The sequence below is a fragment of the Micromonospora sp. WMMD1076 genome (assembly GCF_029581475.1).
In the GTDB taxonomy this organism is placed as follows: domain Bacteria; phylum Actinomycetota; class Actinomycetes; order Mycobacteriales; family Micromonosporaceae; genus Micromonospora; species Micromonospora aurantiaca.
The window spans coordinates 4,020,622-4,474,174 of record NZ_CP120862.1 but is presented as its reverse complement, the minus strand read 5'-3'; the positions used below and the strand labels follow the sequence as shown (position 1 = coordinate 4,474,174).

Here is a 453,553-nt window from a genome sequence, read left to right as displayed (position 1 = left end):
GTGGCGGGCGCGCAGCTGTTCGTCGGGCGCTACCAGGCCCGGGCGGTGCCGGTGGCGGACACCGACGCGGCCACCCCGCTCACCGACCGGGTGGATCTGGTGCCCGGCACGTACGAGTTCGTGGTGCGGGCACCCGGATACGGCCACACCCGGATCGGCCCGGTGAAGGTCAGGGCGGGCCAGCACCGGACGCTGGCGGTGTCGTTGCGACCCAACCTGGCCTCGGCCACCGCGGGTGCGGCGGTCACCGGCGACGGGATCAACCTGCCGCAGATCGCCGACGACGACGAGGCCACCAACTGGGCCGCGCTGGGCGCGCCGGTCGCCGGCCGGCAGGTCACAGTCGACCTGGCCGGCGACGTCCAGCAGGTACGCCGGGTGCAGGTCAGCGCCATGTTGCGTCCGGCGGTCGCCGGTGACGCCGACGCCGGCACCCAGAGCCGGTACTCCGCGGTGCGGCAGTTCCGGGTCCTGGCGTGCACCGCGACCGGGCCGGTGACCTGCGCGGACGCGGCGGACTTTCGCCCGGTCTACACCAGCCGGCCGGACGCGTTCCCGGCGGTCGCGCCACGTCCCCGGGCGCCCGAGCTGATCATGCGGTCGTTCGGCATCCCGCGTACCACTGCCACGCACCTGCGCGTCGAGGTGCTGACCAACCAGTGCACGGGCGCGCCGGACTACGCCGGTGAGCAGGACGACGACCCGCGGGCGGCGACCGACTGCGCCACCGCCAGCCCGCAGGCGCAGAACGTGCGGATCGCCGAGTTCCAGGCGTTCACGCGCTGACCCGCAGGACGGGTGCGGACGGGCGGCTCCTGCCGTCCGTCCGCACCCGCCATCGTGTGTTCACCCGGGGTTCGGGGCGCCGTCGCCGGATCGGGGCTGTACCGCGGGCAGGATCCCCGACAGACTGAGCGTCGATCGACCATCAATGCCGATCGATGCGCAGTCGCCTCGCTCAAGGAGGATCCCTTGACCCCGTTCCGCGCCGCCGTCACCCGTGTACGCCGCGCCCTCGCGGCGTCCGCCCTGGCCACCGCCGTGGCCGCCGCCGCGCTCGTCGCGCCGTCCACTGTGTCCACCCGCCTCGCCGAGCCCGCCGCGGCCGCCGTCTACGGCTCCTGCACGCAGTCCCGCTGCGCCGACGCGCGCACCGCGCGGTCCGGCTGGTCCGCGAAGAGCTTCCCGACCAGCCGCGGCTGGTACTCGTGGAGCGGCGGCCGGTGCAACTTCGCCGGCGGCCGGTTCTACAACTACGAGGGACAGCTGCCCACCGGCGCCACCTACCACGAGTACGACGTCTACCCGCGCGCCTGCAACGCCTCCCGGGACGCGTACCGGATCGTGGTCGACAAGAGCACCGGGGCGACCTGGTTCTCGCCCGACCACTACGCCAACTTCTACCGGCTCTGAGCAGCCTCGGCGCCGGCCGGGCCCGCTACGCCCGGTCGGCGCCGCCGGGAAGGGACGGACCATGGGCGCAGCGTCCGCGCAGCCGCCGGCCTGGCTCGTGTACGACGGCCCGCCGCCCGAGCCGGACGGTGTGCCGGTCTCCGGCGCGCAGGCCCGCACCCGGGCCGGGCTGCACGAAACGCTGGCCGGGGCGCTGGATCTGCCCGGCTGGTACGGCCGCAACTGGGACGCCCTCGCCGACGCGCTCGCCGACCGCCTCGACGCCGGTCCGCTGACGCTGGTCGTGGCCGACGCGGCGGACCTGCTCGTCGACGAACCGCCCGCCCAGCTCGGCACGCTGCTGGACGTGCTCGGCGCGGTCGCCGCCGGTGGCCACGAGACGCTGCGGGTGGTGCTGCGCGACGACCCGGACCGGCTGCGCGCCCTGCGTGCCCGCGTCGCCGCCGTGCTGGACGGCCGCGTCGGCGCCCCACCCACCGCCGACTGACCGGGTGCCGTTTCGCCGCCACCTCCCCGAAGCGGCGACCTCGTGCGGTGAGCATGGCCGCCAGCTCGGCGAGGTGGTGGGGTCTGGTGGGTGGGGAGGCCGCCACTTCCCCGTAATGGCGAGCCGGGTGCCAGTTCGGGGAGGTGGCGAGGTCCGGTGGGGGAGGGATGGCGCCACTTCGCGGTGGTGGCGGGTCGGGTGCCAGTTCGGGATGGTGGTGGGGTCTGGTGGGTGGGGATGCCGCCAATTCGGGGTGGTGGCGAGGGCGGGCGCCAGTTCGGGGTGGTGGGCCGGGCGCCGGTTCGGGGAAGTGGCGAAGGTGAAGGTGAGTGCGAGCCGGGTGGTGAGGGCGCGGGTCGCGTCGGTGGCCGGGGCGGGACACGCCGGACCGGGCGAGGTCAGGCGGGCTGGTCGAGGATGGCGCTGAAGCGCTCCTCGGCCAGGTCGAGCTGGGCGAGGATGTGGTGCTTGACCGGTGCCGACAGCGGCGTGTCGGGCCGGGCGACCAGGTCACGGAAGACCGGCACCAGCGGGCGGTACTTGGTGGCGGCGCGGGTCACCTTCGGCCCGACCGTGTGGATCACGCCCACGCCGTTGTCGGTGAAGTCGGACACCTTGATCACCCGGGCCCAGGGTTCCCGTTCCAGGCTGGCCGCCACGTGTTCCCGGTACTGCTCGTCGCGGTCCCGGCCCGGGTCGTACGCGGGGTTGGTGACCGCCGCGACCAGCCGGGCGACCCGCTCCCCGAACCGGTCGGACAGCGCGGCGAGCGCCGCCGGGGTCGCGTCCGCTGCCGAATCGCTGTCGAGCCCGGCCAGTTCGGCGGGGTGGTCCTCGACCGCGTCGTGCAGCAGCCCGGCGACGATCACGTCCACGTCCCGCACCTGGTAGTGGTGCATCAGCCGGATCGCCACCCGCAGCAGGTGGTTGAGGTACGGCTCGCGTACCCGGCGGTCGTCGCGGTGCAGGTCGGCGGCCAGGTCGAGCGCCTCGGTCAGCCGGTCGCGGGCGGTCTCGTCGAACGCCTCGATCTCCAGCCGGAACCGGGCCAGCAGGCCGGGCTCACCGTGGATCTCGGTGATCGCGTGCATCGGCATGGTGGCGAGGTACGCGGGGAACTCCATGCGTCCCTTATAGCTGATCTTCGCTAGATCCGGTGTCCGCCGGGCCGCTCACGTCGCCGCTGAGGCGCTTGACCAGGCGTACGCAGGTGCCCTCCGGCGTGCCGACGATGGTGGCCTCGTCCATCACCCGCGCCATGATCAGCCGCCCGCGCCCCCGGTCGCCGCTGTCGTCGCCGTCGGCCGCGCGCCAGCCGCCCCGGTCGCGTACCTCGATCTCCAGCCGGTCGCCGCGCAGCTCGGCCCGCAGCGTGGTGATGCCCGCCGGGGCGAAGCGGTAGCCGTGCTCGATGGCGTTGGCGCACGCCTCGCCGGTCGCGATGAGCACGGTGTCGACGTCCCAGTCGCTGACGCCCTGGGCGTGCAGCCAGCCGCGCAACCGTTCCCGGGTGGCGGCGAGCCGGGCCGGGTCGGCCGGCAGGTCGATGGTGAGGACCGGACCGACGCCGCCGGATGTCCCACCCGTCACGTCCGGCCCTCCGTCCCGTACCCGTCCCCGGGCCTGGGCGCCCACTCGCGCTGTCACCGCCCGATTCTCACCCTGTTGTCCCCGGTGACCGCCGATTCATTCCCCCGGCGGCGGTGTCCGTCAAACGTGATCATCGCGCATCGGGGGCGGCGTGTCAGCCGGCGGGCCGGTGACGGCGCCGGGCCGGCATCCTCTCGGGGACGCCGGCCCGGGACGAACGGTCCGCTGTCGCGGCGGTCACCCCGACGCCGTCGAGCTGGTGGGCGTGCGGGCTCGGGCCCGAGTCAGAGCGGTAGTCTCCCGGCTCCCGCCCAGGCGTCGACGACGAACGGCACCAGCGGGGCCGGCAGCGGCCGGGCGGCGCGCAGCGTGGGCGTCCACCCGGCGTCACCGCCGAGGTCCGGGTCGTGCGCGGCGTTGTACGCGGCGAGCAGGTCCACCGGCCGGGGCAGCCGGTCACCCTGCCGGACCCAGGTGCCCCGCTCGGTGAGCGCGGTGCCGCCCCAGTCGTAGAGCAGGTCGGCCGGGCCGGTGTCGCCGGTGAGCGTGAAGAAGTTGTTCTCCGCGTACAGCGCGGACTGCACGCCGACGCCGAGGGCGTACGCGAAGCCGGGCCCGCCGAGCCGGTAGTGGTTCTCGTGCACGTCGACCTGGCCGAACCGGACCCGGGGCAGCCGTTGCAGCGTGCCGTCGAACAGGTTGTGCCGCACCGTGACGTCGAGCCGGCCCACGTCCGGGCCGACGGTGTTCGACGAGCCGATGAGCATCACCTTGTCCCGGCCGGTGAACCGGTTCCAGGACACGGTGACCAGGCTGGCGGTGTGCGTGACGTCCACCGAGCCGTCGTGCACCTGCCAGGGCCGCCCGAAGTAGACGGGCTGGGCGCTGTCCGGGTTGTCGCCGTCGGTGAACGTGTTGTGGTCGATCCAGACGTGCTCGCTGCGCCGCACCGAGATCTGGTCGTACTGGGAGTTCCAGTTGCCGGTGTCGCCGTCGGTGGGGGACCAGGCCGGGAAGCAGTCCCGGGCGTCGGCGAACTCGATGTTGCGCACGATCACGTTGTCCACCCGGTCGATCATCAGCGTCAGGCCGGTGAGCCGGGCGCCGCGCAGCCCGACGACAGTGGTGTTCGAGCCGACGTTGATCTGGGTCTGCCGGGTCTGCTCGGCCACCGACCGCACCCGGGCGGCCTCCAACGGCCCGCTCGGGTTGACCCGGCCCCAGGTCGACGGGTCGTACGCGGTCAGGTAGGCGGGCAGCGAGTACTCCGGGTCGGCCAGGTCGGCGCAGTCCAGCGGGGTGCCGTCCGGTCCCTCGAAACCGTCGACTGTCCCGGCCACGTACACGATCTTGGGGGTGGCGTCGGCGGCGTTCGTGGCGTTGTCGCCGCCGAGCGCGGCGACCAGCTCGGCGCGGGTACGCACGACGCGTACCCGGTCCGGCGCGGCGGCCGACCCGCCGGTGGTGCCGGTGCCAGCGGCGGCCCAGCCGTCGTTCGCCGGGAGGCTCTGGCGGCCGATCAACTCGGCGGCCCGGGACGGCCCGGCGGGTGCGGCCGGCGCGGGCGCGGCGGTGGTGAGGACGAGCGCGGCGGCCAGCGCCGCGACGACTGCGGTTCGGGTACGCATGACTCGTTCCGTTCTCCTGGAGGGACATTCACTGCACTGACAGGTCCACCACGTACGGGCGGACCGCCCACGGCACGCCCGCCTCGGACGGCAGCACGCCGGTCTCCGCGGCGGCCCGCAGCACCGTGCCGACGCCCCGCACCATCCGCACCCGCTGCGGGCCGTCGCCCGCCTCGCGTACCAGGTCCCCGTCGAGCAGCGCCGGAACGGGTGCATCCCGCAGCGCGTCCAGCACCGTGGTGAACGGCTCGGTACGCGCCAGCGGCGCGATCAGCGGCGTGCCGTCCGCGCGGTGGTCGAGCAGGTTCGCCAGCAGCCCCCGGCGGCCGGGCACCGGGCGTGGCGCGTGGTCGCCGGGTAGCCGCAGCCGGTCGGTCGGGTACTCCAGCAGCGCCCGTCCGCGCTCGCCGGTGACGAGCACCTCCCCGGGGACGTGCTCCTCGGCGGCGAGGGTGAGCGCGGCCAGCACCGGTGGCCCGGCGTGCGGGGTCAGCCGCAGCACAGTGGTGTCGTCCACCTCGATCGCGCGGACCCGGTAGCGTTCCACAGCGATCCGGGCCGGGCGCACCGGCGCGCCGGTGACCGATTCGGCGACGGCGAGGCACTGCATGAGCGCGTGCGCGAGGGGGTTGGCGAGCGCGCCGTCCAGCGCCGGGCGGCCGTCGACCGACAGTCGCCCGGCCCAGAGGGAGCGGGCGTAGTAGGCGTCCGGGCGCTGCCAGGCGGCGAGCGTGGCGATGCCGGTGACCGGACCGAGCCGCCCGAGCGCGCCGGTCAGTTCGGTCAGCGCGGCCGAGCCGAGCGCCTGGAAGTTGACCTGCACGGCCCGGCCGGCGGCGGCCGCGGCCTCGGCGAGCGTCCGGTGCTCGGCGAGGTCGAGCACGGGCGGCTTCTCCAGCAGGAGGTCCGCCCCGGCGGTGAGCACGTCGAGCGCGATCGGCAGGTGGGTGTGCGGCGGCGTGCAGACCACCACCACGTCGGGCCGGACAGCGGCGAGCATGACCCGGTGATCGGTGAAGACGGCCGCGTCCGGCGGGACCGGTGCGTCCGGCTCGGCCTCCAGGGGGCGTGCGTCGACGAGCGCGACCAGGCGCGCCCGTCCGGCCGCGTGCAGCGCCGCGATGGTCCGGCGGTGCCAGCGGCCGTGCCCGTTCGCCCCGATCAGGGCCACCCGCGGCGGCCCGCCGCCGCTCACCGGCCACCCCCGGCCCGTCGCCCGCAGGGCATCGCCGGACGGCCGCCGCTCACCGGCCACCCCCGGCCCGTCGCCCGCAGGGCATCGCCGGACGGCCGCCGCTCACCACGCGCCGCCGCTCACCGGGCGTCCGCCAGTGTCGCCCGGACGCCGTGCCGTTCCAGCGCGGTGAGCCAGCCGGTCACGTCGGCGCGGAACTCGTCGTCGGCGGCCAGGTCGGCGGGAAACACCTCGCGCAGTGCGAAGACCGCGTCGACCACCCCGGCGGGGGTGTGCGCCCCGGCGGCGAGCGCGGCGCGCAGCCGGTCGGCGAGCGGGTCGTCCAGCGGCAGCGGCCGTCCGTCGTCGGCGTACCCGAGCAGGAACCGCAGCCACCCGGCCACCACGAGCGCGCTCCACCGCGCCGACCGGCCGGCCGCGCGCAGGTCGGCGACGGTGTGCAGCACCCGCTGCGGCAGCTTCTGCGAGCCGTCCATGGCGACCTGCGTCGTCCGGTACCGGATCGCCGGGTTGCCGAAACGGGCCAGCACCTGCTCGCCGTAGTCGGCCACGTCGGCACCGGGCGGCGGGGTGAAGCTCGGCGCGATCTCCTCGGCGAGCAGCCGCCGCAGCACCGCGTCCAGGTGCGGCAGCGTCAGCGCCTCGGCCACCGTCTCCGCGCCGGCCAGCGCCCCCAGGTACGCGGTGGCGGAGTGCACGCCGTTCAGTGCCCGCAGTTTCAGCCGCTCCCACGGGCCGGCGTCGCCGGTGAGGATCGCGCCGGAGCGTTCCCAGGCCGGGCGCCCGCCGGGGAAGTCGTTTTCGATCACCCACTGCGACCACGGTTCGGCGGCGACCGCCGCCAGATCGGTCATGCCCAGCGCCCGCCGGGCGGTGTCCCGGGTCTCGTCGGTGCTGGCCGGCACGATCCGGTCGACCATGGTGCCGGGGCAGGTCACCGCCGTGAGCACCCGCTCGGCTGTCGCGTCCGGCACCCGGGCCAGCGCGAGGCACTGCTCGACCAGACCGCGCAGCCGCCGCCCGTTGGCGGGCAGGTTGTCGCAGCTCACCAGCGCGATCGGCCCGGCGTCGGCGGCGGCGCGGGCGAGCAGCCCGCGGACCAGCAGACCCGGCACGGTACGCGGGGGACGGCCGGTGGTCAGGTCGGCGGTCAGGTCCGCGTCCACAGTCAGCGCGGCGGTCACCGGATCAAGCCGGTACGCCTTCTCCGTCACCGTCAGCGTGACCACCCGGATCGCCGGGTCGGCGAGCAGGCCGACCACCGCGTCCGGGTCGCTCGCGGCGTGCCGTACCCCGGCGAGCGCGCCGACCACCCGGGTGGCCGCGCCGTCGGCGGCGAGCGTGGTGACGCTGAACAGGCAGTCCTGCGCGGCCAGGGCGTAGACCACGCCGGTGCTGCGCGGCGCGACGCCGATGATGCCCCAGTCGCCGCCGGCCGCGCCGACCGCCGCCTCGGTGTGCACCGCCTGGTGGGCGCGGTGGAACGCGCCGACGCCGAGGTGGACGATGCCGGCCGGCACGGTGCCGGGGCGCAGCAGCGGCCGGGACTCCGGCGGCAGGTGGCGCAGTGTGGACAGGCAGAGCCGGTCGGGGGTCAGCGCCACGCCGGGCCGTCCGGGAAGCGGAACCGCGCGATCGACTCCGGGCGCATGGTGGCGCTGTAGCCGGGCGCGGTGGGCAGCAGGTAGCGCCCGCCCCGGGTGCGGACCGGGTCGGTGAAGTGTTCGTGCAGGTGGTCGACGTACTCGACCATGCGGCCGTCCAGGCTCGTGCCGACCCGCAGGTGGTCGAAGATCGCGAGGTGCTGCACGTACTCGCACAGGCCGACGCCGCCGGCGTGCGGGCACACCGGCACGCCGAACTTCGCGGCCAGCAGCAGTTCGGCGAGCACCTCGTCCACGCCGCCGACCCGGCAGGCGTCCACCTGCATGACACCGATCGCCTCGGCCTGGAGCAACTGTTTGAAGATCACCTTGTTGGCGGCGACCTCGCCGGTGGCGACCCGGCAGCGCCCGCCGGTCAGCTCGGTCACCGCACGGGCGATCCGGGCGTGCCCCAGTACGTCGTCGGCGTGCGTGGGCTCCTCGATCCAGTACGGGTCGACCTCGGCGAGCACGCCCATCGCGGCGATCGCCTCGTCCACGTCCCACACCTGGTTGGCGTCCATCATGAGCAGCGCGTCCGGGCCGATCTCGGCCCGGATGACCCGGGCCCGCCGCAGGTCGTCCTCGATCCGCCCGCCGACCTTCATCTTCATCGCGCGCCACCCCGAGGCGTACGCGTCGCGGGTCAGCGCGCGCACCTGCTCGTCGGGGTAGCCGAGCCAGCCCACCGAGGTGGTGTAGGAGGGGAACCCGTCACGTTCCAGCCCGGCCAGCCGGTCGGCGAGCCCGTCGCGTCCCCTGTCCAGGACGGCCGTCGCCTCGTCGGGGGTGAGCGCATCGGTGATGTGGTGGAAGTCGATCGTGGCGACCAGTTCGTCGGTGGGCGCCTCGGCGAGGAACCGCCACATCGGCTTGCCGGCGAGCTTGGCGCGCAGGTCCCAGACCGCGTTGACGAGCGCGCCGGTGGCCATGTGGATCACCCCCTTCTCCGGGCCGAGCCAGCGCAGTTGCACGTCCGCGGTGAGCGAGCGCCAGAACGCCACCGGTTCGGCGGCGATCTCGGCGACCGTGCGTCCCCGGACGTGGTGGGCGAGCGCGCGGACCGCCGCGCAGGTGATCTCGTTGCCCCGCCCGTTGGTGAACGTGAACCCGGTGCCGGTCGGTCCGCCGCCGGTGGTCAGCTCCACGTACGTGGCCGAGTAGTCGCCCCTGTTGATCGCGTCCGAGCCGTCGCCGCTGGCCGCGGTGGGGAAGCGCACGTCGTGCACCTCGACGTCGACGATTGTGGTCATGCGGGCCCACCTCCGAACTTGAAGACCTGCTTCGGCAGCCGGTACGCCAGGTCGACGATGGTCTCGGCGGCCTCGTCCCCGGTCAGCCGGTGCTCGGCGACGAGGCGGGCGAGGAATCCGGCGTCGACCCGGCGGGCCACGTCGTGGCGTACCGGGATGGAACAGAACGCGCGGGTGTCGTCGACGAACCCGGCGGTGTTGTAGAAGCCCGCGGTCTCGGTGACCGCCTCCCGGAACCGGCGCAGCACCTCGGGGGAGTCCAGGAACCACCAGGGCGCGCCGAGGCGCAGCGCCGCGTACCCGCCCGCGAGAGGGGCGAGTTCCCTGGTGAACGTGTCCTCGTCGAGCGTGTAGAGCACCACTGTGAGCCGCGGGTCGTTGCCGTGCGCGTCCAGCAGCGGCGCGAGGCCGTGCACGTACTCGGTGGCCTGCGGCACGTCGCCGCCCACGTCGCGGCCGTGCCGGGCGTGCAGCCACCGGTTGTGGTTGCGGACCGCGCCGGGGTGCAGCTGCATGACCAGGCCGTCGTCGAGCGACATCCGGGCGAACTCCAGCAGCATGTGCGCCCGGAACGCCTCGGCGTCGGCGGCGTCGGCCAGGCCGCGCCGGCCCTTGTCGTACAGCGCCGCGGCCTGCGCCGGGCCGAGATCGAGGGTACGGGCGGTGGGGTGCCCGTGGTCGGACGAGGTGGCCCCGGCGGCGGCGAACGCCTCCCGCCGTGCCCGCAGCGCGGCCAGGTAACCGGCGTACGTGCCGGTGTCCTCGCCGGAGACCTCGGCGAGCCGGTCCACGTTCGCGGCCCAGTCGCCGAACTCCATGTCCACCACGTCGTCGGGGCGGAACGTGGTGACCACCCGGCCGCCCGGCCCGCCCCAGCCGTCGGCGGCGAGTTTGGCGTGCCGGCCCAGGTCGTCCAGCGGCGACTCGGTGGTGGCGAGCACCTCGATGCCGAAGCGTTCGAACAGCGCCCGGGGCCGGAACCCCGGTTCGGCCAGGCGCGCGGCGAGCGCGTCGTAGACGGCGTCGGCGGTGGCCGGGCCCAGCGGCGTGTCGACGCCGAAGACGTGCCGGAACGTCTGCTCCAGCCACAGCCGCGACGGGGTGCCGCGGAACAGGTGCCAGTGCGCGGCGAAGCGCCGCCAGATGGTCCGCCCGTCGGTCTCCACCGGGCTGCCGTCGACGCTGGGCACGCCCAGGTCGGCCGGGGGTACGCCCTGGCTGAGCAGCATCCGGGTCAGGTAGTGGTCGGGCACGACGAGCAGCCGGGCCGGATCGGGGAACGGCTGGTCCTCGGCCAGCAGCCCGGGGTCGACGTGCCCGTGCGGGGAGATGAGCGGCTGCTCGGCGGCGAGCGCGTACAGCTCGCGGGCCAGGGCGCGCAGCCCGGGCTCGGCGGGCAGCAGCAGGTCGCCGCGGGGGATGATCGGCACAGCGAGGGCTCCTCGGTCAGGGCAGGGTGAGCAGGTCGGCGACCCGGACGGGCACGCCGGTCTCCAGCGAACGGTTCGCGGCCAGGCCGGTGAGCAGCGCGAGCGCCCCGTCCCGGGCGGTGGCGGCCCGGCCGAGCGGGTCGGGTTCGCCGCCGAGCAGCACCCGGGTCATCCGGGCGTCCGCACCGCCGTGCCCGCGCCGGGTCCAGCCCTCGACCGGGATCTCCTGCGGCGGCGCCCAGAACGGGCGCAGCGTGAGCCGGGCCGCGCCCTGCTCGACGGCGGCCTCGTCGCCGTGCAGCGCCGCGCCCTTGAGCGCTCCGGCGACGGACGGACTGACGTGGTCGCTCTCGGTCACCTCCAGTTCGAGGCGGCCCCGGCTGCCGTTGACCATGACCCGGTAGCCCTCCCAGGGGGCGTACGCGGTGAGGCGGTAGGTCATGGTGGCGCCGGTGTCGTAGCGGGCCAGCACCGCCAGGTCGTCCTCGATGGTCACGCCGGGGGCGAAGACGTTGCGGTCGCGGTGGTAGCCGTCCTCGGCCTCGGCGTCGAGGTACAGCTCGCGCAGCCGCGGGTGGTCGGCCAGCCGCAGCGCGAACGGGTCGCCGTCGGCGGCGGGGGAGCCGTGCGCCCGGTCGTAGTCGCGGGCGTAGCCGTGCCGGCGGCCGTCCTCGCCGTAGAAGAACAGCCGGCCGTACGCGTGCACCTCGACCGGGCGGGCGTCGAGCCACCAGTTGACCAGATCGAAGTGGTGACCGGACTTGTGCACGAGCAGGCCGCCGGAGACGGACTTGTCCCGGTGCCAGCGGCGGAAGTAGTCGGCGCCGTGGCGCACGTCGAGCAGCCACTCGAAGTGCACCGATCCGATCTCGCCCACCGCGCCGTCGGCCAGTAGCCGCCGGAACTGTTCGTGCAGCGGGTTGTAGCGGTAGTTGAACGCGACTGTGACGCGCCGGCCGGTCTCGGCGACCGCGTCCAGGATGCGGCGGCACCGTTCGGCGTCGACAGTCATCGGCTTCTCGACGACCACGTCGCAGCCGGCCCGCAGCGCCGCCGTCACGTACTCGTCGTGGGTGGCGTCCACGCTGGTCACCAGCACCACGTCGACGCGCTCCTCGGCGAGCACGGCGGCGAAGTCACCGGCGGCGTACGTGGGCACCGGCGGGTGGCCCAGCTCCGCCAGCCAGCGGTTGTGCGCGTCCATCCGGGCCTGGTTGACGTCGGCGAGCGCGACCAGCTCGGCGGTGTCGGCGTGGTCGAGCGCGAGGGCGCGGACGAACATCTCGGCGCGTGCCCCGGCGCCCACCAGGGCGTGGCGGACCCGTTCCCGGGCCGGTGGTGACATGACGTCGGCCTCCCCGGCAGTCGGCTGCAAAGGTTTGCAGCCGAAGAAACCACGACGATGGATGCGTCGTCAACGGTCGCCACCCAACCCGCCCTATCCATCCGCATTGATGGGCATTCCTGCACACGACGGGAACGCCTGTGCAATCGAGCCGCAACAATGGACCGTTGACACGGGCGCAACCGTTTGCATTAATGGGCGGCACCCGTGACCCCCACCACATCGGACGAGGGAGCCCGCCGTGCCAGCCACCATCCGGGACGTCGCCCGCGCCTCCGGTGTGCACATCTCCACCGTGTCCCGCACGTTCTCGGCCCCGCACCTGGTCAACCCGGAGACCCGGGTCCGGGTGCTGGCCTGCGCGGAGGACCTCGGCTACCGGCCCAACCGGGCCGCCCGGGCCCTCATCACCGGCCGTACCCACAACATCGGCCTGATCGTGGCCGACATCGCCAACCCGTTCTTCCCGCCGCTGATCAAGGCGGCGGAGGGGCAGGCCCGGCACCGCGACTACCACGTCTTCGTGGCCGACACCAACGAGGACCCGGTCGCCGAGGAGGACCTGGTCCACGCCCTGGCCAAGCAGGTCGACGGCGTGTTGCTGTGCAGCCCCCGGATGAGCAACAGCCTGATCGAGCAGGTCAGCCGCGAGGTACCGGTGGTGGTGATAAACCGCCAGGTCGCCGGCCTGCCCTGCGTGATGATGGACGTCGGGCAGGGGGCCCGGGCCGCGATCGAGCACCTGCTCGGGCTCGGTCACCGCCGGATCGCGCTGCTCGGCGGTCCGCGCGGCTCCTGGACCGCCCGGGAGATGCGCCGCGCCGCGACCGCCGCCGCCCGGGGCGGGGGAGCGGAGCTGACAGTCCTCGGACCCAACCAGCCCACCGAGACCGGCGGCGGCGCGCTCGCCGAGCAGGTACGCCGCAGCGGCGTCACCGCCGTGCTCGCCTACAACGACCTGATGGCGATCGGCCTGATCGAAGGGCTGGACGCGCTCGGGGCGCGGGTGCCGCACGACGTCAGCGTCGTCGGCGTGGACGACATCGCGCTGAGCCGGCTCACCCGCCCCAAGTTGACGACGGTGGCCACGCCGACCGCGGCCGCCGGCCGGACGGCCGTCGACATGCTGCTGCAACTCGACTCCGACGCGCCGCGCGGTGCCCGGGGCCGGGGCACGGCGGCCGGCGACCGTCGCACCACCGCACAGGTAATGCTCCAGACCGAACTGGTCGTCCGCGACTCGACCGGGCCCGTCCCCGCGCCCGGCCGGGACGGCACCGGAGCCTGAGCAGGTGGCCCGGGCCCGCACAGCCTTGCGGACCCGGGCGGCCCGTGGACGGCCGCCGGTGACGTCGTCGCCTCCCACAGCCGAGGAGTGAGCGCAGATGCACCCCGCAACGTCCCCCACCGCCGGCGCACCCGCCGGGCGGGATCACCGTACCCCCCTGACCCGACGCCGGCTCGTCCGCGGCCTGGCCGCCGTCGCGCTCGCCGTGCCCCTCGCCCTGGGCGCGGCCGGCTGCGGCGACGACGAGGCCGGCGGCGACGGCGGCCCGGTCAAACTCTCCGTCTTCTGGTGGGGCGGTGAGGCTCGGGCCAAGCTCACCGAGGACGCCCTGGCCCTCTACACCAGGAAGCACCCGGACGTGACGTTCGAGAAGACCTGGCAGGCCAACCAGGGCTACTTCGACAAGCTCGCCACACTGACCGCCGGCGGCAACCCGCCCGACCTGTTCCAGATCGACGACAACTACCTGGCCGAGTACGCCGGCCGCAGCACCACGCTCGACCTGGGCAGCTACCGCGACTCCGGCAAGCTCGACGTGTCGAGGTTCCCCCGGAGCCTGCTGGAGTACGGCGTGGTCGACGGCAAGCTCGCCGGTGTGGCCGCCGGGGAGAACACGCAGGGCCTGGTCTACAACAAGACGCTGTTGCAGAAGAACGGGCTGCCCGAGCCGACCACCGGGATGAGCTGGGAGGAGCACATCGCCTGGGCCGAGCAGGTGGCGAAGAAGACGAAGGTGCCCGGCACCCAGGACCCGAGCGCCGACTACAAGGCGCTCTGGGTGTGGCTGCGCCAGCAGGGCAAGGACCTGTACAAGGGCAAGGAACTCGGCTTCACCACCGAGGACGTGACGAGGTGGTTCGAGCTGTGGAAGGGCGCGCGGGACCGGGGCGCCACCCCGACGCCGGACGTCATCCACGAGGGCAACTCCAGCGACATCACCAAGCAACTGGTGGTCACCGGCAAGTCGGCCACCTCCTGGGTCTGGGTCAACCAGATGCCGGACCTGAAGAAGAACACCAAGGACGAGCTGGGCGTGGTCGCGTACCCGGGTGACCCGAGCGCGCAGTGGGCGCGCGCCTCGATGTACTGGTCGGTGTTCAAGGGCAGCAAGCACAAGGACGTCGCGGTCGATGTGATCAACTTCCTGAACAACGACCCGGAGGCGGTGGCGCTGCTCGGCACCGACCGCGGCCTGCCGTCGAACATGGACCTGCGCGCCAAGGTCAGCGAGACCGCCACCGACCCGGCCATGAAGCAGTCCATCCAGGTCGAGTCCGACCTGGCGCAGAAGTTCGGTGGCTCGCCCCAGGTGCCGATCAAGGGGCACAGCAAGGTCAGGTCCGAACTGGTCAAGGCCGCCGAGAACGCCCAGTACGGCCGCGCCGCCCCGGCCCAGGCGGCGGAGCAGTTCGTCGCCGCCTGCACGTCCGCGATCGCCTGACCCCACGAAAGGACCGGTCCCGTGGCTCTCACCACGGCGCCCGGCCGGACCCCGCGCACCGGACCGGCCGGCCCTCGCCCCACGCGGCGTCGGCCCGGCCGGGCCCGGCTCGGCGAGGGCCTGGCGGGGTACGTCTTCCTCTCGCCCTGGCTCATCGGACTGATGGGCGTCACGACGATCCCCATGGTGCTCTCGCTCTGGCTGAGCTTCACCGACTACGACATCCTCACCCCGCTGTCCGAGGTGCGGTGGGTGGGGCTGGCCAACTACGAGCGGATGTTCACCGCCGACCCGTCGTACTGGCACGCGGTGCGGGTCACGCTGACGTTCGCGCTGATCGCGGTGCCGCTGAAGCTGGCCGCCGCGCTCGGTGTGGCGCTGCTGCTCAACCGTGCCTGGCGTGGCGTCGGGCTGTTCCGCAGCCTGTTCTACCTGCCGTCGCTGCTCGGCGGCAGCGTCGCGCTGGCCATCGTCTGGGTCAACATGTTCAACCGGGACGGCGCGTTCAACTCGTTCCTCGCCGTGTTCGGCGTCGAGGGGCTGCCCTGGGTCAGCGACCCGGACTGGGCGCTGGAGACGCTGATGGTGCTGGCGATCTGGCAGTTCGGCGCACCCATGGTGATCTTCCTGGCCGGGCTCAAGCAGGTGCCCACCGAACTGTACGAGGCGGCGGCCGTGGACGGCGCCGGGGCGTGGCGGCGCCTCCGCGCGGTCACGCTGCCCATGCTCTCCCCGGTGATCTTCTTCAACCTGGTGCTGGAGACCATCAACGGCTTCCAGGGCTTCACCGCCGCGTTCGTGCTCAGCAACGGCACCGGCGGCCCTGTCGACTCCACCCTGATGTACACGCTGAAGCTCTACATCTCCGGCTTCACCGACCTGGAGATGGGCTACGCGTCGGCGATGGCGTGGGTGTTCCTGGTGGCGATCGGCGCGGTCACCGCCGTCTTCTTCAGCACCGGGCGGTTCTGGGTGCACTACTCGGACGGAGGGGACGCGTGAGCGCGAGGAGTGAGCCGGTTCTGCGAGCCCCGCAGCCGCGAACAAGGGAGGCGCTGTGACCGCGCTCACTGTCGCTCGCCGGCGGCCGGGCAGCGGACGGAACGTCCTGCGGCTGGTCGTGCTCGTGGCGATCGTCGCGGTGGTGCTCTACCCGCTGTTCTGGATGCTCGGCACCTCGGTCAAGTCGCAGGCCGAGATCGTCAACAACGTCGGCCTGCTGCCGGAACGGTTCACCCCCGGCAACTACCTCGACGGCTGGACCAACTTCGACATCGGCTTCGGCCGGTTCTTCCTCAACAGCGCACTGGTCAGCGGGCTCACCGTCGTCGGCAACGCGCTGTCCTGCCTGCTCGCCGCGTACGCCCTGGGCCGGCTGCGGTTCCGGCTGCGCAAGCTGTGGTTCACCGTCATGATCGGGACGCTGCTGCTGCCCGGGCACGTGCTGATCGTGCCGCAGTACATCCTGTTCCGCAGCCTCGGCCTGGTCGGCGGCGACTGGCCGTACCTGCCGCTGCTGGTGCCGCAGTTCCTGGCCACCGAGGCGTTCTTCGTCTTCCTCATGGTGCAGTTCATGCGCGGCATCCCGCGCGAGCTGGACGAGGCGGCCACCATCGACGGCGCGTCCCCGTATGGCGTGTTCCGGCACGTCATCCTGCCGCTGAGCCGCCCGGCGCTGGTCACCACAGCGATCTTCTCGTTCATCTGGACCTGGAACGACTTCTTCCGCCAGCTGGTGTTCCTGTCCAGCCTGGACGACTACACGGTCCCGGTGGCGCTGACCCTGTTCATCGACTCGACGAGCCAGAGCGCTGTCGGCCCGATGTTCGCCATGTCGGTGCTGTCCCTGCTGCCGGTGTTCCTGTTCTTCCTGGCCTTCCAGCGGATGCTCGTCGAGGGCATCAACACCAGCGGGTTGAAGGGATGACCGCCGTGCCTGCGCACACCGACGCCGTGCACGCCCAGACCGACGCCGTGCACGCCGGTGCCGACTGGCGGGACACGCTGCGCGAGGCGACCGACCTGGCGCTGCTCGGCTTCGCCGTGGCGCTCGCCGCACTGCCGGTGCTCACGCTCGCCCCGGCGGTCGCCACCGCCAGCGCCGCGCTGCACGACCGGTCGGTCACCGGCGCCTGGCCCGACGCGCGGACCAGCCTGCGCCGGTTCGGTCGCGCGCTGCCCGCCGGGCCGGCGGTGAGCGCCGTCGCCCTGGCCGCCGCCGCGCTGCTCGCCGCCGACCTGCTGGCGCTCACCACCGGCCGGGTGCCCGGCGGCGGGCCCGCGCTCGCGCTCACCGCCGTCGTGGTGGCGGTCCTGCTCGGGTACGCGGGCCTTGTCGCCGTAGCGGTCGGGCGCACCGGCGGCCGGGGTTGGCGGTCGGCGGCCCGCCGGGTGGCGCGCGCCTGCCCGGAGCGCCCCGGCGTCTGGGCCGCCGCCTCCGGCGTCTGCGCGCTCGCCGTGGTGCTGGGTGTGCTGGTCACGCCGGTGGCGGTGCCGATCCTCGGCGGGTACGCGCTCGCCGCGCTGCACGCGCTCGACGCCCGCCGCCCGGTCCCCGCCCCGGAGCCGTCGTGACCGCCGAACCCCGTTCCGCCGGTGCCGAGCCGTGCCCTGCCCGGCCCGAGCTGCTCGGTGGGGCCGAGCCGTGCCCTGCCGGGACCGACGTCGAACCCCGGCTGGTCGTGGACGGTGTCGAGGTGGCCCGGTACCTGGTCCGGCCCGATCTGGATCTCCGCCACGGCCCTCGGCCGTACCTGCATCCGGTGCGGACCCGGGCCGGTACCCCGGTGACCGGCGCGCTCCCGGCCGACCACGTCTGGCACCTCGGCGCGTCACTGGCCGTGCAGGACGTGGACGGCGTCAACCTGTGGGGCGGCCGGACGTACGTGCGCGGCACCGGGTACACCTGGCGCGACGACCACGGCGTCATCGCGCACACCGGCTGGCGGGAGCGGGCCGCCGACCGGCTCGACCACGACCTGGAGTGGCGGAACCGGCACGGCCGGGTGCTGCTGCGCGAGCACCGGCGGATCACCGCCGCTCCGGCCGGGGAGGACGCCTGGTGGCTGGACCTGTCCGCCACGCTCACCTCCGCCACCGGCGGCGACGTCCGCCTGGGCAGCCCGGCCACGAACGGCCGTCCCGGCGGCGCCGGGTACGGCGGCTTCTTCTGGCGTGCGGTGGCGGACGGCGAACCCCTCGTGCGCACCGATGACGCGGAAGGCGAGGAGGCGGTGAACGGCTCGGCCGCGCCCTGGCTGGCGCTGTCCGCCACCGCGCCGGGTGGCGGCGCGTACACGCTGGTGTTCACCGGTCTGGGGCCGGGTGACAGGTGGTTCGTGCGCACGGCGATGTACCCGGGCGTCTGCGCCGCGTACGCGTTCGACAGCCCGGCTGTGGTCGCGGCCGGGCGGCCCCGGCACAACCGGCACCGCGTCCTCGTCGCCGACGGTCACCTCGGCCCGGCCGACATCGCGGCCCGGCTGGACGCGGCGGCCGTCCGGTGAGCGAGCCGCGTGCCTCCGGTGCCGCGGTCACCTGACGGTACGGCCGGACGTGGTGGCGGTGGTCCGGATCGCCTTCACGATCGCCGGGATCGACCCGATCAGCAGCACCAGCGCCCAGATCAGCGCCACCACGGCGAACACCACGGCGCCCAGGTCGTCGAGGATGCTGACCAGGATCACCGGCACCAGGCCGTGCAGGAACTGCAACACCACAGTGCACAGCAGCGTGGTCAGCGCCAGCGCGACGAGGCCCTTGTTGCGGAGGAACCGGGGCTGGGCGGCGAGCAGCAGCGCGACCCAGACCAGTTTGAGCAGCAGCGCCAGCCCGAGCAGCACCGCCGCGTCGCCGACCGGGAAGAACCCCCACACCGCGAGGTACGCCAGCGTGCCGAACGGCGGGGCCAGGAACAGCGAGACCATCACCGTCAGCTCGACGAACGCGACGATCAGCAGGACCAGCGACACCAGCAGCAGCACGATCGAGAAGACGAGCGTGGCCACGCCCTGCACCCGGCCCTGAATCCGGTCCGGCAGCACCAGGCTCAGGCAGAACAGCCCGGTCGTCCAGAGGGCCACCACGTCGATCAGCGCCAGGTAGCCGATGCCCCGCCCGGACGGCTCGGACACCGCGCCGACGTCACCCAGTTCGACGCCGAGCTGACCGGCGTTGTCCCGCAGCGCGCCGCTCGCGTCGCCGCCGCCGGTCAGCGCCGCCGCGCCCAGCTCCACGCCGACCACGAGCGCCACCGCGAGCAGCGCCAGCAGCAGGAACGGCCTGCGCAACTCACCCATCCCGCGTCTCCGTCCCGGTCAGGACCGGGCCAGCGTGACCGAACATCCGCCACCTCCCGGACAGCGCAGGAGCACCTCGGTCTCCCGGTCCACAGCCACCTTCGCCACCGCTGGGCCGTCCGTGTCCGGGGCGACCTCGTCGGTGACCGTGACGTCCGCGTCGCCGGGTGCGCGGGCTGTCACCTCGAACGGCGTCGTCCCGCGCAGCACGAGCGTGCGCAGCGCGCCCGGGTCGGCCACCCGCAGCCGGCACGCGGTGCCGAAGGCGAGCGTCACCCCGTCGGCGGTGGTGGCCGGTTCGGCGGCCGGCGGCAGGCACGTCACGGCCACAGTCGCCGGGTCCACAGTCCCGGACCCGCGCCCGAGCCGGGCCAGCGCGCCCGGCCCGGCCGCCGGGTCACCCGGGTCGTCGGAGCGCCCGGCCACCGCCACCACGTACAGCGCCACCAGCAGCACGGCCACCGCCATCAGCAGCACCTTCTGCCGCCCGCTCACGGTGCTGTATCGGTTCGCGACTGCGGGGCTCGCAACACCGGCTCACTCCTCGCGCTCACGGTGCTGTATCTGTTCGCGACTGCGGGGCTCGCAACACCGGCTCACTCCTCGCGCTCACGGCCGGACGACGGGCGTGAAGCGGATCTCGTCCACCCCGGCGAAGTACCTGTCGGTGCCCTGGGTCTTGCTCACCGCCACGAGCGTCAGCTTGTGCGGCCCCCGGGTCAGCTCCACCGTGCCCACGTCCACCTCGTCGGTGCGGGCCACAGTCGGGCTGAACCCGAAGAACGTGTCGCCGACCTGCCGGCCGTCGACCAGCCAGATCGTGTTCGCGTAGTCGAACGAGGTGGTGCGCACCGTGGAGAACCGCCAGGTGCCGTGGGACGGCACGTCCACCTGCACTGTCACCCGGTCGCCCACGCCCCGGCCCAGGAAGAACAGTTGTGCGTCGCCGGACCACACCACGTCGCAGCAGTTCTCCTGCGCCACCACGTCCGCCTTCGTGCCGGTGGTGGACTGCACCGCGGCGCCGGAGACGAGCGTCTCCGCCTCCACCGTCACCGCGTCGGCCCGCGGCGGGGATGGGGTGTCCGGTCCGCGGGTAACCAGCCAGGTCACCACGCCGGCCACGACCAGCACCAGCGCCGCGGCCGCGGCGATCCACGGCCACGGCGCGCGCTTCGGGGGTACGACAGCCCGCACGTCGTACGTGACCCGGCCGCTGGATCGGGAACTCTCCTCCGGTGCGGTGTTGGCCGAGTACGCGAAACCGGTCATGTCGTAGCGCCGGGGCGGCGTGCCGGGCGGTACGGCGAGCCGGACCAGGAACGACACCGAGCCCTGCCCGGGTACCGCCCGCTGCGGCTCGGCCACCGTGAACCAGGCGCGCTGGCTGCCCTCGCCGGGCGCCACGTCGAAGACGACGGTGTCCGGCGCGGTGCCCGGGTTGGACACGGTGAACGTCAGCTCACCGGCGTTGCGGCCGTCCAGCGTGAACTGTCCGGCGGCGGCGACGACTGTCCATTCGGTGGTCATGACGGCTCCTCGGGCGGATCGTGGGGCAGGGGTGCTGGTACGTGCGCCCGGCCGACCGCGCGCACCGGAGCGACCCCGGCGGCGGGCTCGGGATCGGGTGGCGGGCCCGGGTCCGGCGGATCTGCCGCGGGCGGCGCCGGTTCGGGCGGGCCGGGGTCGGGCCGTACCGGTTCGGGCGGTCCCGCCGCGTGCGGACCGGTTCCGGTCGGCGCCGGATCGGTGGGCGGGTCGCCCGGTGCGGCGACGACCTCGACCGTGACCGCGGCCGGTTTCTCCGCCTCGACGATGCGGGTGACCAGCGCGAGCCGGTCGGCGGCGGCCGGCGGCACCCGCACCACCAGGTGGAACGGCCGCTCGGGCGGCTCGTCCAGCACGAAGCCGGTCACTCCGGTGGCCAGTTCCAGCGCGGTCCGCATCCCGTACGGGGTGCCGCGCCACCGGGCCAGCAGCGCGCCGTGCGCCACCAGGTCCCGCAGCCGGCCCACCGGCAACGGCAGCGGCGCGTCGGCGCGGGGCGCGGCGACCACGTGGTCCATCGCCACCCAGCGGGTCAGGTACGCGACGAACCCGTCCGGTGTCCGGTACGGGCCGAACAGCGCGTCGACGTCGGCGAGCACCGCCTCGTCCGGGGCGTGCAGCGCCTCCATCACGTCCAGCAGCGCGCCCAGCACGCTGCCCGGACCGGCGGCCCGCTGGTAGGCGGCCGGCAGCAGCCGCTCAATCGCCGCTCGGCGCATCCTGCCGCACCACCTCGATGTCGTGCTCGCCGGAGCAGAGCAGCCAGGTGCCGGGGACGGTGACCACGTCGGCGGTGGCCTGGTTGGCGCTCGCCGTCCAGTCCTCGCCGTCGCCGCTGCGGAACACGCCGCGCTCGCCGCCGGCCAGCACCAGCCGCCCGGCGCCGGAGGTGCCGGTGGGCGCGGTGGCGGCGATGGCGTCGACCGGGACGAACCGGGTCCGGTCCCGCAGCGGCAGGCCGCAGTTGACCATCACGGGCGACCACTGCGGCTGCCCGGCGAGCGTGTCCAGCCGGACCACGCCGCCGCTCTGCGTCGCGGCGAGCGCGAGCGGACCGCTGAACGCCAGGTCCCGGCAGGTGCCGCCGATCCAGCCGGCCGCCATCGACTGCCACTTCACGTCCGACTCGAACAGCCGGGTGCGGTGGCAGCCCTGGCCGGGCTTCTTCGGGTCCGGCTCACCCGCGCCGCACCACAGCAGTGTGGCCGGGCCGTCGTACTGCACGGCGAGCACCCGGTTGTCCACGTTGGCGAGGCCGACGTGGGCGAACGTGCCGGGCCGTCCGGCCGCTGTGGACAGGTAGACGCCGAATCCGGCCTGCGCGGCGACCGCCACCCCGGGTGCGCCGCGCTCGGAGACGAACGCGCGCACCGCGTAGAAGCCCCGGTCCGCGTCGGCCGGGTCGACCAGGATCTGCAACGGCACCGCGCCGGGCAGCAGCGGCACCTCGTACAGGCCGGTGTCGGTGGCCAGCAGCAGCGCGCCGGTGCCGTCCCGGTCGATCCAGGCCAGGTCGCGGACGCCGGAGTCGAGGTCGGTCAGCAGTGTCCACGTCTCACCCAGGTCGGTGCTCAGCCGGACCCGGGAACCTCCGGCGTCGCGGGTGGTCACCACCGCCACCGAACCGGCCCGGGGGACGACGCCGGGGCGTGCCGGAGCGGGCGCGGGCACCACCCGCACCACCGTCTCGTCGTCGAACCGGCCCGCCGGCTCCCAGCCCGCCCCGGCGTTGGTGGAGCGGAACAGCACCGGGCCGCCGCCGGCGTACCAGGTGTCGGCCTGGTACTGGTCCACCGCCACGGTCCGCACCCGAGTGTCGGGCGCCTCGTCGACCACGAACCGCACCGACTCGACGTAGCGCACGCCCGGCTCGGCGTGCTCCAGCATCCGGTACACGTTGGAGGCGCGCAGCGGCTCGCCGAACGCCCAGCCGGCCGGGTTCAGCGGCGTGGGCAGCGGGCTGAGCGTCTGGTGCAGCCGGTCGTGGATGCGTCGGCGCACCGCGTCCACATCCTCCTCGCGGCGCACCACCACCCGCGCCTGGATGGACACCGCCTTGTAGCGGGCCCAGCCCGCCCGCACGGCCGTACCCAGGGCGCGGCGGCGTTCCAGGTCGGCCTCGACCCGGCGGCGTGCCTCCTCCACCTCGTGCTCGCGCAGCACCGCCACCGGCAGCCGCCCGCCGGGACGGGCCGCCTCCGGTACGTACGGCACCAGCACCACCTCGACCTCGCCGGGCCGGGCGAAGCTGTAGACGGCGGCCCTGGTGAACGCCCGCGCCCGCGCCACCGCCCCGGAGCCGGTGGCGAGGATCTCGAAGTCCCGGGCGGTCACCGCGCGTTGCTGGGCGAAGAACTCGTACGGTCCGCGCGCCAGCACCGACTCCAGCGACTCCAGCTCGCGCCCGCCGGTGGCCGGCTCCGGGTTGTCCGCCCTCACCCCCGGCAGCGGGTCGCGCAGGCTGGTGAGCACGCCCGCCGCCACGTTCCCGGCGGGCCCGCCGCCGCAGCGGTACCAGAGCCGCACCTGCCGCCCGGCCGGTGGCACCGCCGCCACAGTGGTCGCCCCGGCCGCCCCCTCGACGGCCGGGGTGCCCAGGTCCGGGCGCAGGTCCAGCGCCGGGGCGAACGTGACCACCCCGGAGGCGCGGTCCACCAGGTAGACCTTCGCCTGCGGGCCGACACCGGCGAAGCTGTCCACCGGCCGCCAGATCTCGTACGTGCGGCCCTCGTGCTCGCGGGCCGCCGCGCCCAGCTCCACCGAGCCCGCCGGCACCTCCACGCCGAGCAGCAGGTCCAGCGCCTCGGTGGTCCGCGTCAGCGGCGCGCGGGCGGCCCTGAACACCTGACCGGGCTGCCCGGTGCCGGTGCCGAGCAGCTCCGCGTCGACCGGCTCGCAGTGGTGCACGCGTACCGTCGCCGTGGTCTCCCCGGCGGGCAGCACCGCCGGCTCGGTGGTCACGAAGACGACCGGCCGGGGGTCGGCGCCACGGGCCGCGGCGACGCGGGTGCCGGCCGGCACCCGCACCGGGCCGCGGTCCGGGCCGGTGCGGGTCAGGCGCACGTCGGCCCAGGCCGCCGCCGGTGGGTGCCGGGTGACGCCGAGCAGGTTCAGGAACGCCACGTACGCCTTCTCCGGCAACTGGTTCAGCCGGTAGATCATCACCTCGGTCAGGTAGGCGAACGCCTCCAGCAGCGCCATGCCCGGGTCGTGCGCGGACAGGTCGGTCCAGTCCGGGCAGGACCGGGCGATGCGTTCCCGTGCCTCGGTGACCAGGTCGAGGAAGGCGCGGTCGTCCAGGTGCGGCACCGGCAGCGTCATGACGTGCCCTCCTCGTCGGGTGTGTCGCCGGGTTCCGCGTCGGCGGGGAGCAGGTCGACGGAGAACACCAGGTGGCCGGGGGACAGGCTGGCCCGGACCCGGTAGTCCAGCCGGATCACCAGGCGCCACGGGTCGTCCGGGTCGGGACCGGCGTCCACGTCCAGCACCTCGACCCGGGGCTCCCAGCGCCGGATCGCCTGCCGCACGTAGTGGATCGCCAGCCCGGCTGTGGTGTCGTCGTTGGGCGCGAAGACGAGCCGGTGCAGCCGCGACCCGTACCCGGGACGCATCAGCCGTTCCCCGGGTGTGGTGGACAGCAGCAGGTACAGCGCCTGGCGTACCGTCTCGTCGCCGTCGGTCATGGCGAGCCCGCCGGCGGCGGTGAGCGCGAGACCACCGGCGCGGCCGGCGTCGAAGCCGGCGCCGACGAAGCGGAAGGCCCTCATGCGTCCGCCCCCAGGAAACCCTGCCGCACGTCGCGGACCTGGTGGTGCACGGTGCCCGGCGGGGTGCCGTCGGTGAGGCCGTCCAGGTGCGACAGCACCACCGGCTGCCGGTCCACCCGCACCCACGTGCTGTAACCCACAGTGACGGTCAGCGTGTGCAGGCACGGTTTGATCGTCGGGCCGTAGTTCGGGCAGGCGGTGATGCCGCGCCCCTCCGGGTCGGGCCGCACCAGCACCGGCACGCCGCGGACCGTGACCCAGTCCTGCGACGGGCGGTTCTTCACCCGCCCGTCGTGTCCGCAGGTGATCAGCGAGTCGCGGTGGATCCAGCGCATCAGCCACCTCCGGCGGAACGGGCGAGCGTACGGGCCTGCGCGGCGGCGGTCTCGGCGTCCTCGGCCGCCGGGGCATGCAGGAAGTCGACTGTGCGGCCGCGCACCACGACGGCCCGGCCGGGCGCGGAGAGCACCAGGTCACCGGCGGCGTGCACGGTGGTCAGCTCGGGCCGCAGCTCGACGAAGCTGCCCGCGTCGGTGGCGAGCCGCAGCGTCCGGCCGTCGTCGTCGATCACGATGGACTGCCCGGTGCCGGTCCGCATCGACCAGCGGCGCGAGCGCCCGGAGACGATCCCCGCGTCGTACGGCTCGACCGCGCCGAACAGCGAACCGAGCACCACGCCCGAGGCGGGTTCGCCGCCGGGCAGCGCCACCAGCACGGTGTCGTCCGGGTCGGGCAGCGCGACGATCCCCTTGCCCCGGCCCGCGCCCGGGCAGAGCACCGCGAGCCAGCCGGCGTCCAGATCGCCGTACGCCGGGAGCGTCACCCGGGCCCGGCCCAGCCCGTCCGGGTCGTCGATGTCGGTGACAGTGCCGAGCGTGACTGTCGCCGCCGGGGGCGCGGCCGACTGCGGCGGGCCGGGCGGCGCCGTGGAGAACCGGCTCAGGTGCCCGTCGGCGTCCACCGTGTGCACCACTTCGGTGAGCACGTACACCCCGGCCAGCGGGTCCGGGACGCCGACTAGGGCGATCCGCCGGCCGGGCCGCAGCGCCGGGTCGCCCTCCGCTGTGCCCTCGGCGGTGACCAGCGCCGCCACCCGGCTGTCCAGCCCGGCCTGGGCCAGCGCGGCCAGCTCGTCGTCGCTGCGGCCCGGCTGGTCGACGGCGGTGCGCACGCCGTCCGCGCCGACGTCGCCCGGGTCCGGGCGCAGCGGGATACGCCGCCCGCTGCGTGCCTCGTCCGCCCGCTGGCTCAGCGGCTCGGCGCGCTGCGGATGCCAGCCGAGGACGGCGCACTCCGCGCCCGCCCGGTCCAGGTTCTCGGTCAGCCGCAACGCGTGCACCGTCTCGCCGAGCGTCAACGGCAGCGGCTCCCCGTAGCCGTCCAGCGTGAACAGCCGCAACCGGTCGCCGTCGACGCCCAGGTGCAGCCCGGCCCGGCCGGCCACCTCGCACAGCAGGTCCAGGTCGGTGTGCCGGTGCTGGAGCAGCCGGTCCAGGCGCGGCCCGTCCTCATCGGCCGCCACGCTCAACCCCAGTCCGGCGCACAGCTCCCCGGCCAGCTCGGCGGCCGTCACCGACTCGAACACCCGCAGCTCCTGCCGTTTGCGCAGCCGGTGCAGCGGGTCGTACGCCCGGATCCGGGCCAGCGCGGCGCCGTCACCGGCGTACTCCCGCTCGACTGCTGTCACCTCGCCGGTGAACAGCGCCTCCGCCTGCCCGTCGAGGCGGACGTCGACTGTGGCGCCGGGGCGTACCGGCGGGTCGAGCGGGCCCGCCCCGGGGGCGGCGGTGAGCGTCAGCTCGCACTGCGCGGGCCGGTCCAGCCGGGCGGCGACGCGGATGCCGCGCAGCCGGGCCGGATCGGCCAGCGGCCGGCCGTCGAGTGTGACCAGGGCGGCCCGGCTCACGGCGTACCTCCCGTGGTGACGGCATCCGGCCTGACGGTGGCGGCGCCGACCGGGGGGACGGCGAGCGCGGTGCCGGCGGGCACGGTGAGCGGGTCGGTGATCCGGTTGTGCTCGGCGAGCAGCCGCCAGCGCAGCGGCGAGCCCAGCGCGTCGTGGGCGAGCAGGTCGAAGCGCACCCCGGACCAGCCCGGCTCGGCCGCACCGTCGGCGGCGGCGACCACCGCCGACCCGGGCGCGACAGCGGGTGTGCTCGCGGCGGCCAGTTCCTCCTCGAACCCGGCGCGCGCCGCCTCCGCGCCCTCCGCGACACGGACCAGCTTCAGCCGCAGCCAGGACCGCCGGGGCGTACCGGTGAGGGTGAACGCGTCGAAGCGTTCCGCGATGGCGGTGATCACGCCCGGGACGTTCCAGGTCTTGCCCCAGACCAGGCGGACCAGCGGCGGGCGCAGCCAGCCGTGCTCGACAGCCGAGTTCTCGGCCAGCATCCACAGCGGCCGGGTCAGCGCGCGGACGTCCTCGGGCCGGGCCGGGGACTCCACGAAGTCGACGTCGAAGAGCAGGTCCAGCACCAGTTCGGTACGCCCGCCGCCGGTGAAGACGAGCGGGTCGTCGGCCAGCCCGGCGCCGGTGAGCGGCCCGTCGGGTCCGCCGCGCGGGCGTATCCCGGCCAGCCGCGTCACCTGCACGGTCTCCGGGTTGAGCAGGCAGTCGACCCGGGTACCGGACTCGTCCACGAGGAAGGCGACGCGTTCCATCAGTCACCCGCCTGTTCCCGGTCCAGCCGGGCCGTGTCACGCCACGGCGTGGTCCGCGTCGCAAGCCACGCCGGTTCGGCCGGGAGCACCGGCCACGGGTCCGTGTGCGCTCCGCCGCCGTCGGTCGCCCGGCCCGCGCCGGCCGGCTTCGTCGTCCGGGCCGGGCCGGCGTCGTCCGGCAGGACCGGCCACGGGCTGTCGGACGGGGGCCGCGCGGGTCGCTGCCACTGTCGCGTCCGGAACTCGCCGCCGGGAGCCGGGTCGTGCCCATCCCGGTACGGCGAGCCGGCGGCCCGCACCGGGTGGTCGGCGACGGATCCGTCCCCGGTCCCGCCGCGACCGTTCGCCGACCCGGTTCGACAGCCCCTGGTGTGTGCGGCCGGTCCATGCGGCGGCGACTGTGGCGCAGCCGCGAAGACGAGCGGGCGCACGTCGCCCCGATCGGGCGACAGGTCCGCCCCGGCGGCGTCATCCCGGTGCCGTGCCCGGCCTCGGCGAACCTGTGCGGGGCTCCGGAGCGCATCCACCCGACCGGCGCCGAGGCTGGGCCACCGCCGAGGGGTCGACGGCGAGGCCGGGTCGCCGGGCGTGACGCGGCCCCGCGATCCGATCGCGTCACGGCTGCCGTCCGGGCCTGTGCGCCTGTCAGCGCCGGTGGGCGTGCCGGTCCCTGCCTCTGTCGTCCGTCTGGTGCCGGCGGCCAGTGTGGTCCCTGCGGCTGTGACACCGGTGCCTGTGGCCGGTGTGCTGCGGGTGCCTGACGTGCCGAGGACGTCCCGCGACCCGGATCCGTCGGCGATGCACGCCGATCGCGCCGGACCCGGCGAACCGGCCGGACCGCTTGACGTCACGCACCCGCAGGCCGGGAAGTCCTCACGTGACCCGGTGTCGTCCGGCCGCACCGCGTCACCCGAACGGCATCGAGCGTCCACCGTCGGCGGGGCGGCCTCCGCTCCCGCAGTGCCCTTCCCACCACCTGCCCGTGTGACCGCCGCTCCCGGCCGCGGCAGTGCCGCACCGCGTCCGAGCCGCCCCAAGGGTTCAGGCTTCTCAACTCCCGAGAGCCCCGTCCCACCTTGCAGGAGCTGCGGAAGATCTTGGTAGGAAGCGGCCCCTGTGGGGGCCCTTTCGTACCACGATCTCGACGGCGGACCGGGATCGGCCTCGTGGCGGGAGCGCGTTCGGGAACGGGATGTGCCGAAGCGGCCGGCCAACAGCGCCGTCCAGCCCCGCCACAACCGCGCCACCGCGCGCCGGCCCGTCCGGCTCCGTCGCACCGGCGTCCGGTCCGGGCCGGCGTTCGCCGACCGGTCGGTGCGAGGTCCGTGCTCGACGGGGGGCGGGGGGAGGTCGCGCAGGAGGCCGGGGGCGTGCGCCGCCACCAGCCGTCGCCAGTGCTCGGGCGGCTGGCCGGGCGGGCGCGGCACGTCGTCCGGTGAGCCCGGGGTGTCCGGGAAATCCGGTGAACCCGGTGCGTCCGGTGAAGCCGGTCCGGACAGGCGGTCGGCGGTGGCCCGCAGGGCGCGGGCCAGCCGGTCACGCGGTCGCCGGTGCGGCGGCACCGCCGGCCTCCAGCTCCAGGCCCTCGTACGCCAGGGTCAGCGCCTCGATGGCGATCTCCTGCGACAGCGTGTTCAGGTGCGCGCCCCGCCACCGGGTCGGCCACGCGTTGATCATGTTCCAGCGCAGCACCTCGGCGGTGCCGGCCGGGTCCAGCAGCACCACCGACACGTTGCGCCGGTTGACCGTGCCCTTCGCCGCCGCGTTCACCCAGTCCCACAGCTCACGCGAACTGGTCAGCCCGAAGTGGAGGGTGACCGGGGCGTACTCGACCTGTCCCGGCACGGCCCGGATGCGCTCGTTGCCCGCCTCCCGGTACGACAGCGCCGGTATCGCCACCTCGAAGCCGCTGACCTCGGTGAAGTGCCCGTTGGTGATGCCGTTGATCAGCAGCTTGAAGTGGTACGCCCGGTACGGGTCGACGGGTGCGCCCGGCTGCGGCGTCGCAGTGGTGGGCATGTCAGCCTCCGATCGTCTCGGTCTCGGTGCCGCCGGCCCACTGGCTCAGCTTGAACACCACGAACTCCGCGGGCTTGACCACAGCGATGCCGATGTGGGCCACCACCATCCCGGCGTCGCGGACGTCGGCCGGGTTGGTCTCCTCGTCGCACTTGACGAAGAACGCCTCCTCGGGCGTACGGCCGAGCAGCGCGCCGTCGCGCCACACCCGGGTGAGGAACGCCCCGATGTCGCGGCGGATCGAGCGCCACAGCGTGAAGTCGTTCGGCTCGAACACCATCCACCGGGTGCCGTTGGCGATGGCCTGCTCGATGGAGATGGACAGCCGCCGCACGTTCAGGTAGCGCCACTCGCTGGCCTCGGCGGCGAGCGTACGGGCGCCCCACAGCCGGATGCCCTCCCCGGCGAAGAAGCGGATCACGTTGACGCCCTTGGGGTTGAGCACGTCGTGCTCCGGCCGGGTCACCCGGTACGCGAGGTCGACGGCGCCGCGTACCGGCTCGTTGGCCGGCGCCTTGTGGACGCCGCGCAGCGCGTCGGTGCGGGCCCAGATGCCGGCGACGTGCCCGCTCGGCGGGGTGAGCACGAGGTCGCCGCTGAGCGGGTCGCGGACCCGGATCCACGGGAAGTAGAAGGTGGCGAAGTCCGACTGCCGGGGCCGGTCGCCGCCGGTGCCGGGCGGCTCGCCGTCGCCGTCGCCCGGCGTACCCTCGGCGGGTTTGTCGGCCGACGGGGCCGAGCCGGCCGGCGCGGGCTTGGGCGGCTTGCCCGGCGTGGCGACGCGGGTGAGCCGGGAGACGTCGGTGACCTCCGGCGGCGGGTCGCAGATCGCGACCATGGTGCGCAGCCGCTCGGCCATGCTGATCAGGGCCTCGTGCGAGACCGGATCGTGGTAGCCGGGCGCGGCCACTATGGAGATCTCGTCGATGGCCTCCAGCAGTTCCAGGCCGCCGCGCCGCCCGCCGGTGCCGGTGAGCCGGCCGCCCTCACCGACGTTGACGACCCAGCAGCGGGTGCCGCCGTTGTCCAGGAAGCCGAACACGGCGCGGGCCAGCGGCGTGCTCTCCAGTTGCTCGCCGTCGGCGTACAGCCGCAGGAACTCGCTCCAGCTGTTCACCGCCAGGGCCTCGCCGAGGTGGGCGCCGCGGTCGGGCGCGACCCCGACGAACGCGGCGGTGCTCATGCCGACCGGCCCGATCGGGCGGGCCCCGCTGGGCACCTCCTCGACGTAGATGCCGGGGGAGAAGTAGGTGGGCATCGGTCCTCCTCGGACGTCAGTCGGGGGCGCGGACGACGATCAGGCCGTCGCCGGCCGGGTCGAGCTCGGCGGTGTGGACGCGCCCCGCGCCGGTGAGCCGGATCCGCACCGGGGCGTCCGGCGCGTCGGGGTCGTGCGGCACGCCGGCCAGCCGGAACCGGCCGGCGGCGTCGGTCTCGGTGGCCTGGGCGGCGCCCACCAGCTCCACCCGGACGGCGGCGAGCGGCTGGTCCTGCGGCCCGACCACCCGCCCGTCGAGCGTGCGCATGCCGAGCTGCCGCAGCCGCAGCGGCTGCCGTACCGGCGGCGCGACCGGGACCGGCCGCTCCACCCGGGCCGGCGCGTCCAGCAGCAGCGCGGGCCGGGGCGCCACGCCGAGCGCCCGCCACAGCGCCGGGTCGCCGGCGGCCAGGACCAGCTCCGGCCGGCCCGCCGTGGTGGCGGCGGTGAGCACCCGGTCCAGCGCGGGCAGCGCCGCCGGCCCGCCGCCGGCGACCAGCAGGCGGACCACGAACCGGTACGGCTCGCGCGTCGCCCCGCCGGTCGCGGTCTGCCGGGCCGGTCGCAGCTCCAGCGGCCAGACCGTGAGACCGCCGTCGGGGTCGTCGCGCGGTGGACCGACCGGTACGGGTTCACCCGCCGCCCCGGCCAGCCAGCTCGCGACGTCCGCGACGGCCGCCTCGATCGCGCCGGTCATCGCGGTGGCGTCCCCTGGATGCGGTACGCGATGGCCTCGTTCCACACGTGCGGGTAGACGCCGATCTCGAAGTAGCGGGTGAACCGGTTGATCGGCGCGTTGGTGTGGTCGTGCCAGAGCAGCCACACCGGGGCGATGGTGAACAGCACGTAGTTGAGTGCCACCAGCGGCAGGTAGAACGGGCCGAGCAGCCGGGCCTGGAACACGTGCACGTCCTCGTGCCGCTGGATGCCGGGGCTGGACCCGGCGCACACGGTGCCGATCGTGGTGGCGTACCGGGGGGAGACGCCCTCGACGACGTTGACCCGGCCGCTGCCGGCCGAGACGACCCGGTCGAGCTGGTGGCCGAAGACCAGGTGCAGCGCCAGGTAGAGCGCCCCGGCGAACGTGTTGAGCAGGCTCCAGGTGTGGTCGATCACGAAGAGGAAGATCCTCTTCGGGTCGGCGCCGTACGTGCCGGCCGAGGCGGACGCCCAGCCGAACGGCGCGCCGACGAGCAGGCCGACGACCGCGCCGGCGAGCAGGCCGACGGTACCGGCGGCGAGCTGCCCGAGCAGGGCGCCGAAGACGACCTGGACGGCCGCGCTGAGGATGCCGAAGATCATGGGGGTCACCTCTCTCAGACCCAGGAGCGGACGAAGCGGGGCTCGTGCCCCTGGGCGAGCTGGGTCGGCGACGCCTGCGTCGCCTGCCGGTTGCCAGGGGGGAGCTGGTTGACGCCGAGCGCGGCGGAGAAGATCACCAGTCCGTTGAAGAACGCGATGATCCACTTCTCCGGGCCGGCGTCGTCGGCGAACGCGGCGGTCAGGTAGGACAGCAGGAGCGCGATGCCCAGCGCGATCCACTTGCGCGCCTTGTCGCCGCTCGGTCCGATCAGCCCGCCGATGACGTTCGTGGCGAGCAGGGTGGCGGCGCTGGCGCCGGTGAGGCTGCCCAGGGCGGCCCAGGTGAAGAGATCGTTCACGGCGATCCCCCTCTTTCCACTGTGCGGTGGTGCGGTCGGGGTGGGATGGTGCGGCGGTGCCCGGGTTCACTGGCCCCGGGGTTCCGCCCGGTGTGCTGGTGGGCCGCCGGCGCGGACGCCGTCGGTGGTCGGTGGGTGTCAGGCCGGCGGACCGGCGGGTGGTGCCGGTGCGGCCGGTCCCGTGGTGGTCGCGGGTGCCGGTCCGGCGGGCGCACCCGGGCCGGCTGTGGCATCCGCGCCGGTGGCCGTCGTGGCCGGGCCGCCGTGGGAGCCCCGGCGCCGCAGCAGGAGCACGACCACCACGGCGACGACAAGCAGCAGGACGACCGCGCCGGCGACGACCGGCAGCCAGGGGAAGGAACCGTTCCCGGTCACCACTGCCGCCGGGCTGGTGGCGGGCGGCGGGGGCGCCTGGGCGACGGCGCGCAACTCGGCCGGCTTGGGCTGGTTGGCGACCACCTTCCAGCTCACCGAGCGTCCGGTGATCGTGCCGTTGGTGTCGAGCACCCGGCCGGGGAACGTCACCGAGATCTCGAACTCCATCAAGGTCATGAACGCCTGTTGCTGGCGCGGATCCTGCTGCCCGAACTTGCCACCGTATTTCTTCGGGTCCAGCGGGAGCGAGAAGCGAATGAGATCGTCGTCCCGGACGAGATTCACGCTTTCGCTCGTGAATTGCGCCAGCGGCGTTCTCCGGTACGTGATCTGAATGCCGTACGAGGTGGCGTCCTCGTACCGGGTCTCCGCCCCGGGCGGAAGTGAGGGAATGTTCGGCCGCAGTTCGGCGAACGCCACCGCCGGGTCCGGGTTCCGCTGCTTGAGCACGGACTTCGGCGCGGTGAGCAGGAGCTGCCCGGAGACGGTGTCGTCGTCGTTCACGGTCAGCCCGAGGTTGAGCTGCATGCAGCCGCTCAATATCGCCACGAGGGCGAGACACACCGCGAGTCCGAATGCCCGGCTGCGGCGGAGTCTCGTATTCATGCGCTCAGTGTGGGCCGGTGCGGGCCGCCGGGCAGTCCGTGATCGGTCGCCGTTCTGTCGCCGATCTTACCGGTGCCCTCTCCCGTTCGGACGACCTCGAAAACGCGAACGATCGATATTCTGAAGGATTGTCGTGTCGCTGATTCGCCGGGGTTCCCGGTGACGACCCGGGTGGCGGGTCACCGCGCCGGCGGCGACGACGAGACGATCCCGGAGCCGGGTCGACCCGCAGCCGCCGGGCACTGACCGGCGCTCAGGCGCTCTCCCGGGTGACCAGCGTCGACGGGAACGCGGTGCTCGGGGCGACCGGCGCGCGCGTCAGCACGGCAGTAGCCGCCGCGGCGGCGATCCGGTCGACCGGGTGGGTCGCTGTGGTCAGCGGCGGGCTGCTGATCGCCGCGTACGGCAGGTCGTCGAACCCGGCCACCGCCACGTCGTGCGGCACCCGCACACCGCGCCCGCGCAGCGCGGCGATCACGCCGAACGCGGTGGCGTCGCTGGCCGCGTAGACCGCGTCGGCGTCCGGCCACCGGTGCAGCGCCTCCAGCGCCGCCCGGCCGCCCCGTGCCGTGGTGAAGTCGCCGGTGACCAGCCGCTCCGGCGACCCCGACTCCCGCATCAGCTCCCGGTACGTGGTGACCGAACGCTCGGCGCAGCTCAGCCAGCGCGGCCCGGTGACCATGACGATGCGGCGCCGGCCGGTGGCGTACAGATGACGCAGCACCTCGCCCGCGCCACCGGCGTTGTCGACGTCGAACGACGGCACCGTCGCCGAGCCCTGGCCGATCGAGGCGACCCGGCCCCGCAGCCTCGGCGGCACCGCGTCCAGCGCCGCCTGGGTCGTGTTGACCAGGATCGCCCCGCAGACGCCCCGGTCCGCGCCGAGCCGGGTCAGCCCCGACGGGTCGGCCAGCGGCAGCCACTCCAGCGCCACCCCGACGCCGTGCGGCGCGCACACCCGCGACGCCGCGCTCACCACCCGGTGCACGTACGGGTCGTCCAGCACCGTGTCGTCGCGGCCCACCACCGCCACCACCAGGCGTACGCCAGCTCCGCGCACCAGCGCCCGGGCCGCGAGGTCCGGCACGTAGCCGAGGCGCTCGGCGGCGGCCCGCACCCGGGCGCGGGCGTCCGTCGAGGTGAACCCGTAGCCGCCGAGCACCCGGGAGGCGGTGGCCCGGGACACCCCGGCGTCGCGGGCCACGTCGTCGAGCGTGGCGGGGCGTGTGGTCGGCGTTCCCATGTCCGCATCATGCCTGCTCGGGCGCGGATGGGCTACGCCATGACGGCGCTTGTGGTGGTAGCGCTCTCAGGTGTGCGATTGTCGTCGGGACCAGTCGGGGGAAGGGACTACCGCACCGTGAGCAGCACCATCGACGCGCCGGCCGGGAAGCGGCCACCGGCGCCCCGGGCGGTGCTGACCGCCCGCAACGGCGTCGCCGTCGTCTTCGCCCTCAACGGGCTCGCGGTGGCGAGCTGGTTCTCCCGGGTTCCGGCGGCCCGCGAGGCGCTCGACCTCAGCCCGAGCCGGCTCGGGCTGCTGCTGCTCTGCGTGTCGGCGGGTTCGCTGCTGGCCATGCCGACCGCCGGACTGGTCACCCAGCGGCTCGGGCCCGCGCGCACGGTGGCCCTGTCGGTGGTGCTCGTCACGCTCGGCCTGACCGGCGCCGGTCTCGCCGCCAGCCTGGCCGGATCGGTCGTCGGGGTCGGGTTCGGGCTCGCCGCGTTCGGCTTCGGCTCCGGCCTCTGCGACGTGGCCATGAACGTCGAGGGCGCCGCGGTGGAGAAGCGCCTCGGCCGCACGATCCTGCCCCGGTTCCACGCCGCCTGGAGTCTCGGCTCGGTGGCCGGGGCCGGGCTGGGTGCCGGCGCCGCGCGGCTGGACGTACCCGTCGGGGTGCACCTGCCGGTCCTGTCCGTGCTGGTTCTGGTCGGCACGCTGCTCGGCGCCCGGGCGTTCCTCGCCGCACCTGCCGAGGCGGCCGGCGACGGGGAGCCGGCGGCCCGGCGGCGGGCGCTTCTGGCTGCCTGGCGCGAGCCCCGCACCCTGCTGGTCGGGCTGTTGGTGCTGGTGATGGCGTTCACCGAGGGCAGCGCCAACGACTGGCTCGCGGTGGCGTTCGTGGACGGGTACGGGGTCGACGAGGCCGTCGGCGCCGCCGTGTTCGGCGTGTTCGTGGTGGGCATGACGCTCGGCCGTACCGTCGGCACCGTCGCCATCGACAGGTGGGGGCGGGTGCCGGTGCTGTACGCGACAATCGCGACGGCGTCCGCCGGCGCGGCGCTCGCCGTGCTGGCCGGGTCCGGCCCGCTCGCCGTGGTCGGCGTGGCGCTGTGGGGACTCGGTGCCTCGCTCGGCTTCCCGGTCGGGATGAGCGCCGCCGCCGACGACGAGGACAAGGCCCCGGCCCGGGTGAGCGTGGTCGCCGTGATCGGCTACACCGCCTTCCTCGCCGGCCCGCCGCTGCTCGGCTTCCTCGGTGACCACTTCGGGGTGCTGTCCGCGCTCGGGGTGGTGCCGCTGCTCCTGCTGCCCACGCTCGCGCTGGTGCCGGTGCTGCGGGAGCGTCCCGCCGCGCCGGACGCGCAGGCCGGTGCCCCGGCGGCGAAGGTCGGCTGAGCCGGTCCAGCCGACTCCCACCGTGCTCCCAGCCGCCTGCCAGGCGGGCGTGCTGCACTGGAGCGAACGCGAGGAGAGGAGGCGGGCATGGGCTGGTTCAGCCGCCGGGCCGCCGACCCGACGACGCCCACGAAGCTCGACCGCGAGGCGACCAAGGAGGATCTGGCGCAGCTGGAGGCGTTCGTCACCAGCCGGCGCGGGGTCGAGTTCTACCTGGAACCGGAGACCACCGCGACCGACACCACAGTCGTCGCCATCGCGCACGACGGCGAGTGGATCCGCCGCCGTACCGGCTCGCCCCGCGTCGCCGGCCGGATCGCCCGGAAGCACGCGGTGCCGCTGTACGAGGCGGCCCGCACCGGCTACCCGGAGCGGATGCGGGCGTGGAACCGGGCCCACCCGGAGCGCCGGGCCCGCTGACCGGCGTGGTCAGCCGGTCAGCGCGGTGACGAGGACGTAGCCGAGGAACGCCGCGCCGATCCCCGCGACCACGCTGAGCGCCACATTCGCGTACGCGAGGCGGCGCTCGCCGGTGCGGGCCAGGCGCAGCGTCTCGTAGCCGAGCGTGGACCAGGTGGTCAACGCGCCGCAGAAACCGGTACCGACCAGCGCTGTCACGCCCGGACCGACGGGCGCCGCGAGCAGGCCGCCGAGCAGCAGCGACCCGGCCACGTTGACGGTCAGCGTGCCCCACGGGAACGGTGAGCCGTGCCGGGACTGCACCGCCCGGTCGGTCAGGTATCGCAGCGGCGCGCCGATCGCCGCGCCGATCGCGATCAGCAGGACTGTCACTGTCGCCTCCCGTCCCGGGCGGCCGGCGGCGGGACGGTCACCGGTCCCTCCCGTCGCGGGCGGCCAGCACCCGGGCGGTCACCGTCTCCCCGGTGGCGACCGCCGCCAGCGCGCCGAGCACGGTCGCGGCCAGGTAGACGCCCGCCGTACCGGCCGCGCCGTCGGTCAGCAGCCGCTGCGCGTCGACGGCGTACGCGGAGAACGTGGTGAACCCGCCGAGCACGCCGACCCCGAGGAACGGCCGGGTCAGCGGGTGGGCCGGGCGGGCGGCGAGCACCGCCATCAGCACGCCGATGAGCAGGCAGCCGGTGACGTTGATGGCGAACGTGGCCCAGGGGAAGTCGCCGGGCTGGTGCGGTACGGCCGCCTGGGCGCCCGCCCGCGCGAGCGCGCCCGACACGCCACCGGCGGCGATCACGGCGAGCACGGCCGCCGGATGCGCGGACAGTTCCCTCCGGTCCGCCGGTACGCGCAGATCGACGTCCGGGTCGACGCGGGGATCGGACACAACACCTCCCACCAGCACCCGCGAGCATAACGCTGCCCTCGCACCCGGCCCTCGGCTCCCCGCGATCTTGCAGGTTCCGCCCCGGCAGATCAAACATCCGCGGCATTCGAGGGGCGGCAAGTGCAAGATCGCGGGGGAGAGAGGGAGCGGGGGTGGGGGAGGGAGCGGGGGAGGGGGAGGCGGGCGTACGGTGGGCGGCAGCGCCCGGGCGCGCGGGGTCCGGGGCCCGTGGTGCCAGGAGGTCACAGTGGAGGAGCGCACGCCCCGTCCGGACGAGCTGGATCCCGTCGAGCGGATCGGCGTCGACGAGCTGCGCGCGCTGCAACTGGACCGGCTGCGGCACTCGCTGCGGCACGCGTACGACGACGTGCCCCACTACCGGCGCGCGTTCGACGCGCTCGGCGCGCACCCGGACGACCTGCGTGAGCTGGCCGAGCTGGCCCGCTTCCCGTTCACCGCGAAGGCGGATCTGCGGGAGAACTATCCGTTCGGCATGTTCGCGGTGCCCCGCGAGCGGGTCGCCCGGCTGCACGCCTCCTCCGGCACCACCGGCCGTCCCACTGTGGTCGGCTACACCCGCGCCGACCTGGACACCTGGGCGAAGCTCATGGCCCGCTCGATCCGCGCCGCCGGTGGACGCCGCGGCGACCGGGTGCACGTGGCGTACGGCTACGGGCTGTTCACCGGTGGTCTCGGCGCGCACTACGGCGCCGAGGAGCTGGGCTGCACCGTCGTCCCGGTGTCCGGCGGCATGACCGAGCGTCAGGTCATGCTGATCCGCGACCTGGAGCCGGAGGTCGTCATGGTGACCCCGAGCTACATGCTCGCGATCGTGGACGAGATGGAACGCCAGGGCGTCGACCCGCGCACCACCTCGCTGCGGGTGGGCATCTTCGGTGCCGAGCCGTGGACCGAGGACATGCGCCGTGAGCTGGAGCAGCGCCTCGACATGCACGCGCTGGACATCTACGGCCTGTCCGAGGTGATGGGGCCGGGTGTGGCGGTCGAGTGCGTGGAGACCAAGGACGGCCTGCACCTGTGGGAGGACCACTTCTATCCGGAGATCATCGACCCGGTGACCGGGGAGGTGCTGCCCGACGGGGAGCGGGGTGAGCTGGTGCTGACCTCGCTGACCAAGGAGGCCATGCCGGTGGTCCGCTACCGCACCCGCGACCTGACCCGGCTGCTGCCCGGTACCGCCCGGCCGATGCGGCGGATCGAGAAGATCACCGGGCGTACCGACGACATGATGATCGTCCGGGGGGTGAACGTCTTCCCGACGCAGATCGAGGAGCTGATCCTGCGTACCCCGGCCCTGTCTCCGCACTTCCAGTGCGTGCTCGACCGGCGGGGCCGGCTCGACACGCTCACCGTGCACGTGGAGCGGCGCGCGGGCGCCGCCGCCGACGAGGCCGAGCGGGCCGGCGCCACGCTGGTCGAGCAGGTCAAGAACACCATCGGGGTGTCGGTGGCGGTACGGGTGATCGAGCCGGACGGGGTGGAACGCTCGATGGGCAAGATGCGCCGCATCGTCGACCAGCGGCGGGAGTCCGGAGATGACAGGTGACGGCGGCCGTACCGCGGCGCACGACATGTTTGACGCCGACGTGGCGTCCAAGGGGCTCGGCATCGAACTCGTCTCGGCCGGCGACGGCGCGGCGGTCGCTCGGATGCGGGTCACCCCGTCGATGCTCAACGGGCACGCGATCGGGCACGGCGGCTTCGTGTTCCTGCTCGCCGACACCGCGTTCGCGCTGGCATGCAACAGCCACGGCCCGGCCACGGTGGCGGCCGGCGGCGAGATCAGCTTCCTGCGCCCGGTACGCGAGGGCGACCTGCTGGAGGCGTACGCCACCGAGCGGGTCCGGCACGGCCGCAGCGGCATCTACGACGTGAGCGTGCGACGCGGGGACGAGGTGGTGGCCGAGTTCCGGGGCCGCAGCCGCACCATCGCCCGCGACTGATCGCCGGCCCGCGCCCGCGCGCAAGCCCGCGCCCGGACGCCTGCGTGCCGGGTGACGTCCGGGCCGGAGTGGCCCCGTGCCCGCTCCGACCCGGACGTCACGCGGCCAGCCCGAGCGCCTGCCCGCCGGGCTCGGTTCTTCGCCGGTTCCGGCCCACCCGCCCGGGCGGACCGGTCCGCCGCTCGTTCCATCGCGTGACCACCGGTGACGGATCGGTTTGCCGCGCGCGCCACGCCGTGACCGCGGGGGACGGGCTGCTCCGCCACCGGGACCGCTCCGCGGCATCCGCGACGGTCCGCGTCGCGCCGCCCGTCGCCGGTCCGGCGCGCACCGGCTGCCCCGGCCGTCCGGGCACCGCCCGGAGCGCGCCGGCCCGGATCGGCTGCCCGGGCACCGGACGCAGCGCGTCGGACCCATCCGGCCGGTCCGGCGGGACGGGCGCCGGTCGGGCCCCTCCACCCGACCGGCGCGACCGTCCCGCCCCGAGCGGGCAGACCTCCCGCTCGCCGGCGCCCCGGGACGGGACGCTTCCCGCTCCCGGCACAGGGTCGGCAGCGGTGTCCTTCGCGACACGCAGGCGGCGGGCGAAGTCCGCCCGTACCGCACGGGACAGCCGCATCGCGGCCACCCGCGCCACCAGCGCGTCGACCGTCCAGCCGTCCGCCGTGACCTGGCGGATCAGTCCAGCCGCGGCCAGCGCCCGCAGCACCGGATCGGCCCGGCCGGCGGACCAGCCGAGCATCGCCTCCACCGAGGCGGCCACGACCGGGCCACTCCGGGCGGCGCCGGCCAGCAGCACCGCCCGGTGCGTACCGTCGAGCCGGTCCAGCCGGGCGTCCACCAGGCGGCGCGCGGCGGCCGGTACGCCACCCGGCTCGCCGGCCGGGTCCGCGGTCACGTACGCGGTCGCGACCGCCGGACTGCCGCCGACCAGCGCGACCAGCCGCGCGGCGAGCGCGGCCGGCCGCCCGGCCCGGTCGAGCAGGTGCCGCAGCAGCCGCCCGGTGTCCAGCGGGCCCAGCGGCTCCACCGGGATCCGCCGCGCCGGGGCGGGCAGCGGGTCGGCCGAGCCGGAGCCGCACGTGGTGACCACCGCCAGCGGAAGTCCCCGCTCACCCGCGGCCACGTGGAGCTGGTGCAGGAACCGGCGCAGCGCCGGTGCGGCCCGGTCCAGGTCGTCCACCGCGACCACCACCGGCGCGTCGGCGGCCAGGCCGAGCAGCGCCTCGCGGCAGGCGGCCACGGCGGTGGCCGCCACCGCGTCGTCGTCCGGTGCGGCGAGGAACGCCGCGAGCACGCCGCCGCCCGGGCCGTCCGCGACCGAGCCGTCCGGCCGGGGACGGACCAGGTCGGCCACCGGCGCCAGCTCCCCGCACGGGTACGGCGGGCAGGCCGTCACCCGCCGGCGCACCGGCACACCGTCCACGCGCGACACGGCTCGGGTGACCTCGTGCAACAGCCGGCTGCGGCCGCTGCCCGGCGGCCCGACCAGCGAGATCCACCGGGGACGGCGCTCGCGCAGTGCCCGGGTCACCTCGTCGGCCGCGCTGGCCAGCTCCCGGCGGCGGCCCACGAGCGGGACGCGGTGCCGGGCCGGCCTGCTCCCGGCCGTCCCGGTCACCCGCCACACGTCCAGCGGCAGCGCCTTGCCGGCCAGCGTCAGGGTGGCGAGTGGACGCTGTTCGACCAGCCCCGCCACCGCGCTCCGGGTGACCGGGCAGACCACGACCCCGCCCGGCGGCGCGTGCTCCTGGAGGCGGGCCGCCGTGGTGATCACCGCGCCGCTGGCCGCGCCGTGGCCGCCGTCGCGGACCCCGGCCAGGTCCAGCAGCACCTCGCCGGTCGCCACGCCGACCCGTACGCGCAGCCGGATGCCGGCCGGCCGACGCCGCTCCAGCGCGGCCTGGATGTCCAGCCCGGCCCGCACCGCCCGGTACGCGTCGAGACCGTCCGAACCGGACGCGCCGAACAGCGCCATCACCGCGTCGCCGACGTACTTCTCCACCACGCCCCGCCAGCGGCGCAGCACCGAGGCGACGGTGCCGAAGTAGGCGCGCTGCAAGGCGCGTACGTCCTCCGGGTCGAGCCGCTCGACCAGCCGGGTCGAGCCGACGATGTCGACGAAGAGGACTGTGACGATACGTCGTTCCTCGGGCACCGGCCGGCACGCCGCGATGACGGCTTTCCGACTCGCTGCGGGAGTGGTGATCAACATCGCACCCACCCTTTCCCGATCGTGGTGCCCGACGACCTCAGCAGACTTTCACCACCGGGTTCTCGGGGGATCTGTAGGACGACGTATGTCGGGCACCCGCAACCATTAGTCGTGTAGTCGACGCGAGAGGTACTAGTCCGGCCCCGAGGCCGTAGAACGGTGCGGGGACCTGTGACTAGGCTGCCTCCCATGGCCAGCGACGTGGACACGGCACCTCTCGTCGGCCGTACCGGAACCATGGCGACGCTGCGGTCGGCGCTCTACGACGACCTGCGGCCCGGGCAGACCGGCGCGGTGTTCCTCACCGGAGAGAGCGGGGTGGGCAAGACCCGCCTGCTGGCCGAGGTCGGCGAGCAACTGCGGCAGACCGGCGCCCTGGTGCTCACCGGCACCTGCCTCGACATCGGAGACGCCTCGCCGCTGCACCCGGTACGGCAGGCGCTGCGCCGGCTCGACGCCGAGCAGGCGCAGGCGCGCACCACGTCGGCGATCCGCGGGGTGTTGCAGGTCTTCGACGAGGAGACCCCCGGCCCGGACGGCGCCGGCGCGCTGCTGGAACGCGTCGCCCAGGGCCTGCACGTGGTGGCCGGCGGACGGCCGCTGGTGCTCGTCCTCGACGATCTACAGTGGGTCGACCGCAGCACCCGGCAGCTCCTGCTCTACCTGCTGGCCGGCCTCGGCGACCTCCAGCTCTCGGTGCTGGCCGCGATCCGGGCCGAGTCGCTGCGCGGCGCGCACCCGCTGCGCCGGGTGCTCACCGAGCTGCGCCGGCTGCGCTCGGTGCGGGTGATCGACCTGCTGCCGCTGGACCGGTCCGCCACCGACGAGTTGGCCGCCGCCGTGGTCGGCGCGGCGCTGCCGCCCGAGGCCGCCGACCAGCTCTGGCAGCGCAGCGGCGGCAACCCGTTCGTGGTGGAGGAACTGGCCCGCGACCGGCGCGACGGCCGCGACGGCCTCTCCGACACGCTGCGCGAGGTGTTCCTCGACCGGGTCGACGCGCTGCCCCAGCCGGCGCACGCGGTGGTGCACGCGGTGGCGGTCGGCGTCGAGCCGGTCGAGCACTGGCTGCTGGCCCAGGTGGTGCGGCTGCCCGAGGAGGAACTGCTCGACGCCGTCCGCGAGGCGGTCGCGCACCGCCTGCTGGTCGGCGCCGACGACGGCTACCGGCTGCGGCACCGGCTGGTCGCCGAGGTCCTGGCCCACGAGCTGCTGCCCGCCGAGCGGGCCGCGCTGCACCGCCGCTACGCCGAGGCGCTCACCGCCGTACCGGCCGAGCTGCACCAGGCCCGGCTGGCGCACCACTGGCGGCACGCGGGCGAGTCGGCCCGGGCGCTGCCCGCGGCGATGGCCGCCGCCCGTGAGGCGGAACGACTGCACGGGTACGCCGAGGCGCACCGCCACTGGTCCGCCGCGCTGACCCTGGCCGCCGAGCCGGCCGCCGTCCTGCCCGACGGGGCACGGCCGGAGCCGGTCGAGGTGGACCGGGCCGAGCTGCTCAGCCACGCCGCCGAGGCCGCGCACCACAGCGGGGAGCACGCCCGCGCCCTGACGCTGCTGGAGGAGCTGGCCGACGACCCGTCCGGCCCGCCGGTCTGCGCGCTGCGTATCCGCCGGGCCCGCTACCTGGCCGCGGCCGGCCGGTCGGCACCAGCCGAGCAGGAGTACCGGCGGGTGCTGGACTCGCCCGACTGCACGCCGCAGGAGCGGTGCACGGCCGCCGCCCGGCTGGCCGAGCTGCTGCTGCACCTGGGCCGCTACGCCGAGGCCGGCGACCAGGCCCGGGAGGCCCTCGCGCTCGCCGCCGACGTTCCCGGCACCACCTCCGAGGTGGTGACGGCCAGCGCCGCGCTCGGGTTCAGCGAGGCGTTCCTGGAGGATCCGGCTGCCGGGCTGGCGGTGATGCGCCAGGCGCTGGACACCGCCGAGCGGTCCGGCCGTCCGGAGGACGTGGCCTGCGCGTACCTGCACCTGGCCGAGCTGCTCACCGGGCCGCTGAACATCCTCGAGGAGGGGGTGGTGGTGGCCCGGCGGGGCGCCGACCGGGTCGCCGAGCTGGGGCTCGGCCGCACCTGGGAGACCCGGCTGCTGGCGGTGGCGACGAACGGGCTGTTCCGGGTGGGGCAGTGGGCCGAGGCGGAGAAGGTGGTCGCCGCCGCGCTGCGGCACCGCCCGTCCGGGGCCGACGCGGTCGAGCTGCTGCTGGCCCGGTGCCGGCTCTCCGTCGGCTACGGCGACGTCGAGGCGTCCGACCGCGACCTGGAGGCGGTGGCGACGGTGCTGGCCGGCGGCGGCGCCCGGCACGTGCTGCCGATGCTCATCCTGCGGGCCGGCCTGGCCATGTGGCAGGGCCGGCACGACCTGGCCCGGCAGTCGGTGCAGCGGGGCCTGACCGAGAGCCGCTCCGACGACGTGATCGTGCTGGCCACACTGGCCTGGCACGGGCTGCGCGCGGAGGCCGAGGCGGCGGCCAGCCGCACGATCGAGGTGGACCCGAACGCGGTACGCCGGCTGCGCGAGGTGGTCGACCGGGTGACCGGCAAGAGCGCCAAGGCGGGCGCACCGGTGCGGTACGTCGCCGAGGGGTTCCTGGCGCTGTGCGACGCCGAGCTGAGCCGGCTCGACGACGGCCGCGGCGACCCGGCGCTGTGGGAGCGTTCCGCGCTCGAGTGGGACCGGCGCAACCACCCCTACCCGGCCGCGTACTCACGGTTGCGGCAGGCCGAGGCGCTGCTGGCCCGCCGCAGCCGGGTGGCCACCGCCGGCAAGCTGCTGCACCGGGCGTACGCGATGGCCCAGTCGCTCGGCGCGGTGCCGCTGACCGCGGAGATCCGTACCATCGCCTCGCGGGCCCGGGTGGCGGTGGACGCCGCGCCGGTGCCCCGGCAGCGGGCGGCGGCGCCCGCCCGGCCGGCGGCGGACGAGCTGGCGACGCTCACCGCGCGGGAGCGGGAGGTGCTCGCCGCCGTGGCCGAGGGACTGACCAACCGGGAGATCGGGCAGCGGCTGTTCATCAGCGAGCGGACCATCGGTGTCCACGTCTCGCACATCTTCGACAAGCTCCAGGTACGCACGCGGGTGCAGGCCAGCGCCATCTTCCTGCGCAACGGCGCGGAGTAGGCGTACGTCGGCAATACGTCGTTCGACGGATCCGCGGTGTGGACGGCGGCTGGCAGGCTGTGCCGCGGAACAGGGGTGGTGGCGTCGTGGGGGGCGCCGGCCGTTGTGGAGGAGAGATGACCGAACCGGTCTGGGGTCCTGTGCACCAGGACATCGTCGGGTTGCTCGCCGACCACCCCGCCGACGTGCCGGCGGTCGTGGACCATCTGACGAAGTTGCAGGATCTGCTGGTCCGGCTGCCGCCGCTGGAGGAGAGCTGCCCGCTCGCCGACTTCAACAAGCTCTACCTGGTCATCACCAGCACCGTGCTCGACGGCCTGTACGACGACCGGTTCTGCGACCCGGCGTTCCTGGCCCGGCTCGATGTGGAGTTCGCGGCCCGCTACTTCGAGGCGCTGCGATTCTGGACCGACTCCAGCCCGAGCACCCCGAAGGCCTGGTCGTGCCTGTTCAAGCGGATGCGCGGCCCGGACGCCCGGCCGTTGCCGTCGGCCGCCGCGGGCGTCAACGCGCACATCAACTACGACCTGCCGTTCGCGCTGGTGACCACGTTCGACAGCCTGGAGTCCGAGCCGATCGACGGCAGCGACCAGCACCGCGACTACCTGGAGATCAACAAGATCTTCGCCGAGCGGATCCCGGAGCTGCGCCGCGGCTATCTGGACAACTGGCAACTCATGATCGACATGGTCAACGGCGACATCGACGACTGGTACCAGGGCGAACTGGTGGAGTACACCCGGAACGTGGCCTGGCGCAACGCGCAGAAGATCTGGCGCTGCCGGCACGACCCGGACGCCCGCGAGTGTGAGCGGATGCGGCTGGACGACAACGCCGCGCTGCTCGGCCGGCTGCTGCTGTCGCCCCTCGGGGCGTTCCTGCAGTAGCCGGGACGGGGGGTTCCCGCGTCCCGGCGTCCGGACGGCGGGACGCGGGAACGCCGCCCGCGGGTGTCGAGGGCGCCGCACCGGGTACGTCGCCGCCGTGCCGCCAGACGAACCGGCCGGCCCCGGGGCGCTCCCGCCGGGCCCGGTCCGCCGCTTCCCGTTCCGCTTCGACCCGGCGTTCCGGCTGCCGCTGGCGCTGCTCGGGGTACGGCCCACCACGGCCTGGCTCGACTGGGGCCCGGACGCGCTCGTCGTCCGGTTCGGGCCGTGGCTGCTGCGTACCACGCCGGGCAACGTGACCGGGGCCGAGCTGAGCGGGCCGTACCGCTGGTGGCGGGCGATCGGCCCGCACCTGTCGGCGGCCGACGGCGGGGTGACCTTCGGCGCCAGCGTGGCCGGCGGGCTCTGCCTGCGCTTCGCCGAGCCGGTGCCGGCGCTGGCCCCCGGCCCCTGGCTGAAGCACCCGGCGGTCACAGTCACAGTGGCCGACCCGGCGGCGGTGCGTGACGCGCTGGCCCGCGGACCGGATCTTTGACCGGTTCGGCCGGGCCACGCCCGGGACAACCCCTACCGTCTTCATAGGGACGAAGGGGAGCAGATGGGGCAGGCGGGGGAGCCGGAACAGCCCCGGCGCACGCGGGAGCGGCGCCGGGAGGCGCACGCGGCCGCGGCGGCTCGGGCCGGTCGGTACGGCGACCACGCCGAGCGGGCCGGCCGTGCCGTGCCGGAGCTGCCGGAACGGGTGGCGGCCCCGGCGCGGCCGGCGCCGCCGGCGGGCCGGCTGCACCGGTGGCTGTTCGCGCACCGGGTCGAACCGGTCGGCCCGGAAATCCGCGAGCACCAGACCCGGTCCCACCCGTGGTGGCAGGTGATGTGCCTGACCGGCGTCGACTACTTCTCCACACTGTCCTACCTGCCCGGCATCGCCGCCGTGGCGGCCGGCGCGCTCAGCCCGCTGGCCACGCTGCTGATCGTGGCGCTGACGCTGCTCGGGATGCTGCCGATGTACCGCCGGGTGGCCCGGGAGAGCCCGCACGGGCAGGGCTCGGTGGCCATGCTGGAGCGGCTGCTGCCGTTCTGGCGGGGCAAGGTCTTCGTGCTGGTGCTGCTGGGCTTCGTCGCCACCTCGTGGATCATCACGATCACGCTCTCCGCCGCCGACGCCAGCGTGCACCTGCTGGAGAACCCGGTCCTGCCCGCGTCGTTCCCGCACGGCGCAACGGCGGCGGTGCTGGTCACCGTGGCGCTGCTGCTCGTGCTCGGCGGCGTGTTCCTGCTCGGGTTCAGCGAGGCCGTGCAGGTCGCCATCCCGCTGGTGGCGGTGTTCCTGGCGTTGAACGCGGTGGTGGTGGTCGCCGGGGTGGCCGAGGTCGTCGCCGACCCGGGCCTGCTCGGCGGCTGGACCGGCCGGCTGACCGACGCCGGCGGGCCCGGCGACGTCCTGGTCACCAGCGTGCTCGCGTTCCCGCTGCTGGTGCTCGGCCTGTCCGGGTTCGAGACCGGGGTGAGCATGATGCCGCTGGTGCGCGGCGAGGGCGAGGACGCGCAGCGGCGGCTGGACGCGCGGATCCGCAACACCCGCCGGCTGCTCACCGCCGCCGCGTCGATCATGTCGGTCTACCTGATCGCGACCACGTTCGTCACCACAGTGCTGATCCCGCCCGAGGCGTTCGACCCCGGCGGGCCGGCGAACGGCCGGGCGCTGGCGTTCCTCGCCCACGAGCACCTCGGCGAGGCGTTCGGCACCGTCTACGACATCAGCAGCGTGCTCATCCTCTGGTTCGCCGGCGCGTCGGCGATGGCCGGGCTGATCAACATCGTGCCCCGCTACCTGCCGTCGTACGGCATGGCCCCGGAGTGGGGGCGGGCGGTGCGCCCGGTGGTGCTGGTCTACACCGCGATCAGCATCGCCATCACGATCGCCTTCTCCGCCGACGTGAACGCCCAGGCCGGCGCGTACGCCACAGGCATCCTCGCGATGATGGTCTCCGGTGCGATAGCGGTGACCATCGCGGCGCTGCGCGCCGGCAGCCGTGCCGCCGCGGCCGGGTTCGCGCTGCTCACCGCCGTGCTGCTGTACGCGCTGGTGGAGAACGTGGTGGCCAAGCCCGACGGCATCACCATCTCCGGGTTCTTCATCGCCGGGATCGTCGCGGTGTCGCTGATCTCCCGGGTCACCCGGACCACCGAGCTGCGCGCCGAGCGGATCGAGTTCGACGAGCCGGCCCGCCGCTTCGTCGACGAGTCGGTGGCCCGGGACGGACGGCTGCACCTGATCGCCAACAAGCGCCAGAGCGGGTCGGTGAAGGAGTACCGGGTCAAGGAACGGGCGCAACGGTCGATGAACCCGGTGCCGGGCGCCGCCGACGTGCTGTTCCTGGAGATCGACGTGAGCGACCCGTCCCAGTTCAGCCAGGTGCTGCGGGTGCACGGGGTGGAGTCCGGCGGCTACCGGATCCTGCGCGCCAGCAGCCCGGCCGCGCCGAACGCGATAGCCGCGATCCTGCTGGCGTTGCGCGACGCGACGGGCGTCCGCCCGCACTGCCACTTCGAGTGGTCGGAGGGGAACCCGATCGCGCACCTGCTGCGCTACCTCATCCTCGGCCGGGGCGACACCCCGCCCGTGGTGCGGGAGATCATCCGCAAGTCCGAGCCGGACCCGGCCCGCCGCCCCGGCATCCACGTGGGCGGCTGAGGCGCGAGGGCCGCCGGAGGCGCGAGGGCCGGTCGAGTGCGGGGGATCGGCGGGGCGCTAGCCGAGCGCGCGGACGCGGGCGAGCAGGTCGCGGGCGCAGAAGTCCAGGAAGCCGTCCGGGTCCGGCCCGGCGTTCTGGAGCACGATGTGGTCGAAGCCGGCGTCGACGTACGTCCGCGCCTTCTCGACGTGCGGAGCGGCGTCCGGGCCGACGGAGAACTGCTGCCGGATGTGGTGGTCCTCGACCCAGGCGGTGGCGGCGTCGAAGTTCACCGGGTTGGGCAGCTCGCTCATCACCTTCCAGCCGGTGATCGCCCAGCGGCTGGTCTCCCGGGCCGCACGGACCGCCGATTCCTCGTCGGTGGCCCAGGCCATCGGCACCTCGGCGTAGCGCGGGCCCTGGCCGCCGGCGTTGCGGTACTGGTCGACTATCGACGACTTCGGCTCGGTGGCGAACAGGCCGGTGCCCAGCTCGGCCGCGAGACCGGCCGACTCCCGGCCGCTCGCGGCCACGGCGATCACCGGCGGCTGCTCGGGCAGGTCCCAGATCCGGGCGTCCTCCAGCTGCAGGTGCCGGCCGCCGTACGAGCGGTAGCCGCCCTGCCAGAGCAGCCGGATGATCTCCAGCGCCTCGCGCAGCCGCTCGTGCCGCCCCCGGACACTGGGGAAGCCGTGCCCGACGACGTGTTCGTTGAGCCGCTCGCCGGCGCCCACCCCGAGCGTGAACCGCCCGTCGGAGATCAGCGCCATGGTGGCGGCGGCCTGCGCGACTATCGCCGGGTGGTAACGGACCGACGGGCAGGTGACGCCGGTGGCGAGGCCGATGCGGGTGGTGCGGGCGGCGATCGCGCCGAGCGCGCTCCAGGTGAAGCAGGAGTGCCCCTGCACCTCCAGCCAGGGGTGGTAGTGGTCGCTCATCTCGACGAAGTCGAAACCGGCCTCCTCGGCCCGGACCGCCTGCCGGATGAGCTCCTGGGGCCCGAACGCCTCCGAGGCGAGCTTGTAACCGATCCGCATGCCCGGTTCTCCGTTCCGTCGTCGGCGAACCGCTACGGTTCCCACCGGTTCCGGCGGCAAACCAGACGAAACCCAGCCTCCTAGGATGCCGTAGGGGTGGTGACGGTCCGCACCGCGGGCACGGAACGGCCCGCGCTCGCCGAGCGGGCGCGGGCCGGGAGGGGAGTGCGGGGTGGCCGCCTACTTCGACGGCTCGGGGAGCTTGCAGTCCACCTTCGGGTTGGCGCCGATGTAGTTCAGCGGGCCGGCCACGATGGTGACCAGGATCGTGCCCGCCTCCGCACAGTTGGTTTCGTCGTTGCCGTAGTAGCCGCGCTGACCGGCGGCGATGGCGCCGATGATGAGCCAGATGACGACCAGGACGCCGACTATCGAGGTGCCGCGCATCAGTTGCCTCCACTGGGGTCGTGGTGGATTCGAGGTGGAGGCCTTGTACCCCGTGCGGGTGATCCGCCAAACGGCGCACAGGTACCGGCACGGCCGATTCCGATTACCTCAGTGCGGTGGCATCGGCTCCTCGGGCGGCCGGCCCCGGCTGCGGCGGTAGTCGGCGTACGCCACCCCGGCCAGCACCAGCATCGCCCCGGCGGAGGCGTAGACCGGCGCGAGGAACAACCCGGCCGGGGCGATCGTGAGCAGCGCCAGTATCCCGCCGGGCCGGGACACCGACACCCGGCTGAACACCTCGTACTCGAAGGCGCCCCGGCCGATCAGGAACAGCGCCGGCCCGCCGAGGATCACCGCCAGCCAGGCCGGCGGCGTGTGGCCGGTCGGTTCCAGCAGGACCAGGTCGAAGCCCGCCGCGGTGGTCACCACGCCGGCCACCATCAGCAGATGGGTGTACGGCGCGGTGTCGAGGAACCGGCTCGGCTGGGCGGCCCGGGCGATGGCGTTGGGCAGTAGCTCACCGGACTTGTGCACGTAGATGCGCCAGAGCAGCAGCGTGGTGGCGAACGCGACGGTGAAGGCGGCCAGGTTCTCCAACTCGGAGTGGTGCAGGCTGAACACGGTGCCGGCGACCAGCACGGCGTCGCCGAGCGCGATGATGAAGAACTGCTGGTACCGCTCGGACAGGTGCTCGGCGGTCACGTTGCGCTGGGACTCCGGCACCACGCCCAGACCCGGCACCGGGTACGCCAGCCGGAACCCCAGGTAGTCGATGGCCAGGGCGCCGACCCAGAACCACAACCGGGCGGCGCCGTGCGCGGCCAGCGCGCCGGCCAGCCACGGTACTGCCGACACGGCGAACCAGACGAAGATGCGCAGGGCTCGCCGGTTGCTCTGCGTGTGCCGCCGTACGGCGGGCATGAGGAACAGGCCGCGTCCGAGATGGATCGCCACGTACGTGCCGGCGAACACCAGCCCCCGGGCGCCGAACGCCTCCGGGATGGCGGTGGTCATCAGCAGCGCGCCGAACATCACCGCCACGATCAGCAGCTTGATCTCGGCGCGCTGCGGGTCGTAGATGTCGGTGACCAGCGTGGTGATCGCCCAGGTCCACCAGATCGCCATCAGCATGACCAGGGACTCGGCGGCCCGTTCCCAGGTGACCGAACCGATCAGGTTGCGCGAGATCAACGCGAGCGCGACCACGTAGACCAGGTCGAAGAAGAGTTCGAGCAGCGTGACCCGGCGTGGCGCCTCCGGATCGCGGACCGGCGGGCGCCGGCCGGCGGGCTCCGGCGCTGCGGTGGGCACGAGATGCTCCTGCGGGTGGCGGTACGCGCGGTGGGCCGTCCCGGCCCTTCACCGACGGTAGCGACGCCCGTCGCCGCATGGTCAGCTTTCCGGCATAACGCCCCCGGCCGGCCGCCCGTCCAGGGGTCGCCCCTGCGGAACGGGCCGGGCCGGTGGCGACCACAGTCACCACCGGCCCGGAACGCGGATGCGGACTACTCGGTGCCCGCCGGCAGCACCCGGTCGGCGTCTGCGGGGGCGCCCGCCAGCACCTTCGCCTGCTGCGGCCAGGTGGCGAGAGCGGGCGCGGCGCGGAGCCCGGCGGCCTTCACGGTCTGCCGCAGCGCGGCCTCGTCCAGTTCGGCGAGCTGCCGGTAGGTGCGGATCCCGGCGTCCTGGAGCGCGGCGGCCATCTTCGGACCGATGCCCTGGATCCGGCGGAAGTCGTCAGGCGCTTCCCCGGCCGCCTCCGCCGGCACGTCGTTCTCGGCCGAGGCGCGCGGCGCGGGCACCACGGCCGGCGCGGCGGCGACCGGCTCGGTCGTCGCGACGGGCTCGCCGTCCGCCGGCTCGGACGCCGCCGGCTCGGACGCCGCCGGCTCGGACGCCGCCGGCTCGGACGCCGCCGGCTCGGACGCCGCCGGCTCGGACGCCGCCGGCTCGGACGCCGCCGGCTCGGACGCCGCCGGCTCGGACGCCGCCGGCTCGGACGCCGCCGACTCGGAGACGGTGGTCGACGACGCCTGCGGCTCGTCTGCGGTACGGGCGGCGGTGGCGAGGGCCGGCTCGGCGGTCGCCGCCTCGGTGGACGCGGGCTGCTCGGCCACCGTGGCGGTGACCGGAGGCTCGTCGACCACAGCGACCGGGCGCGGCTCGTCGACCGTGGCTGTCACCTCGGGTGCGGTCTCCACCGTGGGCGTCGCCGGGGCGCCGGACCGGCGGCGGCCGACGACCACCCAGCCGGCAACGAATCCGATGAGCAGGGCCAGTATCACGAACAGCCACTGCCCGAAGCTCGACGGCATGGCCAACCTCCTTCTCTCTACGTGCACGACGGTGGCGAAAGACTCGGGGCAGCTTCGCACACGCGCTCGGCGCACGACAGGCAGCCCGGGGCCGGGCCACGACGGTGGGATCGGCGGTGTCGGCCGGTGGCCGCAGCATGACCGAGCGTGTGCCGGAAGCCGGGATCGAGCGGCTTCGCAGAGCAGGGAGACGCCCCGGAACCTGGGTGCCGTGCGTGGTTCCGGGGCGCCCCGTCCGTCGCCCGTGGCCGGTCAGTGGATCCGGTCGGGCGCAGGCACGTCGGTGGCGTCCCAGCTGTAGAAGCAGCCGGCCACGGCGTCGCGGGGGGAGTGCCAGGTCGGCAGGTACGGGGAGGTGTGCGCGGAGAGCCGCTTGTTCACCTGCTCGTAGAGCGGGTTGTCGCGCAGTTCCGCGGTCAGCCCGGGGGCGACGTCGACGGTCTCCATCAGATGGACGCACAGGTCGTGCAGGTAGTACAGCGACCGGTGCCGGACGCCGGTGAGGTGGGGCAGTTCGGTGGCGTCGGCCTCGGCGAAGATCTGCGCCACCCGTCCCTGTGCGCCCGGCACGATCCGGCTGACCACCAACAGTCGACTCATCGTGACCCCTCTCGCCGCCGCGGTGCTGGGTTCACGGTGCCGGTCGCGCTGTCACCTCGCCGTCACCGCGTACCCCGGGGCATTGATGGTGGTGGCGACGGCGAGGTGGGGGCGTGCGGCTCCGGTTTCGCGGTCCGGTCCGTGCGGCGCGGCGGCGGGTCCGGGCGGCTGGCCCGGCGGATCGGCGCCAACGTGTCGTCGAGCAGCGCGGTCATCGCCGGGGACGGTTCCAGGCGCAGTTCGCGCAGGAGCAGATCGCGGTAGACGTAGAAGGAGTGGACCGCCTCGAAGGCGTTTCCCTCGGCCAGGTGGATGCGGACCACGAGACGGTGCGGGGTCTCCCGCAGCGGTTCGGCGGCCATCGCCTCCAGCGCCGCCTCCAGCGCCTCGCCGTGCCGCCCGGCGGCGAGGTGGTTGCCGGCGAGTTCCTCCAGCATGTGCAGGCGCAGCTGGCGCAGCCGTTCGCGCTCCAGCAGCACCCAGTCGTCGTACCAGCCGGGGAGCAGGTCGTGGCGTCCGGCGCCGGCGGCGCCACGCGGGACGGTGCCGTCGCGGACCAGCGTCGCGGTCTCCACCAGGCCGTCCACGTCGAGGCGGACGGTGGGTCCGAGCCGGACGGTGTCGCCGTCGGTGCGCAGTGGGCAGCAGGGATCCTGCCGCAGCCGCCACAGCGCGGTCCGCAGCGACGACAGCGCCCGCTCTTCCGGCGTCTCGGGCCACAGCAGACCGGCGAGGTGGCTGCGGGTCGCGGCGGGGCGCAGGCCGATCAGGGCGATGACGCGCTGCAACCCCCGGGGTACGACCACAGGGGTGTCGTCGTGCAGCAGCTGGAAGCCGCCGAGCAGGTGCAGTGACACCCGTGGGGCGGGTTCGCCCGCCGTCGGCATTCTCGATCGACCCGACACGGCGCACCCCCAGCACCGGAACCCTCGTCCCGACCGTTTCGCGTTGCCCGGACCGCCGCCCGCGACGCCGGTGTCGGAACGCCTCCGCCGCGGCGGGAAGCTCCACCGTGGCCGGGCTGACCGAGACGCAGAATATCAACGCCTGTTACTCTCGGTCAACGGTCGGTCGGTCACCTGACTGTCCGTAGTGGGCTCGGTAATACGCCTGTGATCTGCGAAGAAGTGTCGTCACCCAGAAGCCGGAAAGCGATCTTCCCATAGCTCACGCACAGCTTGCGTCAACGCAGCGTCACCATGTTTGTGGCGCGATGGGGCCCGGTTGACGCCCGGTAGACGCCTTCGGCGCGACCGTGTGGCAATCCGTGCGGCGCGACCGGTTCGCCGCGCATCGGGACGTGCAGGAGGCGCGAATGGACCGTTCGCTCATCGTCGCCAAGGTGGTGCCGACGGCCGAGGACCGGGTGGCCGAGATCTTCGCCGAGTCCGACGCGACCGAGCTGCCCGGCCTGGTCGGGGTCCGGCACCGTTCGCTGTACCGGCTCCACGACCTCTACGTCCATCTGCTGGAGACGGAGACGCCCGCGCAGGGCGCGGTCGAGGACAACCGCGGGCATCCGGAGTTCGTCCGGATCAGCGAGCGGCTGCGGCCGTACATCTCGCCGTACCTGCCGACCTGGCGTTCGCCGCGCGACGCGATGGCGCACTGCTTCTACCGCTACGACGCGCCGGCCCACCGGTTGGACACCGCCGGGCGGCCACAGTGACCACGACCGCCCCGCGCGACGAGCAGCTCTGGTCGAGGTGCGACGGATGCGCGTCGCTGCTCTACCGCAAGCGGCTGCGCCGCAACCTGGACGTCTGCCCGGAGTGCGGCTCGCACGCGAGACTGGACGCGCCGGACCGGGTGGCGCAGTTGACCGACCCGGACTCGTTCGTCCCGCTGCCGGACCGGGCGGTACGCGCCGACCCGATCGGGTTCGTCGACGAGCTGCCGTACCCGCACCGGCTCGGCGCGGCCCGCGCGGCGACCGGCCTGGACGAGGCGGTGCTCTGCGGCACCGCCCGGCTGGGCGGGCACCCGGTCGCGCTGGCGGTGATGGACTTCCGCTTCCTCGGCGGCAGCCTCGGCTGCGCGGTCGGTGAGCTGATCACCCGGACCGCCGAGCGTGCGCTCGCCGACGGCATCCCGCTGGTGCTGGTGACCGCGTCCGGCGGGGCGCGGATGCAGGAGGGCGCGCTGTCGCTGATGCAGATGGCCACCGTCAGCCAGGCCGTCGCGGGGATGCGGGAGGCGGGCCTGCTCACGGTCAGCGTGGTCACCGACCCCACGTACGGCGGGGTGGCCGCCTCCTTCGCCACCAACACCGACCTGGTGCTGGCCGAGAACGGCGCCCGGCTGGGCTTCGCCGGCCCGCGGGTGATCCGCCAGGTCACCGGCGCCACGCTGCCGGAGGGCTTCCAGACCGCGGAGTACCTGCTTCGGCACGGCCAGGTGGACATGGTGGTGCCCCGCCACGCGTTGCGGGGCCGGCTCGCCGCTCTGCTCGCCGCCGCCGAGGCGGGCCGCCGGGAGCCGGAGAGCCCGCCCGCGCCGCGCCCGCCGGCCACCGCGCCGACCGCGACCGCGCGCCCCGACCGCGACCCGTGGGAGACGGTACGCACCGCGCGGCACCCGGGCCGGCCCACCACACTGGACTACCTGGAGACCGCGTTCGACGGCTTCGTGGAGCTGCACGGCGACCGGCTCGGCGCGGACTGCCCGGCTGTCGTCGGCGGCATCGCCCGCCTCGACGGCCGGCCGGTGATGGTGATCGGCCACCAGAAGGGGCACACCACCGCCGAGCTGGTGACCCGCAACTTCGGCATGGCCAGCCCGGCCGGGCACCGCAAGGCGCTGCGGCTGATGCGCCTCGCGGCGCGGCTGCGGCTGCCGGTGGTGACACTCGTGGACACGCCCGGGGCGGACCCGGGGGTGAGCGCCGAGCAGCAGGGCCAGGCGGCGGCGATCGCGGAGAACATCCTCGCGCTCACCGTGCTGCCCACGCCGGTGGTGGCGGTGGTCACCGGGGAGGGCGGCAGCGGCGGCGCGCTCGCGCTCGCGGTCGCCGATCGGGTACTCATGCTGGAACACGCCGTCTACTCGGTGATCAGCCCGGAGGGCTGCGCCGCCATCCTCTGGCCGGACAGCTCGGCCGCCCCGCAGGCGGCCCGCGCGCTGCGGCTCACCGGCGCCGACCTGCGCCGTCTCGGCGTGGTCGACGAGCTGGTGCCGGAGCCGCGCCCGGCCGCCCACGCCGACCCGGGCGGCGCGGCCGAGCTGCTGCGCCGGGCGGTCGCGGCGAACCTCGCCCCGCTGCTCACCGTGCCCCCGGCCACCCTGGTCCGCCGCCGCCGGCAACGGTTCCGCCGCTTCGGCGCGGCCCGATCCGCCGCCGGCCCGTCCCCGGCCTCACCCACGGGTGACCGGGCGGAGGTGGCGTGATGGCCGACGCCGAGTCCGAGCAGGTGCTCGACGGGCTGCGCCGGCAGGCCCGCAAGCTCGTCGCCGACCTGGCCGGGCCGGTACGCCGGGTGCGGCTGCGCAGCGGCGGGTCGGTGCTGGAGGTCGAGTGGCACGACCCGGCGCCCCCGGCGCAGCGCGCCGCCGAACCGGCCGGGGCGTTCCCCGCGCGGGCCGCCGAACCCGCCGCGCGAGCCGCGCCCGCGACCGACCGGCCGGCCGTGCGCTCACCCGTGGTCGGCACGTTCTACCGCGCCCCCGAGCCCGGGGCGATGCCGTTCGTCGCGGTCGGCGACATGGTCCGCCCGGGCCAGGTGGTCGGCATCGTCGAGGCCATGAAGCTGATGAACGAGGTGACCGCCGGCCAGGCCGGACGGGTGGTCGAGGTGCTCGTCGACGACGGCAAGCCCGTCGAGTACGACCAGCCGCTGATCGCCCTGGAACCGGTCACCGGACAGGACTCCTGATGTTCGACAAGGTGCTGATCGCCAACCGGGGCGAGATCGCGCTGCGAGTGCTGCGCGCCTGCCGGGAACTCGGCGTGCGCACGGTGGTGGTGCACTCCAGCGCCGACGCCGACTCGCTGCCGGTGCGGCTCGCCGACGAGGCGGTACGGATCGGCCCGGCGGCCAGCCGCCGCAGCTACCTCAACGCCGCGGCGATCGTGGAGGCCGCCCGGCAGACCGGCGCGCAGGCGGTCCACCCCGGCTACGGCTTCCTGTCCGAGGACGCCGACTTCGCCGAGATCTGCGCCGAGAACGGCCTGGTCTTCGTCGGCCCACCGCCGCAGGTGATGGCCGCGCTCGCGGACAAGTCGACCGCGCGAGCGCTGATGAGCCGGGCCGGGCTGCCGCTGCCGCCGGGCAGCGTCCGGACACTGCCCACCGTCGGCGAGGCGCAGGAGGTGGCCGCCGAGGTGGGCTACCCGGTGATCGTGAAGGCCGCGGCGGGCGGGGGCGGGCGCGGCATGACAGTGGTGCGCTCGGCCGCCGAGCTGCCCCGCGCGTACGCCCGGACCCGCGCCGCCGCGCAGGTCGCGTTCGGCGACGACCGGGTGTACGTCGAGCGGTACCTCGCCGACGCCCGCCACGTCGAGGTGCAGGTGCTCTGCGACGGCCACGGCAACGGCGTGCACCTGGGCACCCGGGACTGCTCGGTGCAGCGCCGGCACCAGAAGCTGATCGAGGAGGCGCCCGCGCCCGCGCTACGGCAGGCCACCCTGGACACCGTCGCCGAGGTGGCGCTGCGCGGCGCGCTGTCGGTCGGGTTCACCGGCGCCGGCACCGTGGAGTTCCTGGTCGACGAGGCCGAACGCTGCCACTTCCTGGAGATCAACTGCCGGATCCAGGTGGAACACCCGGTCACCGAGATGGTCACCGGCATCGACCTCGTGCAGGAACAGCTGCACGTGGCGTACGGCACCCCGCTGCGGCTGCGCCAGTCCGACGTACGCCTGGACGGTGTGGCGATCGAGTGCCGGGTCAACGTGGAGGACCCGGACCGCGACTTCGCGCCCGCACCCGGACGGCTGGAGCGGTTCCGGCCGCCGGGCGGTCCGTTCACCCGGGTCGACACCCACGGGCACGTCGGCTATCTGGTCAGCCCGCACTACGACTCGCTGCTGGCGAAGGTGGCGGTGTGGGCGCCGGACCGGGACGCCGCACTGGACCGGCTCGACCGGGCGCTGGCCGAGTTCGACGTGGCCGGTCCCGGTGTGCGTACCACGATCCCGTTCGCCCGGCGGGTGCTGCGCGACCCCGCGTTCCGCGCCGCCCGGCACACCACAGCCCTTGTGGAACGCCTGCTCGCCCCACCCGCCGACGACGCCCCACCCGCCGACGACGCGCCGCCGACCGCCGCCCCGCCCGCCGACGGCGCGGTCGAGGCGCCCCCGGCGCGGGCCGTCGTGCCCGACCCGCGCGGCGCGGCCGAGCCGGGCGGCCGTACCCCCGTCAGCGCCGTGCCCGCCGCCGGCCCGACCACCTGGAGGAACCGATGACCGTCGCCCCCGACCGCCCGCTCGCCCGCGAGATCACCGACATCCTGGTCACGCACTGCGGCCTGGACCCGGACGCCGCCGCCGGCGCGCCCGCCGCGAGCCTGGAGGAACTGGGCATGGACTCGCTGGCGCTGCTCGAACTGTCGGCGGTGGTGGCCGACAGGTGGCGGGTGAAGATCCCCGAACAGGCCGGGCAGCTCAGCATCGCCGGCGTCGCCGACCTGGTGGCCCGCAAGGCGGACCCGCCCGGGCACACCGAGAACGCCGTGGAGATCGCCGCCCCGCTGCCGCTGGTCTGGGAGATCACCAACGACGTGGCCCGGTGGCCGGACCTGTTCACCGAGTACGCGACGGCGGAGATCCTGGACCGCGACGGCGACACCGTGCGCTTCCGGCTCACCATGCACCCCGACGAGAACGGCGTGTCGTGGAGCTGGGTCAGCGAACGCACCGCCGACCGGGCCACCGGCGAGGTGCACGCCCGGCGCGTCGAGACCGGCCCGTTCGAGTACATGCGCATCCACTGGCGCTACGACGAGACGCCCGGCGGCACCCGGATGACCTGGACGCAGGACTTCGCGATGAAGCCCGAGGCGCCGGTCGACAACGCCGGCATGACCAACCGGATCAACACCAACAGCACGATCCAGCTCGCCGTGATCAAGGAGAAGATCGAGCGGGCGCACGCGGGAGGCGCGCGATGACCGGTACCACCACCGCCCGGGTCTCCGTCCACGACGTACCGGCCGACCGCCGCCGCGGCGGGGAACTGCGGGTGCTGCTCGGCCCGAAGACCGTCGGCAGCACCTCCGGATTCATGGGCGTCGCCACGCTCGCGCCGGGGGAGCGGATCGCCGAGCACTACCACCCGTACAGCGAGGAGTTCCTCTACGTCGCCCGCGGCGCGATCACCGTCGACCTGGACGACACGCCGGTGCCGGTGGCCGCCGGGGAGGCGCTCTACGTGCCCAAGGACGTCCGGCACCGGCTGCGCAACACCGGCGACGAGCCCGCCGAGGTGGTGTTCCACCTCGGACCGCTCGCCCCGCGCCCGGAACTCGGCCACGTCGACACCGAGAGCGCGGCGCCGCCGCCACGGGAGCCGTCGTGACCGGCCGGCGCACCGTGGTCACCGGCATCGGCGTCGTCGCACCCGGCGGCGCCACCCGGGACCGCTTCTGGAAGACGATCACCGAGGGGCGCACCGCGACGCGGCGGATCAGCTTCTTCGACCCGTCGCCGTTCCGGTCGCAGATCGCCGCCGAGTGCGACTTCGACCCGGACGCCGCCGGGATCACGCTCGCCGAACGGCAGCGCGCCGACAGGTACGTGCAGTTCGCGCTCGCCTGCTCCGCCGAGGCGCTCGCGGACAGCGGCCTCACCCTCACCGACGCGCAGCGGGAACGCGCCGGTGTGGTGCTCGGCACCGCCGTCGGCGGGACCACGGCGCTGGAGCAGGAGTACGTGCGGGTCAGCGACTCCGGCCGGCACTGGCTGGTCGACCACGCGCTCGGCGGGCCGTACCTCTACCAGGCGCTGGTGCCCAGCAGCCTGGCCGCCGACGTGGCCTGCCGGCACGGCCTGCACGGCCCGGCGCAGGTGGTCTCCACCGGCTGCACCTCCGGCATCGACGCCATCGGGTACGCCCACCAACTGGTCGCCGACGGCGAGGCCGACGTGGTGCTGGCCGGGGCCGCCGACTCGCCGATCTCCCCGGTCACCGTCGCCTCGTTCGACGCGATCGGCGCGACCAGCCCGGACAACGACGATCCGGAGCACGCCTCCCGGCCGTTCGACGCCGACCGGCACGGGTTCGTCCTCGCCGAGGGCGCCGCGGTGCTGGTGCTAGAGGAGGCCGAGCACGCCCGCCGCCGGGGCGCGCACGTCTACTGCGAGGTCGCCGGGTACGCCAGCCGCAGCAACGGCTTCCACATGACCGGGCTGCGCCCGGACGGCACGGAGATGGCGGTGGCGATCAGCGACGCGCTGCGGCAGGCCCGGCTCGCCCCGTCGGCCGTGTCGTACGTCAGCGCGCACGGCTCCGGCACCCGCCAGAACGACAGGCACGAGACGGCGGCGTTCAAACGGGCGCTGGGGGAGACGGCGTACCGGGTGCCGATCAGCTCGATCAAGTCGATGGTCGGCCACTCGCTCGGCGCCATCGGCTCGATCGAGATGGCCGCCTGCGCGCTCGCCATCGAGTACGGCGTGGTGCCGCCCACGGCGAACTGGACCACCCGCGACCCGGAGTGCGACCTGGACTACGTGCCGAACGAGGCCCGGGAGGTGCCGGTGGACGTGGCGCTCTCGGTGGGCAGCGGCTTCGGCGGCTTCCAGTCGGCGATGGTGTTCCGCCGGCTCGCGGTGACGCCACTATGAGCGCGAGGAGTGAGCCGGGTTTGCGAGCCCCGCAGTCGCGAACAAGGACGGCACCGTGAGCGCGCGGGCCGTGGTGACGGGCATCGGCGTGGTCGCGCCCAGCGGCGTCGGCGCCGAGGCGCACTGGAACACCGTGCTCGCGGGCACCCGGCGCACCGGGCCGATCACGCTGTTCGACCCGGACCGCTACCCGACCCGGGTGGCCGGGGAGGTGGCCGGCTTCGACCCGGCCGGGTTCAGCGACACCCGGCAGCGGGTGCAGACCGACAGGTGGACCCACCTCGGCTTCGCCGCCACGAAGCTGGCGCTCGCCGACGCCGGGCTGCCCGAGGTGTCGCCCGACCCGTACCAGTGGGCGGTCACGCTCGCCAGTTCCTCCGGCGGCAACCTGTTCGGGCAGCGGGAGCTGCATCGGCTCTGGGGCGGGCCGAGCCGCACCGTCGGGGCGTACCAGTCGATCGCCTGGTTCTACGCCGCGAGCGTGGGGCAGTTGTCGATCCGCCACCAGTTCAAGGGGCCGTCCGGGGTGACCGTGTCCGAGTCGGCCGGCGGGCTGGACAGCCTGGCGCACGCGGTGCGCACCGTCCGCCGGGGCACGCCCGTGGTGATCGCCGGGGCGACCGAGTGCCCGCTGAGCCCGTACGCGCTGGCCTGCCAGCTCCGCTCCGGCTTGCTCAGCGACGTGTCCGACCCGGAGCGGGCGTACCGGCCGTTCGACGTCGCGGCCAGCGGGTACGTGCCTGCCGAGGGCGGTGCGGTCTTCGTGGTGGAGGAGCTGGGCCACGCGCTCGCCCGGGGCGCCCGCGTCTACGGGGAGATCACCGGCTGGGCCGCCACCCACGACGCCGCGCCCACCGACCCGGCCACCGGCCCCGACCCGGCCCACTACGCCCGTGCGGTGCGGCTGGCGCTGGAACGCGCCGGGGTACGCCCGCACGACGTGGACGTGATCTGGCCGGACGCGCTCGGGGTGCCCGCGTACGACCGGGCCGAGGCGGCGGCGCTGCGTACCGTGTTCGGCGACCGGACCCCGCCGGTGACCACGCAGAAGCCGCTGACCGGCCGGGCGCACCAGGGCGGGTCGGCGCTGGACGCGGCCACCGCGCTGCTGGCGTTCCGCCGCGGGATGCTGCCCGCCTCGGCCGGCCCGGACGAGCCGGCGCCCGGCTGCGAGCTGACGTTCCTGCGGCAGCCCCGCCCGCCGCGCAGCCGGATCGCGCTGGTCGGCGCGCGCGGCTTCGACGGGTTCAACAGCGCGCTGGTGCTGCGCGGCGCCGCGCCCCCACCGGCGGGTGAACGCTGACCGTCACGACGGCCGGGCCAGGTACGCGGTCTTCGCGTCGCCGGAGAACCCGCAGGCCAGGTAGAAGGCGTGGGTCGCGGGTGAGCGCGACCCGGTCATGAGCATCGCCTTGTAGCAGCCCGCGTCCCACGCGGCCCGGAGCGTGCCGGCCATGATCTGCCTGCCCAGGCCGGTGCCGCGCCGCGACTCGTCGACCACCACGTTCTCGACGACCGCGTACGGCGACGCCGACCGGCTCAGGTTGGGGATCACGTTGAGGTACGTGGTGGCGACGACAGCGCCGTCCACGTCGAGCACGAACAGGTGCAGCCCCTCGGTGGCCAGGATCCGCGCGAAGGCCCGTTCGTCGGAGCCGTCGCTCAGGTGCGGGTCGTCCGGGTTCAGCTGCCGGTAGAGGCGCATGACCTGCGGGAAGTCGTCGGGCCGGGCGGTACGGAACATACCGGGAGCGTAGTTGCCGGCCGTCCGCGCGGGAGCCCCCGCGCGCACAGCATCCGGCGGCCGGCGGACTACCTTGCCGGCGTGGCCCCGATCCTGCCTGTCCGATCGAGCCTGAGCAATCCACCCAGCCGCTGTTTTGGATCTAGCCATTTGCATCTGGCGATCCAGAACAGGGGCGTCGTAGGGTTCCGCCATACCCCGAACGACGTACCCGCTGGGCGGATCCGCCCAGTTCCTCAGTGGAACGGTGGCTGGTCGTGACTGCACATCCCGTGGCGGAAGATCCTGCCTCGACGACGGTGGACTGGGTGGACGACATCCTGTTCACCGGCCGCGACACCGACGTCTGCCTGCGCCTGCCCGAACCGGTCGACAAGGGCACGCTGCGCCGGCTCGTCGGCGAGGCACAGGATCGGCTCGCCGGGGCCGGGCTGCGCGCCGGAGGCGCCGCCGCGCTGCGCCTGCCGCCCTCGCTGGCGTACGTGGCGCACCTGCTCGCCACCTGGCGTACCGGCGCCCAGGCGGTGCTGCTCGACCACCGGCTCACCGACCACGAGGTCGACCAGGCGCTGCGCCGGCTCGGCCCGCAGGTGGTGGTCGCCCCGGTACGAACCGGCGGCGGCGCGCTGCGGATCTTCGTCGACGTCACCGCGGGGGTCAGCGCGTACTCCGACCGCCCGGCGGGCAGCCCGCACGCGGTGATCCAGCTCAGCTCCGGCTCCACCGGTCCGTCCAAGGTGATCGGTCGCACCGCTGCCGACCTGGTCGCCGAGGTGCACCGCTACACCCGTATCGACGGCGTCGCGCTGCCCGGCGAGCGGATCATCCTGCTGCCCAGCATGGTGCACGTGCTCGGCCTGGTCGGCGGCCTGCTCTACGGGCTGCACGCAGGCGTCGAGCTGTGCCCGCCGGAGCGGCTCAGCGGCGACGCGATCCTCGCCGCCGTCGCCGCCCAGGACACCCCGGCCACGGTGCTCGGCGTCCCGTTCCACATCGGGCTGCTCGCCTCCACCACACCCGCCGGGCCGCTGCCGCAGCTCAAGCGCATGACCACAGGCGGCGAGCTGGTGCCCGCGGCCGTGGCGAACGCGTTCACCGACCGCTACGGCGTGCCGCTGGGCAACATGTACGGGATGACCGAGGTCGGTGTCATCGGCACCGACCTGTACGGGCGGCACCGTCCCGCCATCGCGCCCGCCCCCGGCATCGAGGTACGCGAGCGCGACGGCGAGCTGTGGGTGAGCTGCCCGGCCAACCCGTACGTCGGCCTGGCCGACCCGACCCGGTGGGCCGACGGCTGGCTGCACACCCGCGACGCCGGCGTGGTCGACCCGGAGACGGGTCTGGTCACCGTCAAGGGCCGGCTGGACTCGCAGGTGTCGGTGGGCGGCCTGAAGGTCGACCTGACCGAGGTGGAGGCCACAGTCGCCGGACTGCCCGGCGTCGTCGCCGCGGTCGTGGTCTGGGACGACGGCATCACCGCGTACGTCCAGACCGACGGCTCGCCGACCGAGGACACGCTGGACAAGCTGATCGCCGAGCGGCTGGCCGGCTTCAAGCGGCCTCGCACCCTGCGGCTGCTCGGCCAGATGCCCCGCACCACCACCGGAAAGCTGGTCCGGTCCGTCCCGGCGCTGCGGGACGCGACGTCGTGACCGGCCCGCTGTACGAGCCGCACACCCGCCGGACGCCCGCCGGGCGTCCGGTCCACCCCGAATCCCGCCCCGGACCGGCCGGGCAACGCGCCACCCGCGCGCCCGACCCCGCCGGTTCCCACGCACACGGTGTCCCGACCGGGCACCGTCAGCCGGTACACGGAGAAGAGGTCTGAACCCATGCGAGACGAGGTCCGCACCTTCGTCGTCGAACAGCTCGCCGACATGAACTACGACGTGGAGGAGCTCGACGACGACACCACGCTCGGCCCCTCCGGCGTCGACCTGGAGTCGCTGGCCCTGGCCGACCTGGCGGTCCGCGTCGAGGACCGCTACGCCGTGAAGTTCGCCGACGACGAGTCGGAGAAGCTGGCGCTGATGACGGTCGGCGAGTTCACCACGATGGTCGCCGACCGGGTGGCCGCGAACAGCGACAAGTCCTGATGTCCGGTCAGCCCGACCTGGGGCGAGCTGACCTGGTGAGCATGCTCGCCGAACTGACCGCCAAACCCGCCGACCAGGTGCCGGACCGGCTCGGCTCGATGGAGCTGGCCTGGCTCGTGCACATGGTCGAGCAGCGCTACGACCGCCGGCTGGACCTGAACGACGACGAACTCGCCGGCATCCGCACCGTCGACGACGCGCTCGCGGTGTTCCGTGGCTCTCTGACCGCTCCCGCAGATGGCTGAGCGGGAGACCGTACGGATCACCGGCACGTACGCGCTCAGCGCCCTCGGCAGGGGCGCGGACGCGCTGCTGGCCGGGGTGCTCACCGGCACCCCGGCGTTCGCGCCGGTGCGCCGTTTCGACACCACCGGCCGCCGGGTGACGGTGGCGGCCACAGTGCCGGACGTCGGCACGCTCGCCGGCGAGCTGGCCGACGCGATCGACACCGCCGCCCGGGCCGCCGGGCTGGACCGGGCCGGGCGGGCGGAGTCGGCGCTGTTCCTGGCCACCCACGGCGGGCCGTACTCGCTGCCCGTACCGGAGGGGCGGGACGAGCCGACGGTGCCGGCGCTGGCCGGTCACCTGGCCGCGCGGTGCGGCCTGGGCGGGCGGACCCGGATCTACACCACCGCCTGCGTGTCGGCGAGCAGCGCTGTCGCCGACGCGGCGGCGCTGATCCGCCGAGGCGACCTGGACCGGGTCGTGGTCGCGGCCGGTTACCTGGTCGAACCGGACCAGCACGCGCTGTTCGACGCCGGCCGGGCGCTCGCCGCCGACGGCGCGGTACGCCCGTTCAGCACCGGCCGCAAGGGCCTGCTGCTGGGCGACGGGGTGGCCGCCGTGGTGCTGGAGTCGGCCGGCGCCGCCGCCCGGCGGGGTGCCGAGACGCTGGCGAGCGTGGCCGGGTGGGGCCGGGCGGGGGACGCGTACCACCCGTGCCAGCCGCACCCGGACGGGCTCGGACTGGCCCGGGCGGTCGAGGCGGCGCTACGCCGCGGCGGGCTGCCCCCGGACGCGATCGGCTACGTCAACGCCAACGCCACCGGCACCCCGTTCAGCGACGCCTCCGAGGCGGCGGCGCTGACCCGGGTGTTCGGCGAGGACGCCGGGCGGCTGCCGGTCAGCTCCACCAAGTCGGTGCACGGGCACGCCCTGGAGGCGTCCGGGCTGCTGGAACTGCTGGTCACCGTGCTGGCCCTGCGGCACGGCAAGCTGCCGGTCACCGCCGGCTGGCTCGGCCCGGACCCGCAGTGCCCGCTGGACGTCATCCGCGACGCCCCGCGCCCCGCGCGCACCGAACACGCCCTGACCCTCAACGCCGCCTTCGGCGGCGCCAACACGGCCCTCCTGGTGAGCACCTCATGACCGCGCCCGCCCCCCACCCCGACCTCCCGCGATCTTGCACTCACGGCCCCGGCGAAACGGGCACAACGCCCGTGCCCGGGGCACCAACTGCAAGATCGCGCGACGGCGGGGTCGTGGTGCTCGCGGAGGCGCGGTGGCCCGAGGACGGGGACGGGGGTGCGGGCCCGGCGGGGGTGGCGGGGTTCGTGCACTCGCCGTTCGCGCCGCTGGTGGCGGCGGTGGCACAGCGGTGCCTCGCGCGGCGGTACCCCGACGGGCCGCTGCCGCCGGGCAACCGGACGGCCGTGGTGCTGGTCAGCGCCGGTGGGGACACCGCCGCGGCGGCGCACGTCCGCGCCACCGTGGACGCGGGCGGGCGGATCGGGCCGCTGTTCTTCTTCCAGTCGGTGCCGAACAGCGTGGCCGGGCACGTCGCGGCGCGCTGGGGACTGGACGGGCCGGTGGTGTGCCTGAGCCCGACCGGCGACGCGCGGGCCGAGGGGGAGGCCGAGGCGGACCTGCTGCTGTACGACGGCGACGCCGCACAGGCGTTGCTGATCCTGATCGAACTGGCACCGGACGGTACGCCGGGCGAGGCGACCGCGGTGCTGCTGGGGGAGGGAACACGTCAATGAGGACGAAGGGACTGCGCGGTGCGCTCGCGGCCGACGCCGAACTGGGCGCGGGCAACGTGCTCGCCCGGGTGCTGGCCCACGGCGCCGACCCGGACGGGCCGGGGCTCACGTTCGACACCGAGGTCGACGGCCACCCGGCCGAGACCCCGGTGACACTGGGCCGGCTCGACCGGATGGTCGCCGCCCGGGCGGCCTGGCTGCACGAACGCGGAGTGAAACCCCGCGACCCGGTGGCGGTCTGGGCCGGCACCGCCGCCGACATGGTGCTGTCGTTCCTGGCGCTGACCCGCCTCGGCGCCATCCCGGCGCTGATGAACGGCAGGCTGCGCCCCGAGATCGCCGCCGAGTACATCCGGCGGCTGCGCGCCGCCGGGGTGCTCGCCGACGCCGCGCACGCCGAGGCGCTGGCCGGGCACGACCTGGGCGCCCCGATGCTCGGCGAGCCCGCGCAGGCCGGCACCGGCGACCCGGACGCCGCGCCCGCGCACTACCGGCACCACCCGGACGACCCGATCGTCATCACCCACACCTCCGGCACCACAGGCGTGCCGAAGGCGGTGCTGCACTCGCACGCCAGCCTGTTCGCCGCCACCCGTCACCTGCTGTCCATGCCGCAGGCACAGGGCACCACGCGCATCCTCAACGCGCTGCCCGCCCCGCACACCGCCACAGTGCTCATGGTCAACCAGGCACTCGGCAACCGGGCGGAGATGTTCCTGCTCTCCGACCAGGGCGGTGAGCGGGTGCTGGACGCGATCCAGCGCTGGCGCCCGGACGGCGTGTTCGGCTTCTCCGTCACCTGGGCCGAGCTGGCCCGCTTCGACCTGTCCGGCTACGACCTGGACTCGGTGCGGCTGTGGTTCAACACCGGCGACTGCTCGCACGAGCCGCACGTACGGCGGCTGGTCGCCGTGGGCTCCCGGGACGTGGTGACCCGGGAGGGTGTGACCCGGGTACCCGGGTCGGTGTTCATCGACGGGCTCGGCTCCAGCGAGATGGGCCACTCGATGTTCCACATCACCCACACCACCGGCACCGACCGGTACGGCCGCTGCGTGGGCCGCCCGTACCGGTTCGCCGGGGTCGCCGTGCTCGACGCCGACGGCAACGAGCTGCCGCCCGGGCAGGTCGGCTGGCTCGGCATCGACTCGCCGTCGCTGTTCCGCGGCTACTGGAACGACTCGGTCACCACGTACCGGTTCCGGCTGCGCGGCTGGTACCTCACCGGCGACCTGGTGTACGCCGACGAGGACGGCCGCTACTACCACCTGGACCGGGCGGTCGACTCGATCGAGGCGGGCGACGGCAAACGGTTCTTCACCGCGCTGTCCGAGGAACGCATCCTCGCCGCCTGCCCCGACGTCACCGACTGCACTGTGGTGATCGTCAAGGCGGACGACGGCACGGTCACCACCGACGTGCTGCTGGAACTGGCCGCCGGCGCCGACCCGGACGCGGACCGCACCGAACGCATCCGTACCGCGCTCGGCCCGGACGTGGCAGCCACGCTGCGCCGGATCATCCCGGTACGCGCCGACGACATCCCGGTCACCGTCACCGGGAAGGTCCGCAAGGTGGCGCTGCGCGAGCGCTACCTGACCGAGGCGCCGTCGTGACCGCCGTCATCACCGGCATGGGCCTGTTCACCCCGGCCGGGCGCGGCGTGGCGGACACGTTCGACGCGCTGCTCACCGGCCGGTCCGGGCTGCGCCGCCCGCCCGAGGGACACCCGGCGGCGGGCAGCCTGGAGGTGGCCGGGGTGCTGCCGGACATCGACTCGCGCAGTGTCGCCTCCGGACCGGAGACGAAGGTGCTCGACCGGGTGGTGCTGCTCGCCCTGATCACCGCCGCCGAGGCGCTCGCCGACGCCGGCATCGAGGTGGGCCGCGACGTCGACCCGGAGCGCATCGCGGTGATCGTCGGCGGTGTGGGCGGCATGTCCACGCTGGAGGGCCAGGTGCTCGCGCGGGCCGCCCGGGGCCGGGCGGCGGTCAGCCCGTACCTGCTCACCGGCATCCTGCCGAACATGCCCTCGGCGCGGATCGCCATCGCGCACGGCATCCGCGGCTACAGCTCGTCGGTCGGTACCGCGTGCGCCTCCGGCGCCCAGGCCGTCGCCGACGGGGTACGCCTCATCCGCGCCGGCGAGGCCGACGTGGTGGTGTGCGGGGCGAGCGAGGCACCGCTGTTCGGCACGTTCGCCGACACCTTCGGCAACGCCCGGGCGCTGGCCCGGGGATGGGACGAACCGACCGAGGCGAGCCGCCCGTTCGACAAGCGGCGCAACGGTTTCGTGCTCGCCGAGGGCGCGGCGCTGCTGGTGCTGGAGCGCGCCGGGCACGCCGACGGCCGAGGTGTGCGCGGCTACGCCGAGGTCGCCGGTTTCGGGGCGAACACCGACGCGTACCACCCGACCGCGCCGCGACCGGACGGCGCCGGTGCGGCGGCGTGCATGCGCCGGGCCCTGGCAGCGGGCGGCGTCGAGCCCGCCGACGTCGGGTACGTCAACGCGCACGGCACCGGCACCAAGCTCGGTGACGTCGCCGAGACGACCGCGCTGGCCGAGGTGTTCGGCACCGGCGGTGTGCCGGTCAGCTCCACCAAGGCGCTCACCGGGCATCTGCTCGGCGCATCAGGGGTGCTGGAGGCCGCGGCCACCGCGCTGGCCCTCGACAGTGGGCTGCTGCCACCCACCTACCACCTGGACGACCCGGACCCGGAGTGCGAGGCGGACCACGTCCGCGCCGTGCCCCGGCCCACCCGGGCCGGCCATGCGCTGACGAACTCGTTCGGGTTCGGCGGCCAGAACGTCAGTCTGCTCCTGCGCCGGCTCTCCGGGCCGGCCCGCCGGGCCGCCACCCCGGCCGCGGGCTGACCGGACTCCAGTCCCGGGCGTCCGTCCGGGTCGCGATCACGGGGGGAACAGGGGAAGTCCATGACCATCAACGGGATAGATCATCTCGAACTGTACGTGGGGGACGCCCGGCAGGCGGCCTTCTACTTCGACAACGCCGTCGGTTTCCGGCTGTGCGGGCAGGGCGGTCCGGAGACCGGGCTGGACGGGCAGCGCTCGCTGCTGCTGGCCCAGGCCGGCATCCGGCTGCTGCTGACCACCGGCCTGTCCGCCGAGCACCCGGCGGCCACGTACGTGCACCGGCACGGCGACGGCATCGCCGTGGTGGCGCTCGCCGTGGACGACGCCGCCGGGGCGTACGCGGAGCTGGTGGACCGGGGCGCGACGGCGCTGAGCCCGCCGCGCACCTTCACCGGCGCGGACGCCGAGGTGGTGGTGGCCGAGGTCGGCGGCTTCGGCGACGTGGTCCACCGCCTCGTCGAGCGGCGCGGCGACCCGGGCGTGTTCCTGCCCGGCGCGATCGAGCCGGTGACCGCGCCCGACGGCACGGACACGCTGCTCGCCGAGGTGGACCACCTGGCGATCTGCGTGCCGCCGGGGCAGCTCGGCGAGACAGTCGCGCACTACGAGAAGGTGTTCGGCTTCGCCGACATCTTCACCGAGCACATCGAGGTCGCCGGCCAGGCGATGAACTCCAAGGTGGTGCAGAGCCCGTCCGGGGCCGTCACCTTCGTCCTGCTGGAGCCGGACACCGGCGCCCGGCCGGGGCAGATCGAGGACTTCCTGCGCTGGCACGCCGGCGCCGGGGTGCAGCACCTCGGCCTGCGCACCGACGACATCGTCACAGCCGTCGGCGCGCTCGCCGGGCGCGGGGTGCGGTTCGCCAGCACGCCCGGCGCCTACTACGACGGGCTGGAGCAGCGGGTCGGCCGGCTGGACGCGCCGGTGGACCGGCTGCGCGAGCTGAGCATCCTGGTCGACTCCGACCACGACGGGCAACTGCTCCAGATCTTCACCGAGTCGATGCACGTGCGCCGCACCCTCTTCCTCGAACTCATCGAGCGGCGCGGGGCGCGCACCTTCGGCAGCGGCAACATCAAGGCGCTCTACGAGGCCAAGGAACGCGAGCTGGCCGCGGCGGGGGCGAGTTCCGCCGCCACGGCCGGAGGGGTAAGCGCATGAGTGAACGCACCGAGCGGGGCGAGGGCCGTGAGGCCGTGCCCGGCCGGCACGGCATGACCACAATCGATCCCGGGCTGACCGCCGAGGAGGAGGCGCTGCTTCCCTCCGACGAGGACGTCCGGCACTACGCCGAGCACGGCTGGTACCTGTCGAAGAAGCTGCTCACCGACGACGAGGTGGACGAACTCGTCGCCGCCACCGACAGCTACTACGCCGGGGAACGCGACCGCCGCCTGCCGGTACGCCCGCCGAAGCTGGCCTACTGGGAGCCCTCGAAGGGTGACGTCCAGCGGCACAACGACTACGTCCACCACGAGCACGACGGCATCGCCCGCATCCTGCGTAAGCCGCTGATCGGAGCCGTCGCCGCGCGGCTGGCCCGCGCCGCCGAGATCCGGATCTTCCAGTCCACGCTGATCTGGAAGCCGCCGATCGCCGGTGAGCCGTCGAACATCGTGCCCTGGCACTTCGACAAGCACTACTGGGCGTCCTCGTCGTCGGAGGACATGCTGACCGCGTTCATCCCGTTCCACGACTGCGGCGAGGAGATGGGCACCATCACCATGGTCGACGGCTCCCACCGCTGGCGGGAGATCGGCGCCGACGACACGGTGGTCCGGCACTTCGCCGACCGGGACCGCGACCAGCTCGAAGTGATGCTCGCCGAGAACGCGGCGTACAACGGCGCGCAGATCCGCAAGATCCCCATGGTGATCCCCAAGGGACACATGAGTTTCCACCACTGCCGCACCTACCACGGCAGCGGTGCGAACGTCAGCGGACGGCCCCGCCGGGCCGTCTCGCTGCACCTGCAGGACGGCGACAACGCCTGGCGGGAGTATCCGCTCTCCGACGGCACGCTCGCCGCGTACAACCACGACGTGCTGGTCCGCCGCACCCACGAGGGCCGGCCGGACTACGCGGACCCCGATTACTGCCCGGTCATCTGGCGCGACCGCGCCCAGCAGGGAGGCTGACAATGTCACGGTACGACTGGGGTAAGACGCACCCGGGCATCGAGCGGCTGGAGCGGGCGGTGACCGAGCGCCGCGACGTGGTGGTCAAGCACCCCCTCTACGCCAACCTCGACACCCACGACGCGCTCGTCACGTTCATGGAGCACCACGTCTTCGCCGTCTGGGACTTCATGTCCCTGCTGAAGTCGCTGCAGCGGCAGCTCACCTGCGTCACCGTGCCGTGGATCCCGACCGGCCCGACCGGCAGCCGCCGCCTGATCAACGACATCGTCATGGTCGAGGAGAGCGACGAACTCGGCGACGGCTACATCAGCCACTTCGAGCTGTACGTGCAGGGCATGACCGAGGCCGGCGCCGACACGACGGCCGTCAACAAGCTGGTCGACCTGCTGCGCGAGGGCACCCCGGTCACCGAGGCGCTCGGCGCCGCCGGCGTCCCCGCGGCGTCCGCCGCGTTCGCCGGCACCACCTGGCGGATCATCGAGACCACCCCGGTGCACTGCCAGGCCGCGGCGTTCGCGTTCGGCCGCGAAGACCTCATCCCGGAGATGTTCACCCAGGTCGTCGCCGTCAACGAACGCAGCAACCGGCTGAACAAGTTCGTCGACTACCTGGAGCGGCACATCGAGGTCGACGGCGAGCAGCACACCCCGATGGCCATGCAGATGCTGGCCGACCTGTGCGGCGACGACGACACCAAGTGGCAGGAGTGCGCCGACACGGTGAACGCCGCGCTGGCCGCCCGCGCCCGCCTCTGGGACGACATTCTCGCCGTCGTCAAGGAGGGCCGTCCGGCGTGACCGGCTCCGACCCGCTCCGGCTCTACCGGACGGTCCGGCTGATCCGCCGCTTCGAGGAGCGCGCGATCGAGCTGGTCCGCGCCGGGGAGATCGTCGGTGGCATCCACCCGTACCTCGGTCAGGAGGGGATCGCCGCCGGCGTCTGCGCAGCGCTCTCCCGCGACGACCTGGTCACCGGCACCCACCGCGGGCACGGGCACGTGCTGGCCAAGGGTGCCGATCCGGCCCGGATGCTGGCCGAACTGTGCGGCCGGGTCACCGGGCTCAACCGGGGCCGGGGCGGGTCGATGCACGCCGCCGACTTCGGCGTCGGCGTCCTCGGCGCCAACGCCATCGTCGGAGCCGCCGGCGCGATCCTCACCGGAGCGGTGTGGGAGCGCCGGCGGCGCGGCGCCGGCATCGTCGGCGCCACCTTCTTCGGCGACGGCGCGGTCAACGAGGGCATGCTCCTGGAGGCGTTCAACCTGGCCGCGCTCTGGCGGGTACCGGTGCTGTTCGTCTGCGAGAACAACGGCTACGCCACCACCATGCCGGTCGACGGCGCGGTCGCCGGCACCATCGCCGGGCGGGCCGCCGCGTTCGGCATGCCGGCGGCCACCGTCGACGGGCAGGACCCCGAGGCGGTACGCGAGGTCACCGCAGCCGCCGTCGCGCGGATGCGCGCCGGCGGCGGACCCGAGCTGGTCGAGGCCCGCACCTACCGCTTCGACGCCCACCACACCTTCGAACATCAGGTACGCCTCGACTACCGGCCGCCGGAGGAGGTGGCCGAGGGACGGTCCCATGATCCGGTCGACATCGCCGGAGCGCGGCTGGACCCGGCGGTGCGGGCCGAGGTGGACTCCGCAGTCGAGGCCGAACTGGACGCCGCCGTCGACTACGCGCTCGCCGGGCCGCACCCCGACCCGGCGACCGCCCTGGACCACCTGTACGCCAGCGGGCTCACCGCCCGGACCGGAGGTGGCTGATGCCCCGGCTCTCCTACCGCAGGGCGCTCACCCGGGCGCTCGCCGACGAGATGGCCCGCGACGAGTCGGTAGTGGTGCTCGGCGAGGACATCCGGGTGGCCGCCGCGAACGTCACCACCGGCCTGCTGAAGAAGTTCGGCCCGGAACGGGTCCGTGACACACCCCTGTCCGAGCAGGCGTTCACCAGCTTCGCCACCGGCGCGGCGCTGGCCGGGGCCCGCCCGGTGGTGGAGTTCCAGATCCCGTCGCTGCTGTTCCTGGTCTTCGAGCAGATCGTCAACCACGCGCACAAGTTCCCGCTGATGACCGGCGGTCAGTGCGCGGTGCCGGTCACCTACGTGGTGCCCGGCTCCGGCTCCCGCACCGGCTGGGCCGGGCAGCACTCCGACCACCCGTACGCGTTGTTCGCCCACGTCGGGGTGACCACTGTCGTACCGGCCACCCCGGCCGACGCGTACGGGCTGCTGGTCTCCGCGATCCGCTGCGACGACCCGGTCGTGGTCTTCGCCCCGGCCGGTGCCCTGGACCTGCGTGCCGACGTCACCGACCCGGCGCCCGTGCCGCTGGGCCGGGGGATCGTCCACCGGGCCGGCACCGACGTGACCGTGGTGGCGGTCGGACACCTGGTGCACGACGCGCTCGCCGTCGCCGAGGAACTCGCCGGCCAGGCGTCGGTGGAGGTCTTCGACCCCCGCACGCTCTACCCGTTCGACTGGGACGGGCTGGTCGAGTCGGTGAGCCGCACCGGGCGGCTGGTGGTCGTCGACGACGGCAACCGCTCCTGCGGCATCGCCGGAGAGATCATCGCCACGGTGGTCGAGCGGGTCCGGCTGGCCGCGCCACCCCGCCGGGTCACCCGCCCCGACGGCGCGGTGCTGCCGTTCGCGCCCGCCCTGGACCGGGCCGTGCAACCCGGCCGCGACCAGCTCACCGCCGCCATCCAACTGACCCTCAAGGACGGATGAACGATGGACCCGAACTACACGTGGCCGCCGCTCGGCCGGGCGTGGACCGACCTGCCCGAGTCCACCCGTACCGCGATGGTGACCACCGGCGCCGCCGCCTGGGAGAAGGTCTTCCACGGCCGGGCCACGTACAACAAGCAGTGGCGGCTGGCCCGCCCGCCCGTCTTCACCGCCGGCGCGTTCCGCGAGCTGAACGAGGTGTGCGACCGCATCGCCCAGCTCATCCTGGAGGCCTGCCGGCGCCGCGCCCGGACCGCCGGGGAGCTGCGCCTGCTGCTCGACGTGCCGGACGGCGAGACCCGGCTGCTCGACCCGGACGAGGAACTGCACGAGGGGCTGCTCGCCGCGTACCGGCCGGACGTGCTGTTCTCCGGCGGCGTGCCGTGCATCGTGGAGTACAACATCGACAGCAGCCTCGGCGGTGGCTTCGACGCCGACACCGTGATCCAGCGGTACGCCGAGTTGTACCGCGCGCACGACCTGCTCGACGGCGTCCGGCCCGCGCCGTCCCTGCTGGACCAGCGGTTCGTGGCCATCCGGGACACGCTCGGGCTGCCCGACGGCGCCCGGGTGGCGCTGCTGATGGACTTCGACGCCGACTACCCGGGGCTGGACGACCCGGAGACGTTCATCCGGATCCTGTCCCCGCTGATCGGCCAGGCCCGCCCGTTCGGCATCGACCTGGTCATCGCCCCGGTCGCCACCGCCACCTTGGACGGGCAGAACCGGCTGGTCGTGGGCGGCGCCCCGGTGGACGCCCTGTTCCGGCTGTTCGTGCCCAACCGGGTCACGCCCAGCGCCGGGCTGGACGCGGTGGCCGGCGCGCTCGCCGCGGGCACGCTGCCGATGTTCGTCAGCAGCGCCGCCTGGCTGCTCAGCAACAAGCTGAACTACGCCTGGCTCTGGGACGACCTGGACCTGCTGCCGGAGGACGACCGGACGCTGATCCGCCGGTACGTGCCGCACACCGTGGCGCTGACCGCCGACCAGTTCGACCGGGCGCTCGCCGAACAGGCCGACCTGGTCGCCAAGCCGGCCGGCGGATCGGCCGGGCACGGCGTGCTGATCGGCCGGGAGATGACAGCCGTGGCGTGGGCGGACGGGGTACGCGCCGCGATCGCCGAGGGCGGCAACATCCTGCAGCGCTACCACGAGGCGGACCGGGTGGCGATGGACTTCGTGCAGATCGAGACCGGCGAGACGGTCACCGCCGACGTCCCGTACAGCCTCGCCCCGTACCTGTTCGACCGCACCGGATCCGGCGCGCTCGCGCGGGTGGGTTACCCCGGTTGCGACGAGATCCTGAACCTGGCCCGAGGCGTCCTCCTGACCGGCATCCTCCTAACCGACTGACCCCCCGTCCCGCCCCCGGACGGATCCGGGCCGTAGGTCGGCCCACCTGTGCCCCCTGATCCCGCTGATCATGAAGTTGGCGGGGACAAATTGGACGCCCAGCGCCGTCAACTTCATGATCGCCGGGCCGGGCCTCGCCGGGCCGGGCCGGGCAGTGGGGGCGGGGCCGCGTCGGGGGAGTGGGTCAGGGGTGGGGGAGGTGGGTGGAGAGGACTCGGAGGGTTTCGGCGGTCGCCACCGCGTCACTGCGGGCGCTGCCGTGTCGGCCGTCGCTGCTGTACAGCGACGGGTCGGCCACCAGCGGATGGTCGGTCAGGTGGACGTGCAGCGTGCCCAGCCGCTCGGCCACGCCCCGAGTGTGCCGGGACAGGCGGCGCATCCGTTCGCCCAGGCCCGTGCGCAGCGCGTCCGGCACCGCCGGGCTGTGCGACACGTCGAACATGCCCACGGTGATGACGTCCGCCCCCGCCTCCCGCAACGCGGTGACCATGGCGGTCAGCTCGGCGTCGACCGCGTCCGGGTCGTAGGCGGACCGGAACGCATCGTTGCCGCCGCACACCACAAGGGCCAGGTCCGGTCCGAAGGCCAGCGCGTCGGCGAGCTGGGTCGCCCGGACCTCGTGCGCGCGCAACCCGCGCCGGCCCAGGTTCAGGTAGGCCAGCTCCGGCCGGACCGCGCGCAGCTCGGCCGCGATCCGGTCGGCCCACTGGAGATCCGGATAGCCGTCGGCCGGCTCGCACAGTCCTTCCGCGACGCTGTCGCCCAGCACCACGAACCGCCGCCACGGATGCCCGCGCAGCAGCTCGGCGGCCTCTCCCGGTCGAAGGCACCACGGATCGGTCGCCTCGGTCAACGTCGATGGCATGCCCGGCAGGCTAGCCGAGCCACGTGAGCGGGAAAAGGGGGCCTGCGGCGGCCAGCGGCACCGCGACAGTCGGGGAGCGGCACTGCGGCGCTGCCGGTGTGAGCTGGAAAGGGGCGGGCTGTGCCGTGTGAACGGGAAGAGGTCCTTCCGCGCCACGTGCGGGGAATAGCAGATCAGCCGCACCGTGTGACCGGGGAGAAGGGTGGGCCGCGCCGCGTGAAGGAGGAGAGGGCGGCGTGGCGGCGCGACAAGGACGTGAGCGGCCTCCGGAATGGAGGGATGCGGATGCAGGTGGCGGTGTGCGGCCCGGAGGCGGCGACCGAGGACGAGACGGCGGCCGCGCGGCGGGTGGGTGAACTGCTGGCCGAGCGCGGGGTCACTGTGCTCTGCGGCGGGGGCGGCGGGGTGATGGCCGCCGTGGCGGCGGGCGTACGGGCGCGTTCCGGGCTGGTGATCGGGATACGTCCCGGCGACGGCACCGAGCCCGGTCCGGTCCACGCCGGTTCGCCCGAGCAGGCGGTGACCGCCGTGCTCAGGGCAGCAGGGCCAGCAGCTCCCCGGGCCGGCTCAGGCTGAGGTCGGCGGGCTCGTCGGGGTCGTACTGGTGACCCCACACGGCAGCGACCGCTACCGCGCCGCTGTGCCGGGCGGCGCGTACGTCGAGTGGTGAGTCACCCACGTACGCGGCGCGGCCGGGTGGCACGCCGAGCCGGCGGCAGGCCGCCTCCACGCCGTCGGGCGCCGGTTTGGGGCGGTCGACCTGGTCCCCGCCGAGGACGACCTCGAAGTGACCGAGCAGGCCCGCCCGGTCGAGCAGGATCTCGGCGGCCCGGTGGCTCGCGCCGGTGAACACGCCGACCGGCACCCGGGCGGCGATCTCGGCGAGCGCGTCGGCGACGCCGGGGTAGACGCGTACCCGGCCGGCCAGCGCATCCAGCTCGGTGTGATAACGGTCCAGGTCCTCGCCGGAGGCGGGCCGTCGCAGCAGGTGCGTCAGCAGGTCCGCCGGGGAGCCGGTCGAGTAGCCGGCGATGACCTCGGCGTCGGTGTACGACGGGCCGCCGCCGGCCCGCACCGCCGCCCGGTACGCCGCGGGCACCACCGCGTGCGACTCGACGAGCGTGCCGTCCATGTCGAACACGATCGCCTCCACCGGGCCGGTCACGCGTTCTCCGCCCGGTGCGTGGTGGCGAGCCGCTTCGGGGCGCGCGCGTACCACGCCTCGGTGACCAGCTCGGTCAGCTCGTCCACGTCGATCCGGTCGAGCCGGACGAGCACCGCCGGATATCCGTCGAAGTGCGGCGTGGTGAAGTAGACAGCCGGGTCGTCGGCGATCAGCGCCTCCTTGGCGCCCAGGTCGGGCACCCGCGCGCCGAGGATCGGGCCGTCCGGCGCGGCATCGCCGAGCGCATCGAGTTCGCCGCGCCGCAGCGGCCGTTCCCAGACGAACGCCTTGTCGCGGACGCGCCAGGCGGGCGCCTGGTCGTACGTGGGTCGTTCGGTGGTCTCGGGCAGGGCCAGCGCGACGCGCCGCACGTCTTCCCAGGTCGCCATGGCCCCGACCCTACCGCCGACCCCCGGCACCGCGGCCCGGACCGGCGGGCTCAGACCGGCGTGGGCGTTGCCGGTTCCGTGGCCGGGCGCCGGGACGAGCGGCTCAGCAGCAGTGGCCCGACGGTCAGCACCAGGCAGACCACCGACATCACCAGCAGCGCCGGGGTCAGGTCGAGCAGCGCCACCGACCAGCCGCCGAGCAGCGCGCCGACGGGCAGGCCGAGGAACGCCACCGATCCGGAGATGCCCAGCACCCGGGTCTGCAACTCGCCCGGCACCCGCTGGTAGAGCGCGGCGCCGAGCAGCGGGTTCACCGCCGCGATGCCGATGCCGGACAGGAACGTCACCACGAGCACCACGACCAGGTCGTCGCTGAGCGCCAGCGCGAGCAGCCGGGGCGCGCCGCTGAGCGTCAGCCCCAGCGCGAACGTGGTCCCGGCCGGCAACCGGGTGCCGACCACAGTGAACAGCAGGTTGCCCAGCAGGGCGCCGGCCGAGAACACGCCGAGAAGCAGACCGAACCCGGCCGGGTCGCCGAGCACCTCGTTGACCCACAGCGGGATCCACACCGCGACGCTGGCGTTGGCGAACATGTTGGAGACCGACACCACGATCAGCATGGTCATCAGCGTCCGGTCGGTGCGCAGGTACGCGAAGCCGCCGCGCAGCGCCCGCAGGTACGGCTCCCGGGGCGCCGGTTGCGCCGGTGCGGGCGGCCGGACCAGCACGCCGATCAGCAGCGCGCAGACCGCGAACGTGGCCGCGTCGATCCAGATGGCCCGGGTCAGCCCGACCCAGTCGATGAGCAGCCCGCCGAGCACCGCGCCGAACAGCGTCATGCCCCGGGCCAGGCCGTCGTAGGCGCTGGTGAGCCGGATCAGCGGCACCCCGGCCCGCTCGGCCGCGGGTTTGAACAGCACGTGCTTGACCCGGTCGCCGATGCCGCGCAGCCCGCCGGCGATCGCCACGAGCACCAGCAGCGTGCCGAACCCGAGCCAGGGCGCCAGCGCCACCACGGCCATCGCGGCGGCGCTCGCCGCGTCCACGAACACCGAGGTACGGCGTACCCCGAACCGGTCCGCCCACGGTGTCGCGAGCGCGCTGGAGAGCATGTACGGGAGCGTCTCCGCCGCCGCGACGAGCCCCATCTTGGTGGGGCTGCCGGTGGTCTCCAGCACGAGCCAGGGGATGGCGACCACCGAGATCCGGGTGCCGAGGTTGGACAGCAGGTCGGCGCCGACCAGGGTGTACAACTCCCGGCGCGGGTTCACGCCGGACTGCCGATCGGGTCGGCGCCGGCCGGGTGACCGGCCGCGTACCGGGCCCGCAACGCCCGCTTGTCCACCTTCGCGGACCGGTTCAGCGGCAGCGCGTCGACGAACTCCACGGCGCCGGGCGCCCAGGTCTCGCTCAGCTCCCGGACCACGAGCGCGATCAGCTCCTCGCCGGTCACCGACGCGCCCGGCGCGAGCACCACGTACGCGTGCGGCAGCTCCCCGGCCACCGGGTCCGGTACGCCGATGACGGCGGCGGCGCGTACCTCGGGGTGGCCGGCGAGCACGTCCTCGATCGGGCGGGAGTAGATCGGCCAGCTGCGCTGCCGGGTGAGGATCCGGTCCTGTAACCGGTCGACCAGGTAGAGGTAGCCGTCGGCGTCGAGGTGCCCGATGTCGCGGGTGCGGACCCACCCGTCGACCAGCGTCTCGGCGGTCAGCTCCGGCTGGCCGTGGTAGCCGGCGAAGCTCAGCTCGGTGCGCACCCAGACCTCGCCGTCCTCGCCGGCCGGCAGCACCCGGCCGCCGGCGTCGCGGATCTCCACCGACACGTCGCCGTACGGGCGGCCGCAGGACCGCAGCCGCTCCGGGTGCTCCGGGTCCTCGGTGAGCCCCGGCAGCGCGCAGACGACCACCGCCTCGCTGAGCCCGTACACGATGCGCAGGCACGGGCCGAAGCGGGCGATGGCCTGGCGCAGCCGGGCCGGCGCGGCGGGCCCGGCGCCCACGTTGAACATGAACATCGCGGAGAAGTCGGCGCCCGGCAGGTCGGGGTGGTCGAGCACCTCGTAGAGCATGGGCGGGGTGACGAACGTGGAGGTCAGGCGTTCGGCGTCCACCGTGGCGACGAACGCGGCCGGATCCCACTGTTCGCGCAGGAACAGCACGCCGCCGGTGAACAGGTTGAACAACGTGGTGATCTGGCCGCTGGCGAGCCACATCGGGGAGTGCGACAGGTGCCGCAGCAGCGGGAACCCGGCGCCCCGGAAGTCGGCGGCGAGCGCGAGCACCTGCCGGTAGAAGCCCTCCCGGTGGTGCACCAGCTTCGGCGTGCCGGTGGTGCCGCTGGTCTGCAGGAACGACTCCGGCGCCGGTACCTCGGCGGGCGGCTCCGCGGCCGGCCCGGCGGCCCCGGCGGTCAGGTCCGGTCCGGCGCCGCCGGGTCCGAGGCAGAGCACCGGTACGCCGGACAGGCCCGCCGCGACCTCCACCGCCTGCGCGTCACGCGGGTCGTACACGAACGCCTCCGGCGCGGACAGCGCGACGAACTCGTCGACCTCCCGCCGGGAGGTCACCGGTGCCACCCACATGCTCCGGCAGCCCAGCAGGTGCAGGGCCAGTTGCAGCAGCGGACCCTCGACCGTGTTGCCGAGCATCACCAGCACCGCCGCGCCGGGGCGTACCCCGTGGTGGCGCAACGCGGCGGCCAGGCCGCGCACCTCGGCGGCGACCTGGGGGTAGGTGAGGCGGCGTCCGCCGCCGACGAGCGCCTCCCGGTCGCCGAACCCGGCGAACAGCTCCAGCGCCTCGTGCACGTAGTTCGGCCGGTCGGTCATCGGGCAGCCCCCATCATGGTCCGCGAGCGGCATCCGGCCAGGTCGGGGCCGGGACATGACGGCAGGTGCCAGGGTCGGCGACCGCACCGCCGCCAGTCCCGAGCCTAGGCAGCCGCGGTCCACGCCGGACAGAGCCGATCGTCGCTGCGTCACGTCCCCCGGGCATTTGATCATGTCGATCAGGTTGATTGACGCTCGTCACGGCCGGAAGCTAGTTTCCGGTCCATCGCCCGGGCCGGTGCCGCCGACCGCGTCACGCCCGGGACTGCCGACCATGGAGGATCGATGCCGACCCCGAAGAGATGGCACGTCATAGCTTCCGCCGTAACGCTGCTGATCGCCGCCACCCCGGCGGTCACCGCGAGCGCCGGCCCGACCGGGAACGACCGCGCCGGGCATGGGCGCGCCGAGTGGGCCGGAACCTGGGCCGCGGCGGTGACCCGCGGGAACAACGTGGGCCTGACCGAGACCGGCCTGAACAACCAGAGCATCCGGATGACCGTGCAGACCTCGGTGGGCGGGCCGCGCCTGCGGGTGCGGCTGACCAACCTGTACGGCCAGCAGGCCGTCCAGGTCGGCCGCGCCACGATCGCCCGGCCGAACACCGCCACTCCCGACGACCTGTCCGACATCGTCCCGGCGACCGTCCGCCAGCTGACGTTCTCCGGCGCGGGCTCGGCGACCATCAGCAAGGGCGCCGAGCTGCTCAGCGACCCGGTGGCCTTCCCGGTGGCCGAGCAGGAGGACCTCGTGGTCACCCTGTACTTCCCGGTGCTCACCGGGCCGGTGACGTTCCACGGCCAGTCCCGGGTCACCAACTTCATCGGCGCCACCGACCTCACCTCGGCGGCCGACGGCGCCGGCTTCACCATCCGGCCCAACTGCTGCTGGATGTTCCCTGTCCGGCATCGACGTGGAACGCAGGGTCACGCCCGGTTCGGTGGTGGTGCTGGGCGACTCGATCGCCGACGGCAACGGCAGCACCGTCAATGCCGACCGCCGCTGGCCGGACCTGCTGGCCAAGCGGCTGATCGACGCCCGCCCGGAGCCGCGTACCCCGGGTGTGCTCAACCTCAGCCTGGCCGGCAACCGGCTCAACCACGAGGGCACCGAGCCCGGTGCGGGCGGTTTCCCCGGCTACTACGAGCTGGGCCCGAACGCGCTGGCCCGGCTCAACGAGGACGTGTTCCCGCAGACCGGGGTGCGGACCGTCATCACCCACCTGGGCATCAACGACATCTGGATGAACGGCGACAGCCCCGAGGCGATCATCGCCACGCTGCGCCAGCTCAACCGGCAGGTCCAGGCGCGCGGCCTGACCAGCATCGCCGGCACGCTCATGCCGTACGAGGGCAACGGCGGGCCGGGCGTGTGGACCCCGGAGAAGGACGCCACCCGGCAGGCCGTCAACACCTGGCTGCGCGGGCCGGGCCGGGCCGAGTTCGACGGCGTCGTCGACTTCGACGCGGTGATGCGGGATCCGGCCCAGCCGAGCCGGCTGCTGCCGGCGTACGACTCGGGTGACCACATCCACCCGAACGACACGGGCGCCGCGGCGATGGCGAACGCCGTGCCACTGAAGCTGCTCGGACTGTGACACCGGGCGGGGGCGGCGGTCGACACGACGCCGCCCCCGCCGCCGTTTCCTGGGGAGGAAGAGACAGTGGACGTCAGCGAGATCCTGACCGGCCTCTACAGCGAGCAGGGCCGGCAGAACCCCTATCCCTTCTACGCGGCCCTGCACGAGCACGGGCCGATCAACGCCGTTCCGGCGCGGGCCGAGCACAGCACCGTGAGCGCGGTGGCCGGCGGGTACGACGTGGTGGACCAGATCCTGCGTGATCCCGGCTGGTACAAGGGCTTCCCGCCCGGCTGGGAGGAGCAGGAGATCCTGCGGACGTTCCTCACCTCGATGATGTTCGTCAACCCGCCGGACCACACCCGGATGCGCGCCGTGTTCGCCAAGACGTTCACCCCGCGCCGCCTCGGCGCGCTGGAGCCGGTGATCGAGCGGATCGTCGCCGAACGCCTGGACCACATGGCGGAGGTGGGCGCGGACGGCCACGAGGTGGACTTCGTGGCCGACTTCGCGTACCCGGTCCCGGCGCTGGTGATGGCCGAGTTCATCGGCCTGCCCGCGGCGGACCTGTCCTGGTACCGGCAGCGGGTCGACTGGATCGACGAGTACATGGACGTGTCCGGCAAGACGCCGGAGCGGCTGGCCCGGGCCAACCAGGCCGCCGAGGAGCTGCGCGTCTACTACCGGGACCTGATCGCCCACCGGCGCCGTACGCCCGGCCACGACCTGATCAGCGGGCTGGCCGAGGTGCTCGACGCGGGCGGCGTCGACCTCACCGAGGAGGAGTTGATCAGCAATCTGATCGTGCTGTTCAACGCCAGCTTCGTCACCACCGTCTACATGTTCAGCAACGGCCTTCCGTTGCTGCTGGAGCACCCGGACGTCACCGCCGCGCTGCCCGGCGACGACGAACTCGCCCGGGGCTGTGTGGAGGAGGTGCTGCGGATGGAGAGCCCGGTGCACTTCCTGGCCCGCTCCGCGCCCGCAGGCGTCGACCTCGGCGGGGTGCCGATCGACCGCGACGACAACGTGCTGCTGCTGATCGCCGCCGCCAACCGCGACCCGGGCCGGTTCCCCGACCCGGACCGCTTCGACCCGCGCCGCGACGGCCCGCCGTCGCTGGCATTCGGCGTCGGGCTGCACTTCTGTCTCGGCTCGGCGGTGTCCCGGCTGGAGGGCCGGCTGGCGTTGCCGCGACTGTTCGCGCGCTTCCCCCGGCTCGCCGTCACCCAGCCCTACACGTACAGCGGGAGCCTTTTCCTGCGCGGTATCGACAAACTCTTCGTCACCACAGGGGAGGCCGGATGACACTCGATCCGCAGGTGGCCGCGTGGCGGGCCGCGAGGGCCGCCGCCGGCACCGTGCCGCTCTACACCCAGACCCTCGCCGAGGCCCGCGCCGCCGACCTCGCCGCGATCCGCGCCGGCTCCGGCGCGGTCGAGCCGGTCGCGGAGGTACGCGACACGACGGTGCCCGGCCCGGCCGGGCCGCTGCCGGTGCGGATCCACCGGCCGGACGGCGACGGACCGCTGCCCACGCTCGTCTACTTCTTCGGCGGCGGCTGGACGCTCGGCAGCGTCGACACGGCCGACGGGATCTGCCGGCGGCTGGTCAACCTGGCCGCCGTCCAGACCGTGACCGTCGGCTACCGGCTCGCCCCGGAGCACCCGTTCCCGGCGGCGGTGGAGGACTGCCACGCCGCGCTGCGTCACCTCGCCGCGCACGCCGCCGAGTTCCGCGTCGACCCGGACCGGCTGGCTGTCGGCGGGGACAGCGCGGGCGGGAACCTGGCCGCCGCGGTCACGCTGCTGGCCCGCGCCGACGGCGGTCCCCGGCTCGCCGCCCAGTTGCTGGTCTACCCGAACACCGACCAGCGGCCCGGGCACCGGCCGGGCGACGACGAGGATCCGATGCTGTTCAACAGGCACTCGGTCGGCTGGTACCGCGGCCACTACCTCACCGACCCCGGTGACGCGGCCCACCCGCTCGCGTCTCCGCTGCTCGCCGAGGACCTGTCCGGCCTGCCACCGGCGTTCGTGATCACGGCCGGGCACGATCCGCTGCGCGACGAGGGCCTGCGGTACGCGGCGCGGCTGCGCGAGTCCGGTGTGCCCACCGAGACGGACGACTACCCGGGCATGGTGCACGGGTTCTTCGCCATGCCCGGTGTGTTCGACGCCGGCCGGCTGGCCCAGGAGCGCGCCGCCGCCTTCCTGCGCCGCACGTTCGGGCTCGACCCGGCGCACGCCCGGGCGGCGACGGGTGCCGGCCATGGCTGACCGGGCGGACGGGTTCGTGCCCCCGGCGAGCCTGGCCGAGTTCGCCGCGCTCGCCCGGGCGGTCCTGCCGGCCGACGTGTGGGACTTCGTCGACGGCGGCAGCGGCACCGAGACCGCCCTGGCGGCGAACCGGGCCGCGCTGGACCGGGTGGCGGTGCTGCCCCGGATGCTGGCCGGGGTGGACGACCCGTCCACCGAGGCGACGCTGCCCGGCGGCCGGGCCGCGTTGCCGGTGGCTGTCGCGCCGATGGCGTACCAGCGGCTGCTGCACCCCGACGGCGAGCCGGCGCTGGCGGCGGCGGCCCGGGCGGCGGGCGTGCCGTACGTGGCGAGCACGCTGTCCAGCACCCCGATCGAGGAGATCGCGGCGACCGGCGCGACGGTGTGGTTCCAGCTCTACTGGCTGCGCGACCGGGCGCTGGTGGCCGACCTGCTCGACCGGGCGGCGGCGGCCGGCTGCGCGGCGGTGATGGTGACCGTGGACGTGCCGGTGCTCGGGCGGCGCCTGCGCGACGCCCGCAACGGCTTCGCGCTGCCGCCGCACGTCACCGCCGCGAACCTGCCCGACGGCCGGGACGACCTGGCGCATCAGGGCACGCCCGGCGTCTCGGCGGTGGCGGTGCACACCGGTGCGGTGTTCGCCCCGGCGCTGAGCTGGGCGGACCTGGAGTGGCTGCGGGAGCGTACCCGGGTGCCGTTGCTGGTCAAGGGCATCCTGGACCCGCGCGACGCGGTCCGCGCGGCGGACGCCGGCGCCGACGCCGTGGTGGTCTCCAACCACGGCGGACGGCAGCTCGACGCCGCCCCGGCCAGCGCGGCCATGCTGCCCGAGGTGGTCGAGGCGGTCGACCAGCGGTGCGCGGTGCTGCTGGACAGCGGCGTCCGCGGCGGCGTCGACGTGCTGCGCGCGCTGGCGCTCGGCGCGGACGGCGTGCTGCTGGGCCGGCCGCTGCTCTGGGCGCTGGCGGCGGGCGGCCGGGCCGGCGCCGAGGCGGCGCTGGCGCTGCTCGCGGCGGAGTTGCGCGACGCGCTCATCCTCAGCGGCTGCCCCGACCCGGCCTCGGCCCGGCGGCTGCGTACCCGGATCGGAGGCTGAACGTGGAACCCGTCGACCTGGCCGTCTCGGCGCTGCACGGCAGCGTCGGCGACCCGGCGCTGAACTCGATGAACTTCCTCAACGAGGTGGCGCAGCACTACCCGGACGCGGTGTCGCTGGCAGCCGGGCGGCCGTACGAGGAGTTCTTCGACTCCGCGCTGCTGCACACGCACCTGGACCGCTTCCGCCGCCACCTGGCCGAGGACGTCGGGCTGGACCGGGCCGGCGTGGACCGGACGCTGCTGCAGTACGGCCGGACCAAGGGCATCGTGCACCACCTGATCGCCCGGCACCTCGCCGTGGACGAGGGGCTCACGGTCGACCCGGAGTCGATAGTGGTGACCGTCGGCTGCCAGGAGGCGATGTTCCTGGTGCTGCGCGCGCTGCGGACCGGCCCGGCCGACGTGCTGTTCGCTGTCGCGCCCACCTACGTCGGGCTCACCGGCGCGGCCCGCCTGGTCGACCTGCCGGTGCGGCCGGTGGCCGGCGGGCCGGACGGCGTCGACCTGGCCGACCTGCGCGCCGGGGTGCGCCGGGCCCGCGCGGAGGGGCTGCGGCCCCGGGGCTGCTACGTGATGCCCGACTTCGCCAACCCGTCCGGCGTCAGCATGGACACCGCGCAGCGGCGGCGGCTGCTGGAGCTGGCCGCCGAGGAGGACCTGCTGCTCATCGAGGACAACCCGTACGGCCTGTTCCCGGCCGACGGCACCGAGCGGCGGCCCACGCTCAAGGCGCTGGACACCGCCCGCCGGGTGGTCTACCTCGGCTCGTTCGCCAAGACCGTGCTGCCCGGCGCCCGGGTCGGCTACGTGGTCGCCGACCAGCGTGTGGGCGGGGCCGACGGCACTGTGGTCCCGTTCGCCGACCACCTCGCGAAGATCAAGAGCATGGTCACTGTGAACACGTCGCCGATCAGCCAGGCGGTGATCGGCGGGGCGCTGCTGGCGCACGACTGCTCGCTGGTGGCCGCGAACGTCAGGGAGCGGGCCGCGTACGCCCGCAACCTGCGTCACCTGGTCGACGGCCTGGCCCGGCGCTTCCCGGCCGGCGGGCCGGTCTCGTGGACCGTGCCGGCGGGCGGGTTCTTCGTGGTGGTGAGCGTGCCGTTCGCCGTCGACGACGCGCTGCTGCACCGCTCGGCGCGTGAGTACGGCGTGCTCTGGACCCCGATGGCGCACTTCTACGACGCGGGCACGCCGGTCGGCGCGCTGCGGCTGTCGGTGAGCGCTGTCACACCGGAGTCGATCGACCTGGGTCTGGACCGGCTCGCCGCGCTGGTCACGGACACCATGGCCGCCGGAGTGACGCCGGAGTGTCAGGGTTCCGGCACAGTGCGTGTTTCCTGACGCCGTTCCTCTGTTGATAATGGACGAATGGTTGCCTGGGAGTACGCGTTGCTCGTTCGTCGGTATCAGGGTCAGGGTCGCAATTTCCACGTCTCGTTCGTGTGGTACGGCCCGGACGGGTCACGCACCGACGTGACCGCATACGGCGACACCGCGATCGCGCACCTCAACCGGGTCGGCCGGGAGGGCTGGGAGCTGGTCTCCGCCGCCGAGGACGTGAACAACGTGCAGGGCAGCACCGAGGTGCACCGCTACCACCTGAAGCGCCCGCTGCGCTGACCCGTGAACCGCCGGCACCCCGGGAGACTCCTTCTCCCGGGGTGCCGCTTCGTGTCGGCCGGGCGCTCAGCCCAGGTCGACCGCCGGGTAGAGCGGGAACGGCGTGAGCAGGTCGGCGGCCTGCTTGCCGACGGACTCGGCGACGGCCGGGTCCAGCACGTACTTCGCCTTCGATCCGGCGCCGTCCGGGCCGGTGCCGGGCGTGGTCCGGCTGAGCACGGTGTGGATCAGCTCGGCGGTGGCGTCCATCTCGGCGGCGCCGAGGCCCCGGGTGGTCAGCGCCGGGGTGCCGATGCGGATGCCGGAGGTGTACCAGGCGCCGTTCGGGTCCTGCGGCACCGAGTTGCGGTTGGTGACGATGCCCGAGTCCAGCAGCGCCTGCTCGGCCTGCCGGCCGGTGAGGCCGTACCCGGACACGTCGATGAGCACCAGGTGGTTGTCGGTGCCGCCGGTGACCAGCGTCGCGCCCCGGCGCAGCAGCCCGTCGGCCAGCGCCTGCGCGTTGTCCACGATCCGCTGGGCGTAGTCGGCGAAGTCGGGGCGGCGCGCCTCGGCCAGCGCGACCGCCTTGGCGGCCATCACGTGCGGCAGCGGCCCGCCGAGCACCATCGGGCAGCCCCGGTCGACCTGGTCGGCCAGCTCCGGCCCGCAGAGCACCATGCCGCCGCGCGGGCCGCGCAGCGACTTGTGCGTGGTGGTGGTGACGATGTGCGCGTGCGGCACCGGGTCGAAGTCGCCGGTGAACACCTTGCCGGCGACCAGCCCGGCGAAGTGGGCCATGTCGACCATGAACGTGGCGCCGACCGAGTCGGCGATCTCCCGCATGATCCGGAAGTTGACCTTCCGCGGGTACGCGGAGTAACCGGCGACCAGGATCAGCGGCTTGAACTCGCGGGCCGCCTCGGCCACCCGGTCGTAGTCGATCAGGCCGGTGGCCGGGTCGGTGCCGTAGCTGCGCTGGTCGAACATCTTGCCGGAGATGTTCGGCCGGAAGCCGTGGGTGAGGTGCCCACCGGCGTCCAGCGACATGCCGAGCATCCGCTGGTTGCCCAGCTCGCGGCGCAGCGCGAACCAGTCGGCCTCGGTGAGGTCGTTGACCTGCCGCGCCTGCGCCTTGCGCAGCGCGGGGGATTCGACCCGGTCGGCCAGGACCGCCCAGAACGCGACCAGGTTGGCGTCGATGCCCGAGTGCGGCTGCACGTACGCGTGGGACGCGCCGAACAGCTCCCGGGCGTGCTCGGCGGCGAGCGCCTCGACGGTGTCGACGTTCTGGCAGCCGGCGTAGAACCGGCGCCCGACAGTGCCCTCGGCGTACTTGTCGCTGAACCAGTTGCCCATCGCCAGCAGCGTCGCCGGGGACGCGTAGTTCTCGCTGGCGATGAGCTTGAGCGACTCGCGCTGGTCGGCCAGTTCCGCGGCGATGGCGTCGGCCACGCGCGGCTCGACGCCGCGGACGACCTCCAGCGCGCTGCGGAAGGCGGTGGACTCGGCGTTGCGCGACATGCGACCTCCAGGTGACGTGCGGAAGGCCCAGGCGCTCGGCATGCGTCCTCATGACGAGGCCGCTCCCCGATGGTGCTCCATCTCCACGCGCCAGTCACGGCCCGCGCCGATCCTACCGGCCCGGCCGGGACCTGCGGGGTGGCGGTCCAGTTCGCCGAGCACGGGTACGACGTGGTGGTCGCCGCCGAGGACGCGGCGATCGAGCGCGCGGCCGCCCGGTGACCTGGATCGTCAGACGGTGGCGATCGTGTAGGGGATCTCGTCCAGCAGCTCCCGGGCCAGGAAGCCGATCCGCCCGTACCGGGGGACCAGCCGCTGCCCGCTCACCGCGTGCGCGAACGCCGCCCAGCAGGCCGCCTGCGCCGGGTCGGCGCCCCGGGAGAGCAGCCCCGCGAGCAGTCCGGCCCGCACGTCGCCGCTGCCCGAGGTGCCCAGTCCGGCGTCCCCGCTCTCCTCGCGCCAGGCCCGGCCGTCCGACGTCGCGATGTGCCCGTACAGCGACACGACCGCGTCGTACCGGCCGGCCAGCTCCACCGCCTCGACGTCCAGGTCGTCGCCCGGATCGCGACCCAGCAGGTGCCGCGCCTCGGTCAGGTTGGGGGTGAGCACCACCCTGCGGCCGGACCCGGCCAGCAGGTCCGGCGCGTGGCTGAGCGCGCCGAGCGCGTACGCGTCGAGCACCAGCGCGGTCTCCCGGCCGGCCGCGTCCAGGACCAGGCGCAGCAGCTCCCCGGTGGCCCCGATGTCCGTCAGGCCGGGTCCGACCGCCACCACGTCGGCCTCGGTGACCAGGCCGCGGAGCAGGTCGCCCGGGTCGCCGCGGACTGCGCCGTCGCCGGTCTCCGGCAGGCCGATCACGAGTGCCTCCGGCACCTGGATGCTCAGCGACGCGGCCGTCGACTCGGCCGCGGCGAGCTGGAGCACGCCGGCGCCGGCCCGCAGTGCGGCCACGCCGGCCAGCAGCACCGCGCCGGGGGTGAACCGGGAGCCGCCGACCACCAGCACGGTGCCGCGCGCCTCCTTGCCGCCGGTGGGCACCGGCAGCGCCCACTCCCGCAGCAGCGCGGGGGTGATCACGTCAGACCGGCTCGGCATTGACCTCGTCCTCCCTGGTGGGCTGCGCCCCCTGCCGGTGCAGGTGGGCGACGTCGTTGAACGCCTCCGGCACGAGCCGGCCGGCGTCGTCGGCGTGCCAGGCGGTGACCGAGCAGTTGGCGATCACCTGCTCGCGGGTCAGCGCCATCAGGTCCGCCTCGGTGAGCCCCTCCACCAGGTAGCGCAGCAGGAACACCAGCGCGTCGTGGCCGAACAGCAGCACCCGGCCCCCCTCGTGGTCGCGGCGCAGGTCGCCGAGCAGCGTCCGCAGCCGCAGCGCCACGTCGGTCCAGGACTCGCCGCCGGGCGGCCGGTAGTAGAACTTGCCGAGCCGGGTACGCCGCTGCGCCTCCTCCGGGTAGCGCCGGGTCACGCCGTGGGCGGTGAGCCCGTCGAGGACGCCCAGCTCCCGGTCGCGCAGCCGCTCGTCGACGCTCGTCGGGATCCCGGTGCCGCCGAGCGCCAGCTCGGCGGTCCGCACCGCCCGCAGGTACGGCGACACCACCGCCACGTCCGGCCGCCTCGATTCCGGCAGCCCGGCCAGCCAGCGCCCGGTCGCCCGCGCCTGCTCCTCGCCGGTCGGCGACAGCGGCACGTCCGCGTCCCGGTGGGTGAGGTCGATCAGCTCGGCGCCGGACGTCTCGGCCGCCGTGGCCGCCACGTTCGCCGTGCTCTCGCCGTGCCGGACGATCCAGAGCGATGCCAACTCCGCCATGCGGCTCCCGGTACCCGGGCTCGACCGGGGATAACCGTGCCGCACGGGCCAGGCGCGGGACTGCGCGGTCGTGCATCGACCCGGCACAATGTCCCACGACGCGGGACGGACGGCCCGGGTCCGAGGGAGGCGCACATGGCGACGGTGGTGCGGGGTCTGCGGGAGGCGCTGGTGCTCTTCCTGATCGCCGCCGTGGTGATCGCGGCGGCGGTCGGCATCTGGGTGGCGGTCGGCGGCGGCGGTTTCACGCACCGGCTGGGGGTGGCGTTCATGATCGTCGGCGCCGTGATCGGGATGACCGGCGATCTCACGTTGAGCCGTATCGGCATGCTGCCCGCCCGCTCCACGTTCGGCCTGGCACCCGAGCGGGAGGACGGGGGCGGTGGGCGGGTGCTCACCGGCGTCGGCATCTTCCTGTTCGTCTCGGTGCCGCTGATCGTCGTCGGGGCGCTGCTGATCACCTGAGCACGTCTGCGGGTCGCGGCGGGCGAAGCGCCGCACCAGCCGGCGGGTGATGGCGGGTGCGAGCAGCGCGTCACGGTCCTGGACCATGCGTACGGCCGCCACCAGGTGTTCCGGCGTCACGGCCTTGAGCAGGAAGCCGCTCGCCGCGGCGGCGAGCGCGGCGTGGACGCGCCCGGCGGTGTCGCGGGTGTCGGTGGGGCCGGTTATGGTCCCCGCACACTGCGGGCGATCAAGGAGACGGTGTGCGCAGATTCGAGTTCGTGGGCGGCGGTTCGGCCAAGTTCTGGGAGGTCGGGCAGCGCGACGCGACGGTGACGGTCCGCTATGGATCCATCGGCGCTCAGAGCCGCACACAGGCCAAGGAACTGGGCTCGCCGGCCGAGGCCGCCGCGCACGCCGACCGGCTGATCGCGGAGAAACTGCGCAAGGGGTACGCCGAGACGACAGCCGCGTCCTCCGCCGGGCGCACCGGAACAACCGCGGTCGAGCCGGCCACGCCGAGCCACGACCCGGAAGCGGCCGGTGCCGGTCCGGCCGGGACGCCGTCGGCCACGTCGCCCGCCGGGGAACTGCCGGACGAGGACGCGTTCGAGGTGCCCGCCGGCTGGCGGCGGACGCTGGTCCCGCGCCGGGGTGGCGCACCAGGCCCGGGCCTGCCGAGCGCCGCGAAGGGCCGCGCCGCCGGCCGCAAGGTGCTGGACTCGGTGGCCGCACCGGTCGCCGCCACCGCACGGGCCGCGAGCGATCCGGAGCTGGGCCCGGCGCTGCGCGGCTACCTCGACGGCGACCCCGGTCCGCTGGGCGGTGCCGCGCTGGTGGCAGCGGTGGCCGTGGCGCTCGGCTATCACGCGCGCGACCAGCAGGGGGTAGCCCTCGCCGACCTGCTGGTCGCCGATCTCGGCCCGGCCGGCGCGGCGGTCGCCGCGACCGAGCAGATCACCGTGGCGGCCACCGGGTCGACGTCTCCGCTCTCGCTCGGCCGGGCCGAGGTGAACAAGGCGCACAACTACGGCCACTGGCGCCTGCGCCAGTGGGTGCTGCGCCGGGTCCGCGCGCATCTCGCGGCGGCCCGCGAGGCCGACTACGCAGCGGCCCGCGCCGCCCTGGTCCCGTACCGCTCCGGGCCGCTGGCGGCGCGGGCGGTCACCTCGTTCCTGCTGCCGACCGAGCGGGAGTGGGTGGTCCGGGACGTCGCCGACGTGGCGCGCGAAGGAGGTCCGCTGCTCGCGGAACTGCTGCTCGGCGCGGTCGACGACGTGGACGCGATCCACGACCTCGCCGGGCACCTGCAGGTCTACCGGCTGATGTACGACCAGGCGCCGATCGTCACCGCCACCGCGGCGGTCGGGCCACCGATCGCGCCCGTGCTGGCCGGGTGGTTCGACGACGAGCACGTAGGCGCGGACGCGCGGCAGCGGCTGGTGTCACTGCTGGCCGCCCTGCCCGGTGACGAGCCGATGACGGCGCTGCTCGACCGGCTGGACCGTAAGTACGTCCCGCCCGCGGTGACGGAGATGCTGCGCCGCTTCCCGGTGCGCGGTGTGCGCCTGCTGGCCGCCGCCTCGGCGGGGCGCAGCCCGGCCGCGCGGGAGGCCGCCACGTTGCTGCGCGCGCACGTGCTGGCCAACCCGGCCGCCGTCGAGGCGGCGCTGCCGATGCTCGACCCGGCGCAGCGGGAGCGGGCCGAGCGGATCCGCGACGACGCGTCAGCGCTGCCGGTGGCCGGGCCGGACCGGCTGCCGCCGGTGCTGGTGACGCCGCCCTGGACGGTCCGGCGCCCACGGTCCAGCCCGCCGGTGGTGGGCGGGCTGGACCGTCCCGCCGGGTCCGCGACGGCCTGGCTGCCGGGGGAGCGGGAGCGGTGGGCCGCGATCGTGCCCGGGTGGGCCGGCTACTGGCGGGGTGACGACCTGCGCGTGCTGGCGGCCGAGGTCGCCGCCGGGCGGGCCGGATCGTACGCGGCGATCCACTTCTTCGTCCGGGCCACCGAGGATCTGGCCCGGCCGCTGCTGCCGTCCTGGCGGCCCGACGAGTCCTGGGGTGCCGACCGGTGGATGCTTCGCCTCGCCGGCCGGTACGAACTGGACGCGCTGCCCACCGCGCTGCACCTGGCCCGCAGCGCGCCGAAGAGCGTCGGCGAGGTGCTGCTGCCGTACGCCGACGGTGAGGTCGCCGCCCTGATGGCCGACTGGCTCGACCGGCTCAAGTCGGTCCGCCCGATCGCCCGGGCCTGGCTGCGGCGGCATCCGGAGTACGCCACGCGGGCGCTGCTGCCTGCGGCCCTGGGCACGCCCGGCCCGCGCCGCCGGGCCGCCGAGCGGGCGTTGCGCCTGGTCGCCGCGGAGCACCGCGCCGTGCTCCTCGGTGTGGCCCGGGAGCACGGCGAGGAGGCGCTCGCCGCGGCCACGGTGATGCTCGACGCCGACCCGCTGGCCCAGCTCCCGGCCCGGATGCCGAGCCTGCCGGCGTGGCTGGACCCGGCGGTGCTGCCGCAGGTGCTGCTGCGGGACCGCCTCGCCGCGCTGCCCGCCGAGGCGGTCCGTCACCTCTGCACGATGCTCGCCATCTCCTCGCCCGGCGAGCCGTACCCGGGGGTGGAGGTCGTCCGCGCGGCGTGCGACACCGACTCCCTGGCGGAGTTCGCCTGGGCGCTGTTCGAGAGCTGGCAGAGCGCCGGTGCGCCGTCGAAGGACGGCTGGGCGTTCACCGCGCTGGGGCTGCTCGGCGACGACTCGACCGCGCGGCGGCTCGCGCCACTGGTGCGGGCCTGGCCCGGCGAGAGCCAGCACACCCGGGCCGTGACCGGCCTGGAGGTGCTGGCGCAGATCGGCACCGACGTGGCGCTGATGCACCTCTACGGCATCTCGCAGAAGGTGAAGTTCCGGGGCCTGCGGGAGCAGGCGGCGCGGAAGGTCACCGAGGTCGCCGACGGGCTGGGCCTGACGCCTGAGCAGCTCGGCGACCGGCTGGTGCCCGACCTCGGGCTGGACGCCGACGGCAGCCTGGTCCTCGACTACGGGCCGCGCCGGTTCACAGTCGGCTTCGACGAGCAGCTCAAGCCGTACGTGACGGACGGCGCGGGCGCCCGCCGCAAGGACCTGCCCAAGCCCGGCGCCCGGGACGACGCGACGCTGGCACCCGCCGCCCACAAGCGCTTCGCCGGACTGAAGAAGGACGTGCGCACGCTCGCCGCCGACCAGATCCGCCGCTTCGAGACGGCGATGGTGACCGGGCGGCGCTGGCCCGCCGCGGACTTCCGCCGCTACTTCCTGGCCCATCCGCTGCTCTGGCACGTCGTCCGCCGGCTGGTCTGGGCCACTGTGGACGACGCGGGCGAGGTGGTCACCGCGTTCCGGGTCGCCGAGGACCGGACACTCGCCGACGTCGACGACGAGACGTACGCGCTGCCGGACGACGCCACGGTCACCGTCGTGCACCCGTTGCGGCTCGGCGCGGACGTCACCGCGTGGGCGGAGGTCTTCGCCGACTACGAGATCCTTCAGCCCTTCCCGCAGCTCGGCCGCGAGGTGTACCGGTTGGATGCGGCCGAGCGGGAGGAGGCGCTGCTGCGCCGGCACATGGGCGTCACCGTCCCGGCCGGGCGGCTGCTGAGCCTGGAGCGGCGGGACTGGCGGCGCGGCATGCCGCAGGACGCCGGCATCCAGTCCTGGCTGGAGCGGACGGCGCCCGGCGGCCGGGCCGTGGTGATCGACCTGGATCCGGGCATCGCGGTCGGGGTGGTGGACATGTTCCCGGACCAGAAGATCGAGGCGATCTGGGTGAACGACGTGCCGCGCGGCGACTGGTTCCAGCGCGGCGGCAAGGTCCGCCTCGGTGACCTGGACGACGTCACCGTCTCCGAGGTGCTGCGCGACCTGGCAGAGGTGACCCGGTGACCGCGCTCGACCCGGCCGCCGAGCGGGCCCAGCGGCCCCCGGCCGAGGTGCGGTACGCCGACGAGCTGGCGGCGCTGGCGGCCCACGACGGTGACCCGCGCCCGCCCGGCTGGCGGCTGAGCCTGCGCGCCGCGCGCCGGTTCATCCTCGGCGACCCGGCGGCCGGGATCCGGCGCAAGTTCGTCGGCGACCCGTCGCTGATCGACCGGGCGCTGGTGGCGCTGGCGACCAGCCGCGGGCTGATGCTCGTCGGCGAGCCGGGCACCGCCAAGTCGCTGCTGTCGGAGCTGCTCGCCGCCGCTGTCAGCGGCGACTCGACGCTGACCATCCAGGGCGGCGCGGCCACCACCGAGGACCAGATCCGCTACTCGTGGAACTACGCGCTACTGGTCGCGGACGGCCCGTCGCCGCGCGCGCTGGTGCCGGCGCCGCTGCTGCGCGGCATGGCCGAGGGACGGGTGGTCCGCTTCGAGGAGATCACCCGCTGCCCGCTGGAGGTGCAGGACTGCCTGCTCTCCCCGCTGTCGGACCGCGTGCTCGCCGTTCCGGAGCTGCCCGGCGCCGACGCCATGGTTTTCGCCCGCGAGGGCTTCAACGTGATCGCCACCGCGAACACCAGGGACCGGGGTGTCAACGAGATGAGCGCCGCCCTGAAGCGGCGGTTCAACTTCGAGACCGTCTTCCCGATCCCCGACCTCGGCACCGAGCTGGAACTGGTCGAGGCGGAGGCGGGCGAGTTGCTGCGCCGCTCCGGCGTGACCGCGCCGCCCCGGCGGGACCTGCTGGAGGTACTGGTCACCACGTTCCGGGAGCTGCGAACCGGCATCACGGAACGCGGCGACGCGATGGAGCGGCTGTCGGCGGTGATGAGCACCGCGGAGGCGGTGTCGGTGGCGCACGCGGTCGGGCTGCGCGGCTGGTTCCTGCGCGGGGAGCCCGGCGACGCCGCCGACCTGGTCGCCTGCCTGGCCGGCACCGCCGCGAAGGACGACGCGGAGGACCTGGCCCGGCTGCGCCGCTACCTGGAGCAGCAGATGTCCCGCCGTTCCGGCGCGCAGTGGCGGGCGGTGCACGACGCCCGGCACCTGCTGCCCGGGTGAGCGCCGTCGAGGCGCCCGGCGGCGTCACGTTCCTCGGCGTCCGGCACCACAGCCCGGCCTGCGCCCGGCTGGTCGCCGCCACTGTCGCGCGGCTGCGCCCGGCGTACGTGCTGGTGGAGGGGCCGGCTGACCTGAACGGGCGGATGGACGAGCTGCTGCTCGACCACGAGTTGCCGATCGCCGTGTTCACCGCGTACCGCGACGGCACGCGGCGGCACTCCTCCTGGAGCCCGTTCTGCGCGTACTCGCCGGAGTGGGTGGCGCTGACCGCCGGCCGGGAGGTGGGCGCGCAGTTGCGCTTCATCGACCTGCCCGCGTGGCATCCCGCGCTGGCCGACCGCGCCAACCGGTACGCCGACGCCGACCAGCGGTACGCCGAGGCGGTGCGCCGGCTGTGCGCCACGCTCGCCGTGGACAACGTGGACGCGCTCTGGGACCACCTGTTCGAGATCGGCCCGGACGACGGGCTGGCCGAGCGGCTGGACACCTACTTCGACGTGCTGCGCGGCGAGTCGGCGGCGGGGGCCGACGACGCCGCCCGGGAGGCGTACATGGCCCGCTGGGTACGCGCCGCCCGGCGCCGGGCCGCCGGCCGCCCGGTGCTGGTGGTGACCGGCGGCTTCCACCGTCCCGCCCTGGTCCGGCTGACCACCGGTCCGGACAGCGAGGGCCCGGACGGCACCGGCCGGGGCATCGACGACCCGGACGACTGGCCGGAGGTCCCCGCCCCGGCACCGGACGCGGTGGCGGGCAGCTACCTCGTGCCGTACTCGTTCCGGCGCCTCGACGCGTTCGTCGGCTACCAGTCCGGCATGCCCTCACCGGCGTACTACCAGCGGGTCTGGGAGGACGGCCCGCGCCGGGCCGCGGAGGCGCTCACCGAGGCGGTGGCGGCCCGGCTGCGTACCCGGCGGCAGCCCGTGTCCACCGCCGACCTGATCGCCGCCCGGAGCATGGCCGGCGGCCTGGCCCGGCTGCGCGGCCACGCCCACCCGGGCCGGGTCGACGTGCTCGACGGGCTGGTGTCCGCGCTGGTCACCGACGCCCTCGACCAGCCGCTGCCATGGGCGACCCGGGGCACGCTGGCGCCCGGCGCCCACCCGGTGGTGGTGGAGATGGTGGCCGCGCTCAGCGGCGACCGGGTGGGCCGCCTGCACCCGGACACGCCGCTGCCGCCGCTCGTGCACGACGTCGACGCCGAGCTGGAACGGCACCGGGTCGATCCGCGCGAGGCGGTCGAGCTGGACCTGACAGTCGCCGGCGACCTGGCCCGCAGCCGCCTGCTGCACCGGCTGCGGCTGCTCGACGTACCCGGTCACGTCCGCGAGCGCGGCCCGCGGGTGGGCGCGGACGCGCTGCTCACCGAACGCTGGTCGCCCGCGCCGTCGGCGGACCGGCTCGCCCGGGTGATCGAGGCGGGCGGGTACGGGCCGACCGTTCTGGACGCGGTCACCGCCCGGATCGAGGAGCGGGTGACGTTGCTCGGCGCGGACGTCGACGCGCTCGCCACCACGCTGTTCGACACCGCGCTGGCCGGGCTGCCCGAGCACTCCACCCGGACGCTCACCGCGATCGCCCGCGCCACCGGCGTGGTCACCGACCTGCGGGCGCTGGGCCGGGCGCTGGCCGTGGCGCTGGCCCTGTGGCGGCACGACCGGCTGCTCGGCAGTGCCGGGACCGCACCGCTCGGCGCGCTGATCACCGCCGCCGTACGCCGCGCGCTCTGGCTCGTCGAGGGCGTACGCGCCACGACCGCTCCGGCCGACCCGGGCCGGCTCACCGCGCTCGTCGCGGTCCGGGACGCGGTCCGCCACGCCGGCCCGGCGCTGGGGCTCGACCGGGACGGCGCGCTGGCCGTGTCCGGGCGGGTGGCGGCCGACCCGGCGGCCCCACCGGACCTGCGCGGCGCGGCGCTGGGCCTGGCCTGGTCGCTGGGCGAGGTGCCGGACGCCGCCCGCGCGGTCCGGGCCGTCGCCGCGCCGGACACGCTCGGCGACTGGCTGGGCGGGCTGTTCGCGCTGGCCCGGGAGGAGGTGGTGTCCGGCGACGCGGCGCTGCTGACAGTCGTGGACGAACTGCTCGCCTCGATGGGCGCGCACGACTTCCTGGTGGCGCTGCCGGCGTTGCGGCAGGCGTTCGGCTGGTTCCCGCCCCGCGAGCGGGCGGAGGTGGCCCGGCACGTGCAGGCGCTGCACGGCGGCGACGCGCCGCCCGGTGACCTGCTTCGGCTGGGCGCGGACCCGCTGCTGGTGGCCACCGCCCGCGCGGTGGAGGAACGGGTCGACGCGGTGCTGGCCCGGGAAGGACTGTGGGAGGGGGACGGGACGTGAGCGACCCGATGCGGGAACGCTGGCGGCTGGTGCTCGGCGACGCCGCGCAGGACAGCCTGGGCGGCCTGTCGGCCGAGGCGGCCGGCCGGGACGCCGCGCTGGACTGGCTCTACGGGCGCGACGCCGAACTCGGCCGCCGCGACGTGCGGCGCGGCGGGTCCGGTCCCTCCGCGCTGACGACTGTGGACTGGCTGGACGGGATCACCCGGCTGTTCCCGAAGGAGACGGTGCAGCGGCTGGAACGTGACGCGGTCGAGCGGTACGGCATCGACGAGGTCGTCACCGACCCGGCGGTGCTGGCCCGGGTCGAGCCGAACCCGGCGCTGCTGCGCGCGGTGCTGCGCACCAAGCACCTGATGGACCCCCAGGTGCTGCGGCTGGCCCGCGGGCTGGTCGAGGCGGTGGTGCGGCAACTGGTCGAGCGGCTGGCCGCCGACGTCCGGCAGTCGTTCTCCGGGCCCCGCGCGCGACGCCCCAGCCGGTTCCGGCAGGCCCGCAACTTCGACGTACGACGCACCATCCGGGCGAACCTGGCGCACTGGCGGCCGGACGAGCGGCGGCTGCACGTCCGGCAGCCGCACTTCTTCTCCCGAACCCGCCGCCACCTGGACCGCTGGCAGGTGATCCTGCTGGTGGACCAGTCCGGTTCGATGCTCGGCTCGGTGATCCACGCCGCGGTGACAGCCGCCTGCCTGTGGGGGCTACCAGGCGTGCGGACCCACCTGGTCGCCTTCGACACCGAGGTGGTCGACCTGACCTCCGACGTGGACGATCCCGTGGAACTGCTGATGAAGGTGCAGCTCGGCGGCGGCACCGACATCGCCCGCGCGGTCGCGTACGGCGCGCAGCTCGTGGAGAACCCACGCCGGTCGATCGTCGCGCTGGTGTCCGACTTCTACGAGGGCGGGGACACCGGTCGTCTGGTCCGGTCGGTGAAGCAACTCGTCGAGCAGGGCACGCACGTGCTGGCGCTGGCCGCGCTGGACGAGGAGGCCGACCCGGTGTACGACCGGGCCACCGCCCAGCGGCTGGCCGACGTGGGCGCGGCGGTGGGCGCGATGACGCCGGGCGAGCTGGCCGCGTTCGTGGCCGAGCATGTGGGCCGGTAGGGGGACCGGATGACCCGTGACGACCTGATCGCGCTCACCCCGGACGTGCTCGCCGCGCTGAGCAACAGGGGCCTGGTGAAACGTGCCACGAAGGAGGTCGACGCCGGTGAGCGGCAGGCGCTCACCGAGGACGCCGACGGCGCGGTGCGCGCCGCCTACCCGGACGGGGTGACTGTGACGCTGCCGGTGGGCGGCGGCCTCGCGGCCGGGATCTGCTCCTGCCCGGCGCGCGGCTTGTGCCGGCACCTGCTCGCCGTCGTCCTGACCTACCAGCGCACGCACGCCGCCACCACGCCGAGCCCGCAGGCGACGCCGGACCAGGACGCCGCACCGGGCCGCGAGGCGACGCCGGACCAGGACGCCGCACCGGGCCACGAGGCGACGCCCGGCCCGCGCGCCGCGCCGGACCCCGACGGCACGCGGGACCGGCACGCCACGTCGGGCCACGATGCCGAGCCGGGCCACGACGTCGCGCCGGGCCGGGACGACGCCGGAGCCGGTGGCGAGCCGTGGCGCTGGTCGCCGGGCGACGTCACCGACGAGGAACTGGCCGCCGCGATCGGCGCTCCGGCGCTCACCGCCGCGCGACGGCGGCTGCGGCGCGGCTACGCCGCCGTGGTCCACCGGCCGGACCCCGCCGACCCGGTCCCGCGCGTGGAGCTGCCCACCGGCACGGTCCGGTTCCTGGTGCCCAGGCAGATCGGGTACGCACGCGGCGACGCGGCCGACGACGGCGGCGAGGCGATCGCGCTCGCCGTGTGGGCGTGCCGGACGGCCGACCGGGAACACCCGGACCGCCCGGAGGCCCAGGTACACGTCGGCGGATCCGCCACCGTCACGGACCGTCCCGCGCTGGACGCGGCGGTCGCGCTGGCCGCAGACGTGCTTCTGACCGGGGCCGCGCACCTGGGCTCCGGCGTGGACGCCCGGCTGGCGGAGACCCGGCGTGACCTCGACGCGGCCGGTCTGCGCTGGCCGCTGCTGGCGGTGGACGACCTGGCCGGGCAACTGGAGGCGTACGCCGCGCGCGGCGCCCGGTACCGGCCGGACACGCTCGCCGGCCTGCTCGCCGAGCTGCCCGCGCGGCGGCGCGCGGTGGCCAACGCGGGCGCCACCCCGGCGGAGCGGGTGCTGGGCACCCACGAGCCGGCGGAGACGCCGCTGCGGCGGGTACGGCTGACCGGCCTCGGCGCCCGGGTCCGGGAAAGCGGCGGAGAGGTGGGCGTGGACGTGGTGCTCGCCCACCCGGCGGCCGTCTCGGTGCTGGTGCTGCACCGCGCCTACCCGGTCACCGACGACGGCCCGCCCACCGGGCACGAGCTGGCCGGGCGGCGGGTCACCGGCGCGACGCTCGGCGCGCTCGCCACCGGCAACGTGGTCTCCGAGTCGGCGGTGCGCAGCGCCGCGCACCGGCTCCGGTTCGCCGCCGGCCGGCTGGCCCGCACCACAGTCACCCCCGGCGCGGGGGAGTGGTCCGGCCTGCCGCCCGGCCTGCTCGCCCGCGACCCGGACGCGCTCGCCGCCGAGCTGGCGGGGCGGCCACCCCGGCTGCTGCGCCCCCGTACCGCCGCCGAGTCGGTGCGGGTGCTCGCGCTCGGCGAGGTGCGCGCCATCGGGTACGCGGCCGGCGAGCAGCGCCTCGATGCCACGGTGACCGGAGCCGGCGGCGGCACGGCGACTGTCACCGCGACCCACCACGCCGCCGCCCCGGGCGCCCTCGACGCGCTCGCGGCGGCGCTGGACGGCACACACGGGCCGCCGCGCTACGTCAGCGGGACTGTGCGCCGGGGCGCCGACGGACTCGTCGTCGAGCCGCTGGCGGTGGTCGCCGACGTGGTGGTCGTACCCGATCTGGCACCGGGCGCGGGCGACGGGCGGCTGGCCGGCGCGGTCGAGGCCCGGCCCGACCCGGTCGCCGCCGCGCTGGGTGCGGCGTCGGCGCTGCTCGCGCAGGCCGCGCACACCGGCCTGCGGCATTTGCCGGCCGGCTTCCCGGAGCGGCTGCGCGCGACGGCGGCCGGTCTCGCCGCGGTCGGCCTGGACCGCTGCGGCGCGACCCTGTCCGGCCTGGCCGGGACGCTCGGCGCCGACCCGGGCGAACCGGCGGTACGGGCCTGGGTGGACGCCTGGATCCGGCTGTCGGTGACGGCGGAGTCCCGGTGAGCCGGCCCCCACGGCGGGCAGGATCGCTACGGTGTGACGGTGGCGACCACGGCGGCGCAGGAGATCCAGGTGGGGGAGCGGCTGGTCCGCGTCTCCAGCCCCGACAAGCCCTACTTCCCGGAGCGCGGACTGACCAAGCTGGACGTGGTCCGCTACTTCCTGTCCGTCGGCGACGGCATCCTGCGCGCGCTACGTGACCGGCCCACCATGCTGGAACGCTGGCCGCGCGGCGTGTTCGAGGGCGCCAAGGTCGCCACCCGGCAGACCAACAAGGGCGACGCGTTCTACCAGAAGCGGCTCCCGGCCGGCGCGCCCGACTGGGTGCGCACCGCGCACATCACGTTCCCCAGCGGCCGTACCGCCGACGAGGTGGCCCCGAGCGAGCTGGCGGTGGTGATCTGGGCGGCCAACCTGGGCACGCTGCGGTTCCACCCGTGGCCGGTGTCGAAGGACGACGTGGAACACCCCGACCAGCTCCGCATCGACCTCGACCCGATGCCGGGTGTCGACTTCGCGCAGGTGGTGCCGGTGGCGCACGAGGTGCGCGCGTTCCTGGCCGAGCTGGGCCTGGCGGGCTTCCCGAAGACCACGGGTGGGCGCGGCATCCACGTCTACGTCTCGATCGAGCCGCGCTGGAGCTTCGGCGAGTGCCGGCGGGCGGTGCTCGCGCTGGGCCGGGAGATGCAGCGCCGCCTGCCCGACCTGGTCACCACCACCTGGTGGCGCGACCAGCGGGACCGGCCGGTCTTCGTCGACTACAACCAGATGGCCCGCGACCACACGATGACCTCGGCGTACTCGATCCGGCCGACGCCGGCGGCGCTGGTCTCGGCGCCGCTGGAGTGGTCCGAGCTGGACGACGCCCGCCCGGAGGACTTCGACGTGCTCAGCATGCCCGCGCGGTTCGCCGGGCGCGGCGACCCGCACGCCGGGCTGGACGGGCGGCGGTACTCGCTGGAAGCGCTGCTGGAGCGGGCCGACGCCGAAGGGCTGGAGTCGCCGCCGGAGCGCTGACCGGTCAGTCCCAGGGGCTCTGCGTGCCGTCGAACTCCTCGAACACCAGCCAGGTACGGGTGGACAGCACTCCGGCGATGCTCTGCACCCGGTCCAGCACCACGTCCCGCAACGTCGCGTTGTCCGGCGCCCGGACCAGCGCGAGGACGTCGTGCTCGCCGCTGAGCAGCGCCGCGTGCTCGATGTAGCGCACCCGGGCCAGCTCGGCGGAGACCTCCCGCCAGGTGTTCTGCTCGATGGTGAGCGCGATGTACGCCGACGTGCCCAGCCCGGCCGGCTCCGGAGCGACCCGCGCGGTGAACCCGGTCAGTACGCCGTCGCGCAGCAGCCGCTCCACCCGGGCGTACGCGTTGGTGCGGGAGACGTGCACCCGTTCGGCGAGCGTACGGATGGACGTCCGGGCGTCGCGGACCAGCTCGCGCAGGATCCGCCGGTCGACCTCGTCCAGCGGCCCGGCCGAACGTCCCGTTCCGCCCGCCACGCCCGGTGTGGCGCCGGTCTCCTGGCTCACCTCAGCCGCCCTCCCGTGCCATTCGTCCCGCGTTCATCCCGGATGTTGAGTCAATCATCCACGACCGGGAGCATAGGGCCACCACACGTCCAGGAGGTCCCCGCCGTGACGACCACACCCCAGGCGGTCCGCAGGGCATCCCCGCGTACCCGCCGGAAGTCCACCCCGGCCGCACCCGACCCGTCGGCCGGTTTCATGCCGCAGCGGGAACCGGTCCGGCTGCTCGAACCCGACGGGACCTCGCTGCCGGCCCGCGACGACTACCCGGAGCCGCCGGTCGAGACGCTGCGCGAGATGTACCGGCGCATGGTCGTCGGCCGCCGCTTCGACGTGCAGGCCACCGCGCTCACCAAGCAGGGCCGCCTCGCCGTCTACCCGTCCGCGCGCGGACAGGAGGCGTGCCAGATCGGCGGCGTGCTCGCGCTGCGCGACACCGACTGGGTGTTCCCCACCTACCGCGAGTCGATGGCGCTCACCGCGCGCGGCCTCGACCCGGTCGAGGTGCTCACGCTGCTGCGCGGCGACTGGCACTGCGGGTACGACCCGGCCGCCACCCGCACCGCACCGCAGTGCACCCCGCTCGCCACCCAGTGCGTGCACGCCGCCGGGCTGGCCTACGGCGAGTCGTACCAGGGCCGCGACACCGTGGCGCTGGCGTTCATCGGCGACGGCGCCACCAGCGAGGGCGACTTCCACGAGGGCATCAACTTCGCCGCCGTGTTCAAGGCGCCGGTCGTCTACCTGGTGCAGAACAACAAGTACGCGATCAGCGTGCCGCTGTCCCGGCAGACCGCCGCGCCGAGCCTGGCGTACAAGGGCGTCGGCTACGGCGTACCCAGCGAGCAGGTCGACGGCAACGACCCGGTGGCCGTCCTGGCGGTGCTGGAGCGCGCCGTCGCGCACGCCCGCGCCGGCAAGGGCCCCTACCTGGTCGAGGCGCACACGTACCGGATGGAGCCGCACACCAACGCCGACGACCAGACCCGCTACCGCGACGCCGACGAGGTCGAGGCGTGGCGCGACCGCGACCCGATCGCGCGGCTCGAGGCGTACCTGCGGGCCGCGGGCGTCCTCGACGACGCCGCCGTCGCGGCGATCGCCGACGAAGCCGAGGAGTACGCCGCGGCGCTGCGCCGCCGGATGGACTCCCAGCCGGCAGTGGACCCGCTGAGCCTGTTCGACCACGTGTACGCCGAGCCGACGCCGCAACTCGCCGAGCAGCGCGAGATGGTCCGGGCCGAGCTGGCCGCCGACGCGGAGGGGGACGCCTGATGGCCACCATGACCATGGCGAAGGCGCTCAACGCCGCGCTCGCCGACGCGATGCTCGACGACGACCGGGTGCTCGTCTTCGGCGAGGACGTCGGCCAGCTCGGCGGCGTCTTCCGGATCACCGACGGGCTGCAGGCCCGCTTCGGCGACAAGCGCTGCTTCGACACCCCGCTCGCCGAGGCCGGCATCGTCGGGTTCGCCGTCGGCCTGGCCATGTCCGGGCTGCGGCCGGTCGTCGAGATGCAGTTCGACGCGTTCGCGTACCCGGCGTTCGAGCAGATCGCCTCGCACGTGGCGAAGCTGCGCAACCGCACCCGCGGGGCACTGAGCGTGCCGATCGTCATCCGGGTGCCGTACGCCGGTGGCATCGGCGGCGTGGAGCACCACTGCGACTCGTCCGAGGCGTACTACGCGCACACCCCGGGCCTGAAGGTGGTCACGCCCGCGACTGTGGAGGACGCGTACTCGCTGCTGCGCGCCGCCATCGACGACCCCGACCCGGTGGTGTTCCTGGAGCCCAAGAAGCTCTACTTCACCAGCGCAGAGGCGGAGCTGCCGGCCCGTACCGCGCCGATCGGCACCGCAGTGGTGCGCCGCACCGGCACCGACGCCACGCTGATCGCGTACGGCCCGGCGGTGCCCGTCGCGCTCGCCGCCGCCGAGGCCGCCCGCGAGGAGGGCTGGGACCTGGAGGTCGTCGACGTCCGCAGCATCGTGCCGTTCGACGACGCCACCGTCACCGCCTCGGTCCGCCGTACCGGCCGGTGCGTGGTGATCCAGGAGGCGCAGGGCTTCGCCGGTGTCGGCGCGGAGATCGCCGCCAGGGTGCAGGAGCGTTGCTTCCACGCCCTGCACGCTCCGGTGCTGCGTGTGTCCGGCCTGGACATCCCGTACCCGGCGCCGATGCTGGAGCACACCCACCTGCCCTCGGTCGACCGGGTGCTGGACACCGTGGCCCGGCTCCAGTGGGACGACCAGCCCGACACGCGGTGGGTGGCGGCATGATCGAGCGCACCGAGCGGAGCGAGGGCCGTGTGGGCATGCCCGGCCGGCACGGCATGACCGAGCGCACCGAGCGGAGCGAGGGCCGTGTGGGCATGCCCGGTCAGCACGGCATGAGCACGGCTGTGGGCACCCGCGACTTCCTCCTGCCCGACCTCGGGGAAGGGCTGAGCGAGGCGGAGATCGTCGAGTGGCGGGTCGCGGTCGGCGACGTGGTCACCGTGGACCAGACGGTGGTCGAGGTGGAGACGGCCAAGGCCGTCGTCGACGTGCCGTGCCCGTACGCCGGACGGGTCGTGGCCCTGCACGGCGCGGCCGGTGAGGTGCGCCCGGTCGGTCAGCCGCTGGTCACCATCGCCCCGCTCGACGACGCCCCCGACCCGCACGCCACCTACCGTGAGGAGGAGCGAGCCGGGTCCGGAAACGTCCTGATCGGCTACGGCACCGGCCACGGCGGTACGGGCCGGCGGCGGCGCCGTCCGCGGCTGGCGCTGGCCCCCGAGCCCGGTACGCCGGTCGCGGCGGGCCCCGCGTCCGGCCCGGCGGCCGGCTCCCCGACTCCGGCGGGCTCTCCCGCTCCGGCGAGTCCGGCTCCGGCCGGCTCGGTTCCGGCCGGTTCGTCGGTTCCGGCGGGCTCGGTTCCGGCCGGCGTGTCGGCTCCGAACGGCACGGCCGCCTCGGCGGACCGTGCGGCTGAGCCAGGGCAGATCGGCGGACCGTCGGTGGCACCGCTGGTCATCTCGCCGATCGTGCGGCGGCTGGCGAAGGAGCACGGCATCGATCTGGCGTCGCTGCGCGGCACCGGGCCGGGCGGCGTGATCCGCCGGGCCGACCTGGACGCCGCCGTGGCCGCCCCCGCACCGGCGGCCCGGCTGGCCGCGGTGCCGGACGCCCCGGCCGCCCACGTCGGGCTCGCCCCGGCCGGCGACGGGGACACTGTCATCCCGCTCACCGGTATCCGCAAGGTGATCGCCGACAAGCTCTCCCGCAGCCGGCGGGAGATCCCCGAGGTGACCATCTGGGTCGACGTGGACGCCACCGGCCTGCTGGAGACGCGCGCCGCGATCAACGCGGCCACCCCTGACACGCCGGTGAGCATCCTGGCGCTGCTGGCCCGGATCTGCCTGAGCGGCCTGCGGCGGTACCCGCAGCTCAACGCGCACGTCGACACCGAGGCCCAGCGGATCGTCCAGTCCGCGGGCGTACACCTGGGCATCGCCGCGCAGACCGACCGGGGCCTGGTCGTGCCGGTGCTGCGTGACGCGCAGCGGCTGACCACCCGGGAACTGGCCGCCACGCTCGCCGAGACCACTGCGGCGGCCCGGGCCGGCACGCTGCCACCGGCGCGGCTGACCGGCGGGACGTTCACGCTCAACAACTACGGCGTGTTCGGCGTGGACGGCTCCACGCCGATCATCAACCACCCGGAGGCGGCGCTGCTCGGCGTCGGCCGGATCGTGGACAAGCCGTGGGTGGTGGACGGGCAGCTCGCGGTCCGCAAGGTGACCCAGATCAGCCTCACGTTCGACCACCGCGTCTGCGACGGTGGCGTGGCCGGCGGCTTCCTGCGCCACGTCGCCGACTGCGTCGAACAACCCGCCCTCCTGGTCGCCAACGTCTGAGCCCCCCGCCCCCCGCCCCGCACTCGCGATCTTGCACTTTCGGCCCCCGGATGTGCCCGATTCGCACCCTTCTCGAGGGCCGCAACTGCAAGATCGCGGCAGTGGGGCGGGGTGGGTGGCGGTGGGGTGGGCGAGCGTCCGGCTCGGCCGCGGCGTCCGGCCCGCCCACCGTCTCGCGGGACGGTGGGCGGGGTGGGTCGAGATCAGGCAAAGTGCCCCGGTACCAAGGTCTCGCCAGGGCGGCTCCCTCGCGCTCGCCCTCTCTCCGTCGATCATGAGGTTGGCGGGGGCGAATCGGACACCTTGTGCCGCCAACTTCATGATCGACCGGGAGAGGGCGGACCGGGCGGAGGGCGCGTGAGGCGCAACCGGGCACGGGAATTACCTGTCCGGCACAATTCGCGCAGCTGTTTCAGAGCAATTCCGCCGAAGGTGCCACGGCGCGATCCCGGGCCTACAGAATGTGGGCGAGAGGGTTCGGAAATGGGGGGCGAAATATGTTTGCGAGGCGCCGACTGACGCTTTTCGCGATGACCGTCGCAGCCGCGCCGCTGGCGGTCGGCGCGTGTACCGCCGGCCCGAAGTCGGTGACGAAGCGGGCCGAGGCCGCGCCGCCGTCGGTCTCCGTGACGCCGGCCGACCACACCCGGGACGTGCCGATCAGTGCGGAGGTGGGGACGAAGGTCAGCAACGGCAAGGTGACAGCCGTCAAGCTGACCGACGATAAGGGCAACGCGGTGCCGGCCCAGCCGCGTGAGGACGGCTCCGGCTGGGTGCCGGACCGGCCGCTCGCCAATTCCCGGACGTACACGGCGGAGGTGACCGCGACCGGCGATTCCGGCAGGACCGCCACGCAGAAGACGACGTTCACGACGATGGCCAAATCCACCAAACCGGCCGTCACCAGCGAATTGTATTTCCGGCCGGATCAGACGTACGGGACGGCGATGCCGGTCGTGCTCGGATTCGACCCGCCGATTCCGAAGGAGGCCCGCGCGGACGTCCAGCGCCGGCTGTTCGTGAAGACCGACCCGCCGCAGCCGGGCACCTGGTCGTGGGTGGCCGACGGCAAGCAGGCCGAGTACCGGGCGCCGGACCGGTGGAAGCCGGGCACGAAGATCAGCGTGCGCAGCGCGTTGCAGGGTCTGCCCATCGGCAAGGAGGCGATCGGCGACTCCGACCGGGTCGCGAGCGCCAAGGTCGGCCGGCAGGTGACGCTCGACATCGACAACGAGACCAAGCAGATGACCGTCTACCAGGACGGCAAGGTGCTCAAGAAGATCCCGGTCAGCCTCGGCAAGCCGAGCACGCCGACGTCGAGCGGCAACATGGTGATCATGGAGAAGCACGAGCACACCACGTTCGACACCCGCGGTGAGCCCAACGGCGGCTACGTGGTCGACGTGGACGACGCCCAGCGGCTGACCTGGGGCGGCGAGTTCATCCACTCGGCGCCGTGGTCGGAGGGCGACCAGGGCAGCACGAACGTCTCGCACGGCTGCACCAACGTCTCGGCCACCGCCGCGGACTGGCTGATGGGCTTCACGCAGGTCGGTGACCTGGTGACGGTCAAGGGCACCGAGGTGAAGCTCGACCAGGGCAACGGATTCACCGCCTGGAATGTCGGCTGGGACGAGTTCGCCAAGGGCAGCGCTCTGCCCGTACCGGCGGGGCTGAAGCCCACGCAGAGTGCCACGCCGCACCCGGGTGCGGTGGCCGGCGGGTCGTCACCGGCCCCGGCCCCCTCGCGGAGCAACAGCGGCGGCTGAACCTGGGGAGGAACGGCCACGGGCCGGCCCGCGTCCGCGCGGGCCGGCCCCGCGTCGCGCTCAGTCCAGGCCGGGCAGCGTGCGAGCACCCGGCCGTCGCCGTCGACCACCACGTCCTCCGGGCCGTGCCCGCCGGCCGGCAACGGCAGCAGGTCGGCCCGGTCGAGCCGGGTGTCAGCGGGGCGCCCAGGGGCCGGTGAGCGGCGGCGGCACCGTCGCCGGCTCGCGGACCGGCCGGATCAGCAGTGGGACACGCGGGCGGGGGACGACCATCGGCTCATTGTGGCCCGGCGGGCGCCGCGCAGGGCAGCCCGCGGCGGCGTTTCGCCGTTTCCCGCGCGGCGTGGCGGCGTGGCTGCGGGATGACCCTGAGACGGCTCGGGGTCGGTTCCCGGACACTACCCGGAACCCCCGCCGCGAGGTCCGGAAATGTCGGTGGGCGCGGGTAGGTTTGGCCGCATGGTACACAGCGGTGAGCGCTTCCACGTGGTGACGGACGTGCACGACCACGTGGTCGAGCTGCGACCGGTCGGCGAGATCGACATCGCCACCGTGACGGCGTTCCGGGCCGCGCTCTGGGCGGCGCCGGCCCGGCCGGTGCTGCGGGTCGACCTGTCAGGTGTCCGGCTGCTCTCCGCCGCCGGGGTCCGCGCGCTGGTCGCCACCCACCTGCGGGTCCGGGCCCGCGGTGGCGAGCTGGTGCTCACCGACCCCGACCCGGTGGTGGCCCGGGTGCTGCGGGTGACCGGCCTGCACCGGGTGCTCCCGGTGCGCTGCTCCGACCGCTCGCAAGACCTGCCCGGCCGCGCCCAGGATCTGCCCGGCCGCTCCCACGAGCTGATGGCCTGCGCGGCCTGAACGGCCGGCGGCCCGGGCGCATGCAGCCCGAGCGCACGGCCGGGCCGCCGGCGCGGAAGCCGACGGCCCGACGTGAACGGCGTTGCGCTCAGCGCACGCCGAGCAGGTCCACCACGAAGACGAGCGTCTCGTTCGGCTTGATGACGCCGCCCGCGCCCCGGGCGCCGTAGCCCAGGTGCGGCGGGATGGTGAGCTTGCGCCGGCCGCCCACCTTCATGCCCACGACGCCCTGGTCCCAGCCGGCGATGACCTGGCCGCCGCCGAGCGGGAACTCGAACGTCTCACCCCGGTTCCACGAGGCGTCGAACTCGCGGCCGTTCGAGTGGGCCACGCCCACGTAGTGCACGCTCACCAGTTGGCCCGCGCGGGCCTCCGGGCCGTCGCCGACGGTGATGTCCTCGACGACGAGATCGGCGGGCGGCGCGCCCTCGATCGGGCCGACCTCGGGCTTGTCCATGAGCGGATCTCCTCGGATGCTGACGGTGTGGTCACAGTCGATCCTGCCGGATCGCGACCGGCCGATACGCGCCGGTCCCCGCACACAGGCATGGCGGGGACACGAAGGGGGGCGGGCACCGCCTGCCGGCGGCGCCCGCCCCGGGGCGAGCTGGTCACTTCAGCCAGGGGAGACGCTGGACCAGGGGGAGCCTCGCCCAGGCCCGGCCGAGGCCGAGGGTGTTGCCGGCGCCCACCAGGGCCAGGCCGGCCAGCAGGCCCGCGTAGATGAGGTGGTCGTCCATGAAGGGGTTGTTCGCCGGGGGCAGCACGGCCGTCCACATCAGGACCAGGAGCAGACCGCCCGCGACGGCGGCGACCCGGATGCCGATGCCGAGCATCAGGGCGACGCCGATGCCGAGCAGGCCGACCATGAACAGCCAGTCCGCCCAGGCCGCGCCGGCCAGGTTCTGGTACAAGCCCGCGAACGGTCCCTCGACGGCGTTTCCGAGGAAGCCCTTGGTGGGGCTGCCGCCGTTGATCCAGGCGTTCTTCGCCGGGGTCTCGTGGCCGAGGCCGAACATCTTGTCGAGGAAGGCCCAGAGGAACACCCAGCCCAGGGCGAGCCGCAGCCCGGCCCAGACGTACCGGGTGGCCTTCTGGCGGGTGGTCTCGGTGTGCGCCGCCGGAGCGGTGGTGGCGGCGGGGGTCCGCTCGACGGCGGGGGTCCGCTCGATTGTCGCGGTCATTGTCTCCACGTCCCTTCCTGTGCCTCGCACCGCGCTTCCCGGTGGCACATTCATTCCACCGCCGCGCGGCGCCCGGGAGCAGGGCCGAGAGGTGCCCTCGTGACCGGGCCATTGGTCCCGTCCGTACCCGGTCCGGTCGGCCCGTCGCGGCCGGTCCGCCGCCCCTGACGAGGGCGCCCGCCGGCCGCCTACCGTCGCAGGTGGAGGCCCGGCACGAGGAGGTCGTGATGAGGACGTGGCAGGTGGCCGATGTGATGACCAGGGAAGTCGCGACGGTGACGGAGGAGACGCCGTACCGCGAGGTCGTCGACGTGCTGGTCCGGCAGCGGATCAGCGGTGTGCCGGTGGTGGACTCGTTCCGCCGGGTGCTCGGGGTGATCTCCGAGGCGGATCTGCTGCACAAGGTGGAGCGGTCCGGCCACCCGGACGAGCGGCGGGTCTTCGAGGGGCGGCGCCGCCGCACCGCGCGGGAGAAGGCGGGCGCGCTCGCCGCCCGGGACCTGATGACCGCCCCCGCGATCACCACCCACGAGCGGGCGTCGCTCGCGGCGACCGCCCGGCTGATGGACCACGAGGCGGTCAAGCGGCTCCCCGTGCTGGACGACCTGGGCCGGCTCGCCGGCATCGTCACCCGCGGTGACCTGCTGCGCGTGCACCTGCGCACCGACGCGGAGATCCGCGAGGAGGTCGTGCACGAGGTGCTGCGCCGGGTGTTGTCGGTGCGCGACGGCCTGGTCACGGTCCAGGTCCGCGGCGGCGAGGTCACCGTGGACGGGCGGCTGGACCGGCGCAGCGCCGTCGAGCTGGCCGGCCGTCTCGCCGCCCAGGTCGCGGGCGTGGTCGCGGTGCACAACGCGATCGGGTACGACGTGGACGACACCACGCTGATGGAGCTGGACCCGGTGCACGCCACCCCTGTAGCCTGAGCGCCGCCACCCGGGCCCCGCCTGTCAGGCAGGGCCCTCGGTGGCGAGCTGGGCGGTGAGCAGCGCGGGGGCCTCGGCCAGCGACGGGCCGTACCAGGTGAGGTGCCGGCCGGACACCAGCGCCGCCGGCACGCCGGGGAACGCCTCCGGGCCGTCGCCGGCGGTGAACCGGTACGGCTCGTCGGGCAGCACCACCAGCTCCGGCGCCCGGGCGCGCAGCTCGTCCAGGCTCGGCCGGGGATAGCGTTCCGCGTCGTCGGCCCAGCCGTTGCGCACACCGAGCCGGGCCAGCACGTCCCCGGCGAACGTGTCCCGCCCCAGCACCACCCAGGGCCGCCGCCACACCGGCACCACGGCGGTGCGGACCCGCTCCGGCGGGGGCGGTGCGGCCCAGGCACGGCGGGCCTCGCGGAGCCATCGCGGCTCGGCCGGCACGCCGAGCGCGACCACCAGCTCACCGAGCTGGTCGAGGGCCTCCGGCACGGTACGCGGGAACGTGACCCGGACCGGCACCCCGGCCGCGCGCAGCGTCTCGGCGTCGGCCAGCCGGTTCTCCTCCTCGTTGAGCAGCACCAGGTCCGGCTCCAGCGCGAGCACCCGGTCCAGGTCCGGATACTTCGTCCCGCCGACCCGGGCGACGTCCAGCCCGGCCGGATGGGTGCACCAGTCGGTCGCGCCGACCAGCACCTCCGGGCGGGTGGCCGCGACCGCCTCGGTCAGCGACGGCACCAGCGACACCACCCGCACCGCGTCTCCTCCCCTCGAGCCGGACCGCCGGTCAGCGGGCCGCCGCGGTCACGGCGTCGGCGGTCTCCGGCGGCAGGCCCGCCACCGGCAGGCCCTTGCGTACCGCCCAGTCGACCGCGGCGCGCAGGTCCGCGGTGGGCAGCGGCCGCCGGGTGGTCACCCCGACCGCCGCGTGCACGGTGTACGCCATGAACGGGTACGACCGGGCCAGCGCGCCGATCGCGTCGTGCAACCGGCGTACCACCTCCAGCGCGGCCGGTTCGTCGAGCCCGGGCAGGAGGAGCTGGAACTCGTTCTCGGTGACGCGCACCGCGCGGTCGACCGGCCGCAGCACGGCGGTGATCGCGGTGAGCACGGCGTGTCCCTCGCGGGCGACGTCGCGTCGGCCGAAGCGTTCCGGCGAGCCGGGCGGCGCGTCCACCCGCAGGCCGACCAGCGCCACCGGCAGCGTGCCGGAGGCGGTCACCCCGTCCGCGCCGGACCACCGGGCCAGGCCGGGCTCGTCCAGCATCGTCTCGGCCGGCTCGACCGGCTGGTCGTTCCGGTCGCCGCGGCGGGCCAGCATCCGCAGCGCCGCCTCGGCGCGCGGTTCGCCCGGCCCGGCCGGGATGTCCCGCACCCGCGCGATCGCGTCGTCCAGCGCGGTGCGTGCCGCGGCGGGCAGCCGCTCGGCGAGCTGTTCGCGCAGCCGGATCGCCTCGTGCAGCGCCTCGTCGCGGCGGAAGCCCCAGCGTCCCTCGAACAGCCGGCCGGACTCCAGCGTCGGCGCGGGCGCCACCTCGGCCCGGTCGTGCGCGACGAGTGTGGCGCCGAAACGCGGGCTCAGCGTCACCACCGTCCACTCCCGGGCCAGCGCCTCCGCCTCGTCCAGCGTCACGCCGTACGCCCCTTCGGGCAGGTCGGGCGGCGGTCCGCCGACCATCGCCACCACCGTCACGGCGGCGCGGCCGGCGATGCGCCGGTAGACCTCGCGCTCCCGGGCGAAGTACGGCAGGCGCTGGAACAGCGCGAGCACGACGAGCGGGCCGTCCTCGGCCTCGGCGAGCGCGGCGCGTTCGATGGCGTGGGAGACGGCGACGAGGCTGCGTTTGGTGAACTGTTCCGGGGTCCGTCCGCTGGGCACGGGCAGAGCCTAGAGGGACGGGCGCGGTAGCGCACCGGTCGGCCGGACCGGTCGTGCCGCACCGCCTACACTCGGGCGTCGACGGGACGAGGGGGATCGGGGCGAGATGACGAGCACAAGCAGCGTGACCGCCTCCTGGCTGCGGCCGGTCCCGCCCGGCGCCGCGCCGTCCCTGGTCCGTGCCGGCTACCTCGGCCACACCGGGCGGCGGCTCGGCGACCTGGTGCAGGGCCGCCCGCCGGGGGTCACCGGCAGCCAGTGGAGCACCGCCGGGCGGGCGTCGCTCGACCTGGTGGTCTGCGCCGCCGGCACCGGGCTGCCACGCTTCGCGGTGCGGTTCACCGCGCCCGCCCCCGACGGATCGGCCGCGCGACGGTCCGAACGGCTGACCGACGCGGTGTGCGCCGCCGTCGGCCTGCCGTTGCTGCGCGTCGAGTCGCCCACGCTGGGCGGCGCGGAGCAGGTCCGCCGGTTCGTCGAGTACGTGCTGGACGCGCGGGCCTACGCCGACGGCACCGGCCCGGACGGCGGTGACACGGTCGGCTTCCGGGACATCATCGGCCGGCTGCCGGACGGCCGGCGCGGACCGGTGAACGACCTGGGTGCGCTGGCCCGGGTCGAGGCGGTCGAGGCGTACGTGGCGGGCCGGATCGCCGACCCGATCGTGCGCGGCCTGCACGTGCGCTGGACCGGCGGTCCGGCGGAGGGCTGGGCCTGGGCCGAGGTACGGCCCGGCCGTTGCCTGCTGGAGCGGGTACGGCTGACCTCGCGCGGTTTCTCCTGCGGCGTCGACCCGGGGCGGCTCGTCGAGGACCTGGCGGCTGTGGCGGTGGGGGAGCGGCTGCGTGACCTCGACGGCGCCGCGCCGTCCCTGCTGGACCGCGACGAGCTTCTCCGGCAGGTACGCGCGCTGGCCGCGCGGCGGGACTCCTTCGACGGCGGGTTCGCCTTCGACCACCTCTGCGCCGACTGAGCTGTCCTCGCCGGCGAGGACGGCGGCTTTCGATTTTTTCCGATCTCCGGTTGAACCTTCGCCGACGGCGCTCCGTACCTCATCGGGAATGGACGCAGATCTTCCCCGCCGCGCCCGGACGGCGCGGAGACGGTGCGGAAAGGGCATCGTCGGCCATTGACGCGCGACTGAGCGTCGCAGTGATCTCACACCCCGAATTCGTCGGTCCGCCGGGATCACCAGTCAACTACCGGATCGTGAAGGAGAGCAATTCGATGCGCAGGTCCACACGGGCGCGCCGGTCATCCGGTAACGCGCGGAGCAAGCGGATGCTGGCGGTTGTCGGCACGCTCGCGGTCTTCGGCGGCATCGTCGCCGTCACCCAGATCTCGTCCGCCCAGGACCGGCGGACGACCACCCGCGCCGCCTCGGCGTCCTGCGTGCCCGCGAGCCCCGGGGCGACCGCCCCGGACGGCCAGGGCAGCGCCACCCGTACGTGGCAGAACGGCCGCTGGGTCCGCAACCACTGGGGCGACGGGCAGATGTCGCCGGCCGAGTGCCAGCAGACCAACGCGGGCGGCGCCGGCGCCGGCACCCCGACCGTGGCCTGCCCGGACGTCCGTGGCCGGCTGCCGCAGGTGCCCGACCGGGCCCGCGCCGAGGTGGACCGCAACCTGGCGTTGCTGCAGACCCAGATCGCCGAGGCGAACCGGCGGCTCGCGGCCGACGGCCGCAACGGCGGCGACTTCATCGACAACGCGATCCTGCGTCCGCTCGCGGACAAGCGGACCGCGGTGCTCAACCGGATCGCCACCGCCATCGGCCGGGTCGCCCAGCGCCCGCAGGGCCTGGACCAGCTCGCCCAGTGCGCGCTGACCGACACCCCTCAGAACGGGGGCCAGAACGGCGGCAACAACAACGGGGGCCAGAACGGCGGGAACAACGGCGGCGGGAACAACGGCGGCGGTGGTCAGAACAACGGCGGCGGCAACGGCCTGAACGTGCTCGCCAAGGACTGCTCCGGCAGCCAGCTCCAGGCCCACGACGGCTTCCAGAACGGCAACCGGTGCGTGAGCACCGCGTTCGGTGAGGTGGGCGCCGCGGCGAACAACCCGTCGCTGCTGATCACGCAGTTCCCGAACCAGGTGCGGCGCAACCAGCCGTTCACGCTCCGGGTCACCACCAAGAACCTGGTGCGGGACCGCTTCCTCGCCGCCGGCCAGGGCGGCTACTACCTGGAGAGCTCGCTGCTCAACGGCGAGGGCCTGGTACGCGGCCACTTCCACACCGCCTGCCGGATGCTCGGCAGCACCCGGCAGCCCCCGAACCCGCAGGACGTGCCGGCCTTCTTCGTGGCCACCGAGGACGGGCGGGGCGGCAACCAGCCGGACGACGTGCTGATCCAGATTCCGGGCCTGGCGCAGTCGGGCGTGGCGCAGTGCGCGGTCTGGGCCGGCGACGGCTCGCACCGCATCCCGATGATGGAGCGGGCCAACCAGACCCCCGCCATCGACGTGGTGCGCATCCGGGTCAACTGAGCGGGCGAACGGCAGCGGCCGTCCGGGGGACTCCTCCGGGCGGCCGCTGCCGTTTCCGCGTACGGGCACTGTGGGAGGTGCTCCCGGAAGAAATTTTGTGCCGGCGGTATCCGGCCGGATGAAAAGCGCCGACCGTAGAAAGCCGATCGGGGCCGCGCCGATTTCTCAGCGTGACCCCGGGATGCCCGACGGTGAACCGGTGGCGGTCAGCGGTTCTTGTACGCCTCGACCACCGACACCGGGATGCGCCCGCGCTCGGAAATCTCGAACCCGTTCTTGGCGGCCCATTCCCGGATGGCGCGGTTCTGCTCGCGGTCCATTCCCGAGGTGCTCGGCCGGGTGGTGCGGCGGGCACCGCGGGTGACCTCGGTCGCTCCCCGGCCGATTCGCCTGCCAGCGCTGATGTACGGATCCAGGGCCTTGCGCAGGACGCCCGCGTTCTCGTCGGAGACGTCGATCGTGTACGCCACGCCGTCCAGGCTGAACTCGACGGTCCGATCGGCCTTTCCGCCGTCGAGGTCGTCGGTCAGAACGGTGATTACTTTCCTTGCCATCGCCATTACTCCCTGTGTCGGGCGGGGTGTGGCTAAGAGTTTGACCTACCGCGCGGTAATCCCGCAACAATAGCCGGCTGTTTCCATTCGGCGGGTCGCGGTAAACGGTGCCGCCATTGGGCGCGGAGCGCCGGAACGGGGCGCTCGGCAGTGGCGTGGGTCACAACCCGGAACAAGGGACACGTTTTGTTACTTGAGCCATACACGCTCAACCAACGTGATGGCAGGTGTTCGATGGCAACTCTTCCGGTACTCCCACTGACCGACGCCGTCCTGCTGCCCGGGATGGTCGTTCCGGTGACCCTCGACCCGACCACCCAGGCCGCCGTCGACGCGGCCCGCGCCACCGGCGACGAGGAACTCCTGGCCGTACCCCGCCTCGACGGCGAGTACGGCTCCGTCGGCGTGGTCGCCACGATCGAGAAGGTGGGCCGGCTGCCCAGCGGCGAACCGGCGGCGGTCGTCCGCGGTCTCACCCGTGCCCGCATCGGCTCCGGCGTGCCCGGTCCCGGCGCCGCGCTCTGGGTCGAGGCGACCGAACTCGACGAACCCGCACCGGCGGGCCGTGCCCGGGAACTCGCCCGCGAGTACCGCGCGCTCATGACCTCGGTGCTGCAGCAGCGCGGCGCCTGGCAGGTGATCGACGCGATGGAGCGGATGACCGACCTGTCCGAGCTGGCCGACTCGGCCGGCTACGCGCCCTGGCTCAGCCTGACGCAGAAGACCGAACTGCTCGCCGCGCCGGACGTCACCGCCCGGCTGGAACTCCTCGTCGGCTGGGTGAGGGAACACCTCGCCGAGCAGGAGGTCACCGAGCAGATCACCAGCGACGTCCGGGAGGGGCTGGAGAAGTCCCAGCGGGAGTTCCTGCTCCGCCAGCAGCTCGCCGCGATCCGCAAGGAACTGGGTGAGGACGAGCCGGACGGCTCCGCCGGCTACCGATCCCGGGTCGAGTCCGCCGACCTGCCGGAGAAGGTCCGCGAGGCGGCGCTGCGCGAGGTCGGCAAGCTGGAGCGGGCCAGTGACGCCTCACCCGAGGCGGGCTGGATCCGTACCTGGCTGGACACCGTCCTGGAGATGCCGTGGAACACGCGTACCCAGGACGACACGGACCTGGCCGCGGCCCGGGCCGTGCTCGACGCCGACCACGCCGGCCTGGCCGACGTGAAGGACCGCATCCTGGAGTACCTCGCGGTGCGCAACCGGCGCGCGGAGCGCAACCTCGGCGTCGTCGGCGGACGCGGCTCCGGCGCGGTGCTGGCCCTGGCCGGCCCGCCCGGTGTCGGCAAGACCAGCCTCGGCGAGTCGGTCGCCCGGGCGCTGGGCCGCAACTTCGTCCGCGTCTCCCTCGGCGGTGTCCGGGACGAGGCGGAGATCCGCGGTCACCGGCGCACCTACGTGGGCGCGCTGCCCGGCCGGATCGTGCGGGCGCTGCGCGAGGCCGGCTCGATGAACCCGGTCGTGCTGCTCGACGAGGTCGACAAGCTGGCCGCCGGCTACTCCGGTGACCCGGCGGCGGCCCTGCTGGAGGTGCTCGATCCGGCGCAGAACCACACGTTCCGCGACCACTACCTGGAGGTCGACCTCGACCTGTCCGACGTGCTGTTCCTGGCCACCGCCAACGTGGTCGAGGCGATCCCCGGCCCGCTGCTGGACCGGATGGAGCTGGTCGCGCTGGACGGCTACACCGAGGACGAGAAGGTCGCCATCGCCCGGGACCACCTGCTGCCCCGGCAGCGGGAGCGGGCCGGGCTGACCACCGACGAGGTCACAGTCGCCGACGAGGCGCTGGCGCTGATCGCTGGCGAGTACACCCGGGAGGCCGGCGTCCGGCAGCTCGAACGCGCCCTCGCCAAGATCCTGCGCAAGGTCGCCGTCGCGCTCGCCGCGGACTCCGCGCCGGTGCACGTCGACGCCGGCAACCTGGCCCGCTACCTGGGCCGGCCGAAGTTCACCCCGGAGTCGGCCGAACGCACCGCAGTACCCGGCGTGGCGACCGGCTTGGCCGTCACCGGCGCCGGTGGCGACGTGCTGTTCATCGAGGCCACCACGATGGAGGGCGATCCGGGGCTGACACTCACCGGCCAGCTCGGCGACGTGATGAAGGAGTCCGCGCACATCGCGTGGTCGTACCTGCGGTCGAACGGACGGCGCTACGGGCTGGACCCGAACGCGCTGGCCGGGCGGCGGATCCACCTGCATGTCCCGGCGGGCGCGGTGCCCAAGGACGGCCCGAGCGCCGGCATCACCATGGTGACCGCGCTGGCGTCCCTGGTGACCGGGCGGCCGGTCCGGCCCGAGTTCGGGATGACCGGTGAGGTGACGCTCTCCGGCCGGGTGCTCCCGATCGGCGGCGTGAAGCAGAAGCTGCTCGCCGCGCACCGGGCCGGCCTCACCGAGGTGATCATCCCGAAGCGCAACGAGCCGGACCTGGACGACCTGCCGGCCGAGGTGCGGGAGGCGCTGACCGTGCACACCCTGTCCGACGTGGCGGACGTGCTCGCACTGGCGCTGCGCCCGGCCGAGATCGGCACGGAGTCGCTGGACGGCCCGGCGCTCGCCGCGGCCTGACGACCGTCGCCCCGGCCACCGTACGCACGGTGGCCGGGGCGACGTCGTGTCCGCCCGCCGGTCGCGCCGGGGTCAGCGGCGGTCGCGCCGCTCGTAGCCCCGGTCGCGGCGCTCGCCCGGCCCGTCGCCGTCCCGGTCCCGGCGTACCGTCGCCCTGCGGCCCTTGATGGTGGTGCCGCGCAGGCCCGCGATGATCTCGTCGGCGACCCCCTGCGGCACCTCGACCAGCGAGAACCGGTCGGCGATCTCGATCGAGCCGATGTCCCGGCCACTGACCCGGGTCTCCCCGGTGATCGCGCCCACCAGGTCCTGCGGCCGTACCCCGGCCCGGCGGCCCAGACCGATGAAGACCTGGGTGGTGCCGCCGGTACGCGGGCGCGCCGGGCCCCGGCGCTCACCCCGCCCGCCGGCCTCCGGGCGGCCCTCGCGCGGACCCCGGACCGGAACCTGCGGGATCTCCTCCTCGTCGTCCGAGCCCGGCGACGTCGCCTCGTGCGCCAGCTTCACCGCCGCCAGCGCCACCTCGACCAGGTCGAACTCGTCGGTGAGCGACTCCACGATCGCCCGGTACGGGTCGAGGTCGTCCTCCAGCAGGCTCTCCCGCAGCGCGCCCTGGGTCAGCTCCAGCCGGCGGGTGCGCATGTCCGCCACCGTGGGGATCTTGTCGATGGCGATCCGCTGCCCGGTGACCCGCTCGATGGTCTTGAGCATCCGGTGCTCACGCGGCTCGGCGAGCGTGATCGCCACACCCTCCCGCCCGGCCCGGCCGACCCGCCCGATCCGGTGCACGTACGACTCCGGGGCGGACGGGACGTCGTAGTTGACCACGTGGGTGAGCTGCTCGACGTCCAGCCCCCGGGCGGCCACGTCGGTGGCGACCAGCAGGTCCGCAGTGCCGGCGCGCAGCCGGCCCATCACCCGGTCCCGCTGCTCCTGGCTCATCCCGCCGTGCAGCGCCTCGGCCCGGTAGCCCCGGCCGTTCATCGTCTCGGTGAGCCGGTCCACCTCCTCCCGGCTGCGGCAGAACACGATCGCCGCGGTGGGCGACTCCACGTCCAGCACCCGGCCCAGCGCGGCCGGCTTGTGCGCCCGGGCCACGATGTACGCGCTCTGCCGCACCCGGGGCGCCTCCCCGGCGACCGGCCGCTCCCGCTCGATCCGGATGCGGACCGGGTCGGTCAGGTGCTGCCGGGCCAGCCCGTCGATCCGGGCCGGCATGGTGGCCGAGAACAGCACCGTCTGCCGGCCGGCCGGGGCGTGCTCCAGGATCGCCTCGATGTCCTCGGCGAAGCCCATGTCGAGCATCTCGTCCGCCTCGTCCAGCACCACAGTGCTCAGCGCGCCCAGCCGCAGCGTGCCCCGGGCGATGTGGTCCAGGGCCCGGCCCGGCGTCGCCACCACCACGTCCACCCCGTGGTCGAGCGCGCGCAACTGCCGGCCGATCGGCTGCCCGCCGTAGATCGGCAGCACCCGGGCGCCCAGGTCCTTGCCGTAGCGGTGGAACGCCTCGGAGACCTGCACGGCCAGCTCCCGCGTCGGCACCAGCACCAGCGACACCGGGTCGCCCTCGGCCCGCCCCACCGGCATCCGCTGCAACAGCGGCAGCGCGAACGCGGCGGTCTTGCCCGTACCGGTCGCCGCCTGGCCCAGGAGATCCTGCCCGGCCAGCAACGGGGGGATGGCCTCCCGCTGGATCGGCGTCGGTTCCTCGTAACCGAGCGCGGACAGCGCGCCCAGCAACTCGGTGCGCAGCCCGAGATCGGCGAAGGCGATGCCGTCCTCGGGGTCGGCGGGAAGGGCGGGGTCGGTCGGGGTCGGTGCGGCGCTCATGCGACAAGCTTTTCATCACCGCCGCGCGGTGGTCGCGGCGACCGGGGCAAACGGTCGCCGCGACACCTGCGTGCCGTCCCGTCCGGGTGATCCGGCGTGGCCCCGTGCCCCCGCCGGATCACCGGGACAGGACGGCCAGCAACGTGGTGAGGCCCACACCGACGTCGAACACCGCGCACCACAGCGCGTACCCGCGCGGCACCACTGTGCCGGTGCGGTGGTACCAGCCGTCCCAGGCGGCGTGCACGAGCCAGCCCACGCCCACCAGCACGCCGGCGACGTCGGCGGAGGCGACCATCGCCACGACCGCCAGGCCGCCCCAGACGACCGCCCCGGCGAGCTGCGCGGCCAGCGCGCCTCGGTCGCCCCACTGCCGCCGCCAGGTGCCGAGCAGCAGGTAGCCGGCGGGCAGGACCAGCAGCGTCCACGGTTCGAAGACGGTGGGCGCGAACCACATGTCCACAGTCATGAGCAGCCCCAGTCCGGCCGGCCACCCCCGCGCCACCGCCGCGGCGAGCGGGTGCCGGCGCGGCGCGACCGCGGCGTGCCGGTGCCGCAGCGCCACCAGCAGCATCGCCGGCACCATCAGCAGGTGACCGCCGAGCAGCAGCGTGTCGTCCCCGACCCACCCCGACCACCAGGGCGGGAGCAGCAGCAGGAACGGCACGTACATGGCCGCCGACATCTCCGCGGTGGCGGCCCAGCCGTCCCCCCGGTACCACATCCAGGCGGTCATGCCCAGCGCCATGTTCGTCGCCATCACCAGCGCGCCCACGTCCGGCCGCGCCAGCACGGCCGCGCCGCCGAGCAGGCCGCCGCCCACCCGCCACAGCGGCCCGAGCAGCACCATCCCGGCCACCATCGCCACGAACATCCCGGCCAGGTGCCGGGTCCGCGTCCACCCGGTCCACCGCCGGGGTACGCCCACAGTCATCTCCGTCATGCCCCGAGCCTGCTGCCGTCCGGCGCACCGGACCAGGCGTGTCCGTCACGGGGAAACCGTGCGTTCCGCACGGGCCGGCCGTGACATCTCCGGCAGGTGGGCGGGCCGGTCCACGCCCTAGGATCGGCGGGCATGAGCGTCGATTCCGCTGATCACCGGCTGCGCCGGGCCCGGCGGGTCACTTTGCTGTCGCTGACCACGAACGTGTGGACCACGGTGCTGCTGCCCGTCGTCGGCCTGGCCCGCGAGCCCGATCCGGTACGCGTCGCGCTCGGCGCCGCCGCGCTGCTCGGATTCGCCGTCGCCCAGGTCGCGGTGCTGCACGCGGCGGTCACCCCGTGGCTGCCCGTACCGGCTCGCCGTCGCCGCCACGTCGCGCTGGCGGTGGCGGCGCTGCTCAGCCTGCCGCTGCTCGGCCCGGTCGCGGCCGGCTCCTGGCCCACCTGGGCCTGGCTCGGCGCGTCTCTGGTCGGCATGACGCCGCTGCTGTTCCGGCCCGCCGTCGCGGCGGTGGCGGCGGTCGGCGTGCTCGCGGCGTCCGCCGCCGTCACCGGGCTGACCGGTGGGTCGCCGGCCCGGGCGCTGCTGGTCACCGGCGCGGTGGGCGCCGGGATCGCCGCGCTCACCTGGATCCAGGTCTGGTTCTGGGACCTGCTGGTCGAGGCCCGGCAGGGGCAGGCCGCCCTGGTCCGGCTCGCCGCGGCCGAGGAACGGCTGCGTTTCGCCCGGGACGTGCACGACCTGCTCGGCCACGACCTCACAGTGATCGCGCTCAAGGCGGAGCTGGCCGAGCGGCTGGCGCCGGTCGACGCCGCCCGGGCCGCCGGGGAGGCGGCGGAGGCCCGGCGGCTCGCCGGCTCGGCGCTGACCCGGGTACGCGCGGCGGTGCACGGCTACCGCGCCGTCGACCTGGCCGAACAGGCCGCAGCGGTGGGGGAGGTGCTGCGCTCCAGCGGGGTGCGCACCACTGTGGTCCCCCCGTCCGGAGAGGTACCCGAGCAGGTCGCCGCCGACCTGGCCGCCGTGCTGCGCGAGGCCGGGACGAACGTGCTGCGGCACAGCCGCGCCGGCTGGTGCCGGATCGAGATCACCCGGGAGGACACAGCGGTGACCCTGACCGTACGCAACGACGGCGTCCGTGACGGCGACGGCCCGGACGGGCTCAGCGGCGGCCTGCGCGGCCTGGCCGACCGGCTCGCCCCGGCCGGCGGACGGGTCCGGGCGGACGCCGACGACGGGGTGTTCAGCCTGGTGGCGACAGTGCCGGTGACGCCGTGATCCGGGTGCTGCTGGCCGACGACGAGGAGCTGATCCGGCTCGCGGTCGCCGCGCTGCTCGACCTGGAGCCGGACATCGAGGTGGTGGCGCACGCGAGTGACGGGCGGACGGCCCTGGAGGCGGCGCTGGCGCACCGTCCGGACGTCGCCGTGCTCGACCTGGAGATGCCGCCGCCCGGAGGCGTCGAGGTCGCCGCCGAGCTGACCCGGGCGCTGCCCGGCTGCGCCCCGGTGATCCTCACCGGACACGGCCGGCCCGCCCAGCTCCGGCCCGCGCTCACCGCCGGGGTACGCGGGTTCCTCGCCAAAGGCGCTCCCGGCGGCGCGCTGGCCGACGTGATCCGCCGGGTGCACTCCGGCGACCGCTACGTCGACCCCGCGCTGGCGGCCGACGCGCTGACGCTGCCCGAGTGCCCGCTGACGCCGCGTGAGCTGGAGACGCTGCGACTGGCCGAGCTGGGCACCCCGGTCGCGGTGATCGCCCGGCGGACCCATCTGGCCGCCGGAACGGTCCGTAACCATCTCAGCGCCTGCGTGCAGAAGCTCGGTGCCGCCGACCGGGCGGAGGCGGTACGGCGGGCGCGCGAGGCCGGCTGGCTCTGACGTACGGGGCGTCGCGGGCGGCTGACGCCGACTAGCCTGATCACGTGCGGACGGTCGAACTGCTCTGCTCGCCCGAGCTGGAAGCGGCGGTTCGCGCTGCCTGGGACCGGCTCGCCGCCGCCGGGCTGCCCAGCCTGGCCCGCAACACGCACCCGACGAACCGGCCGCACCTGACGCTCGCCTCGGTCGAGGAGTTCCCGCCCGGCGCCGAGCAGCGCCTGGCCGACCTCTGCGACGCGGCGCTGCCGCTGCCGGTGCGGCTGGGCCGGGTGGCGGTGCTCGACGGCAGCGCGCCGCTGGTGTGGCTGGTCCGCCCGACTCCGCAGCTCGTCGCGCTGCACGGCGCGGTCTGGGACGTGCTCGCCGAGGCGTCCGGTGGGCACTCGTGGCACCTGCCCGGCCGGTGGGTGCCGCACCTGAGCCTGGCGCTGCGGTTCGGCGCTGCGGACCGGCGCCGCGCCCGGGCGGTCGCCGGGGGACACCCGCCGGCCGGGTCGTTCGTGGGCGCGCGTAGCTACGACGGCGACACCCGCACGGTCAGCGAGCTGACCACCGCCAGCCCTCGTTCCGGCGGCTGAGCCGGGGCGTCGGGTCCGCCGGGAACGTCCACACCGCGCCCCACGTCCGGTGCTTCCCGGCCCGGCTGGACCCGGCCCGGAACTCGTGCTCGCCGTTGGCCGGGTCGACCCGGTGGGCGAGCCGGTCGTCGTCGACGTACGCGGTGGTGTGACGAACCCCGAGACCGTTCGGCGCGGCCCGAACCGTGCCCGTGTCAGCATGGGCCGATGACCACCGGTGCCGACGGCCGCGGACTCGCCGGGTTCGCCGCGCTGCTCGCCGACCCCACCCGGGCCGGATTCTGCCTCGCCCTGCTCGACGGCCGCGCCTGGACCGCCGGGGAACTGGCCCGCGCCGCCGGGGTGGCCGCGTCCACCGCGAGCGACCACCTCACCCGGCTGGTCGCCGGTGGTGTGCTCGTCGAGCAGCGGCAGGGCCGCCACCGGTACGTCCGCCTCGCCGACCCGGGCGTCGCCCAGCTCGTCGAGGATCTGGCCGCGCGGGCGCCCGCACCGGCGACCCCGCCCCGCACGTTGCGCGCCGCGTCGGCCGGCGCCGCCCTGGCGTACGCCCGCACCTGCTACGACCATTTGGCCGGGCGGCTCGGCGTGCTCCTGCACGACGCCCTGCTCGACCGTGGCGTGCTCGACCGCACCGGCGGCCTGGCGCTGACCGGCACCGGCGTGACCTGGCTGGCCGGTCTCGGCGTACCTGTCGAACCGCTGCGCGCGACCCGGCGACCCCTCGTCCGCGACTGCCTGGACTGGACCGAACGGCGCCCGCACCTGGCCGGCGCGGTCGGGGCGGCGCTGTGCGGGCGCTTCCTCGACCTCGGCTGGACCGCGCGGGGTACCGGCCGGGCGGTACGGCTCACCGCCACCGGGCGGGTCGCGCTGGCCGGGACGCTCGCCGTCGACCCGGCGCTGCTGGCCCCGCCCGCCTCCCGCGACACCGGCCCGGCGCGCGCCTGACCCGGACCGGCCGCGCCCGCGCGGATCGTTCGGTCCGGACCGAACCGTTCGCGCCCTACGGTCGGGCGATGCGACTACCGACGATCACTGCTGCCCCGGGTACCCCGCCCTGCGGACCCCCGGCCCTCGGCGACGACGGCTGGGTGGTGACCCGGCACGCGGACGTCCTCGCCGCCCTGACCGACAGCCGCTGCGTGGTGCCGCCCGTCGCGGACGGACCGGAGGGCAGCGTGGCCTGGCTGCGCGCCTCGGTGAGCCGGTTCAGCCCGCCGGACCGGCACGCCGCGCGGCAAGCCGTCGGGGTGGCGGCACTCGACGCACTCGACCCCCGGGAACTGCGTCTCGCCGCCGCACGGCTGACCGAACGGATCCTCGGCTCGTCGAGCGAGGAGAGCGTGACCCGGGCTCGGCGCGTACCCCTGCTGGTGCTCGCCGAGCGGCTCGGCCTGGCCGACCCGGCGGCGGCCGCCACGGAGGTCTCGGCGGTGGCCGCCGCCTACCATCCGGGCGCCGACGCGGCGGCGACCCGGCGGGCGGACCGGGCGGTGGCGGCGCTGCTCGCCCTGTCGCCGCCGGCGCCTGCGGAGGTCACCGCGAACCGCCTCGGCCTGCTCGTGCAGGCCGCCGACGCCACCGCCGGGCTGATCGACGCCGCCGTCCGGCACGGACGCGCCGTGCCGGACGGGCTCGCCACGGCCACGCTGCTCGCCGAGGTGCTGCGGCTGGACCCGCCGGTACGGGCCACCCGCCGGGTCGCCACGTGCGCGCTGAACCTGGGCGGCCAGGGGGTGCGGGCGGGGGACCGGCTGGTGCTGCGATTCGACGCCGCGAACCGCGACCCGGCCGTCATCGCGGACCCGGACCGGTTCCGGGCCGACCCGGCGGGCATGGCGCTGACCTTCGGCGCCGGTCCCCGCGGCTGCCCGGGGGAGCGGCACGCGCTCGCCCTGGCGACAGGCGTGGTCGACGTCCTGCGCCACGCCTCCGGCACGCTGATCGAGGGGAGCCGGCGATGACCGGCAGGTACCGCGCGTTCCGGGAGCTGCACCGGCTCGGCGACCCGCTGCTGCTGCCGAACGCCTGGGACCACGCCTCCGCCGCGGCGCTCGCCGCCCGGGGCCATCAGGCGATCGGCACCACCAGCCTGGGCGTGGCGGCGGCCGCCGGGCGGCCGGACGCGGTCCGCGCCACCCGCGCCGAGACGCTGGCGCTGGCGTACCGGCTGCGGAGCCTGCCGGCGCTGCTGACTGTGGACGTCGAGGACGGCTTCCACGACGACCCGGCGGAGGTGGCGCGCTTCGTCGGCGAGCTGGCCGCGCTCGGCGTGGTCGGCGTGAACCTGGAGGACGGCCGCCCGGACGGGCGCCTGGCCCCGGCGGAGCACGTCGCCGCCGTGATCGCGGCGGTCCGCGCCGCCGTACCGCAGATCTTCGTCAACGCCCGCACCGACGCCTGGTGGCTGGGGGTGCCGTCGCCGCTGGACGAGGCGCGGCGGCGGGCGGCGCTGTTCCGGGTCGCCGGCGCCGACGGGCTGTTCGTGCCGGGCGCGCCCGACGACCTGGTCGGCGTGCTCGCCGCCGAGGCCGGGTTGCCGCTCAACGTGCTGTACCGGCCGGGCGGCCCGGACCTGGCCGCCCTCGGACGGCTCGGGGTGGCCCGGGTCAGCACCGGTTCGCTGCTGTTCCGGGCGGCCCTCGGCGCGGCGCTGCACCTGACCGACGCGATCGGCGCCGGGCGCGACGCGGGCCTGCCGGCACCGCCCACGTACGAGGAGGTGCAGGCGCTGGTGCCGTCGTCCGCCACCTGATCGGGCACATCGGGGGAGATGGGGCGATTGCCGCCCTCCCGGCTCATTACGGTGTGTGCAGGCCCAATCACGCCGTGTCCTGACCGAGAGGGGACGGAGACCATGCGAGTGCCCAGCCGCAGCCCCGGTCGCCAGCCCGGTCCCGCCGTCACGTCCACCGCTCCCGTCCGGCGGGTGCCCGCCGGCGGCCGGCGTGCCGGTGCCGAGCCGGACCTGTCCGCGTACCGGGCGGCGGTGGCGGAACTCCTGGTCGAGGTGGGTGCGCTCGCCGACGCGCCGTCCACCACCGCCCGCCAGGTGCTGCTCGACCAGCGGCTGCGCGAACCGGCCGTCGCCGCCGTCCTCGACGCCACGCCGCAGGGACTGATCGGCGCCCGGGAGACGCTGCTGCTGGAGATGGCCCGCTACCAGCCCAACACGCGCAGCTCGGCGCAGGACCTCACCGCGCTGGTCCGGATCTACCTGCTCTCCCGCGTCGACGTGCTCTGGTGGCGGGACAGCCCGACGTTCCTCACCGACGACCAGGTCCGCACCAGCACCGAACTGGTCGACCTGGAGTGGCTGCGCCGCCGCGGCCTGATCGAGTTCCGCTACCAGGAACAGCCCGCCACTGTGGTGGGACGCGGGCTGCGGGCGGTGCGGCGACGGCTGCGCCCGGACGCCACCCCGCGTACCGCCGGGCTGCTGTTCCGCCGGGCCCGCCGCGAGATGATCGCCTTCCTCAACGACCTGGCCCGGGAGTTCACGGCCGTCGCGCCGGACGGCACGCCGCCGCTCTGGGTGACCAGCCTGGCCCGCAGCGCGGAGCACCAGTACCGGCTGCGCCGCCTCGGGTACGCCGCGATGGTGCCCAGCGGGCACTGCCTCGGCTGGGCCGCCGACGTCGAACTGGAGTGGTTCGACCGCTTCGGCGCCCGCCCGGCGCTCGCCGGGCTGCTGCTGGCCCGCCAGGACGCCGGTGAGGTGAACGTGGTCGACGAGGGACAGGCCTGGCACGTGTGCCTCGCCCCGGCCGCCCGTCGCCGGTACCGGCGGGCGTACGAGGCCGAGATGGGGGTGTGACCCGGTGTGCGGCATCGCGCTGAGCATCGGCCCCGACGCGGATCCGGCCACCTTCCGGCGGATGCTCGCCGCGCTCGCGCCGCGCGGCGAGGTCACCGAGACCCGGCAGGAGAACGGCCTCCTCGCGGGCGTACGGCGGCTGAGGATCGTGGACCGGGAACGGTCCGTCCAGCCGTGGATGTTGCCGGACGAGCGGCACCTGCTCTGCTTCAACGGCGAGATCTTCAACCACCACGAGCTGCGCGCCGAGCTGACCCGGCTGGGCCACCGGTTCATCACCGCAGGCGACACCGAGGTGGTGCTCACCGCGTTCCGCCAGTGGGGCGAGAACGCGGTACGCCGGCTGCGCGGCGAGTACGCGTTCGTGATCGTCGAGCGCGACACCGGCCGGACGTACCTGGCCCGCGACCCGCTCGGCGTCAAGCCGCTCTACTGGTCCCGCCTGCCCGGCTGCCTGCACCTCGCCTCCGAGGTCAAGGCGCTGGTCGGGCACGGCGCGCCGATCGGCGAGGTGGCGCCCGGGCACCACGGCTGGGTCGAGCCCGGCCGGCCGGTCCGGCTCGGTCCGCACGTCGACCTGCTCACCCTCGGCGACGGCCTGCCGGTGATCGACGACCCGGACGAGGCGGCCCTGCTGGTCCGCGTCGCGCTCACCGACGCCATGCGCGCCCGGCTGGACACCGACCTCACCGTCGGCGTGGTGCTCTCCGGCGGCCTGGACAGCTCACTGGCGCTGCTGCACGCCCGGGAACTGCACCCGGACTGCGTGGCGGTCACCATCGGCGTGCCGGAGAGCCCGGACGTCGCGTACGCCCGGCGGCTCGCCGCCGACCTCGGCGTACCGCACGAGGTGATCGAGCTGCGGCCGCGCGACATCCGGCTCGCCGACGTCCGCGAGGCGATCCGGATCTCCGAGCTGACCGAGTACGGCGACATCATCAACGCCGTCGTCTCGGTGCCGATCTTCCGGCGGCTGCGCGAGCTGGGCGTCCGGGTGGTGCTCACCGGCGACGGCTCGGACGAACTGTTCGGCGGGTACCCGATGTACCACCGGGTGGGGCCGGAGCGGTCCCGCCGCCTGTTCCTCCACAAGATCCGCAACCTGTGCCGGACCGAGCTGCAACGGGTGGACCGGGCCAGCATGGCGCACGGGGTGGAGGCCCGGGTGCCGTTCCTCGACCTCAGCGTCGTCGAGCTGGCCATGCGGCTGCCGCTGGGTGTGAAACTCCGCGACGGGCAGGAGAAGTGGATCGTCCGGCGGGCGTTCGCGGACGTGCTGCCCTCCTACGTCCGGCAGCGGCCGAAGAACCCCATGTCGTACTCGTCCGGGCTGCACGAGCGGGCCCGCCTCTACAAGCCGCTGTTCGCCCGGCTGCACCGCTCCTTCGGCTACGACCTGCTCGAACCGGTCCGCCGGGACTTCGACAGCGTGCTCACCCGCTGCGGCAACGACCTCGACCGGGCCATCGCCGAGGGCATCGCCCGGCCCGACTACACGGTGCTGGAACACGCCCGGGACCTGGTAGGCGCGGCCCGCTGGAACGCCGCCCCGATGGTCCGCCGGCTGGTCAACCCGCGCCGCACCCGAGGCGACGAGGCGCCCCTGCCCGGGTGAGCCCGGTCAGCGTCGCAGGTCCACGCCGGCGGCCACGCCGGAGACCGGGTCGACGCGGTGCACAGTCCGGCCCGGGCGCAGCCGGGAGTCCGAGGCGTACCGCCGGGCCAGCTCCCGCCCGGCGGCGGCGTCGCCGCGGTCGGCGGCCACCAGCAGCGCCGCGACCTCGTCGACGAGCGTGAGGTCGGCACCGGTCAGATCCTCGGTCATCGCCCCGAACCCGTCCCAGAGCAGCACCTCGTCCTTGTGCCGGTGGGCCAGCTCCAGCAGCACGTAGTCGTGGACGAGCCAGTCGCCCCGGATCGGCAGCGACGGGTCCACGCCGTACGTGTCGGGGTCGATCCGGCCCGCCCGGTACGCCAGCCACACCCGGGCCGCCGACTCGAAGTGCCCCGCCTCCGGGTCGATGTCGTAGCCGTCGAACGGCCGGTCGCCGGCCGGGTCCAGCTCCGGGTCGGACCAGACCCAGCGTTCGCCGTCCCACCACTCCGCGAGCACGTGGTCGTGGTGCCAGTCCGGGGAGAAGTAGCTCACGAACCCGATCCGGCTGCGGGCCGGGATCCCGTGCTGGCGCAGCGCCGCGACGGTGAGCAGCGTGTGGTCCCGGCAGCAGCCGGCGACCCGCTCGGCGGCCGGACGTTCGGCGGTCAGCGGCAGCGGGAACCGGGACTGGTCGGTGTCGAGGATGCGGTCCAGCCAGCGCAGGTTCACCTCGGCCCGGCGGACGTCCGGCAGCTCCACGCCACCGGCCCGGTAGTGGATGATCACGTTGCGGGCGGTCGCCGCGACGGTGGGCAGGTCGGCGGGAACGGCGTCGAGCAGCGCCGCGTGGTGGCGGGGATCGCTGTACGGCGAGTGGGTCCGGTAGTCGTCGACGTCCATCCGGCCATTGTCGGCGCCGGATGCGGCCCGCGGGTGCCCGCTCGGCGCGCATTGTCGCGGCACCCGAACGCCAGGTCCGATCACCGCCAGCGCCGCGGTCCGGGCCGCGCCAGGCTGGGAGCGTGACGACCACCCGTACCGCGTTCGGAATCCGCCCGCTGCCCGCCGAGACGCTCGCCGAGCTGCGCCGCACCGGCCGCGACGCCACCGGGCAACCGCCCGAGCACCGGCGCGCCACCGGTGGCGAGCCGCTGCGCTGCTGCCTGCGCGACGCCCGGCCGGACGAGGAGCTGCTGTTGCTCGGGTACGCCCCGCCGCTGCCGCCGGGCCCGTACCGCGAGGTGGGGCCGGTGTTCGCCCACGCCGCTGCCTGCGCCGGCCCGGACGACGTGACGGTGTACCCGTCGCAGTGGCGCGGACGGGAACAGGTGCTGCGGGCGTACGACAGCCGGGGCCGCATCGTGGGCGGACGGCGACACGACGGCGGCGACCCGGAGGCGGTGATCGCGGAGCTGTTCGCCGATCCGGTGGTGGACCTGCTGCACAGCCGCAACGTGGTGTACGGCTGCTGGATGTTCGCCGTCGTGCGAAGCTGACCGGGTCCCGGATGGACATCGGCGGGAGTCTCTTCTAGCGTCGCTGTCATGCGGAGGACCCTCATCGCCGGCGGGCTGGCGCTGCTCCTGCTCGGCACGGCCTGCGGGAAGAGCCGCCGGTCCGGCCCGCCGGCCGCGGCCGGCTCACCGACCGCGTCGCGGCAGGACCCGGCGCAGGTCGAGCGGACCCTGGCCAGCCTCCGCAAGATCGACGATCTGCCGATGTACGAGATGACGTACGACGGCGACTACGACCCGACCGCCGGGCTGGCCGGGTCCACGCCGCCGAGCCCGTTCGGCTGCTCGCTGTTCGCCGCGCTCGCCGACCGGGAGCGGCCGCTGTTCGCCCGCAACTTCGACTGGGAGCCGAACCCCGCGCTGGTGCTGCGTACCGACCCGCCGGACGGGTACGCCTCGATCTCCCTCGTCGACATCTCCTACCTGGGCGTGCCCGCCGACCCGACGGGGGACCGGCGGCTGCTGGACGCGCCGCTGCTGCCGTTCGACGGCATGAACGAGCGGGGCCTCGCGGTCGGGCTGGCCGCCGACGACGGGGCACGTGCCGAGCCGGTGCCCGGACTGCCGGCCGTGGGCTCGGTACGCATCCTGCGCCTGGTGCTCGACTCGGCCGCCACCGTGGACGAGGCGGTCGCCGTGTTCCGGCGCTACAACCTCGACTTCGACGGCGGGCCACCACTGCACTACCTGCTGGCGGACGCCACAGGCGCGTCCGCGGTGGTGGAGTTCGTCGACGGGAAGCTGACGGTGGACCGGCGACAGGGCCCGTGGCAGGCGCTGACCAACGTGCCCGCCGTGGGCGTGCCGGACCGGGAACTGCGCCAGGACCACAGGTACGGGGTGCTGGCGAAGGAACTCGACCGTGCCGGCGGGGTGGTGGACGCGGCCGGGGCGTTGCGGCTGCTGAACGCGGTACGCCAGTCGCACACCCGCTGGTCGGTGACGTACGGGCTGCGCAGCGGCGAGGTGCGGGTGGTCACGGCGGGCGGCGGCACCCGCGACTACCGGCTGCCGATGAGCTGACCGGGGCGTGTGCGGTCCGCGCCGGCGTTACTGTCGGACGATGACGCCCGTGACCCGGCTGGACCACGTCGTGATCGCCGTCTCGGACTGGCGGGTCGCCACCGACTTCTATCGCGACGTGGTCGGCGCCGAGGTGATCGGCGTCGGCGGCGGGCGCGTCGCGTTCCGGATCGGGCCCACCCAGCTCAGCGTGCACGGGCCGGGGATGGACCTCGCGGGCGACGTCGCCCGCCTGCCCGTCCGTCCCGGCAAGAGCGACGTCTGCCTCGTCTGGGACGGGCCGGTCGAGGCGGCGGTGGCGCACCTGCGGCGTCACGGCGTCGAGGTGGAGACGGGGCCGGTCCCGCGGTTCGGCGCCGGCGGCCCCGGGACGAGCGTCTACTTCCGCGATCCCGACGGGAGCCTCCTGGAGTTCATCTCGTACGAGGCGTGACGGGGCGCTGACGGCGACGGGCCCGGCGTCCCCGCCAGGGGAGCACCGGGCCCGGCGACGGTCAGCGGGTCACCAGCTCAGGTAACCGGCCTGCGTCTGCACGTTCAGCTCGGGCACCAGCAGGAACTGCGCCAGCCAGGTACGCGGGTCACGCAGCTCCAGCACGTCCAGTCCCTTCTGGATGTCGCTGGAGTAGATGTGGCCGTTGTACCAGTAGGCCGACCAGGACCCGCCGGTACGCAGCTGCGAGGCGTCCAGCGGCCCGCGCTCCCAGTAGGCGATCTCCTTGGGCTTGCGCGAGTCGGTGAAGTCCCACACCGAGATGCCGCCCTGGTACCACGCCTGGACCATGATGTCGCGGCCGGGCACCGGGATCAGCGAGCCGTTGTGGGCCACGCAGTTCTCCGTGTCGGCGTTGACGCGGGGGATCTTGTAGTAGCTGCGGAACTCCAGCTTGCGGGCGTCGCCGCGGCCGGTGATGTCGTAGATGGCGTCCGCGCCGCGGTTGGGACCGACCACCTCGTTGCAGGTGGCCGCGCCGCCGCCGCCCAGCTCGTCGGTGAAGACGACCTTGGTGCCGGCGTTGTTGAACGTGGCCGAGTGCCAGAACGCGAAGTTCTCCGCGTCGGTGACCCGCTCGATCACCCGGGGCGCCTCGCGGTTGGCGATGTTCAGCAGGACGCCGTCACCCATGCAGGCGCCCGCGGCCAGGTCCTTCGACGGGTACGCGGTGATGTCGTGGCAGCCGGTGGTGGCCGACGACTGGCCCGGGACGCCCGGGTAGCCGCCGTCCGGGAAGAGGTTCGGCGTGGCGACCACGGAGGCGGTGGTGGGGTTCTTCACCGGCACCTTGACGATGGAGATGGAGTCGTGCGGCGGCTGGCAGTCCGGGAACTCGGCCCGCGGGCTGTACGAGGAGACGTACAGGTAGACGTTCCGCTTGTCCTTGCCGGGCACCAGCGTGTGGGTGTGCGAGCCGCACGCCGTCTCCACCGACTTGATGTAGCGCGGGTTGCGCTTGTCCCGGATGTCGAAGATCTTGATGCCCTCCCAGGACTCCTTCACCGACGCCGGCTGGCTGGTGCTGGCGCAGGAGTCGTCGCTGCGGGAGGAGTCGGTCGACAGGAACAGCAGGTTGCCGTGGACCGAGATGTCGTTCTGTGAGCCGGGGCAGAGCACCTGGGACACGATCGCCGGGCGGCTCGGGCGGGAGACGTCGTAGACGACGAACCCGTCGTAGTTGCCGACGAACGCGTACCGCCCCTGGAAGGCGATGTCGGTGCCGAGGGCGGCCGTGGTGTCGAACGGCGCCTGCTTCGGCAGGTTCGCCACCTGGCGCAGGTTGGGGCTGCTGGAGATCTCGTCGACACCGGGGACGGCGCTGTCCACGGTGGCCGGCGCGGCCTGGGCGCGGGGGGTCTCCTGGGCGCTGCTCGGCGGCGCGGTGACGACGCCGGCGAGCAGCAGACCGGCGGCGGCCAGGCTGACGATCCGGATACGGGACGTGCGGACGTTGATCATCGGCAACACCCTTCGAAAGGGGGTCATGATTCGCCACACCTTACCTATTGGAGACGGTCATCAATGTGATCTGGGTCACACTGGGGAACTTTCGTCTATGGATAGGATCGCTGTCACCTTGACCGGAGGAGGCGTCGTATGACCAGCCGGCAGGCGCGCGTGTGGGTGGGCGTCACAGCACTGGTGACCCTCGTGGCGGTCGGGGCGCTGGCGCTGACCGGGCGCGAGGACACCCGTACCCCGGAGGCGGCCGGAACCGCCGCGGTGGCCGCGCCGAGCGCGAGCACCGCCGCGTCGGCGCCGCCGGTGGTGGTCCCGGGGCGGCCGGGAGAGCCCGCCGTGACCCGCCCCGCCGAGCAGGTCCGGGGCGCCACCACGCCGCTGTGGAACAGCCTCGACGTCTGGTACGTCCGGATGATGATCCCGCACCACGAGCAGGCCCTGGAGATGGCCGCCCTCGCGCCGGAGCGCGCCGCCGACGCGCGGGTCCGCGCCGTGGCCGACCGGATCCGCGCCGCGCAGGGGCCGGAGGTCGGCCTGCTGCGCGCCTGGCTCAGCACGCGCGACCTGCCCGCCGACGTGCCCGGGCACGACCACGGCAGCATGCGCGGGATGCAGTCCGGCGAGGCGATGCGGCGGCTCGCGGACGCCCGCGGCGCGGCGTTCGACAGGCTGTTCGTGCAGATGATGTCCGACCACCACCGGGGCGCGATCGTCATGTCCACCGACCTGCTGAAGGTCGGTGTCGACCAGCCGATGCAGGAGTTCGCCACCTCGGTGGCGGTCGAGCAGTCCACCGAGATCACCCGCATGCAGGCCCTCCTGAACCCCTGACCCGCACCCCGGGGAGGGCGGGGGGCGGGCCTAGGCTGGGGGATCGTGAACCGCCTGATCCTCGGTCGTCCGCTGCGGGGGGTCGCGTTCGACGCGGCCGTCTGCGGGCTTGTCGTGTTCTTCGCGCTGTCCGGGTACCTCGCCGGGCAGACCGGGCTCCCGGCGTTCGTGGTCGGCCTCGCGATGGCGGCGGTGCTGTTCGTCCGGCGTACCCACCCGTCGGTGGTGGTCGCCCTGGTGGCCGCGCTCGCGCTGGTCCAGGTGATCGCCGGCTGGGGCCCGCTCAGCTACGACGTCGCAGTCCTGATCGCCCTCTACAGCGTGGTCAAGTACGCCGACCGGCTCCGCGACGGCATCGTGGCCGGGATCGTCGCCGCGATCGGCGGGGTGCTCGCCGCGCTCCAGACGCCCGGCGCCTGGCCCTGGTGGACGGGCGCGTTCTTCTACGCCCTGGTCACCGGCGCGGTCTGGCTGGCCGGGCTGAACGTGCGGACCCGCCGGCTCTACGTGCTCAGCCTGGAGGAACGCGCCGCCACGCTGGAACGGGAACGGGAGGCGGAGGCGCGCGCCGCGGTCGCCGAGGAGCGCACCCGGATCGCCCGCGAGCTGCACGACGTGGTCGCCCACAGCATGGCCGTGATGATCGTGCAGGCGGACGGGGTGCGGTTCACGCTCGACCGGGATCCGGTCACCGCCCGGGAGGCGGCCAAGGTGGTCGCGGACACCGGACGGCAGGCGCTGGAGGAGATGCGGCGGCTGGTCGGCGTCCTCCGGGAACCCACCCCGGCGCCCCCGGTACCGGCGGCGGCCGAGCCGGCGCACCGGCGGCCCGCGCTGGTGGAGCTGCCCGCGTTGCTCGACCGGTTCCGCGCCGCCGGGCTGCTGATCACCTGCGGCGGCGCCGGCTCCCCGCGGGCGCTGCCGCCCGGCCTGGAGCTGACCGTCTACCGGGTGGTGCAGGAGAGCCTGACCAACGCGCTCAAGCACGCGGGCGTCGGCGCGTCGGTGGAGCTGACGCTGGACTGGGACGCGGCCGCCGTCGTGGTCCGGGCGGTGGACGACGGCGGCGGCCGTCCGGTGGTCCGGCCGGCGCCGTCCGGCGGGCACGGCCTGGTCGGCATGCGGGAACGGGTCGGGGTGTACGACGGCAGCCTCGCCGCCGGCCCCACACTCGCCGGTGGCTGGCGGGTGCAGGCGCGGCTGCCACTGCCGGCGGCGGCCGGCATCGAGGAAGGGAGCGCGGCGGCGTGACCGTGCGGGTGATGATCGTCGACGACCAGATGCTGGTGCGGGCCGGGTTCCGGATGGTGCTCGACTCCCAGCCGGACCTGGAGGTGGTCGGCGAGGCCATCGACGGCGCGGACGCGCTGCGGGTGCTGAACCGGGTCGAGGCCGACGTGGTGGTGATGGACCTGCGGATGCCCACCATGGACGGGGTGGAGGCGACCCGGCGGATCTGCGCCGGCTCGGCCGGCGGCGGCCCGCGCGTGCTGGTGCTCACCACGTTCGACACCGAGGCCGATGCGTTCGCCGCGCTGCGCGCCGGGGCGAGCGGGTTCCTGCTCAAGAACGTGCCGCCGGAGGAACTCATGGCCGCGATCCGGGTGGTCGCCCGGGGCGACTCGGTGGTGGCCCCGTCGATCACCCGGCGGCTGCTCGACCGGTTCGCCGGGCAGCTCGGTCCCGCGCCCACCGCGGACCCCCGGCTGGCCCAGCTCACCGAGCGGGAGCGCGAGGTGCTGCTGCTGGTGGCGCAGGGGCTGTCCAACGCCGAGATCGCCGCCCGGGTACACGTCGCGGAGGCGACCGTGAAGACCCACGTGGGCCGGATCCTGGCCAAGCTCCAGCTCCGCGACCGGGTCCAGGCGGTGGTGCTGGCGTACGAGAGCGGCCTGATCACGCCCGGCGGCTGACCGGCCGTACGTCTCAGGTCGTACGGGTTCCCCCGGTGGGGGACGACCGTGGTCGCACCGAGGTCGAGCGCGCAGGCGGAGATCGACCAGCCGGTGCCGGACCTAGCGTCGGAAGGGTCAGAGAGACCGTTTCCGACAGGAGCACCACAGTGTCCGCACCACCGACCACAGGCGTCGCCCTCGCCGCCCGCGCGTTGCGCAAGGAGTACGGCGCCGGGCAGTCCCGCGTCGTCGCGCTCGACGGCGTCGACCTCGACCTGGCCGCCGCCCGGTTCACCGCCGTGATGGGCCCGTCCGGCTCCGGCAAGTCCACACTGCTGCACTGCCTCGCCGGCCTCGACCGGCCGAGCGCCGGGGCGGTCCACATCGGTGACGCCGACCTGACGGGCCTGGACGACCGGCGGCTCACCCGGCTGCGCCGGGACCGGATCGGTTTCGTCTTCCAGAAGTTCAACCTGCTGCCCACGCTCACCGCCGAGGAGAACATCGTCCTCCCGCTGGCGATCGCCGGCCGCCGCCCGGACGCGGCGTGGCTGCGTCAGGTGGTCGCCGCGGTGGGCCTGACCGACCGCCTCGGGCACCGTCCGGCGGAGCTGTCCGGCGGGCAGCAGCAGCGCGTCGCGGTGGCCCGCGCGCTGATCACCCGGCCGTGGGTGATCTTCGCCGACGAGCCGACCGGCAACCTCGACTCGCGCTCCGGCGCGGAGGTGCTGCGGCTGCTGCGCGAGGCGGTGGACGCGCTCGGCCAGACCGTCGTCATGGTCACCCACGACCCGGCCGCCGCGGCGCACGCCGACCGGGTCGTCTTCCTCGCCGACGGCCGGCTGGTCGACGAGCTGCACCAGCCGGCAGTCGGCGCGGTCCGGGACACGCTCAGCCGGCTCGACCCGGCCGTGACGCCGGCGGGGCGGTGAGCGGGATGCTGCGCCTGACCCTGCGCCAGGTCCGCGCCGACGGCCTGCGCCTGCTGCTGTCCTCGCTGGCGATCGTGCTCGGTGTCGCGTTCGTCGCCGGCACGCTGATGTTCATCGACGGCATGCGCGCCGGGGCGTACGAGCGGGCCGGTGAGTTCGACAGGCACACCGACCTGGCCGCGTACGCCGAGACCGGCCCGCTGCCCCCGGCGCTCGTGGACCGGGTACGCGCCGTCGACGGGGTGGCCGCCGCGGCGGGCGAGCTGACCGGCTCCGCCGGTGTCGTCGGCGCCGACGGCCGTCCCGTGCTCGGGTACGCGGTGCTCGCCGCGGTACCCACCGAGACGGACCTCCAGTCCTACGACGTGGTGGCCGGGCGGCTGCCGCAGCGCCCCGGCGAGGTGGTGCTGGACGACGAGACAGTCGCCGAGCAGCGGTTCACAGTCGGCGGGCCGGTGTCGATCGGCGGGCGGGACGGCGCGGCCCGCCCGTACACACTGGTCGGCACCGTCGACGTGGCCGGCAGCTCCCGCGACGTCGGCGGCCCGTACATCGGGCTGACCGGCCCGGACGCGCTCACCGTCAGCGGCGAGAGGGGCTACGGCCGGATCATGGTGGCGGCGCGGCCCGGTGTGGACACGGCGGTGCTGGCCGACCGGATCCGCGCCGTGGTGGGACCGGACGTGACGGTCCGGGACCGGGACGCCGTCCTCGACGCGGCCGTCGACGACGCGGTACGCGACCTGCGGCAGTTCGGGATGCTGCTGGGCACGTTCGCGGCGGTGGCGGTGGTGGTGGCCGGGTTCGTGATCGCCAACACCTTCGCCATCGTGCTCGCCCAGCGTTCCCGGCGTACCGCGCTGCTGCGCCTGGTCGGCGCCACCCGGGGGCAGATCTACCGGGCCACGCTGTCCGAGGCGGCGGTGACCGGCCTGCTCGCCTCCGTGGCCGGGGTGCTGGCCGGCGCGGCGGTGGCCGGCGGCCTCGGCCTCCTGCTCGCCGGCACCGGCGCGCCGCCGGGCAGCGGGCTCACGCTGACCCCGCGTACGCTGCTGGTCTCGCTGGGGCTGGGGACGCTGCTCACCGTGGCGTCGGCCGCGCTGCCGGCCTGGCAGGGCACCCGGGTCGCTCCGGTGGCCGCGCTCACCGACGCGGCGATCAACCCGGTCCGTCCGGCCGGGCGGATGCGGCTGGCGGTCGGCGCGCTGGCGCTCGCCGCCGGTGTGGCGGCGCTCGTCGGTGCCGGGGCCACCGGTCAGGTGGTGCTGGTCGCGGTCGGCGGGCTGCTGGCCTTCGGCGGCATCGTGGCGTTCGGCCCGGTGCTGGTGCCGGCGCTGGTACGGGTGCTCGGCGCGCCGTTCCGCGCGGCGTTCGGCGCCACCGGCGCGCTGGCCGTGTCGAACGCGGTGCGCAACCCGCGCCGGGTCGCCGCCACCGCGACGGCCATGGTGATCGGCATCGGGCTGGTCTCGGCCTTCGTGGTCGGCGCGGCGAGCGTCAAGTCCGGCATCGAACGCGCGGTGGACGCCCGGGTCGGCGTGGACTTCCTGGTCACCGGCATCGGCGGTGACCTGCCGGCCACGCTCGCCGACGAACTGGCCGCCCGCCCGGAGCTGGGCGTGGTGCACGAGCAGCGCAGCCGGGTGGTCGGCGACGTGCAGTTGCGCGCCGCGCATCCGGCGCTGGTCCGGCGGATGCTGTCCGCAGTCGACGCCGGTGACCCGGCGGACCTGGGGCCGGGGGCGGTGCTGGTGCACCGCGAGCTGGCCGCGGCGCGGGGCTGGACGGCCGGCTCCACGATCACGCTCGCCGGCCGGTCGTTCCGGGTCGTCGCGGTGGTGGCCGACGAGGAGCCGGTCATGGCCGGCAGCCCGGTGCCCGCCGGTCACCTGGTGGACGTGCCGGACACCGACTTCACCGCCATGTTCCCCGCCGAGCGCGGCTACCTGGCCGAGGTGGACCCGGCCGCCGGGGTGAGCGTCGACGCCGCCCGGGCCGCCGTCGAGTCGGTGCTGGCCCGCTACCCGACTGTGAACGTGATGGACCAGGCCGCGTACAAGAAGATGCTCACCGGCACCGTCGACCTGGTGCTGGGGTTCGTCACCGCGCTGCTCGGCCTGGCCGTGGTGATCTCGCTGGTCGGGGTCGCCAACACGCTCAGCCTGTCCGTGGTGGAACGCACCCGGGAGACCGCGGTGCTGCGCGCGGTCGGACTGAGCCGGGCCGGGATGCGGGGCGTGCTCGCGGTCGAGGCGGTGCTCACCGCGCTCGTCGGCACGCTGCTCGGCATCGCGCTCGGCACCGGGACGGCGGCCGGGGCGACGGCGGTGGTCGCCCGCATCGGGGGTGACTTCACGCTGGTGCTGCCCTGGGGGCGGATCGGGCTGATCGTCGCGGTGGCGGTGGTGGCCGCGCTGCTCGCCTCGGTCCTGCCGGCCCGCCGCGCCCTGTCCCGGCCGGTGGTGGCGTCGCTCGGCGCGGACTGAGCACCGCCACCCGGGCACGGGCGAGCCGGCTCCGCAGTGGGCGGGGCCGGCTCGCGGGTGCGTGGGTCAGGGCCGCGTGGCCGGTTGCCCGCCGGTGTCGCCGCCGCCGGTGCCGGGGTCGGCGGTGGTCGGGTCCGGCGCGGGCGGCGTGGTGGGCGCCGTCGTCGTCGGCGCGCTGGACGGCGTGCTGCTCGGCTCGTCCGTCGGGGCCGGCTCGTCCGTCACGCTCGGCTGCGCCGACGGGGTCGCCGAGGTGCTCGGCGTCACCGACGGTGTGGCCGACGGCCGGTCGCCCGGACCGACCGGGCGGTAGGTGTACTCGTCGTCCGCCGACGGCTCGTCGGCGACCGGCTCGGCGGCCGGATCGCTCGGCGCCACCGCGGGCGTCGTCTTGTCGATCTTCGTGGCTGGTTCGGCCGTGTCGTTCGCGGCGGCCACGAGCGCGCCCAGCGCGCCCATCGCCACCAGCACCGCGCCCAGCGCCCCGACGAGCGTGCCGCGCCGGCCCCGCCGCCGCGACGTCGCCACCGCGGCGCCCGGGCGGACCGCCGGCTGGTCGTCCCGCGACCGCGCCTGGCCCGCCGCGCCGCGCAGCGCCACAGTCGCGGTCGGCGAGTCGGTACGCGCGGCCCGTGCCGCGTCGGCCATCGCCGCCGCGCTCGGGTAGCGGTCGGCCGGATCCTTGGCCAGCGCCCGCGACACCAGCTCCCGCACCGACGCCGGGATCTCCGCCGGTAGCTCCGGCGGTTCGTCGTCGAGATGGCGTACGGCCACCTGGAGCGGGTTGTCGCCGGTGAACGGCGGGCTGCCGGTGAGGCAGCAGTACGCGACGGCGCCGAGCGCGTACACGTCGGTTGCGCCCGAGACGGGCCGCCCGGCGGCCTGCTCCGGCGCCATGTAGAGGGCGGTGCCGGGCACCGCGTTCGTGCTGGTGATGCTCGTGACGTTGGTCGAGCGGGCGACCCCGAAGTCGACCAGGACCACGGTGCCGTCGTCCTGCACGAGCAGGTTGCTCGGCTTCACGTCCCGGTGGACGATGCCCCGGCCGTGCGCCGCGTGCAGGGCCTGCGCCACCTGGGCCACGATCGACATGGTCTCGGCGACCTCGAGGCACCCGGCGGCCTCGATCCGCCGCGACAGCGGCTCACCGGCGACGAACTCCATCACCAGGTAGTCGGCCCGGCCGCCGCTGGGCAGGTCGTCCTCGCCGCAGTCGAAGACCTGGACCACGCCGGGGTGGCGCAGCGAGGCCATGATCCGCGCCTCGGCGCGGAACCGGGCGATGAAGTCGGGGTCGGACACCAGGGCGGGAAGGAGTACCTTCACCGCGACCGGACGACCGAGGACCAGGTCCGTGGCACGCCAGACGTCGCCCATGCCGCCGGTGGCGACACGGTCATCCAGGCGGTACCGACCGCTGAGTACGACGTCTGAGGACAGCACCCCCATACCGTACCCACAGCAGGCACGAAGTATTTCCCGCGATGTCCGCGCCCGGTTCGGCCGGGTGCCCGGCAGCCGGGACGCCGATCGGCTGATCGTGATCCACCCGGTACGACCGGCCGGAAAGTGACGCGCCCCCGCGCTCCCGGCCCGTCGTGCCGGCGGCGGCCCGTACTCGGGGGGCGTCGCAGCCGCCCTCGGCGTCACCACGACACGCCGACGCTGGAGCTAGACATTTCTCTCTGTTCTTCCGGCCCTCGACGGCTTGCCGAACGGGCCCGCGCGTCCCGGTGTCGGCCCGGCTCCCGGCCGCCCCCGGCCGCCGGTACGGTATGTCCCGCCGACGCCCGTTGCCGCGCGGCGGTGTCCAAGGCGTACCGCACCCTCGTGCGCGTGCCTGATCAGCTCACCGGGGGGCCGAGTGCGGATGGCGGTGTGGTCACCGGCTCCCGTCGACGCCCGGTGCCCGGCCGTCACGCGGGTGGGACGGCGAGCGTGACGGCCGAGCTGAACGAGGCGGTCGCCGGGGCGCAGGCGGGCGACGAGGAGGCGTTCCGGTTCCTCTACCGCAGGCTACAGCCCGCGCTGCTGCGTTACCTGACCGCGCTGGTCGGCGCCGACGCCGAGGACGTGGCCTCGGAGGCGTGGCTGCAGATCTCGCGCGACCTGCCGTCGTTCACCGGTGGCGAGTTCCGCGCCTGGGCGGTCACGATCGCCCGCAACCGGGCCATGGACCACCTGCGCCGGCAGCGGCGGCGTCCCTCCGTGCCGGTGCCCGTGCAGGCGCTCAACGACCTGGCCGCCGACGTCGACACAGCCGACCGGGCCGGTGAGGCCATCGCGACCGAGAGCGCGCTGGCGCTGATCCGTACGCTGCCACCGGCCGAGGCCGAGGCGGTGATGCTGCGGGCGGTCATCGGCCTGGACGCGGAGACCGCCGGGCGGGTGCTGGGCCGGCGGGCCGGCGCCGTGCGTACCGCCGCGCACCGGGGCCTGCGCCGGCTGGCCGCGATGCTGGAGCGCTCGGCGGCGCAGGCCACGCCGGACGGCACCCGGGACGCCGTCGCGCCGCGTCCCCGTACCGACCGCCAGGTGCCGCACGCGCCCGAGGCCGAGCCGGCGGAGGGCTGACGTGAGGGGAGACGACGGCATGCACGCTCGCCGGTCCGGCGGGCCCGCCGACCGGGCGGAGTCCGGCCGCCTGCTCGACGCCGCCCGCGCCGGCACGCCGCCGCAGGCCGACGCCGGCCCGCTGACCCGGCTGCTGTCCGCCGCCGCCGGACCGGCGGCCCCCGGCGAGGTGGCCGGGGAGGAGCGTGCGCTCGCCGCCTTCCGGGCGGCCCGCGCGACGGCCGGGACGACCCCGGTGGCGGCAGCGGTGGCCGCGCCGCGCCGGCGCCGGCGCCTCCGGATCGCCGCCGCGCTGTCCGGGCTGGCCGCCACCGCGGTCGCCGGGGTGGCGTTCGCCGCCGTGCGCCTGGACCGCCACCCCGAGCCGGTGGTCCCGCCCGCGCCGACGGCCGGACCGACAGGCGCGGGACCGACCGGCACCGGCCCGTCCGTCAGCGGGCCGTCGCGGCCGGCGCCGAGCACCCCGGCCGGCGGCGCGTCCGACGCGGCGCCGCCACCGGCGCCGACGCGGGCGCGGTCCGGAAGGCCGAGCGCCGAGGCCGGGCCACCCGCGCCCCGGGCCACCGGCGGCCGGATGGCCGGCCACTGCCGCGCCTACCTGGCCAAGTCGGAACGGCAGCGGGAGAAGGCGCTGACCAGGCCGGGCTTCGCCGCCCTGGTGGCCGCCGCCGGTGGCCCGGAACAGGTGGAGAGCTACTGCCGGAACCTGGTGGACGCGCCGGCGGAGGACCCGGACGACGTGCCGGAGCCCGAGCGCCCGGGTCCGCGGGCGGACGACTGAACGGCCACGGCGCAATCAGATTCCGGACAAAAATTCATCTCTCCGGGCAGGCGGATCTCGTCTGCTAGACAGAGGATGGTGGGGCGGCGTCCCGTGCCGTCCGGGCCGGGCGGCGTCGCGACGACGTCGTCGCCCATCGCCGAGGAGGAGCCGTCCCATGGTGCTGTCGCCGGATCTGGACCGGGCAGTCGTCCTCGGGGACGAGGAGGCGGCCCGGGGCCACCTCGCCCGGATCTGCTTCAAGACCGGGCCACCCGCACTCGTCGGCGTCGAACTGGAATGGACCGTGCACGACGCCGCGGACCCGGCCCGGCCGGTCGACCGCGAGCGACTACGCGAGGCGCTGGGGCGGCACAGCCCCGTGACCCTCGACCCCACCAGCCCGGCCGACGAGCTCCGGCGCGGCGGCGCCGTGACCGTGGAGCCCGGCGGGCAGGTGGAGATCTCCGCGACACCGCGATCGTCGGTCGCCGCGCTCATCCTGGCCACCGAGGCCGACGTCGCCGAGCTGCGGGCCCGGCTGGACGCCGCCGGCCTGGTGCTCGGCCGCAGCGGCATCGACCCCTGGCGCCTGCCCCGGCCTGTCGTGGAGACCCCGCGCTACCGGGCCATGCGGTGCGCCTTCGACCGGCACGGCCCGGCGGGACGGGCGATGATGTACAGCACCGCCGGCCTCCAGGTCTGCCTGGACGCCGGCGAACCGGACCACGTGGCGCAGCGGTGGGCCGCCGCGCACGCCGTCGGCCCGCCGCTGCTCGCAGCCTTCGCCACCGCCGACCGGCACGCCGGCCGCCGTACCGGCTGGGCCTCCGCCCGGATGGCCACCTGGCTGGCCATCGATCCGGCCCGGACCCGTCCGGTCTGGTCGCCCGAGCGCGCCGGTGAGGACCCGGTGGCGGCCTGGTCCGGGTACGCGCTCGCCGCGCCGCTGCTCTGCGTACGCGCCGACGGACCGGACTGGACCGCGCCACCCGGTGTCACGTTCGGCGACTGGCTGGCCGGGGCGCTGCCCCGCCCGCCGACCACCGGCGACCTGGAATACCACCTCAGCACGCTGTTCCCGCCGGTACGCCCGCGCGGCTACCTGGAGCTGCGCTACCTGGACACCCAGCCCGGCCCGGACTGGACCGTGCCGCTGGCGGTGCTGGCGGCGCTCTTCGCCGACCCGGCCACCACCCGGGACGCGCTGGCGGCGGCCGGCCCGGTCGCCGACCGGTGGCGCGCGGCGGCCCGGTGCGGGCTGGCCGAGCGTCCGCTGGCCACCGCCGCGGCGGCGCTGTTCGACCTGGCCCTGACGGCCCTGCCCCGGCTCGGCCTGCCGGCCGGCATCCACGACGAGACCCAGCGAGCGATCCGGCGGCACCGCGCCGCCGCGGAGAGGGGACACCGGTGACCACCACCGAGCGACTACGCGACCGGATCGCCGCGGAACTGGAGCGGACCCGGGACCGTACCGCGCTGCTGACCGACGCGGTGGACGACGACGACCTGGTCCGGCAGCACTCCACGTTGATGTCGCCGCTGGTCTGGGATTTGGCGCACGTCGGCAACCAGGAGGAGCTGTGGCTGGTCCGCGACGTCGGCGGCCGCGACCCGGTGCGCCACGACATCGACGACCTGTACGACGCGTTCAAGCAGCCCCGCAAGGATCGGCCGGCGCTGCCGCTGCTGCCCCCGGCCGAGGCCCGCGCCTACGTGCGCACGGTACGGGACAAGGTGTTCGACCTGCTCGACGGCATCCGCTTCACCGAGCGTCCCCTCGTCGCCGACGGGTTCGCGTTCGGCATGATCGTGCAGCACGAGCAGCAGCACGACGAGACCATGCTCGCCACCCACCAGCTGCGTGCCGGTGCCCCGGTGCTGGACGCGCCGCCCCCGCCGGAGCCCCGGGCCCGGGTCGGCGGGGAGGTGCGGGTGCCGGCCGGGCCGTTCACCATGGGTACCTCCACCGACCCGTGGGCGCTGGACAACGAGCGCCCGGCGCACACCGCCGACCTGCCCGCGTACGTCGTCGACGCCGCGCCGGTGACGAACGGGCAGTACCGGGCGTTCCTCGCCGACGGCGGGTACGACGAGCCGCGCTGGTGGAGCGAGGCCGGCTGGCGGCACCGGATCGAGGCGGACCTGAGCGCGCCGATGCACTGGCGGCGCGACGGGGACGGCTGGGCGTACCGCCGGTTCGGCCGCTGGTCGCCGGTCCGCGACGACGAGCCGGTGGTGCACGTCTGCTGGTACGAGGCGCAGGCGTACGCGGCGTGGGCCGGCAAGCGGCTGCCGACTGAGGCGGAGTGGGAGAAGGCGGCCCGCTGGGATCCGGCGACCGGCCGGTCCCGCCGCTACCCGTGGGGCGACGAGGACCCGACCACCGAGCACGCCAACCTGGGTCAGCGGCACCTGTGGCCGGCGCCGGTGGGCGCGTACCCGGCCGGCGCCTCGCCGCTGGGTGTGCACCAGCTCGTCGGCGACGTGTGGGAGTGGACCTCCTCGCCGTTCCGGGGTCACCCGGGCTTCACCGCGTTCCCGTACCGGGAGTACTCGGAGGTCTTCTTCGGCGACGACCACCGGGTGCTGCGGGGCGGCTCGTTCGGCACCGACCGGTCGGCCTGCCGGGGCACCTTCCGCAACTGGGACTACCCGGTCCGGCGGCAGATCTTCAGCGGTTTCCGCTGCGCCCGTGACGCCGGACCGGAGGAGTGAGCCGGCCCGATGTGCCGTCACCTCGCGTACCTCGGTCCACCCGTGCTCCTGGGCAGCCTGCTGTTCGACCCGCCGTACGGGCTGCTGCGCCAGTCGTGGGCGCCGCGTGACATGCGTGGCGGCGGCACTGTGAACGCCGACGGGTTCGGCGTCGCCTGGTATCCCGGCGACGGCGACCCGGTCCGCTACCGGCGGGCCCAGCCGATGTGGAGCGACACCACGCTGCCGGAGCTGGCCGCCGTGACGCGCGTGCGGGCGGTGCTGGCCGCGGTCCGCTCGGCCACCGTCGGCATGCCGCTGCACGAGACCGCCGCCGCACCGTTCGCCGAGGGGCGGTGGCTGTTCAGCCACAACGGCGTGGTGCGGGGCTGGCCGGACAGCCTGGTCCCGCTCGCCGCCGGCCTGCCCGTGCGCGACCTGATCACACTCGATGTGCCGACCGACTCGGCGTTGCTGTGGGCGCTGGTCCGGCACCGGCTGCGGGCCGGCGCGCCACCGGACGAGGCGGTGGCGGACACCGTCGCGGCGGTCGCCGCCGCCGCTCCCGGCTCGCGGCTGAACCTGCTGCTCACCGACGGTACGACGGTGGTGGCGAGCACGGCCGGGCACGCGCTGTCGATGCGCCGCGGCCCGGACTCGGTGCTGCTGGCGTCCGAACCGTTCGACGACGACCCGGCCTGGCGGGCCGTGCCGGACGGCCGGCTCGTGGTGGCGACCAAGGGCGGGCTCGACGTGCGGGAGACGACGGCCGCCCGACGATCCGTACCCACCGCAAGAGAGGACACCCGATGAGCGCGGAGCCGCTGGAGATCCACCTGGAGCAGCAGGACCTCGACCGTGGGCTGCGGGAGGACGTACGGGTCGGGCTGGCCGCGACGCCGAAGTGGCTGCCGCCGAAGTGGTTCTACGACGCCCGGGGCAGCGAGCTGTTCGAGGAGATCACCCGCCTGCCGGAGTACTACCCGACCCGTGCCGAGCGGGCGGTGCTGGCCGCGCACGCCGACGACGTCGCCACCACGACCGCGGCGAAGACGCTGATCGAGCTGGGTTCGGGCTCGTCGGAGAAGACCCGGCTGCTGCTCGACGCGTTCACCCGCCACGGCGACCTGGGCACGTTCGTGCCGCTGGACGTCTCGGTGAGCGCGTTGCGGTCGTCCACCGAGCAGATCGCCGCCGCGTACCCGGGGCTGCGGGTGCGGGGGATCGTCGGCGACTTCACCCGTCACCTCGACCGGCTGCCCACCGGCGGCCGGCGTCTGGTGGCGTTTCTCGGCGGCACGATCGGCAACCTGCTGCCGGTGGAGCGGGCCGAGTTCCTCACCGCGATGCGCGCGGCGCTGGAGACCGGCGACTGGCTGCTGGTCGGCACCGACCTGGTCAAGGACCCGGGCGTGATCGTGCCCGCGTACGACGACGCGGCGGGCGTGACAGCCGAGTTCAACCGCAACGTGCTCCGGGTGATCAACCGTGAGCTGGGCGCGGACTTCGACGTCGACGCGTTCCGGCACGTGGCGGTCTGGGATGCCGGCCGGGAGTGGGTCGAGATGCGATTGCGTGCCGAGCACCCGACCCGGGTGCGGGTCCTGGACACCGACGTGGTGTTCGCCGCCGGCGAGGAGCTGCGGACCGAGGTGTCGGCCAAGTTCCGGCCGGAGGGGATCGCGGCCGAGCTGACGGCCGCCGGGTTCGACCGGCGGGCGTTCTGGACCGACCCGGACGGACTGTTCGGGGTGAGCCTGGCCCGGGCCGACTGAGGGCCGTGGCCCCGCCCACACCCGGTGACCGGGGCTGCCGGTGATCGGCTAGGCTGGGCGGCGCGAAGGGGAGTAGCCCCCAATGTCGTGGTCGACACACTGGTGCGTTCCGCATCCGGCCACGCGGCCCCGGTCTCCGGGGCGGGCGAGACCTTCGACTCAGGCTGTCGCAGCCGGGTCGAGGGCGCCCCCGTTCCTCCTCCCGGCTTGATCGGGAAGGTTCACATGGAGGGTTTCCTCGTCGCGCTGGTGGTCAGCTTCGGCGTCATCTTCGTCGCCGAGCTGGGCGACAAGTCCCAGCTCATGGCACTGACGTTCGCCACGCGGTTCAAGCCGGTGCCGGTACTCATCGGCATCACGATCGCCACCGCCGTCGTCCACCTGGCCTCGGTGGCCATCGGGTACGGCCTGAGCGCCGCACTGCCCACCGACTGGATCTCGCTCGTCGCCGGTCTGGCGTTCCTCGGTTTCGGCGCCTGGACGCTGCGCGGCGACAAGCTGACCGAGGAGGAGAAGCGCAAGGCCGAGCGCGGCGGCCGGTCCGCCGTCATCGCCGTGGGTGTGGCGTTCTTCCTGGCCGAGCTGGGCGACAAGACCATGCTCGCCACCATCACGCTGGCCACCAAGTACGGCTGGTTCGGCACCTGGCTCGGCTCGACGCTCGGCATGGTCGCAGCGGACGCGCTGGCGATCCTGGTGGGCCGGATGCTCGGCCGGCACCTGCCGGAGCGGACCATCCGCTACGGCGCGGCGGTGCTGTTCGCCATCTGCGGCCTGTGGCTGATCTTCGAGGCGGTCTCCGAGCTGACCTGAGCGGAACCGGCGTGACTGGTGCGGCGGCGCCCGATGATCGGAGAGCGCCTCGGTGGGTAAGTAGCCCGGGTGAGCGCCGTGGCGGTGACCGTCCGGCGGAGGACGAATCGGCACGACCGGGAGGTTCCGCCCATGAGCAGGCACGACGAGCCCAACGAGTACGGCTTCGCCGGGGGCGCCACCGCGCCGGAGCCGCCGCCGGGCGGGCGCGAGGACGAGCAGGACCGCGCCGAGCAGGTGGCCGTGCCGGGTGACGACCTCACCGCCCCGGCCGCCGAGGCGATTGAGGAGCCGGAGCGCAGGCGCGGGCCGCGCCCGGCCGAGCGCCGGCGCTGAGGCGTACCGCGCCGACCCGTGCGGCGGGCGTGACCGGCTGGTCACGCCCGCCGCGCCGCTCAGGCCAGGCCCTCCTGGTAGACGTCCGGGACGCCGTCGCCGTCGGCGTCCCGGCTCTCCCGCTCGCTGACCCGCCGGTAGACCCGGTTGCGGCGGACCAGCACCACCGAGGCCAGCAGCGCGGAGGTGAGCGAGCCGAGCAGTACCGCCACCTTGACGCCGTCCTCCTCCGGACTGCCGGCGCCGAACGCCAGCTCGCCGATGAGCAGCGACACGGTGAACCCGATTCCGGCCAGCAGTGCCAGCCCGGCCAGGTCGGCCCAGGTGATCTCCTCGTCCAGTTCGGCCCGGGTGAACCGGGCGAGCAGGTACGTCGAGCCGAACACGCCGATCACCTTGCCGAGCACCAGCCCGGCGGCCACCGCGAGCACCACCGGGCTGGTGAGCACGCCGCCCAGGTCCACCCCGACCAGCGTCACCCCGGCGGCGAAGAAGGCGAAGACGGGTACGGCCAGGCCCGCGGAGACCGGCCGCCAGCGGTGCTCCAGCCGCTCGGCGAGGCCGGGTGCGCCGTCGCGTCCCCGCAGCACCGGCACGGTGAAGCCGAGCAGCACGCCCGCCACCGTGGCGTGCACACCGGAGGCGTGCACCAGCGCCCAGGCGGTCACCGCGAGCGGGATCAGCGCCCACCACCAGGTCCGCCGCCGCTGCACGAGCAGCCCGAACGCGGCGATCGGCAGCAGCGCGGCGAGCAGCGGCAGCGGGTGGAACCCGTCGGTGTAGAAGACCGCGATGACGGTGATCGCGAAGAGGTCGTCGACCACCGCGAGGGTGAGCAGGAAGGCGCGCAGCCCCTGCGGCAGGTGGGAGCTGATGACGGCGAGCACGGCGAGTGCGAAGGCGATGTCGGTGGCGGTGGGGATGGCCCATCCGCGCAGGCCGTCGCCGCCGGCGCTGAGCGTCACCGCGAGGTAGACCAGCGCGGGCGCGATCATGCCGCCGAGCGCGGCCACCACCGGCAACGCGGCCCGCCGGGGGTCGCGCAGGTCACCGGCGACGAACTCGCGCTTGAGTTCCAGGCCGACCACGAAGAAGAAGATCGCGAGGAGCCCGTCGGCGGCCCAGGTGCGCAGGTCGAGATCCAGGTGCAGGCCGGCGCCGCCGGGCCAGGGCACCCGGTGGCCCAGCTCGGCGTACGCGGCACGCCACGGCGAGTTGGCCCAGATCAGGGCGAGCACCGCGCCGAGCAGGAGCAGGCCGCCGCCGACGGTCTCGGTGCGCAGCACGTCGGCCAGGAAGCGGGCCTCCGGCCAGGAGCGGCGGGACAGCAGGCGGGAACGGTGCGGGGTGTGCTGGGGCATGCGGCGTCCGTTCGGAAGCTGGGGTCGGCGGAACCATCGCCGACCAGGCTTCCCGGCACACCTGGACCAACCCTAACGGGCGCCGCCACCGGCGGCGAGCCGAGCCGGCCGATGGGACGCCGTCTCACCACCCGGGTGGGGCGTCCCATCGGCCGGCGGGTCAGCGCTGTCCGGGCAGGGCGGGCAGGGACGCCCCGACCGGGTCGCAGAACGCGGCCATCCGCTTGATCAGCTCGTCCGGGTCGGCGTACGGGTCGAGCCCGCGCACCTCGTCCGGGTCCAGCTCGGGCACGGGGACGTGGGAGATCAGCGGGTGCAGCGGCCGGCTGTCCACCTCGTCGGCGCCGAACAGGTGCTCGTGCAGCTTCTCGCCCGGTCGCAGGCCGGTGAAGACGATCTCCGCCGGGCGGTCCGCCTCGGCGGCCAGCCGGCGCGCCACGTCGGCGATCCGGACCGGCTCGCCCATGTCGAGCACCAGCGCCTCGCCGCCCCGGCCGATCGTCGCGGCCTGGAGCACCAGGTGCACCGCCTCCTGCACGGTCATGAAGTAGCGGGTCACGTCGGGGTGGGTGACGGTGATCGGCACCCCGGCCCGGATCTGCGCCTGGAACGCGGTGAGCACCGAGCCGCGGCTGCTGAGCACGTTGCCGAACCGGACGCTCAGGTATCGGCCGTTGAGCCGCTGCGCGTGGTACGCGGTGAGCCGTTCGGTGATCCGCTTGGAGTAGCCGAGGACGCTCGCCGGGTTGGCCGCCTTGTCGGTGGAGATGTTCACGAACTCGGCGACGTCCCGGCACGCCTGCAGCACGTTCAGCGTACCCAGGATGTTGGTCTTGATCGCCTCACCGGGATGGCGCTGGAGCAGCGTGAGGTGCTTGAGCGCCGCGGCGTGGAACACCACGTCGGGCTGCCGGTCGGCGATCGCCCGGGCGATGCCCTCGGCGTCGCGGATGTCGGCGAGGATCAGCTCCGGCCCGTCCAGCAGCGCGCGCCCGTGCAGGGACATCTGCAAGGCGTGCAGCGCGGACTCGTCCCGGTCGAGCATCATCAGCTCGTCCGGCTCGCAGCGGGCGATCTGCCGGCACAGCTCCGAGCCGATCGAGCCGCCGGCGCCGGTGACGAGCACCCGGCGCCCGGCCAGCCCGCCGCGCTCGACGCTCAGCTCGGCCACCCGGTGCGCGCGGCCCAGCAGGTCGGTGAGCTGGAGGTCGCGTACGTCGGTGGCGGCCACCGGGCGGTCGAGGACCTCGCGCACCGGCGGCAGGACCTTGAACGCCGCGCCGGCCTCCAGCGTGCGGGTGCGGACGTCGCGCAGCAGCTGCGGGTCCGAGCCGCTCATCGAGAAGATGACAGTGCTCGCCCGGGTGGCCCGGACGGCGGCGGCGATCTGCTCCCGGCCGCCGAGCACGCGCAGCCGCTCCAGCCGCAGGCCGCGGCTGTCGGGCGCGTCGTCGAGCAGGCCCACCGGCCGGTAGCTGCTGTCCGGGTCGTGCAGCAGCACCCGGACGAGCCGTTCGCTCGCCGCGTCCACCCCGTAGATCAGGCAGCGCTCGGCGTGTCGTGCGGCGGGCGGCCGGCGGTCGGCGTGGGCCCGCCAGAATCCCCGGGCGGCCGCCATCACCACGAGTGCCACCGCGCCGCCGACCAGCGGCGTGCTGGCCGGTACCGGGTGCTGCGTCCACGGCAGCAGGGCGACGAAGCCGACGGCCGCGACGAGCGCGACGGTGGTGGCCAGGCCCTGCGCGTCGCCGGCGCTGCCGATCGGATACCGGCCGTAGAACCGGGACCGCAGCAGCGTGAGCACGGCGTACAGCGCGGCACAGGCCAGCGCCATGCCGAGCGTACGGGCGCTGGCGGCGGCGGTGAGGTCGAACTCGTACCGCGTCCAGGCGGCGCCGAGAAAACCTCCGCACCACGCGGCCGTGTCCAGCGTTAACAGGGAAAGGGTGGCGGCGCGGTGGGTGATCCGGCCGGGGGGTCGAACGGCTGTGATCGCGTCACGATCCATGGGCTGCCCTCTACGTCCTATCCGTATTGAAAGGATTAGACCGTCTGTACCTGTTCGGTCGTTTACTGTCGTCCAGTCACGTAACGTCGTGAATAGGCGATTCGATCCTGGCACGGCGACTGGGGTTTTTAGGGGGCTTTCGTGCAGTTTCATCGGCAGACCGGCGTGTCGCGAGGGGGAGCGTGATGGACGTTCTCGGCTACCTGCGCCTGGTCCGACGCCACTGGTGGATCGTGCTGGTGACGGTGATGCTCGGCCTGGGCACCGCCGCGCTGGTGACGGTCCGGACGGCGCCTCGGTACGAGGCCTCGGTGACGTTCTTCGTCACCACGCCCAGCCAGGGGGTCACCGACGCCTACCAGGGCAGCCTCTTCCTCCAGCAGCGGGTGAAGTCCTACGGTGACCTGCTCACCAGCGACCGGCTGGCACAGAGCGTGGTCGCCGACGCGCCGCTCGGCCTCACCGCCGACCAGGTGCGCAGCCGGATCCACACCACCGCCACGGCCGGCACGGTGCTGCTCAAGGCGACGATCACCGACACCGACCAGACCCGGGCGTTGAAGACCACCGAGACGCTCGCGACGAAGTTCACCGATCTGGTACGCAAGGTCGAGACGCCGCCGGACGGCAAGGCCCCGCCGATCAAGATCGAGGTGGTCAGCGGTCCCCGCGTCACCTCCGACCCGGTCTCGCCGCAGCCCACCCGCAACCTGGTCCTGGGCGGTCTGCTCGGCCTGCTGCTCGGCGTCGGCCTGGCCGTGCTGCGCGGGGTGGCCGACGTCCGGATGCGCGACGGCGCCGGGCTGCAACGGGTGACCGGCAGTCCGCTGCTCGGCGAGATCCCGTACGAGACCGGCGCACGGTCGGCGCCGCTGATCGTCGGCGAGGCGGCCACCTCCGCCCGGGCCGAGGCGGTCCGCAAGCTGCGGACCAACCTGCGCTTCGTGGACGTGCACGAGCCGGCCCGGGTCATCGCGGTCACCAGCGCGTTGCAGGGCGAGGGCAAGACCACGATGGCCTGCAACACCGCCATCGCGCTGGCCGAGGCGGGCTGGCGGGTGCTGCTGATCGACGCCGACCTGCGCCGCCCCAAGGTCGCCGACTACCTCGGCCTCGACGGCGGCGTCGGCCTCACCGACGTGCTGGTCGGCGACGTCCAGGTCGGTGACGTGGTGCAGCGCTGGGGCGAGAAGTCCCTGCTGGTGCTGCCCAGCGGCGCCACCCCGCCCAACCCGAGCGAGCTGCTCGGCTCCAAGTCCATGGCGGACCTGCTGGTCGCGCTGCGGGACTCGGCGGACATCGTGGTCATCGACACCGCGCCGCTGCTGGCGGTCACCGACGGCGTGGTGGTGGCCGTGCAGGCCGACGGCGCGCTCCTGGTCACCCAGCAGGGACGTACCTCCCGCAGCCAGGTCGCGGCGGCGGCGCACGCGCTCAGCTCGGTCTCGGTGCGCCTGCTCGGCTGCGTGCTGAACATGGCCAAGGTGGCCAAGGCGGACGCCTACCAGTACGAGGCGTACAAGGTGGTCGTGCCGCCCGCGGCACCCTCCGTGCCGGCCGACCGGGCCGGCGCCCGGCGGGGCGCGAAGGCCGTGGGCGACCGGACGCAGGAACTCACCCGGCTGTCGCGATGAGCGCGAGCACGGGCCGGATCGACCGCTCGATCTCCTCGGCGCAGCGCCGGAACGCGGCCGGCGAGCCGCCGATCGGATCGCGCAGGTCCTCCGCGTCGGGGGCGGCGGGTTGCAGCCGCCCCCGGGCGCGGACCGCGGCCGACACCGCCGCCCGCAACGGCGTGCCCGCGTCCGCCTCCGCCTCGGCGGGGCGGGCCTCGGCCGCCAGCCGGGCGAACTGCCGCAGCGTGAACGTCCGGGTCAGCGCGGCCGGCGCCAGCGCGGTGCAGGCCGAGCGTTGCCGGCGGGTCGCGGTCAGCACCAGCGCCGCCCCGGTCAGGTGCTCCGGGCGCAGCCGGCGGGTCCGGAAGGCGGCCGGGTCCGCGCCGGTCCGCGCGGTCACCTCGACCGCGTACGGGTGCATGGCGGCCCCGTCGATCGCGTCGGTCCCCGCGCTGGCCACCGCCAGCGGCAGGCCGGCCAGCATCCGGCGGGCGATGAACTCCGCCATCGGTGACCGGCACATGTTCGCCTGGCAGACGAAGAGCACCTCGTCGACCATCTGCACCCCTCTCGTCGGCACGGTCGCGACGGAGGGTGCCGCGACGGCGTTCTTCCGGCGGTCGCGGCCGGACGCAGAGGGGATGCGGGAATGGTACGCGCTGCGGTGTCCGGCCGTCCGGAAAGCCGCGCCGGGAGCGCGGTCATGAGGGTCGGCATCCTCACCTACCACTTCCCGCCGGAGCCGGCGTTCGTCCCGGGGAGCCTGGCTGAGGAACTGGTGGCCCGGGGCCACGAGGTACGGGTGCTCACCGGCTTCCCGGACTACCCGGGCGGCCACGTCTATCCCGGCTGGCGGCAGCGCTGGCGGCACCAGACGCACAGCGAGCGGCTGACCGTGCGCCGCGTGCCCCGGTACGCGGCGGGCGACGGTTCCGCCCGTGCCCGCACGGCGACCTGGCTCTCCTTCGCCGGCAGCGCCGCGCTCGCCGGCCGGGGCCTGCTGCGCGACGTCGACGTGCTCTACGTCTACGGCCATCCGGCGGTCACGTTCGCGGCCACCGGGCTGCTGCGGCTGCTCGGCCGTACGCCGGCCGTGCTGCACGTGCAGGACGTGTGGACGGAGCGGAACGGGCGCCCGGCGCCGGACAGCGGGTGGCCGGCGCGGCTGGAGGCCGCCACCCGCCGCCTCTACCGGGAGGCGGCAGTGGTGGCTGTCGGTTCGCCGTCGATGGCGGATCTGGTCCGCGCCGGCGGGGCCGACCCGGGCTGGGTGCGCACCGCGCCGAACTGGACCGACGAGCGGATCTTCCGGCCCACCCAGGCCGGTCCGGCGGTCCGGCGGCTGGTCCGCCGGGACGACCGCTGCGTGGTGATGCACGCCGGGACGATCGGCGCGCGCCAGGATCTGGAGACGGCGGTCCGCGCGGCGGCGGCGCTCGGCGACCGGATGGATCTGGTGCTCGTGGGCTCGGGTCCGCAGGAGCGGCGGGTGCGAGGGCTCGCCGCCGACCTCGGCGCGGACAACGTCCGGTTCCTGGAGCGACGGTCCGCGGTGGACATGCCGCAGCTCTACGCCGCGGCCGATTACCAGCTCGTGGCCCAGCGCGACCTGCCGGAGCTGCGTGGCCGGGTGCCCGGCAAGCTCCAGGCCGCGCTCTCCTGCGCCGCGCCGGTGGTCGCCTCCGCGGCGGGGGAGACGGCGGAGGTGGTGGAGCGGGCCCGCGCCGGTCTGTCCTGCCCGCCGGAGGACTGGGCGGCGCTGGCCGACCGCTTCTGGCTGGCCGCCGCCATCCCGCCGGCCGCCCGGCTCGACATGGGCAGGCGGGGCCGTGACGCGTACCTGCGGGACATGTCGATGCGGGCCGGTGTGGACCGGATCGAGGCGCTGCTGCACGAGGCGGCCGAGCGGTCGTCGAACCGAACAAAGTTCGCACACAGCGGTTAAATCGTCAGAGTGTCTAATAACGGCTCGAAAGGGCACTTTCTCGTGCTAAAAAGCACTCGAACGCGAATTGTGTCCGATTCGACCGACGCATAGGGGGAATCCGTGAGCGGACCTGGTGCCACGCCCGTCCGGCGGCGCCGCTCGCGACGGCGCCGGCGCACCCGGGTCCGCCGGATCCTGCTGACCGGGCTGGTCGTCGTGTCGGTGCTGCTCAGCGCCGGCGGCTGGGTCGCGTTCCGGGGCTGGCAGGCCCGCGCCCACCTGGTGAACGCCGCCGGGCTGGCCCGGGAACTCAGCGCCCAGGTGCTCGACGGCGACGTGGCCCGGGCCCAGCGCACGCTCGCCGCGTTGCAGGAGCAGGCCGCCGCCGCGCGCGGCGAGACCGGGGATCCGGTGTGGTGGGTCGGCCAGCAGACCCCGTACGCGGGGGACAACCTCGCCGCGGTGCGGCAGATCTCGGTGGCGGTGGACGATCTGGCCCGGCTGGCGTTCCCCACGCTGCTGCGCGTCGACCTCGCCTCGCTGGTGCCGAAGCAGGGCAAACTGGACCTGGCCCGCCTGCGCGCCGTCTCGGCCGAGGTCTCCGCCGCCGACCAGGCGGTACGCCGGACCGCCGACCGGCTGCGGCAGGTGCCCACCGGTGACCTCGTGACGCAGGTACGCGAGGCGGTCACCGCGCTGCGCGCCGAGCTGGACCAGCTCGGCGAGCTGACCTCGGCGGCTGATCGCGGCGCCCGGCTGCTGCCGCCGCTGCTCGGCGCGGACGGACCGCGCAGCTATCTGCTGGTCTCGCAGAACCCGGCCGAGCTGCGCGCCACGGGCGGCATGTTCGGCGCGTACGCCGTCCTGCGCGCCGAGGGTGGGCGGATCCGCCTCGTGAAGCAGGGCAGCTCGTCCGACCTGCGCTTCTTCGACCCGCCGCTCAAGGTCGACGCGGAGGTGAAGCGGCTCTGGGGCGAGCTGCCGGGCATCTATCCGGCGGACGTGAACCTCAACCCGGACTTTCCGGCCGCCGCCGCGCTCTACCGCGACATGGTGCGCCGCCGGACCGGCACCACAGTGGACGGGGTGCTGGCGGTGGACCCGGTGGTCCTGTCGTACCTGCTCGGCGTCGTGGGTCCGGTGAACGTGCCGGACGGGCCGTCGCTGGGTGCCGCCACGGCCGTACGGACGCTCCTCAGTGACTCGTACCGGGACCTGGACACGAAGGACCAGGACGAGTACTTCACCAAGGCCGCTTCGGGCGTCTTCGACACCCTGTTCACCAAGACGGTCGACCCGCGCGCACTTTTGACCGTTTTTACCCGTTCAATCAATGAACGTCGGATATTGTTCTGGAGTGTCCGATCTGAGGAACAACGCGCACTGGCCGGCAGCCGGCTGGCCGGTCAGCTCCCGGAGAAGGACTCCGTGCCGACTGTCGGCGTGTTCCTCAACGACGGCAGCGGCGCGAAGCTCGGCTACTACCTCAGGTTCTCGACCACCGTGACAGTCGGCGAATGCCACCCGGACGGGCGCCGTGAGCTGCGGCTTCGGGTCACGGTGCACTCCACCGCCCCGAAGTCGGGCCTGAGCAAGTCGGTCACCGGGCTGGCTCTGGCCGGCGACAAGTACACCGCACGCACCTTCGTCTCCGTCCACACGCCCACCGGCGGCGCCGTGCTCACCGGCCGGCTGGACGGGCGGGACACCGCAATGGGCAGTGGCACCCACGGCCGCCGCCAGGTGGCGGTCGCGAACGTGGAGACCCGCCCGGGGCAGACCCGGACGCTCGACGTCACGGTGCTCACCGGCAAGACCGGCGCCGGGACGGCCGAGCTGGTGCACACGCCCACCGTCACCCCATGGACCACCCAAGTAGTCAACGCACCAAGCTGTGAACAGTAGGAGGGAAACCATCATGCGGCTATCCCGCATCATCATGGCGCTCACGGTGGGCCTGGCCGTAGCGGCCGTGCCGACCGCGGCCGGGGCGGCGCAGCCGCAGCCCCCGGTCTACCCGCCCGAGGTCGCGTCGCTGACCGTCTCACCGACCACCATCCGGCTCGGCGAGACGTTCACCCTGCGGGGTTCGAACTTCGCGCCGAACGAGTCGGTGCGGATCGACGTGGCGATCTCGGGCCTGCCCGCGGCCGCCCCGGCCGAGGGGACCGCGCGGCGCAGCGACGGCAGCACGGTGGCGATGGCGCCTGTCGCCTACACGCCCAACCGTGCCCAGCCGCAGCCCGCGCCGACCACGTTCACCGTGACGGCCGACGCCAGCGGCAACTTCACCGTCACCTACCGGCCGACCCGGCCGGGCCGGTACACCTTCACCGCCACCGGTCTGACGTCCGGACGGATCGCCAGCGCCACCGGCACCGTCCTGCCGCCGCGGCCGACCCGGTCGCCGCACCACGGCGGTCTGCCGGTGACCGGTGACAGCATCGGCACGCCGCTGAAGCTCGGTGGGGGCCTCGCCGCCGCCGGTGCGGTGCTGCTTCTGGCCTCCATGGCCTGGCGCCGCCGCCGCCTCGGCTGATCCGAGGCGCGCCGGGGACGACCCGGCTCGATCGTGAGTGCCCGCCGGACCCGGTCCGGCGGGCACTCACGTGTCCGGCCGACACGACACAATGAGCCATGGACGCGACACCGTGGACCGATCAGGCCGGTCTGCTCACGCTGCCCGGGGGCGCCACCGTGCGCGGACGCCGGGTCGCCGAGCCCGGTTCGCCCGCCGACTTCGCCCTGCTGCTGGCGCCCGGCCCCGAGCCGGAGTGGCCGGTCCGGCGGGTCCGCTGGCCCGACTTCTGGATCCCGGCCGACCGCGCCGACGCCCTCGACGCGCTGCGGGAGGCGTGGCGGCGCGCGTACGCGGGGGAGCGGGTCGAGGTGGCCTGTCACGGCGGCGTCGGGCGCACCGGCACCGCGCTCGCCGCGCTCGCCGTGCTGGACGGGCTGCCGCCCGCGCGGGCGGTGGCCTGGGTCCGGTCCCGCTACCACCGGCGCGCGGTGGAGACGCCGTGGCAGCGGTGGTGGCTGCGCGGCGTGCGCTGACACCCGGCCGGTCACCCACCGGAAGCGTCCGATCGGCGCGGCGTCACGACACCGGTGAGCCGTCCCGACCTGATCATCGGGCTCGGTAGGGTGCCTTTCATGAGAGCCCGGGTCCTGGCCGCCGCCACCGCCGTCACCCTGCTCGCCACCGGGACGCCCGCCCCGGCCGCCGCCCCGGCCACCACACCCGCCGTCACCGCGCCCTGCCCGCGCCTGCCCGCCCCGAAGGTCAGCCGGCCGCCACGCCCGACACCGCCGGCCACGACGCCCGACCAGGCGGCGGTGGGCGGTGAGGCGCTGGCCGGCGCCGGGCTGGTCATGCCACCGGGCAGCCCCGCGCCCCCGGCGGTCACCGCCACCACCTGGCTCGTGGCGGACCTGGACACCGGCACGGTCCTCGGCGCGTGCGGCGCACACGTCCCCGGCACCCCGGCCAGCACCCAGAAACTGCTGCTGGCCGCCACCATGCTGACCCGGCTGGACCCGAAGCAGGTCGCCGTCGCTGCCCGCGCCGACCTGGACATCGAGCCGGGCAGCTCGGCCGTCGGCCTGCTCGTCGGCGGCCGCTACAGCGTGGAGACGCTGTGGCTGGGCCTGCTGCTCCAGTCCGGTAACGACGCCGCGAACATGCTGGCCCGCCTCGGCGCCGGCAGCGCGCAGGCCGGCGTCGCCGAGATGAACGAGCAGGCCCGCCGGCTCGGTGCCGGGCAGACGCACGCGGTCACCCCGTCCGGCCTGGACGGCCCCGGCCAGTTCACCAGCGCGTACGACCTGGCGCTCATCGCGCGGGCCTGCTTCGCCGACGCCGCGTTCCGCCGGTACGCGCTCACCGAGCGCACGCAGATCCCGGCCCAGCCCGCGTTGAAGAAGGGCGGGTTCCAGATCCAGAACGAGAACCAGCTCGTCTACCGCTATCCCGGCGCGCTCGGCGGCAAGACCGGCTTCACCGAGCTGGCCCGGCACAGCTACGTCGGCGCCGCGCAGCGGGACGGACGCCGCCTCGTGGTGACGCTGCTCGGCGCCGAGGCCCGCCCGGTACGCGGCTGGCAGCAGGGCGCCCAGCTTCTCGACTGGGGCTTCCGGCTGCCCCGGGACGCCTCGGTCGGCCGGCTGGTCGAGCCGGGCGAGCGGGACGCCGAGGCGGCGCAGCCCCGGCAGGCGGCGGCCGCCGAGCCCACCCGTACCGCCTCCCCGCCGTGGCGGGGACCGGCCGGGACGGCGCTGCACCGCATCGGCGACGGGGACTGGCGGGTGATCGTGCCGGTAGCCGGTCTGCTGGCGCTCACAGTAGGCGGGGTGGTGGCCGTGCTCGCCGCCCGCCGGGGCCGATCCCGCCCCCGCGGACGCCGCCGGGCCTGACCCGGTCACCGACGCCCCGGGCGGGTCGCGTGGACACCGGTTCCGTGGGTATGCGCCCGGCATGGAGCACCCGGGCCGGATCGTGGTGGTCTCGGCGGACATCGGCGCCGGACACGACCGGGCCGCCGACGAGCTGGCGCACCGGCTGCGTGCGCAGGGCTTCGAGGTGGACCGGCTGAACCTCCTGCACCTGCTGCCGCGCCCGGTGCACCGGGCGGTACGCGAGACGTACCGGGGCGTGCTGCACCGGCTCCCCTGGGGCTACCACGCGCTGTTCCGGCTGACCGGCAGCTCGCAGACCGCCGTACGCGCGATCCGCGCGCTGCTGCGGCCGTTCCGACGTCGCCTGCGCCGCCGCATCCCGTCCGACGCGCGGGCCGTGGTCACCACGTATCCGTTCGCCAACCAGCTCCTCGGCCCGTTGCGGCGCCGCGGGCGGCTCCGTGTCCCGGTGATCACCTATGTGACCGATTTCGTGGTGCACCCGACCTGGCTCGCGCCGGGCGTCGACGTGTACTGCGGGGTCCGCCACGCCGAGACGCACCCGGCCTGCGCCGCCGACGTCACCGCGGTGCAGCCGCTGGTGTCCCGCGCCTTCACCCGCACCGGACCGGAGGACCGGCGGCGGGCCCGGCAGCGGTTCGGTCTCCCGGCCGAGGGTGTGCTCGCGCTCGTCGTCGCGGGCTCCTGGGGCGCCGGCGAGGTGGCGGCCACGGTGGCCGAGGTCGCCGCCGCGGGCGTCCGGCCGGTCGTGGTGTGCGGGCACAACGCGGCGCTGCGCCGCCGGCTGCGCGGCGCCGGCCGGCACGTGCTCGGCTGGGTCGACGACATGCCGGCGCTGATGCGCGCCGTCGACGTCATGGTGGAGAACGCCGGCGGGCTGACCTGCCAGGAGGCGCTGGCGGCCGGGCTGCCGGTGGTCACGTACCGGCCCATCGCCGGGCACGGACGCGCGAACGCCGCGATCCTGGCCCGCGCGGGCCTGAGCCGGTGGGCGGCCACACCGCAGCAACTCGGGCCGGTGCTCGCGGCGGTGCTCGGGGCCGGACCGGTGGCCCCGTCCCGCGACGACGTGTCCCAGGACCCGGCCGGCCTGGTCGCCGAGGCGGCACGCCGGGCACCACCCGCGGGCCCGGCCGGTACACGTCGCCCGCTGCTGGACCCGGTCGGCGACGCGGTCGCCGTCCTCGCCGCGCTGCTCCAGTCCACCGGCGGCCTGCGATGAGAACCGCCACCCTCGCCCGGGACGCCGCGCTCGTGGTGCCGGCGGCGCCGGTGGTGACGGCGCTGCCCGCCGTACGGCGGCTGCTGCCCGGCCTGCACGGGATCGGGGCGCCCGGCCGGGTCGCACCGACCTTCGCCGACGGCCCGGACCCGGAGTCCACCGGCCACGTCCTGGACGTGCTGGCGGCGCACCGGGTCCGGGCTACGTTCTTCGTGCTCGGCGCGATGCCGCGGCGCCACCCGGCGCTGGGCCGCCGGGTGGTCGACGACGGCCACGAGATGGCCGTGCACGGTTCCTGCGACCGCCGTACGGCGTGCTCACCACCGCCGCGCTCGTGGCCGCCCCGGGCTCCGCGCGCGCTGATCCGCGAGCGGGCCGGGAGCCTACCGCGCGCCCGCGGCGGCGGAACGCGAATCCCGGAGCCGGTGACCCGTTCGGGTCGGCGTGGCTAGCGTCCGGGTCATGAGGACCTGGGGATCCTTCGTGGCGCTGGCCGCCGCCCTGCTGCTGCCGGCCTCCGTGACACCGGCGGCCGCCGTCCGCGCGCCGGTACGCCGGCTGCCGCCCGCGCCGCCCTGCCCGAATGTGCCGGCCCCGTCGACCCGGCCGCCGCAGGCGCCGCCGGCGCCCGACCCGGCCGCGCGGGCCGTCGGTGGCGTCGCGCTCGACACCGCCGGCCTGGTCGTCCCGCCCGCGTCGAGCGCGCCGCCTGCTGTGACGGCCACCTCCTGGGTGGTCGCCGACCTGGACAGCGGCGCGGTGCTCGGCGGCTGCGGCCCGCACGAGTACGGCGTACCGGCGAGCGTGCAGAAGCTGCTGCTCGCAGCCACCATGCTGCCCCGGCTGGACCCGCACCGGGAGGTGACGGTGACCGCCGGGGACCTGGCTGTCGAACCGGGCAGCTCGGCGGTCGGGCTGGTGGAGGGCGGGCGCTACCGGATCGAGACGATCTGGCTCGGCCTGCTGCTGCGCTCCGGCAACGAGGCCGCCAACGCGCTCGCCCGCCTCGGTGGTGGCCCGGACGGGCCGGCCGGCGGGGTACGGGCGATGAACGAGGAGGCGCACCGGCTGGGCGCCCGGCAGACGCACGCGGTCACCCCGTCCGGCCTGGACGGGCCGGGGCAGTTCACCAGCGCGTACGACCTGGCGCTGATCGCGCGGGTCTGCTTCGCCGACCCGGCGTTCCGCAGGTATGCCGCCACCCGGACCGCGCAGGTCCCGGCCCAGCCGGCGCAGCGGGCGAAGGCGTTCGCCATCTCCAACGACAACATGCTGCTGGACCGGTACCCGGGCGCGCTCGGCGGCAAGACCGGCTTCACCGACCTGGCCCGGCACACGTACGTCGGCGCGGCCGAGCGCGGCGGGCGGCGCCTCGTGGTCACGCTGCTCGGCGCCGAGGTGACCACGCAGCGGGGCTGGCAGCAGGGCGCGGCGCTGCTGGACTGGGGGTTCGCGCAGCCCCGCGACGCCGTGGTGGGACGGCTGGTCGAGCCGGGGGAGCTGGACCGGCCGGCGCCACCGGCGGGCGGGGCGGCCTCGGCGCTGGCCGGGCAGGCCGGTCTGGGGGGCGGCGGGGCGGCACCCGGGCCGCGCCCCGGTACGGGCGTGACTGTGGCGGTGGGCGCGGTGCTGACGGCCGGGGGAGTGCTGCTGCTGGCCCGGCGTCGTCGTAACGCCGCCGCCGTCGCCATGTCGGCCAGGCCGGCTCTAGCGGAGCCGGAAGTTCCGGAACAGGACTGAAAGGAGCGGCCCGGATCAGCGGCGGGCAGGCCCCGCGGTGCTGTCCCGCACCACGAGTTCGGTGGCCAGCTCGACCCGGGGCGAGTCGATCTCCTCGCCCTGGGCCAGCCGTAGCACCGTACGCGCGGCGAGCCGGCCCATCTCCACGAGCGGCTGGCGCACGGTGGTCAGCGGCGGTGAGGCCCACCGCGCCTCGGGCAGGTCGTCGAACCCCACCACGCTCACGTCGTCGCAGACCCGCAGCCCGCGGCGGCGCACCGCCTCGTACACCCCGAAGGCCATCTGGTCGCTGGCGGCGAAGATGGCCGTCGGCGGGTCGTCGAGGTCGAGCAGCGCGCCACCGGCGGTGAACCCGGAGGCGTGGTAGAAGTCGCCGGGTTGCACCAGCCGGTCGTCGGCGGCGACTCCGGCGGCGGCCAGCGCGGCCCGGTAGCCGTCCAGCCGGGCCCGGCTGCACAGCAGGTGCGGCGGGCCGGCCACGAAACCGATCCGGCGGTGGCCGAGCTTGAGCAGGTGCTCGGTGGCGGTCAGGCCGCCGGTCCAGTTGGTGGCGCCGATCGCCGGCACGTCCGTGGCGGCCACGCCGGCCGCCGGGTCGACCACCACCACCGGCACGTTGAGGCGCCGCAACTGGGCCTGCACGGCCGGGCTCAGGTGCGAGGTCACCACGATCACGCCGTCGGAGGCGCGGGCGCGCAGGTTGTGCAGCCACTGCCGGGTGGAGCTGGACTCGCGGTGGATCGCCGAGACGACGGTGCCGACCCCGGCGGCGTGGCTGACGTCCTCCACGCCGCGGATGATCTCCACCGCCCACGGGCTGTCCAGGTCGTTGAAGACCAGGTCGACCAGGTCCGCCCGGCGCACCGTGCGGCTGCCCCGGCGCCGGTAGCCGTGGTGGCGCAACAGCTCCTCGACGCGTTCCCGGGTGTCCGGTGCGACGTCGGAACGCCCGTTGAGCACGCGCGACACGGTCGGGACCGAGACGCCGGCCTCCCGTGCGATCGCGGTGATGGTCACCCTGCGCTCGTCGTCCGCGCTCACCCGTGTTCCCTTCGCCGGCTGCCGGAACCGACCGGTAGACCGTCCCGCCCCACGCACATCTTGCCGTACGCCGAGGGCTTGACGACAGGCCGGACCGGCTCTAGCGTTCGCACGAGTTGCGGAAACGTTCCGGAAATGCGCCCGTCATCTTCCGACGGCTCGCCGTCCACCCCCGACGAACGACGAGGAAGACCGAGGCGTGTTCACCGACCTGACCGAGGCCGAACTCCGCACCTACCGCAGCGACCTGCACGAGCCTCCGGACTTCGACGCCTTCTGGGCTGACACTCTGGCACAGGCGCGCTCGTGCGGCGACCCGGTGTCCGCGACCCCGCTGCCCACGCCGCTGACCGGCGTCGACGTCTTCGACGTGACGTTCCCCGGCTTCGCCGGCCAGCCGATCCGCGCCTGGCTGCGGGTGCCGCGCGGCGCGACGGAGCCGCTACCCACGATCGTGCAGTACGTCGGGTACGGCGGCGGCCGCGGCCACCCGCTGGAGAACCTGCTCTGGTCCGCGGCCGGCTTCGCCCACCTCCAGATGGACACGCGCGGCCAGGGCTCGGGGTGGAGCCGGGGCGACACACCGGACGTCGCCGCCGCCGGACCGCAGGCGCCGGGCATGGCCACCCGGGGCATCGAGGACCCGAACAGGTACTACTACCGGCGCTTCCTCACCGACGCGGTCCGCGCCGTGGACGCCGCGTGCGAGCTGCCCGCCGTCGACCCGGACCGGATCGCCGTGCTCGGTCACAGCCAGGGCGGCGCCGCCGTGCTCGCCGCCGCCGCGCTGGCCCCGCGGGTACGCGCGGCGGTCGCGCTCGTGCCGTTCCTCTGCGACATCCCGCGCGGGATCACGATCACCGACGCCAGGCCGTACCGGGAGATCCGCGACTACCTCGCCGTGCACCGCGACCGCGAGGAGCAGGCGCTGCGCACGCTCGGCTACGTCGACGGCGTCGCGTTCGCCCGCCGCGCCACAGTGCCGGCCCGGTTCTCCGTGGCGCTGATGGACGAGATCACACCGCCGTCCACCGTCTACGCCGCCTACCACGACTACCGGGGCGACAAGGACCTGACCGTGTGGCGGTTCAACGGCCACGAGGCGGGCGGCATCGACGACGACGCCGCCGCTGCCGGCTTCCTCCGTACCGTGCTGGGCGGCTGACCACCGGTTCCGCCGATGCCGGCCCGCCGGGGCTGGTAGACACGGCGGATGGGCACCGGCATGCGCGCGACGGCGGTCCTGGCCGTCGCGGCCGTGCTGCTCGCCGCCTGCCAGCGGCCCGCGCCGTCCCCGTCGCCGTCCGCGCCGCAGTCACCCACCCCGACCGGTCCGAGGGCCCCGGCGGACATCGTGGACCTCGCCACCGTCGACCCCACCGTCCGCACCGACATCCGGTACGCGGGCCCGCACAACTTCGTCGGCCGGCCCGTCGACGGGTACGCCGAACCGCGCTGCCTGCTCACCCGCCCGGCGGCGCAGGCGCTGCACCGGGTGCAGACCGCAGCGCTCGCCGGCGGGCACAGCCTCAAGGTGTACGACTGCTACCGCCCGCAACGCGCGGCTGACGACTTCGTCGCCTGGGCGAAACTCCCCGGCGAGCAGCGGATGAAGGGGGAGTTCTACCCCGGCGTACCCAAGGACCGGCTGTTCGCCGACGGCTACATCGGCGCGCCCACCGCGCACAGCCGGGGCAGCACCGTCGACCTGACACTGGTCCCGGTCTCCGGGGCGCCGCAGGCCGCGTTCACGCCCGGCCAGGCGCTCGTGCCCTGCACCGACCCGGCCGGTCGCCGTTTCGCCGACGACTCGATCGACATGGGCACCGGGTTCGACTGCTTCGACCCGCGCGCCCACACCGCCGACGCGCGGATCGGCGACGCCGCCCGGAGCAACAGGGGCCTGCTGCTCCGGCTGATGTCCGCGCAGGGTTTCGAGAACTATCCGCTGGAGTGGTGGCACTACCGGTACGTCGACGAGCCGTACCCGGACACGTGGTTCGACTTCCCGGTGGCCGGTTCGTCAGTGCGGTGACCCGGTCGGACCATGATCGTTCTAGGCTGCCCGGGGAGAACACCACCACCCGGAAGGGACCACCTGTGCCTACCGAACGGATCGGCCCGCCGCTGCTCGCCGGCGAGCGGGAGTCGTTGCGAGCCTTCCTCGACTTCCACCGGGCCACGCTGGCCCTCAAGTGCGAGGGGCTGACCGACGAGCAGTTGCGCCGGCCGGCGTCGCCGCCGTCCACGCTGTCCCTGCTCGGCCTGGTCCGGCACATGGCCGAGGTGGAGCGCACCTGGTTCCGCCGGGTCATCGCCGCCGAGGACGTACCGCTCGTGTGGTCGGACAGCGGCGACTTCCAGCAGGCGTACGACGCCCGCGACGCCGACCCGGCGGAGGCGTTCGAGGCGTGGCAGCGCGAGATCGAGCACGCCCGGCGCATCGAGCGGGAGGCCGGGTCGCTCGACGTGACAGGTCACCAGGCACGCTGGGGCGAGGACGTCTCGCTGCGCCTGGTCATGCTGCACATGCTGCACGAGTACGCCCGCCACAACGGGCACGCCGACCTGATCCGCGAGGCGATCGACGGCACCGTGGGCGTCTGAGCCCGCTCAGCGCCCGCGCACACCGCCGTCAGCCCGTCCGCAGCGGCAGCCAGGCCAGCACGTCCTGGATCCGCGCGTCCCAGTACGCCCAGTCGTGGTCACCCGGACCGAAGTCGACGGTGACCGGCACGTCGCGCCTCCGGGCCACGTCGAGGAACCGCATGCTGTCCTCGTACAGGAAGTCCTCGGTGCCGCAGGCTACGTAGAGTGCCGGCCGGTCGTCGCCGGAGCGCTCCAGCAGCCCCACCGTGTCGTCGTCGGCGGGCACCGGGCCGTCACCCCAGACGGTGCGCCACACCGCCGGGTCGACCGGACGGGTCGCATGGTGGCGGCGGCGCGTCACGTCCAGCGCGCCGGACAGGCTCGCCGCCGCCGCGAACCGGTCCGGGTGGCGCAGCGCCCACTTCACCGCCCCGTAGCCGCCCATCGACAGGCCCGCGACGAACGTGTCCTCCCGCCGATCGGACAGCCGGAAGAACGACCGGCACACCTCGGGCAACTCCTCGCTGAGGAACGTCCAGTACCGGTTGCCGTGCGCCTCGTCGCAGTAGAAGCTCCGCTGCACCTGCGGCATCACCACGGCCAGCCCGAGCGGCGCCACGTACCGCTCGATCGCGGTGCGACGGGTCCACACCGTGTCGTCGTCGGTCAGGCCGTGCAACAGGTAGAGCACCGGCGGATCGCCGTCGGCGGCGGCGCCCGGCACGCCGATCCCGGCCGCGCCGCGATCGGGCAGCAGCACCGTCATCGACGTGCCCGTGCCCAACGCCTCGGAGAAGAAGTCACACCGGATCAGCGCCATGAGGCGGGAGCGTACCTCGGAGGGGTTCGATGAGGGCGTTCCTATTGCCCCGGGACCGTCGCACGGGAAAAGATGGCCGTGCGTGCCGGAAACACACCCGTAACCTGCGCGCTGCTGGTCTCTGTCACGAGGAAGTGGGAGTCAGTCATGAGCGACGTGTCGGCCGCACTGGGTGTGCGCCTCTACCCGGATCTGGTCGAGCCCGGCGGTCTCGCCCCAGCGCTCGTGGCGACCGCCGCCGCGCACCGGCTCGACGTCGGCGAGGTGACCGCGCCCGAGCAGGGCCGCAGCCGGTTCACCTGCGCCGAGATGACCTCCGCCCGGGGCGTGGTCTGCGTCAGCCTCGGCTCCCAGGCCCGCTACTTCATGATCGACCTGCGGGTGGACGGCGACGTCCAGGCCCGGGGCGACGCCACCGACCTGCTCCAGGTCGCGCAGGTGGCGGCCGCGTGGCGGGCCGGCATCACGCTCGCCGAGCTGACCGCGCGCTACCCGTTCATGGAGGAGATGCGGCGTCACCCGGTGGCGCACGCCGGCTAGCCGCCGGTCCGCCGGGCCGGCCGGCCCGGCACTCATGGAGTCGCGAAGCCGAGGGCGTCGTTCGTCGTCCCGCGGTCGCCCACGCGCGACGGAATATCGCGTTGCTGCCCGAGTGCGGCGGCCGTACCGTGAGCGGGCAACGTCGATCCGATCCACCAGGGAGCCTGCCGTGTCGCAGCAGAACCGCACCCGCGCCGAGCGGCTCGCGCCGCGCGCCGGTGTCCTGCTGTCCGAACCGGGCACGGGCCGGCGACGGCAGTGGCAACCCGGGTGGTGGCGCGTCTAGCGCCGGCGCGACGATCCGCGCGAACCGCCCGCCCCGACACCGGAGCCGGGCGGTTCTCCGTGTCCGGGGCACCTACGTCAGACGGACATGAGCAAGGAGACGACGATGGGTTTCACCCCGCTGGCCGGTACCCGGGCACCGGTCCGGGTCTGGACCGACCCGTACGCGATCGAGGCGCAGGCGGCCCGGCAGTTGCGCAACATCGGCGCGCTGCCGTGGGTGCAGGGCGTCGCGGTGATGCCGGACGTGCACTTCGGCAAGGGCGCCACGGTCGGGTCGGTGATCGCGATGCGGCAGGCCGTGTCGCCGGCCGCGGTCGGCGTGGACATCGGCTGCGGCATGTCCGCGGTGCGGACCTCGCTGACCGCCGCCGACCTGCCCGACGACCTCGCGCCGCTGCGTTCGGCGATCGAGGCGGCGATCCCGGTCGGCTTCGCCATGCGCGACGACGCTGTCGATCCGCGCCGGATCCGGGGGCTGGAGCAGGCGGGCTGGGACGAGTTCTGGCGGCGCTTCGGCGCGCTCGACCGGAAGGTCGCGCAGCTCCAGACGCGGGCGCAGCGGCAGCTCGGCACGCTCGGCGGCGGCAACCACTTCATCGAGGTCTGCCTGGAGCAGGGCGGCGCGGACGACGGCCAGGTCTGGCTGATGCTGCACTCCGGTTCCCGCAACATCGGCAAGGAACTGGCCGAGCGGCACATGGCGGTGGCGCGCGGCCTGCCGCACAACACCGACCTGCCGGACCGGGACCTCGCGGTGTTCCTCGCCGGCACGCCGGAGATGGAGGCGTACCGGCGGGACCTGTGGTGGGCGCAGGAGTACGCCCGGCGCAACCGGGCGGTCATGCTCGCGCTGCTCTGCCAGGTGGTCCGGGAGGCGTTCCCGCACGCCGGCTACGACGAGCCGATCTCCTGCCACCACAACTACGTGGCGGAGGAGAGCTACGACGGGGTGGACGTGCTGGTGACCCGCAAGGGCGCGATCCGGGCCGGCCAGGGTGACCTGGGCATCATCCCGGGCTCGATGGGCACCGGCTCGTACGTCGTGCGCGGCAAGGGGAACCTGGACGCGTACTGCTCGGCGTCGCACGGCGCCGGGCGGCGGATGTCGCGGGGGCAGGCGAAGCGGACGTACAGCACCGCGGATCTGGCCGCGCAGACCGCCGGGGTGGAGTGCCGCAAGGACGCCGGTGTGGTCGACGAGATCCCCGGCGCGTACAAGGACATCACCGAGGTGATGGCCCAGCAGGAGGACCTGGTCGAGGTGGTCGCCCACCTCAAGCAGGTCGTCTGCGTGAAGGGTTGAGCGGTGGGGCCGGCGTCGAGGGGGGCGCCGGCCCCTACCGGGTACGCCGGGCGACGCGTACGCCGATGGCGACCGCGCCGATGACGAGCAGCGCGGACAGGAGCTGGAGGCCGGGGGAGTCGTCGGCCTCCCCGTACACGAAACCGGCGACGCCGAACGCGACGGCGAGCAGGGCGACGGCGGCGAGCAGGTATCTCATCGTTCCTCCTCGTCGGCGACCCATTCGAGCAGGTCGCCGGGCTGGCAGTCGAGCACCCGGCAGATGGCCCCCAGGGTGCTGAACCGGACGGCCTTGGCGCGGCCGTTCTTGAGCACGGCGACGTTCGCCGGGGTGAGCCCCACGCGCTCGGCGAACTCGCCGACGCTCATCTTGCGCTTGGCCAGCTCCACGTCGATGCGCACGACGATCGGCATCAGATCACCGCTTCCATGTCGGTGCGCAGCGTGGTGGCCTGGCGCAGCAGCGCGCGCAGGACGACCATCAGCAGACCCAGCACGCTGACGCCGGTGACCAGCAGGAGCAGCAGCAGCGGCAACCCCGGGTCGTCGGCGTTGAAGCCGACGTAGCCGAACACGCCGACGAGTACCACCCAGGCGGCGGCGACCGCCCGGACGATCCCGTCGACCCAGCCCAGGGACGCCTCGGTGAAGATGCGGTCGTTGCGGACCAGGGTGAGCAGGTGCCAGGTGCAGACGATCACCACCTGTACGCACAGCACCCAGAAGATCGTCACCGCGGTGGCGGGCCACCGCAGGTACGCCATGTCCGGGTTCTCGCGCGCCAGGTGCGCGAACTGTCCGGGCAGCGACATGGTCTGGAACAGCACCAGGATCGCGAACAGCAGGACCAGGAATGCGCGGAGCGGAGTCACCGCGCGTTGCGCCGTCAACATGCATCGACTATCGCGTGGAACCTATCGAAAGTCAATCGGTATCGCTTGCGCGGCGGCCGACGGCATACCGGACGTGCACCGCGTGGCGCGAGTGGTGCACGGCGCGGATCTCCAGGTCGACGTCCCGGTCGAAGCCCTCGAAGAGTCGCTTCCCGCGACCGAGGATCACCGGCGCGGTGGACAGGCCCAGCTCGTCGACCACGCCGGCCGCGAGCGCCTGCCGGATCACGTCGGCGCCCCCGCCGATGACCACCGCGCCGTCACCGGCCGTACGCCGGGCCGCCGCCAGCGCCTCGTCGAACCCGTCGACCATGAGGAAACCGGCGCTCGGGTCCGGCTGGTCGGCGGTGCGGTGGGTGAGCACGACCAGGGGCGCCTGGAACGGGTTGCGGCCGCCCCACGCGCCGGCGCTGTCGTACATGCCCCGGCCGCACAGCGCGGCGCCGACGCCCGCCAGCAGCTCGTCGAAGTACGCGCGGTCCTCGCCGGTCATGCCGGTGCCGGGTTCGCGCGGCGAGTCGTACGTCCACGGCCCGCCCATCACCCAGTGGTGCAGCCGCTCGCCGCCGACGCCCAGCCCCTGGCCCGCGTGGTCGTCGGGGCCGGTGACGTAGCCGTCCAGGGAGACGGTGACGGACGCCCGCACCCGGCCCCGCGTTTCGCTTGTGCTCATGCTTCCTCCCGGAGATCGGAGAACATCGACTCGGGTAAGACCGCCCAGGTGCGCCGGACTCATCGCCGCCGTCGCTCCGGCGTCAGTCGTACACCGGATGCCCGGCCTGGAACGCCAGCCGGCGGTCCGCGTCGGCGGCCAGCTCGGCGAGCACGTCGTCGAGGTCCAGGAACGTCTGCCAGCGCTCCTGGCCGGTGATGCCGGCGAGCCGGTCGACCACGAGCTGCTCCAGGTCGGTGACCCGGCGGCCCTTCCACACCTTGTCGGCGAGGCTGACCATCAGGTCCTCCAACTGCACGCCGGGGGAGTGCCAGGCGGCGTGGGTGACGGCGAAACGGGCCCGCTCCTCCGGTACGCCGAAGCGCAGCAGCAGCCGGTAGCCCGCCTCCTCGTGCGCCGACCCGGGGCCGGTCAGCTCGCCGGGATGCTCGACCTTGCCGAGGTCGTGCACCGCGGCGCCGAACAGCACCGCCTGTCTGTCGAACGGCACCGCGCCGAACCGGTCGGCGAACGCGGCTGTCAGGTGCCAGGCGACGTCGTGCACCAGCCGCAGGTGCGCGCCGAGGCGCGGCGGGGCGGCCAGCGCGGCCAGCAGCTCGACCGCCACGCCGGGCAGCGGGAGCAGCGGCGGGTCGCCCGGTTCGGTGAGGGCGCGGCGCAGCGAGTCGGAGGTCATCGGGGCGAGCGTACCGGGCCGCCGCGGCCTCACCGGCGGTGATGGACGAGCAGCCGAGCGTGAAGCGGCCGCTCGTCCGATTCCGGTGCGTCGATCCACTCGGGAGGGTGGGTGCCACGTCTCTCACGGGGGTTGTCGAATGACCGCACTGAATCGTCGTGCCCTGCTGCGCACCGCCGCGCTGGCCGGGCTCGCCGCCGCGACCGGGGTGGCCGCCGCGCCCCACGCCGCGTCCGCCGCGCCCGCGTCCGCCGCCGACGTGGTGAACGGGTCGTGGCTGGTCAGCGTCGGATGGGGTGTGCTCCAGGTCGACCCGGGCCGCACCACGCCGCGGGAGCTGCTGCCGAACGGGGACCACGCGAAGTCCTCGCCGGACGGCAGGTACGTGGCCTGGGTCAACACGGCCCGCTCGGGCGACGGCACGCTGGAGCCGTTCGTGGCGGTGTACGACCGGGTCACCGGCCAGAAGCGCACGCTGCTCGCCGACCCGTTCGGTGTCCGCTACGGCGCGCCGACGTGGTCACCGGACGGTACTGAGATCGCGCTCGTCACCGGGCCGGACAACGACCGGCTGATCGCTGTGGACGTGGCCACCGGCACGACCCGCGTGCTGGTCGAGGGGCACTCCATGACCGACCCGGACTGGTCCCGGGACGGTTCGATGATCGTCGTGCGGTGGCGCAGCCGTTCGCAGGGCTGGCAACTGCGGGTGCTGGAACTCGCGACCGGCGCGGTGCGGCCGGTCTACACGCCGGTGGCGGGCGAGACGTTCATCTCGCCGGTCTTCATGCCCGACTCCGGGCGCGTGGTCTTCTGCACGAACCGCTGGCACCTGGACCGCGCGGTCGACAACCAGTCGCTGGCGTCGGTGCGGATCGGCGGCACCGGGCTGAAGAAGCTCACCGACGAGCCCCGGTTCTACCTGTCGCCGGTGTTCTCCCCGGACGGCCGCTACTGCGCCGCGCTGTCGATCCCGCCGGAGAACGAGTACCCCGACGGCGGCAACATCATCGTGTCCACCAGCGGCTTCGGCGAGCAGTGGTGGATCCCCGGCGACGAGTACGACGACAGCACCCGGCTGGACTGGGCGCGGGCGATCTGACGTAGCGCCGCGCGCACATCCGGTGGGCCGGATGTGCGCGCCGCCGGGCGTAACCGGTGCGAGGCTTGGGGCGGACGCCGCCGAAGGGGCCGGCGTCCGCTGTGGAGGGGTGATGGCCGAGCCGCCGACCGGGACGTCGTCGCACCGCGCGCAGGCGCACGGCAGGCACGCCAACCACCGCCGCTACCACGACGGCGCCGAGGTCGACGGGTACGTCGACGACCCGTACCACCGGGTGCGCCGCGCGGTCGCGGCCCGGCTGATGGCCGAGGGGGTGACCCGACGCGGGCCGGTGCTGGAACTGGGCTGCGGGCCGCGCGGCATGCTCGACCCGGCCGCGCTGCCCGGCCCGGTGGTGCTCGCCGACACGGCCGAGACGGCGCTGCGCACGGCCCGCGCGGCGGCCGGCGGACGGGTGCTGCCGGTCCGTCTGGACGCCACCCGCGGGCTGCCGTTCCGGGCCGGCAGCTTCGCCGGCCTGCTCGCCGGGGAGCTGATCGAGCACGTGTACGACCCGCTGGCGCTGCTGCGGGAGTGCCACCGGGTGCTGGCGCCCGACGGCCTGCTGGTGCTCACCACCCCGAACCTGGCGCCGGTGCAGGACCGGCTGGCGTTCCTCGCCGGCCGGGCGCCGCGTCAGGTCGATCCGCTGCACCCGTACCTGTGGCTGCACATCCGCCCGTTCACCGCCTCGCTGCTGCGCCGGACGCTGCGCCGGGCCGGGTTCACACCGGTGGCATTGCGGTCCAACGAGGTCGGCTGGCGGCTGCCGGGCGGCCGGTGGGTGGCCTCGCGGCGGCTGGCCCGTGCCGCACCGGGGCTCGGCGGTTCGCTGATCTGCGCCGCCCGCCGGCACGGCGCACCGCCACCACAGCAGAACAGGGCGTGATGGCGACATTGACAGCGGGCTATCATGGGGGTTCCGTCGTCGACCGGGGGATGTCATGACGCGCCTGCTCGCCTGGGTCGTGACCAATCTCGACGCGTTCATCGGCCTCGTCCTGGCGCTCACGGTGTCCGTGCTCGGCCTCACCAACGCGGTCGACCAGGAGGTCGTCAACAGCGCGATCCTGCTGGTCCTGGGCCTGCTCGCGCAGGCGATGCTGCGGGACCGGCTGCGCCGGCGCACCACCGAGCGGGAGGTCCGCCAGGTCATCTCGGACACCCGTGACCGGCTGACCGACCTCGTGCCGCAGATGCAGGAGATCACCGGGCCGGAGGGTGCGCTGAACCGGGCCCGTGAGGCCATCGACAGCGTCTCCATGGTGCGCGTGCTGCACGGCAGCGAGGTCGGGCAGGCGCTCGCCGAGGCGCGGCGGCACACCGACCAGTGGAGCTTCAAGGGTGGCACCGGCACCTTCCTGCGCGCGGTCACGCTGCCGGACTGCCTGGAACACGCCCGGCGCCGCAACGCCACGCTCACCGTCGCGATCGAGATCATCGACCCGACCGACGAGGAGGTCTGCGAGCGGTACGCGAGGTTCCGGCGCAGCCTCGACCCGGACGCGCCGGGCGAGCCGTGGACCGTCGACCGCACCCGCAAGGAGTCGTACGCGACGGTGCTGGCCGCCTGCTGGCACCTGCAACGCTCCGGCCTGCTGACCGTCGACGTCCGGCTCTCCGCGCAGATGACCACGTTCCGCTACGACCTCTCCTCCTCCTGCGTCGTCATCACACAGGAGAACCCGCAGACGCCCGCGCTGCGCATCGACCGCGGCGAGGTCTACTACAACCGTTTCAACATCGAGCTGGACTACAGCCGCCGGCAGAGCCGGCGCGTGCCGATCGAGGCGTCGGCCCAGGTCAAGCTCGACGACGAGCCGTCGGTCGAGCAGGTACGGCGGTTGTTCACCGCCCTCGGCCTGACGCTGCCCCGGTCCTTCGGCGACCGCGAGGTCGCCGACATCATCGGCAAGGCCGTCCAGGCGAGGAACCCCTACTCATGACCAGTTACGCCGACCTCGAACGGGAGATCGACCGGGGCACCCGGCCGGAGATGCTGCGCGGCTGGGTGCTGGACGTGCTCGGCGACGTCGCCGACGGGCGGCGGCCGCTGCGCGCGGTCCGGCACCCGCTCGGCTTCACCTGCCTGCCGGTGGAACGCGACGGCCCGGACGGCATCTGCGTGCACGCCTGGCCGGCCGACCCGCCGCCGGTGCGCCCGACCACCTCCACCATGCACTCGCACAGCTGGGACCTGCTCAGCCACGTGCTGCACGGCACCGTCCGCAACGAGCTGATCGAGGTCGACGACGCGCCGGCCGACCCGGCCTGGCGGATCTACGAGGTGCACAGCCTCGGCGAGGTGGACGAGGTGGCCGCCACCGACCGGCTGGTCACCGCGATCACCGCGACGGTGGAGACGCACTCCGCGGGCGACTCGTACGCGCTGCGCGCCGGCGGTTTCCACACCTCGGAGGTCGACGCCGGTGAGCCGGCGGTGACAGTGGCGCTCGGCCGGACCACTCCCGGCGCGTGCGACCTGAGCCTCGGCGCGGTGGACGGGCGCAGCCACCGGGTACGCCGGGACCGCTGCGACGCGGCGGCGACCGCGCGGATGGCGCGGGAGATCGCGCGACTGGTGGCACGGGGCTGACTGGCTGGAGGAGCCATGGACGTGGAGCCGAACAGAGGCGGGCCCGACCTGCGCGACGCGCACCGGTTCGCGGTGGAGGCAGCGCAGGCGGCGGGCCGCCTGCTGCGCCGGGGCACCCGGGGAGAGGTGCACGCCCGGGCCAAGAACACCACCGGTGACCTGGTGACCGACCTCGACCTGGCCGCCGAGCGGCTGATCGTCGACCGGATCCGGGCCCGCTGGCCGGAGCACGGCGTGATCGCCGAGGAGGGCGGCGAGTACGCCCCGGACACCGCGTGGGCGTGGCTCGTCGACCCGCTCGACGGCACCAACAACGTGGCGATCGGGCTGCCCGCGTACGTGGTCGGCATCGCCCTCTGCGACAACGGCTCGCCGGTGCTCGGCGTGGTGCACGACCCGGTCGCGGGCCGTACCTGGTCGGCGGTGCGCGGCCGGGGCGCGTTCGTGCACGCGTCCGGCCCGGCCGCGCGGCCGCTGCGCGCCGCGCAGCGCCCGGTGCCGTCCGCGCCGGTGCTGGCCTGGACCCAGGGGCACGAGGTACGCCGGGACGACAGCACCGCCCGGGCGCTGAAGGTGGTGCTGGACACCAGCGCGCGCCGGGTGCTGCAACTGTGGGCGCCGCTGCTGTCCTGGGTGATGCTGGCCCGCGGCGACATCGACGGCATCGTCGGCTACCGCCCCGAGGCGGTCGACCTGCCGGCCGGGATGCTGCTCGCCGCCGAGGCCGGCATGGCGGTCCGCGCGCTCGACGGCGGCACGTTCGACGACCGGTACGGCTGCCCGGCCGACCGGCGCAGCTTCGTGGCCGGGCCGCCGGAGACCATCGACCGGCTGGTCAAACTGGTCACCGCGGCACAGTGGATCGAGCCGCAGGTGCGCCGACTCACCCCGGTCGGCCTCGGCTCGGTCGGCTGGTGAACCGGGGTCCGCTAGCCTTGGCGGGATGGCCGTCAGACAGCTCAGGATCGGGCTCCGGGTCCGCGACCTGGACCGCACCGCCACGGGCACCACGACGCGCAGCGGGAACGCGCGGTCAAGGCCGGGCCGCCCGGGCTCGGTGTCGTCCTCACCGTGCCCGCCGCCGACCTGGACGCGACGTACGCGCTGTGGCGCGACGAGGGGCTGCCGGTGACGCTGGAGCCGGAGGACGTGGGCTGGGCGCGGATCTTCTACGGGCTCGACCCGGACGGCTACGAGGGCATGTTCGAGCAGTTCCGTCCGCCGTCGCGCGCCGCCGACGCCTGACGCGCCGCGACCGGTCAGGCGACCGGCCGCGACGGCGCCCGTGCGGCCAGGAAATCGCTCCAGGTCCGCACGCCCCTCGCCGCGCCGGGCCGGGCGAGGTTCGCCCCGTCCCGGTACGCCCGGCCGGCCCGCCCGGGGATGCGTACCGGCAGGCGTGCCCGGCGCCTCCCGGTGGCGGCCAGGTAGCCGGTCAGCAACTCGCCGATGCCGTACGTGCCCGGCCCGGCCAGGTCCGGCACCAGCCCGGCCGGTGCGCCCAGCGTCAGCTCGGCCAGCCGGGCCGCCACCTCGGCGGCGTCGACCGGCTGCGACCGAAGCCCGCCCGGCACCGGCACCACCGGCAGCCGGGTCATCGCCGTCAGCATGGTCAGCACCAGGTCGTGCACCTGCGCGGCGCGCAGCACCGTCCACGGGACGCCGGAGTCCACCACCGCACGCTCGGCGTCGAGCTTGGACCGGATCCAGGCCAGCGGCACCCGGTCGGCACCGGTCACCGAGATGTGCACCAGGTGCGCCACACCGGCCCGGTGCGCGGCGCGGGCCAGGTGGGCGGTGGCGCTGTCGTCGCCCTTCGCGCCGCCGGCCAGGTGCAGCACCGTGGACACCCCGCGCAGGGCGGGGCCGAGGTCGGCGCCGGTGAGCAGGTCGGCTGTCACGTGGGTGACGCCGTCGCCGGACCGCCCGCCGCGCCGGCTGAGCACTCGCACCGGGTGCCCGGCGGCGCGCAGCAGCGGTACGACGTGCCGGCCGATCGTGCCGGTGCCGCCGGTGACCAGGATCTGTGGGTTCATCGTCTCGCCTTCCGTCGCCTGTGCTGCCACGTCGACCCGCGCCGGCCTGCCGACGTGACGGATGTGACACCCGTCACCTCTGGTCACACCGGTGACCCGGCGCGGGTCGGGACGGTGTGCGGGAGAGGAGGCTCAGGTGATGGACACCGGCTTGGTGGAACGGTTCGAGCGGGAGCGGCCGAGGCTGCGCGCGGTGGCGTACCGGCTGCTCGGGTCGCTCACCGACGCCGAGGACGCGGTGCAGGAGACCTGGCTGCGGTTGTCCCGTACCGACCCGGCCACGGTGGACAACCTGGACGCCTGGCTCACCACTGTGGTCGCCCGGGTCGGCCTCAACACGCTGCGGTCCCGCGCCGCCCGCCGGGAGGACCCCCTCGACGTACGCCTGCCCGACCCCGTGGTGGACACCGGCGCCGACGACCCGGCGCACGCCGCAGTGCTCGCCGACTCGGTGGGGCTGGCGCTGCTCGTGGTGCTGGACACGCTGACCCCGGCCGAGCGGCTCGCGTTCGTGCTGCACGACATGTTCGGCGTGCCGTTCGACGAGATCGGCCCGCTCGTCGACCGCTCACCGGCGGCGGCCCGGCAGCTCGCCAGCCGGGCCCGCCGACGGGTACGCGGACAGGCGCCCACCCCCGATCCCGACCTCACCCGGCAGCGGGCAGTGGTGGACGCCTTCCTCGCCGCCGCCCGCGACGGCGACCTCGACGCGCTGATCGCGGTGCTGCACCCGGACGTGGTGCTGCGTTCCGACGCCGGGACCGCCCACGCCCGCCACACGGTCGTGCTCACCGGCGCGACGACTGTGGCGGCGCAGGCCACCACGTTCGGCCGGCTGTTCCCGCACGCCCGGCCGGTGCTCGTCAACGGCGCCGCCGGGGTGCTGGTGAGCGCCGGGGACCGCCCGCTGTCGGTGATGGCGTTCACCGTCACCGGCGGCCGGATCGCCGCAGTGGACGTGATCGCCGACCCGCGCCGGCTGGCCGCGCTCGGCCTCGCCGGCTGACCGCAGTCGCGGATCGTCTCAGTCGACCAGGACCAGGTTGGCCATGTCGACCACCGGGCGGAAACCGAGCCGGGCGTAGAGGCGGTTCGACACCGGGTTGGCCTGGTCGGTGAACAGGCACACCCGCGCGCCCTCGGCGGTGAGCAGCCGACTGACCTCGGCGACCGCGTTGCCGGCCCAGCCGCGTCCGCGCTGCTCCGGCGGCGTGTAGACCGGCCCGACGCGGGCCACGCCGAACGACGGCGGGTGGGCGGCGGTCAGGTGCACCGGGCGGCCCGACCTGTCGGTCCAGAACCAGACCCGGCCGTCCCGGATCCGGCGCAGCAGCTCGGCGCGGTCGGGCGTCTCGTGAGCACTGGCGCCGCGCGGGCGGCCAGCCTGCTCGTCGGCGTCGGCCGTGAACGCGCCGAACCACGCGGCGACCAGGTCGACGTCGTCGGCGGTGGCCGCCCGCAACGCGCCGGGCACCGGTGCGGGCGGCGTCAGGTGGTCGAGCAGGTGCAGCCGGGTGTGCTGGGCCACCTCGACCCGCCCGCCGTCGAGGCGTGCGATCTCGTCGGCGCAGGCGCGGGCGGCGGGCAGCGCGCCGTTCACCGCGCGGATCCGCTCGCCGCGCCGGTGCCACGCTCCGGCCAGCGCCACCGCTGCCTCCCGCGGCATGGGCAGCAGGAACGGAGGCCGCGGTGGAAACGGCGCGGTACGCATCGCGGCGCCCACCACCGCGCCGGAGGCGTCCCGCACCACGAGCCACCAGACGTCCTCGGGCAGCGCGACGCCCTCGGCGCGGCGGGCCGCCATCCGGTGCGCGATGGTGGCGACCACAGTGCCGACCACCGGGTCGGCGGCCAGGTACGCCCCGGCGGCGGCGAGGAACTCGCCCGGGTCGGTGCAGAAGTGCAGTGTGGGCGCGGCTGTCATGCGGGTACGGTAGCCACCGCCCGGGACCGGGCCGTAGCGTCCTCGACCACCGCGTCGTCGGCGAACAGCGCGAGGTGGGGCCCCTTGTCGGCCTGACCGGCGAGCGCGAAGTAGCGGCGGACGATCTCGGGCGTGTCGCTCATGGTCGCGATGCTAGGCACCGGGACCGACGAGAAGCGCCGTCACGGTGGCGGCGGTGGCGAGCACGGCGAGCGCGGCGCTGGTCGCCACGAACCGGCCCAGCGGCACGGCCACCCCGGCGGCCCGGCAGCGCTCGTACCAGATCAGTGTCGCCAGCGACGCCCACGGCGTGGCCAGCGGACCCACGTTCGTGCCGATCAGCAGCGCCAGCAGCTGGGTGTGCCGGTCGGCCGCGATCACCGCCTCGCCGGCCAGGTACGCGGGCAGGTTGTTCACCGCGTTGCTGAACAGCGCGCCGACAGCGCCCGCCCGCAGTGCCCCCTCCGCGCCCGGGTCGGCGCCGATGAGCGTGCCCATCACCGTGTCCAGGCCGAACCGGCCGATGGTCTGCACCACCAGGAACAGCCCGGTCACGAACACCAGCAGCCGCCACGGCACCAGCGCCGGCCGCAGCCGGTGCCGGGCCCGGACCGCGAAGCCGGCGACCAGGATCGCGGCGGCCACCCCGGAGGCGATGCCGATCTCCACCCCGGCCAGGATCCCGGCGACGAACAGCAGGCAGGCGGCGAGCGCGGTGCGGTAGAGCACCCGGTCCGGCGGCACGTACGGCGGCGGCGGGACGAACGGGTCGGCCCCGGCGCGCGCCGGACGCCAGTACCACCACCACAGCAGCAGCGCGGTCACCGCGACGGCGACCAGTTGCGGCCACCACATCCGGGCCGCCCACGGCACCGGGTCCAGGCCGACCCGGTCGCTGGCCAGGATGTTCGTCAGGTTGGACACCGGCAGCAGCAGGCTCGCCGTGTTCGCCAGCCACACGGTGGTCATGGCCAGCGGCGTCGGCGGCACGTTCAGCGCCCGGGCCAGCGCGATCATCACCGGCGTGAGCAGCACCGCCGTGGTGTCCAGGTTGAGCGCGATGGTGGTCACCGAGGCGAAGCCGACGCACAGCCAGAACAGGGCCCGGAAACTGCCCCGCGCGGTCACCGCCACCCGGGTCGCCAGCGCGTCGAACACCCCGGCCACAGCGGTCAGCTCGGCCAGCACGACCACCGTGCCGAGGAAGATCAGGATGGGGATGATCCGCCGCATCGTCGCCTCGGCGTCGGCGCGGGGGAGCAGCCCGGTGAGCACGGACACCGCTCCGAGCACGGCCAGCCCGATCGCGATCCAGTCCAGCACGTGCAGGCGGCCCCAGCGGGAGCGGTCGGGCACGGCGTTCGGCGGATCGCCGGGGGTCTCCACGAGGGATGATCCTCGCACATGCCGACCCGGGCGGAGGAGCCCGACGCGGTCGCGATCCGAGCTGCCGAGGGTGTCGATCTGTTGACCGTCGGTGGCCATAATGACCGTGTGGTTGTAGGCGCGCACCCCACCCGGTCCGACCGCCCCATCGATTTCTTCATCAGCTACTCACCGGCCGACGAACGCTGGGCCACGTGGCTGGCGTGGGAGTTCGAGGCGGCCGGCTATCGCACGCTGTTGCAGGCGTGGGACTTCGTGGCAGGCACCAACTTCATCGACTTCATGGACCGTGGCGTCCGTGAGGCCGAGGTGGTGGTGGCGGTGCTGTCCGAACGCTACCTGCACTCCACGTACGGCAAGCTGGAGTGGCAGGCCGCGCTGCGCGCCGACCCGGACGGCACCGGCAACAAGCTCGTCACGGTACGCGTCGAGGACTGCCCGATCGACGGCCTGCTCGCCACCATCACCTATGTGGACCTGGTCGGCGTGGACGACCCGGTGCAGGCCCGCAACCGGGTGCTCGACCGCATCCGGGAGGCGCTCGACGGCCGGGCCAAGCCGATGCGGCAGCCGGCGTTCCCGCACCACCCGGCCGACCCGCACGGGGTGCTCGCCGCACCGGCCGCCGGAGCGCCCGCGCCCCGCCGCGCCCGGCGTACCCCGATCAACCCGCCGCCGTTCCCGCCCGCCGCGGCGGTGCCACCGACCGCCCGGGACACCGTCACGGTGCTCCAGGTCGCCGGGCCGCGCTTCGGCCGGGGCGTGATCACGCCCGGTGCGCCGGTCACCCCGGGCGAGGTGCAGGAACACCTGATGGGCGACCTCACGCTGCTGATGAACGACGGCGTGCCCCGGCCGGACCTGCTCGTCGTCGCCGGCAACCTCACCGAGTCGGGCAGCCCGCGCGAGTTCTCCGACGCGCTGAGCTTCCTCACCGGCCTGCGGGTGCTGCTCGGGCTGGAACCGCACCGGCTCGTCGTGGTGCCCGGCCCGCGCGACGTGACGATGGCCGCCTGCCGCGCGTACTTCGCCACCTGCGAGGCCGACGACGTCGACCCGCAGCCGCCGTACTGGCCGAAGTGGCGGCACTACGCGCGCCTGTTCGACGACCTCTACCAGGGCCTCGACGACCGGATCTTCGACAGCGAGCAGCCCTGGACGCTGTTCGGCGTGCCGGACCTGCGGGTGGTGGTGGCCGGGCTGAACTCCACCATCGCCATCACCCACCGCGAGGAGGACCGGTACGGCTTCCTCGGCGAGGCGCAGTCCAGCTGGTTCGCCCAGCGGCTGCGCCACTACCAGCAGTCCGGCTGGCTGCGGCTGGGCGCGATGGCGCACGCACCGGGGGCGCGCAGCCCGTACGCCGACGAGGTGCCGCCGGACCCGGTGTCGCTGCGCGACCGGGGCTCGGTCAACCGGCTGGTCGGCCCGATGCTCAACCTGCTGCTCTCCGACGCGGCGCCGTCGGCCCGGGTGGACCCGGTGGTGCCGCTGGCCGCCGCGCCCCGCGACGGCCGGGCGCAGGTGCTGCGGCTGGGCGCGGACGGGATGACCCGCTGGGTGCTCGGCCGCGACGACCGGCTGGACGGCGGCACGGCGACCGCCGTTTCCTGGCCGCACGCCGAGGCCACCTTCGGCGCGTCCGGTCCGGCCCAGGTGCCCGACCCGCGCCGTCCGGTCGCCGTCGAGGGGGCCACCCAGGGCGCGGCGGTGGCCGCCGCGCCGGTCGCACCGGTGCAGCGGCTGCTGGACCGGCTCGCCGAGGTCTGCGAGGCCCGCTACGACCGGGTGGTGGTGCGCCGCGTCGGCACCGACCCGCCGCACCTCTACATCAGCTACCGCTCCGACGGGGTGGTCCGCCAGCAACGCGTCGGCGCGCACGTGGGCACCCCCACCGCCGCCGACGTGGACGTCTTCGCCCGGCGGGTGCACGCCACCGACCCGGACATCGCCTCCGAGCTGGTCTACGACGGCGACCGCGTGCCGCGCGGGCTCGCCGAGGAGGCACAGCGGCGGGGCTTACGTGTGCTGCACCTGACCGAGTTCCAGGGCCTGCTCGACCTGCGCGAGTACGTCGCCGCGCAGACCGCCCGGCTCCAGGCGGACCGGCTCTACCCGCCCGGGCAGTACGTGCCGCAGCGCTACCGCCACCTCGTCGGCGCCGACCAGCGCGTCCGCGACGACGTGGTGGACGAGCTGCTGGAGACCGTCTCCGCGCCGGACGGCCGGTTCGTGCTGGTGCTCGGCGACTTCGGCCGGGGCAAGACGTTCGCGTTGCGGGAGGTGGCCCGCCGGCTGCCCACCGCCGCGCCCGACCTGATCCCGATCCTGGTGGAGCTGCGCGCGCTCGACAAGGCGCACTCCGTGGACGGCCTGGTCGCCGCGCATCTGGCCAACCACGGCGAGCAGGTGATCGACCTCAAGGCGTTCCGCTACATGCTGCGCCAGGGTCGGATCGTGCTGCTGTTCGACGGGTTCGACGAGCTGGTGGCCCGGGTGACCTACGACCGGGCGGCCGACCACCTGGAGACGCTGCTCCAGGCGGCCGAGGGCAACGCGAAGATCGTGGTGAGCAGCCGCACCCAGCACTTCAAGACCAACTCGCAGGTGCTGACCGCGCTCGGCGAGCGGGTCGGCCTGCTGCCGCACCGGCGCGTACTGGCCGTGGAGGACTTCACCCCCGGGCAGATCGAGGCGTTCCTGCGCAACCGGTACGGCGGCGACGAGCGGGCCGCCCGCGAGCGGATGGACCTGCTCGCCGGCGTGAAGGACCTGCTCGGGCTCTCCCGCAACCCGCGCATGCTCGGCTTCATCGCCAACCTGGACGAGGGGCGGCTCGCCGCGGTGGCCGGGGCGGGCGGCACGTTCAGCGCCGCCGCGCTGTACCGGGAGATCCTGGAGTCCTGGCTGGACTTCGAGGAGCGCCGTACCCAGGGCATCCCGGGCGCCCCGGTGAGCCTGCGCCGGCCCGAGCTGTGGCAGGCGGTGAGCCGGCTGGCGTTCCAGCTCTGGGAGAGCGGCGAGGCGTACCTCCGCCTGGCCGAGCTGGCCGAGTCCACCGGCCAGCTCGCCGGGCGGGCCGACTCGCGGCTGTCCGGTCAGCAGGCTGCGCACGCGGTCGGCGCGGGCAGCCTGCTGGTCCGTACCGACGACGGGTTGTTCGGGTTCATCCACACCTCGGTGATGGAGTGGCTCGTCGCCGAGGGGGTGGCCGAGGAGATCAACCGGGGCGAGGAGCCGGGCGCGCTGGCGGTCCGGTCGCTGTCCGCGCTCGCGGTGGAGTTCCTCGGTGACCTCGCCGACCCGGCCCGCTGCACCGCGTGGACCGCCCGGGTACTCGGCGACGAGTCGGCGGGCGAGACGCTGCGCGCCAACGCGCTGCGGCTGTCCGCCCGGCTGCGCCTGCCCGACCGGGCCGACCTGCGCGGCGCGGTGCTGCGCGGCGAGGACCTGTCGCACCGCGAACTCGCCGGGGCCGACCTGACCGGCGCCGACCTGACCGACGCGCGGCTGGTCGCCACGAACCTGACCGAGGCGCGGCTGGAACACGCCCGGCTGCGCGGCGCCCGCCTGGACCAGGCCCGCCTCGCCGGGGCGGACCTGCGCGACGCGGAGATGGCCGGCGCGCGCCTGTTCCGTACCGACCTGCGGGGCGCGCGTGTGGCCGGCAGCAGCTGGCACCGCACCGCGCTGATCGATGTCAGCGCCGACCCGGCGCTGCTGCGCGCCCCGGAACTGCGCGGCGCCGTCGTCGCGCCGGGCCGGCCGGTCGCGCCGGGCCTGGCCCCGCCCGCAGTGGGTGTCGGCTACGGCTTCGAGGTGGGCCGGCTGCCGGTGCCGGTGGCGTACAGCCCGGACGGCGCGGTGCTGGCCGTCGGCACCGACGACGGTGGTGTGCTGCTCTGCGACACGGCGACCGGGCTGCCGGTGCGCACGCTTCAGGGACACCGGTCCCGGGTGTACGCGGTCCGCTACGACGCCGCCTCCCACCAGCTCGTCACCGGCTCGGCCGACCTCACCGTACGGCTGTGGGACGCCGACCACGGCGACGTGCGGCACGTCATCGAGGACGTCTTCACCGGCTGGGTGTGGCCGCTGCTCACCGACGGCCGCCGCGGCCGCCTGGTGGTCGGCGACGCGGCCGGCGTGGTGCGGCTCTACGACACCCGCGGCGCCCGGCTGCGCCACGAGTGGCCCGGCCACTCCGCGCCGATCTGGGGCACCTCGTTCAGCCCCGACGGGCGGCGCGTGATGGTGGCCGACAGCGCCGGCACGGTCCGCGGCTGGGACATCCCCACCGGCCGGCTGGCGTTCGAGGTACGCGAGCCCGAGGTGGTGTACCGGGTGGTGCACTCGCCGGACGGCCGGCTGCTGGCCGCCGTCGGGCAGCACGGCCGCATCTGGATCCGCCGGGCCACCGACGGCGAGCTGCTGCGCGCGCCGCGCGGCCACGAGGCCGACGTGTACGCCCTCGACATCCACCCCGACGGCACGCTGATGGCGACCGGCGACACGCACGGCGCGCTGCGGCTGTGGGAGACCGAGACGGGCCGGCCGGTGCGGGTGCTCGGGCGGCAGCGCGGCGCGATCTACAGCGTCCGGTTCAACGGCGACGGCAGCCTGCTCGCCACCGCCGCCAGCGACGGCGCGATCCAGCTCTGGGACACCGACGACGGGCAGGTGCGGCACGAGCTGACCCGGCACCGCGGCTCGGTCTGGCCGGTGGTCTGGCGGCCGGACCAGAACCAGGTGGCGACCAGCAGCAACGACGGCACGACCCGGCTGTGGGACGTCCGCAGCGGGCAGCTCCAGCACACGCTGCGCGGGCACGGCCGCCGCGTCACCGCGCTGTCCTTCCGCGACGACGGCGAGGTGCTCGCCGCCTGTGGCAACGACGGCGTGATCCGGCTCTGGGAGCCGCGTACCGGCCGCCTGCTGCGGCAGCTCGCCAGCCCGGCCGACCGGCTGCTGTCGGTGGTGTTCTGCCCGGACGAACCGCTGGTGGCCGCTCCCAGCGGCGACGGCGGCGTGCACCTGTGGAACACCGACACCGGCGCCGACGAGCGCGAACTCAACGTGGACACCGATCACGTCTGGGCGGTCGCGTTCAGCCCCGACGGCGACGCCCTCGCGACCGCCAACGACGACGACACGGTACGCCTGTGGTACCGCCGTACCGGCCGGCACTTCGCCACGCTCACCCCGCACCGGGGGCGCGTGCGCACCGTCGCGTTCAGCCCCGACGGCGAGACCATCGCCACCGGCTGCGACGACCAGACGGTACGGCTCTGGGACGCCGCCACCGCCACCTGCCGGCTCACGCTCGAACACCACACCGACCGGGTCTACTCGGTCGGCTTCAACAGCGAGGGCACGCTGCTCGCCAGCGCCGGCAACGACGGCACGGCGGTGGTCTGGGACGCGGCCACCGGCGAGCGGCGGCTGGTGCTCACCGAGCACGACGGCCGGCTCTGGTCCTGCGCGTTCAGCCCGGACGGCAACCTGCTCGCCACCGCCGGCGACGACCTGGTGATCCGGCTCTGGGATCCGGTCACCGGGCGCCTGCACGGCACCCTGGCCGCGCACACCCGTCGCGTCTGGTCGGTGCACTTCAGCCCGGACAGCAGCCTGCTCGCCAGCGCCGGTGACGACGGCACGGTACGGCTGTGGGACGTGGCCGACCCCGAGCACGCCCAGTTGCGGATCACGCTCATCGGCCTCCCGGAGGGGTGGGCGGCGGTCAGCCCGGACGGCCGGTACAAGCTGGACGGCGACCCGGGCGGCCAGTTCTGGCACGTCATCGGCACGTGCCGCTTCGAGGTGGGCGAGCTGGACCCCTACCTGACCCAGGTCCGCCGCCTCTCGGTAGACGCCCCCTTCTGACCCCCGCCCGCCCCGCGCTCCCCGGTGATCAAGGAGTTCGTGTCCGGATCAGACGTCGTCTCCGACACGAACCCCTTGGTCAACTCCGGGCAGGCGGGGGAGGCGGGGCGGCGGGTCCGGTCCAGCGGACCTCGCCGTCGTGCCACACGTCGGTGGGAGCCAGGCCGCAGGCCGTGGCCACCGTGGCCGACGCGCGGTGGCCGGGATGGATGTGGGCCACGAGGGTACGCACACCGCGCCGCACCAGCCAGCCGGCCATCCCACGGGCGGCCTCGGTGGCGATCCCGCGCCCCTGCCACTGTGTTCCCACCACCCAGGCGATCTCCGCGACCGGTCCCGCGGTGGCCGGTGTCGCCTCGTCGAGGTGCCGGTGTCCTACCGCCCGCGCGCCCGCCGTGGCGGCGTCCGTCACCGTCCCGTGTGGCGCGGTGACTGTGGCCTGGACGAAGCCGGCCAGCCGGCCGCCGTCCCGGCACCGGATGACCCAGTTGCACCAGGACTCGGCCGGGTCGGGCGAGCCGGCGACAAGCCGTTCGTAGCGGGCCCGCAACGCCGCCGGGGTGGCGGGCTCGCCGCCGATGAATGTGTGCAGCGCCGGGTCGGCGAGGACGGCGGCCATCTCCTGGGCGTGTTCGACGGCCAGCGGCAGCAGGTTCAGCCGTGCGGTGGGGATCGGTTCCGGCGTGAACCCGCTCATCGACGTCAACGCGCCGGTCGACTCATCCATGATCGCGCTTCCAGGAGTTCGATGACCTGGTCTCGCGGGAGCGAAACGGACCTCACAGTATCCCAGACCGCCCCAAGAAACGCAACGCCACTCTGCCAGCCCTCGGGCAGCCAGCCCCTGGCAGCCAGCCTCGCCGATCTCGCAGTTTGCGCCCGGGTGAATGGGGCACACGGGGCGTCGCTCGGGCCGAAAGTGCAAGATCGCGGGGGAGAAGGGGCGGGCGGGGGTGCCGCCCGCCCCGGAGAGGGGACGGTCAGCGCCGCCACTTCTGGTTGGCGCCGCCGGTGCAGTCCCAGATCTGCAGCCGGGTGCCGTCGGCCGAGCTGGGACCGGTGGCGTCCAGGCACTTGTTGGCCTGGGGGTTGACGATGTCCCCGGCCGCGCTGAACACCCACTTCTGCGCACCGGTGCCGTTGCAGTCGTAGAGCTGCACCTTGGCGCCGCTCGCTGTCGATCCGGCGGCCACGTCGAGGCACTTGCCGAGCGCGCGGACCGAGCCGTCGGCGTTCCAGGTCCAGCGCTGGGCGGCGGTGCCGTTGCACGTCCAGAGCTGCACCGGGGTGCCGTTGGCGGTGCTGGCGCTGGCCACGTCCACGCACTTGTTGCCGTACCCGACGATCTGCCCGCCGGTGCCCCCGCCGCCGTTGTCCCACGCCTGCACCCGGACGTAGTCGACGGTCATGGTCTGCGGGAACGTGGTGTTGCCGTCCGGCGAGCCGGGCCAGTTGCCGCCGACCGCCACGTTCATGATCATGAAGAACGGGTGGTCGAAGACCCAGCGGTTGCCGCCCAGATCGGCGGGCGTCTTGCGGGAGTACGCGACGCCGTCGAGGTACCAGGTGATCGAGTCCGGCGCCCAGTCCACTGTGAACGTGTGGAAGGCGTCGGCGAGCGCCTGGCCGCCTGGTAGCGAGGTGGACGCGCCGACGCTGTTGCCGCCGGAGTAGCCGGGGCCGTGCAGCGTGCCCCAGACGGTCGAGGGCGCGTAGCCGACGTTCTCCATGATGTCGATCTCGCCGCTGCCGGGCCACGGGTTCGTGCCGATGTCGTTGCCGAGCATCCAGAACGCCGGCCACAGCCCCTGGCCGCGGGGGATCTTGATGCGCGCCTCGAACCGCCCGTACGCCTGGGCGAACGTGCCGTTGGTGAGCAGCCGGGCCGAGGTGTACTGGCAGCTTCCGTACCAGCAGGAGTAGCCACCCGGGTTCTCCTTGCGGGCGGTGATGACCAGGTTGCCGTTGCCGTCGAGCGCGGCGTTGCGGGTGCTGTTCGTGTAGTACTGGAGCTCGCTGTTGCCCCAGCCGCCGCCACCGATGTCGTAGCGCCACTTGCTCGCGTCGGGGGCGGAGCCGGCCGGGCCGTTGAAGTCGTCGGACCAGGTGACCGCGCCGGGAGCGGCGGCCGCCGGGGTGCTGGGGACGGCGGCGAGGGCGGCGGTGAGGCCGACGGCTGTCACCGCCAGGGCGGCGAGGGTACGGATAGTGCGCACGGGGCGCCTCCTGCGGGGGTGGTGGCCGTCACCGTCACGGCGGCCGGCCCCGCCCAACGGTTAACAAACCATACAAATAGGCTTCGATGAAGGTATGAACGAAGTCCGTCGATGTCAAGAGAGCGTTTCCCGCTGGCGCTCCGACGTCGGCTCGGGCTCGCGTCGCCGTACCGCAGTGGGCCGGCGCATGTCCCGCCACGGCCCGCCCAGCAGCGGCGTCAGCACCACCAGCAGGTAGCAGGCGCCCATCACGACGAGCGTGGACGTGGGGCCGAACCGGTCCGCGGCGAATCCCGCACCGACCGCGCCGGCCGGCATGGCCGCCCACGCGCCCGCGCCGATCACCCCGTACACCCGGGCCCGCATGGCCGGTGGCACCCGTTCCAACTGGACCGCGCCCATCAGCGGGTTGAGCGCGCCGGCGGCCAGCCCGGCCACCGCCACCACGGCGGCCACCACCGGCAGCGGCGGCGCGGCGGCGAGCGCCCACAGTGGTGGGGCGCCGCACAGCACGTACGCGGTGACGAACGTGGCCCGGCGGGGCAGCCGGTGCCCGATCGCGCTGAACACCAGCGAGCCGACCAGCGCGCCGCCGCCCATGACGCCCACCAGCAGGCCGAACGCGGCCGGCCCGCCGAGTTCCCGTTCGGCGACCACCGGCAGCAGCACGTTGCTCTTCGCCGCGTCGAACAGGTTCGTCACCAGCACCAGCAGGACCATGGCGCGCAGCAGCGGCTCGCGGACCAGGAAGCGCAGCCCGGCGGCGAACTGCCGCCAGTAGCCCCCGGTCTCCGGCTCGCTCCCGTCGTCGGACGGCCGCAGGCCACGCGGCACCAGCAGCGTCACCACGAGGGCCGACACGGCGAACGTCACCGCGTCCAGCGCCAGCACCGGCACCGCACCGAACACACCGACCAGCAGGCCGGCCACGGGTGCGCCGATCATCCGGGCGCCGCGCGAGGTCGCGTCCTCCCACCCGGCCGCCCGCTCGATCGGCACCCCTGCCGCCGCCGCGGCCTCCGGCAGCAACGCGGTGCGCGCTGTCTGCCCCGGCGTGTCGAGCAGGCCGCTGACGAAGACCAGAGCCAGCAGCGCCGGGAACGGCAGGCCGACGGTGGCGTGCAGCAGGGGTACGGCGGCGATCGTCACGCCGGAGACCACGTCGGCGAGCACGCTGGAGCGCCGGTAGCCGATCCGGTCGACGAGCACGCCGCCGAACGCGCCGCCGAGCACCACGGGCGCGGTGGCGAACGCCCCGGCCAACCCGGTGGCGGCCGGTGAGCCGGTCTCGGCCAGCACGTACAGCGGCAACGCGATGAGCGTGAGCACGTTGCCGGTCAGCGAGACGGCGTGCCCGATCAGCAGTCCGGCCAGGGGCCGGCGGTCGCGGGTCACCGCGGCCCCCGGTACGCCTGCCAGATCAGCGTGACCATCTCGGCGCCGGGCCGGCCGGGTGCCCCGCGCTCCTGCCAGCGCCGGCCCAGCGCCGACAGCTCGTCGCGCAGCTCGACCAGTTCCTCGGGCGTCAGGCGCAGCACCATGTCGCTGCTGGTGGTGCCGCGGACCCAGGCCGGGTCGAGGCTCGCCTCCGAGTCCAGGTACGCCTGGTAGCGGTCCACGTAGCGCTGCATGGCGGCCTGGCGCAGCAGGTTACCGGCGAGCCGGCGCTCCGGGTCGTCCAGCAGTTCGAGTGGATCCCAGTCGGTGGTGGCGTGCGCGGCCCGCCACCACCGCTCGCGCCGGTCCCGGGCCAGCTCGGGTGCCTCGGCCACGAAGCCGTGCTCGGCCAGCTTGCCGACGTGGTAACTGACCGACCCCACCGCCTCGCCGGTCCGCTCGCTCAGCATGCCGACCGTCTGCGGGCCGCGCAGGCGCAGCTCGCCGAGCAGCCGTAGCCGGGTGGGGTGGGCCAGCGCCCGCATGGCTCGCGGGTCGCTCACCCGCCGGTTGCCGGTTCCGTCCGTCATGCCGACAGGCTAGACCCACAAGACACGATGTACAAGAAGCCTTGTGCTTACCGCGATGCCTCCGGCGTGTGTCGGTACAGGTCGCGCAGCAGGCACACCTCGGACAGGTGGTGGATCACCTCCCGGTTGATGTGCAGCACGAGCGTGGCCATCGGGACGTCCGCGAACGGCCCCTCCGCCGGGCCGCAGGGGCGGGCCAGGCCGTCCTCGCCGAGCGCCTCGACCCCTGCCGTCCAGGCGGCGTACTCCTCGTCGAGCTGGGTCAGCGCGCCGGCCGCGGTCGGGGAGTAGGGGAACGAGGCGTAGTCGGTGGGCGCGCGGCCGAAGTGCGACGCGTTGCGCATGGCCAGCACGCCGACGATGACGTGGGCGAGCCGCCAGGCGATGGTGGTGAACGGCGGCGGATCCGGCTGCGGCATCGCGAAGTCGATCGCCGGAGTGCCGCCGTCGCCGCGCGGACGCAGGCTCCAGCAGCCGGGAACCGGCTCCCAGAGGTATTCCGCGTCGGTGAGCCCGGCGAGGCGGTCGCGCAACTGGTAGGTCCAGTGCCAGGTGAGCTGCTCACGGAGCAGCGGGTTCCAGGTCAGATCGGTCATGCGCCTCAGCGTGCCACCGGCCTGGGACAGAAAACGGCGCGCTCAGCCCCGCCGCGCCGCCGTCCGGCCCTTGAGCCGGCGGCCCATCTCCCGGGCGATCTCCCGCTCGGCGTCCCGCTCGGCGAGCGCCTGGCGCTTGTCGTACGACCGGCGGCCCCGGGCCAGGCCCAGTTCCACCTTGGCCCAGCCGTCGGCGAAGTACATCGACAGCGGCACCAGCGTGATGCCGCCGTCGCGCAGCTTCTCCAGGATCCGGGCGATCTCCACCCGGTGCAGCAGCAGTTTGCGGGTGCGCCGGGGCGCGTGGTTGGTCCAGGTGCCGAAGCCGTACTCGGCGATGTGCAGGCCGTACAGCATGATCTCGCCGTCGCGCTCCTGGGCGAACGCGTCGACCAGCGACACCCGTCCCTCACGCAGCGACTTGACCTCGGTGCCGGCCAGCACGATGCCCGCCTCGTACGTCTTCAGGATGTCGTAGTCGTGCCGCGCCTTCTTGTTCGAGGCGATCAGCTTGCGCCCGTTCTCCCTGGCCACGCGAGCAGAGTACCCGCCGGCGGCGGCTTCGGGCCGGTCGCCGGGCCCGTCGCGGCCACCCAGCCGGTGGTGATGAGCAGCAACGCGGCGCAGTAGGTGGTCATCACCAGCAGGCCCCGCCCGGGCAGGTCGACACCGGCCGCGCCCACGCCGATGAGCAGGTCGGAGACGAGGAAGAGCGCCCCGCCCGCGGCGACCCGCGCCGACACCCCGGTCGCGGCGGCGGCCATCAGGCACAGCGCCAGGCTGTAGCCGAGCACCGGCAGCCGCAGCGGCCCGAGCATGCCCCAGAGCAGTGCGTTCGCGCCGGCCCAGGTGAGCAGGTAACCGGCCCACGCCACGCCCCGGGCGCGCCGGTGCCGGACGAAGGCGGTGATGAACGCGATCTGGGTGACCAGGAAGAACCCCATGCTGGCCAGGAACGCGGTGTCGCCCGGCAGGAGCAGCGCGACGTCGCCCGCGGTGGCGGCGACCAGGCCGACCGCCACCGCGTCGATGCGGCGCCGGTGTGCCCAGAGGTACGCCAGCAGCACCGGCGCGAGCAGCGGCTTGGCCAGCCACTGGAGCACGGCCGAGTCGAGCGCGACCCCGACCAGCTCGACGGCGGCGACCAGCCCGAACAGGGGCAGCAGCCAGGAGCGCCTCATCGGGCCGGCTGCCAGCCGGGACGGCCGAACAGGTAGCCCAGGCGGTGCCGCCAGCAGTCGGCCCGGCGTACGTCGGACCAGATCGCGGCGAACTCGTGGGTGGCCACCCGCAGCGGGTTGTAGGTGCCGATGTTCTTGGTGAGCCCGTAGCGCGCGGTGGCCCGCTCCGGCTCGAAGCTGCCGAACAACCGGTCCCAGACGATCAGGATGCCGCCGTAGTTACGGTCCAGGTACTCGGTGTTGGAACCGTGGTGCACCCGGTGGTGCGACGGCGTGTTGAAGATCCACTCGATCGGGCGGGGCAGCACGTTGATCCGCTCGGTGTGCAGGAAGAACTGGTACAGCAGGCTGACCGACTGCTGCAGGAAGATCATCCACGGCGGGATGCCGAGCAGCGCCAGCGGCAGCCAGAACGGCAGCGAGGTCATCGGCGTCCAGCTCTGCCGCAGCGCGGTGGAGAGGTTGTAGTAGACGCTGGAGTGGTGCACTACGTGGCTGGCCCAGAGCACTCGCACCTCGTGGTGCGAGCGGTGGAACCAGTAGTAGGCCAGGTCGTCGGCGAAGAACAGGATCACCCAGGTCCACCAGTCGCCGGGCGACAGGTGCACCGGCGCCACGGTCCACAGCGCCGCGAACAGGCCGACTGTGAGCAGCTTCCACGGGAAGCCGATGATCTGGCTGCCCAGCCCCATCGACAGGCTGGTGGTGGTGTCGCGCAGCTCGTAGCCGCGTTCGTCGTCGTCGGGCAGGAAGCGGTAGGAGACCGCTTCGATGACGATCAGGAGCAGGAACGCCGGGACGGCGTACAGCACGGCGGGGATCATGCGCGCGCTTCCCTTCCGGGTGCGGAGGTGATGGGGGTGGTGACCGGCGCGGTCAGCAGCGCCCGGGCGTGCCGGGCCGCCGCCGCGCCCTCGCCGGAGGCGACCGACGCGGCGAGACGGCGGTGCCCGGCCACGTCGAGCAGTTCGGCCGCGCGGGCGTCCGGGGGGACGTCGCCGACCGCGAACGTGCCGGCCACCAGGCTGTTGAACGCGAGCTGGTAGGCGGTGTTGCCGCTGCCGTGCACGACCAGCCGCCAGATGGCGATGTTCGCCTCGTTCATCAGGTCCAGGTCGGGGGCCAGGTCGCCGTACTCCTCGGCGGCCCGGACCAGGACGGCGACGACCGCGGCGTCCGCGCGCTCGGCGCAGAGCCGGGCCGCGTCGATCCCGACGCAGGCCCGCATCTCCAGCATGTCGCGCACCAGCGTCTCGACCGGGAGTACGTCACCGGAACGCGCCAGGGACAGCGCCAGGTCCAGCCCGGCGTGGACCCGCCAGTCCAGTACCCGGGTCGCGCCGCCCTGGCTGACCCGGACCAGGCCGAGCTGTTGCAGGCGGCGCAGCGCCTCCCGGACCGCGTGCCGGTTGACCGCGAACGCCCCGGCCAGCTCCCGCTCGCCGGGCAGCGTCTCGCCCGGCGCGTAGCGGCCGGACACGATCGCGTCGCGCAAGCGCCCGAAGACGTGGTCGGAGACCGAGACACGAGGCGCCGGATCGAAGGTCATGCGCAGCAGTGTGGCCCCGAACACATCAACCCGTCAACTGGTTGTACCAGTGGATTCCGGGACGGCCGGTGTGTGCCTCCTTGGTCACCCCTCGTATCCTTTCCGCCGTAGGCCCGCCATAGGTGAAGGGAGTCGGTGTGAGCGACCGGGTCGAGACGTTGGAGTTCCAGGCCGAGGCCCGTCAGCTGCTGCAGCTGATGGTGCACTCGATCTACTCGAACAAGGACGTCTTCCTGCGCGAACTGATCTCGAACGCGTCCGATGCGCTGGACAAGCTGCGGCTGGAGTCGCTCGTCGACAAGGAACTGTCGGCCGACACCTCCGACCTGCACATCGGGATCGAGGTCGACAAGGACGCCCGTACGCTCACCGTGCGGGACAACGGCATCGGCATGACCCGTGACGAGGTGGTCGGCCTGATCGGCACCATCGCCAAGTCCGGCACCGCCGAGCTGCTGAGCAAGCTTCGCGAGTCCGCCGACGCGGCCGCCTCCCAGGAGCTGATCGGCCAGTTCGGCGTCGGCTTCTACGCGACCTTCATGGTCGCCGACAGGGTGACGCTGCTGACCCGCCGCGCCGGGCAGTCCGGCGGCACCCGCTGGGAGTCCGCGGGCGAGGGCACGTACTCGATCGAGGAGGTCGAGGACGCCCCGCAGGGCACGTCGGTCACGCTGCACCTCAAGCCGGTCGACACCGACGACAACCTGCACGACTACACCGCCGAGTGGACGATCCGCGAGATCGTCAAGCGCTACTCCGACTTCATCTCGTGGCCGATCCGGATGACAGTCGACAAGCCCGGCGAGGACGGCGCCACCACCCGCGAGGAACAGACGCTCAACTCGATGAAGGCGCTCTGGGCGCGCTCGCGGGACGAGGTGGACGAGGCCGAGTACAAGGAGTTCTACCGGCACGTCGCGCACGACTGGGCCGACCCGCTGGAGACGATCCACATGCGCGGCGAGGGCACCTTCGAGTACGAGGCGCTGCTGTTCCTGCCGTCGCACGCCCCGCTCGACCTGTTCTCCCCGCAGGGCCGCCGGGGTGTGCAGCTCTACGTCAAGCGCGTGTTCATCATGGACGACTGCGACGCGCTGATGCCCAACTACCTGCGCTTCGTCAAGGGCGTCGTGGACGCGCACGACCTGTCGCTGAACATCTCCCGGGAGATCCTCCAGCAGGACCGGCAGATCCGCGCGGTGCGCCGCCGGCTGGTCAAGAAGGTGCTCGCCACGCTCAAGGACATGTCCGCCGAGTCGTACCGCACGTTCTGGACCGAGTTCGGCGCGGTGGTCAAGGAGGGTCTGCTGGAGGACCCGGACAACACCGAGACGCTGCTGGAGCTGGTCCGCGCCGCCAGCACCCACGACCCGGCCGAGCCGACCACGCTGCGCGACTACGTGGAGCGGATGAAGGACGGGCAGAGCGAGATCTACTACGCCACCGGCGAGAACCGGGCCACCATCGAGAACTCGCCGCACCTGGAGGCGTTCCGCGCCAAGGGCTACGAGGTGCTGATCCTCACCGACCCGGTGGACGAGGTGTGGGTCGAGCGCGTCGGCGCGTACGACGGGAAGACGCTGCGCTCGGTCGCCAAGGGCCAGGTGGACCTGGAGACCGAGGAGGAGAAGGAGAAGGCCGAGGCGGAGCGCCAGGAGTACGCCGACCTGCTCACGTTCCTCGGCGGCGCGCTCGCCGACAGCGTCAGGGAGGTGCGACTGTCCACCCGGCTGACCACCTCACCGGCCTGCGTGGTGGGCGACGCGCACGACATGACGCCGACGCTGGAGAAGATGTACCGGGCGATGGGCCAGGAGGTGCCCCGGGTCAAGCGGACCCTGGAGCTGAACCCGGCCCACCCGCTGGTCACCGGGCTGCGCAAGGCGCACGGGGAGGGCGGCGACACCGCCGCGCTGACCGAGACCGCCGAGCTGCTGTACGGCATGGCGTTGCTGGCGGAGGGCGGCGAGCTGGCCGACCCGGCGCGGTTCACCCGGATCCTCGCCGACCGCCTGGCCCGCGGCCTGTAGCCCGGCCAGGCCCGGCTGGACCCGGCCCAGCCAGACCGGGCCGGCTTGATCGACTTCATCACGCCGAGGTGGCGGTATCGGGATGCCTCCGATACCGCCACCTCGCCGACCTGGCGTGGATCATGCCGGCGTGCCGGCCGAACCCTCGTGCGGGGAAGGGAGGGGGCAGGACGGGCTCCCGAAGTCGGCTACCTCACAACTGGCCGGGGAAGAACCCGTGGCGGGCCAGCGGCTCGACGATCTGGTGCTCCTCGTACGACAGGTGCGACAGCAGCGTGTCGGTGAGCAGGTCCACCGCCTCCCGGAGCTGCGTGAAGTCGCCGGGCCGACGGACCAGCTCCACGAGCGCGCGGTCGACGCTCTCCACCACCCCGTGGATCACGACGGCCGGTGTCCCAGACCTCGCGGATCACCCGGATCGCCTCGTCGAGGGCGTCGACGGCGGCGCCGGGGGCCAGGCGCCGCCCGCCCGCCGCCTCGATCGCGTCCCAGAACGCGCCCGCGCCGAGCCCCAGCTCGACCCGGCCGCCGGTGAGCAGGTCCAGGCTGGCGACGCTGCGGGCCAGCACCACCGGCTGGCGCAACGGCAGGTTGAGGACGTTTCCGGCCAGGCGGATGCGTTCGGTGGCGGCTGCCACGTAGGACATCAGCGTCCAGGTGTCCAGGAAGCCCGGCTGGTACGGATGGTCCTGGAACGTGACCAGGTCCAGCCCGACCTGCTCGCAGAGCCGGGCCAGCGCCACCACCTGGTCGGGCTGCCCGGCGGCGGGGGTGACGAAGCCGCCGAAGGTCGGCTCGTGTCCGTGATCGGCCATCGGTCCCGCCCCTCCCGTGATCTTGCCCGGCCCTGCCACCGTAGCGCCGCGGCCGGTAGCCCGGCCGGGTGAAGAGCGTCACAAGAAGCGGACGATCGTCGCAAATCGCTCCTAGCGTCGGTTTCGTTCGCAGACGCGGACACCGCGGGCCGGAAACGCCAAATCCCGCCGCCGTCCCCGGTAACCGAACCTCGCGCGGGAGCGGGGGAACCACACGTTCCACGGTGCATCGTCACCTCGGGGTGAAGCCGCCACCGGCGGCCGGGCTCCTCGGCCCGAACCCGACAGCTCACCTCGTCGGCGTGGAGGAATCCACATGGCAACTGAATACTCAGCCCGAAGCCGCCGTACCGCTCTCGGAGCGGCCCTGGCCGGCGCCGCAGTCGGCGCCGCGAGCCTGTTCGGCCCGGCCGCTCCGGCCGGCGCGGGCGTCAACTGGGACGCGGTCGCGCGCTGCGAATCGGGCGGCAACTGGAAGATCAACACTGGTAACGGCTACTACGGCGGGCTCCAGTTCTCCCGCGCCACCTGGAACGGCTACGGCGGCCAGAGATACGCCGCCCGCGCCGACCTGGCCAGCCGGTCCGAGCAGATCGCCGTCGCGGGGAAGGTGCTGCGCGGTCAGGGCATCGGCGCGTGGCCGGTCTGCGGCAAGAAGGGCGGCTCGGCGAGCGTGGCGACCCGGTCCGAGCGGGCCACCACAAAGGCGGCACCGGAGCGGGCCGCCACGCGCAAGGCCGCGCCGGAGCGGGCGGCCACCCGCAGGGCCGCGTCGGAGCGCGCCACGACGACGGTGGCCCTGCGGTCGTCGTCCGGCGCCGGGACGTACCTGGTCCGGCGTGGTGACACGCTGTCGGAGATCGCCGTGACGCAGCGCGTCGACGGCGGCTGGCGCGCCCTGCACGAGCGCAACCGCGCGGTGGTCGGCGACGATCCCGGCCTGATCTTCCCCGGTCAGCGGCTGCGGCTGCACTGACAGCCGCCGAGAACGCCCGGCCGGGGCGACCCGGCCGGGCGTCCGCCCCGTCCGCGACACGCCGCGTCGACGGGTGTCCGGCCTGCTCCCGGCGTCCGGGAGACGGCCCGCGGCGGCAGTACCGCGATTCGTCGGAGCCGGTTGCTAGGGTCACGATGCTCGGCTAAGACGTGAAGAAAGCGCGGATATGACCAACGACCCGTTCTCGGCGGCCGCGAGCATCGACGAGCTGCTGACCCGCACACAGCAGGCGCTCACCGCGATGCGGTCCCGGGCCTCGGCGCACGCCGACGGCGAGCCCGGCGACCTGCTGCGCGCCGAGGGCACGGCCGCCGGTGGCCGGGTTCGCGCGGTCGCCGTCCAGGGTGGCCGGCTGGATTCCGTGACGATCGACCCGGAGCTGGCCGGCGAGCCTCCGGAGGTCCTCTGCGGACACTTCGTCACCGCCGCCAACGCGGCGCTGTCCGAGCTGGACGCCCGGGTCAGCGCGTCGGCGCGGGCCGACGCCGATGCGCTCGCCGCCCGGCTCGGCAGCATGGGCGACCAGGCCGAGCTGTTCGGCCGCGCGATGCACGAGGCGGCCGCGCGGATCCACCGCGACCGCGGCACCGCGTCCCAGGGCGCGCGCCGGGCCTGACACGGCGAAACGGCGCCGAGCCGACACGGGACGCCGGCCCGACGCGACGGGACGCTGGGCCGACACGGCGAGGCGGCCGGCCGCCGGGAGGACGACGACCGGCCGCGCACGCCACTGTCAGCTCAGGGTGACCGCGGTGTCGTCGACGACGAAGGACGTCTGCAACGAGCTGTCCTCCACCCCGCTGAACGAGATGGTCGCCGTGGTGCCTGCGAGCGACGAGATGTCGAAGGACCGCTGCGCGTAGCCGGCGGCCTTGTTCAGGTTGGAGTAGGTGGCCAGCGTGGTGCTGCCCGCCTTCACGGTGAGCTTGTCGTACGCGGTGCTCGTGGTCGACTCCGCGCTGTCGATGTGCAGCCAGAAGCTCAACGTCGCCCGGCATCCGGCCGGGATCGTCACCGACTGGCTGAGCGTGTCGGTGTGCGACGAGCCGTACCCGTCGAGCCACGCCTTGTACGAGCCGCCGTGCGCGGCCTGGCCGCTGTCGGTGGTGATGACGCCGGACGAGGCGCTCCAGCTCACGTTGCCGGACTCGAAGCCCGGGTTGGCGAGCTTGTTGCCGGAGCAGCCGCCCGACGGCGGGGTGGTCGTGGTGCTCGGGGTGGGCGTCGGAGTGCCGCCGGCGCAGGTCGGGTCACCGGACTGGGCCGGCACGCTCACCGCGTCCCAGGCCGCCTTGACGGTGTTGAACTCCGCGCAGCTGCCCGGGTAGAGGTTCTTCGCCGCCTGCAGCGTCCAGGTGCGGTACTTCAGGTACGACGAGGACGAGGTCTTCAGCAGCATGCCGTTGTACATGATCTTCATGGCCTTCTGGATGCCCAGGCCGGTCACGCTGCTGCCGTTGCAGGTCGAGCTGGACGGCTGCCCGTTGGTCGGGCTGCTGCCGTTGGCGAGCAGGTAGAACCAGTGGTTGCCCGGGCCGGCCGCGGCGTGCACCTCGGTCGACGGGATGCTGCTGGAGTAGCAGTTCGGGTCGCCGAGCGCGGACGGGTTGTACATGTTGCGGATCGGGCCGGAGCCGACCAGGTTGATCTTCTCGCCGACCAGGAAGTCCGGCGCGTCGTAGCTGGACGGCTCGTTGGCGAACCACTCGGTGGCCGCGCCGAACGTATCGGCCACGAACTCCTGGGTGCCGCCGCCGGAGATGCCGCCCGGGGTGTTGTCGTCGATGCCGTGGCCGATCTCGTGCGCCACCACGTCCAGCGAGCCGATCCACTGGCCGGCGGTGTTCTTGCCGATCTGCACCTGGCTGCCGTCGTAGTAGGCGTTCTGGTCGTTGAGGCCCACCCGGATCGGCCAGTAGCCGCCATTGCCGTTGGCGCCGTTGCGGCCCAGCCACTGGGCGAGCATCTTGTGCTCGGTCTGCGCGGCGAACAACGCGTCCACGCAGCCGGTCTCCTTGTTGGTGGCGGTGCCGTTGCCCCACGCGTCGTCGGAGCCGCTGAACGTGGTGTTGTTGGCCGCGTCCTGGCAGCTCAGGTTGGTGACGGTCGGATCCTTCATGGTGTACGTGGAGCCCGACTGGGTGGTGTTGAGCGTGAGCGGGCTGGGCCCGTTCCAGGCGCCGGTGCCGGTGCCGCGCATCACGTGCTCCTGCGTGCGCAGGACCGCGCCGGTGCGGGCGTCGACGTCGACGGTGAGCCGGCTCGGGCCGTCCGCGCCGGTGCCGCGTACCGTGGTCTCCCAGGCCAGCGCCGGTGCGGCGCCGAGCGCGTAGACCACCAGCGTGGTGCCCTCGACCGCGCTGACGGTCTTGAGCTGGGCGCGCGCCGTCTTCGTGGCGGCGGCCCAGGTCAGTGCGGGCGTGGTGGCGAGGGCGCCGATGGGGCGCTGCTGGGCGACCGAGGCGTACTTCAGGTTGCCGGCCGAGTCCGTGGCGAGCACGAAGTCGCCGCCGACCACCGGCAGGCCCTTGTAGGTGCGCTCGTAGGGCACGTACTGGGTGCCCTCGGAGGAGATGACCGGCTTCTGGACGAATGCGTCGTCGGAGCCGGCCTGCAGGTAGGCGGGGCGGTTCGCGACCAGGGCGCGGGCCGAGTCGGCGGCGACCGCGCGGGCCTGCGCCGGGTCGGGGGCGACGGGTCCGGGCGGCGCGGCCTGCACGGCGGCGGCGGTGCCTGCGGCGAGCAGGCCGGCCGCGGCCGCGCCGGTGAGCGCGGCGAGGCGAGGTGAGAGTTTCACGGGGGTTGCTCCTGTTCTACAGGCGCGCCGCACGGAGCCCGGTGGGGACGGGCGGCGCGGTGGTGCGAGGCAGGGTGACGGTTGGTCACCGGAGCTGCCGGCGTGGCTCCGGGTCGACAGATCGACCGTCGCGAGTCGCCGGGGGTCGGCGGCTCGCTGGTGCACGATCACACGCCGTCCGAGGCCGGAGCAATGGGTGACCTGGGCAACGACTGACAGTCGGGCGCGTCGCCGCGTGCGTCGATCCAGGCAACCATGATCTTCAATAGGCCCTGATCAGGGCGAACATCGTCGGCGATGGATGGATGGCGGTGCAAATTGCGGACGTTGCCGCAGTGTGCGAATGGCGCACATAGACGCGAGGTCGCCGTCCGCGCGGTCGGCGGCGGTCGCGCCGCTCGGCCGGGTCAGCGCGGGCCGCGGGTCCGCGTCGGCGACACGGTGGGCAGCGGTGGCAGCGACGGCGTCAGCGTCGGCCGCGAGGTCGGCCGCCCGGTCGGGGCCGGGCTCGGGCTCGACGAGGACGGGCTCGGGCTCGGCGACTCCGACGGTGCCGGCGCGGCGGTGGCCGGCGGCGGTGACGCCGACCGGGTCGGCTCCGGGGTCTCGCCGGGGAACGCCGGCTGACCGAAGCGGTACTTCTCCGGGTCGAGCCTCATGGCCGCGGTGGCCCGGGTCATGAACTGCCGCCAGATCGGCGCGGCGCCGGTCGAGCCGTACACCTCGTAGCTGCCGCCCCTGGTCCGCAGCGGCTTGCCGTCGGTGGTGCCCAGCCAGACGGCCGAGGCGAGCGCGCCGGTCCAGCCGACCATCCACGTGTGCACGTTCTGCGTGGTGCTCTGCCCGGCCTGCCAGGTGCCGGTCTTCCCGGCGGAGTCCCAGCCGTTGCCCAGCTCGGCGGCCCGCACACGGCGCAGCGTCCAGTCGAGCTGGTCGATCGCCTCCCGGTCCAGGCCCAGGTCCGTCGTACGGAGCTGCTCGGTCCACACCTCCTCGTCGTCCTTGGTCACCGAGCGGACGAAGTGCGCGTCGGCACGCCTGCCGCCTGCGGCGAACGTCGCCATCCCGTTCGCGTGGTCCTGCACGGTGATGCCGTACTGCCCGATCCCGACCTCGGTGGAGAACCGTTTCGCCACCTCGTCGGCCGGGTCGCTGCGCAGGTCGACGCGCTGCGGCCGGGGATTGCCCCGCACCGTCTCCCACATCGACTCCACGCCGGCCTGCCGCGCGATCTCGATCACCTTGGCGGTGCCCAGCTTCTCGGTCAGCTCGAAATAGGTCACGTTCAGCGAGGCGACGGTGGCCTCCCAGAGCGCGCAGTCCGGCTGGCAGGGCGCGCGCTCGGCGTTGCGGATCGGCCCGGCCGCGCTGCCCTTCGTCCGCCCCGAGGCGGGGAACTCCTTGGTGTCCGGCGAGTCGAACCGCTGCTTCACCGAGATCCCGTCGCGTACGGCGGCGGCCAGGTCGTACACCTTGAACGACGACCCCGGCGGATGCTGGCCGAAGCCGCGGGTCTCGCCGTTCTCGTCGTAGTACCAGCCGGCGTAGTCCGCGCCCGAGCCCCTGTCGCCGCCGTAGTAGCCGAGCACCCGGCCGGTGCCCGGCTCCACCGCCACCAGCGCGGCCTGCCAGTTGCCCGGCTGGCCGCGTACCGCCTGCGGCGCGGTGTCGCGGCGGATGTCCGCCGCCGCCTCGGCCGCGTCCTGCACGCGCTTGTCGATCGTGGTGACGATCCGGTAGCCGCCGTCGCGGATCACCTCGTCCGGCTTGCCGCGGAACGGCTCGGTCTCGCGCAGCTCGGCGAGCACATGGTTGACCACCAGGCCGGTCGGCCGGTCCAGGTCGGACCGGCCCGCGTTCTTGTCGATCGGCCGGACCGTGTCCGGGTACGCGAGATCCGCCGCCTGCCGCGGCGTCAGGTAGCCGAGCTTGACCATGCCGTCACGGATGTAGTTCCACCTGTCGATCGAGTTCTGCCGGGCCAGCGCGTTGCGGCGCGGGTCGTAGCCGGGCGAGCCCTCCGGGTCGGCCGGGTCCGCCTCCGGCTGCTTCACCATCGCGCAGAGCACCATCGCCTCGGCCGGCGTGAGCTGCCGCGCGGCGGGGGCGTCCCGGCGTACCGTCTTGCCGAAGTACGTCTGCGCGGCCGCCTCGATGCCGTACGCGCCCCGGCCGAACGGCACGGTGTTCAGGTAGAAACCGAGGATCTCCTCCTTGGAGTACGCGTCGTCGAGCTTCCACGCGATCACCGCCTCGCGCAGCTTGCGGGAGTAGGTGACCCCGCGCAGGTCCGCGGCGATGCGCGCGTACTGCTGGGTGAGGGTGGACGCGCCCTGCCGCTGCCCGCCGCTCACGTTGGCCCAGGCCGCCCGCAGCACACCCTTGACGTCGATGCCCTGGTTCGTCCAGAACGTACGGTCCTCGGCCGCCACGATCGCCTGCTTCGCCGAGTCGTTCATCTGGTCGTACGGCACGATGGTGCGGTTCTGCGCGCCCAGCTTCGCCATCGGCGTGCGCCCGTCGGCGTAGTAGACGGTGGTGGACTCGGGCAGTTTCAGGTCGCTGGGCGTCGGCACGCTGTCGAAGTAGTAGCCGCCGGCGACCAGCCCGCACCCGGCCAGCAGCGTGCAGACCGCGAGGACGACCAGCAGACGCCGCCGCTTGCGCCCGGGGCGCACCCGGGGCGCGCCGCCCGGTTCCGGGGTGGATCCGCTGTTCCGCACGCGTTACCTCCGACTGCTCGGCTGAGTCGTGCCCGGCTCGCAGGCTAACCGAGCTGCGCCGACGGCACCGGCCGAAGAACCCGGACGGTGTGGCGCCGGTCCGGGCCGGGGCGGCGGTCGTCCGCCCCGGCCCGGGGGCTCAGCCGGTCAGCGCGCCGCCCAGCCGACGGCCCGGTCGTCGCGCTCCCGGCGGGCGGCCCAGCGCGAACGCCACCCGTCGTTGCCGCCCGCGGGGAACGGCACCGACCGCCACAACGACAGCACCGGCGTGCCGTCCGGGGCGGCGAACGTCTCCCGTTCGGCGTAGCCGTGCCGCCGCAGCAGCCCCTCCGCCTGCTCACCGGCGCACGGATGCGCGTACGTGGGCAGGCTCAACGTGTCCATCCGGCGCTGCGCCGCGGACAGCGCGTGCGTCGCGCCGCCCCGCGGTGCGGCCAGCAGCGCCAGATGGTTGTGCGGCTCGGCCGGACGGCGTGCCGCCAGCTCCACGCCGAGCTGGCGGAACCGGCCCTCGTCCGGCCCGGCGGCGCCGGCGAGCCGGTCGGCGTACCGGTGGGGCGCGGGGATCGGGCGGTAGCGGTGGAACCACACGGTGGCGGCGCTGCCGTCGGGCAGCAGGAACGCGTCGCCGAACAGCAACGCGTGTTCGGTCCAGATCCGCGCCACGGCGGCGAGGACCGGCAGGCGGCGGGACGTGTCGGGGACGAGCCAGGCGGCCAGGGCGGTGGGCGCGAGGGCCTCGGCGACGAGATCGGCGACGCGGCCGATGTCGCACCATCGGGCGCGGACGAGGGGCAGGGCTGTGCTCATGAACGAACTCCTGTTGTCCAGGCGTGATCGGGTCGGTTGCGGGCGCCGGACGACTGTCGGCGGCGCCGCCGCGGCATGCGGCAGACGGGCGGGACACGCCCGTGCTCCGGATCGGAGGTGGTGCCTGTGGAGTCCGCTCAGGCGGGTCTGGTGCCGGGGCGCGACGTGCGTGACGGCGGCAGCGGATCGGCCGCCGGTCGCACGTACCCGCGGGCCAGCGTCGGCAGCCGCCAGCGGTTCGCGTCCGCGTCGGCGGCCTCGCTGTGCACCGCGCCGCCGCCGTGGGTGACGCCGTCGAGCGGCAGCGGCAGGGCGGGTGTGGTCGTGACGTGCGCGGCCGGACCGGCGGTCGCCGGTGCCCGGCTGCGCACGGGCTCGACCCAGCGCGTGCCGACGACGGTGAGGGCGCGCGCCGCCGGGTCGGCGAGGACCGGACCGCCGAGGCGGAGCGGCGTGTCGTGCGCCCGCTCGGCGGCGGGCGCGGGCGTCGCGGCCGGGACGATCGGGGCGCCGGGAGCGGCCGGGCCGGGCACGGGCTCGCCGGGCGCCGGGGGCGGGCCGGGTTCCGGCGCGTCGGGCGGGTCGAGCAGATCGGTCACCGGGCTGAGTGGGTCGAGCACCGGATCCAGCGGATCGAGTACCGGTTCCAGACCCCGCCAGACCGGGCCGAGGATCGGGCGCAGCGGCTCCACGACCGGGGCCAGCACGTCCGCCACCGGGTCGAGCACGCCTGCCCGCACCGGGCCGGTGACCGGGCGCAGGCCGTCGGTGACGGGCGTGAACACGTGGTCCCGGACCGGCGTCACCACCGCCTCGACCACCCGGCCGGTGACCGGCGCCGTGGGAGCCGGCTGGGCCGACGGCCGGCCCGTGCCGGGCGCGGGCGCCGTACCGGGCTTCGGCGCGGTCGCGTCGGGCGTGGTCGCCGGCGCGGCGGAGCCGGCGGCGGGCGCGGATGCGGCCGGGTCGGGAGCAGGCGCGGGTGCGGCGGGCGTCGCCGACTCCGCAGCGGCGTCGCCGGAGCCGGTGGAGGACGCGTCGCCGGTTCCGGACGTGGGCAGGCCGAGCACCGTCCCGAGCGTGTGGGTGAGCACCCCGACGGTGGCGGTGAGCGGGCCGGCCGGCTGGCCGTCGGCGGCGTGGGCGGCCGAGCCGGACGCGGCCTCGTGGGCACCCCAGATCACTGCCACGCCCCCGAGCAGCAGACCGAGGCGCAGCGTGCAGCGCGCCATCCATCCGGTCCGTCCCGGCATTCCACACCTCTCGCACCCGCACCCGGCGGCACGGATCGACGCTCCGCACTGTACCGAACGTGGCGGCCCGGGCATAGTACGCCGTCGGCACGTGTCGGGGCGCGTCGCGCGCAGGCGTGGGATCCGTGACGTCCGGGTACCAGCCGGGCCATGGACACGCGCACGGCCGAACGCCCGGACACGACCCCCGCACCCGCCGCGCCCCCGGCCGGTGTGGTCGCTGTCGTCGCCCACCGGAAGAAGACAATCGGGGGAGGGCTCGACGAGCTGCGCTCCCGGCTCGTCTCCGCCGGGGTCGGGCGGCTGCTCTGGTACGAGGTGCCGAAGAGCCGTAAGACGCCCGAGCGGGTCCGCGCGGCGCTGGACGAGGGCCGCGTCGGCCGGATCGCGTACGTCTGGACCGGGCTGCGGCACGTGCGCGGCGAGTGCGTACGGACCCGGATCCGGGTCGACGGCACCGACTGGTTCGACGCCGAGGCGAGCTGCGTGCTGTTCGGCGACGTCGGCACCATCACCGGCGGCATCCCGGCCTTCGACGACGCCCGCCCGGACGACGGGGCGGTGGAGGTCGGCGTGTCCACCGCCAGCGGCGCGGTGGACTGGGCGCGCACACTGGGCCGGATGGCCGCCGGGCACTCCGAGGAGTCGCCGTTCGTGCGGATCACCCGGGGTCGCAAGATCAGGGTGCGGTTCGACGCGCCGAAGACGTACGAGGTGGACGGCGGCGCCCGGGGCAAGGCGAAACGGCTCAAGGTGAAGGTGGTCCCGGGCGCGCTGACCGTGTGCTGTCCCGACCCGGCGGACTGACCACGGCCGGGCCGGGGCAGGATGCCGGAATGCGCGACGACATCCGCGACTACCTGGCCGAACTGGTCCGCCGCTCCCGGGACGTGCTCGGTGACGACCTCGTCGGCGCGTACGCCGCCGGGTCGGTCGGGCTGGGCGCGTACCAGCCGGGACGCAGCGACGTGGACGTGGCGCTGCTGGTCGCCGGGCCGCTGCCGGAGGCGGACAAGCGCCTGCTCGTGGACCGGCTGCGGCACGAATCGCTGCCCTGCCCGGCGCGCGGCCTGGAACTGGTCGTCTACCGCCGCGACGTGGCCGCCTCCGGCACTCCGGAGCCGGGCTTCGAGGTCGAGCTGAACACCGGCGCCACCATGCCGTTCCGCGCCACCTGCGACCCGGCCGACCGGCCCGCCGCCGACGGGCGGTTCTGGTACGCGCTGGACCGCAGCATCCTGCGCCAGTCCGGCCGGACGCTGCTCGGCCCGCCCGCCGCCGACGTGTTCGCCGACCCGTCCTCGGAGGCGCTGCGGGCGCTGCTGGCCGACGCGCTGCGCTGGTGGCTGGCGCTGCCCACGCCATCCGGCGGCGAACCGGCCCCCGGCGCGGAGGACGCGGTGCTCGGGGCCTGCCGGGCGCTGGTGCGCAGCCGCGACGGCGTCTGGCTGGGCAAGGTCGACGCCGGGCTGCGGGTGGCCGCCGACGACCCGGACGCCGCGCTGATCCGCGCCTCCATCGAGGCCCGCCGGGGCGGCACGCCGCCGTCCGGTCCGGCCGCCCGCGCGTTCCAGCGGCGGGCGCTGGACCGGATCACCGCGGACTGAGCCCCGCCGTGCGTGACTACTGTGGGCCGGGGGAGGTGCGGTGATCATGACGAACCTGAGCGCGTCCACGCGGGCCGGACTGGAGTCGGTGGTGCCCGGCGGCGTGGCGACCCGGGCCGCGGACCGGCTGCGGATGGCCCACGACGCCTCGCACTACCTGCTGCACCCCGGCGCGGTGATCACACCGCAGGACGCCGGCCAGGTCGCCGCGCTGCTGGCGCACAGCCGTCGCACCGGCACCGCGCTGACGTTCCGCTCCGGCGGCACCAGCCTCAGCGGCCAGGCGGTCACCGACCGGCTGCTCGTCGACGTGCGGCGGCACTTCCGCGACCTGACGGTCCTCGACGACGGGCGGCGGGTACGGGTGCAGCCGGGGGTGGTGCTGCGGCAGGTCAACGCGCGCCTCGCGCCGTACGGCCGCAAGCTCGGCCCCGACCCGGCCAGCGAGTCCGCGTGCACGGTCGGCGGCGTGGTCGCCAACAACTCCAGCGGCATGACCTGCGGAACCGAGTTCAACACGTACCGGACGCTGGAGTCGCTGGTCCTCGCGCTGCCCAGCGGCACCGTGCTGGACACCGGCGCCCCGGACGCCGACGCCCGGCTGCGCGCCGCCGAACCGGCACTGCACGCCGGGCTGCTGCGGCTGCGCGACCGGGTACGCGGCAATCCCGACTCGGTGCGCCGCGTCCGCGCCCAGTACGCCATGAAGAACACCATGGGGTACGGCGTGAACGCGTTCCTCGACCACGACGACCCGGCCGGCCTGCTCACCCGGCTGGTGGTGGGCAGCGAGGGCACGCTCGCGTTCGTCGCCTCGGCGACGTTCCGCACCGTACCCGTGCACCGGCACGCCGCGACCGGCCTGCTGGTCTTCGACTCCCTGGGCGCGGCGATGGCCGCCATGCCGGCGCTGGTGGCCGCCGGGCCGGCGGCGATCGAACTGCTCGACGCCGCCGCCCTGCGGGTGGCCCAGCGCGACCCGAAGGCGGACGCCACGCTGCGCGGCCTGGCCGTGCGCGGGCACGCCGCGTTGCTCGCCGAGTGGCAGGAGTCCGACCCGCAGGCGCTCGCCGACCGGGTAGCCGATGCCGGGACGGTGCTGGCCGGCCTGCCGCTGAGCGCCCCGGCGCGGCTCAGCGGCGAGCCGGCCGCCCGCGCCGCGCTGTGGCACATCCGCAAGGGCCTGTACGCGGCCGTGGCCGGCGCCCGTCCGTCCGGCACCACAGCGCTGCTGGAGGACATCGCCGTCCCGGTCGAGGCGCTCGCCGGCACCTGCGCGGCGCTGGCCGACCTGTTCGACAGGCACCGGTACGCCGACAGCGTGATCTTCGGCCACGCCAAGGACGGCAACCTGCACTTCATGCTCAACGAGCGGTTCGACGGCGGCGAGGCCCCGGCGCGTTACGCCGACTTCACCGAGGAGATGGTCGACCTGGTGCTCGGCAACGGCGGCACGCTCAAGGCCGAGCACGGCACCGGCCGGGTGATGGCCCCGTACGTGCGCCGCCAGTTCGGCGACGAGCTGTACGAGGTGATGCGCGAGCTGAAGACGCTCTGCGACCCCGGCGGCGTGCTCAACCCGGGCGTGCTGCTCAGCGGCGACCCGGAGATCCACATGCGGCACCTCAAGACCGTGCCCACCGTGGAGGAGGAGGTGGACCGCTGCGTCGAGTGCGGTTACTGCGAGCCGGTCTGCCCCAGCCGCGACCTCACCACCACGCCCCGGCAGCGCATCGTGCTGCGCCGGGAGATCGCCGCCGCGCAGGCCGCAGGCGACGCCGCGCTGGTCCGGGAGCTGACTGACGACTACGACTACGACGCGGTGCAGACCTGCGCGGTCGACGGCATGTGCGCCACCGCCTGCCCGGTGCTGATCAACACCGGTGACCTGGTCAAGCGGCTGCGCGCGCAGGACCACGGCCGGACGGCGGGGACGGCCTGGCGCGGGGCGGCCCGCCGCTGGGGCGTCACCACCCGGGGCATGGCCCGGGGACTCGACCTGGCCGGGGCGCTGCCGCCCGCGCTGCCCGAGGCCGCCACCCGGGCCGCCCGCAAGGTCCTCGGCGCCGACCGGGTGCCGCGGTGGCAGCGGGACCTGCCGCGCGGTGGCAGCCCGCGCCGCCCCCACCCGGCCGGTGACCCGGACGCGGTGTTCGTCCCGTCCTGCCTGGGCACGCTGTTCGCCCCGGCGCAGGGCGGCACCGGCGTGGCCGCCGCGCTGCTCACGCTCGCCGAGCGGGCCGGCGTACGCCTGCTCGTGCCCGACGGCATCGGCGACCTGTGCTGCGGCACCCCCTGGTCGTCGAAGGGACTCGTCGAGGGCTACCGGGCGGTCCGCGACGGTGTGCCGCCGGTGCTGCGCGCCGCGAGCCGCGACGGCGCGCTGCCGGTGGTCAGCGACGCCGCGTCCTGCACCGAGGGCTTCGAGCGGCTGCTCGACGACGCCGGTGACCTGCGTGTCGTCGACGCGGTCGCGTATACCGCCGGCACGCTGCTGCCCCGGCTGACAGTTCGTCGCCGGATCGGTTCGCTCGCGCTGCATCCGACCTGCTCGTCGGTCCGGCTCGGCCTGGACGACGCGCTGCTCACGGTGGCCCGCGCGGTCGCCGACGAGGTGGTGGTCCCGGAGGGCTGGCAGTGCTGCGGCTTCGCCGGCGACCGGGGACTGCTGCACCCGGAGCTGACCGCGTCGGCCACCCGGGCCGAGGCCGCCGCCGTCGCGGCGCGCCCCTTCGACGGGTACGCCTCGGTGAACCGCACCTGCGAGATCGGTCTGGCCCGGGCCACCGGGCAGCCGTACCGGCACCTGCTGGAGCTGCTGGCCGAGGTGACCGCGTGATGCGCTGCTGGCACCTCGCCGCGCTGATGCTCGTCGTCGGCGTGGCGGTGGCCGCCGCTCGGACCGGGACGCGGGCCCCGGGGCGGGCAGAAGAGGCGATGCCGGGCGGACCGGGCGCGCACGGGTCTACGGTGCGAGAGGGAGGCGTACTCGGGAAGGGGTGGCGCGATGTCGGCGGGGCCGTTGTCGGGGCGGGTCGCCGTGGTCACCGGCGCCGCGCGGGGGATCGGCCGGGCCGCGGCGGTGGCGCTGGCCGAGGCGGGCGCGGACGTGGCCGGGATGGACGTCGCCGGGCCGGTCAGCCCGGTCCTGGACTTCCCGCCCGCCACGCCGGAGGACCTGGCCGAGACCGGCCGGCGGGTGACGGCGGCGGGCGCCCGCTGGTCGCAGCACGTGGCCGACCAGCGTGACATCGGAGCGGTACGGGCGGTGGCCGAGGCTGTCGAACGGGAGCACGGCGGCGTGGACGTGCTGTTCGCCAACGCCGGCATCCAGGCGTTCGCGCCGCTGCTGGAGATGACCGATCAGCACTGGCACGACCAGATCGACGTGAACCTCACCGGCGCGGCGAACGTGCTGCGGGTCTTCGCTCCGCTGCTGGTCCGGCGCGGCGGCGGGCGGATCGTGGTCACGTCGTCCACCCAGGGGCAGCACGGCACCACGAACGGTTCCGCGTACTCGGCGTCCAAGTGGGGGCTGATCGGGCTGGTCAAGTCCGCCGCGCTGGAACTCGGGCCGCACGGCGTGACGGTGAACGCGGTCATTCCGGGCCTGGTCGACACCGCGCTGACCCGGCACCGGGACCGCTACGTCCAGGCGCTGACCGAGGCGGGGAAGTCGCCGTCCGGTGACCTGGCCGAGGTGGAGCAGGAAGCGGTGGCGGCGCTGCGGTCGAAGACGCCGCTGGGGGTGCCGTGGGTCGAGCCGGAGGACGTCGCGCCGCTCGTGGTGTTCCTCGCCTCGGACGCGGCCCGGATGGTCAGCGGCACGTCGTTCGCCGCGACGGCCGGCGACAGCGCCCATGTGACCGCCTGAGCCCGGTCCGCCGGGGCTGCCGCCGGCGGTGACCACGGCTAGGCTCGGCCGATGCATCGATCGAGGTTGTACGCCCTGATCATCGACGCGCCGCAGGCGGAGGCCGGGGAGGCCACCGCGTTCTGGGCCGCCGTGTTCGGCGCGGAGGTGCGCACCGAGCCGGCCGAACCGGAGTTCACCGGCCTGGCCGACGTGGTGCCGGGGCTGGTCACCGCCGTGCAGTCGGTCGACGACGCGCCCCGCTACCATCTCGACATCGAGACCGACGACGTGCCGGCCGAGGTGGAGCGGTTGCGCGGGCTGGGCGCCGCGCCGGTTTCCCGCTGGGGTGACTGCCACGTGCTGCGCGCGCCGGGCGGTCACCTGCTCTGCGTCATCCCGGTCGCGAGCGACACCGAGCTGTTCGAGTCCACCGCGACCCGCTGGCCGTGACTGGGCCGGCACGAGCCGGCGCCCCGGCCGTGCGGGCCGGGGCGCCGGAACCGTGGGTCAGGAGCCGTACGGCAGCGTGACCGTCGAGGCGTTGCCGACACCGAGGATCGTGGGCGCGCCACCGATGGCGTTCCACACCTCGACGCGTACCGTGCCGCCGGACAGGTTGCCCAGCGTGCCGGTGGACGAGAGCAGGCCCTGGGTCTGCCGGTAGTGCTCCGTACCCGGGATCGGGTCGGTGGCGAAGTACCTGTAGGTCTCCACCCGCTCGACGCTGCCGTTGCCGGTCAGGTCGTAGGAGACCCGGATCTGGACGCCGTTGCCGACCGCGGTGCCCGCGTCGACGGCCAGGTCGAACGCGGTCGCCCCGCCGGTGTACGTGCCGGTCAGCCCGGTGGCGGTGAACACCTGCGGGTTGGCCGGTGTGCCGTCGGAGTTGCCGTTCGCCGCCGCCACGTTCACCGTGCCGGCGGTGCCGGCGGTGCCGTCCAGCCCGCCGCCCGAGCGCAGGTAGCGGGTCGGCGCCAGCGGGGTACCGGTACTCGGCGTGGGGCTGGCGGTGGTCGGCGTCGGCGTCGGGCTGGCGGTCGTCGGGGTCGGCGTGGGCGTCGAGGTCGGCGGGGGACCGGTCGGCACGGTCACGCCGCCGGTGGCGTTGCCGCCGCTCCACGCGTACGCCCCGGAGGTGGCCGTCTTCCCGGCCGGCACGGCGAGCGTGGTGCCGTTGGAGAACGTGACAGTCAGCGGCCGGGCGGTGATGTTCGACGCCACGTAGGTGCGGGCGCCGTTCTTGACGAACACCTTCGCCAGCGGGTGGTTGGCGGTGACCGTGGTGTCCACGGTGCCGAGCGCGGCCAGGTTGCGGATCCAGTGGAACGTGTGCGCCTTGCTCTCCCCCTCCTCGCTGGTGAACCCGCTGTTCGCCCGGAAGTTGCGCAGCGCCTGCTCGCCGTCGCCGAGGGCCAGGAACTCCCAGATGATGTCCTGCCACACCGTCGGCGGCCCGCCCTTGTTGGTGACCAGCTCGGCGTAGTTGGCCTTGACGTACTCGGGGTGGTCGCCCAGGTAGAGGTGACCGCCGGTGATCGGCAGCATGTTGATGCCCTGGATCATCTCCGGCGCGGAGGAGAACCAGGTGGAGTACGACCCGCCGTCGCCCCACACCATGCCGACCGTCTTGTGCCCGAACGCGGCCGGGAAGTTCTGGTCGTACACGTCGAACCAGTACTCGGAGATGGCGGCGGACTGGGTGGTCCACAGGTAGACACCGGCGTCGCGGACGGCTGTGTCGCCGGTGGCCTGACCCCACTGGATCAGCGCGTTGGCGAAGTTCATCCCCTCCGACGAGGACTCCTGGTTGTTGCCGGCGAAGAACGGCGCCAGCCCGGAGGCCCAGTCGTGCCCGGCGTAGATGTCGAAGTCCCGCAGGTAGGGGAAGCGGCTGTCGGCGCGGTCGTAGTTGTTGGCGTCGCGGATGAGCAGGTCGATCATGCCGCCGTATCGGCTGTCGTCGGCCCAGCCCGGGTCGAACTTGGCGACGGTGGCGGCGGCGGCGATGAAGTAGCCGTAGTGGAAGTGGTGGTCGTTGAGGTCCTCGTCGGAGCCGTACGAGGCCGGGTAGCCGATCAGCGTGCCCCAGTTGCGGTCGTAGTAGAACAGCTGGCCGGTCTCGCCCGAGCCGGCGGTGAGCCAGTTGGTCAGCCGGTTCCTCATCGCTGTCACCGCCGCGTCGCGGACCGGGGTCTGCCCGAGCTGGTCGGCGATCTCGGCGATCCGGGCGGCCCGGCCGAGTCCCTTGCCGGCCCAGTAGGTGTCCGGGCCGCTGACGCCCTCCGGGTTGCCCTGCTCGGTGTTGAGGTAGCCGGTGACGGTGGCCAGGTCCGCGCCGCTGGAGTCGCCGACGGCGGGCACCTCGGGCAGCACGCCGGTGAAACGCATCGTGGTGGTGAACGACGGCACGCCGGTGAGCACGCGCATGGCGCCGCGCGCCGAGACGTACGTCGGGGTGATCGGGGTGGCGCCGGTGAGGCTGCGCCACTGGTGCGGATAGAGCGCCACCACCGTCTTCGTCTCGCTGCCCTCGCGGGGCGTGGTGGTGAACGCGTACGTGGTGCGCACCGTTCCCGCCGACGGGTCGTACGTGTAGCTCATCCGGGTGCCGGTGACGTGGGCGTGGGCGTACCGGCCGTAGGTGTCGGCCAGGGCGGCCCGGTCGCCGCCGCCGGGCAGCACCGCGACCGAGAAGTACCCCTTGCCGGCCAGCGTCGAGCTGATGCCGGTGCCGTTGACGGTCCACGTCGCGCCGGTCGGTGCGTACGCGACGTAGTCGTGGCCGCGGACCGTGAAGCCGATGGTGGCGCCGGAGTTGCGCCAGACGGTGGGTGTCGCGGCGGCGGTGAGCTGCGCGGTGCCGCCGCTGACCGTGTAGTAGCTGAACGGCAGCCCGTGGCCGATGGTGGCGCGCATGGTGCGGCTGCCGTCGCTCCAGTCGGCGGTGACCGTCCAGTCGCTCCAGCCGGCCGCCTTGACCACCGGCGCGGCCAGTCCGGGCATCCCGACCCGGACGTCCTCGGTGTACGGGTAGTGGAACTCGCCGACCCCGGTCGCGGTGCCGCTGATCGCCGGGGTGGTGGTGTACGACAGGCCGAGCCCGTTGTTCTCGGCCTTGAACGCCAGCGGGTGGGCGTGCAGGTTCTCGCTGCCGGCGCAGTTGTTGCGCTTCCAGATCAGCGAGGACCACCAGTCGTTCGTGGGGATGGCGCCGGCCGGCGCGTCGGCGGTGGTGAAGATGCGCGGGTTGGTGCTGATCGCGCCGCAGCCCTTGGGCAGCAGGGCGCCGGGCGGCAGCGTCTCGGTGTAGCTGCCCGCGCCGACGGCGCCGGCGGTGGCCGTGCCGCCGCCGCCGACCACGGCGCCCAGCAGGCCGGCGGCGAGCACTGACGCGGCGACGAGGGCGGTCGCCCGCAGACCGCGACGGCGGGCCGGGGACGGGACGGGCGCGGTCGGGGGTACGGGGTCGGGGGAGAAGTCCCGCAGGAGGGTCATGGAGGTCCCCTTCACGAGGAGAAGGCGGGGTACGAAGTGGTGTTCCGGCAGTCGTGAGAGCGCTCTCTTGAGAAGGGACAGTAAGGTTCGGGTTACGGCTCCGTCAATGTCTTGTTACCAAAGAGAGCGCTCTCCCGCGCTCACGGAAGACCCTCCGGTCACCTCACGAAGCGCGCTGACCAGCCTCGACGGCCCGTACGAAGCGCCGCCCCCGGCCGGGCCGGCCGGGGGCGGCGCGAGCACGCGTGTGCCTACGCTGAGTCAGGCGGCGGTGGCGGCGAGGCGGTGGGCTGCCGGGGCGCGGCGGGCTGCCACGGCGTCCGGGCGGCGCTCAGCAGCGGATCGGTCACCTCCGCGGGGCGGTCGGCGACGCGGTCTGTGCTGGCTTCGGAGATGATTCGGTCCCCCTGTCGTGAACGGCCCCCACCCGTTTCCGGAAACCGCCCCGGCCGAACCTGCGCCCCGGCGGTGCGGCGACATAGGCTGGCCGGCGTGGCGAGGTACTACGACCTGCATCCGGACAACCCCCAGCCCCGCGTGATCCGGCAGGTGGTGGACCTGCTGCGCGCCGACGGGGTGATCGCCTATCCGACCGACTCCTGCTACGCGCTCGGCTGCCGGATCGGCGACCGCGACGGCGTGGAGCGGATCCGGGAGATCCGGCGGCTCGACGACCGGCATCCGTTCACCCTGATGTGCGCCGACTTCACCCAGCTCGGCCAGTTCGTCAAGCTCACCAACGCGGTCTTCCGGCAGGTGAAGTCCGTCATCCCGGGCAGCTACACGTTCCTGCTCCCGGCCACCGCCGAGGTGCCCCGCCGGTTGCAGGACCCGCGGCGCCGGGTGGTCGGCGCGCGCGTACCCCGGCACACCGTGACCCAGGCGCTGCTCGCCGAACTCGGCGAGCCGCTGCTGACCAGTACGCTGCTGCTGCCCGGCGAGGACGAGCCGATGACCCAGGGCTGGGAGATCAAGGAACGGCTCGACCACCTCGTCGACGCGGTGGTCGACGCCGGGGACTGCGGGCTGGAGCCGACCACTGTGGTCGACCTGTCCGGCCCGGAGCCGGAGATCCTGCGCCGCGGCGCCGGAGATCCGTCCCGCTTCGAGTAGCGATCACCGATTCCGTCCCGCCGGGCCGCCGCGGTAGGGCACCGTGATTCCCGGCGGACGGTGACGGGGGTACGGCGTGGAAGCACTCGTGCTGATCACGGTGCTGGGCGCCACCGTGCTCGTCGGCACCACGATCGGCGGTCGCTACAGCGTCGCGCCGCCGGTCCTGCTGATCGCGATGGGCGCGCTGATCGGCCTGCTGCCGCCGTTCGACAACCTGATCCTCGAACCCGAGGTCGTGCTGGTGCTGTTCCTCCCGGCGATCCTCTACCGGGAGAGCCTGGTCATCAGCCTCCGCGAGATCCGGGCCAACCTCACGGTGATCGTCGGGCTCGCCGTCGTGCTGGTGATCGTCACGATGGCCGCCGTCGCGTACACCGCACAGGCCCTCGGTGTGCAGCCGGCCGCCGCGTGGGTGCTCGGGGCGGTCCTGGCGCCGACCGACGCCGCCGCCGTGGCCGGCCTGGCCAAGCGGATGCCGCGCGGCATCCTCACCACGCTGCGCGCGGAGAGCCTGGTCAACGACGGTACGGCGCTCGTGCTGTTCGCCGTGGCGGCCGGCGTGATCGCGGGCGGGACGGTGCCTGACGCGCTGACGCTCACCGGCGAGTTCGTCGGCAAGTCGGCCGGCGGGGTGGCCGCGGGCCTGCTCGTCGGCGTGGTGGTGGTGCTGATCCGCAAGCACGTCGACGATCCGATGCGCGAGGGCGGGCTGAGCATCCTCACCCCGTTCGTCGCGTTCCTGCTCGCCGACGCGGTGCACGCCAGCGGGGTGCTCGCGGTGGTGGTGTCCGGGCTGCTGCTGTCGTACGCCGCGCCCCGGGTGATCCGGGCCCGTTCCCGGGTCACCGCGTTCGCGTTCTGGGACCTCTCCACCTTCATGGTCAACGGTGGGCTGTTCGTGCTGCTCGGCACGCAGGTGCCGCGCTCGCTGCGCAGCATCACCAGCCACTCGCCGAGCGCGTCGCTCGGCATCGCGGTGCTCGTCGCAGCGGTCGTGGTGGCGATCCGCCTGCTCTGGGTGCACCTGTCGGTGTCGGCGCTGCAACGGGTGGACCGGCGGGAGTCGAGCCGGGCGCGGCACTTCGACGGCCGGATGCGTACCGCCGCGGGCTGGGCCGGGTTCCGGGGCGCGGTCTCGCTCGCCGCGGCGCTCGCCGTGCCGGTCACCATGCACGACGGGAGCCCGGTACGCGAACGTGACCTGATCATCTTCGTCACCGTCGTGGTGATCGTGCTGATCATGCTGGTGCAGGGCACCACGCTTCCAGCGGTCGTGAGCTGGGCCGGCCTGACGGGCGACCGGGAACGCGACGAGGAGGTGCGCTGGGCCCAGGTCCGGGCCACCGAGGCCGCACTGGAGGCACTGCCCCGGGCCGCCGACGACGTGGGCGCCACCCAGGACACCGTGAACCGGCTGCGCGCCGACTACGAGGACCACCTGGCCGACGTCCGCGACCCGGGCGGCGAGGACGCGGAGCGGGAGATGGCCCGCCGGCTGCGGCTGCGGGTGCTGGACCACAAGCGGCAGGAGATCACCCGGCTGCGCAACACCAGGCAGATCGACGACGCGGTGCTGCGCCAGCTCCAGGCCGCCATCGACATCGAGGAGATCCGGCTGCTCGGGCCGGAGATGGAGGAGTGAGCGCCGCCCGCCCGCTCAGCGGGCGAGACGGTGGCACAGGACCTGCCTGACTGTACGGTCGCCGGCCGGTGCCCGCCGGGGACGCGACCCGGCACGGTGGCCCCGTGCCGGGTCGCGCCGACGGTCAGCCGGCCGCGCAGGCCGGTGTGCCGGAGGGCGCGTTGCCGGTGCCCTGGAAGCCGAACTCGGTGGTGCCACCGGCACCGACCTGGCGGTTGTAGTCCACGTTGCGGAAGGTCACCGCGCCGGTGGTGCCGCTGGCCTGGGCGCTCCAGGTGTTCGTGATCGCCGAGCCCGAGGGCACAGTGAGCGACACGGCCCACCCGTTGAGCCCACTGGAGCCCGCGGTGATCCGGACGTTGGTGACGAAGCCGCCCGGCCACTGGTTGGTGGTGAACGTCGCGGTACAGGCGCCGGCCGGCGGGGGAGTCGTGGGCGGCGCGCTGGTCGGCGGCGTGCTGGTGGGCGGCGCCGAGGTGGGCGGGGTGCTGGTCGGCGGTGCGGTGGTGGGCGGCGGGGTGCCACCCTCGTTGAGCGCGTTCAGCACGGCGGTGTACGCCTGCTTCTTGTTGCCGCTGCCGTCGAACAGCAGCGGCGTGCCGCTGGCCCGCCAGGAGTCGGTGTCCCGGATGCCCCAGACGGTGATGCCGTTGCAGCGCGGCACGGCCAGGCAGTCCCGGGTCACGTTGCCGTACGTGGTTGCCTGGCTGCTGCCCGAGCCTTCGATGTCCAGCTCGGTGATCTGCACGTCGACGCCGAGCGCGGCGAAGTTCTGCAGCGTGGTGCCGTAGTTGCTCGGGTACGGCGACCCGCTGTTGAAGTGCGACTGGAGGCCGACGCAGTCGATCGGCACGCCCCGGGACTTGAAGTCCCGCACCATGTTGTAGACCGCCTGGGTCTTGGCCCACGACCAGTTGTCGGTGTTGTAGTCGTTGTAGCAGAGCTTGGCGCCCGGATCGGCGGCGCGGGCGGCACGGAACGCGGCCTCGATCCAGTCGCTGCCGGTGCGCTCCAGGTTGGAGTTGCGGCGGGCGCCGCTGTTGCCGTCGTCGAACGCCTCGTTCACCACGTCCCAAGAGTGGATCTTGCCCCGGTAGTGGGTGGCCACCTGGGTGACGTGGTTGAGCATCGCCTGGCGCAGCGCGCTGCCGGACAGGTTCTGCACCCAGCCCGGCTGCTGCGAGTGCCACGCCAGCGCGTGTCCGCGTACCCGCATGCCGTTGGCCTGCGCGTGCGCGACGAGCCGGTCGCCGCTGCTGAAGTTGAACTGGTTCTGGGACGGCTCGGTGGCGTCCCACTTCATCTCGTTCTCGGCGGTGACCATGTTGAACTCGCGGTTCAGGATGCCGACGTACGTGCTGTCGGACAACTTGTTCACCGCCACCGCGGTGCCGAAGTACCGGCCCTGCTCCGCCGCCGACGCGCCGAGCGTCGTGCCGGCGCTGGCGCTGGTCGCCACCGCTATCGTGGCGGCGACCACGGCGGCCCCCGCCACCATCGCGACCACAGCGGTCCGCGGGCGTGACCGGGCTGCCGCGCTCCCGCTGCCGCGGGCGAGCACCTTGTCCATCTGAACGCCTCTCTAGCCTGTCAATGGGATCGGCTCGCCTCGGCCACCGCCCGCCACGACGTCGGCTCCGCGCGGCCGCCCGGTGGCCGCGCCAGGTGGGGGAGTGACTCCCCGGCACATCGTGAGTGGATCGAAGCGAATCTCTGCCGGGAGCCTACCGGAAGCGTTCCGAAAACTTAATCACCTCGATGCGTCGACATCGGAGCACGCGGCACCGGGCGAACGGGCGGAATCCCCGGTCGGGCGCGGCGGGCGGGCGCGCGCCTACCGCCCGGCGCGGCTCCGGAAGTTTCGGGGAGTGCCGGTTCTGCCGCTTGAGTCGATCGCACTGCCGGTCCGATGCTTGACGAATCGACCGTAGACGATGGAGGAGGTCCTGGAGAATGCGCCGACCCGCGCTCGTCGTACTCGTCCTCACCGCCCTGCTCGCCGGCACCCCGGCGGCCGCCCGGGCCGGCGCCGCCGCACCGCCGCCCGAGCCAGCCGCGCTCGCCGCCGTCCGCACGCCCGGCACCGCCTGGGGGCACGACCCGGCCACCGGCCGGCTGACAGTCACCGTCGACGACACGGTACGCGGGCGCGAGCTGGCCGCGTTGCGCCGGACCGCCGACCGGGCCGGCGCGGTGCTGCGCCACGAACCCGGGCGGCTGCGCACGCTCATCGCCGGCGGCCAGGCGATCTACGGCGGCGGCGGGCGCTGCTCACTGGGCGCGAACGTGCGTAGCGGCGCCACCTGGTACTTCGTGACCGCCGGGCACTGCACGCGCCTCGCCGCCACCTGGTACGCCGACAGTGCCCGCACCACGGTGCTGGGCAGCCGGACCGGCAGCAGCTTCCCCGGCAACGACTACGGCGTCGTCCGCTACACCGGCACCGTCGCCCACCCGAGCGCGGTCCACACCTATCCCGGGCAGGTCACCGTCACCGCCGCGGGCAGCGCGTACGTCGGGCAGGCGGTCTGCCGCAGCGGCGCCACCACGGGCGTGCGGTGCGGCACCGTCACCGGGCTGAACGCGACCGTCAACTACGCCGAGGGCAGCGTCACCGGGCTCATCCGCACCAACATCTGCGCCGAGCCGGGCGACAGCGGCGGCCCGCTCTACGTGGCCGCGACCGGCACCGTCATCGGCGTCCTCTCCGGTGGCAGCGGCAACTGCACGAGCGGCGGCACCAGCTACTACCAGCCGATCCTGGAGATCCTCGCCGCGTACGGCCTGACGATCCCCTGACCGGCGTGCCGGCCGGGGCGCGCCACACGCGCCCCGGCCGGTGCTCAGCCCGCGCAGTTGTTGTTGCGCACCGGCCGGGTCAGCCGCTCCTGCCCGCCGAACGCCGCGTAGACCCGCAGGTGACACGGCAGGTCCACGTCACCGTAGTAGCTGACGACCTGGTCGTCGTAGTGCGTGGTGCCGCTGTCGGTCACCTGCCACGTGCCGCCGTCATCGGACTGGATCTCCCAGTAGACGTCGCCCGCGCAGCCGTCCAGGCCGCGCGACCAGGCGATCATGTTCGCGCCGTTGTAGATCTCCGACTGCACCAGGGTGCAGGTCGCGGCCTGGGCCGGTGTCGCGACCGCGAGCAGGCCCGCGGCCGTCATCGCCCCGGCGCCGAGCGCCGCCATCAGCTTGCGCATGCTTCAGCTCCTCCACGGTGGATGGTGGATTTCTCCGCCGAGGATATCGAGAGGTGAAAACAATCTTCAATGGGATCAGGCTACTCAGCGTCGAAGGACGCCGCGCGGCGTCAGCTCTTGGCCGCCGGCCCGAGCAGTTCGGCCGCCCGCCGGTCGGCGAACGCGGTGACCGCCTGCTGCCCGGCGCCGAACACGATCGCCAGGCCCAGCAGCGCGGCGGTGCTGCTCACGCTGGTCTCCACCAGGCCGCCGATGACCAGCATGATGCCGACCACCGCGACGAGTGGGCCGATCGCGAGCTTGAGCAGCCCCTGCTGGAACGGCAGCTTGTAGGGCAGCCCGCCGGACCGTGAGGTGATCATCGAGGGCAGCGCGCTGAGGAACGCCCCGAGCGCCCCGGCGATCAGCACGAAGAACAGCAGCCGCCACGCCGGCACGCCACCGGCGTCGGTCGGCGCCTCCAGCAGCCGTACGTCGTGGCTGCGCCACTGCACCAGCACCACCAGGATCTCCGCCACCAGCGCGAACACCGACAGCCCCAGCATCCGGTTGCGCAGCCGGCGGGCCGACTCGTGGAACTCGTCGGACGCGGAGTGGTAGCGCAGCAGCAACGCCTGCACCCGGGCGCGCAGCAGCGCCTCGGACGGTGTGCCCGCCGGCGGGTCGAGGTCGGTGAACACCTTGTCGTCGGCCGGCAGCACCTGCGCCGCCGCGCTGCGGTACGCCGGCAGCAGCGCGGTCAGCTCGTCCGGGCTGCGCAGCGCCACCATGGCCCGCTCCACCGAGTGGATCGTCTGCCACGCGTACTCCAGGTTGCCGCCGCGCAACCACTCGACCACGCCGCTGCGTCCGAGGACCACCTCCACCCCGGACAGTTGCGCGCGCAGCGCCTCGGCCCGCTCGGGGTCGCGCGGGGACAGCACCGCGAGCTGCTGGTACAGGTCGTCGAGCTTGGTCCGTACGCGGACCTGCCACACCGCACTGGGAACCGACGCGGCCGGCCGGACCGGCCGGGCGTCCGGCGCGATCCGGGGCTCGGGTATGGCCTCCGGCTGGGTCTCCTGTCCGATCATCGTGCCCCACCTCTTTCCCCCACGCGGCGCGGACCTGCTATAAGTATTCGCAGGTCAGGGTCATGATGGCTAGAGCACACCGGACAGTCGACCCGGCTCGCGAGGCGCGGGGTCCGGCCCGACGGACGAGGCCGCAGCCGCCCGGCGGTCGGTAGCCTGAGCCGGTGACCGTCTACGCCCTCGCACAGCTCACCATCCACGACCGGGCGCGCTACGACAGGTATGCCGCCGCCTTCCCGCCGGTGCTGGCCCGCTACGGGGGGAAGCTGCTCGCCGCCGACACCGCCCCCCGCGTGGTCGAGGGCGAGTGGCCGCACCAGAAGGCGGTGCTCCTGTCCTTCGGCAGCCGCGAGGACTTCGAGCGCTGGTCCACCTCGCCGGAGTACCGGGAGATCTCCCGGGACCGGGAGGCGGCCACCGAGGGCGTGGTGCTGCTGCTCGACGGGATCGGGCACGCCTGGCCGGCCTGACCAGGCCGGGCCGCTGCGCCGGTGTCACGATCTCCACTGTCACGCCGGGGAGGCTGGGACCGCGCGGCCCGGACCGCACGCGGATTACCGCCGCGCCCCTGGTTAGGCTGCCGGCATGGCAGATCCGTTCCGGGTACGCGTCACAGTGCGCGGCTACGAACTCGACACGCAGGGACACCTCAACCAGGCGGTCTACCTCCAGTACGCCGAGCACGCCCGCTGGGAGTGCCTGCGCGCGTCGGGCATCGGCCAGGACCGGCTGCTCGCCGGCGGCGTCGGGCCGGTCGCGCTGGAGGTGACGGTGCGCTACCTGCGGGAGCTGCGCGGCGGCGACGAGGTCGACGTGACCTGCGAGTTCCACTGGGGCGAGGGCAAGACGTTCCGGATCGGCCAGGAGTTCACCCGCGCCGACGGCACCCCCGTGGCCTCGGTCAGCGGCGTCGGCGGACTGCTCGACCTCACCGGACGGCGGCTCGTACCCGACCCGCGCGAGCGGTTCCGGGCGCTGGCCACCGACCCTGTGCCGATGAGCCTGTGACGCCCGGTCAGCCCGCCGCGCGTAGCCAGGCGAGCACTGCCAGGACCCGCCGGTTGGTGTCCTCGTCCGGCGGCAGGTCGAGCTTGGCCAGGATGTTGCCCACGTGCTTGCTCACCGCCGCCTCGGTGACGTACAGGCGGGCCGCGATCGCGGCGTTGGAGTGGCCCTCGGCGACCAGCCCCAGCACCTCCCGCTCCCGGTGGGACAGCGCGCCGAGCGGGTCGCGGGGGCGGCGCAACAGGTGCCGCACCACGTCCGGGTCGACGGCGGTGCCGCCGGCCGCCACCCGGCGCAGCGTCGCGGCGAACTCGGCGACGTCGGCCACCCGGTCCTTGAGCAGGTAGCCGACCCGGTTTCCGTCGCCGCTGTCGAGCAGCGCGGCGGCGTACCCGCTCTGCACGTGCTGGCTGAGCACCACCACGGCGAGGTCCGGGCGCTCGGCGCGCAGCGTGACCGCCGCGCGCAGGCCGTCGTCGCGGTGCTGCGGCGGCATCCGGATGTCGGTCACCAGCAGATCGGGCCGGTGCGTGCGGACCGCGTCGAGCAGCTCCGGGGCGGAGCCCACGGCGGCGTCCACCGCGAAGCCGAACCGGGTCAGCAGGCCGGCCAGGCCCTCCCGCAGCAGGACCTCGTCCTCGGCCAGGACGACCCGGATCACGGACGGCACGGCAGCTCCACCCGAACGAGGGTAGGCCCACCGGGTGGGCTGGACAGCAGCAGCCGCCCGTCCACCGCCGCCACCCGGTCCGCGAGCCCGGTCAGGCCGGTGCCGCGCGCCGGGTCGGCGCCGCCCCGGCCGTCGTCGCACACCTCCACCACCAGCAGGCTGTCGGTCCGGGTCAGCCGCACCTCGGCCCGCGTGGCCCCGGCGTGCCGGGCCACGTTGCCGAGCGTCTCCGAGACCACGTACCAGGCGGTGGTCTCCACCAGGTCGGGCACCGGGCGGGTCAGGTCGGCGTGCACTGCGACCGGGACGACCGACCGGGCGGCCAGGTCGCCGACGGCGGCGGCCAGGCCGAGTTCGGTGAGCTGCGCCGGGCGGATGCCCTGGACGATCCCGCGCAACGTCACCATCAGCTCCTTGGCCTGGTCGTGCGCCGCCGCGAGCGGCCCCGCCGCCGGGGAGTCGTCCGGCACGTCGAGGCGGGCCAGCCCGAGCTGGAGGGTGATGCTGGTCAGGCGCGGCTGCACGCCGTCGTGCACGTCCCTCTCGATGCGGCGGCGCTCCGCCTCGTAGGCGCCCACCAGGCGGGCCCGGGACCGGGCCACCTCGCGCAGCGCCGTACCGGCAGGCGCGTCGTCGAGCAGCAGGCGGGCCACCGCCGCCTGGACCGCGACCAGCAGCCCGGCCAGGTAGACCAGCGCCGGGACCGCCAGCAGACCGGCGAGGGCGTACGGCACCGCCTCGGCCGGGGAGTCGACAGTGGCCCAGAGGAGCACGATCCGGTCCTCGCCGCCGGCCAGCCACGGACCGGCGACCAGGACCGCGTCCAGCAGCACGAGCAGACCGACCATCCCGTACGCCAGCGGCACCGCCACGCCCAGCACGGCCAGGTAGGCGGCCTCCCGCCACCCCGCGGCGGTGGTGAGGCGGGCGGCGAGCCCTTGCCACCGCGGCGCTGTCACCGGGCGGTCGTCGACGAGGCCGAGGCGCCACCGCTCGACGGCAGCCACCGGCGCGCCGGCCAGCGGGGCGAGCGCCACCACCGCGAGCGCCAGCACGGCCAGCACCGCCAGCGCCGGGGCGTCGACCGGGCGGCCCCGACGCAGCGCGCCGGCCACCAGCAGCAGCGGCGCGGCGACCACCGCCGCGCCGAGCGCCGCCGCGCCGGCCAGGGGCAGGGTCGTGACGGCGTACGCCAGGGCCCGCCACGGCCACGCGGACAGCAGGTAGCGGCGGCGGCGCAGCGCGGCGGCCAGCCCATGATCAACGGTCATGCCGTGACGCTAGCCAGGCCACGCCGTGCTTGCCAGCCGTCCAGACCCCGTTGGCGGGTAGGCCTGGCCCTACCTCGAACCGGCCCGACACGCCCCGTGCGCCCGGACGGCCCCGGGCGGTGCACTCGGCGGATGAGAAACCGTCTCGCGGGTGTGGGACACCAGCCGGCCTCGCCCGGTCTGCTCGTCGTGGCACCCGGCCATGAACGCCGTGTTCGTCGGCACCGGGCTGCGGCTGCTGCGGTCGAGCCGGCCCCGGCACCTATCCTGACCGGATGGAGCTGGCGTTCAGCGGCGAGGTGTGGTTCTGGCGCGGCCCCGCGCCGTACCACTTCGTCACAGTGCCCGACGAGCAGAGCGCGGCCATCGAGGCCGCCTCGGCGTCGGTCACCTACGGCTGGGGCATGATCCCGGTGACGGTCCGCATCGGCGGCACCGGCTGGCGGACGTCGCTGTGGCCCAGGGACGGCCGGTACGTGGTGCCGCTGCGGGTCGCGGCGCGCCGGGCCGAGGGGATCGAGCTGGGCGACCGGGTCGACGTGCGGCTGACTGTGGACGTGAGCCTCACGCGTCGCGCGGCGCCCGCTTCGGGAAGACGGTGTACGCGACCGGCCAGAACACCAGCCAGCCCGCCATCACCACGCTGAGCCGGCCGGTCCACGCCCACAGCTCGGCGGTGCGGTCGCTGTCGCCGACCACTGCGATCCCGGCGAGCAGCACGGCGCAGGCGACCGCCCAGCCGAGCATGCCCTTGCCCCACTCCCGCCACTCGTGCCGGGCCCGCGCCATCCCGTACCGGGGGGCCCGGCTCGGGGGAGGACCGCCGGCGAACCGGTGCGCGAACCGCTGGTCGGCCCAGCGCACCATGCTGTGCCCGAACGCCACCGAGAACCCGAGGTACGCAGCGGCGAGGCCGTGGGCGAACGTGGCGGTCGCGCCCCGGCGCAGGTCGATCATCGTGGCGGCCAGCAGCACGAGGTCGACCACCGGCACGGCGATCAGCAGGGCGGCGCCGAGGCGGGGCCGCCGCAGCGGGTACCGGGCGATCAGGCCGGCGAGCAGCACCACCCAGAACGCCACCTCGCATCCGACGATCACTGCCACGAGCATGCGCTCTCCTTTTTAGTACGCTGTGCGATAACCGTAACAGCGCTCGTCAACCAGGTTCCGGAGGAGTCCGTGCCCAAGATCGTCGACCACGGCGCGCGCCGTGCCGAACTGGCACGGGCGATGTGGCGGGTCGTCTACCGCGACGGCGTCGGCGCCGCCACCGTCCGCAGCGTCGCGGCCGAGGCGGGCTGGTCACCGAGCGCGCTGCGGCACTACTTCGGCACCCAGACCGAGCTGCTGGTGTTCGCCATGGAGCACGTGCAGGCCGAGGCGGCCGAGCGGATCACCACCGGGGACCGCACCGGCAGCCCGCGTGAGGTCGCCCAGCGGATCCTGGAACAACTGCTGCCGCTGGACCGTCAGCGCGTCCGCGAGTCCGAGGTGTGGCTGCTGCTCGCCGCGCGTACCCAGACCGACCCGGCCGCGCGCGCCCGGATGACCGAGGCCGACGAGGGCGTCCGCCGCGCCGTCGAGTTCGCGGTCGTCCTGCTCACCGGGGAACCGGCCGCCGACCCCGGCGCGGTCGCCGGGCTGCACGCCCTGCTCGACGGGCTCGCGCTGCACGCGCTGCTGTACCCCGAGCGGATGCCGCCCCGGCGCGCCCGGGAACTGCTCGGTGCGCACCTGGACGCGCTCGCCGCGCCCTGACGGGGTCAGCCGCCCGGCGGACGGCCCATCGCCGCGCCCAACTCGGGGCGCCCGCCCCGGCGTAGCGCCGCCGGAGGTCGGCGGCTCGTCGTCACCGGCCGTGCTCGGGGGTGTCCCGACGCGGTGACCCGGCGGACGGATCCGCCCCGGCGGGCGTCGGCTGCACGTCGGTCGGCCGACCGGCGCGGATCGCGAGCCGCTCCAGGTAGCCGGCCATGAGCGCGGCGAACAGCAGCACGAACAGCACCAGCAGAGGCAGCGGGAGGACCAGGCCCAGCGGAGGCCCGCCGTCGGCGCCGAAGCGGCGGTCGGCGAGCATCTGCACCAGCACCGGCGCGGTCATGCGGTCCGGACCCCGGCTCACGAGCATCGCCCACAGTGGCGCCTGGGCGTGCGCCAGCCAGGTCGGCAGCGCGGTCACGGCCAGCATCGGCAGCGCCGGCAGGAGCAGCGTACGGCCGGCGTCGCCGCCGGAGCGCCAGCGGGCGTGCTGGCCGCGGAAGAGCAGCGTGAACGCGAACAGCGCGGGCACTGACAGCCAGACCGGCGGGACCAGGCCGAGGAACGAGCCCAGTTGCCCGGACTCCTGGGTGCGCTCGTAGCCGGCGATCGCCAGCGGGCCGACGCCGACGAACAGCCACGGCGCGAACGGCACCAGCAGCAGTTCGCTGAAGCGGCCGAGCGGGCGCAGCGCGCCGATGCCGAACCCGGCGAGCGCCGCGACGCCCACCGCGACGAGCGTGGACAGCAGCGGCGGCAGCCAGGTGTTGACGAGCACCGTCGAGGTCTCGACCGCGGCCGGCAGCCGCCCGGTGCCGGAGGAGGAGTTCCGCAGCCACGGCAGCGACGCCCAGACGGTCACGCCGGCGACGACCAGGAGCGCGACCGCGACCAGCGCGGCGAACAGCGGCCGGCGGCCGGGCAAGGACTCCGCCGCCCCGACGGCCGGCCGGTCCCGCCAGCCGTCGAACTCGATCCGCAGCCGGGTGGCCACGATGAGCCCTGCCGCGGCCAGCCCGAGCAGCCCGAGCAGCACCAGCAGCAACGTCGACGTGGCGGACCCGACACCGAGGCGCATCGTCCGGAAGGTGGTCTGCACGGCGGTGAACATCGGGGTGGCGGAGTCCCCGCGCGGCCCGCCGGCGGTCAGCAGCGCCGGTGCGGTGTAGGTCTGCAGGGCGGTGGCGAGAACGCCCAGGGTGAGCAGCCCGCCGACGGCCAGCACGGCGGGCGCGGGCCGGTCGCCGGGCTCGCGGCGGCGCAGCGCGCTCAGGTACGACGTCGTGGCCACCGCGACGACCAGCCCGAACGTCATCTGCGCCAGCGCCGAGGTGAGGAACAGCCGGGGGGACTGCAGGTCCCGGGCCAGGGTGCCGTCCTCAATGCCCTCGGCGCGCATGCCGAGGAGCACGGCAACCGGCGCGTACGCGGCGAGCGGCAGGGCCAGCACGCCCCGGGTGACCAGGCGGGTGACCCGGCCGGCCCGGTCGGCGAGGACCGCGAGCAGCGGCGCGGCGAGCAGCGCCACCGCCAGCGGGATCAGGGCGAGCAGCACCGCGAACCCGACCTGCCCGACGAACCCGGAGGTGAAGGCGGCCTCGTAGTTCGCCGTACCGGCCGACTCGCCCGAGCGGCGCGGCCCGTCAGCCTGAAAACTGCGGGTCACAGTGGACAGCGTGGGCAGGACGTACGACCAGACCCAGGCGATCACCGCGGGAACGGCCAGCGCCAGCCCGATCAGGGCCCCCGCCGCGCGGTACGGCGGCGTGGGCGGGGCCACTCGTGCTGTCGCCTGCGGCGCTGCCGGCTGACTCATCGGGACGCCCACCCTCGAAGATCGACGATCAAGACCGTCGCGACGATAACCGATGCCGTCCACCCGTGCGCCGATCCGTCGCCGCCGCGGCGGATAGGGTCGCACCCGTGCGGACCAAGCAGGAGCTGTCGACGGCGATCCGGGAACGACGGCGGGCGGCGCTCGTGGTCAACGCCCACTCCCGGCGCGGCCGGCGGCTCTACGACACCGTCCACACGCGGCTGCGGGCGGCCGGGTTCACGCTGCTCGGCGCCTACCCGGTGGACCGGCCCGGCGAGCTGGACCGGGTGCTCGCCGAGGCCGCCGGCCTCGGGCCGGACCTGCTGGTCACCGGCGGCGGCGACGGCACCGTCGGCGCGGCGGCCCGGCTGCTCGCGCACCGGGACATCGCGATGGGCCTGCTGCCGCTGGGCACCACCAACAACTTCGCCCGCACCGTGGGCGTCCCGCTCGACCTGGACGCCGCGGTCGCGGTGCTCACCGGCGGCAAGGTGATCGACGTCGACCTGGGCCTGATCGGCGACACCCGGTTCACCAACCACGTCGGTATCGGGCTGTCCGCCGACATCATGCAGGCCGCGCCGCCGGGGCTGAAGCGGGTCGTCGGGCGGCTCGCGTATCCGCTGACCGGAATGGGGCTGCTGGCCCGGCACCGGCCGCTGGCCGTGACGGTCCGCGCCGAGGGGCGCGAGCACACGTTCACCACCCACCAGGTGTACGTGGCGAACGGCGGCTTCCACGCCGGGCGGCCCATCACCGCCGACGCCACCGCCGACGACCGGCTGCTGGTCGCGTACCCGGTGGGTGGGCCGACCCGGCGCGGTCTGCTGCGCGAGACGGCGCGCAACGCGGCGGCCGGCCACCGCCGCACCCTCGGCGACGAGCCGTTCCTGGCGGTACGCCAGCTGTGGCTGGACACCGACCGGCCGGCGCGCATCGAGGTCGACGGCGAGCCGTACGGGCAGACGCCGGTCCGCATCGGTCTGGACCCGAACGCGTTGCGGCTGATGGCCCGGGCCGACAGCCCGGATCACTGACCGTCAGGCCCAGTGCTCCTTGTCGGGCAGCGGGATCTCCGTGTTCTGCTCCACCGCGTCGGCGGCGGTGAGGTCGTCGCGCACCGACTCGCCCAGGCCGGCCCGGTCGCTCGGCGGCCGCAGCACGCCCTGCTCGGCCAGGTCCGCCTCGCTCGCCTCGGGCACTGCCGAGTCGACCGTACCGGGTTCTCCGACGAGCGTCTCGTCCTGCCGCTGCTCCTGCGCGTCGGCCTCGGGCGGGCGGCGCAGCGCGTCCTCGCTCATCGCGTCCCCGTCACGCCGTGCGCCGTACGTACGGGGCGCTCTGGTCGGCCACGTCGCCGTACTCGGCCGGGAGCTGCCCGACGACCTGGGCGTAGACGGCCGGGTCGACGGCGTCGCGCAGTACGTCGAAGACCGCAGTGACCCCGTCCCGGGCGGCGTCCACGTCCACGTCGGCGCGTCCGCTCACCCGCTCCACGAACACGTCGAGCCCGAACGGCTCGGCGTCCTCGGCCGGGCCGAACGCGTACGCCCGCAGCGCCTCCGGCAGCCGGTCGGCGAGGTCGCGGGCCTCCCCGCCGTCGATGCGCTCGGCCAGCGTGGTCAACGTCGCCCGGGTGATCGCGGTGGCCTGCTCCGCGGACGCGCCGCACCGCTGGGCCACCGCGCCGATGAACTGGTCCTGGTCCATCTCGCCGCCTTCCTCCGCCGGGATTGCGGGATTCCCACGCTGGACCTCCGCAAACGGCCGGTGCGCCGGACGCGGCCGGGGTGACCCACCGCTCCGACGTGTACGCCGGTGCCCGCCACGGCTACACCCGGTCGGGCACCCCGGTGCACGACGAGCCGGCCACGCAGCGGCACTGGACGGCGCTGTTCGACCTGCTCGGCCGCACGTACCGCCGCTGACCCGGCACGGCGCGCGGGGCACGGCCGGGAGACGATTCACCGGCCCGGAGCCGGGTAACCGCCGTCATGACCGACCGCCGCGCCGACACCGTCCGCTCGCCCCTGGACCGGGCGGCCGAACGGGGCGGTCTCGTGCTCTCCCGGGCCCGCGCCGAGGGCGGCGCGGCCGGCCGGAGCCGGCTGCGCCAGCTGGAGATCACCGTGGTGATCTCCGCGCAGGCCGGGCTGGCCGCGGCGCTCGCCGCGCTGCTCGCCCAGGAACTGCTCGGCTCCGGCGCGCACGTCTTCGCTCCCGCCGCCGCGGTCGGCACCATCGCCACCGCCATCGGCCAGCGCGCCCGCCGCACGTTCGAGCTGCTCGTCGGCGTCGGCCTCGGCATCGTGGTCGGTGACCTGCTGCGCGCGCTGCTCGGCAGCGGTTCCTGGCAGACCGGCCTGGTGGTCACGCTCGCCATCGCCACCGCACTGCTGGTGGCCGGGCGTGGCGGCGCGCTCGTCGGACAGGCCGGCGGTACGGCGGTGCTGATCGCCACGCTCGCGCCGGTGCAGCCCGGCCTGGAGCTGCCCCGCATCTTCGACGCGCTGGTCGGCGGCCTGGTCGGTCTGTTCGTGGTGGCGCTGCTGCTGCCGGTCAACCCGATCCGCGTGCTGGACCGGGCGGTGGAACCGGTGGTCGCCCGGCTCACCGAGCAGCTCGACGCCGTCGCCCACGCGCTGACCCGGCGTGACGCCGACGCGGCCCAGCGCGCCCTGGAGGACCTGCGCGGGCTCGAACCGGACATCGGGCGGCTCAACGACGCGCTCAGCGGGGCCGACGAGGTGGTCACCATCGCGCCGGCCCGCTGGCATCGCCGGGCCCAGTTCCACAGGTACGCCGACGCGACCCAGCACCTCGAACGGCTGCTCCTGTACGCCCGCTCGATCGCCCGCCGCTCCGCCACCGCCCTGCAGTACGACGAGCCGATCCCGCCCGCGCTGCCCGACGCGGTGGCCCGGCTCGGCGAGGCGCTGCGGGAGCTGAAGCGGGCCTGCAAGTCCGGGGAGGATCTGGAACGCACCCGGGAGCTGGTCCGGCAGGGCGCCGAGCTGGCCGGGCGCGCGTGGTCGCAGGGTGTGCGCACCTACGGCGAGGCGATGATCAGCGACCTGCGGACCGGGCAGAGCGAGCTGCTGCGGGCCACCGGCTGCCGGCCCGAGGACGCCAACGGCACGGTGCGGCGGGCCGCCGGGGCGGGGGAGGCGGAGGCGCGCCCGCCGGTCCGGGCCCGGATGAGCCGGCCGGTCCCGCGCCGGCCCGCCGGACGGCACCAGCCGAAGGCCACCGGGCGTGGACTGGCACCTGCCCGCGCGGGCCCGGCTGGTTAGCGTCGGCGCATGGACATCCGTCAGGACGCGCCGGCCGCCCGTTTCGCCGCGCTCACCGCCGCGCACGTCGCCGACGCCTGCCTGCGCGCCGGCGTCCTCGTCCGCTGCGCCCCGGCCGCCGTCGTCCCGGTGCTGCCCGGGCGGTGCCTGGCCGGCCGGGTCCGCCCGGCCCGGCACGCCGGCAGCGTGGACGTCTTCCTGGAGGCGATCGAGCAGGCCGGCGAGGGGGACGTGCTCGTCGTCGACGACGGCGGGCGCACCGACCGGGCCTGCGTCGGCGACCTGGTGGTGCGGGAGGCGCGGGCCGCCGGCCTGGCCGGGCTGGTGGTGTGGGGCGCGCACCGGGACACCGCGGACCTGGTCGCGGTCGGGCTGCCGGTGTTCAGCCTCGGCGCCACCCCGAGCGGGCCCCTGGAGCTGGACCCGCGTCCGGACGGGGCGCTGGAGCACGCCCTGGTCGGGCCGTTCACCGTCGGCCCGCGGGATCTGGCGCTGGCCGACGACGACGGTGTGCTGTTCGTACCCGCCGATCGGGCCGGGGAACTGTTCGACCTGGCCGAGTCCATCCGGGACACCGAGCGGCGGCAGGCCGACCGGATCCGGGCCGGGGAGTCGCTGCGCGCGCAGGTCGGGTTCGGCGCGTACCTGGCGGCCCGGGAGGCGGACCCGGCGCTGACGTTCCGGGCGCACCTGCGGGCGGTGGGCGGCGCGATCGAGGAGTGACCGGGTCAGCCGCCGCGCGCCCACAGCGCCAGGCGTACCCGGTTGGCGCTGCCGGTCTTGGCCATCAGGCTGGTGATGTGCGTCTTCACAGTGGTCACCCCGATGTGCAGCCGGTCGGCGATCTCGGTGTTCGACAGCCCGTCGGCGACCAGGTCCAGCACGTCCTGCTCGCGCGCGGTCAGGTCGGCCGTACGCCGGGGCGCGCCGGCACGGGAGTGCACCGCGCGTTCGACCAGCCGGCGCAGGACGTCCGGGCTGAACGGGCTGTCTCCGGCGGCGGCGCGGCGTACGCCGTCGAGCAGGTCGGCCGGGGGCGCGTCCTTGAGCAGGAACCCGCAGGCACCGGCGGTGAGCGCGGGATAGAGGTGGTCGTCGTCGCCGAACGTGGTGAGCACCATGATCCGGGTGGCGGGCCGGTCGGCGAGGATCCGGCTGGTCGCGGTGATCCCGTCGACGCCGGGCATCCGCAGGTCCATCACCACCACGTCGGGTCGTAGCCGGGCGGCGAGGGCGACCGCGTCCCGGCCGTTGTCGGCCTCGCCGACGACCTCGAGGTCGGGCTGGGCGTCGCAGAGCATCCGCAGGCCGGCCCGGATGAGGTGCTGGTCGTCGACCAGCAGCACCCGGATCACGCCGGCTCCGGCGTGCCCGCCCGGGGCCGGGGTGCCCGGCGGGTGGGCCCGGGCGGGGGCAGCACGGTCCGGACCCGCCAGCCGGCCCCGGTGGGCCCGGCCTCCAGCCACCCGCCGAGCACCTCGACCCGTTCCCGCATCCCGACGATGCCGTGGCCGCCGCCGCCGGGCACCCCGGCCGGCGCGGTGCCCGGCCCGTCGTCGGTCACCGTCCAGTGCACCGCGCCGTCCTCGACCGACACGGTCAGCCGGGACCGGGCCGCCGCGCCCGCGTGTTTCGCCACGTTCGTCAACGCCTCCTGGGTCAGTCGCAGCACCGCCTGGCCGCGTACCGCGTCGAGCGTGCCGACAGCGGGGTCGACGTCGGCCTCCACCACGACGCCCGCCTGCCGGGCCCGGTCGACCGCCGCGCCGAGCGCGGCCGGCAGCGCCGACGGCTCGATCGCGGTCAGGGCGGCGTCGCCGCGGATGCCGTCCGGGTCACGCAGCACCGCCACCAGCCGCCGCAGGTCGGTCAGCGCGGCCGTGCCGGTGGCGTGCACGTCGTCGAACACCTCGCCGACCCGGGGGTCCAGGTCCGGCAGCACGTGCCGGGCCACACCGACCCGCAGCACCATCGACGCGACGTGGTGCGCGAGCACGTCGTGCAGTTCCCGGGCGATGGCGCCGCGCTCGTCGGCGCGGGCCGCCCGGCTCTCCGACTCGCGCCGGCGCCGTTCCGCCTCGGCCCGCTCTGCGGCCTGCCGCCCGAGTTCCCGGGTGGTCCGCACGACCAGCCCGAGCAGCAGCGGCAGGCCGACGGTGACGGCCAGCCCGAACAGGCCGGTGAACGCCGCGCGGACCGGTTCGCCGATCAGGCCGGCCAGGTCGACGGCGGCGAGCAGCCCGGCGCCCCGCCAGACCGTGCGCGGCCGGGTGGCCCGCATGGTCAGCTCCAGCAGCGCCCAGCTCGCACCGACCTGGTTGATCATCACGTCGTCGACCAGGACGAGCGCGGCGACCAGCAGGGCCGACTGGATCAGCAGGTTCACCAGGGGCCGGCGGTGGCACAGCAGCGCCAGCAGGAACGCCGGGACCGCCAGCGCCCACTGCCTGCCGGTGGCGGCCGGGCCGCCGTGCGCGCCGAAGACCAGATAGCCGATGCCGCAGAGGTCCAGCAGCAGGACCCGCGCGAACGTGTCGCGCGCGTCGAACAGCCGACCGACCCAGCCCACGGCGTCAGCCTAGGCAACCGGTGCGGCCGGGGGCCACCGCGTTTACCTGCCGCCGCCACCCGCCCGGCGGTCCGAGGTGGACCGCCGGGCCGAGCGGGCCGGGAACCGTGGCGCTCATCCGACCAGCACCACACCGGTACGCCGCCTCCGGCGGGCCAGCACCAGCGCGGTGGCCGTCGCCGTGGCCGCCACCAGCACCCCCGCCGCGGCGAGCGTGAGCGCGTCCGGCGCCACCAGCGGCTGCCCGCGCAACGCCTGCCCGGTCACCAGCAGGGTGAGCCCGGCGTACGCGGCGCCGCCGACGAGCACCAGCCGGGCCCGGGTCAGCTCGTCCAGCCGCCCGCCGAGGAACCGGTCGAGCAGGATCGCCAGCAGCGGCAGCGCCTGCAGCGCGTGCATCCCGACGAAGTGCCCGACGCGCAGGTCGCCGCCGGTGGTGCTCCAGCCGAGCAGTGGCAGCCCCGGGCCGCCGTCGGGCACCCCGACGCTGTGCGCGCCGCTGATCCCGGCGGCCGCGCCGGCCGGGCGTTGCGCCACCATCGGGAACGCGACGAGCATGCCGAGCAGGGACACGGCGAGGCCGAGCCGGACCGCGTACCCGCCGGCCCGGTCCGGAAGGGACCGGCGGGCCAGCACGACCGCCAGCACGAACTGGGCCGCGAACAGCACGGTGATCGCCACACCCATGACGTCGAACAGCACCGCGTTCAGCGTGGTGGTGCCGTTGAAGTGACTGGTGGTGCCGCGGAGCACCTGACCCACGATGACGACCATCTCCAGCACGGACATGGCCACGATCACGGTGGCCGCCCGCTCGGCCGCCCGGCTGCGGCGCGGCAGCAGGGACAGCATCCAGGCCAGCGTGACGCCGTACAGCACGAACGAGATCGCGAACTTCAGCGGCTTGAGCCAGATGGGCGCGCCGGTCAGCACGCGCGGGTCGGCCACGACGCCGACCGCGGCGACGACGGTGAGCACCGCCATCGCGGACACGAGGAGCATCAGGGGGCGGTGCCATCCGGCCGCCCGGTTCCGCAGGGTAGTCATGCCTGTAGATGCTCGCGACGGGCCGCGCCGGACGCGCCCGCCCGGAGGCCGCACCCGCGGCCACCGGTCGGAGCCCGCCTCCTACTCCGGGAGGAGGCGGGCGGTCAGTCCGGCAGCCGGGGCATCTCGACGCCCGGGTCGCGGCCGAGCAGCACGCCGCGGGTCAGCGCCCGCGAGCCGAAGCGGTCCCGTACCGCGTCGACGGCGGCGTCCAGCGCCGGACCGGGTTCGGCGGTGAGCGGCAGGGTGAGCTGGGTGTGCCCGCTGCCCAGGTTGCCCACCGACACGCCGAGAAGCGTGACGCCACGTTCCGCGATCTGCGGCAGCGCGGCACGCAGCAGGTCACGGGCGGCGGCCCGCAACGGCCCGGTCTGCGCGGTCGGCTCGTCGATCGTGTGCGACCGGGTGGCCCGCGTGTAGTCGGCGAAGCGCAGCCGTAACGTCACCGTGCGGCCGGTGCGCCGGGCGGCGCGCATCCGCCCGGTGACCCGGTCGACCAGCCCGGCCAGCACCGCGTCCAGGTCGGCGGGGGAGTGCGGCCCGCGTCCCAGCGCGTGCTGTGCGCCCATCGAGGAGCGGCGGCGGCCCACCTGCACCGCCCGGGGGTCGCGGTTGTGCGCAAGGGCGTGCAGGTGCCGCCCGGCGCCCGCGCCGAGCAGCGACACCAGCGCCGGCTCGTCCAGCCGGGCCACCTGCCCGACGGTACGGATGCCGCAGTCGCGCAGCCGCGCGGCGGTGACCGGGCCGACGCCCCACAGCCGTTCGACCGGCAGCGGGTGCAGGAACGCCAGTTCCCGGTCCGGCTCGACCACCAGCAGCCCGTCCGGCTTCGCCACGCCGCTGGCCACCTTCGCCAGGAACTTCGTCCGGGCCACGCCGACGGTGATCGGGAGCCCGACCTCACGGCGTACCCGCTCCCGCAGCGTGGCCGCGACGGCGGCCGGCGCTCCGGCGAGCCGCCGCAGCCCACCCACGTCGAGGAACGCCTCGTCGATGCTGAGCCCCTCGACGAGCGGGGTGGTGTGCCGGAAGATCTCGAACACCGCCCTGCTGGCGGCCGTGTACGCGGCCATCCGGGGCGGCACCACGACGGCGTCCGGGCAGAGCCGCAGCGCCTGCCGGCCGCCCATCGCGCTGCGCACGCCCCGGGCCTTGGCCTCGTAGCTGCACGCGAGCACCACGCCGCCGCCGACGATCACCGGCCGGCCGCGCAGCCGGGGGTCGTCGCGCTGCTCGACCGAGGCGTAGAACGCGTCCAGGTCGGCGTGCAGGATGGTGACCTCGCTCGACACCCCGCCATCCTCGCACACATGTTCGAACGAGCGCGGCTGACCTGCCCGGACGCAGACGACCGGCCGGCGGGAGCACCCGCCGGCCGGTCGCGTGCGGTCACCGTCCGTAGACCTCGAACTCGTAGAGCGAGAAGCCGTACGAGGTGGCCCGGGTGACGCCGTACATCCGCACGTAGCGGGCGCTGACCGGGGCGAACGTCACGTTGTCGACGCCGCCGTTGCCGGTGGTGGTGCTGAACACCGGCTGCCAGGAGTTGCCGTCACCGGAGACCTCGATCCGGTAGCCGGTGGCGTAGGCGGCCTCCCACCGCAGCACCGCCCGGCTGATCGTCCGGGCCGATCCGAGGTCCACCCGCAGCCACTGGTTGTCGTTGTAGCTGCTGGCCCACCGGGTGCCGAGACTGCCGTCCACCGCCTTCGCCGGGGTGTGGCTGGTCAGGAACTGCGTGCTGGACGCGGTGGCGGTACGGCCCTGCGCCAGGTTGGTCACCGCGTCGCCCCGGCGCGCCGGGAACGAGACGACCTGCTGGTACGTGGGCCGGTTCTGCCAGGCGATCAGCGGGTGGGTGATGCCGCCGAGCCCGGACTGGGCGATCGAGTCCGCGCACCACTGGTCGCCCGCCCCGCAGGACGAGTCACCCGGGTAGACGGTGGTCGCCGGCGCCGCCGCGGCCTGGCCGAGCGTGTCCAGCAGCGCCTGCCGGCACGCGCCCAGGTTGCCGTTGCCGCAGTACGTGCGCCCGAGCCCGCCGGCCACCGGGTCGCCGAGCACGGCCCGCAGGTCCTTGTCGACGTAACCCCACCAGCCGTACTGGAACGCCGAGCCCTTGTGCGCCTGCCCCTGCGACGCCCAGTTCACGGTGCCGTCGCGGGCGCCGTTCTGGCCGCCCGAGGGCGCCTCGTTGACCTGGAGGGCGCCGACGAGCGCGCCGTACAGGTCGGGGCCGAGCCCGGGACGGAACTGCGCCGAGGCCAGCAGCGGCCACCAGGCGTCGAAGATCCGGATGGCCTCGGCGTGCTGGTAGACCTTCGACCCGGGCGACGTCTCCACCCGCCGCGACCCGGCCTGCTGCCAGGCCCGCAGCTTGGTCACCGCGGCGGCCAGCGCCGGGTCGGTGACCGGCGTGCTGTCCAGCACCCGCAGCAGTTCGCCGAGCACCTGCTGACCGCGCAGGTCGGTCACCGCCGCCTCGGCGGTGATCCGCACGATGTCCGCGCGGCCGACCTTGCGCTGGGCGATCGCGGCGCGCACCGGACCGTCGAGCAGCTGACCCCGGTGCACCGCGCCGTAGCTGAAGTTGCCGTCGGCCGCGCCGAAGTCACGCGCCTGCTTGTTGTTCCAGCTGACGTAGTAGTCCTGGTTGACCGACTGCGGGTGGGCCGACGCCGGGGCGTACGTGGCGTCGTTGGTGTCCGGGTTCCAGCCGGCCCACTCGTACGCCGGCTCCGCCTTCGCCGGCAGGTTCGGGTCGAGCCCGGACGGGCGGACCGGGTTCGAGCCGGAGTTGAAGTACGCCGCCTCGGTCGAGTTGACGTAGAACCAGTTGAACGCGTACCCGACGCCGGCCGCGGACGCCTGGAACGCCGCCGCGCTGCCCATCGCCGCCGGATCGTTGTACGCCTGGAAGCCGATCGCCGAGTCGGCCTCGTGCCGGTAGGTGGAGCGCAGCTTGGTGAACGCGGTGGGCTGCCCGTTCACCAGCCCCCGGTAGGCCACCAGCCCGTACTTGGTGCGCAGCGAGCGCAGCGTGTACGCGCCGGCCGGGGTGGAGTCGGCGAGCGTCGGCGACCAGGCGTTGCGCTTCTCCAGCACCTCCATGGCGACGCACTGACCGCGGTGGAGGTAGCGGTTGGAGCGCAGCGTCGGCGCGCTGCCGTCGGTGGTGCACAGCGGCACCGCGTACGTGTCGGTCAGGTCCTGGGAGGCGGAGGTGGCGCTCCACGCGTAGTCCTGGCCGCGGCCGAGCAGCACGTAGAGGTTCAGCCCGGCGAACGCCGCGCCGCGGGCGCTGATGCCCGGCCCCTGGAGTTCCTGGAGCATGAGCAGCTGCGGCGCGAAGTAGCCGGTCTGCGGGCCGAACACGGCGACCGGGTTGCCGGTGGTGGTGTGCCGGCCGGAGACCACTACCGCGTTGGACATGCCGTGCGAGCGCAGGTTCGACAGGCCGCCGAGCAGGTCCTTGGTGGCGGCGCTGCTGCCGGTGCGGGCGGCGGCCCCGCCGGTGGCGTCGTACGCGAGCGGCTCGGCGACCACCGTGCCGGCGTCGGGCAGCACCGCGCTGGTGGCGCCGGGTGGCGTCGCGCCGTACGGGAAGCTCTGCCCGTCGTGCAGCGTCAGCACGGTCTCCGGGTCGTTCTGCGACCGGAACGCCGCCCAGACCCGGTCGCCCTCGGCCGGCCCGTACTTGGCCCGGGCGGCCACCCGGACCAGCGCGGACTGCATCTCGCTGCCGCCGCCCCCGCCGAACAGCCCGCCGATGACACCGGCGGTGGCGATCAGGTCGGTCATGGTGAAGTGCGTCGGCTTGCCGGCGCCGGTGAGCACGTACTCGCCGGGGTAGTTGTCGTCGGCGATCGACTTGTCGATGTAGGCGTTGATTCCGGCGATGTAGTCGACCACGTCGGTGTAGAGCTGCTGGCCCCGGGTGCCCTTGAGGCGCAGCGCGTTCACCTGGGCCTGGAGGTCGGCCTCGGAGTACGGCGAGTTGGCCCAGATGCTCTGTTCCAGCTCCCGGTTGCCCGGTGCGCCACCGGCGAACGAGGTGAGCGTGCCGCGTCCGGCGTGCCGCAGCAGGTCCATCACCCAGAGCCGGTCCTGGGCTCCGGCGTACCCGGCGCCGAACATGGTGCCGGAGCGGGTGGTGCCGGTGACGTGCGGGACGCCGGTGGCCCTGTCCCGCACGATCGTGACGTCCGAGCGTGGTGAGATCGTGCTCTCGACCTGCGCGTCCGGGACGCCGAACGAGGCGTCGTTGTAGAAGTGGGCGATCTGCTCGTCGGTCAGCCCGGCGTAGTTGTAGACCAGGTTGGCGTACTCGTCGAGCTGGTCGCTGGAGTGCGCGGGGCGGGTGCCGAGCGCCTGGTGGGCCAGGATGGCGACGAGTGTGGCGTTGCCGTTCTGCCCCGGGGGCAGGATGTCGGCGCACTGGCCGAGGCAGTAGTCGTCGGGGGTGAACGTGGTGGCGGCGAGCGCCGGTGACGGCGGGGTGACCGTCAGGACGCTCGCGGTGAGGGCGGCGGCGGTGAGCGCCGCGAGGCGGGCGCGGATGGCGGGTCGTGGCATGGCGATCCTCCGGAGACGCGGAGTCGGGCCGTTCGGTACGCCCGGCTGACGGCGTCTCGGCCTCCGCGCCCGGGCGTTCTGCCCGGAGGTGAGAATGACTCATATCTATCTGCGGGCAATGATCGGCGCACCACCGCCGTCCGGGATAGCCGTCGTTCACCAGTCGTCAATGCCGACGTTTCATCGCGTTCCATCCCGCAACGACGCGGTGGGGGTGGCGCCGTTGCCACCCCCACCGCTCTCCCCGCCGGTGCGCCGTCAGTGCTTGCGGAACGACTGGCGCACCACACCCCCCACCAGCGCGCACCAGGTAGTGGTGCTGATCTTGCCGGTGGGCGGTAGTCCGTGCAGGCGCTGGAGGTCCTTCACCGCCGTGCGGGTGGCGTGGTCGTACTCGCCGGTCGGGGTGACCTCGGCGTATCCCTTGGAGGCGAGCATGAACTGCGCGGCCACCACCGGGACGCCCGACGACTTCTGGTTCAGCTCCGGGGCCAGGGTCTCCCACGTCGGTGCCGTGAGCGTGGCGTCGACGTCGACCGGGATGCCGTTGCGTGCCTGCCAGTCCTGGACCGCGGCGACCGTGGCCGCGTCGAACACGCCGTTCACCGGCACCGTGTAGCCGCGGAACGTGAGCAGGTACTGCGCGACCTGGACCACCGGGCCGCCGACGAACCGCCAGATGTCCGGCCAGCGGCGGGCCGGCACGTCGCCCAGCTTCGTGCCGAGCTTCTTGAAGACCGCGCGGCGCAGCGCAGGGAACTCCCGGTAGAACATCGCGCCCGGGCAGAGCGTGGCCCGGAAGTCCCAGTGACCGAAGATGTCGTGCGCGTGCAGCCCGTACTGCCGGCAGATCGCTGTGCACAGCCGGGTGAGGGAGTCGAGCAGCTCCTCCGGCGGCGTCTCGGTGACGTAGGTGCCCTCGTTCTCGATGCCGATGGCCCGCCCGTTCTCGCCCGGGCAGTGCGCGGCGATCATCTGCCGGTCGCCGGCGCGCAGCCGGTCCAGGCTGCCGTGCCGTCCCTCCAGGACGTGACCGCCGCGGCTCACGGTGAAGTGCTGCCCGGTGTCGGACCAGCCGTTGCCGTCCATGTGCAGGTCCTGGCAGTCGCGGGCGAGTTGCTTGGCGTGCTCCTCGGAGTAGTCGGTGACGTTCGGGAACGCCATGTGGTGCACGATGATCTTGTTGGTCGGGATCGCGCTCACCGACAGCGGGTCGGCCGGCGGGCGGGCGGCCCACCCGTCGCAGCTGATGATCCAGTCGAGGTCCGCGCCCGGCGCGGCCTGCGCGGCGGCCGGCCGGGCGAGCTCACTGCCGACGACCGCGACAGCGGCGGCGCCGAGGCCGGCCCGCAGCAGCGTACGGCGGTCCAGTTCGGGGTGGTCGAAGTGCATCTCGCCTCCTCGATGGCCCGGCCGGCGCCGGGCGATGTAAAGGAACTGCAACGACTGCGCGCGTGGTGGAGAATATTGCCAAGCTCACGCGGCGCGCCAGAGGACAAAAGCGACGTTCGCCTGTGGGTGAGCCGGCCGCTCCTACCGCCGGAGTAGGCGATCTCACGTCCGCTGACCGGGACGGACCATGGTCTTCCGCGACCCGCCGTGGCAGCCTGGGTCGGTGCAGTCGCCCAGCCCGACCGGGATCGTCGTGCTCGTCGCGGTGCTCGCGGCCGCCACCGCGTTCGGCTGGTGGCGCCGCCGCCACGACGGGCGGCTGCGCGCCGTCCGGAAGCGCCCATCGGCCGCCGACGCGCCGCACCGGGCCACCCTCACCGCCCTCGGGGTACGCCCCGGCGAGGTCACGCTGGTGCTGTTCTCCGCCCCGGTCTGCGCGCCGTGCCGGGCCGCCCGCCGGGTGCTCGCCGACGTCGCCGCCCGCCTCGACGGGGTCGCCGTGCGGGAGGTGGGCGTGGACGAACACCTCGACGCGGCCCGGGAACTGGACGTGTGGCGTACCCCGACGGTGCTGGTGGTGGACGCGGCCGGCCGCGTGGTGCGCCGGGCCGCGGGCGTGCCCGACCGCGACGACCTGATCGCCGCGCTCACGGCCGGGGCGGGGCGATGAGCGGCGTACGGCTGACCCGCCGCCGGGTGGTGGACCACGGCCGGCTCGCCACGAGCCTCTGTGCGGCGGCGCGTCCCGCCTGACCGACCGCCCCCCGCACGAACGGACCCACCCCATGCTGCTCGACCCCCGGGGACCGCGCTTCGGCGCCGTCCTCACCACAGTCGTCCTCGCGATCGTCCTCGTCACCGGCTCCGGGCTGCTCCTGCTCGCCCAGGCCGTCGTGTTCGCCCGCACCGCCCTGAACCCGCGCGTCGGCCCGTACGGCCTGCTGTTCCGCGCCCTGGTGGCGCCCCGGCTGGACCCGCCGGCGGAGCTGGAGCCGGTCGCGCCGGTGCGCTTCGCCCAGGTCGTCGGCCTGGCCTTCAGCGTCGTCGGCGCGGCCGGCTGGTTCGCCGGGCTGCCCTCGCTCGGCCTGGCCGCCACCGGCGCGGCGCTGGCCGCCGCCTTCCTCAACGCCGCGTTCGGGCTCTGCCTCGGCTGCGAGGCGTACCTGGCGATCCGGCGGCTCGCCGGACGCCCGCTCGCCGCCCGGGTGGCGGTGCCCCCGCGCTGACGTTCCGCCCGTACGCTGACCCGGGCGGGACGGGGGGAGTGGCATGGCGGGTCGCGGGCGGCTGGACCGGCGCAGCGTGCTCGTCGCCGCGGGCGGGCTGGCGGTCGCCGGGATCGGCGTGCCGATCGGGCTGGCCGCCACGAACGACCGGCCGCCGCCCCCGCCGCGCGGCCGGCGACCGGTCAGCATGGCGATGCACCTGCACGCCTCGTTCAGCGAGGGCGTGGCCAGCTACGCCGCCCACCTCGACCAGGCCCGCCGCAACGGCGTCGACGTGCTCTGGTGGACCGACCACGACTTCCGGGTGGCCGCCCACGACCACCGCCGGGTCGTGCACTTCGACGGCCCGGAGGAACGCGAGGGCGGGCTGGCCTGGACCTGGCAGCCCGCGACCGAAGGGCGGCTGGCCGCCTCGGCCGCCGACTTCGTGGACGCGCCGGACGCCCCCGACGGCCCGGGCCGCGCGCTGCGCCTCACCGCCGCCGGTTCCGGCACCCTCTGGTACGCGGGCAAGGCGTGGAACTGGACGCACACCGCCAACATCTCCGACACGAAGTTGCACCTCGACGTACGCCCCGAAGCGGCGGGCCGGGACGCCACGCTCACCGTGGAACTCGCGCTGTCGCACCACCCGGCCGGACCCGGCCGGCCCGCCGGGCAGCTCGTGCTGCGCTACCGCCTCGGCGGCGTCGACACGGTCCGGCACACGGTCGACGGCCGGCACGGCACGGTCGAGACGCCCGCCCCGCCGGGAGTGTGGCGGCGGCACACGTTCGATCTGCTCGCCGACGTGCGACGGCTCTGGCCCGGCCTGGTCGCCGGGGACAACTCGCTGCGCGGGCTGCGCCTCGGCGTGACAGCGGCCGGTGACGGGCGCGGCGCGTACCTGGTGGACCGGCTCGTCTTCGACCGCGCCCGCCGCTCCGGCCAGGCGGGCGAGGAGCTGCGCGCCGAGGTGCTGCGCGGCTACGACGGCGCGTACCCCGGCGTCACCCACCACCGCGCGTACGAGGTGTCGATGGTGCGGCACCTCAACTGGTTCGGCGGCGACGGCACGCTGCCGCGCTTCCCGTCCCCGCCGTACCGGGACAACGACGTCGACGCCACCGAGCGGATGGTGGAGTTCCTGCACGCGCACGGCGGGGTGGTGTGCTGGAACCACCCGCTGGACGTGGAGCGCCGCGAATCACTGGCCCGCCTGCTGGTCGGTCGCAACGCGCTCGGCGTCGACCTGATCGAGATCGGACGCCGGCCGGTCGAGGACCACCTCTGGGCGTACGACGTGGCAGCCCGCAACGCGATCCCGCTCACCGCCGTCGGGGTCACCGACGACCACGACGGCACCGACTGGCGGGCCGGCCGGGACCGGAACGTCACGTCGGTCTGGGCGGCCTCGACCGGCCGGGACGATCTGGTCGCGGCGCTGCGCGCCGGTCAGGCGTGGTTCGCCGACCTGGCCGGCTACCGGGGGACGCTGGACCTGGAACTGGGTGGCCGCAGCGCGATGGGCGCCCTCGCCGTGCTCGCCGGGGACACCGTCACGGTGCGGCTGCGCGCCACCGACCTGCCGGCCGGGGCCACGCTGGAGACGGTCACCGGCGAGGTCGACCGGGCCGGTGTCGCGGATCCGACACCGGCGGTCCGGGTCGGGCAGGTCCCCTGGCGGCAGTTGCGGCAGGGCTGGTACGACCTGCCGGTGCGCGCCGGAGCCGGCACGTACGTCCGCACCCAGGTCCGTGACCGCGACGGCGAGATCGTCGGCGCGAGCAACCCCCTCTGGCTGCTCCGCACCCCTCCACCCGCAGGCATTCCCCCACCCCGCCGCCTCTGACCCACCACCCTCTCTCCGCCCCGCTTCCTCCCGCTTCCGCCCCGCTCCCTCTCCGTCGATCATGAAGTTGGCGGTGCTGTCTGTCCTTTTTGTCCCCGCCAACTTCATGATCGATGCGGCGGGGGCGGTTGCCGGGGTCTGGTACTCGTGGCGGTGTGTCCGATACCGACCACCTGCCGTGCGGTGACGCGTCGCCCGGCCGACGGGGCGCCGACCGGCGTCCGGAAGCAGCCGTTGCGGCGATGGCCGGCGGCCGCGCCACGGTGAGAATGACGAGCGAGGCGGCGTCCGACATCCGCCCGTGGGACGTCGTGGAGTCTGTCGCATGAGCGGCTGGGAACTGTCCGGGTACACCCCGGTCCGACGGCTCGGCGCCGGCGCGTCGGGCAGCGTCGTGCTCGCCACCCACGACCCGACCGGCACCCCGGTCGCGATCAAGTACCTGGTCCGCGACCTGGGCGAGGACTCGACGTTCCGCGCCGCGTTCCGCACCGAGGCCCGGCTGCTCGGCGAGATCGACGACCCGCACGTCAGCCGCCTCTACGAGTACGTGGAGAGTCCGCACGGCGCGGCCATCGTGATGGAACTGGTCGACGGCGTCTCACTGCGCCAGATGCTGCGCGAACACGGCCCGACCACACCCGAGGCCGCGCTCTGCGTCCTCAAGGGCTCACTCGCCGGCCTGGCCGCCGCGCACGCCCACGGTGTCGTGCACCGCGACTACAAACCGGAGAACGTGCTGGTCACCGGCACCGGGCTGAGCAAGCTCGCCGACTTCGGCATCGCCATGCCGATCGGCCAGGGCTCCGACACCACAGTGTCCGGCACGCCCCGCTACATGGCCCCCGAGCAGTGGACCGGCGCCCCGGCCAGCCCCGCGTGCGACGTCTACGCCGCCACCGCCACGTTCTTCGAGTGCCTCACTGGCCGCCCCCCGTACCAGGGACCGGACCTGCTCTCCCTGCGCGATCAGCACGCCAGCGCGCCGATCCCCGCCGAGGCGGCACCCCCGCCGGTGCACGAACTGCTGCGCCACGGCATGGCGAAACGCCCCGACGACCGCCCGCCGTCCGCCGAGGCGTTCCTGGACCTGCTGGAACGGGTCGCCGGCACCGGCTACGGCCCGGAATGGGAGGAACGCGGGCTGCGCGAGCTGGCCCGGCGGGCCGTGCTGCTCGCCGCGCTGTGGCCGTTCCCGGACCGGGCCGAGGGCGGCACTGCTGTCGCCCACACCGCGCTGGGCACCACCACCGGTCGGCGCGGACGGTTCCGCAGCGGCCGCACCCGTACCGCGCTGGCCGCCGGCGCGCTGGTTGCCGTCCTGGCCGGGGGCGCCGGCTACAGCTACGCCGCCCACGACGACACGTCCGCCGCGGGCCCGACCGGCCCGGCGAGCGCCGCCCCCGCCACCAGCGGCGCACCCGTGCCGGACCCGACCGGCGCCGGGACGCCGAGCCCGTCACCGACGCCCAGCCCGTCCACCGTGTCCGCCGCGCCGCCACCTCCCGCGCCGTCGGCCACCCCCGACCCGACCGGGACACCGACCCCTACCGGCACACCCACCCCGAGCGCGTCGCTCAGCACGAGCCCACCGCCGCCGGACGTGACAGCGCCGGTCGTGGACGGCGTCCGCGCCGACCCGGGCGAGCTGGACCCGAAGGGCTGCCCCTACGGCGCCAAGAGCAGCACCGTCACGGCCACCGTCACCGACGACCGCAGCGGCCCGGCCGCGCTCACAGTCACGCTCGGCTACACCGTCGACGGCGCCACCGGCACGATCCGGATGGACGCCGCCGGGCGCGGCGTGTTCACCGGCACGCTCGGCCCGCTGTCCACGCCCAGGCGCAGCGCCCGCATCCCCATCCGGGTCACCGCCGCCGACGCCGCCGGCAACACGACCACCTCGACGTCACCGGTGTACGTGACGCTCTACCACTACTGCACCCCCGGCTAGGAGTACGACAGTGCCCGCTGCCCCGCACCGCAGCCCGTCCCGGGGACGGTCGGCGTGACCCGCCCCGACGAGCCCACCGAGGCGCTGCCCACCCGCGCCCTGCCGATCAGCGGCGACGCTGACGCCGCCGAGCCCACCGTTCACCTCACCCGGCCCCGAGCCGACACCGACCCGACGACGGCGCTCGTCGTCGACCGCGCGGAGCCGACCGTCCGGCTCGTCGTCGACACCCCGGCGGCGACCGGCGGGTCGGAGCCCACCGTCCACCTCCCCGGGGCGGCGGCCGGCCGGCCACCCACAGCCGAACCCACGGTCCACCTGACCGCGGTCCCCGCCCGGGACGACCGCACGGCAGACCTCGCCGCCTCGGCCACACCCGCACCGCCCGATGCCGAGCCGACCGTGCACTTGCGCCCAGTCCGGGCCGACGACGCAGGTGAGGCGACCGTTCATCTCTCCGCCGCTCCGGACAGCAGGGCAGGGGAGCAGACGGTGGCTCTGAGTCCAGCCGTGGACGGCTCGGCGGGTGAGGCGACGGTCCATATGCGCCCGGCAGCGGGAAACGCGACCGGACCGGCCACCGTCTACCCGCGTCCGGCGGCGGAGCCGGCCCAGCGTCCCGGCGTGGAACCGACCGCGGCGTGGCAGCCCAGCGGCGTACCGCGTCGAGGCCACGCCACCGGGACGGCGGCGCCGGGCGCCGGGGCGTACCCGGATCGGACCGGCCACGCGCGGGCGGCGAGCGGCGTGCCGGCCCCCGGTGGCGAGCTGCGCTTCGGGCCGGGCGTGCCGGCGACGCCGCCGCCCGCTCCGCCCTGGCCCACCGCACCGCCGATCCGCCCGCGTCCGGCCTGGCGTCGCGTCGTCTCGGTGCTGTCCGCGCTGCTCACCGTGGTGCTGCTGCTGACGGTCGGCCTCTACCTGTGGGAGCGGCTACGTCCGCTGGAGGTCGAGGGGGTCACGGTCGCGGTGCCCCGGCCGGCGGGTGTCGCCTGCGACGTGACAGTCGACGTGGTGGCCACCGTGCGCACCAACGGGCGCGGCGGGACGATCAGGTACCAGTGGTTCCGCTCCGACGCGCCGCCCGGCGCCGTGCTCACCGAACGGGTCGGCAGCGGGCAGCAGACCGCGGCGCTCACCCTGAAGTGGACGTTCACCGGGGCCGGGACGACCACTGGGATCGCCACCGTCAACATCGTCCAACCGTCGACGGCGCAGGCCAGCACCCGGGTCGTCTACCGCTGTCCCGGCGGCTGACCGCGTTTCCCCGCGCGCGGGTCCGGGTAGCCCCACCCGAACAGACCTGGACCACGTAGGTGGAGGCCCTTCGATGAGAGACAACTTCGGGGACGCGGTGGGCGACGCGTTCCGTTCGGTGATGCTGTTCCTGCCCAAGGCGGTCGCGTTCGTCGCGATCCTGGTCGTCGGCTGGCTGATCGCCAAGGCCGTGCTGAAGCTCGTGGACAAGGTCCTGGAGCGGGTCCACTTCGACCGGGCCGTCGAGCGCGGCGGGATCAAGACCGCGCTGGCCCGCTCGAAGTACGACGCCAGCGACATCGTCGGGAAGCTGGCCTACTACGGCGTGCTGCTGGTCACGCTGCAGCTCGCGTTCGGCATCTGGGGCCCGAACCCCATCTCCGACCTGATCGCCGGCGTGATCGCCTGGCTGCCCCGGGCGTTCGTCGCCATCGTCATCGTGGTGGTCGCCGCGGCCATCGCCCGTGCGGTGAAGGACATCATCTCCAGCGCGCTCGGTGGCCTCTCGTACGGCCGGGTGCTGGCCAACCTCGCCTCGGTGTTCATCCTGGGTCTCGGTGTGATCGCCGCGCTCAACCAGATCGGCGTCGCCACCACGGTCACCACCCCGGTGCTGATCGCTGTGCTCGCCACCGTCGGCGGCATCCTGGTCGTCGGCGTCGGCGGCGGACTGGTCCGGCCGATGCAGAGCCGCTGGGAGAACTGGCTGACCCGGGCCGAGGAGGAGTCGCGCACCATCGCCACGCACGCCCGCGCGTACCAGGCCGGCCGGCGTGACGTCGAGGCCCGCCTCGCCGCCACCGGCCCGTACGCGGAGTCCGAGCTGACCCAGCCGGTGGGCCGCGACGCCGAGGCGGATCGCACGCAGCCGGTCCCGGCGTACCCGGCCGCCCCGCCGTCCCCGGCCACCAGCGGCGCGGACGCCACCGAGCCGGTGCCGCCGCAGGCGGGCGCGGAGGCGACGCAGCACATTCCGGCGTACGCCGAGTCCGACCGCACCCAGCCCACGACGCCGCGCCAGCCGACCGCCGAGCAGGCCGCGGACAACGAGGCCACGATGGTCATTCCGCAGGCCGACGTGGAGAAGTTCCGCCGCTGACCCGAACAGCGGAGACGAACCGGGGCGGGACCACACGGTCCCGCCCCGGATTCGTGGCCGCCGGGGGACCACCCGGGCGCCTCGCGGCGGATAGGATCCCGGCATGACCTGGCGATGTTGATGCCTTCCTGAGCGACGAGGCCGCGGGCCGCCGCGGACGCCGTGTATTCCGACCGGTGTCCGTCACGTCCCGTGGGAAGGTTCCATGCTCGTCGCTCCTGCCCGTGTGCCCGCGACCCGCCGCCTGGCGGCGACGCTCTACGGGTACGCGTTCCTCACCGACCTCGTCCTGCTCTACCCGCTCTACGTGCTGCTGTTCGTCGGCACCGGGTTGTCGGTCGGGCAGATCTCCTCGCTGTTCGTGCTCTGGGCGGCCGCCGGCATCGTGCTGGAGGTGCCCTCCGGCGTGTGGGCCGACGCGGTGTCGCGCCGCCTGCTGCTCTGCCTCGCGCCGCTGCTGGCCGCCGCCGGGTTCGCGCTCTGGGTCCTGCTGCCGTCGTATCCGGCGTTCGCCGTGGGTTTCCTGCTCTGGGGTGCCGGCGGCGCGCTGCGCTCCGGCGCGCTGGAGGCGCTCGTGTTCACCGAGCTGGAACGCCTCGGCGCGGCCGGCAGGTACGCGCGGCTGATCGGCCGGACCCGCACCGCCGAGGTGCTCGGCGCGGTCGGATCCGGGGTGCTCGCCGGGCCGGTGTTCGCGCTCGGCGGCTACCTCGCGGTCGGCGCGGCGAGCGTGGTCACGTGCCTGCTGGCCGCTGCCGTCGCGGCCCGCTTCCCGGAGCACCGCCCATCCCCGCCCGCGCCGGTCCCGAGCGCCGCACCGGACGAGCCGGGCGCGGGTGGCGAGCCGGGAAAGGGACCGGGTGACGACGAGCCCGGCTGGCTGGGCAGCCTGCGCCTGGGCCTGCGCGAGGTGCGGGCCGACCGCCGCGTCCGTGCCGCCGTGCTGCTGGTCGCGGCGGTGACCGCGATCTGGGGTGGGCTGGACGAGTACACCGGGCTGCTGGCCGCCGACACCGGCATGGCCGAGGTGGGCGTACCGCTGCTGCTCCTGCTGGTGTGGGCCGGGATGACGGTGGGCGGGCTGCTCGCGCCGCTGGGCGAGCGGCTGTCCCACCGCGGGTACGCCGGTCTGCTGGTGTTCGCGGCCGCGGCTACGGCGGCCGGGGCGCTGCTGCGGCACCCCGCGGGGTTCGTGCTGCTGGCTGCGGCGTTCGCCGCGTTCCAGTTGGCCACCGTCCTCGCCGACGTGCGGCTCCAGGCCCGGATCGCCGGGTCGGCCCGGGCCACCGTCACGTCGCTGGCCGGGATGGCCACCGACCTGACGATCGTCGCCTTCTACGGCGGGTACGGGCTGCTCGCCGGTGCTGTGGGCAACCCGGTTGCCTTCGCGGTCGCGGTGCTGCCGTACCTGCTGGTGGCGCTCTGGCTGCTCATCGGTCGAGCGTGAATCGTCGGAAAAGGGACCAATGGTCGCGTTCGCGGCCTAGCGTTGGTCCGGAGATTCGGCGACCCCGGGAGACGATCGCGGTGACGTTGGAAGCAGAGCGCACATTGCGCGACGAGGACCTGACCGGGCTGGCGGAGCTGGCCGCCCAGCTGCGGGTGGACGCGATCAGGTGCAGCACGATGGCCGGCTCCGGGCACCCCACGTCCAGCCTCTCCGCCGCCGACCTGCTCGCCGTGCTCGTCGCCCGGCACCTGCGCTACGACTGGTCCTACCCGGGCAACCCCGGCAACGACCACCTGATCCTCTCCAAGGGGCATGCCTCCCCGCTGCTGTACGCGGTGTTCCGGGCCACCGGCGCGATCAGCGAGCAGGAGCTGCTGGAGACGTACCGGCGGTCCGGGTCGCGCCTCCAGGGCCACCCCACGCCGGTGCTGCCCTGGGTGGACGTGGCCACCGGCTCGCTCGGGCAGGGCCTGCCGGTCGGCGTCGGGGTGGCCCTGGCCGCCCAGTACCTGGACCGGTCGCCCGCGCACGTCTGGGTGCTCTGCGGCGACAGCGAGACCGCCGAGGGATCGGTCTGGGAGGCGCTGGACAAGGCCGGCCACTACGGGCTGCGCAACCTCACCACGATCGTGGACGTCAACCGGTTCGGCCAGCGCGGCCCCACCGAGCTGGAGTGGGACCTGGACACCTACCGGCGGCGCGTCGAGGCGTTCGGCTGCCAGGCGATCGTCGTCGACGGCCACGACCTGGGCGCGATCGACGAGGCGTACGGGCAGGCACGCGACGCCACCGGGCCGACAGTGGTGCTGGCCCGCACGGTCAAGGGCAAGGGCGTACCCGAGGTGGAGAACGACCCGTCCTGGCACGGCAAGCCGTTCGACCCGGAACTGGCCGAGCGGGCCGTGCGGGCGCTCGGCGGCCCCCGGCGCATCCGGGTCGCCGGACCGAAGCCACCGCCCGCGCCCCGGGCCGCCGCGCCGGAGATCCGGCAACCGGAACTGCCGACGTACGAGCGCGGCGCGAAGGTCGCCACCCGGGACGCGTACGGCTACGCGCTGCGCGCCCTCGGCGCCGCCCGGCCCGACGTGGTCGCGCTCGACGGCGAGGTCAGCGACTCCACCCGGGCGGAGCACTTCGCCACCGCGTACCCGGATCGGTTCTTCCAGATGTTCATCGCCGAACAGCAGCTCGCCGCCGCGGCGGTGGGCCTGGCGGTGCGCGGCTACCGGCCGTTCGCGGCGACGTTCGCCGCGTTCTGGTCCCGGGCCTACGACTTCATCCGGATGGCGGGCGTCTCCCGGGCCGACATCGCGCTCGTCGGCTCGCACGCCGGGGTGGAGATCGGCCCGGACGGCCCGTCCCAGATGGGGCTGGAGGACATCGCCGCGCTGCGGGCGGTGCCCGGCTCCACGGTGCTCTGCCCGGCCGACGCGGTCTCCTGCGCGGCCCTCGTCGCCCAGATGCCCGACCAGCCGGGCGTCAGCTACCTGCGGACGACGCGCGGCGCGTACCCGGTGCTCTACGACGACGCCGAGCCGTTCCCGATCGGCGGCAGCCGGATGGTGCGCGACGGCGGGGACGTGGCGCTGCTGGGCACCGGCGTGACGGTGCACCTCTGCCTCGCCGCCGCCGACGAGCTGACCCGTGAGGGCATCGACGCCCGGGTGATCGACCTGTACTCGATCAAGCCGGTGGACCGGCAGCGCCTGGCCGGGGCGGTCGTGGAGACCGGCGGGCGGCTGGTCGTGGTCGAGGACCACTACCCGGAGGGCGGGCTGGGCTCCGCGGTGCTGGAGGCGCTCGCCGACCTGGGCGAACCGGCCCGGGTCAACCACCTGGCGGTACGCGGGCTGCCCGGCTCCGGCACCCCCGCCCAGCAGCTCGACCGGGCCGGCATCGGCGTCGGCGCGATCGTCTCGGCGGCGCGCGCCCTGGCCTGAGCGGTGCCTGCCGGGACCGGCGGTGCGGCGGTGTTTGCCGCGGCCGGCGGCGGGTAGCCACGCTGCCGTTGCGACGGAAGGACCGACCATGGCCGAACCGGAGTTCTACGCGCGGGTCTCCGCCCGCGCCGGCGTACCGGTCGAGACGGCCCGCGCGCTGACCGAGGCGACACTGCGCACGCTCGCCGAACGCATCAGCGGCGGCGAGGCCGACGACCTGTCCGCGCACGTCGCCCACGAGCTGCGTCCGCTGCTGGCACGCGCCCGCGTCGAAGATCCCGAGACCTTCGGGTACGGCGAGTTCCTGCGCCGGGTCGCCGAGCGCTCCGGCGCCACCCCGTCCGACGCCGAGCGCGGCGCGCGGGCGGTGCTGCAGGCGCTGCACCGGGTGATCGGGCCGGCCCAGTTCAACCGGGCGCTGTCCCAGCTGCCCCGGGAGATCGCCGAGCTGGCCCAGCCCGCCCCACGTCCCGCCTAGGCGAAAGGAAGGGCCCCTTATTAACGCCTGCGGTAGAGGAAGGGCCCCTTGTTAACACCCGCCGCCACGGGCCGCCCGCGTCGGCGCCGGGGAGGCGTCACTCGGGCAGCGCGTCCAGGTAGACCCAGCGGCCGTCCTCGCGGGCGAAGCGGCTGTGCTCGGCCAGCACTCCAGCCCGGCCGCCCTCGCGGTAGTGCGCCCGGAACCGGACCGTCCCGGCGCTGTCGAACAGGCCGCCATGACCGGTCTCCACGATCTCCAGCCGGGTCCAGCGGGTGCCCGGGTCCAGCCCCAGCCGGTCGGGCCGGGTGGTGGAGTGCCAGCTGCGCCGCAGGTAGGCGGCGTCGCCGAGCGCGAACGCGCTGAACCGGGACCGCATCAGCGCCTCCGCCGTCGCCGCCGTCGCCTCGCCCCGGTGCACCACCGGGGCGCAGCAGTCCGCGTACGGCCGGCCGGTGCCGCACGGGCAGGCCGCCGTTCGTTTGCCCCGTTTCGCCATCGCACGATTCTCCCAAGCGCCGGGGAGGCGTTAATAAGGGGCCCTTCCTCTACCGCAGGCGTTAAGAGGGGGCCCTTCCTTACACCTCGACCCACTACGCTTCCTCGACCATGAGCGTGAGTCCCACTCAGCGTTCCCTCGACCCCGATCAGGTCCGCCGCTACCTCACCGCCTCGCTCGGATCCGGCCCCGAGGTGGCCGACTGCGGCCCCCTGACCGGTGGCGGCTTCGCCGCCGTCTGGTGGGTACGCCTCACCGACGACCGGGACGTGGTGCTCAAGGCCGGTCCGCCGCCGCACGTGCCGCTACTGCGCTACGAGCGGGACATGATCGGCGCGGAGGCGCACTACCTGCGCCTGGTGGCCGACCGCGCGCCGGAGGTGCCGACGCCGGCGCTGCTGCACCACGGCACCGACCCCGACCTGGGCGACTGGCTGCTCATGGCGCGGCTGCCAGGTCGTACCCTCTGGGACCTGAGCCGGGCCGGCGCGGACGTCGGGCCGCTGCGCGCCGAGTTCGGCCGCGCGCTCGCCGCGCTGCACACGGTCACCGGCGAGCGGTACGGCTACGACGGCGACCGGGCCTCCGGGGCGACGTGGCGGGACGCGTACACGTCCATGGTGGACGACATGCTCGCCGACGCCGAGGACTGGGCGGTGCCGCTCCCCGTGCCCGCGTCCCGGATCCGGGAGCTGGTGGCGCGGCACGTGGAAGTGCTCGACGCGGTACGCCGTCCGGCTCTGCTGCACTTCGACGGCTGGGCCGGGAACGTGCTCGCCGTCGACGGACCGGACGGCACGCCCCGGCTCACCGGCCTGGTCGACGGCGAGCGGTACCTGTGGGGCGACCCGCTGATGGACCTCGTGTCGCCGCTGTTGTTCCGCCGCGCCGAGGACGAGCCGGACGACCCGCTGGTACGGGCCTACCGGACGGCGGCGCCGTTTCCGCTCGACGCCGGGGCGCGACAGCGGCTCGGGCTCTACCGGCTGTATCTCTACCTGCTGATGACGGTCGAGATGCCCAGCCGGAACATCACCGCCGACAGCGACCCGGACCGGGTGGAGATGCTGGCGGACCTGCTCGGCGCGGAACTGGCCGACCTGGCCGGCTGAACGCCGGCGCAGGCTCACCGGGTCGCGGTGGCGAAGACGACGATGTTGTCCGGATAGCTGCCGGTCCGCGGGTCGAACCGCCCGCCGCACGTGATCAACCGCAACCGCGCCGCCGCGTCGCCGCCGTAGACCCGCGCGGTGGGAAAGCGCTCCTTCGGGTACGCCCCGACGCCGTCCACAGTGAACGTCGCGGTCCGCCCGTCGGCGCGCAGCACCCGGACCGTGTCGCCGCCGCGCAGCCGCCCGAGGTCGAAGAAGACCGCCGGGCCGTGCCGGGAGTCGACGTGCCCGACCAGTACCGCGTTGCCGGCCTGGCCGGGGGCGGGACCGGGGTGGTACCAGCCGGTGACCTCCGGGCGGTCCAGCGGTGGCACCTCCAGCGCGCCGTCCGCGTCGGTGGCGACCGGGACGATCTTGGCGTCGACGCCGATGCGGGGGATGGTGACCCGGACCGGTGCGGACCGGGGGAGCGCCGGGCCGGACGTACCCGGTCGTTCGGTGGCGGGCGCGGCGGAGGCGCCGGGCTGCGGTGGTGACGCCGACGTGGTGCCGAGCCCGGCCGAGACCAGGCCGGCGCCGGTGGCGGCGGCGAGTGTGACGGCGGTGACCACGGCGGCGGTGCGCAGCCGCGACCGGCCGCCGTGCTGCGACGAGGCCAGCATCCCACCTCCGTCCGACAGGGACGCGGCGCCCGCGCCGGATGCTCCGGCGCGGGCGGACCGCTCGACGAGCCGGTCAGGCGACGGCGCCCGCGCGGCGCCGGCGGATGACCGCGTACGCGCCTCCGGCGAGCGCCCCGGCGGCCAGGACACCACCGGCGATCAGCACCCCGGTGTCGCCGTCGCGCCCGCCGCCGCCGGCCTGCGCACCGCCGATCGGGGTGACGGCGAACGTGGCGCTGCCGCCGTCGCTGCCGTCGCCGCACGTGGTGGCGACGGTGTACGTGCCGAGCGTGAACCCGGCGGTGAACAGTTCGGCGCTCAGGCCACCGCCCGCGGCAGCCGTGGTGGACCTGACGTTCTGGTCCCGGTCCGGGCCGGTGACCCGGAAGATCGCGTCACCGGCGTTCGGGTTGCACGTGGTGGTCAGCACGACGGTGCCGCCGACCGGGGTGGTGGCGGGTGACACTCTGGTGTCCGCCAGCGCGGCGGCCGGGAGCAGCAGTGCGCCGAGGCCCACGCCGAACGCCGCCGATCCGAGAAATGACTGTGCCTTCATCCGCGTCTTCCCTCACTTTTCGTCCGCTGTAGGCGTGGGACGTCGTTCGGGTGGCCAACTCCGTGACGAGCACCGGTGTGGCCAACACTAGGAGGGTTGCGGCGGTCACTGGGGGTAATTGAGAAATCTTCGTTGCCGTCCGGTGTGCTCCCTGCCGCCACGAGACGGCGGACATGCCGGGCCAGGCCGGGCGGCGAACCGTCCGGCTTCGGTGCGTCTGGGTCCGCTGTCCGGTTCGGCGCCTACGCTGTCCGGTCCGTGCCTACTGGGCCGGCGGCTCCGGCCGGACCAGTCCGGTGTCGTACGCGAGCACCACCGCCTGGATCCGGTCGCGCAGGCCCAGCTTGGTGAGGATCGCCGAGACGTGGGTCTTCACGGTGGCGGTGCTCAGGTGCAGCCGGGCGGCGATCTCCGCATTGGACAGTGCCCGTGCGGTGAGCGTCAGCACCTCCCGCTCGCGGGCGGTCAGCGCGGTGAGTGCGTCGCCGGCGGGCGCGGGCGCGGGCAGCCGGTCGGCGAACCGGTCCAGCAGCCGCCGGGTCACTGTGGGCGCGAGCAGGGCCTCACCGCGGGCCACCACGCGTACCGCCTCGGCGAGGTCGGCCGGGCGGGTGTCCTTGAGCAGGAACGCGCTGGCCCCGGCGCGCAGCGCCGCGTAGACGTGCTCGTCCAGGTCGAACGTGGTCAGCATGACCACCCGGGCCGGGTTGCCGGCGGCCACCAGGTCCCGGGTGGCGGCGATGCCGTCGCGCCGGGGCATCCGCACGTCCATCAGCACCACGTCCGGCTTCATGCGCGTCGCCACCGCGACCGCCTCGACGCCGTCGGCCGCCTCCCCGACCACGCTCAGGTCGGGCCGCGCGTCGAGGACGGTACGCAGCCCGGCGCGGATCAGCTCCTGGTCGTCGGCGACCACCACCCGCACGGTCACCGGCCCGCCCCGACCGGCAGTCGCGCGTGGACCCGGAACCCGCCGGCCGGCAGCGGACCGGCGTCGAGCGTGCCGCCGAGCAGCCGGGCCCGCTCCCGCATGCCGACGATGCCGCGCCCGGTGGGCGTACCGGGGCGGCGGGCGGGCGCCGGGCCGTCGTTGACCACCTCCAGCCGCAGTACGCCGTTGCGGTAGCGGACGTCGACGTCGGCGTGGGTGGCGTGCCCGTGGCGCAGCGCGTTCGTCAGCGACTCCTGCACGATCCGGTACGCCGACAGCTGCACCCCGCCGGGTAGCGCGTCGCCCTCGCCGTCGCGCCGCAGCGTCACCGGTAGGCCGACCGCCCGGACCGCGTCGGCGAGCGCGTCGAGCTGTGCCAGCCCCGGCTGTGGTCCGTCCTGTCCGGAGCCGTCGTCGGCGGCGAGCGCGTGCAGCATGGCCCGCAGTTCGGTCAGCGCCGACCGGGCCGCCGTGTCGATCGCGACGAGCGCGGCGCGGGCCTGCGCCGGGTGCTCGTCGAACACGTCCTCGGCTGCGGCGGCCTGGACGGCGATGACCGCGACGTGGTGCGCCACCACGTCGTGCAGTTCCCGGGAGATGCGTTCCCGCTCGGCCGCCAGCACCTGCCGTTCCCATGCGCAGCGCCGTTGCGCCTGACCCCGCTGCAACTCGCCCAGCGTCCAGCTCAGGCCCAGCGCGGTCACCGCCAGCAGCAGGTCCCGCCAGCCGCCGGTGACCAGCTTCCACGGCGTGGGCGCCAGCAGCAGCCCGAGTGCGACGAGCGAGTACCGCGGCGGGCGCAGCCGGGCCACGTACGCCATCGGCACCGCGACCAGGCCGAGCCAGCCGAGTTGCGGGCAGAGCGCCTCCAGGCCGACGCCCGCGAGCGCGGCGACGGTGAGGGCGTACCCCGGGTGGCGCCGGATCCACAGCAGACAGCTCGCCTGCGCCACGGCGAGGCCGACCGCGACGGCGGTCGCGCCGGTCGTGTCCGGGCCGGCGTCGGAGGCCAGCAGCGCGAGCAGGCACACGGCGATGCTCACGGTGGCGATGCCGCCGTCGAGCAGCAGCAGGAACCGGGACCGGGGCGCACACCTCATGTCCGGATGCTAGGCCGCCGCGCCACCGCTTCTCATCGGTCGCCAGACGGAGATCCGGGCCGGTGGTCGTTCCGGCGACGGAGCCGGGAACCGCTCCGCGGCCCGATCCGCGCGGCGGCCCGTCCCGCCTAGCGTTTCCGGCAGTCGTCTTGATGTGGAGGAGTCAACGATGGAACACACGATCCCGACAGTCACCGCCCGCCCGAATCGCCGCCGGGACCGCCTGCTCACGGTGTTCGCGGCGACCGCCGCCGCGCTGCTGGGCTGGGTGGTCGCGGTACCGGTCGCGGGGGTGGAGCTGATCGCGCGCAGCGGCTCCACGGACCAGCGGGTGACGCCGGTGGCCGTGGTGGTGAGCACGCTGCTCGCCGGGCTGGCCGGCTGGGCGCTGCTGGCCCTGCTGGAACGGCTCACCGCCCGTGCCCGGACGGCCTGGACGGTGGTCGCGGGCCTCGTGCTGCTGGTGTCCCTGCTCGGGCCGCTGGGCGGGGGAGCAGGCCGGGCGGCGACGTTGACGCTCGTGGCGTTGCACCTGGTCGCGGGCGTGGTGCTGATCACCGGCCTGCGCCGGACCGCCGCCCGCTGACGGCCGGGCGATCCGCTGACGGCCGGGCGATCCGCTGACGGCCGGGCGATCCGCTGACGGGTCCGGACCGCCGCGACGGGGGCAGGCGGCCCGGAGCACCAGCACTAGCCTCCTAGGATGCCCTGCGCGATGTGACGCCCGGAATTCCTCCGTCGCCGATGTCGAGAACGCACGGCCGGCTTCGTCCCCGGAGTGAACGCGGCCAGAATGGGTCGCACCCTCCACGAGGAGAAACAGATGAAGTACCTGCTCCTGAAGCACTACCGCGGCGGCCCGACCCCGGTGTCCGACATGCCGATGATCGACAAGTGGACGCCGGAGGAGATCTCCGCGCACGTGCGCTACATGCAGGAGTTCGCGGCGCGGCTCCAGGAGAGCGGCGAGTACGTCGACGGCCAGGCGCTCGCCCCGGAGGGCACGTTCGTCCGCTACGACGGCGAGGGACGCCCGCCGGTGACCGACGGTCCGTTCGCCGAGACGAAGGACCTCGTCGCCGGCTGGATGGTGATCGACGTGGACAGCTACGAGCGCGCGCTCGAACTGGCCGCCGAGCTGTCGGCCGCGCCGGGGCAGGGCGGCAAGCCGATCCACGAGTGGCTGGAGCTGCGCCCGTTCCTGACCGCGCCACCGACCGTCACCGAGTGACAGGTCCGATGGACGAGGTCGCGCTCCGCAGCCTCATCCCGGGCGTGCTCGGTGTCCTCGTCCGCCGTGGAGCCGACTTCGCGGCGGCCGAGGACGCCGTGCAGGACGCGCTGATCGAGGCGCTGCGCGTCTGGCCGGCCGACCCGCCCCGCGATCCGCGCGGCTGGCTGGTGACCGTGGCGTGGCGGCGGTTCCTGGACGTGGTCCGCGCCGACGCCGCCCGGCGCCGGCGTGAGGACCTCGTGGACGAGGAGCCGCCGCCCGGCCCGGTGCCGCCGGTGGACGACACGCTGCGGCTCTACTTCCTCTGCGCGCATCAGTCGCTGAGCCCGTCGTCGGCCGTCGCGTTGACGCTGCGCGCCCTCGGTGGGCTCACCACCCGGCAGATCGCGCAGGCGTACCTGGTGCCCGAGGCCACCATGGCGCAGCGGATCAGCCGGGCCAAGCGCACCGTGTCCGGGGTGCGGTTCGACCAGCCCGGTGACGTCGCCACCGTGCTGCGGGTGCTGTACCTGGTGTTCAACGAGGGCTACTCCGGCGACGTGGACCTGGCGGCCGAGGCGATCCGGCTCACCCGGCGGCTCGCCGCCGCGATCGACCACCCGGAGGTGGCCGGGCTGCTCGCGCTCATGCTGCTGCACCACGCCCGCCGGGCCGGGCGGACCGCGCCGGACGGCAGCCTCATGCCGCTGGCCGAGCAGGACCGCGGCCGGTGGGACACCACGCTGATCGCCGAGGGCGTGGGCATCCTCCAGACCGCCCTGTCCCGGGACCGGCTGGGCGAGTTCCAGGCCCAGGCCGCCGTCGCGGCCCTGCACGCCGACGCGCGTACGGCGGCCGAGACCGACTGGGTGCAGATCGTCGAGTGGTACGACGAACTCGTCCGCCTGACCGGCAGCCCGATCGCCCGGCTCAACCGAGCCGTGGCGGTCGGCGAGGCGGACGGCCCGCGCGCCGGGCTGGCGGCGCTCGCGGCGCTCGACGACACGCTGCCCCGGTACACGGCGGTGGCCGCGTACCTGCACGAACGCGACGGCGACCCGGACACGGCGGCCCGGCTGTACGCGGAGGCGGCCCGCCGCGCGTCCAGCCTGGCCGAACGCGACCACCTGAACCGGCAGGCGGCCCGCCTCAACACCCGTCGCCCCGGATAAACCGGTCGGCGGGGCGCGTCGCCGCTGGTAGGTTGCCTCGCCGTGACGGGGGAACGGCTCGGCGGGCGCTTCGCCCGACTGTGGACGGCGAGCACGCTGTCCGCGCTGGGAAGCGGGACGGCGACGGTGGCCGCGCCGCTGTACGTGGCGTCGATCACCGACGATCCGCTGGTGGTGTCGGCCGGGGCGGCGGTGTCGTGGCTGCCGTGGCTGCTGTTCGCGCTGCCCGGCGGTGTGCTCGCCGACCGGGTGGACCGACGGCGGCTGATGGTGCTCATCGACTGGGTGCGCGTCGGCGCGCTGGCCGTGCTGGCGGCGGCGATGCTGGCCGACCGGGCCGGGATCGCGCTGCTCTACGCGGTCCTGTTCGTGGTGAACACCGGCGAGGTGGTGTTCCGGACCGCCGCGCAGGCGGTGCTGCCGGCGGTGGTGCCGCGCTCCCTGCTGGAACGCGCCAACGGCTGGCTGGGCGGCGGCACCCAGGTGATGCAGAACATGATCGCCGGCCCGCTCGGCGGGTTCCTGTTCGTGCTGGCGGCGTCGCTGCCGTTCGCGCTCAACGCCGGCACGTACGCGCTGAGCGCCGTGCTGGTCGGGCTGCTCGCCGGGACGTACCGGGGCGGGACGGCGCCGGACGAGCGGCGCTCGGTGCGGGCGGAGGTCGCGGAGGGGTTCCGCTGGCTGTGGGGGCAGCGGCTGCTGCGCACCATGACGGTGCTGATCGGCCTGCTGAACGTCACCCTCACCGCTGCGGTGGCGGTGCTGGTGCTGCTCGCCACCGAGCGGCTCGGTCTCGGCTCGGTCGGCTACGGCGCGTTGTTCACCTGCATGGCAGTGGGCGGTGTGCTCGGCTCGCTGGTGGGGGACCGGCTGATCGCCGCCATCACGCCCACCTGGACGGTGCGGACCGGGCTGCTGGTCGAGGCGGGGCTGCACCTGGCGCTCGCCGCCTCCCGCAGCGCGGTCGTGGTCGGGTTCGCGCTGTTCGCGTTCGGGGCGCACAGCGCGTTGTGGAACATCGTGGCGAACTCGCTGCGGCAGCGCCTCACCCCGCCCGCGTTGATGGGCCGGGTCGGCAGCACCACGTTGTTCGTCGCGGCGGGCGGCAACTGCGTCGGTGCGCTGCTCGGCGGCGTGGTGGCGGCCCGGTTCGGCATCACCGCGCCGTACTGGGCGGGTTTCGTGGTGGCGGTCGCGGTGATCGCCGCGACGTGGCGGGTCTTCGGCCGGGCGACGGTGGCCGCCGCCTACGCCGGGCCGGCTCCGCGGAAGCCCGCGCCGGTGGCCTGAGCGCGGGTCGGGCGGTGGCCGCCTCCGCCGGTGTGGCAGCGTGGCCGGATGCACGCTTCCTTCCCGGTCGACGTCGACCTCGCGCTGGTTGGCGGCGGCGGCGCCGCGTCCCTGGTCCTGGCCGCGCTGGACCGCCACGACGTGACCGGGCTGCGGGTCGCGGTGGTCGACCCGGTGCACAAGCGTGGCCAGGACCGCACCTGGGCGTTCTGGGGCCGGCCCGGCGACGACCTCGACCCGATGCTGAGCGCGAGCTGGTCGCAGGTCGACGTGGTCACGCACGCCGGCCGCCGCGTCCTGACGCTCGACCCCCTGCGGTACGCCATGCTCCGCTCCGCCCCGGTCTACGACCGGGCTGCCGCGGCCGAGCGGCGGCTGGACGCGGTCCGGATCAGCGCCCCGGCGGGGAAGCTGCACGACGACGGTGAGCGGGTCACGGTCCGCGACCCGGACGGGCGGGATCTCGTGCGGGCCGGGTGGGTGCTCGACTCGCGGCCCCGGCGGCCGAAGCGGCCGGGGCGTACCAGTTGGTTGCAGCACTTCCGGGGCTGGTGGCTGGCCGCCGACCGGCCGGCGTTCGACCCGCAGCGGGCGGTGCTGATGGACTTCCGCACGCCGCAGCCGGCGTGCGGCGTGTCCTTCGGGTACGTGCTGCCGGTCGACGACCGGTTCGCGCTCGTCGAGTACACCGGGTTCGGGCCGGAGCCGCTCGACGACGCGGGCTACGACGCGGCGCTGCGCGGGTACGCCGGCCTGCTCGGCCTCGACCTGGCCGCGCTGCGGGTGCGGGAGGTCGAGGACGGGGTGATCCCGATGACCGACGGGCCGTTCGAGTCCCGCCCGAGCCCTCGGGTGGTGCGGCTGGGCACTGCCGGTGGGGCGACCCGCCCGTCCACCGGGTTCACGTTCTCCGCGATGCTGCGCCAGGCCGACCAGGTGGCCCGCGCGCTCGCCGCCGGCCGCCCGCCGGTGCCGGCGCCCGCGTATCCGGGACGGCACCTGTGGATGGACGCGGTCGCGCTGCGCGCGCTGGATCGGGGGCACGTCGGCGGGGTGGAGTTCTTCGAGCGGCTGTTCGACCGCAACCCGCCGGAGCGGGTGCTGCGGTTCCTCGACGGCGTGACCGGCCCGGCCGAGGACCTGGCGGTGATGCGGTCCAGCCCGCTGCTGCCGATGACCGGCGCGGTGCTCGGCGACGCGGCCGGCCGGCTGCGCGCCCGCCTGCGCCGCTAGCCTCGGTGGCCGGTCGCCTCGGCGACGCGGTCGCGCACCAGCGTCCGTAGCTGCTCCATCGGGTCGCCGTCGCCCGCGCCGAGCCGGTTGCGCACCGCCGCCACCGTCAACCCCAGTTCCGGGTACGCGAACGCGAGGCTCCCGCCGCTACCGGCGGTGCCGAACGACCCGTCGTCCTCGACCGCGTACCCGAGCCCGAACGTGCTCTCCTGCCCGAACACCCACTCCGGCGCGCGTACCGCGGGGGCGGACACCTCCCGCATCCGCTCGGCGGAGATCAGCCGGACCCCGTCGACCGGGCCGATCAGCGCCGCGTACATCCGGGCCACCGCGCGGGCGCTCATCGTGCCGACCGACGGCACGTCGGCGCGCAGCACGTCCGGGCGGGAGCCGATGACGGTGTCGGGGCGTACCGCGGGCGGGGCGACCGCGTCGAAGTGCGGCAGGTTGGCCCCGGCCCAGGTCATCAGCGCGGACAGGCCGGCGTCCTCCAGCCGGGCCAGCCGGGGCAGGTCCGCCTGCGGTACGCCGAGGAACAGTTCCCGGTCCACGCCGAGCGGCCCGGCCACCTCCTCGGCGAGCACCCGCGACACCGGGGCGCCGGTGACCCGCCGGACCACCTCGCCGAGCAGCCAGCCCCACGTCCAGGCGTGGTACGCGAGCCGCTCGCCCGGTGTCCACAGCGGCCGCGCGTCGGCCAGCAGGTCACACATGCGCGCCCAGTCGGTGAAGTCCTCCGGCGTCACGTCGGCCGGCAGCGCGGGCAGGCCGGCGGTGTGGGTGAGGACGTGCCGCAGCGTGATGCCGTCCTTGTTGTGCCGGGCGAACTCCGGCCACACCCGCGCCAGCGGCAGGTCGTAGTCGAGCCGTCCCCGCTCGGCCAGCACGTGCACCACCGTGGCGGTGAGGCCCTTGCCGGTGGAGACCGCGTGCACGGGCGTGTCGGCGGTCATCGGCCGGCCCGTCGTGGTGTCGGCCGGACCGGCCTGCTCGGTGACGATCGCGACCCCGTCCAGGTACGCGGCCACCTGCACACCGGCCTCCCGCCCGGAGGTGACCAGCTCGTCGATCGTCGCCCGTACCTCGGCCCGCAGGCCGTCCCACCGCGTGTCCATGATCATGCAGCGTGCCAGAACGTGGCATCGGCGTCGTCTGCTTTTCGCGGCCACGGGGGTGCCGGTCCGCCGTCGTCACCGCTCGTCGGTGGCGCTGTCACCGGGTTGACGCGGCACCCGGCCCGATTGCCGCAGTGCCGCCGGGGTGCCGTCAGGCTCGTCGTCTGGACGGCGACGGCGCTCGGTGCCGGCTCCCGGCGGCGCTCAGCGGGTGACCGCGGCCGGCGTACTGCCGGTGGTGCCCTGGGTGGGCAGCGGGTTCGTGCCGCCGGTCAGCAGCCGGGCGCGCAGCGCGTCGATCGTCTCCGTGCCGACGCCGAGCCGGCCGGTCACGTACCCGTGCACCGAACCGTGCGCGGCCCGCAGGTCGGCCAGCACCAGCCGGATGATCTCGGCCGGCGCCCGCCCGTACGCCGGCCAGCCCGGCGTGGTGCCGCCGTTCCGGTCCCGCCACTCGGCGACCAGCCGGTCGGTGGCCTGCTCGGTGAGCGCGAAGTCCGCCGCGATCCGGTCCTCGTCGACGCCGAGCAGGGACAGCACCAGCGCGGCGAGCAGCCCGGTGCGGTCCTTGCCGGAGGCGCAGTGGAACACCAGCGGGTGCTCGCCGTCCGCGATCACCTCGATCGCCCGGCGCAGCTCGGCCACGCCGTCCTCGGCCACCTCGGCGTACCGGTCGGCCAGGTAGCGCCACGGGTCCACGTCGGGGTCGATGTCGGCCTGCACGTACGGCCGGTGTTCGATGCTCAGGTTGTGCCAGGTGACGCCGAGGCTCTCCGGGGCCCGGCCGCGGTCGGCGATCTCCCACGGGTACCGCAGGTCGATCACGGTGCGCACGCCGAGCGCCGCGAACCGTTCCAGATCGGCACCGGCGAGCTTGGCCAGCGAGTCGGAGCGGTAGAGGCGGCCCCGGGCGACGGTGCGGCCGTCGCCGGTCCGCCAGCCGCCGAGGTCACGGAAGTTGCAGAGCGTGGCGAAGTCCGGGGGAGTGGTCATGCCCGCACGCTAGCCGGGTGCGGCGGGTCGGGTGGTCCCGCGTGCTCGCGTACCCGGTAGGTTGCCGGGCATGGCGGAGGCGGAGACCGGCCGGGTCGTGGAGATCTGGACCGACGGCGCGTGCAGCGGCAATCCGGGGCCCGGCGGCTGGGGCGCGGTGCTGCGCTGGGGCGGGCACGAGCGGGAGCTGTGCGGCGGCGAGGCCACCCCGACCACCAACAACCGGATGGAGCTGACCGCCGCGATACGCGCGCTGGAGAGCCTCACCCGGCCGGTGACGGTACGGCTGCACACCGACAGCACGTACGTGCGCAACGGCATCACCGGCTGGCTGAACGCGTGGAAGCGCAACGGCTGGCTGACCGCCGCGAAGCAGCCGGTGAAGAACGCCGACCTGTGGCAGGCGCTGGAGGCGGCGTGCTCCCGGCACGACGTCACGTGGCTGTGGGTGAAGGGCCACAACGGGCACCCGGAGAACGAGCGTGCCGACGCGCTGGCGAACCGGGGCATGACCGAGGCGCGGAGCGGCGCGGCGGCCGCCCCGCGTACGGCTCAGCGCAGCGGCCGGCCCTCCTCGGTCTCCTCCGGCTCCTCGGACGGGTCGCCGGTGCCGGAGACCGCGGCCACGTCGTAACCGGCGCGGCTGACCTCCCGTGCCGACCGCCGGTCCTCGGCGGGCAGGTCGGCGAAGTCGTCACCGGTGTCGTCGGTGGTGTGCAGGGACTCGCCCGGCGGGCGCAGGGACGCCTCGTACGCGGTCGCGCCGTCGGGTTCGTCGCCGGCCGCGCGGCCGAAGGACTCTTCACTGGTCATGTCGCACTCCTGCCCGCAGCGGGTGACGGCAAACGTTCGGTCGGCTCGCGCCCGTTCAGCGGGCGGCGTCCGGTCCGCGGGCCGCGTCCGGGTGGGTCGGCATCGAGGAGCCGCCCGAGCTGCTTCCGGAGGCGCCGCCCGCCATGCCGGATCCGTTGTCCTCGGTCACCTCGTCCGGTTTCGGCGCTCCGGGAGCGGGCGCCGGCACGTCGGTGTCCGCGGCCGTCTGCACCAGCGGAACCTGCCCGGCCTCGTCCTCGGCGTGCGCCGGGTCGACCGGCTCCTCACCGTCGCGTGCCCGATACCCCACCGGTGGCCCTCCCGTCGGTCGGCAGTCGTCCGCGCCGCCTACCCCACCCCACTCCCACCAAACCCACGCCCGCCCAGGCCCCGTCTCGCGGTGATCAAGGAGTTCGTGTCCCGACCCGGCCCCGGACGAGACACAAACTCCTTGATCAACGCTGTGGGGGCGCGGGCGCGGGGGCGCGGGGCGTCAGCGGGGTCGGGGTCGGTGGCGCGGGCGGGGCGGCTGGGGGCGCGCCGGAGTCAGCGTCAGGGACCAGTGGGCCGGACGGCGTAGCCCCGGCGGCAGCACCGTGCGGTGGTCGCCGCGTGCGGCGTCGAGCTGCGACTGGTGCGTGAACAGGCACTCGCCCAGGTCCGCGCCGCGCAGGTCGGCCCCCCGCAGGTCCGCGCCGGTCAGGTCGGCGGCGCCGAGGCGTACGCCCCGCAGGTCGGCCCCGATCAGGCAGGCGCCCCGCAGGTTCGCCCCGGTCAGCGGGGTACGGCGCAGGTCCGCCCCGATCAGCATCGCGCCCCGGCGGTCCGGGCCGGCCCGCCCGGCGCGCGCCTTCTCGGCGGCGCGGGACAGCAGCCGGTTGGCGCGGTCCCGGTGCGCGTCGACGTCGAGGGCGAGCAGCTCGTCCGGGGCGCCATCGGTGAGCCGGCCGGTCTCTTCGAGCGCGGCGGTCAGCTCGTCGCGCAGCGCGCCGGGCGGGGTCATGCGTACCGCCTCGGTCAGGTACCACAGCAGCTCGTGCAGCGGCCGCAGCACCGCGAAGCTGTCGAACATCCGCTGTGCGGTGGCCGGGTCGGCGCGCCAGTCGCGGCCGGCGAACGTGTGCCGGGTGAGGTGCTGACCGGCGCCGTAGCAGTCGAACACGGTGCAGCCGGGGAAGCCGCGTTGCCGCAGTTCGGTGTGGATGCCGCAGCGGAAGTCGGCGCCCAGGTTCGGGCAGGGCCGTCCGGCGGGCTTGTCGATGGCGAAGTCGGACGACGCGGTGAACGCCGGCGCGACGCAGCACACTCCGGCGCAGCGCGAGCAGTCCGCCCGCAGCTCCCGCCCGCCTCCGCCCGCCACCGGCCCGTCCACCCCCACAGCTCCCCTCCGAACACCCCGCCCTCATTCTCCGCACCCACCCCCTCCCATCCCCACCCCACCCCGTCGATCATGAGGTTGACGGCGACAAACCGGACCGGAAGCGCCGCCAACCTCATGATCGACAAGAAAGGGCGGGGTCCGTCCGGTGTGACATCGGCGTCCGGGAACGCACGAACGGCTGACAACCGCCCGAGTGCCTTGCGGTCCTCGACCTGCTACGCAGCCCGCAAGGCGACCTGGCCCTGACCAGCGACCGAGGACTAGGCAGCGCGCCACGAGTGGGAGGAGAGCGCAGAAGCCTGCGGCCCCATCAGCAGCATCCCCCCGTCCACCGCCCACGACGCCCCCGTCACGTACGCCGCAGCCGGCGAGGCGAGCATCGCCACCACCGCCGCCACCTCCCGCGCGTCACCCGGCCGTCCCACCGGCACACCGGGACGGTCCTGCGTGAACGGGTCGACGTCCTCCTGCCCGGTCATCGGCGTGGCGATCTCACCCGGCGCGACCGCGTTGACTGTGATCCCGTCGGCCGCCAGTTCCTGCGCCATCACCTTCGTGAGCAGGCCGAGCCCGCCCTTGGCCGCGCAGTACGCCGACGAGCCGACCCGGGGCGCGTGCTCGTGCACGCTGGTGATGCTGATGATCCGCCCACCGCGCCCGGCCGCGCGCATCCGCCGGGCGGCCCGCTGTGAGCACAGGAACGGCCCGTCCAGGTCCACCGCCAGCACGTCCCGCCACTTCTCCCAGCTCACGTCCACGAACGGCTCGGACAGGCCGGTGCCGGCGTTGTTGACGAGCACACCCAGGCCGCCGAGCCGGTCGGCCAGCTCGTCGACCACCGCCGCCGCCTCGGGCAGCCGGGTCAGGTCCAGCTCCACGGTCTCGCAGCGGCGGCCGGTGGCGCGTACCTCGGTGGCGGTGCGGCCGGCGCCCGCCGCGTCGCCGTACCAGGTGATGCCGATGTCGTAACCGGCCTCGGCGAGCGCCACCGCGCACGCCTTGCCGATGCCGGAGTCCGCGCCGGTGACGATCGCGACGCGGTCGTAGTCCTCGTATCGTTCGGGCATGTCCGCGCACTACCCGCGGGTGGCGACCTCAACCGGCCGGACGACCCCGGCTCGCCCGGCGGTTTCGTCGTAGCCGCTCGCTAGGGTACCGGCGTGATCGCCGACGACTCCGACGCTGTGACAATCCGCTTCCTGCGCATGATGCGCGCCGAGATACGGGCCGAACGGGTGGGGGAGGATTCGTTCGGCCGCACCGTCGATCTCGCCCGGCGCTGGTGGGGCACCGGCGACGCCGCCGACGCGCGACTCGCCGACGCCCTGCGGGAGCTGCACGGCGAGCCGGTCGATCGGCATGACGTGGCGGGTGCCGCGAGCGCCCTGACAGCCGACGCCGGGCTGCTCACCGAGCCGGACCCGGGCGGCGCGGCGATGGCCCGGTTCGCCGCCGACGCCCGGCGGCTGCGCACCGGCGAGATCACCCCGGCCGAGTTCGACGAGCTGATGGCGCGCGACCGGACCGACCCCGACGCCTGACGACGAGCCGGGCGTGGCCGCCGGACGCCCGGAGCCTGCGCACCGGCGACCACGCCGCGCGACCGACCGTCACCCCGCCGGCGGGTCAGCACGTCCGGACCGGCACGGCGAACTCCGGCGCGTCAGCCGTGAGCAGCGCCGTCCGCGACGGCACGCGCCACAGCTCGTCCAGCGCCGCCGCCAGGTCGTCCAGCATCCGGCGTACGGTCGGCGCCGCCCGGTCGTGCATCGCCTCGACCACCACCAGCACCTCGGTGGTGCCGGCCCGTACCGCTGACGCGCCGCTCTGCCGGTGGCACCAGCGCCGGGCGTGCGCGTGTCCGTCCTGGTCGGCGAAGATCACCTCGCCCGGCGCGGGCTGCTCGCGCTCCCCGCCGAGCCCTAGATGGGACTCCGTGCCGTCGGCCGGGCGCACTGTCAGGTCGCCGTCGATCCGGGCCAGGTCGAGCACTGCGACCGGCACCGCGTACCGGGTGGAGAGCGCGTTGCCGAGGTCCACGAGCGGATGCAGCCGGGGCAGGTTCCCGTCCCGGCTGCAACCGGCGCAGCAGCGACTCGGCCGCGCAGCGGTAGCGGGTCGGCGGGCAGCCCATTCGGTGAACGCGCGACGCCACGCCTGGATCTCCGGGAAGCCACCCTCCGGCCCGGCGGCGAGCCGGTCCCGGGCGGCGCCGAGACACCCGGCCAGCCGTGGCGTGACGTCGGCGTCCGGCGTGATGCCGGTGGCGTGCAGGACGCCGCAGGTCAGTTCCGGAAATGCCGACCAGATCTCGGGGGAGTGCCGGAAACGCACGGGAAGACTCCTTCCAGGTGCTGAGGGCTAGGCGGTGAACGCGAGGCCGAGGCCCAGGACGAGGAAGCTGCCGGCGAAGGCGTGCCGCAGCAGCCCGGTCAGCCGGGGCCGGGACAGCACACGGCGGCGCAACGCGCCGGCCAGCAGCCCGTACCCGGTGAACACCAGCAGCGTGACGGCCATGAACACCAGGCCGCAGGCGAGCATGCGCGCTGTGGCGGCGGGCGCGTCCGGCGGTACGAACTGCGGCAGGAACGCCACGAAGAACACAGTCACCTTCGGGTTCAGCAGGTTCAGCAGCACCCCGTCCCGGAACACGGCCGCCGCCGGACGCGGGGGCCGGTCGCCGTCGAGGGTGAACGTGCCGCGGTCGCGCAGCGCCGACCAGGCCATCCAGAGCAGGTACGCCACGCCCAGCCAGGTCACCACGCGGAACGCCGGGGTGCCGGCGCGCAGCAGGGCGGCCAGTCCGGTCACCGCGGCGATCACGTGCGGGACGAGGCTGAGCGTGCCCCCGGCGGCAGCGGCCAGGCCGGCCCGGCGTCCGGCGGTCACTGTGGTGGCGAGCGTGTGCATCACCCCGGTGCCCGGAGTGATCGCGACGACGAGGGACGTCAGCAGGAAGGCGGCTGTCATGCGGTCCAGCCTGTGCCCATAATGGTCCGATGGACAGGGCCAAAGCTGCCGTTCCCGAGGAGTCCAAAGCGGTCGGCGCTGACTTCCTCCAGCTCGACGTCGGCGAGGCGCCGCCCGGTGGCCGCGCGGACTGGCTGGCCGCCCGGCTGCGGTCCGCCATCGCCGACGGCCGGGCGCCGGTGGGCACCCGTCTGCCCGCCAGCCGGGTGCTCGCCGCCGAGCTGGGTGTCTCCCGCGGTGTGGTGACCGAGGCGTACCAGCGGCTGGCCGAGGACGGGCAGGTGGCCGGACGCGGCCGGGCCGGAACGGTGGTGGTCGCCACGCCGGCCGCCGTGGTCACCCGGCCGCCCGAGCCGAGGAGAGCACCGCAGGTGTTCGCCACCCGGCCCGGCGTCGACGCGTTCGACGAGCTGCGCGCCGTACCCGCGCAGGTGGACCTGACCCCCGGCGTACCCGATCTGGCGGCCTTTCCCCGCGCGGCCTGGCTGCGGGCCGAGCGGGCCGTGCTGCACCGGATGACGCCCGCCGCGCTCGGCTACGGCGACCCGGCCGGCACGCCCGCGCTGCGGCTCGCGGTCGCGAACTGGCTGGCCCGCAACCGGGGTGTCCGCGCGGACCCGGCCGAGGTGGTGATCGTGGCCGGGGTGTCCCAGGCGCTCGGCCTGCTCGCCCGGGTGCTGCACGACCGGGGTACGCACACCGTCGCGGTGGAGGATCCCGGCTCGCTGGGCGTACGGCAGCACCTGGTCTACTCCGGGCTGGCGACACCGCCGATCCCGGTGGACGACAGGGGCCTGTGCGTCGACGAGCTGGAGCGGTCCGGCGCGCCCGCAGTGCTGCTCACCCCGGCGCACCAGTTCCCGACCGGGGTGGTGCTCGACGGTGACCGGCGCCGGCGGCTGCTGCGGTGGGCACGCGACGGCGGGCTCGTGGTGGAGGACGACTACGACGCCGAGCACCGTTACGACCGGCCGCCGGTGCCGGCGCTGCGTGCCATGGCGCCGGATCGGGTCTGCTACGTCGGCAGCATCTCCAAGCTGCTCGCGCCGGCGCTGCGCATCGGGTGGATGCTGGTGCCGCCCGCGCTGCACGCCGACGTGGTGGCTGCGAAGCGGGCGGCCGACCTCGGCAACGCGGCGTTGCCGCAGCTCGTGCTGGCCGAGCTGATGGAGTCCGGCGCGCTGGAACGGCACCTGCGGCTGCTGCGCCACCGGCACGTACGCCGGCGGGACGCGATGATCCGGGCGGTCCGCGCGTACCTGCCGGGGGCGGTGGTGCACGGCGCGGCGGCCGGACTGCACCTGACGGTCACGCTGCCCGGCGACGTCGACGACCGGGCGCTGGCGGCGGCGGCGCTGCGCCGCGGCGTCAAGGTCCACCCGCTGTCCTGGCACGGCCAGCGTCCGCAGCCACCCGGCCTGGTCCTCGGGTACGCGGCGACCCCACCCTCCGAGATCGACCGAGCCCTCTCCACCGTGGCCGAGGTCCGCCGAACCCCGCTCCGGTGATCAAGGAGTTCGTGTCCGAGTCGATCTCCTGGAAGGACACGAACTCCTTGATCAGTCGGCAAGAGGCGGGGCGGGCGGCGGGGACGGGTGGTAGAGGGCGGTGAGGGCGGCGGCGGTTTCGGACAGGCGGGCGCGCAGCGCCTCCGGGGCGAGGACCTCCACGTCGGCGCCGAGCCGGAGCAGGTCGCCGTGGGCGTGGGTGAGCGACTCGATCGGGATGACCGCGTGCACCCACCCGGCGGTGTCGGGCGGTCCGGCGGTCGCCTCGGCGGCGGCCACCACCACGTCGCTGCCGACCTCGCGCAGCCGGGCGAACCCGCGCGGTGACAGCCGGATGCGCGCCTCGTCGCGGTGCAGGCCGGCCCGGAACTCCACCACGTGCGCGCGCCACCAGGCCGGCAGGTCGAACTCCGGCCGCTCGAACGGCTCGTGCAGCGGGGTCAGGTCGAGGATCTGGCTGACCCGGTAGGTGGCCGGGTCGGCGCGGTCCGGCCGGGCGGCGACGAGATACCAGCGCCCGCCCTTGAGCACCAGCCCGTACGGTTCGAGGATCCGGGTCGTCTCGCCCCGCCAGCCCCGGTACCGCACCCGGACCCGGTGCTGCCGCCACACCGCCTCCGCGGCCTCGGCCAGGTGCGGCGACGGGTCGCCGTCGGAGTACCAGCCCGGTGTGTCCAGGTGGAACCGCTGCTCCAGCCGGGCCGCCCGGTCGGCCAGCGGTGCGGGCAGCGCGGCCCGCAGTTTGAGCTGTACGGCGGTGACGACCGACTGGTAGCCCAGCTCGGCCGCGGGTCCGGGGAGCCCGGCGAAGAGCAGCCGGTCCGCCTCCTCGACGGTCAGCCCGGTCAGCCGGGTCCGCCAGCCCTCCACGAGCCGGTAGCCGCCGTCGTGTCCGGCCTCGCCGTACAACGGGATGCCCGCCGCGTGCAGCGCCTCCACGTCCCGGTAGACGGTGCGCGCCGACACCTCGAGGCGGGCGGCCAGGTCGGCGGCGGTGAGCCGGCCGTGCGCCTGGAGGAGCAGCAGGATGGACAGGAGTCGACTGGCTCGCATTCCACTGACACTAGCTGTCAGGGAAGCGGTCCTAGCGTGCCCGCATGGCTTTTCACGACAAGGAGCTGACAGTGCCGGGGACCGTCGAGGTGGCCGGCCGGCACGTCAAGCGCTACCACATGGACCAGCCGGACCGCCGCCTCGAACCGCGGGTGGTCGACGCCGCGTACGCGTACCTGCCGGCGCTGCTGCCCGCCCCGGACGGCTCCACCCCGCCGGCGAGCTGGGTGGTGCTGCACCGGGGCGCGGACACCGGGGCGTACCTGCTGGCGTACAGCTGGTTCTTCGACAACGTGGTCGAGTGCCGCATCGCGATCGCCGGGCAGCCCGCGCTGGACTGCCCGGACGACGACCCGGCGCACTTCGTCGACCTGACCCGTCCCGGCGTCGGCTGCGTCTGGGAACTGGGCGTGCTGGAACACGAGCGCACCGCCTGGATCCGGCACGTGCTCGCGCCGGACCGGCCGGACCTCGCCGGCTACCTGGCGGACGCCCGGGCCGAGGGGCCGGTGGGCCGTTGATGGGCGACTTCGACTTCTTCGTCGGCACCTGGGACGTGACCAACCGGCGCCTGCGGCAGCGGCACGTCGGCAGCGACGACTGGGACGAGTTCGCCGGCGTCAGCGAGGCGCGTTCGTTCTTCGACGGCGCGGGCAGCTTCGACGAGATTCGCTGCCCGAGCCGGGGCTTCTCCGGCGCCACGGTGCGCATCCTGAACCCGTCGACCGGGCTGTGGTCGATCTACTGGATGCACAGCCGCCGCGGGATGCTGGACCTGCCGCCGGTGGTGGGCCGGTTCACCGGCGGCGTCGGTACGTTCCACGCCGACGACACCGACGAGGGACGGCCGGTGCGCTGCCGGTTCATCTGGTCGGCGATCACCGCTGACTCCTGCCGCTGGGAGCAGGCGTTCTCCACCGACGGCGAGCGGACCTGGGAGACCAACTGGGTCATGGAGTTCCGCCGGACGGCATGACCGGCGGCGTGGTGGTCCGGTAGATCGCGGTGAGCCACACGTCGAGCAGCACGTCCACCACGTCCCGCTCGGCCACCGCCGGGCCGTCCCCGGCGAACGTGGCGTACCAGACCCGTTCGTTCATCGAGTTCAGCGCGATGGCGAGGTCCCGGGCGGGCAGCCCGCCCGGGGCCGCGCCGCGCGCGCGTTCGGCCTCGATGGACGCCTGCACCGCGCGGACCCAGCGTTCCAGCACCTCGGCCCAGAGCCGCCGCACCTCGGCGTTGGTGCCGCGCACCTGTGCGCAGGCCAGCACCACGTCCCGGTGCCCGCCGAAGGTGGCGTGGAACCGGGCGATCAGCTCCCGCCAGTGGGCGCGCGGATCCTCGGCGAGCCGCTCGAACACGCCCCCGGCGGCCGCGTCGGCCTCCTCGGTGACCCGGTCGAGCAGCGTGAGCAGCACCGCGTCCTTGGACGGGAAGTAGAAGTAGAAGGTGGGCCGGGAGATCCCCGCGCCGCGCGCCAGGTCGTCGATGGAGATGTCGGCGAAGGAACGCTCGGCCAGCAACCGCTCGGCGGTGGCCAGGATCGCGGTCTCCCGGTCGTCGCCGGTGGACCGGCCGGCCCGCCGCCCGCGCGTCGGCGCGGCGCCGGTCGGCGTACGGGCGGTCGTCATGTCGGCTGATGCTACACCCGCTCGACACCCTGTCGATTCGACTCGACACGGTGTTGACTGCGGTCGACGGCGATGGATAGTGTCCGGTCCACCGCCGGTGCGAACGGGAGAAGCGATGGCCGCAGACCACGTCGACGTCCTCATCGTCGGGGCCGGCCTGTCCGGCATCGGCGCCGCCGTCCACCTCGGACGGGAGTGCCCCGGCAAGACCTACGCGGTACTGGAGGCCCGGGGCGCCGTCGGCGGCACCTGGGACCTGTTCCGCTACCCGGGCATCCGCTCCGACTCCGACATGTACACACTCGGCTACTCGTTCAAGCCGTGGACCGACCCGAAGGCGATCGCCGACGGCGACTCCATCCGGGCGTACGTCCGGCAGACCGCCCGCGAGTACGACGTGGAGCGGCACATCCGCTTCCACCACCGGGCGGTGCGCGCCGAGTGGGACAGCGCCACCGCGCGCTGGACCGTGCACGCCCACCGCGACGACACCGGCGAGGACGTCACCCTCACCTGCGGGTTCCTGTTCACCAACTCCGGCTACTACCGCTACGACGAGGGCTACACGCCGCGGTTCCCCGGCGTCGAGCGGTACGCCGGCGCGCTCGTGCACCCGCAGCACTGGCCCGACGACCTGGACTACGCCGGCAAGCGGGTCGTCGTGATCGGCAGCGGCGCCACGGCTGTCACACTGGTCCCGGCCATGGCCGAGCGGGCCGCCCACGTCACCATGCTCCAGCGCTCACCCACGTACGTGATCGCGCTGCCCTCGCGCGACCCGTTCGCCGACGCCGCGCGGCGCTGGTTGCCCCCGAAGGCCGCGTACGCGGTGGCCCGGTGGAAGAACGTCGCGCTCGGCGTGGCCAACTTCCAGCTCAGCCGCCGCGCCCCCGGCGTGGTGAAGCGGTTCCTGCGCCGGGCCGCGAAGGGCCGCCTCCCGTCCGGGTACGACGTCGACAGGCACTTCTCACCCCGCTACAACCCGTGGGACCAGCGGCTGTGCGTGGTGCCGGACGGGGACCTGTTCGCCGCGCTGGGCGCCGGCCGCGCGTCGGTGGTGACCGACACCATCGACACGTTCACCGAGCACGGCATCCGGCTCGCCTCCGGCGAGGAGCTGCCCGCCGACGTGGTGGTCACCGCCACCGGCCTCAACCTGCTCGCGCTCGGCGGCATGACGCTGGCTGTCGACGGTGCCGAGGTCGGCCTCGCCTCGACGGTTGCCTACAAGGGCATGATGCTGTCCGGCGTGCCGAACTTCGCCATGACCATCGGCTACACCAACGCCTCCTGGACGCTCAAGGCCGACCTCGTCGCCACGTACGTCTGCCGGCTGCTGCGCCACCTCGACGACACCGGCCGGCAGATCGTCACGCCGCTCGCCCCGGACACCGACGACCTGGTGCCGATCATCGACCTGCAGTCCGGCTACGTGCTGCGCGCCGTCGACCAGCTACCCAAGCAGGGGCCGCAGGCGCCGTGGCGGCTGCACCAGAACTATCCCCGCGACGTACGCCTGATGCGGCACGGCCCGCTCACCGACGGCGTACGGTTCGCCCGCGCCGGCGCGCCCGCCACCGCCCCGGCCACTACGACCAGCTCCGGAGGAACCGATGCGTGACCTCGTCTTCCCCGGCGGCACGGCGGTGCTCACCGGCGCGGCGAGCGGCATCGGCGCGGCGCTGGCGCACGGGCTGGCCCGGCGCGCCGCCGACCTGGTGCTGCTCGACCGGGACGCCGACGGCCTGGCCGGCACCGCCGCCGCGATCCGGGCCGCGTACCCGGACCGGCGGGTGGAGACCCACGTGGTCGACCTGGCCGACGCCGACGCCACCGACCGGGTGGCCGCCGGGATCCACCGCGCGCACCCCCGGATCCGGCTGCTGATCAACAATGCCGGGGTGGCGCTGGGCGGGCGCTTCGACCAGGTCACCCTGGAGGAGTTCCTCTGGGTCATCGAGATCAACTTCCGGGCGGTGGTCCGCCTGACCCACGCGCTGCTGCCCGCGCTCAAGGCCGAACCCGGCGCCCACCTGGTGAACGTGTCCAGCCTGTTCGGGCTGATCGCCCCCGCCGGGCAGGCCGCGTACGCGGCGAGCAAGTTCGCCGTACGCGGCTTCACCGAGGCGCTGCGGCACGAACTCGTCGACGACGGCGTCGGCGTCACGTCGGTGCACCCGGGCGGCATCCGCACCCGGATCGCCGCCAGCGCCCGCGTCGGCAGCGGCGTAACCCTCGACGAGTACGAGGCCGGGCGCAAGCAGTTCGAGAAGCTGCTCACCATCGACCCGGCGACCGCCGCCGAGGTGATCCTGCGCGGCGCGCAGCGCCGTCGCGGCCGGGTGCTGATCGGCTGGTCGGCGAAGCTGCCCGACCTGCTCGTCCGCGTCGTCCCCGCCGGGTACGGCCGGGTGCTGGCCCTGGGCATGCGCCCCCGCCCGGCCCGGCGCGACGCCGCGCCCGCAACTCCGCCCGCCGGGACGCCCGTGGCTCCGCCCGCCGAGGCACCCGCCGTTCCGGCCGACGCCGACGTGCCGACCCTCCGGGCCGACGCCGGCGTGCCGGTGCCGTCTTCTCCGACCGGCGAGGAGGCCGCGACGGAACCCGGACGCCGGACGTGACGCTCGCCCTGCCCCCGGCCGGTGAGCACACCGTCGACGGGCGGCGTACCCGCTGCCGGATCAGCGGCGACGGGCCGCCCGTGGACGCCGCGGCGCGCCGCCAGCCTGGCGCTGCTCAACAGCGCCGGCTTCGGCCGCGAGGTGACGGTGGCGTTGCGGCTGCTCGCGGTACGCCCGGTGGCCCGGCTGCTGCTGCGCCCGCATCCGACGACGGCCCGCCGGACCGAGCGGGCCGTCTTCTACGACCCGGCGTACGTCACCGAGGAGCGGATCGCCACCGCGCTCGCAGTGGCCGGGCAGCCGCATGCCGCGAGGGTGATGCTGGAGCTGGTCCGCGACCTGGGCACCTGGCGCGGGGTACGCCCGCGGTGGCGGGCCGAACTGCTCGACGTGGTGGCCGCGCTGGACCTGCCCACGCTGCTGGTCTGGGGCGAGCGGGACCTGATCCTGCCCGCCGCGCATCTGGCGTATGCCCGGACCCGGCTGCCGAACGCGCGCAGCCACCTGTTCCGCGACACCGGGCACATGCCGCAGATCGAGCGGACCGCCGAGGTGGAGGCGCTGCTGCGGGAGCTGTGGGCCTGACCGTGGCCTTCGCCACTGTCCGGGCCCGCGCCGGGCCGTCCGGGCGACCCGGGGAGCAGTCTTAGATACATGACGCATCCCAGCCGGGTCGCGCCGTCCGCCGCCGAGCGGGCGTACCGGCACCTCAAGCAGGCCATCCTGGAACAGGTCTACCCGGGCGGCCACCTCGTCAGCGAGGGCGAGATCGCCGAGGCGACGGGCGTGTCCCGGACCCCGGTCCGGGAGGCGCTGCTGCGGCTGGAGACCGAGGGCCTGGTCAAGCTCTACCCGAAGCGCGGCGCGCTGATCCGGCCGGTGTCGGCCCGGGAGATCGCCGACGTGATCGAGGCCCGCCGACTGGTCGAGCTGCACGCCGCCGACCGGGCCTGGCCGCGCCGCGCCGAGCTGCGCGCCGACCTGGCCCGATGGCTGGACGAGATGCGCCGCGCGCACGCCGCCGGTGACATCACCACCCTGATGGCCGCCGACCGTTCGTTCCACGCCGCGGTGGTCGAGGCGGCCGGCAACGAGATCCTGGCCGAGCTGTACCACCGGCTGCGCGACCGGCAGCTACGCATGGGCGAGGCGAGCTTCCGGCTCTCGCCCGGCTGGGCCGAGGTCGCCCTCACCGAGCACGCCGGTCAGCTCGCCGCGCTCGACGGCGACGACCCGCAGGCGTGGCACGACGCGGTCGCCGCGCACATCGACACCGCCGCGCGGATGCTCGGGACGCTGCGGTGAACGCGGGTCGCCGCCCCGCCGCCCTGGTGTACGCGGTGGCCGTCACCGCCTATCTGACGGCCGTGTTCCACCGCAGCTCTCTCGGCGTCACAGGGGTCGACGCGGCGGAGCGTTTCCACGTCAACGCCGCCGCGCTCGCCACGTTCTCCGTCGCCCAGCTCGCCGTCTACGCCGTCATGCAGGTGCCGGTCGGGGTGCTGCTGGACCGCTACGGCTCGCGCCGGCTGCTGCTCGCCGGCGGCGCGCTCATGGTGGCCGGGCAGCTCCTGTTCGCGGTCGCCACCGACGTACCGGCCGCCGTCGCCGCCCGGATGCTCGTCGGTCTCGGCGACGCCATGACCTTCATCAGCGTGCTGCGCATCGTCGCGTTCTGGTTCCCCGGCCGGCGCAACCCGCTGCTGGTGCAGCTCACCGGCACCGTCGGCCAGTTCGGTGCGGTGCTCGGCGCCGTGCCCCTGGTGCTGCTGCTGCACCGCGCGGGCTGGACCCCGGCGTTCCTGACCGCCGCGGCGCTCGGCACGACGGTCCTGCTGCTGGTCCTCGTCGCGGTACGCGACACCCCGCACGCCGAACACGCCACCGCGCTCGCTCCCGGCCTGGCCACCGTACGGCGGCAGCTCGCCGACGCCTGGGCGCAGCCCGGCACGCGGCTGGGCCTGTGGACACACTTCGTCACCCAGTTCTCCGGCTCGGTGTTCGCCCTGCTGTGGGGGTACCCGTTCCTGGTGCAGGGGCAGGGGTTCTCGCCGACCGCGGCGGCCGGGATGCTCACGCTGATGACTGTGGTGACGCTCGTGTGCGGGCCGGTGATCGCGCACCTGTGCTCGCGTCACCCGTTCCACCGCTCGGTGGCGGTCTTCGCGATCACCGCCGCCACCGCCACGGTCTGGGCGGTGGTGCTGGCCTGGCCGGGCCGGGCGCCGCACGCGCTGCTGGTGGCGCTCGTGGTGGTGCTCGCGGTCAACGGCCCCGGCTCGATGATCGGGTTCGACTACGCCCGCACGTTCAACCCGGTGCACCGCATCGGCAGCGCCACCGGCATCGTCAACGTGGGCGGCTTCGTCGCCTCGATCGCACTGATCCTGGCCGTCGGCCTGGTGCTCGACCTGGCCACCCCGGCCGGGCGGGACGCGCCTCCGCTGTCCGCGTTCCGCTGGGCGTTCGCCGTGCAGTTCCTGCTCTGGGCGCTCGGCGCGGCGCAGGTGCTGCGCTACCGCAACGCCGCCCGCCGCCGGCTCGCCGGCGAGCGGGCCGCCGCCGCGGTCCCGGCGCCGGCCTGAGTACGCGGGCGGCTCGGCAGTGCGCGGGCGGCCGGGCGCGGCCTCGGCGCGGCCGGGTCAGCGCCGGTGCCGGACCAGCGAGTCGAGCACCAGGGTCAGCCCCGCGCCGACCAGCCACACGTCCTTGGCCAGGCCGATGCCGGCCTCGCTCGGCCGCAGGCTGGTGCCCTCGCGCATGCCCGGCGTCTTCAGGTAGAGCTGCACCAGGCCCGCGCCGAACGCGGTGAGCGCGGCCCCGGCCAGCAGCGACGGGACGAACGGGGCGAGCAGCGCCGTCCCCAGCGCGATCTCACCCCGGGACAGCAGCCTGGCGAACCGGTCCGGCGGGATCTGCCGCAGCTGCGGCAGCGCGCCGGCCGCCATACCGTGCATGCCCGCGGCGGCCTCGCCCTCCAGGGTCCGCTTGCCCAGCCCCGAGTTCAGGATGTACGCGCCGATGGCGACCCGCAGCGGCGCATGCGACAGCCTCATGATCACTCCCGTCCCACCTGGTAGAACCGGCACGCCGGGTACCCGGTCACGACCAGGACAATCCGCCGGGCTTCATTGGTTCGCGGATCATGATCAGCGGTAGGTTCTGGGTGCAGACGCATGAACGAAGGAGGCACCGTGAGCCAGGAAGTCCGGGGAGTCGTGTCGCGGCGCAAGGGCGCGCCCGTGGAGGTCACCACCATCGTGGTGCCGGACCCGGGGCCGGGCGAGGCGGTGGTCCGCATCCAGTCGTGCGGCGTCTGCCACACCGACCTGCACTACCGCGAGGGCGGCATCAACGACGACTACCCGTTCCTGCTCGGCCACGAGGCCGCCGGCATCGTGGAGCAGGTGGGCGACGGCGTCACCGACGTGGCGCCCGGCGACTTCGTGGTGCTCAACTGGCGCGCGGTCTGCGGGCAGTGCCGGGCCTGCCGGCGCGGCCGCCCGTGGTACTGCTTCGCCACCCACAACGCGACCCGGAAGATGACCCTCACCGACGGCACCGAGCTGACGCCCGCGCTCGGCATCGGCGCGTTCGCCGAGAAGACGCTCGTGCACGCCGGGCAGTGCACGAAGGTCGATCCGGCGGCCCGGCCGGCTGCGGTCGGCCTGCTCGGCTGCGGCGTGATGGCCGGTCTCGGCGCGGCCATGAACACCGGCAACGTGACCCGGGGCGACTCGGTCGCGGTGATCGGCTGCGGCGGCGTCGGTGACGCGGCGGTGGCCGGCGCGGCCCTCGCCGGCGCGACCACGATCGTCGCGGTGGACACCGACTCCCGCAAGCTCGACTGGGCGCGCAGGTTCGGCGCCACCCACACCGTCAACGCCTCGGAGGACGACGTGGTGGAGGCGATCCGCGCGGCCACCGGCGGCTTCGGCGCCGACGTGGTGATCGACGCGGTCGGCCGTCCGGAGACCTGGAAGCAGGCGTTCTACGCCCGCGACCTGGCCGGCACAGTCGTGCTGGTCGGCGTGCCGACGCCGGAGACGACTGTCGACCTGCCGCTGCTGGACGTCTTCGGTCGCGGCGGCGCGCTCAAGTCCAGCTGGTACGGCGACTGCCTGCCCAGCCGCGACTTCCCGATGCTGACCGAGCTGTACCGGCAGGGCCGGCTGGACCTGGACGCGTTCGTCACCGAGGAGATCGCCCTCGACCAGGTCGAGGAGGCGTTCGCCCGGATGCACCACGGCGACGTGCTGCGCTCGGTGGTGGTCTTCCCGTGACCGCACGCGTCGACCACGCCGTCACCTCCGGCACGTTCTCGCTCGACGGCCAGACGTTCGACGTGGACAACAACGTCTGGGTGATCGGCGACGACGCCGAGTGCGTCGTCCTCGACGCGCCGCACGACGTGGCCGCCGTCCGCGAGGTGATCGGTGACCGGCGGGTGGTGGCGATCATCGCCACCCACGCCCACGACGACCACGTCCGGGTCGCGCCCGAGCTGGCCCGGGCCACCGGCGCGCCGGTGCTGCTGCACCCGGCCGACCGGGTGCTGTGGGACATGGTGCACCCGGCCACGGCCCCGGACGGTGAGCTGACCGACGGGCAGACGTTCACCGTCGGCGGCACCACGCTGCGGGTGCTGCACACGCCCGGCCACAGCCCCGGCGCGTGCAGCCTGTACGCCCCCGACCTGGGCGCGGTCTTCACCGGCGACACCCTGTTCGCTGGTGGACCGGGCGCGACCGGCCGGTCGTACAGCGACTTCGGCACCATCGTCGAGTCGATCCGTACCCGGCTGCTCACGCTGCCGCCGGAGACGGTGGTGCACACCGGGCACGGCGACGACACCACGATCGGGGCCGAGGCGCCGCACCTGGACGAGTGGATCGCCCGGGGCCACTGAGGACCGGACACCCGCGTGGGCCCGGCCGGAGCAGTCCGGTCCGGGCCCGCGGCATCTCCCGGCCCGTCCGCGCGGGCGTCAGTCCGCTTCGGACGGCACCGAAACCGTGTGGCCGGGCGAGGTTCCGTCCGGTGATACTCGGGCCCGTGTCCGTCGCCACACTCACCGCCGCCCAGTCCGCCGCGCTGCGCCACGTCCGCGACATCGCACTGCGCGACCGTCCGGCAGCGCTCGCCGTCATCGCCGGCCACCTCACCGCCTCCGGCGCCACCTACCGGTACGAGGAGGTCGTCGCCGCGGTGACCGGGTACGGGCGCCTGACTGTCAACTTCCACCCCGACCGGGTGCTGCGGGACGGCCGTGCGGTGGCCGAGGCGCTGGACGAGGAGGGCGTCTACCGCAGCCAGTTCGAGACCGGCATCTCCAACGGCGGGCTGACCGCGTACCCGGGCGGCGACCGGGACGTCTGGGAGCGGGCGATGTTCGGCGGGGCGTACCAGCGTCCCGGCGTGCTCCCCGCGGACCGCCCGAAGTACGGCGGCCTGAACCTGCTCGACCACGCCGACGGCGCGTGCCCCCGGTTCGGTTCGTGTCACCTGCGGCTGCGCCCGGAGGTGCTGGCCCGGGCGACGTTCAGCTTCGGTGACAGCCACATCGAGCCCACCGAGTTCGGCACCGTCGACGTCTTCGAGCCGGTGTTCGCGGCGCTGCTGACCGCCACCGCCGGTACCGGCGTCGCCCTGGGCGTGGCCGGCATGGACACCGGCACGCTGCTGCGGACGCTGCTGCGCCGCCGGGAACGGGAGTCCGGGCGGGTCGGCCGGGCGCTGGACGACTACGTCGAGGCGCAGGTGCACGGCGAGATCAGCCTGGCCCGCGACGTCGAGGCGCTGGTGGTCGACCCGTCGTTCCGCGGCACCGACGCGGGGCGCCGCCTGGCGGGCATCGCCGCGCGGCACGGCGTGGCGCTGCGCTTCCACCCCGGCTTCGTGCTGCCCGTCGACGGCGTCGACGCCGAGTTCCGCGGCCCGGACATCCCGCCGCTGGCCGTACGGGTGGCAGCCGAGTTCGCCCGGCCGGGGGAGCCGCTGCACGCGGCGCTCGTCGGCCGCGCGGCCGCCTCGGTGGTACGCGAGCCGCAGCGCTGGGCCGACCGGGGACCTGCCGCGGTGACGCTTGCGCACCTCAAGCAGCTCTGGCACGTGCTGGTCCGGTTCGGCGTTCCGGCCTGATCGTCCCGGTCCGTCCCGTCCACCGCGCTCCGGTAGCCGCTGCCCGGAATCGCGGGTGACCTGGACCGCAGCCTCGGCCCTGCCCGGCATTTCCGGAATGACCGACACGGCGGGCCCGTTGTGTCCCCCGTACCGCCGGAAGCCAAACACCTACCCGGCCGTAGTCAGTCGAGGGGCGCTCACCCCGGAGCGCGTCGTAACGATCGAAAGGGCAACCATCGTGAAGCAGCACGTCACTCGATGGCTCCCCGCCATCGCGAAGACCGCCGTCGCGAAGACCGCCGCCGTCTCCCGTAACCGCCGTGCCGCGCTGAGCGTGGCGGGGGTGGCCGTACTGGGCGGCCTGGCCGTCGGCCCCGTCGCCGTGGCCGCGCCTGTGACCAGCGGGCCGCACGCCGGCGCCAAGGCCGCGATCGACCTGGCCACCGGCAAGAAGACCTCCACCGAGGCGGTCAAGCCCGGCCAGACCACCGGCCTGGACAAGGTGCCGACCAGGGCCGACCGGCCGGCCAAGGAGAAGCTCGTGCCGCACGGCGTCGAGGGCGCGCAGTCGCGCATCCCGCTCGACGACGCGCAGCTCGACAACGCCAAGGCCATCGTCGACGCGGCCAAGGAGACGGGCGTGGGGGAGCGGGGCGCCGTGATCGGCGTCGCGACCTCGCTCCAGGAGTCGAAGCTGTACAACCTGGGTCACCTCGGCGCGTACAACGACCACGACTCGGAGGGCCTGTTCCAGCAGCGCCCGTCGTCCGGTTGGGGCACGTCCGAGCAGATCACCGACCCGGAGTACTCCAGCAAGGCGTTCTTCAACGCGCTGAAGAACGTCGGCGGCTGGCAGGAGCTGCCGCTGACCACCGCCGCGCAGACCGTCCAGGTGTCCGCCTACCCGTACGCGTACGCGCAGTGGGAGGAGCAGGCGGCGGACATCGTCCAGCAGCTCTGGTGAACCGACACCCGTAGGAACGGCCGGCCCTTCCGGGGGCCGGCCGTTCCCGCGTGGAGCGGGCCACGCGCCGATCCTGGGGTTGTGCCCGCCGCCGATCAGGAGCGGCCCGCGGACCGCCGGTGACCGAGCACGATGTCCGCCACCGCGGCGCCGAGCGCCAGCACGATGATCCCGGCGGCGAGCAGCAGTGAGTGGCGGAACGCCGTACTCCAGTCGCCGCGGTCCTGCGCCAGCGTCGAGAAGAACAGCGCGCCCACCGCGGCGATGCCGGCGGCCGACCCGATGCGCTGCCCGGTCTGGAGCATCCCGGCGCCGCTGCCGGCCATCGGCACCGGCACCTCGGACAGCGTGAGCGTCTGGTTCGGCGCGATCACCAGGCCGCTGCCCAGCCCGGCGACGAGCAACGGCAGCGCGGTCCGCAGCGGCACGTCGTCGTGCGGCCCGCCGGCCAGCACCAGGTCGGTCGCGATCAGCCCGGCCACCACCGCCAGCAGGCCGATCGCGACGAGCGGACGGCCGTACCGGGTGACCACCCGGCCGCCGAGCGCGGAGGCGAGCGCCGAACCGAGCGCGAACGGGGTGATCGCCAGACCGGCCACGAGCGCGCTGTAGCCGAGCCCCATCTGGAGGTAGAGCGTGAAGATGAAGAAGATCGCGGTGAACCCGGCGAAGTAGATCAGGCCGATCAGCGCGCCGAGCGTGTACGAGCGCACCGTGAACAGCCGCAGGTCGAACAGCGGCTGGGCGCGCCGGGCGTACCGGTGCTCCCAGAGCGCGAACCCGGCGAGCAGCAGCAGGCCGACGGGGATCAGCAGCCACTTGGCCGGGCCGCGCCACTGCTCCCGCTGCACCAGCGGGAGCAGGATCACCGTCACCCCGGCGCCGAGCAGCAGCACCCCGAGTGGATCGAGCCGGCCCCGCCCGGCGGGGTTCGTCGCCCGGGCCGGCATCAACCGCCAGCCGAGCACCATCGCCACGATGCCGACCGGGATGTTCACGAAGAACACCCACCGCCAGCCGTGCTCCGCACCGCCCAGCTGGATGAGCAGCCCGCCGAGCAGCGGCCCCACGGCTGTGGAGATGCCGATCGTCGCGCCCAGCAGCCCGAACGCCCGGCCCCGGTCGGCCCCCCGGAACAGCTCCTGGATCATGCCGCTGACCTGGGGGTTCACCACACCGGCGGCGGCGCCCTGGACGAGCCGGGCGACGACCAGCCACTCCGGCGAGCGGGCCAGCCCGGCCAGCGCGCTCGTCAGCGTGAACAGGCCCACCCCGACCACGAACGCGGTACGCCGCCCGCGCGCGTCGCCGAACCGCCCGGCCGGCACCAGCACCAGGCCGAAGGTCAGCGCGTACCCGGACAGCACCCACTGCAGGTCGCTCGGCGTGGCCTGCAACGCCCGGTCGATCGACGGCACCGCGACGTTGACGATGCTGACGTCCAGCAGCGTCATGAACGCCGCGATCAGGCCGACGCTCAACGCACGCCAGCGGCGCCGGCCGTCGTACCCGGTGTCAGGCACCGCCGTCGGCGACCGGCCCTCGCTCATCGTGCCCCCCACTGACCGTCGATCACCCGACTCCGATCGCTACCCGGTGCCCGGTGGGGCAAACGACTCGATCACGCCATCTGGCGCGCGCACCACCGGGGTCCGAAGTCCAGGCCGGACATCGGGGAGTCCTCGCGGTGCAGCAGCCCCCGCTCGGTGAGCGAGTGCAGCGGCTCGCGCAGCTCCTCCTCGGTCATCCCGGTCTCCTGGGCGATCAGGTCCGGGTAGGGGACGTGTCCCTGCACCTCCAGCACGGACACCGCCTGGTAGACCCGTTCCTCGACCGCAGACAACTGGACCTGGGGCATCGCTTCCCTCCTCGGCGTGGACCGTCCGACCCGCGGACGGCCGGCGACCGGCGGATACCCGGACGGGCCGCGATGATGCTCACCCGAACGACTGTCGTACCGGGCGGCGCGGCACGGGGGTGCCCTAGGCTGCACCCGTGATCATGGATCTCGTCGTGGTCGGCGGCGGGCCCGCCGGACTCTCCGCCGCGCACGCCGCGGCCCGGGCCGGCGTCCGCACGCTCGTGGTCGAACGGGCCACCCACCCCCGCTACAAGACGTGCGGCGGTGGACTGATCGGCACCTCGCTGGCCGAGGTCGCAGGCCGCGCCGAGGTGCCCGCCCACGACCGGGTCGACCGGGTCACGTTCACCCGGGACGGGCGACGCGCGTTCACCCGCCGGCACCCCGCGCCGCTGGTCACCATGATCCGCCGGGAGGAGTTCGACGACCGGCTGCGCGCCGCCGCCGTCGCCGCCGGGGCACAGGTCCGCGAGGGCGTCGCCGTCCGCGCGATCGAGCAGGACCCCGACGAGGTACGCCTGCGCCTGGCCGGCGGTGAGCTGGTACGCGCCCGTGCGGTGATCGGCGCGGACGGCTCGTCCGGCGTGACGGCACGGCACGCCGGGGTGTGCTTCCGCCAGGTCGACCTCGGGCTGGAACTGGAACTGCCGGTGGACGCCGCCGAGCGGGACCGCTGGCGCGGCCGGGTGCTGCTCGACTGGGGGCCGCTGCCCGGCTCCTACGCCTGGGTCTTCCCGAAGGGCGACCGTCTCACGGTGGGTGTCATATCCGCCCGGGGCGACGGCGACCGCACCCGCGCCTACCTGCGCGACTTCACCGACCGGCTCGGCCTGTCCGGGGTGACCCCGGAGCACGACTCCGGTCACCTGACCCGTTGCCGTGCCGGGGACTCCCCGCTGCGGCACGGCCGGGTGCTGGTCGCCGGGGACGCCGCCGGGCTGCTGGAACCGTGGAGCCGCGAGGGGATCAGCTACGCGCTGCGCTCGGGCCGGCTGGCCGGGGAGGCGGTGGCCGCCGGCGACCTCGACGCGTACGCCCGGGAGGTCGACCGGCGGCTGACGCCGGAGATGCGCGCCGGGCACCGGCTGCTGGAGGTGTTCGAGCGGCGGCCCGACGTGTTCCACGCGATGCTGGCCAGCCCGCCCGGCTGGCGGATGTTCGTCCGGTTCTGCCAGGGCCGGGCGAGCTTCGCCGAGGTGCTCGACCGGCGGCCGGTGCGGGCCGGGCTGGCGCTGCTCGACCGGCTGCCCGCGGTCAGGGGACGATGACCGCCCGCCCCCGCACCTCGCCCCGGCGCAGCGCCTCGTACGCCTGCGGCGCCTCCGCGAGGGGGAACGTCTGCACGTCGGCGTGCAGCCGGCCGTCGCGGGCCAGCGCGATCACCTCGTGCAGTTCGGCCCGGGTGCCCCAGAACGGCACCACCACATCGGTCTCCAACGGCACCGGGGGCGGCTCGTCGGCGACCGGGCGCACCGGCAGCGTGCCGCCGGCCAGGCCCACCAGCAGGATCTGGCCGCCGGTGGCGACGACCTGCCCGGCGGTGTCCAGCGTGGGCTGCGCGCCGACGAAGTCGAGCACCACGTCCGCGCCGTCCGGCGCCGGTCCGACCAGTTCGCGGATCTTCTCCACCGCGTCCGGGCCGGCCTGCACCGTGTGGTGCGCGCCGAGGCGGCCGGCCAGGTCCAGCGCGGCGGTGTTGGTGTCCACCGCGATGATCCGTACCGCCGTGGTGGCGAGCAGGATCTGCAACCCCATGTGCCCCAGGCCGCCGATGCCGATCACCACGCAGGAGGTGCCGGGCCGCAGCCGGGGCCGCGCCAGGTCCACCGCGTGGTACGGCGTCAGCCCGGCGTCGGTGAGCGGCGCCGCCTGAGTCAGGTCCATGTCGCCGACCGGCAGCAGCCGGGACACGGGCACCACCACGTACTCGGCCAGCCCGCCGTCGCGGCTGAGTCCGATGCCGCCGACCGGGATGACCCGGCAGCGGTTCTCCTCGCCCCGCAGGCAGGCCCGGCACCGGCCGCAGCCGATGATCCCGTAGACGGCGGCCCGGTCCCCGGGCGACCAGCCGTCCACGGCGGCGCCGACCGTGTCGACGGTGCCGGCGATCTCGTGACCGAGCGTCATCGGGATCGGGAACACGCCCGCCGGGGCGTCGAGGATGTGCAGGTCGGAGTGGCAGGCGCCGACCGCGCCGACGCGCAGCAGCACCTCACCGGGGCCGGCCTGCGGCGTGGGCACCTCCGTGTGCTCCAGCACACCGGGTGCGGTCATCCGTACTGCGCGCATGTCCCCTCCACCTCGTCGCCGACGGCCGACGGGGCGGCATACCCGTGCCGTAGCGGTTGATGCGGAGACGGGACGGGTGGGCGCACAATGCGGTGATGAGCGATCCGGCCGAGTTGTTCACCGACGAGGAGTACGCGTTCCTGCGGCACGTCCGCTTCGGCGAACTGCCGGCCCGGGTACGCCCGGAGGAGCGGGTCGAGGCCGCCGAGACCGAGTTCCCGCCGGACCGGCCGGACCCGGTCGGCGGGGAGTCGGAGTGGCACCTGCGCGCGGGTGGCTGACGGGGCCCGGACACCGGCCCGGGCCCCGTCGCGGCACTGTCAGAAGACCGGCGCGCCCTCGCGGACCAGCTTCCAGTTGGGCACGAAGAAGTCGGCCGGGTCGATGACGCCCTTGGCCTGCGCCCAGTCGATGAGCAGCTGGCGGATCTCCTGCTGGGCGTTGTAGACCTGGGTCTTCACGATGCCCGGGAAGTTGCCGCCGCCGCTGCGCCGGTAGTTGTTCACCGCCACCACGAACCGGGCGTCCGCCGCGACCGGGGTGTCGGTGCCGGCCAGCACCAGGCGGGTGATCCGCTGGCCGACCGGCTTGGCGATGTCGATGTCGTAGTCGACGCCGGAGAACACGTCGTAGTTGTAGTCCGGCACGGCCGGGTCGCTGATCGTCTCCGGGTTCACCGGCGCGCCCGCCGGTAGCGTGACGAAGTACTTCGCCGAGTACTCCAGGTACGCCTTTACCTCGGCGCCGGTCAGCACGACCGCCTCCAGTGTGTTGTCGTACACGTAGAGGCCCGCGACGTCCCGGATCCGCACGTCGCCCTGCGGGAACACCGCGGTCCGGCTGAACGGCGCGGCGATGGACAGCACCGGCAGGCCCGCGTACTCGCCGCCCGCGAGGGCCTCGGTGACCACCTCGGTCTGGACGTGGTTGATGAAGTCCAGGATCGGGGTGTCCCTGTACCGCGACTCGGCGGCGGACAGCTCCACGCTCGACTGGGCGACGACCCGGTTGACGTACTCGACGGTCTTGGCGTGCTGGCGGCGCACGGCCGCGAGCACCGCGGGGTCCTCGACCACCGTGTTGGTGTTGAGCGTGGTGGCCGACTTGGCGGTCACCGTCCAGCGGCCCTTCACCCGGGTCAGCGTGAAGTCCATCCGGGTCAGTCGCTGGCCCCACTTCGACGGCTCCGAGGTGAGGACCCGCTCGCCGGTGGTGAGGTTGGTGACGAACTTCTCCGGCACCTCGTTGTGCGCGTGACCGAACAGGATCGCGTCGATGCCGGGAACCTGCTCGGCGATCAGCGCGGTCGGGTTCTCGTTCGGCAGCTCGGGGCCGTAGCTGGAGGTGCCGCTGTCGCCGCCGTGGGCGGAGATGACGACCAGGTCGGCGCCGCGGCGGCGCATCTGCGGCACCCACTTCGCGGCGGTGGCGACCATGTCGGCGAAGACCAGGCGGCCCTCGACGTTGCCCTTGTCCCAGATGGCCACGCCGGGGTTGGTCAGGCCGAGGATGCCCACGCGCAGCTTCGGCGCGCCGTGCCCGCCGAGCTTGACCTCCTTGATCACGTACGGGAGGAACGCGGGCTTGCCGGTCTTCGCGTTGAGCGCGTTCGCGGCCAGCGCCGGGAAGCCGAGCTGCTTGATCCAGGTCGCCAGCAGCGGCAGGCCGTAGTTGAACTCGTGGTTGCCGAGCGTCACGGCGTCGTACTTGAGCACGTTCATGGCGCGGGCCATCGGGTGCGTCTCACCGGTGCTGGTGATCGGCTCCTGCTTGGCGTAGTAGGTGGCAAGCGGCGTGCCCTGGATCGTGTCGCCGGCGTCCAGGACCAGCGTGGCCCTGCCCCTGCGCTCGGCGCGGATCTGGTTGACCAGGGTGGCGAGCTTGGCGACGCCGACGTCGTTGTGCTTGCTGTCGTCGAACTCGGCGTCGGAGTAGTAGTCCCAGTTGTAGACGTTGCCGTGGGTGTCCGACGTGCCGAGGATCGTCAGGTCCCAGGTCTTCGGCTTCGGCTTCGCCTCGGCGGGCGCGCCGGCCAGCAGGGGAGCGGTCGCGGCGGCGGCCGCGACGGCCAGCACCTGGCGCCGGGAGGCGCCGGAGGAGGAGGTCATGAGGTGCCTTTCCGAATGGGGGTACGCGCCTCGTGGGCGCCGTTGCGCACCATAACCACCACATGTCGCCTGCGCCACACCGGCCCGAATTGTTTCCCTTCCGGTCACAGGCTGCTGTTTTCCCGCCGGTCACCGGGGTAGGGGCGCATCCATGAGCGAGGACCAGTTCACCCAGCAGCACCCGGCCGAGCAGTACGGACAGCAGGAGGGGCAGCCGTCGCAACAGCAGACGCCGCCCGGCAACGAGCAGGAGATGGGGCCGAAGCCCGACCACGGCGAGGAGTCGTACCGGGGCGGCGACCGGCTCACCGGCAGGCGCGCGATCATCACCGGCGGCGACTCCGGCATCGGCCGGGCCGTGGCGATCGCCTTCGCCCGCGAGGGCGCCGACGTGCTCGTCACCTACCTCGCCGACGAGGAGGAGAAGGACGCCCGGGAGACGGTCGGCCTGATCGAGCAGGCCGGGCGCACCGGCGTCGCGGTCCGGTGCGACCTGCGCGAGGAGGCCAACTGCCGCGCCCTGGTCGACCAGGCCGTCCGCGACCTCGGCGGCGTCGACATCCTGGTCAACAACGCGGCGTACCAGATGTCGCAGGACAACGGCCTGCTCGACATCAGCACCGAGCAGTTCGACCGGGTCTTCAAGACCAACGTGTACGCCATGTTCTGGCTCTGCAAGTTCGCGGTGCCGCACATGACGGAAGGCTCGACGATCATCAACACGTCGTCGATCCAGGCGTTCGACCCGTCGCCGCAGCTGCTCGACTACGCCACCACCAAGGCCGCCATCGCCAACTTCACCAAGGCGCTCGCGCAGAACCTGGCCGACCGGGGCATCCGGGTCAACGCGGTCGCGCCCGGCCCGATCTGGACGCCGCTGATCCCGGCCACCATGCCGGAGGAGAAGGTGAAGCAGTTCGGCACCGACACGCCGCTGGGCCGTCCCGGTCAGCCGGCCGAGTTGGCGCCCGCGTACGTCTACTTCGCCTCTCAGGAGTCCAGCTACGTCACCGGCGAGATCCTCGGCGTCACGGGTGGCCGCCCGACGAAGTGAGCCGCCGCCCGGTCCCGTTCCGGCCCGCGCCGGCCTCCCGGTCCCGCTCCCGGGTCGTCTGGTTCCGCTGCTCAGCGGGGCCAGGCGGCCATCCGGCGGCGCACCTCGGCGATCCGTGGCGCGTCTAGGCCGTAGCGGGTGAACCGGCGGTCGGCCAGCCCGTCGAGGTAGCGGCCCGCGGCGCGCACGTCCTCGTCGTCCAGCGCCGGGTCGACCTGCCGGGCCAGCTCCAGCAGCTCCGCGACCGTGTACCGGTCCAGCGCGGCGGAGACGTCGATGTAGTCGCGTACCTCCCGCCGGTTCACCAGCGCTGCGGTCTTGTTGGCGATCAGGTCGCGGACGTCCATGACCGGGCCGAGGTCCATCACCACCGGGCTGCGGTGCCGGTCCAGGCGGGCCAGGCTCAGCCGGATCTGCCGGCCCTCCCGGCTCACCACGAAGTCCCGCAGGTCCCGGTCGAATCCGTCGAACACCTGACCCAGGCCGCCCGGGTCCACCTCGGCCACCCGGTAGCCGGCCCGCTCCAGCGCCGCGCGTACCCCGTCCGCCGCCGCGGCGGCGGCGCCCTCCACGTCGGCGAACAGGTCGACGTCCTCGGTGGGGCGGGTGACCAGGCCGTGCACGGCCCACGCCACCCCGCCACCGAGCACGAACCGGTGCGGGCCGGCCGCGGCCAGGGCCACCCGGGCCACCTGCCGGTAGAAGTCGTGCGGATGGGTCACGCGGCGCGCAGGCTCCGGTGCCGGCCCTCCCAGGCCAGGCGCACGCCCCGGGGCAGGTTGAGCAGCGGCCACAGCCGCCGCAACGTGCCCGCGTGGATCAGCTCGCGCAGATCCTCCACCCGGTTCGTCTCGCGCAACACGTTCTCGTACATCCAGAGCAACTCGTCCGGGTCGCCCAGGTCGAACGCGCGTTCGCTGCTCCACATGAGGCGTACCGGCAGCTCGACGATGCCGGTGGTGGGACCGGTCAGCTCGTCCAGGGTGCGCGCCACCACGGCGGGCCGCCCGGGACGGGCGAGGTACGCGTGCGCGCTGACCGACATGGCATCAGGGTAACCCCAACGCGTCGCTTCCCCGCCTCCCTCTCGCGCCCCCGCCACCCCTTCGTCCCGTCGATCATGAAGTTTGACGGTGCACGGTGTCCGTTCTGTCACCGTCAACTTCATGATCGACGAGGCAAGGGCGGGGTGGGTGGGGGTGGTGTGTGGGTTGTGGCGGGTGTCCGGTTTCGGGGTGGTCGGGAACACCCGGGCGGCGGAATCGTGGGCGGGGCCGGGACGTTGTACCCGGTGAACGACCGCAGCAGCACCCCGCCGCGTGATGGCGGGTGGCAGTGTCCGGGAATGATCCCGGGCCGGTGGTCGTTGTGTATGGCTCCGGCGCCGCCAGCCGAACCCCGCCCGTCCCCCACGGGTGTGTGCGGGTCGCGTGAGCAGGACGCCGGATCCCCCGAAGACTTCTCCGAGTGCCTGACGGTGCTCGCACCCGCACCGACCCCCCTGTCGGTGTGGGCGTCGACCCCCGAACGGAGCCCCTCTTCATGAACACGATCCTGCGGAACAGCATCCTCGGTATCGCCGGTCTGACCGTCGCCGGTGGCCTCGCCGCCGGCCCCCTCAACCACGACACCAACACCCCCACCCCGGTGCGGGACGCCGCCGTCACCACCACACAGGCCGCCGGCACGCTCGACACCGCCGCGCTCATCCCGCACGGCGTGCAGGGCACCCAGTCCCACATCGATTTGAACGACGAGCAGGTCAAGAACGTGAAGGCGATCATCGCCGCCACCAAGAAGGCCGGCATGGACGAACGCGCCGCCGTCGTCTCCATCGCCACCGCCCTGCAGGAATCGAAGCTGGAGAACCTCGGCCACCTCGGTGACCGCAACGACCACGACTCGCAGGGCCTGTTCCAGCAGCGTCCCTCCTCGGGTTGGGGCACGGTGGAGCAGATCACCGACCCCGAGTACTCCACCACGGCGTTCCTGAAGGGCCTCAAGCAGGTCGACGGCTGGCAGGACATGCCCCTGACCAAGGCCGCCCAGACCGTCCAGGTCTCCGCCTACCCCGACCACTACGCCCAGTGGGAACAGCAGGCCGCCGACCTCGTCGCCCAGCACTGGAACAGCTGACCCGGCGGTGACCGGGGTCACGACGAACGAGCGGAAGAACCGTGACCCCGGTACCGTTGTGCAGAGCGTCGGTGTGTCCAGTGTCCCCGGGCCTCACCTAAATTGCCTTCGCGGAATACCGTTCGGCTGGAGCCGCGTCGCGCCACTCGCCGAGAGGCGACATGCACACCGACGCCCAGAGCCGCCCCGGCCATCCGGCCGGGGCGGCTCTGTCTGTGGGCTCGAGTCGCACCCCCCGGGCCGCTGGCCTAGGGTTACTGGCAGAGGTGAGCCGTTCTCGACGGAGAGGGGGGTGCCCGGATGGGTCTCAAGACGTTCATCCAGGGGTGGCCGGTCTACCGGCAACTCACCGGCACCGACCCGCTCGGTCGCGGCGTCGCCGCCCAGTCGGCCCGCTCCGCCGGCCTGACCGCCCGCACCGAGACCGCCGACGGCATGGCCCGCTCGGTCTGCCCGTACTGCGCGGTCGGCTGCGGGCAACGTGTCTTCCACGAGAACGGCCGGGTCACCCAGATCGAGGGCGACCCGGACAGCCCGATCTCGCGCGGCCGGCTCTGCCCGAAGGGCTCGGCCAGCAAGAGCCTGGTGACCAGCCCGCTGCGACAGACCAAGGTCCGCTACCGCCGGCCGTACGCGACCGAGTGGGAGGACCTGGACCTCGACGTCGCGCTCGACATGATCGCCGACCGGATCCTCGCCGCCCGCGCGGAGACCTGGGAGGACGTCGACGACGAGGGCCGTCCGCTCAACCGGACGCTCGGCATCTCCAGCCTCGGCGGCGCGACGCTGGACAACGAGGAGAACTACCTCATCAAGAAGCTGTTCACGGCGATGGGGGCACTCCAGATCGAGAACCAGGCCCGTATTTGACACTCCGCCACCGTCCCCGGTCTGGGGACCAGCTTCGGCCGCGGCGGCGCCACGGACTTCCAGCAGGACCTCGTCAACGCCGACGTCATCGTCATCCAGGGCTCGAACATGGCCGAGGCCCACCCGGTGGGCTTCCAGTGGGTGATGGAGGCGAAGAAGCGCGGCGCGAAGGTCTTCCACGTCGACCCGCGGTTCACGCGCACGAGCGCGCTCGCCGACACGTACCTGCCGATCCGGGCGGGCACCGACATCGCGCTGCTCGGCGGCGTGGTGCGCTACATCCTGGAGAACGAGCTCGACTTCCGGGAGTACGTGCTGGCGTACACGAACGCGGCGAACATCGTCAGCGAGCAGTTCGCCGACACCGAGGACCTGGACGGCCTGTTCTCCGGCTACAACCCGGACACCGGCTCGTACGACCACGCGAGCTGGCAGTACGAGGGGCAGGAGGACAGCGCCAAGATCCGGGGCACCGGCAAGGAACGCGACTCGGCCTCCGGGCTGGAGCACGAGTCGCACGGCGAGCCGATCCCGGCGCAGGCGCCGCGGGACGAGACGTTGCAGCACCCGCGCTGCGTCTACCAGATCCTCAAGCGGCACTTCTCCCGCTACACCCCGGCGATGGTGGCCCGCGTGTGCGGCATCCCGGAGGAGAAGTTCCTCGAACTGGCGCGCGCCTGGACGGAGAACTCGGGGCGGGAGCGCACCGGCGCGCTCGTCTACTCGGTCGGCTGGACGCAGCACAGCGTCGGCGTGCAGTACATCCGCACCGGCTCGATCATCCAGACGCTGCTGGGCAACATGGGCCGCCCGGGCGGTGGCATCCTGGCGCTGCGCGGGCACGCCAGCATCCAGGGCTCCACCGACATCCCGACGCTGTTCAACCTGCTGCCCGGTTACCTGCCGATGCCGCACCACGCCGACCACCCGACGTTCGACGAGTGGGTGGACAGCATCCGGCACCCGGGTCAGAAGGGCTTCTGGGGCGAATCGCGGGCCTTCGCGGCGAGCCTGCTCAAGGCGTACTGGGGTGACGCGGCGACGCCGGAGAACGACTTCTGCTACGGGTACATGCCCCGGATGACCGGCGACCACGGGACGTACCAGCAGGTGCTGAACATGATCGACGGCAAGGTGAAGGGCTACTTCCTGCTCGGCCAGAACCCGGCCGTGGGCTCGGCGCACGGCCGGGCCCAGCGCCTCGGCATGGCGAACCTCGACTGGCTCGTCGTCCGCGACCTGTTCATGATCGAGAGCGCCACGTTCTGGAAGAACAGCCCGGAGGTCGCCACCGGCGAGATCGTGCCGCAGGAGTGCCGCACCGAGGTGTTCTTCCTGCCGGCGGCGTCGCACGTGGAGAAGGAGGGCACGTTCACCCAGACCCAGCGGTTGTTGCAGTGGCGGGAGAAGGCCGTCGACCCGCCGGGCGACGCCCGCTCCGAGCTGTGGTTCTTCTACCACCTGGGCCGGGTGCTGCGGGAGAAGCTGGCCGGCTCCACCGAGCGCCGCGACCGGGCGCTGCTCGACCTGGCCTGGGACTACCCGACGAACGGTCCGCACGCCGAGCCGAGCGCCGAGGCGGTGCTCAAGGAGATCAACGGGTATCAGGTGGACACCGGCCGGCCGCTCGACGCCTTCGGCGAGGCCCGCGACGACGGCTCCACCGCGATCGGCTGCTGGATCTACTGCGGCGTCTACGCCGACGGGGTGAACCAGGCGGCGCGCCGCCGGTCCCGGCACGAGCAGGACTGGGTGGCGGCCGAGTGGGGCTGGGCGTGGCCGGCGAACCGCCGCACGCTCTACAACCGCGCCTCCGCCGACCCGGAGGGCCGGCCGTGGAGCGAGCGCAAGAAGTACGTCTGGTGGGATCCGGACGCCGGCGAGTGGACCGGGTACGACGTGCCGGACTTCGAGAAGACGAAACCGCCGTCGTACCGGCCCCCGGAGGGCGCCTCCGGACCGGCCGGACTCGCCGGTGACGACGCGTTCGTCATGCAGGGCGACGGCAAGGCGTGGCTGTACGCGCCGACCGGCGTCCTGGACGGCCCGCTGCCGACGCACTACGAGCCGGCCGAGTCGCCGATGCGCAACCCGCTCTACGGTCAGCAGGCCAACCCGGCCCGCAAGATCTACGAGCATCCGGTCAACCGGATGAACCCGAGCCCGCCGGAGCCGCACAGCCAGGTCTTCCCGTACGTGTTCACCGCCAGTCGCCTCACCGAGCACCACACCGCCGGCGGGATGAGCCGTACCGTGCCGCGCCTGGCCGAGCTGCAACCGGCGATGTTCGTCGAGGTGTCCCCGGAACTGGCCGGCGAGATCGGGCTGGCCCACCTGGGCTGGGCGCACCTGATCAGCGGCCGCGCGGTGATCGAGGCGCGGGTGCTGGTCACCGACCGGCTCACGCCGCTGCGGGTGGACGGGCGGATCATCCACCAGGTCTGGCTGCCGTACCACTTCGGCACCGAAGGGCTCGTCACCGGCGACTCGGCGAACGACCTGTTCGGCATCACGCTGGACCCGAACGTGCTCATCCAGGAGAGCAAGGTGGGCACCTGCGACGTCCGGCCCGGCCGGCGTCCCACCGGTCCGCCGCTGCTGGACCTGGTCGGCGACTACCAGCGGCGGGCCGGGATGACGCCGGACCGTAAGGTGCCGGTGGTGACGACCGACGCGGCCGGCGGGGACGACGCCGCAGGCAGCACCGACGAGCGGTCGCCCGCCGCGCACCAGGACGGGGAGCCGGATGCCTGACGCCAACAGCCTGTACGGCCCGCTGGACCCGGCCCCCGACGCGGGCTGGGTGTCCGCGCCGCCCCGGATGGGCTTCTTCACCGACACCAGCGTCTGCATCGGCTGCAAGGCGTGCGAGGTCGCCTGCAAGGAGTGGAACGGCGTCCCCGACTCGGGTTTCGACCTGCTCGGCATGTCGTACGACAACACCGGGGCGCTCACCGCGAACTCGTGGCGGCACGTCGCGTTCATCGAGCAGCCCCGCCCGGCCGGGTACCGTACGCCTCCGTTCGCCGGTGACCCGGCCGGCGCGGCGACCAGCCCGGCGTCAGCGGCGGCCGGTGCGCTCACCGTTCCCGACACCGGTACGAATCCCGGCCTGCCGCCGGGGCAGCCGGAGGCGGCGGCGCGGATGGCCGCCGGTCCGGAGTTCCTCGGCATGCCCGGTGCCCAGCCGCCCGGGCGGGCCACCGGCGTGGAGAGCCGCACCGACTTCCGCTGGCTGATGATGTCCGACGTGTGCAAGCACTGCACGCACGCGGCCTGCCTGGACGTGTGCCCGACCGGTTCGCTGTTCCGCACCGAGTTCGGCACGGTGGTGGTGCAGGAGGACATCTGCAACGGCTGCGGCTACTGCATCTCCGCCTGCCCGTACGGCGTGATCGACCAGCGCAAGGGCGACGGCCGGGCGTGGAAGTGCACGCTGTGCTACGACCGGATCGGCGCGGGCATGACGCCCGCCTGCGCGCAGGCCTGCCCGACCGAGTCGATCCAGTACGGGCCGCTCGACGAGCTGCGGGAACGGGCCGCCCGGCGGGTCACCGCGTTGCACGAGCGGGGTGTGCCGGAGGCGCGCCTGTACGGTCACGACCCGACCGACGGTGTCGGTGGCGACGGCGCGTTCTTCCTGCTGCTGGACGAGCCGGAGGTGTACGGGCTGCCGCCGGACCCGGTGGTCACCACCCGGGACCTGCCGAAGATGTGGAAGCGGGCCGGGTTCGCCGCACTGGCCATGGCGGCCGCCGCCGTCGCCGCGTTCGTCGGAGGATCGTCGTGAGCCCGGACCGCCCGGTCGGTGACCTGTTCCGCCGCTTCCGTGAACGCCTGTCCGCGCAACCGGAGAACGGCAGCGTCGCCGAGCGGGAGGACGGCAGCCGGGCCACCGCGGCCGGTCCCGGCGTGGGCCGCACCGACGCGGGCTCCCGCGACGCCCGCCTGGCCCCGCATCCGCCCCGCGACGCGGCACCGCGCCGACGCCGGAGCAAGGGCGGCAAGGGCGGTGGGGAGCAGCTCAACGTCCCGCCGGCCGAGTTCACCTCCTACTACGGCCGGCCCATCCTCAAGCCGCCGGTGTGGCGGTGGGACATCGCCGCGTACCTGTTCACCGGCGGTCTCGCCGCCGGTTCGTCGCTGCTGGCAGCGGGCGGGCAGCTCACCGGCCGTCCGGCGCTGCGGCGCGCCGGCCGGGTCACCGCGCTCGCGGCGGTCGGCGCCAGCACGTACTTCCTGGTGAACGACCTGGGGCGGCCGTCGCGCTTCCACCACATGCTGCGGGTGGCGAAGGTGACCTCGCCGATGTCGGTGGGTACGTGGATCCTCAGCGTGTTCGGCCCGGCGGCCGGGGTCGCGGCGATCGCCGAGGCGGCCCCGCTGCTGCCCGAGCGCGGCGTGCTGGGGCTCGGCCGCCGGCTGCTGCCCCCGGCCGGGCACACCGCCGGCCTGGTCGCCGCCGTCACCGCACCGGCGCTGGCCACGTACACCGGGGTGCTGCTGGCGGACACGGCGGTGCCGTCGTGGCACGAGGCGTACCCGGAGTTGCCGGCCATCTTCGCTGGTAGCGCGCTGGCCAGCGGCGCGGGTGTCGGGCTGGTGGCCGCGCCCCGCGGGCAGGCCGGCCCGGCGCGGCGCCTCGCGGTCGCGGGCGCGGCGATGGAGCTGTGGGGCTCGCACCGGGTGGAGAACCGGCTCGGCCTGCTCAGCGAGCCCTACACGCGGGGCACGCCCGGGAAGCTGCTGCGCGCGGGCCGTACGCTGACCGCCGCCGGTGTGGCGGGCGCGCTGCTCGGCCGCCGCAGCCGGGTGCTGTCCGCGCTCTCCGGCGGTGCGCTGATCGCCGCGTCGGTGTGCACCCGGTTCGGTATCTTCCACGGCGGGGTCGCCTCGGCGCGCGATCCGCGGTACACGGTGGTGCCGCAGCGCGAACGCGCCGACCGGCGGGCCACCGAGCAGGACTGACACCTTCCCGGCCGGCCTGGCGTCCGCTGTGGTTGACTGCTGCGTGGAGGCGTTCAGGCGGCTGGTGCCCCTCCCGGTCTTCAAAACCGGTGTGGTCCGGGATCCGGGCCAGGCGGGTTCGATTCCCGTCCGTCTCCGCCAAACCGTTCCCGGGAGTGCGCCGATGCGTGAGGTCGACCCGCGACGGCGGGTGCCGCGCACCGACGCGCTGCTCGCCGAACCCGCGCTGGCCGCCGCCGCCGCAACACTCGGGCGCGACCGGGTCAAGGCCGCGATCGTCCGGGCGCAGGACCGCGCCCGCCGGGGCGAACTGACCCCCGAGGGGGTACGCGACGCGGCGCTCGCGGACCTGCCCGGCCGTACGCCGCGTGCGGTGCTCAACGCCACCGGCGTCGTGCTGCACACCAACCTGGGCCGCGCGCCGCTCGCCCCGTCCGCCGTGGACGCCCTGGTCGCCGCCGCCGGGCACACCGACGTGGAACTGGACCTGCGGACCGGGCGGCGGGCCCGGCGCGGCCGGGACGCGCTCGCCGCGCTCGCCGCGGCGGTGCCCGACGCCGGGGCGGTGCACGTGGTGAACAACGGCGCCGCCGCGCTGGCGCTCGCCGCTACCGCGCTGGCCGCCGGCCGGGAGATCGTGGTGAGCCGCGGCGAGCTGGTCGAGATCGGCGACGGGTTCCGCCTGCCGGACCTGCTGGCCAGCACCGGCGCGCGGCTGCGCGAGGTGGGCACGACCAACCGCACCACGCGCGCCGACTACGAGGCCGCGATCGGCGCGCACACCGGGTTCGTGCTCAAGGTGCACCCGTCGAACTTCGTGGTCACCGGGTTCACCTCGGCGGTGCCGGTGACCGAGCTGGCCACGCTGGGCGTACCGGTGGTGGCCGACATCGGGTCCGGGCTGCTCGCGCCGGACCCGCTGCTTCCCGCCGAGCCGGACGCGGCCACCACGCTGCGCGCGGGCGCGCACCTGGTCACCGCCAGCGGCGACAAGCTGCTCGGCGGCCCGCAGGCCGGTCTGCTGCTCGGCGACGCCGACCTCGTGCACCGGCTGCGCCGCCACCCGCTGGCGCGGGCGCTGCGGGTGGACAAGCTCACCCTCGCCGCGCTCGCCGCCACCCTGTACGCGCCGTCCACGCCCACCCGGGACGCCTTGCACGCCGACCCGGCCCGGCTGCGGCAGCGGCTGGAGCGGCTGCGTGACCGGCTCGGCGAGGACGGCTGCAAGGCCGAGGTGGTACCCGGCGTCGCTGTGGTCGGCGGCGGCGGGGCGCCCGGCGTGGAACTGGACTCGTGGGCGCTGAGCCTGCCCGAGCGGTACGCCGAGCCGCTGCGCACCGGAGACCCGGCGATCCTCGGCCGGGTGCTGCACGGCCGGCTCCTGCTGGACCTGCGTGCCGTGCCGGAGGGCGCCGACGACCGGGTCCGCGCGGCCGTGCTGAGCGTCGGGGACTGACCGGCATGTGGGTGGTGGCGACCGCCGGGCACGTCGACCACGGCAAGTCCACGCTGGTGCGGGCGCTGACCGGGATGGAACCCGACCGGTGGGCGGAGGAACGCCGCCGGGGCATGACCATCGACCTCGGCTTCGCCTGGACCACACTGCCGTCGGGCGGCACCATCGCGTTCGTCGACGTACCGGGGCACGAGCGGTTCGTGCCGAACATGCTCGCCGGCATCGGCCCGGTCCCGGCCGCGCTGATCGTGGTGGCCGCCGACGAGGGCTGGATGCCGCAGTCCGCCGAGCACCTGGCCGCGCTGGACGCGCTGGGTGTGTCGTACGGGCTGCTCGCTGTCACCCGCGCGGACCTGGCCGACCCCGGGCCGGCGGCGGCGCGCGCCCTCGCGGAGATCGCCGCCACGTCGCTGGGCGCTGTGGAGGCGGTGCCGGTCTCCGCCGTCACCGGTGCCGGTCTCCCCGAGCTGCGCGCCGCGCTTGACCGCCTGACCGCCCGGCTGCCCGACCCGGCCCGGGACGCTCCGGTGCGGCTCTGGGTGGACCGCGCGTTCACCGTGCGCGGCAGCGGCACTGTGGTCACCGGCACGCTCGGCGGTGGCCGGCTGCGTGTCGGCGACGAGCTGGAGCTTGCCGCCACCGGCGAGGCGGTGCGGGTACGCGGGCTGCACTCGCTCGGCGTCGCGCACACCGCTGTGGAGGCGGTGGCCCGGGTCGCGGTGAACCTGCGCGGCCTGCCCCGGGACCGGGTCGGGCGCGGCGACGCGCTGCTCACGCCCGGCCGGTTCGGGCGTACCGGCCTGCTCGACGTGCGGCTGTCCGGCGACCCGGCCGCCGACCTGCCGGCCACGCTCACGCTGCACGTGGGCTCGGCGGCGGTGCCCGCCCGGGTCCGGCCACTGGGCCCGGACACCGCGCGGCTGCGCCTGGCCCGCCCGCTGCCGCTGCTGATCGGGGACCGGGCGCTGCTGCGCGACCCCGGCCGGCACCACGTCGCGGGCGGCGTGACGGTGCTGGACGTGGACCCGCCGCCGTTGCGCCGCCGGGGCGCGGCGGCCGCCCGCGCGGCGGTGCTGGCCGGGCTGGACGGGCGGCCGGACCTGGCCGGGGAGCTGCGCCGGCGACGGCTGGTCCGCGCCGGTGACCTGACCCGGATGGGCGTGCCGCCGACCGGGACGCCGGTGGCCGGGCAGTGGCTGGCCGACCCGGAGCACTGGCGGGACCTGGGTCGTCGCCTCACCGAGGAGGTGGCCCGGTACGCCGCCGAGCATCCGCTCGCCGCGGGCGTACCGGCCGACGTGCTGCGGCACCGGCTCGACCTGCCCGAGCGTGCTCTGGTCACGGCGCTGCTGCGCCCGCCGCTGCGGCTGCGCGACGGCCTGGTCACCGCTGCCCCGCAGGGCACTCTGCCGGACCCGGTGGCCCGGGCGGTGGACCGGGTCCGGGCCGAGTACGGCGACCGGCCGTTCCAGGCCCCGGAGGCGCACCACCTGGCCGACCTCGGGCTCGGGCCCCGCGAGATCGGCGCTGCGGTACGCGCCGGCGCGCTGCTGAAGCTGGCCGAGAACGTGGTGCTGCTGCCCGGCGCCCCGGACGACGCGGTGCGCGTGCTCGCCGGGCTGCCGCAGCCGTTCACGCTCAGCGCCGCCCGGCAGGCGCTCGGCACCACCCGCCGGGTGGCGGTGCCGCTGCTGGAACTGCTGGACCGGCGCGGCGCCACCCGACGGCTGCCCGACGACGCCCGCGAGGTGGTCCGCCCGCCGGGGTGAGCCAACCGGTGCCACCGGCCCACGCCGGTCACCTACCGTGGCGCCATGGACCCTTCCGCGGTCTGGCGGGACAAGAACCACAAGTGGCGGATCGAGGCGTACCGGGCCCCGGACCTTCGGTTCGCCATCTACGCCACGAACGGCCCCACCGAGTCGGCGCCGCTGTGGCTGTTCGGGATGGCCGCGCTGGCCCGCTGGCTGATGACCCACGCGATCTCGCTGGACGACCTGGAGACCGACTGATGGGCGTGCAGATCGCGCTGGTGCTGGTCCTCATCCTGATCAACGCCGCCCTGTCCGGCAGCGAGATGGCGCTGGTGAGCCTGCGGGAGGGGCAGCTGCGCCGGCTGGCGCGCTCCGGGCGGGCCGGGGCGCGGCTGAGCCGCCTCACCCGTGAGCCGAACCGCTACCTGGCCACCATCCAGCTCGGCATCACGCTCGCCGGGTTCCTCGCCTCGGCCGCCGCCGCGGTGACGCTCGCCGAGCCGCTGGTCGGGCCGCTGAGCTTCCTCGGCGGGGCCGCCCGCCCGGTCGCGGTGTTCGTGGTGACGCTGCTGCTGACGTTCCTCACGCTCGTGGTGGGCGAGCTGGCACCCAAGCGGCTGGCCATGCAGACGGCGGAACGGTGGGCGTTGATCAGCGCCGGGCCGCTGGATCTGCTCGCCCGGCTGTCCCGGCCGGCGGTGTGGCTGCTCGGCCGCTCCACCGACCTGCTGGTCCGGCTCGCCGGCGGCGACCCGCGCGCCAGCCGGGAGGAGGTGACCGAGGAGGAACTGCGGGAGATGCTGGTCAGCCAGCGCGGCCTGTCCGCGCAGCAGCGGGAGATCCTCGCCGGGGCGTTCGACATCGCCGGCCGTACGCTGCGGGAGATCCTCGTCGCGCGCCGCGACGTGACCACTCTGCCCGCCGACCTGCCCGCGGCGGAGGCGATGCGCCGGCTGGCGGCCAGCGGCCGGTCCCGGGCGCCGGTGATCGGACCAGGCGGGCTTGACGACGCCCGCGGCACCGTGCACATCCGCGACCTGGTGGACGCCGACGGCGCGCTCGTCGGCGACCGGGCCCGCCCACCGGTGCTGCTGCCCGGCACGCTGCCGGTGGCCGACGCGATGCGGCAACTGCGCCAGCGGCACGAGCAGCTCGCCCTGGTGGTCGACGAGTACGGCGGCGTGGACGGCCTGGTCACCATGGAGGACCTGCTCGAGGAGGTGGTCGGCGAGCTGTACGACGAGACCGACCGGGACGTGCGCCGCGCCGTGCGGGAGCCGGACGGCGCGCTGCTGCTGCCGGGCGACTTCCCGCTGCACGACCTGCCCGACGTGGGCGTCCGCGTGACGTTCCCGCTGTCCCGGGAGTACACCACGGTGGCCGGGCTGGTGCTGGCCGGGCTGGGCCGGCTGCCCGAGGGCCCGGGGGAGCGGGTGCGGCTGCCCGGCCTCACCGTCGAGGTGGTCGAGGTGGCCGGACGGGCGATCCGCCGGGTCCGGCTGCGCGGCCCCGCCGTCGGCCGCAGCCCGGACTGACACCCGGACGGGGGACAACCGCCCGATCCCCGTCCCGGGCCGCGCCGCCGGTCGTACGGTGCGGTCGTGAAGGACCGAGGACTGCGTACGTTCATCACCGTGCTGGCCGGACTGGCCGTGATCTACTTCGGCTTCACCGGAAGCCGCGGCAGCGGCGAGGAGGGCATCTCCGGCGGCGTGGTGCTGCTCGCGCTGCTCGCCTCGCTGCTGGCCTGGCACCTGACCAAGCCCGGCCCGGCCAAGTAGCGACACTCAGTGGGCCGTGGCGGCGCTGCGGCTCACCTCGCCCGCCGACTCCTCGCCCAGGGCCACCCGCACCAGCGCCGACGCCAGCCGGCCGAAATCGGCCTCGCCCACCAGCCCGACCAGGTCACCCGGGCTCGCCGGCAGGCCCAGCCGCCGCGCCCCGGCGAGCGTGCGCCGGTCGGCGTACGGGCGAACGTCCGGCCACACCGACTGCGCCTCCCGCAGGAAGATGTCCGCACCGGTGGGGCCGATGCCGGGGAAGTCGGTGAGCAGCCGGCGCAGCACGGCCCGGTCGGCGCCTGCCTCCTTGTGCAGCCGGCGCAGGTCGCCGTGCCAGCGGTCCAGGCACAGCCGGGCGCCGGTGCCGAGCATGGTCGCGGTCCGCTCGTCGTAGCGCCGGTAGTGACCCCGGCCCAGCGCGTCGACCCGGTCCTGCCAGCTCGCCGCCTCCATCGCCTGCGGAGTGCGGTAGCCGGCGGCGAACAGCTCCCGGGCGGCGGCCACCGCCACCGAGGCCCGGATCCGGGTGCTCAGCAGCGTGGTGAGCACCAGCAGCTGGTACAGCGGGCCGGGCCGGTCCGCGAGGGCGATGCCGGCCTCCTCCGCGTACGTGCGGGACTGCCGTTCCAGCAGGGCGCGCGCGACGTTGCGATCGTCTGGCATCCGTCCGGCTTACCCGCCCCGGCCCCGGCCAGACCCCCGGGCCGATCCGGAATGCGCCGGGCGGCGGCGGGTACGCCTGTCGGGCGCGCGGTCGACGGCCGTGCGCTCCACCGGGAAGGAGAGACCCGTGGTCAAGCCGCAGCAGGAGGAACTGCGCCGGAACGACCTCGGCGCCACCAGCCAGGACAGCCGCAAGACGGCCACCCAGGCGGGTAGCCGTTCGCGAGGCCGGGGCACGTCGAACGCCGACGCGGGACGGCCCGTCCCCAAGGGACAGGTGTCGCCGTACGGCCCGGCCGGTGAGCCGGTGGCCGACGACGAGAGCGACCGCTAACCGCGAGCCGACGTCGGCCGCAGTCGCCGCCAGGTGGCTGCGGCCGACAGCCCGTACGCCACGTGCGGGATCAGGTCGGAGACCCAGTCGCTGCGCCGCCAGGTACGCGGGTCGGTCACGCCGAGCACCGTCATCGAGCTGTCGGAGGTGGCCATGACCCCGCCGCCGAGCAGCACCGTGGCCAGCGGCAACGGGATCCGCCGGCGAGTGGCGAGCAGACCGAACGCGGCCCCCGCGGCGATGCCGGTGGCGTACCCGAGCAACGGCCCCAGACCGGATCGGCGGTTCTCCGCCTCGTTGCCGGGGCCCAGGTCGACGTGCGTGACGTCGGCGAGCCGCCCGGCGACCGATTCGGGGGTGCTGCTGGCCGGCCGGGCCCGCAACGCCATGTCGAGGTAGGTGACCGCGTTGAGGACGGCGCTGCCGACGGCGCCCGCGATGGCGCCGTCGACAACCGCTGCCGTTCTCACTTCGGGTCACCCGGTTCCCGGTTGCCCTTGGGGCCGTAGGTCCGTTCGCCCCGGACCACACCGCGTTGCCCTCTGTCGTCCTGGAGGATCCGGTTGGCGACCTGGTTCGCCTCCTTGTCCGACGCCCGTCCGGACTGCTCGACGAGGTCGCGAAGGCGTGCCCGCTGCTTGTCGTACGCGTTGCTGCCCGGCCGTGGTCCTGGCATCTCTGCCTCCTCCGGATCGCTGTCGGCTGACCGTAGGCGTCTACCCGCCCGGGCCGGGACCAACCGTTGCGGGTGGATCCGCGCCCGGCCGGAGCGCCGCTCAGCCGGGCGCGCCGGCCACCGCTCAGTCGGAGGCGCGGACCACCGCGACCGGGCAGGCGGAACGGTGCAGGATGCCCTGACTGACCGAGCCGAGCAGCAGCCCGCCCAGCTCACCCCGGCCCTGCCGGCCCACCACGACCAGCTGAGCCCCGGCCGACGCCGTGGTCAGTGCCACGACCGGTTTGGCGCGTACCACCTCGGCGTGCACCGGCAGGTCCGGCCACCGTTCGCCGATCCCGGCGACCGTCTCGGTGAGCACCCGCTCGTCCTCCTCGTCCCCGCCCTTCCGCCCGCGCGGGGCGGGGCCGGCGTGCACCACGTGCAGCGGCGCGCCCCACGCGGACGCGGTCTCGGCGGCGAACTCGACGGCGGCGCGCGACAGCGGGGAGCCGTCCACGCCGACCACGACCGGGCCGTCCGCGCGGGCGGTGCCGCGCGCGACCAGCACCGGGCAGTCGGCGTACGAGGCGACCTGCACCGCGACCGACCCGACCACGAGCGCGGCGAATCCGCCCAGGCCCCGGTCGCCGAGCACGACCAGAGCGGCGGTGGGGGACTCGCCGAGCAGCACCGCGGCGGCCTCCCCGTCGATGATCTCGCCGGTGATGCGCAGGCCGGGCGACTCCGCCTCGGCCGCCGCGACCGCGTCGGAGACGAGTCGCTCGGCCTGGTTGCGCAGCCCGGCGCCGGGCGGCGACCCGGCCGGCGCGGAGACCGGTACGCGCAGCAGCGGCCAGATGAAACCGTGCACCACCCGCAGCGGGCGGTTGCGCCGCCGCGCCTCCCGGGCCGCCAGGCGCACCGCTCGTGTCGCGGGTTCGGAGCCGTCCACCCCGACCACCACCGCCGCCCCGTTCGCCGAGTTCACCAGTACCTCCTCGTGGCCGGCGCCCCCACGGCCAGTATCGCGGCCCGGGTGGGCGGCCCGGGGCGATACCGCCGGGGTCGCCCGGTGGGTACGCTGGCGTGCAGCGCCCAGGGGAGGGAGCCCCGTCGATGGATCAGCCGGACGGACCGAGCACCGCCCGCATGATCGACTACTGGCTCGGCGGCCGGCACCACCGCCCGGTGGACGTCGCCGCGGCCGCCGCTTTCGAGGCGGCGTACGGGCCGTGCGCGGCGATCTTCCGGTCGCTGCGCGGTTTCCTCGGCCGTACCGTGCAGGCGATGGCCGCCGATGGGATCGACGGCTTCCTGGTCTTCGGCGCGGGCGTGCCCACCTGCGGCAACGTGCACGAGGTCGCACCGGAGGCGACAGTGCTCTACACCGACGTGGACCCGGAGACGGTCCGCCTGGGCCGGAGCCTGCTCGCCGGCAGCGACCGGGCCGGGTACGGCTACGGCGACGCCACCGACGTCGGGACCGTCGACCGGGCACAGCTGCACCGGTTCGTGCCGGGCTGGGGGAGACGGCCGGTGGGTGTGGTCTTCCTCGGGCTGGCGGCGTTCCTGGACGACGACACGCTCGCCCGTACGCTCGACGAACTGCACCAGGCGGTGGCGCCGGGCAGCCGGCTGGCGATCGACTTCGACACCGAGGAACTGGCCGGGCACCCCGAGGCGCTGGCCATGATGGGCCCGGCGTTCCGGATGCGGGCGCCCGAGCGGTTCGCGCCGCTGCTGGGCCGCTGGCAGCCGACCGACGACGGCATCGTGCCGGTGGCGCGGTGGCGGCCGGCAGGTGAGCCCGAACCGGTGCCGGACGCGTTCCACGGCGCGCTGGCGTTCCGCACGGCCGGCTGAGCCGGTCCCGTCACGCCCGGCCGAGGCGGGGCGTTCGCCGTCAGGCGGCCTTCGTATGATGTTTGCTCTGTAGCAATAGTCGTCATCGGAGGATGAGCATGCCGGAGGCGTCCGGATCGGTGTCACGTGCCCTGCGCACGGCGCCACCCGACAAGCTGGCGGAGACCGCGGACGCGGTGCTGCGCCAGACGCTCGGGGCCGCGCGGGCGGAGGTGTTCGTCGCCGACTACCGCGCCAGCGGACTCTGGCCGGTGCTCGACCCGGGCGTGCCCGACGGCGGCCCGCTGCTGGCCCACAGCGTCGCGCAGCGCTGTTTCAGCAGCCAGGAGCCGGTGCTGGACATCGTCGAGGACGGCCGCTGCCGCGCCTACCTGCCGCTGTCGGTGTGGGGGGAGCGGCTCGGCGTGCTGATGGTGGAGCTGCCCGGCGACCCGGACGCGGCCACTGTGGAGGCCGCGCGCGACGCCGCCGGGGAACTGGCCGTGGCGATCCGGGCGGCCGACCGGGAGACCGACCGCTACCGGCGCGCCCGGCGGCGGGAGCGGCTGAGCATGGCCGCCGAGATGCAGTGGGACCTGCTGCCGGGCCGCAGCGTACGGCTCGGTGACGCACTGCTCGCCGGGCAGCTCGAACCGGCGTACACGGTGGGCGGTGACCACTTCGACTGGTCGGTGGACGGCGACCGGCTCACCCTCACCGTGCTCAACGGCACCGGCAGCGGGCTGGCCGCGTCGATGCTCACGGCGATGACTGTGAACGCCATGCGCAACGCCAGGCGTTCGGGCGGCAGCCTGGTGGAACAGGCGGAGCTGGCCTCGGACACCATCTACTACCAGCACCGGGGCAGCCGGCACGTGGCCACGCTGCTGCTGGAGCTGGACAGCCGCCGGGGCGTGATGCGCGCGGTCGACGCCGGCTCACCGCAACTGCTGCGGCTGCGCGGGGGCCGCGTCACGCCGATCGCGCTGGAGCAGCAGCTGCCGCTGGGCATGTTCGCCGAGACGCGCTACGACGTGCAGGAGTTCACTCTGGAGCCGGGCGATCGCCTCTTCGTCGTCAGCGACGGGGTGTACGCGGCGGAGCCCGACGAGCAGGAGCCGTACGGCGTCCGGGCGATGGCGCGAGCGATGCGGTCGACTCGGCTGCAGCCGGCGACCGAGGCAGTTGGTACGGTGATGCGCGAGCTGCACGCGTACCATGCCGACGCGGATCTCCGTGACGACGCGGTCGTCGTCTGCCTGGACTGGCGCGGCTCCAGCCGGTCCGGCGTGACGGGGCAGTGACCGGGGCTGCGGAGCGAACACGAGCGGGACGATCGCAGGGGACGGCGAGTGGAGCGACCTCCGAATCTTGCCGCGGCCATCGAATCGGCTGCGGAGGCGCTCATCGGTGTGCTCGACTCCGCGACATCCCGGCACACCGTCAGCGTCTCGCCCACCCAGCTGCGGGTGCTGTCGCTGATCGTGTCGCATCCGGACACCAACGTGAACCGGCTGGCCGAGCTGCTGGACGTGGTCCCGTCGTCGGCGAGCCGGCTCTGCGACCGCCTGGAGGCGGTCGGCCTGCTGCGCCGGGTGGCCGACCCGCGCGACCGGCGGGAGGTGCGGCTGATCCCCACCACTGCCGCGGAGACGCTGCTGCGCGACCTCCAGGAGAGACGGCACCGGGCGGTGCAGGCGGTGCTCGACCGGATGCCCAACCGGGTGCAGCACGAGCTGTTGCTGGCCCTGGTGGCGTTCAGTCAGGCCGCGACCGCCACCGCCCCGCAGGCCGGCTCGGACTCGACAGCCCGTACCGCCTGACCCCTCACGCCGATGCCCGCCCTGCGTCCCGCCGCCCAACTGGTGTCCTAGGATGCCTTATCGGTTGTGACGGTCACCACCGTGACACCACTGAGCAACGACGCAGCGGGCCGCCGGAGCAGAGCGGCGAGCCCGATATAGTGGCAGCGCAACTGGGCGGCCCGTGATCACCACGAGGGCGGGCCGCGTCGGGGAGGTCCCAGCCCGGGATCACAGAGGGCGCCGGCGTCTGACCGGCCGGCAACGCGCACGTCCCTCCAGCGGCCGTTCATCCGGCTGCCGGACCGTGCTGCGAAGGGAGGGTTCGGTGTCGCGTCGGCCGGCTCCAGCGGAGCAACCCGAGTCCGGGACCGCCACGGTCGTGGGAGACCGCGTCCTCACGCTGCCCAACCTGATCAGTTTCGTCCGGCTCGTCGGCGTACCGATCTTCCTCTACCTGTTCCTCGTGGTGCGGGCCGACGTCGCCGCCATCGCGGTGCTCGCCGTGGGCGGCACCAGCGACTGGGTGGACGGCTGGATCGCCCGCCGCCTGGGCCAGGTGAGCCGGCTCGGGGAGCTGCTCGACCCGCTGGCCGACCGCCTCTACATCCTCGCCACGCTGCTCGCGTTCACCGCCCGCGAGGTGGTGCCCTGGCAGTTCACCGGCGCGCTGCTGGCCCGGGAGTTGCTCCTGCTGGTGTCCCTCGGCGTGGTGCGCCGGTACGGCTACGGCCCGCCGCCGGTGCACTACATGGGCAAGACCGCGACGTTCCTGCTCCTGGCGGCGTTCCCCATCCTGCTGCTGGCCGACGCGGTGCCGGACGCCGGCACCGCCGCAGGCGCGATCGGCTGGGGGCTGGCCTGGTGGGGCCTGGTCCTCTACTGGGTCGCCGGCGCGATGTACGTGGTGCAGGCGAGCCGCCTCGTGCGGGCCATGCGGGCGCATCGTGCGGAGGCGGCGGCATGACCACGCCGCCGTCACGGGACGGGGTGGACAAGGAACGCGACCCGTCGAACCGGGTGTACGCGCCGGACTTCCTGACCGAGCTGTTCCGCAATCCGCTTGACCCGGGGTACGGGGACGCGGCGGCGCGCCGGGCGACGGGCTCCATGTCGCGGGTGCGGGAGGTGCTGGGCCGGCCGGTGAGCCTGGTGGTGCTGGCGCTGATCGGCTTCCTGTTCGCGGTGGCGTACCGGGAGACGGTGGCGGACGAGCCGAGCCGCGCGACGGCGCGGGCGGGCCTGGTCGCCGAGATCAAGGGGCGGGAGGCGGAGACCGACCGGTTGACGGAGCGCGCCGAGCAGTTGCGCGAGGATGTCAGCCGACAGCGGGACGCGGCGTTGAGCGGTTCGCAGGCGTCCCGGTTGCGCACGCTGGAGGCGGGTACCGGCCTGGCCCGGGTGCGGGGGGACGGCGTGGTGGTGCGGCTGGCCGACGCGGCGGCGGACCAGGACGGTGTGACCAACGGGGACGCGGGTCCGTCGCGGGTGTTGTATTCGGATCTGCAGAAGGTCGTCAACGCGTTGTGGGCGGCTGGTGCCGAGGCGGTGGCGGTGAACGGCCAGCGGTTGACGGCGACGTCGACGATCCGGTCGGCGGGTGAGGCGATCCTGGTGGACTACCGGCCGGTGACGGGCCCGTACGAGGTGCAGGCGATCGGGCCGCGGTCGATGCGGGACCGGTTCGACGAGAGCCGGGCGGCGGCGTTGATGCGTGAGGTGGCGCGGAAGACGGGTCTGTCGTTCGGGGTGAAGCGGGTCGACGACCTCACCTTGCCGGCGGCGCCGCAGCCGCGGCTACGCTACGCCGAGCCTCCGGCAAGCCCGAGTGCGAGTGCGAGTGCGCGTCCGTCGGGTGGCGCCGGTTCGTCGAGTCCCGGGTCGTCCGGCCCGGGTGTTTCTTCCAGCCCTTCGGGAGGTGGCCGATGATCGCGGTGCTGGCGTTGCTCGCCGGTGTGGTGCTCGGGGTGTATCTGGACCCCACGGTGCCGGCGGCGTTGCAGCCGTATCTGCCGATCGCTGTGGTGGCCGCGTTGGACGCGGTGTTCGGCGGGGTGCGGGCGAAGCTGGACCGGATCTTCGACGACAAGCAGTTCGTGGTGTCGTTCATCTCGAACGTGCTGGTGGCGGGTCTGATCGTGTACCTGGGTGACCAGTTGGGCGTGGGCGGTCAGTTGTCCACTGGTGTGGTGGTCGTGCTCGGGGTGCGCATCTTCGGAAACGTGGCGGCGATCCGCCGGCACCTGTTCCGGGCGTAGGTTTGTGGCGATGAGCGAGGAACACAGGGAGACGGGTACCGGGTGGCCGCGGCCGGGGGAGCCGGCGCGGCCGTCGGGTCCGGCGGGTGAGCCGGATCCGCGCCCGGACGCGCCCGATCCGGACGAGTTGAGCCCGTTGGCGCCGGTGGAGCCGGTGCCGGACGAGGCGGTGGAGCCCGTGGAGCGGGAGGCGGTGCCGGAGTCCGAGCCGGAGCCGGGTGCGGTGGCCGGTGCGCCGTCGGTGGCGCGGCGGTTCTCGTCGGCGGGCGCGATGATCGCGGTGTTGCTGGCGTTGCTGGGTTTCACGCTGGTGGTGCAGTTCAAGACGACGTCGACGGATCCGACGCTCGCGGCGACGCGGGAGGAGGACCTGGTGCGGATCTCGTCGGATCTGGATTCGCGGGAGCGGCGGTTGCGCCAGGAGATCGAGTTGCTGGAGGAGAGCCAGCGGCAGCTGCGGTCGGGTGAGCAGGGCCGGCAGGCGGCGCTGGAGGAGGCGACGCGGCGGGCGGACGAGCTGGGCATCCTGGCGGGCACGTTGCCGGCGGTGGGTCCGGGTCTTGAGGTGCGGTTCTCGGGGCCGGCGAAGGCGGTGTCGTCGTCGGGGATCCTGGATGCGGTGCAGGAGCTGCGGGGTGCGGGCGCGGAGGCGATGCAGATCCAGGGCGCGGACGGTACGGCGGCGCGGATCATCGCGTCGACGTATTTCGTGGACGGGCCGGACGGTGCGCTGGTGGTGGACGGGCGGCGGTTGACGGGTCCGTTCACGATCATGGTGATCGGTGATCCGGCGACGATGCGTACGGCGTTGAACATTCCCGGCGGGGTGGTCGCATCGGTGCGGGACGGCGGCGGTAACGTGACCTCCGAGGATCGTGAGGTTGTGGAGGTTTCGCAGCTGCACGCGCCGATCAAGCTGGACCACGCGCGGCCGGTCTCGTGACCGGTCGCGGCCGCGCCGGTTTCTCCGGTGCACCGATGACGAAGGACGCAGTTGGTGATTCCTGAGGATCTGCGGTACACCGCCGAGCACGAGTGGGTGGTCGGTGGTGACGGTGGTGTCGTCCGCGTCGGTATCACGCACTTCGCGCAGGACGCCCTGGGTGACATCGTGTTCGTGCAGCTGCCGGAGCCCGGTGCGGTGGTGGCCGCGGGTGAGTCGCTGGGCGAGATCGAGTCGACGAAGAGCGTGTCGGAGATCTACGCGCCGTTGAGCGGCACGGTGGCGGCGCGCAACGAGGCGTTGGCCGACACCCCCGAGGTGATCAACACGGATCCGTACGGTGCGGGGTGGTTGGTGGAGATCACTCCGGACGATCCGGCGGCGGTCGAGGGTCTGCTGACCGCCGATGCGTACCGCGAGCTCACCGAGAGCTGAGTTCGTGCTGTTCCGGGCGGCGGCGAGGTTCCGCGCGTCCGGTTGCCCTGCATTTCGGCGCTGGCTAGGCTCGCCCAGTCGACCGAGAACCAATAGTTTGAGCGTTGCGGAGTGCGCCTTCCCGGGCACGGGGAGCCAGCCGCCGGGTGTGGTGTTGCCCGGCGGCCAGACCCGCCATTCCCTGACGCCGACCGAACAGATCCGTGAGGTGGTCCCATGACGCGCCCAGACGACGAGTTCCCCCCGCTCGACGTCACTTCGACGCTCAATCTCGGCTCGCTCGACGAAGTGCTGGAGGGGCCGGACACCGATGTGGTGCCGAGCCGGATGTCCGGCTCGTTGCCGCCGGGTATGGCGTTGCTGGTGGTTCGCCGGGGTCCGAATGCGGGTGCCCGGTTCCTGTTGGACCACGATGTGACGACGAGTGGGCGGCACCCGGACAGTGACATCTTCCTGGACGACGTGACGGTGTCGCGTCGGCACGCGGAGTTCCACCGTGACGGTGGGACGTTCACGGTGCGGGATGTGGGCAGCCTGAACGGCACGTACGTGAATCGTGAGCGGGTCGAGGCGGCGACGCTGAGCAACGGTGACGAGGTGCAGATCGGCAAGTTCCGGGTGGTGTTCATCGCCGGTCCGCGCCCGGAGGAGGCCGGCCGGGGGTGAACGAGCCTGCGGCTTCGACGCCGTCCGGGGCGGCGCGGGCGCCTGCGCTGATGAGTATCGGCGAGGTGCTGGCGCAGTTGCGGCCGGAGTTTCCGGACGTCACGATCTCGAAGTTGCGGTTCCTGGAGGCCGAGGGCCTGGTGGAGCCGCAGCGGACGCCGGCGGGTTATCGGAAGTACGGCTGGGACGATGTGGCGCGGTTGCGGTTCGTGTTGACCGCGCAGCGGGATCAGTACCTGCCGTTGCGGGTGATCCGGGAGCAGTTGGCCCAGTGGGACGGGTCTGGTCCGTCGCCGGGGCGGGGGCGGCCGAATCTGGTGGCTGTGGGTCCGGGTGGTGAGGTTCCGGGCCGGGAGCCGGTGGAGTCGGTCGAGTCGTCGGAGGTGCGGCTGGACCGGGCGGGTCTGATCGCTCGTAGTGGTGTGGACGAGTCGACGCTCGCGGAGTTGGAGAGGCTGGGTGTGCTGGTGTCGGATCCGCCGGGGTGGTATGACGCGGATGCGTTGATCATCGCGAGTGCGGTGGCGGGTCTGGCGGCGTACGGGTTGGAGCCTCGGCATCTGCGGGCGTACCGGTCGGCGGCGGATCGTGAGGTCGGGTTGTTCGCGCAGTTGGTGGCGCCGTTGGCGCGGCAGAGCGATCCGGCGGCGCGGGCTCGGGCGGCGGAGACGGCGCGTGAGTTGCTGGCGTTGTCGCAGCGGTTGCACGCGGCGTTGGTGCGGGTGGGACTGCGGTCGACGTTGGGCCGGTGAGGTCGGTGCGAGGGGCCGGGCGCGGTGTGCGCCCGGCCCCTCGTCGTCTGTGGGCGCGGGCGCGGAAAGATCTGGTCGGTGGAGCGTGTCGTAGGCTTGCCGGGGTATGCCCGTCCGGCGAGGCGTGGTGCACGTAGCGCGTGGGACTCCCGTGTCCTGGTCCGTGTACCGTGCAGGGAAGGGCGCGGTGCATGGTGACGACGACACGGAGGCGGCGGTGCGCGAGCTGAGCGTGGTCGGAGTTCGGGTGGAGTTGCCGAGCAACCAGCCGATCGTCCTGCTGCGGGAGGTCGAGGGGGACCGCTATCTGCCGATCTGGATCGGCGCGGTCGAGGCGACGGCGATCGCTTACGAGCAGCAGGGGGTCAAGCCGGCCCGACCGTTGACGCACGATCTTCTGCGGGATGTGCTGACGGCGTTGCAGGCGCCGCTGCGGGCGGTGGAGATCACCGAGTTGAAGGAGAACGTGTTCTACGCGGATCTGCTCCTCGGTGACGGTGTGCGGGTGTCGGCGCGGCCGAGTGACTCCATCGCGTTGGCGTTGCGGGTGGGTGCTCCGATTCGTTGTGCGGAGCAGGTCCTCACTGAGGCGGGGATCGTGATCCCGGACGAGCAGGAGGACGAGGTGGAGAAGTTCCGGGAGTTCCTGGAGCAGGTGCGTCCGGAGGACTTCGCGGGTTGAGTGTCCCGGCCGGGTGGTGGCGCGGCGTGTCGCGGTGTCTCCTGCGGGTGAAGTCCGGGGAGCGGCGTTAGGGTTGCCGTGTCGAGTGGTGCGCGTACGGGGAGTCGGCGCGGCACCGCCACGGGCGCGGGGAGGTTGGTCCGGATGCACGAGCCGCGGGATCCTGGTCCGGGTGCGGAACAGCAGGCGGGTGTGGGGGCTGATCCGGCCGGTGACGGCGAGGTCGGCTACCGGGGTGTGACCGCGTGTTCGGCGGTGGGGATCAGTTACCGGCAGCTTGACTACTGGGCGCGTACGGCGCTGGTGGTGCCGAGTGTGCGTGACGCGTCGGGTTCGGGGACGTCGCGGTTGTACTCGTTCCGCGACCTGGTGGTGTTGAAGGTCGTGAAGCGGCTGCTGGACGCCGGGGTGTCGTTGCAGAACATCCGCAAGGCGATCGAGGCGTTGCGGTCGCGTGGGGTGGACGATCTGGCGGGCATCACGTTGATCTCCGACGGGACGACCGTGTACGAGTGCCGGTCGCCGGAGGAGGTGGTCGACCTGTTGCAGGGCGGCCAGGGGGTGTTCGGCATCGCGATCGGTGGCGCGTTCAAGGAGATCCAGGGTTCGTTGTCGCATCTGCCGGCGGAGCCGGTGGGTGGGCAGGAGCCGGCCGTGCCGGCGGTGGAGCCGGAGGCGGAGTCGGTGGGTGACGAGCTGGCGGCGCGCCGGGCCCGGCGCCGGGCCGGGTGACCTGCGTCGCGTCTTGTTGGCGGGATCGCGCCGCGCCCGAAAAGGGTGCGGCGCGATTCGTGTTTTGGTGACGGGGTGTGGTCCTCGCCTGTGGGCCGGGGCGACCGGATGGTGTGGACCGGGCCGGGTGAGAGTCGGCGCAGGTCACGGCACGTGTGCGCGTGATGTCCGAAAAGGACGGTACGTCGTGTGCGTTGGCGGCATGTGTGCGTTCGGCTGCTGTGCGTCCACCGACTCGGGTCGTGGTGGAAGGACCGAGCATGACGGTGACGAGCGAGACCACCCCGATCTCCCACTACGAGCGCATCGGCGGCGCGGCCGCGGTGAAGGCCGCGGTGGAGCTGTTCTACGACAGGGTGCTGGCCGATCCGGATCTGGCCGGCTACTTCGCCGGCGTGGACATGGTGGAGCAGCGGCGGCACCTGGCGCTGATGCCGGCGGACGTGATCGCCGACGTGCAGGTCGTGCTCGGGCAGGTGCGGGAGCAGGTCGTGTCGGCGGGGGACGCCTGAGCGTGGACGCCGCACGGCTCAAGCAGAGCTGGTCCCTGGTCGCCGCGCACGGCGACCAGGTGCCGCTCTACTTCTATTCGACGCTGTTCCTGGCGCACCCGGAGACCCGGCAGATGTTCCCGACGAACATGGCCGGGCAGCGGGACCGTCTGGTGGCCGCGCTGGGGCATGTGGTGTCCCACGTGGACCAGGTGGACCGGCTGGTCGGGTTCCTGCGAAACCTCGGCGCGGATCACCGGGAGTTGCCGCAGGGCGGCGGGGCCGCGCCGCAGCCGGCGTTGTCCCGGCACCAGCGTTGAGCGGCGTCCCGGCCCGCGCGTGATCGCGGGCCGGGACGTGCCCGCCGCGTGTCAGGCGGCGACGGCGGCGATCGCGTCGGCGATGGGGGTGTCTCCGCCGACGAGTTCCAGGGTGTGCCCGGCGGTGGCCGGGGCGTACAGCAGGGCGAGCAGCACCCGGGCCACGTCGGCGCGGCTGATCGCGCCGGGCTCGACGTGCCGGGCCAGGGTGATCCGGCCTGCGGGTTCGTCGTCGGTGAGGCGGCCGGGCCGCAGCACCGTCACGTCGAGGTCCCGCGCTGCGACGCCGTCCTCGGCGGCCTTCTTGGCCCGCAGGTACGCCGCCCACACCTCGTCGGTGCCCTCGGGCGGCGCGGTGTCCACGCCCATGGAGGAGACCAGCAGGTAGCGGCGTACCCCGGCGCGGGTGGCGGCGTCGGCGAGCAGCACGGCGGCGCCCCGGTCGACGGTGTCCTTGCGGGCGGCGCCGCTGCCGGGTCCGGCGCCGGCGGCGAACACGACCGCGTCGGCGCCGGCCAGGTGGGCGGTGAGGGTGTCGGCGTCGGTGTGTTCCAGGTCGCACACGACCGGTTCGGCGCCGACGGCGCGCAGCGCGGCGGCGTGGTCGGGGTTGCGGATCAGCCCGAGCGCGGTGTCTCCGCGTCCGGCCAGTTCCCGCTCCAGTAGTTTGGCGATCTTTCCGTGCCCTCCGGCGATGACGACGCGCATGCGCTCAACCTAGCCCGGCCCGGCCGCCGCGTGGGCCGAACGGGTGCGGGGTGGGAGGTGTGGGGGTCGGCGAGGGAGCATGGACGGGTGAGTGAGGCGTTCGAGGAACTGGCGCGGCTGGTGGCCGGCGGGGACGTGGTGGTGCTCAGCGGTGCGGGCCTGTCGACCGAGTCGGGCATCCCTGACTACCGGGGGCCCAGCGGCGTGGCGCGCCGGCACACCCCGATGACGTACCAGGAGTTCACCCGGGATCCGCTGGCCCGGCGGCGGTACTGGGCGCGCAGCCACCTGGGCTGGCAGACCATCGCCCGGGCGGCGCCCAACGACGGGCACCGGGCGGTGGCCCGGCTGCAGGACGCCGGGCTGCTCGGCGGGATCATCACCCAGAACGTCGACGGGCTGCACACCGCCGCCGGCGCCACCGGCGTGATCGAGCTGCACGGCCGCCTCGACGAGGTGACGTGCCTGGACTGCGGCAACGCCACCGGCCGCGACGAGCTGCACCGGCGCCTGTCCGAGGCGAACCCGGGCTTCGACGCGCGGGTGGCGCGCGTCAACCCCGACGGTGACGTGGACGTGCCCGACGAGGCGGTGACCGGGTTCCGCACCGTCGACTGCGCGCTCTGCGGCACCGGCACGCTGAAACCGGACGTGGTGTTCTTCGGCGAGACGGTCCCCGCGCCTCGCGTCGCCGACTGTTTCGCGCTCGTCGAGCGGGCCCGGGTGCTGCTGGTGCTCGGGTCGTCGTTGACTGTGATGTCGGGCCGGCGGTTCGTGCTGCGCGCGGCCCGCCACGGCATCCCGGTGGCGATCGTGAACCAGGGCGTCACCCGCGGCGACGGGTACGCGACCCTGCGCCTGGACGCCCCGCTGGGCGCCACCCTGTGCGCGCTGGCCGACCGGGTGGCGGCGGCTCCGGCGCCGGTGTGATCAACGCCCGGGACCTGAGCCGCGGACACGCCCGCTGGTAGCGTGGGAGGTGCCGGTACCACCCACGTGGGAGAGACCGTCGACCCGACGGCGCCGAAGGGGCAGATTCTCCCCGGAACCTCTCAGGCAAAAGGACCACGTGGGCAGGCGCTGTGGAGCGCGTCAGCGCGACTCAGGGGGAGGCCGACCCGTCGACCTCGCCCCACCAAGGAGCGCAGCGCATGACCGCAGAGCAGTTCGCCGACCGGCACATCGGCCCCGGCCGTGACGACGAACGCCGGATGCTGGACACCGTCGGTTACAGCTCCGTCGACGAGCTGATGGACGCCGCGATCCCCGAGGTGATCCGCTGGCACGGCGCCCTGGACCTGCCCGCCCCGGCCAGTGAGCGGGAGGCCGTCGCCGAGCTGCGCGCCCTCGCGTCGCGCAACACCGTCGCCGTGTCCATGATCGGCCTGGGCTACCACGGCACGCACACCCCGGCGGTGATCCGCCGCAACGTGCTGGAGAACCCCGCCTGGTACACCGCGTACACGCCGTACCAGCCGGAGATCAGCCAGGGCCGGCTGGAGGCGCTGCTGAACTTCCAGACCATGGTCACCGACCTGACCGGCCTTGCCACGGCGAACGCGTCGATGCTCGACGAGGGCACCGCCGCGGCCGAGGCGATGACGCTCGCCCGCCGCGCGTCCAGGAGCAAGAGCCCGGTGTACGTGGTCGACGCCGACGCGCTGCCGCAGACCGTCGCGGTGATCGCCAGCCGCGCCGAGCCGCTCGGCATCGACGTGCGCGTCCTCGACGTCGAGCGTGACGAACTGCCGGCGGAGTTCTTCGGCCTGCACCTGCAGTACCCGGGCGCGTCCGGCGCGGTACGGGACCACCGGGCGCTGGTCGAGGCGGCGCACGGCGTGGGCGCGCTGGTGACGGTCGCCGCGGACCTGCTGGCGTTGACGCTGCTGCGCCCGCCCGGCGAGATCGGCGCCGACATCGCCGCCGGCACCACCCAGCGGTTCGGCGTACCGATGGGCTTCGGCGGGCCGCACGCCGGTTACCTGGCGGTGCGTTCGGGCCTGGAGCGGATGCTGCCCGGCCGCCTCGTGGGGGTGTCCCGCGACGCCGACGGCAACCCGGCGTACCGGCTGGCGTTGCAGACCCGCGAGCAGCACATCCGCCGGGAGAAGGCGACCAGCAACATCTGCACCGCCCAGGTGCTCCTCGCGGTGATGGCCGGCATGTACGCCGTCTACCACGGCGCCGACGGGTTGCGCGCCATCGCCCGGCGTACCCACCGGGCGGCCGCGCGGCTCGCGGCCGGGCTGCGCGCCGGGGGCGTGCGGGTCGCGGACGTCGCGTTCTTCGACACCGTCACCGCGACCGTGCCGGGCCGCGCCGCCGAGGTGGTGGCCGCCGCCGCGGCGCGCAACGTGAACCTGCGGCTGGTCGACGCCGACCGGGTCGGTGTGTCCTGCGACGAGACCACCACGCCCGCGCACCTTCAGGCGGTGTGGGCGGCGTTCGGCGTCGACGGTTTCGACGGCGACACCGACGCGGCCCTGCCGGACGGGCTGGCCCGCACGTCGGACTTCCTCACCCACCCGGTGTTCCACAGCCACCACTCGGAGACGGCGATGCTGCGCTACCTGCGCCGCCTGGCCGACTTCGACTACGCGCTGGACCGCGGCATGATCCCGCTGGGGTCGTGCACGATGAAGCTCAACGCCACCACCGAGATGGAACCGATCACCTGGCCGGAGTTCGCGCACCTGCATCCGTTCGCGCCGGACGCGCAGACCGCCGGGTACCGGGAGCTGATCGCGCAGCTGGAGGGCTGGCTCGCCGAGGTCACCGGCTACGACGCGGTCAGCGTGCAGCCCAACGCCGGATCGCAGGGGGAGCTGGCCGGGCTGCTGGCGATCCGCGGCTACCACCGGGAGCGCGGCGAGGCCCACCGCGACGTGTGCCTGATCCCGTCGTCGGCGCACGGCACCAACGCCGCGTCGGCGGTGATGGCCGGTATGCGGGTGGTGGTGGTCGGCTGTGACGCCGACGGCAACGTCGACCTGGTCGACCTCGACGCGAAGATCGACAAGCACCGGGACGCGCTCGCCGCGATCATGGTGACGTACCCGTCGACGCACGGCGTGTACGAGACCGGCATCGCCCAGCTGTGCGCGAAGGTCCACGACGCCGGCGGTCAGGTGTACGTCGACGGCGCGAACCTCAACGCGCTGGTCGGGTTCGCCAAGCCGGGCCGGTTCGGGGCGGACGTGTCGCACCTGAACCTGCACAAGACGTTCTGCATTCCGCACGGCGGCGGCGGCCCGGGTGTGGGGCCGGTGGCGGTGCGCTCGCACCTGGCGCCGTTCCTGCCCGGTGACCCGCTCGGCGCGCGCGCCGAGCGGCGGCCGGCGATCTCGGCGGCCAATCACGGGTCGGCGGGGATCCTGCCGATCCCGTGGGCGTATCTGCGGATGATGGGCGCCGACGGGCTGGCCCGCGCCACCGGCGTGGCGGTCCTGGCGGCGAACTACGTGGCGGCGCGGCTGCGGGGCCACTTCCCGGTGCTGTACGCCGGCAACAAGGGCCTGGTCGCGCACGAGTGCATCCTGGACCTGCGGCCGTTGACCAAGGCCACCGGCGTGAGCGTGGACGACGTGGCGAAGCGGCTGATCGACTACGGCTTCCACGCGCCGACGATGTCGTTCCCGGTGGCCGGGACGCTGATGGTGGAGCCGACCGAGAGCGAGGACCTGGCCGAGCTGGACCGCTTCTGCGATGCGATGATCGCGATCCGGGCGGAGATCGACAAGGTCGGTTCGGGGGAGTGGCCGGCGGGGGACAACCCGCTGTCCAACGCGCCGCACACCGCGGCGATGGTGTCGGCCGACGAGTGGCCGCACCCGTACCCGCGGTCGGTGGGCGCCTACCCGGCGGGTGTGGACCGGGCGGGCCGGTACTGGCCTCCGGTGCGGCGCATCGACGGCGCGTACGGCGACCGGAACCTGGTCTGCTCGTGTCCCGCGCCGGAGGCGTTCGAGGACTGAGTGGCTGACGCCGGGGCGGTGGGCTCTCGCCGCCCCGGCCGGTGCGCCGGAAGGTCATGACCGGCGCGTACGCTCACTGACGCTGCGTGATCGCTCAGGCGACGAGGGCGTGGCGGGCCGGACCCCGGTGCGGGGCGATGGTGCGCCCGTCGGGGAGCAGCTCACCGGTGTCCTCGAAGACGATGACGCCGTTGCAGAGCAGGCTCCAGCCCTGCTCAGGGAAGCAGGCGAGGATGCGGGCGGCCTCTCGGTCGGTCGCGTCGGCGGAGGGGCAGGTGGGCTGGTGCTGACACATCGGGTTCTCCGGACTGTGGGGGCACTGTGTCATGGTTCACATGACCAGTGACGCACAGTACCAAGCGAAACTGCGCGGTATCGAGCAAGGATGCGTCTTGTTCACCCAGAATGGGCTGAACGGATGACCCGTAACGGCCCGGACGTCGTGGAAGCGCTCCCACAGGTGGAGGTCGATGCTCCCGGCGCCCCGCCCGGATGCCGCCGCCGGCTCGTCGAGACCGCCCGGCTGCACTGGCGTATCGGCGACGGCGGCGACCCCGCCGACCTGGCACAACGCTTCCTCGCCGCACACGGCATCGACCGCAGCGACCTGTCCCGCCCCGGCCGCCACGACCCCGGCGCAGCGGTCTGCGGCGCCGCGCTGTACCTGTCCGCCGCCGCCGGCGCGTACACCCTCGGCGTGTCGCCCGGCGCGCCCAGCCCCGCACCGGCGCTGCCCGACCTGGTCGTCGTCGTCTACCACCACACCGACCGCCCCGCGGCACCCCAGCCGCCGACCCCGGCCCCGTGGCGGCTCGGCGGCTGGCGGGACAGCTGGACCCCCGCCGCGCACGCCGCCGCCGTCGCCGCGGTCCGCGACGCCATCGCCCGCGGCGACGTCTACCAGGTCAACGTCGTCGGCCACGCCGCCGCCGGCTACACCGGCGACCCGCTGCCCGCGCTGGCCCGCCTCGCCGCGCTGCCCGGCGCCCGGTACGGCGGCACCCTGCACGGTCCCGGCTGGGCGCTCGGCTGCGCCTCCCCGGAGACCCTCATCGCCGCCGAGCACGGCCGGCTGGTCACCCGCCCCATCAAGGGCACCCGCCCGGCCACCCCCGCCGGACGCCGTGACCTGCTCACCTCGGCCAAGGAACGCGCCGAACACGTCATGATCGTCGACCTGGAGCGCAACGACCTGGCCCGCGTCGCCCGCACCGGCTCGGTGCGCGTCGACGAGCTGTTCGCCGTACGCCGCTGGTGTGACCTGTGGCAGGCCGAGTCGACCGTGTCGGCGGCGCCCGCCGACGGCCTCGGCCTGGCCGACCTGCTGCGCGCCGTGTGCCCCGGCGGGTCGGTCACCGGCGCACCCAAACACGCCGCCCTGGCCCACATCGCCGCACTGGAACCGGTCGGCCGCGGCGCGAGCATGGGCGCGCTCGGCTGGGTCGGACCCGACCGCCTCGACCTGGGCCTGACCATCCGCACCGCCGCCGCCGACGCGAACCTGCTGCACCTGTGGGCCGGGGGAGGCATCACCTGGGACAGCGCCCCGGCTGCCGAGGTCGCCGAGGCCGCCGCCAAGGCCGCCCCCATCCGCGCCCTGCTCGCCGGCTGACCCGTTCGTGCGGCGCGGCGGCGGCTTCGCCCGGCGGCCCGGCCTCCCACGACGGCTCCGGCTCCGGCGGCCCGCGTGCGGCGGCTCGGGCTTCCGCCGGCCGCCCGGCGCCTCAGCCGGCGGCGGCGAACTCGTCCAATGCGGCGACGACCCGCTCGCCGATGCCGTGACCGCCGCCGTGACCGCCGGACTCCACGATCTCCAGCCGCGCGTCCGGCCAGTCCCGGGTCAGCAGCCACGCGATGTCCGGCGGGCCGCTGACGTCCAGCCGGCCCTGCACCAGCACCCCCGGAACGCCCGCCAGGCGGCCCGCGTCGCGCAGCAGCTGCCCGTCCGGCAGGAAACCCCGGTTCGTGAAGTAGTGCGTCACCAGCCGGGCGAACCCGTACCGGAACACCGGATCGTCGAACCGCGGATCCGGCGCGTACCCGCCGGCCAGCGACACGTGCACGTCCTCCCAGTCGCACCAGTCCCGCGCCGCCTGATCCCGCACCGCCGGGTCCGGGTCGTCGACCAGCCGGGCGTACGCCGCCGACAGGTCACCGTCGCGGTCGGCCTCGGGCACCCCGTCGCGGAACCGCGCCCACTCCTGCGGGAACACCCGGCCCATGTCCCGGGTCACCCACTCGATCTCCCGGCTGGTGTTGGCGACCACGCTGAAGAGCACCAGCGCGCCGACCCGCTGCGGGTGCCGCTGCGCGTACGCCAGCGCCAGCGACGACCCCCACGACGCACCGCACAGCAGCCACCTGTCGATCCCCAGATGCGCGCGCAGCAGCTCCATGTCGGCCAGCAGATGCCCGGTGGTGTTCACCGACAGGTCGGTCGCCGGATCCGACGCCGGGGGAGTGCTGCGCCCACAGCCACGCTGGTCGAACAACACGATCCGGTACGCGGCCGGGTCGAACAGCCGCCGCCACGACGCGCCCGCCCCCGAACCCGGCCCACCGTGCACCACCAGCGCCGGCCGGCCGTCCGGATTGCCGCACGTCTCCCAGTACACGCGCTGCCCGTCCCCGACGTCCAGCGTCCCGTGCGCGTACGGCTCGATCGGCGGATACATACGGCGGCCTCCCTGCGACGGTGTCCGCACACCCTACGAGCATCACCGCCCCGGCGGGTGCCCACCTACGAGCGGTAAGCAACGGATAGCCTTCCGGGCATGACTATGCGTCCCATCCGGATCATCGGCGACCCCGTGCTGCGCACCCCCAGCGAACCCGTCACCAGCTTCGACGCCGAACTGCGCGCCCTCGTCACCGACCTGATGGACACGCTGCTCGGCGCACCCGGCCGCGCCGGCGTCGCCGCACCCCAGATCGGCGTCAACGCCCAGGTGTTCGTCTACGACGCCGACGGCCACCGCGGCCACATGATCAACCCCACCCTGGAGGTGTCCGACGAACTCCAGGACGACGAGGAGGGCTGCCTGTCCATCCCCGGCCTGTACTTCCCGACCCCCCGCGCGCTGCACGCCACCGCCCACGGCTACGACCAGCACGGCGAGCCGCTCACCATCACCGGCAGCGGCTTCCTCGCCCGCGCCCTGCAACACGAGACCGACCACCTGCGCGGACGCCTCTACGTCGACACCCTGCGCGGCGACACCCGCCGCCGGGCCCTGCGCGAGATCCGCGCCGGCCGGTTCGACTCACCCAGCCGCGGCCGCTGACGTCAACGCACACTCGGTGAACCCGGCCACCCGGGAGAACCCCAGCCGCTCGTACAGCCGCACCGCCGCGGCGTTGTCCGCCCGCACGTTCAACGTCACATGATCCACAGACGCGCGCAGCCGGGCGCACAACGCCGCCACCACACCCGCACCCAGACCACGGCCCCGCACGTCCGGATGCGTCGTCACGTTCCCCAGCGCCGCCACCCGCCACCGCGGCGAGAACACGTGCACCCCCGCCACCGCCACCAGCCGGCCGTGCTCCCGCACCCCCACGTACTGGCCCGTCTCCAGCATCCGCGCATCGAACCAGTTCCCCGGATACGCCACCGCGTACAACCCGGCCAGCTCCGCCGCGTCCGCCGGCCCCAACGGCTCACCCACCGCCCGCACCGCCGCCAGCCGCCCCGCATCCGTCAACGCCATCCGGTGATGCGCCGCCGCCTCCGACACCACGAACCAGCGGCCCAGCGCCGCCTCCAGACCGGGGGACAGGTGCGCCCACATCCGCGCCGGCAACACCGGCGCCGCTTCCACCAGCAACCCCGCCAACTCCGGCACCCGATCCGGCGCCGCGAACGCCAGCAACGTCGGCAACTCGACCCCGTGATACAGCAACACCACCTGGTCGCCACGCCGGAACCACGACGTGTACGGCCAGAAGAAATCGTCCAGATCACCCAACTGGTACGCGTGCAACACCGGATCCCGGCCCAGCAGACCCGCCAGCACCGCCCGGTCGTGCTCCGCCCGCACCGCCACCGCGATCAGCCCGCCGTCCACTGGTCGTAACCCAACCGGGCCACCAGCGCCAGCACCACCACCAGCAGCACCACCCGCACGAACCCGGCACCGCGCCGCAACGCCATCCGCGCGCCCACAGCCGCCCCCACCACGTTGCACACCGCCATCGCCGCACCCAACGCCCACCACACGTGACCGGTCAACCCGAACACCACAAGCGCACCCAGATTCGTGCCCGCGTTGACCACCTTCGCCATCGCCGACGCCTGCACGAAATCCGAACCCAGAATCGCCGTGAACGCCAACACCAGGAACGTCCCCGTGCCCGGCCCGATCAACCCGTCGTACAGGGCGATGCCCAGACCGGCCACCGCCACCGCCACCACCACCCGCGCCGGCGTCCGCCGCTGCGGCGACGCCACCACACCAAGCGACGGCCGCGCCAGCACGAACACCGCCACCGCCACCAGCACCACGAGCACCACCGGCCGGTACGCGCCACCCGGCACCGCACCCGCCAACGCCGCACCCAACCCCGCAGTCAGCACCGCCAACCCGGCCGCCGGACCCGCCACCACCCAGTCCAGCTTCGTCCGCCGCGCATACGTCACCGCCGCCGTCGACGTACCGAAGATCGCCGCCAGCTTGTTCGTGCCCAACGCCGTCGCCACCGGCACAGCCGGCGCCGCCACCAGCAACGCCGGCAACAACAACAGACCGCCGCCACCCACCACCGCGTCCACCCACCCGGCCAGAAGGGCAGCGGTCAGCAACGTCGTCAACGACAGGGCATCCACCGACGCATTCTGCCCACGCCACCACCAGCGACGAGACCACCTGTGTCCAGCCTCACCGCCCCCGGCGACGCCGCAACCACACCCCGACCGACCCCACCGCCACGAACACCAGCATCGAACAGCACAGCAGTTTCAGCACCCGGCAAGACTCCCACGACGACGTAGGGTGTCCAGGTGCGCCTGGCCACCTTCAACCTGCTGCACGGCCGATCCCTCACCGACGGGCTCGTCGACCCCGACCGGCTCACCGCCGCCGTCACCGACCTCGACGCCGACGTCCTCGCCCTCCAGGAAGTCGACCGCGACCAGACCCGCAGCGGCAAACTCGACCTCACCGCCGTGGCCGCCCGCGCCCTCCACGCCGACCACCACCGCTTCGCCGCCGCCGTCGTCGGCACCCCCGGCGAACAGTTCCGCCCCCTCACCCACGACGACGACGGCCACGGCGAACCCCTCTACGGCATCGGCCTCATCAGCCGCCACCCCGTCCGCTCCTGGCAGGTCACCCGCCTGCGCGCCGCACCCGTCCGCTCACCCATCTACGCACCCGGCCCCGGCGGCGGACTCGTCCTGCTCCGCGACGAACCCCGCGTCGTGCTCGCCGCCGTCCTCGACACCCCCCACGGCCCCCTCACCGTCGCCGCCACCCACCTGTCCTTCGTCCCCGGCTGGAACATCTGGCAACTACGCCGCGTCGTCCGCGTCCTGCGCACCCTGCCCGCACCCCGGATCCTGCTCGGCGACCTCAACCTGCCCGCCGGACCCGCCGCCGCGCTCACCCGCTGGCAGCCCCTCGCCCGCCGCCCCACCTACCCGGCCGGGCAACCCCGCGTCCAACTCGACCACATCCTCGCCGACCGGCACGCGCTCGACCGGCTCCCACCCGTCACCGCCGTCCACACGCCACTGGCCACCATCTCCGACCACCGGCCCCTCGTCGTCGACCTCGGCTGACGCTCAGCCCGGACCACTCTGCCGCCGCGCCGCCTCCACCGCGTTGCGGAACAACATCGCCACCGTCGTCGGACCCACCCCGCCCACACGCGGCGTGATCGCCCCCGCCACCCCGGCACACGACTCGTCCACGTCCGGCAGCAACCGCCGCCCCTCGTACCGCACCCCACCACCGACCACCACCGCACCCGGACGCACATGCTCCGGCCGCACGATCCCCGGCACCCCCGCCGCCGCCACCAGGATCTCCGCCCGCCGCGTGTACCGCGGCCAGTCCGCCACCCCCGTGTGCACCACGGTCACCGCCGCGTTCGCCGTCGGCCGCTTCTGCGCCAGCAACATCGCCAACGGCCGCCCCAACGTCGCACCCCGGCCCAGGATCACCACCTCCCGGCCCGCCACCGGCACACCGTGGAACGCCAGCAACGCCTCGATCCCCGCCGGCGTACACGGCAACGGCCCCGGCAACCCCAACGCCAGCCGGCCCATGTTCACCGGATGCATCCCGTCCACGTCCTTGTCCGGGTCCAGCTCCGCCAACGCCCGGTCGTAGTCCAGACGACCCGGAATCGGATACTGCACCAGCACCCCGTGCACCGTCTCGTCCGCGTTGAAATCCGCCAGCACCGCATGCAGATCCGCCTGCGACGCCGACGCCGGCAGATGCACGTGCGGCGACACGAACCCCAGCTCCGCCGCCTGCCGAGACTTGATCCGGATATAACCCGCGCTCGCGTCGTCGTCACCCACCAGCACCGTCGCCAGCGCCGGCGTCACCCCCGCCGCACGCAGCTCCGCCACCGACGCGGCGACCTCCGACAACACCTGCTCCGCCACCGGGGCACCCGGCAACAATCGCGCAGAAGACATACGACACCTCGCCCGCGGAGGCCCAGGCGGTCGACCCCCGCGACGAGCTCCCCGATGGTTCACCCATCCCCGTGCCGCCAGTCGCGTTCCCCCTCAGCCTGCCACAGCCGCCACCGCCACCGCATCCACCACCGACTGCCACCCCGGCAACGCCGCCAGCAAACCGTCCGCCCGCCGCCGCCGATCCGCCGCCGACGCCACACCCAGATCAGCCAGCACCGCCCCGAACGCCCGCGCCCGCTCCGGCGCCACCGCGCCCGACACCACATGACACCGCGCGTACGTCACCAGCACCCAGAACATCGCCTCCCGATGCCGGCCCGCCCCGATCAGCTCAGCCGCACCGTCGAACACCACCGGACGCCCCGCCACGCCCAGATCCGCCCCGAACGTGAACCCCGCCCGCGGCAACCGCGCCACCTCGTCGAACACCACAGCCAACCCGGCCAGATGCTCCCGCACCCGCGCCGCGTCCACGCCCACCCCGCCGCCGTCGAGCGTGTCCAGCAGGCCCGCGTACCGATCCGCGAGCCCGAACCGCGACAACACCCGCTCCGCCCGCACGTACCGCCGCCGCACCGTCGGATCCGCCAACCCCGCCACCGCCGGCCACACCGCCAGCAACGACGTCGGAAACACCCACGCCAGCACCTGCTCCGCGGTCGACGGTCCGGCGTCGACCGCCCGCAAGCCGTCCTCGATGCGCCGCCGCACCCCCGCGCACCGCGCCCGCACCCACACCGGATCCGCGAACCCCGCCGCCACCCGCTCCCGCACCGCGGCCAGCCGCCCCGACGGATCCGCGATCACCCCATCGGTACGGAACATCGGCGCGAACACCCACGACCCCAGCACGTCCTCCGGGCTGCCCAACTCCTCCCACGTGACAGTGCTGACCTCCAGCAGCACCCCCCGGTGCACGAACTTGCCCACCTTCGCCCCGGGCTCCCGGCGTACCAGCAACACGTCCACGTCCGACCACACCGGCAGCACCGCGTCGTCCGGCAACCCCACAGTCGACCCGCTGAACAACGCCCCCTCGATCGACGGATCCGTGCGCATCCGCTCCCGTACCCACCCGACCGCCACCGCCCGCGCCGCACCCACCCGCATCCGGCCGATCCTGCCACCGCGCAACCCCACACACCGACCGCCGCGCGACAGTCACAGCGGCGGCGCCAACCCCGACAACGCCCGGTTGGTACGGTTCGCCGCCACCGCCGCCCGCTGCTGACCCGCCGTCACCTCGATGTACGTCTGCGACGACGCCAACGACGCATGCCCCAGCAACCGCATGATCTCCGCCGCGCTCGCCCCGTCCTCCGCCAGCCGCGTCGCGAACGTGTGGCGCAACGCGTGCAACCGCGCACCCCGCGGCACCCGGTCACCGATGCCCGCTCGCCGGTAACACGACTCCACCAGGTACTGCAGCCCACCCCGCCGCAACGCCTCACCCTGGCGGTCCACCAGCAACGGCGAGTCCGGCCGCACACTGCGCGACCCGAACCGGTGCCGACGGCTGTCCAGATAACCGGCCAGCACCCGGTCCACGGCGTCCTCGATCGGCACCGTACGCGGCCGCCCGCCCTTGCCCGCCACGTCCACCCGTCGCTCGCCGTCGCGCCCGGCCACCGATGACACCCGCAGCGCCAGCAGTTCCGACAGCCGCAACCCCGCGCACAACGCCAGCGCCAGCACCGCCAGGTCGCGCTCCGGCCACGGATCACGCTGCCGGCCCTCCGCCCGGGCCACCGCCGCCAGCAACTCCTCCGGGGTGCCCTCGCCCCGCAGGGGTTTGGGCCGGGGGAGCAGCGTGCGGGGCCGCCCCACCGCAGGCATCGGGTTGCCCGGTACGACACCCTCGGCGACCAGGAACGTGAAGAAGTTGTTCCAGGTCGACCAGGCGCGATGGACCGATGCCGCGGCGCGGGGAGCGGCGAACCGCGCGAACGCCGCGCGCATCACCTTGGGGGAGAGGGTGCCGATGGTTAGGTGCAGGGGAGAGGCGTCACCGTCGGCGGCGACCAGCCCGGCCACCGTGGCCAGATCCCGCCGGTACGCGGCCAGGGTGTGGGGGGAGGGCTTGCGGGTGGCCCGGGCGGTCAGGAACTCTTCGATCAGAGTGCCAATCGTTTCGTCCGGTTTGTCATGCATAAGGGATATTATGCATGATTCTCGCGTTCCCGCCAGGAGGCCACGTCGGGGGAGAGTGGCGACCAACGCGATGATCAACTCCACCTCGCCGGGGTGGCGGTAATCCCAGTGCGCCGATGTGGCCACATCGGCGCACTGGCGGCGCTTGTTGTCGCTTCCGACGCTCGCCCGGTCGAGTACGCGCGGTCCGGCGGCATAACAGGGAGGCGACTGCTTGGAACCTCCGGCACGCCGAAGGCTCTGCCCAAAGGCGGGTCAACTGCCTCGCGCGGGCGCCCGGGGAGTTCCGGCCCGACCCTACTTGACATAATGTACATTATCGAATCTGCATGATCCGGTGCTCAGGCAGGCTTTGCGCCTTCGGTGTGCGCAGCGATCCCTTGAGGGCCGTCGTTCTCACCTCTGGCCCGAGGCGCTGCGCGGGCGCATTCCGGCGTCGCCGCGTCCCTGACGAGCGCGGCGACGCGCAGCAGGTCTCGCCCACGGAAGTACGCCCGCGCGTTTTCCTCGTAAAGCCGTCCGCCGACACGCTGCCGCACCTGCTGTACCGCGTCATCGAGTAGCCGATGCTGCTCCACGGTCAAAGGTCCGCCGCCGGCGAGGCAGGCGGACACCGAGTCGCCGATCTCCCGCGCGCCCGGGTCGTTGCCCGCGAGCAGCTCGGGCAGCCGGCTGCGCCGCCAGTAGCCCAGCGCGTGCAGTGCCGCTCGCTGCGCAGCTCCGTACCAGATCGCCGGGCCCAGGTCGGGGTTTCGATCAGCGCGCCTCGGTGTCCGGTGGCCGAGCTGCTTCGCGGTGCGGCGTTCGGCGGCGTACCGCTGTAGATCCTCGTGCCGGAGTCGGCGGCTCGCCGCGAGCTGCTCCAGCGCCCGAAGCAGCGCCGCCTCGTCACGCCGGAACGGTCCGGCCAGCTCTTCGAGGAAGCTGAGTGTCGCCTCGAAGCCGACTGGGCGGTACAGCTGCACGCACGAGCGTAGTGCGGAGACCCGGCGCTGGTGCGGCAGCGCCGGGTCGCGGACGCGGCGGGCGAAGGCGCTGAAGCTCATCGGCCGAGAGTAGAGGCGCCGATCGACAGTGGTGTTGACCGTCGCCTCTCCCCTGGGCTGCCGTACGGCGGTCAGGCGCCGACGTAGTCGGCCAGGTGTTCGCCCGTGAGCGTCGACCGCGCCGCCACGAGATCGGCCGGGGTGCCCTCGTAGACGATCCGGCCGCCGTCGTGTCCGGCGCCCGGACCGAGGTCGATGATCCAGTCGGCGTGCGCCATGACGGCCTGGTGGTGCTCGATCACGATGACGGACTTCCCGGCGTCGACGAGCCGGTCGAGCAGGTCGAGCAGTTGGGCGACGTCGGCCAGGTGCAGGCCGGTGGTGGGTTCGTCGAGGACGTACACGCCGCCCTTGTCCCCCATCCGGGTGGCGAGCTTGAGGCGCTGCCGTTCCCCTCCGGACAGCGTGGTGAGGGGCTGACCGAGCGTGAGGTAGCCGAGGCCGACGTCGGCGAGCCGGTCGAGGATGGTGTGGGCGGCCGGGGTGCGGGCCTCGCCGTCGCTGAAGAACGTCTCGGCTTCGTCGACGGACATGGCGAGGACCTCGCTGATGTCGCGCCCGCCGAGGTGGTAGTCGAGGACGGCGGGCTGGAACCGCTTGCCCTCGCAGTCCTCGCAGGTGCTGGCGACGCCGGCCATCATGCCGAGGTCGGTGTAGATGACGCCGGCGCCGTTGCAGGTCGGGCAGGCGCCTTCGGAGTTGGCGCTGAACAGGGCGGGTTTGACGCCGTTGGCCTTGGCGAAGGCCTTGCGGATGGGGTCGAGCAGGCCGGTGTAGGTGGCGGGGTTGCTGCGGCGGGAGCCGCGGATGGCGGTCTGGTCGACGCTGACCACGTCCTCATGTTTGGCCAGTGAGCCGTGGATGAGGCTGCTCTTGCCGGAGCCGGCGACGCCGGTGACGACGACCAGGACGCCGAGGGGGATGTCGACGTCGACGTCGCGCAGGTTGTGGGTGCGGGCGCCGCGGATCGGCAGGGTGCCGGTGGGCGTACGCAGCTTGTCCTTGAGGGTGGCGCGGTCGTCGAGGTGGCGGCCCGTGGTGGTGTCGCTGGCGCGCAGGCCGGCGATTGTGCCTTCGTAGCAGATGGTGCCGCCGGCGGTGCCGGCGCCGGGGCCGAGGTCGACGACGTGGTCGGCGATGGCGATGGTCTCGGGTTTGTGTTCGACGACGAGGACGGTGTTGCCCTTGTCGCGCAGTTGCAGCAGGAGGTCGTTCATGCGGGCGATGTCGTGCGGGTGCAGCCCGATTGTGGGTTCGTCGAAGACGTAGGTGACGTCGGTGAGGGACGAGCCGAGGTGGCGGATCATCTTGGTGCGCTGGGCCTCGCCGCCGGAGAGGGTGCCGGCGGGCCGGTCGAGGCTGAGGTAGCCGAGGCCGATCTCGACGAACGAGTCGAGGGTGTCCCCCAGTGCCTTGAGCAGCGGGCCGACGGAGGGTTCGTGCAGGTCGCGTACCCAGGTGGCGAGGTCGCTGATCTGCATGGCGCAGGCGTCGGCGATGTTGATGCCGTTGATCTTCGAGGAGCGGGCTTCCGGGGCGAGGCGGGTGCCGTCGCAGTCGGGGCAGGTGGTGAAGGTGACGGCGCGTTCGACGAAGGCGCGGATGTGGGGCTGCATGGCGTCGACGTCCTTGGCGAGCATCGACTTGCTGATGGCCGGGATGAGGCCGGTGTAGGTGACGTTGATGCCGTCGACCTTGACCTTGGTGGGCTCCTTGTGGAGCAGGTCGTCCAGTTCGCGTCTGGTGTAGTCGCGGATGGGCTTGTCGGGGTCGAACAGGCCGCTGGAGCGGAAGATGCGGCCGTACCAGCCGTCCATGCTGTAGCCGGGGATGGTGATGGCGCCCTCGTTGAGGGAGAGCTTCTCGTCGTAGAGGACGGTGAGGTCGAAGTCGGTGACGGCGCCGCGGCCCTCGCAGCGGGGGCACATGCCGCCGAGGCGGTTGAAGGTGCCCTTCTTGGTCTGGGTCTTGCCGGGGCCGCGGTCGACGGTGATGGCGCCGGCGGCGCGTACGGAGGGGACGTTGAACGAGTAGGCGTTGGGTGGGCCGATGTGGGGGTCGCCGAGGCGGCTGAACAGGATGCGGAGCATGGCGTTGACGTCGGTGGCGGTGCCGACTGTGGAGCGGGGGTCGGCGCCCATGCGTTCCTGGTCGACGATGATGGCGGTGGTGAGGCCTTCGAGGATGTCGACCTCGGGGCGGGACAGGGTGGGCATGAAGCCCTGGACGAAGGCGCTGTAGGTCTCGTTGATGAGGCGCTGGGACTCGGCGGCGATGGTGCCGAAGACCAGTGAGCTCTTGCCGGAGCCGGAGACGCCGGTGAAGACGGTGAGGCGGCGTTTGGGTATCTCGACGTCGACGTTGCGCAGGTTGTTCTCGCGGGCGCCGTGGACGCGGATGATGTCGTGGCTGTCGGCGTGGTGCAGGCCGGTGGTGGCCTTGCTCATGGTCTCTCCGTCCGGTGGTGCGGGTGTCAGTCGAGCCAGCGGCAGTCGCGCATCAGGGTGCGGCCGGGCAGCTCGTCGGCTTCGCGCCAGGCCTGGATGCGGTGTGGCGTGATGCGGTACCAGCGGTGGGGCGTGGTCAGGGTACGGGGGTCGAAGCCGGTTCGGGTGGCGAATCGGTCCCCGTGCTCGGTGGGCAGGGCGTCGATGGTGAGGGTTTCGACGTGGCCGTCGATCATGGTGACGTCGCGGGTGGGGCCGAGGCCGACGCGGGCGCGGCCGCCGGCGAGGTTGCGGCCGGTGGGGCTGTCGGCCGGGGTGGCGACGAGCAGTGTGTGGCCGTCCCAGTCGAAGGACAGGGGTACGAGGTACGGGGTGCCGTCGGGGCCGGCGGTGGCGATCCAGCAGTCGACGTCGTTGTCGAGGCGGTGGGTGGTGTCGTGGCGGCGCTGGGCGCGGATGCGGGGTGCGTCGGTCATGGGTGCGGTCAGCGCCGCTCGTTGATGCGGATGAGGTTGCCGGTGGGGTCGCGGAAGGCGCAGTCGCGTACGCCGTAGGGCTGTTCGGTGGGTTCCTGGACGACGTCGGCGCCGCTGGCCTGGAGGCGGTCGAACAGGCCGTCGAGGTCGTCGGTGGCGAGGGTGAGCGCGCCGTAGCTGCCCTTGGCGATGAGTTCGAGGATGGTGCGGCGTTCGTCGTCGGTGATGCCGGGGTCGGCGGCCGGCGGGTGCAGGACGATGCCGGTCTCGGGCTGGTCGGGTGGGCCGACGGTGAGCCAGCGCATGTCCTGGTAGCCGACGTCGTTGCGCAGTTCGAAGCCGAGGGTGTCGCGGTAGAAGGCGAGGGCGGCGTCGGCGTCGGTGTGGGGCAGGAACGCGTAGTGAATGGTGATCGTCATGGTGGTCACGCTAGTGGTGGCCGGCCGGTGCGGGCTTCTCGATTCCTGATCGGTCGGGTCGCCTGTTTGGTCAGGCAGGGTGGTGGTTCGGCGGTGTCGGGTGCGTGGCGGGCGCGGTAGGCGCCGGGCGGTTCGCCGACGAGTTCGGTGAAGCGGGTGCTGAAGGTGCCCAGGGACTGGCAGCCCACGGCGAAACAGACGTCGGTGACATTGAGGTCGCCGCGGCGCAGCAGGGCCATGGCGCGTTCGATGCGGCGGGTCATGAGGTACGCGTACGGGGATTCGCCGTAGGTCTGGCGGAATTGTCGGCTGAGGTGGCCGGCGGACATGTGTTCGCCGCGGGCGAGGGCTTCGACGTCGAGGGGTTCGGCGTATTCGCGGTCGATGCGGTCGCGGACGCGGCGTAGCCGGGTCAGGTCGCGCAGGCGTTGGGCGAACGCGGGGTCGTCGGTTGCCGGGTGCGGTGACACGTCCGCATCCTGCCTGGTGGGCGGTGGTGTCGTCCACCAGTTCGAGCGGCGAGTCGTCGCCGGGTGCACCTGTGGTCGTGGTGGCGGCGACAGGTGCACCCGCACTGTCGGTCAGCGCAGCCGGCGGGCGGTGAAGCGGGTGGGTGGGTCGGCGATGGCGTCCTGGGCGGCGACGAGTTGCAGTTCGCGGGTGCCGGCTTCGAGGGTCGCTTCGAGGACCGCGTAGATCGAGTTGGTGGTGCGTTCCAGCGCGGTCTTCGGTGAGCCGGTGGTGGCGAGGTGGGCGAGGTAGAGGGCGGCGGTGACGTCGCCGCCGCCGTTGGGGGCGATCGGCAGCAGCGGGGTGGTGACGGCCCAGGCGCCGTCGTCGGAGACGGCGACGACCTCCAGGTGGCCGGCGGGCAGGTCACCGTGCAGGACGCTGGTGACCAGGACGTGCCGGGGGCCGGTGGCGCGGACGGTGTCGACGGCGGCGAGCAGGTCGTCGAGGGTGTCGGTGGTGCGGCCGGCGAGGAATTCCAGCTCGAACTGGTTGGGGGTGACGATGTCGGCGCGGGGGACGACTGTGTCGCGCAGGTATTCGGGGATGCCGGGGCGGACGAACATGCCGCGGCCGACGTCGCCCATGACCGGGTCGCAGCAGTAGAGGGCGGCCGGGTTGGCGGCCTTGACGCGGGTGACGGCGTCGAGGATGACGGCGCCGACTGCGGGGTCGCCCTGGTAGCCGGAGAGGACGGCGTCGGCGGTGCCGAGCACGCCGCGGTCGGAGATGCCGGCGATGACGTCGGCGACGTCGGTGGGGGCGAGCAGGGGGCCGCGCCAGGCGCCGTAGCCGGTGTGGTTGGAGAAGTGCACGGTCAGGACCGGCCAGACCTCGTGCCGGAGGCGTTGCAGCGGGAACACGGCGGCGGAGTTGCCGACGTGGCCGTAGGCGACCGACGACTGGATGGACAGGATCTTCACCTGGTCATCGTCGCATCCCGGGCCGGGGATGACTGCCGGTGGCGGGGTGATGACGGCCGGGACGGGGGTGACCGTTCGGCGCAGCGTTCCGGCCGCCCGGCGCGGGGCGGGTTTGGGCGCAGCGTGCGGCGGGGGCATGAACCGGGGTGTTCTCGCCATCCGGACGGAGGAAGCGCTGATGCTTTCCGCACTCGATCGTCGGCACACCGTCGCGCCGCCGGGGTACAGCCGTTGGCTGATTCCGCCGGCGGCGCTGGCGATCCATCTGTGCATCGGGCAGGTCTACGCCACGAGCGTGTACAAGAACTCCCTGATCGCGCATTTCGACACCGGTCAGACGGCGATCGGGGTGATCTTCAGCATCGCGATCGTGATGCTGGGGTTGTCGGCCGCGGTGGCCGGTACGTGGGTGGAGGCGAACGGGCCGCGTAAGGCGATGTTCGTCTCGGCGTGTTTCTGGGCGGCGGGGTTCCTGGTGGGGGCGCTGGGCATCGCGACCGGGCAGTTGTGGTTGCTGTACCTGGGGTACGGGGTGCTGGGCGGGATCGGTCTGGGGATCGGGTACATCTCCCCCGTCTCCACGTTGATCAAGTGGTTTCCGGATCGGCCGGGTCTGGCGACCGGGTTGGCGATCATGGGGTTCGGTGGTGGGGCGATGGTGGCCTCTCCCCTGTCCCGGCAGCTGATGTCGTTCTACGACCCGGGCTACGACCCGGCGAACAGCGGTTCCACGGCGTCGGGGCCGGCGCTAGTGTGGTTGTTCGTGACGCTCGGCGTCGGCTACTTCGTGATCATGATGTTCGGGGTGTTCAACGTGCGGGTGCCCGCGCCGGACTGGCGGCCGGCCGGGTTCGACCCGGCTCAGGTGGCGGACAAGCCGCTGGTGACGACGGCGAACGTGTCGGCGGCGAACGCGGTCAGGACGCGGTCGTTCTGGCTGCTGTGGGTGGTGCTGTTCTGCAACGTGACGGCGGGTATCGGCATCCTGGAGCAGGCCAGCCCGATGATCCAGGACTTCTTCCGTGAGGGCGGCACGTCGGCGGTGTCGGTGGCGGCCGCCGGCGGGTTCGTGGGGCTGTTGTCGCTGTTCAACATGGCGGGCCGATTCGTGTGGTCGTCCACCTCGGATGTGATCGGCCGCAAGCCGATCTATGTGGTCTACCTGGGTGTGGGCATGGTGCTGTATCTGCTGCTGGCGCTGGTGGGGCAGACCGCGACGGCGTTGTTCGTGCTGCTGGCGTGCGTGATCCTGTCGTTCTACGGCGGCGGGTTCGCGACCGTGCCGGCGTACCTGCGGGACCTGTTCGGCACGTTCGAGGTGGGCGCGATCCACGGCCGGCTGCTGACCGCGTGGTCGGCGGCGGGCGTGGCCGGGCCGCTGATCGTCAACGCGTTCCTCGACGCGCAGGGCGAGCCGGGCACGCTGACCGCGGCCGCGTACCGGCCGGCGCTGTTCACGATGGTCGGGGTGCTGGCGGTGGGTCTGGTGGCGAACCTGCTGGTGCGGCCGGTGCCGCAGCGCTACCACGAGCCCGCGTCCGGGCGGGACGAGACGGGACCGGGGCAGCCGGTGACGGCGGAGAGGAGCGGATCGTGAACGAGCGGACCGGTGGCGGGCAGCGGGCCCGCCTGGTGGTGTCGTGGCTGGTGGTGTCGGCGTTGCTGGGCTACGGCGTGGTGCAGACGCTGATCACGGCGGCGAAGCTGTTCACCCGGTAGGAGACGCGACGCGGCGGCCCGGGGGCGGGAATCCCCCGGGCCGCCGCCGGGTCAGAGACCGCCGCCGACGCGCAGGACCGCGCCCGTGGTGTACGAGGCGTCCGGGCCGAGCAGGTACGCGATCGCGCCGGCGACCTCCTCGGGTTCCCCGGCGCGGCCCATCGGGATCCGGCTCGCGGCGCTGTCGGGCCGGTCGGGCACGCCGGAGAGGGCGTGGATGGTGGTGCGGATGATGCCGGGGGCGACGGCGTTGACGCGGACACCGTGCGGCGCGAGTTCCTTGGCCAGCCCGACGGTGAGGGTGTCGGTGGCGGCCTTGACGGCGGCGTAGTGGATGTACTCGCCGGGTGAGCCGAGCGTGGCGGCCACGGAGGAGACGTTGACGATCGCGCCGCCGTGGGTGAGCCGGCGGGCCGCCTGCTGGGCGCACAGCACGTACCCGATGAGGTTGACGTCGACGACCTCCCGCAGGTCGTCGACGCGCAGGTCGGTGAACGGGCCGATCGGGCTGGTGACGCCGGCGTTGTTGACCAGGCCGGTGAGCGGGCCGAGCCGGTCGGCGGCGTCGAAGATACGGCGTACCTGGTCGGGGTCGGTGGTGTCGGCGGCGACGGTGACCGCGCGGCGGCCGACGGCGCGCACGTCGGCGGCGACCGCCTCGGCGGCGGTGTGGTCGGCGCGGTAGCCGATGACCAGGTCGTGGCCGTCGGCGGCGAGCCGGCGGGCGGTGGCCGCGCCGATGCCGCGTCCTCCCCCGGTGACGATGGTGACGGAGGTCAATGCCCTTCTCCCCTGTTGTGCGGTGGGGGCGACGTTACCGTGGGCGGGACCATCCGGGGTGGAGAGGACTGTCACATGGGGCGCGCTTTGGTGCTGGGTGGCGGCGGGGTGACCGGGGTGGCCTGGGAGCTGGGTCTGCTGGCCGGGCTGGCCGGGCACGGCGTGCGGCTGGACGAGGCGGACCTGGTGGTGGGTACGTCGGCCGGGTCGGTGGTCGGGGCGCAGGTGCGTTCGGGTACGCCGCTCGCGGAGTTGTACGAGGCGCAGCTGCGGCCGCCCCGCGACGAGGTGCCGGCGCGGCTGGGGACGAGGGTGCTGCTGCGCTGGGCGTGGGCCGGTGGGCGGGGCCGGGACGCGGCGCGGGCCCGGGCACGTATCGGCGCGATGGCGTTGTCGGCACGTACCCCGTCGGAGCAGTCGCGGCGGGCGGTGATCGCGGCGCGGTTGCCGTCGCCGGAGTGGCCGGCGGCGCGGCTGCTGGTCACCGCCGTGGACGCGGCCTCCGGTGAGTTCGTGGTGTTCGACGCGGACAGCGGGGTGCCGCTGGTGGACGCGGTCGGCGCGAGTTGCGCGGTGCCGGGGGTGTGGCCGCCGGTCACAGTCGGCGGCCGGCGCTACGTCGACGGCGGGGTCCGCTCCCCGGTGAACGCGGATCTGGCGGCCGGGTGCGGGCAGGTGGTGGTGCTGGCGCCGACGCGTGCGGCGGTGGGGCCGATGCCGCGGCTGTCGGCGCAGGTGGCGGCGTTGCGGGAGGCGGGGGCGCGGGTGGCGGTGGTGTCGCCGGACCGGGCGGCGCGGACGGCGATCGGCCGTAACGTGCTGGACCCGGCGCGGCGGGCGGCGTCGGCGCGGGCCGGGTTCGCCCAAGCCGACGTGGTGGCCGACGAGGTGGCCGCGGTGTGGCGCTGAGCGTGGCCGAGGCAGCCGCCGGTTGAGGTAACGCTGTTCGGGCAGGCTTCCGGTCAGCCGGGCGGCCAGCCGGTAGTGCTCGGCGGCGGCCCGCGGGTCGCCGTGGAGTTCCAGCAGGTGCGCGCGGACGGCGTGCAGCCGGTGGTGGCCGCGCATCGCCGGGTCGGCCAGCAGCGGGTCGAGCAGCGCCATGTCGTAGAGGACGCTGATCTGCAGCCGGTCGGTGTCCGGGAAGGCCGGCACCTCGGCGTGCACGGCGGCGATGGCCGCCTGGAGCTGGTAGCGGCCCACCGGGCCGTGGGGCAGGGCCCGGCCGAGCAGCCGTCGCGCGGCGACCCGGATGAGCCAGGCCCGCGGTTCGTCGGCGTTGAGCCGGTCGCGTACCTCGTCGGGCAGTTCCTGGTGGGCGGCGAGGTATTCGGAGGTGGGGTGGCCCCACGGCTCCGGGTTGGAGTGGATCATGATCACCTACTTCACTGCCGGTCCTTCGCGTCGTGCGGCGGTGCCTCCCTGTCGCTCGCCGGGTACGACGGAGCGGGATCGCCGATGTCTACATATCCTCGCCTCATGAGTGACGCGGTGGGTGTCGGTGACCTGGTCGAGGATTTCACGCTGCCGGACGAGACGGGCACGCCACGGCGGCTGTCGGAGTTCCTGGCCGCCGGGCCGGTGGTGCTGTTCTTCTACCCGGCGGCGATGACGCGGGGCTGCACGGCGGGGAGCTGCCACTTCCGGGACCTGGCGGCGGAGTTCGCGGCGGTGGGCGCGCAGCGGGTGGGGATCAGCCGGGATCCGGTGCGGCGGCAGGCGGAGTTCTCCCGCCGGCACGGGTTCGACTATCCGCTGCTGTCCGACGTCGACGGCGAGGTGGCGCGGGCGTTCGGGGTGCGGCGGCGGCTGCCGCTGGGCGCGCTGAGCACCCGGCGGATGACGTTCGTGATCGGCACGGACCGGCGGGTGCTGGCAGTGGTGCACAGCGAGCTGAGCATGAACGAGCACGCCGACGCGGCGCTGCGGGCCCTCGGGGGCTGATCATCGTGGTGTCGCAGCCGGCTGGTATCAAGGCTGCGTCAAACAGGTGTACGGAAGAGGGCGTGATGGCGGGTCAGGGTTTGTCCACTGACGAGGTTCAGGGGATCCGGGAGGCGCTGGCCGCGGGCCGCAAGCCCCGGGTGGTGTTCACCGAGGCGGCCGGGCAGATGGCCGGGCAGCTCGGGCAGGTGGTGGAGCTGACCGACCCGGCGGCGTCGGAGGAGTTCGTGGTGGTGCGGTTCGGCCGCGACGAGCTGCCGTTCTCCCCCGCCGACGTGGCGATCGCCCCGAAGGGCGCCGGGCGGCGTCCGGCCGCCGAGGCGAAGCCGGAACCGGAGCAGCCAGCGGCCGCTCCGGAGCCGGAGTTCGTGCTGGACACGCCGCGGGTTCCGGCGCCGCGGCGGGAGGAGCCGAAGACCGAGCAGCAGGCGGCGGAGCCGAAGCCGGCGAAGCGGGCGGTGAAGGCCGCGAAGCCGAAGACCCCGCCGGGGCTGACCGTGACGCTGGCCTACGCCGAGGGCGAGTGGACGGTGGCGGCGCAGCAGGGCACGAAGGCGCTGGCCCGGCCGTACGTGGTGAAGCCGGCCGAGGCGCTGCGGATGGTGGCGCTGGTGGACGTGCCGGGGGTGCAGGAGGCGGTGGAGCAGATCCTGGCCGCCGAGCGGGCCGAGGCCGAGCAGCAGGCGGAGAAGCTGCGCGCCGAGCTGGCCGAGATCGAGGCGCGGCTGGCGGAGCTGCGCGAGGCGCGCTGACCGCAGAGACCCCGCGGGGCCGGTGCGACCGCTCGCACCGGCCCCGCGCCCCTGCGCCCACAGGTCGATCAGTGTTGCGGAATGTTCTGTACCCCGATCCGGCGGCGGAACACCCAGTACGTCCAGCCCTGGTAGGCCAGCACGATCGGCGTGAACACCACGGCCACCCAGGTCATGATCTTCAAGGTGTACGGGGTGGACGCGGCGTTGGTGGCGGTGAGCGTGCCGGCCGCGTCGAGGGTGGACGGCATCACGTTCGGGAACAGCGCGGCGAACAGCGTCGCCACGGCCAGGGCGATCGCCACGGCGGTGCCGGTGAACGCCCAGCCCTCCCGGCGTACCTTGGCGGCGGCCAGCCCGCCGAGCAGGGCGATGGCGGCGCCGACGGCGAGCACGACGGCGGCGGCGCTGGAGCGGATGCTCAGCGACCAGCTCAGGAACGCCACGGCCGCCACGGCGGTGCCGACGCCGAGCTTCACCGCGAGGGCGCCGGCGCGCTCCCGGATGTCGCCTGTGGTCTTGAGCGCCAGGAACACCGCGCCGTGGGTGAGGAACAGCCCCAGCGTGGTCAGGCCGCCGAGCAGCGCGTACGGGTTGAGCAGGTCGAGCAGGCCGCCGACGTACTCGTGGTCGGCGTCCAGCGGCACGCCGCGGAAGATGTTGGCGAACGCCACGCCCCACAGCACGGCCGGGATCGCCGAGCCCCAGAAGATGGCTTGGTCCCAGCGGCGCTTCCAGGACGCCTCGGGCCGCTTGTGGCGGTACTCGAAGGCGACACCGCGGGCGATCAGGGCCAGCAGGATGAGCAGCAGCGGCAGGTAGAAGCCGGAGAACAGGGTGGCGTACCACTCGGGGAAGGCGGCGAACATCGCGCCGCCGGCGGTGATCAGCCACACCTCGTTGCCGTCCCAGACCGGGCCGATGGTGTTGATCAGGACGCGGCGCTGCCTGTCGTCGCGGCCGAGCACCGGCAGCAGCATCCCGACGCCGAAGTCGAAGCCTTCGAGGATGAAGTAGCCGGTGAAGAGCACGGCCACGAGGAGAAACCAGACGGTCGTCAGTTCCACGGTTGGGCTCCGGGGTGTCAGTAGGCGAACGCCAGCGGGCGCTCGGCGTCGTCGGTGTCGTCGTCGTCGGTCTGCGGGGTGACGTCCGGTACGCCGGCGCGGGCGTAGCGGACCAGCAGTTTGAACTCGACCACCGCGAGGACGGCGTAGATGAGGGTGAACGCGGTGAACGAGGTGAGCACCTCGGTCAGGGAGACGCTGCGGGACACGCCGTCACGGGTGAGCATCTCGCCGAAGACGATCCACGGCTGGCGGCCCATCTCGGTGAAGATCCAGCCGAAGGAGTTGGCCAGCAGCGGCAGGACGGGCATGACCAGGCCGGCGCGCAGCAGCCACTTGCTGGTGGGGGTGCGGCCCTTGCGCTGGCTCCACAGCACCAGCAGCGCGATCGCGGCGGCGGCCAGCCCGAAGGCGATCATGAAGCGGAAGCTCCAGTAGGTGACCGGGATGATCGGGGCGTAGTTGCCGGGGCCGTACTGGCTGGCGTACTGGGCCTGCAGGTCGTTGATGCCCTGCACGGTGCCGTTGGGGTCGCCGGTGCCGAGGAACGACAGCAGGTACGGGATCTTGACGGCGAACAGCTCACGGCTGCCGTCGAGGCTGCCGACGGTGAGCACGGAGAACGAGGCGGGGCTCTCGGTGGTGTAGAGGCCCTCGGCGGCGGCCATCTTCATCGGCTGCACCTCGGTCATGATCTTGCCCTGGACGTCGCCGGTGAGGACGACCAGCGCCGAGGAGATCAGGACGACCCAGGAGCCGAGCTTGGTGGCGAAGCGGTACGCGCCGGTGTCGGCGCTGTCGCGGTTGCGCATCACGTGCCACAGGCCGACGGTGACCATCAGCGACCCGGCGACCAGGAACGCGCCGGCCAGGGTGTGCGGGAAGGTGACCAGAGCGACCTTGTTGGTGAGCACGGCGACGAAGTCGGTCAGCTCGGCGCGGCCGCTGTCCGGGTTGATCCGGAAGCCGACCGGGTTCTGCATGAACGAGTTCGCGGCGAGGATGAAGTACGCCGACAGGTTGGTGCCGATCGCGGCGGCCCAGATCGCGGCCAGGTGCAGGCGCTTGGGCAGCCGGTCCCAGCCGAAGATCCACAGGCCGATGAACGTGGATTCGAGGAAGAACGCCACCAGGGCCTCGATGGCCAGCGGCGCGCCGAAGATGTCGCCGACGAAGCGGGAGTAGTCGCTCCAGTTCATGCCGAACTGGAACTCCTGCACGATGCCGGTGACCACACCCATCGCGAAGTTGATCAGGAAGAGCTTGCCGTAGAACTTGGTGAGTTTGAGGTACCGCTCGTTGCCGGTGCGGTGCCACATGGTCTGGAGGATCGCCACCAGCACGGACAGGCCGATGGTCAACGGCACGAACAAGAAGTGGTAGACGGTGGTGACACCGAACTGCCAGCGGGCGACGTCCAACGCGTCCACCTGAAACCCCCAGCTGCGCATACTACGAGACGTAGTAGATACTACTCGGCGTCGTAGCGAAAGCAGCAGGGCCGCAGGGCCCCACCCGGCCCGGGACCAATGACCCTGATCACCCTTGCCGGAGGACCCGCGGTCCCGGATCACCGTGCCGGGTGCCGGGGCCGCCCCGGCACGTGCGACCATCCAGCACTGATGAACAGCACCCCCTGGCGTGCGCCGCTGCTGTGGCGGGGCGCGCAGACGCTCGCCCGCGCCGTCGTCGGACTGATCGGCCGGCTGGAGGTCACCGGCGACGTGCCCGACGCGCTGCGCCACGGCCCGCTGGTCCTGGCCGCCAACCACATCAGCCCGTTCGACCCGGTGGTGCTCACCGCCGCCTGCCGGGTCCGGCACGTCGCGCCCCGGATCATGGCCACCGGCGGGCTGTTCCGCGCCCCGCTGATCGGGTCGCTGATGCGCCGCGCCGGGCACATCCGCGTCGACCGGGGCACCGCCGCGGTGCACCGCTCGCTGGAGGTCGCCGCCCACGCGGTGGCCAGCGGCTCGGTCGTGCTCGTCTACCCGGAGGGACGCATCGGGCTCGACCCGGGCATGTGGCCCGAGCGGGGCAAGACCGGCGCGGCCCGGCTCGCGTTCGCCAGCGGCGCCGCCGTCGTCCCGGTCGCCCAGTGGGGCTCGCACGAGGTGCTGCCCTACCGGGCGCCGAAGGGGATGCTGCGCGCGACGGCCCGGGCGGTCCTGCGCCGGCCCGCCATCCGGGTGCACTTCGGCGCCCCGGTGCCGCTGGACGACCTGCGGCCGGGCTCCCCCGGCGCGGCCCGGCAGGCCACCGACCGGATCATCGACGCGATCACCGACGACCTGGTGCTGCTGCGCCCCGACGAGCCGGACCTGCCGCGCCACGTCGACCCGGGCCGTCCGGTCGACACCGCCCGCGCGCACCGTCGCCACCGCACCGGCTGACGCATCCCGGCCCCGCTGGCGGGTATCAAGTCCCGCATCCCCTTGAGCGGAGAGGACCTGGCCATGACCGCTGTCCGAGCACTCGTACTCAACTGCACCCTGAAGCGCTCCCCGGCGACGTCCAGCTCACAGGTGCTCGGCCAGGAGGTGCTCGACGCACTGGCCGATCAGGGCGTCGACGGCGAGATCGTCCGGGTGGTCGACCACGACGTGCGCTTCGGGGTCTCCGTCGACGAGGGCGACGGCGACGGCTGGCCCGCCATCCGCGCCAAGCTGCTCGCCGCCCAGATCCTGATCATCGCCACGCCGATCTGGCTCGGTCAGCCCTCGTCGGTGACCAAGATGGTCCTGGAACGGTTGGACGCCGAACTGTCCGAGACCGACGACCAGGGCCGCCTGCGCACCTACGGCAAGGTCGGCGGGGTGGCAGTGGTCGGCAACGAGGACGGCGCGCACCACACCATCGCCGAGGTGCAGCAGGCCCTCAACGAGGTGGGGTTCACCTGCCCGGCTGCCGGGGCCACCTACTGGGTCGGGGAGGCGCTGCACAAGACCGACTACGTCGACGCCGGCCCCAAACCCGACACGACCGGCCGTACCACCGCCGCGCTGGCGCTCAACAGCGCCCACCTGGCCCGGCTGCTCGCCGAGCGTCCGTACCCGCCGCCCGGAACCCGTGACGCGGCCGTCGCACCCGGCGACCGGTCCGGCTGAACCGACGCGCCCCGGCCCCCTGCCCGAGCGCGCGGTCTGCCCGCGCGCCGCCGCCGATCTTGCACTTGGGGTCCCGGCAAATCCGGCAAACCGCCTCCGACGAGGGCCGCAAGCGCAAGATCGGCGAGGTGAGGCTGGGCGGGGCGAGGGTGGGTCAGGGGGTGGCGCGCAGCCTGTCGTCGAGCGCGTCCAGGTCCGGGACGAACCACACCTGGTCGTGCCGGTTCGACTCGGCCACCAGCGCCCGCAACGCGCCGCTGCGCTCCAGGTGCGCGGAGATGTCACCCACTATCACCAGGCGCAGCCGGTAGTTGACGAACTTCTGCATCACCTCACCGGCGAAGCGGGTGCCGAGCGTGAAGAAGCCGGGGTCGAGCCGGTCGGCCGGCACCGCGACCACAGTCGCGCCGAGGAACGCCGCGCCGATCAGGTCCAGCGCGTCGCGCTCGGTGGCGATCGGCGGGCCGTCCGGGTCGCAGACCAGCACCGGCACGCCGGCGCGCTCCTGCATCAGGTCAGCCACGGCCGCGCTCCCCGCCGCCGAGCAGGCCGTTGCCGCCGTCGAGCACCCCGTCGAGCAGGCGCAGCAGGTCGGCGGTGGCGGTGAGGTCGCCCAGGATCATGATGGTCATGCGGTGCCGTTCCTCGTCGTGGACCGTCTGCACGCGCAGCGGACGGTCCGGGTCGTGGTGGGTGTTCACACCGGCCAGCACCAGCGTGGCGAGCCGGTCGGCGGCGGCCCGGTCGACGCCGTCGAGACGCACGACGCTGGACACCTCCGCCCCCGGCGCCGAGGGCGGCGCGGGCCGGCCGGTCAGCGCGTCCAGGTCCGCGCGGGCGATCCGGTACTGCTTGCCGATCCGTGTGGCCCGCAGCCGTCCGGAGCGGATGTAGCCGCGCACGGTGCGTACGTGCAGGCCGAGCAGGTCAGCTACCTGCTCCACCGAGTACATGTCGTTACTCATCGGACCCTATCTTAGCGATGATAGGGAACGATGGGTAATTTCATTGCCCGGCCATGTGTGCGCTACCCGGGCCGGGCATACTGCCCGCGTGCAGCCCCGTCACGGCTACCTCGACGCGCCCGCGCCGCTGGCGTTCGCCCACCGCGGCGGCGCGGCCGACGGCGACGAGAACACTGCCGCCGCGTTCGCCCGTGCCGTCGCCCTGGGCTACCGGTACGTGGAGACCGACGTGCACGCCACCGCCGACGGCGTACCGGTGGTCTTCCACGACCCGACGCTGCGCCGGGTCACCGGCGAGCCGGGCCGCATCGCGGATCTGCGCTGGGCCGACCTGGCCTCGGTACGCGTCGGCGGCGCCGCCCTGGTGCCCCGCCTGGACGAGGTGCTCGACGCCTGGCCGCAGGTGCGGTTCAACATCGACGTGAAGTCCGACGGCGGCGTGGCACCCACGGTCGCCGCAGTCACCCGGGCCGGCGCGGGCGGGCGGGTGCTGCTCGCCTCGTTCAGCGACGCCCGGCTGGCCCGGCTGCGGGCGCTGGCCGGGCCGAGGGTCGCCACCGGCCTCGGCATGCGCGGCGTGGCCCGGCTGCGGCTGGCCTCGCTGCACGGAAGACCCCTGCGGCTGCCCCCGTCCGTGGTCGCCGCGCAGGTGCCGGTCTCCTTCGGCCGGGTGCCGGTGGTCGACGGGCGGTTCCTCGCGTACTGCCACCGGATCGGGCTGCAGGTGCACGTCTGGACGATCGACGAACCCGCCCGGATGCACCACTTACTTGATCTTGGTGTGGATGGCATCATGACCGATCACGTCAGCGTGCTCCGTGACGTCTATCGCAGTCGCGGCCACTGGGCCGCCTGAGCCCCCGAGGACGACCCCCGATGGCCGATACGGTCACCCCCGCCGTCGCCGACCCCGCCGGACCGGGCAGCACCCGCCGCGAGCGCACCGGCTGGTACTTCTACGACTGGGCGAACTCCGCGTTCCAGACCACTGTCATCACGGTCTTCCTCGGGCCGTTCCTGACCACGGTCACCGAACTCGCCGCCGGTTGCGAGCTGGGCGCCGACAGCTGCGACGGCGCGGTGTACCCGCTGGGCATCAAGGTCGCCGCCGGGTCGTTCTACCCGTACCTGATCTCGCTGTCGGTCTTCCTCACCGTGTTCGTGCTGCCGGTGATCGGCGCGATCGCCGACCGGTCGGCGCACAAGAAGCGGCTGCTCGCCGCCGCGGCGTTCACCGGCGCCGGGGCGACCATCGCGTTCGCGTTCGTCACCGGCGAGCGCTACCTGCTCGGCGGCGCGCTGTTCCTGATCGCGAACATCTCCTTCGGCGCCGCCGTTGTCGTCTACAACTCGTTCCTGCCGCAACTCGGCGGCCCGGACGAACGCGACGGCATCTCCAGCCGCGGCTGGGCCATCGGCTACCTCGGCGGCGGCCTGCTGCTCGCGCTGAACCTCGTCGCGGTCACCATGCTCAGCGAGGAGGGCAACGCCCAGCGCACGCTGGACCTGGCCCGCTGGTCGATCGTGTCCGCAGGCGTGTGGTGGGCCGCGTTCACCCTGGTGCCGCTGCGCTGGCTGCGCGAACACCCGACCGAGGCGGCCCGGCGGGGCGGCAGCGGCGTCAACGTGCTCACCGACGGGTTCCGGCAGCTCGGGCGCACCCTGCGGGAGATCAAGACGTACCCGCTGACGCTGTACTTCCTGCTCGCGTTCCTGGTCTTCAACGACGGCATCCAGACCGTCATCACCCTGGCCAGCCAGTACGGCACCGAGGAGCTGCGGCTGGAACAGAGCACGCTGATCGTGACCATCCTGCTGGTGCAGTTCCTCGCCTTCGGCGGCGCGCTCGCACTCGGCGCGCTCGCCAAGCGCATCGGCGCGTGGAAGACCGTGCTGCTGTCGCTGGTGCTCTGGACCGGTGTGATCATCGCCGCGTTCCGGCTGCCCGCCGAGGCACCCGTACCGTTCATGATCCTCGGCGGCTGCATCGGCCTGGTGCTCGGCGGCAGCCAGGCCCTGAGCCGGTCGCTGTTCAGCCAGCTCATCCCGGCCGGCAAGGAGGGCGAGTACTACGGCTTCTACGAGATCAGCGACAAGGGCACCAGCTGGCTCGGCCCGCTGGCGTTCGGCCTGGTCTTCCAGCTGACCTCGTCGTACCGGGTGGGCCTGGTGTCGCTGCTGATCTTCTTCGTGGTCGGCTTCGCGCTGCTGGCCGCCGTGCCGATGCGCCGGGCCATCATCGCCGCCGGGAACACCCCGCCCCGGGTGCTCTGATCCGCCTCGCCGCGGCCTGTGGATCATCGCGCGCCGGATCGGGCGGTGCCGATGGACTAGGCTGCCCCGACGTGACCGACGACGCCGCCCCGACCTGCCTGGCCCGCCCCCTGCCGGGGCCCGGCGACGACCGAGCCAGCGGCTGCGCCGCCGCCCGCGGCGTCGACGGCCGGCCGCTGCACGCCGCCGCGCTCAAGTTCTTCTGGGGGCCGATGGACTGCGGCAAGTCCACCATGGCGTTGCAGATGAACCACAACCACGCCCGGCAGGGCCGCCGCGGCCTGGTCACCACCCGCATCGACCGCTCGCTGGGCCCGCAGGTCACCACCCGCATCGGCCTGGCCCACGAGGCCGTCGAGGTCACCGACGACCTCGACCTGCGCGTCCTGGTCCGCGACGCGTGGGCCGAGGGGGTACGCGTGGACTACCTGATCTGCGACGAGGCCTCGTTCTACAACCTCGAACACATCGAGCAGATGGCCGAGCTGGTCGACCGGTTCGACGTCGACGTCTACGCCTTCGGCCTGGCGACCGACTTCCGCTCCTGCCTGTTCCCGGCCGCGCAGCGGCTGTTCGAACTGGCCGACGAGGTGGCCCGCATCCAGGTCGAGGTGCTGTGCTGGTGCGGCCGGGAAGGGCTGCTCAACGCCCGCGTGGTCGGCGGCCGGGTGGTCCGCGAGGGCGCACAGGTCGTCATCGGCGACACCGTGGACACCGCCGACGTGCGCTACCAGGTGCTGTGCCGGCGCCACTACCGCTCCGGGGACCTCGGCCCGCGTGCCTGAGCCTCAGAACGGATCTCCGCACACCCGCCAGCCGCCGCCCTCCGGCACCACAGGCAACTCACGTTCCTCGCTGCCACCGCCGTCCCGGTTGATCCGCACGACCACCGTCCCGTGCGGGCGGCCGGACCGCGTCGCCACCGACACGTCGACGATCTCGTAGCCGCTGACCTGCGGCGGCGTGCGCACCCAGCTCCCGAAGCCGACCCTGCTCCACTTGCCCCGGGCCTCGGCGCACAGCCGCTCGTACGCCGCGTCGGTGTCACCGGCCGCGACGTCGCGGAAGAACCCGTCGGCGGTCTCCCGCACCGGCCCGTCGGCCTGGAACACCACCTGCGCGTTCCACGCCGCCAGCCCGGCCACCCCGATCAGGCAGGTGCCCACGCCGAGACCGGCGATCAGCACGCCCGCGCGTAGCGGGCGGCGACGCCGGGCCGTGTGGTGCCACTCCCGCTGCCTGCCCATCACCGTCGACGGTAGGCAACCGGACGGTGACGCGCAGCCGGTTGCGACGCGCGCTCGTACCGGACAGCAAACGGCGGGCATCGGCGGCAGACTGTCCGCATGACAGCTCATGCCGACATCGCCATGATCAGTATCGACAGCTCTGACCCGGCCGCACACGCCGCCTTCTACGCCAACGCGCTGGGATGGGAGATAACCCACAGCGAGGCCGAGTACGCCATGATCGTCAAGGACGGCCCGGCCATCGGGTTCGGCCTGGTCCCCGGCTACACGCCGCCGGCGTGGCCGGACGAGAGCGGCGACAAGCGTTACCACCTGGACCTCTACGTCGACGACGTGGCGGTCGCGGAGAAGGCTCTGGTGGCGGCCGGCGCGACCCGGCCCGAGTTCCAGCCCGGCGGTGAGCGGTGGACCGTGCTGCTCGACCCGATCGGGCAGCCGTTCTGCCTCTGCCCCCGCCCCCAGGGCTGACCGGTCAGCGCAGCGGGCCGCAGTGCTCCGCGGCCCGCTGCGCGGCTGGTGGTGGTCAGCCGCGGCGGCGCGCCCGGGCCGCCCAGATCGCGTACGCCGGATCCCGGTCCAGGTTGTGCCGGTCCCGGTCGTAGCGGCGGGTGGTACGCGGATCGGCGTGCCCCATCGCGTCCTGCACGTCCTCCAGCGGCACCCCCTCGGAGCGGGCCGTGGTGGCGAACGCGTGCCGCAGCGAGTGCGGCGACAACTTCGCCCAGGCGGCGATCCCGGCGCGCTGCGCGAGGCGGCGCACCAGCCGGAACACGGCGTGCCGGTCCAACCGGCCGCCGGTGGCGGTGACCAGCAGCGGACCGGTCAGCTCCGGCACCGTGACACCCTGCGCGGCGGCGCGCACGGCCAGGTAGGCGTCGACCGCGTACGCGGTGCCCGGGGTGAGCGCGCGCCGGCGTACCTTGCCGCCCTTGCCGACGAATCGGATGCTGCGGTGACCGCGCTCCGTGCCCAGGTCGGACACGCCCAGCGCGACCAGTTCCCCGACCCGCAGCCCCAGGTCGGCCAGCAGCGCGACGGCGGCCCGGTTGCGGGCGGCGGCCGGGCCGGTGTCGGCCTCGGCGGCGGCGATCAGCGCGTCGACCTCGTCCGGGGTCAGGCCGACGGTGGCGGAGTGGTCCCGGTCGACGCGCGGCCGGTCCGCCGCCGACACCGGGTTGGCGGGCACCGCGCCCAGCTTGACCAGGAAGTCGTACCAGCTCGACAGCGCGGACAGCCGGCGCGCGACGGTGGCCGGGGTGAGCGGACGGCCGGTCCGGCCGCGGGGTGTGGACTCCAGTTCCCGGCCGTAGGTGTTGACGTCGAGGAAGGTGGCCCGCAGCGGGTCGACGGCGTGTTCGGCACACCAGCTCAGCCAGCCGGTGACGTCACGGCGGTACGCGTCGCGGGTGTGCTCGGACAGCCGCCGGTTGCGCAGCCACGCCTCGGTGACGTCGGCCGGGCCGGCGGGCAGGGCGGCGGTACGGGCGCGGGGCAGCACCTCGGGGCGAAGCATGTGAGAAAGGTTCTCAGTCGGCTGGGGGTTTCGCGATCAGGCGCGCCCGGCCGATGTGCCGCGTCGACCCGCCGGTACGCCGACGCGCGGGGTCGACCGGTGCTCCGGTCTCCCCCGCGCGTCGGCGTGACGTGCTCAGGCGGTGGTGAGCTGACGCTGGCCGTTGCTCTCGGCGGGCGTGCTCACAGTGATCCGGCGCGGCTTGGCGCGCTCGGCGATCGGGATGCGCAGCGTCAGCACCCCGTTGTCGTAGCCGGCCTCCAGCCGGTCGGTGTCGAGCGTGTCGCCCAGGAACAGCTGCCGGGTGAACGTGCCCATCGGACGCTCGGCGGCGACCAGCTCGACGTTCTCCCCGGCGGGACGGCGGCGCTCGGCGCGGACGGTCAGCACGTTGCGCTCTACGGTGCAGTCGATGCTGTCCGGGTCCACGCCGGGCAGGTCGAACGCCGCGTAGAAGTGGTCACCGTCGCGGTACGCGTCGAGGTGCATCACGGCGGGCCGGGCGGTGGTGCCGAAGAACTGCTCGGCGATCCGGTCGATCTCGCGGAACGGGTCGGTACGCATCAACATGGCGCTTGCCTCCTCGGTTCTCCTGACCCAAGGTCTCAAGTTGAGTCCAGGTGACTCAACTTCCTGGTTCTGTTTTAGCGCGTCCGCGCCGCGGCGTCAACTCGTCCCGCAAGCTCACCAGCAGCCCGGTGGGCAGGGATAGGTCGTCGTTCGGGTCCTCGGCCAGCGCGGCGTCCACCTCGTCCGGGCGCACGACCCGCGTGCTCCAGCCGGTCACGGGCCGGTCCGCCAGTAGACGCCCCGCTCGCGGGTGAGCAGCATGTCGTCGATCAGGTAGCGACGCAGCGTCACGTGGTCGGCGTCGCCGCCCTCGCACCAGCGGCGCAGCGCCTCGTCCACCTCCCGTTCCGGGTAGCGCCGCCCGGGTTCGAAGGTGCGTTCGGTGATGTGCTCCAGCAGCACGCGGCGGCGCCCCCGCTGCGCGGGCAGCCGGGTCAGCGCGCCGTCGCGCAGGAACGTGCGCAGGATCGTCTCGCGCTGGTTCGCGGCCGGGGCCGCCGGGGACGCCGCGCCGGCCCGGGCGAACTCGCGCAGCCGCTCGGCGTCGACCCGCAGCCCGCCGCCGTCGGCGAGCACACCGGCGTCGGTGAGACGTCGGACGGCCACTGCGGCGTCGCGGGCGGGCAGGCCGGTACGGGCCACCACGGCCGGCACGTCCCGGGCGCCGAGCACGATCGCGGCGAACACGGTGCGGCGGCGCTCGTCGGCGAGCGCCCCGGCGAGGGCTTGAGCGGTCATGGCGGGCAGCCTGTCAGCAACCCGCCGGATCCGGCGAGGCCTTTTCCGGCCGCCGCTCCCCGGGTCGCCACGGCGGACGGCGGCGCTGGCCGGTCCCCGACACCGACCGGCGTGACCGGCGGGTCAGGCCGCGAAGTCCACGTCGGCGGCCTCGACGGTGCCGGCCGTGCGCCCCGGGGCGGTCTGGAAACTCCAGTAGAGGTTGGTATGGGCGATCACCTGCGCGGGCGGCGGCGCGCCGTAGGCGGACAGGTCCTCGGTGGTGTGCGCGTCGGCGACGAGCGTGGCGTCGTAGCCGCGGGTGAACGCCCCGTGCAGCGTCGACCTGATGCACGCGTCGGTCTGCGCGCCGGTCACGACCAGCCGGCCCACCCGGGCGGCGGCGAGCACCGGCTCCAGGTCGGTGTCCTCGAAGGAGTCGCCGTACGCCTTGTGCACCAGCGGCTCGCCGTCGCGGCGCGACAGCTCCGGCACGATCCGCCACTGCTCGCTGTCGGCCGGCAGGTCGTCGCCGCGATGCTGCACCCACACCACCGGGACGTCCGCGGCGCGGGCCCGGTCGACCAGGCCGGCGATGGTGGCGACCACGCGGTCACGGTCGTGGGCGCCGCGCACCACGCCGTTCTGCACGTCGATGACGAGCAACGCGGTGCGCGGGCGGTCGGTGAGCGTGGTCATGGCGACTCCTCGGCTGGTGGCGGTCCAGGTGAACCTAACCCCGGCCTCCGACACTTCCGGGCCGCGCTCACAGCCGCCGGTGCATCACGTGCAGCCCGACCCGTCCCCGCTCCGGGTGCGCGAACGCCTCCGGCACGGTGCCTATCACCGTGAAGCCCAGCCGCCGGTACAGCTCCACGGCCGCCGTGTTGGTCTCCACCACGGCGTTGAACTGCATCGCGGCGAAACCCCGCCGCCGGGCCCAGTTCAGCGCCTCCTCGCACAGCGCCCGGCCGACACCCCGGCCGCGGGCGTCCGCCGCGACCATGAAACTCGCCGTCGCCACGTGCGACCCCGGCCCGGGCCGGTTCGGGCCCATCTTCGCGGTGCCGCGCACCGCGCCGTCGTGGTCCACCGCGACCGAGGTACGCCCCGGCGGGCGCTCCACCCACACCCCGCGCACCGTCTCCGGCGGCCACTGCGGGTCGTACGGGAACGTGTCGGCGGCGGTGATGACGTCGGCGAGGATCGGCCGGACCTGGGCCCAGTCGGCGTCGGTGTAGTCACGAATCAGCATCGGCGCGCACGCTAGCCGCCGCCCCGGCCGTCCGGCCACCGGTTTCCGTCCACCCGGCCGAAGGCGGCGGGGCATCGGCGGACCACCCGCCGGGGCCATCATGGGCAGGTGGCCGAATCAGTCGCCGACATCGATCGGAGCGAGGCCGCCGCACCCGGTGGCCCGCCGCCCGCCGGTCCGCGTACCGCCGCGCCACTGGTGGTGGGCGCGGTCCTCACCGCCGTGCTGCTGTCGCTGGCCGGCCGCTACGGCTACCACCGCGACGAGCTGTACTTCCTGCTGTGCGGCCGGCACCTCGACTGGGGCTACGTCGACCAGGGGCCCCTCGTGCCGGCGCTGGCCCGGCTGGCCGACACGATCGCGCCGGGAAACCTGGTGGTGCTGCGTACCCCGTCGGCGTTCATCGGCGGTGCGGCTGTGGTCCTGGTCGCCGCGACCGCCCGGCAGTTCGGCGCGGGTCGCGTCGCCCAGACGGCCGCGGCGGTCCTCGCCGCCGCCTCGGGCATCGTGCTGGCCGGCGGTCACCTGCTCAGTACCACGAGCGTCGACCTGCTGGTGTGGCTGGTGGCCGCGCTGTGCGTGGTGCGGGTGCTGCGTAGCGGCGACACCCGGTGGGCGCCCGGCGCCGGGCTCGCGCTCGGCGCCGGCCTGCTCAACAAGCCGCTGCCCGCGCTGCTCGGCGTGGGCCTGGTCGCCGGTCTGCTGATCGCCGGGCCGCGCCGGCTGCTGCGGGACCGGTGGGTGCTCGCCGGGGCGGGCGTCGCCGCGCTGCTCGCCGTGCCGTACGCGGCGTGGCAGGCCGCGCACGGCTTCCCGCAGCTCGACGTCGCCGCGTCGATCGCCGACGGCGACAGTTCCTACAGCGGCCGGGTCGACGCGGTGGTGCTCCAGTTCCTGATCATCAGTCCGTTCGCGGTCCCGGTGTGGGTCGCCGGGCTGGTGGCGCTGCTGCGCCGGCCGTCCTGGGCGGCGTACCGGTCGCTGGCCTGGGCATGGCTGGTGGTGGTCGTGATCGTGGTGGTGGCCGGTGGCAAGGGCTACTACGATGCGCCGCTGCTGCTGGTGCTCACCGCCGCCGGGGTGGTACCGGTCGTCGCGTGGGCGCGGCGGGGCGCCGCCCGGGCCCGGCAGACGCTGCTGGTCACAGGCGCCGTGCTGATGGCCGCGAGCAGCGCGGTGCTGCTGCTGCCCACGCTGCCGGCCGACCGGCTGCCCGGGTTCGTGGTCGCGGCCAACTACGACGCGGGCGAGACCATCGGCTGGCCCGAGTTCGCCGACTCGGTGGCCGCCGTGCACCGCGCGCTGCCTCCGGCCGAGCGCGACCGGGCGGTGGTGCTGACCGGCAACTACGGCGAGGCCGGCGCGCTGGCCCGCTACGGACCGGACCGGGGACTGCCCCGTGCCTACTCCGGGCACAACAGCATGGCCACGTTCGGCCGGCCGCCCGACGACGCCGACGTGGTGATCGTCGTCGGCTAGTCCCGCCCGGAGCCGCTGCGGGCGTGGTTCACCGAGGTCACCGAGGCGGGCCGGGTCGACCAGCGGGCCGACGTCGACAACGACGAGAACGGCGAGCCGATCTTCGTCGCGCGGGGCCTGCCGCGTCCGTGGTCACAGATCTGGGACACCGAGGTACGCCACGGCTCCTGAGATACTTGCCGTCATGCTCTGGGGAGTCAGCGGGCCGATCTTCCTCCTCGACTACCTCGGCGCGGTCGCCGTAGCAGTCGTGATCGCCGTGGCGGTACGCGAACTGACCGGCCGCCGTACCCGGGGTGCGACGCCCGACCGGGTCGAGCTGGCGTACCTGACCGACCGCGCGCTGCTGGCCTGCCAGGTCGGGGTGGCCGCGCTGCGCCGCGCGGGCGGGGTCGACGTCGGCGAACTCGCCACTCTGCACGCGCAGGGGCCGTCCCCGCCCGGGTCGCCCGCGCTGGTACGCGCCCTGCACGCCGCGCTGCGCCGCCCGCAGACCTGGGCGGCGGTGCTCGCCGATCCCGCAGTGGGCCGGGCGCTGCGCCGTACGGTCGGGCGGCTGGTCCGCGACGGCTGGCTGCTCACCCCCGGGCAGCGGCGGCGGATCGCGCTGGGCACGGTGCCGCTGTTCGCGGTCGCCGCGGTCGGACTGACCCGGCTGGTGGACAGCGCGGTCGAGGGCCGTTCGGCCGGTGGTCCGGCCTCGGTCGCCGGGCTGCTGCTGTGCTGCCTGGCCACCGCGCTGGGTGGCTGGTGGCTGACCGAGGTGCCGGAGACCGGCGCCGCCGCCCGCCGGTTGCTGCGGCGGTTGCGCCGCGAGCACGCCGGCCTGGACCCGGAGCGCCGCCCGGTCTGGCAGGGCCGGGACACCGACACGCTGCTGACCGGGATGGCCCTGTTCGGCCCCCGGCCGCTGCTCGCCGTGGACCCGGCCTTCGCCGTGCAGATCGACGTCGATCCGGAACGGAACCGCCCGCGCCCCGACCGCAAACCCGCCCGTCGCTGACCAAACCCCCCAAACCCCCCGCCTCCCACCCCCCGCTGCCCGCCCCGGCCGCGTCGATCATGAGGTTGACGGCGTTCGGCGTCCGGTTTGCCCGGCACAACTTCATGATCGACGCGGGCAGGGCGGGGCGCAGGGCAGGCCGGGGCGGCGGTTGGGTTTCCTTGTCTTGGGCGCCGGGAAGGCTCGGGTATGGCCGAGACATTCGTGAGCGAAGACCTGAAGACACTGCAGGCGATTGCGCGCGGGGCCGGGATACAGGAGGTCGACCGCCTGTCGCCGGACCAACTGGTCGAGGCGCTGCGCCGCGCCGGGGTGACGAACGGTACGCAGGACCAGTGGCCGCCCCAGCCGATCGAGGACCCGGCACACCTGGCCGGGCTGCCGCGCAGCTCGCTGACGCAGGGCGACGAGAGCACCGGCGGCCGGGCCGCCGAGGAGTCGATCGGTGCCATGCCCGGCGAGTCCGGCACCGAGATCAACGACCGCACCGAACGCTGACCGTACGCGAAGAAGGGCCGTCCCCGGCGCTCCCGGGGGCGGCCCCAAGCTCGCTCGGACCGGTCAGTCCATGCCGGCCGCGATCGGGCCCAGCCGTTCCACTGTCAGCGAGGTCACCCGGTTTCGCCAGGACCGAGCCGAGCGCGCTGACACCGACCGCGCCGCCCGTGCTGCGGAAGAACGTCAGCACCCGAGGTGGCCGCGCCGAGTTCGGCGGCCGGTACGTCGTTCTGCGCGGCCAGCACCAGGTACGTATCGTCGTTTGCCGCTGATCAGCCGCGGAAGCAGCGACGGGTTCGCCGCGATCACCCTCGACCACGTCGTCGAGGGCCAGCCGCAGCGCGTCGAACGCTGACGCCTCCGAGGGCGCGGCGACGATGCGGGCGGCCAGCACCTTGCGGTCCGTCGGCAGGTCGCCGAGCAGCGCCTCGTCCTTGCCGGGGAAGTAGTTGAAGAAGGTGCGGGCCGACACGTCGGCGGCCTCGCTGATCTCATCCACCGTCACCTGGTCCAGGCCGCGTCCGGCGACCAGGCGCACCGCGGCGGCGCCGGAAAACGGGTTGAGAGCGGTTCCGGACGTCCCGTACGTTTCCCGCACTCCTGTCGCAGCGAAGAAGGACGATTCCGCGTGACCCCTCCTGCTCTCTAGAACCTGACACGTTCCCCACGCCTGGAGCCGGCCGTTCCGCGCCGGCTCCCCGGGCTGCCATCGCGCGCCCGGCCACAGCGTCCGAGGCCGCGCGTAATCGGCCTCGCGTCAGGTCTTCAGAGATCAGGTCTCCATGTCATCCCAACCGCATACCGTGCTGCCCTGGGTCGTACGCCGGACCCGCCTTCCGCTGCTGTCGCTTCGCTGCGCCGTCTGCCGGGCCGAGTCGGCCACCGCCGCCAAGGGCCGGTTCCGCGTCAACGCCAACGGCAAGCTGCTGGACGTGTGGCTGCTCGTCCGATGCGTGTCCTGCGACCGCACAGTCAAGCTCACCGTCCGCGAGCGGGCGGCCGTCAGCTCGTTCGATCCCGCCGAGCTGCACGGTCACCACGTCAACGACCCCGCCCTGGTGGCGGCCGCACTGCTGGATCCGGCGTTCGCCCGGCGCTGCCGCTTCACCCTCGACTGGACGGAGGCGTGGACGCTCGATGCGCCCACGGTGCCGCTGGACCGGTGGCCGGTCCAGGTGGACGTCACCCTCGACGACCCGGTGCCGGTACGCCCGGACCGGCTCATCGCCCGCCGGTTCGGCCTCACCCGGTCCGAGGTGCTGCGCCGGGTCAAGTGCGACATCCCGCTGAAGCGTCCCACCAGCTCCGCCTTCACCTTCACGGTTCTGGCGGAGGACTGACCGGGCGTGGTCGCGGCGGCACCCGGGCCGCCGCGACCACGCCTCACCCGCCGCTCGCGGCGCCGCCCCGTACCGCGGCGAGTTCGGCCTCGATCAGATCGGCGGCGCGGTCGGCGCCGCCGGCGGCGCGGGCCTGCCGCTTCAGCTCGGCGCTGCGGGCCACCACTGTCGGGTCCGCGGTGAGGGCGAGCAGCGTCTCGCGCAGCTCCGCGGCGGTGACGGTGGCCGAGTCGACGACCCGGGCGACGCCGAGGGATGCCAGCTGCTCGGCGTTCGCGAACTGGTCGGCCGCCTGCGGTACGGCGATCATCGGCGTCCCGCAGTAGAGACCCTCGCTGCTGCCGCCCATGCCGGCGTGGGTGACGAAGGCGTCCGCCTGCTCCAGTACGGCCAGCTGCGGCACCCACCGGTGCACCTCGACACTGTCCGGGACGGGACCGACTTCGGCGGGTTCGACGTGCTCGCCGATCTGGAGAACGGTGTGCCAGCCGGGCAGGTCACCGAACGCGGCGACGCAGCGGCGGTAGAACTCGGGCTGCCGGGTGAAGGCGGAGCCGAGCGAGACGAGCAGCACCTTCTCGGCGCGCTCGGGTCGTACCCAGGAGCCCTGCTCGGAGCGGTCGCCCAGCACCGGGCCGACGAAGCTGTAGACCGACCGGTCCACCCGGTCGGCGTTCGGCTGGAGCGCCTCCGGTGGCAGGACGAGACTGCGCACCGGCCGTCCCTGGAACGCCATGCTGTCGGTGACCGACGAACCCTCGGCGGTCAGCCACGCCGTGAACCGCCGGTAGTAGTCGGCGCCGGGCGGATCGGCCCGCATCGCCTCCACGGCGGGTGCCATCTCCTGCTCGTAGCCGTCCCAGGCGACGAACGTCGACGAGAGCTGGACGGCCGGGATCCCCCACTGCTCGCCGAGCAGCCGGGCCACCGCGCCGGCGATGTCGTAGAGGAACAGGTCCGGCCGGTCGTCGGCATAGGAGGCCCGTAGCTGCGGCAGCATGGCGACGGCGTCGTCGAGGAAGAGCGTGAGCTGCGCGATCGGGTCGTCGACGCCGGCGCCGCCGTCGGCGGGCAGGGCCGAGGTGTACGGCTTAAACTCCGCCCCGGTGGTGCGGACGACCTCGGCGAAGGCGGGATCGTTGGCGTAGGTGACCCGGTGGCCGCGTCGCACGAGGGTACTGATGATTTCCAGGCTCGGGTTGACGTGGCCGTGGAACGGGATGCTGACCATGGCGATGTGCGGCACGTGTTCTCCTGATCTCTACTGAGACGAGACGTTCCGTCTCGCCTCCCCCAGCAGAGCATGGCGCTACCGCACCCGTCAAGACGATACGTCTCGTCTCGTTGTAGGCTCTCGGTGTGACCCCGCAGCCCGCCCGCCGCAACGAGCAGTCCCGCCGCGCGATCCTCGCCGCCGCCCTGGAGCTACTGGCCGAGACCGGATACCCGGCCCTGACCGTCGAGGCGATCGCTGCCCGCGCCGGAGTCGGCAAGCAGACCATCTACCGCTGGTGGCGCGGCAAGGGCGCGGTCATCCTGGACGCGCTCGCCGACGACATGCCGGAGGTCATCGCCCTGCCCGACACCGGCGACCTGCGGGCCGATCTGCGGCAGGTGCTCCGGGCCACAGTCGCCGAGTTCGCCGATCCGCGGCTGTCCGCGACCACCCGCGCCGTCACCATCGAGACTCTCGCGGACGAAGGGCTGGCCGACCAGGCGCGCGACCGGCTGCTCCGCCCCCAGTTGAACGCCGTCCGCGTACGCCTGGAAGCCGCCCGCGAGGCCGGCCAGGTCCGGCCCGACGCCGCCCTGGACCAGGTGGTGGAGCTGCTGTTCGGCCCGCTCTACCACCGCTGGCTGCTGCGCAACGGCCCACTGACCGACGACTACGCCGACGGCATCGTCGACCTGGTCGTCGCCGCCGTCACCCCGTCAACGAGCACCAGCGGCTAGCCAGTCGCCGAAGCTGGTCGGCGCGATGCGCGCGCCGTCGCCGGGCAGCAGCACGTTGCCGGCGTCGTCGGATCCACGCCCGGCGAGCGGCTGACGTCGAGGCTTTGCCGCTCCAGCGCCGCGATGGCCAGCGCCCCGATCCGGCCCGTCGCTCCCGCAACCGCGATCCGCATCGCCACCGGCCTCCTCTCGATGCGACCGCCTCACCGTGTCGCCCGCGCGGGCCTTGACGCGGCCCCTCGCTGCCACGCGCACATAACTGTCATTATGGTGTGGTGGTGATTCGTCCTGTTTGACCACATGGATTAACGGATTGCTGTTGCCGGTAGTCTGCTAATCCACCCTGGCGCAGACTTGCTCCGGCGGGCGACGCTTGGAAGGATCGAGGCGTGCGCGCCGCGAACCGGAAATGGGGGCACGTCGCCTTGACCACCTGCCTGCTGGTCGCGGCAGCCGGATGCACGAGCGAGGACGATGCGGGGCGACCTGAACCCGCAGTGTCCGACCCCGTCTCCCCCGGCGCACAGGCCGCGCCGCTGCCACCACTGCCCGAGGGCGGGCAGCGCCTGCGGTGCGCCGATTCGATTGGCACGACACCGGCTCCGGGTGAGGGGTACCGCGTCGTGGCCGACACCGTGGCGGTGTCGTCGACTGTGGTGCAACCAAACGAGTCATCCGATGGACGAGGGCCGACGCGTCTCTTCGCCAAATGGGGCCTGCTCGTACGGGTCGACGCGGCTGTGGAGGTGCGGGTGGCGCCCGGCTGGGAGGATCGCGCCCGCATCGGGTGGGGCCGGGGCGCCGTCCCGACGACCACGGTGCAGGTCGAGGCGTGCCCGGCCGCGAACGCGCCGACCGCATGGTCGGTCTATACCGGCGGCACCTGGGTGGCGGGCCCGGCGTGCGTACCGCTGGTGATCCAGTCGCACGGACGGCAGGTCGAGGTGCGCCTCGCGATCGGCGCCGCGTGCGACGAGAGCACCTAGCGTACGAACGGCCTGATGACCTCGAAGGGCTCCGGAAACCGTACGGCGATGCCACTCTCCCGGCTCTTGGGGTCGAGGAACGCCCTGGCCACGGCGAACCTGTCGAAGAACCTCGGCAGCGGCCGCAGCCCGCTGTCCAGGGAGACGAAGAAGTCGTCCCAGTGGATCGGCATGATCAGGCCGGGCCGGGTCGCGTCCACCATGTAATTGGCATTCGGGTGGATCAGCAGCGAGCCGCCGGGATGGGTGATGAGGAACGAGAAGCACCCGCCGTCGCGGTACCTGCTCGCCCTGACCGGAGGGACGAGCGGCTCCTCGATCACGCCGGGGAACCTGTTGCCCGGGCTGCGGCGGTGATCCGTCCGAGGTCGGGGGCCACGCAGCCCAGCGCGACGCGCAGCAGTGAGGGCCGGCTCAGGAAACCGTCGATCAGGATGCCGGAGCTGCCGTCGGACACGTGGACGGTCGAGGTGCCGAAGAAGACGGCTTCGACAGACGCCCCGCCCGAGCCAATGCGCAGATGGTAGTGCGCCCGTCCTCGCGTCAGCTGCCGTCCGGCGCGGTGCCGCGGGTGCTGCGCAGGCCGAGGATGGCGAAGGCGTTGACGGTCCAGACGATGAACATGCTGGTGGTGATGGTCAGGATCGCCGCGACGCTGTCGACGGCGAAGATGAGATCGGTGGCCTCCACCGCGATCGGGACCACGAACAGCAGAGTCGCGACCCGCCGTCGATAGGGTGACCGGATGGACGAAGACGCACGACGCCGGCACTCGTCGTCGTTCGGCGCGGCGGCCACCGCGTACGGCGAACACCGCCCGGACTACGCGCGCGCCGCCCTGCGATGGGCCCTCGAACCCGCACCCGGCGCACGGCTGCTCGACCTCGGCGCGGGCACCGGCAAGCTCACCGCCACCCTGGCCGAGCTGAGCGACGACGCCACGGCGGTCGAGCCGGACCCGGCGATGCTCGCCGAACTCCGCCGCACGCTGCCGGACGTACGTGCGCTTGCCGGCAGCGCCGAGGCGATCCCCCTGCCGGACGCCTCCGTCGACACCGTCGTCGCCGGCAACGCCATGCACTGGTTCGACATGGCCGTGGCCGGGCCGGAGATCGCCCGGGTCCTCGCGCCCGGCGGAGTCCTGGCCGGACTGTGGAACGTCGTGGACGACCGGGTCGACTGGGTCGCCGGGCTCGCTGCGGTCGGCGGAAGCGCCGCCATCGGTCCCCGGGACACGCCTGCGAGCTGGCGCGCCACGACGGCGACCATGCACCTGCCGAAGACGGGCGCGGCCCGGTTCGGCTCGCCCGAGCAGGCGGAGTTCCCGCACGGGCAGCGCCGCACCGCCGACTCGCTCGTGGCGACGCTCGCCACCCGGGCCGGGATGCTGGTCATGCCGGAACGGGAACGCACTGAGGCGCTCGACCGCATCCGTGCGTACCTGGCGAGCCGGCCGGAGACGGCCGACGGGGAGTTCACGCTCCCGATGCTGACGTGCGTGCTGCGCGTACGCCGGTTGTGACGACGATGACCGGCGCGGACGTCCGGTCCGCCGCCGCCGTGATGACCGCCGTGCTGCGGCCCGCCGCCGACCGGGACTGGACGGTACGCGCGGGCGACCTGGACTGGTCCTGCTGGACCACCGCCGCGCACGTCGCGCACGACCTGGCCGCGTACGCCGGTCAGGTGTCCGGCCGGGCCGACGGCGGCTACCTCCCGTTCGACCTGCGGGTACGCGCCGACGCCGCGCCCGCCGAGGTACTCACAGTCGCGGCGGCCGCGGCCGGGATGCTCGCCGCCACCATCGACGCCGCGAACCCGGACGACCGGGCGTGGCACTTCGGCCCCTGCGATCCGGGCGGGTTCGGCGCGATGGGCGTGGCCGAGATCCTGCTGCACACCCACGACCTGACCCGAGGGCTCGGCCTGGACTGGTCGCCGCCGGCCGAGTCGTGTGCCCGGGTGGTGCGCCGGTTGTTCCCCGACGCGCCGGGCGGCGACCCGGCGCCGGTGCTGCTGTGGCTGACCGGCCGCGCGCCGCTCGGCGACCGGCCGCGGCGTACCGCGTGGACCTGGCAGGCCGCGCTTCCCTGAGCGTTCTCAGCGACGCCACCGCCACCAGCGCCGACGACGGTGCGGGCGGGCCGATGTGGCACGCTGCGGCTCCGGTGCGGTGACGCCCGGCGCGGCGCGTTCCCGATCGGCGTGCCAGCGGCGCACCGCCTCGTCGACGTTCACCGGGCGGACCACCACGCGTGGCCCGGTCGGGGTACGCAGCCAGGCCACCACCTCGGTGTTGAGCGCCGCCACGTACGACCGGACGGCCTCCTCGGTGGGCAGGTCGCGCAGCTCGGCCGGAAGCTGTTCGATGCGGCGGCGCAACTGGAGCGGGGTGGGCAGCAGCAGGTCGGACGGGATCTGCTCGCGCTCCATGAAGCTGCGGATCCACCAGCCCTCGTCGTAGGGCAAGTCACGCCCCGGGATGGGCTTGCCGGCGCCCGGCAGGTTGTCGAACTCGCCGCGCTCCTGGGCCGAGCGGATCTGCGCCTCGACCACGGCCTCCCAGCCTGTCGTCACCGCCGTCACCTCCCGTACCCAGGTTATCCGCCGCCGTCCGACAAGGGTCAGCGTCGCGCGGGGCCGGACTGTTCCCGGGCGTGGCTGCCCCGGGAAAGGGGTGACGGCGCGCGCGACTGGCTCATCGGACTCGCTGTGGCGACGGTCTGCCTGGTGGTGAGCTGTGGGCGGTCCTGGTACTGCTGGCCCGGCGGTGTCAGGGCAGGTGGCGGACGTGGCGGTGGCCGTCCCGGGGGTACGGTGCGCGGGCCGGCAGCACCTCGGCGAAGACATACCCGCTCTTCTCCGCCACCCGGCAGGAGGCCGGGTTGTCGACCTGGTGCAGCAGCTCCAGGTGGGTCAGCCCGGCGGCGGCGAACCGGGCGAACGCCCACGCGGTGACCGCCTCCACCGCCCGTGGCGCGACGCCCCGGCCGCGCGCCGGCGCCGCCGTCCAGTAGCCGATCTCGGCGGCCGGGCGTCCCGGGCGGACGTCCTTGAGCACCACGCAGGCCGCCACCCGGTCCTCCGCCAGCACCGCGAACATGAACCGGTGCCCTGCGGCCCAGCCCTGGTGGCTGCGCCGCAGGAACACCTGCGCCTGCGCCGGGCCGGTCACCGGATGCCTGGTCCAGGCGCGCAGCACCGGATCCCGGTACGCCTCGATCAGCGCGTCGACGTCGCCGTCGCGCCACGGGCGCAGCAGCAGCGCGGGTGCGGTCGGGGTGGCCGGCGCGGACAGCACGATCGACATGCGGCCAGTATCACCGCCGCAACACCGCCTCCACCGCCCCCCGCTCCGGCGATCATGAGGTTCGCGGCGACAGATCGGACGCCAGCGGCAGCCAACTTCATGATCGCCGGAGCGGGGACGGGAGGGGACAGCCGGGGGGCGAGGGGTGGGCGTAGGGTCCGGGGAAGTCGGCAACGGGGAGGCGACGTGGTCACTGTCGGCGCGGTCATGGGAATCGCCCTCGTGGCGCTCGGTCTGGTGCTCACGCCCGGGCCGAACATGGTCTACCTGGTGTCCCGGTCGGTGACGCAGGGGCGGCGGGCCGGGCTGGTGTCGCTGCTCGGCGTGGCCGTCGGCTTCCTGGTCTACCTGGCCGCCGCGGTGGCCGGCATCGCCACCGTGTTCGTGCTGGTCCCGCCGCTGTACACGGCGGTGAAGCTGGCCGGCGCGGCGTACCTGCTGTGGCTGGCCTGGCGGACGCTGCGCCCGGGTGGCGCGTCGGCGTTCACCCCGGCGCCGCTGCCGCCGGACCGGCCCCGGCGCCTGTTCACCATGGGCCTGGTCACCAACCTGCTCAACCCGAAGATCGCCATCCTGTACGTGTCGCTCCTGCCCCAGTTCGTCGACCCGGCGCGCGGGCACGTGGCGGTGCAGAGTCTGCTGCTCGGCCTGACCCAGATCGTCGTCGCGCTCACCGTGAACGCGCTCATCGTGCTCAGCGCCGGTTCGGTGTCGGCGTTCCTCACTCGCAGGCCGGGCTGGGCGCGCCTCCAGCGGTATGTGATGGGCACGGTGCTGGCGGCGCTCGCGGTGCGGATCGCCGCCGACCGCTCCCGCGCCGCCGTCGCCACCCCCTGACCTGGGGTACGCACGTCAGCGCCCGCCGCCGTCCCACCAGCAGAGCCGTGTCACGGGATCTCCTCGCGTACCACCGCCACGCCACCAGGTGCCACCGTCAACTCGCCGTCGACAGTCGCGCCGCTCAGTAGCTCGAACCCCGCAACCGGCACCCGCTGCGGGTGGTCGGTGTGGTTGAGCAGGTAGAGCAGGCCGTCGTGGCGGCGTACCGCCTCGACGCCCTCGGGCACGCCGGGACAGGTCGGGGTCACACCGGCGAGCCGGGCCGCCTCGGTGAGCAGTCGCCGGTAGGTGTCGTCTTCCGGGCGGGTGGAGACGTACCAGGCGTACGTGTCGCCGATCCGGTTCCGGGTGATAGCGGGCCGCCCGTCCGGTACTCCCCCGGCGTAGGCGCTGACCGTCTCCGCGCCGGCCGGGTGCACCGTCTCGGACCAGATCCGCCCGGTCCCGCCGCCGGTCAGCGGCACGTGTTCGTCGTCGGCGAGGGGATGGAACTCCTCCACCCGCACGCCGAGCAGGTCCCGGTACGCGCCCGGGTAGCCGCCGAGGCGCACCCGGGCGTGTTCGTCGGCCACGCCGCTGAGCCAGGTCACCAGCAGGTGCCCGCCGCCGTGGACGTGCCGGCGTACCCAGTCGACTGTGGCGTCCGAGGCCAGGTAGAGGGCGGGGAGCACGAGCAGCCGGCAACCGTCGAGCGGGGCGCCGGGCGGCACCACGTCGGCGGTGAAGCCCGCGTGCCACAGGGCCCGGTGTACGGCGGCCGCCTCGCCGGGGTGGTCGAGTGCGTCGCGGGGCATTCCCGGGTGCCGCAGCGCCCAGCCGCTCGCCGCGTCGTACGCGATGGCCACCGCCGCCTGGACGCGGCCCGGCGCGGTCCCGGCGAGCCGGCCCAGCGCGGTGCCCAGGCCGGCGGCCTCGCGGAACACGCGGGTACCGGCGCCGGCGTGCGAGACGACTGCGGAGTGGAAGCGTTCCGCGCCGCCCGCCGGGGCGCGCCACTGGAAGAACATCACCCCGGCGGAACCGCGTGCCACGTGGGCGAGGCTGTGCCGGGTCATCCGGCCGGGTTCCTTGGTGTGCATGCGTCCGGCGGTGTGGATCTGGTTGGGCGCGCTCTCCGTCAGCAGCCACGGCACCTGCTGTCCGGCGCCGTGACGGGCCCAGCCGCGGGCCAGGTCGGCGGCGAAGGCGGTCTGCTCCTCCGCGCCCGCGTCTGCGGCGGACGGGTAGTGGTCGATCGCGACCAGGTCGACCTCGCGCGCCCAGCGGGCGTGGTCGACCGGCACCCAGTCGCCGAGCACGTAGTTGGTGGTGACGGGCACCGCCGGGTTCGCCGCGCGCAGCAGGTCCCGCTGCTCGGTGTACGCGGACAGCAGCGTGTCGGACCAGAAGCGGCGGAAGTCGAGCAGCTGGCCGGGGTTGGCGAGGTACTGGGTGGCGCGGGGCGTGCCGACCTGCGCCCAGTCGGAGTAGTGCTGGCTCCAGAAGCTGGTGACCCAGGCATCGTTGAGCGCGTCGAGGTCGCCGTACCGGGTGGTGAGCCAGCGTCGGAACGCCGCCTCGGCGTGCGGGCAGTGGCAGGTGGTGCCGTACTCGTTGTGCACGTGCCAGAGCGCCAGCGCCGGATGGTGTGCGTATCGGTCGGCGAGCACCTCGGCGATGTTGCGGGCGGCGTCCCGGTACGCGGGCGCGGCGGCGCAGTAGGTGTCCCGGCTGCCGTGGTGCAGGCGGACGCCGTCGGCGGTGACCGGCAGGGCGTCCGGGTGGCGCAGCGAGAACCACGGCGGCGGTGACGCGGTGGGGGTGGCCAGGGCGGCGCGGATACCGGCCGAGTGCAGCAGGTCCAGCACGCGGTCGAGCCAGTCGAGCGTGTACCGGCCGGGTTCGGGTTCCAGCCGGGACCAGGCGAACACGCCGACGGTGACCAGGTTGACCCCGGCGGCGCGCATCAGGGCGACGTCCTCGCGCCACACGCCGGGCGGCCACTGCTCCGGGTTCCAGTCGCCGCCGTAGCAGAGCCGGCCGTCGCCCCACAGCGCTTTAGTTGGCATCCCGGTCAAAATAGGAACAGGTAAGGCGGAAAGTCAATGCTGTCGATCATTGACAGTTAGTTGGGCTTCCAAAGAAACTGGCGGGACCGCCCGTGGACGCCGCGAGGAGACGCCCATGCCGTACCGCCCGCCGCTGGTCCCGTACGAGACGTTCGTGGCCGACCCGCCCGATCTGCCGGTCCGTGCCCCCGGCGAGGAAGGCGCCGACGACGTGCTGCGGGCCGAGGTCGCCGCCACCGACGCGCACGGCGTCACGCTCACCGCGACCTGCGCGTCCGGCCGCACGCTGGTCGCGCGCGTCGAGGCCGCCGGGGACGGGATCATCCGGGTACGCCTCGCCGACGACCTCGCCGTCCGCAGCCGGTCCGCGACCGCGCTGCCGCTGGTCCACCCGCAGCCGCACCCGGCCACTGTGACGGTCACCGACGGGCACGTCCGGGTGGGCGCCGGCGGCGTGGTCGCCGAGGTGCGCCTGGACCCGTGGGGGCTGCGCTTCGTCACCCCCGGCGGGCGGCTGCTGCTGGCCTCCGACGACGGCACCCGGGACATCAGCGGCCGCCGCCGCACGCTGCCGCTCGGCCGCTCCACTGTCGACGGCGAGCCGGCCGCCTGGCACGAGAGCTTCGTGGCACCCGGCGACGAACGGTTCGTCGGCTTCGGCGAGAAGTTCACGCCGCTGGACAAGCGCGGCCAGCGGCCGCTGATGTGGAACTTCGACGCCTTCGGCGGCGAGTCCGACCGCTCGCACAAGAACGTGCCGTTCTACCTGTCCGACCGCGGCTACGGCGTCCTGGTCGACAGCGGGCTGCCGGTGCAGTTCGACGTGTGCGCGAGCACCCACAGCAGCGTACAGATCCTCGTCCCGGACGACCTGCTCGACTACTACGTGCTGGCCGGGCCCACCCCGGAGCGGGTGCTCGACCGGCTCGACGCGCTGACCGGGCGGCCGTACCTGCCGCCGAGGTGGGCGTTCGGCGCGTGGATCTCCTCCGGCTTCTTCCCGGACAGCCAGCAGCGCGTGCTGGAGCGGGCCCGGCACCTCCGCGACCGGGACATCCCCTGCGACGTGCTGCACCTGGACTGCTACTGGCAGGTCGCCGGGCACTGGTCGGACCTGCGCTGGGACGCCGACGCCTTCCCCGACCCGGACGGCATGCTCAAGGACCTCACCGAGCAGGGCTTCCGGGTGTGCCTGTGGATGAACCCGTACCTGATGACCGGCAGCCCGCTCTACGCCGAGGCCGAGGCCGCCGGGTACTTCCTGCGCCGCCCGGACGGCGGCACGTACGTCGCCGACACCTGGCACGGCAGCTACCCGGCATGCGCCATCGTGGACCTCACGAACCCGGCAGCGGTGCGCTGGTTCCAGGGCCTGCTGCGGCCGCTGCTGGCGCAGGGCGTCGCGGTGTTCAAGACCGACTTCGCCGAGGGTGTACCGGCGGACGCGGTGGCGCACAACGGCATGACCGGCGTGGAACTGCACAACGTGTACGCGCTGCTGTTCAACGACGCGGTCGCCGACGTCACCGAGGAGGTGGCCGGGCATCGCACGGTGTGGGCGCGCTCGTCGTACCTGGGTGGGCAGCGGCACAGCGCGCAGTGGAGCGGCGACGTCAACGCCACCTGGCCCGGCATGGCCAGCACGCTGCGCGGCGGCCTGTCCCACGGACTGTCCGGGGTGCCGTTCTGGAGCCACGACACCGGCGGCTTCCACGGCACCCCCGAGCCGGACCTGTACGTGCGCTGGACCCAGTTCGGCGCGCTCTCCCCGCTGGTACGGCTGCACGGCACCACCAGCCGGCTGCCGTGGGAGTTCCCGCCCGAGGCCGAACGGCACGCGGTGGACGCACTGCGGCTGCGCTACCGGCTCCTGCCGTACATCTGGTCGGCGGCGGTGGCGAGCGCCCGCACCGGCGGCCCGATGCTGCGGGCGCTGCTCGTCGACACCCCGGACGACCCGGCCGCCTGGACCGCCGACCTCCAGTACCGCCTCGGCCCCGACCTGCTGGTGGCGCCGGTGCTCGACCCGTCCGGCGAGCGCGCCGTCTACCTGCCGGCGGGCGACGACTGGCTCGACGCGTACACCGGGCAGCGGCACCCCGGCGGCCGGCACCTGCGGGTGAGCGTGCCCCTCGATCGCCTGCCGCTGTACGTGCGGCACGGCGCGCTGATCCCCACGGTGGCCCCCGCGGCGACGGCCGGGGCGGGCCCGTTCCGGGACGTCACGCTCGTGGCCTGGGGTGGCGCCGACGGTGTGACAGTGGTGCACGACCCCGACGGCGACACCACTGTGACCGTCGTGCGCGACGGGGACACGCTGCGCGTACGGGTGGACGGGCCGCTGGACGCGCGGCGGGTCAGCGTGGTCGGCGAGGATCCGCCGCGCCGGGTGGTGCTCGGCGGCGAGCCGGTCCCGGTGACGCCGTTCGCGCCGTGGTTCGGCGGCGGGGACCGGCCGGCCGGAATCTCCCCCATTTAGTTTAAGCTGTAGCCGAACTCGGGCCGGGCGCAGGAGGCGGGCAGTACGTGATCAGCATCGACCGGCCGACGGCCGACCTCGGCGACGTGCGGGTGACCAACCGGGCCGCCGTGCTCCGGCACGTCCGCCGGCACGCCCCCTGCTCCCGGGCCGACGTGGCCGCGCGCACCGGGTTGAACAAGGCGACCGTCTCCAGCCTGGTCGCCGAGCTGATCGAGCACGGCCTGCTGCGGGAGACCGGGCTGACCGAGAACCGGGTGGGCCGCCCGGCCACCATGCTCGTCCTGGACGGCTCCCGCTACGCCGGGCTCGGCCTGCGCGTCGGCGCGGACGAACTGGTAGCGGTCGCCGCCGGGCTGGGCGGCGACCCGGTGCTCACCTGGCGGCGCGCGTTCCCCGCCGCCACCGCCGGTCCCGAGGAGACGGTGAAGGCGCTCGCCGCGCTGGTCCGGCGGGCCGTCACCCGCATCGGCGCCGACCGCACAGTGCTCGGCCTGACCGTTGCCGTACCGGGGCTGGTGGATCCCGACGGCGACGTGCCGGCCGCACCGGCGCTGGGCTGGCGCGGTGTGCCGCTGGCCGCGTCGGTGCGCCGCGCGCTGCGCGACAGGGGTTTCCCCGTCGCCGTCGACACCGAGGCCAACCTCGCCGTGCTGGCCGAGCGGCGGCACGGCCCGTACGCGGCCACGACCGACCTGGTGCACCTCACCGGCGGCCCGGCGATCGGCGCGGGCCTGATCAGCGGCGGCCGGCTGCTGCGCGGCGGCCGGGGCTTCGCCGGCGACGTCGGGCACCTGCCGCTGGCAGCCGATGGCCCGGCCTGCGACTGCGGGCGGCGCGGCTGCCTCACCGCGCTGCTCGGTGTGGACGCGGTGATCGGCCGCCTGCTGCCGGACACCGGCCCGGTCACCGACCACCTGCCGGAGATCGAACGGATCCAGGCCCTGGCCCGCGCCGGGGACGAGCCGGTGCGGACCGGGCTCACCGAGATGGGCCGGCTGCTCGGACAGGCCGTGTCGGTGCTGTCCGGGCTGCTCGACCCGGAGGTGGTAGTGGTCGGCGGTCACCTGGCGGCGCTCGCGCCGTGGCTGCTGGCGGCCGCCCACGCCGAACTCGCCGCCCGCACACCGGTCCCACCCGGCGTGCGGGTGGAGGCCAGCACGCTCGGGTCCGCGGCCGGCGCGCTGGGCGGGGCCACCGCCGCGCTGGCCACAGTGGAGGCGGGACGCCTGCCCGCCGGATGACCCCTTGACCGCACCGGCCGGAAGATGTCAACCTCGGTAGCGCCGCGTTCCGGGACCGGGCAACCCCGAGGCGGCGTGTTTTTCGGCGGTTGTCGAAGCGCTTCACCACCGCTCCGGGCCGACACCGCCGACCCCCACCACCCCTTTTCGCGTACGCGCCGCCGCGTCACCGGCTCGTTCGTCGAAGCGCTTCGACGAACGAGCGGCAGCACGTACGCCGACCGGAGGCGCCCACCATGACCGACCCCGTTTCCCACCGTCTCGACGACCTGCTGGCCCGGCTCACGCTGCCGGAGAAGCTCGGCCTGCTGCACCAGTGCCAGGCGCCGGTGCCCCGGCTCGGCCTGCGCGCGTTCCGCACCGGCACCGAGGCGCTGCACGGCGTCGCGTGGCTCGGCACGGCCACCGTCTTCCCGCAGGCGATCGGCTTGGCCGCGAGCTGGAACCCGGACCTGATCCGGGCGGTCGGGGCCGCCGTCGGCGACGAGGCGCGGGTCAAGCACCGGGCCGACCCGGACCGTGCCGGCCTCAACGTGTGGGCGCCGGTGGTCAACCCGCTGCGCGACCCCCGGTGGGGGCGCAACGAGGAGGGCTGGTCCGAGGATCCCTGGCTGACCGGACGGCTGGCCACCGCGTACGCGCTGGGGCTGCGCGGCGATCACCCGATCCGGCTGCGCACCGCGCCGACGCTCAAGCACTTCCTCGGCTACAACAACGAGACCGACCGGGCCACCACCTCCAGCGACCTGCCGCCCCGGGTGCTCCACGAGTACGAGCTGCCGGCGTTCCGCGCTCCCCTCGCCGCCGGCGCGGCGGTGGCGGTGATGGCGTCGTACAACCTGGTCGACGGCGTACCGGCGCACCTGAGCCCGCTCATCGAGGGTGAGCTGCGCGGCTACGCCGACGACGAGATCATGGTGGTCGGTGACGCCGGGGCGGTCGGCAACATCGCCGGCGCGCAGGAGTACCTGCCCGACCACGTGGCCGGCTTCGCCGCCGCGCTGCGCGCCGGCATCGACAGCTTCACCGAGGACGACGAGGACAGCGCCCCCACAGTGGAGCGGCTCACCGAGGCGCTGGCGCGCGGGCTGATCGAGCCCTCCCACGTGGACCGGGCGGTGCGGCGGATCCTGTCCGTCCGGTCACGGCTGGGCGACCTGGACCCGGACCCCCACGACGACGTGCCGCCCGACACGCTCGACAGCCTCGCCCACCGGGAACTCGCCCGCGAGGCCGCCCGCCAGTCGGTCGTTCTGCTGCGCAACGACGGACTGCTGCCGCTACGCCCGGGAACCCGCGTAGCGGTGCTCGGCCCGCTCGCCGACACGGTGCTCACCGACTGGTACAGCGGCACCCCGCCGTACACGATCAGCGCGTACGCCGGGCTGCTCGGACGGCTGCCCGAGGTGACCACCCACCCCGGCACCGACCGGATCATGCTGCACGTGGGCGACCGCGCGGTACGCCACGACGAGGGTCCGCTGGCGCTCGGCGACACGGCGGCCGAGTTCGACGTGGTCGACTGGGGGCAGGACGTGGTGGCGCTGCGCGCCGTGGACACCGGCCGGTACGTCGGCGCCGACGACACCGGGGCCCTCGTCGCCGACCGCGACGGACCGGGCGGCTGGGTGGTACGCGAGACGTTCCGCCTGCACCACCGGCCCGACGGCACCGCGCTGCTGCACCACCTGGCCACCGGGCGGCAGGTCGGCGTCGCACCGGACGGACGGCTGAGCGTCGCCGACGGCGACCCGGCCGTGTTCACGGTGACGCTGCTCGTGGACGGGGCCGCCGCTGCCGCCGCGCTCGCGGCCGCCGCCGACGTGGCGGTGGTGGTGCTCGGCAACCACCCGATGGTCAACGGCCGGGAGACCGAGGACCGGGCCGACCTGGCACTGCCCACCGGTCAGGCGGAACTGCTGCGGGCCGTGCACGCCGCGAACCCGCGTACCGTGCTGGCGCTGACCAGCAGCTACCCGTACGCCGTCGGTTGGGCGCAGGAGCACGTGCCGGCGGTGCTGTGGAGCGCCCACTGTGGACAGGAACACGGCAACGGGCTGGCCGACGTGCTGCTCGGCACCGCCGACCCGGGCGGGCGGCTCACCCAGACCTGGTACGCCGACGCCGCCGAACTGCCGGACCTGCTCGACTACGACGTCATCGGCGCCGACGCCACGTACCTCTACCACCGGGGCGAGCCGCTGTACCCGTTCGGGCACGGCCTCAGCTACGCCGAGTTCGACTACGCTGACCTCCGGTTGAGCACCGCCACGGCGCGCGCCGGCGAGGAGGTGGAGGTGAGCGTCGAGGTCACCAACACGGGCCGCCGCCCGGGCACCGAGGTCGTGCAGCTCTACACCCGGCAGCGGCGCTCCCGGGTCAAGCAGCCGCTGCGGCAGTTGCGCGACTTCGCCCGCGTCACGCTGGAGCCGGGCTGCGCCGCCCGGGTGACGCTGCGGCTGCGTACCGCCGACCTGGCCTGGTGGGACGAGACCCGCGCCGCGCCCGTGGTGGAGGACGCCGTCCACTCGGTGCTGGTCGGCCGGTCCGCGCGGGACATCCGGCTGGCCGGCGCGCTGGCCGTGACCGGCGGCGACGCCGCGGCCGAGGCGGCGGGCTCTCGCGTCGGGGCGGTCCGGTGAGCGGCCGGACCCCCGGTGAGCAGGTCACCATCGCCGACGTGGCCCGGCATGCCGGGGTGGCCGCCAGCACCGTGTCGTACGTGCTCAGCGGCAAACGCACCATCTCGGCCACCACCCGCGGCCGGGTGCTCGCCAGCGTCCGCGCGCTCGGCTACCACCCGCACGCCGGGGCCCGCGCGCTGGCCAGCCGCAAGGCCAACGTGATCGCGCTGGTGCTGCCGCTGCGTACCGGCATGCAGGTGCCCGTGGTGATGCGGTTCGCCACCGCCGTGGTCACCACCGCCCGCCGCTACGACCACGACGTGCTGCTGGTCACCGCCGACGAGGGACCGGCCGGGCTGCACCGCATCGCCGGTAGTGCGCTCGTCGACGGCGTGCTGCTGATGGACGTGGAGCTGGAGGACTCCCGGGTGCCGCTGCTGCGCGAGCTGGCGCTACCGGGTGTCCTGATCGGGCACCCCGCCGACAGCACCGGCCTGGCCTGCGTGGACCTCGACTTCCGGCGCGCGGGCGAGCTGTGCGTGGCACACCTGGCCGCCGCCGGGCACCGGCGGATCGCGCTGCTCGGCGCCCCCGCCGCGGTCTACGACCGGGGCACCGGGTTCGCCCACCGCACCCGCGCCGGGGTACGCGCCGCAGCCGAGCGGCTCGGCGTCGACACGGTGACCCGGCCCTGCGAGGAGGGACCGGCCGCGGTACGCCGCGACCTGGAGGCGCTGCTCGCCGACCATCCGGACGTCACCGGGCTTGTCGTGCAGAACGAGTCGGCGGTCGGGCCGGTGCTCGCGACGCTGCCGCTGCTGGGCCGCCGGGTGCCCCGCGACGTGTCGGTGGTCGCGATCTGCCCGGACGAACTGGCCGAACAATCAGGGCTCACCTGCGTACCGGTGCCCGCCGAGGAGGTCGGCCGGCAGGCCGTGGCGTTGCTGATGCGGCGGTTGAGCGGCGAGCCGGTGCCGGAGGTGACGCTGCTGGAACCGCGCCTCACCGTACGGGGCACCAGCGCCGGGACCGGCCGGTGACGGCGCACCGCATCCACGACACCGCACCGGCCGCCGACTGGACCGACGCGTTCCTCACCGGCAACGGCGAGCTGGGGCTGATGGTCCACGGGCGGCCGCACGCGGAGCGGATCGTGGTGAACCACCACCGGCTCGTCCTGCCCAACGGCACCCGGCACGCCCGCGCGCCCGAGCTGGCCGGCCGGATGCCGCACATCCGCGCGCTGGTGCTCGCCGGGCGGCGGGCCGAGGCCGCCCGGCTGCTCACCGGCGGCCGGGAACTGGAGTGGACCCAGTCGTTCCACCCCGGGTACGCGCTCACGGTCGACGCCGCGCCCGGACCGGTACGCGACTACCGGCGCGACACCGACTTCACCACCGGCGAGGTGACCGTCGAGTGGTCGGGCGGGCGGCGGCGCTGCTTCGCCTCCCGCGCCGACGACGTGGCGGTGCTCCACCTCGACCAGGGCGACTGCGTGGTCGGGGTGACGGGTGAGCTGCCCGGCAGGCCCGCCGACGTGGTCTACGAGCAGGCCGCGTACCGCAGCGACGGGCTGGTGTTCCTGCGGGTACGCGCCCGCTACCCGGACGCCGGCGGCGCGTACGGGTTCGAGGGGCTGACGTCGCTGCGCGGCGACGTGAGCGTCGACGGTAACCGGGTGCGGGTACGCGGACCGGCGCTGCTCACCATGCTCGTCGACCGGCCCGACGCGCCGCCGTGGCGTACCCGGGTGTCGGAGCGGCGGCTCGCCGCGCTGACCGGGGACTACGACGCGCTGCTGTCCCGGCACGCGCCGCGCCATCGCGGCGCGTACACCCGGGCCGGCCTGGACCTCGGCGTGCCCGCCGCCGACCGGGCGCTACCAGTCGGTGAGCTGCTGGCCCGGCAGGCCGCCGCGCCGGACCGGCTGGACCCGGCGCTGCTGGAACGGCTGTTCCACGCCGGCCGGTACCTGCTGTTCAGCGCGAGCGGGGTGCTGCCGCCCCGGCTGACCGGGCTGTGGCTGGGCTGCTGGGACGCCGCGTGGGCCGGTGACTTCACCACCGACGCGAACCTGAACCTGCAACTCGCGGGCGCGAACGTCGGCGCGCTGCCGGAGGTCACAGCCGCGCACGCCCGGCTGGTCGCCGCCCAGGTGGACCACTGGCGCGCCAACGCCCGCGCCGTGTACGGGGCACGCGGGCTGCTGGCGCCCGGCCGCACCGACGGCGAGCACGGGCACCTGTTCCACGTCCACCCGGACTGGCCGTTCACCGCGTGGCTCGCCGGCGCGGACTGGCTGCTGCACCCGCTGCACGAACACCACCTGGTCACCGGTGCGCCGCTGGGCGAGGTGGCCGGCTGGCTGGCCGAGGTGGCTGACTTCTTCGCCGACGTGCTGACCGCTGTGGACGGGCGGCCCGCGCTGGTGCCGTCGTACTCACCGGAGACCGGCCCGTACGACGACACCGGCCGGACCGCGCCGGTGGCGGTCAACGCCACGATGGACGTGGCGGCGGCCCGGCACGCGCTGCGGCTGGCCGCCGAGGTGACGGGCGACGACCGGTGGGCCGGGGTGCGGCCACCGGACTACCTGGTGGACGGGCGCGGCGCGCTCGCCGAGTGGGCGTGGCCCGGCAGCACCGGCGACGAGGACCACAGGCACGTCAGCCACCTGTATCCGGTGTGGCCGCTTGACGAGATCAACCCGGACGACACACCGGAGCTGGCCGTCGCCGCGCACCGGGCGTTGACGCTGCGCGGCGACGAGGACCGGTCAGCGCACGGCAGCCTGCACCGGGCGCTGGCGGCGGCACGCCTACGCGACGGTGATCTGGTCGCGGCGAACCTGCGCAAGATCCTCGGCGCGGACATGTTCTTCCGGTCGCTGATGGGCGCACACAACCCGGGCCGGACCACGTACAACGCCGATGCCACGCACGCGCTGCCGGCGGTGCTGATCGAGTCGCTGGTGCAGTCGCGACCGGGAACGCTGCGGCTGCTGCCCGCGCCGCTGCCCGGCCTGCGCTCGGGCACGCTGCGCGGCATCACCTGCCGGGGCCGCGTCACAGTCGAGGAGCTGACCTGGACGCCGGGCCGGGTCCGGGCGCGGCTGGTGTCGCCGGTGGCGCAGCGCGTAGTAGTGCACGCGCCCGGCGGCCACCGTGCCGTGGAGCTGGCCCCGGACCGGCCGCACGAGGTGGTGTTCGGCTAGAGGTTGCCGGGCTGGTGCAGCGCCGGGTGGCGCTGGCCCGGCGCGGCGAACCACGGCGGGGCGTCGGTGACCACGCCGCTGACGCCGTACAGCATGAGCAGGTCGTGGCCGACGTGACGGCCACGGCGAGCAGGCTACCGGCGGTCCTGCCGGTGCCGCCGGACCATGCCCTCGGCCAGCGCCGCACCGTCCAGGTCACCGGCGGCCAGCCTTGCGGCGACGGTACGGCGCACCATCCGGTCGGCCAGCGCCGGTGCGTGCCGGGCCAGCGCCAGTTCGATCCGGCCGCGCCGGGTGGTGGCCACGTCCCGTGGCGCGCGCCGGGCGGTCGCGGCGCGCAGGATCGCGGCCACCACGCCCTCGACCGGCTCCGGCCGGGACACCCCGCTCAGCGAGAGCCCGGCCGCCACTGTGCTGTCGTGGATCGGGGAGGCGACCATGCTCGGGTAGACGACGCTGACGCCGACGTGAGTGCCGACCTCGTGGCGCAGCGCGTCGGCGTACGCGACGAGCGCCCGCTTGCTGACCCCGTACGCGGCGGCCAGCGGCAGCGGCAGCACCGCCATCCGGCTGGCCACGAAGATCACCCGGCCACGGGCCGCCTCCAGGGCCGGCATCGCGGCGGCGGTGGTCCGCCAGGCGGCGAGCAGGTTCACCTCGATCTGGCGGCGTACCACCTCGTCCGGTGGCAGCTCCGCGGGCGCGGGCCCGCCCACACCGGCGTTGTTGACGAGCAGGTCCAGCCCGCCGAGCCGGTCGACGGCGGCGGCCACCGCCGGTGGCGTCGCGGCCGGGTCGGTCAGGTCGACGCCGAGTACCGGCGGTGTGGCGTCGGCGTCGGCGTGCAGGTCCAGCCCGACCACGTGGGCGCCGGCGGCGGTGAGCGCCGCGCCCAGGTGCTGCCCGAACGTGCCCCGGCCGCCGGTGACCAGCACCCGCCGTCCGGCCAGCGCGCTCACCGCACCACGGCCCGCTGCGCCGGCTCCGGTCCGCCGCGGCCCGGCGGCCGGGCCCCGGCCCGGCGCGCTCATCGGGCCGCTCCGGCGCGGCGCCGCCCGGCGGTCAGTTCGCGGCCCAGCTCGGCCAGGTAGACGTCGAAGTCCACGCGCATGTGCGGTCGGCGCTGCCCCCACCGGGCGGTGGCGGCGCGCAGCTCGTCGCGGCAGGCGGCGGCCTGCCGTGCCGGATCCGGGGGCGTCCAGGTGCCGGCCAGGCGCGCGGCCACCAGCCGGGCCTGCGCCTCGACCAGGGGGAACGCCGCGCCGGTGGACTGCATGAGCCCGACGAACGCCAGGCCGGGGGCGTCCAGGTGGAACACGTGCCGGTACAGCGGCAGCCGGTCGGCGCCGTCGCCGAGCAGCGCCGGGTCGAGGAACGGCATCTCGACCCGGTAGCCGGTGCACCAGACGACCAGGTCGACCTCGTCGTGGCGGCCGTCGGTGAACTCGACCCGGTCGCCGTCGAAGCGGGCGATGCCGGGCCGGGCCTGGATGTCGCCGTGGGTGAGCCGGGACAGCAGCGCGTCGGACAGCGTCGGGTGGTCCTGGAGGAAGCCGTGCGCCGGTGCGGGCAGCCCGTACCTGCTGGGCGGCCCGACCGCAGTGGTGATCATGGTCTGGCTGATCCGCTGCCGCAGCCGCCACGGCAGCCGGCGGGCCAGCGCGCCGTTGAGCGTGTCCGACGGGCGGCCGAGCAGGTACTTGGGCACCACCCACACGCCGCGGCGCAACGACAGCAGCGTGCGCCCGGCGGCGTACGAGGCGTCGACGGCGATGTCCATGGCGGAGTTTCCGCCGCCGACCACGAGGACCCGGCGTCCGGCGAGCTGCTCCGGGCCGCGGTAGTCGTGGCTGTGCATCTGCTCGGCGGTGCACTCGCCCGGGTACGGCTCGGGTCGCTTCGGCACCCGGTTGTGCCCGTTGGCGACCACCACCGCCTCGACGTCGACCTCGACCGGGCCGTCCGGGCCGGTGGCCCGCACCCGCCAGCCGTCGCCGGTGCGGGTGACCCGCTCGACGGTGTGCCGCAGCCGTACCGCCTCGCGCAGCCCGAACCGGTCGGCGTAGTCGCCGAGGTAGCCCGCGATCCGGGTGTGGTCGGGGTAGTCGGGCCAGTCGGCGGGCATCGGGTGGTCGGCGAACTCGGTGCGCCCCTTGCTGGTGTTCAGGTGCAGCGTCCGGTACGCGGGCGAGCCGGGTGCGCCGTACACCCAGAGGCCGCCGAGCGTGTCCGCCGCATCGAACGCCACGGCCGGGACACCGGCGTCGGTGAGCGCCTTGAGCGTGGCCAGCCCGGCGGCTCCGGCGCCGACGACAGCGACCCTCGGTGTGGCCATACCCGCCTCCCTAATCCAACGACCGATGGATAATCCTCGGAGCACGGGCCGGCGTCAAGGGCGGTGGCCCGGTCAGGCGTCCCGGTACAGCGCGTCGAGGAACCGGTGCACGAACGCCCGGAACTCGCGCCGCTCCCGTGCGCCCGAACCGGTCCCGGCGGCGAGCGCCACCACGTGCCCGTGCACCGCCCAGACCAGGGAACGCACCGTCACGTGCGGGGTCGGCTCGGTCAGCGCGCCGGCCCCGGCCGCCGCCACCAGCAGCTCCTCGACCAGCCCGTACAGCGGGGCGGCGTAGCGGCGGTCCAGCTCGCCGTGCCGCTGCGGCTCCAGCCAGCGGCGCAGCCACAGCGCTGTGGTCTCCGGCCGGTCCTCCAGGAAGTCGACGAACACGTCCACCAGGTCGTGCAGCGCCCGCAGCGCGTCCTGCGGGCCCGCTGCCAGGGCTGCCCGGGCGCGTTCCCCGGCCGCCTCGACGACCTCCCGCTCGGCACTGAACACCCGGGCGAAGCAGGCGTCGTAGAGCTGCGCCTTGGCGCCGGTGTGGTGCACGACGGTGGCCGCGTCCACGCCCGCCGCGGCGGCGACGTCGCGGACGCTCACGGCGTCGAAGCCCCGCTCGGCGAACAACGCGGTGGCGGCGGCGAGTACCAGGTCACGGGTCGGCCGCTGGTCGTCGCGGCGGGGCCGGCCCGGCCGGCGGCGAGGCGTGGTCATCCGGCCATTGTTACCCCTACAATCCAGCAACCGTTGGATTGCGGGCGGCGTGCCCCGAGGACAGGAGACCGCCATGACCGGGCTGGATCAGCGCTCCGACGCGGTCACCCTGCCGCGCGGCCCGCTCGTCGGGTTCGCCACCGGCTCGCTCGGCATGGGCGTCTGGGTCACGGTGCCCGGCCTGCTGCTGCTCTACTTCCTGACCGACGTGCTGGCGGTCGCGCCGTGGCTGGCCGGGCTCACCCTGCTGCTGCCGAAGATCGCCGACGTGCTGCTGCACCCGTGGATCGGGCACCGCTGCGACGTGGAGCAGGCCCGCCGGGGCCACCGCAGCCGGCTGCTGCTGGCCGGATGCGCGCTGCCGCTGGCGTTCGCCGCCCTGTTCGCGGTGCCCGGCGGCCTCACCGGCGCCACCGCGGCGGGCTGGGTGGCCGTGTTCTTCGTCGCCGGCAACCTGCTGTTCGCCGCGTACCAGGTGCCCTACCTGGCGACCCCGGCGGACCTGCGGATCGGCTACCACGAGCGGACCCGGCTGATGGCGTTCCGGATGGTGGTGCTGACGCTCGGCATCATGGTCTCCGGGCTGCTCGCGCCGCTGCTGGCCGGTGGCGACGACGCCACACGCGACGGTTACCTGCGGATGGGCGTGGTGCTGGCGGCCGGGATGCTCGCCGCGATGCTGGTCGGCGTCGCCGGGATCGGCCGGTTGCGCCGTACCGCCGCCGACACGGCCCCGCCACACGGTCCGGGCGGGTGGCGGGCGCTGGCGGCCAGCCTGCGGGACCGGCAGTTCCGCCGGCTGGTCGGTGCGTACCTGGCCATGTCCACCACCACCCACCTGGTGCTCGCCGGGGTGCCCTACTACGCCGAGTACGAGCTGGGCCGCCCCGGGCTCACCACGGTGCTGGTGGCCGCGTTCGTCGCACCGGCGCTGCTGGTCACGCCGGGCTGGCTGGCGGTGGCGCGGCGGATCGGCAAGCAACGTGCCCTGCTCGCCGGGCAGGCCGCGTTCGCCGCCGGGTCGCTGGTGCTGGCGATCGGCCGCCCCGCCGGACTGCCGGTGCTGGTGGCCGCCGTGGCGGTGCTCGGGGTGGCGTTCGCCGGCATGCAACTGCTGCCGTTCTCGATGCTGCCCGACGTGATCCGCGCGGCCGGCGGCACCGAGCGGGCCGGCACGTACACCGGGGTGTGGACCGCCACCGAGGCCACCGGCGCCGCGCTCGGCCCCTACGCGTACGCGCTGTGTCTCGCCGCCGGTGGATTCGTGGCCTCGACCGCCGGGCAGACCGTGACCCAGTCCCCGGCCGCGCTGGACGCGCTGCGCTACGGCTTCGGGCTGCTGCCCGCCGCCGTGATGGTGGTAGCGGTGCTGCTGCAACGCCGCTACACCCTCGACGGCGCGGCCCGGGCGGACGCAGCCCACTAGACTTCGCCCTCGATGGACGCCGAGCCCGCCACCGACACCCGACCCTGCGCCCACTGCGGACGCGACGTGCCGCAGCGCGTCGGCGCGGGCCGCCCGTTCCGCTACTGCCGGGACAACGACGGCGCCTGCCAGCGGGCCGCCCGCAACTCGCGGATGCGTCACCGCAACTCCCCCGGCCTGCCCGGGCAGGTGGCGCGCACCTGGGAGGCGGTGGACCGGCTCGACCAGATCGTGGAGACGCTGACCGAGGCGCTGCACGCCGAACTGTCACCGGCCGGTGTGGAGCGGCAGCTCGCCGAACTGCGCGCGGAGACGTCGGCGCAGGTCGCGGCGGCACACGCCGAACGCGACGAGGCCCGCCGCGAGGCCGAGGACGCGACAACGGCGGCGGCCCGCGACCGGCAGCAGGTCCGCGCCGCGTACGCCGAACGCGACGCCGCCGCCGACCGCGCCGAGTCGGCGGAGGCCGCCTCGTCCGCCGCCGCCGACCGGGCCGCCGCGGCCGAGGAGGCGCGCGACGCCGCCCGCGCCGAGGCGGGCGCCGCGCAGGCGCTGCGGGTGCAGGCCGAACGCGACCGTGACGCGGCCCGGCACGAACTGCGCACGGTACGCACCGAACGCGACGCCGAACGCCGCCGGGCGGCCGAGCTGACCGCCGAACGGGACGCCGCCCGCGCCGACGCCGAGCGGGCCACCCGATCCGCCACCGAGGCCCTGGACCGGGCCGAACAGTCCCGCGCCGAGGCCGACCGGGCGCGCGCCGACGCGCAGGCCGCCCAGGGGCGGGCCGCCGAGGCGGAGCGCGCGGCCCGGACCGCCGCCGAGCGGGCCGACGCGCAGGCGGCCGCCGCGCAGCAGGCTCGGGCCGAGCGGGACCGCGCCGACGCGGCACGAGCCGACGCCGAGGCGGCGCTGGAACGAGCCCGCGCCGAGACGAGCGCGGCGATCGAGGCCGGCCGTGCCGAGGCTGCCGCTTCCGTCGAGCGCGCCCGCACCGACATGGCCGCCGCGGTGGAGCAGGCTGCCGCCCGTACCGCCGAGCGGGACGCGCTCGCCGCGGATCTGGCCGACGCGCGGCGGGCCGCGAGCGCCGCCGAGGCCCGGGCCGCCGACCTGGCCACGCGGACGGCGGTGATCGAGGCCGATCGGGACGCCGCGCAGCGCCGGGCCGGGCAGCTCGCCGACCAGGTGAGCGATCTGGCGACGGCGCTGGCGCGGCTCGGCACGCGTACCGGCTGAGCGGCCAAGGGATGGGAACGGGGCAGCACCGCACCCGTGCCGGCGGCGAGGATCGGGGCATGGGAAAGACGTACGAGCGCATCGACGGCCGGCTGCGGGACTTCATCGAGGCCCAGCCGATGTTCTTCGTGGCCACCGCCCCGCTGTCCGGTGACGGCACCGTCAACCTGTCCCCGAAGGGCCTGCGCGGCTGCTTCGCGGTGCTCGACGAGCACACCGTGGCGTACCTCGACTTCGCCGGCAGCAACGCCGAGACCATCGCCCACCTGCGGGAGAACGGCCGGATCACGCTGATGTGGTGCGCGTTCGCCGGCCCGCCGAACATCGTGCGGGTGCACGGGCACGGTGAGCCGGTGTTCCGCGACGACCCGCGCTGGCCCGGCCTGCTGACCCACTTCCCGGACATCGACCCGGGTCCGCACGGCCTACGGGCGGTCATCGTGGTGCGCGCCGAGCTGGTCCGGGACACCTGCGGCTACGCGGTGCCGCTCATGACCTACGACGCCGACCGGGATCTGCACGAACGCCGCTTCGCCCGGGAGGACGACGCGTCGCTGAGCGCGTACTTCGCCGGGAAGGACCACGTCGCCACCAGCATCGACGGTCTGCCCGGCCTGCCGTTACCGCTGCCGCGGACCCCGTCGGGGTGAGCGCGGTCAGTGGATGCCGGCCATCAGGTGCCGGATCTGGCGGGTGAACATCACAGCGGCCAGGCCCAGCACCACCGAGGCCAGCCCGAAGGTCAGGAAGTAGACCGGCTGGGACCAGGTGCCGGCCAGCCGGGCCACCTGACCGCCGATGGCGTCGCCGACGGCGGTGGCGAGGAACCACAGGCCCAGCATCTGGCTCGCGTACTTGACCGGGGCGAGTTTCGTGGTGGCGGACAGGCCGACCGGGCTCAGTGACAGCTCACCGGCGACCTGGATCGCGTACACCGCGACCAGCCACAGCGGCGAGACCAGGTCGCCGCCGACGGCGGCCTGCGCGGCGGCGGCCATCAGCACGAACGACAGGCCGTTGAGCACCAGGCCGACGGCGAACTTCGTGGGTGTGGACACCCGGTGCCCGAGTTTGAGCCACAGCGCGGCGGCCAGCGGCGCGCCGATGATGATGAGGATCGGGTTCACCGACTGCAACCAGGACGCCGGGAACGTGAACCCGCCCACCGACCTGTCGGTCTGGTCGGCGGCGAAGATGTTCAGCACCGACCCGGCCTGGTCGTAGATGAGCCAGAACGAGGCGGCGAACAGGAACAGCCACACGTACGCCTTCATCCGGCTGCGTTCGGTGCCGCTGATCTCCCGGTCGGTGAGGATCCGCGCGAAGTAGCCGACCGTCACCAGCACCGTCACCACGGTCAGCAGGTTGACCACCGTGTCGACGGCGAACCAGCCGGCCACCAGCAGCACCAGCAGGACGGCGAGCACCACGACGCTCGCCACGCCGATGCGGGTCAGCGCGCGCCGCCGGTCGGCGCCGAGCAGCGGGTCCGCCGGGCGGGCGCCGGCGTCGCCGAGGTTGCGGCGGCCCAGCACGTACTGGAGCACGCCGAAGGTCATGCCGACCGCGGCGGCACCGAACCCCAGATGCCAGTTGATCTTCTCGCCGAGGAAGCCGGTGACCAGCGGCGCGATGAACGCGCCCAGGTTGATGCCCATGTAGAAGATGGAGAACCCGGCGTCGCGGCGCGGCGAGTCCCGCTCGTACAGGTCACCGACCATGGTGGAGATGTTCGGTTTGAGCAGGCCGGTGCCGAGCACGATCAGCGCCATGCCGGCGAACACGCTCCACCCGGTGGGGATCGCCATCACGTAGTGACCGACGGCGATCACCACGCCGCCCCACAGCACGCTGCGCCGCGCGCCGATCAGCCGGTCGGCGACCCAGCCGCCGGGCAGCGCCATCAGGTAGACCATGGCGTTGTAGGTGCCGTACACGGCGTTGGCGCTGGACTCGCCGAGGTCCAGTCCGCCGTCGGCGACCGCGGCGGTCAGGTACAGCACGAGGATCGCCCGCATGCCGTAGAAGCTGAACCGCTCCCACATCTCGGTGAGGAAGAGCGTGGACAGCGCGCGGGGGTGACCGAAGAAGGTCTTCCCGGCTGGTGGTCGGGCCCCGACCGGCGCGTCACTGCTCATCGTCACCTCCGGCACGCAAACGGGTGGGTAACATCCCCGTTGACAGGCGAAACACTCCACCGATTCGGCCCGGCCGGGGACGACCCCGCCGGGCAGCTGTCATGGCCGGTTACCCTTGACACTCCCGACCCGCGTACGGCCCTGCCGCCGCGGGCCGGGGAATGGGCGAGCGGTGACCGGCCGTTACACCTGAAGACCAGCACCACGAACGAGGGGAAGTCGATCATGGGCGAGCGCATGCTGCGCGGTAGCCGGCTGGGAGCGGTCAGCTACGAGTCCGACCGCAACACGGAGCTCGCGCCGCGCCAGACCCGCGAGTACCTCTGCGCCAAGGGCCACCAGTTCGAGGTGCCGTTCGCCGTCGACGCCGAGGTCCCGACGACCTGGGAGTGCAAGTTCGACGGCAGCGTCGCCCGCCTGGTCGACGGCACCGAGCCGGAGCAGAAGAAGGCCAAGCCGCCGCGTACCCACTGGGACATGCTGCTGGAGCGGCGCTCGATCGCCGAGCTGGAGGACATCCTCGCCGAGCGGCTCCAGGAGGTCCGCACCCGCCGCGGTCGTGCCTGACCGTCCGCAACGCGCCGAAACGCCCCCGGTGATCCCGGGGGCGTTTTCGTCTGCCCAGGCAGGGCCGGTCGTCAGATCGGGGAGGTGGCGGGGTCGGGCGCGGTCTGATGCCACCACCTCGGCGAAGTGGAGTTGATCAAGCTGGCGGCGCAGCGGGGTGCGCGTCAGCGGTCGACGATCTCGCCCTCGATGGCCTTGCCCGGGTCGGTGACCGGCTGCGGCGCGGGCGACGGGGCCGGCGCGGGCTCCGGGGCCGGCTGCGGCGCACCCCGGTACACACGCACCCGGCGCGGCCCGAACAGGTCACCGGCGACCATCGACGACACCCGGCGCTCGGTGGCCCGGCGCACCCCGCCACCGGCCAGCCGGCGCAGCGGCGGCACCAGCAACAGCAGGCCCACCACGCCGCTGACCAGGCCCGGCAACGCCAGCAGCAGCGCGCCCAGCAGACCGACCAGCCCGTCGGTCACCTCCGGGCCCGGCGGCCGGCCTGCCTGCGCCGCCGTGCGGAAGCCGCGCCACGCCCGCATGCCCTCGCGGCGCAGCAGCACCAGACCCAGCAGGGACGCCCCGAACACCAGCAGCACCGCCGCGCCGAACCCGACGGCCCGGCCGACCAGCACGAAAACGGTCAGCTCCAGCAGCGCGAGCAGCAGCAGGGCCGGTGGTACGTATTTCAGTCCTCGGCGCATCTCACCTCATCAGCCCGGGGTCATCACGCCCCTCAAGCATGACACGCCCTCGCTCAAGGCCAGCGCGCGAGCGCGTCCGGCCGCGACGGCGCGGTCGCCAGGCGGTCCCGCACCCCCCAGCGGGTGACCCGCCACAGCGCCTCCGCCACGATCAGCGGGCTCATCTTGCTGTCGCCGTGTTCCCGCTCGGCGAACGTGATCGGCACCTCCACGATCCGCACCCCGGCGCGGTGCGCCAGCCGCGACAGCTCCACCTGGAACGCGTACCCCTGGGACCGCACCGAGCCCAGGTCGATCGCGTCCAGCGCGCTCGACCGGTACACCCGGTAGCCGCCGGTGGCGTCGCTGACCGGCATGCCCAGCACCAGCCGCGCGTACAGGTTGCCCACCCGGGACAGCAGCAGCCGCCGCCACGGCCAGTTCAGCACCCGCGCGCCGCGGGTCCACCGGGAGCCGATCACCACGTCGGCGTCGCGGGCGGCGTGCAGCAGCGCCGGCAGGTCCTCCGGGGCGTGCGAGCCGTCGGCGTCCATCTCCACCACCGCGTCGTAGCCGCGCGTGCGGGCCCAGGCGAAACCGGCCAGGTAGGCCGCGCCGAGTCCTTCCTTGCCGGCCCGGTGCAGCACGTGCACCCTCGGGTCGCCGTCGGCGAGCGTGTCGGCGATCGCGCCGGTGCCGTCGGGGCTGTTGTCGTCGGCGACGAGGACGTCCACCGCCGGCGCCGCCTCGCGTACCCGGGCGACGATGCGCCCGACGTTGTCGGCCTCGTTGTAGGTGGGGATGACCACCAGGACCCGCCCCACCCCGGGACGGCCGACCGTCCGCCTGTCGGCTGCCACGCCCACCGTCGCACCGCCTTCCGCTCGTCGGCTCAGCCGGGAGCGACCTCCCGGCGGCGGCGCAGCACGGCCGCGCCGGCCAGGGCCGCGACCGCCAGCGCCGTCAGCGCCACCTCCGGCCACACCCCGGCCGTGGTCGCCGGGGTACGCCCGTCGCCGAGTTCCATCTGCCGCACCACCACCGCGGCGGTGTCGAACCCGGTCGCACCGTCTACCCGCCCGTCCGGGGAAACGAACCCGGACACACCGACCGTGGAGGCCATCAACGCGGCCCGGCCGTGCTCCACGGCCCGCAGCCGCACCATGGCCAACTGCTGGCGGGCCTCGGCCACGTCGAACGTGGCGTTGTTCGTCTGCACCACCAGCAGCTGTGCGCCGCCGGTGACGGTGTCGCGGACGAGGCCGTCGTAGGCGACCTCGAAGCAGATCACGTCGCCGAGCACGGCCGGGCCGGTGTTCAGCACGCCGGGACGGTCACCGGGTACGAAATCGGACCGGACCCGGTCGACCTGGGAGCTGATCTTGCGGGCGAGGGAGCGCAGCGGCACGTACTCGGCGAACGGCACCGGATGCCGCTTCGTGTACACCTGGTCCAGATCCGGGCCGGTGCCCGGCCGCCACAGCAGCCCCGCGTTGCGCACCTCACCCTGGCGGGGCCCGACCAGCACGGCGCCGACCAGGATCGGCGCGCCGATCGCGTCGGCGGCCTGGGAGATCCGCTCCCCCGCGCCCGGGTTGCGCAGCGGGTCGATGTCGCTGGAGTTCTCCGGCCACACCACCACGTCCGGGCGCTCCTGGCCGCCCTCGGCGACCCGCCGCGCCAGCTCCAGCGTCGCGTCGACGTGGTTGTTCAGCACCGCCTGCCGCTGCGCGTTGAAGTCCAGCCCGAGGCGCGGCACGTTGCCCTGCACGATCGCCACGGTGACGGTGTCGCCCGCGCCGCGTACCCCGGTCGGCACGGCCGTGCCCGCGGCGAGCAGCGCCACCAGCGCGGCGGTGAGCCCGGCGAGGGGCCGCCACTGCCCGGGCGCGTGCCGCCAGTCCCGCCACGCGGCGGTGACCAGCAGCCCACCGGCGACCGCGACGGCGAACGTGACCAGCGGGGCGCCGCCGAGCGCCGCGAGCTTCAGCAGCGGCGAGGTGTCCTGGCTGAACGCCAGCCGCCCCCACGGGAACCCGCCGAACGGGGTGCGGTCGCGCAGCGCCTCCTGCCCCACCCACAGCACGCCGGTCAGCAGCGGCCACGCCGCCCGGTGCCGGTCGGCGAGCGGCGACACCCAGGCGCTGGCGGCACCCAGCAGCGCCAGGTACGCGGCCTGCAGCAGAGACAGCAGCGCCCACGGCAGGTAGCCGGTGTGCAGGTTCGTCCACTCCAGCAGCGGCGCGAACAACGCCACCCCGGTCAGGAAGCCCAGCCCGGCGCCGGCGCGCAGCCGCCGCCGATGCACGGCGGCGGCCAGCAGCGCCACACCGACCGGTGCGAGGGGCCACCACCCGTACGGCGGGAACGCGAACAGCAGGGCCGGCCCGGCCAGCACGGCGGCCGGCAGTGCCAGCATCAGCGGCAGGGGACGGGCGGCGCCGTCACCGGGTGCCCCGTCGGTGGCACGCGGCTGTTCCCGGTCCAGCGTCGTCACCGGCTTCTCCCCACGATCACGGGCCGAAGGCTACCCGCCCGTACCGGCGGGCGGCCGAACCGGTGTGGGGCGTGCCACCGTCGCGGCGGGGACAGGCGACAATCGGGCGCATGCGGTTCGGTGTGCTGGGCACGACCCAGGCGTACGCGGCCGACGGCAGCGTGCTGCCCGTCGCCGGTGGGCGGCTGCGCGCGCTGCTGGTGCTGCTGCTGCTCGACGCCGACCGCACCGTCGCGCCGCAGCGCCTCGTCGACGGCGTGTACGGCGACCGGCCACCCGAACAGGCCGCGAACGCGCTGCAGTCGCAGGTGTCGCGGCTGCGGCGGCTGCTGCCGGGCGCGCCCATCGAGTTCGGCCCGGCCGGCTACCGGCTGGCGGTGGATCCGCAGCGGGTGGACGTGCACCGGTTCACCGGGCTGGCCGCGGCCGGGCGGGCGGCGCTCGCCGCCGGTGACCCGGCCGGTGCGGCGGCGCTGCTGCGCGACGCGCTCGGGCTGTGGCGCGGCGAACCCCTCGCGGACGTGCCGGACGCGCCCTTCGCCGCCGCCGAGGCGACCCGGCTGCGCCAGGCACGCCTGGCCGCGGTCGAGGACCGCGTCGAGGCGGAACTGGCGCTGGCGCCGGCCGGCGCGCCGCTCATCGCCGAGCTGCGGGACCTGGTGGCCGCGCATCCGCTGCGGGAACGGCTGCACGGGCTGCTGATGCGTGCCCTGCACGGCGCCGGCCGCCGCGCCGAGGCACTCGCCGCGTACGCCGACGCCCGCCGGGTGCTCGCCGAGGAACTGGGCACCGACCCGTCGGCGGAGCTGGTCGCGCTGCACACGGCGCTGCTGCGCGACGACGCCGCACCGGCCGTCCGGCTGCCCAGCCCGCTCACCAGTTTCGTCGGCCGGGAACCGGAACTGCGGCGGGTCCACGAGCTGCTGGGCGCCGCGCGGCTGGTCACCCTGCACGGCCCGGGCGGCGCCGGCAAGACCCGGCTGGCCACCACAGTCGCGTCCGGCCACGACGGGCCGGTGTGCCTGGTGGAGTTGGCCGCTGTGGCACCCGGCGCGCCGGTCGCGCCGGCCGTGCTGACCGCGCTGGACCTGCGCGACGCCGGCCTGCGCACACCGGGCGGCCCGGCCGACCTGACCGGCCGGCTGGTCGCCGCGCTGGCCGACCGGCGGCTGCTGCTGGTGCTGGACAACTGCGAGCACGTGATCGACGACGCGGCCCGGCTGACCGGCCGGCTGCTCGCCGCCGCGCCCGGGCTGCGGGTGCTCGCCACCAGCCGGGAACCGCTGGGCCTCACCGGCGAGGCGCTGTGCCCGGTCGGCGGGCTGCCCGCCCCGGACGGGCCGGCCGCACCGGAGGCCGCAGCCGCGTACCCGGCGGTCCGGCTGTTCACCGACCGGGCCACCGACGTGTCGCCCGGGTTCACCCTCGACGCCACCACCACACCGGCGGTGCTGCGGATCTGCCGTACCCTCGACGGGCTGCCGCTGGCCCTGGAGCTGGCTGCGGCGCGGCTGCGGGCCCTGCCGGTGACGCAGGTCGCGGCACGTCTGGACGACCGGTTCCGGCTGCTGCGCCGCGGTGACCGCACCGCGGCGCCCCGCCACCGCACGCTGGAGGCGGTCGTCGGGTGGAGCTGGGACCTGCTCGACGAGCCGGAGCGGCGGCTGGCCGCCCGGATGAGCGTGTTCGCCGGCGCCGCCGACCTGGCCGCGGTGCAGGCGGTGTGCGCGCCGGACGCCGGTGACGTCCTCGACGTGCTCACCGGCCTGGTGGACAAGTCGCTGGTGGAGGCCACCGGCGGGCGATACCGGATGCTGGAGACGATCCGCGAGTTCGCGGCGGCCCGGCTGGCCGAGCACGGCGAGACCGGGCGGGTGCGCGACGCGCACGCCGCGTACTTCCTGGACCTGGCACAGGCAGGCGACGCGGCGCTGCGCGGCGGCGGCCAGGACCGGTGGCTGCGCCGCCTTGACGCCGCCCGCGACGACCTGCACGCGGCGCTGCGGCACGCCGGCACCGCCACCGGGTTGCGGCTGGTCGCGGCGCTGGCGTTCTACTGGTGGCTGCGGGGCCTGCGCGGGGAGGGCGCGGCGCTGGCCCGGCGGCTGGTCGACCGGCTCGACGGCCCGCCCGACGGCCTGGCCGAGGAGTACGCGCTGGGCCTGCTGATCGCCACGCTCGCCGGTGGCGGCGACCGCAGCGAGGTCGACGCCGCGTCGCGGATCCTGTGGACCCTGGCCCGGCCGCCCCGGCATCCGTTCCTGCTGTACCTGTCCGGCATGGCCAGCGGACCCCCGTCGCCGGAGGACGCGGCGGCGCTGCACGAGCAGGCCGTCCGGGACCAGTTGCTCGGCACCGACCCGTGGAGCCGGGCACTGGGCCTGCTGGGCACCGCCATGATCAGTCTGCTGCACGGCCGCCACGCCCAGGCCCGCACCGACCTGGACACCGCGCTGGTCGGCTTCCGGGCCCTGGACGACCGCTGGGGCATGATCGTGACGCTGTCCACTCACGCCGAGGCCGCCTACCGCACCGGTGACGTCGCGTCGGCGGCCGCGCCGATGGCGGAGGCGCTGGACCTGGCCGAGCAGCTCGGCTCCACGCTGGACCTGGCGGAACTGCTGCGTATCCGGGCCGACGGGCGGCTCGCCGCCGATGACCTGACCGGCGCGGCCGAGGACTTCCGGCGGGTGCGGCGCATCGCCGGGCCGGCCGGCGCGCCGGAGCTGGTCGCCGCCGCGCACCTGGGGCTCGGCGAGATCGCCCGCCGCGACGGCGACCCGCAGCGGGCGCGGACGTTGTGCGAACGGGCGGTCGCGGAATGCCCGTCGGGCTGGTTCGGCGCCGATGTGGTGCGGCTCGCGGCACTGGTGACGCTCGGGCAACTCGCCAACGCCTCCGGCGACCCGGCTGCGGCCCGCGCCCACTACCGGCAGGTCCTCACCACCGGTGTCGGCGTGTGGGACGTGCCGGTGGTGGCCGCCGCGGCCGACGGGCTGGCCGGGCCGCTGCTGCGCGACGGCGACCACGAGTCTGCGGCCCGTCTGCTGGGCGCGGCGGCGGCGCTGCTGGCCGGCACCGGCGCGGCCGACGCCCCGGCCGGCACACCCACCGCCGCCGCGCTGCGGGAACGCCTGGGTGAGGCGGGGTTCGCCACCGCGTACGCCCGGGGCGCGGACCTGCCCCGGCAGCGGGCGCTGGCGCTGGTCGACGGCCGCTGACCGGCGCGGCGCCGCCCGGTGCGCGCGCGGTACGCGCCCGGTCAGCGCCGCCGGTGACGCTGACTCCCATGACCGACGACGCGACGGCCGTGCTAGCCGACGGGATACGAAAAACGTACGGACGCACCACCGCCCTGGACGGCTTCGACCTGGCCGTGCCGGCCGGCACCGTGTATGGGGTGCTCGGCCCGAACGGGGCGGGCAAGACCACCGCGGTGCGGATCCTCACCACGCTGCTGCGTTTCGACGCCGGCCGGGCCAGGGTGGCCGGGTACGACGTCGCCACCGACCCGGACCGGGTGCGTGCCGCGATCAGCCTGACCGGCCAGTACGCGGCGGTCGACGAGGTGCTCAGCGGACGGCAGAACCTGATGCTGTTCGGGCGGCTGCGGCGGCTGTCCGCGCGCCGGGCCCGCCGCCGCGCCGAGGAGCTGCTGGACCGGTTCGGCCTGACCGAGGCGGCGGACCGGTCGGCGGGCGGCTACTCCGGTGGGATGCGCCGCCGCCTGGACCTCGCCGCCAGCCTGGTGGTGCCGCCGCGGGTGCTGTTCCTCGACGAGCCGACCACCGGCCTGGACCCGCGCAGCCGCAACGGCCTGTGGACGGCGGTGCGGGAACTGGTCGCCGACGGCACCACTGTGCTGCTGACCACACAATATCTGCAGGAGGCCGACCACCTCGCCGACCGGGTGTGCGTCATCGACGCCGGCCGGGTCGTGGCCGAGGGCACCCCGGAGCGGTTGAAGGCCCGCATCGGCGCCGACCGGCTGGAACTGGTGGTCCGCGACGCGGCGGACCTGCCCGCCGCGGCGGCGGTGGTGGAACGCGCCACCGGCGCGACCGCGACTGCCGACGCGGAGCTGCGGCGCGTCGACGCGCCGGTGGCCGACCGGATCGCCGTGCTCACCGCCGTGCTGCGGGCCCTCGACGACGCCGGGATCGCCGTGGAGGACGTCCTGGTCCGCCGCCCGACGCTGGACGAGGCGTTCCTGCGGCTGACCGGCGGCCACGCCGACGCGCAGCGGGTGGGGGTGGCGTCGTGAGGGCGCTGACCGACGGGTGGCTGATGGCCGGGCGGAACATGCGGCACGTGGTGCGCGCCCCGGAGGAGATCATCCTCTACTTCAGCCTGCCGATCATGTTCGTGCTGGTGTTCGGCTACGTGTTCGGCAGCGGCATGTCCGTGCCGGGCGACGGCAGCTACCGGGAGTTCCTGCTGCCGGGCGTGTTCGTCATGACGATGCTCTACGGCCTCGGCGCGACCGCGTCGGCCGTCGCGGTGGACGCCGCCCGCGGCGTGATGGACCGGTTCCGGTCACTGCCGATGGCCCGTTCGGCGCTGCTGTCCGGCCGCGCGAGCGCCGACCTGGTACGCGCGTGCCTGGAGATGACCACGCTGGTGGTGTGCGGGCTGCTGGTGGGCTGGCAGTGGCGCGAGGGCGTCGGCCCGGCGCTGACGGCGGTGGCGCTGATCCTGCTGCTGCGCGTCGCGATGACCTGGCTGGGCATCCTGTTCGGGCTGCTCGTGCCGAACCCGGACACGGTCGCGGTGGTGGTGTTCCCGCTGGCGTTCCCGCTGACCGCGCTGTCCAACGTGTTCGTGGCACCGGAGCTGATGCCGGACTGGCTGGGCGCGATCGCCGCCTGGAACCCGCTGTCGGCGACGGTGGCGGCGGCCCGGGACCTGTTCGGCAACCCGGGCCTGGGCGGGGACTCGTGGCCGGCCCGGCACGCGCTGGCACTGGCGGTCGCCTGGCCGCTGGCGCTGATCGCGGTGGCCGCCCCGGCGGCGGTGCGCCGCTACCGGCGGCTCGGCCGCTGACACGGGAACATCCGGGGGGATGAAATCGGGGCGCGGCCGAAGCCGCGCCCCGATGCTCCCAGGCCCTTCCCGGCCGGTGGGACGAAGGCGATCGGCGCCGACCTTCGGACCGACCCGACGTGGACTGGCTGCCCCCGCCTGGCCGTTGTCTACTGGCCGTGCCTCTCACCCTGCCCGTACACCGGTAACCGCGGCCGGTTCGCGCCGCCCCGCCGACCCCCGCCCGCTGGACCTGGCCGCCGCAACCTTCCGGTCGCTCGGCCAGCGGACGAAGGGACGAAGCGAACAACAGCCGCTTCCCGTGGTAGGACTCAAAGACGGTACGGCGTAGACCCCCGCCGCTGTCAACCCACCCGGGCCTGTCGTGTGTTGCGACACGGCGTGTCGCGTCGGCGCGTCTCGATTCCTGAGGCTGCTTCAGGCACCGAGGTGGTGCCGCAGCATCGCCGCCGCCGCACCCGGATGCTCCTCGGCGAGCAGCCCCGCGGCGGCCAGCACGTAGTCCACGTCGACGACCGGCCGGGCCGCCCGCGGCAACGCCCACCCGCCCGCGTGGTCGGTCAGCACCGCGTCGAGCACCGCCGCCGCGTCACCCGGGTCGGCGTGCCGCAGCACCCCGCCGGAGCCGACGAGCAGCTTCACCTCCCGCAGGTCCCGCCCGGCCCGCTCCCCCGTCGCCGCACCCCGGGCGTGCCGCCGCAACGCCACAGTCGCCGCCAGCGCCGCGATGCGCCGGTCCACGGCCCGCTCGCCGTCACCGGCGGGCAGGAACCCCGGGTCGGCGGCCCGTACCGCCGCCGCCACCGTCAGCTCCGCCTCCTCGGCCGCGTCGAGCAGCCGCTCCTCGACCGCGGCGCGCACCACACCCGGCGCGCTCCACCGCATACCCAGGTCGCCCTCGACGGTGCGGGCCCGCCACAGCGTCCCGGCGACCTCCTGACTCGGGCCGCTGTCCCGCTCGTCGGGGGTGAGCACCGAGTACACGTCGGTGGTGGCCCCGCCCACGTCCACCACTGCGAGGTCACCGCCGAGCGTCCCGGCCAGGACCTCCACGCCGGTGAGCACCGCGTCGGGGGTGGCGGCGCGGACCAGCCGCGCGAACCGCGTACCCCGGGACAGCTTCTTGCCGCCGATGACGTGCCGCAGGAACACCCCCCGGATCGCCGCCCGCGCCGACGCCGGCTCCAGCACCCCGATGCGGGGCAGCACGTTGTCCGCCACCGTCACCGGCACCCCCGCGCCCGCCAGCAGCGCGTACAGGTCGGCACGCACGTCGGCGTTGCCCGCCAGGACCACCGGCACCCGGAAGCGGGCCTTCGCCAGCCGCGTCGCGTTGTGCGTCACCGTCTCGGCGTCCCCGCCGTCGGTGCCACCGACGAGCAGCACCACGTCCGGGCGGGCCGCCCGCAACGCCGCCACGTCCGCCCCACCCAGACGTCCCGCGGCGACGTGGACCACGTTCGCGCCCGCCGACAGACCGACCCGCCGGCCCGCCTGAGCGGTCACCAGCGGCTCGTAACCCACCACCGCCAGGCGCAGCCCACCCCCGGCCGACGAACACACGTACCAGGGCACCTCGGCGACCCCGGCCGACGCGGTGGCCGCGCCGACCGCGGCGTCCAGGCCGTGCAGCACATCCGTGCCCACCGTGGTGGGCGCCGACGCCGCCGCGACCAGCCGGCCGCCGTCGAGGTCCACCACCGCCGCCTTCGTGTACGTCGACCCGACGTCGGCGCAGACGACGGCGCTCACGCTGGGCCGTCCTTCGTGCGCGACTGCGGGGCTCGCGACACCGGCTCGCTCCTCGCGCTCACGCTGGGCCGTCCTCTGTTCGCGACTGCGGGGCTCGCAACACCGGCTCGCTCCTCGCGCTCACGGTGACGGCGGCACGACCACCGTGCCGGTCGCGGTGACCGCCACGATCGGCTCGTCGAGCACCTCGGCGGCCGACTCGCCCTTGTCCGGGCGGCCCCGGCACACCACCGTGGCGGCGAAGTCGATCGTGCGGCTGCGGGTGCCCACCCGGGTCACAGCCGCGGTCACCTCCAGCACGTCACCCGCCTTCATCGGCGCCCGGAACTGCACGTCGGCGTACGAGGCGAACAACCCCTCGTCGCCGTCGGTGCGGATGCACACCTCGGTCGCCACGTCCCCGAACAAGCCCAGCGCGTACGCCCCGTCGACCAGGTTGCCCGCGTAGTGGGCGTGGGAGTACGGCACGTACCGGCGGTGGGTGACTGTCAGACCGACACGCGGATCGCTCATCAGGTATTCGCCTTCCTGGAGGTGATCAGGGCATGCACGAGGTAACTGGCGACCTCGCCCGGGGTGGTGCCGCGGCCGAAGATCCGATCCACGCCCAGCTCGCCGGTCATCGTCTCGTCGAACCGCGGCCCGCCGACGATCAGCAGCGGCCGCTTCCCGGCCGGCATCGCCTCCCGGAACGCCGCCGACATCTCCCGCGTGTTGTGCAGGTGCGCGTCACGCTGCGTCACCACCTGCGACACCAGCACCGCGTCGGCGCGTTCCCGCCGGGCCGCCTCGACCAGCTCCGGCACACTCACCTGCGCACCCAGGTTCGTGACCTTCAGCTCCCGGTAGTACTCCAGGCCCTTCTCGCCGGCGATGCCCTTGACGTTGAGGATCGCGTCGATGCCCACGGTGTGCGCGTCCGTGCCGATGCAGGCGCCCACCACCGACAGCTTGCGGCGCAGCCGCCGCTTCACCACCGCGTTGACCTCCTTGGCCGGCAGCAGCGGATAGTCACGCTCCACCACCTGCACCTTCGACAGGTCAACCAGGTGGTTCACCCGCCCGTACACCACGAAGAACGTGAACCCGTCACCGATCGGCTTGGCGTGCACCAGCATCGCCGGGTCCATGCCCATCCGGTTGGCCAGCTGCACCGCCGCGCCCTCGGCCCGCTTGTCGTGCGGCACCGGCAACGTGAACGACACCTGCACCATGCCGTCACCGGTGGTGTCCCCGTACGGCCGCACGACCGTCTTCTCACTCATGAGGGTTGCTCCAGGATCTCCGTGGCCGGGTTGTAGTAGTCCGCCTCGTGCCGCGCCACCCCGTCCAGGCCCTTGCCCCGGTCCGCCGGCCGCTTCATGATCCCGAACGTGCCCTCGGCGATCGCCGTCAGCAACGACTGGTCCCCGATGCGCTCCAGCAGATCCACCGCCTCACCGAGCACCCGGTGCGCCCGCTCCTGGATGAACCCACCCGGCGCCGGCACGAAGTCCTCGTGCAACCCGCCCGCCGCGCCCAGCACGTACCGCACGTTCTGCAGGGCGATGTCCCGGTCCGACAGCCACGGCGTCACCACCGCCTCGGTCATCATCCCCACCAGCAGGATCCCCTGCCCGGTCATCGTGCCCACCAGGTTGAAGAACCCGTCCAGCAGGTTGCCCCGGAACACGTCACCGGTCATGTGCTTCGTCGGCGGCATCCACTTCAACGGCGCGTCCGGGAACAACTCCCGCGCCAGCAACGCGTGCGCCAGCTCCAACCGGAACGACTCCGGCACATCCGGGTTGATCTCGAACGCGTGCCCCAGCCCCAACTGCCAGTCCGCCAGCCCCGCCTCGTGCGCGAAGAACTCGTTGAGCAACTGCGACACAGTCACCGTGTGCGCCTCGTCCACCGCGTCCGCGGTGGTCAGGTAGTTGTCCTCACCGGTGTTGATGATGATGCCCGCCCGCGCGTGCACCTGCCGCGAGAACCGCTGGTCCACGAACGTGCGGATCGGGTTGATGTCGCGGAACAGGATCCCGTACATCGAGTCGTTGAGCATCATGTCCAGACGCTCCAACCCGGCCAGCGTCGCCATCTCCGGCATGCACAGACCCGACGCGTAGTTCGTCAACCGCACGTACCGGCCCAGCTCACGCGACGACTCGTCCAGCGCCGACCGCATCAACCGGAAGTTCTCCTGCGTCGCGTACGTGCCCGCGAAACCCTCCCGGGTCGCCCCCTCCGGCACGTAGTCCAGCAGCGACTGCCCCGTCGACCGGATCACCGCGATCACATCAGCGCCGGCCCGCGCCGCCGCCTGCGCCTGCGGGATGTCCTCGTAGATGTCACCGGTCGCCACGATCAGGTAGATCCACGGCCGCCGCTCCGGATCACCGAACCGCCTCACCAGCCGGTCCCGCTCCGCGCGCCGCCGGTCGATGCTGCGGATCCCCGCCGCCACCGCCTTACGCGACGCCCGCCGCGCCGCCGTCGCCGCCTTCCCCGACGGCTGCGCGAACCGCACCGACCCGGCCGCCGCCTTCTGCGCCAGCAACGTCACATCCGCGATGCCCTCCCGCGCCAGCGCGTCGAACACCGGCGCCGCCACCCCGTGCCCCAGCCCCACGTCCGCGACCACCGCGTCCACGAGCCGGTTCACCCACGGAATACCGTCCGGGTCCGCGCCGGCCACCCCGGCCAGCCGCAGCACCGCCCGCTCCACCGACACAGTGGTGTGACTGCGCGCCAGATCCACCACCGGCTGCCCGGCCCGGCGCGCCAACTCCCGCGCCCGCGCCACCAGCGCCGGATCCAGCCCAAGCTTCCCTGTCACGAAGACCCTTCCTGATAGATCACGTCACCGCGCAACACGGTGGCCCGGCACACCGGCAGCGGCGTCGGATCGTCCGCGCCCCGCAACTCCGGATCCTCCGCCAGCACCACCGGCAGCCCCCGCTCCACGCCCGCCGGGGTGTCCCACACCGCGAACGTCGCCGGCGCCCCCAACGCCAGCACACCCTCGTTGTCCAGGTGCACCGCCCGCCACCCGCCGCGGGTGTGCGCCGCGAACGCCGCCCGCACACTCATCCGCTGCGCCGGGTTGTGATGCGCCGCCGCCGCCCGCACCGACCCCCACGGATCGATCGGCGTCACCGGCGAGTCCGACCCGAACGCCAACGCCACACCGACGCCGTGCATCGCGCCCATCGGATTCGACTCCAGCGACCGGGCCAACCCCAGCCGCGACTCGTACATCCGGCCCGCGCCGCCCCACAACCTGTCGAACGCCGGCTGCATCGACGCCACGATCCCGTACTCCACGAACCCGGCGATCAACACCTTGCTCATGATCTCCGCGTGCTCCACCCGGTGCCGGGCCGCACGCAACCGGTCCACACCAACCGACCGCGCCGCCAGCCCGAACCCCTGAAGCACCGTCCCGATCGCCGCGTCCCCGATCGCGTGGAACCCGCCCTGCAACCCGTGCGCCGCACAGTCCAGCAGATGATCACGCACCTGCTCCGCCGACACGTACCCGTGCCCGCACGCCCCCGCCTCACCGTCCAGGTACGCCGCCGACACGTGCGCCGTCCGCGACCCCAGCGCCCCGTCGGCGAACAGGTCACCACCCGCACCCACCGCACCCAACTCCCGGGCCCTCGCCGCACCCAGCAGCTCACCCCAGTACCCGTACACCTCCGGCACCCCGGCCCCCGAGATCGCCAGCAGCCCGGTGAAGTCCTCCTCGTCGGAGATGTCCGGACCACCGCACTCGTGCACCGCCGCCACACCCAGCGACGCCGCGTGTTCGAGGGCCCGCCGCTGCGCCGCCACCCGCTGCACCCGCGTCACCGACGCGAACGCCGCCGCCCGCACCACGTGATGCGCGTCGCGCCGCAGCCACCCCGACGCCTCGTACCCGGCCGCCGACACCACGTCCGGACACGCCGCCAGCAACGCCGCCGACACCAGCGCCGAATGGATCGACGCCTGCGACAGATACACCCGCCGCCCACCGGCCGCCCGGTCCAGCGCCGCCGCGTCCGGCAACGCCGGATCCGCCCAGCCCGACTCGTCCCAGCCGTGCCCCAGCACCACCGCGTCACCCGGCAGGCCCGCCGCGAACGCCGACACCGCCTCCAGCAGCTCACCCGCCGACCGCACCGCCGACAGCTCAAGCCCCGACAACGCCAACCCGGTATCGGTAGCGTGCACGTGCGCGTCCACGAACGCCGGCGTCACCAGCGCACCGCCCAGCTCCACCACCCGGTCCGCCCGCGGCGCGTCCGCATCAGTACCCAACCAGGCGATCCGCCCGTCCCGCACCAGCAGCGCCGTCGCGCTCGGGTCCGCCGGACAGTGCAGCACTCCACCGCGATACAGCGTCGAGGGGTTCGTCATGGTCTCAGTCTGCCGCCAGACGAGCCTCGAACAGACCGCGCACCCCCGGCTCGGCACGCAACAGATCCAGCGCCAGCGCCGCATGTCCCGGCACGTACCCGTTGCCCACCAGCATCGTCACGTCCGCCGCCAGGCCCTCCGCGCCCAGCGCCGCCGCCGCGAAGCTCGTCGCCATCGAGAAGAAGATCACCGTACCGCCGTCCGCCGTGGCCAGCACCGCACCGTGCTCACACCCCGGCACGTCCACGCACACCACAGTCACGTCCGCCGGCACACCCAGCGCCGTCGTCACCGCCGTCGACAGCCCCACCGGATCCCGCGCGTCAGCCAGCGCCACCACGTCGGCCAGCCCGGCCGCCGTCAGCGCGTCCCACTCCGACGCCACCGGAACCACCCCGACGGTACGGGCGGCGCCCGCCCGCCGCGCCGCCGCGAGCGACAACGACCCGCTCTTGCCGGCCCCGCCGATCACCGCCACCGACACCGGACGCGGATCACCCTCACGCGAGCGCCGCGCCACCTGCTCGGCCACCACCCGCGCCGTCAACGCCGGCGCCCCGCACACGTCCAGCACCGCCAGGGACAACTCGGGGTGCAGGTCCGGCGGCAGCACCGCCGCGATCGACCGGGCGAACAGGATCGCGTACCCGTCGCACGGCACCTGCTCGCTGCGCCCGTCCCAGCGGGCCAGCCCGTCGAGGATCGTCAGCGGCGTCAGCGTCAGCGACACGAGCGTCGCCACCCGGTCACCCGCCTTCAGCCCCAGCGGCGACCGGCGGCCCGCCTCCTCGACGGTGCCGATCAGCATGCCGCCGGAACCGGTCACCGGGTTCTGCATCTTCCCCCGGGCCGACACGATCTCCAGCACCTCGGCGCGGACCTTCTCCCCGTCGCCGCCGTGCTTCTCCGCCAGCTGCCGGAAACTCGCCGCGTCCAGGTTCAGCCGCTCGACCCGGATCCGCACCTCGTTCGCCGCGATCCGCGGGTCCGGGTCCAACCGCCAGGCCGCCTGCGGGAGCACCCCCGCCGGTTCCACGACTCGGTGCAGACCCACCGGTGACGTCACGCCGACCCCCTATGTCCAGCCGCCCGAACCCCCGGCCAGGGGTCGCGTCGCGGGAAAACTTACGGCAGACTAATTTCTTCACCGCAGATTTTCCAGTAGCCTTCGCAACCGTTGATCAACCCGCACACTGACGAGGAGGGGCCGTGACCCAGACCCAACCGGTGGAGACCATCCCGACGCCCCGCCACGCGCCGGCCACCGTCCCGGCCGCCGGACAGCCCTACGAATACCGCCGCGCGCCCCTCGTCGAACCCGACTGGACCCGCTTCCCCGGCTGGCGCCACATCACCCGCGACCAGTGGGAGAGCGCCCAGTGGCAGCGGGTCAACTGCGTCAAGAACATCAAGCAGCTGCGCGCCGTCCTCGGCGACACCGTCGACGAGACCTTCTACGCCGACCTGGAGGCCGACCAGAAGGCCCTGGCCACCATGTCCATGCTGGTGCCGCCGCAGATGCTCAACACCATGGTGCCGTTCGAACCGATGAGCACCGACGCGCTGCTCGCCGACCCGATCCGCCGCTACATGATTCCGGTCGCCTCCGACCGGCGCACCGACTGGCCGTCCCACCCGTACGCCAGCCGCGACAGCCTCCACGAACACGACATGTGGGTCGCCGAGGGCCTCACCCACCGCTACCCCACCAAGGTCCTCGCCGAGCTGCTCTCCACCTGCCCGCAGTACTGCGGCCACTGCACCCGCATGGACCTCGTCGGCAACTCCACCCCCGCCGTCGACAAGCTCAAGCTCACCCTCAAGCCCGTCGACCGCTACGACGCCCACATCACGTACCTCAAGGCCCACCCCGGCGTACGCGACGTGGTCGTCTCCGGCGGCGACGTCGCCAACGTGCCGTGGCGCAACCTCGAGTCGTACCTGATGCGCCTGCTGGAGATCGAGACGATCCGCGACATCCGGCTCGCCACCAAGGCGCTCATGGGCCTGCCCCAGCACTGGCTCCAGCCCGACGTGGTCGAGGGCCTCGAACGGGTCGCCCGCACCGCCGCCCGCCGCGGCGTCAACCTGGCCATCCACACCCACGTCAACCACGCCCAGTCGCTGACCCCGCTGGTCGCCAAGGCCGCCCAGACCGCGCTCGACGTCGGCGTACGCGACGTCCGCAACCAGGGCGTGCTCATGCGCGGCGTCAACGCCACCAGCGCCGACCTGCTCGACCTCTGCTTCGCGCTCCAGGGTGAGGCGGGCATCCTGCCGTACTACTTCTACATGTGCGACATGATCCCCAACGCCGAGCACTGGCGCGTCCCGGTCTGGCACGCCCAGCAGCTCCAGCACGACATCATGGGCTACCTGCCCGGCTACGCCACCCCGCGGATCGTCTGCGACGTGCCGTTCGTCGGCAAGCGCTGGGTGCACATGCTCACCGACTACGACCGTGAGCGCGGCATCTCGTACTGGACCAAGAACTACCGCACCTCGATCGAGTCGGCCGACCTGGAGGCGCTGAACAAGCGCTACGCCTACTACGACCCGATCGACACGCTGCCCGAGGCCGGCCGGGCCTGGTGGCTCGCGCACCGCGACGACTGACCCCGGCCCCAGGCCGCACGACGGCGGGCCACCTCAGCGCTGAGGTGGCCCGCCGCTCGCGTACTCACTTGTTGAAGGCGTCCTTGACGTCGCGGCCCGCCTGCTTGGCGTGCTCCCCGGCCTGCTTGGCGCGCGCCGTGCTCTGCTCGGAGGCGCCCTCGGCCCGCAACCGCTCGTTGTCCGTCACGTCGCCGATGCGCTCCTTGGCCATGCCGCTCATCTCCTGGGCCTTGTTCTTCGCCTTGTCGGTGAAGCTCATGTCGCCCTCCCTCGTCCGGCTACGCCTTGCCCCTGTCGCGTCCCCGGTGACTGTCGTGTGAAACGTCGTTGACCGGTGCACATCGCGTAGTGCGTCCTAGGATGATAGGTTGAAGGTTCGACGCCCGGCCGACGCCGCCCGACCGTGGTTGACTGGGCCGGTGAACGAGATCCTGCTGATCCGGCACGGCGAGACCACGTGGAGCGCCGCCCACCGGCACACCTCGTACACCGACCTGGAGCTGACAGCCGACGGCGAGCGGCAGGCCCGCGCGCTGGCCCCGCTGCTCGCCGTCCGGCGTTTCGCCCGGGTGCTGTCCAGCCCCCGGCAGCGCGCCACCCGCACCGCCGCCCTGGCCGGGCTCACCGTGGACGCGATCGAACCGGACCTGGCCGAGTGGAACTACGGCGAGTACGAGGGACGCACCACCGCCGACATCCAGGCCGAACGGCCCGGCTGGACGATCTGGACCGACGGCGGGCCCGGCGGGGAGTCACCGGAGCAGGTCGGCGCCCGCCTCGACCGTGTCCTGGACCGGGTCGCGTCGCTGCTGGAGGACGGCGACGTCGCGCTCGTCGGGCACGGGCACAGCCTGCGGGTGCTCGGGGCGCGCTGGATCGGGCTGCCGCCCTCGGCCGGCGCGCTGCTGCGGCTGGACACCGCCACGCTCAGCGTGCTCGGTCACGAGCACGGCCGGCGGGTGGTCAGGCGGTGGAACCTGCCGGCTCCGCCGACGGACGGGGACGCCCCCGACCGGTCAGCTCGCCATTGATCTTCGGCGGCCGGTTCTCGTACGGCGTGGACAGCACCACAGTCGTGCGCGTGGTGACGTTCGCGGCGGTACGGATCTCCTGCAGCACCCGTTCCAGGTCGGCCGGACCGGCCACCCGCACCAGCAGGAGATAGAAGTCCTCCCCCGCCACCGAGTAGCACGAGTCGATCTCGGACAGGTGCGCCAGCCGCTCCGGCGCGTCGTCCGGCTGCGACGGGTCGAACGGCCGGATCGCCACGAACGCGGTCAGCGGCAGGTCCAGCGCCTCGAACGACACGCGCGCGGCGTACCCCTTGATCACCCCGCGCTGCTCCAGCCGGCGGACCCGCTGGTGCACGGCCGACACCGACAGGCCCACCCGCTCGGCCAGATCCGTGTACGACAGCCGACCGTCCCCGGTCAGCGCGGCGACGATGGCGCGGTCGATCTCCTCCACGCGCTGCACCCTAGCTGGAAAAGCGCTCCCACGCCGCACCCGGCCCGCCGCGGTGACGCTCAGCGCGCCGTCCGGTCGCGCACCGCGTCCGCGGCGAAGTTCAGCACCTCCGCCATGTCCTCCTCGTCCAGGAACGGCAGGTCGGTGAGGATGTCCGTGACGGACATGCCCTCGGCCATCATGGCCAGCAGGGTGGCCACGGGGATGCGCGACTGCCGTACGCAGGGCGCACCCCCATGACGTCGGGGTCCACGGTGATCCGGGGGAAGGTCACCGCGACAGGCTAGCCCTTCGCCAGCGCGCGGGAGATGACCAGCCGCTGGATCTGGTTGGTGCCCTCGACGATCTGGAGCACCTTCGCCTCGCGCATGTACCGCTCGACCGGGTGGTCGGCGACGTACCCGGCGCCGCCGAGCACCTGCACCGCGTCGGTGGTCACCCGCATCGCCACGTCCGTGGCGAACAGCTTCGCCTTCGCCGCCTCGATCGAGTACGGGCGTCCGGCGTCGCGCAGCCGCGCGGCGGCGAGCGTGAGCGCCCGCGCGGCCGAGATCTGCGTGGCGGCGTCGGCCAGGTTGAACCCGAGCCCCTGGAAGTCGATGATCGCGCGGCCGAACTGGCGGCGCTCCCGGGCGTAGCCGACCGCGTAGTCCAGCGCGCCCTGGGCCAGGCCCACAGCGCACGCGGCGATGCCCAGACGGCCGGAGTCCAGCGCTGACATCGCGATGGTGAACCCGGCGCCCTCGCCGCCGATCAGCCGCTCCGCCGGCACCCGGGCGTCGTCGAAGGCGATCTGCGCGATCGGCGAGGCGTGCAGGCCCATCGTGCGCTCGGCGGCCTGCGGGTGGATGCCCGGCGTGGACCGGTCGGCCAGCAGGCAGGAGATGCCCTTCGGGCCGGGACCGCCGGTGCGGCAGAAGATGTTGTAGAAGTCGGCCACCCGGGCGTGCGTGATCCACGCCTTGGTGCCTGTCACCACGTACGTCTCGCCGTCACGCACCGCCCGCGTGGTCAGCGCCGCCGCGTCCGAGCCACCCTGCGGCTCGGAGAGGCAGTACGCGCCGAGCAGCTCCCCGCCGATCATGTCCGGCAGCAGTTTGCGCTGCTCGTCGGTGCCGAACTGGGCCAGCGGGTAGCAGGAAAGCGTGTGCACGCTGACCGCCTCGGCCACTGCCAGCCACCGGCTGGCGAGGATCTCCAGCACCTGGAGGTACACCTCGTACGGCTGGGCGGCGCCGCCGTGCTCCTCGGCGTACGGCAGACCGAGCAGGCCGGCCCGGCCCAGGGTGCGCAGCACCTCCCGGGGGAACTCGGCGCGGGCCTCGAAACCGGCGGCGGCCGGGGCCAGTTCCCGGTCGGCGAGTTCGGTGGCGAGGTCCAGCAGGTCGTGGGCCTCGTCGGTGGGCAGGATCCGGTCGACGTTCATAGCGCGATGAGCTCCGTGGGGGTGGTGTTGAGCCGTTGCCCGCCGTCCGTCGTGCAGACGACGATGTCCTCGATCCGGGCTCCGTGCCGCCCGGCGAGGTAGATCCCGGGTTCGACCGAGAAAGCCATGCCGGCCTGAAGCGGCCGGGGGTTGCCGGTCACCACGTACGGCTCCTCGTGGCCGTCGAGGCCGATGCCGTGACCGGTGCGGTGCAGGAAGGCGTCGCCGAAACCGGCATCGCTGATCATGTCGCGGGCGACCGCGTCGAGGGCCTCGGCGGTCACGCCCGGCGCGACCGCAGCCACGGCGGCGCGCTGCGCCTCCCGCAGCACCGCGTAGTAGTCCGCGAACCCGGCCGGGGCGGGACCACCGGCGACGTACGTGCGGGTGCAGTCGGAGCGGTAGCCCGACGGCATGGTGCCGCCGATGTCGACCACGACCGGCTCGCCCACCCCGATCGGGCGGTCCGAGGTGCCGTGGTGCGGGCTCGCGCCGTTCGGGCCGGCGGCCACGATGACGAAGTCGACAGCGGCGTGCCCGGCGGCCCGGATCGCGGCGGCGAGGTCGGCGGCGACCTCCCGCTCGGTGCGGCCGGGGCGCAGCCACTGCCCCATCCGCAGGTGCACCGCGTCGATCGCGGCGCCCGCCTCGGCCAGCGCTGCCACCTCGGCCGGCGACTTGCGGATCCGCATCTCCCGCAGCACGTCGGAGGCGAGGCGCTGGGCCGCGCCGGGCAGCACGTCGCGCAGCGCGAGGACCTGCTGCGCCCACATCCGGTCGGCCAGCCCGACCGCGCGGACCGGGCCGGACAGCGCCGCCCGCACCAGCGGCCACGGGTCGGTGCCGTCGGCGTGGTCGACGATCCGGTACCCGGTGCCGGGCGCGGCCTCGGCGTCCGGCCGCTCCAGCACCGGCACGATCAGCGTCGGCTCACCCTCGGCGGGCAGCACCAGGCAGGTCAGCCGCTCCCCCTCGCGGGCGTCGTACCCGGTCAGGTAGCGCAGGTCCGAGCCCGGGGTGAGCAGCAGCGCGTCCAGGCCCGCCGCGGCGGTGGCGCGCTGGGCCGTGGCAAGACGCCCGACGGGGTACAGTTCCTCGATTCCCACACCCGAAGCTTAACGGTCGTTTGGGTGCGGGCGGGAGTCCGGTCGATGCTCGTGCACACCCGTGATCCGGTCCGCCTCGGCCTTCGCCATCCCGGACGCCTGCAACAGCTCCCCCACCACGATCAGCAGCTGCGAGGCGACGATCGTGCCGGAGAAACCCAGGCCGGCAGCCCGCGCCCAGCCGACCTGCTCGGCGGCGTCCCGCGCCCGCGCGCGGGCGATGTCCGGGGTACGGCCGGCCAGGAAGTCACGGTGCAGCAGCCGCAGCGACTGCCCGAACGTCTCGACCGCGATCGGCAGCGCCGGGGGCACCGGTTCCCCGACCTCCAGCAGCGCGACCACCCGGCGGGCCATGTTGCGACTGTTGGTGTACGCCAGCTCCAGGTGGGCGGCGGCGTGCTCGTAGCGGCGCAGCTGGGCCCGGCGCCGCCACCGCCACGGCGACAGCGACGTCACCTCCCGGGCCGCCGCGACGACCTCGGTGGTCTGTTGTCGTTCGACCTCGGCCGCCTCCAGCCGGAGCAGCGCCGCGTCGGCCGCTTCGGCGTCACCGGCGGCGAGCGCCGTGGCCGTCACGGTCAGCTGGTCGGCGAACAGGTCGAGGGTGGGTCCGGCGGCGCGGTGCACCACCCGGACCGGGTTCAGCGGTAACAACAGCAGCGCCACCACCACCGCCACCGCGCCGCCCACCAGCGCGTTCGCCGTACGCGGCACCGCCAGGTCGGGCGCGTTGGGCTCCACGGTGCCCAGCAGGACAGCCGTGCTGCCCGCCTGCACCATCACCGCGCCGTTGCCCCGGATCACCACCGCCAGCGAGATGGCGAGCGCGACCACCAGGCCGGTCTGCACCGGACCCGCCCCGATCAGGTTGATGATCAGGTCGCCGACCAGCACGCCGAGGATCACGCCACCGAGCAGTTCGGCCGTCCGCCGGATCCGGTTACCGATCGCCGCGGCGATGGTGCCCACCGCCGCCGCCGGCGCGAACAGCGGCTGCGGGTTCTTCAGCAGCGTGCTGGCCACGTACCAGGCCAGACCGGCGGCCAGACCGGCCTGGAGGGCCACGATGAAGTACCGCCGCAGCCGCTCGTACGCCTCCCGGGCGTGGCGGCGCGCCACCGGAACGACGGCGGTCACCCCCGGCCGCCCGGGCACCGCGGGCACGACGGCTCGGGCTCGTCCACGCTCTCCTCTACCCGCCGGGCCGCACGGTATTCCCGGCCCGACCGCGACGGCGCTCCTGTCGTACCCGTGGTCCATGATCCTTGTCGTCACAGCGGCACGGATCACGGCCGGCGACGGCGTCCCGGCATGCCCGGCGGCGGCCGGCCGGCGGGGAGGTCGGGAAGATGACGGAGGCGACGGACGCCTCGTGGCGACGGCGCAGCGTGCTGCGGGTGGCGCCGCCCGCGCGGGCCCGCAAGCTGGCCAAGGTGCCCTTCGTGGAGCTGGCCGACGGGCGGTTGCAGGGGGTGGTGTCCAGCGGCTCCGACGTGGAGCGGGTCTACGTCTCCTCGGTGACCGCCGGCACGCACGCGGTCAACTGCAGCACGAACAACAACCGGCCCTGCGGCGGCCTGCGCGGCAGCATGCTCTGCAAGCACCTGCACGCGCTGGCCGACGAGGCGGTCCTTCAGTACGGCGCCGAGCAGGTCGCCCGTTACCTGCGCGTCGACGTGGGCGACGGCGTCGCCGGCGGCACCGCCCTGCTGGCTCGCACCGACGCGCGGCACGAGCCGGGCCCGGCCGCCGTGGTGTTCAGTCGCTTCCTGCGCCACCTGGCCTACCTCGAGGTCCCGGCCGCCACCACGGCGGTGCCGGAGCTGCACTGGTTCCCGGCCACGGCGGGGGTGAGCTGATGCTCGCCGCGCAGCTCACGCAGCTCCACGACGAGGCGATCCCCGCGCTGGCCGAGACGCTCGCCGTCGTCGACGGCGCCGACGACACGCTCACCGCCGGGCTGGCCCGCGTCGACGAGCCCGGTGCCGCAGCCTGGGCCGCGCTGGCCGCGGCGGTCGGCGGTACGCCGCTGGCCGGACGGGCGGACGCGGCGGCCGGCGCGGTGCGCACCGGCGCGCTCACCGAGGACCACCTGGCCGCCCTCGCCGGGGCCCGCTCCGCGCTGCTCGGCGCCGCACACGACGCCCTGCTCGACCGCCTCGACACGGCGCTCGGCCGGTCCCGCGCCCCGTGGGCCGCCGCGCCCGCCGCCCCGGCCGCGTCCCTCCCCGCCCTGGCCGGCGCACGAGCCTGGCTGCACGAGCTGGCGCTCGCCGGCTGGCGCGGCGCCGACCACGAGCTGCTCTCCGCCGCCGCCGCGCCGGTCGAGGCCGCGCTCGCCGACCCGGCGTCACGCCGCATCGCGGTGCTGCTCGACGGCCTCGCCGCCGAACTGCGCGCCGCGCTGCCGGTGGCGGCCCTGCCGCAGGTGCCCGCCCGCCGGTGGGCCGACCTGTGGACCCGCGCCGTCCTGCTCAGCCACGGCGCGCACGGCGAGACCGCGCCCGGCGAGCCGGTCTCCGGACGTCTGCTACCTCTCGGCGTCGACGTGCACGAGCACGACACCGCATTCCAGGCACAGGTGCACGCGCTGCTCGAACCGGCCGGCGGCGGCACGGTCCGGCTGGTCCGGGTCACAGTGGTCGCGGCGAAGGTCGCCACCATCGTCGGCCCGGCCGGCTGGCGGCTGCTGGAGGCGTACCCGATCCTGCTCACCGCCCTGGCCCAACGGCGGGCGGTCACCGTCACCGACCTGACCGCCCACGGCGCGGACCTGCGCTGGGCCGAGGAGCGGGCCACGCTCGGCGAGCCGGCCGACCCGTTCGCCACGGCCCGGGTGCTGCTCGCCGGCGCCACCGCCGCGGCGACAGCGCCGCTGCTGCGCCACCCCGCCGCGATCGCCGAACCGGTCCTGGTCGAGGGCTACACCGTCCGCGACGACGACGGCGCGCCGGCGCTCGACCTCGACGGCCGGCCCCTGCGCCTGGCCACCGGCCGGCTGCCCGCCGCCGGTCCGCTCACCCCGGCGCTCGTCGCCGCCTCCACCGCCTGCCTGGGCCTACTGCGCTGGGACGACGGCCGCTGGCTGCTGCAACCCCTCGCGGTCCGGGCCACCGTCAGGAAGCAGACCGTCGAGGCGCACAACGGCGACTGGACGTGCGGCGTCACCGACCCGAAGACGGCGAAGGCCGAGGCCAAGGCGGGCGACGCCGTCGCGGTGCTGCGCGAACGCGCGGGACGGTTGCTGCGCCGATGACCGACGACCGAACCCACGCCAACCGCCGCCAGGTGCTCTACTGGCGGCTGCTCGCCCGCCTGTTCAGCCCCGACGAGCAACCCGGGCTGGAGTCGGCGAGCGTCGCCGTCGTCGACGACCTCGGCCTGCCCGCCGCGCTGCTCGACCCGGCCGTCTCCGTCGACACCGTCGTCCAGCGCTTCCCGGCGCTGGCCGGCGAGCTGCGCGGCCTGCTCACCCCCGGCGACGACACCGCCGCCGCCGGGCCGTTCCAGCCGGCCGAGACCGAGGTACGCCGCGCGGCGCTGGCGTCCAAGCTGCTGCTCAACGTCTTCGCCACCGGCGGCGGCGAGGTCAGCGCCGGGCAGCTCGCCCGCTGGCAGGCCGACGCCGGCTGGTTCGAGCAGGCGTGCGGCGCGCAGGCCGGCGAGTTGCGCCGCGAGGGCACCGGCCTGGGCGCCACGCTCGCCGGGCTGGAAGGCGACCTCGTCGCCCGGATGCGGTTGCGCGAGGTGCTCGCCGACCCGGCGCTGGCCGCCCGGCTGACCCCGAGCATGTCGCTGATCGAGCAGCTCCTGCGGGACAAGTCCAACCTGTCCGGAGTGGCGCTCGCAAACGCCAAGTCGCTGATCCGCCGCTACGTCGACCAGGTCGCCGAGGTGCTGCGCACCCAGGTCGCGCAGGCCACGGTCGGCGCCGTCGACAGGTCGATCCCGCCGAAGCGGGTCTACCGCAACCTCGACCTGGACCGCACCATCTGGCAGAACCTCACCAACTGGAGCCCGGACGACGAGCGCCTCTACGTCGACCGGCTCTACTACCGGCAGACCGCCCGGCGGACCACCCCGTCGCGGCTGATCGTGGTGGTCGACCAGTCCGGCTCGATGGTCGACTCCATGGTCAACTGCACCATCCTCGCCTCGATCTTCGCCGGCCTGCCCAAGGTCGACGTACACCTGATCGCGTACGACACCCGGGCGCTGGACCTCACCCCGTGGGTGCACGACCCGTTCGAGGTGCTGCTGCGCACCAACCTCGGCGGCGGCAACGACGGCCCGGTCGCCATGGCCCTGGCCCGCCCCAAGATCGTCGAGCCGCGCAACACGGTGATGGTCTGGATCTCCGACTTCTACGAGTTCGACAGATCCCAGCCGCTGTTCGACGGCATCGAGGCCGTACACCGCTCCGGGGTGAAGTTCATCCCGGTCGGCTCGGTCAACAGCTCCGGCAACCAGAGCGTCAACCCCTGGTTCCGGCAACGCTTCTCCGACCTCGGCACCCCCGTCATCTCCGGCCACATCCGCAAGCTCGTCGTCGAGCTGAAGAACTTCCTCACCTAGGAGAGCACCCCTGATGTCCGACATGCTCCGCGCCCCGGCCGAGGTCAAGTACGCCGACGAGCTGGCCTACCTCGAATCGGTCGACACCGGGCCGAAGCCGTTCTCCTGGCGGCTGAGCCCCCGCATGGTCCGCCTGTTCGTTCTCGGCTCCGAACGCGCCGACGGTCTCGACCGGGAGATCCCGCAGAAATGGTTCGGCGACCGCAGCTTCGTCGAACGCAGCATCGTCACCCTCGCCTCCGACCGCGGCCTGCTGCTCATCGGCGACCCGGGCACCGGCAAGAGCTGGCTCGCCGAGCTGCTCGCCGCCGCGGTCTGCCGCAACTCCACGCTCGTCGTGCAGGGCACCGCCGGCACCACCGAGGACCACATCAAGTACTCGTGGAACGTCTCCATGGTCATCGCCCGGGGCCAGTCCCGCGAGTCGATGATCCCCTCCCCCATCATGACCGCGATGGAGCAGGGCGTGATCGGCCGGTTCGAGGAGCTGACCCGCTCCACCAGCGACGTCCAGGACGCGCTCATCTCGATCCTGTCCGAGAAGTACGTCTCCATCCCCGAGCTGGACCACGACAACATCGTCTTCGCCAAGCCCGGCTTCTCGATCATCGCCACCGCCAACAGCCGCGACCGGGGCGTCAACGACCTCTCCTCCGCGCTGAAGCGGCGGTTCAACTTCGTCCGCATCCCGGTGGTCACCAACAAGCGCAGCGAAGCCGAGATCGTCCGCTTCCGCACCGAGGAACTCCTGCGCCGGCACCGCATCGAACTGGACGTGCCGCCCACCCTGCTCGACATCCTGCTGCAGAGCTTCGCCGACCTGCGCGCCGCCGCGTCCGCCGCCACCAGCGACGACGAGAAGCTGGAGTCGGCGCTGTCCACCGCCGAGCAGATCGGCGTACTGGAGGACGCGATCCTGCACAGCCAGTTCTTCGGCGACCGCACCCTGCGCGCCCAGACGCTCGCCGGCTCACTGATGGGCTCGCTGGCCCGCCGCGCCCCGGAGGACCTGGCCATCCTCAACAAGTACCTGCACGGCGTGGTCGAACCCCGCGCCAAGGCCGACGGCGGCGACTGGGAGGGCTTCCTCGACGGCGGCCGCCAGGCGATCGCGTCGCTGTCATGACCGCGCCCGCACCGACCGGCCTGTTCGGCCCGCTGCGCGACCAGCTCACCGACGCCGCCGCCGCGTTCGCCGGCTCCCCGGACGCGCTCGCCGGCATCCTCACCGGCATGGTCGACGACGTCGACCGGGCGCTGCGCGAACGGCTGGAGATCTTCCCCGTCTGCCACCACTCCCCCGCCTCGGCGCTGGCGATGGCACGCCGCCTGCGTGCCCGCCCGCCCAGGGTGATCTACCTGGAACTCTGCGAGGACCTGCGCCCCCTGCTCGACGAGCTGCGCAACTGCCGGCTGCCGGTGGCGGTGCAGGCGTTCGCCACCGAACTCGACGGCTTCCCCGCCGAGTGGAGCCCGCTGAGCGTGGTCGCCCCGGTCACCGAGGCGTCCGCCGAATACCAGGCCGTCGCGTACGCGCTGGACACCCCCGGCGTGGAGCTGGTGCTCGTGGACCGCTCCACCGACCACGTCTTCCAGTGGACGCACCGCGACGACACCGGCCCGGAGCGGGGCTCCGACGCTCCGTCCTCGGACGAGGACGCGGGACTGCACGGCGACGCGGTCGGCGTGGAGATCGGCGACCTGCGGCCCCGGTTCGCCGAACTGGAGGCCCACCTGCTGCACCACGGCAAGGTGCGCCACTGGTCGGAATGGTGGGACCAGTACGTCGAACGGCCGCTCGCCGACGCCGACCACGACACCTACCGGCAGGTCATGGTGCTGATCGGCAGCCTGTTCCGGCGGCTGCGCCCGTCCCGGTCCGCCCGCGACGAACGCGACGAGGACCGCGAACGCCACATGTGGACCCGGATGCGACAGCACCTCGCCGAAAGCGGCGCCGACCCGGCCGACTGCCTCTACGTCTGCGGCGCCTTCCACGCCGCCAGCCGGGTCGAACAGTTCGGCCTCGACTCGACCGCACCGGACTTCCCGATCAGCCGGCGCACCGGCACCCGCTGGCGCTACGGCCTGATCCCGTCCAGCCACTCGGCCATCGAGGCGCAGTTCGGCCTGGCCCCGGGCACCGTGTCCATCGCAGCCGCCAACTGGACGGCGGCGGTCAGCCGCACCCGGCTCACTCCGTACCGGCTGGCCGGGCAGCGTACCGAGAAGAAGGGCCGCCGCTCCCGCGCCGCCGCACCGGTCCCGGCCGGCCCGGCCACCGACCGGCTCAGCGGGTTCCTCGCCGCCCCGCCCGTCCTCGACGAACTGGACGAGGCCGAGCTGCGCGGCTGGTGCGTCGACATCGTCCGGCTGGCCCGCCGCAACGGATACCTCGCCAGCACCGCCGACGCCATCGCCGTGTTCGAGACGTCGATCCTGCTGGCGAACCTGCGCAACCGCGCCCGGCCCACGCCGTACGACTTCGCCGACGCCGCCGTGACCTGCATCGAGAAGGACGTGGTGCCCGGCCGGCGCGACGTCCGCCGGCTCTGCGAGATCCTGCTCGGCGGCGACCGCGTCGGCCAGGTCGGCTACGACTCACTGCCGCCGCTGGCCCGCGACGTCCTCGACCGGCTCCGCCCTCTCGGCCTCGAACTGGAACGGCGCACCGTCCAGCGGGCGCTGCTCGACCTGCGCGCCGACCCGGCGCTGGCGCCCTGCTCCGACCTGCTGTGGATGCTGCGGCACCTGCTGCCCGCCGACGCGGTCCGCCCGATCATGGGTGAGCGCCGCCTCGGTCACCGCTCCGAGCAGGAGAGCTGGGATCTCGCGCTCGGCCGCAACCAGCGCGCCCTGATCGAGCTGGGCTACGAGGGCGTCACCGTCGAACAGGTGCTGGAGCAGCGGCTACGCCGGGCGGTACGCGGCCCCGACGCGACTGCCGCCCGCGCGCTCGCCGCCGTCGAGGACGCCATCCGGCTGTTGGACAGCCCTCGTCTGGTCGACGAACTCGGCGCGCGGGCGGTGGAGCTGCTCGCCGCCGAACGCACAGTGGACGACGCGCCGGAGGTGCTGCGCCGCATCCGGCGGCTGCTCGCCCACCACCGCACCACCGCACCGGCGCTGCCCGCCTGGTGCCGGACGTTCGTCACCACCGGGTACGCCCACTACTGCACGCTGCTGCCCACCGCGTTCGTGGACGAGTCCACCGGCGTACGGCAGGTCGGCGCGATGCTCGGCTTCCTGTTCAGCATGGAGAGCCTCGCGTTGTCGCTCGGGTGCGACCGCTCCCAGCTCGAACTGGCCGTCGCGCAGGCCCACCCGGAGGCCCCGGCCAAGCTCGCGCTGCTCTGGGCCGCCCGCCACCAGCTCGGCCTGCTGCCGCTGGCGCGCCTGCGCGAACAGTGCGCCGAGCTGCTCGCCAATCCGCTCGTGGTGCCCGCGTTCCCGCAGTACCTGTCCGGCTTCGTGCACGCGCTCGAACCGGTGCCGGGGCTCGCGCCGTTCGTGGTGGAGACCATGTCGGCCGCCTTCGCCGGACTACCCGACCCGGTGCTGCTGCCCTGGCTGCCGACACTGATCACCACACTGCGCGAGCACGGCCCGGAGCTGGTGCCGCTGCTGGTCCGCGAGGCGGAACGCACGTTCCCCGCCACGCTGGCCGCGCTGGACGCCTGGACACCGCCGTGGGCGGCCGCGCCCACGCCGTCCACCGCGCCCGCGCCGTCGCCGGGAACCGGTCCGGTGCACGGTCTGCTGGTCGCCCACCCGGAGGCGGTCGACGCGGTGGCGGCGCTGCTCGGCTGCGCCGGCGACTGGCAGCCCGACGGTGGCGCGGCGCCGGGCGGGGCGGCACCGGTGGGCGGGGCGGCGTCGGTGCTGGTCGCCGCGCATCCGGCGACGGCGCACGCGGTGGCGGCGCTGCTGGCGGGCTGAGCGCGGTGTACGTGGCGGCGGCGCCGCTCGTGCACGGGCGGCGTTGGCGGGCTTGCCAACGCGAGCGACCATGGGGTGGTGATTCGCTTTCTGCTGAACCTGTTGTGGCTCGTCTTCGGCGGCGGCTTCGTCCTGGCCCTCGGCTACGGCATCGCCGCCCTGATCTGCTTCGTCCTCGTCGTCACCATCCCGTTCGGTGTCGCCTCGCTGCGGCTGGCGTCGTACTCGCTGTGGCCGTTCGGGCGCACGCTCGTGTCGAAGCCGGGGGCCGGGCTTCCCTCCGGGCTGGCGAACGTGCTCTGGCTGGTGCTGGCCGGCTGGTGGCTGGCCCTGTCGCACGTCCTCGCCGGGATCGCGCTGTGCGTGACGATCATCGGCATCCCGTTCGGAGTGGCCAACTTCAAGCTGGTCCCGGCGGCGCTGTGGCCGCTCGGCCAGGAGGTCGTCGAAACGCCGTAACCGCACCGGATCGCGGTACAGCATCCGATCGTGGTACGAAACGGCCCCTCCGAGGGCCGTTTCGTACCACGATCTCGCAGACCACAAGTGCGATCCGACTTCACCACCCCTAAGCATCCTAGGAGGATGGGGTGGCTGCCGGCCTTCGGCGGCAGGAGGGATGCGAATACGGCTCGCAGGAACGCGGCCCTGGCTAGCGTCGAGGGGGTGCGGGACGGAGTGATCGAGACGCTCAAGGCGGACCCGGCGATGTCGGGCCTGCGCCGGTCGCTGGACTTCTACCACGGCGACCCGGCGCGCGACGCCGCTCTGGACGCGTTCTACGCCCCGCTGGTCCGCGCCGGTGACCTGGTCTTCGACGTCGGCGCGCACGTGGGCGACCGGCTCGGCAGCTTCCGCCGGCTGGGTGCGACCGTGGTGGCGGTCGAACCGCAGCCGTTGTGCGCCCGGGTGCTGCGCGAGATGTACGCGGGCGACGACGCGGTAACCGTGGTGGAGGCGGCCTGCGGGCGTGCCGCCGGGCCGGTGCGACTGCACGTGAACTCGGCCAACCCGACCGTCTCCACCGCCTCCCGCGGGTTCGTCCGCGCCGCCGACGGCGCACCCGGCTGGGCGGGCGAGATCTGGGACGCGCAGATCGAGGTGCCCGGCACCACGCTCGACGCGCTCGTGGCCGCGTACGGCGTACCGGCGTTCGTGAAGATCGACGTGGAGGGCTTCGAGGACGCCGTGCTGGCCGGGCTGAGCCGGCCGGTGCCGGCGTTGTCGTTCGAGTTCACCACCATCGCCCGGGTGGCGGCGGCGCGCTGCCTGGACCGGCTCGCCGCGCTCGGCTTCACCCGGTTCACGGTGGCGATCGGTGACGAGATGGAGTTCGCGCTGCCCGGCTGGCGTCAGGCCGCCGCGGTGGCCGCGTACCTGCGCACGCTGCCGGACGAGGCCAACTCCGGCGACGTGTACGCCCGTCCCTGATCGTCCATCTCGGACCGCCCTGCACGAAGGAACGAGGCATCGACCCTGCTCATCGCCGTGATCGGTGCAGCCGCAGCCCGGGCACTTTTTTCAAAGCTCGAACTTAGCAGTGCATCGTTATCCGTCTGTGATTGACGTGAGCCGCGCCACTTGGGTTGACTGCCACCGGAACCGCTTCCGCAACCGGTTCCGAAACACCCCGCTCATCCCTGCGACCCGGGAGCGTCACGTGCCGATCACCATCGCCGACGTCGCCACCCGCGCCGGGGTGAGCAAGACGACGGTCTCCCGGGTGCTCAACGGCAAGGGCGAGGTGCACGTCCGCACCGCCGACCGGGTCCGCGCCGTGATCAGCGACCTCGGGTATGTGCCGAGCGCCCGCGCCGTCGGCCTGGCCCGGGGACGTACCCGGGTGGTCGGGATGCTGGTCCCGGCGCTGACCTGGCCCTGGATGGGCGAGGTGCTCCAGGGCGCGGCCGACGTGGTCGAGGCCGCCGGCTACGGCATGCTGCTGTTCACCTGCACCCACGGCGACGAGTCGATGCGCCGGTTCGCCTCCCAGGTCTCGGCCAAGTCGTTCGACGGTCTGCTCGTGGTCGAACCCGAGGGGACGCTGGACTACATCACCGAGCTGCACCGGCGCGGCCTGCCGGTCATCCTCATCGACGACCGGGGCCACCAGCCCGGCTTCCCGTCGGTGCGGACCACGAACGAGGAAGGCGCGCGGGCCGCCGCCACGCACCTGCTGGCGCTCGGCCGGCGGCAGCCGCTCGTCGTCACCGGACTGCGCCGGTTCGGCTGCACCCGGGAACGGCTCGCCGGGTTCGCCGGCGTCTACGCCGACGCGGGCGTGCCGATCGAGCCGGACCGGGTGGTCGAGGGCGACTTCACATTCGAGTGCGGGCGCGCGGCGGTACGGCGGCTGCTCGCCGACGGCGTGCCGTTCGACGCCGTCTTCGCCCACAACGACCTGTCGGCCGCCGGGGCGTTGCAGGCACTGCGCGACGCCGGGCGGCACGTCCCGCAGGACGTGGCTGTGGTCGGCTTCGACGATCTCCCGCTGGCCGGGCACACCCACCCGCCGCTGAGCTCGGTGCGCCAACCCCTGCGGGAGATGGGTGCGGCCGCCGCCCGCCTGCTCATCGGCCACCTCGCCGGCACCCCGCTGCCGGACACCCCGACCGTCATCCCGACCGGCTTCACCACCCGCGACTCGACGAACACAAGCGACCCGACCGCACCGGACCCGACAGGCGCGCGGGAACCGACGGGTGCCCGCGTCACCTGAGCCACCCGCCCTACCGGCGACCACACCGGCGGGCCCGCCCGCCGGTGGCACCACCGCACACCCTCCATCCACCACATCCCGCCCGAGGACTGCGGGACCACCGAGGGAGACCTCCATGAGAAGACGGCAACTCCTCGCCCTCGCGCTGGCCGGCGCGATGGTCACCGGCACCGCCGCCTGCGGCGACAGCCCGAACGCGAACAAGAAGAGCGGCCAGGCCGCGACCGTGTTGAACGTCGGCATGCCCAACGGCCCGCAGGCGGAGAACAACAACCCGTTCCTCACCACCTCGGCCGCCGCGTCGCTCGGCTACCGGTGGCAGATCTACGAGCCGCTGATGATGTGGAACCCGGTCAAGCCGGCCGAGCCGTTCAAGCCGTGGCTCGCCACCAAGGCCGAGTGGTCGCCGGACTACAAGACGGTGAAGGTGACCATCCGGGAGGACGCCACCTGGTCCGACGGGCAGAAGGTCACCGCCGAGGACGTCGCGTTCACCTACAACCTGGTGAAGAAGTTCCCGGCCCTCAACGACCAGGGCGTGCCGTACACGGACGCCGTGGCCAGCGGCAACGAGGTCACCATCTCGATGGCCAGCCCGCAGTTCGTCAACCAGCAGAAGGTGCTGTGGCGGGTGCCGATCGTGCCCAAGCACCTGTGGGAGAAGATCGCCGACCCGGCGAGCGACCCGGTGAAGCAGCCGGTCGGCAGCGGCCCGTACACGCTGAAGTCGTTCACCCCGGCGAGCATGACGCTCGCGGTACGCGACAGCGGCTACTGGCAGGACCCGCCGAAGGTCAAGGAACTGCGGTACACGTCCTACACGGACAACAGCGCGCAGACCACCGCGCTGGCGAACGGCGAGTCGGAGTGGAGCTTCGTCTTCATCCCGAACTACCAGACCGTGTTCGTGGCGAAGGACCAGAAGAACCACAAGATGTGGGCACCGCCGGTGCTGGGCATCCACGGCCTCTACCTGAACACCACGAAGAAGCCGTTCGACAACCCGGCGCTGCGCAAGGCGATGAACATGGTGATCGACCGGGCGGACATCTTCACCACCGCCGAGGCCGGCTACTTCCACCCCGAGGTCAAGAGCGTGACCGGCCTGCCCAGCCCGGCCGGTGACTCGTTCATCGCGCCCGAGTACAAGGGCCAGGAGCACAAGGTCGACGTCGAGGGCGCCAAGGCGCTGCTCACCGGCGCGGGGTACAAGCTGGACGGGACCACGCTGAAGGACAAGAGCGGCAAGCCGATCACGATCCGGCTCACCGACCCGGCCGGCTGGTCCGACTACCAGACCAGCCTGGAGATCGTGAAGGGCAACCTGGCGAAGATCGGCATCGCGGCCACCATCGACAAGGCCAACCAGGACGCCTGGTTCCGCAACGTCGAGCAGGGCAACTTCGACGCCACGTTCCGGTGGACCGAGAGCGGCGCCACGCCGTACGACATCTACCGGACGATCATGGACGGCCGCGTGCTCAAGCCGATCGGCACCGCCTCCCCGGCGGGCAACTTCGGCCGGTTCGAGAGCAAGGAGGCCACCGACGCGCTGGTGTCGTACGCCAACGCCACCGACGACGCCACCCGCACCACAGCGATGGCCACCCTGCAGAAGATCTTCGTCGAGCAGATGCCGATGATCCCGGTCGGCGCGGACAACATCGGCGGCGCGTACAGCACGAAGAACTGGACCGGCTGGCCGGACGACTCGAACCCGTACGGCGCGCTCCAGCCCACCCAGCCCAACGCGGTGGACGTGGTGCTGCACCTCAAGCCGGCCGCCGGCTGACCCGGCGCCGCAGGCCCGGCCACGATCGCCCGGCCGGGCCTGCGGCGCCCGCCCCTCGCTTCGGCAACCCCAGACAGGAATGCGGCATGACGTTGACCGAGAGCGCACCGGCGCCGGCCGACGAGGTGGTGCTGGAGGCCGTCGGCCTGACCAAGCACTTCCCCGTCCGCCGGCGGCTGCGTGACCTCCTCTCCCGCACCCCGGCGGTGGTGCACGCCGTCGACGACGTATCGATCGCGTTGCGCCGTGGCCGGGTGACGGCGCTCGTCGGCGAGTCCGGCTCCGGCAAGTCCACAGTCGCCCGGCTGCTGGCCCAGCTCTACCCGCGCACCGGCGGCGACATCCGGCTGCACGGCCGCTCGACCCGGGTACGCGGCGGCCGCCGGTTCCGGGCGTACGTGCGCCGGGTGCAGCTGATCCTCCAGGACCCGTTCGCCTCGCTGAACCCGGTGCACACGGTCCGCTACCACCTGACCCGGTCGCTGCGCATCCACGGCAACGCCGGGACCGGGCCGGACGGGCTGGAGAAGGCGCTCGCCGACCTGCTGGCCCGGGTCGCGCTGACCCCGCCGGAGCGCTACCTCGACGCGTTCCCGCACGAGTTGTCCGGCGGGCAGCGTCAGCGGGTGGCGATCGCGCGGGCGCTCGGCGCCGACCCCGAGGTGCTGCTCGCCGACGAGCCGGTGTCCATGCTCGACGTGTCGATCCGCCTCGGCGTGCTCAACCTGCTCCAGGACCTCAAGGACCGGCTCGACCTGGCCATCCTCTACATCACCCACGACATCGCCTCGGCCCGCTACTTCGCCGACGAGACCATCGTCATGTACGCCGGGCGGATGGTCGAGGGCGGCGACAGCGAGACGGTCACCCAGCGCCCGGCCCACCCGTACACCCGGTTGCTGATCGAATCGGCGCCGGACCCGGAGCGGATCACCGGCGCGGGCGGCGACGGCGCGGCGGCCGGCGAGAAGGGTCACGGCGAGCCGCCGAGCCTGATCCGCCCGCCGGCCGGCTGCCGGTTCCACCCGCGCTGCCCGGCGGCCATGCCGCGCTGCGCCACCGACCTGCCGCCGCCGATCCCGGTCGACGACGCGCCCGGACACTGGGCGGCCTGCTGGCTGTACGACGCGGAGACCGTCGCGACGGAGAAGCCGGAGAACGCGGAGAAGGCCGGAACGGAGGCGGCCCGGTGAGATTCCTGCTGCAACGGGTGGCCTTCTACCTGTTCACCGCCTGGGCGGCGATCACGCTCAACTTCTTCATCCCGCGGATGGTGCCCGGCGATCCGGTGCAGTCGCTGATCTCCCGCAACCAGGGCCGGATCAGCGCCGACGCGGTCGCGTCGCTGCGGGTGCTGTTCGGGCTGGACTCCGACCGCTCGCTGTGGGAGCAGTACGTCGCCTACTGGGGGCAGCTCCTGCGCGGCGACCTGGGACTGTCGTTCACGTTCTTCCCCGCGCCGGTGTCGGAGGTGATCGGGAACAGCCTGCCGTGGACGGTCGGCCTGGTCGGCGTCACCACGATCGTCAGCTTCCTGCTCGGCACCGCGCTCGGCGTCGGCGCCGGCTGGCGGCGCGGCTCGTGGATCGACGGGCTGCTGCCGGCCACCACGTTCCTGTCCTCGATCCCGTACTTCTGGCTCGGCCTGGTCGCGATCGCGCTGTTCGCCGGGCCGGGCAGCTTCTTCCCCTCCTCCGGCGGCTACGAGCCGGGCCTGGTGCCGGCGTTCGACGCGTACTTCGTGCCCAGCGCGATCCAGCACAGCATCCTGCCCGCGGCGACCATCCTGGTGTCGTCGATGAGCGGCTGGATCCTCAGCATGCGCAACATGATGGTGACTGTCGCCAGCGAGGACTACATCACCGTGGCGCACGCCAAGGGGCTGTCCGAACGCCGGGTGGCACTCAGCTACGCCGCCCGCAACGCGCTGCTGCCGAACGTGTCCGGGTTCGCGCTGTCGCTCGGTTTCATCGTCGGCGGCACGCTGCTCGTGGAGATCGTCTTCTCGTACCCGGGCCTGGGGTTCCAGCTCTTCCAGGCCGTCGGCGCGAAGGACTACCCGCTGATGCAGGGCATCTTCCTGATCATCACGATCTCGGTGCTGGTGGCGAACCTGCTCGCCGACGTGGCGTACCTGCTCCTCGACCCGCGGACCCGAAAGAGCTGAGCGATGACACTCTCCCCGTCCAGCATCGAGCAGGTCATCCCCGGTCAGGGGGCGATGGCGCAGCCGTCGGCCCGGGCACGCCGCCGCCGGTTCCGCTTCGTCGCCAACGCCAAGGCCGCGACCGGCCTCGCCGTCCTCGGGGTGTACGTGCTCCTGGCGGTGATCGGACCGTGGATCGCGCCGTACGACCCGGACGCGCGCAGCGCCGACGTGCTCCAGGCGCCCTCGGCCCGGCACTGGTTCGGCACCACCCACCTCGGGCAGGACATCTTCAGCCAGATCCTGGTCGGTGCGCGCAGCGTGATGGTGGTGGGCCTGACCGCCGGCGTGCTCGCCACGATCCTGTCCGTCCTCATCGGCGTGACCGCCGGATACCTGGGCGGCGCGGCCGACGAGGGCCTGTCGGCGGTGTCGAACGTGTTCCTCGTGATCCCGGCGCTGCCGCTGATCATCATCGTCACGTCCCTGGTCGACCAGGCCAGCGACATGCTCGTGGCGCTCATCATCGGCCTCACCTCGTGGGCCTGGGGCGCGCGGGTGCTGCGCGCCCAGACGCTGTCGTTGCGCCGCCGCGACTACGTCGAGGCCGCCCGCGCCACCGGTGAGCGGACCTGGCGGATCATCGGCTTCGAGATCCTGCCCAACCTGACCGCGATCATCGCCTCCGGCTTCGTCGGCACCGTCATCTTCGCGGTGATGTCGGAGATCACCCTCGCCTTCATCGGCGTCTCGTCGATGACGTCGTGGAACTGGGGCACGATCCTGTTCTGGGCGCAGGGACAGCAGGCCCTGGCACAGGGCGCCTGGTGGTGGTTCGTCCCGGCCGGGCTGGCCATCGCGCTGCTCGGTACCGCGCTCGCGCTGATCAACTTCGGCATCGACGAGTTCGTCAGCCCCCGGCTGCGGACCGGCGGCCGGACCCGGATCCGTACCGCCGACGGCCGCACCGTCGCGATGCGCGTCGGGTTCACCCCGGTGCTCGCGCCGGTCACCGCGTCGGTGCCCATGCAGGCGCGCGCCGCCGGCGGCCGACCGCCCGCCGACGCCGTCCGGCCGCCCGCCGACGAGAGAGGGAAGCGCGCATGAGCGACCAGGTGCTGGAGATCCGCGGCCTGTGCGTCGACTACGGCGTCGGTGCGGACGCGGTCCGCGCGGTCCGCGACGTCGACCTGACGCTGCACCGCGGCGAGGTACTCGGCCTGGCCGGGGAGAGCGGCAGCGGCAAGTCCACCCTGGCCTACGGGCTGACCCGGCTGCTACCCCCGCCCGGTGTGGTCAGCGGCGGCCAGGTGATCTACCACCCGGCCGACGGCCCGCCGGTCGACGTGCTCACGCTCAGCCCGGCGAGGCTGCGCGAGTTCCGCTGGGCGGAGACGTCGATCGTGTTCCAGGGCGCGATGAACTCGCTGAACCCGGTGCACAAGGTCTCCACCCAGCTGCTCGACGTGATCCGGGCACACGAGCGCAGGAGCACGGCGGCGAGCCGGTCGGCCCGCGCCAAGGAACTGCTGCGCCTGGTCGGCATCTCCGCCGACCGGCTGGACAGCTACCCGCACCAGCTCTCCGGCGGCATGCGCCAGCGGGTCATGATCGCGATGGCGCTGGCGCTGGAACCGCAGGTGGTCATCATGGACGAGCCGACCACCGCGCTGGACGTGGTGATGCAGCGGCAGATCCTCGGCCAGCTCGCCGAGCTGCGCGAACGCCTCGGTTTCGCGGTGCTGTTCATCACCCACGACCTGTCGCTGCTCGTCGAGTTCTCCGACCGGATCGCGATCATGTACGGCGGCCGGATCGTCGAGGAGGCGCCCGCCACCCGGCTGTACCGGGAACCGCTGCACCCGTACACCGAGGGGTTGCTGCACTCGTTCCCGGCGCTGCACGGTCCCCGCCGCGAGCTGACCGGCATCCCCGGCTCCCCGCCGGACCTGCGCGCCATGCCGTCCGGCTGCGCGTTCCACCCCCGCTGCCCGAAGGCGTTCGACGGGTGCGACGAGCAGGTGCCGGTTCTCGGCGCCCCGCGCGTCGACGACCCGGCGCGGGCCGTCGCGTGCCGGCTGCACCCGGCCGTCGCGCCCCTGTCCCGCTGACCCGCCCGACACCACCCGCTACCCGCGAGGAGAACCATGGACACCGACCTCACCCGCCCGTCGTCAGTCGCCGGCGCGGACCCGATCGACACGCTGCCGCCGACCTTCCGGTGGGGGGTGGCGACGTCGTCGTACCAGATCGAGGGGGCGGTGGCCGAGGACGGCCGCACCCCGTCGATCTGGGACACGTTCTGCCGGGTGCCGGGCGCTGTGGCAAACGGTGACCACGGCGACGTGGCGTGCGACCACTACCACCGGATGCCGCAGGACGTCGCGCTCATCGCGGACCTGGGGCTGGACACGTACCGGTTCTCGGTGGCCTGGCCCCGGGTGCAGCCGGGCGGGCGCGGTCCGGCCAACGTGGCCGGGCTGGCCTTCTACGACCGGCTGGTGGACGAGCTGCTCGGCCGGGGCGTCGAGCCGTGGGTGACGCTGTACCACTGGGACCTGCCGCAGGAGCTGGAGGACGCGGGCGGCTGGCCGAACCGGGACACCGCGTACCGGTTCGCCGACTACGCGGAGCTGGTCTTCGCCGCGCTCGGCGACCGGGTCCGCACCTGGACCACGCTCAACGAGCCGTGGTGCTCGGCGATGCTCGGGTACGCCTACGGCGACCACGCCCCGGGCCGGCGGAACCTGGGCGACGGCATCGCCGCGGCGCACCACCTGCTGCTCGGGCACGGGCTGGCGACGCGGCGCCTGCGCGAGGCGGCCCGGTCCCCGATCGAGCTGGGCCTGACGCTGAACCTGTCCACCGCCGACCCGGCGACCGGCAGCGCTGCCGACCGGGACGCGGCGCGGGCCGCCGACGGGCTGGCCAACCGGCTCTACCTCGACCCGGTGCTGCGCGGGGAGTACCCGCAGGACGTGGTCGCGGACCTGGCCGCCGAGGGGGTACGGATCCCGGTGCAGGACGGTGACCTGGACGTCATCGCCACCCCGATCGACGTGCTCGGGGTCAACTACTACTTCGGGCAGATGCACTCCGGCGTGGACGAGCAGGGCCGGGACCGCGACGACGACGGCAGGCCGGTACGCCGGGTGGTCCGCCGCGACCTGCCGCGTACCGCGATGGACTGGGAGATCGTCCCGGAGTCCTTCACCGACCTGCTGGTGCGGCTGCACCGCGACTACCCGGGCACGCCCATGGTGATCACGGAGAACGGCGCCGCGTTCGACGACGAGCCGGACGCCGACGGGTTCGTCGCCGACGACGACCGGGTCGGCTACCTCACCGAGCACCTGCGGGCGGTGGCCCGGGCCCGGGCGGCCGGCGCCGACGTGCGCGGCTACTTCGCCTGGTCGCTGCTGGACAACTTCGAGTGGGCGTACGGCTACGACAAGCGGTTCGGCATCGTCCGGGTCGACTACGACACGCAGCGCCGCACCCCCAAGCGCAGCGCGCTGTGGTACCGGGACACCGTGCGGCGGGTACGCGGGCAGCGCTGACGCCGGCGTGGGGGCCGGGCCGGTCAGTGACGGCGGCCCGGCCCCCACGCCGGGCCCGGGCGGGCGGCCGGGTCGCGGGGCACGCCGCCGTCGCGCAGCAGCCGGGTCATCGGCAGGGTGGCCGCGCCCATCGCGACCGCGTCCGGTCCGAGCCGGCACAGCTCGATCGAGGTCTGCGCGTACGGCTGGCGCAGCGCGTGCCGCGCGGTCGCCTCACGGATCGCGGGCAGGTGCCGCTCGCCCAGGGCCAGCCCGGCCCAGCCGCCGAGCACCACCCGCTCCGGGTTGAACAGGTTCACCAGGTTCGCCACCCCGGCGCCCAGGTAGCCGACAGTCTCGTCGATCACCTTCGCGGCGGTGCGGCCGGTGGAGCGCAGCAGCTCGCCGAAGGCGGTCTCCTCGTCCGCGCCCGGAGCCGGGCGGCCCCGGTTGGCCTGGCGGAACCGGTCCAGCACCGCCTCCGCGCCGACGTACGCCTCAAGGCAGCCGAGGTTGCCGCAGCGGCAGCGGCGGCCTCCGTACACGATGGTGGTGTGGCCCCACTCCCCGGCGCTGCTGTGCGCGCCGCGGTAGCCGACGCCGTCGGCGACCACGCTCGCGCCGACGCCGGAGCCGACCAGGGCGACCACCGCGTGCCGGACGCCGCGGCCGGCGCCGAACCACATCTCGGCCTGGCCGAGCGTCTTCGCGCCGTTGTCCACGTGCACCGGTACGTCGGTGCCGGCGCGCAGCGCCGCGCCGAGCGGGACGCCGTCCCAGCCGAGCGTCTGGGCGTGCACCACGGCGTCAGCGGTGCGCTCGACGGTGCCGGCGACGGCGACGCCGAAGCCGAGCACCGCGGCCGGGTCGACGCCCGCCTGCTCGGTGACGGCGGCCAGGCCGTGTAGCAGGTGCGCGGCGACCCGCTCGGGGTCGGGGTCGGCCGCGGCGATCGGGTACTCCGCCTTGGCCAGCGCGGTCATGCTCAGGTCGAACAACTCCACCTGGACGCGGGTCTCGCCGACGTCGGCGCCGACCAGGTAGCCGTAGCCGGGCGCGACGCGCAGCAGCACGCGGGGGCGGCCGCCGTCGGACTCGACCGAGCCGGCCTCCTCGACCAGGCCCTCGTTGATCATCTCGCCGACGAGGTTGCTGACGCTGGCCAGGCTGAGCGCTGTGGACTGGCCCAGCTCGTGCCGGCTGAGCGGGCCGTCCAGCCAGATCCGGGTCAGCAGGACCGACCGGTTGGCCCGGCGCATGTCGCGCACCGTGGTGCGTCTGGCGTCCACGTCGCCGCCGTCCTTTCCCGGCCGCCCGCGGGCGGCTTTCGTTCCTGCTTCACGCCCTGAGCGGGGTGGTGACAGGGTACGCCGCATTTACACTTAACAAAGTTAACTGATAACCTCCGGCGCATCGATGAGGAGGTATGTCATGCGACTCGGACGTGGGATGACCACTCTGCTCGGTGGCGTCGCGCTGCTCGCCGCCACCGCCGCCGCCCTGCCCGCCACCGCCGCCACACCGACCCGCGCCGCCGGCGCGCTCGTCGCCTGTGACGCGCCGGCCTGGGCCGAGGGCGTCACCTGGACCGCCGGCAGCCGGGTGACCTACAACGGCCGGCTCTACCAGGCGCTCGTCACGCACACCCCGCCCGCCGGCGCGGGCTGGAACCCGGCCGCCGTGCCGGCGCTCTGGACCGACCTCGGCGCCTGCACCGGCGGCACGCCGTCGCCGAGCCCCACGACCCGGCCGCCGTCGCCCTCCCCCACCGCCTCCCCGTCCCCGACGCGTACGCCGACGCCCACGCCCACTGTGTCGTCCAGCCCGACCACCCCGGGCGGCGACACCTGCGCGCTGCGGTCCCGGCCGACCGGCAAGGTGCTCCAGGGCTACTGGGAGAACTGGGACGGCGCCGCGAACGGCGTACACCCCGGCCTCGGCTGGATCCCGATCACCGACTCCCGGATCACCGGGCACGGCTACAACGTGGTGACCGCCGCGTTCCCGGTCATCCGCGCCGACGGCACCGTGCTCTGGGAGGACGGCATGGACGCCGGTGTCAGGGTGCCCACCCCGGCACAGGTGTGCCAGGCCAAAGCCGCCGGGCTCACAGTGCTGCTGTCCATCGGCGGCGCCACCGCCGGGATCGACCTCGGCTCCAGCGCTGTCGCCGACCGGTTCGTCGCCACCGTCGTACCGATCCTCAAGCGGCACAACTTCGACGGCATCGACATCGACATCGAGACCGGCCTGACCGGCAGCGGGAACATCAACCAGCTCTCCCCCTCGCAGGCCAACCTGATCCGGATCATCGACGGGGTGCTGGCCCAGATGCCGGCCGGCTTCGGGCTCACCATGGCGCCGGAGACCGCGTACGTCACCGGCGGCAGCGTCACCTACGGCTCGATCTGGGGCGCGTACCTGCCGATCGTGAAGAAGTACGCCGACAACGGGCGGCTGTGGTGGCTGAACATGCAGTACTACAACGGCTCGATGTACGGCTGCGCCGGTGACTCGTACCCGGCCGGCACGGTGGCCGGTTTCGTCGCGCAGACCAACTGCCTCGACACCGGCCTGGTCGTGCAGGGCACCACCATCCGCGTACCGCTGGACCGACAGGTCCCGGGGCTGCCCGCACAGGTCGGCGCCGGCGGCGGCCACATGAGCCCGGCGCTGGTGGCCCAGGCGTGGAACACCTACCAGGGACGCCTGAAGGGCCTGATGACCTGGTCGGTCAACTGGGACGGCTCGAAGGGCTGGACGTTCGGCGACAACGTCCGCTCGCTCCAGGGCCGCTGAGACGCGCCGCGCGGCCCGCCGCGGTCAGCTTCTCCTTCGCCACCGCGCCGGGAACCGTCACGCCGTCCAGCGTGACGCTGTCGAGCTGGTAGGGCATGAAGTCGAGAACCAGGTTCGGCGCGTCCTTCACCGGCCGGATCCGCAGCGTGGCGGTGCCGGCGTCGACCGCCCCGCCTGCCAGGCGGCGTAGTCGACGGCGGGCGCGGTCGGGCTCGGCGGAGCGGAGGCGGAGGGGGTCGCGGCCGGGGCGGCGGGAGCGGTGGTGCACCCGGCGACCAGCAGCGGTCCGAGGAGCATGATCGGGGTTGCGGGGCGGCGCATCAGCGCACCCTACGGCAGTGATCGGCCTTCCTGAGGGCGTCCCGGCTGGCACAGGTTGCGAGACCCTGCCAGGCTGGCGCTCGTGTATGACTACGACCTGCTGGTGCTGGGCTCCGGACCGAGTGGACAGAAGGCGGCGATAGCCGCGGCGAAGCTGGGCCGCCGCGTCGCGATCGTGGACCGCCGCGACATGCTCGGCGGGGTGTGCATCAACACCGGCACCGTGCCCTCCAAGACGCTGCGCGAGGCGGTCCTCTACCTGAGCGGGCTCAGCCAGCGCGACCTCTACGGCAGCAGCTACCGGGTCAAGGAGGACATCACAGTCGCCGACCTGGCCGCCCGCACCCAGCACGTGATCACCCGGCAGACCGACGTCATCCGCAACCAACTGGCCCGCAACAAGGTCTCGCTGATCACCGGCACCGGCCGGTTCGCCGACGCCCACTCCGTGTGGGTGGACGCCGGCTCCGGGCGGGAGACCCGGGTCAGCTTCGACAAGGCGGTCATCGCCGCCGGCACCCGCCCGGCCCGCCCGGACAGCGTCGACTTCGACGACCGGACGATCGTCGACTCCGACGGCGTGATCAACCTCCAGGCCGTCCCGCGCAGCATGGTCGTCGTCGGCGCCGGGGTGATCGGCATGGAGTACGCGTCCCTGTTCGCCGCGCTCGGCACCAAGGTGACGGTGGTCGAGCGCCGCCCGCGGATGCTCGACTTCTGCGACGAGGAGATCGTCGAATCCCTGAAGTACCACCTGCGGGACCTGTCGGTGACCTTCCGCTTCGGCGAGGAGGTGGCCGCCGTGGAGAAGCACCGCAGCGCCGCGCTCTGCGTCCTGCGCAGCGGGAAGAAGATCGCCGCGGACACGGTGATGTACTCCGCCGGGCGGCAGGGGCAGACCGACGACCTCGCGCTGGAGGCAGCCGGGCTCACCGCCGACCACCGGGGCCGGATCACCGTCGACGCCGACTACCGCACCGCCGTCGACAACATCTACGCCGTCGGCGACGTGATCGGGTTCCCCGCCTTGGCGTCCACCTCGATGGAACAGGGCCGGCTGGCCGCCCAGCACGCGTGCGGGGAACCGGCGCGCGGGATGTCGGACCTGCAACCGATCGGCATCTACACCATTCCGGAGATCAGCTTCGTCGGGAAGACCGAGGAGCAGCTGACCGAGGCGTCCGTCCCGTTCGAGGTGGGCATCGCCCGCTACCGGGAGCTGGCCCGGGGGCAGATCGTCGGCGACTCGTACGGGATGCTGAAACTGCTCGTCTCGCCCGAGGACGGCCGGCTGCTCGGGGTGCACGTGTTCGGCACCGGCGCCACCGAGATCGTCCACATCGGGCAGGCCGTGATGGGGTGCGGCGGCACAGTCGACTACCTGCTGGACGCCGTCTTCAACTACCCGACGCTGGCGGAGGCGTACAAGGTGGCCGCCCTCGACGCCGCCAACAAGATCCGCAACATAACCCGAATCGACACCTGACCCCACCCCCGCCCCCACCCTGTCGATCTTGCACTTCCGGCCAGGTTCTCGCCCGTTATACCGGCTATGCCCGGGCGACAAGTGCATGATCAACGCGGTAGGGGCGGGAGGGCGAGGGCGGGACGGTGGATCAGCGGCCTGTGGCGTAGCCCTGGGCGCCTCGCGGGTTCGCCGCGGCGGAGAGGACCCCGGTGTGCGGGTCGCGTGTCACGGCGCACATGCGGCCCAGGCTCCACGGGCCGGACAGGCGGACGGTGTGGCCCCTGGCGCGCAGGCCCGCCAGCACGTCGCCGTCGATCCGGTCCTCCAGCACCAGCACGCCCGGCTCGGCCTCGCGCGGATAGAACGACGCCGGGAAGCTCGTCGTGTGCCACGTCGGGGCGTCGATCGCCTCCTGCAACTCCTGCCCGCCGGCCAGGTGCCGCAGCAGGAACAGCAGCTGCCACTGGTCCTGCTGGTCGCCGCCGGGCGTCCCGCACGCCATCACCGGTTCGCCGTCGCGGAGCACGAGCGTCGGGCTGAGCGTGGTACGCGGACGGCGTCCCGGCCGCAGCGTCGAGGCGAGCCCCTCCTCCAGCCAGCACATCTGCAACCGGCTGCCGAGCGGGAAGCCCAGCTCCGCGATGGTGGGTGAACTCTGCAGCCAGCCGCCACTGGGCGTGGCGGAGATGATGTTGCCCCACCGGTCCACCACGTCGACGTGGCAGGTGTCGCCCCGGGTGACGCCGTCGGCCCGTACCGTGGGTTCGCCGGTGCTCGGATCCTGCGGAAGGGCACTCCGGTCCACGTCGGCGCGCAGGTGGGACGGGAGCCGGGGCGGCTCGCCCGCCGGGCTACCGGGGCGCAGCGACGTGTCGGCGCGGTCGCCGACCAGCGCGGCCCGCGCGCGGGCGTAGCCGGCCGACAGCAGCGCGGAGCCCGGCACGTCGGTGTCGCCGTACCACGCCTCCCGGTCGGCGAACGCGAGCTTCAGCGCCTCGGCCTGCGCGTGGATGCCCTCGAGGCTCGACGGGTCGTGGACACGCGAGTCGTCGAGCGCGTCCAGAATGGAGAGCGCCTGGAGCAGCACCGGCCCCTGGCCCCAGAAGCCGGTCTTGGCGATCGTGTGCCCGTGCCAGTCCAGCGTGACCGGTTCCTCCCAGCTCGCCGACCAACCGGCCAGGTCGTCGCCGGTGACCAGCCCGGCGTGGGTGCGCCCGCTCGAGTCGCGGAACGGCAGCCGGCTGAACGCGTCGATCGCCTCGGCGACGAAACCCTCCCGCCAGGCGCGCCGGGCCGCGTCGATCTGCGCCTCCCGGTCCGCACCGGCGGCCCGTCCCGCGTCGACGAGGCGGCGCAGCGTGTCCGCGTACGCCGGGTTGGTGACCATCTCCCCCGGCGCGGGTGGGCGGCCGTCGCGGAGCCAGAGACGCGCGGAGGTCGGCCAGTGGTCGGTGAACAGCGACCGGACCCGCGCGACTGTCTGCCCGGCCGGGCCGACGAGCGGATGGCCGGCGGCGGCGTAGCCGATCGCCGGTTCCAGGACCTCGGCGAGCGTGCGGGTGCCGTGGTCGCGCAGCAGCAACAGCCAGGCGTCGACGGCGCCCGGTACCACGGCGGCGAGCGGGCCGGCGCCGGGGACGAGGTCCAGGCCGAGCGAGCGGAAGTGCGCGACCGTCGCGGCCGCAGGCGCCGGGCCCTGGCCGCACAGCACCCGCGGGGTGGGGTCGGTCGCGGTGGCGAGGATCGCGGGCACCTCACCGGCCGGGCCGTTGAGGTGCGGCTCCACGACGTGCAGCACGAACCCGGCGGCCACCGCGGCGTCGAAGGCGTTGCCGCCGCGTTCCAGCACACCCATCGCGGACTGGCTGGCCAGCCAGTGCGTGGACGAGACCATGCCGAACGTGCCGCGCAGCGTCGGCCGGGTGGTGAACGCCATGGGCGCGAGCCTACGGCGTGCCGGCGGCGTCGGCGTGCGTCGTCGCGCTCTCCCCCACGCCACCGTCGCGCTCGCCGTCGAGCGGGAACAGGCACGCCGCGTGGTGGCCCGGGCCGACCTCGGCGAGCACCGGATCGGTCCCGGCGCACGCGGGGCGGGCCTGGGGGCATCGGGTACGGAAGCGGCATCCGCTCGGCGGGTCCACCGGGCTGGGGATGTCGCCGGTGAGCACGATCCGGTGGCGCTGCCGTTCGACGCGGGGATCGGCCACCGGCACCGCCGACAGCAGCGCGGCCGTGTAGGGGTGCGCCGGGCGCCGGTAGATCCGCTCGGGTGGGCCGATCTCGACGATGCGGCCCAGGTACATCACCGCGATCCGGTCGCTCATGTGCTCGACGGCGGCCAGGTCGTGCGCGATGAACAGGTAGGTCAGCCCCAGGTCGCGTTGCAGGTGCCGGAGCAGGTTCATGATCTGCGCCTGCACGCTCAGGTCCAGCGAGGCGATCGGCTCGTCCAGGACGATCAGGTCCGGCTCGCCGGCCAGCGCCCGGGCCACGCCGACCCGCTGGCGCTGGCCGCCGGACAGCTCGTGCGGATACCGGCCGGCGGTGTCGGCGCGCAGGCCGACCAGGTCCAGCAGCTCCGCGACCCGGTCCCGCCGGGCGGCGGCGGACGTGGCGAGCCGGTGCACGATCAGCGGCTCGGCGATGCTGTCGCCGACCGTACGGCGTGGATCCAGTGACGCCTGCGGGTCCTGGAAGACCATCGCGACGTGCCGGCGGGTCGCGCGCAGGCGGCGGCGCGACCAGCGGGTCACGTCCGCGCCGGCCACCCGGACCCGCCCGGCGGTGGGGTCGGTCAGCCGCAGCAGCGCCAGGCCGGCCGTGGACTTGCCGCTGCCGGACTCGCCGACCAGCCCGAGCGTCTCGCCCCGGCGTACGGCGAGACTGACGCCGTCCACGGCGCGGACGGTTCCGGCCGGGGTCGGGAAGTGCACCTTCAGGTCGTCCAGCTCGGCGACCACGTCCGCGGTGTCGGCGCTCATCCGGCCTCTCCACTGTAGAAGGTGCGGACCGTGTGCCCGTCGCCGACCGGCGTCAGCGGGGGCAGCTCGTGCTCGCAGCGGGGGTCGGCGCGTACCGGGCAGCGCGGCCAGAACGCGCAGCCGGGCGGCAGGTCCAGCGGGCTCGGCGGCGACCCGGGGATGGCGACCAGGTCCTCGCCGCGGCGTGACGGGTCCGGCCGGGCCGCCAGCAGCGCCCGCGTGTACGGGTGCGTGGGCATGTCGAAAACCGCGTCGACGGGGCCCTGCTCGACGATCCGCCCGCCGTACATGACCGCGACGGTGTCGGCGATGCCTGCGACCACACCCAGGTCGTGGGTGACCCAGACGACGGCTGTGCCCAGCCGCGCCTGGAGGTCGGCGACCAGCTCGACGATCTGCGCCTGCGTGGTGACGTCGAGCGCGGTGGTCGGCTCGTCGGCGATCAGCAGGTCCGGCTCGCAGGCGAGCGCCATGGCGATGGCGACACGCTGGCGCATGCCGCCGGAGAACTGGTGCGGGTACGCGTCGACGCGCCGCGCGGCCGACGGGATGCCCACCAGTTCCAGCAGCTCCACCGCCCGGTCGCGGGCGGCGCGGCGGGTCAGCCCGAGGTGTTCCTCGGCCGCCTCGGTGACCTGCCGGCCCACCGGCAGCACCGGGTTGAGCGAGGTCGTCGGATCCTGGAAGACGAACCCGACGTGCCGGCCGCGTATCTTGCGGCGGCGGTCGTCGGGCAGCGCGGTCAGCTCCGTGTCGAGCAGCCGGACCCGGCCGGTGACTGTGGCGGCGCGCGGGGCGAGGCCGGTGGCGGCGAGCAGGGTCATGCTCTTGCCGCTGCCGGACTCGCCGACCAGGGCGAACGTCTCCCCCGGCCGTACCCGCCAGGACACCCCGGCCACGGCACGGACCGGGCCGCGGCGGGTGCCGACTGTGACGGTGAGGTCGTCCACGGACAGCACCGTCGAGTCGGTCACGGAGTGCCGGCGCCGGCTCGGCATGCGCTGGCTCATGCGGTGCTCCGGCGGGCCTCGCCCAGGGTGAGCTGGCGCGGGTCGAGCACGTCGCGCAGCGCGTCGCCGACCAGGTTGAACGCCAGCACGGTGAGGAAGATCGCCGCGCCCGGGAACACGCCCAGCCACCACGCGTCGGTGACGAAACCGCGCCCGTCGAACAGCATCCGGCCCCAGGCCGGCGCGGGCGGCTGGATGCCCAGGCCGAGGAAGGACAGCGCGGCCTCGGAGAGGATCGCGAACGCCAGCGACAGCGACGTCTGCACGATCAGCGGCGCGGCGATGTTCGGCAGCACGTGCCGGCGCATGATGCGCAGGTCGGATGCGCCGATGGAGACGGCGGCCCGGACGAACACCTGCTCGCGTACGGAGAGCACGCCGGCGCGGGTGATCCGGGCGAAGATGGGTGTGTAGACCACGCCGATGGCGACCATGGCGGTGAGCAGGCCGGGGCCGAGCACCGCCACGATGGCGACCGCCAGCAGCAGCACGGGGAACGCGAACAGCACGTCCATGCAGCGCATGAGCACGCTGTCCAGCCAGCCACGGTAGTAGCCGGCGAGCAGCCCGAGCGTCACGCCCGCGACCAGCGCGATGCCGACGCTGACGGCGCCGACCTGAAGCGACACCCGGGCGGCGACGAGGACCCGGCTGAACACGTCGCGGCCCAGCTCGTCGGTGCCGAACGGGTGCGCGCCGCTGGGTGGACGCAGCATCCGGTCCACGTCGACGTCGTTGACCCCGGCCGGTGCGAGCCACGGGCCGGCCACGCCGACCACGATCAGCAACGCCAGCACGATCGTACCGCCGACGGCGAGCGGGTCGCGGCGCAGCGCGTCGAGGACCCGGCGCCCGGTGCTCTCGGTCGTGGCGCTCACCTGACCGTGATCCTCGGGTCGAGGCGGGCGTAGAGGATGTCCACCAGCAGGTTGACCAGCAGGAACAGCGCCGCCACGAGCAGCACCGCGCCCTGCAGGACGGGATAGTCGCGGGCCTGCACGGCGTCGAAGGTGAGCCGGCCGATCCCGGGCCAGGCGAACAGCACCTCGATCACGATAACGCCGCCGAGCAGCGAGGCGAGTTGCATGGCGACCACAGTGACCACCGGGATGAGCGCGTTGCGCAGCACGTGCCGCACGATCACCACCCGGTTGCGCAGCCCCTTCGCCTCGGCGGTGCGCACGTAGTCGGCGGAGAGTACCTCCAGCACCGAGGAGCGGATGAACCGGGTGAGGATCGACGCGGTGACCAGGCCGACGGTGACCGCCGGCAGCGCCACGTGTGTCGCCCACCGGCCCGGATCGTCGGTGAGGGCCACGTACCCCGACGGTGGCAGCCAGCCGAGCACCCCGGCGAACAGCAGGATGCCCATGATGCCCATCCAGAAGTCCGGCACCGAGACGCCGAACTGGCTGAACACGCGGGCCGCGTGGTCGACGGCGGAGCCGCTGCGTACCGCCGCGACGATGCCCAGCGGGAACGCGACGAGCAGCGCGAACACCACAGCGGTCACGGCGAGCGACAGCGTGGCGGGCAGCCGTTCCAGCACGATGTGGCTCACCGGCTGGCCGGTGCGGAAGCTGACCCCCAGGTCGCCGGTGAGCGCGTGCCCGAGATAGCTGGCGTATTGCACCGGCAGCGGCTGGTCGAGGCCGGCGCGCTCCCGCAGCGCGTCGTACGTCTGCGGGTCGAACCGGGTGCCGAGCGCCACCCGCACCGGGTCGCCCGGCACCAGTTGCAGCAGCAGGAACACCACGAGGGTCACGCCGACCAGCACGACCGCCGACTGGAGTACCCGCCGCAGGACGAAGCGGGCCATCACTTGGCCAGGGCGACCGACCGGAACCGGATCGCCCGGTCGGTGCGCACGTCGTAGCCGGACACCTTCTTCGACCAGCCCTGCACCACGTCCGGGTTGTAGAGGTAGAGGTAGCTGGCGTCGTCGACGATCTGCTTCGCCGCCTGCTCGTACGCCTGCTTGCGGGCACCCTGGTCGGTCTCGGTGCGGGCGTCGTCGAGCAGCTTGTCCACGGCCGGGTTGCGGTACTTGTGGAAGTTGAACGTGCCGCCGCTGTGATGCTGGGCGTAGTAGAACTCGTCCGGGTCGATGTTGCCGAGCCAGCCGAGCATGAACCCGTCGAAGTTGCCCTTGGCCTGCTCGTCGAGCCACTGGGCGAAGTCCAGCGTACGGATCTTGACGGTGATGCCGACGTCCTTGAGCTGCGCGGCGATGACCTGCGCGGCGGTGACCGTCTCCGGGTACTCGCTGGTGACCATCAGGTCCATGGTCAGGTCGCCGACGCCGGCCTGGCCGAGCATCTGCTTCGCCTTGCCCGGGTCGTGGCTGTAGGGCGCGTAGTCGTAGTAGAACGCGCCGGCCTTCGGGATGGCGGTCTGGTTGACGGTGGCCAGGCCGAACTTGGCGGCCTTGGTGATCGCCTCACGGTCCAGCGCGTACCCGATCGCGCGCCGCACCTCGGGGTTGTCGAACGGCTTGCGGGCCTCGTTGAGCGCCACGTACCAGTAGTCGGTGGAGGCGGCCGACCTCACCACCGGGTCGTCGCCGTCCTGCAACGACTTCACCTGCTGGGGCGGCAGGTTGTCGGTCCACTGGACCTGGCCGCTGCGCAGGTTCTGCAGCGCCACCGTGGGGTCCTTGACGAAGGTGAACGTGACGCCGTCGAGCTTCGGCTTCTCACCCCAGTAGGAGTCGTTGCGGACCAGCTTGACGCTGTCGCCGGAGGTGTAGCCGGCCACCTTGAACGGGCCGCTGCCGACCGGTGCGGTCTTCACCGCGCCGGACTCCACGTTGGTCTTCTCCACGATCGCCACGCCCTTGAACCCGCCGAGGTTGGCGAGCAGGTTCGGCGTGGGTGCGCTCAGCGTCACCACCACAGTGGCCGGGTCGGGCCCGGTGACCGACTTGACGGTGGCGAACTTGTACGCGTTGTTCAGCTTCTCCTTGATGATCCGCTCGTACGAGTAGACGACGTCCTCCGAGGTCAGCGGCGACCCGTCGGAGAACTTGACGCCCTCGCGCAACGTGAACGTCCAGGTGAGCTGGTCGTCGCTGGTGGTCCACTTCGTCGCCAGCGACGGCACCATCCTCAGGTCGGCGTCCGGCTCGACGAGCGTGTCGTAGACGTTCTCCAGCACCTGGAAGCTGTGGTACGCCGACGTCTTGTGCGGGTCGAGCTGGTCCGGCTCGCCGCCGATCGCGGCGTTGAGGACACCGCCGGCGGCGCCGGCGTTCCCCCCGCCGCCGACGTCGACCGCCTCGCCGCCGGTGCATCCGGACAGGACGCCGACGGTCAGTGTGAGCGCGGCACCGAGCACACCGATCTTGTTCCTGGACACAGGCCCCCCTAGCCACTTCCCGGACAAAAGAAAGTTTCGGCGAGTCTTCTCCCCGAGCGGGACGATGTCAACGAATGCCGCCAAAGTGACTGGCCGGTCGCCGCTTGCCGGTGCGGAGTGAACGATGGTTCAATCCGGGCCCCGACCCGATCCGCCACCAGCGCTGGGAGTTGCCGCCGTGACCACACACGAGGTCGTCAACCAGGTCCCGCCGATGATCGGCCACGACACCGCCGACGACCCGGCGCTGTGCGACGGCGTGGCCCGCGAGGGCGCCGGTTGGGCGCTTCCCGGGCTGCACGAGCTGGGCCGGCTAGCCGGTGGCGAGGAGGCAGCCGAGCACGGGCGGCTCGCCAACGAGCATCCGCCGGTGCTGCGCACCCACGACCGGTACGGCCACCGCGTCGACGAGGTGGAGTTCCACCCGTCCTGGCACGAGCTGATGCGTACCGCGGTCGGTCACGGCCTGCACGCCGCGCCGTGGGCCGACGACCGTCCGGGCGCGCACGTGGCCCGCGCGGCCGGCTTCTACCTGTGGCGGCCCGACGCCGGGCACGGCTGCCCGATCTCGATGACCTACGCGGCGGTGCCCGCGCTGCGGCACAGCCCGGACCTGGCCGCCCGCTACGAGCCGCTGCTCACCACCCGCGAGTACGACTTCGGGCTGCGCCCGCCGCAGACCAAGCGCGGGCTGCTCGCCGGCATGTCGATGACCGAGAAGCAGGGCGGCTCGGACGTCCGCGCCAACACCACCACGGCCCGGGCCGAGCCGGACGGCAGCTACCGGCTCGTCGGGCACAAGTGGTTCACCTCGGCGCCGATGTGCGACCTGTTCCTCACCCTCGCCCAGGCGCCCGGCGGCCTCACCTGCTTCCTGGTCCCCCGGGTGCTGCCCGACGGCACCCGCAACCCGATGCGGCTGATGCGGCTCAAGGACAAGCTCGGCAACCGCTCCAACGCCTCGGCCGAGGTCGAGTACGAGCACGCGGTGGCGTGGCGCGTCGGCGACGAGGGCCGGGGCGTGCGCACCATCATCGACATGGTGAACCTGACCCGGCTCGACTGCGTGATCGGCGCGGCGGCCGGGATGCGCCACGGCGTGACCACAGCCGTGCACCACGCCACCCACCGCCGGGCGTTCGGCGACTACCTGGCCGACCAGCCGCTGATGCGCAACGTGCTGGCCGACCTGGCCGTGGAGTCCGAGGCGGCCACCGTCCTGATGGTCCGGCTGGCCGGCGCGACCGACCGGTCGGCGCGCGGCGACGACGGCGAGACCGCGTTCAAGCGTCTCGCCCTCGCAGTCGGCAAGTACTGGGTGTGCAAGCGCTGGCCGGGGCATGCCGCCGAGGCGCTGGAGTGCCTGGGCGGCAACGGCTACGTGGAGGAGTCCGGCATGCCGCGGCTGTTCCGCGAGTCGCCGCTGAACTCGATCTGGGAGGGCTCCGGCAACGTCGCCGCGCTGGACGTGCTGCGCGCGCTCACCCGGGAACCGCAGGTGCTCGCCGCGTACGAGGCGGAGGTGGCCGCCGCGGCCGGCGCGGACGCCCGGCTGGACGCCGCGGTGCGCCGGGTGCGCGACGAGCTGGCCGACCACACCGACCTGGAGTTGCGCGCCCGGCGGGTGGTGGAGCGGCTGGCGCTGGTGCTCCAGGGCTCGCTGCTGGTGCGCCACGGCCACCCGGCGGTCGCTGACGCGTTCTGCGCGTCCCGGCTCGACGGCGACCACGGGCAGGCGTACGGGACGCTGCCGGGCGGACTGGACCTCGCAGCGATCATCGAACGTGCCACCCCCAAGATCGGCTGAGGGTGCGGTGATGCGGCTCGTCTCGGCCCACCTGCATCCGGTCAAGTCCCTCGGCGGCGTCGACGTCGACCGGGCCGTGGTCGAGCCGTGGGGGTTGCGTCACGACCGCCGCTGGCTGGTGCTGCGCCCGGACGGCGGCAAACTGGGCTCGACCGCCCTGCCGTCGCTGCTCGGCCTGACCGCCGCGCCCGGCTCCGGGTCGATCACGCTCGCCGCCCGCGACGGGTCGACGCTGACAGTCGCCGAGCCGGTCGACGGGCCGCCGGTCGCCACGGACGTGTCCCGGCTGGACACGGTCCGGCTCGCCGCCGCCGAGGCCCACGACTGGCTCTCCGCGCGGCTGGGCCGCCCGGTGCGGCTGGCCTGGCTGGACGATCCGCGCCGCCGGCCGATGTCGGCCGACCACGGCGGTGGGCCCGGCGATCCGCTGAACCTGTCCGACGCCGGGCCGCTGCTCGTCGCCACGGTGCCGTCGCTGCGGCGGCTGCGGGACTGGATCACCGAGGGCGCGCGGGAACGCGGCGAGCTCGCGCCGGAGCCCCTGGCGATGGCCCGGTTCCGGCCGACCGTGGTGCTGGACGGGCCGTTCGAACCGTTCGCCGAGGACGGCTGGACGCGTGTGCGCATCGGTGCCGTCGGCTTCCGGGTGTCCGAACGCTGCGACCGCTGCGCGGTGACGCTCATCGACCCGGAGACGCTCGCCACCGGGAAGGAGCCGATCCGCACGCTGGCACGGCACCGGCGCTACGACGGGAAGACCTGGTTCGGCATCCGCCTGGTCCCGCTGACCACCGGCGAGATCCGGGTCGGAGACGAGTGCGGGGCGACATGACCGCCCGCCCTCCGGCACCGTGCCGCTCGCCGGGGCGGGTGGGCTGAGCGCGGTCAGACCGCCCTGCCCCCGGGCCGCCGCTCGTCGGCCAGGATCGCGTAGACGAGCTGGTCGGCCCAGCCGTCCCGGAACCGGTAGCTGCGCACGTGCCGCGCCTCCCGCCGCATGCCGAGCCGGGCCATCAGGCGGGCCGACGGCGCGTTGTCCGCGTGGCAGCGGGCCATCACCCGGTGCAGCCCGAACCCGCCGAAACCCCAGTCCAGCAGCGCGCCGGCCGCCTCGGTGGCCAGCCCACTGCCGCCGTGGTCGGGGTGGAGGACGTACCCCAGCTCGGCCGTGCGGTCCGCCGCGCTGCGCCAGACCAGCTCGACCGCGCCGATCACCCGCGCGTCGCGCACCACGGCGAGCGTCAGGCAGTCGCCCTCCGCGCGCAGCGCGTCCTCGCCGGCCATCGCGGTCACCGACGACAGGGACTCCGCCCGGGTACGCGGCGCGGCGCCGGCCATCCAGCGGACCACGTCCGGGCGGCGTTGCCAGGCGTGCACGTCGTCGAGGTCGCCGAGCGTGACCGGGCGCAGCAGCAGCCGGGGCGTGCGCAGCGGGTACGCCGGGTGGGTCATCGGGCGATGGTAGGAGGTGCCTAGTGTGGGCCGCATGGTCGTTCCCGCCGACGAGGGCAATCCGCTCACCCAGCTCACGCTCGACCAGCTCCGGCGGCGCACCAGCGTGAAGTGGCGGCTGCACCCGCCGGACGTGCTGCCGCTGTGGGTGGCCGAGCAGGACGTGCCGCTGGCGCCGCCGGTGGCCGAGGCGCTGCGCCGGGCGGTCGAGCTGGGCGACACCGGCTACGCGTTCGGCACCGGGTACGCCGAGGCGGTCGGCGGGTTCGCCGCGCAGCGGTGGGGCTGGGCCGACTTCCCGGTCGGCCGGACCTCGCTGGTGCCGGACGTGATGATGGGTACGGTCGAGGTGCTGCGCCTGGTCACCGGCCCGGGCGACGCGGTGGTGGTCACTCCCCCGGTCTACCCGCCGTTCTACGCGTTCGTCACGAACGCCGGCCGGCAGGTTCTCGAGGCGCCGCTCGGCGTGGACCTGCGGCTCGACCCGGCCGCGCTGGAGGAGGCGTTCCGCCGGGCCCGCGCGATCGGCGACCGGCCGGCGTTCCTGCTCTGCAACCCGCACAACCCGACCGGTGTGGTGCACCGGCCGGACGAGCTGGCCACCGTCGCCGAGCTGGCCGCCCGGCACGGCGTACGGGTGGTGGCCGACGAGATCCACTCGCCGCTGGCGCTGCCCGGCGCGCGGTTCACGCCGTACCTGACGGTGCCGGGCGCCCAGAACGCGTTCGCGCTGCTGTCGGCGTCGAAGGCGTGGAACCTGGCCGGGCTCAAGGCGGCGCTGGCGGTCGCCGGGCCGGACGCGGCGGACGACCTGGGCCGGATGCCGGAGGAGGTCAGCCACGGCCCCAGCCACCTCGGGGTGCTCGCGCACACCGCCGCGTTCCGGGCCGGCGGGCCGTGGCTGGACCGGCTGCTCGACGGCCTCGACGCGAACCGGGCGCTGCTCGGATCGCTGCTGGCCGACCACCTGCCGAGCGTGTCGTGGCGGCCGCCCGAGGGCACGTACCTGGCCTGGCTGGACTGCCGGCGCCTCGGCGTACCCACCGAGGCGGGCGACGGACCGGGCGTGGCGAGCGACCTGGCCGGTCCGGCGCGGATGTTCCTCGACCGGGCCCGGGTGGCGCTCAGCTCCGGGCACGTCTTCGGCTCCGGCGGCGCCGGGTTCGTGCGGCTCAACTTCGCCACCTCCCCCGCCGTGCTCACCGAGGCGGTGACCCGGATGGGCCGCGCGACCCGCGCCTGAGAGCGTGTGCGGGGAACCCCGGGGTGCGTGTCAGCCCAGGGCTTTGCGCAGCAGGCGGATCGCCTGGCCGAACGGCGTCCTGCCCGCGCTCGCGTCGCCGCCGGGTGCGCCGGTGCACCACTACGACGGGGATCGGAGCCGCGCCGCCACCGATCGACTGAACGCGATCATCGAGGCGGGCTCCTTCGAGGTCCACGTCGCCCGGACCTTCCCGTTGGAGCGGGCCGAGGAGGCGCATCGCGCCCTGGACGATCACTACGTCGGGAAGCTGGCACTCACTGTCGGCCAGCCGCGCCGCAGCCGGTGAGGCGGCTCAACGGGCGACGACGCGTACCCCCTGGTTGTCACCCTCGGACAGGAACGACGCCACGGCGCCGCCCTCGGCGGCGACGGCCGCGCGTTCGGCGCGGGTGAGGGCGCGCAGCGGCTCGACCACCACGACGCCCGCGTCGACAGTCCACGTGGCGGCGACCCGGCCGTCGACGAGCACGAACCGGGTGCGCTCGTACCGCAGGACGCAGCCCGACTCCTCGCGGATCCGGTCGGCGGCGACGAACTCCGGGTCCACTCCGAACCGGGCCCGGTACTGCTCGTACGCCGCCAGGCTCTCGAAGCTGAACAGCGCCTCGGCCCGGTCGCTGGCACCCTCGGCGGGCAGGAAGTAGCCGTGGTGCACACCGCCGTGCCGTGCCACCAGCCGCATCCAGGTGCGGGCGAAACGCTCGAACGCGTCGAGCTGTGCGGGGTCGATCGTGTAGTGCACGACGCAGGTGATCACGCGGCCACGATAGCGACGGCCGGGCAGGCGGCGGAGCGGGACCGGTCAGACCGTGAACCCGTGGAACAGCACCGACGCCAGCCCGAGGGCCAGCACCAGGTTGAACACGGTGGCGGCGGCGAACACGGTCACCGGCCGCCAGCCCGCCTCGCGCAGCGACGACACGCGGACCTCCAGGCCGATGCTGACGAACGCCAGGATGAGGAACCAGACCCGCAGGTCGGTGACGATCGCCATGGTGGCCTTGCCGTCCGCGCCGGCGGCGTCGAGGTACCAGGTGGCGATCACCGAGGCGGCGACGAACCCGAGGACGAACTTCGGGAACCGGCGCCACAGCTCGCCGAGCCCGGGGCGCGGGGAGTCCGGGCGGCGCTCCACCCGCAGCGCGAAGTACGCGGTGAGCGCCACCGCGACCACGCCCATCAGCGCGTTCTGGGTGACCTTGACGATGCTGGCGATCTGGAGCGCGTCCTCACCGGCGAGCGCGCCGGCCGCGGTCACGGCCGCGGTGGTGTCGATGTTGCCGCCGATCCACGCGCCGGCGACCGCGTCGGAGAGGCCGAGCACGTCGGCCAGCCACGGCAGCAGGAAGATCGACGGCAGCGCGAACGCGATGACCAGGCTCGCCGTGTACGCGAGCTGTTCCCGGCGTGCCCGGACCGCTCCGGCGGCGGCGATCGCGGCGCTCACTCCGCAGATCGACACCGCCGAGGCGAGCAGCGCCCGCAGCTTCTCGTCCAGGCCGAACCGCCCGGCCAGCCACCAGGTGAACAGGAACACGCCGCTGATCAGCAGCACCGCCTGGGCGATGGCGGGACCGGCGGCGCTCGCGATGACTGCCAGGTTGATCGAGGCACCGAGCAGCACCAGGCCGGTCTTGATGAAGAACTCGGTACGGAACGCGGCGGAGATCCGGTCACGCAGACCGGTCACGGTGACTACCAGGTTCCCGAGCAGGCCGAGCAGGATCGCGTAGACCGGGTACTCGACGGCGGCCGCCACGTCCTCGACCGCGCTTCCCTCGGCCCAGACCAGCACGTTCTGTTCCAGGAACCGGGTGAGCGCGGCGAGACCGAACACCACCAGCAGGCCCAGTGCGGTCCACGCCCAGAAAGCGCCGGAACGCAGATCGGCCGCGGGCGGCCCGGCGGCGGTGCTCCGGGTGGCGGATTCCGGGGCGCCGGCCATCACGGCACCAGCCCGGCGGGGATGGCGCCGGCCAGCACCAGGAGCAGCAGCGCGAGGCCGAGGACTGTGGCTGCCCAGTCCTCGTTGAGGGCGAGCCGGGAGTGGCGTGCGGTGGGCGGTTCGGGTGGCGTGGGCGCGTTGCTCATGAGGGCTCCTACGGGTACGCGCGGGCGACGGAGGGCAGCCGGAGGCGAGGGGTGACGGGGGATCGCCGACCCCAGGGAGAGTTTCCTACTTAACTGGTAGGATTACAAGGTCTTCCCGGGCTCCGGCTCATCCGCGGCGCGGTCGGCCACCACCACCGAGATGCCGTCGAGCACCCGCTGGAGACCGAACTCGAAGGCGTGGTCCGGCCCGTACGCCGCGCCGTGCGCCATGCCGGCCGCGGTCCCGACCCGCGCGGCGAGCGGGAAGCTGCCGGCGGTCATGAACTTCTCCAGCCAGGGCCCGTGCGTCTGCCACCACTGGTCGTCGGTCATCCCGGTCTCACGTTCCAGCTCGGCCACGTCCAGCGCGACCCGGGCCGCGTTCTTGGCGTGCCCCAGCACGAGCGTGAGCACCGCGTCCATCTCCACGTCGTCCAGCCCGATGTCCGCGACGGCGTGCAGTTCGTAGTCGTACTTGGCGAGCACGTTCGGGCCGAGCACGGGCCGGGTGGTCTCGGCGCGCAGCAGCCACGGGTGGGCCCGGTAGAGCGCGAGATTGTCCCGCGCGATGCGTTCCAGCCGGCCCCGCCAGCCACCCGGCACGTCGGACGGGCGTGGCAGGTCACCGAGGACGGTGTCCACCATGACGTCGAGCAGTTCCGCCTTGGCGGGCACGTACGTGTAGACGGACATGGTGCCCACGCCGAGCGCCTCGCTGACCCGGCGCATGGTGAGCGCGTCGATGCCGTCGGCGTCGGCGATCTCGATGGCGGTGCGCACGATCCGATCGACGCTCAGGCCGGGACCGGCGCCGCGGCTGGCCGGTTCCCGGGTGCGCCAGAGAAGGGCCAGGCTGCGGGCGGGATCGGCCTTGCGCCGGCGCTCCTTCGACATGGTGCCGTCATCCTACCGGCCACGCCGGTCATCGGCGGTCGGCGGGACGCCGGAAAAGGGGGAGCCCGAGAATTGCTCGCGCAAAAAGAATGGCGGGTTCTCCCGCCACTACCAACATATAGCGTGCCCCCGGTCTTGCCGCAAGGCCGGGGTGAGGGCGCAGAATTGCCGGCCGTAACCCATTGCCGAGGCATTCGAAAAGCCGCGAAGAGCGGAGGCTCGGCCGTGCCCGTGATCGGAGACGAGTTGAATCTGCCTGCCACGAGCGTTTTCGATCTTCCCGAGCGTCTGTCCGCGAAGGCCGACCCGGACCTGATCGCCGCCGACGAGCGGCACTTCGCCGCCATCGCGGACAGCCTGCGCCGCTCGATCGCCGACCTGACCGACCGGCTCGACGCCACGCGCCGGGCCGCGGGCGGCCGGGGCCGGCAGGCGGTCGACCGGGACCAGGAGGTCCGGCGGCTGAGCGCGCGCCTGCGTACGCTGCGCCGTTACGGCCTGGACCTGTGCCTGGGCCGGATGGTCGGCGCGGACGGCGGGGAACCGGTGTACGTGGGCCGGCTCGGCCTGACCGGCGGCGCGGGCGGACGGCTGCTGCTGGACTGGCGCTCCCCCGCCGCCGAGCCGTTCTTCGGCGCCACCCACGCCGACCCGATGGGCCTGGTCAGCCGCCGCCGGTACCGGTGGAGCCGAGGGCGGATCACCGACTACTGGGACGAGGTGTTCACCGCCGACGGGCTGGCCGGGCACGCCGCGCTCGACGACCAGTCGGCGTTCGTCGCCAGCCTGGGCGCGACCCGGTCGGCGCGGATGCGCGACGTGCTCGGCACCATCCAGGCCGACCAGGACGCGATCATCCGGGCCGGGTCGCGGGGCGCGCTGGTGGTCGACGGCGGCCCCGGCACCGGCAAGACGGTGGTGGCGCTGCACCGGACCGCGTACCTGCTGCACGCCGACCCGCGGCTGGGCGAGCGCCGGGGCGGGGTGCTGGTGGTCGGGCCGCACCAGCCGTACCTGAACTACGTATCCGACGTGCTGCCCAGCCTGGGTGAGGAGGACGTGCAGATCTGCACGCTCGCCGACCTGGTGCCCGAGGGCGCCGCGGCGGCGCCGGAGACCGACCCGGAGGTGGCCCGGCTGAAGGCGTCCGCGGACCCGGCACGGGCGATCGACGCCGCGGTCCGGTTCTACGAGGAGCCGCCCACCGCCGGGCTGACAGTCGGCGTCGGGGACGGCGAGCTGCGGCTGACCGCCGGCGACTGGACGACGGCGTTCGAGGCGGCCGGACCGGGCGTCCCGCACAACGAGGCCCGCGACGAGGTGTGGGAGGAACTGCTCACGATCCTGGTGGAGAAGTACCGGGGCGACGAGCCGGAGGAGGCGGTCCGCCGGGCGCTGGCGCGCGACCGGGAGCTGCTCACCGCGTTCGGCCGGGCGTGGCCGCTGCTCGACCCGCTCGACGTGGTGGCCGACCTCTGGTCGGTGCCGGCCTACCTGCGCCGGTGCGCACCCTGGCTGAGCGTCGAGGAGATCCGTACGCTGCGGCGGGCCGACGCCCGGGCGTGGACTGTCGCGGACCTGCCCTGGCTGGACGCGGCCCGGCGGCGCGTCGGCGACCCGGAGGCGTCGCTGCGGCGGCGCCGCGACGAGGCGGTGCTGGCCACGCAGCGCGCCGAGATGGACACGGTGGTCGACGCGCTGATCGCCTCGCACGCCTACGACGACGGCGAAGGGCTGATGACAATGCTGTACGGCGAGGACATGCGCACCAGCCTGGTCGACTCCAGCGCGTTGAGCGTGGCCGATCCGGACCTCCTGGCCGGGCCGTTCGCGCACGTCGTGGTGGACGAGGCGCAGGAGCTGACCGACGCGCAGTGGCAGATGCTGCTGGCACGCTGCCCGTCGCGCAGCTTCACCGTGGTCGGTGACCGGGCGCAGGCGCGGCACGGGTTCACCGAGTCGTGGCCGCAGCGGCTGGCGCGGGCCGGGTTCGACCGGGTCGAGGTGGCGACGCTGTCAGTCAACTACCGCACCCCGGCGCAGGTGATGGCGGCGGCCGAACCGGTGATCCGGGCCGTGCTGCCGGATGCCAACGTGCCCACGTCCATCCGCGACGGCGCACCGGTGCGTCACGGCGCCCGCGCGGAGCTGGGCGCGGTGGTGGACGGCTGGCTCGCCGCCCGTCCCGAGGGCGTCGCGTGCGTCATCGGCGATCCGGCGTTCCCGGCCTCGGAGCGGGTCCGGTCGCTGACCCCGGAGCTGGCCAAGGGACTGGAGTTCGACCTGGTGGTGCTGGTCGGCCCGGAGTCGTTCGGCGGCGGGATCTCCGGCGCGGTGGACCGGTACGTCGCGATGACCCGGGCGACCGGCGAGCTGGTGGTGCTCACGGGACCGTGACCGCCTCCGGGGGGCGGCGCACGGCCGCCCCCGGGGTCCGGCTCAGCAGCTCAGCGCCCGGTAGCGGCGCAGCGACAGCGGCAGGAACACCGCGACCAGCACCAGCGGCCAGAGCACCGCCAGCAGCGGGTGGTGCGCTGCCACCCACGAGCCGCCGCCCCACCCGGGGTTGCCGAACAGCTCCCGGGTGGCCCCGACGGTCGCGGACAGCGGGTTCCACTCGGCGACCGCACCCAGCCACGCGGGCATAGTGGACGGCGCCACGAACGCGCTGGACAGGAAGCCCAGCGGGAACTCCGGCGTCTGCACGGCGGTGACCGCGCTCTGCCCCTTCACGGTCAGGCCGAGGAAGACGCCCACCCAGACCAGCGCGAACCGCAGCAGCGGGATCAGCCCGAACGCGGCGAGCACGCGGACGCGGTCGGCGAGCTGGTCGGCCTGCCCGGCCACGTCGTAGCCGGCGACCTCGGCCCGCCCGCCGTCGAAGCGCAGCAGCGTGGCCAGGATGCGTACGGCTGTGGTCTTGCCGGCGCCGTTGGGGCCGAGCAGCCCGCACACGGTGCCCGGTGGCACCCGCAGGTCGAATCCGTCGAGCGCGGCCGTGTCCCCGTACCGCTTGCGCAGGCCCTCCGCGACGATCGCGTGTTCCACGTCTGTGCCCCCGTCGATGACGTACAACGCACGGTAGGGCGTCCGCCAACGGTTTCAGTCGACGATCCGGTGCGCCCAGGCCCAGACCGCGATCTCGGTACGGTTGCGCAGGCCGAGCTTCGTCTGCACGGCGGAGACGTGGCTCTTGACGGTGCTCAGCGAGATGAACAGCTCCGCGCCGATCTCCAGGTTCGTCCGGCCCCGGGCGATCTCGCGTACCACCTCGATCTCCCGCTCCGACAGCGCCGGGCGGCGTTCGTCGCGGGGTGGCGCGGGCGGGGTCAGGTGCCGCAGCAGCCGGACCGTCACCGACGGGGACACGAGCGCGTCGCCCTGGTGCGCCGCCCGGACCGCCTCCACCAGCAGCGCCGGCCCGGCGTCCTTGAGCAGGAACCCGGCCGCTCCCCCGCGCAGCGCGCCGTAGACGTACTCGTCCAGGTCGAACGTGGTGACCACGACGACGCGCAGCGGGTCGGCCACCCCGGGTCCGGCGAGCGCCCGCGTCACCTGGAGCCCGTCGAGGCGCGGCATCCGGATGTCCACCAGGCAGACGTCCGGACGCAGCCGGCGGGCCCGGGCTACCGCGTCGACGCCGTCGGACGCCTCGGCGACCACTGTGATGTCGGGCTGGTCCTCCAGGATCAGCCGCAGCCCGCCGCGAACCATCGCCTGGTCGTCGGCGAGCAGCACCCGGATCGTCATCACGCGCTCCCGTCCGGCACCACCGCCCGCACCGACCACCCGGCGCCGTCCGGGCGGGGACCGGCGCGCAGCGTGCCGCCGAGGGCCCCGACCCGCTCGCGCAGGCCGATCAGGCCGTATCCGCCCCGCTGCTCGGCGGGCACGCCGGACGCGTCGTCGGTCACCTCGACCACCACCGCGTCCGGCTCCTGCGCCACGTCCACCGTGACCTGGCCGGCGTGCGACGCGTGGCGGGCCACGTTCGTCAGCGCCTCCCGGACGATCCGGTGCACGGTGCTGGTGACCTCCGGCGGCCAGGTCGTCTCCCCCGGCAGCCGCAGCCGCACCGGCGGGCCCTGCCTGCGGAACCGCTCGACCAGTTCCTCGATCTGCTCGGTACCGGCCGAGGCCGGGGGCGCGTCGGCGGTGTCGCGCAGCAGCCCGACCAGGCGGCGCATGGCCCGCAGCGCCTCGCCCCCGGCCGCCTCGATGCCGGCCAGCGACTCCGTGGCGCGCGCCGGATCCCGCCGTCCGACCAGGTGGGCGGCCTGCGCCTGCACCACCATGCCGGTGACGTGGTGCGCCACCACGTCGTGCAGTTCCCGGGCCAGTTCCAGCCGCTCGTCGCGGCGTACCCGCTCGACTGTGGCCCGGGCCCGCTCGTCGAACAGCCGCAGCGTGAGCCCGGCGACGACCCCGCCGAGCCAGCACAGGGCGTTGAGCGCCACCACTCCGGACCCGCCCGCCCCCGTCCGGGCCGCCGCCGACGCCCCGGCCGCCACCACGAGACCACCGGCGGCGATCAGGCCGGCGGGCAGCGGCGGCAGCGCGTGCACCGCCGACCCGACCAGGACGGCCGACGCCAGCGCCAGCGCCGGCCCCGGTTCGGTGGGCAGGTCGAACAGCCGGGCCGCGGCGACGGCCGACCCGGCGACGACGAGTCCGGCGGTGGCCGTGACGACGCGCTGCCGGTGGCGTACCAGAGCCAGCACGCCGACCACGACGGCGGCCGCGCCGCCCGGAAGCCAGTACCGCAGGCCCCAGCTCGCGGCGACCGCCACCGCCTGGACGCCGATCGCGGCGAGCAGCACCACGGCGAGCCCCGCCGTCGCCGCCACCCGGGTGAGCCGTTCGGTAGCCATGCCCAGCACGCTAGGAGATCGGCGGCCGGGCCGAACCGGCCGAAAGGAGGGTCCGCCGCACGCCGGACCCTGCTCCGGACCGATGCCCGCCGGTCCCGGCGTGCCCAGGATGAGCCGCATGCATCCACCACTCGCCCTGCACGCCGAACGGCTGACCAAACGGTACGGCCGCCGCACCGCGCTTGCCGACTGCGACCTGAGCGTTCCGCGCGGGCACGTGGTCGGCCTGGTCGGCCCCAACGGTGCCGGGAAGTCCACGCTGCTGCAACTGGCCTGCGGGCTGATCGCGCCGACCTCGGGATCGTTGACAGTGCTCGGCTCGCCACCGGCCGCCGACGCCGCGCACCTGGCCCGGGTCGGTTTCGTCGCCCAGGACACGCCGGTCTACGGCTCCCTCACCGTCGCCGAGCACCTGCGGATGGGCGCCTGGCTGAACCCGTCCTGGGACGCGGCACTGGCCCGGCGGCGCGTCGGCGAGGTCGGCCTGGACCCGGCGCAGAAGGCGGGCCGGCTCTCCGGGGGCCAGCGGGCGCAACTGGCCCTCGCGCTGGCCGCCGCGAAGCGGCCCGAGCTGCTGATCCTCGACGAGCCGGCCGCCGCACTGGACCCGCTGGCCCGCCGCGAGTTCATGCACGGGCTGGCCGGTTTCGTGCGGGAACTCGGCGCGGGCGCGGTGCTCTCCTCGCACCTGCTCGGCGATGTGGCACAGGTCTGCGACCACCTGGTCGTGCTCTGCGCCGCCCGGGTGCAGGTGGCCGGTCCGGTCCGGGACCTGCTCGCCACGCACCACCGGAACGCCGCCGTGCCCGCCGGGGCCGAGGTGGTCTGGGCCGAGCCGGGCCGCGTCGTGGTCCGGGGTCCGGCGGTACGCGACGGCGCGCCGGTCACGCTGGAGGAACTGGTCCTGGCGTACCTGTCCCGGGCCGCCGCCCACCCGGCGGTGAGCCGGTGATCCGGATGACGCTGCGGCAGTTCCGCCTCCCGGCGCTCGTCGGCGCCGCCCTGCTGGTGCTGGCCGGCGCCTACCTGCTGGGCCTCGGCGCGGACATCCGGGCCGTACCGGATCCGGCCCGGCTGCCCGGCCGGTACGCGCAGACGATGCTGTTCCTCGCCGGCGGCTTCGCGCTGGTGCCCGCGCTGATCGGGGCCTTCTGGGGCGCGCCGCTCGTCGCCCGGGAGTTGGAGCAGGGCACGCACCGGCTGGTGTGGAACCAGAGCGTGCCCCGCCGCCGCTGGCTGGCGGTCAAGCTGGCGGTGCTCTCGGCCGCCGCCGCGCTCGTCGCCGGTGTGCTCGGTGCGCTGCTGACCTGGGCGGCATCGCCCGTAGACCGGGTCGCCGGTGACCGGTTCAGCACCGTGCTGTTCGGCGCGCGCGGGATCGCACCGGTCGGGTACGCCGTGTTCGGCCTCGTCCTCGGCGTGGTGGCCGGGCTGCTGCTGCGCCGCACCCTGCCGGCGATGGCAGTGGTGTTCCTGGCCGTGGTCGTGGTGCAGCTCGCGGTGCCGAACCTGCTGCGCCCGCACTACCTGCCGCCGGAGCGGGCCGCCGTGCCGATGAGCGCCGACACCGTCAACCGGGCCCGCAACCTGGGCAGCATCACCGGCTCCCCGGTCGTCGGCGGGCTCGACGTGCCGGGCGCGTGGGTCACCGACATCAGCCCGCTGCGCACCGCCGACGGGCGGCAGCTCTCCGACGAGGCGTTCGGCACCTGTTTCCGTGACCCGCCGCGCACCGGCGCGACCGGCACGTTCGGAGACACCGCGGTCTGCCTCGGCGCGCTCGACCTGCATGTGGACCTGGCCTACCAGCCGAACCGCCGGTTCTGGGCGTTCCAGTGGATCGAGCTGGCGCTCCACCTCGGCGCGGCGGGCCTGCTGGCGGCGCTCGGCCTGTGGTACGTCCGGAGACGGGCCGGCTGAGCGGACGGGGGCGGACGGTCCGGGCGCACGCACGCGCCCGGACCGCCGTACCTACCGCTTGAGCAGCGCGCGCAGCGCCTCGCTGATCTCGCCCGGTGCCTCCTCGGCCATGAAGTGTCCGGCCGTTGTGGTGCGGTGCTCCAGGTCCGGGGCCCAGGCCCGCCACACCGCCGCCGCGTCGTAGCCCAGCGCGGCGCCCCAGTCCTGCTGGATGACTGTGACGGGCATGGCCAGACGCCGCCCGGCGTCCCGGTCCGCCCGGTCGTGCGTCACGTCGATCCCGGCCGAGGCCCGGTAGTCGGCGACGATCGAGTCGACCGCCTCACGGGAGGCCCGCAGGTACTCGGCGCGCACATCCGCGGGCATGGCCGCCGGGTCACCGGCCCAGACGTCCAGGAAGTGCCCGAAGAACGCGTCGGCGCTCGCCGCGATCATCGTCTCCGGCAGGCCGGGCGGCTGGGCCATCAGGTAGAGGTGGAACGCCACCGCCGCTGAGGCCCCGTGCAGCACGTCCCACATGTCGAGGGTGGGCAGCACGTCCAGCGACGCCAGGTGGGTGACCGCGTCCGGGTGGTCCAGGCCGGCCCGGACCGCGACCAGGGCACCCCGGTCGTGCCCGGCGAGCGCGAACCGTTCGTGCCCGAGCGCGCGGGCCAGCGCCACCACGTCGGCGGCCATGGTCCGCTTGGCGTACGTGTCATCGGTGTGCGCGGCCGGCTTGTCGCTGGCGCCGTAGCCGCGCAGGTCCGGGCAGATCACCGTGTGCTCGCCTGCCATGTCGGCGGCGACGTGCCGCCACATCAGGTGGGTCTGCGGGAAGCCGTGCAGCAGCACGACCGGGCTGCCGGAGCCGCCCACCGCCACGTTCAGCGCCACGTCCTCGGCGACCGGAACGCGCTGGTAGTCGAATCCCGCGATGGTGGTGCTCATCTCGATCCCTCTTTCGTCTCGTCGTACCGGTCCAGCGTGGCGGCGCCGGATGAGCAACCGATGAGCGCGATACGGTGACCACCGGGTCGAGGAGGGGTCGGTGCCTGTCGGTTTCGGTGTGCTGGGTCCGGTGACGGCCTGGGACGACGCGGGCGAGCCGGTCGACCTGAAGGGGCCCCGGCACCGGGCCGTGCTGGCCCGGCTGGTCGCCGCCCGGGGCCGGACCGTGCCGGTCGGGCAGATCGTCGACGACCTGTGGGACGACCCGCCGGCCGGCGGGGTGGGCGCGGTCCGCACGTTCGTCGCGGCCCTGCGCCGCCGCCTGGAACCGCACCGTCCGCCACGCGAGCCGGCCCGGCTGCTGGTCACCGACGGACCGGGGTACGCGCTGCGGGCCGACCCGGACAGCGTCGACGCCTGGCGGTTCGAGGACGCGGTAACCGCGGCGGCCGACGCGCTGCCCCGGGCCGCGCTGGACCGGCTCGACGAGGCGCTGGGCTGGTGGCGCGGGCCCGCGTACGCCGACTTCGACCAGCCGTGGGCGCACGCCGAGCGGTCCCGGCTGGACCAGATCCGGCTCGCTGCCGTCGAGCGGCGGGCCGAGGCGCTGCTGGCGCTGGACCGGGCCGCCGACGCCGTACCCGATCTCGACGCGCACGTCGCCGCGCACCCGTGGCGGGAGGACGGGTGGGCGCTGCTGGCGTCGGCGCTCTACCGGGCCGGGCGGCAGGCCGACGCGCTCGCCGTGCTGCGCCGCGCCCGGGAACTGCTGCGCGACCAGCTCGGCCTGGACCCGGGGCCGCGGCTGCGGCGCCTGGAGACCGGCCTGCTGCGCCAGGCCGAACCCGAACCGGCCGGCCCGGCCCGGGTCTGGGCGGAGACCGCGGCGGCGTACGAGCGCAGTGTGGTGCGCGGCGCGCGGGCCCGGCTGGAGTCCACGGTCGGGCTGCTGCGCAGCCTCGCGGTGACCGGGCCGGGCGGACTGGAGGCCGCCCGGGACCAGCGCGAGGCGGCCATCGCCGCGGCCGAGCAACTGGGCGACCCGGAGTTCACCGCGCGGGTCATCGGCGGGTACGACGTACCGGCGATCTGGACCCGCTCGGACGACCCGGCGCAGGCGGCCCGGGTGGTCGCGGCCGCGGAGCGGGCACTGGCCGGGCTGGGCCCGGACGCGCCGGAGGCGGCCCGCGCCCGGCTGCTGGCCACCGTCGCCGTCGAGTCCCGCGGTACGGCGTCGCCGCGCCCCGCCGAGGCGGCGCGCGAGGCGGAGGCGATCGCCCGGCGGGTGGCCGACCCGGCACTGCTGGCCCAGGCGCTCAACGGCGTGTACATGCAGACGTTCCACCGAACCGGGCTGGCCGCGCAGCGGGACACGGTCGGCGCGGAGCTGATCGCGCTCGCGGCCCGGCACGGCCTGCCCACGGTGGAGATCCTCGGGCACCTGATCCGGGTGCAGGCGCGCAGCGCACTCGCCGACTTCACCGCCGCCGACGCGCTCGCCGAGGCGGCGGACCGACTCGCCGCCCGGCACGAGAGCCCGCTCGTCGGCGTGTTCACCGGCGGCTACCGGGCGATGCGGGCCGCCGCCACCGGAGCCGCGTACCCGGAGGCGGAGGCGGCGTACCGGTCGTGGGCGACCGGGCTGGCCGGCTGCGGCATGCCGGGCGTGGAACGCGGGCTGGCGCCGCTGGCGCTGCTCTGCCTGCGGGTGTGGCACGACCTGCCGGCCGTTTTCCCCGCCGACACGGACTGGGGGCCGTACGCGCCCTGGGCCCGCCCGCTGCTCCTGCTCGCCGACGGCCGACGGAAGGAGGCCGCCGCCGCGTTGCGCCGCGCCCCGGCGCCG

Annotated in this window: 435 protein-coding genes, 1 tRNA gene, 7 pseudogenes and 3 riboswitches (2 of these 446 running past the window's edge); of the genes and pseudogenes, 247 read left to right on the top strand and 196 right to left on the bottom strand. The window is 74.3% G+C overall.

All coding sequences use genetic code 11. The annotated features are described in order from the left end of the window. From O7622_RS21295 to O7622_RS21285, 3 genes are all read left to right on the top strand, one after another. Positions 1-786, top strand: partial view of a M36 family metallopeptidase gene (locus O7622_RS21295; protein WP_282309939.1) — the 3' portion only. It extends 2,124 nt beyond the left edge of the window; only the last 786 of its 2,910 coding nucleotides appear in the window; its start codon lies off the left edge, out of view; its stop codon occupies positions 784-786. 186 nt (positions 787-972) lie between these two features. Next, positions 973-1,413 (top strand): ribonuclease domain-containing protein, encoded by a 441-nt coding sequence (locus O7622_RS21290; protein WP_282309938.1) that lies wholly within the window; start codon positions 973-975, stop codon positions 1,411-1,413. Positions 1,414-1,474: 61 nt separating this feature from the next. Beyond that, positions 1,475-1,900: a barstar family protein gene (locus O7622_RS21285; protein WP_282309936.1), complete on the top strand. Its 426-nt coding sequence runs from the start codon at positions 1,475-1,477 to the stop codon at positions 1,898-1,900. Positions 1,901-2,298: 398 nt separating this feature from the next. On the opposite strand, the gene O7622_RS21280 is transcribed toward O7622_RS21285, so the two are convergent. From O7622_RS21280 to O7622_RS21245, 8 genes are all read right to left on the bottom strand, one after another. Further along, positions 2,299-3,024 (bottom strand): HD domain-containing protein, encoded by a 726-nt coding sequence (locus O7622_RS21280; RefSeq protein WP_282309934.1) that lies wholly within the window; start codon positions 3,022-3,024, stop codon positions 2,299-2,301. Positions 3,025-3,031: 7 nt separating this feature from the next. Next, complete coding sequence (locus tag O7622_RS21275) at positions 3,032-3,547, bottom strand: ATP-binding protein (RefSeq protein WP_282309932.1); 516 nt, start codon at positions 3,545-3,547, stop codon at positions 3,032-3,034. Positions 3,548-3,774: 227 nt separating this feature from the next. Further along, on the bottom strand, positions 3,775-5,118 hold the full coding sequence (locus O7622_RS21270) for a pectate lyase (protein ID WP_282309930.1): 1,344 nt from the start codon (positions 5,116-5,118) through the stop codon (positions 3,775-3,777). 28 nt (positions 5,119-5,146) lie between these two features. Next, positions 5,147-6,313: a Gfo/Idh/MocA family oxidoreductase gene (locus O7622_RS21265; RefSeq protein WP_282309929.1), complete on the bottom strand. Its 1,167-nt coding sequence runs from the start codon at positions 6,311-6,313 to the stop codon at positions 5,147-5,149. Positions 6,314-6,432: 119 nt separating this feature from the next. Next, positions 6,433-7,917, bottom strand: a complete 1,485-nt coding sequence (locus tag O7622_RS21260; RefSeq protein ID WP_282309928.1) for a mannitol dehydrogenase family protein — start codon at positions 7,915-7,917, stop codon at positions 6,433-6,435. After that, complete coding sequence (locus tag O7622_RS21255; RefSeq protein ID WP_282309927.1) at positions 7,908-9,209, bottom strand: enolase C-terminal domain-like protein; 1,302 nt, start codon at positions 9,207-9,209, stop codon at positions 7,908-7,910. Before O7622_RS21255 ends, O7622_RS21260 begins: the two co-directional genes overlap by 10 nt. Then, positions 9,206-10,639 carry a glucuronate isomerase gene (gene uxaC, locus O7622_RS21250; protein ID WP_282309925.1) on the bottom strand — a complete coding sequence of 478 codons (1,434 nt, stop codon included), beginning with the start codon at positions 10,637-10,639 and terminating at the stop codon, positions 9,206-9,208. Before uxaC ends, O7622_RS21255 begins: the two co-directional genes overlap by 4 nt. A gap of 16 nt (positions 10,640-10,655) precedes the next feature. Further along, positions 10,656-11,984, bottom strand: coding sequence for a Gfo/Idh/MocA family oxidoreductase (locus O7622_RS21245; protein WP_282309923.1), 1,329 nt, complete (start codon positions 11,982-11,984; stop codon positions 10,656-10,658). Positions 11,985-12,225: 241 nt separating this feature from the next. Here O7622_RS21245 and O7622_RS21240 point away from each other — a divergent pair, with 241 nt between their 5' ends. The 6 genes from O7622_RS21240 (at position 12,226) to O7622_RS21215 (ending at position 18,219) form a co-directional block, all read left to right on the top strand. After that, on the top strand, positions 12,226-13,272 hold the full coding sequence (locus O7622_RS21240) for a LacI family DNA-binding transcriptional regulator (protein ID WP_282309921.1): 1,047 nt from the start codon (positions 12,226-12,228) through the stop codon (positions 13,270-13,272). Between the two features lie 97 nt (positions 13,273-13,369). Then, complete coding sequence (locus tag O7622_RS21235; RefSeq protein ID WP_282309920.1) at positions 13,370-14,713, top strand: extracellular solute-binding protein; 1,344 nt, start codon at positions 13,370-13,372, stop codon at positions 14,711-14,713. 21 nt (positions 14,714-14,734) lie between these two features. Then, positions 14,735-15,715, top strand: a complete 981-nt coding sequence (locus O7622_RS21230; RefSeq protein ID WP_282309919.1) for a sugar ABC transporter permease — start codon at positions 14,735-14,737, stop codon at positions 15,713-15,715. Positions 15,716-15,770: 55 nt separating this feature from the next. Beyond that, entirely contained in the window at positions 15,771-16,640 is an 870-nt protein-coding gene (locus O7622_RS21225; protein WP_282309918.1) for a carbohydrate ABC transporter permease, read from the top strand. Further along, a complete protein-coding gene (locus tag O7622_RS21220; protein ID WP_282309917.1) occupies positions 16,637-17,287 on the top strand; it encodes a hypothetical protein in 651 nt (216 codons plus the stop codon). The genes O7622_RS21225 and O7622_RS21220 overlap by 4 nt, the downstream gene beginning before the upstream one ends. Further along, on the top strand, positions 17,284-18,219 hold the full coding sequence (locus tag O7622_RS21215) for a PmoA family protein (protein WP_282309916.1): 936 nt from the start codon (positions 17,284-17,286) through the stop codon (positions 18,217-18,219). Before O7622_RS21220 ends, O7622_RS21215 begins: the two co-directional genes overlap by 4 nt. 27 nt (positions 18,220-18,246) lie before the next feature. Here O7622_RS21215 and O7622_RS21210 read toward each other — a convergent pair whose 3' ends face one another. From O7622_RS21210 to O7622_RS21135, 16 genes are all read right to left on the bottom strand, one after another. Then, the gene (locus O7622_RS21210; protein ID WP_282309915.1) at positions 18,247-19,011 is read right to left on the bottom strand and encodes a hypothetical protein; all 765 of its coding nucleotides are present in this window, start codon (positions 19,009-19,011) and stop codon (positions 18,247-18,249) included. An 18-nt stretch (positions 19,012-19,029) separates the two neighbouring features. Beyond that, positions 19,030-19,506, bottom strand: a complete 477-nt coding sequence (locus O7622_RS21205; RefSeq protein WP_282309914.1) for a hypothetical protein — start codon at positions 19,504-19,506, stop codon at positions 19,030-19,032. 114 nt (positions 19,507-19,620) lie between these two features. Continuing rightward, the gene (locus tag O7622_RS21200; protein WP_282309913.1) at positions 19,621-20,541 is read right to left on the bottom strand and encodes a hypothetical protein; all 921 of its coding nucleotides are present in this window, start codon (positions 20,539-20,541) and stop codon (positions 19,621-19,623) included. Beyond that, the gene (locus tag O7622_RS21195) at positions 20,538-21,278 is read right to left on the bottom strand and encodes a phage tail protein (protein ID WP_282309912.1); all 741 of its coding nucleotides are present in this window, start codon (positions 21,276-21,278) and stop codon (positions 20,538-20,540) included. Before O7622_RS21195 ends, O7622_RS21200 begins: the two co-directional genes overlap by 4 nt. Next, on the bottom strand, positions 21,259-23,880 hold the full coding sequence (locus O7622_RS21190; RefSeq protein WP_282309911.1) for a putative baseplate assembly protein: 2,622 nt from the start codon (positions 23,878-23,880) through the stop codon (positions 21,259-21,261). Before O7622_RS21190 ends, O7622_RS21195 begins: the two co-directional genes overlap by 20 nt. Then, positions 23,877-24,326, bottom strand: a complete 450-nt coding sequence (locus O7622_RS21185) for a GPW/gp25 family protein (RefSeq protein WP_282309910.1) — start codon at positions 24,324-24,326, stop codon at positions 23,877-23,879. The genes O7622_RS21190 and O7622_RS21185 overlap by 4 nt, the downstream gene beginning before the upstream one ends. Then, a complete protein-coding gene (locus tag O7622_RS21180; RefSeq protein ID WP_282309909.1) occupies positions 24,323-24,661 on the bottom strand; it encodes a hypothetical protein in 339 nt (112 codons plus the stop codon). Before O7622_RS21180 ends, O7622_RS21185 begins: the two co-directional genes overlap by 4 nt. Then, positions 24,661-26,232, bottom strand: a complete 1,572-nt coding sequence (locus O7622_RS21175) for a phage baseplate assembly protein V (protein ID WP_282309908.1) — start codon at positions 26,230-26,232, stop codon at positions 24,661-24,663. Before O7622_RS21175 ends, O7622_RS21180 begins: the two co-directional genes overlap by 1 nt. Then, the gene (locus O7622_RS21170) at positions 26,229-26,987 is read right to left on the bottom strand and encodes a hypothetical protein (RefSeq protein WP_282309907.1); all 759 of its coding nucleotides are present in this window, start codon (positions 26,985-26,987) and stop codon (positions 26,229-26,231) included. Before O7622_RS21170 ends, O7622_RS21175 begins: the two co-directional genes overlap by 4 nt. Positions 26,988-28,523: 1,536 nt before the next feature. Next, complete coding sequence (locus tag O7622_RS21165) at positions 28,524-29,006, bottom strand: phage tail protein (protein ID WP_013286679.1); 483 nt, start codon at positions 29,004-29,006, stop codon at positions 28,524-28,526. 1 nt (position 29,007) lies between these two features. Next, positions 29,008-30,264: a phage tail sheath subtilisin-like domain-containing protein gene (locus O7622_RS21160; RefSeq protein ID WP_282309906.1), complete on the bottom strand. Its 1,257-nt coding sequence runs from the start codon at positions 30,262-30,264 to the stop codon at positions 29,008-29,010. A 16-nt stretch (positions 30,265-30,280) separates the two neighbouring features. Then, positions 30,281-30,961, bottom strand: coding sequence for a carboxypeptidase-like regulatory domain-containing protein (locus tag O7622_RS21155; RefSeq protein ID WP_282309905.1), 681 nt, complete (start codon positions 30,959-30,961; stop codon positions 30,281-30,283). Next, the gene (locus O7622_RS21150) at positions 30,958-31,566 is read right to left on the bottom strand and encodes a glycine zipper family protein (RefSeq protein ID WP_282309904.1); all 609 of its coding nucleotides are present in this window, start codon (positions 31,564-31,566) and stop codon (positions 30,958-30,960) included. Before O7622_RS21150 ends, O7622_RS21155 begins: the two co-directional genes overlap by 4 nt. Before the next feature lie 14 nt (positions 31,567-31,580). Beyond that, entirely contained in the window at positions 31,581-31,925 is a 345-nt protein-coding gene (locus tag O7622_RS21145) for a hypothetical protein (protein ID WP_282309903.1), read from the bottom strand. Between the two features lie 138 nt (positions 31,926-32,063). Continuing rightward, positions 32,064-32,906, bottom strand: coding sequence for a DUF3153 domain-containing protein (locus O7622_RS21140; protein ID WP_282309902.1), 843 nt, complete (start codon positions 32,904-32,906; stop codon positions 32,064-32,066). A 253-nt stretch (positions 32,907-33,159) separates the two neighbouring features. Further along, positions 33,160-34,149, bottom strand: coding sequence for a LacI family DNA-binding transcriptional regulator (locus O7622_RS21135; protein WP_282309901.1), 990 nt, complete (start codon positions 34,147-34,149; stop codon positions 33,160-33,162). 117 nt (positions 34,150-34,266) lie between these two features. On the opposite strand from O7622_RS21135, the gene O7622_RS21130 reads away from it, so the two are divergent. After that, positions 34,267-35,526: an MFS transporter gene (locus O7622_RS21130; protein ID WP_282309899.1), complete on the top strand. Its 1,260-nt coding sequence runs from the start codon at positions 34,267-34,269 to the stop codon at positions 35,524-35,526. Positions 35,527-35,613: 87 nt separating this feature from the next. After that, entirely contained in the window at positions 35,614-35,946 is a 333-nt protein-coding gene (locus tag O7622_RS21125) for a hypothetical protein (RefSeq protein ID WP_282309898.1), read from the top strand. A gap of 9 nt (positions 35,947-35,955) precedes the next feature. Here the strand turns inward: O7622_RS21125 and O7622_RS21120 are convergent, their stop codons facing one another. Together O7622_RS21120 and O7622_RS21115 are read right to left on the bottom strand one after the other, a co-directional pair. Continuing rightward, a complete protein-coding gene (locus O7622_RS21120) occupies positions 35,956-36,318 on the bottom strand; it encodes a CrcB family protein (RefSeq protein ID WP_282309897.1) in 363 nt (120 codons plus the stop codon). Positions 36,319-36,355: 37 nt separating this feature from the next. Continuing rightward, on the bottom strand, positions 36,356-36,838 hold the full coding sequence (locus tag O7622_RS21115) for a CrcB family protein (RefSeq protein WP_282309896.1): 483 nt from the start codon (positions 36,836-36,838) through the stop codon (positions 36,356-36,358). A gap of 235 nt (positions 36,839-37,073) precedes the next feature. Here O7622_RS21115 and paaK point away from each other — a divergent pair, with 235 nt between their 5' ends. Continuing rightward, positions 37,074-38,393, top strand: coding sequence for a phenylacetate--CoA ligase PaaK (paaK, locus tag O7622_RS21110; RefSeq protein WP_282309895.1), 1,320 nt, complete (start codon positions 37,074-37,076; stop codon positions 38,391-38,393). After that, positions 38,383-38,790, top strand: a complete 408-nt coding sequence (paaI, locus tag O7622_RS21105) for a hydroxyphenylacetyl-CoA thioesterase PaaI (RefSeq protein WP_013476550.1) — start codon at positions 38,383-38,385, stop codon at positions 38,788-38,790. The genes paaK and paaI overlap by 11 nt, the downstream gene beginning before the upstream one ends. A gap of 97 nt (positions 38,791-38,887) precedes the next feature. On the opposite strand, the gene O7622_RS21100 is transcribed toward paaI, so the two are convergent. Continuing rightward, positions 38,888-41,005, bottom strand: a complete 2,118-nt coding sequence (locus O7622_RS21100; protein ID WP_282309893.1) for an adenylate/guanylate cyclase domain-containing protein — start codon at positions 41,003-41,005, stop codon at positions 38,888-38,890. 189 nt (positions 41,006-41,194) lie between these two features. Here O7622_RS21100 and O7622_RS21095 point away from each other — a divergent pair, with 189 nt between their 5' ends. The 4 genes from O7622_RS21095 (at position 41,195) to O7622_RS21080 (ending at position 47,704) form a co-directional block, all read left to right on the top strand. After that, positions 41,195-44,122 carry a LuxR family transcriptional regulator gene (locus O7622_RS21095; RefSeq protein WP_282309892.1) on the top strand — a complete coding sequence of 976 codons (2,928 nt, stop codon included), beginning with the start codon at positions 41,195-41,197 and terminating at the stop codon, positions 44,120-44,122. Between the two features lie 116 nt (positions 44,123-44,238). Continuing rightward, complete coding sequence (locus O7622_RS21090) at positions 44,239-45,009, top strand: DUF5995 family protein (RefSeq protein WP_282309891.1); 771 nt, start codon at positions 44,239-44,241, stop codon at positions 45,007-45,009. A gap of 97 nt (positions 45,010-45,106) precedes the next feature. Next, on the top strand, positions 45,107-45,544 hold the full coding sequence (locus O7622_RS21085; RefSeq protein ID WP_282309890.1) for a hypothetical protein: 438 nt from the start codon (positions 45,107-45,109) through the stop codon (positions 45,542-45,544). Between the two features lie 63 nt (positions 45,545-45,607). Further along, positions 45,608-47,704, top strand: a complete 2,097-nt coding sequence (locus tag O7622_RS21080; protein WP_282309889.1) for an amino acid transporter — start codon at positions 45,608-45,610, stop codon at positions 47,702-47,704. 57 nt (positions 47,705-47,761) lie between these two features. Here O7622_RS21080 and O7622_RS21075 read toward each other — a convergent pair whose 3' ends face one another. The 6 genes from O7622_RS21075 to O7622_RS21050 form a co-directional block, all read right to left on the bottom strand. Further along, positions 47,762-48,721, bottom strand: coding sequence for a TIGR03557 family F420-dependent LLM class oxidoreductase (locus O7622_RS21075; protein WP_282309888.1), 960 nt, complete (start codon positions 48,719-48,721; stop codon positions 47,762-47,764). Between the two features lie 180 nt (positions 48,722-48,901). Beyond that, a complete protein-coding gene (locus O7622_RS21070) occupies positions 48,902-49,108 on the bottom strand; it encodes a hypothetical protein (protein ID WP_013286658.1) in 207 nt (68 codons plus the stop codon). Between the two features lie 108 nt (positions 49,109-49,216). Beyond that, positions 49,217-50,419 (bottom strand): low temperature requirement protein A, encoded by a 1,203-nt coding sequence (locus O7622_RS21065; protein ID WP_282309887.1) that lies wholly within the window; start codon positions 50,417-50,419, stop codon positions 49,217-49,219. A gap of 194 nt (positions 50,420-50,613) precedes the next feature. Further along, positions 50,614-51,423 (bottom strand): helix-hairpin-helix domain-containing protein, encoded by an 810-nt coding sequence (locus O7622_RS21060; protein WP_282309886.1) that lies wholly within the window; start codon positions 51,421-51,423, stop codon positions 50,614-50,616. A gap of 252 nt (positions 51,424-51,675) precedes the next feature. Then, the gene (locus tag O7622_RS21055; RefSeq protein WP_282309885.1) at positions 51,676-52,023 is read right to left on the bottom strand and encodes a TcmI family type II polyketide cyclase; all 348 of its coding nucleotides are present in this window, start codon (positions 52,021-52,023) and stop codon (positions 51,676-51,678) included. Between the two features lie 62 nt (positions 52,024-52,085). Continuing rightward, a complete protein-coding gene (locus O7622_RS21050; RefSeq protein WP_282309884.1) occupies positions 52,086-52,910 on the bottom strand; it encodes a BTAD domain-containing putative transcriptional regulator in 825 nt (274 codons plus the stop codon). Positions 52,911-53,338: 428 nt separating this feature from the next. On the opposite strand from O7622_RS21050, the gene O7622_RS21045 reads away from it, so the two are divergent. From O7622_RS21045 to O7622_RS21010, 8 genes are read left to right on the top strand one after another with little or no spacing between them, the layout of a single operon-like run. Further along, positions 53,339-53,692: a TcmI family type II polyketide cyclase gene (locus O7622_RS21045; RefSeq protein ID WP_282309883.1), complete on the top strand. Its 354-nt coding sequence runs from the start codon at positions 53,339-53,341 to the stop codon at positions 53,690-53,692. Next, a complete protein-coding gene (locus tag O7622_RS21040) occupies positions 53,689-55,410 on the top strand; it encodes an acetyl-CoA carboxylase carboxyltransferase subunit alpha (protein ID WP_282309882.1) in 1,722 nt (573 codons plus the stop codon). The genes O7622_RS21045 and O7622_RS21040 overlap by 4 nt, the downstream gene beginning before the upstream one ends. After that, on the top strand, positions 55,410-55,895 hold the full coding sequence (accB, locus tag O7622_RS21035) for an acetyl-CoA carboxylase biotin carboxyl carrier protein (protein WP_282309881.1): 486 nt from the start codon (positions 55,410-55,412) through the stop codon (positions 55,893-55,895). The genes O7622_RS21040 and accB overlap by 1 nt, the downstream gene beginning before the upstream one ends. Further along, complete coding sequence (locus tag O7622_RS21030) at positions 55,895-57,427, top strand: acetyl-CoA carboxylase biotin carboxylase subunit (protein WP_282309880.1); 1,533 nt, start codon at positions 55,895-55,897, stop codon at positions 57,425-57,427. The genes accB and O7622_RS21030 overlap by 1 nt, the downstream gene beginning before the upstream one ends. After that, positions 57,424-58,131: an SRPBCC family protein gene (locus O7622_RS21025; protein WP_282309879.1), complete on the top strand. Its 708-nt coding sequence runs from the start codon at positions 57,424-57,426 to the stop codon at positions 58,129-58,131. Before O7622_RS21030 ends, O7622_RS21025 begins: the two co-directional genes overlap by 4 nt. Then, positions 58,128-58,538, top strand: a complete 411-nt coding sequence (locus O7622_RS21020) for a cupin domain-containing protein (RefSeq protein WP_282309878.1) — start codon at positions 58,128-58,130, stop codon at positions 58,536-58,538. Before O7622_RS21025 ends, O7622_RS21020 begins: the two co-directional genes overlap by 4 nt. Then, positions 58,535-59,806, top strand: coding sequence for a beta-ketoacyl-[acyl-carrier-protein] synthase family protein (locus O7622_RS21015; RefSeq protein WP_282309877.1), 1,272 nt, complete (start codon positions 58,535-58,537; stop codon positions 59,804-59,806). The genes O7622_RS21020 and O7622_RS21015 overlap by 4 nt, the downstream gene beginning before the upstream one ends. Before the next feature lie 55 nt (positions 59,807-59,861). Next, the gene (locus O7622_RS21010; protein WP_282309876.1) at positions 59,862-61,109 is read left to right on the top strand and encodes a beta-ketoacyl synthase N-terminal-like domain-containing protein; all 1,248 of its coding nucleotides are present in this window, start codon (positions 59,862-59,864) and stop codon (positions 61,107-61,109) included. Positions 61,110-61,112: 3 nt separating this feature from the next. On the opposite strand, the gene O7622_RS21005 is transcribed toward O7622_RS21010, so the two are convergent. Further along, a complete protein-coding gene (locus O7622_RS21005; protein WP_282309875.1) occupies positions 61,113-61,550 on the bottom strand; it encodes a GNAT family N-acetyltransferase in 438 nt (145 codons plus the stop codon). Between the two features lie 257 nt (positions 61,551-61,807). Between O7622_RS21005 and O7622_RS21000 the strand changes: the two genes are divergently transcribed. The 13 genes from O7622_RS21000 to O7622_RS20940 all read left to right on the top strand — a co-directional run bounded on the left by O7622_RS21000 (position 61,808) and on the right by O7622_RS20940 (position 74,730). After that, positions 61,808-63,205 (top strand): AMP-binding protein, encoded by a 1,398-nt coding sequence (locus O7622_RS21000; protein WP_282309874.1) that lies wholly within the window; start codon positions 61,808-61,810, stop codon positions 63,203-63,205. Between the two features lie 180 nt (positions 63,206-63,385). Continuing rightward, entirely contained in the window at positions 63,386-63,649 is a 264-nt protein-coding gene (locus O7622_RS20995) for an acyl carrier protein (RefSeq protein ID WP_013286639.1), read from the top strand. Then, a complete protein-coding gene (locus tag O7622_RS20990) occupies positions 63,649-63,894 on the top strand; it encodes an acyl carrier protein (RefSeq protein ID WP_282309873.1) in 246 nt (81 codons plus the stop codon). Before O7622_RS20995 ends, O7622_RS20990 begins: the two co-directional genes overlap by 1 nt. Then, the gene (locus O7622_RS20985; protein ID WP_282309872.1) at positions 63,887-65,017 is read left to right on the top strand and encodes a beta-ketoacyl synthase N-terminal-like domain-containing protein; all 1,131 of its coding nucleotides are present in this window, start codon (positions 63,887-63,889) and stop codon (positions 65,015-65,017) included. Before O7622_RS20990 ends, O7622_RS20985 begins: the two co-directional genes overlap by 8 nt. Before the next feature lie 113 nt (positions 65,018-65,130). Then, positions 65,131-65,631 carry a beta-ketoacyl synthase chain length factor gene (locus O7622_RS20980; RefSeq protein ID WP_282309871.1) on the top strand — a complete coding sequence of 167 codons (501 nt, stop codon included), beginning with the start codon at positions 65,131-65,133 and terminating at the stop codon, positions 65,629-65,631. Further along, complete coding sequence (locus O7622_RS20975) at positions 65,628-67,247, top strand: class I adenylate-forming enzyme family protein (protein WP_282309870.1); 1,620 nt, start codon at positions 65,628-65,630, stop codon at positions 67,245-67,247. The genes O7622_RS20980 and O7622_RS20975 overlap by 4 nt, the downstream gene beginning before the upstream one ends. Further along, positions 67,244-68,506 (top strand): beta-ketoacyl-[acyl-carrier-protein] synthase family protein, encoded by a 1,263-nt coding sequence (locus O7622_RS20970; protein ID WP_282309869.1) that lies wholly within the window; start codon positions 67,244-67,246, stop codon positions 68,504-68,506. Before O7622_RS20975 ends, O7622_RS20970 begins: the two co-directional genes overlap by 4 nt. A gap of 60 nt (positions 68,507-68,566) precedes the next feature. After that, positions 68,567-69,667, top strand: coding sequence for a 4-hydroxyphenylpyruvate dioxygenase (hppD, locus tag O7622_RS20965; protein WP_282309868.1), 1,101 nt, complete (start codon positions 68,567-68,569; stop codon positions 69,665-69,667). 53 nt (positions 69,668-69,720) lie between these two features. Beyond that, positions 69,721-70,644, top strand: coding sequence for a phytanoyl-CoA dioxygenase family protein (locus O7622_RS20960; RefSeq protein ID WP_282314192.1), 924 nt, complete (start codon positions 69,721-69,723; stop codon positions 70,642-70,644). Positions 70,645-70,646: 2 nt separating this feature from the next. Then, positions 70,647-71,444, top strand: coding sequence for a DUF3050 domain-containing protein (locus O7622_RS20955; protein ID WP_282309867.1), 798 nt, complete (start codon positions 70,647-70,649; stop codon positions 71,442-71,444). After that, entirely contained in the window at positions 71,441-72,412 is a 972-nt protein-coding gene (locus O7622_RS20950) for a thiamine pyrophosphate-dependent dehydrogenase E1 component subunit alpha (protein WP_282309866.1), read from the top strand. Before O7622_RS20955 ends, O7622_RS20950 begins: the two co-directional genes overlap by 4 nt. Continuing rightward, on the top strand, positions 72,412-73,377 hold the full coding sequence (locus O7622_RS20945) for a transketolase C-terminal domain-containing protein (RefSeq protein WP_282309865.1): 966 nt from the start codon (positions 72,412-72,414) through the stop codon (positions 73,375-73,377). The genes O7622_RS20950 and O7622_RS20945 overlap by 1 nt, the downstream gene beginning before the upstream one ends. Positions 73,378-73,380: 3 nt before the next feature. Further along, the gene (locus tag O7622_RS20940; protein WP_282309864.1) at positions 73,381-74,730 is read left to right on the top strand and encodes a hypothetical protein; all 1,350 of its coding nucleotides are present in this window, start codon (positions 73,381-73,383) and stop codon (positions 74,728-74,730) included. A 184-nt stretch (positions 74,731-74,914) separates the two neighbouring features. Here O7622_RS20940 and O7622_RS20935 read toward each other — a convergent pair whose 3' ends face one another. Next, positions 74,915-75,595: an SGNH/GDSL hydrolase family protein gene (locus O7622_RS20935; protein WP_282309863.1), complete on the bottom strand. Its 681-nt coding sequence runs from the start codon at positions 75,593-75,595 to the stop codon at positions 74,915-74,917. A gap of 216 nt (positions 75,596-75,811) precedes the next feature. On the opposite strand from O7622_RS20935, the gene O7622_RS20930 reads away from it, so the two are divergent. Then, on the top strand, positions 75,812-76,171 hold the full coding sequence (locus O7622_RS20930; RefSeq protein WP_282309862.1) for a hypothetical protein: 360 nt from the start codon (positions 75,812-75,814) through the stop codon (positions 76,169-76,171). Here the strand turns inward: O7622_RS20930 and O7622_RS20925 are convergent. Genes O7622_RS20925 through O7622_RS20910 form a run of 4 tightly spaced genes read right to left on the bottom strand, consistent with a single transcriptional unit; the run spans position 76,128 to position 79,979 of the window. Continuing rightward, complete coding sequence (locus tag O7622_RS20925) at positions 76,128-76,760, bottom strand: HAD family hydrolase (protein ID WP_282309861.1); 633 nt, start codon at positions 76,758-76,760, stop codon at positions 76,128-76,130. The two genes, O7622_RS20930 and O7622_RS20925, sit on opposite strands and share 44 nt — an antisense overlap. Beyond that, positions 76,757-77,149 carry an MmcQ/YjbR family DNA-binding protein gene (locus tag O7622_RS20920; protein WP_282309860.1) on the bottom strand — a complete coding sequence of 131 codons (393 nt, stop codon included), beginning with the start codon at positions 77,147-77,149 and terminating at the stop codon, positions 76,757-76,759. The genes O7622_RS20925 and O7622_RS20920 overlap by 4 nt, the downstream gene beginning before the upstream one ends. 50 nt (positions 77,150-77,199) lie before the next feature. After that, positions 77,200-78,420 (bottom strand): MFS transporter, encoded by a 1,221-nt coding sequence (locus tag O7622_RS20915; protein WP_282309859.1) that lies wholly within the window; start codon positions 78,418-78,420, stop codon positions 77,200-77,202. Further along, the gene (locus O7622_RS20910) at positions 78,417-79,979 is read right to left on the bottom strand and encodes an AMP-binding protein (RefSeq protein ID WP_282309858.1); all 1,563 of its coding nucleotides are present in this window, start codon (positions 79,977-79,979) and stop codon (positions 78,417-78,419) included. Before O7622_RS20910 ends, O7622_RS20915 begins: the two co-directional genes overlap by 4 nt. Positions 79,980-80,291: 312 nt before the next feature. Here O7622_RS20910 and O7622_RS20905 point away from each other — a divergent pair. From O7622_RS20905 to O7622_RS20880, 6 genes and pseudogenes are all read left to right on the top strand, one after another. Then, positions 80,292-81,576 (top strand): annotated as a pseudogene (locus O7622_RS20905) (SGNH/GDSL hydrolase family protein). A gap of 66 nt (positions 81,577-81,642) precedes the next feature. Continuing rightward, entirely contained in the window at positions 81,643-82,866 is a 1,224-nt protein-coding gene (locus tag O7622_RS20900) for a cytochrome P450 (protein ID WP_282309857.1), read from the top strand. Further along, positions 82,863-83,837: an alpha/beta hydrolase gene (locus tag O7622_RS20895; RefSeq protein WP_282309856.1), complete on the top strand. Its 975-nt coding sequence runs from the start codon at positions 82,863-82,865 to the stop codon at positions 83,835-83,837. Before O7622_RS20900 ends, O7622_RS20895 begins: the two co-directional genes overlap by 4 nt. Then, positions 83,830-84,933 carry an alpha-hydroxy acid oxidase gene (locus O7622_RS20890; RefSeq protein WP_282309855.1) on the top strand — a complete coding sequence of 368 codons (1,104 nt, stop codon included), beginning with the start codon at positions 83,830-83,832 and terminating at the stop codon, positions 84,931-84,933. The genes O7622_RS20895 and O7622_RS20890 overlap by 8 nt, the downstream gene beginning before the upstream one ends. 2 nt (positions 84,934-84,935) lie before the next feature. After that, entirely contained in the window at positions 84,936-86,279 is a 1,344-nt protein-coding gene (locus O7622_RS20885; RefSeq protein WP_282309854.1) for a PLP-dependent aminotransferase family protein, read from the top strand. Positions 86,280-86,306: 27 nt separating this feature from the next. Beyond that, positions 86,307-86,558, top strand: a complete 252-nt coding sequence (locus O7622_RS20880) for a hypothetical protein (protein ID WP_013286617.1) — start codon at positions 86,307-86,309, stop codon at positions 86,556-86,558. 66 nt (positions 86,559-86,624) lie between these two features. Here O7622_RS20880 and O7622_RS20875 read toward each other — a convergent pair whose 3' ends face one another. Beyond that, positions 86,625-88,061, bottom strand: coding sequence for a glycine hydroxymethyltransferase (locus O7622_RS20875; protein ID WP_282309853.1), 1,437 nt, complete (start codon positions 88,059-88,061; stop codon positions 86,625-86,627). An 18-nt stretch (positions 88,062-88,079) separates the two neighbouring features. After that, positions 88,080-88,169: riboswitch (ZMP/ZTP riboswitch) on the bottom strand. On the opposite strand from O7622_RS20875, the gene O7622_RS20870 reads away from it, so the two are divergent. Next, a complete protein-coding gene (locus O7622_RS20870) occupies positions 88,131-88,283 on the top strand; it encodes a hypothetical protein (protein ID WP_282309852.1) in 153 nt (50 codons plus the stop codon). Its footprint overlaps the riboswitch before it by 39 nt. A 9-nt stretch (positions 88,284-88,292) precedes the next feature. Here the strand turns inward: O7622_RS20870 and O7622_RS20865 are convergent, their stop codons facing one another. Both O7622_RS20865 and O7622_RS20860 read right to left on the bottom strand, forming a co-directional pair. Then, positions 88,293-89,156 (bottom strand): NAD(P)H-hydrate dehydratase, encoded by an 864-nt coding sequence (locus O7622_RS20865; RefSeq protein WP_282309851.1) that lies wholly within the window; start codon positions 89,154-89,156, stop codon positions 88,293-88,295. After that, entirely contained in the window at positions 89,140-89,871 is a 732-nt protein-coding gene (locus O7622_RS20860) for a histidine phosphatase family protein (RefSeq protein WP_282314191.1), read from the bottom strand. The genes O7622_RS20865 and O7622_RS20860 overlap by 17 nt, the downstream gene beginning before the upstream one ends. A 135-nt stretch (positions 89,872-90,006) precedes the next feature. Here O7622_RS20860 and O7622_RS20855 point away from each other — a divergent pair, with 135 nt between their 5' ends. Then, positions 90,007-90,336, top strand: coding sequence for a hypothetical protein (locus O7622_RS20855; RefSeq protein ID WP_282314190.1), 330 nt, complete (start codon positions 90,007-90,009; stop codon positions 90,334-90,336). Positions 90,337-90,360: 24 nt separating this feature from the next. On the opposite strand, the pseudogene O7622_RS20850 reads toward O7622_RS20855, so the two are convergent. Continuing rightward, positions 90,361-90,504, bottom strand: a pseudogene (locus O7622_RS20850) (DNA-binding response regulator); the annotation flags it as partial. Between the two features lie 74 nt (positions 90,505-90,578). Here O7622_RS20850 and O7622_RS20845 point away from each other — a divergent pair. From O7622_RS20845 to O7622_RS20820, 6 genes are read left to right on the top strand one after another with little or no spacing between them, the layout of a single operon-like run. After that, on the top strand, positions 90,579-94,232 hold the full coding sequence (locus tag O7622_RS20845; protein WP_282309850.1) for a DUF4132 domain-containing protein: 3,654 nt from the start codon (positions 90,579-90,581) through the stop codon (positions 94,230-94,232). Then, entirely contained in the window at positions 94,229-95,332 is a 1,104-nt protein-coding gene (locus O7622_RS20840) for an AAA family ATPase (RefSeq protein ID WP_282309849.1), read from the top strand. Before O7622_RS20845 ends, O7622_RS20840 begins: the two co-directional genes overlap by 4 nt. Next, positions 95,329-97,662 (top strand): DUF5682 family protein, encoded by a 2,334-nt coding sequence (locus O7622_RS20835; RefSeq protein ID WP_282309848.1) that lies wholly within the window; start codon positions 95,329-95,331, stop codon positions 97,660-97,662. Before O7622_RS20840 ends, O7622_RS20835 begins: the two co-directional genes overlap by 4 nt. Further along, complete coding sequence (locus tag O7622_RS20830) at positions 97,659-98,771, top strand: VWA domain-containing protein (RefSeq protein ID WP_282309847.1); 1,113 nt, start codon at positions 97,659-97,661, stop codon at positions 98,769-98,771. The genes O7622_RS20835 and O7622_RS20830 overlap by 4 nt, the downstream gene beginning before the upstream one ends. Positions 98,772-98,780: 9 nt before the next feature. Then, entirely contained in the window at positions 98,781-100,934 is a 2,154-nt protein-coding gene (locus O7622_RS20825; RefSeq protein ID WP_282309846.1) for a hypothetical protein, read from the top strand. A gap of 33 nt (positions 100,935-100,967) precedes the next feature. Further along, on the top strand, positions 100,968-101,948 hold the full coding sequence (locus tag O7622_RS20820; protein WP_282309845.1) for a DNA primase small subunit domain-containing protein: 981 nt from the start codon (positions 100,968-100,970) through the stop codon (positions 101,946-101,948). A gap of 4 nt (positions 101,949-101,952) precedes the next feature. Here O7622_RS20820 and O7622_RS20815 read toward each other — a convergent pair whose 3' ends face one another. Next, the gene (locus O7622_RS20815) at positions 101,953-102,429 is read right to left on the bottom strand and encodes an Lrp/AsnC family transcriptional regulator (RefSeq protein WP_282314189.1); all 477 of its coding nucleotides are present in this window, start codon (positions 102,427-102,429) and stop codon (positions 101,953-101,955) included. A 102-nt stretch (positions 102,430-102,531) separates the two neighbouring features. On the opposite strand from O7622_RS20815, the gene pdhA reads away from it, so the two are divergent. The 5 genes from pdhA to O7622_RS20790 all read left to right on the top strand — a co-directional run bounded on the left by pdhA (position 102,532) and on the right by O7622_RS20790 (position 108,981). Beyond that, entirely contained in the window at positions 102,532-103,731 is a 1,200-nt protein-coding gene (gene pdhA, locus O7622_RS20810; protein ID WP_282314188.1) for a pyruvate dehydrogenase (acetyl-transferring) E1 component subunit alpha, read from the top strand. Then, positions 103,731-104,735 (top strand): alpha-ketoacid dehydrogenase subunit beta, encoded by a 1,005-nt coding sequence (locus tag O7622_RS20805; protein WP_282309844.1) that lies wholly within the window; start codon positions 103,731-103,733, stop codon positions 104,733-104,735. The genes pdhA and O7622_RS20805 overlap by 1 nt, the downstream gene beginning before the upstream one ends. Positions 104,736-104,845: 110 nt before the next feature. Beyond that, positions 104,846-106,354 carry a dihydrolipoamide acetyltransferase family protein gene (locus O7622_RS20800; protein ID WP_282314187.1) on the top strand — a complete coding sequence of 503 codons (1,509 nt, stop codon included), beginning with the start codon at positions 104,846-104,848 and terminating at the stop codon, positions 106,352-106,354. Positions 106,355-106,851: 497 nt separating this feature from the next. Next, a complete protein-coding gene (locus O7622_RS20795; protein ID WP_282309843.1) occupies positions 106,852-108,123 on the top strand; it encodes an Ig-like domain-containing protein in 1,272 nt (423 codons plus the stop codon). 459 nt (positions 108,124-108,582) lie between these two features. After that, positions 108,583-108,981: an STAS domain-containing protein gene (locus tag O7622_RS20790; protein ID WP_282309842.1), complete on the top strand. Its 399-nt coding sequence runs from the start codon at positions 108,583-108,585 to the stop codon at positions 108,979-108,981. An 88-nt stretch (positions 108,982-109,069) separates the two neighbouring features. On the opposite strand, the gene O7622_RS20785 is transcribed toward O7622_RS20790, so the two are convergent. Together O7622_RS20785 and O7622_RS20780 are read right to left on the bottom strand one after the other, a co-directional pair. After that, positions 109,070-109,438, bottom strand: coding sequence for an FKBP-type peptidyl-prolyl cis-trans isomerase (locus O7622_RS20785; RefSeq protein ID WP_282309841.1), 369 nt, complete (start codon positions 109,436-109,438; stop codon positions 109,070-109,072). Between the two features lie 154 nt (positions 109,439-109,592). Continuing rightward, positions 109,593-110,165, bottom strand: a complete 573-nt coding sequence (locus O7622_RS20780) for a DoxX family membrane protein (protein WP_282309840.1) — start codon at positions 110,163-110,165, stop codon at positions 109,593-109,595. Between the two features lie 227 nt (positions 110,166-110,392). Between O7622_RS20780 and O7622_RS20775 the strand changes: the two genes are divergently transcribed. Beyond that, on the top strand, positions 110,393-111,091 hold the full coding sequence (locus O7622_RS20775) for a CBS domain-containing protein (RefSeq protein WP_282309838.1): 699 nt from the start codon (positions 110,393-110,395) through the stop codon (positions 111,089-111,091). 24 nt (positions 111,092-111,115) lie between these two features. Here the strand turns inward: O7622_RS20775 and O7622_RS20770 are convergent, their stop codons facing one another. Together O7622_RS20770 and O7622_RS20765 are read right to left on the bottom strand one after the other, a co-directional pair. Then, positions 111,116-111,838, bottom strand: coding sequence for a helical backbone metal receptor (locus tag O7622_RS20770; RefSeq protein WP_282309837.1), 723 nt, complete (start codon positions 111,836-111,838; stop codon positions 111,116-111,118). Positions 111,839-111,869: 31 nt separating this feature from the next. Next, positions 111,870-112,961 carry a DICT sensory domain-containing protein gene (locus O7622_RS20765; protein ID WP_282309836.1) on the bottom strand — a complete coding sequence of 364 codons (1,092 nt, stop codon included), beginning with the start codon at positions 112,959-112,961 and terminating at the stop codon, positions 111,870-111,872. 106 nt (positions 112,962-113,067) lie between these two features. Here O7622_RS20765 and O7622_RS20760 point away from each other — a divergent pair, with 106 nt between their 5' ends. Together O7622_RS20760 and O7622_RS20755 are read left to right on the top strand one after the other, a co-directional pair. After that, complete coding sequence (locus tag O7622_RS20760) at positions 113,068-113,934, top strand: DUF2726 domain-containing protein (protein ID WP_282309835.1); 867 nt, start codon at positions 113,068-113,070, stop codon at positions 113,932-113,934. Positions 113,935-114,242: 308 nt separating this feature from the next. Continuing rightward, on the top strand, positions 114,243-115,451 hold the full coding sequence (locus O7622_RS20755) for a hypothetical protein (RefSeq protein WP_282309834.1): 1,209 nt from the start codon (positions 114,243-114,245) through the stop codon (positions 115,449-115,451). A 206-nt stretch (positions 115,452-115,657) separates the two neighbouring features. On the opposite strand, the gene O7622_RS20750 is transcribed toward O7622_RS20755, so the two are convergent. Next, entirely contained in the window at positions 115,658-116,005 is a 348-nt protein-coding gene (locus O7622_RS20750) for an Lsr2 family protein (RefSeq protein ID WP_252449146.1), read from the bottom strand. A gap of 234 nt (positions 116,006-116,239) precedes the next feature. Between O7622_RS20750 and lon the strand changes: the two genes are divergently transcribed. Continuing rightward, entirely contained in the window at positions 116,240-118,576 is a 2,337-nt protein-coding gene (gene lon / locus O7622_RS20745; RefSeq protein WP_282309833.1) for an endopeptidase La, read from the top strand. Between the two features lie 72 nt (positions 118,577-118,648). Here the strand turns inward: lon and O7622_RS20740 are convergent, their stop codons facing one another. Further along, positions 118,649-120,406: a DEAD/DEAH box helicase gene (locus tag O7622_RS20740; RefSeq protein WP_282309831.1), complete on the bottom strand. Its 1,758-nt coding sequence runs from the start codon at positions 120,404-120,406 to the stop codon at positions 118,649-118,651. Positions 120,407-120,524: 118 nt separating this feature from the next. Further along, positions 120,525-121,349, bottom strand: a complete 825-nt coding sequence (locus tag O7622_RS20735) for a hypothetical protein (protein WP_282309830.1) — start codon at positions 121,347-121,349, stop codon at positions 120,525-120,527. A gap of 132 nt (positions 121,350-121,481) precedes the next feature. Between O7622_RS20735 and O7622_RS20730 the strand changes: the two genes are divergently transcribed. The 8 genes from O7622_RS20730 to O7622_RS20695 all read left to right on the top strand — a co-directional run bounded on the left by O7622_RS20730 (position 121,482) and on the right by O7622_RS20695 (position 129,242). After that, a complete protein-coding gene (locus O7622_RS20730; RefSeq protein WP_282309829.1) occupies positions 121,482-122,627 on the top strand; it encodes a histidine kinase in 1,146 nt (381 codons plus the stop codon). Further along, positions 122,624-123,229 carry a response regulator transcription factor gene (locus O7622_RS20725; RefSeq protein WP_282309828.1) on the top strand — a complete coding sequence of 202 codons (606 nt, stop codon included), beginning with the start codon at positions 122,624-122,626 and terminating at the stop codon, positions 123,227-123,229. The genes O7622_RS20730 and O7622_RS20725 overlap by 4 nt, the downstream gene beginning before the upstream one ends. Positions 123,230-123,273: 44 nt before the next feature. Next, on the top strand, positions 123,274-123,807 hold the full coding sequence (locus O7622_RS20720) for a 2'-5' RNA ligase family protein (protein ID WP_282309827.1): 534 nt from the start codon (positions 123,274-123,276) through the stop codon (positions 123,805-123,807). A gap of 207 nt (positions 123,808-124,014) precedes the next feature. After that, positions 124,015-124,758: a winged helix-turn-helix domain-containing protein gene (locus tag O7622_RS20715; RefSeq protein ID WP_282309826.1), complete on the top strand. Its 744-nt coding sequence runs from the start codon at positions 124,015-124,017 to the stop codon at positions 124,756-124,758. A 68-nt stretch (positions 124,759-124,826) separates the two neighbouring features. Then, a complete protein-coding gene (locus O7622_RS20710; protein WP_282309825.1) occupies positions 124,827-125,774 on the top strand; it encodes a cytochrome P450 in 948 nt (315 codons plus the stop codon). Continuing rightward, a complete protein-coding gene (locus O7622_RS20705) occupies positions 125,771-126,565 on the top strand; it encodes an isocitrate lyase/phosphoenolpyruvate mutase family protein (protein ID WP_282309824.1) in 795 nt (264 codons plus the stop codon). The genes O7622_RS20710 and O7622_RS20705 overlap by 4 nt, the downstream gene beginning before the upstream one ends. 102 nt (positions 126,566-126,667) lie before the next feature. After that, positions 126,668-127,627: a hypothetical protein gene (locus O7622_RS20700; RefSeq protein WP_282309823.1), complete on the top strand. Its 960-nt coding sequence runs from the start codon at positions 126,668-126,670 to the stop codon at positions 127,625-127,627. A 4-nt stretch (positions 127,628-127,631) separates the two neighbouring features. Then, positions 127,632-129,242 carry an asparagine synthase-related protein gene (locus O7622_RS20695; protein WP_282309822.1) on the top strand — a complete coding sequence of 537 codons (1,611 nt, stop codon included), beginning with the start codon at positions 127,632-127,634 and terminating at the stop codon, positions 129,240-129,242. Positions 129,243-129,248: 6 nt separating this feature from the next. Here O7622_RS20695 and O7622_RS20690 read toward each other — a convergent pair whose 3' ends face one another. Then, the gene (locus tag O7622_RS20690) at positions 129,249-130,124 is read right to left on the bottom strand and encodes a transglutaminase domain-containing protein (RefSeq protein WP_282309821.1); all 876 of its coding nucleotides are present in this window, start codon (positions 130,122-130,124) and stop codon (positions 129,249-129,251) included. A gap of 122 nt (positions 130,125-130,246) precedes the next feature. On the opposite strand from O7622_RS20690, the gene O7622_RS20685 reads away from it, so the two are divergent. From O7622_RS20685 to O7622_RS20675, 3 genes are read left to right on the top strand one after another with little or no spacing between them, the layout of a single operon-like run. After that, the gene (locus tag O7622_RS20685; RefSeq protein ID WP_282309820.1) at positions 130,247-130,720 is read left to right on the top strand and encodes a DUF1203 domain-containing protein; all 474 of its coding nucleotides are present in this window, start codon (positions 130,247-130,249) and stop codon (positions 130,718-130,720) included. A 48-nt stretch (positions 130,721-130,768) separates the two neighbouring features. Then, on the top strand, positions 130,769-131,761 hold the full coding sequence (locus O7622_RS20680; protein WP_282309819.1) for a carcinine hydrolase/isopenicillin-N N-acyltransferase family protein: 993 nt from the start codon (positions 130,769-130,771) through the stop codon (positions 131,759-131,761). Between the two features lie 40 nt (positions 131,762-131,801). Beyond that, positions 131,802-132,194, top strand: coding sequence for a VOC family protein (locus O7622_RS20675; RefSeq protein ID WP_282309818.1), 393 nt, complete (start codon positions 131,802-131,804; stop codon positions 132,192-132,194). A gap of 69 nt (positions 132,195-132,263) precedes the next feature. Here O7622_RS20675 and O7622_RS20670 read toward each other — a convergent pair whose 3' ends face one another. Continuing rightward, positions 132,264-133,715 carry a hypothetical protein gene (locus O7622_RS20670; protein ID WP_282309817.1) on the bottom strand — a complete coding sequence of 484 codons (1,452 nt, stop codon included), beginning with the start codon at positions 133,713-133,715 and terminating at the stop codon, positions 132,264-132,266. A gap of 138 nt (positions 133,716-133,853) precedes the next feature. Here O7622_RS20670 and O7622_RS20665 point away from each other — a divergent pair, with 138 nt between their 5' ends. The 5 genes from O7622_RS20665 (at position 133,854) to O7622_RS20645 (ending at position 139,862) form a co-directional block, all read left to right on the top strand. Beyond that, complete coding sequence (locus O7622_RS20665) at positions 133,854-134,549, top strand: DUF305 domain-containing protein (RefSeq protein ID WP_282309816.1); 696 nt, start codon at positions 133,854-133,856, stop codon at positions 134,547-134,549. 45 nt (positions 134,550-134,594) lie between these two features. Then, positions 134,595-135,800, top strand: coding sequence for a histidine kinase (locus O7622_RS20660; RefSeq protein WP_282309815.1), 1,206 nt, complete (start codon positions 134,595-134,597; stop codon positions 135,798-135,800). After that, positions 135,797-136,462, top strand: coding sequence for a response regulator transcription factor (locus O7622_RS20655; RefSeq protein WP_282309814.1), 666 nt, complete (start codon positions 135,797-135,799; stop codon positions 136,460-136,462). Before O7622_RS20660 ends, O7622_RS20655 begins: the two co-directional genes overlap by 4 nt. A 149-nt stretch (positions 136,463-136,611) precedes the next feature. Further along, the gene (locus O7622_RS20650) at positions 136,612-137,376 is read left to right on the top strand and encodes an ABC transporter ATP-binding protein (RefSeq protein ID WP_282309813.1); all 765 of its coding nucleotides are present in this window, start codon (positions 136,612-136,614) and stop codon (positions 137,374-137,376) included. A gap of 5 nt (positions 137,377-137,381) precedes the next feature. After that, positions 137,382-139,862 (top strand): FtsX-like permease family protein, encoded by a 2,481-nt coding sequence (locus O7622_RS20645; RefSeq protein WP_282309812.1) that lies wholly within the window; start codon positions 137,382-137,384, stop codon positions 139,860-139,862. Between the two features lie 66 nt (positions 139,863-139,928). Here the strand turns inward: O7622_RS20645 and O7622_RS20640 are convergent, their stop codons facing one another. Continuing rightward, entirely contained in the window at positions 139,929-141,305 is a 1,377-nt protein-coding gene (locus O7622_RS20640; protein ID WP_282309811.1) for a serine/threonine-protein kinase, read from the bottom strand. Between the two features lie 495 nt (positions 141,306-141,800). Between O7622_RS20640 and O7622_RS20635 the strand changes: the two genes are divergently transcribed. From O7622_RS20635 to O7622_RS20600, 8 genes are all read left to right on the top strand, one after another. Then, positions 141,801-142,436, top strand: a complete 636-nt coding sequence (locus O7622_RS20635; RefSeq protein WP_282309810.1) for an RNA polymerase sigma factor — start codon at positions 141,801-141,803, stop codon at positions 142,434-142,436. Positions 142,437-142,455: 19 nt separating this feature from the next. Beyond that, positions 142,456-143,217, top strand: coding sequence for a hypothetical protein (locus O7622_RS20630; protein ID WP_282309809.1), 762 nt, complete (start codon positions 142,456-142,458; stop codon positions 143,215-143,217). Positions 143,218-143,374: 157 nt separating this feature from the next. Beyond that, a complete protein-coding gene (egtA, locus tag O7622_RS20625; RefSeq protein WP_282309808.1) occupies positions 143,375-144,610 on the top strand; it encodes an ergothioneine biosynthesis glutamate--cysteine ligase EgtA in 1,236 nt (411 codons plus the stop codon). After that, positions 144,607-145,914: an ergothioneine biosynthesis protein EgtB gene (gene egtB, locus O7622_RS20620; RefSeq protein ID WP_282309807.1), complete on the top strand. Its 1,308-nt coding sequence runs from the start codon at positions 144,607-144,609 to the stop codon at positions 145,912-145,914. The genes egtA and egtB overlap by 4 nt, the downstream gene beginning before the upstream one ends. A gap of 9 nt (positions 145,915-145,923) precedes the next feature. Beyond that, entirely contained in the window at positions 145,924-146,706 is a 783-nt protein-coding gene (gene egtC / locus O7622_RS20615) for an ergothioneine biosynthesis protein EgtC (RefSeq protein ID WP_282309806.1), read from the top strand. Continuing rightward, the gene (gene egtD / locus O7622_RS20610; RefSeq protein WP_282309805.1) at positions 146,703-147,668 is read left to right on the top strand and encodes an L-histidine N(alpha)-methyltransferase; all 966 of its coding nucleotides are present in this window, start codon (positions 146,703-146,705) and stop codon (positions 147,666-147,668) included. The genes egtC and egtD overlap by 4 nt, the downstream gene beginning before the upstream one ends. A 225-nt stretch (positions 147,669-147,893) precedes the next feature. After that, the gene (locus O7622_RS20605; protein WP_282309804.1) at positions 147,894-148,481 is read left to right on the top strand and encodes a TMEM165/GDT1 family protein; all 588 of its coding nucleotides are present in this window, start codon (positions 147,894-147,896) and stop codon (positions 148,479-148,481) included. Positions 148,482-148,613: 132 nt separating this feature from the next. Further along, positions 148,614-148,817 (top strand): hypothetical protein, encoded by a 204-nt coding sequence (locus O7622_RS20600; RefSeq protein ID WP_282309803.1) that lies wholly within the window; start codon positions 148,614-148,616, stop codon positions 148,815-148,817. A gap of 59 nt (positions 148,818-148,876) precedes the next feature. Here O7622_RS20600 and nhaA read toward each other — a convergent pair whose 3' ends face one another. Both nhaA and O7622_RS20590 read right to left on the bottom strand, forming a co-directional pair. Continuing rightward, positions 148,877-150,178, bottom strand: coding sequence for a Na+/H+ antiporter NhaA (gene nhaA, locus O7622_RS20595; protein ID WP_282309802.1), 1,302 nt, complete (start codon positions 150,176-150,178; stop codon positions 148,877-148,879). 160 nt (positions 150,179-150,338) lie between these two features. Further along, complete coding sequence (locus O7622_RS20590) at positions 150,339-152,186, bottom strand: polysaccharide biosynthesis protein (RefSeq protein ID WP_282309801.1); 1,848 nt, start codon at positions 152,184-152,186, stop codon at positions 150,339-150,341. Positions 152,187-152,371: 185 nt separating this feature from the next. Between O7622_RS20590 and O7622_RS20585 the strand changes: the two genes are divergently transcribed. Continuing rightward, positions 152,372-153,820, top strand: coding sequence for a polysaccharide biosynthesis tyrosine autokinase (locus tag O7622_RS20585; protein ID WP_282309800.1), 1,449 nt, complete (start codon positions 152,372-152,374; stop codon positions 153,818-153,820). Here the strand turns inward: O7622_RS20585 and O7622_RS20580 are convergent. Then, positions 153,801-154,361: a low molecular weight phosphatase family protein gene (locus tag O7622_RS20580; protein ID WP_282309799.1), complete on the bottom strand. Its 561-nt coding sequence runs from the start codon at positions 154,359-154,361 to the stop codon at positions 153,801-153,803. The genes O7622_RS20585 and O7622_RS20580 overlap by 20 nt on opposite strands. Positions 154,362-154,505: 144 nt before the next feature. On the opposite strand from O7622_RS20580, the gene O7622_RS20575 reads away from it, so the two are divergent. The 8 genes from O7622_RS20575 to O7622_RS20540 all read left to right on the top strand — a co-directional run bounded on the left by O7622_RS20575 (position 154,506) and on the right by O7622_RS20540 (position 163,107). Further along, entirely contained in the window at positions 154,506-155,747 is a 1,242-nt protein-coding gene (locus O7622_RS20575) for a glycosyltransferase family 4 protein (RefSeq protein WP_282309798.1), read from the top strand. A 102-nt stretch (positions 155,748-155,849) separates the two neighbouring features. After that, positions 155,850-157,634, top strand: coding sequence for a DUF4012 domain-containing protein (locus tag O7622_RS20570; protein ID WP_282309797.1), 1,785 nt, complete (start codon positions 155,850-155,852; stop codon positions 157,632-157,634). 13 nt (positions 157,635-157,647) lie between these two features. Continuing rightward, entirely contained in the window at positions 157,648-158,268 is a 621-nt protein-coding gene (locus O7622_RS20565) for a hypothetical protein (protein ID WP_282309796.1), read from the top strand. Between the two features lie 98 nt (positions 158,269-158,366). Then, complete coding sequence (locus tag O7622_RS20560) at positions 158,367-158,783, top strand: protein-tyrosine phosphatase family protein (protein ID WP_282309795.1); 417 nt, start codon at positions 158,367-158,369, stop codon at positions 158,781-158,783. Between the two features lie 99 nt (positions 158,784-158,882). Beyond that, positions 158,883-160,142, top strand: a complete 1,260-nt coding sequence (locus O7622_RS20555) for a serine hydrolase (protein ID WP_282309794.1) — start codon at positions 158,883-158,885, stop codon at positions 160,140-160,142. A gap of 61 nt (positions 160,143-160,203) precedes the next feature. Continuing rightward, positions 160,204-161,367 (top strand): glycosyltransferase, encoded by a 1,164-nt coding sequence (locus tag O7622_RS20550; protein WP_282309793.1) that lies wholly within the window; start codon positions 160,204-160,206, stop codon positions 161,365-161,367. Continuing rightward, entirely contained in the window at positions 161,364-161,819 is a 456-nt protein-coding gene (locus O7622_RS20545) for a polysaccharide deacetylase family protein (protein ID WP_282309792.1), read from the top strand. The genes O7622_RS20550 and O7622_RS20545 overlap by 4 nt, the downstream gene beginning before the upstream one ends. 10 nt (positions 161,820-161,829) lie before the next feature. Continuing rightward, positions 161,830-163,107: a D-alanyl-D-alanine carboxypeptidase gene (locus O7622_RS20540; RefSeq protein ID WP_282309791.1), complete on the top strand. Its 1,278-nt coding sequence runs from the start codon at positions 161,830-161,832 to the stop codon at positions 163,105-163,107. A gap of 15 nt (positions 163,108-163,122) precedes the next feature. Here the strand turns inward: O7622_RS20540 and O7622_RS20535 are convergent, their stop codons facing one another. Continuing rightward, positions 163,123-164,148: a substrate-binding domain-containing protein gene (locus O7622_RS20535; protein WP_282309790.1), complete on the bottom strand. Its 1,026-nt coding sequence runs from the start codon at positions 164,146-164,148 to the stop codon at positions 163,123-163,125. A 199-nt stretch (positions 164,149-164,347) separates the two neighbouring features. Between O7622_RS20535 and O7622_RS20530 the strand changes: the two genes are divergently transcribed. The 3 genes from O7622_RS20530 to O7622_RS20520 all read left to right on the top strand — a co-directional run bounded on the left by O7622_RS20530 (position 164,348) and on the right by O7622_RS20520 (position 166,755). Then, a complete protein-coding gene (locus tag O7622_RS20530; RefSeq protein ID WP_282309789.1) occupies positions 164,348-165,313 on the top strand; it encodes an alpha/beta fold hydrolase in 966 nt (321 codons plus the stop codon). 60 nt (positions 165,314-165,373) lie between these two features. Further along, a complete protein-coding gene (locus O7622_RS20525; RefSeq protein WP_282314186.1) occupies positions 165,374-166,183 on the top strand; it encodes a M15 family metallopeptidase in 810 nt (269 codons plus the stop codon). Positions 166,184-166,248: 65 nt separating this feature from the next. Further along, on the top strand, positions 166,249-166,755 hold the full coding sequence (locus O7622_RS20520; protein ID WP_282309788.1) for a DinB family protein: 507 nt from the start codon (positions 166,249-166,251) through the stop codon (positions 166,753-166,755). 28 nt (positions 166,756-166,783) lie between these two features. On the opposite strand, the gene O7622_RS20515 is transcribed toward O7622_RS20520, so the two are convergent. Beyond that, the gene (locus O7622_RS20515; RefSeq protein ID WP_282309787.1) at positions 166,784-167,557 is read right to left on the bottom strand and encodes an alpha/beta hydrolase family protein; all 774 of its coding nucleotides are present in this window, start codon (positions 167,555-167,557) and stop codon (positions 166,784-166,786) included. Positions 167,558-167,704: 147 nt separating this feature from the next. Between O7622_RS20515 and O7622_RS20510 the strand changes: the two genes are divergently transcribed. Beyond that, positions 167,705-168,097, top strand: a complete 393-nt coding sequence (locus tag O7622_RS20510) for a hypothetical protein (RefSeq protein WP_282309786.1) — start codon at positions 167,705-167,707, stop codon at positions 168,095-168,097. Between the two features lie 391 nt (positions 168,098-168,488). After that, positions 168,489-169,688, top strand: a complete 1,200-nt coding sequence (locus tag O7622_RS20505; protein ID WP_282309785.1) for an RtcB family protein — start codon at positions 168,489-168,491, stop codon at positions 169,686-169,688. Between the two features lie 34 nt (positions 169,689-169,722). Here the strand turns inward: O7622_RS20505 and O7622_RS20500 are convergent, their stop codons facing one another. The 5 genes from O7622_RS20500 to O7622_RS20480 all read right to left on the bottom strand — a co-directional run bounded on the left by O7622_RS20500 (position 169,723) and on the right by O7622_RS20480 (position 171,930). Then, on the bottom strand, positions 169,723-169,887 hold the full coding sequence (locus O7622_RS20500) for a hypothetical protein (RefSeq protein WP_282309784.1): 165 nt from the start codon (positions 169,885-169,887) through the stop codon (positions 169,723-169,725). Further along, on the bottom strand, positions 169,884-170,102 hold the full coding sequence (locus O7622_RS20495; protein WP_282309783.1) for a helix-turn-helix transcriptional regulator: 219 nt from the start codon (positions 170,100-170,102) through the stop codon (positions 169,884-169,886). Before O7622_RS20495 ends, O7622_RS20500 begins: the two co-directional genes overlap by 4 nt. Then, positions 170,102-170,581 (bottom strand): DUF2975 domain-containing protein, encoded by a 480-nt coding sequence (locus tag O7622_RS20490; RefSeq protein WP_282309782.1) that lies wholly within the window; start codon positions 170,579-170,581, stop codon positions 170,102-170,104. Before O7622_RS20490 ends, O7622_RS20495 begins: the two co-directional genes overlap by 1 nt. Positions 170,582-170,612: 31 nt before the next feature. Continuing rightward, on the bottom strand, positions 170,613-171,254 hold the full coding sequence (locus O7622_RS20485) for a dihydrofolate reductase family protein (RefSeq protein WP_282309781.1): 642 nt from the start codon (positions 171,252-171,254) through the stop codon (positions 170,613-170,615). 82 nt (positions 171,255-171,336) lie between these two features. Continuing rightward, on the bottom strand, positions 171,337-171,930 hold the full coding sequence (locus O7622_RS20480) for an HD domain-containing protein (RefSeq protein WP_282309780.1): 594 nt from the start codon (positions 171,928-171,930) through the stop codon (positions 171,337-171,339). Between the two features lie 139 nt (positions 171,931-172,069). On the opposite strand from O7622_RS20480, the gene O7622_RS20475 reads away from it, so the two are divergent. The 6 genes and pseudogenes from O7622_RS20475 to O7622_RS20450 all read left to right on the top strand — a co-directional run bounded on the left by O7622_RS20475 (position 172,070) and on the right by O7622_RS20450 (position 176,873). Continuing rightward, complete coding sequence (locus O7622_RS20475; RefSeq protein WP_282309779.1) at positions 172,070-173,032, top strand: LpqB family beta-propeller domain-containing protein; 963 nt, start codon at positions 172,070-172,072, stop codon at positions 173,030-173,032. Positions 173,033-173,144: 112 nt separating this feature from the next. Next, positions 173,145-173,921, top strand: a complete 777-nt coding sequence (locus O7622_RS20470; protein ID WP_282309778.1) for a class I SAM-dependent methyltransferase — start codon at positions 173,145-173,147, stop codon at positions 173,919-173,921. Positions 173,922-173,976: 55 nt separating this feature from the next. Next, complete coding sequence (locus O7622_RS20465) at positions 173,977-174,978, top strand: hypothetical protein (RefSeq protein ID WP_282309777.1); 1,002 nt, start codon at positions 173,977-173,979, stop codon at positions 174,976-174,978. Further along, positions 174,975-175,628: a hypothetical protein gene (locus tag O7622_RS20460; protein ID WP_282309776.1), complete on the top strand. Its 654-nt coding sequence runs from the start codon at positions 174,975-174,977 to the stop codon at positions 175,626-175,628. Before O7622_RS20465 ends, O7622_RS20460 begins: the two co-directional genes overlap by 4 nt. Before the next feature lie 15 nt (positions 175,629-175,643). Further along, positions 175,644-176,546 carry an inositol monophosphatase family protein gene (locus O7622_RS20455; RefSeq protein WP_282309775.1) on the top strand — a complete coding sequence of 301 codons (903 nt, stop codon included), beginning with the start codon at positions 175,644-175,646 and terminating at the stop codon, positions 176,544-176,546. A gap of 25 nt (positions 176,547-176,571) precedes the next feature. Then, positions 176,572-176,873, top strand: a pseudogene (locus tag O7622_RS20450) (VOC family protein). 14 nt (positions 176,874-176,887) lie between these two features. Here O7622_RS20450 and O7622_RS20445 read toward each other — a convergent pair. Next, complete coding sequence (locus O7622_RS20445) at positions 176,888-177,664, bottom strand: SDR family oxidoreductase (RefSeq protein ID WP_282309774.1); 777 nt, start codon at positions 177,662-177,664, stop codon at positions 176,888-176,890. Positions 177,665-177,803: 139 nt separating this feature from the next. Here O7622_RS20445 and sigJ point away from each other — a divergent pair, with 139 nt between their 5' ends. After that, positions 177,804-178,670: an RNA polymerase sigma factor SigJ gene (gene sigJ, locus O7622_RS20440; protein WP_282309773.1), complete on the top strand. Its 867-nt coding sequence runs from the start codon at positions 177,804-177,806 to the stop codon at positions 178,668-178,670. A gap of 18 nt (positions 178,671-178,688) precedes the next feature. Here sigJ and O7622_RS20435 read toward each other — a convergent pair whose 3' ends face one another. Genes O7622_RS20435 through O7622_RS20425 form a run of 3 tightly spaced genes read right to left on the bottom strand, consistent with a single transcriptional unit; the run spans position 178,689 to position 180,974 of the window. Then, positions 178,689-179,588 (bottom strand): GNAT family N-acetyltransferase, encoded by a 900-nt coding sequence (locus O7622_RS20435; protein ID WP_282309772.1) that lies wholly within the window; start codon positions 179,586-179,588, stop codon positions 178,689-178,691. Next, positions 179,585-179,731: a hypothetical protein gene (locus tag O7622_RS20430; protein ID WP_282309771.1), complete on the bottom strand. Its 147-nt coding sequence runs from the start codon at positions 179,729-179,731 to the stop codon at positions 179,585-179,587. Before O7622_RS20430 ends, O7622_RS20435 begins: the two co-directional genes overlap by 4 nt. 10 nt (positions 179,732-179,741) lie before the next feature. Continuing rightward, positions 179,742-180,974 (bottom strand): SLC13 family permease, encoded by a 1,233-nt coding sequence (locus tag O7622_RS20425; protein ID WP_282309770.1) that lies wholly within the window; start codon positions 180,972-180,974, stop codon positions 179,742-179,744. Positions 180,975-181,082: 108 nt separating this feature from the next. On the opposite strand from O7622_RS20425, the gene O7622_RS20420 reads away from it, so the two are divergent. After that, a complete protein-coding gene (locus tag O7622_RS20420; RefSeq protein ID WP_282309769.1) occupies positions 181,083-186,857 on the top strand; it encodes a TIR domain-containing protein in 5,775 nt (1,924 codons plus the stop codon). Between the two features lie 79 nt (positions 186,858-186,936). On the opposite strand, the gene O7622_RS20415 is transcribed toward O7622_RS20420, so the two are convergent. The 9 genes from O7622_RS20415 to O7622_RS20375 all read right to left on the bottom strand — a co-directional run bounded on the left by O7622_RS20415 (position 186,937) and on the right by O7622_RS20375 (position 194,366). Beyond that, complete coding sequence (locus tag O7622_RS20415) at positions 186,937-187,584, bottom strand: GNAT family N-acetyltransferase (RefSeq protein ID WP_282309768.1); 648 nt, start codon at positions 187,582-187,584, stop codon at positions 186,937-186,939. 253 nt (positions 187,585-187,837) lie between these two features. Continuing rightward, positions 187,838-189,073 (bottom strand): family 16 glycosylhydrolase, encoded by a 1,236-nt coding sequence (locus O7622_RS20410; RefSeq protein ID WP_282309767.1) that lies wholly within the window; start codon positions 189,071-189,073, stop codon positions 187,838-187,840. Between the two features lie 114 nt (positions 189,074-189,187). Further along, positions 189,188-190,468, bottom strand: a complete 1,281-nt coding sequence (locus O7622_RS20405) for an MFS transporter (protein ID WP_282309766.1) — start codon at positions 190,466-190,468, stop codon at positions 189,188-189,190. Beyond that, positions 190,465-191,040: a helix-turn-helix domain-containing protein gene (locus tag O7622_RS20400; RefSeq protein WP_282309765.1), complete on the bottom strand. Its 576-nt coding sequence runs from the start codon at positions 191,038-191,040 to the stop codon at positions 190,465-190,467. The genes O7622_RS20405 and O7622_RS20400 overlap by 4 nt, the downstream gene beginning before the upstream one ends. A 47-nt stretch (positions 191,041-191,087) precedes the next feature. Further along, on the bottom strand, positions 191,088-191,636 hold the full coding sequence (locus O7622_RS20395; protein ID WP_282309764.1) for a DinB family protein: 549 nt from the start codon (positions 191,634-191,636) through the stop codon (positions 191,088-191,090). A gap of 42 nt (positions 191,637-191,678) precedes the next feature. Continuing rightward, on the bottom strand, positions 191,679-192,170 hold the full coding sequence (smpB, locus tag O7622_RS20390; protein ID WP_282309763.1) for an SsrA-binding protein SmpB: 492 nt from the start codon (positions 192,168-192,170) through the stop codon (positions 191,679-191,681). Next, the gene (locus tag O7622_RS20385; RefSeq protein WP_282309762.1) at positions 192,143-192,817 is read right to left on the bottom strand and encodes a lysoplasmalogenase; all 675 of its coding nucleotides are present in this window, start codon (positions 192,815-192,817) and stop codon (positions 192,143-192,145) included. The genes smpB and O7622_RS20385 overlap by 28 nt, the downstream gene beginning before the upstream one ends. Then, entirely contained in the window at positions 192,814-193,641 is an 828-nt protein-coding gene (locus tag O7622_RS20380) for a sterol desaturase family protein (RefSeq protein WP_282309761.1), read from the bottom strand. Before O7622_RS20380 ends, O7622_RS20385 begins: the two co-directional genes overlap by 4 nt. Beyond that, entirely contained in the window at positions 193,638-194,366 is a 729-nt protein-coding gene (locus O7622_RS20375) for a GntR family transcriptional regulator (RefSeq protein WP_282309760.1), read from the bottom strand. Before O7622_RS20375 ends, O7622_RS20380 begins: the two co-directional genes overlap by 4 nt. Positions 194,367-194,503: 137 nt before the next feature. Here O7622_RS20375 and htpG point away from each other — a divergent pair, with 137 nt between their 5' ends. Next, complete coding sequence (gene htpG / locus O7622_RS20370; protein ID WP_282309759.1) at positions 194,504-196,396, top strand: molecular chaperone HtpG; 1,893 nt, start codon at positions 194,504-194,506, stop codon at positions 196,394-196,396. A 193-nt stretch (positions 196,397-196,589) separates the two neighbouring features. Here htpG and O7622_RS20365 read toward each other — a convergent pair whose 3' ends face one another. Both O7622_RS20365 and O7622_RS20360 read right to left on the bottom strand, forming a co-directional pair. Further along, positions 196,590-196,778, bottom strand: coding sequence for a hypothetical protein (locus O7622_RS20365; RefSeq protein ID WP_282314273.1), 189 nt, complete (start codon positions 196,776-196,778; stop codon positions 196,590-196,592). Positions 196,779-196,824: 46 nt separating this feature from the next. Next, positions 196,825-197,211, bottom strand: a pseudogene (locus tag O7622_RS20360) (LLM class flavin-dependent oxidoreductase); the annotation flags it as partial. Positions 197,212-197,383: 172 nt separating this feature from the next. Then, positions 197,384-197,529: riboswitch (cyclic di-AMP (ydaO/yuaA leader) on the top strand. Between O7622_RS20360 and O7622_RS20355 the strand changes: the two are divergent. After that, complete coding sequence (locus tag O7622_RS20355; RefSeq protein WP_282309758.1) at positions 197,528-198,187, top strand: transglycosylase family protein; 660 nt, start codon at positions 197,528-197,530, stop codon at positions 198,185-198,187. Its footprint overlaps the riboswitch before it by 2 nt. Before the next feature lie 187 nt (positions 198,188-198,374). After that, on the top strand, positions 198,375-198,824 hold the full coding sequence (locus tag O7622_RS20350; RefSeq protein WP_282309757.1) for a YbaB/EbfC family nucleoid-associated protein: 450 nt from the start codon (positions 198,375-198,377) through the stop codon (positions 198,822-198,824). 117 nt (positions 198,825-198,941) lie between these two features. On the opposite strand, the gene O7622_RS20345 is transcribed toward O7622_RS20350, so the two are convergent. From O7622_RS20345 to O7622_RS20330, 4 genes are all read right to left on the bottom strand, one after another. After that, complete coding sequence (locus O7622_RS20345) at positions 198,942-201,005, bottom strand: M4 family metallopeptidase (RefSeq protein ID WP_282309756.1); 2,064 nt, start codon at positions 201,003-201,005, stop codon at positions 198,942-198,944. 407 nt (positions 201,006-201,412) lie between these two features. After that, entirely contained in the window at positions 201,413-203,728 is a 2,316-nt protein-coding gene (locus tag O7622_RS20340) for a transglycosylase domain-containing protein (protein WP_282309755.1), read from the bottom strand. Positions 203,729-203,875: 147 nt separating this feature from the next. After that, complete coding sequence (locus tag O7622_RS20335; RefSeq protein ID WP_282309754.1) at positions 203,876-204,538, bottom strand: hypothetical protein; 663 nt, start codon at positions 204,536-204,538, stop codon at positions 203,876-203,878. Positions 204,539-204,675: 137 nt separating this feature from the next. Continuing rightward, the gene (locus O7622_RS20330) at positions 204,676-205,770 is read right to left on the bottom strand and encodes a hypothetical protein (protein WP_282309753.1); all 1,095 of its coding nucleotides are present in this window, start codon (positions 205,768-205,770) and stop codon (positions 204,676-204,678) included. 171 nt (positions 205,771-205,941) lie between these two features. Here O7622_RS20330 and O7622_RS20325 point away from each other — a divergent pair, with 171 nt between their 5' ends. From O7622_RS20325 to O7622_RS20305, 5 genes are all read left to right on the top strand, one after another. Further along, positions 205,942-206,598 carry a hypothetical protein gene (locus O7622_RS20325; protein ID WP_282309752.1) on the top strand — a complete coding sequence of 219 codons (657 nt, stop codon included), beginning with the start codon at positions 205,942-205,944 and terminating at the stop codon, positions 206,596-206,598. A gap of 29 nt (positions 206,599-206,627) precedes the next feature. Continuing rightward, positions 206,628-207,398 carry a nucleotidyltransferase domain-containing protein gene (locus O7622_RS20320; RefSeq protein WP_282309751.1) on the top strand — a complete coding sequence of 257 codons (771 nt, stop codon included), beginning with the start codon at positions 206,628-206,630 and terminating at the stop codon, positions 207,396-207,398. Between the two features lie 46 nt (positions 207,399-207,444). Further along, positions 207,445-210,237 (top strand): FAD-binding and (Fe-S)-binding domain-containing protein, encoded by a 2,793-nt coding sequence (locus O7622_RS20315; RefSeq protein ID WP_282309750.1) that lies wholly within the window; start codon positions 207,445-207,447, stop codon positions 210,235-210,237. A gap of 168 nt (positions 210,238-210,405) precedes the next feature. Further along, positions 210,406-211,272: an SDR family NAD(P)-dependent oxidoreductase gene (locus O7622_RS20310; RefSeq protein WP_282309749.1), complete on the top strand. Its 867-nt coding sequence runs from the start codon at positions 210,406-210,408 to the stop codon at positions 211,270-211,272. Positions 211,273-211,323: 51 nt separating this feature from the next. Next, a complete protein-coding gene (locus O7622_RS20305; RefSeq protein WP_282309748.1) occupies positions 211,324-211,704 on the top strand; it encodes a VOC family protein in 381 nt (126 codons plus the stop codon). Positions 211,705-211,761: 57 nt separating this feature from the next. On the opposite strand, the gene O7622_RS20300 is transcribed toward O7622_RS20305, so the two are convergent. Next, complete coding sequence (locus O7622_RS20300) at positions 211,762-214,749, bottom strand: glycosyl hydrolase (protein ID WP_282309747.1); 2,988 nt, start codon at positions 214,747-214,749, stop codon at positions 211,762-211,764. A 492-nt stretch (positions 214,750-215,241) separates the two neighbouring features. Here O7622_RS20300 and O7622_RS20295 point away from each other — a divergent pair, with 492 nt between their 5' ends. Beyond that, entirely contained in the window at positions 215,242-215,862 is a 621-nt protein-coding gene (locus O7622_RS20295; RefSeq protein WP_282309746.1) for an L-threonylcarbamoyladenylate synthase, read from the top strand. A 76-nt stretch (positions 215,863-215,938) separates the two neighbouring features. After that, positions 215,939-217,507, top strand: a complete 1,569-nt coding sequence (locus O7622_RS20290; RefSeq protein ID WP_282309745.1) for a Na+/H+ antiporter — start codon at positions 215,939-215,941, stop codon at positions 217,505-217,507. A 124-nt stretch (positions 217,508-217,631) separates the two neighbouring features. On the opposite strand, the gene O7622_RS20285 is transcribed toward O7622_RS20290, so the two are convergent. Further along, positions 217,632-219,077 (bottom strand): endo-1,4-beta-xylanase, encoded by a 1,446-nt coding sequence (locus tag O7622_RS20285; protein WP_282309744.1) that lies wholly within the window; start codon positions 219,075-219,077, stop codon positions 217,632-217,634. Between the two features lie 383 nt (positions 219,078-219,460). Here O7622_RS20285 and O7622_RS20280 point away from each other — a divergent pair, with 383 nt between their 5' ends. Beyond that, on the top strand, positions 219,461-220,306 hold the full coding sequence (locus O7622_RS20280; RefSeq protein ID WP_282309743.1) for a S1 family peptidase: 846 nt from the start codon (positions 219,461-219,463) through the stop codon (positions 220,304-220,306). Between the two features lie 44 nt (positions 220,307-220,350). Here the strand turns inward: O7622_RS20280 and O7622_RS20275 are convergent, their stop codons facing one another. Together O7622_RS20275 and O7622_RS20270 are read right to left on the bottom strand one after the other, a co-directional pair. Then, a complete protein-coding gene (locus tag O7622_RS20275) occupies positions 220,351-220,710 on the bottom strand; it encodes a hypothetical protein (protein WP_282309742.1) in 360 nt (119 codons plus the stop codon). Between the two features lie 110 nt (positions 220,711-220,820). Next, the gene (locus O7622_RS20270) at positions 220,821-221,783 is read right to left on the bottom strand and encodes a hypothetical protein (RefSeq protein ID WP_282309741.1); all 963 of its coding nucleotides are present in this window, start codon (positions 221,781-221,783) and stop codon (positions 220,821-220,823) included. 164 nt (positions 221,784-221,947) lie between these two features. Here O7622_RS20270 and O7622_RS20265 point away from each other — a divergent pair, with 164 nt between their 5' ends. Further along, complete coding sequence (locus tag O7622_RS20265) at positions 221,948-222,253, top strand: DUF1330 domain-containing protein (protein ID WP_282309740.1); 306 nt, start codon at positions 221,948-221,950, stop codon at positions 222,251-222,253. 115 nt (positions 222,254-222,368) lie between these two features. Further along, positions 222,369-222,791, top strand: coding sequence for a thioesterase family protein (locus tag O7622_RS20260; RefSeq protein WP_282309739.1), 423 nt, complete (start codon positions 222,369-222,371; stop codon positions 222,789-222,791). Between the two features lie 7 nt (positions 222,792-222,798). Here the strand turns inward: O7622_RS20260 and O7622_RS20255 are convergent, their stop codons facing one another. Both O7622_RS20255 and O7622_RS20250 read right to left on the bottom strand, forming a co-directional pair. After that, a complete protein-coding gene (locus O7622_RS20255; RefSeq protein ID WP_282309738.1) occupies positions 222,799-223,458 on the bottom strand; it encodes a response regulator transcription factor in 660 nt (219 codons plus the stop codon). Beyond that, a complete protein-coding gene (locus O7622_RS20250) occupies positions 223,446-224,729 on the bottom strand; it encodes a histidine kinase (protein ID WP_282309736.1) in 1,284 nt (427 codons plus the stop codon). Before O7622_RS20250 ends, O7622_RS20255 begins: the two co-directional genes overlap by 13 nt. A 275-nt stretch (positions 224,730-225,004) precedes the next feature. Between O7622_RS20250 and O7622_RS20245 the strand changes: the two genes are divergently transcribed. After that, positions 225,005-225,376, top strand: a complete 372-nt coding sequence (locus tag O7622_RS20245; protein ID WP_282309735.1) for a DUF1905 domain-containing protein — start codon at positions 225,005-225,007, stop codon at positions 225,374-225,376. On the opposite strand, the gene O7622_RS20240 is transcribed toward O7622_RS20245, so the two are convergent. Further along, complete coding sequence (locus O7622_RS20240) at positions 225,294-225,839, bottom strand: hypothetical protein (RefSeq protein WP_282309734.1); 546 nt, start codon at positions 225,837-225,839, stop codon at positions 225,294-225,296. The two genes, O7622_RS20245 and O7622_RS20240, sit on opposite strands and share 83 nt — an antisense overlap. Positions 225,840-225,908: 69 nt before the next feature. On the opposite strand from O7622_RS20240, the gene O7622_RS20235 reads away from it, so the two are divergent. Then, on the top strand, positions 225,909-226,487 hold the full coding sequence (locus O7622_RS20235) for a TetR family transcriptional regulator C-terminal domain-containing protein (protein ID WP_282309733.1): 579 nt from the start codon (positions 225,909-225,911) through the stop codon (positions 226,485-226,487). 91 nt (positions 226,488-226,578) lie between these two features. Here the strand turns inward: O7622_RS20235 and O7622_RS20230 are convergent, their stop codons facing one another. Continuing rightward, complete coding sequence (locus O7622_RS20230) at positions 226,579-228,303, bottom strand: sugar ABC transporter permease (RefSeq protein WP_282309732.1); 1,725 nt, start codon at positions 228,301-228,303, stop codon at positions 226,579-226,581. 107 nt (positions 228,304-228,410) lie between these two features. Here O7622_RS20230 and O7622_RS20225 point away from each other — a divergent pair, with 107 nt between their 5' ends. Beyond that, on the top strand, positions 228,411-229,340 hold the full coding sequence (locus O7622_RS20225) for a diacylglycerol kinase family protein (RefSeq protein ID WP_282309731.1): 930 nt from the start codon (positions 228,411-228,413) through the stop codon (positions 229,338-229,340). Between the two features lie 3 nt (positions 229,341-229,343). Here O7622_RS20225 and O7622_RS20220 read toward each other — a convergent pair whose 3' ends face one another. Both O7622_RS20220 and O7622_RS20215 read right to left on the bottom strand, forming a co-directional pair. Continuing rightward, a complete protein-coding gene (locus O7622_RS20220; RefSeq protein WP_282309730.1) occupies positions 229,344-229,604 on the bottom strand; it encodes a hypothetical protein in 261 nt (86 codons plus the stop codon). A gap of 10 nt (positions 229,605-229,614) precedes the next feature. Continuing rightward, entirely contained in the window at positions 229,615-230,013 is a 399-nt protein-coding gene (locus O7622_RS20215) for a DUF2267 domain-containing protein (RefSeq protein ID WP_282309728.1), read from the bottom strand. 80 nt (positions 230,014-230,093) lie between these two features. On the opposite strand from O7622_RS20215, the gene O7622_RS20210 reads away from it, so the two are divergent. The 3 genes from O7622_RS20210 (at position 230,094) to O7622_RS20200 (ending at position 232,319) form a co-directional block, all read left to right on the top strand. Further along, positions 230,094-230,231, top strand: a complete 138-nt coding sequence (locus tag O7622_RS20210) for a dienelactone hydrolase family protein (RefSeq protein ID WP_282309727.1) — start codon at positions 230,094-230,096, stop codon at positions 230,229-230,231. Positions 230,232-230,297: 66 nt separating this feature from the next. Next, positions 230,298-231,596, top strand: a complete 1,299-nt coding sequence (locus tag O7622_RS20205; RefSeq protein WP_282309726.1) for an FUSC family protein — start codon at positions 230,298-230,300, stop codon at positions 231,594-231,596. Between the two features lie 9 nt (positions 231,597-231,605). Then, entirely contained in the window at positions 231,606-232,319 is a 714-nt protein-coding gene (locus tag O7622_RS20200; protein WP_282309725.1) for an RraA family protein, read from the top strand. Positions 232,320-232,324: 5 nt separating this feature from the next. Here the strand turns inward: O7622_RS20200 and O7622_RS20195 are convergent, their stop codons facing one another. From O7622_RS20195 to O7622_RS20170, 6 genes are all read right to left on the bottom strand, one after another. Then, positions 232,325-232,951, bottom strand: a complete 627-nt coding sequence (locus O7622_RS20195; protein ID WP_282309724.1) for a response regulator transcription factor — start codon at positions 232,949-232,951, stop codon at positions 232,325-232,327. Continuing rightward, complete coding sequence (locus O7622_RS20190) at positions 232,948-234,165, bottom strand: histidine kinase (protein ID WP_282309723.1); 1,218 nt, start codon at positions 234,163-234,165, stop codon at positions 232,948-232,950. The genes O7622_RS20195 and O7622_RS20190 overlap by 4 nt, the downstream gene beginning before the upstream one ends. Before the next feature lie 114 nt (positions 234,166-234,279). After that, a complete protein-coding gene (locus O7622_RS20185; RefSeq protein WP_282309722.1) occupies positions 234,280-235,212 on the bottom strand; it encodes a hypothetical protein in 933 nt (310 codons plus the stop codon). A gap of 104 nt (positions 235,213-235,316) precedes the next feature. Continuing rightward, positions 235,317-236,504 (bottom strand): DNA polymerase IV, encoded by a 1,188-nt coding sequence (gene dinB, locus O7622_RS20180; RefSeq protein ID WP_282309721.1) that lies wholly within the window; start codon positions 236,502-236,504, stop codon positions 235,317-235,319. A 97-nt stretch (positions 236,505-236,601) separates the two neighbouring features. Continuing rightward, positions 236,602-239,787 carry a penicillin acylase family protein gene (locus O7622_RS20175; protein WP_282309720.1) on the bottom strand — a complete coding sequence of 1,062 codons (3,186 nt, stop codon included), beginning with the start codon at positions 239,785-239,787 and terminating at the stop codon, positions 236,602-236,604. A gap of 258 nt (positions 239,788-240,045) precedes the next feature. Next, on the bottom strand, positions 240,046-241,179 hold the full coding sequence (locus O7622_RS20170; RefSeq protein ID WP_282309719.1) for an N-acetylmuramoyl-L-alanine amidase: 1,134 nt from the start codon (positions 241,177-241,179) through the stop codon (positions 240,046-240,048). A 223-nt stretch (positions 241,180-241,402) separates the two neighbouring features. Here O7622_RS20170 and O7622_RS20165 point away from each other — a divergent pair, with 223 nt between their 5' ends. From O7622_RS20165 to O7622_RS20125, 9 genes are all read left to right on the top strand, one after another. Then, positions 241,403-241,849, top strand: coding sequence for a thioredoxin family protein (locus O7622_RS20165; protein ID WP_282309718.1), 447 nt, complete (start codon positions 241,403-241,405; stop codon positions 241,847-241,849). 115 nt (positions 241,850-241,964) lie between these two features. Further along, positions 241,965-242,405 (top strand): DUF4395 domain-containing protein, encoded by a 441-nt coding sequence (locus tag O7622_RS20160; RefSeq protein WP_282309717.1) that lies wholly within the window; start codon positions 241,965-241,967, stop codon positions 242,403-242,405. Between the two features lie 43 nt (positions 242,406-242,448). Next, positions 242,449-244,236 carry a hypothetical protein gene (locus O7622_RS20155; RefSeq protein WP_282309716.1) on the top strand — a complete coding sequence of 596 codons (1,788 nt, stop codon included), beginning with the start codon at positions 242,449-242,451 and terminating at the stop codon, positions 244,234-244,236. A 325-nt stretch (positions 244,237-244,561) separates the two neighbouring features. Continuing rightward, positions 244,562-246,190 (top strand): serine/threonine-protein kinase, encoded by a 1,629-nt coding sequence (locus tag O7622_RS20150; RefSeq protein ID WP_282309715.1) that lies wholly within the window; start codon positions 244,562-244,564, stop codon positions 246,188-246,190. A gap of 54 nt (positions 246,191-246,244) precedes the next feature. After that, a complete protein-coding gene (locus tag O7622_RS20145) occupies positions 246,245-247,447 on the top strand; it encodes a hypothetical protein (RefSeq protein ID WP_282309714.1) in 1,203 nt (400 codons plus the stop codon). 73 nt (positions 247,448-247,520) lie between these two features. Beyond that, positions 247,521-248,546, top strand: coding sequence for a hypothetical protein (locus tag O7622_RS20140; protein WP_282309713.1), 1,026 nt, complete (start codon positions 247,521-247,523; stop codon positions 248,544-248,546). Between the two features lie 205 nt (positions 248,547-248,751). Continuing rightward, a complete protein-coding gene (locus tag O7622_RS20135) occupies positions 248,752-249,993 on the top strand; it encodes an MFS transporter (protein ID WP_282309712.1) in 1,242 nt (413 codons plus the stop codon). 80 nt (positions 249,994-250,073) lie between these two features. Continuing rightward, positions 250,074-251,936 carry a transketolase gene (locus O7622_RS20130; protein ID WP_282309711.1) on the top strand — a complete coding sequence of 621 codons (1,863 nt, stop codon included), beginning with the start codon at positions 250,074-250,076 and terminating at the stop codon, positions 251,934-251,936. 88 nt (positions 251,937-252,024) lie between these two features. After that, a complete protein-coding gene (locus O7622_RS20125; RefSeq protein ID WP_282309710.1) occupies positions 252,025-252,414 on the top strand; it encodes a DUF2267 domain-containing protein in 390 nt (129 codons plus the stop codon). A gap of 97 nt (positions 252,415-252,511) precedes the next feature. Here O7622_RS20125 and O7622_RS20120 read toward each other — a convergent pair whose 3' ends face one another. Then, the gene (locus tag O7622_RS20120; RefSeq protein ID WP_282309709.1) at positions 252,512-252,913 is read right to left on the bottom strand and encodes a YchJ family metal-binding protein; all 402 of its coding nucleotides are present in this window, start codon (positions 252,911-252,913) and stop codon (positions 252,512-252,514) included. 110 nt (positions 252,914-253,023) lie between these two features. On the opposite strand from O7622_RS20120, the gene O7622_RS20115 reads away from it, so the two are divergent. Then, a complete protein-coding gene (locus O7622_RS20115; protein WP_282309708.1) occupies positions 253,024-254,025 on the top strand; it encodes an aminoglycoside phosphotransferase family protein in 1,002 nt (333 codons plus the stop codon). Positions 254,026-254,039: 14 nt separating this feature from the next. On the opposite strand, the gene O7622_RS20110 is transcribed toward O7622_RS20115, so the two are convergent. The 4 genes from O7622_RS20110 to O7622_RS20095 form a co-directional block, all read right to left on the bottom strand. Then, on the bottom strand, positions 254,040-254,687 hold the full coding sequence (locus tag O7622_RS20110; protein ID WP_282309707.1) for a class F sortase: 648 nt from the start codon (positions 254,685-254,687) through the stop codon (positions 254,040-254,042). A 73-nt stretch (positions 254,688-254,760) separates the two neighbouring features. Then, entirely contained in the window at positions 254,761-255,243 is a 483-nt protein-coding gene (locus O7622_RS20105; protein ID WP_282309706.1) for a hypothetical protein, read from the bottom strand. A gap of 262 nt (positions 255,244-255,505) precedes the next feature. Continuing rightward, positions 255,506-256,174, bottom strand: a complete 669-nt coding sequence (locus tag O7622_RS20100) for a response regulator transcription factor (RefSeq protein WP_282309705.1) — start codon at positions 256,172-256,174, stop codon at positions 255,506-255,508. Next, positions 256,171-257,274, bottom strand: coding sequence for a histidine kinase (locus O7622_RS20095; RefSeq protein ID WP_282309704.1), 1,104 nt, complete (start codon positions 257,272-257,274; stop codon positions 256,171-256,173). Before O7622_RS20095 ends, O7622_RS20100 begins: the two co-directional genes overlap by 4 nt. A 169-nt stretch (positions 257,275-257,443) precedes the next feature. Here O7622_RS20095 and O7622_RS20090 point away from each other — a divergent pair, with 169 nt between their 5' ends. From O7622_RS20090 to O7622_RS20070, 5 genes are all read left to right on the top strand, one after another. Then, the gene (locus O7622_RS20090; protein WP_282309703.1) at positions 257,444-257,860 is read left to right on the top strand and encodes a DUF6069 family protein; all 417 of its coding nucleotides are present in this window, start codon (positions 257,444-257,446) and stop codon (positions 257,858-257,860) included. Between the two features lie 237 nt (positions 257,861-258,097). Beyond that, positions 258,098-258,505 (top strand): YciI family protein, encoded by a 408-nt coding sequence (locus tag O7622_RS20085; protein ID WP_282309702.1) that lies wholly within the window; start codon positions 258,098-258,100, stop codon positions 258,503-258,505. A gap of 8 nt (positions 258,506-258,513) precedes the next feature. Beyond that, positions 258,514-259,659, top strand: a complete 1,146-nt coding sequence (locus O7622_RS20080; protein ID WP_282314185.1) for a DUF6596 domain-containing protein — start codon at positions 258,514-258,516, stop codon at positions 259,657-259,659. Between the two features lie 42 nt (positions 259,660-259,701). Further along, positions 259,702-260,949: an MFS transporter gene (locus O7622_RS20075; RefSeq protein WP_282309701.1), complete on the top strand. Its 1,248-nt coding sequence runs from the start codon at positions 259,702-259,704 to the stop codon at positions 260,947-260,949. 48 nt (positions 260,950-260,997) lie between these two features. Further along, entirely contained in the window at positions 260,998-262,182 is a 1,185-nt protein-coding gene (locus O7622_RS20070) for a lycopene cyclase family protein (RefSeq protein WP_282309700.1), read from the top strand. Here O7622_RS20070 and O7622_RS20065 read toward each other — a convergent pair. Both O7622_RS20065 and O7622_RS20060 read right to left on the bottom strand, forming a co-directional pair. Continuing rightward, positions 262,179-263,297: a serine hydrolase domain-containing protein gene (locus O7622_RS20065; RefSeq protein WP_282309699.1), complete on the bottom strand. Its 1,119-nt coding sequence runs from the start codon at positions 263,295-263,297 to the stop codon at positions 262,179-262,181. The genes O7622_RS20070 and O7622_RS20065 overlap by 4 nt on opposite strands. A 204-nt stretch (positions 263,298-263,501) precedes the next feature. Then, positions 263,502-264,290 (bottom strand): tyrosine-protein phosphatase, encoded by a 789-nt coding sequence (locus O7622_RS20060; RefSeq protein WP_282309698.1) that lies wholly within the window; start codon positions 264,288-264,290, stop codon positions 263,502-263,504. 70 nt (positions 264,291-264,360) lie between these two features. Here O7622_RS20060 and rnhA point away from each other — a divergent pair, with 70 nt between their 5' ends. Continuing rightward, positions 264,361-264,924, top strand: a complete 564-nt coding sequence (gene rnhA, locus O7622_RS20055) for a ribonuclease HI (protein ID WP_282309697.1) — start codon at positions 264,361-264,363, stop codon at positions 264,922-264,924. On the opposite strand, the gene O7622_RS20050 is transcribed toward rnhA, so the two are convergent. The 4 genes from O7622_RS20050 to O7622_RS20035 form a co-directional block, all read right to left on the bottom strand. Next, positions 264,843-265,103 (bottom strand): hypothetical protein, encoded by a 261-nt coding sequence (locus O7622_RS20050; protein WP_282309696.1) that lies wholly within the window; start codon positions 265,101-265,103, stop codon positions 264,843-264,845. The two genes, rnhA and O7622_RS20050, sit on opposite strands and share 82 nt — an antisense overlap. Before the next feature lie 55 nt (positions 265,104-265,158). Continuing rightward, on the bottom strand, positions 265,159-265,413 hold the full coding sequence (locus O7622_RS20045; RefSeq protein ID WP_282309695.1) for a preprotein translocase YidC: 255 nt from the start codon (positions 265,411-265,413) through the stop codon (positions 265,159-265,161). A gap of 183 nt (positions 265,414-265,596) precedes the next feature. Next, positions 265,597-266,475, bottom strand: a complete 879-nt coding sequence (locus tag O7622_RS20040) for a pentapeptide repeat-containing protein (protein ID WP_282309694.1) — start codon at positions 266,473-266,475, stop codon at positions 265,597-265,599. A 269-nt stretch (positions 266,476-266,744) separates the two neighbouring features. After that, a complete protein-coding gene (locus O7622_RS20035) occupies positions 266,745-267,551 on the bottom strand; it encodes an SDR family oxidoreductase (protein WP_282309693.1) in 807 nt (268 codons plus the stop codon). A 93-nt stretch (positions 267,552-267,644) separates the two neighbouring features. On the opposite strand from O7622_RS20035, the gene O7622_RS20030 reads away from it, so the two are divergent. Then, positions 267,645-268,025 carry a hypothetical protein gene (locus O7622_RS20030; RefSeq protein ID WP_282309692.1) on the top strand — a complete coding sequence of 127 codons (381 nt, stop codon included), beginning with the start codon at positions 267,645-267,647 and terminating at the stop codon, positions 268,023-268,025. Between the two features lie 85 nt (positions 268,026-268,110). On the opposite strand, the gene O7622_RS20025 is transcribed toward O7622_RS20030, so the two are convergent. Together O7622_RS20025 and O7622_RS20020 are read right to left on the bottom strand one after the other, a co-directional pair. Beyond that, positions 268,111-268,818, bottom strand: a complete 708-nt coding sequence (locus O7622_RS20025; protein ID WP_282309691.1) for a phenylalanine--tRNA ligase beta subunit-related protein — start codon at positions 268,816-268,818, stop codon at positions 268,111-268,113. A 27-nt stretch (positions 268,819-268,845) separates the two neighbouring features. Then, complete coding sequence (locus tag O7622_RS20020) at positions 268,846-269,454, bottom strand: LysE family translocator (protein ID WP_282309689.1); 609 nt, start codon at positions 269,452-269,454, stop codon at positions 268,846-268,848. Between the two features lie 29 nt (positions 269,455-269,483). Here O7622_RS20020 and O7622_RS20015 point away from each other — a divergent pair, with 29 nt between their 5' ends. Next, a complete protein-coding gene (locus O7622_RS20015; RefSeq protein ID WP_282309688.1) occupies positions 269,484-270,962 on the top strand; it encodes a PLP-dependent aminotransferase family protein in 1,479 nt (492 codons plus the stop codon). Positions 270,963-271,013: 51 nt separating this feature from the next. On the opposite strand, the gene O7622_RS20010 is transcribed toward O7622_RS20015, so the two are convergent. After that, positions 271,014-272,015, bottom strand: coding sequence for a transcriptional regulator (locus tag O7622_RS20010; protein ID WP_282309687.1), 1,002 nt, complete (start codon positions 272,013-272,015; stop codon positions 271,014-271,016). Between the two features lie 44 nt (positions 272,016-272,059). Between O7622_RS20010 and O7622_RS20005 the strand changes: the two genes are divergently transcribed. Both O7622_RS20005 and O7622_RS20000 read left to right on the top strand, forming a co-directional pair. Further along, positions 272,060-272,536: a hypothetical protein gene (locus O7622_RS20005; protein WP_135240242.1), complete on the top strand. Its 477-nt coding sequence runs from the start codon at positions 272,060-272,062 to the stop codon at positions 272,534-272,536. Next, positions 272,536-272,991 (top strand): hypothetical protein, encoded by a 456-nt coding sequence (locus tag O7622_RS20000; RefSeq protein ID WP_282309686.1) that lies wholly within the window; start codon positions 272,536-272,538, stop codon positions 272,989-272,991. The genes O7622_RS20005 and O7622_RS20000 overlap by 1 nt, the downstream gene beginning before the upstream one ends. On the opposite strand, the gene O7622_RS19995 is transcribed toward O7622_RS20000, so the two are convergent. Further along, on the bottom strand, positions 272,966-273,646 hold the full coding sequence (locus O7622_RS19995; protein ID WP_282309685.1) for a TetR/AcrR family transcriptional regulator: 681 nt from the start codon (positions 273,644-273,646) through the stop codon (positions 272,966-272,968). The two genes, O7622_RS20000 and O7622_RS19995, sit on opposite strands and share 26 nt — an antisense overlap. A gap of 115 nt (positions 273,647-273,761) precedes the next feature. Between O7622_RS19995 and O7622_RS19990 the strand changes: the two genes are divergently transcribed. The 5 genes from O7622_RS19990 (at position 273,762) to O7622_RS19970 (ending at position 278,852) form a co-directional block, all read left to right on the top strand. After that, positions 273,762-275,267: an NAD(P)/FAD-dependent oxidoreductase gene (locus O7622_RS19990; RefSeq protein ID WP_282309684.1), complete on the top strand. Its 1,506-nt coding sequence runs from the start codon at positions 273,762-273,764 to the stop codon at positions 275,265-275,267. Continuing rightward, complete coding sequence (locus O7622_RS19985; RefSeq protein WP_282309683.1) at positions 275,260-276,267, top strand: SDR family NAD(P)-dependent oxidoreductase; 1,008 nt, start codon at positions 275,260-275,262, stop codon at positions 276,265-276,267. Before O7622_RS19990 ends, O7622_RS19985 begins: the two co-directional genes overlap by 8 nt. Before the next feature lie 21 nt (positions 276,268-276,288). Then, positions 276,289-276,852, top strand: coding sequence for an alpha/beta fold hydrolase (locus O7622_RS19980; protein ID WP_282309682.1), 564 nt, complete (start codon positions 276,289-276,291; stop codon positions 276,850-276,852). Between the two features lie 69 nt (positions 276,853-276,921). Beyond that, the gene (locus tag O7622_RS19975) at positions 276,922-277,572 is read left to right on the top strand and encodes a GntR family transcriptional regulator (RefSeq protein ID WP_282309681.1); all 651 of its coding nucleotides are present in this window, start codon (positions 276,922-276,924) and stop codon (positions 277,570-277,572) included. After that, positions 277,569-278,852 carry an MFS transporter gene (locus O7622_RS19970; RefSeq protein ID WP_282309680.1) on the top strand — a complete coding sequence of 428 codons (1,284 nt, stop codon included), beginning with the start codon at positions 277,569-277,571 and terminating at the stop codon, positions 278,850-278,852. The genes O7622_RS19975 and O7622_RS19970 overlap by 4 nt, the downstream gene beginning before the upstream one ends. A gap of 57 nt (positions 278,853-278,909) precedes the next feature. Here the strand turns inward: O7622_RS19970 and O7622_RS19965 are convergent, their stop codons facing one another. Further along, on the bottom strand, positions 278,910-279,323 hold the full coding sequence (locus O7622_RS19965) for a hypothetical protein (RefSeq protein ID WP_282309679.1): 414 nt from the start codon (positions 279,321-279,323) through the stop codon (positions 278,910-278,912). Between the two features lie 138 nt (positions 279,324-279,461). On the opposite strand from O7622_RS19965, the gene O7622_RS19960 reads away from it, so the two are divergent. From O7622_RS19960 to O7622_RS19945, 4 genes are all read left to right on the top strand, one after another. Further along, on the top strand, positions 279,462-280,550 hold the full coding sequence (locus O7622_RS19960; protein WP_282309678.1) for an S-(hydroxymethyl)mycothiol dehydrogenase: 1,089 nt from the start codon (positions 279,462-279,464) through the stop codon (positions 280,548-280,550). Then, positions 280,547-281,176, top strand: coding sequence for an MBL fold metallo-hydrolase (locus tag O7622_RS19955; protein WP_282309676.1), 630 nt, complete (start codon positions 280,547-280,549; stop codon positions 281,174-281,176). Before O7622_RS19960 ends, O7622_RS19955 begins: the two co-directional genes overlap by 4 nt. Positions 281,177-281,307: 131 nt before the next feature. Beyond that, positions 281,308-282,408, top strand: coding sequence for a DUF3626 domain-containing protein (locus O7622_RS19950; protein WP_348774035.1), 1,101 nt, complete (start codon positions 281,308-281,310; stop codon positions 282,406-282,408). A 220-nt stretch (positions 282,409-282,628) separates the two neighbouring features. Next, positions 282,629-283,354, top strand: coding sequence for a hypothetical protein (locus O7622_RS19945; protein ID WP_282309674.1), 726 nt, complete (start codon positions 282,629-282,631; stop codon positions 283,352-283,354). Positions 283,355-283,449: 95 nt separating this feature from the next. Here the strand turns inward: O7622_RS19945 and O7622_RS19940 are convergent, their stop codons facing one another. Together O7622_RS19940 and O7622_RS19935 are read right to left on the bottom strand one after the other, a co-directional pair. Next, positions 283,450-284,904 carry an MFS transporter gene (locus tag O7622_RS19940; RefSeq protein ID WP_282309673.1) on the bottom strand — a complete coding sequence of 485 codons (1,455 nt, stop codon included), beginning with the start codon at positions 284,902-284,904 and terminating at the stop codon, positions 283,450-283,452. Between the two features lie 71 nt (positions 284,905-284,975). Continuing rightward, a complete protein-coding gene (locus O7622_RS19935; RefSeq protein ID WP_282309672.1) occupies positions 284,976-285,212 on the bottom strand; it encodes a hypothetical protein in 237 nt (78 codons plus the stop codon). Between the two features lie 143 nt (positions 285,213-285,355). Here O7622_RS19935 and O7622_RS19930 point away from each other — a divergent pair, with 143 nt between their 5' ends. Then, a complete protein-coding gene (locus O7622_RS19930) occupies positions 285,356-286,483 on the top strand; it encodes a geranylgeranyl reductase family protein (protein WP_282314184.1) in 1,128 nt (375 codons plus the stop codon). Here the strand turns inward: O7622_RS19930 and O7622_RS19925 are convergent. Continuing rightward, positions 286,470-287,504, bottom strand: coding sequence for an NAD(P)-dependent alcohol dehydrogenase (locus O7622_RS19925; protein WP_282309671.1), 1,035 nt, complete (start codon positions 287,502-287,504; stop codon positions 286,470-286,472). The genes O7622_RS19930 and O7622_RS19925 overlap by 14 nt on opposite strands. 95 nt (positions 287,505-287,599) lie before the next feature. Here O7622_RS19925 and O7622_RS19920 point away from each other — a divergent pair, with 95 nt between their 5' ends. Continuing rightward, complete coding sequence (locus O7622_RS19920) at positions 287,600-287,785, top strand: hypothetical protein (protein WP_282309670.1); 186 nt, start codon at positions 287,600-287,602, stop codon at positions 287,783-287,785. Positions 287,786-287,824: 39 nt separating this feature from the next. Here the strand turns inward: O7622_RS19920 and O7622_RS19915 are convergent, their stop codons facing one another. After that, complete coding sequence (locus O7622_RS19915; protein WP_282309669.1) at positions 287,825-289,612, bottom strand: 5'-nucleotidase C-terminal domain-containing protein; 1,788 nt, start codon at positions 289,610-289,612, stop codon at positions 287,825-287,827. Between the two features lie 151 nt (positions 289,613-289,763). Here O7622_RS19915 and O7622_RS19910 point away from each other — a divergent pair, with 151 nt between their 5' ends. After that, entirely contained in the window at positions 289,764-290,666 is a 903-nt protein-coding gene (locus O7622_RS19910; protein ID WP_282309668.1) for an SDR family oxidoreductase, read from the top strand. A gap of 71 nt (positions 290,667-290,737) precedes the next feature. On the opposite strand, the gene O7622_RS19905 is transcribed toward O7622_RS19910, so the two are convergent. Together O7622_RS19905 and O7622_RS19900 are read right to left on the bottom strand one after the other, a co-directional pair. Next, entirely contained in the window at positions 290,738-291,388 is a 651-nt protein-coding gene (locus O7622_RS19905) for a nucleotidyl transferase AbiEii/AbiGii toxin family protein (RefSeq protein ID WP_282309667.1), read from the bottom strand. Then, a complete protein-coding gene (locus O7622_RS19900) occupies positions 291,385-291,711 on the bottom strand; it encodes a hypothetical protein (protein ID WP_282309666.1) in 327 nt (108 codons plus the stop codon). The genes O7622_RS19905 and O7622_RS19900 overlap by 4 nt, the downstream gene beginning before the upstream one ends. Positions 291,712-292,208: 497 nt before the next feature. On the opposite strand from O7622_RS19900, the gene O7622_RS19895 reads away from it, so the two are divergent. The 10 genes from O7622_RS19895 (at position 292,209) to O7622_RS19850 (ending at position 303,631) form a co-directional block, all read left to right on the top strand. Then, a complete protein-coding gene (locus O7622_RS19895; protein WP_282309665.1) occupies positions 292,209-292,802 on the top strand; it encodes a hypothetical protein in 594 nt (197 codons plus the stop codon). A 300-nt stretch (positions 292,803-293,102) separates the two neighbouring features. Continuing rightward, the gene (gene fdh / locus O7622_RS19890; RefSeq protein WP_282309664.1) at positions 293,103-296,426 is read left to right on the top strand and encodes a formate dehydrogenase; all 3,324 of its coding nucleotides are present in this window, start codon (positions 293,103-293,105) and stop codon (positions 296,424-296,426) included. Then, positions 296,419-297,462, top strand: coding sequence for a 4Fe-4S dicluster domain-containing protein (locus O7622_RS19885; protein WP_282309663.1), 1,044 nt, complete (start codon positions 296,419-296,421; stop codon positions 297,460-297,462). The genes fdh and O7622_RS19885 overlap by 8 nt, the downstream gene beginning before the upstream one ends. Continuing rightward, positions 297,459-298,640, top strand: a complete 1,182-nt coding sequence (gene nrfD / locus O7622_RS19880) for an NrfD/PsrC family molybdoenzyme membrane anchor subunit (RefSeq protein WP_282309662.1) — start codon at positions 297,459-297,461, stop codon at positions 298,638-298,640. Before O7622_RS19885 ends, nrfD begins: the two co-directional genes overlap by 4 nt. Positions 298,641-298,685: 45 nt before the next feature. Further along, positions 298,686-298,781 (top strand) — tRNA-Sec (locus O7622_RS19875). 22 nt (positions 298,782-298,803) lie between these two features. Continuing rightward, positions 298,804-300,096, top strand: coding sequence for an L-seryl-tRNA(Sec) selenium transferase (gene selA, locus O7622_RS19870; protein WP_282309661.1), 1,293 nt, complete (start codon positions 298,804-298,806; stop codon positions 300,094-300,096). Positions 300,097-300,101: 5 nt separating this feature from the next. Next, positions 300,102-301,865 (top strand): selenocysteine-specific translation elongation factor, encoded by a 1,764-nt coding sequence (gene selB / locus O7622_RS19865; protein ID WP_282309660.1) that lies wholly within the window; start codon positions 300,102-300,104, stop codon positions 301,863-301,865. Positions 301,866-301,910: 45 nt separating this feature from the next. Further along, the gene (locus O7622_RS19860) at positions 301,911-302,108 is read left to right on the top strand and encodes a hypothetical protein (RefSeq protein ID WP_030503909.1); all 198 of its coding nucleotides are present in this window, start codon (positions 301,911-301,913) and stop codon (positions 302,106-302,108) included. Next, on the top strand, positions 302,108-303,385 hold the full coding sequence (locus O7622_RS19855) for a hemolysin family protein (protein WP_282309659.1): 1,278 nt from the start codon (positions 302,108-302,110) through the stop codon (positions 303,383-303,385). Before O7622_RS19860 ends, O7622_RS19855 begins: the two co-directional genes overlap by 1 nt. Positions 303,386-303,451: 66 nt before the next feature. Continuing rightward, on the top strand, positions 303,452-303,631 hold the full coding sequence (locus O7622_RS19850; protein WP_282314272.1) for a hypothetical protein: 180 nt from the start codon (positions 303,452-303,454) through the stop codon (positions 303,629-303,631). 6 nt (positions 303,632-303,637) lie between these two features. On the opposite strand, the gene O7622_RS19845 is transcribed toward O7622_RS19850, so the two are convergent. Then, complete coding sequence (locus O7622_RS19845; protein WP_282309658.1) at positions 303,638-304,294, bottom strand: hypothetical protein; 657 nt, start codon at positions 304,292-304,294, stop codon at positions 303,638-303,640. Positions 304,295-304,421: 127 nt separating this feature from the next. On the opposite strand from O7622_RS19845, the gene O7622_RS19840 reads away from it, so the two are divergent. Continuing rightward, positions 304,422-304,628: a hypothetical protein gene (locus O7622_RS19840; protein WP_282309657.1), complete on the top strand. Its 207-nt coding sequence runs from the start codon at positions 304,422-304,424 to the stop codon at positions 304,626-304,628. Here the strand turns inward: O7622_RS19840 and O7622_RS19835 are convergent. The 3 genes from O7622_RS19835 to O7622_RS19825 form a co-directional block, all read right to left on the bottom strand. Continuing rightward, complete coding sequence (locus O7622_RS19835; protein ID WP_282309656.1) at positions 304,625-305,098, bottom strand: hypothetical protein; 474 nt, start codon at positions 305,096-305,098, stop codon at positions 304,625-304,627. The genes O7622_RS19840 and O7622_RS19835 overlap by 4 nt on opposite strands. Beyond that, complete coding sequence (locus tag O7622_RS19830) at positions 305,095-305,304, bottom strand: hypothetical protein (RefSeq protein ID WP_013286381.1); 210 nt, start codon at positions 305,302-305,304, stop codon at positions 305,095-305,097. Before O7622_RS19830 ends, O7622_RS19835 begins: the two co-directional genes overlap by 4 nt. Before the next feature lie 124 nt (positions 305,305-305,428). Beyond that, the gene (locus O7622_RS19825) at positions 305,429-306,274 is read right to left on the bottom strand and encodes a universal stress protein (protein WP_282309655.1); all 846 of its coding nucleotides are present in this window, start codon (positions 306,272-306,274) and stop codon (positions 305,429-305,431) included. 128 nt (positions 306,275-306,402) lie between these two features. Between O7622_RS19825 and O7622_RS19820 the strand changes: the two genes are divergently transcribed. The 14 genes from O7622_RS19820 to O7622_RS19755 all read left to right on the top strand — a co-directional run bounded on the left by O7622_RS19820 (position 306,403) and on the right by O7622_RS19755 (position 316,209). Further along, the gene (locus O7622_RS19820; RefSeq protein WP_282309654.1) at positions 306,403-307,149 is read left to right on the top strand and encodes an SAM-dependent methyltransferase; all 747 of its coding nucleotides are present in this window, start codon (positions 306,403-306,405) and stop codon (positions 307,147-307,149) included. A 98-nt stretch (positions 307,150-307,247) separates the two neighbouring features. After that, positions 307,248-308,432 carry a GAF domain-containing SpoIIE family protein phosphatase gene (locus tag O7622_RS19815; RefSeq protein WP_282314183.1) on the top strand — a complete coding sequence of 395 codons (1,185 nt, stop codon included), beginning with the start codon at positions 307,248-307,250 and terminating at the stop codon, positions 308,430-308,432. A gap of 48 nt (positions 308,433-308,480) precedes the next feature. Then, positions 308,481-308,951, top strand: coding sequence for a MarR family transcriptional regulator (locus O7622_RS19810; protein WP_282309653.1), 471 nt, complete (start codon positions 308,481-308,483; stop codon positions 308,949-308,951). A gap of 361 nt (positions 308,952-309,312) precedes the next feature. After that, complete coding sequence (locus O7622_RS19805) at positions 309,313-309,897, top strand: CDP-alcohol phosphatidyltransferase family protein (RefSeq protein ID WP_282309652.1); 585 nt, start codon at positions 309,313-309,315, stop codon at positions 309,895-309,897. Further along, positions 309,894-310,859 (top strand): DUF881 domain-containing protein, encoded by a 966-nt coding sequence (locus O7622_RS19800; RefSeq protein ID WP_282309651.1) that lies wholly within the window; start codon positions 309,894-309,896, stop codon positions 310,857-310,859. The genes O7622_RS19805 and O7622_RS19800 overlap by 4 nt, the downstream gene beginning before the upstream one ends. Beyond that, entirely contained in the window at positions 310,856-311,188 is a 333-nt protein-coding gene (locus O7622_RS19795; RefSeq protein ID WP_007071104.1) for a small basic family protein, read from the top strand. Before O7622_RS19800 ends, O7622_RS19795 begins: the two co-directional genes overlap by 4 nt. 10 nt (positions 311,189-311,198) lie before the next feature. Continuing rightward, complete coding sequence (locus O7622_RS19790; RefSeq protein WP_282309650.1) at positions 311,199-312,131, top strand: DUF881 domain-containing protein; 933 nt, start codon at positions 311,199-311,201, stop codon at positions 312,129-312,131. Between the two features lie 54 nt (positions 312,132-312,185). Next, the gene (gene gcvH / locus O7622_RS19785; RefSeq protein WP_013286373.1) at positions 312,186-312,566 is read left to right on the top strand and encodes a glycine cleavage system protein GcvH; all 381 of its coding nucleotides are present in this window, start codon (positions 312,186-312,188) and stop codon (positions 312,564-312,566) included. Between the two features lie 216 nt (positions 312,567-312,782). Continuing rightward, complete coding sequence (locus tag O7622_RS19780; protein ID WP_046570336.1) at positions 312,783-313,232, top strand: FHA domain-containing protein; 450 nt, start codon at positions 312,783-312,785, stop codon at positions 313,230-313,232. Between the two features lie 50 nt (positions 313,233-313,282). Further along, on the top strand, positions 313,283-313,984 hold the full coding sequence (locus tag O7622_RS19775; protein ID WP_174361714.1) for a MerR family transcriptional regulator: 702 nt from the start codon (positions 313,283-313,285) through the stop codon (positions 313,982-313,984). A 217-nt stretch (positions 313,985-314,201) separates the two neighbouring features. Continuing rightward, positions 314,202-314,666: a bifunctional nuclease family protein gene (locus O7622_RS19770; protein ID WP_282314182.1), complete on the top strand. Its 465-nt coding sequence runs from the start codon at positions 314,202-314,204 to the stop codon at positions 314,664-314,666. A gap of 144 nt (positions 314,667-314,810) precedes the next feature. Then, positions 314,811-315,398: a MerR family transcriptional regulator gene (locus O7622_RS19765; protein ID WP_233585654.1), complete on the top strand. Its 588-nt coding sequence runs from the start codon at positions 314,811-314,813 to the stop codon at positions 315,396-315,398. Positions 315,399-315,658: 260 nt separating this feature from the next. Next, positions 315,659-315,910 carry a hypothetical protein gene (locus O7622_RS19760; protein ID WP_282309648.1) on the top strand — a complete coding sequence of 84 codons (252 nt, stop codon included), beginning with the start codon at positions 315,659-315,661 and terminating at the stop codon, positions 315,908-315,910. Between the two features lie 2 nt (positions 315,911-315,912). Next, positions 315,913-316,209 (top strand): globin domain-containing protein, encoded by a 297-nt coding sequence (locus O7622_RS19755; protein ID WP_282309647.1) that lies wholly within the window; start codon positions 315,913-315,915, stop codon positions 316,207-316,209. Positions 316,210-316,260: 51 nt separating this feature from the next. Here O7622_RS19755 and O7622_RS19750 read toward each other — a convergent pair whose 3' ends face one another. Further along, a complete protein-coding gene (locus tag O7622_RS19750; RefSeq protein WP_282309646.1) occupies positions 316,261-316,917 on the bottom strand; it encodes an SDR family oxidoreductase in 657 nt (218 codons plus the stop codon). Between the two features lie 87 nt (positions 316,918-317,004). Between O7622_RS19750 and O7622_RS19745 the strand changes: the two genes are divergently transcribed. Together O7622_RS19745 and gcvP are read left to right on the top strand one after the other, a co-directional pair. Beyond that, positions 317,005-317,847, top strand: a complete 843-nt coding sequence (locus O7622_RS19745) for an NAD-dependent protein deacetylase (RefSeq protein WP_282309645.1) — start codon at positions 317,005-317,007, stop codon at positions 317,845-317,847. A 57-nt stretch (positions 317,848-317,904) separates the two neighbouring features. Then, positions 317,905-317,995, top strand: a riboswitch (glycine riboswitch). Between the two features lie 73 nt (positions 317,996-318,068). Beyond that, the gene (gene gcvP / locus O7622_RS19740) at positions 318,069-320,891 is read left to right on the top strand and encodes an aminomethyl-transferring glycine dehydrogenase (protein ID WP_282309644.1); all 2,823 of its coding nucleotides are present in this window, start codon (positions 318,069-318,071) and stop codon (positions 320,889-320,891) included. Positions 320,892-320,985: 94 nt separating this feature from the next. Here the strand turns inward: gcvP and O7622_RS19735 are convergent, their stop codons facing one another. After that, a complete protein-coding gene (locus O7622_RS19735) occupies positions 320,986-321,186 on the bottom strand; it encodes a DUF5999 family protein (RefSeq protein WP_282309643.1) in 201 nt (66 codons plus the stop codon). Positions 321,187-321,309: 123 nt separating this feature from the next. On the opposite strand from O7622_RS19735, the gene O7622_RS19730 reads away from it, so the two are divergent. Next, a complete protein-coding gene (locus O7622_RS19730) occupies positions 321,310-322,503 on the top strand; it encodes a chorismate-binding protein (RefSeq protein WP_282309642.1) in 1,194 nt (397 codons plus the stop codon). Between the two features lie 112 nt (positions 322,504-322,615). On the opposite strand, the gene pip is transcribed toward O7622_RS19730, so the two are convergent. Then, positions 322,616-323,566, bottom strand: coding sequence for a prolyl aminopeptidase (gene pip / locus O7622_RS19725; protein ID WP_282309641.1), 951 nt, complete (start codon positions 323,564-323,566; stop codon positions 322,616-322,618). Between the two features lie 99 nt (positions 323,567-323,665). Between pip and def the strand changes: the two genes are divergently transcribed. Continuing rightward, positions 323,666-324,175 carry a peptide deformylase gene (gene def, locus O7622_RS19720; RefSeq protein WP_282309640.1) on the top strand — a complete coding sequence of 170 codons (510 nt, stop codon included), beginning with the start codon at positions 323,666-323,668 and terminating at the stop codon, positions 324,173-324,175. Here the strand turns inward: def and O7622_RS19715 are convergent. Beyond that, complete coding sequence (locus O7622_RS19715; protein ID WP_282309639.1) at positions 324,155-324,958, bottom strand: GNAT family N-acetyltransferase; 804 nt, start codon at positions 324,956-324,958, stop codon at positions 324,155-324,157. The two genes, def and O7622_RS19715, sit on opposite strands and share 21 nt — an antisense overlap. After that, entirely contained in the window at positions 324,943-325,716 is a 774-nt protein-coding gene (locus tag O7622_RS19710) for a TSUP family transporter (protein ID WP_282309638.1), read from the bottom strand. Before O7622_RS19710 ends, O7622_RS19715 begins: the two co-directional genes overlap by 16 nt. A 174-nt stretch (positions 325,717-325,890) precedes the next feature. On the opposite strand from O7622_RS19710, the gene O7622_RS19705 reads away from it, so the two are divergent. Further along, complete coding sequence (locus O7622_RS19705) at positions 325,891-326,670, top strand: endonuclease/exonuclease/phosphatase family protein (RefSeq protein WP_282309637.1); 780 nt, start codon at positions 325,891-325,893, stop codon at positions 326,668-326,670. Between the two features lie 3 nt (positions 326,671-326,673). Here the strand turns inward: O7622_RS19705 and O7622_RS19700 are convergent, their stop codons facing one another. From O7622_RS19700 to pdxY, 9 genes are all read right to left on the bottom strand, one after another. Beyond that, entirely contained in the window at positions 326,674-327,540 is an 867-nt protein-coding gene (locus O7622_RS19700; protein WP_282309636.1) for a tetrahydrofolate dehydrogenase/cyclohydrolase catalytic domain-containing protein, read from the bottom strand. A gap of 93 nt (positions 327,541-327,633) precedes the next feature. Then, entirely contained in the window at positions 327,634-328,653 is a 1,020-nt protein-coding gene (locus O7622_RS19695; protein ID WP_282309635.1) for a hypothetical protein, read from the bottom strand. A 51-nt stretch (positions 328,654-328,704) separates the two neighbouring features. After that, positions 328,705-329,694 (bottom strand): tyrosine-type recombinase/integrase, encoded by a 990-nt coding sequence (locus O7622_RS19690; protein ID WP_282309634.1) that lies wholly within the window; start codon positions 329,692-329,694, stop codon positions 328,705-328,707. Positions 329,695-330,035: 341 nt separating this feature from the next. Next, a complete protein-coding gene (locus tag O7622_RS19685; RefSeq protein ID WP_282309633.1) occupies positions 330,036-330,740 on the bottom strand; it encodes a hypothetical protein in 705 nt (234 codons plus the stop codon). Between the two features lie 71 nt (positions 330,741-330,811). Then, positions 330,812-333,187, bottom strand: a complete 2,376-nt coding sequence (locus O7622_RS19680; protein ID WP_282309632.1) for an excinuclease ABC subunit UvrA — start codon at positions 333,185-333,187, stop codon at positions 330,812-330,814. A gap of 26 nt (positions 333,188-333,213) precedes the next feature. After that, on the bottom strand, positions 333,214-333,663 hold the full coding sequence (locus O7622_RS19675) for a pyridoxamine 5'-phosphate oxidase family protein (protein ID WP_282309631.1): 450 nt from the start codon (positions 333,661-333,663) through the stop codon (positions 333,214-333,216). A gap of 8 nt (positions 333,664-333,671) precedes the next feature. After that, positions 333,672-334,082 carry a VOC family protein gene (locus tag O7622_RS19670; protein WP_282309630.1) on the bottom strand — a complete coding sequence of 137 codons (411 nt, stop codon included), beginning with the start codon at positions 334,080-334,082 and terminating at the stop codon, positions 333,672-333,674. 5 nt (positions 334,083-334,087) lie between these two features. Then, complete coding sequence (locus tag O7622_RS19665) at positions 334,088-334,552, bottom strand: helix-turn-helix transcriptional regulator (protein WP_282309629.1); 465 nt, start codon at positions 334,550-334,552, stop codon at positions 334,088-334,090. A 111-nt stretch (positions 334,553-334,663) separates the two neighbouring features. Then, positions 334,664-335,515: a pyridoxal kinase PdxY gene (gene pdxY, locus O7622_RS19660; RefSeq protein WP_282309628.1), complete on the bottom strand. Its 852-nt coding sequence runs from the start codon at positions 335,513-335,515 to the stop codon at positions 334,664-334,666. A 178-nt stretch (positions 335,516-335,693) separates the two neighbouring features. On the opposite strand from pdxY, the gene O7622_RS19655 reads away from it, so the two are divergent. Both O7622_RS19655 and O7622_RS19650 read left to right on the top strand, forming a co-directional pair. Beyond that, positions 335,694-337,112, top strand: a complete 1,419-nt coding sequence (locus O7622_RS19655) for an OFA family MFS transporter (protein WP_282309627.1) — start codon at positions 335,694-335,696, stop codon at positions 337,110-337,112. Next, positions 337,109-337,234, top strand: coding sequence for a hypothetical protein (locus O7622_RS19650; RefSeq protein ID WP_282309626.1), 126 nt, complete (start codon positions 337,109-337,111; stop codon positions 337,232-337,234). The genes O7622_RS19655 and O7622_RS19650 overlap by 4 nt, the downstream gene beginning before the upstream one ends. A gap of 51 nt (positions 337,235-337,285) precedes the next feature. Here the strand turns inward: O7622_RS19650 and O7622_RS19645 are convergent, their stop codons facing one another. Continuing rightward, entirely contained in the window at positions 337,286-338,014 is a 729-nt protein-coding gene (locus O7622_RS19645) for an SDR family oxidoreductase (protein ID WP_282309625.1), read from the bottom strand. 75 nt (positions 338,015-338,089) lie between these two features. Here O7622_RS19645 and O7622_RS19640 point away from each other — a divergent pair, with 75 nt between their 5' ends. The 3 genes from O7622_RS19640 (at position 338,090) to O7622_RS19630 (ending at position 340,707) form a co-directional block, all read left to right on the top strand. Further along, on the top strand, positions 338,090-338,923 hold the full coding sequence (locus tag O7622_RS19640) for a patatin-like phospholipase family protein (RefSeq protein ID WP_282309624.1): 834 nt from the start codon (positions 338,090-338,092) through the stop codon (positions 338,921-338,923). A gap of 567 nt (positions 338,924-339,490) precedes the next feature. After that, a complete protein-coding gene (locus tag O7622_RS19635; RefSeq protein WP_282309622.1) occupies positions 339,491-339,955 on the top strand; it encodes a peroxiredoxin in 465 nt (154 codons plus the stop codon). A gap of 65 nt (positions 339,956-340,020) precedes the next feature. Further along, complete coding sequence (locus tag O7622_RS19630; RefSeq protein ID WP_282309620.1) at positions 340,021-340,707, top strand: hypothetical protein; 687 nt, start codon at positions 340,021-340,023, stop codon at positions 340,705-340,707. Between the two features lie 68 nt (positions 340,708-340,775). Here O7622_RS19630 and cydB read toward each other — a convergent pair whose 3' ends face one another. Both cydB and O7622_RS19620 read right to left on the bottom strand, forming a co-directional pair. After that, positions 340,776-341,774, bottom strand: a complete 999-nt coding sequence (gene cydB, locus O7622_RS19625) for a cytochrome d ubiquinol oxidase subunit II (protein WP_282309619.1) — start codon at positions 341,772-341,774, stop codon at positions 340,776-340,778. A gap of 17 nt (positions 341,775-341,791) precedes the next feature. Continuing rightward, entirely contained in the window at positions 341,792-343,204 is a 1,413-nt protein-coding gene (locus tag O7622_RS19620; protein WP_282309618.1) for a cytochrome ubiquinol oxidase subunit I, read from the bottom strand. Between the two features lie 192 nt (positions 343,205-343,396). Between O7622_RS19620 and O7622_RS19615 the strand changes: the two genes are divergently transcribed. Further along, entirely contained in the window at positions 343,397-344,167 is a 771-nt protein-coding gene (locus O7622_RS19615) for a lysophospholipid acyltransferase family protein (RefSeq protein ID WP_282309617.1), read from the top strand. Positions 344,168-344,230: 63 nt separating this feature from the next. Then, positions 344,231-344,881 (top strand): NAD(P)H-dependent oxidoreductase, encoded by a 651-nt coding sequence (locus O7622_RS19610; RefSeq protein ID WP_282309616.1) that lies wholly within the window; start codon positions 344,231-344,233, stop codon positions 344,879-344,881. Positions 344,882-345,035: 154 nt separating this feature from the next. Here the strand turns inward: O7622_RS19610 and O7622_RS19605 are convergent, their stop codons facing one another. Continuing rightward, positions 345,036-345,404, bottom strand: coding sequence for a DUF4180 domain-containing protein (locus tag O7622_RS19605; RefSeq protein WP_282309615.1), 369 nt, complete (start codon positions 345,402-345,404; stop codon positions 345,036-345,038). Beyond that, a complete protein-coding gene (locus O7622_RS19600) occupies positions 345,397-345,846 on the bottom strand; it encodes a helix-turn-helix domain-containing protein (protein WP_282309614.1) in 450 nt (149 codons plus the stop codon). Before O7622_RS19600 ends, O7622_RS19605 begins: the two co-directional genes overlap by 8 nt. Before the next feature lie 88 nt (positions 345,847-345,934). Between O7622_RS19600 and O7622_RS19595 the strand changes: the two genes are divergently transcribed. From O7622_RS19595 to O7622_RS19585, 3 genes are all read left to right on the top strand, one after another. Next, a complete protein-coding gene (locus O7622_RS19595; RefSeq protein ID WP_282309613.1) occupies positions 345,935-346,702 on the top strand; it encodes a glycerophosphodiester phosphodiesterase family protein in 768 nt (255 codons plus the stop codon). Positions 346,703-346,722: 20 nt separating this feature from the next. Next, positions 346,723-348,120 carry an MFS transporter gene (locus tag O7622_RS19590; protein ID WP_013286330.1) on the top strand — a complete coding sequence of 466 codons (1,398 nt, stop codon included), beginning with the start codon at positions 346,723-346,725 and terminating at the stop codon, positions 348,118-348,120. A 110-nt stretch (positions 348,121-348,230) separates the two neighbouring features. Continuing rightward, positions 348,231-348,905 (top strand): thymidine kinase, encoded by a 675-nt coding sequence (locus O7622_RS19585; RefSeq protein WP_233585531.1) that lies wholly within the window; start codon positions 348,231-348,233, stop codon positions 348,903-348,905. A gap of 3 nt (positions 348,906-348,908) precedes the next feature. On the opposite strand, the gene O7622_RS19580 is transcribed toward O7622_RS19585, so the two are convergent. Further along, the gene (locus tag O7622_RS19580; RefSeq protein ID WP_282309612.1) at positions 348,909-349,367 is read right to left on the bottom strand and encodes a hypothetical protein; all 459 of its coding nucleotides are present in this window, start codon (positions 349,365-349,367) and stop codon (positions 348,909-348,911) included. 99 nt (positions 349,368-349,466) lie between these two features. On the opposite strand from O7622_RS19580, the gene O7622_RS19575 reads away from it, so the two are divergent. Continuing rightward, positions 349,467-349,838, top strand: a complete 372-nt coding sequence (locus O7622_RS19575; protein WP_282309611.1) for a VOC family protein — start codon at positions 349,467-349,469, stop codon at positions 349,836-349,838. A gap of 55 nt (positions 349,839-349,893) precedes the next feature. Here O7622_RS19575 and O7622_RS19570 read toward each other — a convergent pair whose 3' ends face one another. From O7622_RS19570 to O7622_RS19550, 5 genes are all read right to left on the bottom strand, one after another. Beyond that, a complete protein-coding gene (locus O7622_RS19570) occupies positions 349,894-350,883 on the bottom strand; it encodes a tyrosine-type recombinase/integrase (protein ID WP_282309610.1) in 990 nt (329 codons plus the stop codon). A gap of 135 nt (positions 350,884-351,018) precedes the next feature. After that, positions 351,019-351,453: an Hsp20/alpha crystallin family protein gene (locus tag O7622_RS19565; RefSeq protein WP_282309609.1), complete on the bottom strand. Its 435-nt coding sequence runs from the start codon at positions 351,451-351,453 to the stop codon at positions 351,019-351,021. Positions 351,454-351,666: 213 nt separating this feature from the next. Beyond that, on the bottom strand, positions 351,667-352,191 hold the full coding sequence (locus O7622_RS19560) for a DUF2087 domain-containing protein (protein ID WP_282309608.1): 525 nt from the start codon (positions 352,189-352,191) through the stop codon (positions 351,667-351,669). Positions 352,192-352,314: 123 nt separating this feature from the next. Continuing rightward, positions 352,315-352,869 carry an isochorismatase family protein gene (locus tag O7622_RS19555; RefSeq protein ID WP_282309607.1) on the bottom strand — a complete coding sequence of 185 codons (555 nt, stop codon included), beginning with the start codon at positions 352,867-352,869 and terminating at the stop codon, positions 352,315-352,317. A gap of 67 nt (positions 352,870-352,936) precedes the next feature. Beyond that, a complete protein-coding gene (locus O7622_RS19550) occupies positions 352,937-353,425 on the bottom strand; it encodes a GNAT family N-acetyltransferase (protein WP_282309606.1) in 489 nt (162 codons plus the stop codon). 108 nt (positions 353,426-353,533) lie between these two features. Between O7622_RS19550 and O7622_RS19545 the strand changes: the two genes are divergently transcribed. Then, a complete protein-coding gene (locus O7622_RS19545) occupies positions 353,534-354,904 on the top strand; it encodes a glycosyltransferase family 39 protein (RefSeq protein WP_282309605.1) in 1,371 nt (456 codons plus the stop codon). Here the strand turns inward: O7622_RS19545 and O7622_RS19540 are convergent. Beyond that, positions 354,901-355,053: a hypothetical protein gene (locus tag O7622_RS19540; protein ID WP_282309604.1), complete on the bottom strand. Its 153-nt coding sequence runs from the start codon at positions 355,051-355,053 to the stop codon at positions 354,901-354,903. The genes O7622_RS19545 and O7622_RS19540 overlap by 4 nt on opposite strands. Before the next feature lie 35 nt (positions 355,054-355,088). On the opposite strand from O7622_RS19540, the gene O7622_RS19535 reads away from it, so the two are divergent. Both O7622_RS19535 and O7622_RS19530 read left to right on the top strand, forming a co-directional pair. Then, positions 355,089-355,907, top strand: a complete 819-nt coding sequence (locus O7622_RS19535) for a TIGR04222 domain-containing membrane protein (RefSeq protein WP_282309601.1) — start codon at positions 355,089-355,091, stop codon at positions 355,905-355,907. Positions 355,908-356,096: 189 nt separating this feature from the next. After that, positions 356,097-356,405 carry a hypothetical protein gene (locus O7622_RS19530; RefSeq protein ID WP_073829505.1) on the top strand — a complete coding sequence of 103 codons (309 nt, stop codon included), beginning with the start codon at positions 356,097-356,099 and terminating at the stop codon, positions 356,403-356,405. Here O7622_RS19530 and O7622_RS19525 read toward each other — a convergent pair. Continuing rightward, positions 356,383-356,904 (bottom strand): TetR family transcriptional regulator, encoded by a 522-nt coding sequence (locus O7622_RS19525; protein WP_282309600.1) that lies wholly within the window; start codon positions 356,902-356,904, stop codon positions 356,383-356,385. The genes O7622_RS19530 and O7622_RS19525 overlap by 23 nt on opposite strands. A gap of 283 nt (positions 356,905-357,187) precedes the next feature. Here O7622_RS19525 and O7622_RS19520 point away from each other — a divergent pair, with 283 nt between their 5' ends. Then, positions 357,188-357,745 carry a DUF1062 domain-containing protein gene (locus tag O7622_RS19520; RefSeq protein WP_282309599.1) on the top strand — a complete coding sequence of 186 codons (558 nt, stop codon included), beginning with the start codon at positions 357,188-357,190 and terminating at the stop codon, positions 357,743-357,745. 43 nt (positions 357,746-357,788) lie between these two features. Here the strand turns inward: O7622_RS19520 and O7622_RS19515 are convergent, their stop codons facing one another. Next, entirely contained in the window at positions 357,789-358,991 is a 1,203-nt protein-coding gene (locus tag O7622_RS19515) for a macrolide family glycosyltransferase (RefSeq protein ID WP_282309598.1), read from the bottom strand. 113 nt (positions 358,992-359,104) lie between these two features. On the opposite strand from O7622_RS19515, the gene O7622_RS19510 reads away from it, so the two are divergent. Then, complete coding sequence (locus O7622_RS19510; RefSeq protein ID WP_282309597.1) at positions 359,105-359,698, top strand: TetR/AcrR family transcriptional regulator; 594 nt, start codon at positions 359,105-359,107, stop codon at positions 359,696-359,698. A 62-nt stretch (positions 359,699-359,760) separates the two neighbouring features. On the opposite strand, the pseudogene O7622_RS29260 reads toward O7622_RS19510, so the two are convergent. Continuing rightward, positions 359,761-359,871: pseudogene (locus O7622_RS29260) on the bottom strand (NmrA family transcriptional regulator); the annotation flags it as partial. 216 nt (positions 359,872-360,087) lie between these two features. Here O7622_RS29260 and O7622_RS19505 point away from each other — a divergent pair. Beyond that, complete coding sequence (locus O7622_RS19505; RefSeq protein WP_282309596.1) at positions 360,088-360,684, top strand: hypothetical protein; 597 nt, start codon at positions 360,088-360,090, stop codon at positions 360,682-360,684. On the opposite strand, the gene O7622_RS19500 is transcribed toward O7622_RS19505, so the two are convergent. From O7622_RS19500 to O7622_RS19490, 3 genes and pseudogenes are all read right to left on the bottom strand, one after another. Then, positions 360,681-361,007 carry a hypothetical protein gene (locus O7622_RS19500; protein WP_282309595.1) on the bottom strand — a complete coding sequence of 109 codons (327 nt, stop codon included), beginning with the start codon at positions 361,005-361,007 and terminating at the stop codon, positions 360,681-360,683. The two genes, O7622_RS19505 and O7622_RS19500, sit on opposite strands and share 4 nt — an antisense overlap. Further along, entirely contained in the window at positions 361,004-361,141 is a 138-nt protein-coding gene (locus O7622_RS19495) for a hypothetical protein (protein WP_282309594.1), read from the bottom strand. Before O7622_RS19495 ends, O7622_RS19500 begins: the two co-directional genes overlap by 4 nt. A 116-nt stretch (positions 361,142-361,257) precedes the next feature. Continuing rightward, a pseudogene (locus O7622_RS19490) lies at positions 361,258-361,413 on the bottom strand (tellurium resistance protein TerC); the annotation flags it as partial. A 16-nt stretch (positions 361,414-361,429) separates the two neighbouring features. Between O7622_RS19490 and O7622_RS19485 the strand changes: the two are divergent. Then, positions 361,430-362,206 carry a class I SAM-dependent methyltransferase gene (locus O7622_RS19485; protein ID WP_282309593.1) on the top strand — a complete coding sequence of 259 codons (777 nt, stop codon included), beginning with the start codon at positions 361,430-361,432 and terminating at the stop codon, positions 362,204-362,206. Between the two features lie 5 nt (positions 362,207-362,211). Next, a complete protein-coding gene (locus O7622_RS19480) occupies positions 362,212-362,778 on the top strand; it encodes a maleylpyruvate isomerase N-terminal domain-containing protein (RefSeq protein ID WP_282309592.1) in 567 nt (188 codons plus the stop codon). A 6-nt stretch (positions 362,779-362,784) separates the two neighbouring features. Here O7622_RS19480 and O7622_RS19475 read toward each other — a convergent pair whose 3' ends face one another. Continuing rightward, positions 362,785-363,261, bottom strand: a complete 477-nt coding sequence (locus O7622_RS19475; RefSeq protein WP_282309591.1) for a DUF1992 domain-containing protein — start codon at positions 363,259-363,261, stop codon at positions 362,785-362,787. Positions 363,262-363,457: 196 nt separating this feature from the next. Next, complete coding sequence (locus O7622_RS19470) at positions 363,458-363,994, bottom strand: GNAT family N-acetyltransferase (RefSeq protein ID WP_282309590.1); 537 nt, start codon at positions 363,992-363,994, stop codon at positions 363,458-363,460. A gap of 186 nt (positions 363,995-364,180) precedes the next feature. Between O7622_RS19470 and O7622_RS19465 the strand changes: the two genes are divergently transcribed. Further along, positions 364,181-364,831 carry a LysE family translocator gene (locus O7622_RS19465; RefSeq protein ID WP_282309589.1) on the top strand — a complete coding sequence of 217 codons (651 nt, stop codon included), beginning with the start codon at positions 364,181-364,183 and terminating at the stop codon, positions 364,829-364,831. Positions 364,832-364,881: 50 nt separating this feature from the next. On the opposite strand, the gene O7622_RS19460 is transcribed toward O7622_RS19465, so the two are convergent. Continuing rightward, on the bottom strand, positions 364,882-366,882 hold the full coding sequence (locus O7622_RS19460; protein ID WP_282309588.1) for a beta-galactosidase: 2,001 nt from the start codon (positions 366,880-366,882) through the stop codon (positions 364,882-364,884). 115 nt (positions 366,883-366,997) lie between these two features. On the opposite strand from O7622_RS19460, the gene O7622_RS19455 reads away from it, so the two are divergent. The 5 genes from O7622_RS19455 to O7622_RS19435 all read left to right on the top strand — a co-directional run bounded on the left by O7622_RS19455 (position 366,998) and on the right by O7622_RS19435 (position 376,443). Next, the gene (locus O7622_RS19455; protein ID WP_282309587.1) at positions 366,998-369,361 is read left to right on the top strand and encodes a TIM-barrel domain-containing protein; all 2,364 of its coding nucleotides are present in this window, start codon (positions 366,998-367,000) and stop codon (positions 369,359-369,361) included. Positions 369,362-369,408: 47 nt separating this feature from the next. After that, positions 369,409-370,605 (top strand): ROK family transcriptional regulator, encoded by a 1,197-nt coding sequence (locus tag O7622_RS19450; protein WP_282309586.1) that lies wholly within the window; start codon positions 369,409-369,411, stop codon positions 370,603-370,605. 236 nt (positions 370,606-370,841) lie between these two features. Further along, entirely contained in the window at positions 370,842-373,247 is a 2,406-nt protein-coding gene (locus O7622_RS19445; RefSeq protein ID WP_282309584.1) for a glycoside hydrolase family 3 C-terminal domain-containing protein, read from the top strand. After that, positions 373,244-374,269, top strand: a complete 1,026-nt coding sequence (locus O7622_RS19440; protein WP_282309583.1) for a LacI family DNA-binding transcriptional regulator — start codon at positions 373,244-373,246, stop codon at positions 374,267-374,269. Before O7622_RS19445 ends, O7622_RS19440 begins: the two co-directional genes overlap by 4 nt. Further along, positions 374,266-376,443 (top strand): glycoside hydrolase family 95 protein, encoded by a 2,178-nt coding sequence (locus O7622_RS19435; RefSeq protein WP_282309582.1) that lies wholly within the window; start codon positions 374,266-374,268, stop codon positions 376,441-376,443. The genes O7622_RS19440 and O7622_RS19435 overlap by 4 nt, the downstream gene beginning before the upstream one ends. A gap of 134 nt (positions 376,444-376,577) precedes the next feature. Here O7622_RS19435 and O7622_RS19430 read toward each other — a convergent pair whose 3' ends face one another. The 3 genes from O7622_RS19430 to O7622_RS19420 all read right to left on the bottom strand — a co-directional run bounded on the left by O7622_RS19430 (position 376,578) and on the right by O7622_RS19420 (position 379,495). Further along, the gene (locus O7622_RS19430) at positions 376,578-377,474 is read right to left on the bottom strand and encodes an SDR family NAD(P)-dependent oxidoreductase (RefSeq protein WP_282309580.1); all 897 of its coding nucleotides are present in this window, start codon (positions 377,472-377,474) and stop codon (positions 376,578-376,580) included. Then, the gene (locus tag O7622_RS19425; protein ID WP_282309579.1) at positions 377,471-378,778 is read right to left on the bottom strand and encodes an NAD(P)-binding domain-containing protein; all 1,308 of its coding nucleotides are present in this window, start codon (positions 378,776-378,778) and stop codon (positions 377,471-377,473) included. The genes O7622_RS19430 and O7622_RS19425 overlap by 4 nt, the downstream gene beginning before the upstream one ends. A gap of 72 nt (positions 378,779-378,850) precedes the next feature. Next, positions 378,851-379,495, bottom strand: a complete 645-nt coding sequence (locus O7622_RS19420) for a TetR/AcrR family transcriptional regulator (protein ID WP_282309578.1) — start codon at positions 379,493-379,495, stop codon at positions 378,851-378,853. 73 nt (positions 379,496-379,568) lie between these two features. Here O7622_RS19420 and O7622_RS19415 point away from each other — a divergent pair, with 73 nt between their 5' ends. From O7622_RS19415 to O7622_RS19405, 3 genes are read left to right on the top strand one after another with little or no spacing between them, the layout of a single operon-like run. Continuing rightward, a complete protein-coding gene (locus O7622_RS19415) occupies positions 379,569-380,921 on the top strand; it encodes an MFS transporter (protein WP_282309577.1) in 1,353 nt (450 codons plus the stop codon). A 12-nt stretch (positions 380,922-380,933) separates the two neighbouring features. Further along, positions 380,934-382,160 carry a hypothetical protein gene (locus O7622_RS19410; RefSeq protein ID WP_282309576.1) on the top strand — a complete coding sequence of 409 codons (1,227 nt, stop codon included), beginning with the start codon at positions 380,934-380,936 and terminating at the stop codon, positions 382,158-382,160. A 59-nt stretch (positions 382,161-382,219) separates the two neighbouring features. After that, on the top strand, positions 382,220-382,810 hold the full coding sequence (locus O7622_RS19405) for a pyridoxamine 5'-phosphate oxidase family protein (RefSeq protein WP_282309575.1): 591 nt from the start codon (positions 382,220-382,222) through the stop codon (positions 382,808-382,810). Between the two features lie 6 nt (positions 382,811-382,816). Here the strand turns inward: O7622_RS19405 and O7622_RS19400 are convergent, their stop codons facing one another. Further along, entirely contained in the window at positions 382,817-384,298 is a 1,482-nt protein-coding gene (locus O7622_RS19400) for a peptide MFS transporter (protein WP_282309574.1), read from the bottom strand. Between the two features lie 225 nt (positions 384,299-384,523). Here O7622_RS19400 and O7622_RS19395 point away from each other — a divergent pair, with 225 nt between their 5' ends. After that, the gene (locus tag O7622_RS19395; protein WP_007070998.1) at positions 384,524-384,865 is read left to right on the top strand and encodes an RNA polymerase-binding protein RbpA; all 342 of its coding nucleotides are present in this window, start codon (positions 384,524-384,526) and stop codon (positions 384,863-384,865) included. Positions 384,866-385,029: 164 nt separating this feature from the next. On the opposite strand, the gene O7622_RS19390 is transcribed toward O7622_RS19395, so the two are convergent. Genes O7622_RS19390 through lnt form a run of 3 tightly spaced genes read right to left on the bottom strand, consistent with a single transcriptional unit; the run spans position 385,030 to position 388,033 of the window. Further along, positions 385,030-385,557: an FxsA family protein gene (locus O7622_RS19390; RefSeq protein ID WP_282309573.1), complete on the bottom strand. Its 528-nt coding sequence runs from the start codon at positions 385,555-385,557 to the stop codon at positions 385,030-385,032. Between the two features lie 53 nt (positions 385,558-385,610). Then, on the bottom strand, positions 385,611-386,402 hold the full coding sequence (locus O7622_RS19385; protein WP_282309572.1) for a polyprenol monophosphomannose synthase: 792 nt from the start codon (positions 386,400-386,402) through the stop codon (positions 385,611-385,613). 26 nt (positions 386,403-386,428) lie between these two features. Beyond that, positions 386,429-388,033 (bottom strand): apolipoprotein N-acyltransferase, encoded by a 1,605-nt coding sequence (lnt, locus tag O7622_RS19380; protein ID WP_282309571.1) that lies wholly within the window; start codon positions 388,031-388,033, stop codon positions 386,429-386,431. A 110-nt stretch (positions 388,034-388,143) separates the two neighbouring features. On the opposite strand from lnt, the gene O7622_RS19375 reads away from it, so the two are divergent. From O7622_RS19375 to O7622_RS19365, 3 genes are all read left to right on the top strand, one after another. After that, positions 388,144-391,254, top strand: coding sequence for a BTAD domain-containing putative transcriptional regulator (locus O7622_RS19375; RefSeq protein ID WP_282309570.1), 3,111 nt, complete (start codon positions 388,144-388,146; stop codon positions 391,252-391,254). Positions 391,255-391,322: 68 nt separating this feature from the next. Next, complete coding sequence (locus tag O7622_RS19370) at positions 391,323-392,297, top strand: ATP-binding cassette domain-containing protein (protein WP_282309569.1); 975 nt, start codon at positions 391,323-391,325, stop codon at positions 392,295-392,297. Further along, positions 392,294-393,076 (top strand): ABC transporter permease, encoded by a 783-nt coding sequence (locus O7622_RS19365; RefSeq protein ID WP_282309568.1) that lies wholly within the window; start codon positions 392,294-392,296, stop codon positions 393,074-393,076. Before O7622_RS19370 ends, O7622_RS19365 begins: the two co-directional genes overlap by 4 nt. A 417-nt stretch (positions 393,077-393,493) precedes the next feature. Here the strand turns inward: O7622_RS19365 and O7622_RS19360 are convergent, their stop codons facing one another. The 6 genes from O7622_RS19360 to O7622_RS19335 form a co-directional block, all read right to left on the bottom strand. Continuing rightward, positions 393,494-394,828 carry a glutamate mutase L gene (locus tag O7622_RS19360; protein ID WP_282309567.1) on the bottom strand — a complete coding sequence of 445 codons (1,335 nt, stop codon included), beginning with the start codon at positions 394,826-394,828 and terminating at the stop codon, positions 393,494-393,496. A gap of 120 nt (positions 394,829-394,948) precedes the next feature. After that, entirely contained in the window at positions 394,949-395,341 is a 393-nt protein-coding gene (locus O7622_RS19355) for a hotdog domain-containing protein (protein WP_282309566.1), read from the bottom strand. Then, the gene (locus tag O7622_RS19350; protein WP_282309565.1) at positions 395,341-396,093 is read right to left on the bottom strand and encodes an OAM dimerization domain-containing protein; all 753 of its coding nucleotides are present in this window, start codon (positions 396,091-396,093) and stop codon (positions 395,341-395,343) included. The genes O7622_RS19355 and O7622_RS19350 overlap by 1 nt, the downstream gene beginning before the upstream one ends. Beyond that, a complete protein-coding gene (locus tag O7622_RS19345; RefSeq protein ID WP_282309564.1) occupies positions 396,090-397,649 on the bottom strand; it encodes a lysine 5,6-aminomutase subunit alpha in 1,560 nt (519 codons plus the stop codon). The genes O7622_RS19350 and O7622_RS19345 overlap by 4 nt, the downstream gene beginning before the upstream one ends. Beyond that, positions 397,646-399,217, bottom strand: coding sequence for an amidohydrolase family protein (locus O7622_RS19340; RefSeq protein WP_282309563.1), 1,572 nt, complete (start codon positions 399,215-399,217; stop codon positions 397,646-397,648). Before O7622_RS19340 ends, O7622_RS19345 begins: the two co-directional genes overlap by 4 nt. Positions 399,218-399,221: 4 nt before the next feature. Continuing rightward, entirely contained in the window at positions 399,222-400,283 is a 1,062-nt protein-coding gene (locus O7622_RS19335) for a zinc-binding alcohol dehydrogenase (RefSeq protein WP_282309562.1), read from the bottom strand. A gap of 143 nt (positions 400,284-400,426) precedes the next feature. On the opposite strand from O7622_RS19335, the gene O7622_RS19330 reads away from it, so the two are divergent. Beyond that, positions 400,427-401,833 carry a lysine 2,3-aminomutase gene (locus O7622_RS19330; RefSeq protein WP_282309561.1) on the top strand — a complete coding sequence of 469 codons (1,407 nt, stop codon included), beginning with the start codon at positions 400,427-400,429 and terminating at the stop codon, positions 401,831-401,833. Positions 401,834-401,897: 64 nt separating this feature from the next. Here the strand turns inward: O7622_RS19330 and O7622_RS19325 are convergent, their stop codons facing one another. Beyond that, positions 401,898-402,092 carry a CsbD family protein gene (locus O7622_RS19325; protein WP_013286274.1) on the bottom strand — a complete coding sequence of 65 codons (195 nt, stop codon included), beginning with the start codon at positions 402,090-402,092 and terminating at the stop codon, positions 401,898-401,900. 160 nt (positions 402,093-402,252) lie between these two features. On the opposite strand from O7622_RS19325, the gene O7622_RS19320 reads away from it, so the two are divergent. Continuing rightward, complete coding sequence (locus O7622_RS19320; protein WP_282309560.1) at positions 402,253-402,864, top strand: histidine phosphatase family protein; 612 nt, start codon at positions 402,253-402,255, stop codon at positions 402,862-402,864. Here the strand turns inward: O7622_RS19320 and O7622_RS19315 are convergent. The 5 genes from O7622_RS19315 to O7622_RS19295 all read right to left on the bottom strand — a co-directional run bounded on the left by O7622_RS19315 (position 402,797) and on the right by O7622_RS19295 (position 406,969). After that, positions 402,797-403,300 carry an Lrp/AsnC family transcriptional regulator gene (locus O7622_RS19315; protein ID WP_120569948.1) on the bottom strand — a complete coding sequence of 168 codons (504 nt, stop codon included), beginning with the start codon at positions 403,298-403,300 and terminating at the stop codon, positions 402,797-402,799. The genes O7622_RS19320 and O7622_RS19315 overlap by 68 nt on opposite strands. Before the next feature lie 59 nt (positions 403,301-403,359). Next, a complete protein-coding gene (locus O7622_RS19310) occupies positions 403,360-403,500 on the bottom strand; it encodes a DUF433 domain-containing protein (protein WP_282309559.1) in 141 nt (46 codons plus the stop codon). 83 nt (positions 403,501-403,583) lie between these two features. Next, positions 403,584-404,726 (bottom strand): acyl-CoA dehydrogenase family protein, encoded by a 1,143-nt coding sequence (locus tag O7622_RS19305; RefSeq protein ID WP_282309558.1) that lies wholly within the window; start codon positions 404,724-404,726, stop codon positions 403,584-403,586. After that, on the bottom strand, positions 404,723-405,832 hold the full coding sequence (locus O7622_RS19300; RefSeq protein WP_282309557.1) for a Xaa-Pro peptidase family protein: 1,110 nt from the start codon (positions 405,830-405,832) through the stop codon (positions 404,723-404,725). The genes O7622_RS19305 and O7622_RS19300 overlap by 4 nt, the downstream gene beginning before the upstream one ends. 9 nt (positions 405,833-405,841) lie before the next feature. Further along, a complete protein-coding gene (locus tag O7622_RS19295) occupies positions 405,842-406,969 on the bottom strand; it encodes an FUSC family protein (RefSeq protein WP_282309556.1) in 1,128 nt (375 codons plus the stop codon). Positions 406,970-407,220: 251 nt separating this feature from the next. Between O7622_RS19295 and O7622_RS19290 the strand changes: the two genes are divergently transcribed. The 14 genes from O7622_RS19290 to O7622_RS19225 all read left to right on the top strand — a co-directional run bounded on the left by O7622_RS19290 (position 407,221) and on the right by O7622_RS19225 (position 424,563). Further along, positions 407,221-407,691, top strand: a complete 471-nt coding sequence (locus tag O7622_RS19290; RefSeq protein WP_282314181.1) for a hypothetical protein — start codon at positions 407,221-407,223, stop codon at positions 407,689-407,691. Then, complete coding sequence (locus tag O7622_RS19285) at positions 407,691-409,088, top strand: hypothetical protein (RefSeq protein WP_282309555.1); 1,398 nt, start codon at positions 407,691-407,693, stop codon at positions 409,086-409,088. The genes O7622_RS19290 and O7622_RS19285 overlap by 1 nt, the downstream gene beginning before the upstream one ends. After that, positions 409,085-410,407: a VWA domain-containing protein gene (locus tag O7622_RS19280; RefSeq protein ID WP_121684169.1), complete on the top strand. Its 1,323-nt coding sequence runs from the start codon at positions 409,085-409,087 to the stop codon at positions 410,405-410,407. The genes O7622_RS19285 and O7622_RS19280 overlap by 4 nt, the downstream gene beginning before the upstream one ends. 13 nt (positions 410,408-410,420) lie before the next feature. Further along, positions 410,421-411,533, top strand: a complete 1,113-nt coding sequence (locus O7622_RS19275; RefSeq protein ID WP_282309554.1) for an AAA family ATPase — start codon at positions 410,421-410,423, stop codon at positions 411,531-411,533. After that, a complete protein-coding gene (locus O7622_RS19270; RefSeq protein ID WP_282309553.1) occupies positions 411,530-414,346 on the top strand; it encodes a DUF5682 family protein in 2,817 nt (938 codons plus the stop codon). Before O7622_RS19275 ends, O7622_RS19270 begins: the two co-directional genes overlap by 4 nt. A 78-nt stretch (positions 414,347-414,424) precedes the next feature. Beyond that, a complete protein-coding gene (locus O7622_RS19265) occupies positions 414,425-414,805 on the top strand; it encodes a YccF domain-containing protein (RefSeq protein WP_282309552.1) in 381 nt (126 codons plus the stop codon). Positions 414,806-415,054: 249 nt separating this feature from the next. Beyond that, positions 415,055-415,777 (top strand): FkbM family methyltransferase, encoded by a 723-nt coding sequence (locus O7622_RS19260; RefSeq protein WP_282314180.1) that lies wholly within the window; start codon positions 415,055-415,057, stop codon positions 415,775-415,777. A 229-nt stretch (positions 415,778-416,006) separates the two neighbouring features. Then, positions 416,007-417,065 (top strand): LacI family DNA-binding transcriptional regulator, encoded by a 1,059-nt coding sequence (locus O7622_RS19255; RefSeq protein WP_282309551.1) that lies wholly within the window; start codon positions 416,007-416,009, stop codon positions 417,063-417,065. 115 nt (positions 417,066-417,180) lie between these two features. Then, a complete protein-coding gene (locus tag O7622_RS19250) occupies positions 417,181-418,857 on the top strand; it encodes an ABC transporter substrate-binding protein (RefSeq protein ID WP_282309550.1) in 1,677 nt (558 codons plus the stop codon). 86 nt (positions 418,858-418,943) lie between these two features. Next, on the top strand, positions 418,944-420,050 hold the full coding sequence (locus O7622_RS19245; protein ID WP_282309549.1) for an ABC transporter ATP-binding protein: 1,107 nt from the start codon (positions 418,944-418,946) through the stop codon (positions 420,048-420,050). Next, positions 420,047-421,024, top strand: coding sequence for an ABC transporter permease (locus O7622_RS19240; RefSeq protein ID WP_282309548.1), 978 nt, complete (start codon positions 420,047-420,049; stop codon positions 421,022-421,024). Before O7622_RS19245 ends, O7622_RS19240 begins: the two co-directional genes overlap by 4 nt. Positions 421,025-421,027: 3 nt before the next feature. Then, positions 421,028-422,110: an ABC transporter permease gene (locus tag O7622_RS19235; RefSeq protein WP_282309547.1), complete on the top strand. Its 1,083-nt coding sequence runs from the start codon at positions 421,028-421,030 to the stop codon at positions 422,108-422,110. Then, positions 422,107-423,114, top strand: coding sequence for an ABC transporter ATP-binding protein (locus tag O7622_RS19230; protein WP_282309546.1), 1,008 nt, complete (start codon positions 422,107-422,109; stop codon positions 423,112-423,114). The genes O7622_RS19235 and O7622_RS19230 overlap by 4 nt, the downstream gene beginning before the upstream one ends. A 36-nt stretch (positions 423,115-423,150) precedes the next feature. After that, on the top strand, positions 423,151-424,563 hold the full coding sequence (locus tag O7622_RS19225) for a GH1 family beta-glucosidase (protein ID WP_282309545.1): 1,413 nt from the start codon (positions 423,151-423,153) through the stop codon (positions 424,561-424,563). A 23-nt stretch (positions 424,564-424,586) separates the two neighbouring features. Here O7622_RS19225 and O7622_RS19220 read toward each other — a convergent pair whose 3' ends face one another. Next, positions 424,587-425,831: an ROK family transcriptional regulator gene (locus O7622_RS19220; RefSeq protein WP_282309544.1), complete on the bottom strand. Its 1,245-nt coding sequence runs from the start codon at positions 425,829-425,831 to the stop codon at positions 424,587-424,589. 142 nt (positions 425,832-425,973) lie between these two features. On the opposite strand from O7622_RS19220, the gene O7622_RS19215 reads away from it, so the two are divergent. Then, positions 425,974-427,341, top strand: coding sequence for a glycosyl hydrolase family 18 protein (locus tag O7622_RS19215; protein ID WP_282309543.1), 1,368 nt, complete (start codon positions 425,974-425,976; stop codon positions 427,339-427,341). Between the two features lie 126 nt (positions 427,342-427,467). Here the strand turns inward: O7622_RS19215 and O7622_RS19210 are convergent, their stop codons facing one another. After that, on the bottom strand, positions 427,468-427,662 hold the full coding sequence (locus O7622_RS19210) for a hypothetical protein (RefSeq protein ID WP_282309542.1): 195 nt from the start codon (positions 427,660-427,662) through the stop codon (positions 427,468-427,470). 82 nt (positions 427,663-427,744) lie between these two features. Between O7622_RS19210 and sthA the strand changes: the two genes are divergently transcribed. After that, positions 427,745-429,148 (top strand): Si-specific NAD(P)(+) transhydrogenase, encoded by a 1,404-nt coding sequence (gene sthA, locus O7622_RS19205; protein WP_282309541.1) that lies wholly within the window; start codon positions 427,745-427,747, stop codon positions 429,146-429,148. 130 nt (positions 429,149-429,278) lie between these two features. Here the strand turns inward: sthA and O7622_RS19200 are convergent, their stop codons facing one another. Genes O7622_RS19200 through O7622_RS19175 form a run of 6 tightly spaced genes read right to left on the bottom strand, consistent with a single transcriptional unit; the run spans position 429,279 to position 436,478 of the window. Then, the gene (locus O7622_RS19200) at positions 429,279-431,066 is read right to left on the bottom strand and encodes a gamma-glutamyltransferase family protein (RefSeq protein ID WP_282309540.1); all 1,788 of its coding nucleotides are present in this window, start codon (positions 431,064-431,066) and stop codon (positions 429,279-429,281) included. Positions 431,067-431,076: 10 nt separating this feature from the next. Next, complete coding sequence (locus O7622_RS19195) at positions 431,077-432,111, bottom strand: ABC transporter ATP-binding protein (protein ID WP_282309539.1); 1,035 nt, start codon at positions 432,109-432,111, stop codon at positions 431,077-431,079. Further along, positions 432,108-433,085, bottom strand: a complete 978-nt coding sequence (locus O7622_RS19190) for an ABC transporter ATP-binding protein (RefSeq protein WP_282314179.1) — start codon at positions 433,083-433,085, stop codon at positions 432,108-432,110. Before O7622_RS19190 ends, O7622_RS19195 begins: the two co-directional genes overlap by 4 nt. Positions 433,086-433,117: 32 nt before the next feature. Further along, positions 433,118-433,999, bottom strand: a complete 882-nt coding sequence (locus O7622_RS19185; protein WP_282309538.1) for an ABC transporter permease — start codon at positions 433,997-433,999, stop codon at positions 433,118-433,120. Continuing rightward, entirely contained in the window at positions 433,996-434,940 is a 945-nt protein-coding gene (locus tag O7622_RS19180; protein ID WP_282309537.1) for an ABC transporter permease, read from the bottom strand. The genes O7622_RS19185 and O7622_RS19180 overlap by 4 nt, the downstream gene beginning before the upstream one ends. Next, the gene (locus O7622_RS19175; RefSeq protein ID WP_282309536.1) at positions 434,940-436,478 is read right to left on the bottom strand and encodes an ABC transporter substrate-binding protein; all 1,539 of its coding nucleotides are present in this window, start codon (positions 436,476-436,478) and stop codon (positions 434,940-434,942) included. The genes O7622_RS19180 and O7622_RS19175 overlap by 1 nt, the downstream gene beginning before the upstream one ends. 178 nt (positions 436,479-436,656) lie before the next feature. Between O7622_RS19175 and O7622_RS19170 the strand changes: the two genes are divergently transcribed. Both O7622_RS19170 and O7622_RS19165 read left to right on the top strand, forming a co-directional pair. Beyond that, complete coding sequence (locus tag O7622_RS19170) at positions 436,657-438,285, top strand: acyl-CoA dehydrogenase family protein (protein WP_282309535.1); 1,629 nt, start codon at positions 436,657-436,659, stop codon at positions 438,283-438,285. 10 nt (positions 438,286-438,295) lie between these two features. Then, positions 438,296-439,117 (top strand): MOSC N-terminal beta barrel domain-containing protein, encoded by an 822-nt coding sequence (locus tag O7622_RS19165; RefSeq protein WP_282309534.1) that lies wholly within the window; start codon positions 438,296-438,298, stop codon positions 439,115-439,117. Between the two features lie 53 nt (positions 439,118-439,170). Here O7622_RS19165 and O7622_RS19160 read toward each other — a convergent pair whose 3' ends face one another. Further along, entirely contained in the window at positions 439,171-439,737 is a 567-nt protein-coding gene (locus O7622_RS19160) for a GNAT family N-acetyltransferase (protein WP_282309533.1), read from the bottom strand. A gap of 34 nt (positions 439,738-439,771) precedes the next feature. Between O7622_RS19160 and O7622_RS19155 the strand changes: the two genes are divergently transcribed. Both O7622_RS19155 and O7622_RS19150 read left to right on the top strand, forming a co-directional pair. Further along, positions 439,772-440,980 (top strand): MalY/PatB family protein, encoded by a 1,209-nt coding sequence (locus O7622_RS19155; RefSeq protein WP_282309532.1) that lies wholly within the window; start codon positions 439,772-439,774, stop codon positions 440,978-440,980. 43 nt (positions 440,981-441,023) lie between these two features. Next, on the top strand, positions 441,024-441,287 hold the full coding sequence (locus O7622_RS19150; RefSeq protein ID WP_282309531.1) for a zinc-binding dehydrogenase: 264 nt from the start codon (positions 441,024-441,026) through the stop codon (positions 441,285-441,287). A 6-nt stretch (positions 441,288-441,293) separates the two neighbouring features. On the opposite strand, the gene O7622_RS19145 is transcribed toward O7622_RS19150, so the two are convergent. The 4 genes from O7622_RS19145 to O7622_RS19130 form a co-directional block, all read right to left on the bottom strand. Then, entirely contained in the window at positions 441,294-441,758 is a 465-nt protein-coding gene (locus tag O7622_RS19145) for a crosslink repair DNA glycosylase YcaQ family protein (protein ID WP_282309530.1), read from the bottom strand. Between the two features lie 45 nt (positions 441,759-441,803). Further along, positions 441,804-442,946 carry a putative sulfate exporter family transporter gene (locus tag O7622_RS19140; RefSeq protein WP_282309529.1) on the bottom strand — a complete coding sequence of 381 codons (1,143 nt, stop codon included), beginning with the start codon at positions 442,944-442,946 and terminating at the stop codon, positions 441,804-441,806. Next, positions 442,946-443,092: a hypothetical protein gene (locus O7622_RS19135; protein WP_282309528.1), complete on the bottom strand. Its 147-nt coding sequence runs from the start codon at positions 443,090-443,092 to the stop codon at positions 442,946-442,948. Before O7622_RS19135 ends, O7622_RS19140 begins: the two co-directional genes overlap by 1 nt. Before the next feature lie 102 nt (positions 443,093-443,194). Continuing rightward, on the bottom strand, positions 443,195-443,986 hold the full coding sequence (locus tag O7622_RS19130; RefSeq protein ID WP_282309527.1) for a TetR/AcrR family transcriptional regulator: 792 nt from the start codon (positions 443,984-443,986) through the stop codon (positions 443,195-443,197). A 225-nt stretch (positions 443,987-444,211) separates the two neighbouring features. Here O7622_RS19130 and helR point away from each other — a divergent pair, with 225 nt between their 5' ends. Then, positions 444,212-446,383, top strand: coding sequence for an RNA polymerase recycling motor ATPase HelR (gene helR, locus O7622_RS19125; protein WP_282309526.1), 2,172 nt, complete (start codon positions 444,212-444,214; stop codon positions 446,381-446,383). Positions 446,384-446,788: 405 nt separating this feature from the next. Here helR and O7622_RS19115 read toward each other — a convergent pair. The 3 genes and pseudogenes from O7622_RS19115 to O7622_RS19105 all read right to left on the bottom strand — a co-directional run. After that, positions 446,789-447,034 (bottom strand): annotated as a pseudogene (locus O7622_RS19115) (ATP-binding cassette domain-containing protein); the annotation flags it as partial. 54 nt (positions 447,035-447,088) lie between these two features. After that, positions 447,089-447,736, bottom strand: a complete 648-nt coding sequence (locus O7622_RS19110) for a response regulator transcription factor (RefSeq protein WP_282309525.1) — start codon at positions 447,734-447,736, stop codon at positions 447,089-447,091. Continuing rightward, positions 447,736-448,857: a histidine kinase gene (locus tag O7622_RS19105; RefSeq protein WP_282309524.1), complete on the bottom strand. Its 1,122-nt coding sequence runs from the start codon at positions 448,855-448,857 to the stop codon at positions 447,736-447,738. The genes O7622_RS19110 and O7622_RS19105 overlap by 1 nt, the downstream gene beginning before the upstream one ends. A gap of 118 nt (positions 448,858-448,975) precedes the next feature. On the opposite strand from O7622_RS19105, the gene O7622_RS19100 reads away from it, so the two are divergent. Both O7622_RS19100 and O7622_RS19095 read left to right on the top strand, forming a co-directional pair. Next, complete coding sequence (locus tag O7622_RS19100) at positions 448,976-449,809, top strand: ABC transporter ATP-binding protein (protein ID WP_282309523.1); 834 nt, start codon at positions 448,976-448,978, stop codon at positions 449,807-449,809. Between the two features lie 5 nt (positions 449,810-449,814). Next, positions 449,815-450,777: an ABC transporter permease subunit gene (locus tag O7622_RS19095; RefSeq protein ID WP_282309522.1), complete on the top strand. Its 963-nt coding sequence runs from the start codon at positions 449,815-449,817 to the stop codon at positions 450,775-450,777. Between the two features lie 51 nt (positions 450,778-450,828). Here O7622_RS19095 and O7622_RS19090 read toward each other — a convergent pair whose 3' ends face one another. Further along, entirely contained in the window at positions 450,829-451,707 is an 879-nt protein-coding gene (locus O7622_RS19090; RefSeq protein ID WP_282309521.1) for an alpha/beta hydrolase, read from the bottom strand. Between the two features lie 100 nt (positions 451,708-451,807). Between O7622_RS19090 and O7622_RS19085 the strand changes: the two genes are divergently transcribed. After that, on the top strand, positions 451,808-453,553 hold the 5' portion of the coding sequence (locus O7622_RS19085; RefSeq protein ID WP_282309520.1) for a BTAD domain-containing putative transcriptional regulator. 222 nt of this gene lie beyond the right edge of the window; 1,746 of the gene's 1,968 nt are visible here — the first part of the coding sequence; its start codon is at positions 451,808-451,810; its stop codon lies beyond the right edge, outside the window.

Bases quoted from the DNA above. Each gene is read 5' to 3' on its own strand.
- O7622_RS20465 (WP_282309777.1), top strand. From the start codon at position 173,977: ATGACGCGCCTGCTCGCCTGGGTCGTGACCAATCTCGACGCGTTCATC.
- O7622_RS21045 (WP_282309883.1), top strand. From the start codon at position 53,339: ATGGACCGTTCGCTCATCGTCGCCAAGGTGGTGCCGACGGCCGAGGAC.
- O7622_RS20775 (WP_282309838.1), top strand. From the start codon at position 110,393: ATGAGGACGTGGCAGGTGGCCGATGTGATGACCAGGGAAGTCGCGACG.
- O7622_RS20135 (WP_282309712.1), top strand. From the start codon at position 248,752: ATGCTCGTCGCTCCTGCCCGTGTGCCCGCGACCCGCCGCCTGGCGGCG.
- O7622_RS20475 (WP_282309779.1), top strand. From the start codon at position 172,070: ATGACCGCACTGAATCGTCGTGCCCTGCTGCGCACCGCCGCGCTGGCC.
- O7622_RS20760 (WP_282309835.1), top strand. From the start codon at position 113,068: ATGACGAGCACAAGCAGCGTGACCGCCTCCTGGCTGCGGCCGGTCCCG.
- O7622_RS19935 (WP_282309672.1), bottom strand. From the start codon at position 285,212: ATGCCCCAGGTCCAGTTGTCTGCGGTCGAGGAACGGGTCTACCAGGCG.
- O7622_RS19520 (WP_282309599.1), top strand. From the start codon at position 357,188: ATGTCATCCCAACCGCATACCGTGCTGCCCTGGGTCGTACGCCGGACC.
- O7622_RS19230 (WP_282309546.1), top strand. From the start codon at position 422,107: ATGAGCGACCAGGTGCTGGAGATCCGCGGCCTGTGCGTCGACTACGGC.
- O7622_RS19535 (WP_282309601.1), top strand. From the start codon at position 355,089: ATGCTCTGGGGAGTCAGCGGGCCGATCTTCCTCCTCGACTACCTCGGC.
- O7622_RS19565 (WP_282309609.1), bottom strand. From the start codon at position 351,453: ATGTTGATGCGTACCGACCCGTTCCGCGAGATCGACCGGATCGCCGAG.
- O7622_RS19570 (WP_282309610.1), bottom strand. From the start codon at position 350,883: ATGCTTCGCCCCGAGGTGCTGCCCCGCGCCCGTACCGCCGCCCTGCCC.
- O7622_RS21055 (WP_282309885.1), bottom strand. From the start codon at position 52,023: ATGAGTCGACTGTTGGTGGTCAGCCGGATCGTGCCGGGCGCACAGGGA.
- O7622_RS20070 (WP_282309700.1), top strand. From the start codon at position 260,998: ATGCACGCTTCCTTCCCGGTCGACGTCGACCTCGCGCTGGTTGGCGGC.
- O7622_RS21095 (WP_282309892.1), top strand. From the start codon at position 41,195: ATGGCCAGCGACGTGGACACGGCACCTCTCGTCGGCCGTACCGGAACC.
- O7622_RS20870 (WP_282309852.1), top strand. From the start codon at position 88,131: ATGGTGCTCCATCTCCACGCGCCAGTCACGGCCCGCGCCGATCCTACC.
- O7622_RS20150 (WP_282309715.1), top strand. From the start codon at position 244,562: ATGAGCGGCTGGGAACTGTCCGGGTACACCCCGGTCCGACGGCTCGGC.
- O7622_RS20630 (WP_282309809.1), top strand. From the start codon at position 142,456: ATGCACGCTCGCCGGTCCGGCGGGCCCGCCGACCGGGCGGAGTCCGGC.
- O7622_RS21090 (WP_282309891.1), top strand. From the start codon at position 44,239: ATGACCGAACCGGTCTGGGGTCCTGTGCACCAGGACATCGTCGGGTTG.
- O7622_RS19735 (WP_282309643.1), bottom strand. From the start codon at position 321,186: ATGTGTCAGCACCAGCCCACCTGCCCCTCCGCCGACGCGACCGACCGA.
- O7622_RS20730 (WP_282309829.1), top strand. From the start codon at position 121,482: ATGAGCGTCGATTCCGCTGATCACCGGCTGCGCCGGGCCCGGCGGGTC.
- O7622_RS20000 (WP_282309686.1), top strand. From the start codon at position 272,536: ATGGGCGACTTCGACTTCTTCGTCGGCACCTGGGACGTGACCAACCGG.
- O7622_RS19430 (WP_282309580.1), bottom strand. From the start codon at position 377,474: ATGAGCGCGCCGGGCCGGGGCCCGGCCGCCGGGCCGCGGCGGACCGGA.
- O7622_RS20110 (WP_282309707.1), bottom strand. From the start codon at position 254,687: ATGCTGGCCTCGTCGCAGCACGGCGGCCGGTCGCGGCTGCGCACCGCC.
- O7622_RS20575 (WP_282309798.1), top strand. From the start codon at position 154,506: ATGAGGGTCGGCATCCTCACCTACCACTTCCCGCCGGAGCCGGCGTTC.
- O7622_RS19140 (WP_282309529.1), bottom strand. From the start codon at position 442,946: ATGGCCGGCGCCCCGGAATCCGCCACCCGGAGCACCGCCGCCGGGCCG.
- O7622_RS20510 (WP_282309786.1), top strand. From the start codon at position 167,705: ATGAGCGACGTGTCGGCCGCACTGGGTGTGCGCCTCTACCCGGATCTG.
- O7622_RS20270 (WP_282309741.1), bottom strand. From the start codon at position 221,783: ATGATCGGACAGGAGACCCAGCCGGAGGCCATACCCGAGCCCCGGATC.
- O7622_RS21195 (WP_282309912.1), bottom strand. From the start codon at position 21,278: ATGCGCCGAGCGGCGATTGAGCGGCTGCTGCCGGCCGCCTACCAGCGG.
- O7622_RS20875 (WP_282309853.1), bottom strand. From the start codon at position 88,061: ATGTCGCGCAACGCCGAGTCCACCGCCTTCCGCAGCGCGCTGGAGGTC.
- O7622_RS19100 (WP_282309523.1), top strand. From the start codon at position 448,976: ATGCATCCACCACTCGCCCTGCACGCCGAACGGCTGACCAAACGGTAC.
- O7622_RS19325 (WP_013286274.1), bottom strand. From the start codon at position 402,092: ATGAGCTTCACCGACAAGGCGAAGAACAAGGCCCAGGAGATGAGCGGC.
- O7622_RS19195 (WP_282309539.1), bottom strand. From the start codon at position 432,111: ATGAGCGCCGACACCGCGGACGTGGTCGCCGAGCTGGACGACCTGAAG.
- O7622_RS20880 (WP_013286617.1), top strand. From the start codon at position 86,307: ATGGTTGCCTGGGAGTACGCGTTGCTCGTTCGTCGGTATCAGGGTCAG.
- O7622_RS20200 (WP_282309725.1), top strand. From the start codon at position 231,606: ATGGACATCCGTCAGGACGCGCCGGCCGCCCGTTTCGCCGCGCTCACC.
- O7622_RS19995 (WP_282309685.1), bottom strand. From the start codon at position 273,646: ATGACGACCGCCCGTACGCCGACCGGCGCCGCGCCGACGCGCGGGCGG.
- def (WP_282309640.1), top strand. From the start codon at position 323,666: ATGACTATGCGTCCCATCCGGATCATCGGCGACCCCGTGCTGCGCACC.
- O7622_RS19135 (WP_282309528.1), bottom strand. From the start codon at position 443,092: ATGAGCAACGCGCCCACGCCACCCGAACCGCCCACCGCACGCCACTCC.
- O7622_RS21080 (WP_282309889.1), top strand. From the start codon at position 45,608: ATGGGGCAGGCGGGGGAGCCGGAACAGCCCCGGCGCACGCGGGAGCGG.
- O7622_RS20890 (WP_282309855.1), top strand. From the start codon at position 83,830: ATGGCTGACCGGGCGGACGGGTTCGTGCCCCCGGCGAGCCTGGCCGAG.
- O7622_RS21030 (WP_282309880.1), top strand. From the start codon at position 55,895: ATGTTCGACAAGGTGCTGATCGCCAACCGGGGCGAGATCGCGCTGCGA.
- O7622_RS19180 (WP_282309537.1), bottom strand. From the start codon at position 434,940: ATGGCCCGCTTCGTCCTGCGGCGGGTACTCCAGTCGGCGGTCGTGCTG.
- O7622_RS20505 (WP_282309785.1), top strand. From the start codon at position 168,489: ATGGGTTTCACCCCGCTGGCCGGTACCCGGGCACCGGTCCGGGTCTGG.
- O7622_RS20350 (WP_282309757.1), top strand. From the start codon at position 198,375: ATGACCAACGACCCGTTCTCGGCGGCCGCGAGCATCGACGAGCTGCTG.
- O7622_RS20995 (WP_013286639.1), top strand. From the start codon at position 63,386: ATGCGAGACGAGGTCCGCACCTTCGTCGTCGAACAGCTCGCCGACATG.
- O7622_RS20170 (WP_282309719.1), bottom strand. From the start codon at position 241,179: ATGCACTTCGACCACCCCGAACTGGACCGCCGTACGCTGCTGCGGGCC.
- O7622_RS19350 (WP_282309565.1), bottom strand. From the start codon at position 396,093: ATGAGTGAGAAGACGGTCGTGCGGCCGTACGGGGACACCACCGGTGAC.
- O7622_RS19885 (WP_282309663.1), top strand. From the start codon at position 296,419: ATGCCTGACGCCAACAGCCTGTACGGCCCGCTGGACCCGGCCCCCGAC.
- O7622_RS20675 (WP_282309818.1), top strand. From the start codon at position 131,802: ATGACGCCCGTGACCCGGCTGGACCACGTCGTGATCGCCGTCTCGGAC.
- O7622_RS20680 (WP_282309819.1), top strand. From the start codon at position 130,769: ATGCGGAGGACCCTCATCGCCGGCGGGCTGGCGCTGCTCCTGCTCGGC.
- O7622_RS19640 (WP_282309624.1), top strand. From the start codon at position 338,090: ATGGGGCGCGCTTTGGTGCTGGGTGGCGGCGGGGTGACCGGGGTGGCC.
- O7622_RS19270 (WP_282309553.1), top strand. From the start codon at position 411,530: ATGACCGCGCCCGCACCGACCGGCCTGTTCGGCCCGCTGCGCGACCAG.
- O7622_RS20590 (WP_282309801.1), bottom strand. From the start codon at position 152,186: ATGGATCGTGACGCGATCACAGCCGTTCGACCCCCCGGCCGGATCACC.
- O7622_RS21245 (WP_282309923.1), bottom strand. From the start codon at position 11,984: ATGTCACCACCGGCCCGGGAACGGGTCCGCCACGCCCTGGTGGGCGCC.
- O7622_RS20990 (WP_282309873.1), top strand. From the start codon at position 63,649: ATGTCCGGTCAGCCCGACCTGGGGCGAGCTGACCTGGTGAGCATGCTC.
- O7622_RS19975 (WP_282309681.1), top strand. From the start codon at position 276,922: ATGACGCATCCCAGCCGGGTCGCGCCGTCCGCCGCCGAGCGGGCGTAC.
- O7622_RS19920 (WP_282309670.1), top strand. From the start codon at position 287,600: ATGAGCGATCCGGCCGAGTTGTTCACCGACGAGGAGTACGCGTTCCTG.
- egtD (WP_282309805.1), top strand. From the start codon at position 146,703: ATGAGCGCGGAGCCGCTGGAGATCCACCTGGAGCAGCAGGACCTCGAC.
- O7622_RS19395 (WP_007070998.1), top strand. From the start codon at position 384,524: ATGGGCGAGCGCATGCTGCGCGGTAGCCGGCTGGGAGCGGTCAGCTAC.
- O7622_RS20540 (WP_282309791.1), top strand. From the start codon at position 161,830: ATGAGGACCTGGGGATCCTTCGTGGCGCTGGCCGCCGCCCTGCTGCTG.
- accB (WP_282309881.1), top strand. From the start codon at position 55,410: ATGGCCGACGCCGAGTCCGAGCAGGTGCTCGACGGGCTGCGCCGGCAG.
- O7622_RS20155 (WP_282309716.1), top strand. From the start codon at position 242,449: ATGGCGGGTCGCGGGCGGCTGGACCGGCGCAGCGTGCTCGTCGCCGCG.
- O7622_RS20095 (WP_282309704.1), bottom strand. From the start codon at position 257,274: ATGAGGTGTGCGCCCCGGTCCCGGTTCCTGCTGCTGCTCGACGGCGGC.
- O7622_RS20480 (WP_282309780.1), bottom strand. From the start codon at position 171,930: ATGACCTCCGACTCGCTGCGCCGCGCCCTCACCGAACCGGGCGACCCG.
- O7622_RS19675 (WP_282309631.1), bottom strand. From the start codon at position 333,663: ATGACCGACGCACCCCGCATCCGCGCCCAGCGCCGCCACGACACCACC.
- O7622_RS19655 (WP_282309627.1), top strand. From the start codon at position 335,694: ATGCTTTCCGCACTCGATCGTCGGCACACCGTCGCGCCGCCGGGGTAC.
- O7622_RS19165 (WP_282309534.1), top strand. From the start codon at position 438,296: ATGCGGCTCGTCTCGGCCCACCTGCATCCGGTCAAGTCCCTCGGCGGC.
- O7622_RS21220 (WP_282309917.1), top strand. From the start codon at position 16,637: ATGACCGCCGTGCCTGCGCACACCGACGCCGTGCACGCCCAGACCGAC.
- O7622_RS20865 (WP_282309851.1), bottom strand. From the start codon at position 89,156: ATGCCGAGCCGGTCTGACGTGATCACCCCCGCGCTGCTGCGGGAGTGG.
- O7622_RS19575 (WP_282309611.1), top strand. From the start codon at position 349,467: ATGACAGCTCATGCCGACATCGCCATGATCAGTATCGACAGCTCTGAC.
- O7622_RS19305 (WP_282309558.1), bottom strand. From the start codon at position 404,726: ATGAACGTCGACCGGATCCTGCCCACCGACGAGGCCCACGACCTGCTG.
- O7622_RS19750 (WP_282309646.1), bottom strand. From the start codon at position 316,917: ATGCGCGTCGTCATCGCCGGAGGGCACGGAAAGATCGCCAAACTACTG.
- O7622_RS20715 (WP_282309826.1), top strand. From the start codon at position 124,015: ATGACCACCGGTGCCGACGGCCGCGGACTCGCCGGGTTCGCCGCGCTG.
- O7622_RS19415 (WP_282309577.1), top strand. From the start codon at position 379,569: ATGACCGGGCTGGATCAGCGCTCCGACGCGGTCACCCTGCCGCGCGGC.
- O7622_RS21210 (WP_282309915.1), bottom strand. From the start codon at position 19,011: ATGGGTGAGTTGCGCAGGCCGTTCCTGCTGCTGGCGCTGCTCGCGGTG.
- O7622_RS21150 (WP_282309904.1), bottom strand. From the start codon at position 31,566: ATGATCTTCGGCATCCTCAGCGCGGCCGTCCAGGTCGTCTTCGGCGCC.
- O7622_RS19965 (WP_282309679.1), bottom strand. From the start codon at position 279,323: ATGAGGCTGTCGCATGCGCCGCTGCGGGTCGCCATCGGCGCGTACATC.
- O7622_RS19470 (WP_282309590.1), bottom strand. From the start codon at position 363,994: ATGTCGATCGTGCTGTCCGCGCCGGCCACCCCGACCGCACCCGCGCTG.
- O7622_RS19225 (WP_282309545.1), top strand. From the start codon at position 423,151: ATGGACACCGACCTCACCCGCCCGTCGTCAGTCGCCGGCGCGGACCCG.
- O7622_RS19420 (WP_282309578.1), bottom strand. From the start codon at position 379,495: ATGACCACGCCTCGCCGCCGGCCGGGCCGGCCCCGCCGCGACGACCAG.
- O7622_RS20215 (WP_282309728.1), bottom strand. From the start codon at position 230,013: ATGGACCAGGACCAGTTCATCGGCGCGGTGGCCCAGCGGTGCGGCGCG.
- O7622_RS19695 (WP_282309635.1), bottom strand. From the start codon at position 328,653: ATGCGGGTGGGTGCGGCGCGGGCGGTGGCGGTCGGGTGGGTACGGGAG.
- O7622_RS19400 (WP_282309574.1), bottom strand. From the start codon at position 384,298: ATGAGCAGTGACGCGCCGGTCGGGGCCCGACCACCAGCCGGGAAGACC.
- O7622_RS19090 (WP_282309521.1), bottom strand. From the start codon at position 451,707: ATGAGCACCACCATCGCGGGATTCGACTACCAGCGCGTTCCGGTCGCC.
- paaI (WP_013476550.1), top strand. From the start codon at position 38,383: ATGACAGGTGACGGCGGCCGTACCGCGGCGCACGACATGTTTGACGCC.
- O7622_RS20085 (WP_282309702.1), top strand. From the start codon at position 258,098: ATGAAGTACCTGCTCCTGAAGCACTACCGCGGCGGCCCGACCCCGGTG.
- O7622_RS20220 (WP_282309730.1), bottom strand. From the start codon at position 229,604: ATGAGCGAGGACGCGCTGCGCCGCCCGCCCGAGGCCGACGCGCAGGAG.
- O7622_RS20470 (WP_282309778.1), top strand. From the start codon at position 173,145: ATGGCCGAGCCGCCGACCGGGACGTCGTCGCACCGCGCGCAGGCGCAC.
- O7622_RS19930 (WP_282314184.1), top strand. From the start codon at position 285,356: ATGGATCTCGTCGTGGTCGGCGGCGGGCCCGCCGGACTCTCCGCCGCG.
- O7622_RS20545 (WP_282309792.1), top strand. From the start codon at position 161,364: ATGAGAACCGCCACCCTCGCCCGGGACGCCGCGCTCGTGGTGCCGGCG.
- O7622_RS20800 (WP_282314187.1), top strand. From the start codon at position 104,846: ATGAGCACGGCTGTGGGCACCCGCGACTTCCTCCTGCCCGACCTCGGG.
- O7622_RS20825 (WP_282309846.1), top strand. From the start codon at position 98,781: ATGACCCGTGACGACCTGATCGCGCTCACCCCGGACGTGCTCGCCGCG.
- O7622_RS19405 (WP_282309575.1), top strand. From the start codon at position 382,220: ATGGGAAAGACGTACGAGCGCATCGACGGCCGGCTGCGGGACTTCATC.
- O7622_RS19680 (WP_282309632.1), bottom strand. From the start codon at position 333,187: ATGAGCAAGGCCACCACCGGCCTGCACCACGCCGACAGCCACGACATC.
- O7622_RS20330 (WP_282309753.1), bottom strand. From the start codon at position 205,770: ATGGCGCGCTGCACGCTGCGCCTCGGTCTGCTGCTCGGGGGCGTGGCA.
- O7622_RS21075 (WP_282309888.1), bottom strand. From the start codon at position 48,721: ATGCGGATCGGTTACAAGCTCGCCTCGGAGGCGTTCGGGCCCCAGGAG.
- O7622_RS19260 (WP_282314180.1), top strand. From the start codon at position 415,055: ATGTCGGGCCTGCGCCGGTCGCTGGACTTCTACCACGGCGACCCGGCG.
- O7622_RS20700 (WP_282309823.1), top strand. From the start codon at position 126,668: ATGCGAGTGCCCAGCCGCAGCCCCGGTCGCCAGCCCGGTCCCGCCGTC.
- hppD (WP_282309868.1), top strand. From the start codon at position 68,567: ATGACCATCAACGGGATAGATCATCTCGAACTGTACGTGGGGGACGCC.
- O7622_RS20335 (WP_282309754.1), bottom strand. From the start codon at position 204,538: ATGAGCACAGCCCTGCCCCTCGTCCGCGCCCGATGGTGCGACATCGGC.
- O7622_RS20320 (WP_282309751.1), top strand. From the start codon at position 206,628: ATGCGCGACGACATCCGCGACTACCTGGCCGAACTGGTCCGCCGCTCC.
- O7622_RS20445 (WP_282309774.1), bottom strand. From the start codon at position 177,664: ATGAACCCACAGATCCTGGTCACCGGCGGCACCGGCACGATCGGCCGG.
- O7622_RS20750 (WP_252449146.1), bottom strand. From the start codon at position 116,005: ATGGCAAGGAAAGTAATCACCGTTCTGACCGACGACCTCGACGGCGGA.
- O7622_RS20740 (WP_282309831.1), bottom strand. From the start codon at position 120,406: ATGAGCGCCGCACCGACCCCGACCGACCCCGCCCTTCCCGCCGACCCC.
- O7622_RS20300 (WP_282309747.1), bottom strand. From the start codon at position 214,749: ATGACCCTCCTGCGGGACTTCTCCCCCGACCCCGTACCCCCGACCGCG.
- O7622_RS20605 (WP_282309804.1), top strand. From the start codon at position 147,894: ATGGAGGGTTTCCTCGTCGCGCTGGTGGTCAGCTTCGGCGTCATCTTC.
- O7622_RS20785 (WP_282309841.1), bottom strand. From the start codon at position 109,438: ATGGACAAGCCCGAGGTCGGCCCGATCGAGGGCGCGCCGCCCGCCGAT.
- O7622_RS19095 (WP_282309522.1), top strand. From the start codon at position 449,815: ATGACGCTGCGGCAGTTCCGCCTCCCGGCGCTCGTCGGCGCCGCCCTG.
- O7622_RS19985 (WP_282309683.1), top strand. From the start codon at position 275,260: ATGCGTGACCTCGTCTTCCCCGGCGGCACGGCGGTGCTCACCGGCGCG.
- O7622_RS19280 (WP_121684169.1), top strand. From the start codon at position 409,085: ATGACCGACGACCGAACCCACGCCAACCGCCGCCAGGTGCTCTACTGG.
- O7622_RS20020 (WP_282309689.1), bottom strand. From the start codon at position 269,454: ATGACAGCCGCCTTCCTGCTGACGTCCCTCGTCGTCGCGATCACTCCG.
- O7622_RS19215 (WP_282309543.1), top strand. From the start codon at position 425,974: ATGCGACTCGGACGTGGGATGACCACTCTGCTCGGTGGCGTCGCGCTG.
- O7622_RS20805 (WP_282309844.1), top strand. From the start codon at position 103,731: ATGGCCACCATGACCATGGCGAAGGCGCTCAACGCCGCGCTCGCCGAC.
- O7622_RS20565 (WP_282309796.1), top strand. From the start codon at position 157,648: ATGCGGCTATCCCGCATCATCATGGCGCTCACGGTGGGCCTGGCCGTA.
- O7622_RS19780 (WP_046570336.1), top strand. From the start codon at position 312,783: ATGACGCGCCCAGACGACGAGTTCCCCCCGCTCGACGTCACTTCGACG.
- O7622_RS19685 (WP_282309633.1), bottom strand. From the start codon at position 330,740: ATGAGCTTCAGCGCCTTCGCCCGCCGCGTCCGCGACCCGGCGCTGCCG.
- O7622_RS19555 (WP_282309607.1), bottom strand. From the start codon at position 352,869: ATGACCACGCTCACCGACCGCCCGCGCACCGCGTTGCTCGTCATCGAC.
- O7622_RS20430 (WP_282309771.1), bottom strand. From the start codon at position 179,731: ATGAGCGACACGCCCGAGATCGTCCGCCGCTACTTCGCGCTCGCCGGT.
- O7622_RS19580 (WP_282309612.1), bottom strand. From the start codon at position 349,367: ATGGGCAGGCAGCGGGAGTGGCACCACACGGCCCGGCGTCGCCGCCCG.
- O7622_RS19245 (WP_282309549.1), top strand. From the start codon at position 418,944: ATGACGTTGACCGAGAGCGCACCGGCGCCGGCCGACGAGGTGGTGCTG.
- O7622_RS20920 (WP_282309860.1), bottom strand. From the start codon at position 77,149: ATGGCGACCTGGGAAGACGTGCGGCGCGTCGCGCTGGCCCTGCCCGAG.
- O7622_RS19730 (WP_282309642.1), top strand. From the start codon at position 321,310: ATGACCCGTAACGGCCCGGACGTCGTGGAAGCGCTCCCACAGGTGGAG.
- O7622_RS19590 (WP_013286330.1), top strand. From the start codon at position 346,723: ATGGCCGATACGGTCACCCCCGCCGTCGCCGACCCCGCCGGACCGGGC.
- O7622_RS20645 (WP_282309812.1), top strand. From the start codon at position 137,382: ATGCTGCGCCTGACCCTGCGCCAGGTCCGCGCCGACGGCCTGCGCCTG.
- O7622_RS19550 (WP_282309606.1), bottom strand. From the start codon at position 353,425: ATGCTGATTCGTGACTACACCGACGCCGACTGGGCCCAGGTCCGGCCG.
- O7622_RS21170 (WP_282309907.1), bottom strand. From the start codon at position 26,987: ATGGAACGCGTCGCCTTCCTCGTGGACGAGTCCGGTACCCGGGTCGAC.
- O7622_RS20205 (WP_282309726.1), top strand. From the start codon at position 230,298: ATGACCGACCGCCGCGCCGACACCGTCCGCTCGCCCCTGGACCGGGCG.
- O7622_RS19990 (WP_282309684.1), top strand. From the start codon at position 273,762: ATGGCCGCAGACCACGTCGACGTCCTCATCGTCGGGGCCGGCCTGTCC.
- O7622_RS20355 (WP_282309758.1), top strand. From the start codon at position 197,528: ATGGCAACTGAATACTCAGCCCGAAGCCGCCGTACCGCTCTCGGAGCG.
- O7622_RS21140 (WP_282309902.1), bottom strand. From the start codon at position 32,906: ATGAATACGAGACTCCGCCGCAGCCGGGCATTCGGACTCGCGGTGTGT.
- O7622_RS20105 (WP_282309706.1), bottom strand. From the start codon at position 255,243: ATGAAGGCACAGTCATTTCTCGGATCGGCGGCGTTCGGCGTGGGCCTC.
- O7622_RS20175 (WP_282309720.1), bottom strand. From the start codon at position 239,787: ATGCCACGACCCGCCATCCGCGCCCGCCTCGCGGCGCTCACCGCCGCC.
- O7622_RS19610 (WP_282309616.1), top strand. From the start codon at position 344,231: ATGACCGCTGTCCGAGCACTCGTACTCAACTGCACCCTGAAGCGCTCC.
- O7622_RS20090 (WP_282309703.1), top strand. From the start codon at position 257,444: ATGGAACACACGATCCCGACAGTCACCGCCCGCCCGAATCGCCGCCGG.
- O7622_RS21125 (WP_282309898.1), top strand. From the start codon at position 35,614: ATGGGCTGGTTCAGCCGCCGGGCCGCCGACCCGACGACGCCCACGAAG.
- O7622_RS19390 (WP_282309573.1), bottom strand. From the start codon at position 385,557: ATGCGCCGAGGACTGAAATACGTACCACCGGCCCTGCTGCTGCTCGCG.
- O7622_RS20080 (WP_282314185.1), top strand. From the start codon at position 258,514: ATGGACGAGGTCGCGCTCCGCAGCCTCATCCCGGGCGTGCTCGGTGTC.
- O7622_RS20960 (WP_282314192.1), top strand. From the start codon at position 69,721: ATGACCACAATCGATCCCGGGCTGACCGCCGAGGAGGAGGCGCTGCTT.
- O7622_RS20735 (WP_282309830.1), bottom strand. From the start codon at position 121,349: ATGACGGAGATGACTGTGGGCGTACCCCGGCGGTGGACCGGGTGGACG.
- O7622_RS20485 (WP_282309781.1), bottom strand. From the start codon at position 171,254: ATGAGCACAAGCGAAACGCGGGGCCGGGTGCGGGCGTCCGTCACCGTC.
- O7622_RS20500 (WP_282309784.1), bottom strand. From the start codon at position 169,887: ATGAGATACCTGCTCGCCGCCGTCGCCCTGCTCGCCGTCGCGTTCGGC.
- O7622_RS21200 (WP_282309913.1), bottom strand. From the start codon at position 20,541: ATGACCACCGAATGGACAGTCGTCGCCGCCGCCGGACAGTTCACGCTG.
- O7622_RS19700 (WP_282309636.1), bottom strand. From the start codon at position 327,540: ATGTCTTCTGCGCGATTGTTGCCGGGTGCCCCGGTGGCGGAGCAGGTG.
- O7622_RS19110 (WP_282309525.1), bottom strand. From the start codon at position 447,736: ATGACGATCCGGGTGCTGCTCGCCGACGACCAGGCGATGGTTCGCGGC.
- O7622_RS20460 (WP_282309776.1), top strand. From the start codon at position 174,975: ATGACCAGTTACGCCGACCTCGAACGGGAGATCGACCGGGGCACCCGG.
- O7622_RS20585 (WP_282309800.1), top strand. From the start codon at position 152,372: ATGGACGTTCTCGGCTACCTGCGCCTGGTCCGACGCCACTGGTGGATC.
- O7622_RS19105 (WP_282309524.1), bottom strand. From the start codon at position 448,857: ATGGCTACCGAACGGCTCACCCGGGTGGCGGCGACGGCGGGGCTCGCC.
- O7622_RS19485 (WP_282309593.1), top strand. From the start codon at position 361,430: ATGGACGAAGACGCACGACGCCGGCACTCGTCGTCGTTCGGCGCGGCG.
- O7622_RS19410 (WP_282309576.1), top strand. From the start codon at position 380,934: ATGGACGCCGAGCCCGCCACCGACACCCGACCCTGCGCCCACTGCGGA.
- rnhA (WP_282309697.1), top strand. From the start codon at position 264,361: ATGGCGGAGGCGGAGACCGGCCGGGTCGTGGAGATCTGGACCGACGGC.
- O7622_RS20310 (WP_282309749.1), top strand. From the start codon at position 210,406: ATGTCGGCGGGGCCGTTGTCGGGGCGGGTCGCCGTGGTCACCGGCGCC.
- O7622_RS20515 (WP_282309787.1), bottom strand. From the start codon at position 167,557: ATGGCGCTGATCCGGTGTGACTTCTTCTCCGAGGCGTTGGGCACGGGC.
- egtC (WP_282309806.1), top strand. From the start codon at position 145,924: ATGTGCCGTCACCTCGCGTACCTCGGTCCACCCGTGCTCCTGGGCAGC.
- O7622_RS20780 (WP_282309840.1), bottom strand. From the start codon at position 110,165: ATGACCGCGACAATCGAGCGGACCCCCGCCGTCGAGCGGACCCCCGCC.
- O7622_RS19460 (WP_282309588.1), bottom strand. From the start codon at position 366,882: ATGCCAACTAAAGCGCTGTGGGGCGACGGCCGGCTCTGCTACGGCGGC.
- lon (WP_282309833.1), top strand. From the start codon at position 116,240: ATGGCAACTCTTCCGGTACTCCCACTGACCGACGCCGTCCTGCTGCCC.
- O7622_RS21060 (WP_282309886.1), bottom strand. From the start codon at position 51,423: ATGCCGTCGAGCTTCGGGCAGTGGCTGTTCGTGATACTGGCCCTGCTC.
- O7622_RS20495 (WP_282309783.1), bottom strand. From the start codon at position 170,102: ATGCCGATCGTCGTGCGCATCGACGTGGAGCTGGCCAAGCGCAAGATG.
- selB (WP_282309660.1), top strand. From the start codon at position 300,102: ATGTGGGTGGTGGCGACCGCCGGGCACGTCGACCACGGCAAGTCCACG.
- O7622_RS20955 (WP_282309867.1), top strand. From the start codon at position 70,647: ATGTCACGGTACGACTGGGGTAAGACGCACCCGGGCATCGAGCGGCTG.
- O7622_RS20010 (WP_282309687.1), bottom strand. From the start codon at position 272,015: ATGCGAGCCAGTCGACTCCTGTCCATCCTGCTGCTCCTCCAGGCGCAC.
- O7622_RS20690 (WP_282309821.1), bottom strand. From the start codon at position 130,124: ATGGACGTCGACGACTACCGGACCCACTCGCCGTACAGCGATCCCCGC.
- O7622_RS20065 (WP_282309699.1), bottom strand. From the start codon at position 263,297: ATGGACACGCGGTGGGACGGCCTGCGGGCCGAGGTACGGGCGACGATC.
- O7622_RS20250 (WP_282309736.1), bottom strand. From the start codon at position 224,729: ATGACCGTTGATCATGGGCTGGCCGCCGCGCTGCGCCGCCGCCGCTAC.
- O7622_RS21025 (WP_282309879.1), top strand. From the start codon at position 57,424: ATGACCGTCGCCCCCGACCGCCCGCTCGCCCGCGAGATCACCGACATC.
- O7622_RS21100 (WP_282309893.1), bottom strand. From the start codon at position 41,005: ATGTTGATCACCACTCCCGCAGCGAGTCGGAAAGCCGTCATCGCGGCG.
- O7622_RS20670 (WP_282309817.1), bottom strand. From the start codon at position 133,715: ATGATCAACGTCCGCACGTCCCGTATCCGGATCGTCAGCCTGGCCGCC.
- O7622_RS20185 (WP_282309722.1), bottom strand. From the start codon at position 235,212: ATGACTACCCTGCGGAACCGGGCGGCCGGATGGCACCGCCCCCTGATG.
- O7622_RS21165 (WP_013286679.1), bottom strand. From the start codon at position 29,006: ATGCCCACCACTGCGACGCCGCAGCCGGGCGCACCCGTCGACCCGTAC.
- O7622_RS20325 (WP_282309752.1), top strand. From the start codon at position 205,942: ATGGACACGCGCACGGCCGAACGCCCGGACACGACCCCCGCACCCGCC.
- O7622_RS20315 (WP_282309750.1), top strand. From the start codon at position 207,445: ATGACGAACCTGAGCGCGTCCACGCGGGCCGGACTGGAGTCGGTGGTG.
- O7622_RS19615 (WP_282309617.1), top strand. From the start codon at position 343,397: ATGAACAGCACCCCCTGGCGTGCGCCGCTGCTGTGGCGGGGCGCGCAG.
- O7622_RS20305 (WP_282309748.1), top strand. From the start codon at position 211,324: ATGCATCGATCGAGGTTGTACGCCCTGATCATCGACGCGCCGCAGGCG.
- O7622_RS20285 (WP_282309744.1), bottom strand. From the start codon at position 219,077: ATGGACAAGGTGCTCGCCCGCGGCAGCGGGAGCGCGGCAGCCCGGTCA.
- O7622_RS20050 (WP_282309696.1), bottom strand. From the start codon at position 265,103: ATGACCAGTGAAGAGTCCTTCGGCCGCGCGGCCGGCGACGAACCCGAC.
- O7622_RS19860 (WP_030503909.1), top strand. From the start codon at position 301,911: ATGGACCCTTCCGCGGTCTGGCGGGACAAGAACCACAAGTGGCGGATC.
- O7622_RS20985 (WP_282309872.1), top strand. From the start codon at position 63,887: ATGGCTGAGCGGGAGACCGTACGGATCACCGGCACGTACGCGCTCAGC.
- O7622_RS19925 (WP_282309671.1), bottom strand. From the start codon at position 287,504: ATGCGCGCAGTACGGATGACCGCACCCGGTGTGCTGGAGCACACGGAG.
- O7622_RS19235 (WP_282309547.1), top strand. From the start codon at position 421,028: ATGACACTCTCCCCGTCCAGCATCGAGCAGGTCATCCCCGGTCAGGGG.
- O7622_RS19155 (WP_282309532.1), top strand. From the start codon at position 439,772: ATGGTCGTTCCCGCCGACGAGGGCAATCCGCTCACCCAGCTCACGCTC.
- O7622_RS20665 (WP_282309816.1), top strand. From the start codon at position 133,854: ATGACCAGCCGGCAGGCGCGCGTGTGGGTGGGCGTCACAGCACTGGTG.
- O7622_RS20415 (WP_282309768.1), bottom strand. From the start codon at position 187,584: ATGGATGAGTCGACCGGCGCGTTGACGTCGATGAGCGGGTTCACGCCG.
- O7622_RS20455 (WP_282309775.1), top strand. From the start codon at position 175,644: ATGGACGTGGAGCCGAACAGAGGCGGGCCCGACCTGCGCGACGCGCAC.
- O7622_RS21280 (WP_282309934.1), bottom strand. From the start codon at position 3,024: ATGGAGTTCCCCGCGTACCTCGCCACCATGCCGATGCACGCGATCACC.
- O7622_RS20230 (WP_282309732.1), bottom strand. From the start codon at position 228,303: ATGAGTCAGCCGGCAGCGCCGCAGGCGACAGCACGAGTGGCCCCGCCC.
- O7622_RS20600 (WP_282309803.1), top strand. From the start codon at position 148,614: ATGAGCAGGCACGACGAGCCCAACGAGTACGGCTTCGCCGGGGGCGCC.
- O7622_RS19480 (WP_282309592.1), top strand. From the start codon at position 362,212: ATGACCGGCGCGGACGTCCGGTCCGCCGCCGCCGTGATGACCGCCGTG.
- O7622_RS20895 (WP_282309856.1), top strand. From the start codon at position 82,863: ATGACACTCGATCCGCAGGTGGCCGCGTGGCGGGCCGCGAGGGCCGCC.
- O7622_RS19285 (WP_282309555.1), top strand. From the start codon at position 407,691: ATGCTCGCCGCGCAGCTCACGCAGCTCCACGACGAGGCGATCCCCGCG.
- O7622_RS19910 (WP_282309668.1), top strand. From the start codon at position 289,764: ATGAGCGAGGACCAGTTCACCCAGCAGCACCCGGCCGAGCAGTACGGA.
- O7622_RS19600 (WP_282309614.1), bottom strand. From the start codon at position 345,846: ATGAGTAACGACATGTACTCGGTGGAGCAGGTAGCTGACCTGCTCGGC.
- selA (WP_282309661.1), top strand. From the start codon at position 298,804: ATGCGTGAGGTCGACCCGCGACGGCGGGTGCCGCGCACCGACGCGCTG.
- O7622_RS21005 (WP_282309875.1), bottom strand. From the start codon at position 61,550: ATGTTCCGTACCGCCCGGCCCGACGACTTCCCGCAGGTCATGCGCCTC.
- O7622_RS20855 (WP_282314190.1), top strand. From the start codon at position 90,007: ATGGCGACGGTGGTGCGGGGTCTGCGGGAGGCGCTGGTGCTCTTCCTG.
- O7622_RS20550 (WP_282309793.1), top strand. From the start codon at position 160,204: ATGGAGCACCCGGGCCGGATCGTGGTGGTCTCGGCGGACATCGGCGCC.
- O7622_RS19900 (WP_282309666.1), bottom strand. From the start codon at position 291,711: ATGTCGGTCAGCGCGCACGCGTACCTCGCCCGTCCCGGGCGGCCCGCC.
- O7622_RS21070 (WP_013286658.1), bottom strand. From the start codon at position 49,108: ATGCGCGGCACCTCGATAGTCGGCGTCCTGGTCGTCATCTGGCTCATC.
- O7622_RS20375 (WP_282309760.1), bottom strand. From the start codon at position 194,366: ATGACCTTCGATCCGGCGCCTCGTGTCTCGGTCTCCGACCACGTCTTC.
- O7622_RS20795 (WP_282309843.1), top strand. From the start codon at position 106,852: ATGTTTGCGAGGCGCCGACTGACGCTTTTCGCGATGACCGTCGCAGCC.
- O7622_RS19765 (WP_233585654.1), top strand. From the start codon at position 314,811: ATGCACGAGCCGCGGGATCCTGGTCCGGGTGCGGAACAGCAGGCGGGT.
- O7622_RS20560 (WP_282309795.1), top strand. From the start codon at position 158,367: ATGGACGCGACACCGTGGACCGATCAGGCCGGTCTGCTCACGCTGCCC.
- O7622_RS19815 (WP_282314183.1), top strand. From the start codon at position 307,248: ATGCCGGAGGCGTCCGGATCGGTGTCACGTGCCCTGCGCACGGCGCCA.
- O7622_RS20005 (WP_135240242.1), top strand. From the start codon at position 272,060: ATGGCTTTTCACGACAAGGAGCTGACAGTGCCGGGGACCGTCGAGGTG.
- O7622_RS21270 (WP_282309930.1), bottom strand. From the start codon at position 5,118: ATGCGTACCCGAACCGCAGTCGTCGCGGCGCTGGCCGCCGCGCTCGTC.
- O7622_RS19530 (WP_073829505.1), top strand. From the start codon at position 356,097: ATGGCCGAGACATTCGTGAGCGAAGACCTGAAGACACTGCAGGCGATT.
- O7622_RS20525 (WP_282314186.1), top strand. From the start codon at position 165,374: ATGCGCGCGACGGCGGTCCTGGCCGTCGCGGCCGTGCTGCTCGCCGCC.
- O7622_RS20860 (WP_282314191.1), bottom strand. From the start codon at position 89,871: ATGGCGGAGTTGGCATCGCTCTGGATCGTCCGGCACGGCGAGAGCACG.
- O7622_RS19830 (WP_013286381.1), bottom strand. From the start codon at position 305,304: ATGCCAGGACCACGGCCGGGCAGCAACGCGTACGACAAGCAGCGGGCA.
- O7622_RS19340 (WP_282309563.1), bottom strand. From the start codon at position 399,217: ATGACGAACCCCTCGACGCTGTATCGCGGTGGAGTGCTGCACTGTCCG.
- O7622_RS20120 (WP_282309709.1), bottom strand. From the start codon at position 252,913: ATGGCGAAACGGGGCAAACGAACGGCGGCCTGCCCGTGCGGCACCGGC.
- O7622_RS19445 (WP_282309584.1), top strand. From the start codon at position 370,842: ATGACCGACCCCGTTTCCCACCGTCTCGACGACCTGCTGGCCCGGCTC.
- O7622_RS20160 (WP_282309717.1), top strand. From the start codon at position 241,965: ATGCTGCTCGACCCCCGGGGACCGCGCTTCGGCGCCGTCCTCACCACA.
- O7622_RS20280 (WP_282309743.1), top strand. From the start codon at position 219,461: ATGCGCCGACCCGCGCTCGTCGTACTCGTCCTCACCGCCCTGCTCGCC.
- O7622_RS20060 (WP_282309698.1), bottom strand. From the start codon at position 264,290: ATGACCACTCCCCCGGACTTCGCCACGCTCTGCAACTTCCGTGACCTC.
- O7622_RS19160 (WP_282309533.1), bottom strand. From the start codon at position 439,737: ATGACCCACCCGGCGTACCCGCTGCGCACGCCCCGGCTGCTGCTGCGC.
- O7622_RS21235 (WP_282309920.1), top strand. From the start codon at position 13,370: ATGCACCCCGCAACGTCCCCCACCGCCGGCGCACCCGCCGGGCGGGAT.
- O7622_RS19670 (WP_282309630.1), bottom strand. From the start codon at position 334,082: ATGACGATCACCATTCACTACGCGTTCCTGCCCCACACCGACGCCGAC.
- O7622_RS20395 (WP_282309764.1), bottom strand. From the start codon at position 191,636: ATGACCGATCTGACCTGGAACCCGCTGCTCCGTGAGCAGCTCACCTGG.
- O7622_RS20275 (WP_282309742.1), bottom strand. From the start codon at position 220,710: ATGCGCAAGCTGATGGCGGCGCTCGGCGCCGGGGCGATGACGGCCGCG.
- O7622_RS19130 (WP_282309527.1), bottom strand. From the start codon at position 443,986: ATGTCGAAGGAGCGCCGGCGCAAGGCCGATCCCGCCCGCAGCCTGGCC.
- O7622_RS19895 (WP_282309665.1), top strand. From the start codon at position 292,209: ATGAACACGATCCTGCGGAACAGCATCCTCGGTATCGCCGGTCTGACC.
- O7622_RS20790 (WP_282309842.1), top strand. From the start codon at position 108,583: ATGGTACACAGCGGTGAGCGCTTCCACGTGGTGACGGACGTGCACGAC.
- O7622_RS19210 (WP_282309542.1), bottom strand. From the start codon at position 427,662: ATGCGCCGCCCCGCAACCCCGATCATGCTCCTCGGACCGCTGCTGGTC.
- O7622_RS21160 (WP_282309906.1), bottom strand. From the start codon at position 30,264: ATGCCCACCTACTTCTCCCCCGGCATCTACGTCGAGGAGGTGCCCAGC.
- O7622_RS19795 (WP_007071104.1), top strand. From the start codon at position 310,856: ATGATCGCGGTGCTGGCGTTGCTCGCCGGTGTGGTGCTCGGGGTGTAT.
- O7622_RS21135 (WP_282309901.1), bottom strand. From the start codon at position 34,149: ATGGGAACGCCGACCACACGCCCCGCCACGCTCGACGACGTGGCCCGC.
- O7622_RS19940 (WP_282309673.1), bottom strand. From the start codon at position 284,904: ATGAGCGAGGGCCGGTCGCCGACGGCGGTGCCTGACACCGGGTACGAC.
- O7622_RS20115 (WP_282309708.1), top strand. From the start codon at position 253,024: ATGAGCGTGAGTCCCACTCAGCGTTCCCTCGACCCCGATCAGGTCCGC.
- O7622_RS19845 (WP_282309658.1), bottom strand. From the start codon at position 304,294: ATGCCAGACGATCGCAACGTCGCGCGCGCCCTGCTGGAACGGCAGTCC.
- O7622_RS19355 (WP_282309566.1), bottom strand. From the start codon at position 395,341: ATGAGCGATCCGCGTGTCGGTCTGACAGTCACCCACCGCCGGTACGTG.
- O7622_RS20435 (WP_282309772.1), bottom strand. From the start codon at position 179,588: ATGACAGCCGCGCCCACACTGCACTTCTGCACCGACCCGGGCGAGTTC.
- O7622_RS21190 (WP_282309911.1), bottom strand. From the start codon at position 23,880: ATGACGCTGCCGGTGCCGCACCTGGACGACCGCGCCTTCCTCGACCTG.
- O7622_RS20555 (WP_282309794.1), top strand. From the start codon at position 158,883: ATGAGAGCCCGGGTCCTGGCCGCCGCCACCGCCGTCACCCTGCTCGCC.
- O7622_RS19250 (WP_282309550.1), top strand. From the start codon at position 417,181: ATGAGAAGACGGCAACTCCTCGCCCTCGCGCTGGCCGGCGCGATGGTC.
- O7622_RS21155 (WP_282309905.1), bottom strand. From the start codon at position 30,961: ATGACCGGCGCGATCGAGGCGGCCGTCGCGGACGTCGCGAGCTGGCTG.
- O7622_RS19455 (WP_282309587.1), top strand. From the start codon at position 366,998: ATGCCGTACCGCCCGCCGCTGGTCCCGTACGAGACGTTCGTGGCCGAC.
- O7622_RS19775 (WP_174361714.1), top strand. From the start codon at position 313,283: ATGAGTATCGGCGAGGTGCTGGCGCAGTTGCGGCCGGAGTTTCCGGAC.
- O7622_RS20245 (WP_282309735.1), top strand. From the start codon at position 225,005: ATGGAGCTGGCGTTCAGCGGCGAGGTGTGGTTCTGGCGCGGCCCCGCG.
- O7622_RS19560 (WP_282309608.1), bottom strand. From the start codon at position 352,191: ATGACCGCTCAAGCCCTCGCCGGGGCGCTCGCCGACGAGCGCCGCCGC.
- O7622_RS20400 (WP_282309765.1), bottom strand. From the start codon at position 191,040: ATGACGGACGGAACCGGCAACCGGCGGGTGAGCGACCCGCGAGCCATG.
- O7622_RS19915 (WP_282309669.1), bottom strand. From the start codon at position 289,612: ATGACCTCCTCCTCCGGCGCCTCCCGGCGCCAGGTGCTGGCCGTCGCG.
- O7622_RS21020 (WP_282309878.1), top strand. From the start codon at position 58,128: ATGACCGGTACCACCACCGCCCGGGTCTCCGTCCACGACGTACCGGCC.
- O7622_RS19820 (WP_282309654.1), top strand. From the start codon at position 306,403: ATGGATCAGCCGGACGGACCGAGCACCGCCCGCATGATCGACTACTGG.
- gcvP (WP_282309644.1), top strand. From the start codon at position 318,069: ATGACCGCAGAGCAGTTCGCCGACCGGCACATCGGCCCCGGCCGTGAC.
- O7622_RS20945 (WP_282309865.1), top strand. From the start codon at position 72,412: ATGCCCCGGCTCTCCTACCGCAGGGCGCTCACCCGGGCGCTCGCCGAC.
- O7622_RS19800 (WP_282309651.1), top strand. From the start codon at position 309,894: ATGACCACGCCGCCGTCACGGGACGGGGTGGACAAGGAACGCGACCCG.
- O7622_RS21255 (WP_282309927.1), bottom strand. From the start codon at position 9,209: ATGACCACAATCGTCGACGTCGAGGTGCACGACGTGCGCTTCCCCACC.
- O7622_RS19200 (WP_282309540.1), bottom strand. From the start codon at position 431,066: ATGGCGTTCACCACCCGGCCGACGCTGCGCGGCACGTTCGGCATGGTC.
- O7622_RS19760 (WP_282309648.1), top strand. From the start codon at position 315,659: ATGACGGTGACGAGCGAGACCACCCCGATCTCCCACTACGAGCGCATC.
- O7622_RS20125 (WP_282309710.1), top strand. From the start codon at position 252,025: ATGGCCGAACCGGAGTTCTACGCGCGGGTCTCCGCCCGCGCCGGCGTA.
- nhaA (WP_282309802.1), bottom strand. From the start codon at position 150,178: ATGCCCCAGCACACCCCGCACCGTTCCCGCCTGCTGTCCCGCCGCTCC.
- O7622_RS21180 (WP_282309909.1), bottom strand. From the start codon at position 24,661: ATGCGCTGGATCCACCGCGACTCGCTGATCACCTGCGGACACGACGGG.
- O7622_RS19370 (WP_282309569.1), top strand. From the start codon at position 391,323: ATGACCGACGACGCGACGGCCGTGCTAGCCGACGGGATACGAAAAACG.
- O7622_RS20940 (WP_282309864.1), top strand. From the start codon at position 73,381: ATGGACCCGAACTACACGTGGCCGCCGCTCGGCCGGGCGTGGACCGAC.
- O7622_RS21050 (WP_282309884.1), bottom strand. From the start codon at position 52,910: ATGCCGACGGCGGGCGAACCCGCCCCACGGGTGTCACTGCACCTGCTC.
- O7622_RS19790 (WP_282309650.1), top strand. From the start codon at position 311,199: ATGAGCGAGGAACACAGGGAGACGGGTACCGGGTGGCCGCGGCCGGGG.
- O7622_RS20755 (WP_282309834.1), top strand. From the start codon at position 114,243: ATGCTGGCGGTTGTCGGCACGCTCGCGGTCTTCGGCGGCATCGTCGCC.
- O7622_RS20385 (WP_282309762.1), bottom strand. From the start codon at position 192,817: ATGAGGCGCTCCTGGCTGCTGCCCCTGTTCGGGCTGGTCGCCGCCGTC.
- O7622_RS21185 (WP_282309910.1), bottom strand. From the start codon at position 24,326: ATGAGGGCCTTCCGCTTCGTCGGCGCCGGCTTCGACGCCGGCCGCGCC.
- O7622_RS20380 (WP_282309761.1), bottom strand. From the start codon at position 193,641: ATGATCCCCGCCGTGCTGTACGCCGTCCCGGCGTTCCTGCTCCTGATC.
- O7622_RS19855 (WP_282309659.1), top strand. From the start codon at position 302,108: ATGGGCGTGCAGATCGCGCTGGTGCTGGTCCTCATCCTGATCAACGCC.
- O7622_RS20240 (WP_282309734.1), bottom strand. From the start codon at position 225,839: ATGCTCGTGGCAGTGATCGTCGGATGCGAGGTGGCGTTCTGGGTGGTG.
- O7622_RS19690 (WP_282309634.1), bottom strand. From the start codon at position 329,694: ATGCATGACAAACCGGACGAAACGATTGGCACTCTGATCGAAGAGTTC.
- O7622_RS20580 (WP_282309799.1), bottom strand. From the start codon at position 154,361: ATGGTCGACGAGGTGCTCTTCGTCTGCCAGGCGAACATGTGCCGGTCA.
- pip (WP_282309641.1), bottom strand. From the start codon at position 323,566: ATGTATCCGCCGATCGAGCCGTACGCGCACGGGACGCTGGACGTCGGG.
- O7622_RS20910 (WP_282309858.1), bottom strand. From the start codon at position 79,979: ATGACCGACCGGCCGAACTACGTGCACGAGGCGCTGGAGCTGTTCGCC.
- O7622_RS20705 (WP_282309824.1), top strand. From the start codon at position 125,771: ATGACCGGCAGGTACCGCGCGTTCCGGGAGCTGCACCGGCTCGGCGAC.
- O7622_RS20035 (WP_282309693.1), bottom strand. From the start codon at position 267,551: ATGCCCGAACGATACGAGGACTACGACCGCGTCGCGATCGTCACCGGC.
- O7622_RS21285 (WP_282309936.1), top strand. From the start codon at position 1,475: ATGGGCGCAGCGTCCGCGCAGCCGCCGGCCTGGCTCGTGTACGACGGC.
- O7622_RS19275 (WP_282309554.1), top strand. From the start codon at position 410,421: ATGTCCGACATGCTCCGCGCCCCGGCCGAGGTCAAGTACGCCGACGAG.
- O7622_RS20710 (WP_282309825.1), top strand. From the start codon at position 124,827: ATGCGACTACCGACGATCACTGCTGCCCCGGGTACCCCGCCCTGCGGA.
- O7622_RS20935 (WP_282309863.1), bottom strand. From the start codon at position 75,595: ATGCCATCGACGTTGACCGAGGCGACCGATCCGTGGTGCCTTCGACCG.
- O7622_RS19425 (WP_282309579.1), bottom strand. From the start codon at position 378,778: ATGGCCACACCGAGGGTCGCTGTCGTCGGCGCCGGAGCCGCCGGGCTG.
- O7622_RS20015 (WP_282309688.1), top strand. From the start codon at position 269,484: ATGGACAGGGCCAAAGCTGCCGTTCCCGAGGAGTCCAAAGCGGTCGGC.
- O7622_RS19630 (WP_282309620.1), top strand. From the start codon at position 340,021: ATGGCGGGTCAGGGTTTGTCCACTGACGAGGTTCAGGGGATCCGGGAG.
- O7622_RS19635 (WP_282309622.1), top strand. From the start codon at position 339,491: ATGAGTGACGCGGTGGGTGTCGGTGACCTGGTCGAGGATTTCACGCTG.
- sigJ (WP_282309773.1), top strand. From the start codon at position 177,804: ATGGACACCGGCTTGGTGGAACGGTTCGAGCGGGAGCGGCCGAGGCTG.
- O7622_RS20140 (WP_282309713.1), top strand. From the start codon at position 247,521: ATGAGAGACAACTTCGGGGACGCGGTGGGCGACGCGTTCCGTTCGGTG.
- O7622_RS19375 (WP_282309570.1), top strand. From the start codon at position 388,144: ATGCGGTTCGGTGTGCTGGGCACGACCCAGGCGTACGCGGCCGACGGC.
- O7622_RS20975 (WP_282309870.1), top strand. From the start codon at position 65,628: ATGAGGACGAAGGGACTGCGCGGTGCGCTCGCGGCCGACGCCGAACTG.
- O7622_RS20260 (WP_282309739.1), top strand. From the start codon at position 222,369: ATGGCAGATCCGTTCCGGGTACGCGTCACAGTGCGCGGCTACGAACTC.
- O7622_RS20490 (WP_282309782.1), bottom strand. From the start codon at position 170,581: ATGTTGACGGCGCAACGCGCGGTGACTCCGCTCCGCGCATTCCTGGTC.
- egtA (WP_282309808.1), top strand. From the start codon at position 143,375: ATGGTGCTGTCGCCGGATCTGGACCGGGCAGTCGTCCTCGGGGACGAG.